This is a genomic window from Gloeobacter violaceus PCC 7421, from assembly GCF_000011385.1.
In the GTDB taxonomy this organism is placed as follows: domain Bacteria; phylum Cyanobacteriota; class Cyanobacteriia; order Gloeobacterales; family Gloeobacteraceae; genus Gloeobacter; species Gloeobacter violaceus.
In genome coordinates this window covers 1185941-1642778 of record NC_005125.1, presented here as the reverse complement: position 1 = coordinate 1642778, position 456838 = coordinate 1185941, and the positions used below count along the sequence as shown (strand labels likewise).

Below are 456838 nucleotides of genomic sequence, written 5' to 3'. Positions count from 1 at the left end.
GGGCGACCGCGGCGTGCCTGAGCGCTTCGACCACCGAGATATAGGCGTCCGAGAGCCGCACGTACTTGCCGACGATGGCGATGGTCACCGCGCGCGACGGGTTGCAGATGCGGTCGACCAGAATTTCCCAATCGCGCAGGTCCGGCTGGCGCTGCTCGAGGCCCAAAAGCGTGATCGCCTGATGGGCGAGCCCTTCGCGCTCCAGATTGAGGGGCACGGCGTAAATGGTCTGGGCGTCCTGGCAGGTGATCACCGCCCGCACCGGCACATCGCAAAATTCAGAAATCTTGTCTTTGATCCCGACGCTGAGAGGCCGGTCGGAGCGGCAGACCAGAATATCCGGCTGGATACCGATCGAGCGCAATTCTTTGACCGAGTGCTGGGTGGGCTTGGTCTTCATCTCGCCCGCGGTCGGGATGTGCAGGATATAGGTGACGTGAATATAGAGCACGTTCTCGCGGCCGACGTCCTTGCGAAACTGGCGGATCGCCTCCAGAAACGGCAGCGACTCGATATCGCCCACGGTGCCGCCCACCTCGACAATCACCACGTCCGGGTTGGTGTCGTGGGCCACCCGGCGGATGCGCTCTTTGATCTCGTTGGTGATGTGGGGGATGACCTGGACCGTGCCGCCCATGTAGTCGCCCCGGCGTTCTTTGTTGATCACACTCTGGTAAATCGAGCCGGTGGTGACGTTGTTGAGCTTGGAGACGTCGGTATCGGTGAATCGCTCGTAATGGCCCAGGTCCAGGTCGGTCTCGGCGCCGTCGTTGGTGACGAACACCTCGCCGTGCTGAAACGGGCTCATCGTGCCCGGATCGACGTTGATGTACGGATCGAGCTTGAGGATCGTCACCGAGTAGCCCCGCGATTTGAGCAGACGGCCTAGGGAAGCGGCGACGATGCCTTTGCCGATCGAGGACACGACACCGCCCGTTACGAATACATACTTTGTCATACCGGCATCACCCAGAACACCCCAATTCGGTTGATTATAGCAAGCGAGCCGCAGCAGCGTTGCGGCCTGTGTGGACATGGCACTGCAACAACTATCTTGGAATAATCCGGCGCGTTTTGATGGACGGCTGTCCATGTTGGTGCCGTCGGTCTGGATGCTGCTGCACAGGTAAACGCCGGATGCTGAACAGGCTTTTCGAATCAGCTGTTAATATTCTTTGTAGCTTCGGTCTTGTAGACCGCGTTGCAGCCAATCAAAAACAGTTCCAAGTTCACCGTTCAACAGCGCCGAAACACACAGCCATAGCCCTGGGAAAACCCGGCTTCGGATGACGGATTCATCATCGACAGGCAACAGAACATAACGGCCATCTTGTAAGGTAAACCAATCGATTTGCCTGTCTTCGACACGCCAGACCAGATACTCCTGCACCCCATTACGCTGGTAGGCGCGCAACTTTTCGTGCAGATCGTAGGAGGCACTGCTTGCGGCAATCTCGGCAACCAGTTCCGGCGGGCCTTCCACGTGTCCGTCGACGCTAATGGTCGAGGTGCCGCCTTCAAGGCGCAGCAGAGCGTCCGGCTGAGGCTCATTGTCGAGATCCAGGCGCACCGTGGCGTTGTCGCCGATATCCACGCCGGGTGTGGCCGCGCAATACAGCGTCAGCCAGCCGACTACGTGGGCGTGCGGTCGGCCATGACTGCCAATGCGGACGGGCGATGGCACAAAGACGACTCCTTCGACGAGTTCCGCCTTTTTCAGATGGGGCATCTGCCGGTAGCGCCGTTCGAATTCGGGACGAGTCAGGTGATCGCCGCTGTCGAGAATCGGACCTCTGGTTTGGCGCGCTTCCTGCATTTTGCGGATTCGGTCAGGCGGCGTGAGTCGGTTGAAATTTCCCGCAGCCGGAAATTCTATACCGATCCGGGAGTGAAGCTATTGGCCGGGGCGGTTTTCAATCTGGCCGGGGCCTCTGACCTGCGGACGGCCCATGCTGAAGTTGAGTACGCGGCTGTCGAGGTTGTAGGCGATTTCGCCCTGCTGCAAAAGGCCGCGGATAAAATTTTCAAGATCCGAACCGATGCGACGCAGGTTGTACTCGGTGAGGGCCAGGCCAGTGTAGGCGGCGACCAGCCGATCGAACTCACTGTAAACCTTTTGCAGCGCCGGGTCGTTCCAGATAAATTCGTTGTCCGGATCGACATCGAGGGTGAGCTTGGTGTCGCTTGCGATGAAATTGTCGTTGCGGATGTCGGCAGCAAAGATGTGGACGTGGCGGGTGGTGGACTTCAACATCGGCGTCGCCTGGCTCGGGCATTTCAACTTGGATTGTAACACCGGCTTTTGTGGCTCCCGGTGCCCGCTGTGCCGGGATGGAAGCGGGCGGATACCCTGGAGGCAGGCGAGCCATCGGGAGAGAGCGATGCCACAAGTCAAAATTTTCGGCAAGACCTACACCTGCGCCCAGGGAGCCAACCTCCGCCAGTTTTTGCTCGAGCAGAACGTGCCTCTGTACAACGGCCCGTCGTCCCTGATCAACTGCCATGGCCTCGGCACCTGCGGCACCTGTGCTGTGGGTATCGCCGGGCCGGTCTCAGAACCGGGCGGCCGGGAGAAGTTTCGTCTCGGACTGCCCCCGCACAAAGGCGTCGAAGGCGGGCGGCGGCTCGCCTGCCAGGTGACGGTCCTGGGGGACATCGAAGTGACCAAGTACGAAGGGATATGGGGCGAAGGTGCAAGACCCGTCGACGACCGCGTCTCGGCGTCGTAAGCGCAACTGACGGCCTTGGGCGAAGAATGCTAGGATAGGGCTCAAGTCTTAACTTTTGTAAAACCACCAGCTTCGGGCCTATCCATGGAAACCAACCGTCTGAGTCCGGCTCAGATTCGCAACGTCGCGATTATTGCCCACGTCGACCACGGCAAGACCACCCTGGTTGACGCTCTGCTCAGGCAGTCCGGGATCTTCCGGGACAACGAAGTGGTGGAAACCTGCGTGATGGACTCTAACGACCTCGAGCGCGAGCGCGGAATCACGATCCTGGCCAAGAACACGGCGGTAAGCTACCTCGACCATCTCATCAATATCGTGGACACTCCCGGCCACGCCGATTTTGGCGGCGAAGTCGAGCGGGTGCTGGGCATGGTCGAAGGTTGCCTGCTCATCGTCGACGCCAACGAAGGGCCGATGCCCCAGACGCGCTTCGTGCTCAGAAAGGCACTCGAAAAGGGTCTCAAGCCCATCTTGCTGGTCAACAAGATCGACCGGCCCCAGGCCGACCCGCACCGCGCTATCGACAAGGTGCTGGATCTGTTTATCGAACTGGGGGCCGACGACGATCAGATCGATTTTCCGGTGCTCTTTGCCTCGGGGCTGTCGGGTTACGCCAAAAACGATCTGGCCGATGAATCCAAGGACATGCAGCCTCTGTTCGAGGCCATCTTGCGCCACGTTCCGGCGCCGGTGGGCGATCCGACCAAGCCTTTGCAGCTGCAGGTAACCACTCTCGATTACTCCGAGTACCTGGGCCGCATCGTCGTGGGCAAGATCCACAACGGTTCGATCCGCGCCAACGAGACCATCGCCATCGTCAAAGACTCCGGCAAGATCGAGCGGGGCAAGGTGGTCAAACTCTTTGGTTTCGAGGGCCTCAGCCGCATCGAACTTACCGAGGCTTACGCGGGCAATATCGTGGCGGTGGCGGGCTTTGCCGACGCCAACATCGGCGAGACGCTCACCAGCGCCGAGCACCCCGAGGCGCTGCCGCTCATCAAAGTCGACGAACCGACCCTGCAGATGACCTTCTCAGTCAACGACTCGCCCTTTGCGGGCCAGGAGGGCAAGCACGTCACCTCCCGCAAGCTGCGCGAGCGCCTCTTCAAAGAGCTTGAGACCAACGTCTCGCTAAGGGTCGAGGAGACCGATTCGCCCGATCGCTTTTTGGTCTCCGGCCGCGGCGAGCTGCACCTGGGCATCTTGATTGAGACGATGCGCCGGGAGGGTTATGAGTTTCAAGTCTCCAAACCCCGAGTGATCTTCCGCGTGGTAGACGGCCAGGTCTACGAGCCGTTCGAACTATTGGTGCTCGATGTGCCCGACGACGCGGCGGGCGGCTGCATCTCCAACCTCGGCCGCCGCCGTGCCGAGATGCAGAACATGCAGAGCTTCGGCAACGGCCGCACCCAGCTCGAATTTGTGATCCCCGCTCGCGGGTTGATGGGCTTTCGCACCGAGTGCCTGCGCCTCACGCGCGGCGAAGGGATCATGAGCCACTCCTTCCTCGACTACCGCTCGACGGTGGGCGAAATGGAAACGCTCAGAAACGGTGTGCTCATCGCCTTCGAGGAAGGCGATGCGACGTACTACTCCCTGCAGAACGCCGAGGACCGGGGCATCTTCTTCATCACCCCCGGCACCCGCGTCTACGCCGGCATGATCATCGGCGAGAACAACCGCCAGCAGGATCTCGAACTGAACATCTGCAAGACCAAGAAGCTCACCAACATGCGCTCCGCCGGGGGCGAAGAACTGGTGCAGCTCAAGACGCCTGTGATTATGAGCCTGGAGCGCGCTCTTGAGTACATCAACGACGACGAACTGGTGGAAGTGACTCCCAAGTCCATCCGCCTGCGCAAGCTGGCCCTCAAAGCCGCCCGCAAGTAGCCGTCTTCGAGTACATCGCCCGGTCGCTCGCTGCAGCGGCCGGGTTTGCCCTATTCGGGAGCACTGAGTGATATCGCGCCGTTTGTAGTGTTTATTCCCGGCGCCCGGCCGCCGGATCTTCGCGCCCGAAGACATTTTCGACCGCGGCGATGGAGGCGGAATAGCTGACCATGATGTCGCGCTCCTCGCCCCCCAGGTACATCCGCCCGAAGCTGCCGAAGGGCAACACTTCCAGGATGTTGATGTTGGCGGCTTTTTCGGCTTCGTTGGCGGCGAGGGCAATGTAGGCGGCGGGTTCCACCTCCAGCACGAACAATGTCTGGCCCGCCAGGATCATCTGACCGCGCTTGAAGCGGTTGATGAGCTGGGTCTGGTGCGGGTCGACGTTGCGGATAATCTGGCTTGAAATGACGCGCGGCTTGAGGCGCTCGCGCTCGCGCACTCCGAGGTACTCAAGAATCGCCTGACCGGCAGTCTTGGTCTCCCCCTGGCGGTTGGAGTGAATTTCAAGGCTACCGAACAGCCGCTCGACCACCTGCAGCCCCGGCCGCACGACGGCGGCTTTGAGGGCGATATCGGTGATCCGGTTAATCTCGATGCCCGGGGAAATCTCGATCCACAGCGAAGCGTCCCCAGGCAGCGGCAAAAACCCCGGTGCGATCGTCCCCAGGAAAGCCGCGAACTGCGCTTGCAGGTTATCGAGGTAGACGTAACTGCGCAGTTCTACTCCCAAAATTTCCTCTCCATCGGCTCCGGGCGCGGCAGCGCTTCTGGGCCGACGTGCACTGCCCCATCATCCCACAGGTTCCACCATCAAATAGGCCAGGCTCTCCATCCGGCGCACAAAGCGGCGCAACTCGCCGCGGGCGGTGTGCTCGAAGACGGGGCGGGCGACGGTGGTCCTGCGCACCGCGAGGCGCACCCAGTGCCGCTCGAATTCGGCGTAGGGCTGGGGGCCGTCCCACAGGGGCAACAGCGCTGCCTCCATGCCGTCGATGACAATCGGATCGCCGTAGGGCACCCGCATGTGCTGGTTGAAGTTGAAGGGTTCCCCTGCCTCCAGGCAGTCGAGCAGAAATTGCTTGAGCCTTTCGGTGGCAAGCTGCGGGTGCAGATGCAGCACGGACGCGGCAAAGTCGCCCGCATCCCAGGTTTCCATAGGATCGCGGTGACGGCTTTGTCCGGCATGGCCGCACCAGAAATCGATGAGCCGGTGGGAGCTGTGGATGAGTTCGCTCAGGTGCAGCCGCTCGGCGGTGGTCAGTTTGCCAATCTGGGCGGCGACCAGGGGCGGCGGCTGGCCGCTTTTGAACCAGTGGCGCAGCTCCCAGGTGGGCCACAGGAGCATATTGACCAGTTCGAGGCCGCAATCGGCGAGCATCGCGAAGGTCTCGGGAATCGTAAAGCCTTTGTCGCCCACCAGCAGATAATTCATCCGGTACCATTCGCTGTCGTCGTGCAGACTCGCAAAGGGTGTCCAGGCGTCCTTTTTGAGCTGGGCACCGTCGTTCATCCGCTCCATGGTCTGACGCGCCAGGGCGATTTCCTCCGCTTCGTCCCTGTGACCCGCAAGCCCCAGGGTCTGGAAAAATTTCTGGGCGCGAAAAACCGGCGCGCGGGCGTAGGCGCTGTGCAAGTTGGCGCGCAGGATGCCGTCCGGGGCGAGCGCCCCCGTGAGGGCGGCAAGCCCCACCCCCGGATCCGGCAGCAAATAGAGCACTTCGTCGCAGTTGATCAAGTCGAAATCCTCGCCCAGCTCCCCCACCCGCTCGATGGGCAGCGCGTGAAACTCGGCGCTTTTAAAGCCGTGAAAAGCGAGGCGCTCGCGGGCGACCGCCACCGAGCGCTCCGAGAGGTCGATACCGACGATGCGTGCCCCCGGATTGGCCTGGGCAAGGGCCAGGCTGGTGAAGCCGCTGCCGCACCCGGCATCGAGAATGCGTTTACCGGCACCCGAGACGACGCGCTGGTTGCGCAAGTAGTAGGGCGTCATCAAGTTGTGCAGGTAGAGCATGGCGGTGTCCTCGCTGTGGGCGTGGTGCAGCGGGATGCGCGGGTAGGGAGCGGTGTCGTACTGGGCGCGCACGCGCTCCAGGTGCTCGGCATCGTGGCCCATGACAACCTCCTGCGAAGGCTCGCTCAGATGGATTCGAAAAGCAGATACAGTAAGCTTTCCGCCGCCGCGGCGAAGCGGCGGGACGCTCCCGGCCGGCCGGCCGGCTCCGGTTGGCCCGTGACGCGGGCAAATTCAAGCCAGTGGCGCTCGAAGCGCTCCAGTTCCATCGGCCCATCCCACAGCGGCCGCAGGCAGCCCGCCATCTGCGCATCGGGGAGCGGTTCGCCGAAGGGAAAGCGAATATGCTGCTGCAACTCAAAAGATTTGCCCTCGCCGAGCGCTTGCTCCAGGCGTTCGCGCAGGCTGTCCGTGCGCAACTGCGGATGCAGGTGCAGGTGCGGGTTGTGCTCCAGGGCAGGCGGTTTGGCCGCGGCGGGCTGCTGAGCGGCGTGGGCGCACCAGAAGTCGATGAGCCGGTGGGGGCTGTGGATGAGTTCGTACAGGTGCAGCCGTTCTACCGGCGATTTGTCCGCCAACCGTTCGGCAAACAGCGGCGGCAGGCGGTCGGGATCGCGAAACAAACAGCGCACGTCCCAGGTCGGCCAGAGCACCATGCTGATAAATTCGAGGTTTGCCCCGGCGAGCAGAGCGAACACCTCCGGCACGGTGTAGCCCTTGTCGCCTGCGAGCAGATAGTTGAGCTGGTACCATTCCAAGTCGTCGTGCAGGTGGATGGTGGGCACCCAGGTGTCGATTTTGAGGTGGGTACTGTTGTTGAGGGCGTCCATCGTCGAGCGCACCAGTTCCATCTCCGCTTCGCCCGGTGTGCCATTGGTAAGCCCCATCATCTGGAAGACCCGTTGGGCGCGAAAGACCGCCGCCCGCGCGTAGGCGCTGTGCAAGTTGGCGCGCAGGATGCCGTCCGGGGCGAGCGCCCCCGTGAGGGCGGCAAGCCCCACCCCCGGTTCCGGCAGCAAATAGAGCACTTCGTCGCAGTTGATCAAGTCGAAGTGCCGACCCAACTCTCCCACCCGCTCGATGGGCAGATCGTGGAATTCGACATCCGTGAAGCCGTGAAAGGCGAGCCGTTCGCAGGCCACCGCGAGGGAGGCCGCCGAGAGATCCAGGCAGACCAGCTGCGCCCCCGGGTTGGCCTGGGCGAGCGCCAGGGAGGTGTAACCGCTGCCGCAGCCCGCATCCAGGATGCGTAGGGGGACGCCGCTCGGGGGTAGCCGCCGGTGGCGTCGGTAGTAGGGGGTGATGAAGCTGTGCAGCCACAGGGAGTCGCGGTCGTGGACGCTTTCGATGGCGACTTTTGGGTAGGGTGTCTGGTCGTACTGCCGGCGCAGCTGGTCAAGCAGCAACAGTTCTTCCATGGTTCAAGCCGTCCGTTCGACCAGAAAATAGGCGAAGCGCTCGCCGTAGGCCACAAAGTTGAGCAAGTCGCCGCGCAGCCGCTCGGGATCGATCGCGCCCCCGGCCGCCGCCGTCTGGGCGCAGACCGCCGCCACCCAGCTTTCAATCAGCGTCTCCAACGGCTGCGGTCCTTCCCAGAGCGGCAGCAGACCGCGGGCGATGAGGCTATCGAGGGTGAATTCGCCGCCGCGCGGGGCGCGCAGGTAGCGGTTCATCTGAAAATCGCTGTTTTGTGCCAGGCTCGCCATCAAGTCCGCTTTGAGTTGTTCGGTGCAAAGCTGCGGATGCAGGTGAACGCGGGCGGCGGCCAGTTCTTCTGCGTTCCATCGGGCCGGAGGCCGATAAGGCCGGCCCCGGCCGGGGTGGGCGCACCAGAAGTCGATGAGCCGGTGGTTGCCGTGAAACAGTTCGTACAGGTGCAGCCGCACCTCAGGCGAAGCGGAGCGGTAGATCTGCGCAAACTGCGGCGGCAAGTCGGTGGGCTCTTTGAACAGGTTCACCAGTTCCCATTCCGGCCACTGCAGCATGCAGACAAACTCGAGATTTGCCTGGCGCAGCATCGCGAACAGCTCCGGGATCGTGAAACCTTTGTCGCCTTCGAGCAGATAGTTCATGGCGATCCACTCGGCGTAGCGGTGTTCCTCACCCGCGTAGCCCCAGCAACTCTGCTTAAGGAAGACCCGGTCGCCCAAAGACTCCATCACATCGCTCACCAGGGCGTAGCGCGCCTCTCCCTCGACCTTGCCCACGGCGTTCAGCAAGGCGAACGCCTGCTGGGCGCGAAAGAGCGGGGCGCGCTGGTGCCGGTCGTGCAGATTGGCGCGCAGGATGCCGTCCGGGGCGAGCGCCCCCGTGAGGGCGGCAAGCCCCACCCCCGGATCCGGCAGCAAATAGAGCACTTCGTCGCAGTTGATCAAGTCGAAATCCTCGCCCAGCTCCCCCACCCGCTCGATGGGCAGCGCGTGAAACTCGGCGCTTTTAAAGCCGTGAAAAGCGAGGCGCTCGCGGGCGACCGCCACCGAGCGCTCCGAGAGGTCGATACCGACGATGCGTGCCCCCGGATTGGCCTGGGCAAGGGCCAGGCTGGTGAAGCCGCTGCCGCACCCGGCATCGAGAATGCGTTTACCGGCACCCGAGACGACGCGCTGGTTGCGCAAGTAGTAGGGCGTCATCAAGTTGTGCAGGTAGAGTGCGTCGGCGTTATCGGCGTGGGTCGTTTCGAGGGGATAATTCGGATAGGGAGCCTGGTCGTAGTAGGCGCGAATCCCCGCTTCGCTGTCGAAGTTGGCGTTCATGGCAGGCGCTGTAGACACGGCATCATCGTCGCACGGCTTGCCGAGCCCCTAGGGGTAAGACGCTTTGCTCTTTTACTGTTTGTTAATTAACATAGAAGTGTAGGTTCATGAGAAACCCGTGACATCCTGGCGAGACCGATTGAACCGCATGACGGGCCGGACCCGCTTTGTGGTGTGCCGCCTGTTCATTCATCTGGCCGGCGAAGACGCCGCCCCGATGCTGGGAGTCCTCAACGAAGAGGGACGGCGGGCGGTGGCTGCCGACGGCGATATGGAGGTGTTGGGCGAGAGCCTGGCCAATATTGCCCAGGCACTGTTGCAGTACGACACCTACTGGCGCTCGGTGGCCAACGAGGGCGACGTGTTCTGGGAAGAAGGGCAGGCGGGTGACGAATTTAACGCCCTCTACACCGACTCGGCCCGCCGCTATCTGAGCGGTCCGGATCTCGAGGCGGCCACTCTCCCGGCGGATAAACCGCTGGCCCTGCCCGTCACCCGCAATCTGGTGGTGATGATCACCGTCGCCTTCGAAGGTGAATGCCCCGAACTCGAGAGCGATCTTTCGAGCGCCGAGGCGCTCGGCAAAGGGATCCAGGCGCTCATCAACCTGCACTACAACGGCCGGTTGCGCGCCCTTCAGGTGCACTTCTCCCCGGCCCAACTGGGCGACGAGCTGACTGCCGACCAGTTGCTGGTCAATTTCCCGGAGCTGGTTCCCATCTAAGAGCCCGCCCGCCACTTCCGTCCAGTTCATGTGACCCGTTCTCTATACACCTTGGCAAACGATGAAATCATCCGCTTCGCCTCTGCAAAAGTCCCTATCCGTGCTGCTGGCGCTGACGCTGACCCTGACCACCGTCGCCTGCGGCAGCAACCAGAGCGAGACCGCCGGCAACCGCCAGGGCGGTACCACCGCCACCGCGCCTCAAAAGCCCCTGGCCGACGGCCAGTATCCGCTCCAGCAGGCCAACTACAACGACGCCAGCGGCGAGTACAGCCTGCTGTTGCTCAACACCCCGCCCGGCAGCTCCTCCAGCCTGCGCACCGCCGAGTTGCAGATGGCGCAGCTGAGCGAAGAAGAGATCAAAGCCGGCAAGAAGAGCTACCTCAAAGTCGAAGGCGGCAAGCCGGTGCTCTATCTGACCCCGGACTCCAAGATCGGCTACGTCCACAACGTCACCGAGACCAAGGCCAATCCCCAGACCGGTGAGCAACAGACGGTGGTCGTCCGCCAGGAGTCGAGCTTCTGGACGCCCTTCGCCGCTTCGCTGGCCGGTGCGGCCATCGGCAACATGCTCTTTGCCCCCCGCTACTACATGCCTCCGGCCTACGCAGCGGGCGGTATGGCGGGCTACGGCGGCTACGGCAACACCTACGGCCAAGCGGTCAGCAACTACCAGACGCGCAACGGCGGTGCTCTGCCTGCCGCCACGCGCAATAGCCGCTCACTCGGCACCGGCGGCGGCTTTGGTTCCTCGGCGAGCCGTTCTCAGCGCACCAGCCCCAACTCCACCCGCTCCAGCGGTTCGGGCTTCGGCGGCAGCACGCTGCGCTCCACCGACCCGTCCAGCGGCGGCAGCACCGTCGATCGCTCCCGCAGCAGCAGCGGCTTCGGTAGCGGCCGGATGCGTGCCGGTGGCCGTCGCCGCTAAGACCCTTTCTTCTCAGAAGCGATAACGCTTATCCTCGGCCGTGCCCTCCAAGGCGCGGCCTTTTTTTGAGTTTGAACTCGATGGAATTATCCTGGTGCTCAGGACAAACTCGCTGGGGAACTCCATCCGATGACAGCGCCTTACAAACCGACGTTTTCTCCCTCACCCTCGCCGCCGCTGCCGTCGATGTATGATTTGTCGAGTGAGAATCCCGAGGAACCCGGTTTGCCCGATGAGTTTCACGATTGGCAGCCGCAACTTTTGAGTCAAACCTTCCGACCCGTAGCTTACCCGGAGGACCAGGTCTTCACGGCTGCGGACCTCAACTTGTACTACGACGTTCGCAACACCGGCTACTACAAGCGTCCCGACTGGTTCGCGGTGGTAGGAGTGCCTCGCCTGGTGGATGCCGGTCGGTTGAGCTATGTTATCTGGCGTGAAGGCCGCAATCCGATTGTGGTGGTGGAATTGCTCTCACCCAATACCCAGGAAGAAGACCAAGGCCAGACCCTACGCGGTCGGCAGCCACCCAGTAAGTGGGAAGTATACGAGAGCCTTCTGCGAGTACCGTACTACGTCCTGTTCAATCGCGAAGCGAATACCTTCCGGCTGTTCCGGTTGGAAGGCGCGACGTATCGGGAGCTGTTCCAGACCCGTCTGTGGATCGATGAGTTGCAGATCGGATTGGGTCTGTGGGAAGGGAAGTTCACCGGTATGGAACGCCAGTGGCTGCGCTGGTACGGTGCAAGCGGCGAATGGATTTTGACTCCCGAGGAGCGTGAACGGCAGCGGGCGGAACAGGCGGAGCAGCGAGCGCAGCAGGCGGAGCAACGAGCCGCGGCTCTGGTGGAACGACTGAGGGCGCTGGGAGTGGATCCGGACGCACTTTAATCCTAAGATGCTCTCGGAGCAACTTTCTGGCGATTTGGAGACCGCAGTTTGGGGACCATCAATTACGTCTTTGCCGACCACGCCGAAGAAGCGGAGTGGCGGCGCCTGCGGGCGATCGAGGAGTGCTTCGACCCTGCCACGTGCCGCCGGATAGCTCAGCTGGGAGTGAAACCCGGCTGGTCTTGTCTGGAGGTTGGCCCCGGTGCCGGTTCTGTGATGCGGTGGCTGGCCGAACAGGTGGAGGCGCAGGGCCGTGTCCTCGCTTTGGATATCCGGCCGCATTCGGCCCTGCGCCTAGTGCCTGCCAACGTGGAAGTTCGCCGGCAGGACATCGTGACATTGTCTGAGCATGAGATGTTTGACCTGATTCACACGCGCTATGTTCTGCTCCATATTCCGCGCTGGCAAGAAGCCTTGACTAACATGGTTCGTGCCCTCAGACCAGGCGGCTGGCTGCTTTTGGAAGAACCGGACTTTACGACGGCTGCGCCGCTACAACGGGAAGGAAATGATGCGGCAGCGGTAATGCGGGTGAACGAAGCGGTTCTGCGTATGTACACCGCCATGGGCATCGATCCGAGCTTTGGACGGCGGTTGCCGGTGCTCTGTCAGGATCTGGGTCTGGAGAATGTGGCGGCTGAAGCGGATCTGCCCCTGGTGCCGGGAGGTTCGGGTGTCGCCCGCATGATGGGTGTGTCATTGACGCATTTGACGGAACGCCTGGCTGCGACAGGTGCAGCAAACCAGGAAGATGTTGAACAGTACGCCCGGCTGGCTGGAGATCCAAAAGTCTGGGGGCTCTACTACACAACAATCGCTACTTGGGGGCAAAAACCGATGACTGGCTAGCTCTGGAGTGCGAATCCAGCGCTCTGCCGTGCCGGGCCAGGACAAGCAGCTTGCAAGTAGGCTCCGGCGGCTACAGAGTCCGAGAGGCGGAATCGCTGAAGTCCCTGGCTGCCAAACCGAACGCCCAAACCTAACCGTCGGCATCGCCGAGCAACGGCCAGAAGTGGCCTACCGGTCCCTGGCCGCGGCCAATCGCCAGGCTATGGCGCAGCGCGGCGGTGACGTAGGCTTTGGCTTGCACGATCGCCTCGCGCAGCGGAAGACCGAGGGCGAGGTTGGCGGCAATCGCCGCGGCCAGGGTGCAGCCGGTGCCATGGGTGTGAGGGGTGTCGATCGTATCGCCCGTCAGCACGACGCATTCGCCGCCGTCGTACCAGACATCCGTGCCGCGTCCGACCGCGAGGGCACCGCCTTTGATGAGCACGCTGCGTGCTCCAAGCTCTGCGATCCGGTAGGCAGCTATCTGCATATCGGCAATCGTTTCGATGGCGATCCCGCTTAGCAGCCGCGCCTCGTGCAAATTGGGCGTCACGAGGATCGCCAAAGGCAACAGTTTGCTCTTGAGTGCCACCACGGCGTCATCGTCGATGAGCTGGGCACCCGTGCGCGACACCATCACCGGGTCCACCACCAGATTCGGCAAAGGCAGCTCGACAGCCAGCCTGGCGACCCGGGCGATGATCCCGGCGTTCAGCAGCATGCCCGTCTTGACGGCATCCAGACCAATATCCCCGACCACCGCTTTGACTTGCAGGGCGACGAAATCGGGCTCCACCGGCACCACCCCCTGTACCTCGAGGGTGTTCTGGGCGGTCAGGCAGGTGACGGCGGACATGCCGTGCACTTTGTGAAAGGCGAAGGTGCGCAGGTCGGCCTGTAGACCCGCCCCGCCGCCCGAATCGGACCCGGCGATGGTGAGCGCGCGGGCGATCGTCACGCGAGCAGGGTTGTGAGCGCGGCGGTGAGAGTCGCCACCTTCTGCATCGCCTCCACGGTCATGACCATCACTAGTGCCCGGTCGGTCTGAGAAGCGATGGGCGAAAGGTCCTTGAGCTGGTGCTGCAGGTCGTCAATTTGTCGGCAGACCAGTTGCAATGTCTGGATCACCTCGCGTTGCTCCGGCCGCTGCACGCACTTGAGCTGGTCGCGGATTTCTGCCAGGCTCATGTGGCGGCCCCGCAGGTGCTTGATCAGGTCCAGCCGGTCGAGGGAGGTGGCCGGGTAATAGCGGTGCTGATGCGCGTCGGCGCGGTCGAGGGGCTCAAGCAACCCCTCGCGGGTGTAAAAGTCGATCGTACGGGGATTCACCTTCGCCAGGTGCGCCAACTCACCGATGCGGTAGCCCTTCTTGCGAACGTCCATTGCCGCTGTCCCTCTGAATGTCCCACCGGTTCCGAATCCGAATACCAGTATAAATTTCCGGCGAACAATCAGTGCAACAAACAGTACAATAGCCGATGAGGCGGCAACAGCACGCAATTGACTTGAGTGCGAAACTGAAAAACCGTGGTGGGGCAATGGCCTGTAAGATTGAGAGGGGTGCGACCGCTGCAACCATCTTTCCCAGACGGCAGGTACGATGATTGAGCAACTGGCGGAGTCCATTCAACACTTTCTTGAGTCCAACGGTCCACTCGGTTACCTGCTGATCGCGGGAATCATCTTTCTTGAAAATTCCGGCTTGCCTCTGCCCGGTGAGACGACGCTGATCCTGGCTTCGGTGCTCGCTTCTAAGGAGATCCTCGCCTTTCCGCTGGTGCTGATTGCAGCCATCTGCGGCGCCATCTTGGGCGACAACATGGGCTACTTCATCGGTCGGCGCTTCGGGCGCGACTTGGTGCTCAAGTATGGCAAAGTCTTTGGGCTGACCCAGGACAAGTTCGACCGCGCCGAGGCAGCTTTTTTGAAAAACAGCGCCTGGGCGGTGTTTATTGGACGGTTTATCGTGCTGTTGCGCATCCTGGCGGGTCCTCTGGCGGGGATCACCCGCATGCCCTGGCCGAAGTTTGTGCTTTTTAATGCGATGGGCGCGTTCGCCTGGGGCGGGGCGATCGGCACTGCCGCTTACTTTTTTGGGGTGGCGGTGCTCAAGTTTTTTGAGGGCATCGGTATCTGGGGGCTGATTTTGTTGGTGGTCGCCATCATCGCCTTTGGGGTCGTCCGCCACTTCATGGACGAGCGCGCCGAGCACAAAGCCGCCAAAAAAGCCAAGGTTGAGCCGGAGCAGACCACCACCACCCGTTAGTAACGTTCCGGCCGACAAAGATTTGCCGCGACTGAGAGTGGGGTTCGCCTTTTGCAAGCCCACTTTACTCCGCCGGGGTGAGCACTGACTCGCTGCGGGCTACGGGCGAATCTTTTTCAGACGGGGGCACCACCTGCCAAAACAGGGGCAGATGTGCTTCCCAGTTTTCGAGAATCCGCCGGGCCAGGTCACTGTCGGTCTTGCGGTAGTGGTCCTGGATGAGGCCGAGCAGTTGGGCTTCGCCCGCACCTCGGGGAACGCGCTGCAGCACTTTGTCGCTGTCGAGGTTGACGTGGGCGCGCAGGCTGTCGTCGGCGTCGAACACATAGGCGATGCCGCCGGTCATGCCCGCCCCGAAGTTACGGCCCACCGGGCCGAGTACAACGACCACACCACCCGTCATGTACTCGCAGCCGTGATCGCCGCAGCCTTCGACGACGGCGGTCGCCAGCGAGTTACGCACGGCAAAACGCTCGCCCGCCTGGCCGTTGGCAAACAGCGCCCCGCCCGTCGCCCCGTACAGGCAGGTGTTGCCGATGATCACGTTGCGGTGGGGTTCGTAGCGGGCGCCTGCAAAGGGCCGAATCAGAATTTCACCGCCGTTCATGCCCTTGCCCACGTAGTCGTTGGCCTCGCCGGTGAGTACGAGAGTCATCCCCTGCAGGTTGAAGGCGCCGAAGCTCTGGCCCGCTGAGCCGCTAAAGACCAGCACCAGTTCGCCCCCAAAGCCGGTGTCGCCGTACAGTCCGGCGATCCGGCCGCTCACGCGCGCTCCCACCGATCGGTCGGTGTTGAGCACCGGGAAAAACTTGTGGACCTGACCGTGGTGGGCGATGGCCCACTCGATTTCGGGATCTTGCAAGATCAAGTCATCCAGCACCGGCCCGTTGCCGTGGGCACACTCGCTGTGGGCAAGCCAGTCGCGACCGGCATGCTCCGGACCGCCCAGCAGGCTGGTCAGATCCAGCCGCGCAGTCTTGGCCAGGGGCACCTCGCGCTCGATAAGCAGGTCCACCCGGCCCATCACTTCCTCCAGACTCCGGTAACCGAGGGAGGCGAGGAGCGAACGCACCTCTTCGGCGATGAACCAGAAGAAATTGACGACGTGTTCCGGTAAGCCGTCGAAGCGGCGGCGCAACTCGGGGTTCTGGGTGGCGACCCCCTTGGGGCAGGTGTTGAGGTGGCAGACGCGGGCCATGATACACCCCTCGGCGATCATGGCAATCGAGCCGAAGCCGTATTCCTCGGCACCGAGCATCGCCGCCTGCACCACTTCGTAGCCGGTGCGCAGGCCCCCATCCACGCGCAGGGTCACCCGGTCGCGCAACTGGTTGGCCAGCAGCACCTGATGCACTTCGGTGAGCCCCAGTTCCCAGGGCACCCCCGCGTGCTTGATCGAACTGAGCGGGGAAGCGCCCGTGCCGCCCTCGTGGCCTGAGATTTGGATGACATCGGCGTTGGCCTTGGCCACCCCGGCGGCGATCGTGCCGATGCCCACTTCGGCCACCAACTTCACCGAGACGAACGCCTTGGGGTTGATCTGGTGCAGATCGAAGATCAACTGGGCCAGATCTTCGATCGAGTAGATGTCGTGGTGGGGCGGGGGTGAGATGAGCGAGACGCCGGGCTTCGAGCGGCGCAGCGTGGCGATGTAGTGATCGACTTTGTGGCCGGGCAGTTGGCCGCCTTCGCCGGGTTTGGCCCCCTGGGCGATCTTGATTTCCAGTTGGCGGGCACTTGCCAGATACTCGGGGGTGACGCCGAAGCGGCCGCTCGCCACCTGCTTGATGGCGGAACTGGCCGAATCGCCGTTGCGTAGACCCACAATGCCCGGCAGCGACGGCGAAGTCGTGTCGGGCAGGACGTCGGTGAGCGGCTTGAAGCGGACCGGGTCTTCGCCCCCTTCGCCGGAATTGGATTTGCCGCCGATGCGGTTCATGGCGATGGCGAGCACTTCGTGGGCCTCACGCCCGAGGGCTCCCAGGGACATGCCCCCGGTGCAGAAGCGGTGCAGGATGCTCTCGACGGATTCGACCGCTTCGAGGGCAATCGGGGAGCGATCGCTTTTAAATTCGAGCAAGTCGCGCAGGGCGGCGGGCGGGCGGGAGCGAATCTGATCGATATATTCGCCGTAGAGCCGTTCGCGCTCGGCCCCGGCGCGCTCGGGCAGTTTGATGGCGGCGTGCAGCGCCTTGACCATCTTTGGATTGTTGATGTGAAATTCGCCCCCCGGCCGGTAGGTGATCAGGCCGTAGTTGACCAGTTTCTGGGCGGAGACATCCGGATAGGCGGCGATGTGAAACTGCAGCGCCTCGCGGGCAATGTCGGCAAAACCCATGCCGCCCACCCGGGAGATGGTGCCGCAGAAAGCTTTGCCGATCACCGGGGCACCGATGCCGATTGCTTCGAAGATCTGGGCGCCCGAGTAGCTGCTGAGTAGCGAAATGCCCATTTTGGAGAGGATCTTGAGAATGCCCGCCTCGACGGAGCAGACATAATTTTGCTGCAGCCGGGTGACGCTTTGATCTTCGATTTTGCCGTTGCGCACCAGTTCGCGGGTGGTGGGGGCCGCCCACCAGTTGCGAATCGTTTCAAAAGCCAGGTAGGGACAGACCGCACTGGCGCCGTAGCCGAAGAGACAGGCAAAGTGATGGGTACTCCAGCACTGGGCGGTCTCGACCACCAGCGACGCGCGCAACCGCAGGCCGACGGCGATCAGGTGGTGGTGGATGGCTCCCACGGCCAGAAGCGGCGGCAGGGTGGCCCGCTCGCCGCCAAGGGCGCGATCGCTCAAAATCAGGACGCTCGCGCCTGAGCGCACCGCCTGCTCGGCCTCGGCGCACAGCGCCTCCAGGCGCTTTTCGAGCGCTTCGGTGCCCTCGTCGAGTGCAAAGACCAGTGCGAGCGTCCGGGAGTTGAACGGTGCATCGAGGGAGCGCAGCTCGGCCAGTTGGTTTTCGTTGAGAATCGGGCTGGTGAGCCGCAACAGCCGGGCAAATTCGGGTTTTTCTTCAAGCCAGCTGCCGCGCGGCCCCAGGTACATCTCCAGCGACATCACCAGCCCTTCGCGGATGGGGTCGATGGGCGGGTTGGTCACCTGGGCAAAGCGCTGCTTGAAGTAATCGTACAAAAGCCGCTCCTTTTGGGAGAGCACCGCGAGGGGCGTGTCGTCGCCCATCGACATCACTGGCTCTTTACCCGCCTGGGCCATGGGCAAAATAACGCGCTCGACGTCTTCGAGGGTGTAGCCGGTGGCGCGCTGGCGGACCAGCAGATCGTGAGTGTCGAGCTGCGGGCCGTCCAGATAGGGCTGGGCTTCGAGGGTCTGCCGGTGACGGGTCACCCACTCGCGGTAGGGCTGCCGTCGGCTCACTTTTTGTTTGATGTCCCAGTTTTTGAGAATTTCGCCCGATTCGAGATCGACGGCGATCATCTGGCCGGGGCCGAGGCGCCCCTTTTCGATCACCCGTTCGAGGGGCACATCGACCACCCCCGCCTCCGAAGCGACGATCACCAGACCGTCGTCGGTGATCGCGTAGCGGGCGGGCCTGAGGCCGTTGCGATCGAGGGTTGCCCCCACCTGCACCCCATCGGAGAAGACCACCAGCGCCGGGCCGTCCCAGGATTCCTGCAGGGGGCCGTGGTACTGATAGAAACCGGCCACCTCCGGAAAGTCGGCGAGCGCCGGCTGGTTGTCGTAGGCCTCCGGCACCAGCATCATCATCGAATGCAGCGGGTCGCGCCCCGAGCGGACCAACAGTTCAAAGGCATTGTCGAGGGAAGCCGAGTCGGAACCTTCCAGCTCCAGAATGGGCTTGAGCTTCTCGATGCGCCCGCCCCACAGTTCGCTTTTCAAATCCGGCTCGCGCGCGCTCATCCAGTTGCGGTTGCCCAGGACGGTGTTGATTTCGCCGTTGTGTCCGAGCAGCCGCAGCGGCTGCGCGAGCGGCCAGCGCGGAAAGGTGTTGGTCGAGAATCGGCGGTGATAAAGGACAAAAGTGCTCTCGAAGCGCTCATCCAGCAGATCTTCGTAGAAGCGTCCGAGCACCTCCGAGCGCACCATGCCCTTGTAGACAATCGTCCGGCACGAGAGCGAAGCAAAGTGAAAATCGCGCGCCACCTCCCGGGCAAAGCCTTGATCGATGCTCGAGCGGATGGCCTTGCGCGCCAGATACAGCTTGCGTTCGCGCTCGGTGGGCGGGCAGGGGTGTTCAGATTCGAGGATGACCTGGAGGATGTCCGGCCGGGTCGAAGCTGCCTGCAGGCCGAGGTGATCGGGGCGGACGGGCACCGGCCGCCAACCTACCACCCGAAAGCCTTCATCCGCGAAGCGCTCCGTGGCGATGGCCCGGCAGCGCTGCTGGATCTGTGCGTCGCGCGGCAAGAAGAGCATGCCCACCGCCCGCCGGTCGGGGTCGGGCGTGGCCAGACCGGACCCGGCGCACCAGGCGTCGATGATCGACCAGGGAACCGCACTGAGCAAACCGGCGCCGTCGCCGGAGTCGCGGTCGGCGCCGCAGCCGCCCCGGTGCTCCAAACAGGTGACCGCTTCAAGTGCCCGGACGATCAGATCGTGGCTGGCTCGACCGCGGCTGTCGGCCAAAAAGCCGACGCCGCAGGCGTCGTGTTCGTGCATCAATTCGTCTGCAAACCAATTGGGATCGATCATGTCGGACGCTCGGTGGAACTAATCGTATGAACTTTGCTGACAGCGCTTCCCCGCCGGATTGAGACGCTTCACTACCAGCGTAGACAAAGCCGCGTCGTTCCTGGCGACAGGGTGCATTTTATTTTATGCACCCGCGCTTAACTATTCAACGAAATGCCCGCCCGGCGGCGGTTCATCGAACAAATTCTTTTGGACCACCAGGCGCACCGGGGCGAAGCTGCGCCGGTGCAGAGGGGTAACTCCCAATCGAGCCAGCGCTTCGCGGTGAAAGGCGGTACCGTAACCGGCGTTGGTGGCCCAACCGAAGCCCGCAAAGCGCCGGTCCAGCCGCTCCATCCACCGATCGCGGGTCACCTTGGCCACGATCGAAGCGGCGGCAATACTGAGGCTGGTGCGGTCTCCACCGACGATGGCGGTCTGGGTGATTCCCAGTTCGGCCACCGGCAACCCGTCCACCAGGACATGCTCGACCGGGGCCACCCGGTGCAGGGCGCGGCCCATGGCAAGGGCGGTCGCCCGCAAGATATTGAGCCGGTCGATCTCGCCCACGGAGGCGCTGCCGATGCCCACCGCCGATGCCAGGGCCAGGATGCGCTCGTGGAGCGCTTCGCGGCGGGGGCGATCGAGCAACTTCGAATCGGTGATCCCGGCGAGGGCCGCAAGGGGTATATCCGGCGGCAACACCACCGCCGCCGCCACCACACAACCGGCCAGGGCACCGCGGCCGACCTCGTCCACCCCCGCCAGACGGCGGATGCCCGCCGCCCATAGGGCGCGCTCGCGCTCCAGCGAAGGCAGGGGAGTCTGAGACGGCCGCTTGATGTTATTCCTCCGGATTGGCGGGAACCGGCTCCGGGGTGTTCTGCGCCTCGGGGGCTTTGCTGCGGGTGGTGCGGCGGCGGCGGCGGCGGCGCGGATCGCCCTCGCCCTCCTCGCCCCCTTCGTCTTCGGGTTTGTCGGGACTGGGCGGCCGGACCGAGAGGATCGAGGTGTTGCCCGAGGTGATGGCCGGACCGCTCAACAGCTCGGCGGGCAGCCCCATGTAGGCGAGCACTTCCTGCTCGGCGGCAGGGATGTGGTCGATGGGCATCTCGGGCGCTTCGATCGGAGGCTGCGTCGGTTGGGCGCCTTCGTCGTGGCGATCTTCGTAGCCGCCGTAGCCTGGCATCGAAGGCGCTGCCTCCGCCGGTTCGGCCTCGGGCGCACGGGCGGCCGGCGAAGGCGGGGACGCGCCGGGAACCGGTTCGCCCGTCTCGATCGCGGGACGTCCCAGGCCCTCCTCCGGCCCGCCGCGGCCGTTGCCGCCCCGGCCGCGGCGGCGGCGGTTGCGTCCACCGGCGGTTCCGCCCGGGGCACCGTTGCCGGCCGGCGGTGGCGCCGCCGGTCGGCGCTCCATCGGCAGGCGGCGCCGGTCGTTGCGAAAAACCGGATGGGCCGTGAGGTCGAGATCCGACGATTCTTCCTCTTCGTACTCGCCGCCGGCCCCGGCCCCGGCAAATCCTTCACCTTCGAAGCCTTCCAGTTCCTCGGCGGACGGGGCAAAGGTGGGTAGAGCCTCGGTGCCTGGCTCGTGGCGAGTGCCGGGCAGGTGGGTGGTGATGCCGAGGCCGTCGCAGGTGGGGCAGGGCTTGCCGAAGATCTCGTAGATGCTCTGGCCCTGACGCTTGCGGGTGATCTCGACAAGGCCCAGTTCGGTGAGCTGAGCGATCTGCGGGCGCGACTTGTCGGCTTTGAGCGCCTTGGAGAAGTGCTCCAGCACCTGCAACTGGTCGCGGCGCGCGTCCATGTCGATAAAGTCGATGATGATGATGCCCGCGATGTTGCGCAACCGCAGTTGGCGGGCGATTTCGGTGGCCGCCTCGCAGTTGGTCCACAGCACCGTCTCGCGTGAAGTCGCCGAGCGGGTGAAGGAACCGGAGTTGACGTCGATCACCGTGAGCGCCTCGGTGGGCTCGATGATGATGTAACCGCCGGAGGGCAAATCGACGCGGGGCCGCAGCGCCTCGCGAATTGCCGCGTTGACCCGAAAGTAATCGAGAATCGAACTGGGCTCGCGGTGGTGCTCGACGTAGACGCCCTGGGGCATGCGCCCGCCGTTCCAGTTGAGCAGGTGCTGCTTGACACGCTTGACCCCGACGTGGGAATCCACCACGATGCGGTTGACCTGGGCGCCGTAGGCGTCGCGCAAGATGCGTTGAATAAAGTCCTCGTCGCGGTTGAGCAAGGCCGGAGCCCGGGTCTCGGCGGTCTGCTTCTGAATTTTCTCCCACTGCTTGAGCAGGCTTTCGAGATCTTCGAGAACGCCCTGCTCGTCCATGCCGGCCGCCTCGGTACGCACCAGCAGGCCCATGCCCGGGGGTTTGATGAGCACCGCCAGGGCACGCAGGCGATTGCGCTCGTCGTCGTCGCGGATGCGCCGCGAGAGGTTGACGCCCCGGCCGAAGGGCATCAACACCAAAAAGCGTCCCGGCAGGCTGACGTTGCCGGTCAAGCGCGGACCTTTGTTGCCGGTGGGCTCCTTCATCACCTGGACGAGCACTTTTTGCTGGGGGGTGACCAGTTCGCTAATCGAAGCGGAGGAGCGGCGCAACCGGATCTGACCGAGGTCGGTGACGTGGATGAAGCCGTTGCGTTCGGGATTGCCGATGTTGACGAAAGCGGCGTCGATGCTGGGCAGCACGTTCTCAACGATGCCCAGGTAAATGTCTCCGACCTGGTGGTTGCCGGAGGCGACGATGAGTTCTTGAATTTGATCTTCTGCAAATACCGCCGCCAGACGGTATTGTTCCGCGATGATGATTTGCTTGGGCATAGGACTCCTTGTGAAAAGTGACGGCACCTTCAGTCCGTCACAGCAGCAGGCAATTGGGCTCATTTCGCGAGGTACTAAACAGCCTGGCAGCGATGTGCCAAAAAACGGGAGAGGACAGCGCAAGCGTCGCACTCCAAAAAACGCTGATTCGGCAAAGTTGTCCAGAATGTAGTCGAAGCGCAGCTGATATTCGGCAGAATATCATCAGCAAGCCCGGAAGGTTCGCTCTGGCAAGCATCCGACCACCGCGATTATACCGTCAACCCTGCCCGAACCGTAAGGCCAAACCCCAAATTCTCCACCGGTCTCGGGGGCGTTTGCTTCAATAGATAGCAGCGCGCCAAAACGCAACGTGCAGCAATGGCTTGAGATCGGCAAAGTCGTCGCTGCCCAGGGTCTGCGCGGCGAGGTGCGCGTGCAGCCGGCGACGGACTTTGCCGAGCGGCTCACCCGCCCGGGAGCGCGCCTGGTGGGCCGCTCGCTCGACGATGGCCGGGTGTTCCGATTGCAAAGTGGCCGGGCTATACCGGGGAAGGATCTGTTTGTCTGCCGCTTCGAGGGTGTCGAGGAGCGCAACGCCGCCGAAAAGCTGGTGGGCTCCACCCTCTGGATCGGCGCCGCCGAGCGGCCGGTGCTGGCTGCGGGCGAATTCTGGCTGCCGGATCTGATGGGAGTGAGGGTATTTCGTCAGGATACCGGTGAAGCAATCGGTGAGGTCAGTGATATGACGCGGGCGGGCAATGATTTGCTGGTCATTCGATTGAGCGGCGGGAAGACAGTGATGGTGCCCTTTGTCCATGCACTGGTGCCGGTGGTCGATCTGGAAGCGGGGCGCATCGAGGTGGTTGCGATACCGGGTCTGCTCGATCCGGAGGCGGCGGAAGCCGACGAAGCGTAAAATTGCCGCTGCCGGAGGCCAGGCGCCCCGGTCTTGGGCGGCATGTCAACGAATGCCAAAATTTTGTATCGAATCGGACATTTATTAATGTCGAGAAGACAGTCCCGGAGTCATCCTGGTTGGGTTGGCCGAGCAATGTGGAGGTAAGGCCCATGGTAGTTGCAGCTCCAGCGGCGTCCGCAAGCGAATCGATTTTCAAACCCCGTTACGACAATTTCATCGGCGGTCAGTGGCGAGCACCGCTCAAAGGGCAGTACACCGACAACATCACACCCGTCAACGGCCGGGTACTCTGCCAGGTGCCCCGCTCGACGGTCGAGGACATCGAACTGGCCCTTGACGCCGCCCACGCGGCGCGCGAAAGCTGGGGGGCGCTTTCGGCGGCCGAGCGCTCGAACATTTTGCTCAAGATCGCCGATCGCATGGAAGCGAATCTGCACAAGCTGGCGGTGGCCGAGACCTGGGACAACGGCAAACCGATCCGCGAGACCACCGGCGCCGACGTGCCGCTCGCTGTCGATCACTTCCGCTACTTCGCCGGGTGCATCCGGGCGCAGGAAGGTTCGATCAGCGAAATCGACGGCAACACAATCGCCTACCACTTCCCGGAACCGCTGGGGGTGGTGGGGCAGATTATTCCCTGGAACTTTCCGATCTTGATGGCGGCCTGGAAACTGGCCCCGGCCTTGGCGGCGGGCAACTGCGTGGTGCTCAAGCCCGCCGGTCCCACCCCCGCCTCGATTCTGGTGTGGCTGGAGGTCGTGGGCGACTTGCTCCCGGCCGGGGTGCTCAACGTCGTCATCGGCCCCGGTCCCGAGGTGGGCAAGGCCCTTGCCGCCAGCAAGCGCGTCGCCAAGGTGGCTTTCACCGGCGAGACGGAGACCGGCCGCCAAATCATGCAGTACGCGGCCCAAAACATCGTGCCGGTGACCCTCGAACTGGGCGGCAAATCGCCGAATCTGTTTTTTGCCGATGTCATGAACGCCGACGACGACTTTCTCGATAAGGCCGTCGAAGGCTTTGTGATGTTCGCCTTCAACCAGGGCGAGGTGTGCACCTGCCCGTCGCGCGCCCTGGTGCACGAGTCGATATACGAAAAATTCATCGACCGGGCCGTCCGGCGTGTGGCAAGCATCAAACAGGGCAATCCCCTCGACCCCGAGACGATGCTGGGCGCCCAGGTCTCCCAGGCCCAAATGGAAAAAATCGCCCGCTACGTCGAATTGGGCAAGCAGGAAGGGGCCGAGGTGCTCATCGGCGGCGAGCGCAACAGTGAACCGGGCGAAGGGCTCGCTGGGGGCTACTACTACAAGCCGACGGTGATGAAGGGCCACAACCAGATGCGCATCTTCCAGGAAGAAATCTTCGGGCCGGTGCTCGCGGTGACGACCTTCAAAGATGCCGAGGAGGCGGTGCGCATCGCCAACGACACCCCCTACGGCCTTGGGGCGGGCGTCTGGTCGCGCGACATCAACACCGCCTACCGGGTCGGCCGCGGCATCCAGGCCGGTCGCGTCTGGGTGAACTGCTATCACGTCTACCCGGCCCACGCCGCTTTTGGCGGCTACAAAGCGAGCGGCGTCGGCCGCGAGACCCACAAGATGATGCTGAGCCATTACCAGCAGACCAAAAACCTGCTGGTGAGCTACGACACCAAGCCCCAGGGCTTCTTCTGATTGAGCGCAGAGATCCGGCACACCTCCGGTGCCGTATTGTCTACACCTCGTCTTGCATCCCACCCGCCCTTTCGGGGGCGGGTGTTTTATTGCTGCTCGCCCCAGCCCACGGGTCAGGCCGATTGCCGACCGGTGCCCCACCGCTGATATGCTGCCGGAGAACAGCTTTCCCAGGGCTTTGACCCGGACTGCCTCCCGAGTTAGTGGGCCGATGAACGGTTTTTCTCGTTTTTTTGTTTGCTTCCCCTTGCGCGCAGGGTAGCTCGGAGTACTCTCAGTGAAGGCTGCACGTCCAGCAACCACTTCCCTTCGGCACTCCACAGATTCACCATGACCACAAGCAATACGAACACCGCCGCCACCACCGATGCCGCCAACGCCAGTGCCGGTGAGGCTCCGGTCACCTTTGTCCACTCTCCGAGTTTTGCGGAATTGCTCGACCGGCTCGGCGTCACCCTGGCCCTCACCACCTACCAGGCGGGCAAGCTCTGCTTTATCAGCACCTATCAAAACCGGCTGCGCCTGTTGATGCGTACCTACAACAAGGCGATGGGCCTGTTCCCCCACGATCAGGGCATGGTGCTCGCTACTCGCAACCAGATCTGGTCGTTTGTCAAAGCGCCTGAACTGCTCGCCGCTCACTATCCCGACCGTGACTACGACAATCTCTACTTGCCGCAGTGCTCGTTTGTGACCGGCGATGTGGCCGCCCACGACGTGTTTTTGCTGGATGGCGAAATTCATCTGGTTAATACGCTGTTTTCCTGTCTGGCGCGCGTCAGCCGGACCCGCAGCTTTGTGCCCACCTGGAAACCCAGCTTTATCAGCCGTCTGGCGCCGGAGGACCGCTGCCACTTCAACAGCGTCGCTCTCGATAACGGCAGACCGCGCTACGCCGTCGCCCTCGGGGCAACCGACTACGCCGCCGGTTGGCGGGCCGACAAAAATAACGGCGGCTGCGCCATCGATATTGCGAGCAACGAGGTGATTTACAAGGGGTTTGCCATGCCCCACTCGCCCAGGCTCTACCAGCGCCAACTCTGGGTGCTCAACTCCGGACGGGGCGAACTGGGCACCCTCGATGTCCAGGCGGGCAAATGGCAGCCGATTGTGCAGTTGCCGGGTTTTTTGCGGGGTCTGGGCATCTGGGGCTGGTACGCCTTTGTGGGTCTGTCGAAGGTGCGCGAGAAGGCCACCTTTGGCGGTACGCCCATCGACAACAGCGGCAGCCTCCAGTGCGGCGTGCAGGTGGTCAATCTCAAGACGGGTACCGTCGAAGCCTGGCTCACCTTTGACACCGGTATCGAAGAAATCTACGACGTGCAGCTCATCAACGGCTGCCGCCACCCGTTCGTGCTCGGCTTCCAAAAGGAGGACATCAACCGGGTCTTCAACTATCAGAACCCATGAAAAAGCCCCCCCTGCGCGGGGAGGGCTTCTGGAGACTCGATCAAGCTGGAAGACTAACTAACTGGCCAGGCGCAGCGGTTCTTTACGCGCAAAGAACCGCTGGATATCTTCTATACGCACCTGGCCCACCAACAGACCGCTCGGCTGCAAGACAGGGATGCGCGGCAGGCGCTTCTCCTGCAATCGGGTCAGCACTTCGTCGAGGGGCTGGTCGGCAGCGACCGTCTCGCTCGCATCCACCGGCTGCATCACTGCGCTGACCGGGGTGATTGCCCAGATCTCGGTCGGCTGCCGCAACAGGGCGCCCCGGTCAATGCGGCCCACCAGGCGACCGTCGTAGTCGGTGACCAGAAAGCTCACCTGGGAACTGCCCAGCGCGTACAGGTCCGCGAAGGAGCGCAGGCTTGCGTGGGCCGGTACCGCCGGTTCGGTGCGCACGGCCGCCTGCACGGCGGTCAGGCCGCTCAGCCGTCCCTGGACGCGGGCGTACTCGCTGTAGCGGCGAGCGTTGCTGAAGACGAACCAGCCGATAATCGCAAACCACAGGCCGTTGAAGTTGCCGATCACGAACAACCCCCCCAGCATCATCAATACGCCGACCCCCTGACCGGTGATGCCGGCAAAGCGGATGCCCTTGTACTGGTTGCCGGTCACACCCCAGACCAGCGCCTTGAGGACGTTGCCGCCGTCAAGCGGCAGACCGGGCAGCATGTTGAAGATGGCAAGCGCCAGGTTGACCATGGCAAGCAAGCTCACCACCGCGCCCGCGGGACCCGCCAGGGACAGCGCCTGCTCAAGTCCGTAAAACAGCCCGAACAGGGCAATGCTCACCAGTGGACCCGCCAGGGCGACCACGAGCGCTCCCCACGGCGAGCGGGACTCGCGCTCGATCTGGGCGACACCGCCGAACAAAAACAAACTAATCGACTGCACCCGGATGCCCTGGGCGATGGCGGCAAAGCTGTGGCCCAACTCGTGCAGCAGCACCGAGGCAAACAGCAGCAGCGCCGAGACGAAACCGGTCAGCCACGGCACAAGAGTGCCCCACTCGGGGTGCTGGGCGCCCAGGGCCGAGCCGTAGGACCAGGTCACAAACGCCAAGATCAAAAACCAGGACACATCGATGAAAAATGGAATCCCAAACAGGCTGCCCGCCCGAATGGCGCCTTTTTTCTGCGTGACCTCTTGCATGGATGGACTCCTTGCTTGGGAAAAACATCCCTTTCATATTTCCCATTTTAGACTAATTCTAAGCAGAGAGTCAATTGACTTGAGCCATGCTCCATCAATGGGTGGAGAGGGCTGGGAGGGTCTATGCAGTCTTGAATACTGCCATCGGCCGGGACGGGTGCCATGATGTGAAAAAACTGGGTATGCTCCGATGAGCGAGACTTCCATCACAGACAGCGTTGAAACTAAAATTGGGCTGGACGACCCGGCGCTTCTGATTAACCGGGAACTCAGTTGGCTCGAATTTAATTCCCGGGTGCTCGACGAAGCGCTCGACGAGCGCAACCCGCTGTTGGAGCGGCTCAAGTTTCTGGCCATCTTCAGCAGCAACCTGGATGAATTTTTCATGGTGCGCGTCTCGGGCCTCAAGCAACAGGTCGAATTGGGTTTGACGAACAAAACCCCCGACGGTCTTGGACCGCAGGCGCAGCTCGACGCCATCGCCCACCGGCTGCGGCCGTTGCTCGAGACCCAGACGATGGCGCTGCGCACCCAGATTTTGCCGAGGCTCGCCGAAGAGGGCATCCGCATCTGCGACTACGGCGAGATCAAGATTCTGCCCCGGCAGCAGGAGCGGCTGCAGCGTTACTTCGAGGAGCAGGTCTTCCCGGTGCTCACCCCGCTTGCGGTCGATCCGGGTCACCCGTTTCCGTACATCTCCAACTTGAGCCTGTCCCTGGCGGTGCTGGTGCGCGATCCGGTGAGCCGCAAGGAACTGTTCGCCCGCGTCAAGGTACCCCAGGGGCTGCCGCGTCTGGTGCCGCTCGGGATTCCCAATCAGTTCGTTTCGCTTGAAGAGGTGATCGGTGCCCACCTCGACCAGCTGTTTCCGGGCATGGAAGTCCTCAGCCGGCATCCGTTTCGGCTCACGCGCAACAGCGATCTGGAAATGGCCGAGGAAGAAGCCGAAGATCTGCTGCTCACCATCGAGCAGTCGGTGCGCAATCGCCGCTTCGGCGAAGCGGTGCGTCTGGAGATTACCCCCCAGATGCCGGTTCACGTGCGTGCGCGCCTGCTCGAAGAACTCGAACTGGACGAGCAGGACGTCTATGAAATCAACGGCTTGCTCGATTTGCGCTGTCTTTGGCAACTGGCCGGGCTGGAGAGGCCCGATCTCAAGCACCGGCCCTTTAGCGCCCAGGTGCCGCCCGATTTTCGCAACCCTCAACTCGATATCTTTCAGCTCATCCGCCAGGGCGACCGGCTGGTGCACCACCCCTACGATTCGTTTGCCGCCACCGTCGAGCGCTTCGTCTCGGCGGCGGCGGACGATCCGGACGTGCTCACCATCAAGCAGACCCTGTACCGCACCTCCGGCGACTCGCCTATCGTGCGCGCCTTGATTCGCGCCGCTGAAAACGGCAAGCAGGTGGCGGTGCTGGTGGAACTCAAAGCCCGCTTCGACGAAGAGAACAACATCAACTGGGCGCGAGCCCTGGAGCGCGCCGGGGTGCACGTCGTCTACGGCCTGGTGGGTCTTAAGACCCACGCCAAGGCGCTGTTGGTGGTCCGCCGCGAAAAAGGCCACATCCGTCGCTACGTGCATCTGGCCACCGGCAACTACAACTCCAAAACCGCCAATCTCTACACCGACTACGGTCTATTTAGCTGCAGGCCGGATCTGGGGGCCGACGTCACCGATTTGTTCAACTATCTGACCGGCTACTCCCACCAGACCCATTACCGCAAGCTGCTGGTCGCTCCTGCCCGCATGCGCGACCAATTTGTCGAACTGATCGACCGCGAGATTGCCGCGCGCTCCCCCGAGGCTCCCGGGCGGATCATCGCCAAGATGAATTCCCTGGTCGACCCGATTTTGATCCGGGCGCTGTGCCGGGCTTCCCAGGCCGGGGTGCACATCGATCTGATTGTGCGCGGCATCTGCTGTCTGCGGCCGGGCTATGCCGAGGTGAGCGAAAATATTCGCGTCATCAGCATCGTGGGCCGCCTGCTCGAACATTCGCGGGTGTTCTACTTCGGCAACGCCGGCAACAGCGAAGTCTACATCGGCTCTGCTGACTGGATGCCCCGCAATCTCGATCGGCGCGTCGAGGTGATGACCCCTGTCGAAGAGCCGCGCCTGCGCGAGGAACTGGTCGCTTTTTTGAATCTGCTGCTCAGCGACAACCGCCAGAGCTGGGAGTTGCAGACCAACGGCGCCTACGCCCGCCGTCAGGCGTTGCCCGGTGAAATCGAAATCAGCTCCCAGCAGGTGCTCATCGACCGGGCGCTCAGCCGCTGAGGATTATTTACCGGCAGCGGAGGGCTGGAACTTTTCGGTCCCCAGAACCACCTTTGCAGAGAGGATCTTATCGCCGATGCGCAGTTTCTCGGCGTTGGTCAGACCATCCACCACGTAACCGAAGACCGTGTAGCGCCCATCCAGGAAGTTGCCGCGCGGGTTGACCATTTCGTTGTTGGCGTAGGTGATATAAAACTGGGTCGAACCGGAGTTGGGGTCTTTTTCGGTGTGCGCCAGACCGACCGCTCCGGGCAAGTGGCGCATCACCGGGAAAATCTTCTCGGGGATCCCCGCCTGGCGGAGGGTCTTGCCGTAAACCGGCTGGGAGGCACCCTCAGGAATGATCTCGATGGGCACCCGCCGGATCTTGCCGGTGGCCGGATCGAGGTAGCCGCCGTCGTTTTTGCCCTGGGGATCGCTCACCTGCACCAGGTAACCCTTTTCGAAGCGATTGAAGGCCGTGCCCGTGTAGACGCCCTTTTGCACCAGATCGATAAAGTTGCCGGCGTTGATCGGGGCGCGGTCGCCGTCGAGGACGATGGTGATCGGCCCCTGGGTGGTGGTCAATTCGACCAGGGCTTTACCCGTCAACCGGGGAAAATTGGCGTATTCGGCAGGAACGGCAACCGGTTCGGCTCCGGCCCGGTCGGATTTTGGGGGGGCGCCGGTGCAGCCGCCCAGGGCGGCAAGCAGGGTAAAGCCCAAACACAACTTCAACAATCTCACTTCGGTTCTCGCCAGAGACTGAATCGGAACGCACGGTGCCCAATTATACTTTCGATCGTGGGCTTTTCGGGTGGAGCGTATGGACAGTCGAGTGCACGGTGCGAGGACTCTGGTGGCGGTGCTGACCACCCTGGCGTGGACGGGGACCGTTTTGGGTACGGTGGCTGCACCTCTGCCGCCGGCAGGGATAACCATCGCCCAGAGCGCCCCCGCCATCGACAGCTTTACCGCCGGGGAGGTCGACGATCTTAGCCCCGGCACCGAACTGGTCTTCACCGTCGAAGGCTCCCCCAAAGCAAAAGCGACCATCTCGATCGCCGGGGTGGCTTCCCGATTGTCCCTGCGCGAAGTCGAGCCCGGTGTCTACGAGGGCCGCTATACCATCAAGCGCAACGACCGGATCACCGGGAAGACCGTTGTGCGTGCCACCCTCGCCCAGGGCAGGCGCTCCACCTCGCTGCAGTTGGCCCAACCGCTCGCTGCAGGCGGCGGTGCCGACAGTGCGGTGCGCATCGAGCGCTTTGCGGTCGACCCGGTCGAGCGGCTCGAACCGGGAGCCGAACTGGTTTTTAGGCTCACCGGCACCCCCGACTCGCGCGCTTCTTTTACCATCGGCGATGTCGTGCGCGACCGGCCGATGGAGCAGACCACCCCCGGCAGCTACGAGGGGCGCTATACTATTCGCCGCGACGACAACTTCCCGCCCGGCGTGGCGATCACCGCTCTGCTCGAAAACCGGGGGCGCACGGCGCGCTCGCGGCTGGAGCAGGGCCTCATCAACGACAAAGAAGCGCCCACGGTCCAGAATGTGACGCCGGCCGACCGCACCGCCGCCGAATCGCCCCGGCCGCTGGTTTCGGCGGTCTTCGACGACGGACGCGGCTCGGGGGTCGATTCAAAGTCGGTGCGGGTGCGCTTCGACGGCCGGGATGTGACCAAAGACGCGACCATCACCGCCAACTTTTTTAACTTTCAACCCAAACGCGACCTGCCGCCGGGCGAATACCGCGTGGAGGTGGACCTCAAAGACCTCTCGGGCAACGTCGGGCGCGGTACCTGGTCGTTCGATGTCGGCCGGGCGAGTGCGGCCACCCGTCCAGAACCGTTCGTCCTCACCGTCACCAGCCCTGCCAACAACAGCCAGGTGCCGGGAGGACCGGTTACCGTGACCGGCAAGACCGCTGCCGGGGCGAGCGTCAGTGCCGATGTGCAGGCGACCACGTCGGTCATCGGTCTGTTCGGCGTCAACCAGAACGTCTACAAGGGCACCGTCCAGGCCGACGCCCAGGGCAACTTCTCCTTCCAGTTCAGCTCGCCTGTGACCGCCGCCGGTACCCGCTACGAGGTCAACTTGAGCGCCGTCAAAGACGGCAAGACCCGCCAGCAAAAATTGATCTTGATCCAGCAGTAACCGGTGCACTCCAGGGGGTTTTATCCTGAAGGTGGCCTTGAGGGTAAACTTTTGTGACCTGGACCGCCTATTTGCACCCGGCGCTGATGTTGCTCATCGTCTTTCCGGTCGGTTTTGCCGCCGCCGCCTTCGGTATCGAATTGCAGCAGGTCCGCGCCGAGCGCTCGCGGCGCAAGGTATCGCCAAAACTTGCGCGCGACCGCCACATCGCCAACGGCATCGCTTTTTTGATCTCGCTGGTGCTGGTGGCGACGGTGGGAGGCTTCGCGAGCAAGAGCCTGCCCGAAGCGATCGATACCGACTGGCACGGTTTGGGCGCGCTGGTGGTCGTGCTGTTGCTGGTCGTCTCGACGGCGCTGGTGACGGTGCGCTCCCTCAAGCGCCGAAAGTGGGCGCGGCTGGTCCACTCAATTCTGAACGGCACGGTGATGGCGATGCTGGTCATCCAGTTTCTCAGCGGCGGCTGGATGATTCGTCAACTGCTGCGCAGCTGAACCTCCCCGGCCTGGGATCAGCCGCAAATGGTAGGATGATCGAGACGTCTCGGCCCAGTATCTCTCAGCGGCTGCCCCGGCGGTCGGAGCAGTTCTGGGGGGCTTCTGCATGTCATACCAAAGCAAGTTGTGGTTCCAACGGATCGCCCGCGAGCTCAAGATCGTCGATAAGGAGTTCTTGAGAACTATCACTGTCGCCACCCTCAGGCCGGCCATCCGCTCGCGATTATCCGACCGCGTCGAGGAAGCTTCCCGGCGCGGAGAGGACCTGCAAGATCCCGCCACCTGGCTCGATCTGGTGCTCATCGATGCGGTGGTGAGCCTGGAAAATATCGACGGCGCAGCTATCCGGGTGGCGGTCCTGGTCACCACCCGCGACCGCCACGCCCTCAACGAACTGGGGCTAGTCAAATCCCAGAATTTTCGGGCGGTGCGCTCGGCTCTGGGTATCCAGCGCCACTGGGTGATCTTGCTCGACTCGGTGGCTCCGCCTTCGCAGGAGCAACTCGTCGATTCGCTGTACGAGCAGATCGATCAACCTGGGGAGTGCACCCTCATCGACCTGCGCTCTTGAGGACAGTTCTAGTCCGGTGCCCTTCCATGGGACACTCGAAAACAGTGTGACGAGTGCGTAGGGTATGGTTTTGGGCCTATTTGACAGCGGGCTGGGTGGTCTGACGGTGCTGCGGGAAATCGCCCGTAGGCTGCCCGCACAGCCGGTGATCTACTTTGCCGACACGGCCCGCCTGCCCTACGGCTCTCGCACCCCGGCCGAAATCTGCCGGTACGTGCGCGAGATCTTGCACTGGTTCGAACAGCAGGGAGTCCAGCGCGTGCTGATGGCCTGCAACACCAGTTCGGCCCTCGCGTTGCCGGTGGTCGCGTCGGAATATGCCCTGAAAGTCGGTGGGCTAATCGCCCCGGCCGCCCGCGCCGCCGCCCGCCGAGGCCGGCGCATCGGTGTGATCGCCACCGCCGCCACGGTTCAAAGCCATGCCTACACCCGCGCCATCCAGGCGCTCACCCCCCGGGCGCAAGTATGGGAAGTTGCCTGCCCAGAATTTGTGCCGCTCGTCGAAGGCGGCCGGCTGCTGGGCGAGGAGGTGCGCTCGGTGGCCCGCCGCTACCTGGCGCCGCTGGTAGAACAGCGCATCGACACCCTCGTCTATGGCTGCACCCACTATCCGTACCTGGCTCCGGTGATTGGCGATCTGCTCCCGGCCAGTGTGCGGTGCGTCGACCCGGCGGTGGCGGCGGTGGCCGAACTGGCGGCGGCACTGCCGCCCTCACGGCGGTTGGAGACCCGGGCTGCCTGTCACTTTTTCGTCTCCGGCGATCCGGTGCGCTTTGCGCAGGCGGCCTACCCCTGGCTCGACTACTATCCGCAGGTGCAGGCGGTCGCCCTGCCGCCGCTGCCGGCCGCTCAGACAAACTAGAGCGCTTTCAGGTGTCAGGTGTCAGGATTGCAACCGTTGTCCACTGGGGTTTACAGTCAGCCTGCCGGTGTCTGGGCAACCAAAAAACCGCTCCAGTCTCGCCGAACCCTTGCCTAAGGGGCTTCTCATCAAAACTTCACAAAGCGCTCATTGCCGTCCCTGAGTATGAAGTCATGAGCCCAGAGCGCTCAAAAACACACTTTCAGCCCAGGAGACACCGCCATGCACCGTCGCTTTGCCCCCGTCCTCGCCGCTTTTGCCCTCGTCGCCTTCTGCGTTCCCGCTTTGGCCGTCGACAAAGGTCTGCGCTCGCAGTACCCCGGCCTGAGCGTCCAGCAAATCAAAGACATCCAGGCCGGCAAGACCGTCGCTCCTACCCTGAGCGCCGAGGGCGGCCGCCTCGGTGGGGTGGTCTTCAGCCCCGGCGCCGAGCAGTGCATCGACAACCCGCGTTTCAACCCGGACAACGACGAGAGCGGTCCGCGCGCTTCGGAGCCGTACACCGATTCGACGCCCTACGCGGGCACCGCGACCGCCCTGGCGAGCGCCAACTGCCGCTAAGAGTCAAGCGGCCCGGGTCAACCAACATCGCAAGCGGGTGTCGGTTGACCCGTCGGCTGAGCAGCGCGGCCGGGCGATAGAGTTTTCCTGCCGGACGCGGCGGGTCCAGCGCTGAAAGGTAATGGGTGAGGCCCTGGTGGGTCTCACCTTTCTTGTCGATTGCCCCCACGACTGGGATAGTCTGGGAGGATCAACCCATCCCCACGTCCATGGCCGGCGAGAAGACCCGCAAAATACTAGTCGACAACCGCAAGGCCCGCTTCGAGTACGAGATTCTGGAGACCTATTCAGCGGGGCTCGCCCTGTTGGGTACCGAGGTCAAGGCGATCCGCGCCGGCCGGGCGAACCTGAACGACGCCTTCGCCCGAATCCACCACGGCGAGGTGCTTTTGTACAACATGAATATCTCGCCGTTGCAGACCGCCGGTGCCTTCGCCCACGATCCGCTGCGCACCCGCAAACTGCTGCTCAAACGCCGCGAAATCCACAAACTGACCGGCCGGGTCGAGGAAAAAGGTCTGACCCTGATTCCCCTCAAGCTCTATCTCGAAGGCAGTTGGGTAAAACTTGACCTCGGCCTCGCCCGGGGCAAAAAGCTCTACGACAAGCGCGAAGACATCAAAAAACGGGAGACCAAGCGCGACATCGAGCGGGCCATGCGGCGCTGACGGCCCCTATCTGCGGACGGTGGCCACTTGGGCTTCGGGCTTTTGCCGGTAAGATAGAATGCAGCTGATTGTGGTTTTGGTATTGCCTGCGCAGACACCGGTGTTGCCCTGGATCCCCCGTTTTCGGAATCGCCAATGACAGAGATCAGCAACTCCCTGCGGGCGGAAAAGGACATGCAAGCGGCCCGCAAGCGCATTGCCCAACTCGAAGAAACCTGCAGACAGCTCCAATCGGACCTGGCCAGGACCAACGGCAAAGCGTCCGTCCAGGTGACCGGCGTCCTCGAAGAAAGCTGGCGTTCGCTGGTCCAGTACGTGCCGGATACGATCGCCGCCGTCGATCGACGGGGATGTATCTTGTTTGCCAATCGCGCCCTGTCCGGTCTTTGTCTTGAGCGGATGATCGGACAGAATCTGGGCGATTACTTGCTGCCGGAGCATGCCGAGCGGATGGGCGAGGTTTTTGCCCGGGTCACAGCCACCGGCGAGGCCGAAAGCTGTGAGGTGGCCGCACCCGATGACCACGGCCGGGTGTTCTGGTACCGGGCCAGCGTCGGGCCGGTAGCCCACCAAGGGCAACTCACCTCGTTGATCGCCGTCTTCAGCGACATCACCGAGCGCAAGCGCTCCGAGGAAGCGTTCGCCGCCCTGTTGCAGCGCGAGCAGGGACTGCACCGGGCCATCGAGCACAGCGAGCGCCGCCACCGCTTTTTGGCGCGGGCGAGTGTGGTGCTGTCCAGTTCCCTCGATGCGGAGACCACCTTTGCCGACCTTGCGCGGCTGGTGGTTCCCCAGGTGGCCGATGGGTTCGCCGTCGATCTGGTCGAGCCGGACGGGGCGTTGCGCTGTCTGGTCCTTGCCCGCGCCGATGCCGAGAAGGTGGGCTGGGCGCGTCGGCTGCGCGAACGCGAGCCGAGCGATCCGGCCGCGGCCTGGGGCAGCGCCCAGGTAATTCGCACCGGTTGTCCGCAACTGTACTCTGCATTCTCCGAGGCACTGCTGTCCGCCTGCGCCGGCAGCCCGGAACACCTGGAGCTGCTGCGCGGGGGAAGCTATCGCTCGGCGATGGTGGTGCCGCTGGTGGCGCGCGGCCAGACCCTGGGGACGCTCACCTTTGTGCTCGCGGAGTCCGACCGCCGCTACGGTCCGTCGGACCTGTCGCTGGCGGAGGATCTGGCCGGGCGCGCCGCCCTCGCCTTCGACAACGCCCGGCTCTACGCGGCTGAGCAGCGCGAGCGCAACCGGGCGGAGGTGGCCAATCGCGCCAAGGACGAATTTCTGGCGACGGTCTCCCACGAATTGCGCACCCCGCTCAATTCGATTTTGGGCTTTACGCAGTTGCTCAGGCGCCATGCGGGCGACCCTGAGCGGCTGGCCGTCGCCCTCGATGCCATCGAGCGCAACGCCAAGGCCCAGGCCCGCCTCACCGAAGATTTGCTCGATGTGTCGCGGATCATCACCGGCAAATTAAAGCTCACCATCCAGCCGGTACGGGTAAACGCCCTGGTCGATGCGGCCATCGAGACGATGCGCACCGCCGCCGAGGCCAAAAATATTGCCCTGAGCGCAATCTATCCGGAGGCTCCCTGCACCCTCCAGGCCGATTCCAACCGGTTGCAGCAGGTGATCTGGAATTTGCTTTCCAACGCCATCAAATTCACCCCCGTCGGCGGCCGGATTCGGGTGAGTGTCGAGCGTCGAGCCGGGCAGGTGCACATCGCGGTCGCCGACTCCGGCATGGGCATTGCGGCAGAGTTTTTGCCCTTCGTATTCGACCGCTTTCGCCAGGCCGACAGCTCCAGTACCCGCACCTTCGGCGGTCTGGGGCTGGGGCTCGCCATCGTCCGCCATCTGGTCGAATTGCACGGCGGCAGTGTCGAAGCCCACAGCGCCGGACCCAACCAGGGGGCGACTTTTGTGGTGTCGCTGCCGCTAGCACCTTAAAAAACGCGGCTAGCCGGATTTGGACTGGAGCAGTTTGATCGCTTCTTCGAATTCTTCGATGGGCAAAGCGCCCTTGAGTACGATGCCGTTGAGCACAAAGCTCGGCGTGGCGTCGAGTTCGAGCCGGCGGGCCTGGGCGAGGTCCGCTTCGAGGCGGGCCAGGGCCTGGGGGCTCTCGCGGTCGCGGTTGAAGCGGGCGACATCAAGGTTCAACTCCCGGGCGATCTGCTCGAAACTCTCAGGCACCAGTTGCTCGCCCAGGGCGAACAGCCGATCGTGGTACGCGAAGAATTTGCCCTGCTCACCCGCGGCGAAGGCCGCAAGGGCGGCGGCTTTGGCCTGGGAATGGACAGGCAGCGGCAGGTGCAGGTAGACGAGCCGAATGCGGCCTTTGTACTTTTCAAGCAGAGCCTTGACGGTCGATTGGGCCCGGCTGCAGTAGGGGCATTGAAAATCAGAAAATTCGACCAGCGTCAACGCGGCATCCGCCGGACCGAGGGTGGGGGCACCCTGGAGGTCGACTTTGACGGGGTTTTCAAGCTGTCGCTGCCACTCGGCGCGGCGTTGGGCGCGGACGGCCTGGCTCTGGTAGGCCCGCAGAGCGTTGTATACCACTTCGGGGTGGCGCTGGATGATTTCGAGCACCTGTTTTTCAAGGTCGGCTGGGGGTACGGCGGCAGGCTCGGCGGCAATCGCGCCTGGGGCGACGAGCAAGCCGGCCAGCAAAACCGCAATCGATCGGCGATGCATAGACTGCCGGATATTGAGCCGTTCTATATTACCGATTTTGCCCATCGATTGTCGGTCACAGGCAGGGGTGGACCACCCGGTTGTTGGCCAGCCTACGGGTGTCTGGGCGACTGAAGACCGTGTTAGGGATCGGCTGGAGCGGGCTCCGCCGGGGCCGGCTCGGCGGCTTTGAGGGGAAGGGCTGCTTCCCGTGGCTGGGGAGCGTCCGTTTCGGGGGCGGGGCGGCGGCGACGGCGGCGGCGCGGTTTGGGCTTCGCCTCTGCCGCCGCTTCGTCAAGTTGGGCGCCTTTGCCCTTGGCGTCGGCGGGTTTCTCGCTGGGCTCGAAGCCCGGGAAGGGCAGCACCGGCTGGCCGCGCAGCGCCGAGGCCATAAACGAGCGCCAGATGGGGGCCACGTAGGTGCCGCCCGCGGTCGAGCGGGCCATCGGTCGGCGGTAGTCGTCGTTGCCGATCCAGACGACCGACACCAGTTGGGGCACGTAGCCCACGAACCAGGCGTCGCGAAAATCCTGGGTGGTGCCGGTCTTGCCCGCCACCGGCCTGCCGTCGGGCAGTTGCGCCCGCGTACCGGTGCCGCCGCTCACCACGCTCATCATCATCGAATTGATCATCTTGACCGGTGCGGATTTGAGGGTGCGCTCGCGCACGGGCAGGTTCTGCTCCAGGATGTTGCCCTGTTGGTCGGTGACCTGGAGGATGGCGGTGGCATCGACGCGGTAACCGCCGTTGGCGAAGGCCGAGAAGCCGCGCGCCAATTCCAGCGGCGAGATGCCGCCGGCGCCGATTGAGGTGGCGAGGTTGGGCTGCAGGGGGGCGGTGATCCCGGCGCGGCGGGCCGCCAGGATCACCTGATTCATGCCGATGGTGTTGGCGAGCTTGACGACCGGAACGTTGCGCGAGACGGCCATGGCCTGCCGCAAAGACATCCCGCCGGAGTAGCGCAGGTCGTAGTTTTTGGGGCAGTAGCCGCCGAAGCAGGCGGGCGAGTCGGTGATGGGTGTTTCGGGGGTATAGCGGCCGGTGGCAAGCGCGGCGTAGTAGACGAAGGGTTTGAAGGTCGAACCCGGTTGGCGCGAAGCCTGGGAAGCGCGGTTGTACTGGCTTTTTTGGTAATCGACGCCCCCCACCATCGCCTTGATATAGCCGGTGCGCGGGTCCATCGCCACCAGGGCCAGCTGCTCCGCCCGGCGGTAGCGGATGTTTTTGGCCGCCCGGGCGACGGTCTGTTCCGCCAGCTTCTGGATCTTCAGGTCGATGCTGGTCTGCACCCGCAGGCCGCCCTTGAGCACGGCGTCGCGCCCGTACTTGCGGATCAATTCGCGCACGACGTAACTGGAGAAGTAGGGCGCCCGGGTGATCATAAAATCGGCGTCGCCACCTTTGAAGACCAGAGCGCTCGAGCGGGCTTGGTCGGCTTCCGCCTGGGTGATCCAGCCCAACTCCAGCATCCGGGCGATCACCACCCGCTGGCGCTCGACGGTCTTTGCGCGGTTGCGCTGGGGCGAATAGATTTCGGGGGCGCGCAGCATACCGGCGAGCATCGCCGATTCGGCAAGGTTGAGGCTCTTGGCGGGTTTGTTGAAGTAGGCGCGGCTCGCGGTCTCGATGCCGTAGCGGTTGTTGCCCCAGTAGACCTGATTGAGGTACATCTCCAGGATCTGGTCTTTGCCGAAGGCCTGCTCGATGCGCAGCGCGAGGACCGCCTCGGCCACTTTGCGCTCCAACGAGCGCTCGGGGGTCAAAAACAAATTCTTGATGAGCTGCTGGGTGATGGTCGAACCGCCCTGGACGGTGCGGCCCTCCTGAAAGTTGGCGAGGGCGGCGCGCGCCAGAGTGTCGATGCGGATGCCGGGGTGTTCGTAGAAGCGGTCGTCCTCGATGGCGAGCACCGCCCGCTGCAGGTGCTTGGAAATCTGTCCCAGGGGGACCACCTTGCGGTTGTACTCGCTGCGGATAATCGCGATCGGTTGGCCGTTGATGTCGGTGATGCGGGTGGCGCCGGTGGGCACGTACGCCTTCAACTGCTGCACCTCGGGCAGGTTGCGGAAGCTCAAAGCCAGACCCACCAGCGCGCCGGTGGCGAGCGCTCCGACCGACAGTGCCAGGGCCATCAATATCCAACCCACCAGGCGCCAGTTCACAGGCGACTTGCGTGGGTGCTGCACATTGGCGGAAGGATTCGTTTCCGTAGTCAATGCCCGGTCGTGATGCAAAAGCCTATTGATTATACTTCTGCAGCCTGGGGCGCGCCTGCACCGCTTCGGGGAAGCGGGATCGCTTCTGTGGCCCGCACCGCCAGGGCGTACTATCGACACGTGGCCTCTCTAGCCGTGCGCGCGTGCCCAAGCCATCACCTTTGTTGTTCGTGCTGTTGACGGTCTTTATCGATCTGGCCGGGGGCAGCTTGCTGGTGCCGGTGCTGCCCTATCTGGTGGAGCGCTTCCGATCCGACGCCCTCACCATCGGTCTGCTCTCCTCGGTGTTCTCGGTGGCCCAGTTTCTGGCCACCCCGGTTCTGGGCAGTCTCTCCGACCGCTTCGGACGACGGCCGGTGCTGATTGCCTGCGTGTTCGGCACCGCGGTCAGTTATTTTCTGTTTGCCCTGGCGGGCAATTTGTGGCTGATGTTTGTGGCGCGGATCATTGCGGGAGCCACCGGCGGGGTGATCGCCACCGCCCAGGCCTATATCGCCGATGTCACTCCCCCCGAGAAGCGCACCCAGGCGTTCGGCCTGATCGGGGCGGCCTTTGGTCTCGGGTTCATCCTGGGACCGGCCCTGGGAGGAGCGTTGCTGACCATCGATCTCAACGCACCGGTTTACTGCGCTGGGTTCCTGGCTCTGGCCAATACGGTATTGGGATATTTCACTTTGGCCGAATCGCTGCCGCCTGAGCGGCGCCGGGCCGTGGGCTGGCAGGAACTCAATCCGCTCGGGCAACTGGTGCGGCTGGCGCTCGACACCAAGATCCGCGGTTTGCTGGCCGGTTTTTTTACCTTCAACGCGGTCTTTGCCGGTTTTACGAGCATCTTTGCGCTGTCGATCCGCGATCGCTTCGGCTGGGGACCGCAACTGGTGGTCTGGCTGTTCGTCTTCATCGGGGTGATCGCCACCGTCGTCCAGGGCGGGCTTATCCGCAAGCTGGTGCCGCGCTTCGGCGAAGCGCGCCTGGCGCTGTGGGGGTTGGCGCTGGTGGCGTTGGCCTTTGGGCTGGTGGCGGCCATTCCCTCGGGAGACTGGCTCTACCTCACCCAGGCGGTGCTGGCTCTGGGGGTGGGGCTGGCCACCCCGTCGCTGCGCGGACTGATTTCCAACAGTGTCGCCGACAACGAGCAGGGCCGCGTGCTGGGGGGCAGCCAATCGCTGGTGAGCCTGGCGCAGGTGATCGGCCCCCTGGCTGCGAGTGTCTGCTACGACTACCTGGGGCGGCTGGTGCCCTTCTGGGGCGGCGCGCTGGTGATGCTCGCGGCGGTGGGTTTTGTCTATGCCAACTTGCGGCGACAGCAATCCGCTCCATCGCCTTTCAAGTAAATATTCATTTTTGGTCTAGCAATTCCTTTGTATATTTTACTCGAATGTTACTATGTCCTAAAGTTAACCTTATACTTTAACGGCAGCCATTTTGGTTGGAGTAGCAGATGCTCAAAAGAGTCAAAATAAAGGGGTATAAATCTCTTGAAAATCTAGAGGTCGATCTTAAGCCTTTAAGTGTTTTTTTTGGACCAAATGCTGCTGGAAAGAGCAATTTTTTGGATGCCCTTCAGCTTTTGTCGAGAATCGTAAATAGTAAAAATTTAAAGCAGGCTTTCGATCCCCCCTACCGTGGTACTCCTCTAGAATCATTTACATTTGGTGCCCGTGGTCTGCAGGGCTTACTCACAAAAGAAACAGCGACATTCATGATTGAAGTCGATGTTGAGCTATCGCCGATCGTGATCGAAAGTGTGAATAATCAAATTAGGGAGATGAAGAAAAGAACTCCAGATAGCCCGTCTTCATCCCAGAGCAAAGCCCAAGCATCAGTACGAGAAAAAAACCTCCGTTATAGAATCGAAGTTGAGGTGTTGCCAAAATCAGGAATATTGCGAGTTGCTGATGAATATCTAGCTGCATTGAATACTAAAGGCGAGCCTACGGGAAAGAGAACCGCCTTTCTTGAGCGCAGAAATGATCGTTTGCATCTGCGTATGGAAGGACAGTCACACCCAACTTACTATGAACAGTACCTCGATCACAGTATACTTTCTCTTCCACTTTACCCTCCTCACTATCCTCACCTAGTTGCAGTTCGTCAAGAACTTGCAAATTGGTTCTTTTTTTACTTCGAGCCGCGCGAACGCATGCGCACTCCTAACCCAGTGAAAGAAGTTCGCCATATCGGTCTTATGGGCGAAGAATTAGCTTCCTTCTTGAATACACTTAGGGCCCTGGATGAGCCGCAGTTTCGAGCTGTTGAAAGAACACTCCATACTATTATTCCTTCGGTAACTGGTATTGATGTACACGTGAATGCTTTAGGCGAAGTGGAACTGCTGTTGATTGAAGGAGAAAAGCCGGTACCCGCACGTGTTCTTTCAGAGGGTACTTTGAGGATCTTAGGTTTGCTGGCTCTTGGCGGCGCGAAGGAACCACCCGCTCTCATCGGTTTTGAAGAGCCTGAAAACGGTATACATCCTCGGCGCATTAAATTAATTGCACAGTTGTTGAGAACGCGCGTAGAGCTGGGTAGCACACAGCTGATGGCAACTACCCATTCGCCTGTTCTTGCAGATCTAATACCTGTCGATTCGTTGTATGTCTTTCGGAAAGTAAAAGGTTCTACGGATATCATCCCGTTTACAAAGTATTCACTGGGTGGTCTTTGGTACGATAACGACAAAGATAAAGCTTTGAATGAAGAGGAAGATCTATCTGCTTCTGAGCGCATCATGAGAGGTGACTTTGATTCGTAGTATCAACCTTTTTGCCGAAGATAGTGCTCATGAAATATTTATCAGTGCGTTACTTAAACGCTTCTCGGATGATTATGCTATCGAAGCAATACTTAGACCCTTCAGTGTGCGCGGTGGCTATGGTAAGGCGATTACTGAGCTAAGGCAGTACATCCGGGATGTACGTGTACATAGACTTGTACGTGCAGATCTGTTGATTGTGGCTATTGATGCTAACTGCAAAGGATATATCGAGCGAAAAAGGGAGATAGATAGAGTTACTGAGGAATCTGGAGAGCGGATAGTGTGTGCCATACCTGATCCACACATTGAAAGATGGCTCTTACTGGACTCGTCTGCCTTCAAACAAGCCCTTGGTAAGGGGTGTCAGGCTCCGGACCTCAAATGTGACCGTGATCGTTACAAGAAACTATTATTGCAAGCGGTAGTTGAAGCCAACATCACGCCTCTGCTTGGGGGCGTTGAACACGCCGCTGCGATTGTTGATGCAATGGACCTACAGCGCATGGAAGTAGTTGACAACTCATTGGGCAAACTACTTCAAGAGCTACGTACAGAATTCAAACAATGGCAATCATGAGAATATTGAGAAATTCATTTTGTAAATGGCTGTGTGTATGAAATAAGTTGATTAACCGCCCAACTCAACACGCCCGCCCAGGCGGAAGGTGAATCCGGGGGCCGGGATACCGGCGGCGTATTCGTACTGGGTATCGGTGAGATTGAACAGATTGCCGGTGAGGGTGAATCGGGGGGCGACCGGGAGCTCGAAGTTAAGATCCACGCTCGCGTAGGCCGGTACGCCGAAAGGATCCTCGCCCCGGCGGCGTCCGCCTGCATAGCGGCCCAACAGCGTCGCGCTCCAGCCGCGGTGGGCGTAGGTGGCGGCGAGGGCCACCCGGTTGAAGGGGATGTTCGGATCTTGATACTGGGCAAAAAACAGGCGCGTGTCGTTCGAATCGACTGCTCCGACGAAGCGCGCGTCGGTATTGGTCCAGGTGAGACGCAGACGCCACTGGTCGGCAACTTGCCAGTCGCCCACCACTTCGAGACCCGAGGCGTAGCGGGTGTCGAGGTTGCGCTGCTGCTGCAAAAACAGATTGGGATCGCCGGAGTCGGGGTTGCGAAAAAAGACCGTGGCGATTGCCCCGTCCAGGGTGGTGTTGAAGTAGGTGAAGCGCAAGCCCAGGTTGGACGCGGGCGTGAAGTCGAAGCCCAGATCGTAGGTGATGCCGGTCTCGGGCCTGAGGTCCGGGTTGGGAACAAAGACGCCCCCGGCGGTGTAGAGATCCGAGATGTTCGGGGCGTTGAAGACCTGCGACCAGTTGGCCCTGAGCGAAAAGGCGCGGCTGGGGCTGAAGCGGATGCCCGCTGCCGGGGTGAGCACCGCGCCGAACTGGGTCGAATCGGTGTAGCGCACTCCCAGATTGGCCGCGAGCTGGTCGCCAAAGCGGATGTCGTCGATCAAAAACAGCGATGTGCGCGCAATCGCCCGGTCCACAAAGGTGCTGCCGCGCTGTTGCTGCTGAAACGAGCGGTCCTCGATGAAATTCACCCCAAAAGAAAGGGTCTGGCCGGGGGAAATTTGGGTGTTGAGGGCGCTTTGTAGTTCCAGTTTGCTGTCCTCGGTAAAGGGCGATCCCAACTGGCCCAGGGCAAAGGCCGTCTCGCCCCCGAGCACGTCGGTGTTCACCGCGAAGCGGGCGGGGCGGGTGCGGGGGCTAGTGAAACGGTAGTAGGCGGCGTAGCTGTTGATCGATGCGGTTGGGCTCAAGTCGTAGTCCCAGAAAAAGGCCGTCTCAGTCTGCGACTGGAAGGTGGTGATGTAAAAGTCGATGGTGCCGATGGCGCTCTCGGCGGCCGGGTAGGATTGGCCGGGTGCAAAGGTGACCGTGCCGTCCGCAGAGCGCTTGAAGGCGTAGGGGATGGCGACGGCGGCACTCGGGGTACTCACCAGATAGCGCTGGGTGTCGCAGGACAACTCCCGGCCAGCCGCATCGAGGGGAAGGAAGCGGGTTTGACTTTCGAGGGTGGCGTTGCCGCTGCCGGGTCCGCCGAAGCAGGCGCCTGCGGCGTAGAGACCGGGGCCGTTGCCGGCGTTTTTGCTGTTCTGGTGGCTGGCGCGCAGGGTGAGGCGATGTTCGGCGGAGGGCCGCCAGACCAGTTTGCCGGTGTAGGTGTCGCTCGCGTTAAAGGCCGAATCGGCCACACCGGTGAGCGTGAGCGGCGGACCGACTTCGGGGCGCAAAAAGCCAAAGAGGCTGGTGCCGTCGGGGGTGATCGCTTCGGGACCATAGAACAGGGCCGTGTTGGGCAGGGTGAAGCGAAACGGGTAGTTGTTGAAGGCGACCAGGCCGGTGTAAGTGAACAGGTAATTGAAGGTGCTGTCGCCGCCGCCGTATTTGGCGGTGGCGGTGCTGTTGCCGTAGGAGCCCGCTTCGTAGGCCAGGGTAAGCTTGGGCGCTCCTGCGGGCGTCTCGGTGATCAGATTAATCACCCCTCCCACCGCCCCGGCGCCGTAGCGCAGCGTGGCGCCGCCGGTGAGGACTTCGATGCGCTCGATGTCCGCCAGCGGGAGGCGCGAAAGATCGTTGCGGCCGTTGGAGGGCCGGGTGAGCGACAGGCCGTCCTTGAGCACCTGGAAGCGGGCGTCGTCGAAACCGCGCAAAAACAGACCCCGGGCGTTGCGCACCCCGCCCAGGGCCGGTTGGGTCTCGAAGGCGGGAATGAGGGCCAGGGCGTCCGGGACCGTCCTGGCCCCCAGGGCCTGGAAGTCCTCACGCTTGACGGTGTAGGTGGTGGCGGTGGTGTCGCGCTCGCGGGTCGGGCGGCGGGTGGCGCTCACCGTCACCTCATCGAGCAAGTCCGCCTCGGGGGGGGCGCTTTGCGGTTCACCGGCCTGGGCGAGGGCGGCCTCCGGGAGTGGAGCGGCCAGGTCCATAGCACTCAGGCTGGCCGTTTCGCGCAAATCCTGGGCGGTGTGGGCGAGGGTTGGGGCAGCGGTGAGTCCCCAGGCGGCGCTCAGAGATAACGAAAAACAGATCCAGCGCACAGGTGTTGCTCCGCGACGCCCCGACCATTGTGGCTTGAGCGGCAGGTGCAGCGGACCCTCAGCGCCAGATCTCGACGGCGACGCTGCCGGTAAAGCCGGGGATGGGCGGCTGGGGTTTGGCGACGACGACGCGTACCTGCTGCACGCGCGCATCCTGGCGCAGGCGCCGGGCAATCGCCTCGGCCAGTGCTTCGAGGAGCGAAAACTGGCGCTCTTCGACGATCTGCCGCACCGCCGTCACCAGAGCGCCGTAGTCGAGGCTGTCTTCGAGGCGATCGCTGCCACCGGCGGTACGCAGATCGATGTGCAGATCGGCGTCGACGATGAAGCGCTGGCCGAGGCGGCGCTCCTCGGCATACACACCGCTGTAGCCGTAGCAGACGATCTCCCGCAAACGGATGCAATCAGCCATGGGAATTAGTTCGGAAAGACCATCTTGGTGCGGTGCAGCGCCACCGACTCCACCAATCCGATCGCCGTAAAGCAAGTAATCAAAAACGAGCGCCCGAAGGTGACAAACGGCAGCGGAATGCCCGTCACCGGCGCCAGGCCGATCGTCATGCCGATGTTGACCACCGTCTGGAACAGCAGCATCGTGAACACGCCGATAGTCAAAAGCGAACCGAAGTCGTCGGCGGAGTTCTGGGCGATGAGCAGCAGGCGGGCAAACAAACAAAAGAACAAACCCAACAGCACCACCGCCCCCAGAAATCCCCACTCTTCGCCCAGGGCCGAGAAGATAAAGTCGGTATGTTGCTCGGGGATGAAGTTGAGCTGGGTCTGGGTGCCCTGGAATATGCCGCGCCCCCAGAGCCCCCCCGCTCCGATGGCAATTTCCGATTGCAGAATGTGGTAACCGGAGCCCAGCGGGTCGCCGCTCGGATCGAGAAAGACGACGAGGCGCTGCTGCTGATAAGGCTTGAGCAGATGCCAGAAGACCTGCCCCAGTCCCCCCGCCACCAGGTTGATCGCCCCGGCGCCGATCGCCCCCCACCACCGCCAGTCCAACTCCCGCCAGGCGACCACCGCCATGGCCGCTACCCAGACAATCCAGGCCGGGATCCAGATGGCGTATAGAATCGCGGCCATGAGCGGCGAGACGACCAATGCCAGCCAGCCCAGCCGCGCCCCGCCCCAGTAGAGCATGCCGAGGCTGATGGCGCCGAAGACGAGGGCGGTCCCCAGGTCGGGTTGTTTGAAGACCAGCAAAAAGGGCACCGCCAGCACCCCAAGCACCACCCAGATCTGGCCGAAGCTGCGGATGGGATAGCGCTGGATGAGGGCGGCGAGGGCGATGATCACCCCCAATTTGGCAAATTCGCTCGGCTGCAGCTGGATGCCCCCAAATTCGATCCAGCGCTGGGCGCCCTTGACCGAGTTTCCGGTGAAGAGCACCCCTAAAAGCATTGCGCAGGCGGAGCTATAAATCAGCCAGCTCCAGCGCTGCAGCCAGCCGTAGGTAAGCCGCGACAAAAACAGCGCCCAGGCGATGCCCACCAGGCCCGTGCCCAACTGGGCTTTCCATTCGATGCCTTCCGGGCGGGTGCTGAAGATGGTCAGCACCCCCGTCGACAACAACAGCACCGCAAAGAGCAGCAGCCAGCCGTCGAAGCCGCGAAACAACTTGTAGAGCGAATTCAGCCAGCTGTTCCAGGAAAGTTTGGCCAGCTCCATAGCACCTCAAGCAGCGACAAATCAGGTGGGCGTCTTCTGAAGCTCCGGTTTTTCTTCGGGCAGGATCGCACCATTGACCGGGCAAACCTGCAGACAAATACCGCAATCGATACAGGTAGCAAAATCAATCCAGTACCAGTTGGTTCCCTTGGCATTTTTGCCGGGACCCTGATCGATACAGGAAACCGGACAGGCATCGACGCAATCGGCGATGCCCTCGCATACGTCGGTGACAATCGTGTGCGGCATGACAGTTCCTCTCTCGCTCTCGCTCAATTCAGTATAGGTGGGCTTCAGGGCTCCCCCCGGATTTCCTTGACGATGCCGTCTTCGATGAGCACTTCGACGTTCATTTTTTCGACCAGGTTGTCCCCGGCCTGGATGTCGCAGTAGCTCTCGACCTGACCTTGAACGACTTCCTGGGCGAGTTCCCAGCCGGTCACCTGCGACAGTTGCTGGAGAAACTGGTTTTTTTGCTGCAACAGCTGGTTTTTCTGCTCGTTGACCTGGGTACGAATGTTTTCGATCTGGTTTTTGGCCTCTGGACCGAGGGGCTTGATGTTGGTGCGCTCGATTTCGGCAATAGCGCGCTTGCCCTGGAACTCGAGTTGTTCAAGCTGGCGGTCCGCCTGGGAAAGAAAACCCTGCAACTGGGCCATCATCTCCTCCTTCAGCCGGGGAGTCACGATTGCCTTGATGGTCACGTTGCGCTTGATGTTGAGCTTCATGGAATCCGCGTCGGTGAAAGATGCTTGCGTATTGTACGCCGTCACCTGGGCAATGTCGATCGGCCTCGATCCCGGTCAATAATGGAGGCACCCGCATGGAATAACGCCCTGGCGACGATCTTGCGCGATTGGAGTTTTGCCTGCGCGCCGCTGTACGAGGCGATTACCTCGGGGGCGGCGGTGCTTGCCGGGGGCGAGCGCCACTTCCGGCAGGCTGCCTGGCAAAACGTTTCTCTGAGCGCCGCCAGCAGCGTGCTGGATCTCTGTTGCGGGCCGGGCGGAGCCACGCGCTATCTGGCGGCCACCGGCGCGCGGGTGACAGGGCTCGATCGGTCCGAGGGCAGCCTGCGCCACGCCCGAGCGCGTGTACCTGGGGCGCATTTCGTGCAGGGCCGCGCCGAGGCGATGCCCTTTGCCGGGGCAAGCTTCGATCTGGTGCATACGAGCGTCGCCCTGCACGAGATGGAGCCTACCCAGCGGCGGACGATTATTCGCGAGGTACTGCGGGTGCTCAAACCCGGCGGCACCTTTGCGCTGATCGACTATCACCGGCCGACCAACCCGCTCTACTGGCCGGGGCTGGCGCTGTTTTTATGGGTGTTCGAAACCCACACCGCCTGGGAACTGCTCGCCACAGACTTGCCGGGACTGCTGGCCGAGTGCGGCTTTAGCACCCTCGAGCAGCAACTATTGGCCGGAGGCAGTCTGCAGACGGTGCAGGCCCGCAAACCGTGAGTTATGGAAGGAGCCGGGCTAGCCAGATTGCTCAGGAGTCCATTTCGCTTGCGAGCACCTTAGCGACTGCCCGACCGGTGTCCGAGCGAAATTCCTCGACATCCACCCGCGACAGCAACCAGACTGCCACCAGCATCCCGAGGCTTTCGAGGGCGAATACCGCGCCGTAGGCGAGCACCGGCACCCCGAACACACCCCGGGCAATATCGAGCACAATGCCTCCCGCCACGGTGGCAAACGCCTGGGACATGGCTTGGGCGAGACCCCAGGCGCCGATGAACGTGCCTGCCGTCTCGGCGGCGGTGAGATCCAGCATCAGGCTCACCGCGGCGTTGGTGGTGATCCCGAAGCCGAGTCCCAGGACGGTGACCGCCCCCTGCAGGACTGCCGGCATTGCGGTAAAGCCTGCGAGGATGACCAGCCCGAAGCAGGCTCCCACCAGCAGGCAGCCGAGGCGGGCGGTGCGCTTTTTGCCCAGCCGCGGCACAATCAAAAATCCTGCAAGTGGAATGCCCACCAGGGTGCCGGTTCCCCAGAAGGCATTGAGCCGGGTGCTCTCGGCGACGCTCATGCCGAAGACCTCGCCGCCGTAGGGTTCGAGTATCGGCTGCTGCATAAAGAGGCTCACGGTCATGGCAAGCAAGAAGGCAAAGAACACCCCGGTCTGGCGGCTTGCCGTCAGGATGCGCAGGGCGGAAGTGAGGGTGATGCGGTCCTCACGCAGGACGGTTACCGTCCGGCGGCTGAAGCGCGAATAGCGGGCTTCCACTCCGGTCAGGGCCATCAGGGCCAGGCCGAAGACGGCGGCGGGCACGACGGTAAACAAATAATTGATCGACTCGCGCAGCGTCTCCGCGGTGAGACCCTTAAGCAAACTGGCGCTGGTGATGGCCCCCGTCACGATCCCGACCATCAGCATCGTCCAGACTATCCCCACCAGCTTGGAGCGATCGTCCTCGTCGGAGACATCGACCAACAGTGCGGCGAAGGGCGTCGAACTGCAACTGATGCAAAGCCCGTACCCGGCAAAGGCGAGCGCCAGCAGCGCCACCCAGCCGTAGGTCGCCCCCGACCAACCCGTGGCACGCAGGCTGTCTGAGAGTTCCCAGATCACCTGCACCGCTAGATACGAAGTGAGGCAAAACAGCGCCGCCCCAAGCCATACATAACCGGTGCGGTGGTATCCGAAGAGCGGTCTGGCGTCCGAGCGCTGGCCGAACCAGACGCGCGCCGGGGCGACGAACTGGTACATGGCGAGCACCCCGCCCGCGAGGGTTGCCGGGATGGCGAGTAGATTGACGTCGATCAAGATGCGGTTGAGCACCCCGAGGGTGAGGATCGACATGATCCCCAGACCCATCTGAAATAAACCGAGCCGGAACATCGTGAGCAGTCCCACCTTCGGCAGGGTGTGCTCTGCAGGGATTCCGCCGGCCAGTTGGGACAGATCGCTCGAACTCATCGCGCTTGTACAACCGCCAGATGTTTCTTGCCCATATTAAGGGGCAATCTCCCTGGAGTGGATTGGATCTGCCTGCAAGCGCACCGCAGTCGTGGTCAGCGCGCGGAGGGCAAATAGCCGCTGTCAAAAAGCTGATCGAGGGTGTATGGGCAGTCGGGCGGCAACAGCGCGGGTTCCAGTCCCGTCTCCTTGAGCGCCAGGCGCAAGCCGTCCAAATAGGCCCGCTCCAGCAGGTTGTCCAGCTCCGGCTTCAAGCTGGGGCTATCTTCCAGGAGCAGGCGGATACGGGATCGTTGCTCTCGGATAGTGTCGAGCCAGCTGTCGGAGCGCTCATCGGGCTGAAATTGCCACTTGAGCAGATGCCCCGTCAAAATCTCCAGGCGGCTACGCAGCTCGCGCCGTTCCGAGCGTCCCAAAGCTTCCAACTCCTCTGCCACATGCTCGACATCCAGCGCATCCCAGCGGCGCTCGCGCACCAGCTGCGCCTGCTCGAAGGTCCAGCGGTAAAAGTCTTGCGTATAGAGCGTCCGGGCGTCCATGGGTTCAGTGTACCCGCCACGTCGCCTAGGTCAGGGCCGCCACCGAGACTTTGCCCGCGATCACCTGGGCGAGCTTGCGAAAGGCCTGGGCGGAGGCTGAATCGGGCCGGGCCATGGCGATGGGCACCCCCCGGTCGCCCCCTTCGCGCACGGGCATCTCCAAAGGCAGCATGCCCAACAGCGGCAGACCCAGCTCGCGGGCGGTGCGCTCGCCGCCGCCGCTGCTGAAGATGTCGTATTTTTTTTCAGGAGCGTCGGGCGGAATAAAGTAGCTCATGTTCTCGACGATCCCGAGCACCGGCACCCCGAGTTGCTGGAACATGCGCAGACCCTTGCGCGAGTCGAGCAGGGCCACGGTCTGGGGAGTGGTGACGATCACCGCCCCCGCCAGGGGCACCGACTGGCAGAGGGTAAGCTGGGCGTCCCCGGTACCCGGCGGCAGGTCGATGATCAGATAATCGAGTTCGCCCCAGTCCACCTGGTAGAGAAACTGGCGAATAGCGGAGTTGAGCATCGGCCCGCGCCAGATGAGCGGCTGATCCTCACCGACCCAGAAGCCCATCGAGACCACTTTGACGCCGTAATTAAACAGCGGCTCGAATATTTCACCGCCGTTCTCGTTGTGGCGCACGGGCATCTTCTGGCCTTGCAAACCGAGCATCAAAGGCACGTTCGGCCCGTAGATATCGGCGTCGAGAATGCCCACCTGGGCGCCGGATTGGGCCAGCGACACGGCGACGTTGACCGAAACGGTCGTCTTGCCCACACCGCCCTTGCCGCTGGAGACAGCAATGATGTTCTTGACCCCCGGGATACCCTGCCGGTCGGGCAAAGCCTTGGCCTTGGGCGTCTCGGCGGTCACTTCCACTTCGACGCTCTGGACGCCGTCGATGGCAAAGACAGCCTTCTTGCAGTCGCCCACGATCATCTCGCGCAGCGGACAGGCGGGGGTGGTGAGCACCAGCGTGAAGCTGACGTTGCCCCCTTGAATGTCGACGTTGCGGATCATGCCCAGTTCGACCAGCGAGCGGCGCAGTTCCGGATCCTGCACAGGCTTGAGGACATTCAGAATTTCTTCTTGCTGGATAATGCGCTGCATGGTGCCCATCATGGGTAAAGAGCCAGGGCAAAAGCCCACCGGCGTAGTTCCCCTTCAGCATAGTACAGGCGGCCTCCCGCTCCCGAAGCCTGCTTATTCGCAGCGCAGGGCAATCGCAGAATCGACCCTGGTGGCCCGTCGCGCAGGGACGTAGCAAGCCAAAAGCCCAACGACAAAAAGACCCAGGGTCACTGGCAGCAGCGCCAACCAGTCCTGCGGTCGAGGCTCGTAAAGGATTCCTGTAAGCATATTTGCAGCTCCAAGGACCAGGATTAACCCGCAGCCGATCCCCGCAAGCACCAAGGCGATCCCCTGTCCGACCACCAGCCGAAGCACGTCGGCCGGTCTTGCCCCGAGTGCTACGCGGATGCCCAACTCGCGGGTGCGTCGGGTGACCGAGTAGGACATGACTCCGTAGAGGCCGGATCCGGCCAACACCGCTGCGATCACCGCCATCAGCACCAGCAGCAATGTGTAAAACCGCTGGGCAGCCAGAGAGCGGGCAAGCCGTTCGTCGAGGGTTTGCACGTCGTTAAGCGGCAAGTTCTTATCGAGGGAGTGAACGGTCTGTTGTATGGTCTGGACGAGCGAGGCCGGGTCAACTTGCCCTCGCACCACCAGCCCGGGACCGCCGAAGATGTACTGCCGATACGACGTGTACACCTCAGGGTAAGGCAGCTGAAACAAGTCGAAGTGGTAGATATCTTTGACAATCCCAACAATCTGCCAGAGCCGTTCGTCTCCGAGGCTGATGCGCTGCCCGATCGGATCTTGCCCGGGCCAGTAACGCTTTGCCATGGTTTCGTTGATGAGCACCACTTTAGGTGTGTTGCTGCGGTCACGGTCGTTCAACAATCGGCCTCGCACCAGGGCGATTCCCAGCGTTTCGAAGTAGCCCGAGCTGACGATGCGGTTGTCGGCGTTCAGTTCCTGACCGGGGGCCGGGCGAGGGCGTCCCGCGATGGTTACTTCTATACCCCAGTTGTTCAAACCCGTTAGCGGCAGACTCGATACTCGCCCGGCTGCTTCGACACCCGGAAGGGTTTGCAAGCGGCTGAGCAGTTGCTCTTCAAAGGCGACAATACGCTCGTCGGTGGAATAACGCAGTTTGGGGAGCGCAAGCCAGAAGCTCACGACATTGCGGGTCGTAAATCCAGGATCGATGCTTTGCAAACGCAGCAGATTCTGCACCAACAGCCCCGCCCCGGCAAGCAACGCCAGCGACAGAGCTATTTCGACGATGACCAGGGCTCCCAGCCATCGCGCTTGCGAGCGGGGGGCAGAGGTGGTGCTGCCTTCTTTAAGGACCGCGTTGGGGGTGGTTCGGGTGGCCTGCAAAGCGGGTAGCAGGCCGAAAATGAGTCCGGTGAGCAGCGACAGCCCAAGGCCAAAGGCAAGGACCGTTCCGTCGATTTCGATGCGATCGAAGCGGGGCAGGTTCTCCGGTCGTAGGGCCAACAGGACAGGTACGCTCCACCAGGCCAAACCTACCCCGAATACTCCACCCAACAGCGACAGCAGCAGGCTCTCGGTAAGCAACTGGCGCAGCAGGCGGGCGCGGTTGGCCCCCAGAGCCAGGCGCAGGGCAATCTCCTTTCGGCGCGCCGAAGCCCGAACCAGCAGCAGGTTGGCAACGTTGGCGCAGGCAATCAGCAGTACACAGCCGACTGCCGCGGTGAGCAGCAGCAGGATGGGGCGAAGGTTGCCCACGAATTGCTCGGCTAGCGCAATGACAGTAACGCCGTAACCCGTATTGGTCTCGGGATAGGTGCGTTCAAGCCTGCGGGCGATGGTGTCCATCTGGGTTTGCGCTTCGGCAAGCGAGCCACCGCTTTTGAGTCTGGCAATCACCCGAAAATTGCGGCAGGCGCGATTGCACTGTTGCGCGTCTGTGAAATATTTGCGCCGGTTCGCCAGCGGACGCCAGATCTGGGCTCTCTGGAAGCGGGAAAAGCCCGATTCGGGCTGCTGAAACTGAGAGGGCATCACCCCGACAACGGTATAGCTTCTTGCGTCGATCGCGACTTTGCGGCCGATGATCCCCAGATCGGCGGCGAAGCGCCGCTTCCAGAGGCCATCGCTGATCACAATCACCTGGCCGTCGGCTTCGGGGGAGTCCTCCTCCGGCAGGAACGAGCGACCCAGCTGTGGCTGGATACCCAGAACCGAAAAGAAGTTGGCCGATACGATCGCTCCGTCGATGACTTCCGGCTCACCTGCTCCCGTGAGACTACCGGACCAGATGTTGAAAATGGCCATGTCGGTAAACACCTGGTTTTGAGCGCGCCAATCAAGGTAATTGGCCACTGAGACGACCGTAGATTTCATCCTGGCCATTCCGGTCGTTTTCTCCCAGTCGGCGGACTTCTCCCAGACGAACACTAGCCGCTCCGGCTGCGCGTAGGGAAAGGGCCTGAGCAGCACGGCGTTGATCACGCTGAATATCGCCGTGTTGGCGCCGATGCCCAACGCCAGCACCAGCAGCATGATCCCAGTTACCAGCGGGTTGGACCGCAGCATCCGGACGGCATAGGTCAGATCCTGCAAAAGCATACCGAAGTGCTCGAATACGGCGACGCGCACCAGATCAAACAATGCCTCCACCCAGAACCAGGTGGCGCCCGGTTGCCCCCGAACCCTGCACTCCTCGACATAACGCTCACTAAACATCTGCAACATCGGCTCGCCGTACTCCCGGCGAAAATCCCCCGGCAGCACCATCAACATCTGCGCGTAAATTCGTTGGTAAGGAGCCAGATGCCCGGAATGAGAACGCATCACGAGCCCTCCAGACCGGGCAGAAAATGCTTCTGACGGGCCAGTTCCACCAGGGCCGCAAGACGCCCCGCCTCGGCCCGGCCGACCTCCCGTCCAAGCGGCGTCAAGCGGTAGAAGCGACGGCGCAACCCGTCGGTCTGGAGCGCCTCCTGCTCACCTGCCTCCTCCACCCACCCTGCCGCCAACATCTGCTTGACGATCCGGTAGAATGCCCCGGTACCCAGGCGCAGATGGCCGTCTGTGCGCCGCTCGATGTCTTTTGAGATGGCGTAACCATGGCTATCGCCGTCCGCCAGCGACAACAAAATGTGAAACATCGCCGCAGTGAGCGCCAGGGAATCTGAATCTTTGGGTGGAAAGAACATCGCTCGCTTGTCACGCTTATATGCACGTCGCATATGTCTGTTATGGATATATGCGACGTGCATATGTTAGCGATTGGCCAATCGGTCTGTCAAGGTTGCTCGTGCGCTCAGCTTTGTCGGCAGGAGGACGCTGTGCTCCAGGCGGCCTATGGGTTAATCTGTCCCCATGTTGAGCCGTATCGCCGAGTACCACTACTGGTTGGGGCGCTACATCGAGCGCGCCGAGAACACTGCCCGCGTCGTCGCCGATTACTACCAGACCTTGCTCGATATCGGCGAGCAGGCCAACCATGCGAGCCAGCGCTGGGAGATGGTCCTCGAAGTGGTGGGTGAGATGGACGCTTACCAGGGGCGTTACCCGGCCGTGCAGCCCGCCCAGGTCGAGCAGTTCGTCACCTTCGTCCGCACCAATCCCAGTTCGATCCTCAGCTGTGTCACCCAGGCGCGCGAGAACGCCCGCGGCATCCGCGATCAAATTTCATCGGAACTGTGGCTGGCGCTCAACCGGCTCTACCTTGAATTGCGCGGTGCGCGCTGGGAAGGAGATGTCGACGCCGAGGCACTCGGGTTCTACGAAAAGGTCAAAGAGCAGTCAGGACTGATCGACAGCCTGATCGACAGCACGATTCTCCACGACACGGGCTGGCGGTTTTTGCGGCTGGGCCGCTTCTTCGAGCGGGCTTTGCAGACCGCGCGGATTTTGCAGGTGCGCTACCGCCTCATCAATCCCCAGTCGGCCCTGGCGGAGCGGCCCATCGAGGTACAGCAGTGGCTGTCGCTGCTGCGCTCGGTGAGCGGATCGGAAATTTACAGCAAGCTCTACCGGGCCACGGTCGCTCCGCGCTCGGTGGCCGAACTGCTGGTGCTCAACCCGCGCTTCCCGCGCTCGTTGCGCTTTGCCACTTCCCAGGTGAGCAACATCCTCGGCCTGCTTGCTGCAAGCCAGCCCGGCTCCTACACCAGCGAAGCCGAGCGGCTGAGCGGCCGGTTGGCCAACGAACTGGTCTACAGCACCCTTGAAGAGATCGAGCGCGCTGCAGTGGTGCCCTATCTTCTCCAAAAAGAGAGCGAACTGAACTTGATCGGCGACCACATCCACAACTACTACTTCGGCTACCCGGTGCCCACGCCGATGGTGCAGGTGCAGACGCTCGAAGTGCAGCCGTTTTGAAGCTAGCTGCGGGTGGCGGGGCTCGGTTGGCGGCGATCGAGGCGCTCTTCGATGTAGTCCGCCAGTTCACGAAAACGGGGCAAAGCTTTCATTTCGATCTGGGTGCCGTCTTTGGTGTTCACGAGCACCACGCCGTAGTTAAACAGACCGCCCACGATCGAGTTGGGGATCACCCGTACTGATCGAATCTCGCGGTAAACAATGTCGTAGCGCTTCTGGCCCATCCAGCCGCTTTCGATGGTGATCCGGCGGTTGGTAATCCGGTAGCGCACGAACAGTTGGCGCACCAGACTTCCAACCCAGAGGGGCAGCCAGATAATCGTGACCAGAAGCAGCGTATTGACGATAAAGTCCACGATGTGGGGCCGCCCCTCGAACTGCACCTCTTCTTGAATCGCCATGCACCTTCTCCTAATCGGCATCCCGCGTATTGGTTCCGCTCGGCAGTAGCCCTGCAAGGACAAGCAGACGATTGACCTGCTCGCATATCTCCCCGTAGGACGGCACGAAGGCACCCTCCGGCTGGGGGCGGACCACTATTACAATTTTGTATCCAGACGCCAGTTTCAGAAGCACCCGGCGCAAAGATTCGCGAATCAGTCGCCGGTAGCGGTTGCGGCGCACGGCGTTGCCGACTTTGCGGCTGGTGGTAATGCCAATCCGGGTTGGGGCAGGAGCGGCCTTCAGCACCAGCAATTGCAGATGGCTACTCGTATAGCGTTTGGCGCGACGATGCACCAATTCGAAGTCGCGCCGGGCGCGCAGGCGGTGCTCGCCGGGCAGCAAAGACTAGACGGCCAGGCGATGGCGACCTCTGCGGCGACGGGCCGACAGCACGCGCCGTCCGCTTGCCGTCCGCATGCGCGCCCGGAAGCCGGAAGTCTTCTGGCGCTTGCGGGTGGTGCCACCCAGCGTTCTTTTCATCGATATCTATAAACGCAGCGTTTCGCATTATAACTGAGTGGTGCCGCGCTGGCAAAGCGCCTTGACCAAGTTTTCGCCTGCGCCGGGTCCGTATCGAACAGGACAAAACATCGCAGCGACGTGGCCGCTTGACCACGTTTTGCCGATGGGCGGACACGCGTGCAAATCGCAAATTGAGGATGGACGGATGGCGGATCTTTGGATAAGATTGCACACTAAAGCGTCGGCGTCCGGCATAGATATATTTAGGTGTAAACATTGGTGGAAACGCTCTGGGATGGTATCCTAAGTCACCTGAAGGGCCGGCTCAGCCGTCCCACCTTTGAAACATGGATAAAGCCGGCAACGGCCCAACAATTCGAGCAAGACTGTCTGATCATTCGCACGCCGAACCCTTTTGCACGCAGTTGGTTACAACAGCATTACGCCGGCGCGATTGCCCAGGCAGGTGAACAGGTAATCGGCCGACCCATTCAAGTTGATTTCATCGTTTCCGAGCAGTCCGAGGAGGCGTTAAAGCCTGTCATAGAGCGAGAGCCTGCCCCGGCTGCTCCGCCTGCCAATGTCGCTTCGCTCAATTCCAAATACACTTTTTCGCGCTTCGTGGTTGGGGCGAACAATCGCATGGCCCACGTGGCGGCTCTTGCCGTGGCGGAGATGCCGGGTTGCAACTATAACCCCCTGTTTTTGTGCGGTGGCGTTGGATTGGGGAAAACCCACTTGATGCAGGCAATTGGTCATTATCGGCTCGATATCGATACAAGGACCAAAATTGCTTATGTCAGTACCGAAAGATTCGCCAATGAACTTATCGAAGCTATCCGGCGCGATGCAATGCAAACCTTTCGCGAGCATTATCGCCGCGTCGATCTGTTGATGATCGACGATATTCAGTTCATCGAAGGCAAAGAGTACACCCAGGAAGAGTTTTTCCACACCTTCAACGCCCTCTACGAGTCGGGCAAGCAGATAGTGATCGCCTCCGATCGCCCTCCCCAGCTGATCCCGCGTCTGCAGGAGCGTTTGTCTTCTCGCTTTTCGATGGGACTGATTACGGACATTCAGCAGCCCGATATCGAGACGCGCATGGCGATCCTTCAAAAAAAGGCCGAGTACGAGAACATGTTCGTTCCGCAGGATGTCATCCACCACATCGCCTCCGCCTACACCACCAACATTCGCGAACTGGAGGGGGCGCTCATCCGGGCGGTTGCCTACGTGTCGATTTCGGGGCTGCCGATGACCGTCGAGACGATTAGTCCAATTCTCTCGCCACCGCGCACCCGCGGCGAAATCACCGACGAAGCGATCCTCGAACTGGTCTGCGACGAACTGAAGGTGAGCGCCGAGGACATGCGCAGCGACTCCCGCCGCCGGGATATTTCCCAGGCGCGGCAGCTGTGCATGTATCTGCTCAGAAAGTACACCGATTTGAGCCTGCCCAAGATCGGCCAGGCCCTGGGCGGCAAGGACCATACCACCGTTCTGTACGCCATCGACAAAATTGAGCAATCGAAGATCCGCGACCCCGAGGTGCAGCGCCTCCTGCAGAGGCTGGGCAACCGCCTGGAGGCGGACGCCCGCCACTAGCTACGGTGCAAACGGCAAAGCGACGACGGCAACTTCCCGCTCCCCCGCCTGCACACGCCCGCTCGGTTTGGCTTTCTGCCAGCGGGTTCGGGCGAGGGCAATGTGCGCCTTTTTTGTCTCGCTATAACCGGTGCTGGTCACCACGCCCACGTAATCGCCCTCCAGGGTCAGCTCGGTTCCAGCTTCCAGCGGTTCTTCGGCCAGCAGTCCGACCAGCTCCTGGGCGGGGTGGCCCACGAAGGTGGCCCGTGAGATCACTTCCTGGCCTGTGTAGCAGCCTTTGTCGTGGGAGATGGCGCCGTCGATGCCCAGATTGAGCGGGATCAGATTGTCGTTGAGTTCTTTGTCCCAGGCGGGAAGGCCCTGCTCGATGCGCCAGGCCTCGAAGCGCTCCGCCTCCAGGGGTGCCGGCGCAAACTCGGAGGGCATCCGCACGAGTTCCAGCCGGTAGTGACCCGGTGCCAGGGTGCTCAGGCGGGCGGGCAGCCCGTCCAGTGCAAAGTCGCGGTATCGGCCGGGTTCAGGGATCGGCTCGAACGGTGGTGCCGAGCTGAGCAATTCGAGGACGATCGCTTCGCGCGGCTCTAATACCACATCCTCGCTGAAGACATAGCGCTCCAGGCGCGCCGCGAGCGCCTCGGCGCAGCCCGACGGCACCGCGAGGGTGTAACCGCCGTCCGCTTGCTGATACAGATCAAAAAAGGCGACGAGTTTGCCCTGTCCAGTCAGTAGTGCCCCGGGGATGAATTTTCCCGGCTGCAGGGTCTTAAGGTTGCAGGTGAGCACCCGCTGCAGGTAGTCGGCGGCGTCCTTGCCCCGGACGCTCAGTAGCTCACGATCACTTAGAAAATAGCCTTCGAGAGACATTGCGTTACGGCCTGGTTTTCTTTCAGGCTAGCAGCGCTTGCCCCGGCACGGCAGACCGTAAAATTGGCTGGTTGCGATTTGGGGCGCGGTGGGTACGACTCGACGATCGTTGCTGGGAGTGGCGGGGCTCGTCGGTGCGGCAACGGTCCTCAGCAAGTTCATCGCCCTGTTTCGCGAGCAATTTATCGCCGCGAGCTTCGGGGTGTCCGCCGGGGTGGACGCCTACAACTACGCCTACAAGCTGCCGGGGTTCCTGCTCACCTTGCTCGGGGGGGTCAACGGGCCGTTCTACAGCGCCGTGCTGAGCGTCGTCTCGAAGCAGGACCGCTCGAAGGTGGCGCCGTTGATTGAGAATGTTCAGACGCTGGTGGCCATCGCCCTGGGTGGAGCCACGGCGCTGCTGTGGCTGGGAGCGCCCTGGTTTATCGGCCTGGTGGCGGCGGGTGCGGCGGAACCGCTCAAGCAGATGGCCGTCGAGCAACTGCGGATCATGGCGCCGATGGCGCTGTTTGCGGGGCTTATCGGACTGGGTTTCGGGGTGCTCACGGCGGCGGACCGCTTCGCCTTTCCGTCCTTGAGCCCGATCCTCTCCAGCGGTGCGGTGATCGCGGCGATTGGGGCGGGCTACTGGGTGTTTGGGCTTGGCCCGGAGGTACTCGCCTGGGGGAGCCTGGCGGGGGCAATTTTGCAGTGGCTGGTGCAGATCCCCCTGCAGTGGCAATTGGGTCTGGGGGGCCTGCGCCCGCGCTTTCAGTGGAACCGCCCCGAGGTGCGCGAAGTGATCGACATTATGGGTCCGGCGACCGGCAGTTCGCTGCTGTCGAATCTCAACGTCTACACCAATTTGTTCTTCGCCTCCCAGTTGCCGGTGGGGGTGCCAAGCGCCCTCAACTACGCCAATTTGCTCGTGCAGACGCCCTTGGGCATCTTCTCCAATATCTTGTTGGTGCCGACGCTGCCGCTGTTTGCGCGGCTGAGCGCCGAGGCGGATCGGCCCGAGTTGCGTTTGCGGGTGCGCCAGGCGGTGGTGTCGGTGCTCATCGTCGTGCTGCCGATGAGCGTGCTTGCTACTGTACTGGCCGGTCCGCTGGTAAGTGTCGTCTACGAGCGCGGCCAGTTCGACAATCGAGCGACCCTGCTGGTGGCGACGGTCTTTGCGGGCCAGGCGGTGGGCATGGCTTTTTACCTGGTGCGCGACCTGCTCATCCGCGTCTTCTACGCCCTGGGCGAGGCGCGCGTGCCCCTGCGCATCAGTGCCGTCGGCATCGTCGTCAATCTGCTCGCCGCCTGGCTGCTCAGCGCTACTCTGGGGGCTTTGGGGCTGGCCCTTTCGACCAGCTTTGTAAGCGCCTTCGCCTGCATTCTGCTCGTCTTCGCCCTACGCACCCAGATGGGCGGACTCGGTTGGGGGGGATTGGGCTGGACGGCCACCAACCTGCTGGCCGGAGCGCTCCTCGCCGGGGCCGCCGCCTGGGGAGTGAACACGGTCCTGGCGGGGCTATGGACGGCCGGAGGGATTGTTGAACAATTGGTTCGCCTCACGGTCGCCGGGGCTGCCGGAGTGCTCATCCAGGTCCTCTGGCTGCGGCTGTGGCGTATCCCGGAAGTGATGACGCTGCTTGGACCTTTGACCCGCCGACTGCGCCGTCGCTCCTGAATTTACCCACGAGGCAAACCGAATGAATAATGTGCAACGCGCCCCCTACGGCTCCTGGAAGTCACCCATCACTGCGGATCTGATCGTTTCGGGCACCATCGGCCTGGGTATGGTGAGGGCCGATGGTAGCGACGTCTACTGGCTGGAGTCGCGGCCCACCGAGGGTGGCCGCACCGTGTTGGTCCGCATGGGTGCTCGGGGGGCGATTGAGGACATCTCTCCGTCCGGGTCGAACGTCCGCAGCCGCGTGCACGAGTACGGCGGCGGAGCCTACGCGGTCAAAGACGGGGTTGTCTATTTTGTGAACTTTTCAGATCAAGTTCTCTACCGGCTTGAGCAGGCAGAACAAAGCGTCGCGATGGTCTCCGGCTCCTCCTATGCCGACTTGGCCATCGATCCCCGGCAACGCTATTTGATTTGTGTGCGCGAAGAACACCGAGAGGACGAGGTCATCAATGCCTTGGTCCGCATTGAACTGGACAATGCAACCGTACTGGTGAGCGGTGCCGATTTCTATGCCTCGCCTCGTTTCAGTCCGGGCGGCAACTGCCTTGCCTGGCTGAGCTGGAATCATCCGAATATGCCCTGGGACGGCACTGAACTGTGGGTTGCCGAGGTTCTTGCCGATGGCGGCGTGGGTCAGCCAATGCTTGTCGCCGGAGGTGCGCAAGAATCGATCTTCCAACCTGAGTGGTCCCCAGGCGGGACGCTACACTTTATCTCCGACCGCAGCGGTTGGTGGAATCTTTATGCCTGGGAGGACAACGAGGTTCAGGCACTCTACCCGCGGGAGGCGGAGTTCGGCTTGCCCCAGTGGGTTTTCGGCATGTCCACCTACGCTTTTATCTCGGAGCGGCAAATTCTCTGTACTTACAGAGAAAATGGTCTGACCCGGCTGGGGGTACTCGATAAACACAGCACCGCATTTCGAACAATCGAGCTGCCCTACACCGAATTGTCCGGCCCGGCGATTGTACCCGGCGGTGCCGTCCTGGTCGCTGCTTCACCCACGCAGTCTGCGGCGGTTATCAAGCTTGATCTCGAAAGCGGCGAACACAGGGTGCTGCGCACTTCGAGCCATTTGCCGGTGGATGCGGGGTATCTTTCCCGGCCCGAACCACTCACTTTCACGACAACCGACAGCCAGAAAGCCTACGGCTACTACTACCCTCCCTGCAACCAAGATTTTATCGGTCTGCCGGGGGAAAAGCCGCCTTTGCTGGTCAAAAGCCACGGCGGTCCCACTGCCGCCACCTCCAGCGCTTTGAATCTGAAAATTCAGTACTGGACCAGCCGGGGTTTTGCCGTGCTCGATGTCAACTACCGGGGCAGCACTGGCTACGGCCGCGCCTACCGCGAGCAACTCAAGGGCCGCTGGGGAATTGTCGATGTGGACGACTGCGTGCAGGGGGCTTTGTTTCTGGTGGCTCGGGGCGATGTCGACGGCTGGCGGCTGGCCATCGATGGGGGTTCGGCCGGGGGCTACACCACCCTGTGTGCCCTCGCGTTTCGGAATGTCTTCAAAGCGGGAGCGAGCTACTACGGCGTCAGCGACCTGGAATCCCTGGCCCGCGACACCCACAAATTCGAGGCGCGCTACTTTGACGGACTGATCGGTCCCTACCCCGAATGCCGGGCTCTCTATATCGCCCGCTCTCCGATTCACTCCCTGGACCAGCTTGCCTGCCCAGTCATATTTCTGCAGGGACTCGAAGACAAGGTCGTACCGCCGAACCAGGCCGAAGCGATGGTCGAAGCTTTGCGCGTCAAGGGTTTGCCGGTTGCCTATCTAGCCTTCGAGGGCGAACAGCACGGTTTTCGCCGCGCCGAGAACATCAAGCGGGCTCTAGAAGCCGAATTCTACTTTTTTGCCCACATCTTCGGATTTGAGCCGGCCGATGGCATCGAACCGGTACCCATCGACAATCTTCAAGGCTGAACGCCCGTCTGGAGCCAGTCGCAGGAATCGGGATTAGCTTTTCTCTATACCCGGAAGAACATAAAACTATACCCTGCTGTCGATCTCAATTCGGTCGCCGGGGGGAGAGCGCTGAGGGTTTATGGACCTATGATGAAAACAACAGGACGTAGTTCTTTTGCAAACGTTTTGTCCATTTAGTAGCTGAGGTTTTCCAATGGTTAAGTCGGAACGTTTTGGTCCTCTCGGCCAGTCGCGTAGGGATGGAGTGAGCGATCCGGATGAGGGCTACGCAAACTTCAACCACGACGATCAGACGTTGCTTGAGAAGACTGGCAACGTCGACCAAAAAGTGGTCTACAAGGAAGTGCATCCCAAATACTTTCACTGGACGCTGCCCGACGGCCGCAAGATAGCTCTGCACCACGTGCACGATGCGAGCAAGATCAGCAATATGATCCGGGCGGCCCGCTGCGACGAGAATGGCAACCGCATCTGGTGGTAGCTTGAGTTAAAACCTGATCATCTTTACAAGGGCATCCAAAAGGATGCCCTTTGTGATTGGAAAAGCAATATTCCCGCTCAAAGGCGGACCCATCTAACCGTGCCCCGATCGACAATAGAAGGCGTCCCCACCCAAAGCTATTTGCCCATGCTTGCCAACTTCGCACCCGATTGGACACGCCAGCGCGAGATTTTGGGCATTTTTTCCCGCTATGGCTGGGGCTACATGACCAATGCCCTGCAAAACAAAGAAGACGGTTCCGGCGAAGAACCCCGCCTGCCCCTTCCCAAAGTTTTCAAAGAGATCCTGATTGACCTTGGGCCGACCTTCATCAAGCTGGGCCAACTGCTCAGCACCCGACCCGACCTGCTGCCGCCCGAGTACATCAAAGAGCTGTCCGAGTTGCAGGCGGATGTGCCCCCTGCACCCTGGGAGGCGGTACAGCAGGTATTGCGTTCCGAGTTAACCACCCCGATGGAGAGCGTGTTTCGGGAGTTCAATCCGGTACCGGTGGCCGCCGGTTCTCTCGCCATGACCTACCGGGCGCGTCTGATGAGCGGCGATGTGGTGGCAGTCAAAGTTCAGCGCCCCGGCATCGAACGCACCGTCGAGAGCGACATCCGCATACTTAAAGGACTGGCCGATTGGTTCTCCTCCCAGTCGAGCTGGGGCAAGTACTACGACGCGAAGGCCCTCGCCGAAGAATTCGCCGCCAGCCTTCTTGGAGAACTCGACTTTACCCGCGAGGGCAAAAATACCGATTCGCTGCGCGCGAGCCTGAAGGGCAGCCCCTGGTTCGATTCCAACCGGGTGGTTGTGCCTAGCGTCTACTGGGAACACACCACCCAGCGGGTTCTGGTACTCGAGTGGATAGAAGGCAAGCCCATCCTGGGACTGCCTCTACCTGAAAAAGCCCCGGAACTGGCGGATCTGACGGTGCGGACTTTCTTTCAGCAGATTTACGTCGACGGCTTTTTTCACGCCGATCCGCACCCCGGCAACCTCTTTCGCCTGCAGCCGCCGGACGGAGCGCCCCTGCGTCTCGCCTTGCTCGACTGCGGCATGGTCGGCACCCTCGATCCGCGCACGCAGCAACTGCTTACCGAGCAATTGCTCGCCATCGTTCAGGAAGACCCCCAGCGCTTCGCCCAGCTCACCCTGGACCTGGGCCAGGCGGTCGACAACGTCAATTTCGCCCGGCTCCAGGGCGAATTCGACCGCCTGCTGCGCCAGTACTACAACCGTTCGTTGGCGGAGATCAACTTCGGCGCCCTGCTCTACGACATGCTGCGGGTATTGCGCGAAAACGGCATTCGCCTGCCGGGCAATATCGGGCTCTACGTCAAGGCCCTGGCCAACCTCGAAGGGGTGGCCCGCTCCCTCGATCCCGATTTCAACATGGTCGAGACCGTCAAGCCTTTGATTACCGAGCTGTTTCGCCGCCGGCTGTTCGGCACGGCACCGCTGCAGGAGGCGCTGCGCTCCGCCCTCGATTTGCGCGAATTGCTCCTGAAGTTCCCGCGCCGTCTTGACCTGCTGCTGCAGGGCTTGACCGGAGAAACTCTCCAGCTGCGCGTCCAGCTGAACGGCTGGGAACCCGTGCAATCGAGTCTCCAGGAGGCCGGCAGGCGGATCTCGACGGGGCTGCTCTCCGCCTCGCTGGTGCTGTCGGGAACGCTTGCCTTCACCCTGGATACCACCGGCCATGCGGTTTGGCTCGGCAGCATCCTGCTGGTGCTGGGCGGTTTATTGGGCTTCGGGTTGGTCTTCGGACGCCGGGCGTAGAAGCGCGCTAGCTGCCCGAGAAGGTGCCGCTGAAGACGCGGTTGAGGGTATTGGTCTCCAGGATCTTGCCGGTTCCCAGCACCACGCAGTTGAGCGGTTCCTCGGCGACGTGCACGGCGATCCCGGTCTCGTGGCTGATCAGGCCGTCGAGGCCCTTGAGCAACGCCCCGCCTCCGGCCAGCACAATCCCCCGGTCGTAGATGTCGGCGGCCAGTTCCGGCGGCGCCTGCTCCAGGGTGCGCTTGACCGCCTCGACGATGGCCGAGAGCGGCTCGCTCATGCTCTCGCGCACCTCGGTGGCATGAATCGAGATCGTGCGCGGCAGACCCGAGAGCATGTGCAGCCCACGCACCTCCAGTTTCTGCTCGTCATCGCCCTTGTGGGGGAAAGCAGAGCCGATTTGTATCTTGATCATCTCGGCGGTGCGCTCGCCGATCACCAGGTTGTGGAGCTTTTTAAGATAGGTGGCGATCGCCTCGTTCATCTCGTCGCCCGCCACGCGCACCGATTCGGAGATGACGCTGCCCTGCAGCGAGATAATTGCCACCTCGGTGGTGCCGCCGCCGATATCGACGATCATGCTGCCCACCGGCTCCGAGATCGGCAGCCCCGCCCCGATGGCGGCGGCGATCGGCTCCTCGACCAGAAAGACTTCTTTGGCCCCGGCCTGCACGGCCGCTTCCATGACCGCCCGGCGCTCGACCCCGGTCACACCGCTCGGGATGCCGATCACCATGCGGGGGGCGAGCAGCGACTTGCCCACGACTTTGCGAATAAAGTGCTGCAGCATCAGCTCGGTGGCGTCAAAATCGGCGATCACCCCATCGCGCAAAGGTCTGGAGGCGGTGATGTTGCCGGGGGTGCGCCCAAGCATCTGCCGCGCTTCTTCACCGACCGCGAGCAGCTTCTTGCTGTCGCGGTCGAAGGCGACCACCGAGGGCTCCGAGAGCACCACTCCCTGGCCAGCGATATAGACGCACGTATTTGCCGTCCCCAGGTCGATGCCGATGTCGCGCCGAATGCGGTTGAAAATTCCCATAAACCCCTGCACCTCTGCTGTTCGCCTGTGTAGAGGGCACCAATCGTCGGTGGAAACAGCTCAAAAATTTCCACCAGCCAGGCCCCGCGGGCACAACGAGAATAGCAGGCTTCGCCGCAACGTTCTAGATCAGCAACCGCGCGCGCACAAAAAATAATCTTCCTCCGGAACATAAATTTCCCAAAGCCGCCCGCGTACCCGGCTGGAGCCGTACACGCGCCGGGCACAGGCAGTACACTCACCCCGTAAAATGTCGCCTGCGAACATCCACCAACCGAGCGAGCCGCAGCGCGGACATTGCACATGCCTGCCCAATCGAATACTCGAGTTTCTAACCAGGGACATCACCATTTCCGGCCTCCCCTTTCTGCAGGAATCGTGGTTATACGTTAAGGTGTAATACCTAATGAAAATATCGGTTTACATCTGTTTCGAAACCACACAATATTTAACGTTCTACAACCATCGTAGAGGCCGTTCTATTTGGGTGGCCTCTTAGTAGCCGCTGCTGCCGAAGCTCCCGGTCTGACGTTCGGAGCTTTCGAGTGTGCTGACTTCGACAAACTGCACCTGCGGCACCGGCAGCACGACCAGTTGGGCGATGCGATCCCCACGCGAGACGACGACGGGAACCTCGCCGTGGTTGATGAGCAATACCTGAATCTCGCCGCGGTAGCCGCAGTCGATAAGGCCCGGGGTATTGAGCACGCTGATGCCGTGGCGCGCCGCGAGGCCCGAGCGCGGTTGGACAAAGGCCATGTACCCTGCAGGTAGACCGAGAGCGATCCCCGTGGGCACGCGCGTGAAGCGGCCGGGAGCGATACTCAAGGGGACTGCATGGGCGGCGAACAGGTCGAGCCCGGCGTCGCCGGGATGGGCGCAGGTAGGAAGCGCAAAGCAGTGAGCAAGGCGCTGGATGGCAACACGGACCGGGTCCATCGACAATAGAAATAGCGGCAAACGGATCTCCCACACAATGGCACCGACGGCGGCGCAAATCAAATCGAGAGCCAGGGCTCTCGGCTTTCACAAAGTTGGAATTGCTCGTGCCGACGCGCTCGACGGCGAAGCGGCGGAGCGGCTTGGCGGGTGGCTCGCCGCCGGATACGCCGGCGAGATGCGCTGGATGCACGACCCGCGCCGCCGAGACATCCAGCAAGTATTGCCTGGGGTGCGCTCGGTGATTTGCGTGGCCCTCAGCTACAACACTGCCCAGGGCGAGCCCGCTCCCGGCCAGGCGCGCATCTCGCGCTACGCCCTCGGGCGCGATTACCACAAGGTGCTCGGCAAGCCGCTCAAGGAGCTTGCCCGCTGGATAGAAGCAAGCGATCCCGGCTGCCGAGCCGTCGCCTATGTCGACACCGGCCCCGTCCAGGAAAAAGCCTGGGCCGAGGCGGCCGGGCTCGGCTGGATCGGCAAGAACGCCTGTTTGATTACCCTTGAGTACGGCTCCTGGGTTTTCCTGGGCGAGATCCTCACCACCCTCGACCTCGAAGCGAACGATCCCCACCCCAATTACTGCGGCACTTGTACGCGCTGTCTTTCGGCCTGCCCGACCGCGGCCCTTGTCGAACCCGCCGTGGTCGACGCCCGCAAGTGCCTGGCCTATCACACCATCGAGAATCGCGCTCCGGAGTTACCGGAAGCGATCGCCGAGCACCAACACGGCTGGGTGGTGGGTTGCGACCTGTGCCAGACTTGCTGTCCGTTCAACCTGCGCGCTGAGCGGTGGGGCCGATACAGCGAGGTGGCCGACTTTGCACCGCGTGATCCCTGGAATGAGATCACTCTCGATCAACTCGCCGACCTTAGCGACGCCGAATTCGAGCGCTGGAGCGAAGGGAGCGCCATCCGGCGCGTCAAGGCAAGCGGTTTGCGCCGCAATGCCCGCAGTGCTCTGGGAGCCTCCGGCGATTCACTAGCCCAGGCCCATTGAAATTGGGCACAATAAGGGCGTCTTTCGCTGAAACGCTATGACTGCTATCCTCCCGCGCAGCGGGGCAAACTGGCCCGGACTCATCGAGCACTACCGCGAATATTTGCCCGTGGACGAGCGTACGCCGGTGGTGACGCTCCGGGAGGGCAACACGCCTTTGATTCCCCTCGAATCGATTGGCCGTCGGCTTGGCCGCGGCTTGCGAGTTTGGGCAAAATTCGACGGCCTCAACCCGACCGGCAGCTTCAAAGATCGTGGGATGACGATAGCTGTGTCCAAGGCCAAAGAAGCCGGGGCGCAGGCGGTGCTGTGCGCGAGTACCGGCAATACTTCCGCTGCCGCTGCCGCCTACGCGGCCCGGGCAGGCCTGCGCGCCTACGTGCTCATTCCCGAAGGCTACGTCGCCCTGGGTAAACTCGCCCAGGCGTTGGTCTACGGTGCCGAAGTGATCGCCATTCGCGGCAACTTCGACCAAGCGCTGGCGATTGTGCGCACGATAGCCGAACACTACCCCATCACCCTGGTTAATTCGGTCAATCCGTTTCGATTGCAGGGCCAGAAAACGGCCGCTTTCGAAGTGTGCGATCAACTTGGCACCGCCCCCGACTGGCTTTGCATTCCAGTCGGCAACGCCGGCAATATTACGGCCTACTGGATGGGTTTTTGCGAGTACGCCCAGCGCGGCCGGATTGCCGGGCGCCCGATTTTGCAGGGTTTTGAGGCGAGCGGTGCAGCAGCACTGGTGGGGGGCAAAGTCGAACCGGTGGCCCATCCGGAGACAGTAGCCACCGCCATCCGCATCGGCAACCCGGCAAGTGGCGTGCGCGCCCTTGCCGCGGTGCGCGCGAGCGCAGGGGCCATCCGGGTGGTGAGCGATCCGGAGATTCTCGAAGCGTACCGGATACTCGCCTGCGAGGAAGGGATCTTCTGCGAACCTGCTAGTGCCGCCGCGGTGGCAGGACTGCTCAAGTACGGCCACGAAGCGCCTGCCGGTGGGCAGGTGGTCTGCGTGCTCACGGGCAATGGCCTCAAAGATCCGGACCGGGCCATCGCCGTCTCAGCCGTGGAAATCGCTCCTGGAGCAGATCCCACTGCTTCGGCGGTAGCAAAGGCGATGGGTTTCTAGAAAAACTTTGCTAGAAGGGTTGACGTCTCGGGATAAACCTGGGTATAGTCGTGATTGTCGAAACGCGCTCCCAAGCGAGCCGCAAGACGCCGAACCTTGAAAGCTGAATAGTTTGGAAGCCAAGCAAGCAAGCTCGTAGAACAACTCGGTCAGTTCTTCGGAACGGACCATTTTTCCGGAGCAATGCTCCGGAGCCAACTCAAACAAACCAAAATGGAGAGTTTGATCCTGGCTCAGGATGAACGCTGGCGGCGTGCTTAACACATGCAAGTCGAACGAGATCTTCGGATCGAGTGGCGGACGGGTGAGTAACACGTGGGAATCTGCCCTCAGGAGGGGGATAACGGCCGGAAACGGCCGCTAATACCCCATATGCCGCAAGGTGAAATGAATTTCGCCTGAGGATGAGCCCGCGTCTGATTAGCTAGTTGGTGGGGTAATGGCCTACCAAGGCTACGATCAGTAGCTGGTCTGAGAGGATGATCAGCCACACTGGGACTGAGACACGGCCCAGACTCCTACGGGAGGCAGCAGTGGGGAATTTTCCGCAATGGGCGAAAGCCTGACGGAGCAACGCCGCGTGGGTGATGAAGGCCCGTGGGTCGTAAAGCCCTTTTGTCAGGGACGAAACCTGACGGTACCTGACGAATAAGCATCGGCTAACTCCGTGCCAGCAGCCGCGGTAATACGGAGGATGCAAGCGTTATCCGGAATTATTGGGCGTAAAGCGTACGTAGGCGGCCAGCCAAGTCTGGGGTCAAAGCCCGCAGCCTAACTGCGGAAAGGCCCTGGAAACTGGTTGGCTAGAGTGCGGTAGGGGCAAGGGGAATTCCCGGTGTAGCGGTGAAATGTGGAGATATCGGGAAGAACACCAGCGGCGAAAGCGCCTTGCTGGACCGCAACTGACGCTGAGGTACGAAAGCCAGGGGAGCAAATGGGATTAGATACCCCAGTAGTCCTGGCCGTAAACGATGGACACTAGGTGTTGCGCGTATCGACCCGTGCAGTGCCGTAGCTAACGCGTTAAGTGTCCCGCCTGGGGAGTACGCACGCAAGTGTGAAACTCAAAGGAATTGACGGGGGCCCGCACAAGCGGTGGAGCATGTGGTTTAATTCGATGCAACGCGAAGAACCTTACCAGGGCTTGACATGTCGCGAATCTCGCGGAAACGTGGGAGTGCCTTCGGGAACGCGAACACAGGTGCTGCATGGCTGTCGTCAGCTCGTGTCGTGAGATGTTGGGTTAAGTCCCGCAACGAGCGCAACCCTCGTCGTCAGTTGCCATCATTCAGTTGGGCACTCTGGCGAGACTGCCGGTGACAAACCGGAGGAAGGTGGGGATGACGTCAAGTCAGCATGGCTCTTACGTCCTGGGCTACACACGTGCTACAATGGTTCGGATAAAGGGTCGCAATCTCGCGAGGGGGAGCCAATCCCATAAACCGAATCTCAGTTCGGATTGCAGGCTGCAACTCGCCTGCATGAAGTCGGAATCGCTAGTAATCGCAGGTCAGCATACTGCGGTGAATACGTTCCCGGGCCTTGTACACACCGCCCGTCACACCATGGAAGCTGGTCATGCCCGAAGTCGGTATTCTAACCGCAAGGAGGGAGCCGCCGAAGGCGGGGCCGGTGACTGGGGTGAAGTCGTAACAAGGTAGCCGTACCGGAAGGTGCGGCTGGATCACCTCCTTTCTAGGGAGACCCCCGGCACCTCCTGAACCACCTTACGGATGTGTATGTGGTCGAGGTTGTCCGGTATCCTAGGTCGACGAGTTTGTGGCTTTCAAACTATTCACTGGTTCGGGTTTTAGCAGCCGGTTGGCTGCGGATTTTGGGCTATTAGCTCAGGTGGTTAGAGCGCACCCCTGATAAGGGTGAGGTCCCTGGTTCGAGTCCAGGATGGCCCACATCCAAATTCTGGGGGCATAGCTCAGCTGGTAGAGCGCCTGCTTTGCACGCAGGAGGTCAGCGGTTCGAACCCGCTTGCCTCCACCACCCGAGCCGATGTCTAACTCTTGCGTCTCAAAATGGCATTGTGCTACGTTGAGACTCTGCGAGAAATCAGCACCTTGAAAACTGCATAGTGACGTAACAACGAGTAGACCACCAATGGGTCGACTACGAATGCAACGTAATCGACCAAGTGTAAGTCAAGCTACACAGGGCGTACGGTGGATACCTAGGCACAGTCAGCCGATGAAGGACGCGGCTACCGGCGAAACGCGACGGGGAGCAGGAAGCATGCTTTGATCCGTCGGTGTCCGAATGGGGAAACCCGGCATCCTTAACAGGGTGTCGTCCGCAAGGACGGGAACCAGGCGAATTGAAACATCTTAGTAGCCTGAGGAAAATAAAGTAAAAACGATTCCCTCAGTAGCGGCGAGCGAACGGGGAAGAGCCCAAACCGATGGGTTACGACCTGTCGGGGTTGTAGGACAGCTATCTGGAGTGCGTTTGCTAGGCGAATGGGTTGGAAAACCCGACCAAAGAAGGTGATAGTCCTGTACTCGAAAGCAAACAAACCCTGGCTGAATCCTGAGTAGCACGGGGCACGTGAAATCCCGTGTGAATCTGCGAGGACCATCTCGTAAGGCTAAATACTGTCTGTGACCGATAGCGATTAGTACCGCGAGGGAAAGGTGAAAAGAACCCCGGGAGGGGAGTGAAATAGAACATGAAACCGTATGCCTACAAGCAGTGGGAGCACGATTTAACGTGTGACCGCGTGCCTGTTGAAGAATGAGCCGGCGAGTTACGGTCAGTGGCAGGTTAAGCCGAAAATGGCGGAGCCAAAGGGAAACCGAGTCTGAATAGGGCGCTAGTCACTGGTCGTAGACCCGAAGCCTGGTGATCTAACCATGGCCAGGATGAAGCTTGGGTAACACCAAGTGGAGGTCCGAACCGACTGATGTTGAAAAATCAGCGGATGAGCTGTGGTTAGGGGTGAAATGCCAATCGAACTAGGCGATAGCTGGTTCTCCCCGAAATGTGTTTAGGCACAGCGTTAGGTGTTTATGGGCGGGGGTAGAGCACTGATTCGGTGCGGGCTGCGAGAGCGGTACCAAATCGAGCCAAACTCCGAATACCGTCCAACATAGCCTGGCAGTGAGACTGTGGGGGATAAGCTCCATGGTCGAGAGGGAAACAGCCCAGACCACCAACTAAGGTCCCCAAATTGTAGCTCAGTGATTAAGGAGGTGGGATTGCACAGACAACCAGGAGGTTGGCCTAGAAGCAGCCACCCTTGAAAGAGTGCGTAATAGCTCACTGGTCAAGCGATCCTGCGCCGAAAATGAACGGGGCTAAGCTACATACCGAAGTTGTGGATTTATGGTAGGGGAGCGTTCCGCAGTAGGATGAAGCGTCAGCGACAAGCAGGCGTGGACGAGGCGGAAGTGAGAATGTCGGCTTGAGTAGCGCAAACATTGGTGAGAATCCAATGCTCCGAAAGCACAAGGTTTCCTCCGGAAGGTTCGTCCGCGGAGGGTTAGCCGGGACCTAAGGCGAAGCCGAAGGGCGTAGTCGATGGATAACAGGTGTATATTCCTGTGCTGTGTCGCTGGAGTGTCAAAGGGACGCATGAGGATAGGCCATACCCTTACTGGATTGGGGAGCTCCTACGGGAGCAGTTTGGCCGAAAGTAGTGCCGAGAAAAGCTTTGCCACATTGAAAGCACGCACCCGTACCCGAAACCGACACAGGTGTGCAGGTAGAGAATACCAAGGAGCGCGAGATAACCCTCTTTAAGGAACTCGGCAAAATAGCCCCGTAACTTCGGAAGAAGGGGTGCCCCCGCGAGGGGGTCGCAGTGAAATGGCTCTGGCGACTGTTTACCAAAAACACAGGTCTCTGCAAAGCCGCAAGGCGACGTATAGGGGCTGACTCCTGCCCAGTGCCGGAAGGTTACGGAAGTCGGTTAGCGAAAGCGAAGCTGGCGACCTAAGCCCCGGTGAACGGCGGCCGTAACTATAACGGTCCTAAGGTAGCGAAATTCCTTGTCGGGTAAGTTCCGACCTGCACGAAAGGAGTAACGATCAGAGCGCTGTCTCGAAGAGGGACTCGGCGAAATAGGATTGTCTGTGAAGATACGGACTACTTGTACCCGGACAGAAAGACCCTATGAAGCTTTACTCTAGCTTGAAATTGGGTTCGGGCTTTGTCTGCGCAGGATAGGCGGGAGCCGGTGATACATCTCTTGCGGGGGGTGTGGAGGCAACGGTGAGATACCGCTCTGACAGGGTCTGGATTCTAACCTACGGGGACAGTTTCAGGTGGGGAGTTTGACTGGGGCGGTCGCCTCCTAAACGGTAACGGAGGCGCGCAAAGGTTCCCTCAGGCTGGTCGGAAATCAGCCGCAGAGTGTAAAGGCATAAGGGAGCTTGACTGCGAGACCTACAAGTCGAGCAGAGACGAAAGTCGGCCTTAGTGATCCGACGGTTCTGCATGGAAGGGCCGTCGCTCAACGGATAAAAGTTACTCTAGGGATAACAGGCTGATCTCCCCCAAGAGTCCACATCGACGGGGAGGTTTGGCACCTCGATGTCGGCTCGTCGCAACCTGGGGCGGTAGTACGTCCCAAGGGTTGGGCTGTTCGCCCATTAAAGCGGCACGTGAGCTGGGTTCAGAACGTCGTGAGACAGTTCGGTCCATATCCGGTACAAGCGCAAGAGTGTTGAGAGGAGCTCTCCCTAGTACGAGAGGACCGGGAGGGACTGACCGCTGGTGTACCTGTTATCGTGCCAACGGTAAACGCAGGGTAGCTATGTCGGGAGTGGATAACCGCTGAAAGCATCTAAGTGGGAAGCCCACCTCAAGATGAGCACTCTCTCCGCAAGGGTAAGACCACGGGAAGATTACCCGTTAATAGGCTCTAGGTGGAAGCGCAGCAATGTGTGCAGCCGAGGAGTACTAATAGGTCGAGGGCTTGACTTACTTGTTGGTGTTACTTGTTGAAATACGTCACTGTGCAGTTTTCAAGGTGTTGCTTTTATGCAACGCTGTAAGTTTTCCTGGTGCTCAGGCGCAGTGGAACCACGCCGATCCATCCCGAACTCGGACGTTAAACGCTGCAGCAGCGAAGATACTTGGAGGGCAGCTTCCTGGGAAAATAGCCCGGTGCCAGGGAAATAATCAAAGAGGCCCCAGTCTAGAGATTGGGGCTTTTGTTTTGGGTTGAAATTATGAACGCCGAACTGCTCAAACAACTGTTGCAAAGCGTGGCGGATGGAAATCTGCAAGTAACCGAGGCTTTAGAGAAACTGCGTACATTTCAAGTAGAGTCCCTCGATTTTGCAAAGCTCGACCACCACCGCGCCCTGCGCACGGGCTTTCCAGAGGTGGTCTGGGGACCGGGCAAGACTTTTGAGCAAATTGCCGCTATCCTGGCGCGTCTGTCGGAACACAACTCGGTGGCGATGGCGACGCGGATCGACCCGGCGACTTTTGAGCAGGTGCGCGGGCGGCTGCCCGAGGTCCGGTATTACTCGCAGGCGCGCATTTGTGCAGTATTCAACCCTCGGTTGCCGCCCAACCAAATAGCCGGATGTGTAGGGGTAGTGAGCGCCGGTACTGCCGATTTGCCTGTGGCGGATGAGGCGGCGGTGACAGCCGAGCTGTGCGGCGCTGAAGTGCTGCGGCTTTGGGATGTAGGGGTGGCGGGTATTCACCGGCTGCTAAGCAATCTGTCGGCTCTGGAACAGGCGGATGTGCTCGTTGTGGTCGCGGGGATGGAAGGGGCGCTCGCCAGCGTGGTCGGCGGACTGGCACGAGTTCCGGTGATTGCCGTTCCAACCAGCGTCGGTTACGGTGCCCACTTTGGCGGGCTGGCAGCTTTATTGGCGATGCTCAATAGTTGTGCTCCCGGTATCGGGGTGGTCAACATTGACAACGGTTTTGGGGCGGCGATGCTGGCGGCTCAAATTCTGCGGGTGGCTGAGCGCAAGCACCTGGCTGCCAGCCAAACTCCCCCAGATCGATCCGCCCAGAGCAATCAAAAGTGACCCCCTCCGCCTTCAGCAGAACCTGTTGGTAATCGTCGTTACCGAGGCGGTGGGGAGATGCGGAAATTTCGCCTTTTGCGTTGATCACGCGCTGCCAGGGGACGTCTGCGTCCGGGGCGACCCGAAACAGGGCATAACCCACCTGCCTGGCCCGACCGGGCAAGCCTGCCCAAAGTGCCACCTGGCCGTAGGTGGCCACTTTGCCCGCGGGGATACGGCGGACTACAGCGTAGATGCGTTCGTAGACGGGCGAATTGGCCATTTAGGTGGAGTACAGGAGGTTGCGGCGCAAAAAGTGGTGCAAAGACTCCAGTTCGATCTGGAAGACCTGCTGGACCTCGTGGGGGTCGCAAGTGTATTCGTTGGCCAGCAACACCCGCAAGGTGCCGAGATCCCGGCTGATGACCGGATTGACCAGACCGATCAACGTGCGGGCCGCATCGAAGGCTTCGATAGGAAGTTGCAGAATCTGGCCGGCGCGGTTGAATAGCTTTTCGAAGATTTTGGGGATCTCGTCGCGGCGGAGCGATTCGGGGCCGCCGATGGCAAAAGTTCGATTGCGGGCTTCCGGCAGGCTCGCTGCCTGGATAGCGATCTCGCTCAGGTCGTCGGTACTGACCAGCGATGTACGGTTTTCGCGCCGACCGATCAAAAAATAGAACCCGGTGCGCTCAAAATTGCGTGCAAGTGTGAGCAAGTTGGAGGCAAAACCTGCCGGTCGCAAAACGGTGTACGGGATCGGGGTACGGGTCAGGTATTTCTCGACTTCGCGCTTGGCCTTGAAGACAGGGGCGTCGTCGTAGTGGCGATCGGCCCCGAGGACCGAAATGTAGACGAAGCGTTCGACTCCTTGTGTTTGGGCCGCTTCGATGAGGTCGATGTTGGCCTGGTATTCGACCTCGGCGATGCTCTGGCCGGGCCGGGTGCCGTGGGCGCTGATGACGTAGCGCGCGCCGCGGACGGCCCGCTCGATCAGATCGCGGCGGCGAAGATCGCCGATGAAGATTTCTGCACCCATCTGTTCGAGGTCGGCGTAGCGGGCTTCCAAGCGCACGAAGGCCCTGACCGGTTGGCCGCGCCCGCGCAAAGACCGGACAATTCGCCGACCGAGATCGCCCGTGGCTCCTGTGACCAAGAACATACTGCGCCCCTTTGTCGCCCTTCCGCTGGTCAGAACCGGAAGAATTACCGAAATGCTAGCCCAAATAGTTGTAGGGGGGGATGTCTTTTCGGCGCACCCACTGAAACCCACTTTCCGGGGTTACTACTGCAATATCGATGGGGCCGCCACAAGTCTGGGGGCCGCTTGCGAAGCGCTGAAAATGCACTTGGGTGGTGGCTAGAAACTCGACGTACTCGACGCCTTCCTGCAGGCTGAAGGCGTAGTAAGGCACCCGGGCTTGGCCTTGGCCGTCGATGAGGCTCTCGGTCACCAGTCCGGCGTAGGCCGGGGCAAACCCAAGCACCAGCCGCGTGAGCGCCTCGAACTCGCCATCCCAGAAAATGGCCGAGCTGCTCAGGTCGAAGCGCTGGGTCTCGCCGGAACTGAAGTGGTTGACCTTGAAAATCTGGGCGTCGGCCCCCCGGCTGGCAAGGATATCCGGAGTCTGGAGGGTATCGCCAAAGGTTGCCCGGTGCCCGCCGCTCGGGCGGGCAAATCCGGCGAGCAGATAGGTGATCGAGCCCTGATCGGGAGGAGGCAGGTTCTCGGTGAGGGCACTGATTACGGTCGGCATGTCCGCGAGGGTCGGGGCCACCCGCGTGGCAAAGTCCTCCAGCCAGCTTGCGACTGCCCGTCCCTCCAGAAAGCTGCTGCCGCAGGTGAGGATGCCGAGGGCGTGACCCTGGACGCCGAACAGTTTCAGGTTGCTGTCGGACAAGAACACCAACTGGCCGTTCTCCTGAATAGTCAGGCGTGAATCGGCTGCGAGCACGACGCCGGAGGATACTTTAAGGGCCACGATGATTGTCATGGTGCAAAATTAGCACCCACGGTGCAAAATTGGACCTGCCGACCGGCTTTGCGCCGCCCAGGAGAGTGTTGCGTGTCCGACGCCAGTGCCTACGCCGAGAGCGAGATTGTCCTACCGATTCGGCCCAATGATTATGACTACGCGGCCTACCTCAACAACGCCGTTTATGTTGAATTTTTAGAGGCGGGGCGGATGGACTGGGCGGAGCGCAACCGCCTCGATTTGTTTCAGTCCACCTTTGCCCCGGCGGTGGTGCGCCTCGAACTCGACTATCTGCGGGCCTTTATCCGGGGCCGCGACCCGGCCATGGCCACCGTGCGCACCCGCTTGACGGAGCTGAAACTGGCACGGCTTATTTTCGATCAGACGCTCGCGAACGCCAAAGGAGAACTTTGTGCCCGGGCTGTCGTCCACGTCGTCATGCTGAACCTCGAAATCAACAAGGCGGTTGCGGCTTCCGAGGCATTGCAGCGCATCCGCCTACCGGTCTGAGGCGGCCTGCGTCTCCGGCAACCGGCTCATCGCTTCAAGGTCGAGGATCTCGGCGAGTTGCGCTTCGGTCAGTAGCCCCCGCTCGAGAACGATCTCGCGCAGGGAGCGGCCGGTCGCGAGCGATTCTTTGGCGACGGCGGCGGCGTTGAGATAGCCGATGTGGGGATTGAGAGCGGTCACCAGGGCGATCGAGCCCTCGGCGTAGGCCAGGCAGCGCTCGGGTTGGGCCTGGATGCCGTCGATGCAGCGCGCTCGAAAGACCGTGAGGGCGTTGGTGAGGATCGTGAAGCTGTGGAGCAAGTCGTAGGCGATCAGCGGCATCATCACGTTCAATTCCAGTTGGCCCGCCTGGGCGGCCAAGGCAATCGCCTGGTCGTAGCCCATCACCTGAAAGGCGACCATCGTGAGCATCTCGCACAGCACCGGGTTGTACTTGCCGGGCATGATCGACGAACCCGGCTGCACCGGCGGCAGTTCGATCTCACGCAGGCCCGTCTTGGGGCCGGAATCCATCAGGCGCAGATCGCCCGCGATCTTGACCAGATCCTGGGCCAGATTGCGCAGGCTGCCGGAGACGGCCACGAAGGGCGCCATGCTCTGCATTGCCGCCATCGGTCGGGGGGCGGGGGTGAGGGGGTGCCCTGTCAGCCGGGCCAGTTCGGCGACGACGCGCACCCGGTACTGGGGATGGGTGTTGAGGCCGGTACCGGCGGCGCTGCCCCCCAGGCCCAGCACCAATAGCTCGCGGCAGGCGGTTTCGATGCGGGCGCGGTGCTCGCCGACGATCTGGGCATAGGCCAGAAATTCATCCCCAAGCCTTATGGGCACCGCGTCCTGCAGGTGGGTGCGCCCGGATTTGACGATGGGCAAAAACTCGTTGCCCTTGGCCTCGAAACTTTGTTGCAGGGTGCTTAGCGCCTCCAACAGCGGCGCGCTTGCAAAGAGCGCTCCCAGACGGATGGCAGTGGGGATCACGTCGTTGGTGGACTGGCCGTAGTTGACGTGATCGTTGGGGTTGACCTGCTTGTAGTCGCCCCGCGCGTAACCCAGCAGCTCGAGGGCGCGGTTGGCGAGCACCTCGTTGATATTCATGTGGTGGGAGGTGCCGGCGCCCGCCTGAAAGATATCGACCACGAACTGATCGCTCCACTGGCCCGCCAGCACCTCGTCCGAGGCGCCAATGATCGCCTGGGCCACGTCTTTGGGGATGCATTCAAGCTCGGCGTTCACCCGGGCGGCGGCCCGTTTGATGAGGGTGCAGGCGCGCACGAAGTCGGGCAGCGGGCCGATGCCGCTAATCGGGAAATTCTCGACGGCGCGCAGGGTCTGGATGCCGTAATAGGCTCCGGCCTCCAGGGTGCGCTCGCCCATCGAGTCGCGCTCGGTTCTTGGTTGCATGGCGGTCAGTGAGCAGGAAGACTTGCCGATCGTGCCACGAATCGGAACCTGTCCGACCCGTCTTTGCGGATGGGCATAAAAAAGTTACTAATGAGAGATGGACCTTTGAGCGAGCCGAGCGTTGAACGAAACTATAGCGCTGCAAACTCTGGTGGCCCCGCAGCAAGTACGGCGCGGTCACGGCACTATCGAAATCTTGGGGGAATGGACCCGGCGGCTCGGAAGCCGACCGCTGATCGTCGGTGGCCAAAATACCCTGGCGCGCTGGCGACCGACGCTGGAGAAGATTTTACAGGAAGCGGGGCTTGAAGCAGTCTTTGCCGATTACGGTATCGACTGTACCGAAGCGAACTTGGCGCGACTGGTGGACAAGGCGTCCGGGCACGACGTGGTGATCGGCGTCGGGGGCGGTAAAGCCCTCGACATGGCCAAACTGGTCGCGGCGCGCCGCGGCCTGCCGATGATCGCGCTGCCCACCTCGGCGGCCACCTGTGCGGCTTGGGCGGCTTTGTCGAATATTTACTCCGAAGCGGGCCAGTGGCTCTACGGCGTCGAACTCGACCACGCACCTGAAGGGCTCATCGTCGATTACGACTTGATTGCCACCGCCCCGGTGCGCACGCTGGTGAGCGGCATGGGGGACGCCCTCGCCAAGTGGTACGAAGCGTCCATCAGCTCCGGCGACTCGGACGATGTGCTGGTGATTAGCGCCGTGCAGCAGGCCCGGGTGCTGCGCGACTTGATTTTGCAGTTGGGAGAAGCGGCCGTGGGCGAACCCGGCGGCCGGGCCTGGGAGCAGATGGTCGATGCAAGCATTTGCCTGGCGGGGATGGTGGGGGGCCTTGGGGGGGCGCGCTGCCGCACCGTCGCCGCCCACGCCGTCCACAACGGCCTCACCAGCCTGGGTGCCACCCGCCGCTCGTTGCACGGCGAAAAAGTCGCCCTGGGTGTTCTGGTTCAACTTAGGCTCGAAGAAACCGTCGGCCGCCAGCGCCTGGCAAGCATCGCCCGCGAGCAGCTCGAACAGTTCTACCGCCGTGTGGGTCTGCCTTTGAGCCTTGAGGATCTGCACCTCGCTGCGCTGGACGACGAGCAGTTGCTGGCGGTTGCCCGGCTGTGCTGCCAGCCGCAATCCGACATCCATTACTTGCCTTTTGCCGTCGAACCCGAGCAGTTGGCGCGGGTGCTGCGCGAGAGCGCCCGGCCGCGCGCCGCTCGTCTAAGCTGATGGGTGGAGCGGAGGATGGCGATGTTTGAACTGATTCTGTTGCCCCTGGACAGTTCGCCGGAAAGCGAAAGGGCGCTGCAGGTGGCTTTGAGCCTCGCCCGCCAGTACAGCAGCAAACTGCTGTTGCTGTCGGTGGTCGATTTACCCGAGGAGATGCCCGAGCGCGAAGCCCACCTGGCCGAAGTGCGCGCCAAGGCCCAGGCCCTTGCCCAGACCGTGCGCGACCGGCTGCAGGGCGAAGGGTATCCGACCGACGCGCGCATCGACGCGGGCAAAGCCGCCTTTGTGATCTGCGATGTGGCCGATGAAGTCGGGGCGGGGCTGATCGTCATGGGCAGCCGCGGACTCGGTCTTATCGAAGAAGGCAAACACCACAGCACCAGCAGCCGGGTGATCAACCTCTCCCCCTGCCCGGTGCTGGTGGTGCCCTGACGGGAGCCCGGAGGGCGGCCTGCTACTGTGGTGGCAGCTATGAACGTTTCATCTGCGCACGCCACGCGGCCTTATGCGCTGCTTTCGATCGCGGCGGCGGTGGGCACGATCGCCATCAAATTCGGTGCCTACGTCCTGACCGGTTCGGTCGGGCTGCTCTCCGACGCGGCCGAATCGGGAATCAACCTGGTGACCGCCCTGGTCACTTTTTGGGCGCTGACGGTGGCGGCAAGAGCTCCCGACCAGACCCACCCGTTCGGCCACTCGAAGGCGGAATACTTCTCCAGCGGCCTGGAGGGGGCGCTGATTCTGCTCGCGGCGGTGGGGATCGCCGTGACCGCCGTGGGGCGGCTTTTCGATCCGCAGCCGCTGGAGCAGTTGGGCTTGGGCATGGTGCTCTCGCTGGTCGCCACCGCCCTCAACGGCGGGGTGGCGGCGGTGCTGACGGCGGCGGGCAAGCGCCTGCGCTCCCTCGCCCTGCAGGCCGACGCCCAGCATCTGCTCACCGACGTCTGGACCTCCGCCGGGGTGGTGGTTGGGCTGGTACTGGTGCAACTGACCGGTTGGCTCATCCTCGACCCGCTGATTGCCCTGGCGGTGGCCGTCAACATCGTCTGGGCCGCCCTCAGGCTGTTGCGCGAGTCGGCGGACGGGCTGATGGACAGCGCCCTCAGCGACGAAGACACCCGCAGCATCGAGCGGATTCTGGCCGGTTACGCAGAGGGCGGCCTGCAGTTTCATGCCCTGCGCACCCGCCAGGCCGCCTCGCGCCGGTTCATTTCGCTGCACGTACTGGTGCCGGGCGCCTGGACCGTCCAGCGCGGCCACGATCTGTGCGAGGAAATCGAGCGCGCCGTCGAGGCGGCCTTGCCCCAGAGTTATGTCACCACCCACCTCGAACCGCTTGAAGATCCGCTCTCGTGGGCGGACGCCGAACTCGACCGCACCCCCCGCTCGGGCGATTCCCCGAAAGAAAAACGGCGGTGAGCGCGGTGGTGCTGGCCCGCGACGTGATGTCCGCGCCCGTGCGCACACTGCGCCCGGAGATCGCTTTGATGGCGGCCCGGCAGCGCCTGACCCGCTACGGGCACGGGGCGATGCCGGTGGTGAACGCGCAGGGCGGTCTGATGGGAATCATCTCGCGTCGCGATCTCGATATTGCTCTTTATCACGGATTCGCCGAGGATCCGGTGGAGCGGTTCATGACCGCGACGGTGCTCACGGTGCCCTCGGACGCCCCGCTCGATGAGATCGAAGCGCTGATGGTCACCTACGACATCGGCCGGGTGCCGGTACTGGAGGCGGGGCAACTGGTGGGCATCATCACCCGCACCGACCTGCTGCGCCAGCACCACCAGCAGCGCACCGGCGGGCTGCCGCTGTTCCTGCCTTTGCAGGAGCGTCTTGAAGCCAAACTCGAAGCGGTGGCCATCGAGCGCCTCGCCCGGGTGGCCGCCACCGCCGAGGCGCTCGATCAGGTGGCATATCTGGTGGGCGGTGCGGTGCGCGACTTGCTGCTGGGTGAAACCAGCAGCGATCTCGATGTCGTGGTCGAAGGCCGCGGGGGCGAAGCCGGGGCCGCCCCGGCCCTGGCGCGCGCCATCGCCGCAGAGGACGCAACTTTGCGCCTGGAGTGCTTCGAGAAGTACCAGACCGCCGCGCTGATCTGGCCCGATGGCTTCGTGCTGGATCTGGCCACCGCCAGGACCGAGTTCTATCCCAGACCGGGGGCCAACCCCGAAGTCGAGAGCGCCTCGATCCGCCTCGATCTGTACCGTCGGGATTTTACGATCAACGCGATGGCCGTCTGCCTCAACGGCCCACGCGCCTGGCAACTGATTGACTTTTTCGGCGGATTTGTCGATCTGCGCGAGCGCATCGTGCGGGTGCTGCACCCCAACAGCTTCATCGAAGACCCGACCCGGATCTTTCGGGCGGTGCGCTTTGCGCTACGGCTCGGCTTCGCGATCGCCCCCCAGACCGAGGCGTTTATTGTGCGCAGCGTTTCGGGCGGTCTGCACGATCTTTACGGCGGGGAACGCCTGAAGACGGAACTCGGCTACTTGCTTGCGGCCCCTTTTTGGTTGGAAGGGCTGCAACTGCTCGACCGGCTCGGGGCGCTGCGCTGCGTGCACCCGGATCTGCGACTGACGGAGGCCTTGGCAGCGGCGTTGGTGTGGCTGGAGGGTGGGTATGGAGCGTTTGCGCCTTTGCGGGCGACCCTCCCTCAGTTGCGGCTGGATCGGCTGCTGCTCGCCGTGGGGCCGCAGGCGGCCGAGAGCCTCCCCCTCGACGGCCACGCCCGTACCCGGCAGCGCAAAGTGCGCGCCGCGCTCCTCGTCCTCGCCAAACAGACCGATTGGTCCGCCGCCGCGCTCCACCGGCACCTGGCGGGCCTTGGGCCGGAGGAGAGTCTGCTGCTGGCAAGTGCGATCGGGCAGACCGAACGGCGCCAGTCGATCGCTGATTATCTGCAGCGCCGCCGGGAACCGCCGCTGGTGGGCGGCGACGACCTGAAAGCCCTGGGTCTCAAGCCCGGTCCGGACTTTCGCAAAATTCTCGATGACGCCACAACGGCCCAACTTGCCGGCAAGCTCGTCGACCGCGAAGGAGCGCTTGCCTGGCTGCAAGACCGCGCCCAACCGGGAAATCGCGCCTACGAGAATTAATTGATAATGATAATCGCTCCTGCTATCATCGCCACGATGGTTGAGCGAGGAGTGAGCGGTGGTGCCGATCTGGAATTTTTATGGGCTGCATCGGGCAAGCCGCTTGCTTCTGGCACTCGGTTGCGGGTTTGCCGGGACGCTTGCGGTTGTTCAAGATGCAGGCGCGGTGCCGACGGTGAGCGATCTGGCCGCCACGGGCGGTCGGGCTGCGGATTTGTTGGTCCAGGAGCCCTCCCCGGCCGCGTCCCCCGCCCCAGAACCCGCCGTTCCCGTTGAGCCTGTCGCTTCAGACCCAGTGCCGCCTGCAGCGGTTGGCTCCGAGACCTTTGAACTGGACGATGTGACGGTGACCGGCAGCTTCCGTCGCCAGCGGGTGCGCGACATTCCGGGGAGCGTCTACGTCATCGATCAAAAAGAAATCGAACAAAAAGGGGCGCGCACGGTGGGCGACGCCCTGCGGGGCGTGCCGGGGGTAGTGAGCAATCTGTCCGGGGCGGGGGCAGATGTGCACAGCACCTACTTCATCCGGGGGCTGCCCACCACCAGCACCGCCTTGCTCATCGACGGCCGCTCGCTCAACAACCTCAACCAGGAGCACGTCGATCTCAACGAGTTGCCGGTGGCGGGGATCGACCGCATCGAGGTGCTCACCGGCGGGGCAACCACCCTCTACGGTTCGACAGCGGTGGGCGGGGTGATCAACGTGATCACGAAGCGTCCCCCCAAGGTTTTCGAGGGCAACGTCGAGGTGACCTACGGCAGCTACGGCTACAGCGACTACCGCGCCTACGTGGGCGGGCCGTTGGGTGAGAGTGTGCGCTTCAACCTCTACGCCACCTACTTCAACACCAACAACGACTTTTTCTACCGGGTGGAGCGGCCGGGCGGGCCGGTGCCGGTCTTCGAAGACAAGCGCATCAACGGGGCGTTTACCAGCACCAACTACGGCTTCGACCTTGACTGGGAGATCATGCCGCGCACGACGCTCAATTTCACCAGTTACTACCGCCAGGGCAGCCGGGGCATTTCGCTTTTCGCCATTCGCGATCCGCGCACGTCAATCCCGGCCAGGGACGAAGCAGGCAACGTCGTCAACCTTTCCGCCGACGAACTGGGCCTTAACGGGGCGCTCTTTCCTCGCATATTGATCGACTACTACGGCTTTGCCGTCACTTCCAATACCCGCCTGGGGGAAGCCGACGACTCGAATTTGCAGGTGCGGCTTTCTTACGACCGGGGCCGCACCACCGAGCAGGAAGTCGAAGAAGGGGAGACCGAATTTGCCACCAACGACATCGGCATCTTCGGCACCCGCGTGCTGCATACCTGGCAGGTGGCCCCGGCCCTCAACTTGAGCTACGGCTTCGACTTTTTGCGCGAGGGCGGCAACTCCTTCGGCAGCGAAAACCCGCTCATTTACGAGGCGGCCATCTCGCAGCCGTCGCTGTTTGCCCTGGCAAGCTACAAACCCGCCGACGACGTGACGGTGACGCTCGGTTTGCGTGGTATCTTCGGCACCCGCGCCACCAGCCGCGAATTTAACCGCGACTTTAACGGCGCCCTCACCCCGAGCGTCGGAGTGCGCTGGCAGGTGATCCCCCAACTGGCCCTGCGCAGCACCTTCAGCCGCGTCTACAAGACTCCCAATTTTAACGACCTGTTCGGCCGCGGCGAGATCCTGGGCAACCCGGATCTCTTGGCGGAGAGCGGTTCGACTTTCGATGCAGGCATTGACTGGCAGCCCAGCCCGACCAGCCTTATCCGCTTCAGCTACTTTCTCAACGACATCGACAACCTCCAGGGCTACAACCTGATCGAAGAAAATTCGCCGGAAGATCAGTTGCTCATCGACAAGTTCGGCTACGAACTGAATGAGCGCGTGCGAGTCAATTTCCCGAGGGTGCGCTCCAGCGGCTTCGAGTTGGCGGCAAGCTGGCAGTTTGCCCCGTACTGGACGCTGTTTGCGACCGAGACCTACACCGACTCGCGGGTGGAGCAAGCTTTTAAACCCGCCTACACCCAGACCCAGTACCCGCTGGTACCCTTCCACAGCGGTCGGGCCGGTTTTTCCTACGACAGCCCCGGCGGTTTTCGCGGGGCGCTGTTTGTCAATTTCCAGGGCCTACGCTCCAGCGACCCGCTGCACATCGGCCCGGGCTTCGCCGAACTGAACAGCCCGGCGGGGCTGCCCATCGCCAACGCCTTTGCCCTGCCGCCGGGGGCGCTGTTGCCCGGTTACACGACGCTAGACTTTTCCTTCCGGGTGCCCGTCACCGAAAACCTCTCGGTGCTGGGCTACCTCGACAACCTTACCAACACCCGCTACGAGCGCAACTACGGCAACGGCGCGCCGCCCGTTAACTTTCGCCTGGGGCTCAAGGCCGCCTTTTGAGCCTATCTACTACGCCACTTCAAGAATGAAGTGCACCGCTTTTGCAAATAAACCCGATCCGATATCATCATTTTTGTGTGCAACGCCGTCGGACTAAGCACCAGTGATTAGTGAACGCTACTGGTATCGTGGGGACGATCCTTTATAAGAAAAGTTCTAGGTAAAACATGGGACAGGGAAGTGAAAGAGACCGCCGCCGCCGCCCGCCGTGGTGGTGGGGTCTGGCGCTAGCGGCGGTGTTAGGGGCGTGGCCGTCGGCTGCGGGGGCACAGGTAAACTTCCGGGTCGCCCGCTCCTTTGCGGCCGGGGAGCGTCCCACCTCGGTGGCGTTGGGGGATATCGACGGCGACGGCGACCTCGACATTGCCACTGCCAGCGGCGACTATGCCGACCCCGGCAATGTGTCGGTGCTGCTGAACGCCGGTGGTGGCGGGTTTGCCCCCCCCCGCTCCTTTGCAGTCGGGGACTTACCTAAGTCGGTGGCGCTGGGGGATATCGACGGCGACGGCGACCTCGACATCGCCACCGCTAACAGGGAATCCAACGACGTGTCGGTGCTGCTGAACACCGGCGGTGGCAGCTTTGCCCCCGCCCAAGCGTTCGCGGTCGGGTCCCGCCCCTACTCGGTGGCGTTGGGAGATCTCGATGGCGACGGCGACCTCGACATCGTCCCGCCAACAGAGAATCCGACGACGTGTCGGTGCTGCTGAACACCGGCGGTGGCAGCTTTGCCCCCCCCCGCTCCTTTGCAGCCGGGAACTCTCCCCTTTCGGTGGCGTTGGGGGATCTCGATGGCGACGGCGATCTGGATCTGGCCACTGCCAATAATTACTCCGACGACGTGTCTGTGTTGTCGAACAGCGGCAGCGGCAGCTTCGCCCCCGCCCGCAACTTCGTGGCCGGGGACCGTCCCACCACAGTAGCGTTGGGGGACGTAGACGGCGACGGCGACCTCGATCTCGTCACCGCCTCTGGCCAAAGGGTCTTGGTGCTGCTGAACACCGGCAACGGCACCCTCGCCAACACCCGTTTCTTCAGGAACGGGGACTCTCCCAGTTCGGCGGTGTTGGGGGACGTAGACGGCGACGGGGACCTCGACATCGCCACCGCCAACAGCGGCTCGGTTTACCAAGTCACCGGCAGCGTAACGGTTTTGTTGAACACCGGCGGCGGCAACTTCGCCCCCGCCCGCAACTTCGTGGCCGGGTTCCGCCCCTACTCGGTGGCGCTGGGAGATCTCGATGGCGACGGCGACTTCGACCTCGCCACCGCCAATGGCCAATCCAATGACGTGTCTGTGTTGTCGAACACCGGCGGCGGCAGCTTTGCGGCCGCCCGCTCCTTTGCGGCTGGCGGCGAAACTGTGGCGCTGGGAGATTTCGACGGCGACGGCGACCTCGACCTCACCACCGCCAATTCAGCCTCTAGCAATGTGACGGTGCTTCAGAACACTGGAGGTGGCAACTTCGTCCGCTTCCGCTCCTTCGCGGTCGGGTTCAATCCCAAGTCTGTGGCGTTGGGGGACGTAGACGGCGACGGCGACCTCGACATCGCCACCGCCAATGGCGGCTCATTTCCCGACTACCCCGGCAGCGTAACGGTTTTGTTGAACACCGGCAGCGGCAACTTCGCCCCCGCCCGCAACTTCGCGGCCGGGTTCCGCCCCTACTCGGTGGCGTCGGGGGATCTCGATGGCGACGGCGATCTGGATCTCGCTACCGCCAACAGAGAATCCGACGACGCGTCTGTGTTGCTGAATACCGGCGGTGGCAGCTTTGCCCCCGCCCAAGCGTTCAAGGTTGGGGATGATCCCCAATCGGTGGCGTTGGGGGATCTCGATGGCGACGGCGACCTCGACCTCGTCACCGCCAACGGCGCATCCGACGACGTGTCTGTGTTGTCGAACAGCGGCGGCGGCAGCTTCGCCCCTGCCCAATCGTTTGCGGTCGGGGACTCACCTGAGTCGGTGGCGTTGGGGGATCTCGATGGCGACGGCGACCTCGACCTCGCCACCGCCACAGCACGCCCCAACAATGTGACGGTGCTTCAAAACACCGGCGGCGGCAGCTTTGGCCCCCCCCAGTCGTTTTTTGCCGGAGGCTCTCCCATCTCGGTGGCGTTGGGGGACCTGGACGGCGACGGTGACCTCGATATTGCCGCTGTCAGTGGTAACTATTCTTATGGCAGTGTATATGTGTTGTTGAACACCGGCGGCGGCAGCTTCGCCCCCGCCCAAGCGTTCAAGGTTGGGGGTCCTCCCTTTTCGGTGGCATTGGCGGACCTTGACGGCGACCTCGACAACGACCTCACCACCGCCATCTACTCAGCCGCCACCGTCACGGTACTGCGCAACATCACGCCAAGCTCTCCCTCCCAGCCAGCGCGGCCCTCTCCCACTCCGTAAAGGCGAACGAGGAACGGCCTTGTTTTATGCGAATCGATTGGGTTGTACTGTGCATCTCCAGAAAGTTTGCTGAACCTGGGATGCCAATAAGTTACTCCAGGTAGCGCAGCCGACGGGCGGGGGTGAGGGCATCCAGCAGTTGGCCGCCGTAACTGCGGTGGTTGATGCGGTTATCGAGCAGTGCCACCAGACCTTGGGTCTGGCGCAGAGGACTGATGCCCCGCTGCAGCCGGCCAATGGCGACGGGCAGCAGGTACTCGCGAAACCAATCGCGGCGGCGGTCTTTGAGCCACTGCACCCGCGCAGCCACGAGCGGGTCGTCGAGGCGCGGAAAAGGCAGCGCGCAGACTGCCAGGGTCGTGGGAGCCCCCAGGTGATGGTGGTTGGCTTCCCAAAATTCCCAACTGGCCAGGGTGATGCCGTTGGGGGGCGGCTGCAGGCGATGAATGCCGACGCGCGAGCCGAACTGCGAGGCGAGAAAGGTGCCCAGGTGGGAGCGCAACGGACCTTCGGGCAACAAGATCACCAGCGGCCCGGCGGCAAGGGCCGCCAGTTCCACCAGCACCGGTTCAATCTGCTGCCGGTACTGAGAAGACGTGGGATCGCTCAGTTGCGTAGGCAGGTAGAGCTGCACCTCCTGCTCGCGCGGGTCGGCGGGAAAGCGCAGACAGGTCACCTCCTCCAGGCCCACCCAGGACCGGAAAGTGCGCGCTTCGCGCGCCGGGTCGAGCGCTTCGCCGATGACGACGGCGGGCTGGCGGGGCCAGAGCGCGCGCGCCAAATCGCCCGCCACGGCGATCGGGGAACTGACCAGGCTGAACTGGTTGCTCTGGCGGTAGTACTGCACCCAGTGGGCGCGCTCGGGTGCGCCCAGGGCGGCGCGAAAGCGCCGCCAGGCCTCGCTGGGGGGAGATTCACCCAGAGCGCTCGCCAGTTCGGCCTGGCGGCCGGGACTCAGGGCCGCGCGGTGATGGGGCTGGCTGGAGAGGGCGCGGCTGAGTCCGACCTGCCAGTCGAGCCAGAATTCGGCCCGCTCAAAGTCGCCCTCGCGCAGATCGTCCCAGTCGGCCGGCTCGATGCGCTCGCAGAGCGCCTGGATGGCCCACTGCTCCAGGCCGTGGGCACCGTCGAAGATCACAGCGACGCCCTCGGGAAAGTGACTCCCTCCCCGCAGACGGTCGCGCAAAAAAGTGAGCGGGTCGGTGATGAGCACCCCCTGCCACCCGGTACCGGGCCAGCGATCGCCCAAACCGATCGGTTTTTCGGTAGCCAGGTTGCGGCGCAACAGCGGCAAATCGACATCGAGCAATTGCTGCTGGATGGTTTCACTCGCGCAGAGGATCACCGGCTCCGGGGCGCTCAGGGCCGGCAACAGGTAGCTGAGGCGGTGCTCTCCCGAACCGCTCACCTGCACCAGGGTCGATCGGCCCTGGGAAAGGGCGCGGGCCACCAGCCGCCCCATCGTCAACTGGTGGGGCCAGACGGTGGGCAGTTGCTCCGAGCGCAGCAACTGCAACAGCTGGCGATGGACCTGAACCTCAATGCCCATGGCACCCAGTGTAAGACTCCCCGTGCGAACAACAGGGCCTAAACGTTACCATGAACGCTAATCGGGCAAGCTCACTAAACAAGATCTATGGAAGCGGGGTATGGGCATGCAATTTTCTGTACACGACTTGCTGGGTCTACTCTCACCGGAACGCTCGGTGGCGCCGAAGGTGCTTCAGCAAAAGCTTTCCCTCGATGACGGCGCGGCGCTTGCCCAGCTGCAACTGGTGCTCGACGCCCTCGAGAAAGTCGGCCTGATCGAGAAAATGCAGGGCCGCTACCGCCTGGTTGCCAACGAAGAAATCGTCGGCGGACGCCTGCGCTGCAGCTCAAAAGGCTTCTGCTTTGTGACCCCCGAGCAGCCGGAGGCGGAGGAAATTTTTGTCGTCGAAGGTAGCCTCAAAAATGCCTGGAATGGCGATCGGGTGCTGGTGCGCCTGCTCAAAAAAGCTTCGCGCCGCCGCAAACCCGAAGGAGAAGTGGTGCTGGTGACCGAGCGGGCGCACACCGCCCTGGTGGGCCGCCTCGCCGAAGCGGACGCGGGCGAAGACAAGCCCAAACTCCTGCAGGTCGCTCCCCTGGACGACCGGCTGGGCAGCGTTCTGGAGTTGGTCGATGCCGAAATTCCGGACGTGGCGGCCGACTTGATTGTCGAGGTGGAGATCACCCGCTATCCTCTAGGGCGGCGGCCGGCCAAATGCCGATTGCTGCGCGTGCTCGGCCACGCCAACGATCCGCTGGTGGATCTCGACCTGGTGGCCAGCCGCTATCAGTTGCCGCTCGAGTTTCCCCAGGCGGTGCTCGATGCGGCTGCACAGCTTGCCGCATCCGCGGCGCCGGAGGGGCGCGAGGATCTGCAGGCGCTCGAAGTGTGGGCGCTGCCGGGGGAATTGCTCCAGACGGCCCTCTCGTTGGTACCGACGGAGGGCGGTTGGGAACTGGGTTTGCACGTGAGCGATGTGGCGGTGCTGGTGGAGGCGGGTTCGACCCTCGACGCCGAGGCCTACCGGCGCGGCCTGGCGGCGCGCCTGCGCGATCGCAGCCTCAGACTGTGGCCCGACGCGCTGCTGGAGCGTTGCGCTCTGCTGCCCGACACCGGCCGTTCCGCCTGGTCGGTGCTGGTAAACCTCGACACCACGGGCCAGGTGCGCGCCTTTCGCTGGACACCCTCGCTGGTGCGCGCCCGCGGCCGCCTGGAGAGCCTGAGTGAACCCTACGCCGCCGTCGCCGCCGCCCTGGCCGCCCAGGGGACAGGCCCGCTGCTCGGCGCTTCGGATCCGCGCATTTTTATCGAACTGCTCGAATCGCTCATCGGGCAGCATCTGGCCCACCTGCACCTGGGGGCACCCTTTTTGTTCGAGCCGGGGCCGCAGGGCGGCGAGGTGGTCGACTGGCTGCGCCTGGCGCGCGCCTGCGGCCTGGAGGTGCCCGAGGCGGACGCTTCGGTGGAACTCACCGTGCGGCAGTACCGCACCTGGCTTCTGGAGCAGCCCGAGGGGGCCAACCGCGCCCTGCGCGAGCTGCTGCTGACCACCCTGCCGGTGGAACAATTCGCGGCGGAGCCCCGGCACCACTTCGGGCGCGACAGCATGGCGGTCGCCCCTTTTGGCCGTCCGCTCGAACACTACGGCGACCTGTTGGTGCAGCGCTTACTCCAGCAGGTGCACACCGACGGCCGCGATCGCAAGACGCCGCGCAGCAAGGTGAGCGTCGATCTGCACTCTTCGAACTGCCATGGGCTCATCGACTGGCCGGTGCTCAAACCCAAAGTCCAAAAAGACTGGGAGGAGGCGCTGCCAGGCTCGGTAAGCCACCTCAGCGCGCGGCTGCAGCAGGTGCACCAGGCCCAGGCGGACCTGGAGGGCTTCGAGCGCATCGGCCGGCTCGGCACCCAGACCGAACCCCTCAGGGGGCTGATTACCGGTGTGCAATCCTACGGATTTTTCGTCGCCGTCGAAGAACCCTTCGTCGAGGGCCTGGTGCACGTCAGCGGTCTCAAAGACGACTGGTACACCTTCCAGGCGCGCGAACCCGCCTTGATCGGCAGACGCAGCCGCCGCCGCTTTCAAATTGGCGACACGGTCACCGTCAAAGTCAAGGGGATAGACTACTACCGCCAACAAGTGGACTTGATGGTGGTGCGCGACGAGTCGGAACCACCCACGGAGGAGGGTACCGAAGCGCCGCTGCTTGCCGCACCGGAAGCGTGAACGGCGGCGTTGCCCCTCAGCCGCCGTTGGGCAGCGAGGCGGCGCTGATCGAACTGGAAGAAAGCACCCGGCTTTCGATCGTCTTTTCGATGAAGGGCCTCAGATCGTTGAGGTCGATGTAGCGATCGGCAGCGTTGCGCAACTCGCGGGCAATCATGCCCTCGGTGGAAACGACGGTGATGCGCGTATCCTTGGAGCGCAACAGTTCGACCGCCCGCTCAAAGTCGCCGTCGCCGCTGAAGAGCACCGCATGGTTGTACTGGGCGACGGTGTTGAACATATCGACGACAATTTCGATATCGAGATTGGCCTTCTGGGTCATCTCCCCGGAGAGGCGATCGTAGTACTCTTTGAGAAATTTTTCGCGCACGGTAAAGCCCATCGCGATCAGCGCGTCGCGAAAGCCCCGCTGGTCCTGGGGATCGCGGATGCCCGTGTACCAAAAAGCGTTCACGAGCGCTTCGTGACGATTAAAATATTCGAGCACCTTGCGCGGATCGAAAAACCAGCCATTCGACCGCTGGGCGTAAAACATGTTGTTGCCGTCGATGAAAATCGACACGCGATCTTGCCGGTATTGAGCGACCATGGAAACTCCTAAAAGCAGGTATAAGTCAGGTTTTGCTTAGCAGAGGAAACCCCAGAGATTCTCTTTGCTTTGCGTAGGCTTGCGCAATTCGCCTGGCCAGGTGGCGTATCCGGCCGATATAGCCGGTCCGCTCGGTGACGGCGATCACACCGCGCGCATCCAACAAGTTGAATGTGTGGGAACACTTGAGGACATAATCGAGCGCCGGAAGCACCAGTCGGCGCTCGCTAAGCGCCGTAGCCTCCTGCTCGTAGAGCTTGAAAAGGGTAAACAGCAATTCCGGATTCGCCTGTTCAAAATTATAGATGCAATTTTCGATTTCCCCTTCGCGGTGGACCTGGCCGTAGGTGAGGCCAGCTCCCCATTCGATGTCGAAAATCGAATCTACACCCTGCAGATACATGGCCAGTCGCTCAATGCCGTAGGTGATTTCGATGGAAACCGGGCGGCAGTCGATGCCTCCACACTGCTGGAAATACGTAAATTGCGTCACCTCCATGCCGTCGAGCCAGACTTCCCAGCCCACCCCCCAGGCCCCGAGGGTCGGCGATTCCCAGTTGTCTTCGACAAACCGGACGTCGTGTTTTTCGGGGTGAATCCCCAGCACCTCCAGCGAGCGCAGGTAACGCTCCTGAATGTCGCCGGGGGAGGGCTTCATCAGCACCTGATACTGGTAGTAATGCTGAAGACGATTGGGATTTTGTGCGTAGCGACCATCGGTGGGCCGCCGACACGGCTCGATATAAGCAACATTCCAGGGCTCAGGTCCGATAGCCCGCAAAAAAGTATGCGGATTCATCGTGCCTGCGCCTTTTTCTACGTCGTACGGTTGAACAATCAGACATCCCTGCTCCTCCCAAAACCGATGAAGCGACAAGGTCATGTCCTGAAAGTTCATATCGCAAGGCGTAGCCCGAAACGTTCTTTGTACAAGGTTAGCGCATGGATGTATCGCATTACACCATCGCCGGGATCGCTTCTAGAAAATTAACAAGCCGGTGAGGGGCTCGCTGGAAGGCTCTCAGGCAGGATGGCCCGATGGGGTTGCGTCGCCATTCTTGATTTGCAGGGACGCCTGTTCGTCCGGTAGGCCCGTTGCGATTAGGATAAACGCAAGTATCCGTTCCTCCCCTACCCGTATTGCGTCGCCCTTCGCGCTTTTTGAGTGATTATGATAAGGATTCTCCCGCCAGTGGGTTGCCGGGACTCAGCGGCCGGGAAGGAGGTCGGGCACAATTACTGGTAGCCGATCGCAGAGGACGATGGTGCGTTTGGAAAGGCCGGAAAACTGGCTGCTTGCCATCTTTGCTTTTCTAATCGGGGTGGGAGCGGCAGCTGCCCTCAGCCCCGAGCAGGTCGTGCAATCGCTCAACGAAGATAGGGATCTGGCAGGCTACGGCCCCTACACGCTGCTTGCCGGTGAGAAGGGTCCATGGCGCTTGATTGCCAAAGGACCGCCGCTCAAGGACAAAACCCTTTTTGAGAAAGCGGCGCTGCAAAGCTCGCTGCTGCTGGTGCGCCATCGCCCGCGTTGGGGAGGCCTGATTCTGGTCGAATCGGGTTCCTGGCGGGCAAGCATCTCCGCCCCGCAACTGATCGATGCCGCCCGCGGCCAGAATCCCCGTGCTCTGCCCGTTCGCGAACTCCAGGCGAGTAACCGCGGCCCACTGCTGCTGCACCCCGAGTTGAGCTTCGAGCGGCTGAAGGCTTTGCGGGTGCCGAGTTTCTTCAACCGCCAGGCCATCCCCCAACTGCAGCGCGCCACCCTGGCGCGGGCGCAGGAGGTGGGCTCGCGCAGTTGGGCGTATCGTTCGTTGCGCTTTATCGAGGAGCGCTACGGCCTGGAGGGCGAACAGCCCCTCAGCATCGAGCGCTCCTTCAGCCGTGGGGCCTTCGCCGAGCGCCTGAACGCGGCTTTGTTGAAACTGCTCGACCCCCAGCCGGGCGATCTGGCGGTGGATCGCTCGGATCTGGCGGCTTTGCGTCAGCTGCAGGTCGATTTCGAATCGGAACTGGCCTTCCTTACCCGCGAGCGCGAGCGGCAGGAAGTGCCGGGACAAACGCCTTCCACCAAAGCGACGTTGCCGATGGCCGGCGTGACCTATCGCTGCAGCGTGCTGTTGCCGGTGGGAGCCGGGCGGGGGATTGCCCAGTTGCTGGTGGACTTTCCGGCCAACCTGCCGCCTTCCGGCCGCGAAAGTGTGCGGCTGCTGGTCGCCGACAGACCGGTGGTGGCCCGCAAAGTCGAACTGACCGGCCGGCAGTACAGCGTCTCGATGCGCTCGGCGGTGCCGCCCGGCTCCGAGTTGACCCTTGAAATTCAGGGCGTCAGCGAGCCTCCTAAACCAGGCCTTTACGCCTTTGGTTTGACGGTCTTGCCGGAGGGGACGCTGCCCGCATACTACGAACTGCCCGGGGCCAAGGCCACCTTCGCGCCGTCGGGGTCCGGCTCCGGCCGTCCGGGCGTTTAGCGGCCGCCCACCACGACCTTGCCGATGCGCAGGTGCGGTCCGCCCACCGCCACCGCCAGGGGCGATTGCCCGCCCTTGCCGCAGCCGCCGCTCAGCCAGACTTGATCGCAGCCGATCGCTTCGATGTCCTTGAGCGTCTCGAAGACATTGCCGGTGAGGGTGATGTCGCTCACCGGTTCGGCGATTTGGCCGCCGCGGATCATGAAGCCCTCGGCGGCGGCGAAGGTGAACATCTCGCCGTTGGTCTGACCGCCCAGCATGCGCACGGCGTAGACCCCTTCGTCGATGCCCGCGATCATTTCCTCGAAGGGCGTGTCGCCCGCCAGGATGCCGGTGTTGGTCATCCGCACAATGGGAGGATAGGTGCCCCCCAGGGCGCGGGCGTTGCCGGTGGGTGCCTCCCCCAGCTTGCCGGCGGTCTCGCGGTTGTGCAGCCGTTCGGTGAGTATGCCGTCTTTGATCAGGTACTTGCGCCGCGTGGGTACCCCCTCATCGTCGTAGGCGAGGGTGCCCGGCTGACCGGCGACGGTGCCGTCGTCGACGACATTGAGCTGGGGGGCGGCGATCGGTTTACCCAGTTGCAGCAACTGCTGCATGCGCGGGTTCTCGTAGATAAAATCGGCCTCCGAAAGGTGGCCGAAGGCTTCATGGATGAACACCCCGGCCAGATACGGATCGAGCACGGCGGTGTAGCGGCCCGCCTTGATGGGCGTGGCTTCAAGCTGGCGCAGGGCGCGCTCGACGGCGGAGAGCACCCGCGCTTCGATGCCGACCAGGGCGCCAAAGTCGCTGCGCGAATGGACCGATTCGAAGCCCTGGCGGATCGTGCCGCCGTCGCGGGCGACCACCCCGAAGCGGCCCGTCACATCGAGGCGCTCCTGCTCCAGGACCGTACCGGTGGTGTTGACGAACCAGACCGTCCGAAAACGGTCGGTGAGCCCGGCGGTGGTCGTCTGGATGCGGGGGTCGGCTTCTAGGAGCAATTGGTTGTAATGGGCCAGCAAATCGCGCTTCTCCCCCAAAGACACCCCGCGCGGGTCGCGCCCCAGCTCGGCGCGCACGGTCGCTTCGACCGCTTCGACCGCCGCCAGTTGGGTCGTCTCGCGGCCCACCAGCTTCGCCTGGCTCACCGCCTCGGCCACCCGGCTTTCGAGTTCGCCCAGGTCGCTGAAGGTCACAAAGCTCCAGCCGCCGCGGTGGCAGGCGCGGATGCCGCCCGCCAGATCGAAGCTGCGGTCGATCGCCTCCAGGCGCGGCCCGCGAAAGGACACCGAACTCGATTCACCGCGCTCCAGGCGAATCTCCAAATAATCGACCGCCGAGCGATAGGGAGCCAGGGCCGCGAGGAGTCTGTCTTGCATCGAATTGGCCAGCGACGACAGACCCCATTGTACGGCGCTTGGAACTACGCCTCTCCCCGTAGATAAATTTTTGTGTACTACAATGAATTTGTTTGCAATGTTTCTTTATACACTGTCTAACACGGGAGTCCGACCATGAACAACCCCAACTCCACTGCTTCGGAGCCCAAGTTTGGCTTCAACCCTTACGCCGAGCTGTTGAACGGCCGCCTTGCGATGATCGGTTTTGCGGCTGCGCTCGTCGTCGAGCTGGCCACCGGCAAGGGTGTGCTGAGCTTTCTGGGCCTGATCTAAGCCAGGAAATCGGCCTTTTTGAGTGTTGCACGGGAGCCCGATTGGGGCTCCCGTGTTTTTTGGGCCGCCTGTGCTACATCAAAAACATGCAACCGTGGTTTCGTGTTTCGCTCGACCGTCTGGAGGACTTGCCCGACGCGCCGGGGGTTTACCGGTTTGTCGACTGCGACGGCCGTTTGCTCTATATCGGCAAGTCCGTGCACCTGCGCACGCGGGTGCGCTCCTACCTGCGCCGCGACGGCGGCCACTCCCGCCAGACCGAGCGGCTCAAGTTCGAGGCGCAGGCGGTGGAGGTGCTGTGCACCGGCTCGGAACTGGCCGCACTCCTGCTGGAGGGCCGGCTGATCCGCGAGTATCTGCCGCCTTTTAACCAGGCCCAAAAGCGCTACCGCCAGTATCCGTTTTTGCGTTTGTCGGTCCAGGAGGACTATCCGCGGCTGCATCTGACCCGGGTGCTTGCAGGCGACGGCGCCGAGTACTACGGCCCCTACAGCCAGGCGCGCTTTGTGAGCTGGATGGCGGATTTGCTCTCGGCGAGCCTGGGTCTGCGCACCTGCCGCGACTTTTCGGCCATCTATCACGGCTGTCTGCTCGACCAGCTCGGCAAATGCCTGGGACCGTGCCGCACCGGGGCGCTGGTAGCGCAGTACCGCGAGCGCGTCGAGCGGCTGCGGGCGCTGTTGCGCGGCGAAGACACTGGCAGCGGGATTATCGTGGATTTCGAGCGGCAGATGCTGAACGCCGCCCAGCGCGAGGATTTTGAGCAGGCGGCGCGCTGGCGGGATCGCCGGCAGGCGCTCGCAAACTTTGTGACCCACCAGGGCCACTTGCGCGAGCGGGTCAGCCTCGATGCGGTGGCGGTCTACCCGGGGGCGCCCCGCTCCCCGACCAGCGTGCAGCTTTTTTGGATCCGCCAGGGCAAACTTACTTTGCAGCAGAGTTTCGCAGGCGATCTGCCGCAGGAGCGGCTGCGCGCCGAACTGGCCCACACCCTTGCCGGCCACTACAGTGAAGGGTTGCCGCCAGCCCCGCTATTTGCCCTGCCCCAACAGGATCTCGACGAAGTGCAGATGGTGAGCGGCTGGCTCTATCGTCACCGCACCGACGACACGCTTTTGTGGTTGGCGGGAATCGAGCCCGAGCGGGCTGCGGAACTGCTGCTTACGTTGATCGACCAGGCACATCGACGGTCGTCGTAACCGCCGGGTCTGCCTGCAGCGAAGCAGGGGACCGCTCCGGCTCGTCGAGGCGGTACTGGTGCTGAGCCCAGACCACAGCACCGAGGTGGATGAGCGCGATGGCCGTCAGGTCGTCGAGGCGCCCCAGCAGGGGAAAGCGATCCAACAGCAAGTCGGTCGGCAGCAAAAAGTAGAGGGCGCACAGCGCCACAACGGCGATCTTGAGCCCCCGCGGCACCCGGGCGCTGCTGTAAAAACGTCCCATGCGGCGGGCGAGTTGCCACCATTCGCCGGGGGATTTGGGCAGAAACTTCACAGGTAGGCACCTCCTGCCGACGCCCTCCACTGTAGCCTCCTGGGGCGCTCTGCACGGCGTTCTGGTACGCTCGATTGCTGATAGATTGGGAAGGGTCCAGTGGGCAAAAGCATGATCCGCATCGGTCGCAAGCAGTTGGTCCAAGCCGGTGTCGCCGCCGTGCTCAGCGCAGCACTCGTCGGCTGCAGCCGCTCGGGTATCGACGCGCCCAAAGGATTTCAGCGTTTTTCTGAGCCCAATTCCACCTTTACGCTGGTCTACCCCGATACCTGGACCTTCAATCCGGATCCGAAGGGGGCGGTGCGGCTGTCGGACCCGGCGGATGCCACCTATCAGGTGTCGGTGGTGGTGAGCGACGCCCCGCGCAAGGACATCAAAGATATCCGCGCCTTCGGCACCCCCCAGCAGGTGGCCGACCGCTTTGCCAACGACGTGCTCAAGAAAAAATCGCCCCCCGGCGCGGTGATCGAAGTCTCCAACGCCGCCCAGCGCACCGACAGCAAAGGGGTGCCCTACTACTCCTTCGAGGTGGTGATCGCCTCGGGGGGCCGGGCTGTCCACCAGGTCTACTGCGTGGCAGTGAGCGGCGGCAAAGTCTTCACCCTGGTCACCGGCTCCGCCGCCATTGCCTGGGGCGAGCGGCGCGAAAAAATTTACCAGATCGTCAACTCCTTTACGATCAGTTGAGGGCCGGATAAGCCCTGTGATAGCTTAGGTAGGCTCTGGAGAGGTGACAGAGCGGTTGATTGTGACGGTCTCGAAAACCGTTGAGGCGAAAGCCTCCGGGAGTTCGAATCTCCCCCTCTCCGCCATTACCTTGTCGTTTAAGCTGCGAAGTAGCTTGGTCGATCTATATCAGCAATCAGCTCGGGTTGCTCGGGTTTCCAGCCCAGCAGAGCGCGGGTTCGCTCGCTTGACGTGGGCACGTCCATCGCTGCGAACAAGGCGAACCAGCCAAAATGCTCCGTCGCTTCCTCGGATGATTTGGCGACGAGCGGCACGTTCAGGCGGCGCGCGACCACACTGGCGATGTCTTTGAACGCCACGCCTTCTTCGGCGACGGCATGATAGGGACCGCTCTCGACCCCATGCTCTATCGCAAGCCTGAACACGCGGGCCGCATCTAACCGATGCACAGCGGGCCAGTGATTGCGCCCTTCGCCCGTATAGGCAGATACCCCTTTTTCACGCGCAATGGCGATCAGCGTCGGCACAAAGCCATGATCGCCATCACCGTGGACTGACGGGGGAAGCCGCACAGCAGATGCGCGCACGCCGCGCGCTGCCAGCGCGGCGGCAGTTGCTTCCGAAGCGCGAGGATAGGCGCTGGAGGCGGGGATGGGCGCATCCGCCTCGGTCCCGACGCCGCCCGCCGTTACGAGCGACAGGCCGGAGGTGACAAGCAGTGGCCGGTCGGAGCCTTCGAGCGCATCGCCGAGGGCCTCAATCACCTGCTTGTCGAGTTCGCAGTTCTCGGCAAACTTCGAGAAATCGTGGTTGAAGCCCGTGTGGATCACGCCGTCCGCAGCCGTAGCGCCGCTGCGCAGGCTGGCAAGGTCTTCGAGAGAACCACGATGGACTTCCGCACCCATGTTCGTGAGCGCTGCCGCTCCCGCATCTGAGCGCGCTAGCCCGAGCACCTGATGACCGGCGTTGACCAGTTCCTGGACGACGGCAGAGCCGACAAAGCCGGTGGCTCCGGTGACGAAAATTCGCATGGCGATAACTCCTCCAATTTTGGCGATGAATGTTACAGGTTGGACATACCATACGAGATTACTCGCGCGAGAGCAATATGTCATCAATCCGGCTTTTCATCCTGTCATCATTCGCTGAGCATGGCCCCATGCACGGCCATCGGCTCCGCCTGGAAGCCGAGCACAATCATGTCCATCTTTGGACCGATATCTCTGTTGGTGCCGTTTACGGCGCGATGAAGCGGCTCGTTGCCGAGGGGCTTTTGCGAGAAACCGCGCGCGAGCAGGAAGGCAATCGGCCGACCCGACAGGTCTATGAGATCACCGACGAAGGCCGCCGCCACTTGGCCGCACTGCGCCGCTCCGGCCTGAGCGAGGTCTGGTTCAAATATGATCCCTTCGACCTGGCGCTGACGCGGGCAAAGCCGGACTTGCTGGGCGAGCTACCAACCATACTGGCCAACCGTTTGGAGGCGGTTAAAGCGTTATTGGCAGAGACCAAACGGATCAACGAATGGGCACGACCGAAGGTCGGTCAGGCCAAGCGCTGGGCGCTCCGTCACACGGAATATAGGCTTGAGGCCGAGGTGGCCTATCTGACCGAAATGATGCTTGCGGTGAGTGATATCGTCGCCGATGAGCGCAAGGCGCCAGCTTAAGGAATAGACGGCAAGAATCCGGAAGACGCGCAGGCCCCTTCGCCGCCTCACCTCAATGCTGAGCCTTGCTTGCGGGCGGGGCCGGCTCGTTCAGCGCGGCCAGCGTCGAATCAAATCGATTTTCGGTTTCTGCGAAGCGCAGCAAGCCGACGCACTCGACAAGGATTTCTGGTGGGGAAGGGTTGCGCTCGAAGAGACTCGCAACTGGAGAACCGGCGCATCCTCGACATCCTTCAACTGCGCCCAGAAGACGGGTGAAACGCCGAAAAGCATTGTTCGATGGAATTGCTTGCCGCCTCGAAGACCGTCGTGGCGGCGACGCCGTACAGAGTTCGCATCTTTCCCGCTTCGCCGGTTCGATGGCACAGTGCGAATCGGACCAACCGACCATCGGGCAACCGGCTGTTGGTGTGCTTGCCTTGCTTCGCGCGGGATGGGGTTTTGCAGATCGAGGAGGGCGAAGAGCGGATATTTCAGGTCCGAGCGTTCGGGGGACTTGACGGCGGCGCCCGGAAGTCATATAACTGTTTTTTTATATAAATTGCTGGTTATAAAATGCCCTCTGCCGATCGTCTCGATGCAACGTTTGCCGCGCTCGCCGATCCGACGCGGCGGGCGATCCTCGCCCGGCTCGCCTTGGGCGAGGCGTCGGTGATGGAGCTGGCCGAGCCGTTCGCGATGAGCCAGCCTGCGATCTCGAAGCACCTCAAGGTGCTGGAGGGTGCCGGGCTCATCTCGCGCGGCCGTGAGGCGCAGCGGCGGCCGTGCCGGCTTGAGGGCAAGCCGCTCGCCGAGGCCACCGGTTGGCTGGAGCAGTACCGGCAGTTTTGGGAAGGCAGCTTCGAGCGCCTCGACGCCCTGCTTGATGAGCTGAAGGCCAGCGAGAAGAACCCAGGAACTTAAGGAGAAATGATGATGCACGATGCCAACAGCCTGAAAATCACCACGCCCAGCGATCGTGAGATCGCGATGGTGCGCGTCTTTAACGCGCCGCCCCGCCTGGTCTTCGATGCCTTGACCAGGCCCGAGTTGCTCAAGCGCTGGCTTGGACCGCGCGACTGGCAATTGGTGGTCTGCGAAATCGAACTGCAAGTGGGCGGCACCTACCGCTATGTGATGCGCGGCCCCGACGGAGCCGAAATGGGATGGGGCGGCGTTTATCGCGAGATCGTGCCGTGCGAACGGGTCGTGGCCACCGAAACATTCGATGTTTCCTGGTATCCGGGTAATGCCCTGGTGACGTCGGTCCTCACCGAACAAAACGGCAGGACCACGCTCACAAGCACGGTGCTCTACGAAACGCGCGAGGCGCGTGACGCTGTCCTCGCCTCTCCGATGGAAAGCGGTCTGGCCGAGAGCTACGACCGGCTTGACGAACTGCTGACAACGATGTCGGCTGTGCAAGGGCACCGAGATGGGGCCTGAACGCCTCCAGGCGACGCAGGATGTTGGCTGGTAGATCCGGCCTTTGCAGCTTTTTGCGTTCGCAGTTGAGTGCGACCTTGCCGCCTACCCAGACCCGGAGGGAGCGCGCTAGGATTTGCGGGTTGCCCCCGCCCGGATGTCCATGCGCGAACTGTTTGCCCCCATCGAGCCTTACGATCAAGGATTTCTCGCCGTTTCGGCCCTGCACACCATTCACTACCAACAGGTGGGCAATCCCCGGGGCAAACCGGCGGTCTTCCTGCACGGCGGGCCGGGCGGCGGGATCGACCCGACCTACCGCCAATACTTCGACCCCGACAAATGGCGGCTGGTGCTGTTCGACCAGCGCGGCTGCGGCCGGAGCACTCCCAACGCCGAACTGGCCGAAAACACCACTTGGGATCTAGTCGAAGATATCGAGAAACTGCGGGTTCATCTGGGCATCGACCGCTGGGTCGTCTTCGGCGGCAGTTGGGGGAGCACCCTGGCGCTCGCCTACGCCCAGACCCACCCCGAAGCCTGCAAGGGGCTGATTTTGCGGGGCATCTTTCTGCTCAGGCGCAAGGAACTGCTCTGGTTTTACCAAGAAGGGGCCGGCCGCATCTTTGCGGACGCCTGGGAGCGCTTTGTGGCAGTGATCCCGACCGAGGAGCGCGGCGATCTGATGGGCGCCTACTACCGGCGGCTCACCGGCGACAACCCGGAGGTGCGCTCCGCCGCCGCCCGCGCCTGGTCGATCTGGGAAGCGTCCACCAGCAAATTGATCGCCGACCCCCGCCTGGTGGAGCGCTTCGGCGAGGTCAAATTTTCGACCGCGTTTGCCCGCATCGAGTGCCACTACTTTGTCAACAAGGGTTTTCTGGATCGCGAAGAGCAACTGCTCGAAAACGTCGGCCGCCTCCGCCACCTGCCGGCGGTGATCGTCCAGGGGCGCTACGACGTGGTCTGCCCGATGGAGTCGGCCTGGGAACTGCACCGCGCCTGGCCGGAAGCGGAGCTGATTATAGTTGCCGACGCGGGTCACTCGATGAGCGAGCCGGGTATCCGCTCCGCCCTTATCGAAGCCACCGACCGCTTCGTGGCTTTGTAGACCGCCAACCTTGCGAAGTCCGGGAAAATGCTGGAGTACATCCTGGAATTCCCGGAACAACTGGCTGGCAAGACCCCGGACGAGATCGCTAGAATGATCGGCGAGTTGCCTGTCGGCTGGCAGACAGAGACGCTGCGCAAAGGCAGCAAAAAAGGGCAGGGGTGGGTTCTGCGCGAGTACAACCTTGAAGGGCAGCCAACGGGTCGCATGATCCGTTGGCATCCTGGGGGTGGGCGCCACGGACCACAGCCGTACTGGCGGGTCAACACATTCAACGGAAAATCAGACATCATTTGCTGATCTTAAAGAGTACGCATGGGGTCCGGTCCATGGACAAGCAGTTAGAGCAACGGCTTCACGCACTGGAATTGTGCCTTTTGCGATTGGCGGCCCCGGCGGACGAGCAGGCGGCTTACCTGGAAAAACTGGGCGTCAGTCCCTCGGCAGACGAACTGGCCCTGGAGTTTGACGATTCGTTGGCCGGTTTGCCGGTGCTCGTCGAGAAGCGGTTGTTGACCCCGCGGCAGGCGGAACTGGTGTATGCCGTCGATCGACGATTGACCCAAATGAGCGAACAGCAGACACTCTGGACGGAGGAAGCCCTGCACCACCATCAAGACTGGGCGCAGATCCGGGAATTGGCTGCTTTGAGCCTGCGTGAAATGGCGGCATGAACTGCACTGCCCAAAGCTCCGTCAAGGGCCAACCCCTGGCGATGGCCTTGCTCGAACGGGCGATTGTCACCGGCCGCATCGCCCCGGCGTACCTGTTTTGCGGACCGCAGGGGGTGGGCAAGGCGATGGCCGCCCGCCACTTCGCGGCCCGGCTGCTCGAAAGCGCCCTTGGCCGCATCGAGCGGGGCAACCACCCGGATCTGCTCTGGGTCGAGCCGACCTACAAAAAAGGCGACAAGCTGCTCAGCCGCGCCGAGGCCCTGGCAGAAGGGGGCAATCTGCCCCGGGCGCTTCCGCAGGTGCGCCTTGAGCAGGTGCGGGGGATCAACCAGTTTTTGAGCCGCCCGCCGCTGGAAGCCGCTCGCCAGGTGATTGTGATCGAAGGTGCCGAGGCGATGGGCGACGGGGCGGCCAACGCCCTGCTCAAGATTCTCGAAGAACCGGGGGGGGCGGTCTTCGTGCTGATCGCTCCTTCTGCGGGCGGCTTGCTTGCCACCGTGCGCTCGCGCTGCCAGAAGGTGCCCTTTTGTTGCCTGCCCCACGAACTGGTAGCGCAAATCCTGGCGGCCTTGGGCAAGTCGGTGGACGAACGGCTGCTCGCCATGGCCCAGGGCAGTCCCGGCCGTGCCCTCGAATTGCAGACTTGGCTTTTCGGCATCCCGCCCGAACTGCTGGCGGAGGCCGAAAAGTGGGCTTACCGGCCCCTCGACCTGCGCAGTGCCCTCACCCTCGCCCGCCGCATCGACGCCGAACTGAATCTCGAACAACAAATTCCCCTGGTCGATTATTTGCAGCAACTCGCCTGGGCGGCGGGCCGGGTGGAGCGGCTGGCGCCCTTGGAGGCTTTGCGCACTCAGCTGTTGGGTTATGTCTCGCCCCGGCTGGCCTGGGAGGTGGGGATCCCCCCCCTGCCCCCCCTTTGAAAAGGGGGGGTGAGAGGCTGGGAGGGAGCTATCGGTTCTACCGGCGGGTAGATACCGGGATTTGGGAGCTGTCCTACATTGCATATAGCAGAAACCGGCCTTGGAAATGTCATCGGTCTGCAATGGGGAGATTATGACGACGACCAAAGATCCGTCCGAGAGCAAGGTGCAGCCGCAGTCCGAAGCAAAAGCCGATGCGAAGACCGGCATGATTCGCTTTCAACTGCTGGCCCCCTACAACGAAAAAGCGGCACTCGTAGGCTCATTCTCGAACTGGGAAGAGATCCCAATGGAGAAGGACGACAAGGGCTGCTTTTTCGTCGAGATCGATTTACCGGATGGTGAACATCAGTACAAGTTCAAGCTCGTTTCCAAGAGTTTCTTCTGCGAGGGCGAGACGGTGGCGATCGCCGACCCGTATGCCCGCCAAGTCGATGAGAAAAACCGCGAAAATACCGTCATCCGCATCAAAGACGGCAAGCAAATCACCGACGAGTATGTCTGGGAGCACGACGATGTGCCCCTTTCCCCGGACGACCATTTGATCATCTATGAACTGCACGTGAGCGCCTTTGGCGGCGACACGTTCATCGATGCGATCCAACAGCTCGACTACCTGGTGGATCTGGGGGTCAACTGCGTGCAGTTGATGCCCGTCACCGAGTACCCGGGCGAGCACTACTGGGGTTACAACCCCCGCCATCCCTTTGCCCCCGAATCCTCCTACGGCAAGCCCGAAGATCTCAAAGCCTTCGTGGACGCCTGTCACGAGCGCGGTTTTCGGGTCATCCTGGACATTGTCCTCAACCACTCCGAATCGGAAAGCCCGCTCACGCGCATCGACTTTACCTACTGGTTCTATGCGCCGGGCACCGAGCCGGACGAACCGGGCAATGTCTGGGGACCCAAGTTCAACCTCGAATTTTACGACGAGCACTACAAGCGCAACCCGGCCCGCGAATACCTCTACGATCTGGTCGATTACTGGGTGCGCGAGTACCACATCGACGGCTACCGCATCGACGCCGCCGCCCAAATTAAATACTTCGATTTTCTGGGCGAAGTGGCCAGGCGTTCGAAGGCCAATTCGGGGGGCAAACCCTTCTACCTCGTCGGCGAGCATATCCCCGAAAACCCGGCGATTACCGGTGCGGACGGCCCGATGGACGGCGCCTACCACGAGACTTACTACTGGATGATCGATGATCTGATGGTGCGCAACATGTTCGACACCGACCAGATTGTCGACTCGATCAACCCCCTGCACCACGGCTATCCGGGGCCGAGCAACGCCGTCAACTTCTACGAAAACCACGACAAGCCCCGCCTGCTGCAGCGGCTGCGCGACGCGGGCATCAACGAAGAGGGCAGCTTCAAGCGCCTGGAGTGCGCGGCGGCCTTGCTGATGACCTCGGTGGGTCTGCCGATGCTCTACCAGGGCCAGGCGATGGGCCAGGCCTATCCCCAGGACGAGGAAGTGCACGCGGTGGAGTGGACACTGCTCGATCACGACCGGCACGTGGCGCTTCTGGAGCGCTACAAAGGTCTCATCGACCTGCGGCGCGAGACCCAGGCGCTCTGGACCAACGAGATCGATTTTTTCCACATCGACCAAGAAGCGCGGGTGATCGCCTACGTGCGCTTCAACGCCGAGGGCTCGCGGGTGGCGGTCGTCGCCCACCTGGGCGACGGCAACCTGGGCGATTACCAGGTGCCCTGCTTCCCCGAGGACGGCCACTGGTTCGAGAAGACCCGCCTCTACGAAGTCGACGTCGAAGGCGGCATCCTCAACGTGCACTTGAGCGATTGGGACGTGCATGTCTTCCGCAACGGCGGCTGACCCCCACAAACCCCCGACGCCTCACCACCCCCCTTCTCAAGGGGGGGCAGGGGGGGATCCCACCCCCTCAATCACCTGCCAGGTCGCCTCGGCGGTGCGCTCCCAGCTGAATTCGGCGGCCCTTTGCAGGGCAAGGGTGCGGTACTTCGCCCGTACCCGAGGGTCAAACAGCTGCTCCAAACCGGCGGCGATCCCCTCGGCGGACTCCGGTTCGACCAGTACCGCCGCTTGCCCTGCCACCTCCGCGAGCGCTCCGCGGGTGGAGGTGAGCACTGCCGCGCCACAAGCCATCGCCTCCAGCACCGGCAGGCCGAATCCTTCGTACAGGCTGGGAAAGGCGAACAGGTGCGCGCCCCTGTAGAGCAAGGGCAGATCCGCGTCGGCCGGATAATCGAGCCAGCGCACCCGGGCAGCGATCCCCCGTTGCTCCGCCAGACGCATCAGCGGGGGAGTATACCGGGGATCGCAGGCTCCGGCGATAGCGAGCTTGCCCGGCCAATCGCCAGCCACCCGGGCGAAGGCTTCGATGAGCCGAGCCAGGTTTTTGTGGGGCTCGTGGGAGCCGACGTAGAGCAGGTACTGGTCGGCCTCCAGGCCGTAGAAGGCCAGTTGCCTGGGATCGGCCGGGCGCGGGAAAAAACGCTCCCGGTCGCAGGCAAGGGGGATCACGGTCATCCCGGCTGGGTCGAGGCCGTAGAAGCGCACCAGATCGGCGCGGGTCTGCTCGGAATTGCACAAGATCCGTGCCGCCCGGCGCAGACAGGCGGGCACCAGATAGCGAAAGTACGCCTGTTTGCGCGGGAAAAGTTCCGGGAAGATGAGCGGAATGGTGTCGTGGGCGGCGGTGACCTGGGGCAGTCCACCCACCAGCGGCCCCTCCGGTACCGGATTGAACAGCACCTCGCCCGGCCGCAGGCGGGTGGGCAGGATCGTCTGATTCCAGATGAGACGGGCCAGGTGGCCGGGTGTTTTGACCGTGCGGTGGCCTCTGAGCGGTTCTTGCAGGTACTCCGCAGGCATAAAGGCGCGCAGAGGCTTCTGCGCGTGCCGCCAGCAGCGCCAGAGGTTGAGGACGTACTGGCCGATGCCGGTAGGCCGCAGCGACAGATAATTTCCGTTGAAGACGACCGTCAGGGCCATAGTGCAGGACAGCGAACACCGGACCCGATTGTATCGGGGTTTACCCGGGCGGTGCGAAGGTGGGGGAGTGCAGCAGGGCCGCCGCTTCGTCGCACCACGCCACCCAGTCCGCTTCATAGCGCAGCCCGCGCTTGAGCGAAAGGTACCCGAAGCGCTTCTCGATCGGTATGGTGCTCAGATCGCCGAAGTGCTCCCGCTCGACCTGTCGGTAGTACTCGAGCTTCTCGGCGTGCAAGGCCTTGCGCCTTTCGATTTCGGCGATGAGCACCTCCGGGGAGGTGAGATAACCCGCGAACATTTTGACTAGCATGTCCTCGCGGATCACGCACGGTTCGCTCGGCTCGGCCAGCCACTCGGAAAGCCAGCGCTTGCCCGCCTCCGTCAATTCGTAGAGCTTCTTGTTGGGCCGTCCTTCCTGGGTGACCAGATCCGCGTGCACGAAAGCGCGCTCCTCAAGCGCCGCCAACTCCCGGTAAATCTGCTGGTGGGTCGCTTTCCAGAAACACCCCACCGAGCCTTCGAATTCTTTAGTCAACTCGTAACCGCTGAAGGAGCGGTCCGCCAGCAGTGCCAGTATCGCGTGCGCCAGTGCCATGTGATTTTGATCCGGGGGCTTGACTTATGCAAATTGTTGCATCTAAACTGCCAATATGCAATGAGTTGCAGTGCAGCAAATTGCATTTGACAAATTCGATTCTAGCGTGGCGGAGCGGAGTTTATGGCAACTCTCAGTCGGTTTCCAGGCCAGACGGCGAGCCGGTGGCGGGTGTTCTTGGCGATCGCTGCCGCGGTGGGCGGCGGGGCGGTGTTGTTCTATGGTCTTTCGGCGCGGCAGCCGGGGGCGGCACCGGTAGTGCGGGCGCCTTCTGCGCCGGTAGTGCGGGCGGTGGTCGCTTCGGGGCGGCTCGAACCGGAGGGCGAGGTGGTCCGCCTGGCGGCGCCCACGGCCTTCGAGGCGACGCGGCTGGAGAAGCTGTTGGTGCGCGAGGGAGACCGGGTCAAAGCCGGGCAGGCGGTAGCGGTGCTCGATCGGCGGGGCCGCTACGCGGCGACGGTCGTCCAGGCCCGCTCCCAGGTCAAAGTCGCCCAGGCGCGGCTGGCGCAGGTGCGCGCCGGGGCAAAAGGCGGTGAACTGGCAGCCCAGCGCGCCGGGATCGACCGGCTGGCGGGTGAACTGGAGATTGCCCGCACCGAGTGGGAGCGCTACGCGGCACTGGAGCGCGATGGGGCGATTTCGGCATCTGCCCTCGACAGCAAGCGCCTGGCGATGCGCACCCTCGAGGGGCAGTTGGCCCAGGCCCGCAACGCCCTGGTCGCCACCGCCGAGGTGCGTCCCACCGATGTGCTCGAAGCCCAGGCGCAGGTGGAGCAGGCCCGCTCGGCGCAGGCGCGGGCCGAGGCGGATCTCGAAGTGGCCTACGTGCGCGCCCTGGCGGATGGCCAGGTGCTCAAGATCCACGCCTGGCCGGGCGAGGTGATTGGTCCTGAAGGCATCGCCGAGGTGGGCCGCACCGACCGGATGTACGCGGTGGCCGAGGTGTACGAGACGGAGATAGGCCGGGTGCGCCCGGGGCAGCGGGCGCGGATCACCAGTGCCAACGGCGCCTTCGCTGGTCCCCTGGGCGGCGCGGTGGATCAGGTGGGTCGGATCATTGCCAAGAAGGATGTGCTCAACACCGACCCCGCCGCCGACATCGACGCGCGGGTGGTCGAGGTCAAAATTCGTCTGGACCCGGCGGACGGTCGCCGGGTGAGCGGCCTCACCAACCTGCAGGTGGATGTGGCCATTGAGCCGAATCGGAGTGCCAAACCATGAAGATGCCCCTCGCCTGGTTGCAACTGACCCGCGAGCGGGTGCGGCTGCTGGTCGCCGTGGCCGGCATCGGCTTTGCGGTAATCTTGATGTTTTTGCAGCTCGGCTTTCGTGCCGCCCTGTTCGATGGCGCCGTTCGGTTGCACGCGAGTTTCGAAGCGGACATCTTTCTTATCGGTCCCAAATCGAGCGCGCTGGTGAGTATGCAGAGTTTCTCGCAGCGGCGGCTCTACCAGGCGATGGCCGTACCGGGGGTGGCGGGGGCGAGTCCCGTCTATCTGGACTTTGGCCGCTTTCGCAACCCCGAGAGCAACGAGACGCGCGGCATTTTTGTGGTGGGTTTTAACCCGGGCGAGCCGGTCTTTCGCCTGGGCGAGGTGAACCGCAAACTGGCCTCCATCCGCAAATCCGACACGGTGCTTTTTGATCGGGCCTCGCGCAGCGAATATGGACCGATTGCCTCCCGCTACACCGGCGGCCAGTCCATCGTCACCGAGGTCAACGACCGGCGGGTGCGGGTGGGGGGCCTCTTTCAGATGGGCACTTCCTTTGCCATCAACGGTACCCTCATCACCAGCGACCTCAATTTCTTGCGCCTCTTTGGCGAGCGCAGCAAGGGCCTGGTAGATCTGGGCCTGGTGCGCCTCACTCCCGGCGCCGACCCGGAGCGGGTGAAAGCCGATTTGCGCGCTGCACTGCCCGCGGATGTGCGCGTGTTGTCGCGCCAGGAGTACATGGACTTCGAAAAAGATTACTGGAACCGCAGCACGCCCATCGGTTATATCTTTGCCCTCGGTGCGGCCATGGGTTTCATCGTGGGTACGATCATCGTCTACCAGATTCTCTATACCGATGTGAGCGATCACCTGGCCGAGTACGCGACGCTCAAGGCGATCGGCTACACCAACGGCTACCTGCTCGGTGTGGTCTTCCAGGAAGCCTTCTTGCTGTCGCTGTTGGGCTTTGTTCCCGGTTTTGCCATCTCCCTGGGTCTGTACGACCTGACGCGGGGGGCGACGCTGTTGCCGCTGGCGATGGATCCGCTGCGCGCGGCCATTATCTTCGCCCTCACGGTACTGATGTGCGCCATTTCCGGCGCCATCGCCGTGCGCCGCTTGCGCGCCGCCGATCCGGCCGAAATCTTCGCCTAAACCTACCGGAGCACCGAACCATGTCCCAGACGCCTGTGATTGCCATCCGCCGGCTCGACCACACCTTCGGCCACGGCGCCCTCGAACGCCGGGTACTCTCGGACATCGATCTCACCATCGCCGGGGGGGAGCTGGTGATCCTCACCGGCCCTTCCGGTTCCGGCAAAACGACGCTGCTCACGCTGATTGGCGCGCTGCGCTCCCCCCAGAGCGGCAGCCTTCAAGTACTCGGCCAGGAGCTGTGCGGAGCGGACGAAGCAGCTCTGGTGGCCATCCGCCGCAACATCGGCTATATCTTCCAGTCCCACAATTTGCTCGGCTTTCTAACTGCCCGCCAGAACGTGCAGATGGCGGCGGAGCTGAGCGCTGCGAGTCCTGCCGAGGCGCGCTCCCTCTCCGAAGCGATGCTGGTGGCGGTGGGTCTGGGCGATCGGCTCGATTACTACCCGGAGAATCTTTCCGGCGGTCAGAAGCAGCGCGTCGCCATCGCCCGCGCCCTGGTGAACCGACCTTCCCTGGTATTGGCCGACGAACCGACCGCCGCCCTCGACAGCAAATCCGGCCGCGAGGTAGTGGAGTTGATGCAGCAGTTGGCCGCCGATCAAGGCTGCGCCATCTTGATGGTCACCCACGACAGCCGCATCCTCGATGTCGCCACCCGCACCGTACACATGGAAGACGGACGGCTGGTGCAGAGTGAAACCGCCGTGCGCGCTTGAACAATGCCCCACGAATGCTCTTTGAAGGGGCATCGGCTTCGCAGTCATGGCTTTCATTGCCCTCGCTCGCTGAGAAGTACTACAATTTGTACAACCAAGAACGTGGTAGCAGTTGCAATGGAAGTGCACTCCCCTCAGACCGAGTGGCAATCTTTGGAAAGCAGGCCCCATCCGCAGAAGCGGTAATTGTATGTCAAAGGGAAGCGACTGCCTGCTGCTGTTGCATACTACCCAATGGTCGATCGACCTGCGATATCAACGTTCAACATCCGGCCCGTTGGAGCGTTCCTTCCCGCCGCCTGGCTCGCTTTGTCGGGCGTATTCAGTGATTTGCCTCGGGGTGCGCTCCACCCACCGCCCGGCGGTCTCCAGCAACCGTTCTGCTATGTGCGCGTCGATCTCTGCCTGAGGGGTGCCGTAGTCGGCCGCATTGCGCCTGCGTTCCGCCAAGATCAGCTCGTCGCGCTCTTCGATACTCGCGATGCCGGCCATGACACAACGGCGGCCGAACTCCGAGATTGTGCCCGCATGGCTTTTGGGACGAGCACCCAGTTGCAGCAGCATCGCCGAAGCGCAGTAAAACATCGCGTAGTAGGAGCGCGAGGCGCTGTCGTTGAACAAGCCGGCCTCCAGCAGCAGACGCGCCGCAGCGACCGCTTCGCCCGCCCGCGCCAGCAGCCGAGTTTGTTCGGGGCTCAAAATTCGATCCCCTCCTCACGCACGTTCTCGACAAGGCTCCACCCGCCCGTGTCGTATAACAATTTCCCGACGGCCAACAGCCCGACGAGCTTACCATGCTCGCTTAGTAGCCGCCCCACCAGCGCACCGGTGCGCTCGATCTCCAACATCGGATCGACCGGATCTGTCAGCACCGTGAGCACGTCCACATCCGATTCGGAACCAGCGGCACCTCGCGCGTAGGAGCCGAACAGGACCGACCGCACCAGACGCGGACCGTACAGTATTTCGAGTTCCGAACGCAAATCGGCGAGTAGCCGTCCGAGCTGCTTGCTACTCAAAGGTTCAACCGCAAAATCCGCCGTAAAGGGGCCTGCCATGCCCACGATCCTACCCTGCAGCAACAAACGCGAACACCGGTACCGTGGCCAAACACATGAGCAACATCGCTGATGTCGCCACCCGCACCGCGCACATGGAGGACGGCCGACTGGTGCAGAGTGAAACCGCCGTGCGCGCTTGAACAATGCCCCACGAATGCTCTTTAAAAGGGCATCGGCTTCGCAGTCATGGCTTTCATTGCCCTCGCTCGCTGATGAAGCCCACATTCCGCATGTGTATTTATACTCAGTCAAAAATTCTCCGGGGGTGGAGCGGCAGTTGTAGGAATTTGTGAGAAACCTTGAAAGCTTTGCAGGGCAAGAACTTTGGCCTTCAATGCCCGAATGGGTGCTTCAGGCCGAGGCAGGGGAGTGAGCGTCAAGCAGTGCTCAAATTGCCCAAAACGACAGAAATTGAGGGGATTCGGCTTGCTTTCTGATGTTTCAGACTGGATCTTGACGTGAACTACTCAATTCATTGAAAATCCAGGCTCCCTACGCAGAGGCTGTTTCGATAATTCATTGAGAAATTAGATTAACCTGCGGAAAGTGGGTTGACCAACAGTAGCGTAAGGCATTGCAATCTCCTATGAATACCGCATTGGATTCTTGTCTGATTTAACCGAATTGTAATGAATTCTAATGCTCGGTTTCTTTCAGATTCTTGCGCGATAACCTTCAAGACGCAGCGCTGATCAATTCCTCGCTTTTCGCCCACAGTTGCTTAGCCCTGTTAGCGTCGAGCGCATACGACCTGACGCCGTCGGCAAACGGGTTGGGCGTATCATCGATCGGCACGACCGCACAATCCTCAAGATAATGTCCACCGATCTCGTCTTTATTCGCCACGACTGCTGCCCAGACCGATGTCGCGGCTGCCTGCGAAATTTCTTTCAACTCTTTCGGCGGCAGACCCGCTTCCGTGCGCGCTGCGTCAACAGTCTGCAAAAGTCCCTGCAAGTCCTCTGGCGAGAGATGGCGGGGTAGATCCGTCAGACTGTTTCCGGGCATCACCGAAGCAGCCCGAATGCCGCGATCGCGATACCGCCTGTCAAACTCCACAGCGAATAGTGAATTGGCGGTTTTCGATCGGCTATAAGCGACCCATGGATCGTATGCCTGCTGCTCGAAATTCGGATCGTCCAAGTCGATATCGGCACCGCGATGCGCGAGCGATGATAGGACCACCAGCCGTCCATCATTGGCGAGCAGCGGCTCGATCTGATTGATCAGGGCAAAATGGCCAAGATGGTTCGTCCCGAACTGGACTTCAAAGCCGTCGATCGTCCGACCGAACGGAGTTGCCATAACACCAGCGTTAGCGATGATGGCATCGAACGGTTGACCGTCAGCCAACAGTTTATCCGCACAGGCGCGAACGCTTTGCAAGGATGCCAGATCGAGATTGATCAACTCCAAGCTGCCGCCCTGCGACGCGGCATCACGAACCGATGCAGTGGCTGGCTCAGCTTTAGCGAGGTTTCTGACCGCGCCGACGACGCTAGCGCCGTGAGAGACCAGTGAGCGGGCGGTTTCAAGCCCAATGCCCGACGATGCACCCGTAATCAGAAATCGCTTTCCCTTGAGTTCAATGCCGGAAAGCACTTCGTCGGTTGTTGTCTTGGGTCCATATTTTTGGGTCATGACTTCATCCTTTACTGAGTTAGATTTTCACTGTGGTGGAACCGATCGCGCTATCGAGGAACGTGCGGATCAAAATTGCCACCTCCTCCGCATGTGTCTCCAGCGCGAAATGTCCGGCATCGAGCAGATGAATCTTTGCATCCGGGAGATCTCGCTGATAAGCGGCGGCACCAGCGGGCAGAAACGCCGGATCATGACGGCCCCAAACGGCGAGAAGCGGCGGACGGTGCTCGCGAAAGTAGGACTGGAAGACCGGATAGAGCGCGACGTTGCTGCGGTAGTCGAGGATTAGGTCGAGCTGGATCTCCTCCGCGCCCGGTCGCCCCATGTAGGCGATGTCAAGTTCGTAGCCGTCGGGCGACAAAAGGTTTGGATCGGCTCCGGTACCATACTGCCAGTTCCGGATTATGTCCGGCGCGAGCGAGGGTCGGCAGGCTTCCCGGTTCGCTGCGCTCGGTTCGCGCCAATAGGACTCCCACGTGCCCCATTCGTCACTGAAACCCTCAATGTAGGCGTTGCCGTTCTGCGAGACGATCGCAGATATCCGTTCAGAATGGCGCATCGCCAGACGCAGTCCTATCGGCGCACCGTAGTCGAAGATGTAGAGCACGTATTGATCGAGCGACAAAGCATCGACGAAGCCCTCGATCACGTCGGCAAGGCGGTCGAACGTGTAGTCGAACGTCCCGCGCGGCGGTGCCTTGGTCTGTCCGAAACCAGGCAGATCCGGCGCGACGAGCCGAAAGCGATCGGCAAGGAGAGGGATCAGGTCGCGGAACATGTGGCTAGCGGTTGGAAAGCCGTGCAACAGCAGTATCACTGGCGCATCGCTTGACCCAGCCTCGCGGTAGAACACTTCGACATCGCCGACCTGTCGAAACCCGTAGCGTATTTTCATATCTTTTCCTTTGATTGCACGTGTAAAAGTTTTGAGCTGCTTCGGCGCTCAGATTTGGAATCCGCCGGACACATCCACTACGCCGCCGCTGATGTAGCCAGCGTCTGAACCTGCAAGGAAGCAAACGGTCGCCGCCACCTCCTCCAAGGTTGCGATCCGGCGGATTGCGTGAAGATCCATGATCGCTTCCGGCAGTTTGTCGGCTACGGCTGCCGCCATGTCCGTCGGCATGATGCCTGGCTGCACGACGTTTACGGTGATGTTGCGCGGACCAAGATCACGCTGGACACCTTTCGCATACCCTACGATCGCCGCCTTAGTGCCCGCGTAGTCCGCCACGCCTGGGAATGGGACACGGCTGCCAAGGCCAGAACCGATGAAAATGATCCGCCCACAGTCCGAGAGTTTCTGTGCTGCGGCTCGCGTTGTTGCAACAGCACCGAGCACATTGATGTACCACTGACGGTCGTATTCATCGGCATTGAGTTCAGGATCGTCAACCTTCTTGCCCTGAACCACGATCGCCGCATTGTTCACGAGGATGTGGAGCTTACCGAAATGTGAGACGACGGCATCGATCAAGGACTTAGCGGAAGACGGGTCGGACTGGTCGCTCTTGATCGCGATGGCGCGCACGCCTGTCTTTTTCAACTCCTGAACGACCGCCTCCGCTTTTTCTGCTGACACGACATAGCTGATTGCAACGTCAGCACCTTGGGCGGCTAGTGCTGAGGCGATCGCCGCTCCTAGACCGCGAGAACCACCCGTAACCAGTGCAACTTTGCCTGCCAGTGTTGTCGTCATGATGGACTCCTTTGGGTGTGTCACTGCCAAATCAGTATTTATTTACCGATTGGTACAGATTAGCGCAGGACTTCTCAAGCTGTCAAGGAAGTTTTATACTGAACGGTATGGAAACGAGAAAGTCTCAGGGTGTGCAGGGTCGTCCTCGCGCTTTTAATATCGACACAGCTTTAGATCAGGCTTTGCTGCTGTTCTGGCGCAAGGGCTATTTGGGGACATCGCTCACCGATCTGACTGAGGCGATGGGTATTAACCGTCCCAGCCTTTACGCCGCCTTTGGCAACAAGGAGACTTTATTCCGCAAGGCACTCGACCGCTATCGCGATCAGCACAACTATCGGGATGCCCTTGAGGAACCAACGGCTCGGAGAGTGATCGAGCGGATGATGCAGGGCGTTGTGGATTTAGTGACCAATCCAGGCAATCCGTCTAGATGTCTGGTTACACAGAGTCTGCTCGCCTGTGCAGAGCCAGAGGATCCGCTTCATCAAGAATTGGCAGAACGCCGAGCGGCAGGCGAGATTGCTATCCGCGCTCGCTTCGAGCGGGCGTTATCTGAGGGGGACTTGCCGCCTGATGCTGACCCTGCTGCCCTTGCCCGCTTTGTACTCACGGTCAACGCTGGACTGTCCGTGCAAGCAGCAGGTGGAGCCAGTCGCACGGAACTCCTACAAGTTGTTCAGACGGCATTGCAAGCCTGCCCAATATTAGATTAGGTAAATAACGCGATGTGCAACTAATCCTTGAAAGGAAAATCCCACAGACGATACTAGAAACCCACTTTCCGCCCTTTAAGTGTCACACCAAACTATTAAGCTCAAAACTCTTTCACAGCAAGCGTTTCAAGATATTTAGTTCAGACGAACTATGCGTTCTTCACTCTCAATAAGCTGGTACAGTTGCGAATCGCACAGGGTACGATTGCTGTAAACTCGATTGCTTCGTCGTTAATTCTCAATGTGCCAGTTGGAAGTGCGGAATGTAGGATCTATCCCACTTTCCGCAGGTTAATCTAATTTCTCAATGAATTATCGAAACAGCCTCTGCGTAGGGATCCTGGATTTTCAATGAATTGAGTAGTTCACGTCAAGATCCAGTCTGAAACATCAGAAAGCAAGCCGAATCCCCTCAATTTCTGTCGTTTTGGGCAATTTGAGCACTGCTTGACGCTCACTCCCCTGCCTCGGCCTGAAGCACCCATTCGGGCATTGAAGGCCAAAGTTCTTGCCCTGCAAAGCTTTCAAGGTTTCTCACAAATTCCTACAACTGCCGCTCCACCCCCGGAGAATTTTTGACTGAGTATAAATACACATGCGGAATGTGGGATCTATACTGACGCCAATAGAAATAAGCGGATGATTTACGTTGATATAGCTGTCGCCTAGATCCTTAGGACACATGGATCAAGTGCCTATGAACTCGGACATGGTCAAAAAGTCCTAGCCTAAGTGGCGACAGCTATATCGTTCAATCGATAACCAACCTGGAAAGCTGCAAGCTGCCGCTTCAGAGACAATTTATCGCCCTCAACTTTTTCCAGTGGTCGGATTAAGAAGGAGTGCTTCGCCCGTTATCCATTGTCGGCTTCGGTGGCAAGGCGTCAACGATGCCCGCGATAGCCCCGTCGAAATCAGCCTGCCCGTCGATGTAGGGCTGCCAGTGGAGGGCGAGTGCTTGTCGGTACGGCAACCAACCGGCCCGTCCGTACACCCCGTTGGCATCGGCGTACTGAACGTACCCTTCGATGCCGCGTCTGGCTAGAGCCTGCCGAACCGCCTCCCCAGTCGTGTAGAAGAGCAGGACATGCCAAAGGTCCTCTGGCACCGCCCGCCCCCGCTTTTGGCAGGAGCGAGTGATCGCTGTCTCCACCGGGGCGATCATGGCGTGGCTGGTTTCGTGAAAGAGGATCTCAAGACCCAACCAGTCCCGCTTGCGTGGGTCGGTGTTCTGGTAGACGGTGAAAGTCGGGTCCAAGGAGGTGTACGCGCCCCCGAACCCTGCGTAGGGAGCCATTTCGACCCGCAGTCTTCCCTTCGATGGCCAGGGGGAGCGATACAGAGCGGCCAGCTGTCCGGTGAGGGCGAGACCCAGCTCCTGCACCCGCCGCGCGAGATCGTCGGCCTTCTGGCGGTTGTTCCGGTCGTGCTCGGGCCACCAATGCTTCCGATAGACCGGCGCCGCCAGCTGGAGGGCTCGCCGCAGGTCATCCGGCAGACTGGCCCCCACCAGGGAGAGGCTCGCTTCCCGCTCGGCCAGGCGCAGTTTGATCCGGGTCATCCCGTCGTCGAACAGCAGATCCCGACGAACCCAGACTCGCTCGTAGGCTTCCAGGGCATCGTTCCAGATCCGCCTCGGCGCAGCGGGCAGGGTATCGATCTGCGAGAGCAGGGCGTCCAGCCGGGCCTTCACCTGGGTTGGCAAGCCGCCGCCGGCCCGCGCCCGCCGCGCCTCTGCCTGCTCGTACAACAAGTGATGCAGGTTCATCCAGAGACCGCTGTGGAACTCGTACAATAACTGCCGGCGATTCGCATCGAGTAAAACCTCGGATGCGTACAGCGGCAGCACTTGCACAACAACAGGGATAGGCAGAAGGGAAAGCAAGCTACGACGACGCATATCTGGGAAATATCGTTTTGAACAGTTCCAGATTAGACGTGCATTACCACTCGGACAAACAGGCGGGTTGAGCCGGCAGCCGGATTGCGGCGCTTCACTCATAGCGCAAAGCGACCATCGGATCGACGCGGGTGGCGCGGCGGGCGGGCACGTAACTGGCCAGCAGCGCCACCGACGCGAGCAAGGCGGCTACCGCCAGGAAGGTGAGTGGGTCGATGGCCTCGACGCCGAAGAGCAGACTCGACAGGAGCCGGGCAAGGGCGAAGGTGACCGCGAGGCCGAGACCGACTCCCAAAAGGGCCAGTCCCATGCCCTGGCCCACGACCATCTGCAGGATGTCGCGGGGCCGGGCGCCCAGGGCGAGCCGCACGCCGATTTCGTGGGTGCGCTGGGTGACCGAGTAGGCCATCACCCCGTAGAGGCCCACGGCGGCGAGCACCAGGGCAGCCGCAGCGAAGGCGCCCAGAAGCACCGTGTTGAAGCGCGGTTGGGCGGTGGAATCCGCCAGATATTGTTCGGCGCTCTGGATGGTCCCGACCGGTTGGGCCGGGTCGATTTCAGCTACCACCCGGCGCAGCGAATCGCCCAGGGCGGCCGGCTCGCCTGCCGTGCGCGCTACCACGGTCATGAAGGGCAAAGGGGCCTGCTGGTAGGGCGCGTAGATGTCGGCGCGCGATTCGCTTGCAAGATCGTCGTGGTGCACATCGCCCACGATGCCGATGATTTCGCAGTCACCTTCGCCTCTGGAAATATCAAGACGTAGGTGTTTGCCGATCGGATCTTCGTTCTTGAAGAAGCGTCGGGCGGTGGCCTGGCTGATCAGGGCGACTTTTGGGGCTTTTGCGTTGTCGGCGTCGGTAAAGGCCCGGCCCCGGATGAGCGGGATGCCCATCGTTCGAAAATAGGCCGGATCGACGCTGTTGTAACCCGCCGCATTGCCCTGGCCGGGAGGCTTGGGGGGCTGCTCGCGCACGGTGAAGCCGATCACCATGCTGGAGCCGCTCATCGGCAGGGTGCTGACCGCACTTGCGGAAGTGACCCCCGGCAGGGTGCGCACCCGCTCAACGAGCCGTTCGAAAAAAGCTGCCTGCGTCTGGGGTTTGGCGTAGTTGGCCTCCGGGAGCATGACGGGGGCGGAGATCAGGTTTTTGGGGTTAAAGCCCGGATCAACTCCCTGCAACAGCAGATAGCTCCTGGCCAATAGCCCCGCGCAACTGAGCAGCACCAGCGCCAGTGCCACCTCGGAAATGACCAGGCCGCTGCGCACCCGGTTGCGGGCCGCTCCGGCGGTGGAGCCCCGGCCGCCGTCTTTGAGGTTATCGGCAAGATCAATCTGGGAAATCTGGAGGGCGGGAGCGACGCTGAAGACGGTGCCGGTGACCAGCACGATGGCTGCAGTAAAGGCGAGCACCGTCCCGTCCAGGCGGATTTCGGCGAGGCGCGGCAGCGAGCCGGGATTGAGAGCCACCAGCAACTGCACCGCTCCCCAGGCGAAACCGAGACCCAGAGCGCCTCCCAGCACCGTAAGCAAAATATTCTCGGTAAGCAGCTGGCGGAACAATCGGGAGCGGCTCGCCCCCAGGGCCGTGCGGATGGCAATCTCACGCTGACGGACCGCCGCGCGCACCAGCAGCAAGTTGGCAACGTTCGCGCAGCAGATGAGCAGCACACAGCCCACCGCCCCGAGCAGCACCAACAGCGCCGGGCGGATCTCCCCTACCAGTTGCTCGTAGTAAGGCACCACCCGGATGCCGAAGCCGGTGTTCTCCTCCGGGTGCTGCCGGGCCAGTTGCGCGGCGATGGCGTCCATCTCCGATTGCGCTTGTGCTACTGATATGCCCGGCTTCAGGCGGCCGACAACGGTATGGGCAAAGGCACCGCGGTTTTCCTCGCGCTTCGGCGGGTTGATCGACGAGGGAATCCAGATGTCCACCGGCCGGGCGACCGTGTTGGTAAATTCGAAATTGTTAGGTACAACTCCTACGACCGTGTGGTTTTTGCCGTCGAGTTTCATCTGCTTGCCCAATACCGCCGGGCTCGCATCGAAGCGGCGCCGCCAGTAGCTCTCGCTCAGAATGACCACCTGGTTTTTGCCTTCAATCTCCTCATCCTGGGTGAAGGGCCGACCGATGAGCGGCTGGATTCCCGCCAGTTCCAGCAGAGCCGGCGAGACCAGGGCAGCACTCAGCCGCTCCGGCACCCGGTCGCTCACGTAATTTTGCGGGTAGCTGCGCAGCAGCGATAGATGCGAGAAGACCCGGTTGCGCTCGCGCCAGTCGACAAAGTTGGCCACCGAGGTGCGTACTTTTTCATCGTTCTCGCGCTGATTCGTCTGCCAGAGCATCACCACCTGCTCAGGCTCAGGAAAAGACAGGGGCCTGAGGAGCACGCCGTTGACGACGCTGAACATGGCGCTGGTGGCGCCGATGCCGAGGGCGAGCACGAAGATGGCCACCAGTGAAAAACCGGCGCTTTTGAGAAGCATGCGGGCGCCGTAGCGCAGATCCTGCCAGAAGATGGCCAGGTGTTCGGCAAAGGCCGTGCTCGAGAGATCCGTCATCGTTTCCCACCAGAGTCGAAGAACACCTCGACGGCCGTACGCCACACTTTCTTCGTGCAGGTTGTCAAGGAAAACCTGCACCAGCTCCTCGCCGTACTCGGTACGAAACTCCGTCGGGTAGGCCAGCAGCAGCCACCGGTAAAGGCGCTCAGACAAGGCAGCAGGCTGGGGCATCGTCAGTTTCTGTCGAGGGGCGTTGCGGCAGGCTGCCGGTCGGCCTGGCTGCAAGCCCCCGCCTGTGGCCCGCAGCCAGGGCGAGAGTCGCCTAAGCACAACATTGATTTATCCACTATGGATGTATCTGATGTGGATAAAATAGCGCTGTCCCGTCGGTCTGTCAAGGGCGATGACCAGGGGCTAGGGCGGGCCGAAAAGACGCACCAGCCACCCCCGGAACTCGGCAAGGGCTGCTTCGGGTTCGACGCGCCGCTCGAGGGTCATCGCGATTCCCAGACCTTCGATGGCGGCACGCAACAGAAAAGCCGTCGCCACAAAGTCAATATCCGCGGCGATCTGGCCCCGTTGCTTGCCGCTGAGCAACAAATCGACGATGCCGTCGTTCACCTCCTCGTCGTAGCGGCTGACCTGGGCGGCCAGCGTCGGGTTGCGTCCGGCCTCCACCACAATCTCCAGGGCGATGCGGGCGTTGGGGGCGTCGAGTTCGCCCACAAACCGGGCCGCGAACATCGCCAACGCTTCGATGACATCGGTGCGCTGCGCCGCCTCCTGCATCCAACCGACGACCACCTGCTGGTGGGACTGGGCGATCGCAAGCATGATCGCTTCTTTGTTGTGGAAGTACCGGTAGATGCTCCCAGGGCTCAACCGGGCCTCAGCACAGATGTCGTCGGTGGTCGCGGCGTGGAAACCCTTGCGGGCGAAACAGGTGACGGCCGCCTGCAGGATTTGCTCGCGGCGAAGCTCCTTGAACTTTGGATCGACTTTCGGCATGACCCGGAGGGCAGCAGGGGGAGGTGTGTTCAGCGATCGGCCGGCCGGCTGGTGCCCAGTCCGGTACGTCGAAGCCTGTTCATTATCCCAGAGCCCGCGCAGGGCACACGTAGGGCTGTCAAAAAAAGCGAGCGCTCCGTTGTGCAGTTGACGAACCGGCCGCTTGGGCGAAATAATAGTGAGCGAGCGCTCGCTTTTTTGAGTGTGCCTGTCGGGTCTGTCGAAGCCCAACCGCTTGAATACCCGGGTTTTGAAATTCAACAAGTCTTTGGGGGCTATCCATGCAATCGATCAATTCCATACGTATGTCCAAAGAGATATCCCAGCCCGAGCTTCAACGCCGGCTCCATCACCAGCTTTTGATCATCTTGAAGGCGCACTGCGCAATTCTGGCAGGAGACGAAGGGCTGCAACCGGTGGGTGAACTGTCGTCGGCTCTGGTGGAAACCCAGGCGTTCGATCTGGCGGTAGAGCATTTGAAGGGCGATCCGGCCTGCGCCTCGCTCATCGAGCAAAGGCACATGGCTCCCCCCCACGACCTGGAACAGCTGTTGCAATGTCCTCAAGATTCCCTGGGCTACGCCTATGCCTCTAGCATCAAAGCCCAAGGCTTCGATCCGGATTTGTATTCTTACCTTGAGATCGATTCGGACGCCAGTTATGTCGAGGCCCGTCTCGGTCAGACCCATGACATCTGGCACATCGTCACCGGTTTTGATACCTCGCCCGCCGGTGAACTGGGTTTGCAGGCGCTGCATCTGGCCCAGTTTCCTTATCCGCTCGCGACGATGTTGATCGCCACCGGGTTGATGTCCGGCACGCTTCTTGCTCCCGAAGCGCTGCCGGCTCTTCTGGAGGCGCTCTGCCGGGGCTGGAGGATGGGTAGCAATGCGAAATCGCTGTTCGCCCAAAAATGGGAAGCAGCCTGGGAAAAGCCCCTGTCCCAGTGGCGGTCGGACTTGGGTATTCAACCGATCGGGTAGTCCCTGGATTTATCCTTGCGAATCGATCAAAGCCTGCTCCTGCGGGTGAACAGCTCTGCGACAGAAATGGCCAATGATGGAAAGGCTATCGGATAAACAAAATCTTCCAGTTGCAGGACTGTGGTCTTTTCGTAGCCGTGGCTTGATGGACCTAACTCGAGTTCAGGCAGGAGCGCGTACTCCTCCAAATCCCAGGTACAAATCATCGGCGATTTGCCGGCTATCGCCACTGCTTGAGAGGGCAAAATCGCTAAGTAGGGTTTCGTGGTCACCGGACTAACAGTCTTCGCAACCGGAAAATGTATGGTTCAGTTCGTCTTCCATCGCCGAACCCGAGAAAATTTCTTCAATAATCCATACTTGAGCGAAGCGTCTCAAGCAAAGCCGGGGCGCAGAGTGACCTTCATCATCGTACTTTGACCATTTTGAGGCTGTGTGAGCGGGTGAGTGTGTAACGGCTGAAAGCCTGTAGTCGAACCTGACAAAACCACGGCATTTGGAGAGGCACTCAGTCGCGGGCGCCGCAGTGGGTGGATTACTATGGCAGGCAACGGCTCAAACTTACCCATTGGTCCTTTACACTCAAGCAGTGATCTATCCGGAATCGGACGGCAAGCCCATGTCCGACAACACCCGGCAGTTTCGCTGGATCGTCTACATCAAAGAAGGCTTGGAGTGGCTGTTCGCGGACGATCCGAACGTCTTTGTCGCAGGCGATCTGCTGTGGTACCCGGTCGAGGGAGACAATAAGATCCGCCAGGCTCCCGACGCGATGGTCGCCTTCGGCCGCCCTAAAGGGGACCGGGGCAGCTACCGCCAGTGGGAAGAGGACAACATTCCACCCCAGGTGGTCTTCGAGGTCCTTTCGCCCGGCAATACCATTTCGGAGATGACCCGCAAATTCCAGTTCTACCATCGCCACGGCGTCGAAGAGTATTACCTTTATGACCCGGACGAAGGGACATTGGATGGGTTTGTGCGCGAAGAAGGAGCGTTGGTGGGTATCGAGCGGATGGAAGGCTGGGTGAGCCCACGGCTGGGCACGCGCTTCGGAATCACGCCGCAAGGAGATCTGCAGTTGTGGCGGCCGGACGGCACGCCCTTCGAGAGCTACGTGGAAATTGCCGCCCGGGCAGCGCAAGAAAAGCAGCGCGCGGCGCAGGAGAGTTTGCGGGCACAATCGGCCGAGCAACGTGCCGAGCAGGAGAGTTTGCGGGCACAATCGGCCGAGCAACGTGCCGAGCAAGAGAGTTTGCGGGCACAATCGGCCGAGCAACGCGCCGAGCGTCTGGCCGAGCGGTTGCGCCAACTGGGGATCGACCCGGACAATGGCGAACTTTCCAGCCAGACTCCAAGAAAGCCGTGCTGACGGCCTTCAAAGGCCAGGCGATCATTTTTCGCGACCCTGGTAGTGAGGGCTACGCTTTCGAGATGAACCTGTCTGCCTCGGATGCTTTGTTCCCGATGGCCTTTCCCGACCTGGTTGTTTCTCTGTCTGCGCTGTTTCTGCCGTAGGACGCCGCTTCCCTAACCGTTCATCAGGCAAAGCGCCCTCGACCTTTGGCGAATGGTTGCTCACCCCTAGCCATAGCTAGTCTGACGGGGTCTGGAGGGTGTGCCGTGGCGGCGATGGAAGAAGCGTTGAACGACAGGCAGCGGGCATATCTGGGGACGGGTCTCGCCTTTCCGCTCAGGCTCAATCTGCAGGGTGGTATCCAGCTCAGTTCCGCCGCCCAGGATGTCGAGGAGGCCATCTGGATTATCCTGCGCACGGGCATCGGCGAGCGGGTCTACCGCCCGAACTTCGGCTCGCGCCTTGCGGATCTGGCCTTTGCGCCCCTCAACACCTCGACCCTGTTGCGCATCCGCTCCTATGTGCGCGAGGCGCTCGAAATTTGGGAGCCGCGCATTGATCTCACCGAGGTGCGCGCCGATCCCGATCCGGTGGCCGGGCGTATTGATATAGTCATCGACTATCGCCTCAAGGGCAGTCCCGACCCGCGCAGCCTGGTGTACCCCTTTTATTTGAATCCGCAAGCAGCGGCGGAGTAGGCCTGTGGAATTCGATTTTTTGCCCAAGTTGCCCAAGTCCGACCTCGACGATCGCACCTTCGACGATCTGGTGGCCGAGTGTCTGCTGCGCATCCCCCGCTACTGCCCGGAGTGGACCGACTACAACCTGAGCGACCCGGGCATCACGCTCATTGAGCTGTTCGCCTGGCTGACCGACCAGATGCTGCTGCGCTTCAACCAGGTGCCCCGCCGCAACTACGTGGCGTTTCTGGAACTGCTTGGCATCCGTCTGCAGCCCCCGGCCCCGGCGGGAACGGACGTGACGTTTTATCTGACCAACGCCCTGCCGGATGTCTACCGGGTACCGGCCGGCACCGAGGTGGCCACCGAGCGCACCCAGACCCAGGAGGCGATCGTCTTCAGCACCGACCGGCCGCTGTTGGTGGGTAAGCCCAGTCTGCTGCACTTTTTGACCGCCCAGACCACCGACGAAACCCCCCAGGCGCTGCGCGACCGGGTCACGGACCTCTGGACCCGCCAGCCGGGCGGCCAGTGGGGCGGCAGCGAGCAGCCGATATTCGACGAGCAGCCCCAGGCGGGCAATTGTTTTTATCTGGTGGTCGACCCGGAACAGCCCCTCGACGGCAACGTGCTCGCCATCACCCTCAAGGGAGCCGCCGCTACTCCCACCGGCATCAACCCCAACCTGCCCCCGCGTCGCTGGGAAGCCTGGGACGGCCAGCGCTGGCAGCCGGTGCTGTTGCGCGAGGTCGACGACGCTACGCGCGGATTTAGTTTTAGCGAAATGGCCCAGCAGGGCAAAAACCCGCTGCAGGGCGTCGATGTGATTTTGCACCTGCCGCAGCGCTGGCCCCCGGCGCGCTTCACCAGCTATCAGGGCCGCTGGCTGCGCTGCATCTGCCTGCCCGCCGCCCCCAACCAGCCCGCCTACAGCGCTTCGCCGCGCATCGTCGGCCTTGCCGTGCGTTCGATCGGCGGCACCGTCGGGGCGAGCAACAGCACGACGGTGCGCGAGGAGCGCCTCGGCATGAGCGACGGCACCCCGGGTCAGAAATTTCAACTGCAAGGTTCGCCGGTGCTGGCGCGCAGCGCCGCCGAACACGTTCTCGTCTCCCCTCCGAGCGGCCTGCCGCAGATCTGGAAGGAAGTGGCCGACTTTGCCGACTCCGGCCCGGAGGATCTGCACTACACCGTCGATTCGCTCACCGGCACGGTGCAGTTCGGGCCGCTCATCCGCGAACCGGCCCAGCTCCAACACCAGACCGCCATCCGTTCGCGCATCCAGCAGCAGGGGCTCACCCCGCAACTGGCCGCCGTCGCCGAGGCGAACGCCCAGGAAGAGCGGCAGTACGGCGCCATCCCCCCCCGCGGCTCGGTGATCCGCATGGTGGCCTACCGGGTGGGGGGCGGCCGGACGGGCAACGTCCAGGCAGGGACGCTCAAAGTGCTCAAATCGGCCGTTCCCTACATCGCCCGGGTGACCAACCACCAGCCCGCCCGCAACGGTGCGGACGCCGAATCGCTCGATCAGGCCGTGCTGCGCGCCCCGCAGATGCTGCGCACCCGCGACCGGGCGGTGACCGCCGAGGACTTTGAGATTCTCACCGAGCGCGGAGCGGGTGGGGCGGTAGCCCGGGTCAAGTGCCTGCCCACCCCCGAGGGGGCGGCGGGTACCGTGCGGCTGATGGTCGTTCCCCAGGCGAACGTGGATGCGGTCGGGCGCGGGGAGGGCCTCAACCCCGATCGCTTCACCCTCAGGCCCCAGCTGCAGCAGCAGATTCTGGGCTATTTGGAGCAGCGGCGGCTGATGGGGGTGCAGGTGCAACTGGCCGAACCCGAGTACGTCGGGGTGGCGGTGCAGACCGAAGTGGCCCTGGAGCCCGAGTACAACAACCCCCGCGCCCAGCAGGAAATTTTGTTCAACCTGCGCGTGGCGCTCTACCGGTTTCTCAACCCGGTCACCGGCGGTCCGGACAGCAAAGGCTGGCCCTTCGGGAGGCCGGTCTACCCCTCGGATATCGTGGCGCTGTTGCAGCAAACGGCGGGGGTGCGCTATCTGGGGGCGGTGCTGCTCTTTTCGGTGCGCAAGCGCGGCCCGAACTGGACGCGCAAACCCGCCCCCGACCCGGTGGTCGATCCTGGTCCCCTGGGGCTCATCTGTTCGTGGGCCGACAACCGCCTGCGCTCCAGCCACGTCATCAACCTGATTGCCCGCTAGGAGGCGCACGGTGACCCAGGCCCACGACCGCAAACTCCTGACCGTCCAGATCACCCCGATGCGGGTGCCCGAGGCGGTGCCCCTGGCCGGGCTGATGGTCAACGGCCCCGATGAAAGTGTGGCGGTGAGCGCCCGCAGCAACGGTCTGTTGCTCCATCCGGGTGAACCCAGCGAGATGGTGGTGCAGATCAAAAACCTGGGCAAGCGCCCCATCTGGCTCAATTTGCGCGTCGAGGGCGACTTTCCGGTCGACTGGTACCGCATCGGCATGGAGGGCAACCAGATCGCCCCCGGTCATCAGATGGAGGCAGTCATCTACTTCCAGGTGCCTGCGTCCTATTTTGAAGATCAAAAAGCGCTCACCCCCAAAAAGAAGCGCCACCTCGACCTCGATTTTCAGGGCCGCATCTATTTTTTCTACGGCATCAACGCCCTCGAACTCGACCAGGTCGAATTGGAGGAGTTCAGCGTCCATGTGCGTGCCCACAGTCTTTATCTCAACTACCTGCCGGCCCTCTACCGCGAAGTCGACTTTATCGGCCGGTTTCTCAAAATTTTTGAGGAGACCTTCGAGCCCGCTTTCCATGGGCTGGAGGGCATGTGGGCCAACCTCGACCCGCTGACTGCCCCCAGGGCGCTATTGCCTTTTCTGGCCTACTGGGTGTCCTGGCCGATGGACGCGCGCTGGGAACTGCCGCAGCAGCGCCGCCTCATCAAGCGGGCGGTCGAAATTTACCGCTGGCGCGGCACCCGCAAGGGCCTCAGGCTCTACCTGCACCTGTACACGGGGCTGCCCCTCGACGACCAGCTTCCCGAGGAAGCAGCCAAGCACATCGCGATCACCGACCACTTCGGGCGCGGCTTTGTGCTGGGGGGCGAACGCCTCGGCCAGGGCACGGTGCTGGGGGGCGGGCGGCCGTTTCACTTTGTGGTGCGCCTGCGCGAGGAGCGCCCCGGGCAGATCGACGAGCGGCTGGTGCGGCTGATCATCGAGCAGGAGCGCCCCGCTTTTTGCACTTACGACCTCTACATCGAAAGCCCACCCCCACCCCCGGCCACCCCGCCGGGCCAGGCCGGCCAGGCCGCCCCGTCGCCTCCCGCTCCGAGCCGCCGTCCGGCTCCTGCTACCCCCAACGGCCGCCCCGGTGCGCCGCCTCCCAAATCCGCCCAGGGCACCCCGAAGCCCCTGCCCCCCAAGCCGCCCGCTCCGGGCCAACCCGACCCGAAACGCCCCGAACCCCCGTCTGCGCCACTCGAATCCTCTTCGCCATAAAGACCCATGAGCCAACTGTTCCCCGCCCCGCCCATCCGTCCTTTCGAACGCCTGCAGGCCGCCGACGGTCTGCTCATCAACGCCGAGCGCTGGCGGCGCGCCCACGAGTACCACCGGCTGCGCCAGGGCATGCACTACCAGGCGCTCAACCAGCCGGGGATCGTCTGCGGCCTGGGGGTGCAGGCGATCCCCGCCCCGAGCGAGGTCAAGGCCGAATATCGCGACGGGCGCTGGGTGCGCATTCAGCCGGGGATCGCTATCGACCTGGTGGGTAATCCGATCGTCGTCCCCCAGCCCATCGACTTTCGCGTCGCCGTCGAACTTGCCGACAACGAGCCCGCGATGGTCTATCTGGTGGTCAAGTACGTCGATCCCGACGACTTGCGCCGCGAGGAGCGCCGCGACATTGTCCAGGAGACGTTCCGTGTCGATGAAAAAAGCAGCCCCCCCGAAGAACTGGAAGTCGAAGTCTGCCGGGTGCTGCTGCAGCCTGGGACCGTGCAGCTCGAGAACCCGCGCGAAGTCTTCTTTCCGGGCTACAGCAACGTCGACCTGCGCTTCCGGCTGCAGGCGCAGCCGCGCCCCCAGGCACTGATCAGCATGGCGGTGGTCAACCACCCCGACCCCGACGGCACCCGCCACTTCTTCAACCTGCCCCACTTGCTCCGGGCCACCGGCGCGCTCTACCCGGCCCTGCAGGGGGTGGGCGAGGTGGGCCAGGTGAGCTTCGATGAAGCGGAGGGCCTGGAAGCCCATGACCTGCTGTACCTGACCGGCCGCCAGCCGCTGGTGCTCAACAGCCGCGAATTCGAAGCGCTCAAAGGCTACCTCGACCGCGGCGGGGTACTGATGGTGGACGCCCCTGCCGACGCCGCTCCCCTGGTCGAGAGCGTGCTCGCCCTCGCCCAGCAACTGGAGACCCCCCTGGAGTACCTTGAGCGCCTGCGCCGGGATCACCCGCTGCGCACCCACCCGTTCTTGTTCTCGGCGCTGCCCGCGATCAACCAGCAACCTTTGCGGCTGCTCACCGGCGGCGGCATCGTGCTGACGATCGGCGAACTGGCCGCCGCCTGGGGCATCGACGACAACTTTGCCCTCTCGCGCCTGGCCATCCGCACCGCCCACGAACTGGGCATCAATATCCTGGCCTACGCCTGGCGCCGGCGGCAGCTGTTTGCCCTGCAGGGCAAGGACACAGCCTGGATGGGCGGCACCTGAAAGAAGACGGCGCTATGGCCTGCCGGGAGTTGTCCCTAGGAGCCCCTACCCCGGACCGACCGCCCCACAGCAAGGGGGCAGGGCGATCCATCGTCCCGGCGGCCGGAGTAGTAATAGCAGTCAGCCCGCAAGCATGAGGGAGCGAGCGATGTCCAACTTCTTTAAAGACTTCATGAACGTGGAGAGTTTCATCTACAGCACGTGGATGAACCTGTTCGGCGGGGCGTTTTCCCGGCTGACCCGTCCCCAGTCCGGTGCCAGTTCGGTGGTGCCCGGCGTAGCGGCCCCCCTGCGCCCCGGTATGCGCCCGCCGCAGCGGCCCGGTGCCCCCGCTCCCCAGCGCCCCGGCGCCCCGCCCGCCCAGGGAGCCGCGCCGCAGCGGCCCGGTGCCCCTGCTCCCCAACGCCCCGCGGCGGGTGCCCCCGGCCCGCGCCCGCCCGCTGCTCCCCAGCGCCCGGGGATGCCCCCCGGCATGCCCGCCCCCAACCCGAACCGGCAGTTGGACAAATCCGCCCAGGGAGCACAGTTGTTCGGCATGAACATCAACAATCTGCCCCAGATCCCCGGTCTCAACGCACCGCCCAGCGGCAAGGGCAACGCTGTGCAAACCCGCGCCGAGCAAGAAATTTATTTGCTCAAGGCGCGCGGCATGAACTTTGTTTCCCAGGGCGTCCACCGCTCCTTCAGCCAGATGTACACCAACTTGCGAAGCTTCTTCGAAAGAAGGGCGTGAACACCCGCGCGGCCACCCCCGGCCCGCCTAGCCAACCCGCACCCGTATGGAAAAACGCGTCATCAGCGCTGTGCTCTCGGAGCAGGCGGTCACCTACCGCCCCGGTGGTCCGCCGGTCACTTTTGAGGTGACCGTCAGCAACGACAGCAACCAGTTCGCGGGATTCAAACTGGAGTTACTGGCGGCGGGGACGGGGCGCAATCCCAACTGGTACCAGCTCTTTCCGGAAGTCTCCACCGCCAAGCCCCCCGGCAGCCGCACCCAGTTTCAGGTGACGATCGTCGATTCGCCCATTCCCGGTTTTGTAGGGGCGATCAACGTCACGATCTTGATCACCTCCCCGCAGCTCAAGGAGGAGCGCAAGTACCTGCTGCGGCTGATTGTCGAAGCGGGTTCGGGACCGTCGCAACTATTGGTCGACCTGCCGGTGCGCCAGTTTCAGACCTATCCGCGCAATCCCGTGGATATTCCGGTGCGGGTGCGCAACCTCAGCCAGCGGCCGGTGGATATCGTTTTGCGCTTTTTGGGAATCGACCCGGTCTGGATGGCCACCGGCACCGAGCGGCGCTTCGTCGTCGAAGCGGGCGCCCTGGTGGATGTCGCCTTTCAGTGCCTGCCGCCGGGGCCGAACCAGGCCCTCGGCCAGGAGTATCCCTTTGCGGTCGAAGCGCTCCCCCAGAGCGGGAGCGCCGCGCGCGCGGAAGGGTCGCTGGAGGTGTTGCCGGTAGGCTTCGTGCAGTTCAATTGCAGCGAACCGCGGCAACGTCTGCCGGAAAAAGGCGGCGCCTGGTGGCCCGACTGGAGCGAGCTTGCCGCCACCTTTCCGTTGCTGTTTAAAAACGCGAGCAACCTGCGCCAGGAGGTGAGCGTCGCCGTCGAAGGCCGCGACAGCGGCAGGTGCACCGCCCGCACCGAACCGCCCCAGGGGGTGCTGGGGGTCTCCACCACCACCGAACTCAAACTCGAAATCACCCGCAAGCGCTCGCTGTTCGGCCTACCCAAGACACTGCAATTGGAGGCGGTGGCGGTCCTGTCCGACGAGCGGCTGGGAGGTGCCGATCCGCCCTCGCAAAAACTCGAACTGCGCGTGTTGCCGAAGTTGCCCGTCTGGATGCAGGTATTGTCCTTTGCACTCACGTTTATCTCGGGCAGTTGGGGGGCGGTCACGGTCCACGAGCATTTCAATCCCCGCGCCCACACCGACCTGGTCAATTCGGTGCGCGTCAGCGGCGACGCGCGCATGGTCTACAGCGCCAGCGACGACCGCACCATCCGCAGCTGGCGCATCGGCAAAGAAGGCGGCGATCTCAGCTACGAGGGCATTCTGGTCGATACCGGCCGGCCCGTGCGCGCGCTGCGCTTTATGCCCAAGAACAACAGCCAGCTGGCCGCCGGGCTCGAAAACGGAGCGGTGCAAATCTGGAACGTCGCCACCGGCGAGAAGCTGCGCCAGCTCGACTACCAGCCGGAGGTGGACGACCGGGTCTTCGACCTTGTCTTCACCGCCAACTCGCGCCATCTATTTAGCGCCCACGGCAGCGGCATGGTGCAGATGTGGGACCTGCAATCGGAGGCCACCCAGCCGGTGCGCGTCCTCGAACTGGATAAAAAACTCGATTACACCGTGCAGGCGCTCGAACTGAGCGGCGACGAGCGCACGCTGATTAGCGCCGGCCGGTTTTTCAGGCTGTTGCTCTGGGATCTGGATAAACCCGACGCCAGACCGCGCCGATTGCAGCCGCGCGGCGGCCAGAACGACGTCATCTGGAGCGTCGCCCTCTCGCCCAAAAACCCGAATTTGCTCGCCACCGCCGATTCCCAAGGCAACATCACCACCTACGACCTCGCCCGCTGCGCCGACCCGAACGCCGCAAAGGCGCCGTTTAGCGGGGCGACCGCCCTCGGCTCCCTGGTCAAAGCGGACCCGAAGGCGCAGGACCGGGCCGTCCCCGTCCAGAGCGCCGAAACGGTGCCTGCGAACGTGCCCGTCGATGTCACCTGCCCGGTGCTGGATCGCTGGTTGGGCCACGGCAGTTTCGCGGTCCGCTCGCTCGCCTTCGGCGGCGACGGCCTGTCGCTGATTAGCGGCGGGGACGATCACCGGGTGATGCTCTGGCAGCTCACCCCCAAAGGCACGCGCGCGGCGCGCTCCGTCACCGGCCGCTTGCTGGAGGAGCGCCCCAAAAAGGTGAACGCCGTTGACCTCGGCCGCGACCGCGAGGGGATCATCGGTGTAAGCGGCGGCGACGATTTTCAAGTGTCGATGCGACGGGTGCCCCTGCCGTGATCCAGACTCGCTCCTGCCCGATTGTGCTGATCATGAACCCGCCCGGCCCCCAGCAGGCGACGCCGGGTTCGCAGGTCGAGCTGTTTGTCACCGTGAGCAACCAGGGCGACCAGAGCGCGGTGATCGACGTCTTTATCGACGATTCCGAGCGCGACTTGCGCAAGTGGTGCGATTCGCCGCGCCAGCGCCTCGCCCTCGATCCCAAGCAGAGCAGCGAGGTGGCCTTTCGCTTCACCATCCCGCCGCAGGCTTTTCCGGGCATCTACGACTACGCCATCGTCGTGGACGCTCCCGAGCACTACCCGGAGGACACCCCCCTGCAGCGGCCCCGCCAGCTGCAACTGTTGCCGCGCGACCAGCAGGCGGTGCGCGTCAGCGATCCGACCTTCGCGCTCAAACCCCAGACCACCCCCCAGCAGCCGCTGGTGGTCCAACCCGGCAAACCCCAGGTGGTCCAGATCCAGGTGCACAACCGCTCCGACCGGGTCGACCGCTTCAGGCTCACCTGCCCGGACCTCGAAGAGAGCTGGTACTCGGTGCGCTACCAGGTGCCGAGCCTGAGCGGCCCGGGCCTGGTGGACTGCCCCGACGGCCTCGATCTCAACCCCAACACCCGGGGCCAGATTGTTCTGCTGTTCCAGCCGCCCACCGACACGCTGTCGGGCAGCTATTCGCCGACTTTGCGGGTCTATTCCGCCAACACCCCAGACCTGGTGCTCCTCGATCTGGTATATCTGCAAATTCCGACCACCTACGGACTCAAAGTCGAAATCGAGACGCTACTCGGCAAAGTCACCCGCAAGCCGGGGCGCTTCAAGGTGAACATCGCCAACGAAGGCAACGTCATCCGCGAACTGGGGGTCGGGGCCAGCAGCAGCGAGGAGGACGAGTACGCCGCCTACGAGTGCAGACCCGAGGAGGTGCGCCTCCTGCCGGGTAGAAGTGTCGGCATCGATCTCACGATCAAACCCAAGAACTGGTGGCAGCGGCCCTTCTGGGGCGAACCCTTCGAGATTCCCTTCAAGATCGATCTTACCGACGCCAAGGCGCTGCCGCTGCCCAAGACACCGCCCAAGGCCAAGCTCGAATGGCTGGCCCGGCCCTGGTGGCAGCTGCTGCTGGCCGCTTTGCTGGTGCTCGCGGCGCTGGGGGGGATATTCTATCTAGTCTGGCTGGTGTACTTTCGCGCTCCCGACCCCGTGCGCGTCGAGAGCTTCCAGTCCGACAGCATCCGCTACCTGGAGACCAACGGCGACCGGATCACCCTCAACTGGCAACTGCGCAACCCCGGTCAGATCCGCAAGATCACCGTCAATGCCCGCGCGGGCAACGGCCAGCCGGTCAGCAAACCGATGGAACTGACCTTCGGCGATCAGCTCAAAGAGGTGGCCGACCTGCCCGCCGCCCTCAAGGGCAAATGCCAGATCACCGAGGACCTGCTCGCCTGCCGAAACGTCAAGACCGACGCCCGCAAAGGCGGCTACTATGTCTTCGAGATGAAGGTACTCCAGCGCCACCGCGACGCCCCGGCGGTCACCACCCAGAGCGATCTCATCGAGATCGTCCCCAAGCCCAAACCGAAGCCGGAAACGCTCTCCAAGCCGGTGATCGGCAAATTTACCCTCAACGGCACCGCCGCCCCGGCCAATGTTCCTCTTAAGATTAAGACCGATACCAATCCCGGCGACAAGGTGGTGCTCTCCTGGCAGGTCACCGGCAAGGATGTGAGTGTCGAACTGGAGACCTACGGTACCTTCGGCCCCAACGGATCGCTGAGTTTGCCGCCTTTTACGCGCGCGGGCCGGCAGATCCCAATCACCCTCAAAGCGGCCAACAAAGCGGGTGAGGTGCGCCGCGGCTTCGTCATCGAGACCTTCGACCCGACCCCGCCGCCACCGCCCCCCGGCAAGGACGCTCCCAAAAATCCCGGCAAACCCGCCGCCCCGGCCCTTAAAACCGCCCCCGAACCCACCGCTCCCGCTCCCTAACCGCCATGGCTATCGTCTGCTCCCAGTGCCAGCACGCCAACCCCGACACCGCCCTGAACTGCCGGCGCTGCCAGGGGGAGATCGCCGTACTGTGTCTTGAATGCGGCAGCATCAACCCGACACCCTGCCAGTATTGCGGCGAATGCGGCGTCGAGTTGCCCCACGTCGTTTCCGCCCCACCGCAGCCGGTGGCTATTGCCGCTTCGCCAGTCGTTGCATCGGTCCTTGCCCCATCGCCTGCTCCTGAGGCCCCCCCCGCATCCGCCCCTGTCGTGCCCCCCGAGCGGCGTTCCGCCCGCCGGGCCGACCCGGCCCCTGTCGATCCACCTCTACCCCAGGTTGCCCGCCCCATGGAAAGCCCGCCTCCGCGCCCCAACGCCGGTGCGCCGCCGCCCTTCGCCTCGCCCGGCACGCGCCTGCAGATTGCCACCGCCGTCCTCGTCCATATCGGCAGCGACGAGCGGCTCGAACTGCCGGCGGATCAGCCCCTGGTCTACCTCGGCAAACCCAACGAAGATCTACCGCCCGATATCGACGTCTCCCACCTGCCCGGCGCAGAAGTGGTCTCGCGCGTCCACGCCGCCATCCACAGCAGCGAAGGAAATTTTGCCCTCGAGGACGCCGGCAGCAGCAACGGCACCTTCTTGAACGGCGAACTGATCAAACCGGGAACGCGCTTTCGCCGTAAGCTCAAAGCGGGCGACACCATCGCCCTCGGCAAAGCCAACAAGATGAGCTTCCGCTTCGAAATCGAAGAGTAAACCGCCCATGCACTATCTGGTCACCGGCAATCGCCAGGCCCTCGACCGGCGCTACCGGGTGGTCGGCCAGTCCCCGGCAATCGCCCGGGATCTGCTGCCGGACCAGCCCACCGCCGCCCCCGCGGGCCTGCCTGCCGGTTGCCGCCCTTACCAGAGGCTGCACCACTTTCGCTGGGCGATCCCCGAGATTCACACCTGCATGGCGGCCCCAAATGGCGGCGAACCGTGCGTGCTGTTGGCGCGCGGGCCGCTCGCAGCCGACGGCACCCCCTGGCCGACATTGCGCCAGGGCTGGCCCGCCGCCCCACCGTTGCAGCAGATTGGCTGGCTGGTTCAACTGGCCCGCCTCTGGGAACCCTGTGTGCAGGAGGGGGTAGCCTCTTCGCTGCTTGCCCCCGACAACATCGGCGTACTCGGCTGGCAGGCTTGCCTGTTTTATTTGAGCGGCGACCCGGCGCCGCCGCCGCTCGCGGCCTTGGGGCAAAGCTGGCAGAGCCTGATCCCCCTCAGCCCGCCGCTCGCCGCAATCGTCGGGGCACTCTGCCTGGGCCGAATCGCCCGCGTCGAGGAGCTGTCCGCCGCCCTCGAAAATCTCGCCGCCGCCAACCCTGGCCGCGGTCCGGCGGGCGTGCTGGGTGCGACCCACCCGGGCAGCCGCAAGGCCAACGAGGACTGCTTCATCCACGATCCGCCCGGCACCTACGGCATCGTCTGCGACGGCATGGGCGGGCACGAAGGCGGCGCGGTGGCAAGCCGCCTGGCTCTGGATCTGCTCGATCGCGAACTGCAGCAACTCAGCCGTCAGACCCAGCCCCTGCCGCCTTTGCAGGTGCGCCGGGGCATGGCGTTGGCCCTCTACCGCGCCAACCAGTTGCTCTTGGAGACCAACCGCCGCCAGGGACGCCAGCGCCGGCACCAGATGGGTACGACCGTCGTCGCCTACTGCCTGACGGGCAGCCTGCTGCACATTGCCCACGTCGGCGACAGCCGCATCTACCTCATCGACCGGCACCACTGCCAGCAGCTCACCGTCGATGACGACGTGGCCAACCAGGAGGTGAGTCTGGCGCGCACCACCAGCAGTGCTGTGCTGCGCATGGACGGCAGCGGCCATCTCACCCAGGCGCTCGGGGTGATCGCCATGGAGGCTTTGCAGCCCACAGTCCAGACCTTTGTGCTGCCTGAAGACTGTCTGGTGCTGCTGTGCAGCGATGGGCTGTGCGACGGGTCGCTTGTCGAGCGCTGCTGGCAGACGGTGCTCCTACCCATGCTCACCGGCGATCTCGCCGCCGGGGCGCGGCAGTTGATCGATTTGGCTCTCCAGGAACTGGGGCACGACAATATAACGTTTATTCTTTTGAAGTACGCCGCCTAATTTTGCTGCCGCCGTTGAACGTCGTCGAGTTGGACCAGGTCGTCAAGTGCTTCAGTGAGCCCGGCGGCAAGCCACTGCGCGCCGTGGACGCGGTGAGTCTCGCGGTGCGGGCGGGCGAATTTTTTTCGCTGTTGGGCGAAAGCGGCTGCGGCAAAACCACGGTACTCAGGCTCATCGGCGGCTTCGAGCAACCGGATGGCGGCACGATCGCGATTGCCGGTCAGCCGATGGCGGGGGTACCGCCCTACCGTCGGCCGGTCAACACGGTCTTTCAAAGTTACGCGCTTTTCCCGCACCTGAACGTGTACCGGAACGTCGCCTTCGGCCTGGAGATGGAGCGGTTGGGGCGCGGCGAGGTGCGTTTGCGCGTCGAGGAGATGCTCGCCCTGGTGCGCCTGGAGAAGCTGGCCGCTCGCAAACCCCAGCAACTTTCCGGCGGCCAGAAGCAGCGGGTGGCCCTGGCCCGGGCGCTTGCCAAACGCCCGGCGGTGCTGCTGCTCGATGAACCTTTAAGTGCACTGGATTTGCAGTTGCGCCGGCAGTTGCGGTTGGAATTGAAGGCATTGCAGCGGCAGACGGGAATTACGTTTATCTTTGTCACCCACGACCAGGAGGAGGCTTTGAGCCTGTCTGATCGGGTGGGGGTGATGCGCGCGGGAAGGCTTTTGCAGGTAGGGACCGCTGCGGAAATTTACGAGCGGCCGACCAGCCGCTTCGTGGCCGAGTTCGTGGGCGAGACCAACTGGCTTACCGGGAGCGTCGAATCGGTCGAGGCGGGCGTGGTGTCGGTGTTCGTACCGGGGATCGATCAGGTGGTGCGGGGAATGGCGACCGCAGCCGTGGTATCGGGGGAGCGCGTATCGGTTGCGATTCGGCCCGAGAAGCTGGTGCTGTTGGGCGCGGACGCTGTGGCGTGTGCCGGGGTGAACCGGTTCGCCGCGACGTTGGGAGCTACCCGCTACGAAGGTGCCCTGACCCGTCAGGAGGTGCTCCTGGCTGGGGGGGAGCGCTTCTGGCTGTTGCTGACCAATCGCAATGGCCGGGAAGTATTGGCGGAGGGAGCGGCGTGTGTTTTGAGCGCTGATTGTCATGACACGATCGTGCTTGCGGAGGGGAATTGAAAACCTCTGCCTTCTCCCCCCTGCGGGGCATTCTGCTCACCGCCCCAGCCGTCATGTATCTACTGGCTTTCCTCGCGGCTCCCCTTGCCCTGGTGGCCGCTACGAGTGTGCTGAGCCGTAGCCCCTACGGCGAAGTGGTCTTCAAATTCACCGCCGACAACTACACCCGTCTGTTCGATCCTCTCTATCTCAACATCCTGCTCGATTCGCTGACGATTGCCGGGGCGACAACGGCCATCACGTTGCTCATCGGCTATCCGCTCGCTTGGTGGATGGCCCGCGTCCCGCAACGGGTGCGCTCGGTGGCGCTGTTTGCCATTCTGGTACCGTTCTGGACAAATTTTTTGATCCGCATCTACGCCTGGATCTTAATTCTGCGTTCTGGGGGACTGCTTGAAGGGCTGCTTGCGGGATTGGGGCTCTGGCGCGGTTCGATCGAAATTCTCTACACTCCCTGGGCGGTGCTCATCGGTATGGTCTACGAGTTTTTGCCCTTCATGGTGCTGCCGCTCTACGCCAGCCTCGAAAAGATCGACGAAGCGCAGCTCGCCGCCGCCGCCGATCTTGGCGCCAGACCGTTCCAGGTATTCTGGCGCGTCGTGCTGCCCCTGGGACTACCGGGCCTGGTGGCGGGCAGCACCCTGGTTTTTGTCCCGGCGATGGGCATGTTCGCCGTGCCCGATTTGATGGGTGGGGCACGCACGTTGCTGGTGGGCAATTTGATCCGCAACCAGTTTCTAGTCGCACGCGACTGGCCCTTTGGAGCGGCGGCGGCCATGGTGCTGGTGATCCTCACCCTCGGGCTGCTGGTCCTCTACACCCGCTTTGCCGAGAAGGAAACACTCGTATGAGCGGCAGGCGGGCATTGTGGCTCAGGCTGTGGGCCGTGGCGGTCTTCGGTTATCTATACCTGCCCATCTTGGTGTTGGTGGTATTTTCCTTCAACAGCCAGAAGCTCAACCTGCGCTGGCAGGGCTTCACCCTCGACTGGTACCGAGTGCTGCTGGCCGATACGCGCATCCAGGAGGCGGCGATCAATTCGCTGGTGGTGGCGGGGGCGGCCACCACCACAGCGACCGTCCTGGGTACGCTGCTCGCCCTCGCCCTGGCGCGCTACCGGCTTGCCCAACCGGCGGAACTGCTGCTCTACATCGCAATCATCGTGCCGGAGGTGGTGCTCGGCATTGCCCTGCTTATCTGGTTCTCGCAACTGGGGATCGCCGCGGGCCTGGTCACGGTGGCGACCGGGCATGTGGTGCTGTGTACACCGTTTGTCGCCCTCACCGTGCGTGCCCGCCTCTCGGGCTACGACCGCACCCTCGAAGAGGCGGCGATGGATCTGGGGGCACGCGAATGGACCACTTTCTGGCGGGTGACGATGCCCGCCATCTGGCCGGGCGTGCTCTCGGGGGCACTGCTGGCTTTTACGCTCTCGCTCGACGATTATGTGCTGGCGTTGTTTACCGCCGGGCCGGGGGCGACGACGTTGCCCTTGCGCATCTTCTCGATGGTGCGCTTCAGCATCACCCCGGAGATCAACGCCCTTTCGACCCTATGGGTTGTGGGGGTGAGCCTGGTGCTGCTGGTCGCTCAACGGTTCAGCCGCTCCATTGGTGTGGCCACAAAAGATTAATTACAGATTACAGAATCACGTCAAACGAGTTTAATATAACTGAGATACATGCAACCCCCATACCAGAGCACCGCAACGATGTCAGAGGCCTGCGGTTACTAACTGAATTACTGCCGTCTGACAGGTCAGAGATAACGCCTTTTGCCGGCCTGACTATTCAATTAGATTTAATGGCGTACATCTCTTTCGCCCTTCGCTAGAGTTGCTCTTCAAAACCGGTCGGTTCGACTTCATCGATAACAATACGGGCGCGGTTGCCCTCGACGCGCACCCGGCCCTCGGCAAAAAGCCGTACCGCCTCGGGAAGGATCCGGTATTCGTGGGCGTGGATGCGCACAGCCAGGGTTTCGGGGGTGTCGTCCTCGCGCACCGCCTCCGCCGCCTGCAGGATAATCGGACCGGCGTCGACTTCGAGGCGCACGATATGGACTGTGCAACCCGCCACTTTGACGCCGTAGTCGAGGGCCTGCTCGATCGCTTTGGCGCCCCGAAAGGCAGGCAGCAAACTCGGATGGATGTTGAGGATGCGATCTGCAAAGCGGCCGATCAGCACCTCCGTCACCTTGCGCATCCAACCGGCCATCACCACCAGTTCGACGCCGTGGGCTTCGAGGGTGGCGACAATCTCCTCATCGAGTACTTCGCGGCTGACGAATTTGCGGTGGTCGAGTAGGACTGCCGCGATGCCCGCGGCGCGGGCGCGATCGGCGACGTAGGCGCCGGGGTTGTTGTAGACGAGTACGGCGATTTCGACTGGCAACCGGCCCGAGCGCGCCGCATCGGCGAGCACCTGAAAGTTGGTGCCGCTACCGGAGGCCAGAATGCCGACGCGCAGCAACCCTCGCCTCAACCAGGCTGGGAAACGGCCCGTTCCTCGCGCTTGCGGCGCTCGGTCTGGCTCAGTTCGTCGACGACTTCTTTGGAGCGCTTGATGCGTTCGAGCACCGAGTGGAAAAAGTCGAGATCGCGCTTGACGCGGTTGTAGTCGAGTTTGAGGTAGGTGCAGATCTGCTGGAGCCGCTCGAGGCGATCTTTTTCGGACATCGCCGCCGCGCGGCCCGCCTGCTCCAGAATATTGGCGAGCCCCAACGAGAACAACCGGCTGTACTTGAAGCGTTCGGCATTGGCGATCCCGGCCAGGGTGTCGCCCATGGCCTTGAGCCGGCCGTCGCCCGCTTCGCGCTTGCCCGCCATCACCTCGAGCACCTCCTGCGCAGGCAGCTCGGCGGCAATCGCCCGCCACTGGGCGGCGTCCGTATGCAACTGCTCGTAGGACAATTCGAGGGCCGTGCACAAGGCGCGCAAGATGGCATCGCGCTGTTCGACGGGCGTGTAGCCCTCCATCAAAGCCTGGTAAGCGGTCAGTAGACCCGTGGCAAACAGCGGGTCGTGGCGAAAGTCCTGGTTGGTGATGAGCAAGTGCACTTCCACCAGCAACTCGTCGATTACCCGGCGGTAGATCGAGTTGACGGGCCGCGGGTAGGCGGCGAAAAAGGCCCGCTTGCTATCGGACACAGTGCGTTTGCTGGTCACTTCGATACTCTCAGGAGGCGTCCTGAACCATTGTCTACTGCTGGAGCCCGGACAGCAAGCCTGCCCCCGCCAGCTGCTCCAGAGCTTCTATCACCTGGGCGGCTATGGGAGCAGGCCAGCTTCCCTCGGCGGCCCGGCCCTCGACCATGCGCAGCCGCAACCCGAAGGCGGCGGCTGTACCAGATAGATTCAATTCCACATAAAGATTCCCGACGCCGAGTTCCGCACTCTCGCCGTCCATCAACTCCGCGAGGCTCACCTGCCATTGCCGGAGGAGCGAGACGAGGGCCGCGAGCAACTGCACCGTCTCCGGCCGGGTCAATTCAAAAGACCAGTCCGCGCCGCCCACCAGCGCGCAGTAGGGTTCGCGCTCAGGATCAAAGGCGACGATCCACTTGTCGGTCTCTCGCCAGAAACCCATCAGCGCTGCAGGGCAAAGACGAGCACGTCAACCAGGCGGTTGCGCTCGCGGCGGCTGAGGGCGTCGACGGCGGCCCGGTCGCGCGCGAGGGTGTCCTGGCCCGCTTTGTACTCGGGGTAGGTGGCCGGGTCGATGTTGAGGTTGTAGCCCAGATAGTCAGATAGGGTCAGCTTCCAGTCGAGGCGCGAGGTCTCCGGACGGCCGCGGATACTTGCGTGATAAAGCATCAAGCGGCGCACCAGGGTACTGTCGGGCTTGCCGGGCAACTCGCCGCGCTCGAGATTCGGCATCTGCTCGTAGACTTTGGCGGCGGCCGTCTCGAAGCGGGTGGCCGCCCGCAGGCCCACCGCCCCCCAGACTAGAGCTAGTGTCAAGATCGCCGCCCCAAGCAACTTTGATCGCACGGCCTTGCTCTATTCGTTCGGACCCAGCCTATCGCGCCCCGCGCGGTAGCGGCACCAGTCCCCCCCGGCGATGCGCCGATCCGGGCGACAGTAACTTTCGAGGCCCGACCCGACGGCATAGACCAGCCAGGTGCCGTCGGGCCGCTCCAGCACCACTGGCCGATAGTACTGCTCTTCGATGCCTTCGAGCCGGTCGAGATCGATCATCAGCGCTGCGCGGGCGGCCGGGTGTGGGGTGTACAGTTCCCCCACCACCGGCGGGGCGGCCTTGTCAAGCGATAGCGCCGGGTAGTGATCCTCGACCGAATAAAGATGCCCGCGGCAGGTGGCTTCACGCACCCAATCCGCCCGCCCGCGCAGCAGGCCGTGGTTGCACTCCCCTTGCCTGAGCGTGCCGTAGACGAACAGCAGTGCCGCCCGATGCCAAAAAGCCATGACCTTTTGTCGGTACCATCGCATTATCCCCCGCTCGCCGTAGGGTCGGGCCGGTGCGCGCGCCTATAGTGGTTGCATGTCGGCCCGCATCCTCAGCGCGAGTGTTCTCATCCCCGTGGTCCTGCTGGCCATCTACCTCGGGGGCTGGTTTTTCACCCTGGCGCTCGCGGTACTGGTGGTGCTGGGGCAGATCGAGTTTTTTGAGATTGTCCGCCGCAAGGGCTACCGGCCCACCGAGAACCTCTGCCTGGGTCTGAGCCTGACGCTGCTTGCCATTCAGCAGCTCTATCCGCAACTGGCCAATGGTGCCTTTGTGCTGGCCGGGGGGCTGGTGTGCGTGTCGCTGCTGTTTCGCCGCCAGCCCCCGGCCACGATCTCCGATATGGCCACCAGTCTTCTGGGGCTTTTCTACACCGGCTATTTGCCCAGTTTCTTGGTGCAGCTTCGAGCCCTCGATGGATTGGGCTATCTGCTGCTGCTTACCTTTGCCTGCATCTGGGCCTCGGATATCGGCGCGTTTTTCTTCGGCAAGGCTTTCGGCCGCACACCGCTCACACCCATCAGCCCCAAAAAGACCGTCGAAGGAGCAATCTTCGGCACGACGGCGAGCATTCTGGTCGGTCTGGCCGGGGCCGCCCTGCTGGGCTGGTCGCTCTGGCCCCTCACCGGCGTCGTCTTTGGGTTGCTCGTGGGCGTGAGCGGGCTGTTGGGCGACCTGACCGAGTCGCTGATGAAGCGCGATGTCGGCCTCAAGGACGCGGGCAACTTGATCCCCGGCCACGGCGGCATTCTCGACCGCGCCGACAGCTACATCTTCACCGCCCCGGTCGCTTTTTACTTCATCGATTTCATCGTCCTGGGCCGCCTGCCGTTGCCTTGATCACTCGTCCAGGTTGCCCCAGGGCGGAGCGTCCCCCGAGCCGCCAATTACCAAGCGCTCGACGGGCAGATACTCTTGATTTAGAGTCTGCACGGCATTGATGAGCACATCGAGCGAAAGCGAGTCGGCGGTGCCCAGATCGAACCAGCACTTGGCCGTGCGCCCGTCGTACTCGATGTCGCCCATGTTGTGCATCAAAGCGGGCATCACATCTTCTGCGCCCAAGTCGTAGGTCGCGTAAGAAAGGCTCAGATCCTCGGCGGCCTCGTGCAGCGGCAGTCGTGAGGCGTTGAAGCCGCCCAACAGACCCAGCGAGTACCAGGCATCCAGCACCTGTTCCAGGTAGAGGCGCTGGCGCTCCGCCGGCGCCTCCTCAAAGAGAAGCCACAGCCAGAGGTCGGTCCAGTTGATCTCGCGCAGGATGACTTGCATGGCGTCGGTGGGGTGGCTCTCCCGACGATATCACCTGCCCCGGCACCCGCAAGTAAGATGAAAGTGACAGTTCTTCACAAAAAAGCGCAAAAACGATGCCCTCACCGTCCTCCGCCGCCCGGCCCGAGCGCATTCTCTACGTGCGCCTGCCCTGCAACCCGATTTTTCCGATCGGCGTCGTCTATCTTGCCGATCACGTCCACAAGCTTTTTCCGACCATCGAGCAGGAGATCTTTGATCTGGGCGCGGTGCCCCCGCTCGATTTTTACAAAGCCCTCGAAGACAAGATCATCACCTTCAAGCCGAGCCTGCTGGTCTACTCCTGGCGCGACATCCAGATCTACGCGCCCGTGGGCGGCCGGGCGGGCAACCCCCTGCAGAACGCCTTTCAGCTTTTTTATTCCGAGAACCCTTTGGAGCGCGTGCAGGGAGCCCTGGGCGGTTTGCGTCTGGCCACCGATTATTACGGCGAACTGTGGCGCAATCTGGGCCTGATCCGCCGCGGCTACGCCATGGCCCGCGCCCACAACCGCGAGGCCCGGGTGGTGGTGGGGGGCGGCGCCATCTCGGTGTTCTACGAGCAACTCGCTTCTCAGCTTCCCCAGGGCACGATCGTCTCGGTGGGCGAGGGGGAAACGCTTTTTGAGAAACTCCTGCGCGGCGAGGATATCGCCTCCGAGCGCTGCTACGTGGTCGGCCGCACCCGGCCGCGGCCGGGTCTGGTGGCCGAGCCCCCCACCCCGATGGTCAAGACCGCCTGCAATTACGATTACATCGGGCAAATCTGGCCGCAGTTCGACTACTACCTGGACGGGGACTTTTATATCGGTGTGCAGACCAAGCGCGGCTGTCCCCACAACTGCATCTACTGCATCTACACCGTCGTCGAGGGCAAGCAGGTGCGCGTCAACCCGGCCCATGAGGTGGTCCGGGAGATGCGCCAGCTCTACGACCGGGGCATCCGCAATTTCTGGTTCACCGATGCCCAGTTTGTGCCGTCCAAGAAATATATTGCCGACTGCATCGAACTACTCGGGGCGATCAAAGCCTCGGGTATGCAGGATATCCACTGGGCCGCCTACATCCGCGCCGACAATCTGCCCCCCGAACTCACCCGCCTGATGGTCGAGACCGGCATGAACTACTTCGAAATCGGCATCACCTCCGGCTCCCAGTCGCTGGTGCGCAAGATGCGCTTGGGCTACAACCTGCGCACGGTGCTCGAAAACTGCCGCCACCTCAAAACGAGCGGCTTCAACGATCTGGTCTCGGTCAACTATTCGTTTAACGTCATCGGCGAGACCCACCAGACCATCCGCGAGACGATCGCCTTTCACCGCGAACTGGAGGCGATTTTTGGCCGCGATAAAGTCGAACCGGCGATTTTCTTCATCGGCCTGCAACCGCACACGGGCCTTGAAGAATACGCCCTCGACAACCGCATCCTCAAGCCGGGCTACGACCCGATGAGCATGATGCCCTGGACGGCCTCCAAGATGCTGTGGAACCCGGAACCGCTGGGAGCTTTCTTCGGCCGCGTCTGCCTCGAAGCCTGGCGGCGCGATTCCAACGACTTTGGCCGCACAGTGATGGATATTCTCGAAACCCGCCTGGGGCGAGCCGCACTGGCCGAGGCCCTCAGTGCTCCGGTCGCTGTCTAACAACCCGCGCACCTGGGCTGCGGGTTACTATGATTGGATAAGTTTGCAGTCAACTCAGCCGTAGCAAAGGCGCGGGAGGGTGCGGTTCGATGGAACGAGGTCGCGAAAGGCAACTGTCGGCGCAGGAAACCTTTGCCCAGATGGCGTCAGCCTCCGGGTTACGCCGCCGCTTGCTGTTCACCCTGGGACTACTGGTACTCTCACGCATCGGTATCTACATCCCACTGCCGGAGATCAACCAGGCCGCCTTCCAGCAGGCTACTCAGAATAACGCCATCATCGGCTTTTTGAACATTTTTGCGGGCGGCGGTTTCACGACTCTGGGCGTCTTCATGCTGGGCATCTTGCCCTACATCAACGCCAGCATCATCATGCAGCTGCTGGTGCCGGTTTTCCCCAAACTCGAAGACCTTCAAAAGAACGAAGGCGAGCAGGGACGGCGCCAGATCGCCCAGTACACGCGCTATCTGGCCCTTGGCTGGGCGATTATCCAGAGCATCGGTGTGGCCATTTACATCAAGCCCTTTGTTGCCGACTGGAGTCCGCTGTTTGTCATCCAGACCACCCTGGCACTCACCGCCGGGGCGATCTTCGTAATGTGGCTGGGAGAACTGATCACCGAAAAAGGAATCGGCAACGGCGCCTCGCTGCTCATTTTTGTGAGCATCGTCTCCAGCTTGCCCACCGCCTTCAGCCAGACCTTCCAGCTGTTGCAGGCCGACTCCTCGCGGGTGGCGGGGGTGGTCGTGCTGCTGCTGGTTTTCCTCGCCATGATCGTGGGGATCGTCTTTGTGCAGGAGGGCACCCGCCGCATCCCGATTATCTCGGCCCGCCGTCAGGTGGGACCGCGCCGCCAACAGTACCAGCAGCAGCAGACGAGCTACCTGCCTCTGCGTGTCAACCAGGGCGGCGTCATGCCGATCATCTTCGCCTCCTCGCTGCTGTACCTGCCTCTCACCTTTGCCCAGTTCGCCCGCAACGCCACCGTCGATCAGGTGGTCAACGCCATTTCCAGCGGCTGGATCCACAACATCCTCTATCTGGTGTTGATCCTGTTTTTCAGCTTCTTCTACGCGACGCTCATCATCAACCCCGAGGATGTCTCCAAGAACCTCAAGCGCATGGGTTCGAGCATTCCGGGCGTGCGCCCCGGCACCGCCACTTCCGAATACATCGCCAAGGTGATGAACCGGCTGACTTTTCTGGGGGCGATTTTCCTGTCGGCGGTGGCGATCATTCCGACCTTTGTCGAGCAGGGGACCGGCATCACCACCTTTAACGGTCTGGGGGCCACCTCGCTGTTGATTCTGGTGGGCGTCGCCATCGACACCGTGCGCCAGATCCAGACCTACGTGATCTCCCAGCGCTACGAAGGCATGGTGAAACGCTAGTGGCCACTCGACGGCTGATGTTGCTCGGCGCTCCGGGAGCGGGCAAGGGTACCCAGGCCCAACTGCTCATGCAGGAGCTGGGACTGCCACAGGTTTCAACGGGCGATATTCTGCGCGCTGCGGTCAAAGAAGGCACCCCCCTGGGACTCGAAGCCCAGAGCTATATGAACCGCGGCGCGCTGGTGCCTGACGCGGTGGTCGTCGGCTTGATCGAAGACCGCCTGGCCCGGCCGGACGCCGGCGGCGGCTGGATCCTCGACGGCTTTCCCCGCACCCCCGCCCAGGCGGAAGCGCTCGACGGACTGCTTGCCCACCTGGCTCAGTCCCTGGAGGCGGTCGTGCTCATCGACGTACCCGAGGCGCAACTCATCGAGCGGCTCACCGGACGGCGCACTTGCCCGCTGTGCAAGCGCATCTTTCACGTGCGCTTCAATCCGCCGCCCGCGGCGCCGCCTTTTTGTACCGACCATACCGACTGCCCGAGCGAACTGGTGCAGCGCCCCGACGACACCCTTGAGGTGGTCAGCAAACGGCTGAACGTCTATCGCGAATCGACCGAGCCGCTGATTCGGTACTACCAGGAGCAGCAGAAACTGACGAGTGTCGATGGGGATCGGTCGCCGGAAGTGGTATACAGCGAACTGCGGGAATTATTGGGTTAATCGCTGACGTACCCGCCCTTTCGGGGTCTATGCTAGTATCTACCCAGTACCGCGCGGACACGCGGAAACCAAAGTCTGGCAACGATTAGAGCATGTTTTCGGTCCTCGAAATAGGTGCACTTGATAGTTCCAGAAACCGTCATACCCACCCGGGATTGACGGATGTCCATTTCGTGCAAGCCATCGGTAGGGTCGCTGTTTTGTCCTTGTCGATTGGTTCATCTCGTTCTGGAGACAAGCAGTGACTTTATTTGTGGGTAACCTGCCCTTCTCTGCCACCGAGCAGGAAATCGTCGAAGCCTTCACCGAGTACGGCGAAGTGAAATCGGTCAAGATTCCGATGGACCGGGAGACTGGTCGTCCCCGGGGCTTTGCCTTCGTGGACCTCGAATCGGAAACGGCCGAGCAGGCAGCCATTGACGATCTGGACGGCGCCACCTGGAACAACCGTGAAATTCGCGTCAACAAGGCGGAGCCTCGCCCCGACCGCCGTGCCGGCGGCGGCGGCGGTGGCGGCAACCGTAGTGGCGGCGGTGGCGGTGGCTACCGCGGTAGCGGTGGTGGCGGTGGCGGTGCGGGTGGCGGCGGTGGCCGCGACCGCCGCTACTAAGCGATAAGCCATATCAAGCCCGGCGACGTACTGCTCTCGCCGGGTTTTTGCATTCTGCCGTTATCTACGGACCGGCAGCGACGAAGCGAATCTGTAGGAAGTCCTCGTGCATCCGGGCTCCACTCGGCTGCAGAGCAGCAAGCGACTGCGGCAGCACCAGGTTGCGGCGGTGGTTGCCGATGCGAATGTTCAACTCATCGCCGGTCTTGGCCAGTTGCACCTCCGACTTCGGCACGCCGGGCAAATAGAGGTCGAGGCGGTAGGCACCCGCCTCTTGAACGACCTTAAGGGTAGTTTCGGCGTACAGCACGGCCGCCGGATCCTCCTCACCGTAGAGATCGTCTTTGAGGCGTTCGAGAGCGGCGATACCCACCATTTCCTCCTGGTAGAGCGGGATCTCCCGCACCGGCAGGGGGGCAAAGTTTTCATGGATTTGCCGGCGGTAAACCTGCTGGGCCTGTTTCCAGCGCTGAAAGTACGGGTCTTGGACCCCGTCGGGGATGATCCGGTTGGCGATCACCAGGTCGGTGGCCACGTTGTAAAGGCTCAGATAGGCGTGGGCGCGCAGCGACTCTTTGATCACCATCTTCTCGGGGTTGGTGACTAGGCGGACGGTGGTGAGGGTGTTGTCGGTGAGAATGCGCTCCAACGCCTCGATTTTTTCGTAGAACTCGTAGGGCGCGTCGATCACCTCGGCGTTCGGCAGCGGGATGCCCACCACCCGCCGGGCCACCGGGTCGAAGATGGGCGTGAGGGCCTTGGCGATTCCCTGCATCGGCTTGAAGAACTTGCGCACGTACCAGCCTGAGACCTCCGGCAGACTCAATAGGCGCAAAGCCGTGCCGGTGGGGGCCGAATCGATAATCAGCACATCGTAGTCGGCCTCGTCGTAGTGTCGCTTGACCCGCACCAGGGAGAAGATCTCGTCCATGCCCGGCAGCACTGCCAACTCTTCTGCCTGGATGCCATCGAGGCCGCGCGCCTGCAGGACGGTGGTGATGTATTTTTTGACCGAGCCCCAGTTCTCTTCCAGTTCCACGAGGGCGTCCAGTTCGGCGGCCCAGAGGTTCTCGCTCACCCGCCGCGGCTCGTGCCCCAGAGGCTGATCGAGGGAGTCGGCGAGGGAGTGGGCAGGATCGGTAGAGAGCACCAGCGTCCGATAGCCCAACTCGGCGCAACGCAGCCCGGTGGCGGCGGCCATGCTGGTCTTGCCTACCCCACCTTTGCCGGTCATCAAGATAATGCGCATTTTGTCCCGGCGTCTTGCTGCTGCGCTCTGCGTCGCCATCGGGTTGCTCACTTTTAAGATTCCTTAATCTCAATGGTAATAGCCTCCGGGTCCATCGGCGTGGCCGGGCTAAAACAACGCGGGCGGCGGTACGATACCGCCGCCCGCAGGCTGGGATCAAGACAACTGGAAGCTACTGCAGGGAGAAGGTGACCGGGATGCGCACCCACGCCCCCACCGACTCCTCCCCCCGCCGCGCCGGCTCGAACTTCGTGTTGCGCACCGCCGCCAGCGCCGCATTGTCCAACTCGCTGTGCCCGGAAGATTTGGCCACCTGCACCTCGCCCACCGAACCGTCCGCGTTGATGTAAGCCTTGACGATTACCCGACCTTCCCAGTTGTTCTGCTGGGCGATTTCCGGGTACTCCGGCTGCACCGCCCCCTTCGGACGGGCGTTCACCAACGGCGGCGGCGGCGGTGGGGGCGGCGGCGGCGTCTCCACCACGTCCGTCCCGCCGCTGCCGCCATCGACACCCAGAGGCGCAATGCTGCCAAAATCGTCGCCCTTTTCGGTGCCGTAGCCGGTGCCGCGCGAACCGGCCAGTTGGTTTTCGCTGACTGTGCCCGCATCGGCGCTCACCGCCTTGGAAGAGAGGATCGTCCGCGAGGCTTTGGCCTTTTGGGGGGCGCTCTTTTTGGGAACGGGCTTTCTGGAGAAGCTCTTCGGTTCGGGCGGTTTCGGTTTGGGCGGTTCGACTTTTGGTTTGGGAGGCGGCAGTTTGGGAGCCGTCTCGACCATGACCATTTTTTGGGCCTTGGGGATTTCGGGAGGCTTCGGTTCGGGCAGTTTGAGGGCGAACAGTCCGGCGTGGAGGAGGGCGGAGCCTACCACGCAGGCGAGGATGAGTTTGAGGCCACCGTCGTCGTCATTTGGTGTCCGTTGCCATAGCGATCCGGGTTGCATTGACCTGCCTGAGTTCGTCGAGGATGTTGACAATGTGCTTGTAGCGGACTGACTTGTCGCCCGCGATGACGATAAGGCGATCGGGATCTCTTTCCACTACCGCTTTGATCGCCGGACCGATGCTCTTGAGATCGATGGATTCTTTATTGAGGAAGAACTTGCCCTCTTTGGTCACCGAGAGGGTCACCTGCTCGCTCATCTGGGTGGTCTTGGCAGCCTTCGCGGTCGGCAGATCCAGCGAGAGCCCCTGCTGACGCGTCAAGAAAATCGACGCCAGCACAAAAAACGTCAAAATCGAAAACAGCACGTCGATGAGCGGCACCATGTTGATCTCGCCCGCTCCACCCTCGTCGCCGTCGCTGTCGCTGAGCTTGATCGTCATCGCTTCACTCCCTCGGTCTCCGCCATCCGCCAGCGCAACTCCAGCTGCGTCCCCGCCGTCTCCATCAGCACAATCTGACGGCGGGCCAACGCCCGAAACAAACTCGCAAATATCAGCGTAAACAGCGCCACCATCATCCCCGTCGCCGTCGCAATCAGCGCCTCGGAAATGCCACCCGCCACTTCCAGACCCTTGCTGGAGGCCTCCGTACCCAACCCCAGCGACGCAAAGGAATTGATCAGACCCAGCACCGTTCCCAACAGACCCAACAACGGCGACAAGGTCACGATCGTGTCCAGTACCGACACGAAGCGCTTCAGCTTCGGGATCTCGGTTTTGGCCGCCCCTTCGATCGCCAGGCGGAAGGCCGTCTCGTCGTCGGTGCGCACCGAGAGCGCCGAACCGAAGATCCGACCCAGCGGAATGTCCGCATTTTCGTTAATCAGCCGCCTGAGCTGGTCGGGCTGGTAGCGCTCGGTGGCGAAGGCCTGTTCGACGAAAGCCTTCTGGCGCGGCAGCAGGCGGACGTAGTAGATGATGCGCTCGATGATGATGGCCAGGGCGATGATCGAGCACAGCAGCATCGGCCACATGACGATGCCGCCCCGCACAAACCAGTCTATTACTGCCATTTCTTCCCGGTCTCTCTCGTAATTGTGCTTGCACGCCAGGCTCTCTCGAACGCACAACACGTCGGAAAGCACAAGGCAGATACCTTGGTAACACAATACCGCCGAAGTGCAATGTCCATAGTAAACACTTAGTGAATTGCCATAAAACGGCCGCCCCCGAGGAGAGCGGCTGTCCAGAATGGAGTCTGGGAGAGGCGCTCCCCGCTTTGGAGTGACCTGGCGTCATACTGCCTGTCTTAGCCGCCTATCTCGAAGCGGCCGCCCATCAGGAAGTTTGTTCCGATGGCTGGGACGAGGACCGGATTCTCGTAGGTGGTGTTGGTGACATTGCGCACGCTGCCCAGCACGGTAAAGAAGGGCGTAAGCGGCACTTCGACGTTGATATCCAGCGTCGCCCACGAGGGCGTGAACGTCGTGTAGTCCAGCGTGAAGCCGTCCTGGTAGCGGAAAACCAGAGCCGCGAGCCAGCCCTTATTCGCGTAGGTCAACCGTGCCCCCGCATTGTTGAAGGGGATGCCCGCGTTCTGGAGCTGGTAGATGAACAACGTGGTGTCGATGGAGTCGGTTCTGCCGACCAGCCGCGAATCGCTGTTGGTGTAGTTGGCCTGAAAGGTCAACTCAGGGGTGACCTGCCAGCGGGCCAGAAGCTCGAACCCGGTCGATATCTGGGTATCGCGGTTGACGCGCTGCTGGATAAAGGCAAAGTTCGAAGTGGGATCTCCCGGCACGAGGAAGTTGGGGTTGGGAAGGATGGCATTGCCAAAGACGCCGTCCAGGTAAATGTTGAAGTAGGTGGCCTGCAAACTGACATTCGGCAGGGGCGTGACATCCACACCGGCGTCGAACGCCACGCCCGACTCCGGTTTGAGGTTGGGGTTGGCGACGAATATGCCGCCCGAAACGTTCAGATCCGAGATACTCGGAGCATTGAAGATATAGTTCCAGTTGGTGCGCAGGGAAATAAAATTGCTGGGGGTGTAGCGCAGACCCGCCCCCGGTGTTCCCACCGAGCCGAACTGTGTGCTGTAGGTATAGCGGAAGCCCACATTCAATTTCAGCTCCTCGCTGAAACTAATGTCGTCAATCAAAAAGATAGACGTGCGGGAGATCGTTTGATCGAAAAACCGGCGGCCACCCTGCTTCTGCTGGTAGCTGCGGTCTTCGTTGTAGTTGACGCCGAACTGCAGGTTCTGTCCCGGGGAAATCTGGGTGTTGATGGCTGTTTGGGCTTCAAATTTTCTGCCTTCAAAGTAGGGCTGGGCCGGTGGGTTGACGGTGGCCTGACCGGGAGTGGTGAGCCCGAAGAGAATCGGATCGATGTTGGTGTTGAAGTTGAAGACCGGGGAAAGGTTATAGGCGTTCCCCAGAAACTGAAAGTACTGAACGTAACTGTTGAGCGTCGTGGTCGGCGACAGATTGAGATCCCACTGCAAGGCAGCTTCGGTCTGGCTCTGATTGTTGGTCTGGTAGAAAAAACCCTCAGTGATCACCGGTTCTACCTGGTAGGCCTGGCCCGGGGCGACGGTTACACCGCTCAGCGAGTTGCTGTAGCGAAAATACGGCGAGGAATAAAAGTTCGAAGGGGTATTCACGAAGTAGCGCTGTTGGGGGCAGGGTGCTTCGGTCCCATCGGGATTGAGGGGCAAGTAGCGCTCGCCAAGCAGCGTGCCGTTGGCTCCTGGGGTTCCAAGGCCGTTGCTGCCGGTGCAGAGGGTACCGTAGGCATTGCCCGAACTGGCGAAACGGAACTGGCTGTTGAGCTGGCCAACGCGCAAGGTGAGCTTGTTGTCGGGGTCTGGCTTGAAGGTGATCTTACCGGTGTAGGTATCCGAGGCGTTAATCGAGGAGTTGTTGACGCCGCTTACCGTCAGCGGTGGACCGACTTCCGGTTTCATAAAACCGTACAAATCGAGGTCACCGCTGTTGTCGGGGTCGGCACCGGGAAGACCGGAGGAGTTGAAGCCCGGACCAAGAAACGGATCGATGGAGTTCGGGTTAGTCGTGGGGCCGTAGAACTGGGCCTGGTTTGGCAGCGTGACACTGAAAGGATAGTCGTTAAAAGCAGCAACCCCCGAGTAGACCAGGTTGTAGCTAAAGGTGTCGTCGCCCCCGCCGTACTTGGCAAGATAGCGGCTGTTGCCGTAGTTACCGACCAGATACTGCAGTGTCAGCTTCGGAGGACCCTTGGGCGTCTCGGTGATCAAGTTGATGACGCCGCCCACCGCTCCTGAGCCGTAGCGCAGTGTGGCACCACCGGTCACCACTTCGATGCGCTCGAGATCGTCGACGACGAACGAAGAGAGGTCCGAGCGGTTGTTCGAGGAGCGCTGGATCGACAGGCCGTCTCTGAGCACCTGAAAGCGCTGATCGTCGAAGCCGCGCAGGAAAATCCCACCGGCACCGCGCACCCCGCCCAGCGAGGGGAGCGTCGTGAAGCCAGGGATCAGCGTCAGGGCATCGGTTGCCGTTGTCGCCCGAACCGCCTGAAAGTCTTCTTTTTTGACGGCATAGACCACCGACGGTGTGTCGCGCGCCCGGGTGGCGCGCCGAGTGGCGGTCACCGACACCTCGTCGAGCACATCGCCCTGTTCGTCGGGCTCGTCGCTGGTACCAGGCGCTTGGGCCGTCGGTGCGGTGGCCGGAGTCGCTTGAGCCGTCTGTCTCTGTCGTCCGTTGTCCTGCACTGCCAGCGCTGTCCAATCCCACAGCGGCGGGCGGTACTCCAGATCCGCAGCCTTGGCACTGGTTTTATCGAGCAGTTGCCTGGCATCCTCGATGCTGAGCGTCTGACTTTTCGCCTCGGTGGCGCGGGCAACTGCATCCTGGGGCAAACCGGCGATCTGGTCGGCTTGGGCGTATACCGCCGCACCCATCAGACCGGTAGACAGAGCGGGCAATAGCGCGGCCCACACAAAACTTGAACCCAACTTGCGTTGGAACGTATTGTTCATTTCCATTCACTCCGAACCACTGTGGCAATCCATGAGCCCCAGAAAAAGATGGGACTCTAAATTCTCTTATCAGCTTTTGCCTTAGGTTATCGATCGGAATGAACATATTGCGTACAGCTGAAGCTTGTAGACGCAAAAAATGACCAACAGCTGCGACTGCTGTGCCAGCAGAGCTAGTATTCACTGAGTTCTCGGGTAAGCCGTCTATGGCAGCACGCCGAAATGCTGCGCTGTGTGGGTTACACAGCACTGCCCATCGGCGCGCCGATGGCAGACATGACTGAATTGCCTACCAGATCAGGGTTCACCCTAGTGCTCAGTTGATTTGATGTGCTGCATCGCTTGAGCGATTTTATAAACTGCCGGCACAAAGAGAAATGCACGTTTCGTAGCAAGCTGACCACTCATTGGTGCCAATTGGGAATATGATACAAGTCGCTTTACACCGGGGTACGCATGTCTCGGAATTGCCGATGATTGCACTGTCAATCGCGCCTCTCTCTTTCACGGCGAGCGTTCCGAATTCAGACTTTCTTGCCAGACAGTTGACTCTTGATATTGCTGAAGCAGTCTGATCAGAGAGAGTAGCGAAATCCTTGCTCAGTTCCTGCGGAGCTGAGAAGGCAGGAAAAGCAATCAAGGAAGACAAGACAGCAGCAACTATTACCCGCATATTGCACTCCAGAATAGATTCGAATGAGACAAGTAGAAATATTGGAATGGTCAAACTATAATAGAGGGTATACTATATCCACTTAAATTTCAACAAATGAATGTACAGTTTTTTTGAGACGATCTGTAAATATTTTTGAAGTTTCTTGGACTAGACCCGTAAACCTGGACCGCGCCTACTACGGATTGTTCAATAGGTAATTGGTTAGTTTTGTTAGGAGTGATCAAATTAGTACTGGTTCTTGAGTTCGCCGGACCCTTAACAGAAACTAGCGAAATGGTGTGCGGATTATAATCAGTATCGTCTGCATAGTTCTCTAGTTTGGATGACACCGATAGAGTTCGCCAGTGCTGCGACTCGGGATCTTTGACTTGTCTAGGAGATAGACAAGTTTTTCCATTCCCATCGCTCCAGTATTGGAAACAATGCCAGAACAAAAACATCGGCCCAAATGGACCGATGTTTTTGTTCTGGCTCAGAATCTATGTCCCAAACAACGAACGAATCGTTTTCTCTTGCTGGTAACGTCAGCCACCAATCTCGAAGCGCCCGCCCACCCGGAAGGTTGTCCCCGGTGCCGGGATGCCGTCGAGGTACTGGTACTGCGTATCGGTGATGTTAAAGACGCTGCCCGTCAGGATAAAGAACGACGTGATCGGCACCTCCACGTTCAAGTCCAGCGTGAACCAGTCAGGTATATATTCCGTCGAAGCGAAGCGCCGCTTGCCGCTGTCGTAGCGGCCCAGCAGTGTCGCCGTCAGCCCCTTGGTGGCGTAGGTGGCCGAGACGACCACGTTGTTGAAGGGAATGTTGGGATCTTGGAATCCGTAGAAGAACGGGAAGGTCGATTGGTCGATGCTGTCTGTAAATCCGTAGGCCCGTGCGTCCTGGTTCGTCCACACCGCCCGCAGCGACACCTCGGGATTCACCTGCCACCTGGCGTCCACCTCGAGGCCCGAGGCGTAACGGCTGGCCAGGTTGCGCTGCTGCTGCAAAAAGGGCGTAAATCCGGGGGTGAGGGCGAAGTTGATGAAGTCCGGGTTGGGGAAGACGACCGTGCTGATCACCCCGTCGAGGTAGGTGTTGAAGTAGGTGGCGCGGATGCCGACGTTGGGGGCCGGCGTGAGGTCGATGCCCGCGTCCCAGGTGACGCCCGCCTCCGGCCGCAGATTCGGGTTCTGAAAGAACGGTCCTTGCGGACTGCCCACGAACAGGTCCGACAGGCTGGGCGAGTTGAAAACGTAGGAGTAGTTGGTGCGGAACGAGATGAAGTTGGCGGGCGTGTAGCGCAGACCCACCGCCGGGGTGCCCACCGTGCCGTACTGGTTCGAGTAGGTGAATCGGGCGCCCAGGTTGGCCTTGAACTGGTCGCTGAAGCTGATGTCGGCAATGGCGAAGACCGAGGAGCGGGTGAAGGCCCGGTCGAAGAAGGTGCTGCCGCCCGCTTTTTGCTGGTAGGAACGGTCCTCGCGGACGTTCACACCAAACTGGATGTTGCCGCCGGGGCTGAAGCGGTGGTTGAGCACCGACTCGATGGCAAAGAGCTGGCCTTCGAAAAAGGGCTGGGAAAGCGGACCGAGCGATAGAGCGGGAGCGCCGCCCAGAATATTGGTATTGACGCCGAACTGGGGGGGGCGGCTGCCGTTGCCGGAGAACTTGAAGTAGTAGATGTAGCTGTTGAGGCTGGTGGTCGGGGTGATGTCGTAGTCCCACTGCAGGGCCACTTCCGTCTGTGACTGGCTGGTCACCGCGAAAAAGTCGATGGTGCCAATCGCCCCTTCCGCCGTCGGGTAGGCCTGCCCGGGGGCCAGAGGCACCCCCGAGAGCGACTGGGTATAAGTAAAAGGAGAGCCGCCGAAGGTCAGCAGGTTGGAGCGGGTGTTGACCAAAAAGCGCTGCGGGCTGCAGGCGACCTCGTTGCCGTTGGCGTCCAGGGGCAAGAAGCGCTCCAGGTTCAACGTGCCGTTGGGTGAAGCGCTCGGCCCGCCGAAGCAGGTGCTGAAGCTGTAGGTTCCCGGCCCGTTCTGGGCGTTGCGGCTATTCTGCTGGCTGACCCGGAAAGTCAGGCGGTTGCTCGGATCGGGCTTGAAGGTCAGCTTGCCCGAGTAGGTGTCGCTGGCGTTGAAGGCCACATCGGCCGTCCCCTGTACCTTGATGGGCGGTCCCACTTCGGGCTGCAGATAACCGAACAGGTCGACCGTCTCCGGCTGGTTCTCCGGGTCGGAGGCGAAGTTGGGGTTCGGCACGAGCGTGCCCTGCGGATAGAACTGGGCGGAGTTGGGCAGGGTGTAAGAAAAGGGATAGTTGTTGAAAGCGACGGTGCTGGTGAAGACCAGGTTGTAGCTGAAGGTGTCGTCGCCCCCGCCGTACTTGGCGAGATAGCGCGAAAATCCGTAGCTGCCCGCTTCGTAAGAGAGCGTCAGCTTCGGCGGCCCCTTGGGCGTCTCGGTAATGAGGTTGATCACCCCGCCCACCGCACCGGAGCCGTAGCGCAGCGTCGCCCCGCCGGTGACCACTTCAATGCGTTCGAGGTCGGCTACCTGGAAGCGGGAGACGTCGGTGCGGTTGTTGGAGGAACGCTGCAAGGGTAAGCCGTCTTTGAGCACCTGGAAGCGTTGGTCGTCAAAACCGCGCAAAAAGTTGCCCGCAGCGTTGCGAACACCGCCCAGGGAGGGCTGTCCGACGAAGCCGGGCACCAACAGCAGCGCGTCGGTGACGGTGGTGGCCCCCTGCTTCTGGAAGTCTTCCCGGTTGATGGTGTAGGTGGTCGCGGTGGTGTCGCGCGCCCGGGTGAGCCTGCGGGTGGCGGTCACCGACACTTCGTCGAGAATATCGGTCTGCTCATTGGGTTCGGCAGCAGGATCGGCAGGTGCCGGTTCAGCGGCAGGCGGGGTAGACGGGGTCGCCTGGGCGGTCTGCGGTTCCCCGCCGCTCTGGACCGTGGCGGGTGTTGTCCAGTCCCACATCGCCGGGCGGTAAGTCAGATCGTTAGCTTTAGCGCTGGACTTTTCGAGAAGCTGCTTGGCCCCTTCGATGCTCAGGGTTTGACTTTTCGCTTCTGCGGCGCGAGCAACGGCATTTTGGGGCAGACCGGCAATCTGGTCGGGTTGAGCAAATGCTGCTGAGTTCAACAGACCGGTGGACATAGCAGGCAGCAGTGCCGCCCAGACTAAACCTGATCCCAACTTGCGTTGGATCGTATTATTCATTTCCATTCACTCCATACCACAGTGGAAATCCATGAGTCCCACCTTGCGAAAGCGGGATTCTTTAGTCTAATACCAGATTGGGACTTGAATTGTCGATCAGCGTGAACAAATTGTGGTCGGACAGTGCACAAGTCGGTTAACAATCAATATGTCCGTATCATTCTGACAGCAAAGTCCGTCGGCAAAGGCCAATTACGAGAACCCGGCGATGGCAGCCAAATCGAAACGTCCCAAACCCGGCCCTACCCGGTCCACTGTCGAGGATGCCCGCACCGCCTGCGGGCGCGGGGAGCAACTGCGCAAGCAAAATCAACTGACCGAGGCGATCGGCTGTTTTCGCCGGGCGGTGCGCCTCGAACCCGGACTGGTCGAAGCGCACTTTGGCCTGGGGGTTGTCCTCGCCTCCCAGGGCCAGTTGCAGGCAGCCGCTGCGAGCTTTGAGCAGGCCCTACGGCTGCAGCCCGATTTTGCCGAGGCCAGCTTCCAGTTGGCCGTCGCCTACGCCCGGCTGGGGGCGCCGGGCCGGGCGGCTGCGGCCTTTCAGCAGACCCTGGCCATCCGCCACGACCACACCGGGGCGCACCTGGAACTAGGCCATTTGCTCATGGCCCAGGGCGACTGGCAGCGGGCGGCAGGCTGCTACCGCCAGGCCCTCGCCATTGACCCCGATCTGGCGACGGCGCATTTTCGATTGGGGTACATACTGCAGCAACAAGGCAGACTGCCGGAAGCGCGCGAACATTACTTACGGGTAGCGGCACTGGACGCGGGCTCGGCAGCGGCCCGGGCCAACCTGGGGCTCATCTGCAAAATCGAGGATCAGGTAGAGGAGGCCGTCGGTTGGTACCGCGAGGCTCTGGCGGTCACCCCCGACGAGCCGGTGATCCTCTGCAACCTGGCCATGGCTTTTGAGCAGCAAGGGGTGCACGGCGAGGCCGAAGCACTCTACCGGCGGGCACTGACCCTCAATCCGGGCGATCCGGAGGCGGTGGCGGGGCTCGCCTCCCTCCACGAAAAGCGCCGCGAATACGAAGCGGCAGGCAACCTGCTGGTTCCTCTAGCCGACGGCCGCACCGCGAACCTGCGCGTCGCCATCGTCTGGGGAATCGTCTGCGAGCGGTTGGGGCAATCCGAGCGGGCGCTCGACGTACTCGCGGGCGTGCTGGCGCGGACCGGCCCCCCGCAAGATCGGGCGCTGCTGTTGTTTCGGCTGGCGAATCTGTACGATGCGCTCGGCCGCTATGACGAGGCTTTTGAGCACCTGCGGCAGGCCCACGCGCTGGAACCGCTCACGTTCGATCCGACCGCCTGGGCCGGGACGATCGACGCGATCGTTCAGACTTTCAGCGCCGAGCGGCCGGCCCGACTACCCCGCTCGGGCCTGGCCACCGAAAAGCCGATATTCATCGTCGGCATGCCGCGCTCCGGCACCAGTCTGGTGGAGCAAATTCTCTCCCGCCACAGCGGTATCCACGCCGCCGGGGAGTTGGTCGACCTGTTTATGCTCGCCACAGCAGTTGAAAATTACCCGGCCGGTGTCCTCGAACTCGCGCCGGAAGCTTTGCATACTCTGGCCCGGCGCTATCTGGACCGTCTGGAGCAACTCTCGCCCTCCACCCTGCGCGTCACCGACAAGTTGCCGCAGAACTACCTGCACCTGGGGCTCATCGCGCGATTGTTTCCGGGGGCGCGGATCATCCACTGCCTTCGCGATCCGCTCGACACTTGTCTATCGTGCCATTTCCAAAATTTTGGCCTCAGGCATCCCTACAGCGGCGATCTGGCGCACCTGGGTTTTTATTATCGGCAGTACGAGCGGCTGATGGCCCACTGGCGCTCGGTATTGCCCCTGCCCATGCTGGAGGTGAGCTATGAAGCGCTCGTGGCCGATCCGCAAGCCGTCAGCCGCGCACTGGTGACCTTCTGCGGCCTGGAGTGGCAAGAAAGCTGCCTGCGCTTCTGGGAATCCGAGCGCTTCGTCAACACCGCCAGTTACGACCAGGTGCGCCGTCCTGTCTACGACAGTTCGGTAGGGCGCGCCCGCCACTATGCCGCGCACCTCAGGCCTTTACGCGCCGCCCTGGAAGATGGGGAAAATCGATGATGCTTCAAGCTGCACCTCCGTCCTGGCTCATCAGATAGTCCACGGTCCGCTTGAGTTGCTGGATACCTTCGGTCATTTGCGCGATCGCCTGGGCATTGGCGGCAATGGCTTGGGCGTTGGCCCCAATCGCTTGGGCGTTGGCCGCTGCCACCCCGGCACCCGCCGCGATGGCGCGGGTATTGGAGAGCGTTTCGCGGGCCAGCACTTCGAGAATGTTTTCGATACGGTCCAAACGCTGTTCGGTACTCATGACAGGAAGATGGCGGTTTACCCCTGAATGCTATCAAGTTGGAATCGACCGGTAACGGCATAGCGCCCTGCCGTCCGGCGCCGCGCGGGGGGATAGTTCAAAGGGTATCCGGATCGACCCCCAATTCCCGCAGCCGTTGTGCAAGAACCTCGGCCCTTTGCTCCGCCTGCCGACGGGCTTGGCTTTCGCGCGTCAACTCCTCAGCCAGCTCTGAAGGGATAAGCAATTTCTGCCCGGTATCTTCCCGGTAAAAACCGATCAGCTCACCCTCGATCTGCAGGCGCAGCCCTAGCGGTTCACTGCGGCCGTCGCGGATGCGGATGTAGCGATCGGTCGGTTCCACTTCCGTCTCGATGCGGGCTAAGCGGTAACCCAGCAGCTTCTCTTCGATCCACTCCCCTTGTGGATCGAACAACCAGTACTCCCGGACCCCCAGGCTTTCGTAGAGATCCCTTTTAGTCTCCAGGTCTTTGTCCTGGGTCTTTTTGGAGGTGATCTCAAAGACAACGGCCGGTACCTGACCCTCCTCCCAGATTCTGAAGCTGTCGCGCCCACCCGGGGCGACATCGAAGATGACCATCACGTCGGGGGCCACCCGCAATTTCGGGTAACCCTGGGCGTAGTAGAGAAACTGGTTGGCAAGCACCGTGGCCTGGCGTCCCGCGAGGTACTGCCTGAGCACCTCCAGGGTGACGAGGATGGCGTAGAGGTGTACGAAGGTTTCCGCCACAGGTTCACCGTCGCCGCTGGGGTAATGGATATCGGTTGCAAAGGGAGAAAGGGAGACCATTGGGGCTCCTCCACGGACGCTTGTCCCCAATATACGCCCCTGCGTAGACAAAAACCGCCCCAGGCGGGGCGGTCGAATCGTGATTGGAGCTGGAGTGCGGGTTACCCGCCGATTTCGAAGCGGCCTCCGACGCGGAAGGTGGTTCCCGGTGCCGGATTGCCGTCAAGAAATTCGAACTGGGTATCGGTCAGGTTGAAGACGTTGCCGGTGAGGGTGAAAAAGGAGGTGATCGGGATTTCGACCGCCAGATCCAGAGTCGCCCAGGAAGGAACGAAGACATTGGACCCGAAACGCCGCTTGCCCGAATCGTAGCGCCCAGTTAAACCGACTAGCAATCCTTTATTGGCATAGGTGAGGGTGGCCACCAGGTTGTTGAAGGGAATACTGCCATTTTGATACTGGTAGAAGTAGGCTCCGTTGACGATGGAGTCTACCAGGCCGAAATTGCGCGCATCCGTGTTCGTCCATGCCGCCCGCAGGCGCAATTCGTTGGTAATCGCCCAGTTAGCCTCCGCCTCGATGCCCGGGCGCGCTGCCCGGCGATGTTCTGGATCTGCTGGACGATCGGCGACTGAAAGGTCGGCGAATCGGGATTGTCCGCGTCGGGGTTGACGAAGGTGATCGCTGTGAAGGTGTCGTTGAGGTAGGTGCTGAAGTAGGTGAACCGGAAACCCAGGTTCGGTGCCGGGGTAAGGTCGATGCCCACATCGTAGGTGATGCCGGTCTCGGGCCGCAGATCCGGGTTGTCGATGAAGAGGCCCGAAATCACGTACAGATCGGCGATGTTGGGGGCGTTGAAGACCTGCGACCAGTTGCTGCGCAGCGAAATCCAGTTGGTCGGGCTGTAGCGCACGCCGACGCCGGGGGAGAGCACTTCGCCGAACTGGGAGCTGCTCGTCCAGCGCAAGCCGATATTGGCTTTAAGCTGTTCGCTGAAGCTGATGTCGTCGATCAGAAAAATCGACGTGCGGGCGATGGCCCGAGTGAAGAAGCTGCTGCCGCGACTCTGCTGCTGGTTGACCCGGTCTTCGACAAAGTTGACGCCGAACTGGAGATTCTGGCCGGGCGAAAGCTGCCAGTTGAGTGCCGTCTGTGCTTCGAACTTCTGGCCGTCGGAATAGGGCTGGGTCGCCCCCTGAAAATCGATGCGGTTGAGATTACCGGCACCGGTCGGATCGATACCGAAGATGTTGGTGTTGATGAAGTAGGGCGAGGGGCGGAAGGTGGTAAACAACTGTCGCAAGTAGTAAACGTAGCTGTTGACCGAAGTCGTGGGCGTCAGCTCATAATCCCAGTTGAACGAGATGTCGGTGTTGGCGGTGTTGCGCTTTTGGAAGAACAAAATGTTGCCCACGGCCGCCTCGGCAGCCGGGTAAGGAACACCCGTCGGAAAAGTGACCCTGCCGTCGGTGCTGGCATTAAAGGCATTGGGAAAGCCGAACTGGAACTGGGTGGTCGCTGTTCCCACCGCGAACTGCCCTCCTGTGCAGGCTACTTCATTGCCGTTGCGGTCGAGCGGCACGAAGCGGTCGCCGCTGATGGTGCCGTTGGGGTCGGCCGAAAAGCCGGTGATGCAGTTGTTGAAAGAATTGGCGCCGGGACCTTGATCGTCAAAGTTGCGGTTGGCTTGGTTGGCACGTAGGGTCAACCGGTTGGTGGGATCGGGTTTGAAGACCAGCTTGGCGGTGTAGTTGTCCTGAGCGTTGTAGGAGGAGTCGGCAATGCCCTGGATGGTGATGGGTGGGCCAAGCTCGGGTTTCATGAAGCCGAACAGATCGACGGCGCCGCTGTTGTCCGGGTCGCCCGGGCCGCCATAGCCGAAGGAGTTGGTGCCGTTGGGATAGATACTCGGATCGATATTGGGGGTGGTGACCTGGGAGTTCTGGTTGACTGTCGGTCCGTAGTACTGGGCTGAACTCGGGATGGTGTATTTGAAGGGATAGTTGTTGAAGGCTACCAGGCTCGAAAAGGCGAAGTTGTAGCTGAAGGTGTCGTCGCCGCCACCGTACTTGCCCAGGTAGCGCGAAAATCCATAGGAACCGGCCTGGTATTCGAGCGTCAGCTTAGGGAGCCCCTTGGGCGTCTCGGTGATCAAGTTGATGACACCCCCTACCGAGCCCGAGCCGTACCGAAGCGTCGCACCGCCGGTCACCACCTCGATGCGCTCGAGATCATCCAGCAAAAACTGGGCAACGGCGGAGCGGCCGTTCTGGGGGAAGGTCTGGGCGAGCCCGTCGCGCAACACCAAGAAGCGCTGATCGTTGAAGCCGCGCAGGAAGTTGCCGCCGGCGTTGCGCACGCCGCCCAAAGACGGCTGACCAATAAATCCAGGAATAATCTGCAGCGCGTCGGTCGCCGTCTGGGCGCCCTGGGCTGCAAAGTCCTCCCGCTTAACGGAATAAGTCGTGGCGGTGATGTCCCGCTGGCGGGTGAGGCGGCGGGTGGCCGTCACCGAGACTTCATCGAGAATGTCGGTCGTTTCGTCGGCAGGCTGGTCGGCCGGGGCTGGTTCGGCCGGGGTCGGTGCCGGAGGCGGCGTCGGTGCCTGGGCTGTCACCGGGGCCGTCCAGTCCCACAACGCCGGTCGGGCCTGCAAGTCCGCCGCCCGACCCCGGCTTTGATCGAGCAGTGCTTTGGCCCCTTCGAGGGAGACCGTCTGGCTGTTGGCCGCTACCGTGGCGACGGGTCCGGCATAAGCCGCAGGCACCGCGGTGAATGCGGGCAGGAGAACCGCCCAGGCAAGGGCGCCTCCCAAGCGAGATGATGTGTTCATGAACCGTCCACTCCTTCGATTGAGCGAAGCGCCCCTTTACTCCCCAATTTGCAGGAGAACAGGGTATACGCTGTCCGCAGATGGGCAATAGCGTAGCAGCCGATTGGCAGGCCGTTGTAATGGCCGTAACGTTTTGGTGAATTGATAATGGTTTGCAGGTCAAAACACTTGTACAGGAGGGGTTCCGCTGCGCTATCTGCTTTTCAATAAGCCCTACGACGTGCTCACCCAATTTAGCGGTGGAGAAGGACGGCATACGCTCAAAGATTATATAGATATTCCCGGCGTTTACCCGGTGGGGCGGCTCGACCGCGACAGCGAAGGGCTGCTGCTGTTGACCGACGACGGCGCCCTGGCCCATCGGCTGACCGATCCGCGCTTCGCCCACCCGCGCACCTACTGGGTGCAGGTGGAAGGCACACCGGACGGCGAAGCGCTGGGGCGCCTCGCGGCGGGAGTCGAGATCCAGGGGATACGCACCCGCCCGGCGACAGCTGTGGCGATTGCCGAGCCGGACCTGCCGGAGCGCCCGGTGCCCATCCGGGTGCGCAAGAGCATTCCCACCAGTTGGATAGCGCTCACCCTCACCGAGGGCCGCAACCGCCAGGTGCGGCGGATGACGGCGGCGGTGGGCTATGCGACCCTCAGGCTGGTTAGGGTGGCGATCGGTGCGCTCAGCCTGGGCGATCTCGCCCCCGGCCGGTGGCGGGAGCTGAGCGAACGGGAGTTACGGTTGATAACATCGAAGCCTAGCCGGTCCCACATCGGGAGATTTTGACAATGCAGAGCCTGGCACAAGATTTCTCCTCCTGCAGCCTGCTCAGGAACGTTAGTTGGGAGACTTTTGAGCGGCTGTTGGCCGAACTGCCCGAGACGCGCGGCGTCCGTTTAAAGTATTGGCGCGGGGATCTTGAAGTCGTGACACCTTCAGACGAACACGAAACGCAGACCGAAATGCTGGGGCGGTGCGCCTACGTGCTGATTGAAGCGTTGCAACTGCCCGTGCGTAGTGTCGGCTCGACCACCTTTCGCCGGGCGGACCTTGCAGCGGGCGTCGAGCCCGACAAGTCTTATTACATCTACAACGCTCCATTGGTCCGCCGCAGACCCATCAACCTGGGTGTCGATCCACCGCCGGATCTGGTGATCGAGATCGATGTGACTAGTTCTTCGCTCAACAAGCTTGCCATCTACGCTGCCCTGGGCGTTCCCGAAGTCTGGCTGTACCGTGCAGGTCGGCTGCAGATCCACCGGTTTCAGCAAGGGAGTTATCAGTCGAGTGTGCGCAGCGGCCTGTTTCCTTTCGTCACCTCAGCCGATCTGCAGGCGGTGCTCGGCGCGGCCGAGGAGGAAGTGGCCATCGCCAATTTCCGGGCCTGGGTAAAGCGGCAAATCGAAGGACAGCAACCTACATGACGACTTTGCATCCTGTTCAAATTATTGGTGCCGGTCCGGGCGATCCGGATCTCATTACTGTGCGCGGCCAGCGGTTGCTCGCCCTCGCGGACACCGTCTTCTACGCCGGATCGCTGGTGCCGGAGGGATTGCTCGATTGGTGCCGGCCCGAGGCCGAACGCATCGACACCCGCTCGCTCACCCTCGAAGCGATTTTGCCGGATCTGCTCGCGCGGGTGCAGACCGGTCGGCGGGTGGTGCGGCTGCACTCGGGCGATCCGTGCCTCTACGGGGCGGTGCACGAGCAGATGGTGGCCCTGGTCGAAGCAGAGATCGAATTTGAAATCGTGCCGGGGATCAGTGCCTTTCAGGCCGCTGCCGCCACTCTCAAAGTCGAACTGACCGTGCCGGGGCTGGTGCAGACGATTATCCTGACGCGGGCGAGCGGCCGTACCGGCATTCCCGCCGCCGAAGAACTGGCGGGCCTGGCGGCCCACCGCGCCTCGCTGTGCCTGTATCTGAGCGCCCACCACGCCACCGAGTGTGAGGAGCGTCTGCTGGCCCACTATCCACCCGAAACACCGGTGGCCGTCTGCTACCGCCTGGGTTGGCCCGACGAGCGCATCGTGCGCACCCGCCTGGGTGAACTTGCCCGCACGACGCGCGAGGAGAAGCTCACCCGCACGACCCTGTACGTGATCAGCCCTGCCCTGGAAGCCGCCCCGTCCCGCTCCCGGCTGTACCACCCTGAGCACAACCATCTGTTTCGGGCGAAATGAGGTGTCTCCTGACACCTTACCCAAACATGGCCACACTAACGGAGCCGATATGACAGGTTCAGCACGCCTTTGAGCAATTCTCTCGTGAGGCCGATTATCCTACTGCTGCCATTGTCAGCTGTGCGAGTAAAGTCCCCTACTCAGAAGTTCATGCTCCAAGTCGAAGATAGATTTGTGCGTAGCTAGAGCCAGGGGGTGGTCCCCTTTCTTAATTGCCGCTCCATACAACGTTTGAAGCCCAGAGAGCGCTCTGTATCCAGCCTCATAAACTCCTGAGCTTTTTTCGGCTAGCTCCACACGCTCAATGAACGTTTCTCGCTCTTCAGAAGTTTCACACTCAGCGAGCTTACTAGGTTTTGCAGCCTCCTCCACCTCTAGAGAATCATTGAAAGAGCCATCGAGAAGATGCTCTCTGATAAACTCTGCTCTGTTTTTGGGAATGTTCTCTATGCCATTCTTTTCCAGAATTTTTGCAATGTCATTATCTACCTCCTCGGCTCCAGTATCCGGATTCAGATATAAGGATTCCTCTAAAACATCGAGCAGTTTCAGACTGTCTGAGTCAAGTTTCAGACGGTAGGCAAATTCGGGGCTTTGTTCGACAAAGCCGATAAGGGTAAACTCCAGCAAGTAACCCACTACATCCAGCCTGTTACCAGCAAAACCCTTGCAGTATTTTTCGATGTCGTCAATAGTCTTGAATGCGCGCAGACTCACTGAAAGAGCCCTGTAGATCAGAAATCTTTCATTCGGCAGGTTGACGATTATAAACATTGCTTGACTCCTGTTATTGTTGATGAACTGTTTGTACTCAACTCATGATCTGCTCGTCGGAGCAAAGGATATCAACGCTCTCTTTATTGTGCGCAGCAATGTATTGAAGACCATCCCCATTGATGTACAATCTTCCCCTTCTGTTGGAAGATCATACAACTGGCTTGCATACATCCGTAAAGCGAAAAGCTGCCTTGTGTGAGTATTCATTCAAATCAATACCGGTCATCTGAAAGGTGAGCGGAACCGTTGCAGGTAAGTGAATTCCGCCCCTAGGAGCATGGACATTCATTATGAGTCTCCTGTTGGTTCTTTTGAATATAAAACTCTTCCCCAAGCATTTACATGAGATGTCTGGGTAACTATGCCCGGGCTTTATGGGTCTAGTTCAAGGCTCTCGACTAAGGCAGAACCCTGCTCAGCAAATTGTTTGGCAAACAGCAGTAATGCTATGCGCATCAGATTGCTCTGAGAGACTTTCGTCTTTTTCTGAAGCTCCTTTAGTAGCTCGGCTTCCGGCGGTCTTAGGTAGACAATGATGCGGGTGTTTTTGGGCGTTGCTGTTTCGTCCATCGATTGCTCCCTCTCGCATCCCATGTTTCAAGGATAGCAACAACAACACCAGCTGTCACCAGCTGAGCACCAATAATGCCAGTAGTACATTCTTGACCACTTTTGGTGTGTAGTTTTGCCTGCCAATGCCGATGACTACATCGGCCATACAAGAGGTCAGGGCATGGAGTTCAGTTTTCTTGGGCCTCTGCACCGGCGGCGTGCTGTCGGGCCAGGGCAAAGGCGGCTTCGCGGGTGAGCGCGCGCCCCACAAGCCAGGTCGAGGCGAACGCCGCCTCGCCCAACCGGGTGCGGGCGGAAGCCAGAAACGGCTCGTGGAAGTGCTGTACCTCCGGACCCAAGGGCGATCCGTACGCCTCGCTCAGGGCTTCAGCTGCGGCATAGAGCCGCACAGAACGCATCGACCGGCCATGGACGGCGGCCAGAGCGGCCAGACCGCCCAGCACCCAACTGACTGAACTTTCGCGCGCATCGAGATCTTCGAGCAGGGCGAGAGCCTCGCTATACTGCTGCTCTGCACGCGAGTACTCACCCGTCGCAAGAGCGATCTGCCCCAGGCCCGCCAGACAGAGTGCCGTGACGAACGGTTCGCCCAGGGTGCGGCTATGCTCCAGAGCCTCCAACAGTAAGTTGTGCGCCCGGGCCGGGTTGCCGGTATGAAACTGCACGGCCGCGCGCAAAAAACGGGCCAGCGCCACCTCGGCCAGGGGTAAGCCGTACTCCTGCTCGCGAATCAGGCTCTGTTCGAAATGCTCCTGGGCCGCGGCGTGTTCCCGCCCGTAGTAGGCCGCCATCCCGAGGCCCGCCGCCGCCACGGCCAGACCGGCGGTGTCCCGCAGTTCGAGACACAACCGTTCGCTTTGGCCGTACCAGACTGCGGCCTGCGCCGCATCGCCCTGGCGCAGCGCCAGCATACCGACGCCAGCCAGCAACCGGGCCAGTATCGGTCCGGACAAATGTTCTCGCCGGGCGAGGATCGCCTCGTGCCAGCGCCGACCCTCGCTCAAATGGCCGCAGAACCACCAGAACCGGCACAGCGCCGTTGCCAGGCGGGCCGCTGCCTCCGCCCGCCCGTGGGCAAAGGTCCAGTGCAAAGCGGCCCGCAAATTTTCGTGCTCGACTGCGAACCGGCGGTACCAGCTCCCCTGCTGCGCGCCCCGCAGGTGCGCCTCGGAAGCTGTCGCCCACTGCAGAAAATACTCGCCGTGCCGTTGTTGCACCGCTTCTAGCTCGTCTGCGGCCTCCAGCTCCGCCAGAGCGTATTCGCGGAGGGTCGCAAGCATGGCAAAGCGCCTTTCTGCTTCAGCGACGGGCTCCTGCTTGAGCAGGTGGTGATTGGCAAGCGAGAGCAGTTCTGCCGCCGGGTCGCGCCCGCTGTCGTCCGGATCGCTGCAGACGGCCAGCGCGGATTCCACCGACCAGCCGCCCGCAAAGACCCCCAATCGCCGGAACAATTGCCGCTCATTGCACGGCAACAGGTTGTAGCTCCAAGCGATCGCCTGGCGCAAGGTCCGGTGGCGGTTGGGGACATTGGCGGGACCATCGACCAGGAACGGCAGGCGTTTGTCGAGTTGCTCCAGCAGGGCCGGCGGGTCAAGCCGTGCATTGCGGGCTGCGGCCAACTCGATGGCCAGGGGTAGCCCGTCGAGGTGGGTGCAGATGGCCGCCACCGCCGGAGCCACCGCCGGGGTCAGCACAAAGTCGCGCCGAGCAGCCTCGGCGCGGGCGGCAAAAAGTTGTACCGCCTCCGACGCGCAGATTCGCTCGTAAGTGAGCGGCCCTTCAGAAGTCGGCAAGGCGAGGGGGGGCACGCCAAACTCCCACTCGCCGTACAGGCGCAATCGCGTGCGGCTGGTGATCAATATTTTGAGCAGCGGACAAGCGGAAAGCAGCTCGGCGACGATCCCAGCGGCCTGGGTGATGTGCTCAAAGTTATCCAACACCAACAGCGCCTGCCGCTCCCGCAAAAAAGCGACCAGGCGCTGCAGGAGCGTCCCCGCGCCGGACTCCTGCACCGCCAGAGCGTGGGCGATTGCCACCGGCAGCAGTGCCGCATCGTCCAGGGCCGCGAGTCCTACGAACCAGACGCCCTCTGCAAAGTTCTGCCGACGCGCCTGGGCTACCGCCAACGCCAGTCGCGTCTTACCGGTACCGCCCACGCCGGTGAAGCACACCAGCCGCACCTCTTCGCGCGTCAACAGTTCCCCCGCCGCCAAGATCTCCTGCTGCCGCCCCACCAGTCCCGTGAGCGGTGCCGGCAAGTTCCCCGGCCCCGGAACTGCTCGGCGCCCTGGGGCGCTCGAAGCCAGGGCTGCAGGCTCCGGCGGCCCCAGGGCGCCGCTGCGGATCTGTTCGTACAGCGCCGTCGTGGCAGGCTCCGCCTCCAAGACGCCGAGCGCCTCGGCGAGTACCTTGCGGCAGCGCTCATATTGTTGCAGTGCTGCTCCACGCTGCCCGCTATAGGCCAGGGCCCGCATCAATGCGCAGTGGGCATTTTCGTTCCACGGTTCGAGGGTGAGTTGCCGCCAGGCGTAACGCTGCACCTGTTCCCAGCAGCGCTGTTGTTCGTAGTAGGCGGTGATCGCCGCGCAGGCCGCCAACGCCTGCAAGTGCAACTGTTCCCGAATCGGAACGGCCCAGTCTTCGAACGCTTCACAGCCCGGCAGATTCGCCTCGCCCAGAAAAGGACCGCGGTAGAGGGCGACGGCCTGCTCCAAAAGCAACACACGACCGGTGACCGCAGAGTCGTCGTTGGGCTGTCGTTGAGCATAAGCGTCGAGCTGTGCGATAAACGCCGTAATATCCAGGGTGAAATCACCGGCCCGGTTGAACTGGATGGTGTTGCGGGTAGCGATCAAAAACGGCACCTGGGCCAGATGATCCCCCAACACCTGGCGCAGCGACAGCAGGGCCTTGCGCAGATTACCGCGGGCGACGGCACTTGATTGATCCGGCCAGAGCAATGCCGCGAGGGTGTCGCGGTGGTGGACGTAGCGCGCCTCGACGACCAGATATGCCAATAAAAGACGCACTTTCTCGTAGGCAAAATGCGGCAACAGCCGCCCATCCAGCGTCGCTTCAAACGGACCGAGCAGTGAGATCGCCAGCCGTGTCAAGATTTTCCGCTCGTAGTGTAGTGAGGATAGTCGCTCCAACGATACGTCAACCCGCTGACAAATGGTCGGTAGTTTCACGCGACTTTCACGCTGTTTTGACGTTCTACTGACGTTGGCTGGTTAACCTTACAACAGACTTATCGCTCCGGCCCGCTCTTGAGGACGCAGGTGCTGACCGTGGCTAGAGTCAGCTTGGGTGTGTTGAATCAGTGCAGTGCCCTGGCTCAGGGCACTGCCAGGGGATCCCCGATAGCGCTCGCAGTGGCGCTCTTTCCGGACCACATTGCGCAGATGAATACCCCCCTTCCATACCGCTACAACGTCAGTCCTGTATCTCTGCTGCAATACACCCAACCCCCGGCTGGACGAGCGTCCAGCCGGGGGTTCGGTCTTACTGGCCGTATGGCCGGGCCGGGTTAAAAAAGGCCTAGTTGGAGTTTGGCTTCCTCGGGCATGCGTTCGATGGTCCAGGCCGGTTCCCAGACCAGTTCGACCTGGGCAGAGACCACCCCCGGCAGTTCGCGGATTTTCATTTCGACTTCGCCGGGCAGCGAGCCCGCCACCGGGCAACTCGGAGCGGTGAGGGTCATCTGGACCGCGACGTGGCCCGCGGCCACGCTCACGTCGTAGACCAGGCCCAGGTCGTAGATGTTGATCGGAATTTCCGGGTCGTAGACCCCCTTGAGGGCTTCGACCACCTGCGATTGCAGTTCACTGTCTTTGTTCATGGTGGTTACTCCGTCGTCACCGCGCCGCTTCCGCGCAGGGCGGCCTGTAGGGTATGCCAGGCAAGGGTGGCGCACTTGACGCGCACGGGGTACTCGCGCACCCCCGCTAGGATCGCGAGTTTTCCCAACTCCGGGCCGGCCTCGGCACTGCTGTCGGTCACCAGCCGGTGGAAGCGCTCGAACAGGGTGTCGACTTCCTGCACGGACTTGCCCTTGAGCGCGTCGGTCATCAACGAGGCGGAGGCGGTCGAAATGGCGCAGCCGGCTCCCTGAAAGCGGATGTCTTTGACGATGCCGTCTTCGACCTGCAGATAAATGGTCACCTGGTCGCCGCAGAGCGGATTGTGGCCTTCCGCCTCGCGGTTGGCCGCCTCCAGCAATCCGAAATTGCGCGGACGCTTGTAGTGGTCGAGGATCACTTCTTGATAGAGATCGCGCAGATCCGAGAACATCAGCTAAACATCTCCTGCACTTGTTGGATTGCCGCCACCAGCGCATCGACCTCGGCGCGGGTGTTGTAAAAGGCGAACGAGGCGCGGGCGGTGGCCGGCACCTTGAAGCGCTGCATCACCGGCTGGGCGCAGTGGTGGCCCGCCCGTACGGCGATGCCTTTGCGGTCGAGAATCGTGCCGATGTCGTGGGGATGGACCCCGGCCAGCACAAAAGAAAGCACGCTCGCCTTATCGCGGGCGGTACCGATGAGCTTGACGCCGTCGATGGCGCTGAGCGCTTCGGTGGCGTAATCGAGCAGTTCCTGCTCGTAGCCTGCAATCGCCTCCAGGCCGATGTGCTGCACATAGTCGACGGCAACACCCAGGGCGATGGCCCCGGCGATGTCCGGGGTACCCGCTTCGAATTTGTAGGGCAAGTCGCTGTAGATCGTCTTCTCGAAGCTGACCGAGCGGATCATGTCTCCGCCGCCCTGCCAGGGGGACATCGCCTCCAGCAGTTCCGCCTTGCCGTAGAGCACGCCGATGCCGGTAGGCGCGTAGAGCTTGTGGCCCGAGAAAACGTAAAAGTCGCAGTCGAGCGCCTGCACGTCCACGGCAATATGGGACACCGCCTGGGCGCCGTCCACCAGCACCGGAATGCCGCGGGTGTGGGCCAGTTCAATCAAGCGCGCCACCGGGTTAATCGTACCCAGAGCGTTCGACAGGTGCACCACCGCCACCAGCTTCGTGCGCTCGCCCAGGAGTTGCTCGAAGGCTTCAAGGATGATTTCGCCGCGATCGTCGATGGGCGCCACTTTGAGGATCGCTCCTTTTTCCTGGCAGAGCATCTGCCAGGGAACGATGTTGGAGTGGTGCTCCATGGCGGAAATGACAATCTCGTCGCCCGGACCGACGCGCTCGCGGCCAAACGTCTGGGCCACCAGGTTGATCCCCTCGGTGCAGCCGCGCACGAAGACGATCTCGCGATCGCTCTGGGCGTTTATAAATTGCTGCACCTTGATGCGGGCCTGTTCGTGGGCTTCGGTAGAAAGCTGACTGAGGTGGTGCACGCCGCGGTGGATGTTCGAGTAATAGCCGGTGTAGAGTGCGGCGATGGCGTCGAGCACCGCCTGGGGCTTCTGGGTGGTGGCGGCGTTGTCCAGGTAAACCAGCGGCTTGCCGTAGACGGTCTGGCGCAAAATCGGAAAATCGGCGCGCAGGCGTTCGACGGCGGCGGGAGTCAGGGTCCGGTGAGCTTGGGCGGTGAAGGTCATGGTTGCGTTCCGGCAATTCCGGCCTCAAAGGAGAGCCAGGTGTACAAAAGGGTCTCCAGCCGGTCGCGCAGGGCGGCAAGCCGGATATCTTCGAACAGGTCGCCTGCAAAGGCGCGGGTCAGCAGATTTTTGGCTTGCGCCTCATCCAGGCCGCGCGAGCGCAGGTAGAAGAGTGCTTCTTCATCGAGTTGTCCCACGGTGGAGCCGTGGGTGCAGCGCACATCCCCTGCGTAGATCTCCAGTTGGGGGTTGGAGTGCACCAGCGCTGCGTCCGAGAGCAACAGGTTGCGGTTGGTCTGCTTTGCGTCGGTCTTGGCCGCTTCGGAGGCAACAAAGACGTTGCCGTTAAAGACGGCGCGCGCCCGGCCGGCGAGGATACCCTTGTAGATCTGGCGGCTTGCCGCGTGGGGGGCACTGTGGCGCACCCAGAGATGATGATCGACGTGCCGGGTGCCGCCTGCCAGATAGAGTCCGTGCAGGGTCGCTTCGCTGCCGGGACCGGCCAGTTCGGCAAACAAGTCATGGCGCACCAGGCCGCCACCGGCCACGAACGCGAGAGACTTGAAGCGGGCGTCGCGCCCAAGGCGCACCCGCGAGGTCGCCAGGTGAAAGGCGGCGGCGTTCTCCTGCCCGAGGCGGTAGTGGTCGAGGTCGGCGTCGGCTCCCACATCGACAGCGCCGACGGGGCAGGTGAAATGCACACCCGCCCCGAGGCTTGCGTAGGTCTCGATAATCGTGGCCCGGCTGCCCGGCCCGGCTGTGATCCGGTTGCGCACAAACTGGGCGAGGGGCAAATCGGCCCCGGTGGCGATGAACAGCAGGTGAATCGGTTCTTCGACGCGGGCATCGGCCGCCAGATCCACGCACGCCCCGTCCTGCCAGTAGGCCCCGTTGAGCGCTTCGAGCGCTTCGGCGGCCTCGGGAGCAACCGCCCACCGCAGCGCATCCTCTGGCAGACACTCGGCATAACTGCCCAGAAGCAGACCAGACTGCGCTTTGCCGGGGTTTGACAGTTCCGCGCTGAAAAGTCCGTCCACAAATACCAGTTCGCGCGCACCGGAAAAAGTGTAGGGAACCAACTGAACCGGATCGATGGAAACCGGTTCGGCTGCGAGGGTAAACCGGTTTTTCGTGAGGGCCGAAAGATCGGTGTGCCGCCAGTTCTCCAGGCGCCGATGGGGTACTCCGAGCTGTACAAAGCGTCCCATCGCCGCGCGCCGCGAGGCAAGCACCGCTTCAGCCTCGCCCGGGCGAGCGGCAATAAAAGGCTCGAAGTCGGGAACGAACACGTTTTTTTCGATTGCAGCGGGCATGGCAGACTCCCTAGGCACCGACGGTCACCTCCGCTTCGAGCCAGCCGTAGCCTTTTTCTTCGAGTTCGAGGGCCAGTTCACGCCCACCCGAGCGCACGATGCGGCCGTTCATCAGCACGTGCACGAAGTCGGGCACGATGTAATCGAGCAGCCTCTGGTAGTGGGTGATGACCAGAAAGGAGCGCTCGGGCGAGCGCAGGCCATTCACACCATCCGCCACGATTTTGAGCGCGTCGATATCGAGGCCCGAATCGGTCTCGTCAAGAATGGCGAGGCACGGTTCCAACAGCGCCATCTGCAGAATTTCGTTGCGCTTTTTCTCGCCCCCGGAGAAGCCCTCGTTGACCGAGCGGCGCAAAAAGCTCTCGGCCATCTGCACGGTCTTGAGCTTCCCCCGCACCAGGGCCAAAAATTCGACCGCGTCCAGTTCGCCTTCGCCCCGATGTTTGCGCAGCGCGTTGAGCGCCGCCTTTAGAAAATAGACGTTGCTCACGCCAGGAATCTCCACCGGGTACTGAAAGGCCAGCAAAAGTCCCGCGCGGGCGCGCTCCTCCGGGGCGAGTTCGAGCAAATCCTGGTCCAGATAGCGCACCGCGCCGCCGGTCACCTCGTACTCCTCGCGCCCGGCGAGCACCCCGGCCAGGGTACTCTTGCCCGAGCCGTTCGGACCCATAATGGCGTGCACCTCGCCGGGGCGGACGGTCAGATCTATTCCTTTGAGGATCGCTTTGCCTTCGACCCGCGCCTGCAGGTTGGTAATTTCGAGCATAGGGTGGTTCTCCATTTAGCCGACGCTGCCTTCGAGGCTGACTTCGAGCAGCTTCTGGGCTTCGACCGCAAATTCCATCGGCAACTCGCGGAACACTTCTTTGCAGAAGCCGTTGACGATCATCGACACGGCATCCTCGGTGGCGATGCCCCGCTGGTTGCAGTAGAAAATCTGGTCCTCGCCGATTTTGGAGGTGGACGCCTCGTGCTCCATGCGCGCCGTCGGGTTCTGCACGTCGATATACGGAAACGTGTGCGCCCCACAATCTTCGCCAATCAACAGCGAGTCGCACTGCGAGTAGTTACGCGCCCCATCGGCACCGCTCAAGATCTTCACCGCCCCGCGGTAGGTGTTCTGGCCGTGGCCCGCCGAGATGCCCTTGGAGACGATCGTGCTTTTGGTGTTCTTGCCGATGTGGATCATCTTAGTGCCGGTATCGGCCTGCTGGTAGTTGTTGGTGAGCGCCACCGAATAGAACTCGCCCACGGAGTTGTCGCCCTTGAGGATGCAGCTCGGGTACTTCCAGGTGATGGCCGAACCCGTCTCCACCTGCGTCCAGGAAATCTTGGAGTTGCGGCCCTCGCAGCGGCCCCGCTTGGTAACGAAGTTGTAGATGCCGCCTTTGCCCTCTTTGTCGCCCGGGTACCAGTTCTGGACGGTCGAGTACTTGATGGTGGCATCGTCGTGGGCAATCAACTCCACCACCGCCGCGTGCAGCTGATTTTCGTCGCGCATCGGGGCGGTGCAGCCTTCGAGATAGCTCACGTAGCTGCCCGCGTCGGCGATGATCAGCGTGCGCTCGAACTGGCCGGTGTTCTTGGCGTTGATGCGAAAATAAGTAGACAACTCCATCGGGCAGCGCACCCCCTTGGGCACGTAGACGAACGAGCCGTCGGTGAAGACTGCCGAGTTGAGCGCGGCGTAGAAATTGTCGCCGGTCGGCACCACCGATCCGAGGTACTTGCGCACCAGTTCGGGATGCTCGCGCACCGCCTCAGAAAACGAGCAGAAGATAATGCCCATCGCCCCGAGCTTGTCTTTGAAGGTTGTGGCCACCGAGACGCTGTCGAAAACCGCGTCGACCGCCACCCCGGCCAGGGCCGCGCGCTCCTGCAAAGGAATACCCAGCTTTTCGTAGGTGCGCAACAGCTCCGGGTCCACCTCGTCCAGACTCTTGGGACCGTCGGTTTTGGGCTTGAGGGCGGCGTAGTAGACGATATTTTGATAATCAATCGGCGGGTAGTGCACGTTGGCCCACTCGGGTGTCGTCATCGAAAGCCAGTGGCGGTAAGCCTTCAGCCGCCATTCGAGCATGAACTCAGGCTCCTGCTTCTTAGCAGAAATCAGCCGGATCACCTCCTCCGACAATCCGGGCGGGACGGTTTCCTGCTCGATGTCGGTGACAAATCCGTACTGGTACTCCTTGCCCGCCAGTTGTTCAATCGTCTGGGTCGAAGTGGTCATGGTCGCTCCGTAAGATCAGCGTAGGGGTGTCTGGACAGCCGCCGGCACCGGGCGTGCGGCGTGGGACAGGACGGGTAGTTCCTGAGGCCAGGGAGCAATCAGTTCGCTGAGACTGATGCCTGAGAGGGCTTGCTGGATAACGGCGTTGATGCGCTGCCACTTGGGCATCAGGGGGCAGACCGCCTCGTGGGCGCAACCGCCCCCCGGCGCATCTTCGATGCACTCGGTGAGTGCTATCGGCCCTTCGAGGGCCGTGACCACATCGGCCACCGAGATCACCGCCGGCGGCAACGCCAGGCAGTAGCCGCCCTTGACGCCGCGCTGCGAGACTAACAACCCTTCACGCGCCAGCAGCTTGAGGATCTTGCGCACAATGGGCAGCGGCAGGTTGACCTGGGCCGCCAACTCGGGCGCCCCGAAGCTGCGCTCAGGATGCGCCGCCAGATGGCTTACCAGCACGATGCCGTAGTCTGACTGCCGGGTGATGCGGATCATGGGCTGTTACCTGCCGTCATACAAGACCATTTTAGTGCTATTTCGAGCTGTGCCGCCCGCGAAAGTGGAACAACGGGCCGCATTTGCTGAATTTGCAAGCCGTAAATTGCGGACAAAGGCAGCCAAGAGAGCCGTAATCGCCACATTTACCAGCGAGCATCACCATGATCGATCTGTTCTGGTCGGGCCTCCCGTTCGAGGGGGCGCCCCTCTGCGCGTACTTTCTGCTGTACTATGCCATCCTCGCCGTCGCCGCTTTTGGCGTGGTAGTCTTTTCGCTGCTGGTGCGGAGATTGCAGTATTGATATATATCAGGCGCTAGGGGGAAACCGTTGACCATCAGGTTTCCCATAGCCTTTGCCCTCACCGCCTCACTTCTCAACACTTCTGCAGCCCAACGGCCAGCCAGCCCCATCGCCGCAGTCGACACGCGTCGTGCAGGCCCTGGAAGAATAAACCGATCCCACCCACCGACTCTCCCGCCCACCATGCCGCTAAGTCCGGGGGGGTGTCGGGGGGGTGGCACGCCCCTCGACGCGGGGAGGAGGAGAGCGCGAGAGGGGAACCCGAAGGGGGTTCCACCTCTCGCCCCACAGATTGTCGTGCAACACCAGGTGCCAGGGAAAACCGTTGCTCAGGCGGCGGCGGCAAGGGTGGCGAGGGCTTCGCGGATAGCGGATGCTGTGGTGGCCGGCAGTTCCAGTTGAGGTGTGAGGCCCACGTCTTCGATCGCTTTAAAAAAGCGGACTTGGTTGCTCAAGGCGGCGAGGCGCTCACCCGTATCGGGAGAGGCGTACTTCGATTGGGCACCCCAGAGGATGGCCACCGGCACCGTCAGCCGCGGCATCCATTCGGCCAGGTCGAAGCTGAAGTTGCCCTTGAGAAACGAGTAGGCGGCGTACTGGCCGTTCGGTTCCGAGGCCGAGGCGTGGTAGGCATCCACGATCTCTTCGCTGATCCGGTTTTCGCGCACAAACAGCGAGCGGCGCAAAAAATCGCGGATCCCGCCGGTGGTGGTGATCAGTTGCGAGTAGACAAACTGGTTGATCCCCGGCAGGTTGCCCACGAAACCAAAGAAGCTGCCGTCGTAAGGCTTGCCGAAGTCCGAAAGTCCCGACGGATTCATGGCGACGATCGCCTCGAAGTACTCGGGCTGTTCGGTCGAAAGCCGCAAGGTCAAAGCTGCAACCACACTCGAGGCGATCACAATCGCCCGGCCGCTCGCCACGTCGGCTAGAAATTCGCCAATCGCCCTCAGGTAATCTTCTTTGCCGTACTCGGAGTCGCGATGCTCGGAGAAGCCCCAACCGGGCAAATCCGGGGCGAGCACCCGGTAGTCGGCCGCAAAGGCCGGGTACACCTTCGACCATTCATAAGAAGAAGACCCACCCCCGAAGCCGTGCAGGAACACCATCGTCTTCGCGGTGGGGTTGGCTGCGGGACAGGACTCGTAATAGTTGATCCGGCCGCTGGAGCTGAAGGCGCTCTTGCGGACGAAGCCCGGAGGCTGAAACAATACCGCGGCTTCCACCATGGTCCACCCGCCTGCGAATGGCCTGGAGCGCAGGGAACGCCCCGTCCACAATCCTAGACAACCGGCGGCAGGACGGCATCTACCGTGCAGCAGACGTAGTTTGACTGGGGCGCAAAATTCCGGTGGCCTTATCTATCTGACCTGCTACCCGCTCCAGGATGGCAGCAAGGATGGCGGACTGTTCGTGCGCTTCGCTCCACTGGCGCTCCTCCATCGCCTCGCGCACCCCCGGCAGCGTCTTGACACCGTAGCCGGTGTACAGCCCCGGCGCGTAGATCTGGTGACGGAACCAGGGCCTGCGGGGCAATCCCTCAACACGCAGCATCGTCCGTTCGGTGGCGATCAGGGCTGCCCCCGCTTCTTTTTGGGCGGCGGGGGGCAGGGGCCGCGCGGCAAGGCTGTCCAGGGCGGTGCGATAGCGCTCAGAACTGGCTCTCAAAGCGGCGGCGGCTGTCTTGAGGGCGGCAAAATCCATGGCCGGAACGGGCGCGTCGGCCTTGGGCGGCACGTAGGGCTGGGTCGGATCGTAGGCCGCTTCGAGGGTCTTCTCTTCGATCTGGCGATTCTTTTCGAGGCTGGCCTCGCGCAATTCACCTTCGAGGGCGGTCACTTCTTTGAGGTATTTTTCAAGCGTGTCGGCGAAGGCGACAAAATCGAAGGGCAGCACCTCGGCGTTCGCGGCGCGCAGCACGAGCCTGCCGGTGGTCTGGGCGAGGGTGGTGCCGTAGCGGTAGCCGGGGTCGATAAAGCGTTCGAAGTACGCCACCGAGTCGTAGCTCGAGTGGTACGACCCGCCCCGGCCTTCGCCGCCGTAGCCCAAGTTGAGGCTGGCGATTCCCAGGTGCTGCAAAAAAGGCGTGAAGTCGGATCCCGATCCAAGCGCCGCGAGCCTCAGATCCGGCCGCTCGCGCGCCTCGCGCCTCGCTTCACCGCTGCCGCCTACGATCCGCCCCGCCCGCACCCGCTCCTTGACGGGGATCTGCTTTTGAGGGTCGATCACATCGCGGGTCACCTCGTTGAAGTAGCGCTCCAGGGTGTGGGAGCCGCCCATCTCCAGAAAGCCCCGGCCGTTGGAATCGGTGTTGATGTAGATTGCCGCTTTTTTGCGCAGTTCGTCCGCGTGGGTTTCCACCCACTCGGTAGAACCCAAAAGTCCCGGCTCCTCGCCGTCCCAGTGGGCGTACACGATCGTGCGCTTCGGCTTCCAACCGCTTTTGGTGAGTGCTGCAATCGCCCGCGCTTCTTCCATAAGCGCCACCGTGCCGCTAATCGGATCGTGGGCGCCGAGTACCCAGGCGTCGTAGTGGTTGCCGCGGATGATCCACTCGTCGGGAAGCTCTGCCCCCGGCAGTCTGGCGATGACGTTGTAGGCGGGCACCTGTTGCCAGTCAAAAGCCAGCTTCAAGCGCACCTTCGCCGGTCCCGCTCCAAGCCGGTAGGGCACCGGCAGTGCCCCGCGCCACTCAGGGGGAGCGAGCGGCCCTCCCATCGCTTTGAGTAAGGGCAGGGCATCGGCATAGGAAATGGGCAGTACCGGAATTTTGACGATCGTGGCGGCGTCTTTGCGTGCCAGGCGCTTGGTGCCCGGCACGGAGCCTGAGCCTGGGGTGAGCGGGTCGCCGGGGTGGGTGGGCATGTCGGCCACCGAGCCGCGCTGGGCGCCGTATTCGTTGCGCCAGGGGCCTTTGGGGTAGGTCTCACCCTGGAAGTAACCGTCCTCTTTAGGATCCGAGTAGATGATGCAGCCGATTGCCCCGCGCTCGGCCGCCACCTTCGGCTTGATCCCGCGCCAGGAGCCGCCGTAGCGGGCGATGACGACTTTGCCTTTGACGTCGATGCCGCGCTTCTCCAGTTCTTCGTAGTCCTTAGGCACGCCAAAATTGACGTAAACCAGTTCGCCCGTCACATCGCCGTCGGCGGAGTAGGCGTTGTAGACGGGCAACTGCCCGGCCTGGGCCGTACCAGCGTCCTCCTTAAGGGGCGGTTCGGCAAGCTTGGCTTTGAACTTCATCGGGGCCACCAGTTCGAGCGAGCGGGTCACAGGCACTGGAAAGAGCACATCGAAGCGTTCGATCTCCGCCTGATAGCCCCAACTGCGGTACTGGGCCACCAGAAATTCGGCGTGTTCTTTTTGAACTGGGGAGCCGACGTGATGAGGTCTGGCCGCGAGCCTCCTGGTCCAGTTCTGAAGGTTGTTTTTGTCGATGAGGCTGTCGAACTGGGCTTCGAGCTTGCGCTCGCGCTCGGTGCCCGCCGCGTCGAAACCGAGCATGGGTTGGGTCTGGGCAGAGATGGGGGTAAAGGGAACGATCAACGAAACAACCAGACTCAGCGAAAGGACGAGCGAGCGACGAAGCATGGAATCCTCGAACAACGGCAGCAGGCAGGTTGAAACCGGCCGTTCCGTATTGTACGGGCAGTCCTCACAGCGTCGGGTGTTCCGGCTGAACACCTTGTAGTCTTCAAGCCCAGATCGCAGCCAGATTCAGCACGAACCCCGGTAGAACCGGCTCGCCGGACAGTCGTTCGGGATTGTCCAGAACTTCGACGGGCAGGCCAGGCCGGTAGATCTCGACCTTGCGCGTCTGGGGGTCGAGGAGCCAGCCCAGCAGAGCGCCGTTGTCGATGTATTCCTGCATCTTGAGCCGCAGTTCCTTCAGCGAGTCGGTCTTGAAGCGCAACTCCGCGACAAAGTCCGGGCACACGGGCGCGAAGCGGTCCTGCTCCTCGGGGGTGAGCGCCTCCCAGCGCTCCCGTCGCACCCAGGAGGCATCGGGGGAGCGGTCGGCGCCGTTGGGCAGCTTGAAGCCGCCGGAAGAATCAAATTCGATGCCCAGCCCATTGGTGTCCGACCAGTTGGCCAATTGCTGGGAAAGCTTGATGTTGCGGTGTGAAGAGTTGCTGCCAGCCGGAGGCATGATAATCAGCTCTCCCTTGGCAGAACGCTCAAAACGAAGGTCGCGGTTCGCCTGACAAAGCTGGAAATACTGCTCATCGCTCAAATCCACAGATTGCATGTCAAGGGTGATATTTTTCAACGCGGGCCTCCTGGATTCAGCTAGCCGAGCGCCTTCAGCACCGCCCGGGCTGAGAGTTTGTCCTTATACCAGACAATTCTGGCAGGCAGATCGTCAAGTTTCACCCCGGCTTTTTCGAGGTTGAGCCGCTCAGAGACCGCCAAAAGCAGATCGGCACAATCGACCCGGCGCACCTGGGAGAATTTTTTGCGCAGATACTCCGGCCGCCAGTAACCGACGATTTCAAGGATGACCGTGCGGCCGTCGGGATGAACGAGCCGAAAGTCAGGGATCATCACGCTACCGGGGATGGGCAGCAGGTGTACCTCGCGCTCCAGTTGCCATTCGGTATCGAGGGCGCTCCACTGCTCGGCAAACGATTGCTCGATCATGCTGTCGAAGGGTTTGCCGGGCGGGTAATGGCTCACTAGACCGCACTCGGCGTCCAGTTGAAAGGTGCCGGTGCGCACGGCCTTGGAGTACGGGTCGCGGTTTTTGAGTTGGGCCATCAGATTCCAGCGCTTGACGTGCAGCAACGCCGGCAGCAGCTTGGCGAGCGCCAGGCCGTACTGGGCGTGCACCTGGAAGAGACTCGTGGGGCCGTCGATGGTGAGGGTGAAGCCGTGCTCGGGATCCCCCTCGATATAGGTCATCAGGCCGAACAGTTTCAAGAAGCGAAACAGATACTTGTACTCGCCGGGGTCGTTGCGGTGGACGTTGAGGCGGACGTGGGTGGCGCGGTAGAACACGCCCTGCACCTGTGCAAGGTTGAAGCGGTGTAAAAGCGCTTTGGGCGAAGGTTCCTCGAATTGGGTCAAAATCCGGTTCTGGGGCAAGTCGGCAAAGAGAGACTGCCGGATCTGGTCTGCGAAGACCGGTTTTCCTAGCTCGGCGCTCAAAATCTCGGCTATCTGCTCCAAGCATTGGGCGGTGTGGTGCTCCCCCGGCGCCTGCTTGGCCGCCAGGGCGTATACCCGGGAGCGCAGGCACTGCGGGTCGATGGGGCTCACCACCTCGAAGGTGCACAGGGACTTGAGCAGATGCACCAGACCGCGCCGCACCCGGTAGTCGGGATGGTCGCTTTCAAGTTCCGCAACCGAGCGGTCGAGTTCGGCCTGGGGTTGACCGTGGGCAGCACGAAAGGCTTCGATCAGTTCCCCGGCCATTTGCAGGTAGTAGCGCTCCAGGCCAAGGCGGCGGGGCACAATCGCCTCGCCGCGGTAGGTGTGGATGAGCAGATCACCGGGAAGCATTGCCTGGGGGCTGGTGGTGGGGACGGGTGTGGGCGTGGCGGCGGGCGCTGGTGCGCTCCTCGAGGGTGTCCTCGGAGTAGACTTCGTAGAGCACTGCGTGTTTGTTCGGGTCGCGGCCTTTGCGTAAAATCCGCCCGAGCCGCTGGATGTACTCGCGCGCCGAGGCGGTGCCCGAAAGCAAAATCGCCACACTCGCCTCCGGCACGTCCACCCCTTCGTTGAGTACCTGGGAAGCGACGACCGCCCGGTACTCACCGGTGCGAAAGGCCGCGAGGATGGCATGGCGCTCCTTGACCGGCGTCTGGTGGGTGATGGCGGGGATCAGGTAGTCCCGGGCGATGCGGTAGACAGTGGCGTTGTCGTAGGTAAAGATCAGCGCCGGTTCCGGATAGTGGCGGACGAGCAGGTCCGCCATCACCCGCAGTTTGCTCTCGGTGCCCATGGCAATGGCGCGCGCCTCGGTATGGGCCTTCATCGCCCGCCGCCCTTCGCAGCTGCGAGCACTTGTTTGTACGAAGCGCTGCCAGCCCTCGGCACTGCCGAGCGAGAGTTTCGCTTCACGCAAAAAGGCGTTGCGCAGAGCCAGCAACTCGTCGTGGCGGGCTTGCTCCTCCGCCGACAGACGCACTTTGAGGCGCACCGTCCGGTGGGGGGCGAGGGCGGTGCCCGCCAACTCTGCGGGCGTGCGTCGGTAGACTTCCGGCCCCACCAGGCCCGTCAGTTCGCTATGGCGACCGTCGGCGCGCTCGGGAGTGGCCGTAAGCCCGAGCCTAAATGGGGCGACGGCGTACTCGGCCACCTTGCGGTAAAAATCACCGGGCAGGTGGTGGCACTCGTCGAAAACCAACAGCCCGTAGCGCCCCCCCAGCGTTTCGGCGTGGATGGCGGCGCTATCGTAGGTGGCCACCAGGATCGGGCTGGTGTCGCGCGAGCCGCCCCCGAGCAAACCCACCGGCGTATCCGGAAAGGCAGCCCGCAGATGGGCATACCACTGATGCATCAGATCCAGCGTCGGCACGGCAATCAGCGTGCTGCGGCCGGTCGACTGCATGGCCAGTTGGGCCAGATAGGTCTTGCCGCTTGCGGTGGGCAGAACCACCACCCCCCGCCGACCGGCGGCCTGCCAGGCGGCGAGGGCTTCTGTCTGGTGCGGGTAGGGCGTCATCTCAAAACCGGGGGTGAGTTCGACAGCCGCAAACGCCCCCGCCCGGTCCTCGAAGCGCGCCCCCTCCGCCTCCAGCGCCTGCACCAGTGCCCGGTAATCCGAAGCCGGGATGCGGAATTTTTCGACCCGGTCGTCCCAGGTGGCATAGTCGATCCAGCCCTTGCCCCGAGGAGGCGGGTGCAAAATCAACGTGCCACGGTCGTATTCAAGCGTCGGGATGCGGGCCATCGGGTGCCGGCTGGGGACTGGGACCATTGTGCCATCCCAGTCGCAATCTCCTTGCCCAAGGTTGGTCGGCACTGCATAATCCGGCACAGAATTTGTATATGGGATCAGGCGAAAATGATACTCTCTTGCAACCCGAGCCAGAGGATATTACCTTGGCAATTCCGACCAACTTGAGCGCCCTTTTCAAGGATCTTGTTTTACTCTATGCCCGCACCGAGATTCAGTATCCTCAACTCAAAGCAGTGACGCTCGCGCAGTGGATTTTGGAGTCGGGTTGGGGAGAATCGAATCTGGCCAAAAATCACTATAACTTCGGTGGACTCAAATGGCGCACAGAAATGACCGGTTTCGCCACCAGGATCCTTTATCAAGCGAACGATGGACCCGATTATTATTGTCAGTTCGCCGGCTTGGAGCGCTTCATTCGGGGATACTGGCGATTTATCGATCGCTCACCCTACACAGGTTGGGAAGAGCGCACCGATAGTGGCGAAGAGTTTATTCGCTTTGTCGGCCCGGTATACTCCCCGTCCCCAGGCTACGTAGACCGGGTGCTGGCGCTGGTGGATGAAGCACAGATCCTCCTTGACAACGCTGCTGAGCCGGTGATCGCGCCGATAGAAAGTCCGTCGCTACGGGGAACGGTAGTTCTCGATCCTGGCCATGGGGGTACCCGCAAAATCGGGGGCAGTTCTCCCAACAATGCCATCAGTGCAAGCGGCATCAAAGAAAAGACTATGACCCTGGAAATAGCTCTGCTCATCCGCGACGCGCTGCAACAAATCGCCGCCCAAAACGGCTATGACCTTCGTGTCGTTCTAACCCGTACCGCCGATGTCAATGTCGGTATTGCCGAGCGGGCCAACCTCGCAAGCGTGGAGAGGGCGGATCTGTTCTTGAGCATTCATTTCAACGGCTTTAACAAACAGACCAGCGGGGTAGAAACCTACATTCGCGCCCGTACCAACGGCAATGTAAATTTCGAGGAAGACGAAGCGTTCGCGTGGCGCATTCAGGGGGCCGTGCTTGGGGCTTTGCGGACCTACCTCCCCGGCACGCGCGATCGTGGCGTCAAAGAAGACACGGCGTCGGGGGGCGGAGTTTTGGGTGTCCTCGACGATCGCGCGTTGGGGAACTCGTCACAGGAGTATCCTTGCCGGGCCTGCCTGGTGGAAATTGAATTTATCGACGTGCCCCGGGTGGATCGGTTGCTCAATACCGATGCGCAGGCCCGCCAGGTACGCGGGGCGATTGCTGAGGCAATTGCCGCCGCGATGGTCGAAGATTTGCAGGCCGCCCGCTAAATTTAAAATTCCCTCGTTCAAGGAACCGCACCATGCGCCAGATCGCTTTGCAGTTCGACAGCAATCCAAAAGATGTGCACGAAGACCTCTCTGCCGTGTGCCAGACCCCCGACGGTTGCCTCTGGGTGGCCTCCGACGAAACGCTCACCCTGGAGCGCCTTTCGCCCGTGGGCCAAGGCGTCTACGGCGCCCACCGCCTTTTTCGTCTTCAGGATATTTTCGATATCTTTGCAGACCCGGCGGCAGAAATCGACATCGAAGGGCTCGACTATGCGGCTCCTTACCTCTGGTTGACCGGCTCCCACAGCATCAAACGCAAAGGCGTCAAATCCAAGCGCAGCGAAGCGGAAAACCTCGAACGCCTCGCCAGTTACACCGCCGAGATCAGCCGCTATTTTCTGGCCCGCATTCCTCTGCACGAAAGCGGTCAAATTCTGGAGCCGACTGCCGAAGGAGCCGCCCATCTGCCCCAAACAGACGTCGGCAACCTGCTTACCGAAGCCTTGAGGGGCGATCCGCACCTCGGACCGTTTTTGCTGGCCAATATTCCGGGCAAGGACAACGGTTTTGACATCGAAGGATTGGCCTTTAGAGAGAAGCGGCTGTTTCTCGGTTTGCGCGGTCCGGTGCTGTGCGGCTGGTCGCTGCTGTTGGAGTTGGAGCCGTTCGAAGCGAGTCCCGGCCGCCTGGGCCTCAAACCGGTCGATCCGGAGGGCAAACCCTACCGCAAGCACTTTCTTGATCTGGCGGGGCTGGGGATACGGGATCTCTGTTTTGACGGTGACGACCTGCTCATCCTGGCTGGGCCGACGATGGACCTCGACGGTACCATCCGCCTCTACCGGCTGACGGGCGGTCCGAACGCCAAGCAAACGCTCATCGAACGCAAACCCGGCCGGCTTGAAGCCCTCTTCGAGATTCCCCACACCGAAGGAGTGGACCGCGCCGAAGGGATCACCCGGATCGGATCACCGGAAGACGGTGAACTGTTGGTGGTTTACGACACTCCTGATCAAAAACGCAAGCCGTCCGGGGACGTCGTGCTCGCCGATGTGTTTGCGCTTGCGGCAAACGGCTAATCGGCCCGGCCGGTGACGGCGAGCGATTCGACCAGCAGTGCCGGAGTGAACACGTTGCCCTCCCAGAGCCGCTCGCTGCCGAGGGCGGCGAGCCGGCCCAGGGCATCGTAGGCGTTGCCGGCCACCATCGTGTCCTTGATGCGCCCGACAATCTCGCCTCCTTTGACCCGAAAACCCAGATCGATGTTGACGGAAAATTCCCCCGACAGACCGGCGCCGCCTCCGAGTACCTGGTCGACCACGATGCCGTCGTCCATCCGGCTGAGCAGTTCGGCAAACGCATGCTCCCCGGCGGCCACCACCAGGTTGAACAGCCCCGGCTGCGGATAGCTGCCGAGGTCGGATCGCAGGCCGTTGCCTCCCGGACGCAGCCCGAGGCGACGGGCGATGCGCCGATCGGCATAAAACGTCTCAAGCCGACCCGCCCGCACGAATTCGAGGGCAATAGCCGGGGTGCCCTCGTCGTCAAAAGGCGTGATGTAGGGAGCCAACTGGGGATCCTGGCTCAAGGAGAGGAGTGGCGAGAGGACCATCTCGCCCCGCTTCTGGCTCCAGGGTGAAGCCTCCTGCAGTACCTGACGGCCGTTCAGAGCGGCGCCCACGGTGCCCAACAGCACCGTGGTGGCCTTGGCCGTGAACAGGACCGGCACAGTCCCAACTCGGGTAGGACAGTTCTCCTGCGACCAGCCCAGCCGTTCGAGCACCGGGGCGGCGACCGCCTCCGGGGAAGGATCCCCAAGCACAGTCTCACCGTCGTACACCTGCAAAAAATCTTCGCCGCGCACCCACTCAGCCCCCAGGTAGCCGCTGCGGTGATGGCTGGCATAGCTCACATCGAGGCCGCGGGAATTGATCAGGCGGACGGTGCCCACCTCTTCGCTGTAGGTGCAGCCGCAGAGCACCTCCGCGTAGCGCTCGCGCACCAGGGAAATCGTCTGTTCACCCCAGGCGATCAGTCGTTCGATGGGGGTTGGGGTATGGGGACGGCTTTCAACGAGCAAGGGTTCGCCGGCCAGCTCCGGTTCCTCCGGCTGACCGAATTGGGCGAGGGCGATTGCTTTTTCCACCAGCAATGCGTCGTCGACCGGACCGTGGGCCACCGCCAGACCCGGCCGGCCGTCGCGCCAGACGCGTAGGGCCACCCCTTCCTCATCGCCCGTCTCCACTTGCTTGAGGCGGTTGGCCTCGAAATTGGCGGAGCGGCCCAACCCCTGCGAGAGATAGACCTCGGCGGCCTCGGCGCCGTTTTTTCTAGCCAGTTCGAGCAGTCGCTGCGGATCCATCGCTGGGGGATTCCTGGGTCGGGGGACTGATCAATTGTGCACCCAGAGTGCGTTAGACTGCCGATCGGCCGTTTGCCCTACCTGAACGTGAACTATCCCGCCGTCGCCTTTCACCTGTTGGTTGCCGCCGCCTGGTCGGACGGCGAATTGCATCCGGCGGAGGCTTTGATCCTCGCCCAGTACCTGCAACGGTTGGATTTAAGTGTCGAGGAAAAGCGCAAGCTGCTGGAGTATTTGCAGATCCGCCCGGCCGCCGATACCAGCCGGGTGTGGCTTGAGGAAGTCCAGGCTGCACAGGCCGAGCCGGCTTTGCGCCGGGAATTGGCTGCTGCCCTCAAGCTCGTGGTGGCGGCCGACGGGCGGGTGGTTCCTGAGGAGACGCAATTGATAGAAGATCTGCGCCACGCCCTCGAAGCGAGTGACCCGCCGTCGTTGCTGGGCCGCTTCAAGCGCTGGCTGAGGCGTCTTACCGGTCGGGCCACCTGAGCCCTGTTTCAGGTGCCGCTTTTGACCTCGGTCCAGGTGCGATCCCACAGCGGCGTATTCTCGGCTTTGTCCTCCACCGGCTGGGCCGCTTTGAGAAAAGCGGGGCCGGGGTTGGTGGCGGGGGAGGCCATGTAGGTGGAGTAGAGTTTTGGATCTGCTTTTTTGAGCAGTTCCAGGGCCGCCCGGTTGGGGTTGGAGTATGGAAAGGCCTGGGTGATCATAATGCCCGCCTCCGGGCTCATCGTGTAGTCGATAAAGGCGAGGGCAGCGTCTTTGTGCGGAGCGCCTTTGGGGACGGCCCAGTTGTCGTGCCAGATGCCGCAACCTTCGGCGGGGCACAGGTAGCGGATGGCCGGGTTCTCGCGCTGGGCGAGGGCCGCTTCGCCGTTCCAGACCTGCCCAAGCCAGACTTCGCCGGATAGCAGGGCCGTCTTCGGGCTGTCGCTGTCGAAGAGTTTGATATTCGGGCGCAGTTGGGCGAGTTTGGCTCGGGCTTTTGCCAGTTGGGCAGGGTCTTTGGTGTTTTTGTCGAAGCCTAGAGTTTGCAGCGCCATACCCAGCACTTCAAATTCGTCGTCGAGCAGTACCACCCGTCCCTTGAAGGCGGGATCCCACAGATCCTCCCAACGGCTAATCGGCCGTTTCACCTTGGCCGTATCGACCGCCAGGCCGACGGTGCCCCACTGGTAGGGCACGGTGTAGCGATTATCCGGATCGTAGGGCGGGTTTTTCAAAGTTGCTTCGATATTGGCGAAGTTGGGTAGTTTCGCCAATTCAAGCGGTTCGAGCCGGTTTTGCTTTTTGAGGATATCGACGGTGTAGTCGCTGGCGATGATTACGTCATAGCCGGAACTGCCGGCCTGCAATTTGGCGAGCAGCTCTTCGTTGGAGGAAAACGTGTCGTAGTTGACCCGGATCCCTGTCTTCTCGGTGAACTGGTCGAGCATCTTTTGCGGAATGTATTCCGACCAGGCGTAAAGATTCAGTTCCTTTGAACTGTCCCCGGAACCTGCCGGTGCACCACAGGCCACCAGCGACAGTGTCGCCAGGGCAAGGACAAACAGAGAAAACACAGACAGGCTCGTCCGTTGCATGTCTTGGAAAGGCGAGTATGGTTGACCCGAGAATAGGGCAAATTCGCCTTCTTGCCCACGGATTCAACAGAGAACCAGCCAGGGTGGCTCTGCTGAAACGCTCGGATAGAACCCCTACGATGGAGACAAAGCGCAGGAGAACCTGCAGATGATCTCTGAGCCCAGTACCCCGCTACCAGATCACACCCAATTGCCGGAGTCGAACGGCACCTTTGTGAAAAACTTTCAAGAGCATCCCCAGAGCCTGCTTTTGACCGATTCCATCGAGCCGCGCCTGCAGGCGCTTCACCCGGACGGCCAGTTTTGCATCGGTCAGGACTGCGGCATCTATTGGCGACTACCGGACCCACCCGAGCCGCCCGAGCGCGGAGCCGAATCCCCTGACTGGTTCTATGTACCCGATGTGCCCCCGACGCTCGATGGCCGGATTCGCCGATCCTACGTGCTGTGGAAAGAGTTCATCCCGCCGCTGGTGGTACTGGAATTCGTAAGCGGTGACGGCAGCGAGGAAAGGGACAGAACACCCAGAAGGGGCAAATTTTGGATCTACGAGCGGGCGATCCGTCCGGCGTACTACGGCATCTATGAGGTGCAAAAAGCGAGCGTCGAGGTTTTTGAACTAGTGGCCGGGCGCTACCGCCGGTTGCCTCCCAACGAACGCGGACATTACCCCATTTCCCCGCTGGGGGTGGAACTGGGGATTTGGCAGGGCCGCTACATGGACATGGACTTGCCCTGGCTGCGCTGGTGGGACGAGAACGGCAACTTGCTTCCGACCGGCTGGGAGCAGGCGCAAGTGCAAAAGCAGCGGGCCGATGTCCTTGCTGCGCGATTGCGAGAAATGGGAGTCGATCCAGATAGCCAGTAGAAGACTACTGCTTCGCGCCGGTCGAATGTTCGAGATCGCTGTAAGTGCGCCCGCGCCAACGCCGGGGCACCGTGAGCGCCGAGATCCAGATGCGCAAAACCGCAAGCGGATCGGCCAGGGGCGAGAGCCAAAAGCTCCAGCGCAAGTGCTCGTAGGAGCCCCGCACCCCAAAAAGCAACAACACGCGGATGGCAAGCAGCAAACCGTTCACCCACCCAAAAGCGGCCAGTGTGAAACCGGCGGGCGGGCTGGTGAGAGCGAGCGCCAGCAACACCGGGATTGGCAACCCTTGGGCCAGCAGCAGAAATGCGCAGTCGAAAGCTTGCCAGAGAGGAGTAGAGGCATCTTTGAGATCGAGCGAGCGGCCCCACTCGTTCCAGGTCTCCAGCGCCGAGCTGTACATGCGCACTTTAATCAGCCGGGCTCCGTCGAAAAATCCCACCCGTGCTCCTGCCGCCGCCAGGGCGCGCGCCTGGGTGATGTCATCGCAAAACGAGCGCCGGGCCGCCGCGTGACCGCCCACACGCACCAGCAACTGCCGCTTCATCAAAAAGCACTGGCCGTTGGCCATGATCCGCCCGGGACGCGGGGGCTTCGCGGTCCCGGATGGACCAAAGCGGTAAATAAGGGTGAGCAGCAAAGCCGGTTGCAACCAGAATTCCGCAAGGCTCACCAACCGAAACTGGGGCGAGAGGCTCAGCGCGTCGAAGCCGCCTTTGCGGGCGGCCTCCACCACGGCGTTGACCAACCCGGGTTGGGGCTCGGTGTCGGCGTCGATGTCGAGCACCCATTCGCTGGCCGGGTCGGTGCGCAAAAAACCAAAATGCAGCGCCCAGGGACGGCCTATCCACCCCGTCGGCAGCGGATCGTCGTAGACCACCCGAAAGCGCGGATCGCGGCGGGCCATCGCCTCCACAAGCGCCACCGTGCCGTCGGTGGAGCGGCTGTCAACAACAAGCACCTCCACCAGTTCCGGTCCCTGGCGGTGCAGGCCCTCCAGGCAGGGGCCGAGGCGAGCTTCCTCGTTGAGGGTGGGCACCACCGCGCTCACCCGTACAGAACCCTTCTTGGAACGCATCATCGGTTCTAAAGGCGGCGTGCGCGTCCGGCCCCCGGCCAGACGCGCCATCAGGATCAATAGCGCAATCGCCTGCAAAGCAAGCAGCGGTGCCGTCCAGTCCACCTAGCCGGCCCGGCCGCCGGTCAGTTGCGGCTCGGGGTTTGTCGCCCCGCACCACCAGGCCCAGACCACCGGCAGCAAACCGAGCACCAACCCCATCAATACCGGGATGTAGAGGCCCGCCCCGATACTCATCACCGCCGAGAAGAAAATATTCGCGACATAGATAATCAGCGGGAAGGTGAGTTGGGCGCGGGTGGGTACCGGCGGGTTGGTTCCCCAAAGTCCGCGCGCCACCGCCATGAACAACAGCCCCGTACCGAACCAACCGGCAAAGTTCTGCAGCGGCATCCCGAAGAATGGCCCCGTCTCCAACCAGACCCAGAACTTCGGATCGGCCACGGCCATCGCCGGGTCGAGCACCAGATCCCAGGCGGTCAAAAACCAGGCTCCCAACAGCAGCGGGCCGACCACGCCCAGGACACCCCGCGCTTCGCCGAAGATCGCCCGCGCGAGCATGTAGGAGACCAGGCCCATGTAAAACCATGACAGCGGGATGACGAAGGGCACCAATCCCAATATCTTCGGACCCAACAGTTCGGTGTAGGAGTAGGCGCCGAACGGAAAGCCCGTGCTTGTGCCGAGCAACTCGCTGGCCAGCGAGAGCAAGAAGGACGGCACCAGGAACATCAGCAGTTGGCGCATCCCCAGGATTTGCGCCCCCCAGAGCCCCACGGCCAGGGCGCCGAAGACGATGTAAACGGCACCGCCGTGGGCCATGCCGAATTCCATAATCGCCATGCCCTCGGGCGGCATGTTTGCCAGAAATTCCGGCGAGCGCGGCAGAATCACCAGCCCGTACAGCCCGAAAAGCAGCGATCCGATGTGCAACGAGGTCAGAACGTTTCTGGCCAGGTTTAATGATTTCATCGAATAACTCGTATGAGAACAGCCAAGATGAGCCACAGCGTGAAGCGCACCGACAAGGCTTTGCCGGAAACAAAACTTCACAACCAGCAGTATACGGCATCGACAGCCCGGTCAGAGAAGGCGGCGTCCAGTTTGGTGGGTAGCCGAGCCAAGGCCGGGATCGGGTTGATTCTATGGTAGAAGCTCGGGAGGCCGGATGCGGCGGCGAGAAGTGTTGAATTTGCTGGGGGCGCTGCCGGTGGGAGGATTGTCGGCTGCAGCCGGAGAGCACTCGGTCCTGCTCGGCAATCCGGCGGACAAGCTGAAGCTGGTGGTCCGCGACAGTGGGCAGCCGGGGCCGCTTTACTTTGTTCCCCACGACGACGAAAACATCGCGGTGCGCGCGGTGGAGCGGTGGTGGCAAAGCCGTCCTTCCGGGGTGCTCATCGAACTTCAACAGACAGGTCGGCGCTACATCTATCAACACCTGGGCGGTCGCCGCCTCTGGTGCGATCCCAACCGGATGTACTCCGAGCCGCGGGTGGTGGCTGCACAGATTACCGCCTTGCGGCCCAAGTGCGCCGTGGTGCCTCCGGCTGCGGCGAGCTTTGGGCCTACGGATCTAGATCTGGCGGGTACCCATTTCGCCCGCATCGGCGCACAGGTATTGGCCACACTTGGGGAATGGCTCGGGCGCTCCTACGGGCCGCTGGTGGGGCTGCACAACAACACCGACGGCAGCCTGAACGTGCGCAGCGTCTTCAAGCGCTCCGAAAAGCCGGCCGTCTACCGGGCCACCGGCGCGGATCCGGACGATTTTTTTCTAGTCACCGAGGCAGGCGATTTTGACGCCCTGCGCACCTTGGGATTCAACGTTGTGCTGCAGCCCGCCCGTATAGCCGATGACGGGTCGCTCTCGGTGTGGGCGGCCCGCAACCGTGTGCGCTACTTCAATGTCGAAGCCCAGCACCGCGATTGCTTGGATTACGATCGAGCGAGGGGACACCTTGACTATCAAACCCGGATGCTGCGCGCCCTCGAATCGCTGCTGTGACAACCATCTTTGCCATCGAGACCAGTTGTGACGAAAGCGCCGCCGCCATCGTGCGCGGTCGGACCGTCGTCGCGTCGATCATCGCTTCGCAAATCGACGTGCACCGCCTGACCGGCGGTGTTGTGCCGGAGGTCGCCTCGCGCGAGCACCTGCAGGCGTTGGGCGGGGTGATCGCGGCGTGTTTTGCCGAGGGCGGCCTGGGGTGGGCCGACATCGACGCTGTCGCCTTTACCTGTGCTCCCGGCCTGGTCGGCTCGTTGCTGATGGGATCGATGGCAGCCAAGACCCTGGCTCTCGTTCACGCCAGGCCGCTGGTCGGCATCCACCACCTCGAAGGTCACATCTACTCGGCTTTTTTGAGCGACCCGGCCCTGGAGCCGCCCTTTTTGTGTCTGCTCGTCTCGGGGGGACACACCAGCTTGGTGGCTGTCGAGGATCATGGCCGCTACCGCATCCTGGGGCGCACCCGCGACGACGCCGTGGGCGAAGCCTACGACAAGGTGGCGCGGGTACTGGGACTTGGTTACCCGGGCGGTCCTGCGATCGACAAATTGGCGCAGCGGGGAGACCCGCGCGCCTTTGCGCTGCCGGGGGGGCGGGTCGAATCGCCCTTCGACACCAGCTTCAGCGGCCTGAAGACCGCCGTGCTGCGCCTGGCCGAAAAACACCGGCTCCAGCGTCTGCCCATCGACCGGGCGGATCTGGCCGCGAGCTTCCAGCGCACCGTGGTAGAGACCCTGGCCGAGCGGGTGGAGTTGGCCCTGGCCCACACCGGCTATGACACGGTGGTGGTGGCGGGGGGCGTCTCCGCCAACCGCGGCTTGCGCGAACGCCTCGGGCAAGCCGGACCCTACCGGGCCGTTTTCCCGCCGATGCACTTTTGTACCGACAACGCGGCGATGATCGCCTGCGCCGGGGTGGCCCGCTTCGAGAGGGGGTTCCGTTCATCTCTCGATCTGCCGGTGCAATCGCGCTTGTCGCTCGAAGCGTGTGACAGCCTTTACCAGTGCCTGCCGGTCCCTTGAGCGCTGGTCACAATGTGGGACAATTGAGCCTACGGATACGACCCCTGGAGTGGACGGGTGTTCGCACTGGCAGAAATACTGGACAAACCCTGGGCGCGGGCGGCCATCTCGGAACAGTTCAACGTCTGGCGCGGCGAGGGGGAGCAATGGAAACTCTACCTCCCCGGGCCGGTGCGATCCTGGAAGGAGCCGCCTGACAGTGAACTGGTGGTCGAGGGCACGGAGACCATCCGCTCGCTCATCGGTGGCGAGGAGTGGCGGGTATTTAGCCTCGAAACCCCGCCGTTGATTGCCTGCATTCAGGACTTCCCAAAACTCGGCCACTGGGACGAGGACGAGGAGGTAGAAGCGTTCGTGCCGTTTTTGCAGGCGGGCCTTGAGGCGTTGCACTTGCGCGCGGAACATTTTGAAGTAGACGCGCAAGGCGCGATCCAGTTTCTTCCGGCCGGATTGGGCGATCTCGATAATGCCCAGATCCAGGCGCTCATCGAGAAGCGCCCGCGCGCCTGGAAGGTTCGGCCGCCGCGCGGCGGCCCATGGACGCCCACCTGGCAGATGCTCTGGACCTGGATCGAGGCGGCCCGCATCCTCTGGCAGACCCATTTCATCAACTCGGTTCCTCCCCTCGCGCAGGCTTATCCGGACCTGCCGGTGCGCGCCGCCGGACCGGTGGGCGCCGGGCAGCGCATCGTGCAGGTTCGCCCCGCCGCCTCTGTCCCCCAGATCGAGCCTGCCCTGTTGCAGACTTTTCTGGAGCGCTGCGAGTGGCCCGCCCAGTTGCGCCTCAGCCTCAACGCGGGCCTCTGGAGTGCCCAGGTCGTCGTGCAAGATCCCGTTTCCCAGGCCGTCCCCCTCGCGCGGGTGGCACGGGTGGCCCAGTTGGCCGGTGAAGTCGGCCTGTCGGCTTTGAAGGACGAGAGCCAGTGGCAGGGCGGCTGGGCACTTTTGAGGGGTGACGACGGCCAGGAAAGCTGGATCTTCGAAGTGCGCTCGGCACCCCTGGAGGCGACCTGGCTGCGGGGTACCCTGGGTGCCGGTCAGTGAAGGCGGTGCTCTTTGACGCCGTCGGTACTCTGTTCGGAGTACGCGGCTCGGTGGGCGAAATTTACAGCGCCATCGCCCGGACTTTCGGGGTCAAAAGCGATCCCGAAGCGATCGAAAAGCACTTTTGCGTGGCCTTCGCCGCCCGTCGGTCCCCGAACGCCGATGCGCGGCCCTGGTGGCGCTCCGTGGTGGCCCAGACGTTTACCGACACCGATTTTCCCGATTTCGAGGCTTACTTCGAGCGGGTCTGGAGTCACTTCGCCACTGCCGAGCCCTGGTTTGTCTACCCGGAGACCGTCGGTGTGCTCGCCGAACTGCGTTCGCGCAGTCTGGTCCTCGCAGTGGTCTCCAACTTCGACGAGCGGCTTTACCCGGTTCTAGAAGCGCTTGGGCTACGCGGTTATTTTCAGGTGGTGGCCATCTCTACCGAGGTGGGCCACGCCAAGCCCGACCCGCGCCTTTTTACCCACGCTCTGCAGCGGCTGGGTTGTTCAGTCGACGAAGCCATCCACGTCGGCGACTCGACCGAGGATGTGATCGGCGCCAAAGCAGCCGGTATCCGAGTCTTCAAAGTCGACCGCTCCGGAGCGGCCGGTGCCGACACTATCAATTCGCTCGCCAGGCTTTTGGAGATGGATTATTTCTGAGCCAGCCAGGTGATCAGATCTGCAAGTTCATGGAAATCCAGCAAAGCTTCGCTGAGCGCTTCAAGTTCGGCGACTGAAAGTGTGCGCACCTGTTCGATGGGCCGTTCGCCGGGTGCAATGCGCATTTTGGCCATCAAGGCGCTGGCCACCGGGTTCTCCTGCCTCATATAGTCGCGCCAGTTGAGCCGATTCAGTTGCAGTACCCGGTAGTGAAACTCCAGCACCGTGAAGCCGGGAAACTCGACGCGGTGGATGCAACATCGTAGGGCAGCGGCCACAATCGCTGCTCGGATTTTTGCGGGCTTCGAGCCGTGCTTTTGCTACTCGGTGATCTCGAAGCGAAAGGCGATCTTTTCGTTTTTGCCCAGCGCCAGCGTGTCGCCCGGTTGGAGTTTGCGCCGGAAGCGGGCGCCGGGTTTGAGCGCTTCGCCGTTGAGGAAAGTGCCGTTACTGCTGCCGGCATCTTCCAGATAAAAATCGCCCTCCTCCTCGCGCACCAGCGCGTGGATGCGCGAGACGATGTCGGCGCCCGCCAGGTGGGACAGGTCGATATCGACATTCACCTCGTCGTTGGGCTTGCCGATCACCACCGAGGACTGGGTAACCGGCACTTCGAAGCGCTCGCCCGTGGCAAGGTGAACGAGCACGGCCCGCTCCAACTGCAGATAGGTTGCCGGAGAAGCGATGCGCGCGTTGGCGGCACCGTTCAGCTCGGCGGCGGGACGCAGCGGTTCTGAAGAAGACGTCATGGAAACCTCCGGTGATGGGGAAGAAGACGGTTCGCCGGGGCCGGCCGGTTGGGCCGCCGCCTGAGCGAGATCGGCGCCGCACTCGATGCAGTAGGGCGTGCCTTCGGGGTTCTGGGTGCCGCATTCGGGGCACAGGGTCGTCATAGCTTGATCTCCTGGGGTTTGAAGGGAGTCGGTGGAACAGGCCCCGGCGGGGGTGGCGAGACCGCCGGCTCGGCACACCGTAGGTCTCGATCGTTACCGAGCGGACGAGCGCACCGGCCGGGTTGGTGGCTTTGAGGCTGAGGATGTTGCTGCCCTCGGTTTTGCTGGGCACACAGGAAAGTGAGCCGGTGGCTCCCACCGTTCCCGGGGCCGGCAGCAATGCGACGGTGAGCTTCTCGCCTTTGACCTGCCGGCCGATGGTCAGATGCTTGGCGGGCTTTTTGGGGTTGTAGATCTCGACTGGGTGGTCGGCCGGGGCTGGCTTGCCGTCGATGCGCAAAAAAACGATCTCCGGCGGCCTGAGCACGGGGGCCGGCGGTTTCGGTCTAGGGACGATCTCGACGGGTGGCGGCGTGGCTGTAGAGTTTACGGCATTCGACCGAGGGCGGATCGCGCATGTAGGCGGCGGTAAAGGTCCACAGCCGCACCTGGTGGTCGCCGCCGCTTACCGGCGTCCTCCCGTCAGGGCTCAATGCCGGAGCCACACCCACATCCCTACCCAGTGCCCCCACTGCGGCGGCGTTTTTCGGTGGAGCCGGCCCCGTCTGGGGAATTCTGGGGTGCCCTTCGGAGCGCCTGCACGAGGAGGCAGCCTTTTCGGCCCTGCACTTTCACCGGATACTTGCCCTAGAGCATAGCGACCGGCAGCGCCGGGTAACGCAAATCGGCAATCCCGCCCGCAAGGCGGTTTAAACTCGGGGTGCATATCCAGCACACCGCAGGCAGCCAAGTGAGCACCGAAATACACTCTACTTTTTACGAGCCGATGTTCAAGAACCTCAGACTCGGAGCCAAGTTCGGCCTCATCCTGTTGCTCGCTTCCGCCTGCACGATCGTGGGCAGCGGCGCGATGCTCTCGTTTGTCCTGCAGCAGAACGCCGAGCGCGAAATCGCCTCGAAGGCGGGGATGCTCATGCAGACGATGCTCGCCATTCGCCAGTACACCGACTTGAACGTCGAACCTGCCATTCTTTCAGGTCAGATGAGCGACGAGACCGACTTTCACCCGGAGCGCATTCCGTCTTTTTCGGCCACCACCGTCTTTGAGAACCTGCGCGGCAACGAGGAGTACCGGAGTTTTTTCTATAAAGAGGCCGCCCCCAACCCGACCAACCTGCGCGACAAGGCGGACGCTTTTGAAGAAGCCCTGGTCGGGCGCTTTCGCAGCGAAACCGCCACCAAAGAAATCAGCGGTTTTCGTGAACAGCCCGGCGGCGAAGTGTTCTACGTCGCCCGGCCTTTAAAGGTGTCCGAGCCCAGTTGCCTGCAGTGCCACAGCACCCCGGAGATAGCCCCCAAGAGCATGCTGAATGTCTACGGCGACAAAAACGGCTTCGGGTGGAAACTGGGCGAAATCATCGCCATCCAGCTCATCTCCGTGCCGGTCGAAGCGGTCTACGCGAGTGCGGTGCGCTCCTGGGTGCTGGTGGTGAGCATCCTGGCGGGCTTTTTTGTAATTTTTGCCGGGGTGATCACGGTGCTGCTCAGGCAAACGGTCACCCTCCCGATTGTGCGCATGGCCCAGACCGCCGAGCAGGTGAGCACAGGCCAATCGAGCGACAACTTTCCTGAAGATGCGGGTGATGAGATTGGCATGCTCGGCAAAGCCTTCAACCGCATGAAGGCGAGTCTGGAGATCGCCTTCAAGATGCTGGGCGAGCACAGCCGTTGAGGGCGCTCAAGGCAGAACGCGAAAGCGCGTTGGGCTCGCCGCTTTGCCGGTCGGGGAAGTGATTCCAATCAGACCCGTGGCGGCTCCAGCCGGCACCACCGCCCGGATCTCGCTGTCGGAAACCACCGCAAATTCGGCGTCCACCAGGCGGGACTGTTCGCTGCGGAATTTGACGGCGGTGGCGGCACCCAGGCCGGTGCCGGTGAGGGTGACCTCGCTGTCCACTGCACCGAAGCGGGGACTGATGGCCGCTATGGTCGGAGCGGCGTTGGACGTGGTGTTCAGCAGCACCGCAACACTTTTGTAAAAGTTGGCCGTTGTCAAGTCCAAATCGCCGTCGCCGTCGAAGTCGCCCGTCGCCACCGATTGCGGAAAATTGCCCGCTGGGAAGAAGCTGGCAGGTGCGAAGAGGGCATTCCCTTCGTTGAGCAGTACCGAGACGGTGTTGGAGGTGGAGGCCGCCACGATGTCCAGCTGGCCGTCGCCGTCGATATCCCCGAGCACCACGTCTTGAAGACCGGTTCCTGCCGGCAAACCGAGCGGTGCTCCGAAACTGCCGTCGCCCGTGTTCAACGCCACCGCTACTTCACCGTAGTAAGCAAGCACCGCCAGATCCAAATCGCCGTCACCATCTAGATCTCCCGTGGCCACGGAGGCCGAACTGCTGTCCGCTGTCCCGAAACTCTCCTGCAGCCTGAAGCGGCCGTTGCCGTTGTTCTTGAGCACCGTGACGGCGTAGCCCGAACCATTGGCCGTCACCAGGTCGAGATCTCCGTCGCCGTCAAAATCGCCCGCGGCAATGTCGTAGGCGACCGTGAAAACTGGCAGTGCACTCAAGCTAATCGTGTCCGCGGCGGCAAAAGTGCCGTTACCGTTGTTGTCGAGCACCGAGACGCTGCTGAAGTAATAAGGAAACGGATAACCGCCACTGTCGGCTGTGGCCACGTCGAGATCCCCGTCGCCGTCGAAATCGCCTACCACTACCGCAAAAGGGCCGCGTCCGGCAGCAAACAGGATGGGCGCAGCAAATGTACCGTCACCATTGTTCTTGACTACAGAGACGTCGGCAGAGAATAGGCCGTTGGAAGTGACCAAGTCCAGATCGCCGTCCCCGTCGAAATCCCCTGCTGCCACCGTGCGGGGCCCCCCGGAGTTAGGTTCTACCGGAAAGGCGACGGCACTGCCGAAGCTTCCGTCGCCATTGCCCAATAGCACCGAGACGGAGTATTCATCGGCCACCGCCAGGTCCAGATCGCCGTCGCCGTCAAGGTCGCCCACCGCCACCGAATACGGCCGTTCTCCCGCTGCAAAGAACCGGGGCGTTTCGAAACTCACTTGAGCCCGGGCAGGCAGCGGCAATAGCGCCATAGTCGCCGCCAGGCCCAAACCCATCCACCACCTACGCCACCGACAGCGAGACGCGAGCGACATCTGTCTATTCGACGAACACGTTAGTGCAGACACAATTGACCTAGCCAAGCAGATGTGTCTATTAGTGCATCCAAGGGGGATCTAACCAAGTATCGCCAGTACCCAGAAAGGTTAAAAATTAAGACAACCGCCGCCGGAACTGGGCCGCTTTGGTCGGATCGCCAATCTGGGCTGCCAGCCTGTCGATCAGATCCGCCTGGGTGAGGTGGCTCGATTGGGAAGCCACCTGCACCAGTCGCGCGGCAATCGGTCCTACAAAGTGCGCCAACTCCCGCTCGCAGCGCTGCACAAAATTGGGATCGAGCGCCGGGGATGGAGCTGCACCGGGATTGGTGGAAGGTGGACGCGAAGGTGTGGCTCCCAGCAAATCCATCGCCTTTTGGCTAAAACTCGGCCGCTGCTTTTCGGGCAATTGCTCCGAAAGCCTTTCCACCAGATCCTGGGCATCCTGGGCCAGCGCCTGGGCCTGGCGCATCAGGATGGGGGCGATCGGTCCAATCAGCGCGGCGAGGTGCTTCTGCAACCGGTCGAGCTGGTTTGCGTTCAACTCCAACGGATATGCGATGCGCGTCTCGTCGCGGCGCAAGGGCCGGGAAGGCTCGCTGTGGACGGCGCTGCGCAACAGTTGGGCGATTTCGCGCATGCCTGCCGGACGGGAGCGGGGATCTTTTTGCAGGCAGGCAAGTACGACCCGCTCGACAGCGGGCGGTACGGCCCGGTAGGGATTGGCCTGGGCCATCGCGCGGGGCATCCGTTCGGTATGGGCGTGATACCAGGAGTTGAAGCTCTGGTCGACAAGGGCGAACGGGTCGGTGCCGGAAAATAGCTCGTACAGAATCATTCCGAGGCCGTAGACGTCGGACAGGACTGTCACCGCCTCTCCGCGCAACTGCTCCGGCGCTGAGTAGCGCGGTGTACCTAGATAGCCGTGGGTGAGTTGCCTGCGCTCGCCGTAGACCATCGCGTCGCTGACCAGTTTGGCAATCCCAAAATCGAGAATCTTCACCCGCCAGCCCGACTGGGGGTCGCCGGAGAGATAGATATTGCCGGGTTTGAGGTCGCGGTGGACGACTCCCAGATCGTGGGCGACCTGCAACCCTTCGCAAAGCTGAACCCCAATCGCCACCACCTGCTCGACCGGCAAAGGCGAACCGGCCAGGTCGTCGAGGGCGTGGCCTTTGAGAAACTCCATCGTGAAGTACGGCAAATCGAGATCGTCGAGGATGCCGTAGTCGTAGATCTGCACGATGTAAGGGCTGCGTTCGCTCAAACGCGCGCAAATGGCCGCCTCGTTGCGAAAGCGCTGGTGCAGGTCGTTGGTGTTGAGGCTCTGGGAAAGCAGCTTCACCGCCGCCGTCAGATCGTCGATCTCGACGTGAACGGCTCTGTAGACCGAACCCATCCCGCCGACGCCGATCTTCTCCACCAGGCGGTAGCGGCCGACCGTGCGGCCCAACAGAGGATCTCGCCGTCCTTGGAAGTTGGCCACTGTCGGCAGGGAAATTTCGCTCAAACTATGACATAACTACCAGGGTTTGTCCAACCGCGGCTTGTGGGCTTTCGCACCACTTCACCGGTCACGCCTCGATGCGGGCGAGGGCTTCGGCGGGCTGTATACCGGCGTAGACAACCGACATGCTCCCCGGTAGGTATCAATATTCTAAATCTCACCAGCCGCCGGTAATTTTCGTTGACGGCGGTGGCGAGGCTCGAGATGCCCGCGTAGGCGTTGAGGGAAATGATTCCGGCAGTCTCCAGGTTGAATTCGAGCTTCGTCGCCTCCGGCCCCTTGGCAGTGTCGTATTCGCCTTTTAAGAGAAGAGAGGGCCAGTATTGTTCCGACTCTCGGCGGCGCGGTACACATCGTTCGGATCCGCCGGGCGAATGGTATTGCTGGAAAGGTCCGTGCCGCATTTCTGGCAGTGCCCGGGTGTTTGGATGTAATGCATGACGTTCATGCGTTTGTCGCAGGCGGGGCAGCGCTTCCTGTGACTTGAAGTGCCCACTCGCTGTCGGTCAAGTCCGATGGATACTGAGGCTGAGGCATATCCCCAGCCTAGAATCAGATTTACAAACAGTCTCTAGTGACACGTCCCGGGCTTAGTTTCATTGAAGGTTTGGGACCTTTTGGTTGCGGGGAAAGCAGAAATGTCCAGAAGGCGTTTGCCGATATGGTTGACTATTGCTCTCTCAACTTCTTCTTTTTTTGCGCTTGTGTGGTTATTAAGAATTTCTTTAATTGACTGAAAAATGTACCAACGTTCCCGTCAACCTGATACACTCTTTGGGCTCCGCAATGTACATGCTTGAAGGCGCTGCTTTCCTTTCGGTGGCGTCGCGTCGCGTTGCAGTGCTGAAGTTTGTTGTTGTTCAACCTCAGTGGAGTACAGATCCGTGCAGTCTAGGTTCTTTATCACTCTTAAAGCTGTACTGCTTCTATTGTTTATCGGGTGTTCGGCCGTCTTTGCCCAACCCTTCGATCCACAAAAGCCAAGAAATCCCTACCAAAGACCCGAGCCTATCAACGGCAAGAAGCCTCCAAGTATACTGCTTGCACCGACCGGTGGATACTATGAGTGTTACGACGTGCCTACAGACTACCAGGAGGCGGTACCGACTTCTGATGACATGATGGAATGCCCTCCAGGCAAATTTCCCCAGAAGCTAATCTACGAGCGCCCGTTCAAGGCACCCTTGATTCCACTGAAGAAACAGAATTCGGAACAAAACAAAAAGGAAGAGGAAGTTCCCCGGCCAGAACCGTCCCAAAATTCCGATGCCACGACGAACGCACCTGTTTATAACCCTGGTGATAAACTATATCGCTATTACGCAGCAGCAACCAGCCCGAATAATGTCCCTAACAGTGGTGTACAGGCTAACATCACAGTTGGAAAAGCAAACTTTGATATAGTCAAAAAAGACGCCTCCCTTACACAACTCGCAACGCTTTCATCGGATGGTGGTAACGTAGTTGAAATTGGTTGGCAGGTCGATGAAGAAGTATACTTGGACAAGCAAATCTATCTCTACGCAGCGCGTTACGTAAAAGGGGCATTTCTTCCTGCTATTAACACCAGCTCTGGCTATAAGCCAATTTCGGGGGCACCGGTGACCATTGCGCAAGAGCTCACAGGTGGGGGAAATGCTTCTTTTGCGATTGCTCACAAAGCCGCTTCAGGGAGCTTGCCTGCTCGATGGGCACTTTCTTACAATGGTACAGAGTTTGGTTATTTCCCCGATACTGTGTGGTCTGGAAGCTTTACTCAAGGTGCGATAGTAGGTGCTCAGGGCGAAGTCATTTCACCGAGAGGTAAAGGCACCTGCACGGATATGGGCAATGGTGTACTTGGTAATTCCACTTCGGCCACACCAGCCAAGTTTACAAACTTGGCTTACCTGAAGACTGGTAGTGGTACTGCAGCGTATCCTCCCGACATTTTTGAACCACCCAGCGTGTCAAGTCAGTACACCTTCGGTGGCCAGTCGAGCGGTTCGCTGTCCCAGTTCGGTTTTGGCGGACCGGGAATTGGCAAGTGCGCTAAGCCGGCACAAAAGCCCCTCAGCTTCGACAATACCTGCAACGCCGACTTGCTTGCCTACTTGAACGGCAGCCAACGCGTCACCTACAACGCCTCCGGCTCTCAAACCACCCTCTCCAATTTCGGTATCACCGGCGACATCGCCATGCCCGGCAATTACCTCGGCTCCGGCTTCGCCAACCTCACTGTCTTTCGCCCCTCCACCGGGCAGTGGTATGCCAACCCCACCAACACCGGCACCACCGCCCCACTGCTGGCCTCAGGCCTCGGCTACATCGGCGATGTGCCCCTGGCGGGTGACTTCAACGGCGACGGACTCACCGACGCCGCTTACTGGCGCAGGTACGACAACCACTGGCTCTACTACTCCAAACCCGATAATGCCATCGTTGATCTGGGGGCTTACGGCGACGATTCCCCCCAAGACGTGTTCATCGTCGGCGACGCCAACGCCGACGGCCTCGCCGACCGGATTGTCTACCGCTACAGCAACGCCACCTGGTACTTCGCCTATACCGGCAGCGGCACCAACAACCTGGTGGCCGCCTTCCCCGGAGTGGACGGCTACTGGCTACCGCAGGCCTATGACTTCAACGGCGATGGTGCGGTGGACGAGGGGATGTACGACACCCTCACCGGCCACTGGCTGGTGCGCGACCACTACAACCGCCAGATCTACGACTACGGCTACTACGGCGGCCCGGTGTTCACCCCCGTTGTGGACGATTTCAACTGCGACGGGCGGGTGGACCTGGGGGTGTACAACAACGGCACCACCGACTTCGCCCACTGGTTCATTCTGATGACCAACAACGGCCAGCAGTTTGACCAGGGTTACCTATTCCGGGAGCAACGGACCCAACTGACCTACCAGTTCTACCCACCCAGCTACGTGCAACCCACCACCCCCATCCTTATCGACATTGCTGGCGACGGCTTTGATCTGAGCGACGAGTTCGGCGGGGTGGACTTCGACATCACCGCCACGGGAGTGCCGATGCACCTGGCATGGACTAAAGCGGACACCGACGATGCCTGGTTGGTGCTCGACCGCGACGGCAATGGCCGTATCGACAACGGCAAGGAACTGTTCGGCAACTTCACGCCCCAACCAAGAACGGGCGAACCGAACGGGTTTTTGGCCCTGGCGAAGTTCGACAAGCCGGGTGACGGCGGTAACGGCGACGGGCGCATCGATGCAAAAGACGCGGTGTTCGCACAATTGCGGCTGTGGCAAGACACCAATCACGACGGCGTCTCGGCTCCCGGCGAACTGCGTACCCTCCGGGCAATGGGAGTGGCGGGGCTGGGGTTGAACTACGCCGAGTCGCGGCGGACGGACGCGTACGGCAACCAGTTCCGGTACCGGGGTTTGGTGCAGAGCGTGCCGGGTGCGCCGGTGGGCCGGGTGGCGTATGACGTGCTGCTGCGATTCGAGACGAAGGAGACGGCGGGATTGCGGGCGGCGGGTCCGCAGGCGGCGGCGCAGGTGGAGCCGCGGTTCGAGTTGCCGCCGGGGGGCTTTCCGATCACCGAAGCGGCAATCGTGCATGACCTGGCGACTTTGCGGCGCTAGGCGACAAACAGTCCACTCACAGCACACTCGATGGTCCCCGGCTTCCTCCAAGCCGGGGGCTTTTTGCATCGTGGGGCGTGGTCCCGGCGAGACAGGCTCTAGCAGCAAACCGCTGCACGAGATGCCGATGCTATTGTGTCGGTGTCACAACCGACGCCCCTGCCATGAGGCCGTCAGGCCGAGCCTACTCTCGGCAAGGTTATGGCGGAAGTTTTAACTTTCTGCAGCTTTATGGCTCCAAGGAGCCCGCCGCGAGTGTGCGAAGCTCGAAAAACCCTTGAGCGAACCGGAAATCCGCGGCTGGGTCTAAGCTTCTTTGCGCAAGTCCGACACATCCCAGGCGCGCTCGACATCGCGGGTCAGTTCGCGATCCTCCGCCCGCAGCACCCGCTCCAGTTCCTCGGCCTGCCGGCGCGAGCGGACCGCCACGAGCCTTTCTTCTTCCTCCAGTTCGGCCATCTCGTAGAGCATCTTTTCGTCGTTGGCTTTGAAGGTGCTCGCGATCCGTTGCGCCCGGTAGGAGCGCTCGCCCAACAATTTCAAAGCCCCCACGCCCATCTCCACGGCGGAGCCGAACGTCTCGCGTTCGACCACATCGACTTTGCGCCGGATGAGTTCGTAGGCGTGGCGGCGGTCGATGGCCCGAGCGAGGATCTTCAGGTGCGGAAAATGCTTGCGCACCAGGTCGACCATCTCCAGCGATTTTTCGCGATCGTCGATGGCGATCACCAGCAGCTTCGCCTGCTGCGCCCCGGCCGCGTGCAGCAGGTCGATGCGGGTGGCGTCGCCGTAAAAGAGCTTGAAGCCGAAGCGGCGCAGCATGTCTATCTGGCTGGGATCGACTTCGAGGATGGTCACTTTGCAGCCGTTGGCCATCAACATGCGGCCGACAATCTGTCCGAAGCGGCCGAAACCGGCGATGATCACCGGGTTTTCGTTCTCGTCGATGGCGTCCGGTTCACGCTCGGGCTCCGTCAAGACAAAGCGCGGCTGCACCAACCGGTCGTGCAGGATCATCAACAGCGGCGTCATCACCATCGACAGCGCCACCACCGCCACGAGCGGTTCGGCTACCTCCGGGGTGAGCACCCGGTTTTGGGTGGCAAAAGAAAAGAGCACGAAGGCAAATTCGCCCCCCTGCGCCAGGGCAAAGGCAAACAAAAAGCTCTGGCTCAGCTGCAAACGAAAAAATTGGCCGAGCGCCAGCAGCACCGAAAACTTCACCACCGCAAGGCCGATCACTAGACCAAGAATCAGCAGCGGTTGCTCGAAGAGCAAATTGAAGTTGATGCTCGCCCCCACGGCAATAAAGAACAGGCCGAGCAGTAGACCCTTAAATGGTTCGATGTCGGTTTCCAGTTCGTGGCGGTACTCGTTTTCGGCGAGCACCACCCCGGCCACAAAGGTACCGAGGGCGGGCGAGAGACCGACCGCCTGCACCGCGAGGGCCACACCCACCACCAGCAGGAGCGCCGTGGCGGTGAAAATTTCGCGCAGGCGGGTCGAAGCGATGAAGCGAAAAACCGGTTGCATCAAAAATCTACCCACCAGCACGATGCCGCCCAACAGGGCAATCACCAACAGCGCCTGCTGCCAGGCGGGCAGAGCCGCCGTAGGGCCGGAGGCTCCCCCGGCGGCGACAAAAATAAGATCGCCCGCGGCGGCCTGCAGGCTCACCTCGGTAGCCTTGCCGGTGGCCAGCAGCGGCAGCAGGGCCAGGATCGGGATCACGGCAATGTCTTGAAACAGCAGCACCGAAAAGGCCGATTGTCCGGCCTCGCTCTTCATTACCCCTTTTTCGTTGAGCGTCTGCAGCACGATGGCCGTCGAGGACATCGCCAGGATGAGGCCGACCGCCAGGGACATCTGCCAGGACAGGCCGAACACCAGGGCAATCGCTCCCGCCACCAGAGCCGTCCCGATCACCTGCAGCCCGCCCATGCCCAGGATCGGCACGCGCAGGCGCCACAGCAGCGAGGGCTGCAACTCAAGACCCACCAGAAAGAGCATCATGACGACGCCAAATTCGGCGAAGTGCATGACGTCTTCTCCTTCTTTGCCGACGAGGCCCAGCACGAACGGGCCGATGGCCACCCCGGCGAGCAGATAGCCCAACACCGAGCCGAGCCCGAGGCGCTTGGCGATCGGCACCGAGACCACCGCGGCGGCCAGATAAATAAACGCCTGAAAGAATAAGTTTTCGTTAGACACGGTGGACGATCTCCTGGGCCGGGAGCAGCTGGGCGAGGTCGTGGTTGAAGTGGCGGCTTTGCCGGAGGCGCTCCCAGTCGACGGCATCGTCGCGCAATGCTGCAATCGCCTTGCGGTAGTCCTCGACGTGATTGGCGATTTGCTGCTTCTCGCGCAACTGGTGCGTGCCCTGGATGACGAATGGGGGCAGATACTCCATGCCGCACAGGCGGGCCGTCTGCTCAAAAGGAGCCAGCAACTCGCGGATGGTGAAGTAGTTGTGCCCCTCACGGCTATAGGCCTGTTCGCCGCCGCCGGTGGTGATCGCACTTAAAAACTTCTTGCCCCGCAAAGCCGTGCCCTCATACCCGTAGGCAAAGCCGTACTCCAGCACCAGGTCCTGCCATTCTTTGAGGATGGCCGGGCTGCTGTACCAGTAAAAAGGATGCTGGAAGACGATGATGTCATGGGCGAGCAGCAACTCCTGCTCGTGTTTGACGTCGATGTAGAAATTGGGATACGCCTCGTACAGATCGTGAATGGTGACGAAGTCCATGCCTTGAACGGCTTGAACGAGCTGTCGATTCATCCGCGATTTTTCCAGTGCCGGGTGGGCAAATAGAATCAACACTCGACGGGTACGGGCCATTGGAACTGCCTCCCACGCTTGGGCCGGTTTTGGGGTACGGCCGTGCGGTTGCGATGGGGATCGATTCCGCCTCCGGACGCCCCCCAAGCGTAGCGCGACAAAGCGTCACAAATCACCCGGATATCCGACTGGGGCGGACGGCGAGCAGGCTGGAGCCGCCCAGCACCACAAGCGGGCTGGCGAAGTGCCGACAGCTCGGGCTCGCGCCATCAATCAAGATCCATCTCCAGCAGGCTTTTCGCCTTGTCCATCCGCACCCGTGCGAGAGAGTCGAGGTCGACGGTGAACGGCTGCAGGGCAAAGCAGTGAGTGATGCCCGACATTGAAGTTGAGCAACCGCTCGCCTACGCCCAGGGCCGAGACGGCCAAAAAGAAAAAGCGCTGGAGGTGCTGTTCGACAGACTCGCAGCACCACCCACCGGACCCCCGCAATATAAAGTCTTGTGAGAATCATCTCATCAAAACTTCACACGTCCCTCATCGCCCTCCTGGATTCTGAAGGTGTGAGCAATGAGTGCTCACTCCAAAGCGCAAACGCAAACAGCCTTTCAGCACAGGAGATGACCGCCATGATTCGTCCCACCTCCGTTCTCGCCGCCCTCGCCCTCGTGGCCCTCGCGGTTCCCGCCGTTGCCGTCGAAAAGGGCATCCCCGCCCAAGGCGAAGTGAAGACTATTGAGCAGGATCTGCGCCAGGCGCAGGCCAATCGGGTTCCGGGCAGCGTGGTTTTTGCCGCGGGCCTGGAGTGCATCGACAACCCCAAATTCCACCCGGCCAACGACGGCAACGGCCCGCGCGCCAGCGAGTCCTACAGCGATTCCACACCCTACGCGGCCACTCCCGCCATCCTGGCGAGCGAGGCCTGCCACAAATAAGGGTTAGTCTTTTCCAAATCCGAATCTAAAAGAGGCGCGGTGCTGTGGGCACCGCGCCTCTTTTTTGCAATTTACGACGGGGCAAGCGCCTCGCTACGGGCAAAATTGGTGAGGATCTGCTCGCGAAAGACGCGGCTGGCGCGCGATTCGTAGCGCTGCGGGTGGGTGAGCAGTGTCAGGGGGCGGCGCAACACCAGCCCTTCGACGGTCAGCCGATGCAACACTCCCAGTTGCAGCTCTTTTTCGATCGCTGTCGCCGAGAGGAACGCCACGCCCAACCCCGCCTGGACCGCCGCTTTGATGGCCTCGATGCTGCTCAGTTCCATCTCAATGCTGAGGCTTTCGACGTCGATGTCGAAGCGGCGCAGCACGCCGTCGAGTACCCTGCGGGTCGTCGATTCGGGATCGAGGGCGATGAACTTGAGCCCGTAGAGATCATCGCGACAGATCACCTCCGCACCCGCGAGCGGGTGAAAACCCGGCACCACCAGGGCCAGTTCGTCCTCGGCGTACACTTCGACAGCGAGCCTGCCCTGCAACTCCAAGGGCACCTCGCCGCCGATGATCCCCAGATCGAGACGTCCCTCGGCAACCCCGTAGGCGGTGCGCCGGGTGGACATCACATGGAGCTGCACGCCCACTTCCGGATAGCGGCGGTGGAATTCGCCGATAAGCCGCGGGATCAAGTAGGTGCCGGTGGTCTGCGAGGCCCCAATCACCAGCGTGCCGCCTTTGAGGTTTTGCAAATCGGTAATCGCCCGCCGCGATTCGTCGCACAGCGCCAGGATGCGGTGGGCATAGTCGAGAAAAATCCGCCCTGCCTCGGTGAGTTCCGCCTTGCGGCCGGAGCGGTCGAACAGCGGCATCCCGAGGGCGGCTTCGAGGTTCTGGACCTGTAGCGAGACCGCCGGTTGGGAGATATAGAGCGATTCTGCCGCCCTTTTGAAGCTGCCGTGCTGGGCTATTGCCCGGAAGATGCGTATTTGGTCCAGGCTGAAGTTGTTCATCAAACAAAAAAATCGGACGTCGAACGGCAGGCGGCGGGGATGAGCGCGAGGGATGAACCGCTGTCCAGGCCATCATTCATTGTGCAGCGAAACCGCCCCCGTCGCTACGGCCGCTTCGAAATCGGGGATCAACGGCGGCGCGTGGGCAGCCCCTCGGTGCGGATGATCTCCTCAAGCCGCTGCACGCGGTTGGCCGAGGCAGGATGGGTGCTCAAAAACTCGGCACTGCCGCCACCGCCCTGCAGACGCCTTAAAAAATCCGGCAGTCCGTTGGCGGGATAGCCTGCCCGGGCGAGGTTGCGCACGCCGAGGGCGTCCGCTTCGTACTCGTCGTCGCGCGAGTAGCCACGCTGGTAGAGGCTCACACCCAGACCGACCAGCAGGTTGTCGTTTTGACCCAGGGCGCCGGCGATGCCCTGGGTGACGGCCGCCTGACGCATCTGGTTGATGGCGTGGCGGGCCACCAGATGACCAATTTCGTGGGCCATCACCCCGGCCAGTTCGGCGTCGCTGCGCACACCTTTTGCCAGACCGGCATTGACATAGACGTAGCCGCCCATGGTTGTGAAGGCGTTGACACTGCGGTCGTTCACCACAAAAAAGCGATAGGGCAGATTTGGCCGTCCGCTGGTGCGGGCCAGTCGGCGGCCGATGTTGGCAACCCGAGCAGTCAGGCGCCGGTCGCGCGAAAGGCGCACTTTGCCCTGGCGCACCAGCTGTTCGTGGATGCGCCGGCCGTAGGCGGCCTCCTGGGTATCGGAGAGGTTGTCGAGGGCAAAGTACTGAAAGGCGCCGTTGAGCAGACCCTCCAGGCCCTGCGCCCGGGCCGGGTTGGCAAAACCGCCGCCCAGCAAAGCCGCTGCTAAAATGAACGCTATTCCTGTCTTGGCTGCTTCGGTAAACAGCATGGCTACGCCCCAAAAATAAGATTTACCCCTATCTCAATGATCCTGGATAAGCGCAAATTTCAACTGCACTTAAAGACAGAAACCCTCGGCCACGGGTTTCATCTGTACGAGCGGATCGATTCGACCAATCGCCTGGCGATGGAGTTTTTGCGCGAGGGCGCTGCCGAGGGCACGACCATCCTCGCCGAGCAGCAGACCGGCGGACGCGGCAGCAACGGTCGCCAGTGGGAATCGCTTCCCGGCGGGCTGTACCTGTCGGTGATCCTCAGGCCGCAACTGAAGCTCGCCGATATCTTTCAATTGACGTTGGTGGCAGCCTTTGGCGTCGCCCAGAGCCTCGGCCGCCTTACCGGGGCCGATGTGCGTCTCAAGTGGCCTAACGACCTGGTTATCGAGCAGGGTAGGCGCCTTGCCAAAGTCGGCGGCATCCTCACCGAGACCCGCATCCAGGGCGACCGGCTCGCGGGGGCGGTGGTGGGTATCGGCATCAACTGGGACAACCCGGTGCCCGCCGAGGCGGCCCGCCTCAAGCCGCTCTCGCGGCGGGATCTCGACTTGGCGCCGGTGGCGGCGGCGGTGCTTCTGGGCCTGGAACAGAGCTATCAGCTCTGGCACCAGCGCGGTATCGAGCGCATCGTGAGCGGCTACGAACGCTATCTGGTGAACCTGGGTCAGGCGGTGGAGGTGCCCGGCCACGACGGCCAGGGTCGGATCATCGGCATCGACGAGCGTGGGGCGTTGCGGGTATTGTTTTTAGACGGCGGTGAGGCGCTGGTCATGCCCAGCGAATTGCGGCTGGGCTACGCGCTGTGAGGATCAAGCTGGTCGCGGTCGGACGGCTGCGCGAGGAGGCTTACGAGCGGGCCTGTGCAGAGTACGCCCGGCGGCTGGCAGCCTATGCCCGCCTGGAATTGGTGGAAGTGCGCGACGCCCGCATCGCCGACAGCCGGGCGGGCCTGCTCAAAGAGGGCCAGGCTCTGCTGGACCAGCTGCATCCCGGCGAGCACGCAGTCTTGCTCGACAGCGGCGGCAAGCAATTTACCAGCGTCGAATTGGCCGATTGGCTCGAAAACCATACCGTGCAGGAGCCGGTCTTCATCGTCGGCTCAAGCCACGGCGTCGCTCCAATGGTTCGGGAGCGGGCACAGATGGTCTGGTCGCTCTCGAAGCTGACCTTTCCCCACGAACTGGCGCGGGTGATTGTGCTGGAGCAGCTCTACCGCGCCGTCACCATCCTGGCCGGGCACCCTTACCACCATGGCTAAGATAGATAGGCCGTTACCCCTGTCGCCATGCAAGCCCGCCGCATCGCCCGCGAACTCGCCTTGATGAGCATCGGTCAGATGCCCGCCGACCGTTCGCGCCTGCAGGCAAAGAACCTCGAAGAACTGGTGCTCGCCTCGGTGCGCACGCTGCGCGAGGAGGCCAACGAGAGCCTCCAGAGAGCCTGTACCGAGCTGCGACAGGGCCACAACCGCCTGGAGGCGAGCGAACTGACGGCACCCACCGTCGAGGCGGCCCGCCGCGAGGTGGCGGCGGCGATCGCCCTGGCCGAGCAGGCAATCAACCGGGTGGGCGCCTCGCTGGAGTTGCCGGAGTTCGTGCGCCTGGCGGACGAGTTGCAGGTGCGCGCCTATGCCTTCGAGCTGCTCGGTGCCTTTGTGCGCGAGGGGGACAATCTCGACAAGCTATTGGACACCTGTATGGAAGGTTGGCAAGTCGAACGGCTTACACGCATCGACCGCGACATTCTGCGTCTGGCGCTGGTGGAAATGGTGGAACTGAAGAGTGTCCCCTTTCGCGTCGCCATCGACGAGGCTGTCGAACTGGCCAAAAAATATAGCACAGACACCGCCGTCCGCTTCATCAACGGCGTCCTGCGGCGGGTGGTGCAGCATCTGCAGCTGGAACAGCGCCCGCGCCGTTGACGTCTAGAATTGCGAGTGCGAGCGGCCCCCGGGCGCGGTGCTAGGATAGCCGTTGAGCGATTTGTCCGCGAACTTACGAGGATTGCTGGAAGTATGCTGAGCCATTGGAAAAAAAGACTTGTACAGCTTGCTGTTGTCGGAGCGGTGGCGGGCGGCAGCTTTTCACTGGGTACCTTTGCGGTGCGCCAGGTTGCGGGTGTTCCCCTGGCGGCGGCTCCGGCCCCGCAGGCGAGCCTGACCAGCAGCGATTCGGTGCCGCTTCCGGCTCTATCGAGTGCCGAAGGTCCGCAGCGGGCCTCCGCGGCCACGACTTTCTTGGGTCCCAACTTCATCGCCGATGCGGCCGAAAAGGCTTCTCCAGCCGTGGTACGCATCAACACCGAGCGGGTGCGCGAGGTGGGTGGCCGCACGCCGCTGGAGCAATTTTTTCCTGAATTCACACCGCGCCGGGGCGGCATGCCCCGCCTGGAGCAGGGGGCGGGTTCAGGCTTTATCCTGAGCGGTGACGGCACCGTGGTCACCAACGCCCATGTCGTCGAAAAGGCCGACAAAGTCTACGTCACCCTGGGCGACGGCCGCAAAACCACCGGCAAGGTGATCGGCGCCGACCCGCTCACCGACATTGCCGTAATCAAAATCGACGCGGGCATTGACTTGCCGACCGCCCCGTTGGGCGACTCGGACAGGTTGCGCGCCGGTGAATGGGTGATTGCCGTGGGTAATCCGCTGGGCCTCGATCACACCGTCACCGCCGGCATCATCAGTGCCCTCAAGCGCTCCAGCAACGAAGTCGGTGTGCGCGAGGACCGGCGGCTCGACTTTATCCAGACCGACGCCGCCATCAATCCGGGCAATTCCGGCGGCCCGCTGGTCAACATCTACGGTCAGGTGGTGGGCATCAACACGGCCATTCGCGCCGACGGCCAGGGTATCGGCTTTGCCATCCCGATCAACAAAGTCAAAGAGATCACGGCGAGTTTATTGAGGGACGGCCGGGTGATTCGCCCCTACATCGGCATCTCGATGGTGAGCATTACCCCCGAACTGCTGCGCGAACTCAAAGAGAACCCCGACGTCGCCAAGCTGCCCCAGGCCGAAAAAGGCGTCTGGATCCGCGAGGTGATCAAAGGCTCCCCCGCCGCCACAGCCGGGTTGCGCGCCGACGACATTATTGTCGAAGTCGACGGCAAAGCGGTTTCTGAGGCCAGGCAGGTGCAGGAACTGATTGGAGCGCGCAAGGTGGGCGACACCGTCTCGGTCAGTGTCCAACGCAACAGCAAGCTCTCGACTTTTGAAGTGCGCACGGTGGAATTGAGCCAGACACCGCTCAGCTAAGTCGTTTACGCCGTCAGGACAACTCCACCGCTGCGCGGATGCCTACCGGGCGGTGGAGTCATCAGCTAAAGAAAACGTTAAACAAACCTGGCGCGGATCCTCTCTACCCCATACTGGGGTGTAATCGCACTTCTTGCAGTGTGAAAGGGGATGAGACAGCCGATGCCGAGCGACGACCTCTGGTCCGACGAAGTGCTGGTAGAAGCGGAAGCGGAGACCGAGGTCCTCGCCCCCGAGGAATTTACCGTCGTCCGCGGTAGCACCGACGATCTGGTGCGGCTGTATCTACAAGAAATCGGCCGGGTGGCGCTATTGAAGCCTGCCGAAGAAATCGAACTGGCCCGCCGCATTGCCACCTGGCTTTCACTCGAAGAAAAGCGCAGCAAATTTCAGGCCGTCGCTGCCGAATCGTGGCTCGAATCTGCGAATCTGACGCCCCAGCAGTGGTCCACCATCGTCCGCGAGGGCGAGCGCGCCAAGGCCCATCTGGTCAAGGCCAACCTGCGTCTGGTGGTCTCGGTGGCCAAAAAATACCAGGGGCGCGGCCTGCATCTGCTCGATCTCATCCAGGAAGGCACCCTCGGCCTGATCCGCGCCGCCGAAAAGTTCGATTACACCCGCGGTTTCAAGTTTTCGACCTACGCGACCTGGTGGATCCGCCAGGGTATCACCCGCGCCATCGCCATGCAGGCGCGCACGATCCGCTTGCCGGTCCACATCGTCGAGAAGGTCAACCGCATCAAAAAGGCTACCCGCCAACTCTCGCAGCAGTTGGGCCGCTCGCCTTCGGAGGATGAGATTGCCCAGGCGGTGGAGATGGACGCGGATCAACTGCGCTTTGTGCGCAAGGCCATCCAGTTGCCGGTGTCGCTGGAAACCCCCGTTGGGCGCGAGGAAGATACCGCCCTGGGCGATCTCATCCAGGCGAAGGGCAACGAGCCCGAGCACGGTGTGGTGCGCGATTTGATGAACCAGGATCTCGAATCGCTGCTCCAGACTCTGACACCCCGCGAGCGCGACGTGCTCCGGTTGCGCTACGGCCTCATCGACGGCCGCTCGCGCACCCTGGATGAAGTTGGCCAGCAATTCGGGCTCACCCGCGAGCGCATCCGTCAGATCGAGGCGCGGGCGCTGCGCAAACTGCGCCACCCGCAAAGGCTCCAGCGCGTGCGCGAGTATCTCGAAGGCATCGAGAATACGTAATTTACTTCTCCAAATGTGTGCGTTTTTACTGTGCTCAGCAATTGCTACGTCAGTTAAGTTGATAAGCCCAATCTCTCATCGCTCGGCGCACCCAGACTTCCGACAGCCTTGACATCGCTTACATAAAAGTTATGCTTGGCGTGCAACTTGACATTGCTGACATCTATGGCTGTCGTCTCTCGGGAAGAAGCTCAGAAGCTGGAGCTGTTGAAGGATCTCAGCGTCCAAGAGGTGCAGACCTTTGCCCAAATCCTGAAAGAGCAGGTGCACCGTTCACTCGAGAACGGCTCTGGGGAGATCGATGCGTTGCTCGGACGCCGCTATAGTCTGCAGGATCGCGCGCAACTGGAGTTGGAGTCTCTGGCAAGAGCCTTTGCACACCGCCGTGAGATCCTGACTGCGACCATTTCCGCGCCGGAGGTCGCCAAACTGCTGGGTACTTCGCGTCAGACACCGCACGATCGGGTGAAGGCCCGTACGCTCCTGGCAGTCATGGACAATGGCATCCTGCGTTTTCCGCTGTGGCAGTTCGATCCGCAGGGACTGGATGGGGTGCTCGCGGGTCTGTCGGCGGTGCTGAAGGCTTTGCAGGTTGCTGACTTTGCCAAAGCTTCCTGGTTCGTGCGCCCCAACCCAGTGCTCGATGGGCTCTCACCCGCGGACGCACTCAAGAAGGGTATGCTCGACCGGGTACTGGAAGAAGCCGCAGCGGTCGGGCGTGGTCAGAATTGATCCGCCCCCACCCAGGCGGCCGGTTGATCCCCTGTTCTATGCTCTGCCGGCGGGTACGCCCCTTTGGCGTATTTTCGATCCATCCCGATTTAATAGTCAGGCACTGACGTTTCGATCCTTCGGCCCTATCCATCGCTTCGAGCACCACCGGGGTCCGGGGCAGGCGGAGGATTCGCAACGCGCTATCTACTACTGCGCATTTACCCTTTCGCGTTGCCTGGTCGAAACTTTTGGAGACACCGGCAAGGTCAAAATCGAATCACAACAGCTGGCCTTCATCCAGTCGCGCAAGACGTTGCAGTTATTGGACCTGCGTGGCCCCGGCGCCATGAAGGCAGGCTCAGTGGCGGCCCTCGCGAAGGTGCCCGATCGGGGGTTAAGCCAGTCCTGGTCGCGCTACTTTTACGATGCATACCCCAACATCGACGGCCTTCTTTGCTACAACGCGCACAACGACGAGGAATCTATCGCGTTATACGAGCGGGCTGCGAACGCTTTGGTTCATGAGCGCTCCTTCGCCCTGAACGATCCCAGGCTGCGCCCACACATCCTGGAGGCGGCCAACACCAACAACATGACCATTACTTATTGAGACGCGGTTCGGCTCCCCCCGTTTTGCAGCCATTGCATGAAGACTTACACCTGAGGAACTGGAGTTGTCGGCATTGACGCGCCGAGCAAGGGTCCAGCCAAAGACTTCGACGAGCGGCTTGTAGATAAAGCCCGACTTGTCGAGCAATTGGCGCGATTCGGGGGAGAGCCACCAGTGGCGCTGGGTATCGTCTGCGCGCACCCCGGCCGCATCGAGTTGCACGCTCGGGTTGGGAGTGTAGAACGTCAAGGCGATAAATTCTGAGACCCGCTCGCCATTCTTTTCGTAGACCATGGCAATCGGAGCGTCCGGATCGATGTAGCCTGCGAGGCGCTGCTGGGAAAAGGCTTTGAAGTCGGGATAGAAGTCGCCCAGGAAGGTGGTGAGGACCGCGAGCAGCAGGGCGAAGTACGGACCGCCGATGAGCGAAACCGTCCAGAGCGTCTGGGCGGAGGGCAGGCTGCGCCGAACCCGGAAGAAGACCGGCACCCCCAGCCAGAGAATCCCCAGAGCCAGGCCCAGGGGCAAATAAAGCTGCACCCCGTCTATCCAGGTGGGGTTGAAGGCAAGCACTGGGGCCGCAACAACCAGCAATAGACCCACCATTCCCACCAGGAAGCTGGTGGCGGCCAGGGAGCGTCCGCGCCTGCGCTGCCAACAATGGTCGATCCACACCCCGGCCAGCAGGGCAATAAACGGGCAAGCTTGGATCAAGTAGTACGGTTCTTTGGTAGAAAACAGCTGCAACAGCGACAGCAGTACCAGCGGATAGCTCCAGAGCAGCAACGGCGCCTTTTTTTCGCGCTGGAGCGCCCAGACTCCGCCCAGGGCCAGAAAGGTCCACGGGAAAGTATTGGCCGGTAAGTTCCAGAAATAGTAGAACGGCCCCACCGGATGAAATTCTTTGTTGCCGAGCTTAAACAGATGCCCGAACAGCTGTTCGTAGACGAGCGCGCCGTAGACGTTCGTGGCCGTCGCGTACCAGGAGCCGAACAGCCCCACCCCGGCCGCGAGTCCGGCATAAAGATACGGGTTGGTGAGCAAACGGTGCTCGCGGTTGCGCCAGATGAGCCAGGGCAAGGTGGCGACGGCCGGCAGCAGGATCATCGTTGTCTTGAGGAGCAATCCGAGCCCGACGGCGATACCCCACCCGGCGGCGAGCGCTCTCCAGCCGGGCCGGACGGCCAGCAGCAGACAGCCCAGGCCCGCCAGTTCGAGCGTAGTGAGGATGACGTCGGTGACGGCCACACGCCCGTAGAACAACCACAGGTACATCGTGGGCAGCACCAGTGCCCCAAGTAGCGCCCGGCGCGGCCCCACCAGCGTCCGGCCAATCCAGTAGGTGAGCAAGACTCCCGCCACCCCGGCAATCACGCTCGGCAGCCTGGCGCTCCATTCGCTAATTCCGAACGTCTGAAAGCTGATGGCAATCAGCCAGGGGTTGAGGGGGGGCTTCTCGAACCAGGGTTCTCCCAGAAAGCTCGGGGCGAGCCACTGGCCGCCACGGATCATTTCGCGCGCCATCTGGGCGTAGTAGCCCTCGTCGGTGCCGATCAGGCTCTGGCGGCCCGCGTGCAGCAGCAGCAGCGGCGCGGTGTAGACCATCAGACCTAAGCTGGTAAGAACATCCGCAAAGGAAGGAGCGCGCTTCGATGACTGCAGCATCGCCTCTGGGCTCTCTGTCGCCTGACCTTGAACAACGGATTGTAACATTGATACCCAGCGCCACTGAGATCGTGGCGGTGCTGGGGCTTGCTTCTCGGCTGGTAGGCCGCTCCCACGAGTGCGACTATCCCGAATCGGTGCGCGTACTGCCCGTCTGCACGCGGCCCAAATTTGATCCGGTAGGCACCAGCCGCGAGGTGCACGAGCGGGTGAGCAAGCTGCTCGCCACCGCCCTGAGTGTTTACGAAGTGGATCTGGCCATGCTTGAGCAACTGGCGCCTACCCACATCCTCACCCAGGCCCAGTGCGAAGTCTGTGCTGTGAGTCTGTCTGAAGTTGAGGCGGCGGTGGCGGGCCTAACGGGTGGGCAGCCCCATATCCTCTCGCTGCAGCCGAATGTGCTGGGTGACCTTTGGGAGGACATCGCGCGGGTGGGAACGGCCCTGGGTGTACCGTCCGCACACGTCGTCCAGTCGCTGCGGGCGCGGGTAAAAGCTTGCTATGAAAAAGCGCAATCGGCAGGCACCGGTCGCCGGGTGGCCTGTATCGAGTGGACCGATCCGCTGATGGCGGCGGGCAACTGGGTACCGGAACTAGTGGAGATGGCGGGCGGGGTGAACCTTTTCGGCGTGACCGGCAAGCACTCCCCGTGGCTGGAGTGGACGGCCCTGGCAGCCTCTGATCCGGAGGTGATTATTTTTATGCCCTGCGGCTACGACCTGGCTGCCACCCGCAAAGCGGCCCTTGCCCTGGCCGAAAGTCAACCCGAATGGACTTCGCTCACTGCCGTGCGCAAGGGCGAAGTTTTCATTGTCGACGGCAACCAGTACTTCAACCGGCCGGGACCGCGATTGGTCGATTCGCTCGAAATCCTGGCCGAGATTCTGCACCCGGGTTTGTTCGCCTTCAGCTATGCGCCGCATGGCTGGGAGCGGTTGTAAACTCAAATTTCTGTGTCTGGATCCAGGCCCAATGCCTGCAAGCGCTTCGCCAGAGCAGCAGCTTTTTGCTCCGCCTGCGCTGCCCGTTGCTCGGCTTGTTCCCTTGCCTTGCGCTCGCGTTGGGCCAGTTGCAAAGCATCCTCTTCGGCGGTCATAATCCATTCGCCGTTTGCTGCATGCCAGCGAAGCCACTGCCGCTCCACCCCGGAAAACCTTCCCTGCCACAGCCCCAGGCCAATTTGCAACTCTTTGATCCACAGATTTGGCTCGGACAGCTCCTGGTAGCTGGCACCCTCCAACTGAAAAATCCGGAAAATGTTGGCCTCCCGATTGAACAGCACGTAGTATGGTACTCGAAGGATATTTTCGTACACTTCCCACTTGGATGGCGGTTGTTGACCGCGCAGGGTCTGGCCTTGATCTGCTTCCTGGGTACTGGGCGAAAGCAGTTCGACAACCACAATCGGCGATCGTCCTTCCTTCCAGGCCACGTAGCTGAGGCGGCCGGAACCCACCAGGCGGGGCACGCCCACCACGGCAAACCAGTCCGGACGCTTGAAAAGACCGGTGTTGAGCGAATCGTAATATAGATTCAAATCCGAGGCGGTGAAGACCCGATCGCAGGGATAAGCCGGCGGCTGAAAGGTCTGAGACAGCAACTGCGGCTGCCAATCGTGAAACTCATCCGGCAAACCGGGTTCCTCCGGATTTTCGCTCGGCAGATCGTACATTGTCGGCAGCGGCGGCTCCGACTGTGATGCGACAAAAGGCCTGAAGCTCGTCATGGCGCCTCTTTATCTGGCGAGATCTGCCAGTAGACCATATCCCATAGTAGATTCATCAAGAGTGCAATCAAGACCAGCATCCAGGTTGTCGGTCGGGGCATCTCGGCAACATGGCGGAGCTGGAAATTGACTTTAATCAATAGTCTTGTACATGCCGGCATGGGACCATTCAGGATTCTGTGACACCTCAAGGAGCCAGCCTATGCAGACTGCTGTCAAAGCGGTAATCGGTGCTGCGGACGAGCCGAATACCGCCATCGCCGTGGTGGTGCCGATCGGTTACGCCGCCGAGCCCGGGCCGAATCCTGGCAGGCTGCCCTTCGAGTACAACGTGTTTAGCGAAACGCTGGGAACTCCGTACCGGCCGTAGGACGATTTGCCGGTGGGCTCCCCTTCGGCCAGGAAGGGGAGCCTTTGGCTTTGTCCCTACAGAAGGAGTGGAAGCGTGGAGATTGACCGGCCATGACAAGCCAGCAGACGGAGCGCGAAGACGAAAATGTATTGGCAGGAGCAACGGTTCCTGCGGCGGTGGCGGGATCCGAAAGACTGGGCGTCGCCTCGGAAAAACTGGGAGCCTACAGCGCAGATCTTGCAAATCAAGCGGACGATATTTTGTGGGAAAGAGGCAGTCAAGAGGCCTTTCTCGATCGGCTGAATGTCGAAGGCCCTCAGCAAGTCGCCTACAAGGCCGCCGAATTTAGCGACGAAGCTGCACAATCCACCGCGCAGATCTACGACGAAGGGATTGCCTTTGCCCAGGAGAAAATCGCGTCGATGACTGCCCAGGCCGACGATCTTGCAGGTAGGGCGGTGGCGGCCGAGACGGCCTCGGGCGGTGCCAGTCTGGCCTCCAACGCCATGCTCGCCTACGCGGTGGCGGACGGTTTTGCCGAAGGGGAACTGACCGAGGCGGTGGTGCACACCGGCGGCGGCCTGCTGGAGAGTGCCTACGACGCGGCCGATGGTGCCTTCGCTTCGGCGGACAACTTTTTGCAGGGCGATTTTGGCGGTGGGTTTGCAGATATCGGCGAAGGACTGGGCAATGCCGGCGAAGAACTGGCAGAGGGTTGGGGCGAGGTGACGACGGATCTGTCCGAGGGCATCGACAACATCGGCGGCAATGTCGCTGGGCTATTTACCGGGGAAACCTGGGCGCGCGCTGCCGATTTTGCCGTCGATACGACCGTCGCCGTCGGCTCGGCCATCGGCGAAGGGGCCGCCGAGTGGGTCGAAAATCCCGGCGAAACCTTAAACGAGGTCACCGGTTTCTTCGGCGAAGTCGGCTCGAACGTGGTGGAAGGGGTGCAGGATCTCTGGGGCAACCTCACCGATAGCGAAGTGGAGCCGGAGGTCTCCGAGGAGGCAGTAGCCCAGGCGGAGCCCGGTATGGAAGCTGCCGAAGAGCCGCTGCCCGAAGAGCAATACGAAGAGGAACTGCCGCCTGAAGCGGAGGAAGCCTGAGGGCATTTCGGCTTGTCCGCCGACACCTTTTTTGTGATCCCCTTGATACCCTGAAAGAAATTTTGGGCAGGGGTCTTTGTGACAAGCCATCCGCTTTACGTGGCCTTTATCTGGCACCAGCACCAACCGCTCTACAGAAGTGCCCTGTCGGGCCGCTATCTGATGCCCTGGGTGCGGCTGCACGGCACCAAGGATTATCTGGATCTGGCTTTGATTCTGGAGCGCTATCCGAAGCTGCACCAGACTTTTAACCTGGTGCCGTCGCTGTTGATGCAGATCGAAGACTATATCGCCGGGACGGCCATGGACCCGTGGCTGGAGGTGCTGCTCAAACCGGTGGCGCAACTCACAGCCGGCGACCGGCGCTTTATCATCGAGCGGTTCTTCGACGCCAACTGGGAAAATCTCATCTATCCTTACCCGCGCTACAGCCAACTATTGGAGATGCGCCAGCAGCACGGCACCAACTGGTGCCTGGAGCACTGGCAGGCGGCGGAGTACGAAGATTTGCTCGCCTGGCACAACCTCTGTTGGTTCGACCCCATTTTTCAGGAAGAAGACCCGCAGGTGCGCTCCTGGATCGCCCGAGACAGCGGCTTCACCCTCGCCGATCGCGAGGCCATCTACGCCAAACAGCGCGAGATCATGAGCCGCATCGTCGGCCAGCACAAAATCATGCAGGAGCGCGGGCAGATCGAGGTGACGACCACCCCCTACACCCACCCGATTTTGCCTTTGCTCGCCAACACCGACAGCGGCCGGGCGGCACGGCCCCAGATGGCGCTGCCGCGCTCGCGCTTCCACTGGCCCCAGGATGTGCGCACGCAACTGCTCAAGGGCAAAGAAAATTATCAGACCCGCTTCGACTGCGATCCGCGCGGGCTGTGGCCTTCGGAAGAGTCGGTGAGCCCGGCGGTCTTGCCTGAGGTGGTGAAGGCGGGTTTCAAGTGGCTGGTCTCCGACGAGGGCGTGCTCGGCTGTTCGATCGACCACTTTTTCAACCGCGACGACTACGGCCATGTCCAGGCGCCGGACTTGCTCTACCGGCCCTATCTGGTGGAGACGCCCGCCGGGCCGGTCTCGGTGGTCTTTCGCGACACCCGCCTGTCGGATTTGATCGGCTTCGAGTACGCCGGTCGCCCGGCGGAGGAGGCCGCCCGCGACTTTATCGAACAACTGGAGGCCATCGGCCGCCTCATCAAGGCCCAGAAAGCCCCCGGGCCGCATTTGGTGACGGTGGCCCTCGACGGCGAGAACTGCTGGGAGTACTACAACCAGGACGGCAAACCCTTCCTCGAAGCGCTCTACTCCCGCCTCTCGCGCCACCGCTCGATCAAACTCGTCACCGTCAGCGAATACCTCGACCGCTTCGGTGCCGAGCGTTCGATCCCGCTCGAGCGCCTCCACAGCGGCTCGTGGATCAACGCCGATTTCACCACCTGGATAGGCGATCCGGTCAAAAACCGCGCCTGGGAACTGCTCGCCCAGGCCCGCCAGGTGATCGAAGGCCACCCGCGCGCCACCGATGCCTCCTGGGAGGCGCTCTGGGCGGCGCAGGGGTCCGACTGGTTCTGGTGGTTCGGCTACGGCCACAGCTCCGCCCAGGACGCTTTATTCGACCAACTCTTTCGCGAGCATCTGCAGGCGCTGTACGTCTCGCTCGGCGAAGCGATCCCCAAGGCCCTCCGTTCGGCCCTGGAGCGCCACGATGCGCCCGGAAGCCGGGTGCCCAGGGCCTTCATCCAACCGCAGATTACCGGATACGGCTTTGAGCAGGAGTGGAGGGAGGCCGGTTGTTACGAGGTGGGCGGGGCGCGCGGCACGATGCACCGGGCGGCTAGTGTCCAGCGCGTCTGGTACGGCACCGATCACCGCCATTTTTATCTGCGCCTTGACTTCGGCGGCGAGCGGCCCCAGGCGGTGCACCTCTACTGGTACTACCCCCACCAGGTTCACCACAACAGTGTCCTGCCGCTCAGGGAACGCCCGGCGCAGGGAACGGCCAGCTACCAGTTTCGCCACGGCCTGGAGTTGCACCTGCAGCATCGCCACTGCCAGTTGAAGGCGGCAGGCGAGTATGACCATTGGCACGATGTGCCCACCTCCACCCGCTTCGCTGTGCAGGAGTGCCTGGAATTGGCCGTGCCCTGGGAAGATCTGGAGATGAGTTCGGGCGTTCAGCCGCAATTTATCGTCGTGCTCGCCCGCGACGGCCGTTTTGAAGCGGCGATTCCCGAAGGGGAAACCCTCGAAGTGCAGGTGCCATAGATCAGGCGTCAGTAAGCCCCTGACGCCTGGCACCGCTCAAACGACAGCCAGGGCGCTTGCCACCAGGCTCTCGAAAAGCCTTCGCCCGTCGCTGCCCCCGAGGATCGGGTCGCTCGCCCGCTCGGGGTGGGGCATCATGCCCAGCACGTTGCCGTGCCGGTTGCAGAGGCCGGCGATGTTGTGGAGCGAACCGTTCGGGTTGCCGACGGCGTCGATGGTGCCATCCGGACGGCAGTAACGAAAGACGACTTGGCGGTTTTCTTCCAGCTCGGCCAGGGTCGCTTCCTCGGCGTAGTAGCAGCCCTCGCCGTGGGCGATGGGCAGGGTAATCACCTCGCCCGGCCGGTAGGAGTGCACCCATGGCAGATCGGTGCGCTCGACTTTGAGAGCCACCCGATCGCAGACGAACTGCAGATCGCGGTTGCGCACCAGGGCACCCGGAAGCAATCCCGCCTCGGTGAGCACCTGAAAACCGTTGCAGATGCCGATCACCAGACCGCCGCGCTCGGCGTGGCGGCGCACAGCCTGCATGACGGGCGAGAAGCGGGCGATGGCGCCGCAGCGCAGGTAGTCGCCGTAGCTGAAGCCGCCGGGGATCACGGCCACATCGCAGCCGTCCAGGTCGTCCTCGGTGTGCCAGACCAGGCGGGTCGGCTGGTCCAGCAGGCCGCGGGTGACAGTGACCACGTCGCGGTCGCAGTTGGAACCGGGAAAGACGATGACGGCGAATTTCATGGCAGGCCCCAGGGCTACGCGACCATTGTGCCAGATCCGGACCCTCGAGGGCTGGAGCAGGCGCGGCAACCGGGACCTGCCGGTATCTGGCCTTGATGATGCCGGACAGATCAGCGAGACTGGTTGGCAGCGCACCCCTGAAGCAAAGCGTATGTTGCGACTGATCACCCAGTTGTCCGAAGCGCAAACCGAAATCAAGCGGATTGCCGCGCGAACGCACTCCGAGCAGGTGCAACACCAAGAAGCGACCGTCCGCGAAATCCTGCAGAACGTTCGCCGCCAGGGGGACGAAGCGCTGTTGCGCTACACCCTCGAATTTGATCAGGTGCGCCTTGCCCCAGGGGATCTGGTGGTGGGCGCCGCCGAACTGGACGCCGCCTATCAGCGGGTCTCCACCAGTCTGCTCAAGGCGATTCGCCTCGCCAAGCAGCGCATCGAGCAATTTCACCGCGAGCGCATCTGCAAATCCTGGGTGCAGTTTCAAGATCGCGGGATTGTGCTGGGTCGGCGCTACACGCCCGTCGATGCGGCCGGGCTCTACATTCCGGGCGGGCGGGCAAGTTACCCCAGTTCGGTGCTGATGAGTGCTATCCCGGCTGTGGTGGCGGGAGTTCCCCGCATCGTGCTGGTCACCCCGCCCAATCCCGAGGGCAAGATCAACCCGGCGGTGCTGGTGGCCGCCCAAGAATCGGGAGTGCACGAGATTTACCGCATCGGCGGCGCCCAGGCGATCGGAGCCCTCACCTACGGTACACGCACGATCGCCCCGGTGAGCGTCATCGCCGGCCCCGGCAATATCTACGTCACCCTGGCCAAAAAACTGGTTTACGGCGAGGTGGGCATCGACTCGCTGGCCGGTCCGTCCGAGGTGCTCATCATCGCCGACAGCACCGCCAATCCGGTGTTCCTGGCGGCGGATATGCTCGCCCAGGCCGAGCACGACTCGCTTGCCTCGGCCATCTTGATCACCCCTGACGGCCGCCTTGCCGAGCGCACCATCGAAGCGGTCGACCGCCAACTCGAAAACCACCCACGCCGCACGCTCACCGAAAAATCCCTCGCCAACTACGGACTGGTGATCGTCACCGCCGATCTGGCCGAGGCGGCGGCCCTATCGAACCTGTTCGCCCCCGAACACCTCGAACTGGAGGTCGAAGATCCCTGGGAGTTGCTCGAGAAGGTACGTCACGCCGGGGCAATCTTCTTGGGCCACGCCACCCCGGAAGCGGTGGGCGACTATCTGGCCGGACCCAGCCACATTCTGCCCACCTCCGGCACGGCGCGCTACGCCTCGGGGGTCGGGGTCGAGACATTCCAGAAGTGCTCCAGCCTGGTGCAGTACACCCCCCAGGCCCTGGCCGAGGTGGGAGAAGCGATCGATGCGTTGACTGCCGCCGAGGGACTGCCTTCCCACGGCGATTCGGTGCGCCTGCGGTTGCAGCAGTACGAAAACCCCCACTCCCCGACTCAACAGCAGCAGGAGGAGTGATGCAACCCTATCTACGCCCCGATCTGGACCGCTTGCAGGCTTACCACGCGCCGCACTTTCCAGAGGCCGACAAGCTCGACGCCAACGAACTGCCCCACGATCTGCCCGAGTGGCTCAAGAACAAGCTCGCCTTTTTGCTGGAGCAGGGCGTGCGAACGAACCGCTACCCCGAGGGCGATCCGTTGGCCCTGAAGGCGGCAATCGCCGAGTACTGCGGGGTCACCTCGGAGATGGTCTGTGTGGGCAACGGCTCAGACGAGTTGATTCGCTCGCTGATCACGGCGACTTGCCTGGGTGGGCGGGGGACGGTGGCAAGCGCCGAACCCACCTTCTCGATGTACCGCATCCTGGCTGAGACCCTGGCGGTGCCCTACATCGGCGTCGCGCGTACGGCCAATTACGGCGTCGATGCGGACGTCCTGGAGGCCGCCGTCGGGGCGAACGGCGTGCGGGTGCTGTTTCTGGCCAATCCCAACAGCCCGACCGGCAACCTGCTTTCTGACGAGATCATCGAGCGCCTCGGATCCCTGCCGGTGTTGGTGGTTCTCGACGAGGCCTACTACGAATTCAGCCGCTTCAGCGCCGTACCTTTGCTGTGGGAGCGGCCGAACCTGGTCATCCTGCGCACGTTTTCCAAAGCCTTTCGCCTCGCCAATTTCCGGGTGGGCTACGCCCTCGCCAACCCCGAGATTGCCGCAGTACTCGAAAAGGTGCGCCTGCCCTACAATCTGCCGGGTCTGTCGCAGCTGGCCGCTTTTGCTGCCCTCGAACATCGCGATGTCCTCCTTGCGGCCATCCCCGAGATCCTGGCGGAGCGACGGCGCATCGAGCGCTTTCTGGCGGATTTCGAGCAGCTCGAGCTATTTCCGAGTGACGCCAATTTTTTGTTTGTCCGGCCCCGCATCGCCGATCCCGAGGCGGTGCGGGTTGCCCTGGCCGGGCGCGGCTCGCTGGTGCGCGGCGCGGCCGGTGGTCTGCGCGTCACCGTGGGTACCCCCGAGCAGAACGACCGACTCATCGCCAACGTCGCGGCGCTCTTTACACCGGAAATGCGGTAGTCAGCGGTTGGACCCGGCCGAGTTGCTCGACCATCGCCGCGTGCACAGCGCCGTTGGTGGCGAGCACCCGGCCCGAGCGCAGATCCAGCGGCGAGCCGTCGTAGGCGCTCACCGTGCCGCCCGCCTCCCTCACCAGCACGATCCCGGCCACCATGTCCCAGGGCGAGAGGCCCCGCTCCCAGAAGCCGTCGAAGCGTCCTGCCGCCACGTAGGCCAGATCCAGCGCCGCTGAGCCGCCCCGGCGCACCCCCTGGGTGAGGTGGGTGAACTGGCAAAATTCGGCGTAGTTATTGTCGGGCGTCTCGCGCCGGTCGTAGGCGAACCCGGTGGCAAGCAGGCTGCGACCCAGCTTTTCGGTAGTCGAGACGGCAATCGGCCGGTGGTTGCAAAATGCCCCCAATCCCCGCGCGGCCGAGAACAGTTCACCTGACACCGGGTCAAAAACCGCCCCCACCACCGGGGTGCCGTCGATGAGCAGGCCGATCGATACGCAAAAAACCGGGTAGCGGTGGGCAAAGTTCGTCGTGCCATCCAGCGGATCCACGGCCCACAAAAAGGGGCTCTCCTCGATACCGGCCAGCCCCGATTCCTCTGCGAGGATGCCGTGGTCGGGGTAGTGGCGCTTGAGGGTAGCGAGGATCACCGCCTCCGCGGCGCGATCGGCGTCGGTGACCAGATTGCCGGGGGTCTTCTCGTCGAAATCCGCGAGCTTGCCCAGATAGCCCAACAGCACTGCCCCCGCCGCCCGCGCCGCCACACAGGCGATATCCAAAAACCGCTCCATCGCCCGCCTCCTTTTGCCTTCTCTCAGGCTAACCGCAGAGGCTGGAACCGTACAGCCCGTCGCGCCCAGCCGCCATGATGATCTTCCAGCCTGCCCAGGCCCGCAAAACCCGTTCGGAGCAGCTGCTCCATCGGCGGGGGATCGCCGTCGATTCCGAGTTGCCCCCCCTGCCCGACGAGCGGACGGTGCGTCTGCGCCTAGATCGGGAGGTGGCCGAACGCGCCCTGGCACTGTTTGCTGTGGCCGCCCGCGCCGAGGGGCTCGACCAGATAGCCGCCATCCGGTTTCTCGAGGAGCGCGCGCTCTGGATGGCCACCACCCGCGAGGAGCAAACTTTTTTGTTGGACCCTGAACCCGACGAGCAAGACCGGCTCCAGTTCGTCTGGCGCTACGAGAGCCTGTGGGTACTGCTCTGGGCGCTTGGGCACCTCGAAAATTTGGGTTGGCCGGGATCCATCTGCGACATCGAGCGCGTCACTTTGATCGCCTGGCGCACTCCGGTAGAAGTGCTCGTCGAAATGGCTGCGCTGCGTTCGGCAGGAGAAATCCTCGACGCGGCGGATCTGACCTACCGCTGTCATTGGGCGGCCGTCGACGCGCGTCTAAGGGGCGAAGACCCACCTGGCGACCTCGATGCGAGCATCGTCTACGAGCGGCACTACGCCCTCAACTGGCTCACCTGTCACCTCGATCAGGAGTGGGACGACATCTCCACGGATGTTTGAACTGCCAGGCGGATACTGAAACTATGCAACCCACCCTGCCACAACTGGTTAAGACATACATCCTCGCCTGCAACCTCACCCGGTTTTACCGCACCATCGACCTGGTTAGATTGGACAGGCGGACCCGATTTGTGGTCATCCTCGCGGGCGAAGAATATCGAGATCGAAGTGTACCCCGACGGTTCCTGGAGCTTCTAGCCATGGATAAACCCGACTTCCAGAATATGCCGCTCAATGAGTTCAAACGCTACATCCTTGACCATCGCGCTGACGACGAAGCTTTTCACACCTACATGGAACGTTCCCGCAAAGAGCGGACCTGGAGCCGGGTGTACCGTGACGGTGAAGAGGAGCAGTTTATGGCAGATCTCATGCGCAGCCTTGAGCAACGGCAAGGCAACGAAGGCGTTTGAGCAATTTTCTTGGCTTACCCCCTGGCAACCCACCGGGGGGCGTATGTTAGCCTGTTGAAGCCGAAAGTTGGGTCGGTGTCCGAGTGGTTAAAGGAGACGGACTGTAAATCCGTTGGCTCTGCCTACGTTGGTTCAAATCCAACCCGGCCCACATTTGTATATGCTGCTATGGCGCAGTGGTAGCGCATCCCCTTGGTAAGGGGAAGGTCGCGAGTTCGAATCTCGCTAGCAGCTTTGAAGCCACGCAAGGCATCGTGTAAGTGTTTGCGCAGATGCAGCCACCAGTCTGTTGCCTCTGTCCAGCCGGTCTAGTCAGAAGAATAGCGGTTGTGATAGGTTCCTTGGGTCGGCTGTGTAGACAAAGAACGTGCGTACGCTGAACGGGCACCTTTCGTTGCGATTCCATGCCTTAAAGCCCTTCCATATTGGTGAGTATTCAAGATGCAAAACGCTATTAAATTTGCAACGTTGCTAGCATTTGCGACGACAATTGCCGGAAGCACCCAGCTTCCACCGCAGGCCTCCGCCCAGACGGCACCTGAGGATGTCCTGGTCTCCGATCCGAGCGAAGGGATAGCCGATCCGGAGTTTGATCAGTACTTTGGACGCTTTACCTGGGTCGACGGCCAGGGCAACGTCTGGCTCGGAAACGTCGATCCGCAGACTGGAGACTTTTTGCCCCCCAACGGCAAAGCCATCCTGGTCGATACTGGTGCAGTCTCCGTCCTGGAAGTGGGCAATGGCCCGGAGTGGGTCTACACCAGCTCCGGCCCCCAGATTGTCTATACCAAATATGACAACAACGGGCGCTTTGCCATCGCCCGGGGCCGCCAAACCGGCGATACCTGGGGGGGGGCACTGCTGCAAAAAGCGAGTGCCCGCTACGGTCCCTACGGCAGCCTCGACCGCTTCGACCCGAAGCCGCGCATTTCCTACGTCGGTCGCGACGCCGCGGGCAAGCAGGTCGTCGAATGGCGCTATCTCGATCAACCGGACAGCGAAGCGGAGATTCCCGGTTCGATCCCGCCGGGGGGGCGTTGGGTGGAGGGATTGCCCGCCATCGTCCTGCCCCAGCGCGCCAAAAGCACCAACCGGCAGGCCTTTTTCTACAACATCGAGACTGGCGAACTGGAGCAACTGACCTTTGACGCCGGAGACAAAGCCCACGTCTTTATGTGGAAAGCTCCGGAGTATAACAATGAGTACATCTTTCTTGCCCTTATCGACGAAACAAGCATTGGCGTATACCGCAAAGTCGACGGAGCTTGGACCCGGATCAACACCGTCAAGCCGCCTTCGGTGGGCAATTACCTCTGGTCGCCCGAACCCTTTGTGCATAACGGCAAGTCCTATCTGATTATGACCACCTCGACCAGCGACGACCAAAAAAGTACGACCGTCCCGACCGACGTCTGGATGGCGGGCATCGACCCGGAAGCGCCGTTTTATAAGCAAGTCAGCGATCCGTCTGTGAAGGTGCGCAAAGATCCGGAAGTTTTCTTTACCGCCAACGGCCCCTATATCTACTACTCGGCCCTCCGGCCGAACGTAATCTACCGGTCGGATCCCGGCCTCGGCCCGGCCCAGTGATCCGGTGCGGGGCTCCCCCCGCACCGGATCAGCGCGATCTTTCAAAAATGATCCCGATAAAACCGGCCGGGCAGTGCGGATTAAAGTCCCGACAAGCTGGTCTTAGCAAAAGGTTTACGTCGAACCTTTACACTCGGCACGCTGTGGATCGGAGCACGTGGCGAATGGCAAAACTATTTTCAAGACGAACCTTTTTGGCCCTCAGCACCACCTTGAGCGCATCGGCCGTACTGATGGGCTCCTGGCGCGGCACCGCTACGGTGGCGGCGGAAGCGCCCTCCTATGGCGCCCAGGTGGGCGATGTCACCCCGACGCGCGCGGTGGTCTGGGCGCGCGGCCAGAGCGATGGGCGTCTGGTGGTCGATTATTCAACCTCGCCGCGCTTCGAGCGGGTACAGACCCGCCGCGGCCCGCTGGTGAATGCTGCCACCGACTATACCGGCAGCCTCGATCTGGCGGGATTGCAGCCCGGGACCGAGTACTACTATCAGGTGCGCTTCGTGCCGACGGGCAAACCGGTCCTGCCGCCTGCCCGGCCGCGGGCCACGGGTCGCTTCCGGACTGCGCCGCGCGCCGAGAATGCCGCTCCTTTGCGCTTTGTCTGGGTGGCCGATATGTGTGGCCAGGGCTGGGGCCGCAACCCTGAGCTGGAGATTGCGACTGTGGACGGTCGCACGGTCAAAGGCGGCTACGTGATCTTCGATGTGATTCGTCCCCTCAAGCCCGACTTTGCCATCTTCTGCGGCGACATGGTCTACTCCGACAACGCTTGCCCGCCCACCCAGGAGATCCCCGCCGTCGTCGGGGGCGGCACCTGGATCAACGACCCACCCAAGGACTTTGTGGCGGTCAGCCTCGAGGAGTTCCGCGAGAACTGGAAGTACAACCTGGGCGATGAGAAGTTTCGGGCCTTTTTGGCCCAGACACCCATCTACGTGCAGTGGGACGACCACGAAGTCACCAACAACTGGTATCCGGGCGAGGTGCTCACCGCCGAGCCGTACAACGGCATCGGCGCGGATGCGTTGGCAGAGCGTTCGCGCCAGGCGTTCTTCGAGTACAACCCGATCCGGGGCGAGCGCATCTACCGCGCCTACGGCTGGGGCAAGCTGATGGAGATGTTCTTGCTCGACGAACGCTCCTTCCGGGGCGGCAACGACAGGAACACCCAGCCGGAGTTGCTGGCAATGTTGGGTCCTGAGCAATTGCAGTGGCTCAAGGAGCGCCTGAAAGCCTCGCGCTCTACCTGGAAGGTGATCGCCACCCACGACCCGCTGTCGATCGTCACCGGCGGCGAGGGCGACTACGACGCCTGGTCGCAAAACAACAGCCAAGTGCTCGGCCGCGAACAGGAACTGGCCGACTTGCTCAAGTTCATCAAAGACGAGGACATCCGCAACGTCGTGTGGATCACCGCCGATGTGCACTTTCCAGCCGCCATCCACTACGATCCCGCCCGGGCGGTCTACCAAGACTTCAATCCCTTCTGGGAATTTGTGATCGGTCCCATCCACGCCGGGGCCTTCGGTCCTTCCAGCGACTTTCCCCTCGATGGGAGCTTCGGCCCGCGCTACGAGTTCAATATCTTTCCGGCGGAGGCCAACCTGCCGCCCCCGAACAACCAGTACTTCGGCGCCATCGATATCGACGCGCGCGGCGCCTTGACCGCCCGTATCTACAAGATCACCGGCGAGGTGGTCTACGAGAAGACGCTCAGTCCCGTGTAACAAGGTCTCGGGTGCCAGGACGCACTGACTGACACCTGGCACCTTGGGCCTATCCAGATTGCTCGCCGCTGAAGCGCAATTTGCTGCCGATGAACAGGCGGTGGGTGACCTTGAGCCCGAGGGCCACCCCCCGGATGGTTTCTGTCTCGGCGTCGCTGATGAGCCCGTCGGCCGCCGCCAGGCAAAAAAGTATGTCCACCAATCCCAGCGCCAGCGGGCGCTCGGCGTAATTTTCGACCCCGCGCACCAGCCGCGAGCGATCGAGGCTTCGCACGTAAGGGTCCACCAGCGTCTGGGCGACAAAGCGCGTCTGCGCCTCGTCGAGCCGCAGGCAGCGGCGGATGCACGGGAGCGGGTCGGGCATCTCGCGTTTGAGTTCCCCCCAGGTACACCCGGCCAGAGCACTGACAAACAAAAGCGCCCGCTGCTCGGGGGTGGGCGCTTCGCCGGCTTTGAAGGCGGCGACGTAGGGGTCGCCCGGGTAGTCGCGCTCGCGCCAAAGTTTCACCAGTTCCGCCTCCAGCGCAGCCAGAAGCGCGTCGCTCGAACGGCCGCTGAAGGGCCGCGCCGAGAAAAAGCCGCGCAGACGGTTGGCAAATAAACCCAGATCGCCGGTGCTCTCGAAAAGCTCCCGCACGCGTTCCAGAAACAACCGCTCCGCCTCGTCAAGGTGCTCGTCGGCACCGGCGAGTTGCTGAAGCTTGGTAAGCGCTTCCTCGCGCTCGCGCCCACTGTGGGCCGCCTCGATGAGCCCCTTGCTGAAATCCTCCGCTTGCCGGCGGGTGGTGGGCTGCTCCAGGTAGTACTGCAAATAATTGCGCTGCTGCTCGCTGACATAAAATTCACCCATCCACCGGCCGATCAGCCGGCGCTCGGCGTCGGTCAACACACCGTCCGCCCAACCGACGGCAACCAACACTTTGAGCAGGGCAATCTGAAAGCTGGACGCAGTCATGGTCTTCTCAGTGTACGACGCCCAGGCCGCCTACCGTCCACCCCCGGGCACCTGCGGGAGCCGGGGACCGTCACAATGGCGGTGTCGGTCCATCCAGGAGAGAACCATGACCAGGCGAACGGTTGTGACATTGGCGGCCCTGGCGGCCCTGGCCGGAGCGCCCGGCGCCCTGGCCCACCACGGCTGGAGCAACTACAACAATGCCGAGACGCTCGATATCAGCGGCAAGGTGCAATCGGTGCGCTACGAATCGCCCCACGTGACCATCCAACTGCAGAGCACCGACAAAGTCTGGCTCGCCGTCCTTGCTCCGCCCGCCCGCATGGAAAGCCGGGGACTGCCGAAGACGGCTCTGCAGCCGGGCATGGGCGTGCGCGTCGAAGGCTACGCGCACCGCAGCGAACCGAACGAACTGCGCGCCGAGCGGATTGTCCTGGGCGAGAAAACCGTCGAGCTACGCTGATGCTCCCGGAAAACTGGCTGCGGCAACTGGAGCAGACCGCCCCGGCCGTCGCCCTGCGCCAGGGGGTGTGGCTCTACCCGGCGGTGGAGATCGTCCACATCGCCGCTTTTGTGCTGGCAGTGGGCGCTGTCGCCCTTTTTGATCTGCGGCTGGTGGGGCTGGCCCGGGCGCTGCCGGTGGCTCCTCTCGCCCGTTTCCTGCTGCCGGTGGCCCACAGCAGCTTTGCCGCCGCAGCCCTCTCCGGCTTGATGCTGTTTGCCGCCGACGCCGCGGCCCTCGCCGCCAATCCGGCCTTTCGGGTCAAACTCACCTTGATTGCGCTGGCCGGCGCCAACGCGGCGCTCCTGCACGCCGGGCCGCTACGCACCGTCGAGCAGTGGACCAAGGTGCCTCCGGCGGCACGCTCGATGGCCGTACTCTCTTTGCTCCTTTGGGGTGCGGTCCTCGTCTGCGGTCGCCTGATTGCCTATCTATAGATACTCTTTTTGGCATAGATGCTTGTTTATGCACCGTGTAGAATGCCTATGGGCTGGACATTTAGCCAAGATCCGCTCTCCAACCGGATTTTGGCTGCCGGAGCATTGTATCTAGTGTTACAAATCATGCTCAGGGATGGACAGCAGAGCGCTTTGGGTATACGAGTAAGTTTGCTGGATCCAGGGAGCTTTCTGCATGAAACTGTCTTTGGCCTTGAGTGCGTGTGCCCTAGTGCTGTTGTCTGCCGCTCCGTTGAGCGCCATCGTCGCCAACGGGGAAACTTTCTTCAGCGTCGTGCCCAAGCTCACCCGCGCCATGACGACCAACGTCAGCGCCTCGTACAACACCGCGACCTACACCTTCGACGTCGCTGTCCCCTCCGACAGCGGCGAACCCCTCGGCGGCCTGATCGTGGGCATTCCCCGGCGCGTGCGCGTTCCTGACCCCGGCCAGATCCGGGTGTTGAGCGGGGGCACTTCGGTACCGCTGCAAGTCGAGAGCCTAAGCGGGCAGCGCCTGCGGTTGAACCTGCAAAAGCCGGTCAGCCCGGGCCAGGCGGTTACTATCGAACTTTCGACGATGCGCAACCCCCGCGGCGGCGGCACGTACTTGTTTGAAATCAACGCCCAACCCGCCGGCACCAACCCGTTTACCTACTTTCTCGGCTTCGGCCGGTTGGAGTTCTTTGCCGGCGGTAGCGGCAGCAGCTAGCAGCGGCGGTGGCGACGGGTTTTTGGTGCAATTACAAATTGGGTAAGGGCAATTTGCATTTGTGCTATTATCCGACGTCTGTTCGCGCCAAGCAGCAAGAGTGCACCCGAGGGTGGCCATGGAGAGCGACTGGTCGGTTCAACCGACGGCGGACGGCTCGTTCACCTTCGCCTGTACGAAGACTGGACGGGCGTTTCACAGCCGCACAGGAGCGTACCGCGAAGCGCTGGGCAAGTTCGTCCGCCCCAGCGGCCTATTGTACCGGCCCGAACCCATTCGGGTGCTCGATGTCTGCTACGGCCTCGGCTATAACAGTGCCGCGCTGCTCGATACATTGTGGCGGGTCCGCCCTACGGCCCGCGTTCTTCAAACACGCGCCGCGATTCCCTACCGCGATCCCACCCTCACAGACGATGCCCCGACTCTGTACCGGCGGCGGCGCGAGGAGCAGCAGTGCAGCAACCTCGCGCCGAGTTCGCACTGGAAAAAACGGTGGACCGGGCGGTAGCCTGCCCTCAGCCCACCAACTCCGGCAAGGTGAAGCGCCGCAGCGAACATTGCTGCTGTCGATGGTTGAGGGACGCTGTCAAATATTCAAGCTCCCACGGTTTGAAACTGCCGTTGCAGATATGGGAATTGAGCGGCTGGCAAGAGGTGTAGGTATAAAAAAGCGCCAGTCGCTCGCGCTGGGTTGGCATCTCCCCCCGGTGAAAGATCGTTGCCGTGTCGGCGAGAATCACGGTGCCGGCGCGGCCCAGACACCTCTGCCAGAAGCTTTCAGGCACAATCGACGCCACGGTCTTGGAGGGGATCCTGCCGTGCCGATAGCCGAGTTTATCGCGCAGGTAGGCGCTCAGGCGTTTGGAGATGTACTGAAAAGGTCCGGAGTGGGTGTCCACGTCGCTCAAGTAGACGATCACTTTGACCATGCGCAGATCCTCGTGGTCGGTATGCCAGTCGCGCGTTTTGACCTGGGCACTATGCAGGGTCGAACGCCTGAGGGCCGTTCCCATATACCGCGCAGGCAAGCCAAGATAAGTTTCAACAATATTGAGCAAAGATTCCTCCAGGCCCCACCGATAGAGGACCGGTGAATGCAAGATCGATGCGTCGTCAAGCTTGAGATCCTGCTTTGCGGTGATCTCGGGCTGGGTGTCGTCGAGGGTGGGAATCCATCGCCGGGCAGCTTGCAGCATGGCTGCCGTCGAAGCGAGTGCAAGGTCTTCGAGGTGGGTCACATAGACACCTTCGCGCTCCAGGGCGTAGACGCAGTCGCGCTGCCTTTCAGACAATTGCGGCAGTTCCTGACGGTGGATCTCCGCCGCCAGGGCCTGGGCAAACTGGGAGGATAGACGGGCTGGCGGCAGAGTATTTATTTCTCGTATAATCAGGTCGCGGGTGCGTCTTATCAGTGCCATGGCATTACGACATCCAAGTCTGAGTGTTCATAAAGCGTTGTTAGGATTCACCTGCAGGTCATTTACTTTCCTGAAAACGGCAAACGGCAAAATCTGCTCCGCCTGCTACCCCTAAGACAACAGAGGACATGTACACCTTTTTGATAAGAATATCTGCCAATAGCCCCAATGAAATTGCGTGAAAAGAATGATCTTTGAACCGCTGCTTTGGCGGCTCGCAGCAGCAGGTGCATGTTTATCGGTCAAAATCCCCCGCATTGGTTAAGTAGATCTACGTATTCACGCGGTTCACCGGGGCGTTCCCGGGGAGTCCGAGGGATGTCGAACGGCGGTGGCGAGCAGTTGCTGCACTTCGCTGTCGGAGGTCTGTGAAAAATCTGCGTACCAGAGTCCGACCGAAGTAAAGTTTCCCGGTGCAAGGGGGCAGACCAGTTCGTCGACCAGAGGTTGTAGGGCAATCAAGGCAGAGGGAGCGGCCACGGGTACCGCGGCGATCAACCGGACGGGTTGTTGGGTGCGCACCCACTCGACGGCGGCGTGCATCGTGGCACCCGTGGCCAAACCGTCATCGATGAGGAGCACCGACCGACGGCAGACAGGAGTGCGAGGGCGCTCGCCGCGGTAGAGCACCTCGCGCCTTTGCAGTTCGCGCTCCTCAACTGCGACCACCGCGGCGATTTGCGCTTCGCTTACACCGCAGGAGCGGACGATCGGCTCGTTGAGCACCCGCACTCCGCCAGGAGCGATCGCCCCCAAGGCCAGTTCATCCTGGCCCGGCACGCCGAGTTTGCGCACAACAAGCACATCGAGGTCGGCCCCCAGGGCGGCGGCCACCTCGTAGGCGACCGGTACGCCGCCGCGGGCCAGCCCAAGTACGAGCAGGCCAGGCACTTCGCGGTAGTCCCACAGGTGTGCCGCCAGTTGCCGGCCCGCGTCGCGGCGGTTGAAAAAAGGCCGGTGGCTCATCGTGCATCCCTTCCTGGCTCCAGAGTACAGTCCTGCGCCCGGGTACACCAGTTCCTGGTCAGTGGTGCAAAAGCCTTTTACGATCGAGATCAGCAACGGTGCTGGGATTGATGGGGTTTGTCGAAGCGCTGGGCAATCTGGCCCTGTTCATTTTTGTGGCGATCGATGTTGGGGCTATCTACCAGGCCGTCGCTTCGATCGCCGATCGCCGCAAATGGCCGCCGCCGGGTCGGCTTGTGGACGTGGGAGGCCACCGGCTGCATTTGCTCGAGGTGGGAACGGGCGGGCCGACGGTGATCCTGGAGGCGGGCGGTGGGGCCTGGTCGCTGGAGTGGTGCCGGGTACAGGCGGAGGTGGCCAAATTCACCCGCACCGTCAGTTACGACCGAGCCGGTTACGGCTGGAGCGATGCGGGTCTCAAAAATCCGACCAGCCGCCAGGTAAGCGAGGAGTTGCACGCCCTGCTTGAAAAGGCGGAGATCGCCGGACCCTATATCCTGGTGGGCCGCTCTCTAGGCGGACTGCACATGCGCATGTTCGCCCATCTGTATCCACAGGAGGTGGCCGGGGTCGTGCTGGTGGATGCCAGCCACGAGGACGAAAATCGCCGCATCCTGCCGCAGTTGCGCGCCGCGGGTGAGCGCAATTTAAACCGGCTGGGCTGGTTGCGGCTGCTCGCCCCGATCGGGCTCATCCGTTTCGCCGGGTGGTGGGAAATTCTCCCCAAGCTGGGGACGATCGAAAAGCTGCCCGCACAGCGCCAGGATGCCGCCCGGGCCGGGATTTTCCGCTCGCTCTACTGCAGCACCCTCTACAGTGAGTACCGGCATTTCGACGAGAGCGCCGATCAGGTCCGGGCGGCGGGCTCCCTGAGGGATCTGCCTCTCGCGGTGCTCACTGCCGCCAATCACCTCGATCCGGCCGACTACCGCCAAGATTTTCCGATCGAAGCGAGCCGGCGCATCTGGTTGGAGTTGCAGGCGGAACTGGCCGCCCTCTCCAGCGATAGCCACCAGAGCGTTCTGCCCGACTGCGGCAACTACGTTTCGCTGGAGCGGCCCGAGGCGGTCGTGGCGGCGATTCGCTCGGTCTATCTCAAAGCGCGCAAACGGGTCGGGCGATAATGACTGCGTCGCGTTCGCAACCGAGCCGGCAGCCGCTCGAATGGGTTGTCGGTCTTTGAGACGGGAGGAAAAACCATGGCGCAGCGGCTTCGCCGGGTGCTACCGCTTTTGGTCTGGCTCGGGGTGCTTTGGGGGCCGGGTGTGCCGACCATCCTTGCCCGACAGGCTGCCGCTGAGGCACCCATTAAGTCGCGCCTGGCGGATTCGCCCAAGGCTCTGGTAGACGAAGTTTGGCAGACGGTCGGGCGCGAATTTTATGACCCGGCCTTCAACCGAATCGACTGGCTGCAGGTGCGCAGCGAACTGCTCGGCCGCGAGTACGCCTCCAAAGACGATGCCTATCGGGCCGTCCGCACGGCGCTCAAAAAGCTCGGTGATCCCTACACCCGCTTTTTGACCCCCCGCGAGTATCAAAACCTGCTGGAGCAGACCAGCGGCGAGTCGATCGGGGTGGGGATGAACCTGGGCACGGTCGAAGGCAGCGGGGTGCCGGTGATCGTCCGGATTTTTCCGGACGGCCCCGCGGCCCGGGCAGGACTCCAAGTCAAAGACCAGATCGTTGCGGTTGATCGCCAGTCGGTGGCGGGGTTGAGCCTCGACACGGTCAGCCGGCGCGTCCGCGGCGAGAAGGGCGCCGTGCTCACCCTGACGCTGCGGCGCGGGAGCGGCAAGCTGCTCACCGTCACCCTGACGCGCGCCGCCATCGAATTGCCGGCGATCAAGGCCCGGCTGAAGCAAGAGGGCGGTTTCAAGCTGGGCTACATCCAGTTGCAGCAATTCAACGCCAAGGCCGGTCGGGAAGTGCGCGCCGCCCTCGACGTCCTCGGGGGCGAGGGTGCCCGGGGATGGATTTTGGATCTGCGCAACAACCCCGGTGGCCGGGTGGATGCCGCCACCGAGGTGACCAGTCTGCTGCTGGCCGAAGGCGCAATCGTCTCGGTGGTCGATCGCACCGGTGAGCGCGAGACGATCCGCGCCACCGGCCGTGCCCGCACCGACCTGCCGCTGGTGGTCATGGTGGACCGCGGCTCCGCCTCCGCCAGCGAAATCGTCGCCGGTGCGCTGCAAGATCACCGCCGCGCCACCCTGGTGGGCATGCCGACGTTTGGCAAAGGGGTCATCCAGCAGATCAACGGCCTATCGGACGGCTCGGGTCTCAACGTCACCATCGCCCGCTACCGGACCCCCTCCGGCCGGGAAATCCATAAAAAAGGGATCTCCCCGGATGTCCTGGTGAGCATCCCGGAGGGAGTGCGCCAGAAGCTCACCGCCTCCGGGCAGTGGGGCAGCGAGGCCGACGAGCAGTACCGCCGGGCGGCAGCGGTGCTCACCGAACAGCTGCAAAAGACCATCGGCCTCGAGGTGCCGGACGGCTGAGCGTCCGATCGGACACTGTACTTCCTGGGATTGATACCCTCCAGGTCCATGGGGCGCGAGCCTGAATGCATGCCCAGGCGGGGGGCTATCTGGTGATAGTCGAGGGCAATCGCAAGGAAGAAATCCAGAGGGCCGACCTGGTTCTCCACGGCGGCGGTATCGAGAATTACGACGTATACGCTGTCCCCGACGATTCGCAAAGTCGCCCGTGAGCTTTGCCCCCCGTCTCGCTAGAAGGGCCGGCCGCCCACACAGCAGACACGTGGTGTATTGGCCTGTCCTTCCCCGGGTAGAGGCGCTCCAGGCGGCAGGGGGGTTACCGTGCGTACAAAGACGAGGAGAGAACCCATGAGCGCCGAACCGCAGCCCAAAGGGGCAAGGGATCCCCAGGAAAATCCCGAGAAGTACACGCCGGATCTCGACAAGATCGACCTTGATCTCAGCGGCACTGAGACGGCGCAACCGAATGTTTCTCCCGAGATCATCGCCCGCGAGGAGGCGAAGGAAGAGGAAGCCATCGCCAAGTTCGCCGACACCCAGGCTCCGGACCTCGAATTTTTGCCCCTCGACTTTCTCAATGACCAAGAAGACGAAGAAGAGCGTGACTTTCGGGTCAAATTTCGTCAGGTGGTGCTTGCCGGCTACGGCGAGGGCAAAAGCCTCGACGAAATCTACACCGCCGTCGATGCCATTGAGCGATCCAAGGCGGTAGACACGAAGAATCTGCCCCTGCACGATCTTGCAAAGCGCATCTACCAGAGTGCCGCCAACCGCAGCAGCGAGGTCACGCGCTGTTACATTTGCGGCAAGTACAATCCCCGCTACGAAGACAGCTGCCCGACCTTCTGCCCCTACAGCGAGAGCATAGGACAAAGTTAGGGCCGGTACTACCCGTCACATCCGGCACCTGGTGCCTCGCGTAGGATAAGGCGGTTCGGGCGTGCGAGGGGTGCGTTGAGCGGATTGGAAAAAATTGTCGGTATCGGCACACTGTTGCTGTTGGTGGGAGCAGTTCCGGTCTGGGCGGAGGACGTGCTCATTACCAATGCCCTTATCTATGACGGCGGCGGTGGGGCGCCCTTTGCAGGCAGTGTCAGGGTCGAAGCGGGTCGGATCGCGGCGGTGGCCCCGGCGCTATCGGCCAGGCCGGGTGAGCGGACACGGAACCTGGGCGGTTTGGCCCTTGCTCCCGGATTTGTCGACATGCACAGCCACGCCGACGGTGCCATCTTCGAGAACCCCACCGCCGACGCGGCCATCCGTCAGGGCATCGCGACCGTCTTTGTCGGCCAGGACGGTGAGTCGAACTATCCGCTCGCCGCCTTTTTTGCCCGCCTGGACAAGCAGCCCGCCGCCCTCAACGTGGCGAGTATGGTCGGACATGCCACTTTGCGCCGCGAGGCGATGAAGCCCAATGCGCTGCGGGCCTCCGCACCGGCGGAACTGGTGCGTATGGGCGCCCTCGTGGAGCAGGAAATGGCCGCCGGGGCCTTTGGGCTCTCGACCGGTCTGGAGTACCCGGACAGCTTTTCGGCCACCACCGAGGAGGTAGTGGCACTGGCCACGGTGGCGGCGCGCTCGGGAGGCTTTTATATCAGCCACATGCGCGACGAGGGCAACGCGGTCTTCGAAGCCCTGGCCGAGCTTGTCGAAATCGGCTCGCGCGCCAAGCTGCCGGTGCAGGCCAGCCATATCAAGCTCGCCACCACCCCCGTCTGGCACCAGGCCGCCCTACGGGTGCCGCCGGTGATCGAATCGGCCCGCCTTCAAGGCGTCGATCTCAAAGCAGACGTCTATCCCTATACGTTCTGGCAGTCGACGCTGCGGGTGATCGTGCCCGATCGCGATTACTTCAACGCCGCCAAAGTCGAAAAGGCGATCGCTGACAACGGCGGACCCACGCACCTGCGCATCGTCCGCTACGAACCGGATGCGGCCCTTGCGGGCAAGACCCTCGATGAAATTGCCCGGATCTGGAAGGTAACGCCTGGTGCAGCGTTCATGCGTATCGTGCGCGAGACGGAGCCCGTAGGCGACCGCCGGCCCGAGGAAGGAGTAATCGGCACTTCGGTGAGCGAGGACGATCTGCGCTGGTTCATCGCCGCTCCCTGGACAATGTTCTGTACCGACGGGGAACTCAACGGCGCCCACCCGCGCGGGGCCGGTTCCTTCGCGCGCATCCTCGGAAAATACGTGCGCGAGGAAAAAGTGCTGCCCCTGGCTGCGGCCATCTACAAAATGACGGCTCTGCCGGCAAGCCGGCTGAAACTCACCGACCGGGGCCGGATCGCCCCGGGTTTTCACGCGGATCTGGTGGTCTTCGACCCGGCGCGCGTCGCCGATCGGGCCACCATCGAGGCACCCGCAGCCCCCCCGGTAGGCATCGAAGCGGTGATGGTCAATGGCGAATGGGTCGTCGATGGAGGCCAAGTCACGGGCAAGCGGCCGGGGAGGGTGCTGCGGCGGCCGGGAAGCTGAAGCTCCGCTATGATGCGGGGGTGGCTTTCGGGGGCGGAGTGTGGACTGGTTGAGTGTGGTGATGGTGCTGCTGGCCGCCGGGATCGTGGCAGGCGGCCTGGTGATGGTCTTTTCGGGTGCGCGGGCGATGTCGGGTGAGGACAAGCCCCGCGATCGTTAGTCCTGTTCCTTGCGCCGCTTGAAGACCAGGCAGCCCAGAGGAGGCAGTTGCAGACCCAGCGAATAAGGCTGGCCGTGGATGGCCCAGTTCTCGCTCCACAGGCCGCCGAGGTTGCCTTTGTTGCTGCCCCCGTAGATACCCGAGTCGCTGTTGAAAATTTCCTGCCAGAAACCCGTCTCCAGTACACCCACCCGGTAGTGAGGGTGATAGGTCGGGGTAAAGTTGCAGACGAACAGCAGTTGTTCGCTCGGGTCTTTGCCGCGGCGCACGAAGGTGAAGACGCTGTTGAGCACGTCGTGGCAGTCGACCCAGAAAAAGCCCGCCGGGTTGCAATCTTCTTCGTACAGGGCGGGCTGGCCGGTGTAAAGCCGGTTGAGAGCGCGCACGAACTGCTGCATCTGCCGGTGCTGCGGGTAGTCGAGCAGGTGCCAGTCGAGCGATTGGTAGGCGTTCCACTCGCGGCCGTGGGCAAATTCCATGCCCATAAACAGCGTCTTCTTGCCCGGATGCCCGTACATAAAAGTGAAGAGCGCCCGCAAATTGGCGAATTTTTGCCAGCCGTCCCCCGGCATCTTGCCGATGATCGAGCCTTTCATGTGCACGACTTCGTCGTGGGAAAGGGCCAGCACAAAGTTCTCGTAGAACGTGTAAGTAATCGAGAAGGTGATGTCGTTGTGCCGGTAGCGGCGAAAGAGCGGATCGGTCCGGAAGTAGGCGAGGGTATCGTGCATCCAGCCCATGTGCCACTTGAGGTTGAAGCCCAGGCCCCCGAGATAGGGGGGTCGCGTGACCAGGGGCCAGGCGGTGGACTCCTCGGCGATCGAGAGTGCCCCGGGATAGTAAAGAAAAATCAGTTCATTGAGCTGGCGCAAAAAACCGATCGCTTCGAGGTTCTCGCGCCCGCCGTAGCGGTTGGCCACCCACTCGCCGTCGTGGCGCGAGTAATCGAGATAGAGCATCGCCGCTACCGCGTCCACCCGGATGCCGTCGATGTGGTAGCGCTCGAACCAAAATAGGGCGTTGGCAATCAAGAAGTTGCGCACCTCGTTGCGCCCGTAGTTGAACACGAGGGTGCCCCACTCTTTGTGTTCGCCCTGGCGCGAGTCGGCGTGCTCATACAGATGGGTGCCGTCGAAAAGGGCGAGGCCGTGGCCGTCTTTAGGAAAGTGGGCCGGTACCCAGTCGAGGATGACGCCGATCCCTGACTGGTGGCAGCGATCGACAAAGGCCATGAACTCCGTCGGGTTTCCGAAGCGCGAAGTGGGGGCGTAGTAGCCCAGCACCTGATAGCCCCAACTGCCGTCGAAGGGGTGCTCCAGGATCGGCAGCAGTTCGATGTGGGTAAAGCCCAGATCCTTGACGTAAGGAATAAGCTTGTCCGCCAGTTCTGTGTAGCTCAAGAAGCGGTCGCCTTCCTCGGGCACCCGCATCCAGGAGCCCAGGTGCACCTCGTAAATGGCAAGTGGCTGCTTGAGCGGGTTGGAGAGTGCGCGCCGCTTGAGCCATTCACCGTCGTTCCAGCTGTAGCGGTCGAGATCGGCTACCACCGAACCGCTCTTGGGGCGCAATTCCTGCTGGAAAGCGTAGGGGTCGGACTTTTCATAAATATGGCCGAAGCCGTTTTTGATCTCGAATTTGTAGACCGTCCCCTCGCCCAGTTCAGGTATGAATAGCTCCCAGATGCCGGTGGAACGCTCGACTCTGCGCATCTGGTGGAAGCGGCCGTCCCAGCGATTGAAGTCGCCCAGCACACTCACATTGCGGGCACTGGGCGCCCACACCGCAAAATAGACCCCCGCCACCCCCTCGAAGACGGCCGGGTGGGCACCCAATTTCTCGTAGATGCGGTGATGGTTGCCCTCGGCAAACAGGTGGCCGTCGAGATCGCTCAAGAGCGAGCCGCGAAACCGATAGGCGTCCTCGATCAAACGCTCGCCCCAAGCGTCTTCCACCCGCAGCCGGTAGGCCCCTGGAGCCGTGGGCACGGCGCACTCGAACAGATCCGGGTGCCGACGATTCTCCATAGCAAGCTCGCCGGATTCGCCGAGCAGAACCACCCGGGAAGCACCCGGCTGGTAAGTCCGCACCACCCAGGCCCCACCGTCCTCTGCTCGGTGCGGACCGAGAATGGCAAAGGGATCGGCGTGCAAATTGGTCACCAGCGCTTCGATATCCCGCAGCTCCACAGTTGGATTCATTAATTATTTCTCAAATCGACTCCCCCGGTCGACAACGCCGCCAACCGGTTCATTACTTATACTTAAATTAAATACACCTTTTGAAACGATCCTGTCGAGCGCCTGGGGGGCTGGCGGGTTTTCGGTACGGTAGTTTTGGCAGTTGGTGCAGCACGACGATCTGTGGAGCGAGAGGTGGAACCCCCTTCGGGTTCCCCTCTCGCGCTCTCCTCCTCCCCGCGTCGAGGGGGTGCCACCCCCCCGACACCCCCCGGACTTAGCGGCATGGTTGGGAGCGAGGCTTGGTGGGTGGGCTGGGCTTATGCTTCCAGGGCCTGCACGACGCGTGTCGACTGCGGCACAGATCCGAGTGTGCAAGGCGCCGGGTAGTGAGTCTGAAAACCGGAGCAGGCTCCGGTTTTCCCTTACGCCTGACACATGCTCTAGAACTCCACAGGTCCCTCAATGATGCAAATGGGGATGAGGCCGTCGGTCGCAGTCCCCGGAGGGCAGGGTTCCTCTTCGTAGAAGATGACCTGGCCGGGTCCGCCCGCTCCGCCGCCGCCGCCGCCGCCGGTGGGCAGGTACTCAGAGTAGGGGAATTGGGCCGTCACCTCGGCACCGCCCGCCAGGGGCTCCGAGCCGTTGAAGCTGGCATTGGGTTCGATGAGCAGGCGACCTTCGGCGGCGATGAGAGTCAATGCACCGCTGCTCCCCGCTTCTTCAGCCCCGGCACCGCCCTCGGTGCGGATCGTGCCGCTCAAAGTGAGCAGTCCGGTTTGCGAGCCAAGCACCACTGAACCTCCCCCGCCGCCGCCGCCGACCATGGCCGGGGGTTCGTCGGACGACAGTGCCATGCGCACCTGGGGAGCCGCCGCTTTTTTGGGTTGGGGAGTGCCGGGTTCACCCGTACTCCCACCACCGCCACCCCGACCGCCCTGGCCACCCTTGGCGGGGATCGGAACGGGACCAAAGAACGGGAGGCGCACACACCTGTCGCCGCCGCCCCCACCGCCGCCCCCACCGCCGCCGTTCGGAGAACCGTTGCCACCGTTGCCGCCGACGCCACCGTTGGGGGCCGCTCCGCCGTTGCCGCCCTTACCGCCGAACACGACTCCCAACCTGCCGCCCTGGCCGCCCACGCCGCCCGCGGCAGCAGCGGGGCATTTTCCCGCTGCCCCGTTGCCACCTGCTGCCCCCCCGGCGGCGGCACCGTTGCCGCCGAGGCCGCTGTAGCCACCGCCGCCGCCACCGCCGCCGCCGCGCAAGTTACCGACTTTGCGTCCGAGTCTGTTTAAAACCGGATTGCCGTCCCCGCCGTTGCCGCCGTTGCCGCCCGCAAAGGCGTAGCTGCCCTTGCCCCCGCGACTGCCGCCGCCCCGGGCTAAGCCACCGCCACCGCCGAAGGGAATCCCCGCCACTTGAGCACCGGTACCACCATCGCCACCGCCCACATCGATGCTGCCGGCAAATTGCAGGTCGCCGCCGGCGAAGATGTGGAAGCCGCCGCCGCCGCCGCCGCCGCCGCCCGCATCGACGGCCCCCGCTTCGCCGGAGCCTCCTTTGAGATCGACGGTGGCCCCCAGATAGGCCGAGTCGCCCGAGGTGAGAATCAGCGCCCCGTCGCCCTCGACACTCACCACGACGCCGGGCCCGAGGTGAATGCTCAAAAAGTCGAATACCATGACCCCGGGCGCCTCCCCGTCCTCAAGGCCCTCCACCGGCACACCGAGGGACACCCCGCGGGCGACACCGGGTTGGATGCTGCCGTTGATCGCGTAAGTGCCGGTGCTCGTGTTGAAGACGACGGTGCCGCCATCGACGTGCAATTCTCCCAGAGCACTTTTGGGGGCAAAAGCAATCGGTACCTCCGCCACCGGTGCGTCCGCCGCAAGCTTTACCGATTTTGTCGACTGGGCAGTGCGAATATCCGATTTCGAGCCGCTTTCTGCCGCAAACAGCGGTGCGGGCAGAAAGCTACAGCTCACAAGTAACGCGCTCAAAACTGCAATAGATTGCCTGCATCGGGCCACTCGGAGGGGATGGAGAGTCGTCGTTTTTTTCATGTTGACCTCAGGGGAAGGGCACGGTCTCAGTAGTTTGGATTTGCCGAGACTTTACCCAGGTAGTTGTCTGCATGCTCCTCGACAGAAGCTGCCACTTTCCAGACCGGATGCTGCTCAAATGCCGTCCAATTTTTGCTTGGGTGTTCAGCGGATGGTGATCACCCGCTGGGCCAGGGCGCCGTGACCGAGAAGATGCGAATCGGCTTGGCGCCGTAGCGCGTGCTCCAGTGCCCTGGCTCGTAGACTAGTTGCCAGCCGATAGCCAAAAGTACCAGCGGCCAGCAACCCCTGTTGGTGAGGGCCACAAGGCTCCAACACCCTGCGCCGATGACGGTGCCAAAACAGACCCGCAGTTAATTGCTCCCCTGAGCACCCCCTCCAAATTCAATCCTGCCGCCTATACGAAAGGTGGTGCCCGGAGCCGGGATGCCGCTGAGGTACTCGTACTGCGTATCGGTCAAGTTGAAGACACTACCGGTCAAAGTAAAGTTCTGTGCAATGGGAACTTCGACATTGAGGTCCAGGGTTGCAAAGGATGGGGTGAAATCGGTCGAGCCTCCCAGGCCGGTCACCCCGCGCCGCTTGCCGTCGTCGTAGCGAAAAAGCAGCGAGGCATTCAGCCTCTGATTTGCGTAGGAAAGGGCAGCGGCAATTTTGTTGAAAGGGATGCTCTGGTCTTGAAACTGGAAGAAATACGGGTAAGTGGACTGTTCCACGCTGTCGACTGCACCCACATTGCGTGCGTCGGTGTTCGTGTAGGCGACTCTCAGCCGCAGCTGGTCGGTGAGCTGCCAGTTGGCTGCCACCTCAATGCCCGAGGCAATCCGGGTGTTCTGATTCTGCCGTTGAAAGCGCAGGTTGCCATCTTGAATGAGCGCTGCAAAACCGATGAATCCGTCCAGATAGGTGTTGAAGTAGGTGACCTGCACACCCAGGTTTTGCGCCGGGGTAATATCGACGCCGACATCGTAGGTGACGCCCGATTCGGGGCGCAGCCCGGGATTCGCCAGGAGAAAGCCTCCCGTAACGGTGAGGTCGGCGATGCTTGGCGCGTTGAACACGTAGGAGCCGTTGGCCCGCAGCGAGAGGAAGTTCGTCGGGGTGTAGCGGATGCCGACTGCGGGAGTGCCGACGCTGCCGAACTGGGTGCTGTAGGTATAGCGAAAACCGAGGTTTGCCTTGAGTTGGTCGCTAAAGCTGATGTCGTCGATTAAAAAGGCGGACGTGCGCGAGATGGCGCTGTCGACGAACCTGGTGCCCCCCCCGACCTGGGCATAGCTGCGGTCCTGCACGAAGTTAATCCCGAAGGAGAGGGTCTGTCCGGCGGAGAGTTGGGTGTTCAGTGCGCTCTGGATTTCGAGCTTGTTGCCCTCGTTGTAGGGCTGCGACGGTTGGAAGACGGCAAAGGGCGACTCGCCCGCTCCGAAGAAGTTGGTATTAAAGAAGAGCGGCGCGATGAAGGCGGTGGATGTCAATCGGTAGTAGGAAATGTAGCTGTTGATGGAGGCGGTGGGCGTGAGCGTGTAGTCCCAGAACAAAGCGGCCTCGGTCTGTGTCTGGTTGTCGACCCGGTAGCTGACTTGGGTACCGGTGGCCGGTTCTGCGTTCGGGTAGGCGCTCCCGGCCGGGAAGTTCACCCTTCCATCGAGCGAGGTGGTGTAGGGAGCGGCGTAGTTGCCCAGCAGCGAGTTGATGCCCAAATTCACGCTCGCGGTGTTGACGATGTAGGGCGTCACGGTGCAGGCCGATTCGCTGCCGTCTGGATTGAGGGGCAAGAAGCGGGAGAAACTCAAAGTCCCGTTGTCGACCCCTGGAGGCAGAGCGCCGCCAAAACACGGAATAAAACCGTAAGCGCCGGGGCCGTCGTTGCTGAACTTTGAATTTTGCTGGTGGAGGCTCAGGGTCAGTTTGTTGGCGGGATCGGGCTTGAAGACGAGCTTGCCCGCGTAGCTGTCGTTGGCGTTAAAAGCATTGTCTGCAACACCTTTGACGGTGATGGGCGGGCCGACCTCCGGCTTGAGGTAGCCGTACAGGTCGATGTCGCCGCTGTTCTCAGGGTCGGGATTGGGCTGGCCGAAGGAGCTAATCGGGTTGCCGTCCGCATCGAAGGCGAGGCCCGAGGCCGCCGCATTTGGATTGACCGTGGGACCGTAGAAGCGCGCCTGGTTGGGCAGGGTGAAACTGTAAGGATAGTTGTTGAAGGCGACCAGGCTCGCGAAGATCAAGTTGTAGCTGAGCGTGTCGTCGCCGCCGCCGTACTTGGCCAGGTAGCGGCTAAAGCCGTAGCTGCCCGCTTCGTAGGCGAGAGTCAACTTCGGCAGTCCCCTGGGTGTCTCGGTAATTAAGTTGATCACACCGCCCACGGCTCCAGAACCGTAGCGCAGCGTTGCACCGCCGGTCACCACCTCGATGCTTTCCAGCTCATCGACGTTGAAGCGTGTGATGTCGGAGCGGTTGTTGCCGGAGCGCTGCAGCGACACTCCGTCCCTGAGCACCAGAAACCGCTGGTCGTCGAAGCCCCGCAAGAAATTGAACCCCGAGTTGCGCACCCCACCCAAAGAGGGCGGCCCCTCGAAGCCGGGAATCAGCACCAGCGCGTCTGTGACCGTTCTGGCCCCTTGAACCTGGAAGTCTGCTCTTTTGACCGTATAGGTCGTCGCCGTCGTGTCGCGTTGCCGGGTGGGGCGGCGGGTGGCGGTGACCGAGACTTCATCGAGGATATCGGCGCTCTCCCCCGGGGCGGCAGCTCCTTGAGACACAGCGGCAGGTGCAGTCGACGCCGCTCCCCCCGCCTGGCTGACTTTGGCGGGTGCGCTGAGCGGCCGGGTCCAATCCCATAGGGCCGGGCGGTGTTCCAGGTCGGCGGCGGTGCCGGCTGCTGACCGCAGCAAAGCCTTTGCCCCCTCGCCACCGATCTGGGCACTGGTACTCTGTGGGGCGATTGCCGTCCGCACCGTCGGTTGTGCGGTTACCGCCGTGTCCGACAAGCTGAAACCGAGAGCGATTGGCACCATCAGCCATAGACACGGCCTGGGTCCGCACTTAGTGTTCATGACGCGTTCACTCCCTTCCACCGGCAATCTTCACAGTATCGGAAGTGACCGAATCCCTGTATCCCCCTGGCCAGGATGGACTGCCGCGACCGCGGCGATTAGGCTATGTGGGCCGACAGTGCCAAATTTTGCCGAAATCCAGGCAGCCCAGCGTGTTCGGAGCATAGGCGGGACTGAGGCGAGAAAAAATACTATTGCAACAAGGGCATCATGATTATCCGGATCGCACGCAAAGAGACCACAGAGATCGTGCGCGACGGCCGCTTCCGGCTTGCGGCGCTCATCGTCGGGTGCCTGCTTCTGGCGTCACTGGCCGCCGGTTGGAAGCACTACAGCGATAGCGCCACAGAGCGGGCGGCGGCGGAACGGGTCACCCGCGCGCAGTGGCTCGCCCAGGGCCGCAAAAATCCGCATTCGGCGGCGCACTACGGCGTTTATGCCTTTCGGCCCCAACTGCCGCTCGCGTCGGTGGACGTGGGAGTGGAGAAGTACGTCGGTGTGGCGGTATGGCTGGAGGCGCACAAGCAAAACGACTTTCGCTATCGCCCAGCCCAGGACGCCACCGCCGTGCAGCGCTTCAGCGAGCTGACCGCCGCTACGGTGCTGCAGCAGTTGCTGCCCCTGCTCATCGTGCTGTTGACGTTTGGTGCTTTCGCGGACGAACGCGAGAGGGGCACGCTCAGGCAGGTGTTGAGTCTGGGGGTACCCAGGCGGGATCTGGCCCTCGGCAAAGCCCTGGGCATCAGCTTTGCCCTTTCGCTGCTGCTGGTCCCGGCGACGATTCTCGGCGTGATCGCCCTCGCCCTCTCTGCCGGGCCGGACGCGATGATCACAAGCGCGGCGCGCATGTTGCTGATGGGTGCCAGTTATCTTGTCTACTTCGGCATATTCGTCGGCCTGTCGCTCGCTGTATCGGCCGCGGTACGCTCCTCCCAATTGGCCCTCGTGGTGCTGCTTGCTTTCTGGATCGGCAACGGCCTGGTGGCGCCGCGCGCCGTTGCCGATCTGGCAAGACGCGTTTACCCCGGCCCCTCCGCACTCGCTTTCGGTCAGGCCGTCAAGCAGGACATCGACAACGGCGTCAACGGCCACAACGCCGCCGACGCCCGCCTGGCCGTTTTGAAGGCCCAGACCCTCAAGCAGTATGGAGTCAAGCGGGTCGAAGATCTGCCGATCAACTTCGATGCCATCGCCTTGCAGGAGGGCGAGAACTACGGCAACAAAGTTTTTGACAAGCACTACGGCTCCCTCTGGCAAACTTTCGAGCGCCAGAACAACGTTTATCAGTGGGGGGCACTCTTCGCACCCTTGCTGGCCGTGCGGACGCTTTCGATGGGCCTGTCCGGCACGGATTTTGCCCAGCATCGCGACTTTGCCAGTGCGGCCGAGGGCTACCGCCGCGGTTTGATCAAGACGATGAACGAGGAGATGCTCCACACGGAAGCGGGCAATTGGGAGGATACGGTCGGCGCCGAGACGTGGGCAAAGGTGCCGGCTTTTACTTACCGGATGCCATCGGTCGGCTGGGTACTGGCCAATTACTCCTGGAGCATCGTCTTTGCCCTGGGCTGGTTGGTTGTCGGTGTGATCGCTGCTTTCCAGGCCACGATCAGGCTGCGCGTCGATTGAGGAATGTTTTGTGTCGAGTCGAGCCAACTTGAACAGGAAGCGCAGATGTTAGGGCCAATTATCAAGCACGAGTGGCGCAACCTGGTTGCCCAAAGCACCCTTTGGCCAATTGTCGGTCTATTTGCGCTCCTGATTGGCTACGGGGTCTACAACGGGGCCGCCTGGGTGCAGTTTCAGCAGGAGGCTATCCAAACCGCCAGACAGGACGAGGCAACACGGTTGGCCTTGCTGGGTAAGCAGTTGGTGTCCCTTGAGCGCGGACCGACGGCCGAGTTGAAAGAGGCCCCGCAGGCCAGTGCCTGGTGGGTTGGCTACTCGCTTGCGGGGCGTTACGCGGTGATGCCGCCCGGTCCCCTGGCCTCCCTTTCGGTCGGTCAAAGCGACCTCTACCCGTACTATTTCAAAGTGACCACCGCCAGCAAGCAGGCTTTCATCAACAACAACGAGATCGAGAACCCGACCAACTTGCTGGCGGGGCACTTCGATCTGGCCTTCGTGATCGTTTACCTCTACCCGCTGTTGATCCTGGCTTTGAGCTACAACCTCATCTCCCAGGAACGCGACGAGGGCACGCTCTCGATGTTGCTGTCGCAGCCGGTGGCCCTCGGGACTTTCGTACTCGGCAAAATCGCGTTTCGGGCTTTGATCGTCCTGGCGCTGGCCGTCGCTTTTTCCCTGGCCGGGGTCGTTCTCAGCGGTGCTGAACTGGGGGCACCGGACACCGCCCTGCGCTTGGGGTTGTGGCTGTTGGTCGTTGGAGCCTACGGAGCTTTCTGGTTTGCAGCCGCGGTGGCGGTAAACGCCCTGGGCGGCAGTTCTGCGACCAATGCCGTCGCCCTGATGGGCCTGTGGCTGGCCTTTGTGGTGCTGATCCCGGCCCTGGTCAACATCACGATCAGCGCTGTCGATCCGATGCCCTCGCGGCTTGAGATGATCCAGTCCCTGCGCGAAGCGTCCAGCGCCGCCAGCGACCAAAGCGACCAGTTCCTGAGCAAGTACCAGGCGGACCATCCGGAATTGGCCGCCGAGGGTAAGGGTGGTTTTAACTACACCGATTACGGCGTCCGCTACACGCTCGTCCAGGCGGAAGTTGACCGGCGCGTCCGGCCGGTGCTCGAACGCTTCGACGCACAGCTCTTGCGCCAGCAGGAATGGGTGGACCGCTATCGCTACCTCTCGCCGGCCGTGGTCACCCAAGAAGCGCTCAACGACCTGGCCGGTACCGGTGTGGCCCGCTACCGCCACTTCCTGGGACAGGTAGAGGCGTACCACCGCGACTGGCAGAAATTCTTTCGCGCCGACACGATGAATAAGCAGCGTTTCAGCGCGAATGACCTGCAAGAGCTGCCGCACTTTAGGTTCTCTGAAGAAGCTCCCGGCCCGCTCACCGAGCGCGTCCTTGGCAGTCTGCTGGGGTTGATTGCTCCTGCTTTGCTCATTGGTCTAGTCGGCCTCTCAGCCTTGCGCCGCTATCCAATCACCGGCTAGAGGCGCGCTTCAGTTGTGCTGCGCGGCAAGCAGTTCGGCGTAGCGCCCCCCACGCCGCATCAGTTCCGCGTGGGTTCCTGTCTCGACTACCTGTCCGGCTTGGAGGACGACAATCCGATCGGCGCTGCGAATGGTCGAAAGCCGATGGGCAATCACCAGCGTGGTCCGTCCGGAGCGCAGACGGTCCATGGCCGTCTGGAGTGCCAGTTCATTCTCGGTGTCCAGGTTGGAAACCGCCTCGTCCATCACGAGGATGGGTGAATTTTTGAGCAACGCTCGCGCGATGGCAATGCGCTGGCGCTGCCCACCTGATAATTGCAGGCCACGCTCACCGGCATTCGTGTCATAGCCCTGGGGCAAGCAGCAGACGAATTCGTCTGCCAAGGCCAGGCGGGCGGCTGCTTTGACTTCTTCATCGCAAGCGGCGGGCCGACCCAGGCGAATGTTGTCCCGGATGCTCATATTGAATAAATAAATATCTTGCGGCACCAGTGCAATCAGCTCCCGTAGCGTGGCTTGCGGAAAATTGCGCAAATCATGGCCCCCGATCGTGACCGATCCGGCCGTGGTATCCCAAAAGCGCAGCAGCAGGTGAATGCAGGTGGATTTACCCGCACCGGAGTGCCCGACCAAAGCAACCGTTTCTCCCAGTGCCACCTCGAACGAGACATTCTCCAGGGCATTGGGGAGCGCCGGACCGTAGCGGAAGCTGACTTGATGGAATCGCACGTGGGGCACTATCTGTCCGGTAGGGGGCGCTGCCACTTTGTCCTCGACCAAAGCCGGCGCATCGAGCACCGCGAAGACCCGCTCTGCCGCTGCGAAAATCACGCCGAGGTTCTGAGTGATTCGGGTGAGCGCCACGACGGGCTCAAAGGTGTAAGCGGCAAGCACAATACTCAACGGGAAAAAAGCGAAGCCGAGCGACCCACGTGCCACCAGGTAGGCGGCCGCCGCGAGCACGCACAGCATACCCAGGGAAACCGCCCCATTGGTGAGAGCACCCTCAAGACCAGCCCGGCTGCCGTGGGCCATCTGGCTTTTGCGCAGCTCCCGGTCGCGACGGGCAAGCCTTTCGCCGAAATACCCGCCCTGGCCGAAAGCGACGATCTCTCGCAATCCCTGCACCGCATCCACGACCTCCGCGTTGACTTCGCCCAACTGCCGACGCAACGCCTTGCCTTCGCCGGAGGCACGTCGGCCAAACCACAGAGGAATACTCACCACCAGGACGAGGGCCGGCAACAACGAGAGCACCAGCAGTCCATGCAGCGTCGCCAGGGCAATCAGTGCGCCGGCCGGCACGACCACGGCCACGACAAAAGTTCCCACCGTGTGGGCGTAGAACCACTCCAGCATCTCGACGTCGGACATCACGGAGGAAGCGAGATCCCCGCTGCGGCGATCGAGCAGATAACTCGGCGCCAGCCGTTCGAGTGCCCGATACAGTGCACCGCGCACATCGGCCAGGATGCGGTAGGCCAGATCGTGGGCAAGCCACATCTCAAGCCAGGCCATCAGTGCTCGCAGCAGCACGGTACCGCCCAGAAGCCACAGCAGGGGTACGAGCGCCTCGACGTTGCTGCCGGTTACCGCTGTACCGACCAGATAAGCCCCGAGGCAAGTGGCGGCAATCGCCATGGCCTGGTTGGTAATCCCAGAAGCGATGGTCAGCCCCATGAGCCAAAAGTGGCTCTTCAACATCGCCAGGAGCTTCCAGAACCCGGACGGGTGGGGCGGGATGGTTTGGCTGTCCCATGGGATTCCTTCCGGAGCCGGTACCTGTTCAAGTGTCATAAAGTTCCTTGCTGTGCCGTTACCAATCGCGCGTAAGCCCCCGGCTGCAAGAGCAAGTCTCGATGGCGTCCTGCTTGAACGGCCTGTCCTTGTTCGAGTACCACAATGTGATCGGCATTCACCACCGTCGAGAGCCGGTGGGCAATCACCAGTGTGGTGCGGCCGGAGCGCAGGCGTTCGAGCGCTTGCTGGATTTGCGCCTCGTTGGCCGCATCCACGCTGGACGTTGCTTCATCCAGGATCAGTAGGGGGGCATCTTTCAACAGTGCTCGGGCAATCGCGATGCGCTGGCGCTGCCCGCCGGAAAGCTTCAATCCCCGTTCACCCACGATGGTCTGATAGCCCTCGGGCATTTCGGCAATAAAGTCGTGGGCGTTTGCCGTCCTCGCCGCCGCTTCCAGTTGGGCGGGTGTCGCATCGCGTCTACCAAACCGCAGGTTCTCAGCCACCGTGCCGTGAAAAAGGTACGTCTCCTGCGGTACCACCGCGATCAAGCTGCGCAAGCTTTCGAGTGAATACTCCCTTATCTCTCGGCCGGCGAGTGTAATCCGTCCGCTCTGCGGGTCGAAAAAGCGGAACAGCAACGAGACCACCGTGGATTTGCCCGCTCCCGATCGCCCGACCAGGGCGACGGTCTCACCGGGTCCCACCTCAAACGAGAGCCCACCCAGGGCTGGACGCTCCCCATCGGTGTAGGCAAAAGTGACGTTCTCGAAGGCAACGGCCAGACTGCCGGACTCTGAGCCGACTGACGCCGAGTCTGCCGGTTCGCTCACCATCGGCTGTGCTTCCAACAACTCAAAGATGGCGGGGGAAGCGGAAATCCCTCTGTAACCCAGGTGCCAATACATATTGAGATCGGCCAGGGGACGAAAGCATTCGGCTGAGAGAAACAAAATGGTCAGCAAACCCGGAATGTTCAAGCTGCCCTCAGCCAGATGCAGCGCCCCCACTCCGACCGCGAGCGCCGTACCGGCACTGAGGGCCAAGCCCGCGATACCCGAACCGACCAGCGACAAAGACATCTGTGCCATGGTCGCCCGGTACAAGTCCGTCGCCTCGCGCTGCAAAGTCAACCCCCGGCGTCCGCTCGCATTGAATGCCTTCAGGGTCGTCATCCCCTGCATGCTGTCGAGGAACTGAGCACCCAGACGGCTATAGGCCTGCCAGTGGCGGCGGCCATAGTCCCCCAGCAACCAGTCGTAGAGTGTGGGACCGAAAGGAGCGACGAGTACGCAGCCGAGCGTCAGCGCACCCACCACCGGATCCAGGGCGAACAGTCCGCTTACAATCAGCGCCGGGGCACACAGGGCGATACACACCTGCGGAAGGTAGTAGCCCATATAGCCTTCCAGGGCTTCCACACTGTCTACCACCGTTGCCTGTACCGCCCCGGTACGCTTGGTTTCGAGATAGCCCGGCCCCAGCAACAGCAGCCGGTTGAAAAGCCGCGTGCGCAGCATCTGTTTCACAGCCGACGCCACCTCCACCGCACTCACCTCGCGCAGCCACACAAGAGCGATCCGCAGGACGATACAGGCTGCAATCCCACCAAGACTGTCCAGAATCGAAGACCAGGAGCCCGTTCGCAAGATCTGGTCCACCGCTCGCGCAGTCAGTAAACCCTGGACGATATACGTTCCTGTGGCTGCCAGTCCCAGCGCCGCCGTCGCCGCAAGCCGAACGCGCGCTCCCCGGGTCAGAGCCAGCAGACGGCGTTGCAACATCATCGAGCGTCTCTCCCCGTCGGCATCTGGAGCGTCAGCGTCAAACCCAATCTATAAATGCTTCTCTTAAGCATAGAAAGTCTATTGTAGCTCCAACACTTTTAGCGAAATGTGAGCTTTTGCGACATCCCCCTGGGGGGTATATCTAACCGAACTCCTTCTGTGTAAGCGTCGGTTTTATCAGCTTGACAGCACCAAATCACCTGGTTAGTCTTGCGCCAGGCCGATCCAAATGGTGACGTCTGCTACAACACATAATTGGAGAAGAAAACGCCAATGCTTAACTGTTACGATCCGAATAGTGTGAAGCCGGGTACTGCCGCATTCCAAACGATTTCCCTGCAGCTCGATGGGAAATCCGGTGTCTTTTTTGAAGAGCTGCTTGGCCTTCGCTCGCTCGGCACAAGTTCTGCACACCACAGTGGCGGCGGGTTTGCAGAGGCTGGCTCCGCACATCACAGCGGTGGTGGCTTCAGCGAAGCGAGTGCCGCACACCACAGCGGTGGTGGGTTTACAGAGGTTAGTTCCGCACACCACGGTGGCGGTGGTTTCCTTGAAGCCTCTCGCAACTAAGCAGAGCTGGTACGTCACGAATTTAACTCGACTTTGAAGTGAGCAGTATAGCCATTGCGCTCAAGCTCGTTCGCGATGTGGCGCGATGGCTATTCACTCCACTGCGGGTCAGTAGCCGGCATTTTGCGCAGTGCTCTTTGCCGGCAATTTGTTGAAAATAACTTCAAGTTGAAAAATGACTGAGACTACAGATTTGTATAGAATGAGTTCGAGTTTGCGCGTGGTTGCGCTCGCGGAAACTCTTCAGCGAGCGCGGGCTTTTGCAAGCCGCTTGGGTATTATCCGCGTGACGGACACCACCCGGTTAGACTGCATCGGCATTCCTGTTTTTGCTAGTATCCGACCCACGGCGCTGCCTGGTTCTCTGTGCGTCAATGCAGGCAAAGGGCTCCGTCCTGAGGAGGCGCGCGTCGGGGCATACATGGAAGCCATTGAGTTTGCCATGGCCGAGTATGGGCGTTCGGCCGTCGATTACGTGATGGCCACACCGCGCGACGTCCTCGACGGCAGGAGTCGGCCAGAAGCTATTCTTGATTTTTGTCCTGTCTTCGGTGCCCAGATTACTCTCGATGACCCGATGCCGTGCGTGGAAGCGGAGGAATTGCTCAGTTCGACGCGATGCCTGGTGCCGGCAGAACTCGTCTACGTGCCTGCCCCGGCGGTAGAGGGGGTGCAGAGGCATTTCGGGTCGAGTTCGAATGGCCTGTGTTCCGGCAACTCCGTCTGGGAGGCAAGCGTGCACGGACTGGCCGAGGTGATCGAACGGGACATCCAGTCATTTTGTTTCCTGCACGACACCTCGGTACTGGTGGACATCGCCTCGTTGCCGCCGCAGCCGGCCGCCCTGGCCCGGCAGATCGGCGAGGCCGGTTTCACCCTCCGGCTGCGTTACGTCGAGAACATCTTCGAGTTGCCGTACTTCGCCGCTTACGTCATGGAGCCGGACCCGGTCGATGCCGTCTACATTTGCGGCGGCTTTGGATGCCACCCTTTCAAGGAGATCGCCGCGGTGCGCGCTATCTGCGAAGCGGTCCAGGGGCGCCTGTCGTTCATCCATGGCGGGCGGGACGATCTAATCGAGCGCCACCGGCTGCTTGCCCAGATGAACGGCGAGCAGGAGTTGGCCTTCAGCCGAAAACTGGCCGCTAAAGTCTCACGCCCCGAAGGAATGATTGGCTTTGAAGCGATTGGCGATCGATCAGGTGAAGTTTGCGATCTGTCCTCGGCCTGGGAGGTGCTCGTCGCCGCCATCCGGAAAGTGGGGATCGCGCATGTCTGCCGGGTCGTCTTCACCCAGCCGCACGATCCGGTTCAGGTACTCAAGCTGATCGTGCCTCGCCTGGAGATGTTTGACCGAAGCACCAGACGGATTGGACCGAGGCTGAGGGACCATGCCCGATTTCATGAATAACTGCACGTTCTTCGTCGGCCCGACGCTGCAGGGCATCGAACCGCTCAAACACCTGCGATTGGATGTGACCTGTCTACCGCCCGTGCGCCGCGGCGACGTCGAAGCCTTGACCTCCCAGTCTCCTCCGGGCCATCTGGTGATCGTCGATGGCATCTTCCACCAGTTCCCCTCTGTCGGGCACATCGAGCTGCGCACAGCCCTCAAAAAGGGATGGCGGGTTTGGGGGCTCTGCTCAATGGGCGCTATCCGCGCCTGTGAAATGCGCGATCTGGGAATGCGCGGTTACGGCACGGTGTACGAGCGCTTCGTGCAGGACGAAGATTTTACCGACGACGAGGTCGCCCTCCTGCACGGGCCGGCACACCCTTACCCATCGATCACTGAGCCGCTCATTCACATGCGCTTCGCGCTCGACGACCTGGTGACCCGGGGCGGACTCTCCCGCCGCGAGGCGGCGGCTGTCGTGGAGCACTTGTCGCGTCTCTGGTTCGGTTACCGGACTCTGGCACTGTTGCGGCAGCTTGTCCTAGAGTGCCGGCCGCAGATGGAGACGGGCATCGTCGACACGTGGCTGGCAAACTTCGAGCCATTCCGAATCAAGTCCTGGGATTTGTGGAAGTTCCTCCAGGAAAGACCCTGGCAAAAGCGCGATTGAGTACCACTTGAGTATCTTGAGAGAATTTGCATGATAATGATTATTGTTCTCTATGACCGAAACACGGGTCGGTGGCCCAGGAGCTGAAATGACCTGGAATCTTTCTGCCTGGTCCATCCGCAACCCGGTGCCCACCATCGCCTTGTTTTTGCTGTTGACGGCGGCTGGGGTGGCTGCCTTCGTCCAGCTTCCGATCGCCATCGACCCGGACGTGCAGGTGCCGAAGGTCTCCGTCACCGTCACCCAGCTGGGAGCAGCCCCGCCGGAACTGGAGACCCAGGTGACGCGCAAGATCGAGGACGCTGTGGCAGGCATCGGCAACATTAGGCACATCACCTCGCAGATCAAAGACGGATCCTCCTCGACCGAGATCGAGTTTCTGCTCGGCACCAACTTTGACCGAGCCGTCAACGATGTGCGCGATGCCGTTGCCAAGATTCGCTCCTCATTGCCCCAGAGTATCGACCAACCGGTGATCCGTCGGGTAGAGGCCAGCCGAGATGCCGAGACCCTGGTCGAGTACGAAGTGCTCTCCGCAAGCCGCTCGGTCAAGGAGTTGAGCTGGATCGCCGACAACGATGTGACTCGCGCCATGCTCGCGGTGCCCGGGGTGGCCAGGGTCTGGCGCTCGGGCGGGGTCACACGAGAAATTCGGGTGCAGCTCGATCCAAACCGGCTGCAGGCGCTGGGGATCACTGCCCTGGATGTCGATGCGCAGATCCGCTCACTGAACACTAACCTGCCCGGTGGCCGGGGGGAAGTGGGTACCACCGAGCAGGCGATCCGCACCCTCGGCTCGGCCAGTACTGTCGAGCAACTGCGCACTACCCAAATCTCACTGGGGGATGGACGTCATGCCCGCCTCGATACCCTGGGCCGCATTACCGACGGCGAGAGCGATCCCGATAATCTTGCTTTTTTGAACCGGGTGCCGGTCGTCTACCTTGGAGCCATCCGCTCCAGCGGCAGCAATTTGGTGGCGGTCGAGGAAGCCATCGATGCGAAGATGCGCGAGCTGGCGCGTAGCCTACCCGCCGGCGTCGAGATCCGCAAAAGCTGGACCAATGCCACTTTTGTGCGCGAATCCTACAGCGCGTCGGTCGAGGCGTTGCTATTGGGAGCGTCGCTGGCGGTGGTAGTCATCTGGCTTTTCTTGCGCGATGGGCGGGCGACTTTTATCGCAGGTCTCGCTATACCGCTCTCGGTGATCCCGACGTTTGCAGTGATGAAGCTGGCGGGCTTCACGCTCAACAACATGACGCTACTGGCGCTGGCGCTGGTGGTCGGTATTCTGGTGGACGACGCCATCGTCGAAATCGAAAACATCATCCGCCACACCGCGATGGGCAAATCCCCTTTCCAGGCCGCCCTGGACGCGGCCGACGAGATCGGTCTGGCGGTCGTCGCCACCACGATGACGATCGTGGCCGTATTTTTGCCGGTGGCCTTTATGGAGGGCATACAAGGACAGTACTTCCGGCAGTTCGGCTGGTCGGTGGCGGCCGCGGTGCTCTTTTCACTGCTGGTGGCACGGATGCTCACACCGTTGATGGCCGCTTACTGGATGAAGCCGTTGCCGCACACAGAGCAAAAAAGTTTCCTGGTGCGTGCTTACGACTATCTGCTGATCAGGGCTCTGCAGTATCGGAACTTGACGGTCGTGCTGGCTGCCGGGGTGTTTGCCTTGAGCCTCTGGCTGTGGCCCCAGGTACCGACTTCGCTGGTGAATGCCGCCGATGACGGCGAGATCGATCTGTATGTCCTGATGCCGCCGGGCACGCCTATCGAGCAGACCCGGCAGAGCGCTTTGCAGATGAGCGCGCTGATGGAGGCCCATCCGGCAGTCGATCGGGTTTTTAGTGGGGTGGGCACTTTTGGCGACAAGAAAAACCAGAATCTGTTCTTCATCTACCTCAAACCCAAAGAGCAGAGACGGTTGAACGAAAAACAGGTCGAAGCCGAATTGAGAAGCAAGCTTGAGCAGGTGCCGGGGGTGCGTTTGTCTTTCGCGGGCAGCAGCTTCACCGGCGGCAAGGAACTGCAAATTGTCCTTCAATCCGACGATTCGATTGCCCTTGAGCGTTCCGGCTCGCTGCTGGTGGATCAGATGCGCTCGGTGCCAGGATTGACCGACGTCAATCTCGCATCCGAACTCGCCCGGCCCGAACTGCGCGTGGTTCCCAACCTGGCCCGGGCCGCCGATCAGGGAGTGTCGGTAGAGGCGATTGCCCGCACCGCTTTGGTCGCCACACTCGGGGACAACCCCACTTCCCTGGCAAAGTTCAATCTGCCCGGTCGGCAAATCAACATCCGCGTTCTGCTCGATCCGCGTTTTCGCCAAGACCTCCAGGCGATCGAAAATCTGCAGCTCACCAACGGTAGCGGACAGCTGGTTCCCCTGAAAGCCGTCGCCGACATTCGCCTGAACACCGGGATCTCCCAGATCGAGCGCTACGACCGCTCCCGCAAGGTCACCGTTGAAGCCAACCTGGCACCGGGCAGCGAACTTGGACCGGCCCTGGCGCGAGTGCACCAGTTGCCCGCCCTGCGCAACTTACCCGCCGGTGTCCGGGAGAAAGCCACGGGCGATGCCGAGGTGCAAAAAGACGTCTTCAACGGTTTTGGCGGCGCTATTGCCGTGGCGGTACTGCTGGTTTACGCGGTGTTGGTTCTGTTGTTTGGCGGCTTTTTGCAACCGCTCACCATCATGATCTCGCTACCCTTGGCCTTGGGCGGTGCCCTGGTAGGACTGCTGCTAATGGGCAAGTCGATGGGGATGTACGCCCTAATTGGCATTGTGATGCTGATGGGATTGGTGACCAAAAATGCGATCCTTCTGGTCGAATACTGCCTGATGGCGATGAAGGGGGGCAGGTCAAGATTGGAAGCGATCATGAGTGCGGGCGAAACCCGACTGCGCCCGATCCTGATGACCACCGTCGCGATGATCGCAGGCATGCTGCCCATCGCCCTCTCGCTTGGAGCCGGGGCCGAAACGCGCTCTCCCATGGCGATCGCAGTTGTGGGCGGGCTGGTCACCTCGACACTGCTGACTTTGGTGGTAGTCCCGGTGGTCTTCACCTACATCGACGATCTCGAGCAGTGGCTATCTATTCACTTGGATCGCACGTCTCAACAAGATCGACGTCAAGCTATCCAGGCCGATAACCAACCGGATCTTCCGGTAATTGCTCGCTCGCTTCCTACTCAGCAGGAGTAGCAATTGGCAAATTCTTCTGTCCTTAGAAAATTCACCATCGAAGGTTTAGAGCCTGGTGCAGGTAATCTGACGCAGGCCCATCGAGCAGGGCACTGAGCCGTCGGCCCTTTCCAGCATCCCCATGGCAGAGATGAATTCAGCTTCTAGTCGCACCTTTGCTTCGTCTGAAAGCAGCACAACGTCGTACATCAGCGAGAGCATTTCCCAGACTTTGTTTCTGGGGGCATCCAGCCGAATCACAAAGTCCTCTATCCAAATCGGCTCAACGAATCCCGTGCCTGCCGAGAACAAGCTCCGCAGTCCCTGCTCGGAGAAAGTAAGCGGATCTCCAAGGCGCGGTCCGCGGGTATTCACCTCTGAGAGGTAATTTTTCAGCAGTTGCACGAACGCCTCGTAGGCGTCGCCTCGTTGAAACTCACCCACGACGACTGCAGAGAACACCCCTCCGGGCTTGAGAACACGGTGCACTGAGGCAACGACTTCACGGACGCCATCCATCAGCATCAAGGCCAAGTGGCAAAGCACAAAGTCCACCGACGCATCCGACAGAGGAAGCGCCTGCGCTCGGGCGCAGTACAGAACCACGGCAGCGGAAACTAAGCGTGCTTGGGCAGCGTCCAATTCCTCCGGGCTCAAATCGACGCCGACCAGGCAGAGACGTGCCTGTTGACGCTCGGCCAATCTTTGGAGCAAAAAACCATCTCCACAGGCAAGGTCTAACACCGTGATCGGCTGCTCACTTTCTGGAATAACTTTAAGTAGCCGCTCATATGAAGAGATTCCACACAGAGTTTGGCCATGAGCAAAAGATGATGAAGTCGCACCAGGGTAAAGGCTGTGAAATTTCTTGAGGAAATATTCGGCTTCCGAAAGTTCTTGCATGAGCATTCCAGATTTGCGTCTCGGCTCTCCGCGTCGCTTCTCAAATTAACAGACAACGATCCCATTCCTTGCTTGAACTTTCGGACGACTTTGAACTCAACCACTGCTCCCACATGGACAGGTGTCCTTTGGCGTACGTTTCTGTTCCGTTGATCCCAAAACCCCAAATGCGGCTTTGTGGGGCTTCGCGCCGACGGCGAACACGCGCACAGGTTTGGCGCCGTAGCGCTCGCTCCAGTGGCGCTCCTGGAAGACAAGTTGCCAGCCTGCGGGAACGGTGCCGCCGACCAGTTGGGGATAGTTACGCAGCAGTGGATAGATTTTCCGGTAGCGCCCATCGATGATTGCTGCAACGTAGCGCGTTGCGGCGGGCAGGGGCACTTTGCCGCCTGCGATCCGCTCGGGAGGCAGGCGGCTGAAATAAGCGACCACGGGACTGTCGGTGACCAGGATCCCCGAGGGCGAGTGCCGGGCAAGCCATCGCCCTGCCACTTCCGACGGTTGGTTGAGGACCACCCAGCGCGGCCACAGTTGCAGGTACTGAACACTAAAAAGCAGTAGCACCGCCACGGCAGGTAGTTGGAGCAGGCGCAGCAGGGGACGGGTCGAGGCGAGGGCCGCAAGCAATGCCACCAGCACCAGATAGTAGCGGCTGCTGCCGGTGAGCGCTCCCCCGGCCACCAGGGCGACGAGCGTAGCGAGATAGCCAAAGGCCATCAGGCCCAGCCTGAGTGCCTCGCGGCGGGCAGCAAGGGTACCGGCAAGCGCCAGAAGCAGGGGCAACGCCAGGGGTCTCCACGAATAGGCGACCAGTTCGCGCCATCGGTCGCCCGCGCTTGGCAAAGCGGCTTGATCGACAGCGGCCCACGCGGCGGTGCGGCTGGCCTCCGCCTGGGTGAGGAACAATCCCAAGCCAAGGGCCGCGACGGGGAGCAGAAGCCACCCCCAACCCGAGAGTCGAACCGGGCGGCGCTGGAATATTTGCCAGCCGATCGCCAAAAGTACCAGCGGCCAGCAACCCCTGTCGGTGAGGGCCACAAGGCTCCAACACCCTGCGCCGATAACGGTGCCATCTTTTTGCCAGGCCACCACTCCCAGTACGACGAGCAGTACGGCGAGCGGTTCGGCGACGCTCAGGCTGCCGCCCAGCACGGTGATCGGGTTGAACAAAAACAAGCAGGCGGCGCCGACACCCCACCGCCAGGCAAGCACCCCGGCTGTAGCCATTGAAAACAAGGCGCTCAGGGCCTGCAGGGCAGCCAAGTTGTGCCAACCGAAGATCGCGAGCCATCCCCCCGCCAGCCAGTGATAGACGGGTAGCCAGCCGTTGCTGGTGCCGGTGAGCGGGTCGGTGAGAATACCAGTCCGCGCCAGATGGGCGGCGATCAGCCAGTGGTGATAGCTATCCTCCCAGGCAATGCCCAGGTTCTGGCGGTGCGCCTGTAGAGCAAGCCAGAGAGCCGCGGCGGCGCCAAAGGCAAGCCAGTTCAATAGACGCGCGGCGGGCACAGCGGCTCATGCGATTGGGGGCTTTCCAGCCTATCGGCCGGTTCTGGCGGCGCGCACCTGGCGGTCGAGGCGGCCCTCGGCATAGCGCAAAAGCGTGTCGAGCGAATCGATCCGGTTCTCCCAGGTCTGCAGGCGATAGGGTCTGAGGATTTTTTCTTGCCCCAGCCAGGTGCCCAGACCCTGGCGGATGGCCAGAAGCTGCTCGCGGGCGGTGCGCAGCCAGCCGGCCGACGGCTGCTTGCTCAACGTTTCGAGGGCGGCCTGGGTGCGCTTAATCTGGGCGCGCCATTCGCTGAGGCTGTACTCAGCCACCCAGATCTGTTTACGATCCAGCAAAAAATCCCACTCGCGCTTGAGGGCCGTGAATCGCTCTAGGGCGGTCGAAAGCGGGTCGCGATAGGGCAGAAGATTGGAGGCGGAAGAAGCCTGGGCAAGCATCTGCTGGTGGTTATCCGCCAGGTGGGCGGCGGCAAAAAGCGAGTAACCGCCGGAGGGCAAATCGCGCACCGCCTGGAGCTGATCGCGCAGTTGGACCTGCGGCAGCGACATCAGGTTGAGGCTGGGCAAAATCAGCACGGGCGCTTCTTTGACGCCGGGGAGGGTGGGCTCCACCAGCTGCTGCAGGCGGCGGGTATTGAGGGCGTAGGTCATCGGCACCAGCAGGTCGATGTTGCCCTGGATCGCCCACGCTTCCCAGTCCTGCTGCAACAGGCGTAGCCGCTCGCCGGGAGGGTTGGGAAAGACCGCCGCCGAAACGATGAGCCGCGGCTTGATGCGACGCAGCTTCTCGGCGGATTCGGCGACGAAGCTGCTCACTTGCTCGGCTTTGAAGCGGGTCCACAGCGCCCAGAGCGAGCTTTCTTCAGGAGCGATGTCGATCGGGTCGACGCCGGTCAATTGGGCAAAGCTCCGGCGCGCCGCCGGGGAGTAGCCGAAGTACTGACCGGCGTTCTTTTGGAGCGGATAGCGGATGTAATCGAACTGCAACCCGTCGACATCGTAGTTGGTGAGGATCTCCTCGTAGAGACTCTGCAAGTAGGCGCGCACTTCCGGATTGGCTGGGTCCATCCAGTACTCGGGTTGGCCCGCCGGGCGCAGATTGCCCTTGCGGCCGCTTTGTGCCCAACCGGGGTGGGCGGCGAGGACCGGTCCGGGAAAGTCCTGGGATTTGCCGATAAGCGCGTTGTGGCGCGTGTTGCCCGCCGCGAACGCCCACGTCCAGGCGTGCAGTTCCATCTTGCGCTCGTGGGCCAGGCGCACCGCCGCCGCGAGCGGATCCCAGCCCCGAATGAGCGGATTTTGGGCAGGAGCGACGGCACTCGGGTAAATCGTGTAGCCCGCGTTGACGGTTTCAAAGAAGACCGTGTTGATCCCCGACTGGGCCAGGCGGTCGAAGATGCGGGTCAGTCCCTCTTCAGAACCGGCTTTGACGATCGTGCCCCGGTCGAGCCAGATGGCGCGCACCTCCGGCAGGGCCGCCAGTTGCGAAGTCGGATAGTGCGCCCACAGATCTTCGATGGCATCCTCCCAGGCGGCGCGCGCCTGGGTGTCGAGGCCGTCTTTGAGCATGGCGGGCAATTCTTTGAGCGTGCGCTGGGCGCGGGCGATGGCGTCGCGGTAGGCAGGCGGGAACTGCTCGGGGGCTGTCGAGCGCGCGTCGCTGGTGAGCAGAGCGCTCTCGACGCGCCCCAGCACCCCCTCCAGTTCTTTGAACATGGCGGTCGCTTCGACCGGCGCGACTTTGAACTGGTTGCCCACCGCCCCCGGCAAGAAGCGCTCGATCGCCGCCGCCAGCCAGTCGCGGTCAAAAGTCGGTGAAGTCGTCCCCCACTGCCAGCCCAGGTAGGTCACATCCTCGTTGACGAGCACCGCCGGATTGCCCAGGCCACCGATCCAGGTAGCCGCGATGTTGGCGGTGCTGCCCACGGGCCGCACCAGGCTGCCGCCGCGCACAGCGCTGGCGGTGTTGCCGAGCTTCGTCCAGGGCTGGACCAGCTGCACCTCGGCGCGCGAGACGATATTGAGCGGTTCGATCCAGTAGGCACCCACCAGGTTGGTGAGCGCTTCGCGCACCTCAGGGGGCGATTCGGTGCCGAAAGGTCCGCTGACGATGAGCTTGCCGCCCCGGTCCACCCACTGCTGGATGGCGTTTGCCTGCTCGAGGGTGAGCTTGGTCAGATTCGGCAAAAACAGCACCTTGGCCTCGGCGAGCCGCTCCAGGCTCAAATCGGCGAGGGCCAGGGGCCGATAGCGCAGATTCAACCGCTCGATACGCCCCCGCAGCGTATCCCAGGCTCCTGCCTCAGGGGGCTGGACTACCACAATCGGATAGGCCTGGGCGGCCAGGATCAGCGGCGCCGACGCCAACCACAGCACAAGGGCGAGCACAATTCCTTTCCAGCGGCGGACTCCACACACCATCGCGATCCCCAGTACGTAGGAAGTTTAACAAAGTATCAAGCGGGTTTGATGGGCAAAATTGCCGCTTCAAGATTGTATCGAGAATCAGAACGGTAATTGAAAGCCGAGGGCCACCGAGACCTGGTTGTCGGCCCGCACCCGCAGGCTCTGATAGGGCGAAAGGCCCAAGGCGTTGGTGGCGAACAAATCTACCGACAGCGCCGCAAGACCCGGCAAAAAGCGCACCCCGGCCTGCCAGGGCAACAGTTGGGCGAGGCTGTTGCCCACAAAAGCATTTTCACCCCGCACCATCGGCGTCACCTGGGCGATCAGGTCGAACCCCGGCCACAGCCTGATCGAACCGCCGAGGCTCGCACCAATCAAGGGGGAGCGCTCGTCGCTTCTTTGGATGTAGGCGAGTTTGGGATTGATCCAGAAGCTGTGGCCCTCTTTGAGGGTGAATTGGGCTGGAAATGACAGGGTAAAGACGAACAGTTCGCCGATATTCTCGGTGACCAGACCGATCAAATTGGGTGGGATCGGGCCGCGGTCGCCCGCCGGGATGACACCGGGCACCCCCGGACAGGCGGTCGGCAGGCCGTCCAAAGCCCGCTCGAGACCATCGCGGGTGCCGTCGATGAAGTTACAGGCGCGGCTGGAGGTGCGCCCGAGCGTGAACACACCGCTCAGGGTGAACGGGTCGCCGCTCGGTTGGTGCAAAAAGCGCAGCTTGGTGTGCAGACCGCCGTCGGATTCGTCCGGCCCCGCCGGGGCAAAGTTGCCGAACACCCCCGTCTCGAAGTCGTTGAGGGTGCCTGCCCGGTAGGCAAACGAAAACGTGCCGGTGCTCGCGATGAAGCTTATCTGGTTGCGTCCGGAACCGATCGTGCTGCCGTCCAGCAAATCGAAGCTTGCCGGCACGTAGACGGCGCGGATTTCTGCCGGAACCTGGGTGTCGAAGGTGTCGGCAAATTGGCGATTGACCGGCAGGTCGAATACGTAAAAAAGCCGGTCCTGCATAAAAGTGAGGCCGACGCCGACGCCGGTGTTGTTGTCGACGGCCACCAGCGCCGGTCCGCCGGTGTTGCCGTAGGTGTTGCTCACGAACACGTCGAGGGCGAGGCGGGGATTGACCAGATAGCGCACCCCGGCGTTGTAGGGAATTACCTTGGTGGGCAGGCCGCTGGAGCGATCGACCGTGTTGGAGCCGGCCAGGATGGCCGTGGCGTCGCCGCGGATGTGAAAGCGGTTGGAAATCTTGAAGGTGCCGCCGATGCCCAGGCCGAAGGTGAGGCCGAAGCTCTGGTTGACCCCCGGGTTGATGGGAGTATAGATGGCGTTGTCGCCCGGAAAATAGACCAGCCGCGGCGAGACGGTGAAGGCGTAGCGCTCGTCGTAGGCAGTAAAAGTGAGGGGCAATTCGAGGGCGGGTGTGAAGACCAGCCCGTCCTGGCGCCGCTCGACGGTGGGCAAATTCGACCCGGCCACCCCCCGGAAGGTAAATTGCGGGCGGCTCGTGGTGATGCTTGCCACGGCACTCGTCTTGCCGCCCAGGATCTCGCCCAGGCGGAATTTGCCCTGGACGGTTACATCCTGAAAGATATTACCGTTGTTGACGCCGACGCGGCGCTCCACCAGATAATCGCCCTGAAAGCCAGGCACCGAGCCGTTCGCCCCTTGCAGATCCACCGTCATCTCGACGTTGTCGCTGAGGCCCCAGATGTACTGGCTGGACTGGTTGGTAAATAAATCGTCGTTGACCCCGGCTTCCGGCTGAAATAACCGTACGATCTGCGTCTGCTGAAGTTCGCCGTCGCGCAGGTGGCTGGCGGTGACCAGGCTGTAGCTGCGGCCATCCACCTTTTCAATGGGCGATCGCACGAACACTGGTTTTTCAAGTTGAACTTTGCGTTGTTGGAGTACCGATTCGAGGGTGAGGCTGGTGTTGTCGTTAAGTAGTAACGAACTGTCAGTGCTCGGTTTTTCGAGATCTTTGAGATCGCGTGCCCCGGTGGGCTGGTCGGTAAGTACCTGCGATCCGGCCTGGGAAAACTGCGCCCGAGCGGTATCCGGCAAAAGTGATACGAGCGATAGGCCAAGCGCCAACCCGAAAAGCCAACGGTTCAAAGCTTCACCAGTGCCAGGTCAGAGGCATTATACCCGAGCCTGTGGGCGCCCTCTGAACAGACACCCTTCGCACCTAGATCGCATCGGGATCGATTCCCAGTTGCCTAAGCCGCTCGGCCAACGCTTCAGTCCGCCGCCGCTCCTGGGCGACTTCCTGCTCGGCCCGCTCGGCCCGCTGCCGTTCTTGCTCGGCCCGCTGCCGTTCTTGCTCGGCCCGCTGCCGTTCTTGCTCGGCGCGTTCGGCTCCGGTCGCAATCACCTGCCGGTCTCGGTCGCACCAGCGCAGCCAGGTGTCCTCCTTGCCTTCAAACCTTCCCTGCCAGAGGGTCAATCCCAGGCCAACTTCCTCGAACCAGGCACTTTGCCGACTTTGGTAGTGCAGTCCGGAAAGCTCGAACACTTCCAGCACCGACCCGCCCAACTGCTGTAGCGGATCATAGATTGCGTAAAACGGCACACGCATCTGAGCGTAAATAGCCAGTTTGCTGCCGCGCTCGTTGCCCACGGTGTTGGAAACTATCTCGATCACCACTTCCGGGGGCTTGCCGAATTCCCAGAAAAAATAGGAGCGGTTTTGCTTTCGCCACCAGTCCTCAGCAATTTCGACGTGCAAGCTCAAGAAGACATCCGGGACCAGGGGCGGTTGGCGGACCGCGTAGAACAAACCGACGTTGGCAGCAGCAAGAAAGGAAAACTGGGGATGCCAGCAGCTGTAAAGCGGTTCGGTCAATAAACGTTGCTGCTTCTCGGAAGGAAGATTGTCCACCGGGGCATCATCCTCGGTCACCAGGTTTTCGATATCAACGATCATTTCATCTGTTGAAGCTTCCATGGAGAGACCTCCCGGCCGCAGAATATGGACATAGTAACACATGGCCTAGAAGTGCACGAAAATCAGCCAAACGTCAAAGTCTTCCCATTGCCCTAGTTGGAACTGACACAAAAGGTGGCTTGCATTGCAGGCAATCCTGCCGTAGTTCAAGCCATGCGGGCGATGGCGAGGCTGGCGCTGTGGGTGATGGCCGGTCCCAGGGTTTTGCCCAGCCAACCCAGATGCTTTTCGGCCAGAAAGCGGGCGCGGGCGGCGTAGATGGCTGAGCGCAATTTCAGTTGGGAGTGATCGGCTTTGTAGGTGAGCACGTTGTGACCGGCGCGCTTCCACTCGGCCTGCTCCTCGGGGCTGAGCCGTCCCTCCGAGACTACCCGGTCAAAGAGCTTCGTGCCCGGCAGCGGATAGGTGATCGTGAAGCTCAAGTAATCGAGCGGCAGTGTCGGAATAAATTGGAGTGTGGCGAGGATATCCTCGGTGCGCTCGCCCGGGTAGCCTATCTGGAAAAAAGCCGCCGCCCGGATACCGACGCTGTTGGCGTCCTGAATGGCCTGTCGCACATCCTGGGGGCTGAAGCGCTTGCCCATCTGTCTCAGCACTCGGGGGCTTCCAGACTCGATGCCAAAAAAGATCCGCTCGCAGCCGGCCGCGGCCATGCGGGCGAAGACTTTGCGCTGCACATCCACCCGTCCCAGGCAGTCCCACTTGAATTTGAGGCCGCGCCGGTGGATCTCGTCGCAAATTTTGAGCGCCCGCTGCCAGTTGAGCATGAAGATATCGTCGGAAAACCAGATGTGGCTGTAACCGGCCGCGAGGGCATTTTCGATATCTTCCATGACCTGCTCGACGGTGTGCTCGCGGTAGGTCGCCCCAAAAATGGGCTGATCGCAGTACTCGCAGCCGTAGGGACAGCCCCGGGCGGTGAAGACCGGCGTCTGGGTGTAGCCGAAGGTGGAGCGCCAGTACGCCTGGTAGCGCTCGTGGTCAAACAGATCCCGGGCGGGCATCGGCAGTCGGGTGAGCACCTCCTTGGGGATCAAAGGCGCTTTGGTGTTGCCCGTCAAAGCACCGGTCGGATCGAGGGTGCAGATCCCTTCAAGTTGCTTGTACGGGCGACGGTCCTTGAGGCAGGCCACCAGCGCTTCCCACACCAGCTCCCCCTCGCCGCGCATCACCGCGTCGAAGGCGGGCAAAAACGTCTGAGGCTTACCCGAGGGCATCGGCCCTCCAGCCACTAACAGCGCACGATCACCCAATGACGATCGCAGCCCCCGGACGATGGCAAGGGCGTCCTCGTGCATTGTCACCATGCAGTAGACGCCGACCACCAGCGGTTGCTCGGCCGCCGCTTCGGCGATCGCCCAGTCGATACCGCGAAAGGTGCAGTCGAGAAACCGAACGCTATGACCCAGAGCGCGCAGATGGGCGGCGATGAAACCCTGACCCAAAGGCGGAAAGAGCCAGAGTTTGCGGCCGGTGGCCTCGCGGTGAACATAAGGGTAGATGAGCACCACATCGGCCATTGCTCACATCCTTTGCGCTACGGAACCCATTTATCTTACGCGGCCCGCGCACCGGGATCAGCGCAGCCGCTCGCCGCTTGCCGGGTCGAAGAGCACCGCCCCCGCAAGGTCCAGACCGACGGGGATCGAATCGCCGCTGCGCCAATCAACGGAACCCGGGGTGCGCAGGCTCGCCTGGACGCCACCTAGTGAACCGAACACGATCGTTTCGTTTCCGAGAGGCTCGATAAGTTCGACGGTGAATTTTCCCCGAGGCATCGCCGCTTCTGGATGGGGACAGATAGCCTCCGGTCGCACCCCAAGCCGAACCTGTTCGCTCGTACATTGCTTCAACCGGGCCTGGGCGGCTTCGGGAAGGGCAAGCGCTTCTCCCTGCCACAACCAGCTGTGCCCACCGCGCACGATTTCGAACAGGTTCATAGGCGGGTGGCCCAAAAACTGGGCGACCATGACGTTTTCGGGCTCGGCGTAGATCTGCTCGGGGGTGCCCACCTGCCGCAGGTGGCCCTTTTCCATCACGGCGATGCGGTCCGCCAGGGTCATCGCCTCCACTTGATCGTGAGTGACGTAGATCATTGTCGTCGACAGGCGCTGGTGCAGGCGCTTCAGTTCGCTGCGCGTCTGGTTTCGCAGTTCGGTATCCAGGTTCGAGAGCGGTTCGTCCAGCAAGAACACCTGCGGGTCGCGCACCAGCGCGCGACCGACCGCGACGCGCTGCTGCTGACCGCCCGACAGTTGGGCGGGCTTGCGGTCCAGGAGTGCTTCAAGGCCCAGCAACTTGGCCATCTCCCGCACTTTGTGGCGGCGATCCTCGGAAGCTACCCCACGCATGCGCAGACCGAAGGCGAGGTTGTCGGCAACGCTCATGTGCGGATAGAGCGCATAATTTTGAAACACCATGGCCACGTCGCGTTCGCGGGCGGGCACAAAGGCTTTTGCCCCGGCCACCAGTCGGCCGCCGATGCGCATCTCGCCTGCGTCGATGGTCTCCAGTCCGGCGATCGTGCGCAGCAGGGTCGATTTGCCGCAGCCGCTCGGTCCCACCAGCACCAACAATTCGCCGGGGGCAATGTCAAGATCGATCCGTTGCAGTGCCGTGTACTGCTCGAAGCGCTTACCGACGCCGGACAGTTCTACTTGACCCACCTGACCCTCCGAATTTTCTGGAAATGTTCGGCCAATTCAAACAGCATAGATCCCAGAAAGCCGAAGGACCGGCTCGCCATGCACCCGTCCGCCACCCAAAAACTGCAATTTGAGTTGCGCTCCCGGCGCGAGCGCGGTGAGGCGACTACCCTGCCGCCGCGCACGCGCTGGCGCGAAGGGGTGCTGCTGTGGGCGGAGATCGTCTATTGCTCCCCCGCCGAGGCGCAGCAGCTGCGCGACGGCGCCGAAAGGCTCCATGTGCTGAGCGAGCAGCCCCCTGCCATTGGGCTGGTGATCACCCCCGAGTTCGATGAACACGGCCGCAGGCTCGCAATGGACGTCGACCAGCACGGCTACGGCGGCTTGGTGCGCTTCGAGAATCTGCTCACCGAGGACAACTATTTGCAGGTGATGGTCGGAGAAGGGCTCTACCCGCTCATCGTGCGCGAAGAAGAACTGATGCACTTCTGGATGCAGTTGACCTTGCAGTGCGAGCGCCATTTTCTGGCTGTTGCGAGCGAGAAAGTCTGCTTCGGCTACTGGGAGTCGGATCTGGCCCTCAGCCGCGCCGTCGAGGAGGCGTAATTTGGCCGGTACTTTCGCTTTGTACGCCGAGGCGAACCGGCGGCTCGAATCGCTGCTGGTAGGCAATAGCCGCCTGCAGCCCGCGGCGGTGGGGGGCGCCGAACTGGTCGCTGGGACCCGTGCCCTGCTCGACAGGGTCGGCGCTCCGGATCGGACGATGGAGTGCGTGCTGGTGGGGGGCACCAGCGGCAAGGGTTCGGTGGCGACCGGGCTCGCCGCCCATTGCGAGCGGGCGGGGGTGCGCGTCGGCCTGCACACCTCGCCCTACCTGCAGGTGGCCACCGAAAAGATTCGCCTGGACGGCCAATACATCGGCGGGGCAGAATTTGCCGAACTAGTGGAATGGATCTGGCCCCATTTGGAAGCGTGGCGCGATCCGGCCCACCTGCGGCGGCGCTATGGGGCTGTCTCGCTGGTACTGGCGGCCGAGGCGATGCGGCGACACGGAGCGCAAGTGGGCGTCTTCGAGGTGGGTTGCGGCGGTCGCTTCGACCCGGTCAACGCCCTCGCAGCTCGGGCAGTGGCCATTACGACCGTGGGCCTCGACCATGTCGCGTTACTCGGGCCGACCCTTGCAGATATCGCCTGGCAAAAAGCGGGTCTCATCAAGAGCGCCGCGCCGGTAGTAACCGCCGCCCGCGGTTTACCCTTACAAATCATTCAACGAGAGGCGGCCAGCTACGGAGCGCCGGTGCGTTGCACACCCGCCGACAACGCCGCCCTTGCCGGGGCGCTTTTTGAAGTTTGCCGGGGGACGCCTGCCCCACGCCTGCCCCCGCAGGCAGTTCGCCTACCCGGCAGGCTGGAGCCGATGGGGGTGCAGCAGTGGGTCTGGCTGGACGGCGCCCATAACCCCGAGAAGCTGGCCTATCTGGTTCGTCAGCTGCACGGCAGACCGGCGGTCGTCCTGTTCGGCGCCCTTGCAGGCAAGTCGCACCGCCCGATGCTCAAGATTCTCTCGCGGTTGGCCCGCACGCTCGTACTGTGCCCGATCGAGGTACCCGGCAAACTCCCCACGGATCTCGCAGAACTGACCCGACAGGCACAGGAGTGGTTCGAGCGCGTCGAACCGGCCCCGAACCCGGAAGCCGCCCTGGCATTCGCTCTGCACCGGCGCCAACCCGACCAGATTGTCGTAGTCACCGGCTCGCTGTACCTGGTGGGCCGGTTGCGCTCGCGCTGGTATCCGGCTGAGCGGGTCGTCGAAGCGCGCAGCAGCTGGCCTCCCCGACTCGATGGGCCTTAGAAATTGTTTACAACCGGTTGCCGCCGGTGCCGCTTGGTGCAACGATCGTCGTGAGCGGCATCTTCTGGAATCACCATGTTGCAAGACCCCAAAACCATTCGCTACTACCAGCGGCTGTCCGACACCCTGGTAGAACTGTGGCGCCGTCGCTACCGCAGCGAGGAGTTGCGCCTGTTTTCCGAGGGCTTCATCACTGCCCTGCGCTACGGCCAAGAACTCGATCCCACGCAGATCATGCGGCTGGAGCAGGAGATAAGGGGCTTCCTGGCCAACTCCGACAATCTCGAGCCGCCGGAACTGCGGCCCCAGCCCGAAGAGGAGCGATCCTAGACCGGCTCCAGGCGCATCAGCTTCTGGCCGTATTCGATCGGTTCGCCGTTTTCGACCAGAATCTCGACCACGCGGCCGGCGGCCTCGCTGTCGATGGTGTTCATCAACTTCATCGCCTCGATGATGCAGACGGTCTGACCGACGCGCACGACATCGCCCACCTCCACGAAGTTGGCGGCGTCCGGCGATGGAGCGCGGTAGAACGTGCCGACCATCGGGGACACCACGTCGATCGTCGGTCGATCGGGTGTGGCGGGGGGTGCAGGGGGTGGGGCCGGCGCCTCGTTTACCACGGGTGCCGCCGGGGCGACCGGGGCCGGTGGACTGCCCACCCCGGTCTGGACGACGGTCTTGCCGCTTTCCTTGCGGATGGACAGGCGAAAGCCCTCCGCTTCGATGGTCAGTTCGGTCACATCCGTCTGGTTGAGGATGGCGAGCAGCTCGCGGATTTCGGAAAGATCGATGTTCACAGGCGGTCTCAGTTTTCCCGGCCGAGGTAAGAGTTGTCGCGGGTGTCGATTTTGATTTTCTCGCCAATGGTGATAAATAGAGGCACCATAACCTCAGCACCGGTCTCGACTTTGGCGGGCTTGGTGCCGCCCTGGGCGGTGTCGCCCTTGACGCCCGGGTCGGTCTCGACCACTTGGAGGACGACCGTGTTGGGCAAATCGACGCCGATCACCCGTTCCTGCCACTTGAGAATCGAGACGCTCATGCCCTCTTTGAGGTATTTGGCGCCGTCGCCGAGCGTCTCGCGGGTGAGCGCTTCTTGCTCATAAGATTCCATGTCCATGAAGACGTACTCGTTGTCGCCCTGGGGGTAGACAAACTGCATGTCGCGCTTTTCGACCACCGCCTGGGGCAGCGTCTCGCCGGCTCTGAAGGTCCGTTCGTTGACGTTGCCGGTCATGACGTTTTTGAGCTTGGTGCGCACGAAGGCCGATCCCTTGCCCGGTTTGACGTGCAAGAATTCGATCACCCGCCAGACCTGGCCATCGAGTTCGATGGTGGTGCCGGTTCGAAAATCGTTGCTTGAGATCATGAATACGCCGGGGTAAAAGGGCCGTTCTAATTAAACTTGAGCCTCCGGTCCCCGTCAACGTGTACACGCGTGGTGAACGGGGCACCGGTGCAATCATCCCAGACAGGTTCAAGTCGGCCCTTTTCGTTGCGCACGCTTCCCAAAATTTAGAAATATTTAGCTATGCGTTTTGCAATGCTTACTTAGTCTTGACCGGCGATTTGCCCGCGCACCCATTGGCGGAAGGCTTTGAGGGCCAGACGCGGTCCTTCACTCTGGGCCATGGCCAAAAACCGGGACAGGTTTTCCTTGAGCGGCAGGTCCGGGAAAGTGGGGCTTTGTTCTACCTCGATATACTCGCCCTCCCGTAGCACGTCGATGCGCAACCGCCCCGCCTCCAGACGCCACAGTTCGGGCACCCCCAGGGCACGGTACACATCGAGTTGGGTGCGGGAGGTGACATCGACTTCAATCGAGAGCTCGGGGGGCGGATCTCGCCCGAGGTCCAGGCACTGTTTGCCGACCATCGCAGCAAAGTTGCGGATGTAAAAACAATCGTCCGGCTCGAAGCCCTTGGCAAGATCCCGCCGCTTGAACGTGGTAGAGCCGAAGGAGACGTAATCGATTTCCAGTTCGTCCAACAGCACTTTGACCAGATCGCCCAGGATAACTTTGTTTTTTTCGTGTTCCGGCAACGGCATACGAATCTCCAACGTCCCGTCGCTATAGGTCAGCCTGGAACCCCGGTGATCTCCCAGTTCTTCGAGAATGTCCTCGAACTGCTGCCAGCTCACCTCTTCGAGCACCAGCCGCTGTCCCGGTTGCACCTGCACCTGCTTTAGCTGCAGCGTCACGCTCATCGATCGAATCCTTGCTAATGGCGTCGTGGTCCAATCCTAGCGGGGCTGAGCGCTCGCAGGGGGCAGTATGGCGGGCACAGGTGGAAGCTCCGCTGTCGGGCATTGTGCAGCACAGGATGCCTACGGAATCGAAAACCGGTACTGGCCCCACACCCCCGCGCAGCGAGTCCGTTGTTCAGTGTCGGCGATTTGTGCTATGACCTGCGCAGTTTCCAGATCGGCGATCAAGACGGCAAATGCGACATTTTGGTAGGCAGGCCGCCTGCTGTCGTAATTGTATAGCTGCGAATGGACATTTTCGAGCAGGCGAGTGCGATCTGTGCCCGCGAGCGTTTCCCATCCCTTGCGCTCGACATCGAGGCGGACAAGGTAGCAGTCAAACGTTACATATGGCCAGGTGGATACGGCCAGATGCACAGCCGGGCCACCCCCCAACGTCCACCGGGAGACGATCCTGCTTTCGTCGAAACGGCGTACGAGCGACCCAAGGTGGTCGTAAAGCCGTGCGAGGTTTGCGGAGTTGTCTATCTTGATGACAGGACCGGGAAGTGGGTTTGCCCCTGCCACGGACGGCATCGTAAAGAGCAGCAAATGCACACAGGCCCACCCCAGCGCAAGAACCAACACATTCTGCCGACCGGACATTTTGAGAGCCTCGGAGGTGTCCTGGCAAGGAGTCCAGGTATAGATACTCAATAGGTTGAGGTTTTCCCCTCCATGCGCTCTAGACAGAAAATCGCCGAGCAAAATACTCCCGCCAGCTTTCAGGCAAAGCCTCGATCTGCAGCAGGCGCTCCAACAGATGCGCTTCCGATTCGCCCTTGGCATAGAGCCGCACAAAATCGGCAATGCTGACCTGCCGCTCGTCCGTGTACACGCGCTCGACGGCATCGCCCGTACCCACCTCACCCGCTTTTTCGACCGCGAAGTAAAAGCCTGTCCGGCCGCTCGCCAGGAATTTCCCGATGATCCCCGGATCTGCGAAGCGGATGCCGAGCTTGTAGCAGGGTAGGCGCGGCTGGGTTACAACGACTTCAACAGTGCCGATGCGGAAACGGTCCCCCACGTGCACATCCGCTTCCGACAGTCCGCTGGTGGTCAGGTTCTCGCCGAACATTCCCCAGGTCAGTACCTGGCCGTTGCGCTCGTGCTGCCAGTAATCGTAGTGTTCTGCCGGATAGGCGTACACCGCCTTATCCACCCCCCCGTGCACACTCAGATCCGCCTGGCCATCCCCATCCAGGTTCAGCGGGCGCACCGCCACCCGCCCGGCCACCGGTGCTTTGAAGATACCGGTAAGTACCTGTCTGCCCCGCCATTCGACTTGCCGGGGCAATCCGACATTGACCGAAATCACCTGCATGATGCTCTCCTGACGCAATAACGGAGTCTCACTACATTGACGCGGCGCCCGCCGCAAAAACCTTGATCGCCATCATGGCCCGGCGGTGCGACCAGGCGGGTGCTTCGCCCGACTGCGGTGGGCAGCCGCCTTAGCGCGGTTGCCGCACAGGGCCATGCTGCACCAGCGGCGCGAATGGCTCTTGGTCGTGTCAACAAACCACAGCGTGCAGTTTGTTCCCTCACAATGGCGCACCAGGGCAAAATCGACGCGGCAGACCAGATCGGCCATCACTTCGGCCACCGGCTGCAACAGCTGCTGCGGGTGGATCCACCGCCGGTGGATTCGGCAGACCGGTTTGCCCGCTTCTCCCCACGCGATCTGCCGGTAAGCCTCTTCCCCGGCAAGCAGACGGTTGAGCGGCTCCAGCTCGCCGAGCACCTGCTTGCCCAGCTCGCCTCCGGCCTGGCCCGCGACAAACCCGCGCAGCCACTCGCGCAGGGCGCGCGCCTCGCCTGCAACGGTATCGAGCGCTTCGGGCGGGTGCTCGACCGCCAGGCGCCGCGCCGTTTCGCGGTCGAGGAGCCCGGCCAATTGCAGCCAGGCGAGCAGGTCCTTGCCGTTGGCCAGCCACTCAATGGGCGTCCCCGACGGCGCCGCCCGGCTGTTCAAAAAGTCGAGCGCAAGGTGATCGGCAACAAACAAAGGCATCGGACGGGATTCGGCCATTTCGCGGGTCTTGCTGGGGTGTGAGCAGCACCCCCGGGGGCGCCTATGCCCATTCTTGCATAACCATCAAAAAATAACTTGGCCGGTTATCAATCTCATGCTAACCTTCAAAATAGGGCAAAGAGGGTTAGCGCAGCATCTGGGGTGTGCGCCCTCGGTGTCCAAACCATCCCCACAACCGGAGAGACAAGATGACGATGTACCGTTACGCCACCGTCGATGGTCTGCGCGTGTTTTACCGCGAGGCCGGTCCCAAGGACGCTCCCGCCGTGCTGCTGCTGCACGGTTTTCCGACCTCCTCGCACATGTACCGCGATTTGATCCCGCTGCTTGCCGACCGCTACCGGGTGGTGGCGCCGGATCTGCCGGGTTTCGGCTTTACCGACGCGCCCGAACGCGGACAGTTCACCTACTCGTTCGACCGTCTGGCCCATGTGATCGACCGGTTTAGCGAGGCTGTGGACCTGGGGCGTTACGCGCTCTATATCTTCGATTACGGTGCGCCGGTCGGTCTGCGCCTTGCCAGCGCTCATCCCGAGCGGATCACAGCCCTTATCACCCAAAACGGCAACGCCTACGAAGAAGGCCTTAGCGCAGGCTGGAATCCAATCCAGTGCTACTGGCAGGAACCGACGCCCGAGAACCGCTCGGCGCTGCGCGATTTTCTCACACCCGAAGCGACCCAATCGCAGTACGCCCACGGCGTGGCGGACCTTTCGCTGATCGCCCCTGAGGCTTACACCCTCGATTCGGCTTTGTTGAGTCGGCCGGGCAACGAGGAGATCCAACTCGATTTGTTTTTGGATTACCGCAGCAACGTCGCGCTCTATCCCGCCTTCCAGGCTTACTTTCGCGCCCACCGGCCGCCCACCCTCGCCGTCTGGGGCAACAACGACCCGTTCTTCTTGCCGGCCGGCGCCGAGGCGTTCAAGCGCGACAATTCCGAAGCTGAGGTACACCTTTTCGACACCGGCCACTTCGCCCTGGAGACCCACGCCCGGGTGATCGCCGAGCGGATCCGCGATTTTTTGGACCGCCAACTGCGCGGCTGAACCCGTACCGTCGGCGACGGTGTTGCATAATGTTGCGCGCCGCCGGGGCTGGACGTATCGTGGCAGCAGCGTTCCGTCAGCCGATGTTTAGCGCCGAACACCTCCGCTTTATGGCCGCAATGGTTGTACTTGCTGCAGTCGGCCTGGACGCGGCAATCCTCGGGCTGTCCGTGCAGGGCGCTCTGGCAGGCGATGCGGCTTTTGCGGACATCGTTTTTGTCAGCGTGGTGGCCTGGAAGCTGGCCTGGCCCCTGTTTGCCAAATCGTTGCACCTGCAAAGGCAGACGGCGCTCCGGCGGCTTGAAAGAGCGTACCGGATTTCTTGAGCGCTAGGAACCGCAGATGTGCCAGCGCCTGCGGAAAAAACGGGCCAGTTCCCCGTCGGTGAGCGGCATGTAGATGGGGCGACCGTGGGGGCAGGTGTGGGGATTGCGGGTGCGCTGCCAGCGATCGAGCAGTTGCTGCATCTGGAGAGGTGAAAGCGCGGTGCCGTTGCGGATGGCCGTCCGGCAGGAGAGCGCGGCGCGCATCTGGGCGGCATCTTCTTGGTCGGCCAGTTCCATCAGACCCTCCGCACAGTCCACCCGTCCGACGAGGGCCACCGGTGCCGAACGCACCAACCAACTGCGCTCACCGAAAGCTTCGACCTCGATGCCGTGCTCTGTGAGATTCTGCGCCTGACGAGAAGATAGTTCCAGTGCCAGGGGCGGCTCAAGCGGCACCACCTGCCAGTCCGATTCCAGTGCTTCGAAGAGCACCCGCTCGTGGGCGACGTGCTGTTCGACCAGACAAACACCGCCGGGATACTCAGCCAGGATATAGGTCTGGTGGAGCTGGGCGAGGGCTTTGAGCAACAACTCGCCGCCTGTGCTTTCTGCTGCGTAAGGCAGGTGCGCCTCCGCCAGACGCAACAGCGCGGCGGCGGGCTTCGGGGCAAAGTGGCGCAGCCCCTCGCCAATGGCCGCTACCACCAGTTCGCAGGCAGGAGCGGTCCCGGCCAGTTGCACTTCGAGCTTGGCCGGGTGACGGTTCCAGTCCACCTCGTCCGCAGGAAGTATCAGTTGCACAATGCACACCGGCTGGCGGCCGGGACGCAGCGTGCGTTCAAATCCGGCGCGCACCGCCTGCTCCAGTTCGCCGTGGCGCACGAAGCGACCGTTGATATAGATCTGCAGCCAATCGGCGCGCGCCCGCGAGCAGCGATCAGGTAAACCGATCGCCAGGCGAACGCGGCGGCCGTCGCGCTCCAGGTGTACCTCGCGCAGGTCGTGCTCGTCATAGGAATTCAACAGTTGCAGCGCGCGCTGCTTGAGGCCGGGGGCGGCCCACAGCTGCAACTGCAGCCTGCCGTCCACCGCCAATTCAAATAAATGCCCCGGATAGGCAAGGGCGTAGCGGTGCACAAGCTGGGTGACGGCGCGCACTTGAGCTTTGGTGTCCGCCAGAAAGCGGCGGCGCACCGGTTGCAACTCGAATAGTTCGCTAACCGTCACCACCGTTCCAGGAGCAGCGGCGGCCGGCTGCGATTCGACCAGTTCGCCCTTATGGTCGTAGCGGGCGCGGGTGGCGGTGCGGGCAGTAGGTGTGCAGGTGAGAATTTCCAGCCGCGCCACCACGGCGATGCTGTGCAGCCCCTCGCCGCGAAAGCCCAGGGTGCGCAACCGCCAGAGATCTTCGATGGCGCCCAGTTTGCTGGTGGCATGGGAGCGGGCCGCCATCGGCAATTCCTCCGCCTCGAAGCCCAGGCCGTTGTCCTGGACTTGGACGCGCCACGATTCGGGCCAGAAGCTCACCCGGATGCGATCCGCCCCGGCATCCAGGCTGTTGTCCACCAGTTCGCGCACCACCGCTGCGGGCGAATCGATTACTTCTCCTGCGGCGAGCAGACGCACGGTCTGGTCGGCCAGCGGCCGGATCGCTCCCAAAGGCGAATTGCTCCTGACCAATGTGCTTATCAAGGCTAGGCGATGGCGACTTTGGTCGCAAACGAACCGCCGCAAGAAGCAATACGATCGGAGCGCTCGATATTCGCGGGGGTGCTCACACCACATTTAGCGCCGCTCAGGCATAACTTCCCGGTCAGTCCTACAATGTGAGCTGTGTCGCACACCGAAGCGTTCGCCGAACTGCTCCAGCGTCTCCACCGCGCCCTGGCCGCGGAGGCCGACCGCGGCTTTGTGAACCTCAAAGGCTCCCGCCAGTACTTCGCAGAATTCTTGAGCGAAACGCTCGCCACCGCACCGGGCGGTCTGGAGGACAAGGACTCGGCGCGGCGCTGGCAGGATCTGGGGGCGCGCTACGCCCGTTACGCCGACCTGGAAAATGCCGCGCGCGCCCATCTGGTGGCCGAGACCCGGCGGTTTTTGCACCGAATCCGCCGCTCCCTCGAAACACCTGCTCCGGAGCGCCCCAACGGCAAACCCACTGCGCCACCCGAAGCGGCCATCCTCGATCAGCCGATGACCAAGCTTGGCGGCATCGGGCCGAAGCTTGCCGCCCAACTTGAAAAACTTGGACTGACGACGATCGGGCAGGTGCTGCGCTACTACCCGCGCGACTACCTCGATTACAGCAACCGCACGACGATCAAAGTCTGCCAACCGGGCGAAATGGTCACTTTGCTCGGCCAGGTGCGCCGCTGCCGCTGCTTTACCAGCCCCCGCAACCACAAACTGTCGATTTTTACCCTCACCCTGGGCGACGGCACCGGCCAGATGCAGCTGTCGCAGTTTTTTGCCGGGACGCGCTTTACCCACCGCGGCTGGCAGGAAGCCCAGATGAAGCAGTACCCGCGCGGGGCGACAGTGGCCGCAAGCGGCCTGGTCAAACGCTCCACCACCGGACTGACCTTGCAGGAGCCGCAACTGGAGGTGCTGGACGAAGGCGAAGATTTGCAGAATCTCACCAAGATCGTACCGGTCTATGCGCTCGCCGAAGGGGTGGGGGCGGGGGTGGTGCGCCGGGCGGTCAAGGCCGCATTGCCCTTCGCCAACGCCTTCACAGACCCGCTGCCGGCTGCTGTCCGCACATCGCTGGGTCTATTGGACCTACCGGGGGCGATTCGGGCGGTCCATTACCCCGAGAGCGCCGAACACAAGCTTCAGGCCCGACGGCGACTGGTTTTCGACGAATTTTTCTTTTTGCAGTTGGGCCTGCTGCAGCGCCGTCACCGCCAGAAGCGCCAGAGTGCGGGTATCGCCTTTCGCACCCGCGGCGAACTGATCGAGCAGTTTTATAAGCTTTTGCCCTTTGCCTTTACCGGCGCCCAGAAGCGGGTGGTCGAGGAGGTGCTGGCCGATCTTGGATCTCCCGAGCCGATGAATCGGCTGATCCAGGGGGACGTCGGTTCCGGCAAGACGGTGGTGGCGGTGGTCGCCATGCTCACCGCCTTGCAGTCGGGCTACCAGACCGCCCTGATGGCCCCCACCGAAGTCCTGGCCGAGCAGCACTATCAAAAACTCGTGCAGTGGCTCTCGCAGCTGCACCTGCCGGTGGAACTCGTCACCGGTTCGGTGCGCGCCGCTCGCCGACGCGATGTGCTCAGGCAACTGGCCTCGGGCGAATTGAACGTGGTGGTGGGCACCCACGCCCTGATTCAAGACGGGGTGCAGTTCGCCAATCTGGGCCTAGTGGTGATCGACGAGCAGCACCGCTTTGGGGTCGGCCAGCGCGCCCGGTTGCAAAACAAAGGCCGCAACCCGGACCTGCTCACCATGACCGCGACACCGATCCCGCGCACCCTGGCGCTCACGCTGCACGGCGATCTGGACGTCTCGCAAATCGACGAGTTGCCGCCGGGGCGCAAACCGGTGCGTACCACCGTCGTCACCCCCTCCGAGCGCACCCAGGTGAATGAACTGATCCGCCGCCAGATCCTCGAAGGCCGTCAAGCCTACATCGTGCTGCCGCTCATCGAAGAATCCGAAAAAGTCGACTTGCGATCGGCCATCGAAGAGCACGAACGCCTCAAAGAAAAAATCTTTGCGGAATTTCGCTTGGGACTGTTGCACGGACGGCTCAAATCTGAGGAAAAAGAAGCGGTGATCGGGGCCTTTCGGCGGCACGAACTCGACCTCCTCGTCTCGACAACCGTCGTCGAAGTCGGTGTCGATGTGCCCAACGCCACGGTGATGCTCATCGAGCACGCCGAGCGGTTCGGGCTTGCCCAGTTGCACCAGTTGCGCGGCCGGGTGGGCCGGGGGGCGAACCAGAGCTTTTGCCTGTTGATGAGCGCCACCAAGACCGAATCGGCTTTGCAGCGGCTGCGGGTGCTCGAACAATCGAACGACGGCTTTTTGATCGCCGAGATGGACCTGCGCCTGCGCGGCCCCGGCGAGGTGATGGGTACGCGCCAGTCGGGCCTGCCGGACATGGTGCTCTCGTCGCTGGTCGAAGACCAGGACAGCCTTGAGCTAGCCCGCCGCGAGGCCCAATCGCTCATCGAGCGCGATCCGGAGCTGACCGCCCATCCGCTGTTGCGCGCCGAACTTGCCGGTCGGCTCGACCGGCTGATGGACGGCGCCATCCTCAATTAAAAATTGACGCCGCTGTGGCTTAATTTTTGGTTCCCACCAGCCTATCTAAAAGTGTCAGACCGGTTCTAATCACTTTATTGGGTATTGGTGGGCTCTATCCACCAACGGACCATCGGTGGTACCGTGCTTATCGCCGCTGCGCCCGGTGCGGTGGCCCATGCAAAAAATCCCTACTTTGGACGGGTTCGTCGACCTTCTTTGTTTTCCCTATTGCTCACAGGAAATTTCCAATGGCAAATCATTCCGTGACCCAACGCTACGGCGGTATCGTGCGCCGCCTGATTTCGACAACTTTGTGTCTGCAAGCGCTGCTCGGTGCCGCCGTTCCGGCAGTGGCCGCTCCGACCGGCGAGATCAAAATCGGCGAAAACGCCAAACGCCAGATCGAAGCGCTGATGCGCGAGAAGGCCCGCCGCACCCCCACCCAGCGCAAGATCGATTCGCAGTTGCTCTACGCCCTCAAGCAGCAGCGGGGCGAATCTTTTGCCCAGGGGGTGGGTCCGCTGCGGCTCAATGTCGAGCGCGACGGCAGCGGGCGGGCCCTAGTTGACATCAAAGCGCAAGTCACCCCCGCCCTGCTCGCCAAGATCGAATCCTTGGGCGGCACCGTTCGTAGCAGTGTGCCGCGCTACAGCGCCGTGCGGGCCTGGGTGCCCCTGGCCCGGCTGGAGGAATTGGCCGCCCTCAGCGAAGTCACTTTTATTCGCCGCGCCGCCAAAGCCCAGTTGAACAAAGGCAATCCCCGTCCCCTGCAAGATGCCGCTTCCCTGGCTCGGCGCATCGAGCGGGTCAAGCAACAGTTGCCCGAGCAGATCCGCCTGGCCGCCCAGAACCTGCCCGAAGACGCTCCGGTGCTCAATGTCGGCTCGGTGACCTCCGAGGGAGACAAAGCCCACACGGCGGATACCGCCCGCAGCACCTACGGAGTCAACGGCACCGGGATCAAAATCGGCGTGCTCTCCGACAGCTACAACTGCCAGGGCGCGGCGGCGGCCGATATCGCCTCCGGGGATCTGCCCGCCGCCGGGGTCACCGTGCTGCAGGAGGATCCTGGATGCAGTTCCGGCTCCGACGAGGGTCGGGCAATGCTGCAAATTGTCCACGACCTTGCCCCCGGTGCGCAGCTCTACTTCGCCACCGCCTTCGAGTCTGTCGAGGGCTTTGCCGAAAATATTGTTGCCCTTAAAAACGCCGGCTGCACGGTGATCGTCGATGATGTCGAGTATTTCAACGAATCGCCCTTTCAGGACGCGCCCATCGCCCAGGCCGTCAACGAAGTGACCGCCGCCGGGGTCGCTTACTTTTCTTCCGCCGGCAATTCCGGCAACCTCACCAGCGGCACCTCGAGCGTCTGGGAAGGCAACTTTGTCGATTCCGGCGAAGATCTGATCATCGACGGCGAATCGGTCGGCGCCATCCACAGTTTCAACGGCAGCACGGCCAACCAGCAGCTCGACAGTTCCAGCGAGCCTGCCTACCTGTTCTGGTCCGACGCCCTGGGCGCATCGGCCAACGACTACGACCTGTACATCATCGATTCTACGGGTAGTTTCCTGGTAGACTTTTCAACCGATCCCCAAACCGGTACCGAAGATCCGGTCGAGGCGGCCAGCGCCGGACCCGGCGATTTGCTGGTCGTGACCCTTGTCGACGGCGATCCGCGCTACTTGCACCTCAACGTCGGCCGGGGCCTACTCGCCAGCGGCACCAGCGGCCGCACCAAGGGCCACAGCGCCGCGTCCAAAGCCTTCTCGGTCGCGGCGGTGCCTGTCGCCACGGCGGCAGGCGGTGCCTTCACCGGTGGGGCGGCCAACCCGGTCGAAGACTTCAGCTCCGACGGACCGCGCCGCGTCTTCTACAACGCCGACGGCAGTGCGATCACCCCCGGCAACGTCCTGGCCACCGGCGGGGCGGTGCGCCAGAAGCCCGATATCGCCGCCGCCGATGGCGTAGTGACCACCTTGCCTCCCAACAGCGGATTGAACCCTTTCTTCGGCACCTCCGCCGCCGCCCCCCACGCCGCGGCAATCGCCGCCCTGCTCAAGTCCTTGCGGCCAACGATCACCCTCGATCAGCTGCGCTCGGTCCTCACCACCACCACCCTCGACAACATGGCCGCAGGCGTCGACCGCGACTCCGGCTTCGGCATCGTCATGGCCCTGCGCGCTTTGCAGGCGCCGGTGGGCGGCGGCCTGGTGCGCGGGGACTTCTCCGGCGACGGTAAAGCGGACATTCTCTGGCGCAACGGTGCTACAGGAGCCAACACCGTCTGGCGGATGAACGGCACCGCCTTCTCTTCCTCGGTGGCGCTCACTTCGGTGAGTGATCGCAACTGGACCATCGGCGGGGCCTCCGACTTTACCGCCGACGGCAAGACCGACATCCTCTGGCGCAACGGCGCCACCGGCCAGAACACGATCTGGATCATGAACGGCACGGCCCTCTCTTCGACGGTGACGATCAGCCCCGTCAGCGACCCGAACTGGCAGATCGTCGGCACGGGGGATTTTTCTGGTGACGGCAAGCCGGACATTCTCTGGCGCAACAAGGCCACCGGCGCCAACAGCGTCTGGATCATGAACGGCACCGCCTTCTCTTCGTCGGTGGCCCTCAGCTCTGTGGGCGATCTCAACTGGGAAATCGTCGCCGCTGCCGATTTTAGCGGCGACGGCAAGCCGGACATTCTCTGGCGCAACAAGGCCAGCGGTGCCAACAGCGTCTGGATCATGAACGGCACGACCTTCTCTTCGTCGGTGGCCCTCAGTCCTGTGGGCGATCCCAACTGGCAGATCGGCGGGGCCGCCGATTACTCGGGCGACGGTAAGCCGGACATTCTCTGGCGCAACAAGGCCAGCGGTGCCAACAGCGTCTGGATCATGAACGGCACCGCCTTCTCTTCGTCGGTGGCCCTCACCCCGGTGGCCGACCTGAACTGGCGCATCGCCGGGCCGCGCTAGTCGACACGTGGTCAAGTTGCCTGCTTTCCCCCTGCGGGGGGAGAAAGCAGGCAACTTGCCGATGCAGAGCAACTCTACCAACAATAAAATTCCTGCTTTCGAACGACAACGGCGCGCCGCTGCGGACGAGGCAACGCCATCGGAGCAAATCGGCCAATAATTTGGTATCCGGGTTATCCAATATTTGGCAAATGTGGTTCGATTGCTACCAATTGCACTTCTTGCACAACAAACTCAGCCACTGTTTCTGAAGTTGCTGCCAGCTTCCTAGGGGCGAGGCCGTATTGCTGCCTTAGTTTAGGGACTTGCCGTCGTCTCTTAAAAAGCGCCTTGGGGTGCGAAGCTGACTGATGAGTGGGTAGAAGTTCCTGCAAAAAAATCTATTCAGAGTGTTTGTCTTAAACATTCCTTAGCCAAAAATCACTGTAGATCTTTACCAAACTTGGTGCGCGGATCTGTGCCGATGCGCGAAAGTATCGGCCACGGTTCGTGAGGAGCTTGGCATGCATAAACACGAGCAACAATGGACGCCATTGTTGTTGAAAACTGGACGACAAATTTGCCTTGGGACGTTACTCATCGCCGCGGCTGGGGTTCCGGTACAGGCGGTTCCGGCTGGGCAAGTTGCTGGTCTGCCCCCCCAGACGGTGGCGCGCTCGGCCCCGCCGATGACGGTGCAATCGGCCCGGGAACTGTTGGAGGGCACCGGCGGGGCGGCGGATCTCAAGACCCAGCCGCCCCTCTGGAACTGGACGCAACCGGTCGTGAGTCAAGCCGCCCCGACCCCTGCCGCCCCGGCGGCTGGGGAGCCCGCCACCGCCCAGGGTGAAACACCCGCGGACGATGAGAACTTTCTCGACGAAGTCTCGGTGACGGCCACCCGGCGGGCCGTGCGCCAGCGCGATGTCACCGCCACCGTCTACAGCGTCAAAAAAGAAGATTTTAAAGCGGTCGGCTCCACGACGGTCACCGACAGCCTGGTGCTGGTGCCGGGTTTTCAGGCGGCACCGTCGCTCGGCGGCGTGCGCGGCATCGGCGAGACCTACCTGCGCGGCTTCAACGACCAGCGCTTTCAGGCTTTGCGCGACGGTCTGTCGCTGACGCGCTCCTCCAACGGCCGCAGCGACATCTTCGGCTATCAGGGCGAAGATCTGGAGCGCATCGAGGTGCTCACCGGCGGGGCGACCTTGCGCTACGGTTCCGGTTCGGTAGGCGGTGTCATCAACCTGATCACCGAGACTCCCAAAGGACCGCCCAAATTGACGCTGCAATACGAGACCGGCAGCTACGGCTTCAACCGCTACGTGGCCAAGTACGGCGGCGGCGACGACGTATTTAGCTTCAATCTCACCTACGCCGGGGTCACTTCTCAGAACGACTACCCGTTTCGCTACACCGTCCCCAACACCGCCCAGTTCTACGGGACCACCAACAACCCCAACGCGGCTTTGCCGACCACCTCGATTCCGGCCGATCCGTCCATTGGGCGACCGGAACCGATCGACTTCAATCTCTTCTCAGCCAACAGCTATCCCAATGCCGGCGCCAACGGCCCCAACTCCTTCAACCTCAATGGTGCGGGCACCAACGACCCGGCCAACAGCGGCCCTATCGACCTGTACGGGTTTCTCAAGCCCGAGGTCGGGCCGCCCGTCCAGATTAGCGGCCGTCTGACCGCCAACGAAGCCGGGGCCGCGAGCGACTCCTACTCGGCCAAACTGGTCTTCAAACCGGATCCGGTCAATCGGATCACCGCCCGCCTCAACCAGCAAAACCGCAAATATATCTCCTCGGGGCCGGGACTGTTTTCCGATGCGGTCTGCGCGGGCAACGCCAGCGCCGCCCTCAACCCGGTCTTCGCCGGGCAACGCATCCAGCCGCTCGACAGCCAGGGCAACCCGCTTCCTTGCGATCCCCAGCGCTACATCATCCTTACCCCCAGCAGCTGGATCGCCTCCGGTCAGCGCGTTTTTCCCTACAGCAGCAGCTTGAGCGGCATCCCCTTCACCCCGGGCAACGCCTACGGCATCGAGCGGGCCGCCTCGGTATCGGCGGGCGGCCTCACCCAGACCAACACCGCCCAGACCGAAGTGGCGGTGCTCTGGGATCACGAGGTGAACCCCACGACTTCGATCAACAGCTACGCCTACTACTACCGGCTGACGGGCAATTCCTGGGTACCCCGGCCCTACTACTACGACAGCAATCTGCAAATCGCCCTCGGACCGCGCCGCATCCCCGGCGCACCGGGGGCCTTCACGGCCGGTGCCACCAGCCAGCCGTATTTCCAGTCCGATAAAATCGAGGTACAGACCTCCCTCAACACCAAGCTCTCGCCGGGGCAGGATCTATCCTTCGGTCTGAACTTCACCGAGGACCGCAGCTACCAGCAGCAGGTGGGGGTGATCCCCTTTTTCGATCAGGCCATCGCCCGCTACTCGGCCTTTCTCATCGACGACATCAGCTTCAGCGACCAGCTCAAAGTGAACGCCGGCTTGCGCTACACGAGCAATTCGGCCTTCGGTGAACTGCTCACCCCGGCCGCGGGGGTGCGCTTCACCCCCGACCGCACGATTTCACTGCGGGCCAACTGGTCCTACGTCTTCAACGCCCCGAACCTGAGCGCCATCAACGTCGCGGGCGCGGGCAGCATCGGCAATCCCAATTTGAGACCGGAGACGGGCGTCACTTACGACGTCGGCCTCGACTTCACCCCGGCCAACAACCTGGGGGTGCGCTTCACCTACTTCAGCACCTACCTCGATGGTGTCTTCGGCACGCTGCAGGTGCTCAACGACGGCTCCTTCGGCCAAGATCCGCAGCGCTTTCCGATTCTCAGTCAGACAGTCAACCTGGACGGTCAACTCGCGACCGGCATCGAGATGACCGGCGACTGGGGGCTCTCGGACCAGGTGCGCCTGCGGGTGAGTTGGACGAACACCGACGCCCGCCCCTTCGGCTCGGTGGACAGCATCAATTCCACCCAATTTCCGTACTTCTACCAGTACCAGGTGCCGGATATCCCGTTCAACAACGTCATCTTCAACCTGCTCTACCGCAACCAGGGCATGCTCGCGAGCCTGGTGGGCCGCTACGACGGCGGCAAGCGGCGCATCAACTCCCTCGATTTCGTCCCAGCCTGGTTCACCCTCGATCTCAATACCGAGTTTCCGATCACTCCGCAAATTATCCTGACCGGCAGCGTCTTCAACATCTTCGATACCCAGTACGAGTACCAAGACGGCGCACCCGCGCCGGGGACGACCTTTCGGGTGGGGGCGCGCTTTGAGATTGGCGGCTGAGGCGGCGAGCCGACCGTTATAATACCGTCCTGGCCTGTTCGTTCCAGGTAAGGACACTGTGCTGCCGGTCATCTACACCGATCGTTTCCTCGAACATCGCACCGGGGCTATGCACCCCGAGCGGCCCCAGCGGCTTGCGGCAATTGTCGAGCGCCTGCGCCGCTCGCCGCTCGCTCCGTCCCTTGCCTGGCAGGAACCGCGCCAGGCCACCCGCGAGCAATTGCTCTGGGTCCACAGCGCCGAACTGGTCGAGACGGTCGAACAGGTCTGCAGGGCCGGCGGCGGTTCGCTCGATCCTGACACGACGGTGAGTGCCGAGAGCTTCGAGGTGGCTTCGCTCGCGGCGGGCGGTTGGCTGGACGGTGTCGATGCGGTGATCCGCACGGGCGAACCCGCCTGGGTGCTCGCCCGCCCCCCCGGCCACCACGCCGAGCGCGGGCAGGCGATGGGATTTTGCGTGTTTGCCAACGCCGCCCTGGCTGCCCATTACGCGTTGCGCGTGCACGGCCGGACGCGCGTCGCGGTGCTCGACTGGGACGTGCACCACGGCAACGGCACCCAGCAACTGCTTTGGGAAGAATCGCGCCTGGCGTATATCTCGCTGCACCAGTCACCCCACTACCCGGGCACCGGCCACAGCCACGAACGCGGCGCGGCGGATAACGTTCTCAACGTGCCGCTACCGGCCGGGTGTGCCCGCAAAGAGTACCAGCAGGCGCTCGACACGCTGGTCTGGCCGTTTATCGAACGCTTCGATCCGGAGTTATTGATCGTCAGCGCCGGTTTTGACGGCCACATCGACGATCCGCTCGCCGAGATGGCTTTGCGGGCCTCGGACTACGGCGATTTTGCCCGCCAGGCCCTGGCGCGCACTCGCCGGGTGCTCTTCGGCCTCGAAGGCGGCTACGACCTGGACGGCCTGGCCGAATCGGTTTTCGCGGTCACCGAAGCCTGTCTGTCGGTGCGAACCCGTCAGGTATAGGGCATTCAGCCGACCCGGCGCCCGGTCACTCAACAGCAGAAGGATCTACCTCCGTGAAGCTCGTCAAAGATCAACTGGTCTGCCTGCGTCTCGACGACGCTGAGCAACTGCTCTTGGCGGAAGTCAAAGACATTGTCGTCAACGCCCGGGGCGAACTCACCTGCTGGGCGAGGCCATTGGCGCTGCGCAGCGGCGGAGGCCGGATCCAGGATGTGCGCCAGGCGCCGGATCTGCTCTGGCCCGCGACCGAATTCGAGGCGGCCCTCGACGCCGAAGTCACCTCGATGCTCGCTGTACTCGCCACCGAAGCGCTCTTTCCCGATCCGGTGCGCACGGCCTCGCTGCTGCAGTTCGTGCGCGGCTGCACGGCGAGCCGCCCGCGACGGGCCGGGTGATCTAGCCGCCCATCGCCCGCGATCTGGCCATCGACGCTTCGTCGGCCTGCACGATCTGGCCGTCGAGCAGGTGGATGGTGCGCTCGGCATAACCGGCGAAACGCGGATCGTGGGTAACCATGCAGATGGTGGCCCCGCCCCGGTGCAACTCGCCCAGCAAATCCATCACCGCCTGGCCGTTGGCCGAATCGAGGTTGCCGGTGGGCTCGTCCGCCAGCAGAATGCCCGGCGAACCGGCCAGGGCGCGGGCCACGGCGACGCGCTGCTGCTGGCCGCCCGACAGTTGGGCCGGATAGTGCCCCAGACGGTGGGACATCTCGACGCGGTCGAGCGCCTGGGTAACCCGCTTTTTGCGCTCCGGCTCACTCAGCCCCCGGTAGGTGAGCGGCAGTTCGACATTCTCGGCGACGGTCAGATCGCCAATCAAGTTGAAGCTCTGAAAAATAAATCCGATTTCGCGGTTGCGGATGCGCGAGCGTTCGACCAGGTCCAGACTCTGCACCGTCTGGCCGCGCAACAGATAGGTGCCCTGGCTGGGCGAATCGAGCAGGCCCAAAATCGCCAGAAGCGTCGATTTGCCGCAGCCGGAAGGGCCGGCGATGGCGACGTATTCGCCTGTACGGATTTCGAGATCGACCTGTGAGAGGGCACGGGTCTCGACCTCGTCGGTCATAAACACTTTGCTCACGCCGTCGAGGCGAATAAGGGACTGTGGGGATGCGTTCATGGCGATGCCTCCTGAAGGCTTATTGCAGGCGGATGCGATCGAAGCGGTCCTGGGCGGACAGGTCGGAGAGGATGGCCCGCTCCCCAACCGTCAGACCGGAGAGCACCTCGATGGTGCTCACCGAGCCGCGGCCGAGGCGCACCGGCACCCGCACCGCCTCCGTGCCGTCCGCTGTGAGCTTGAAGAGGCTCACGGCGGAGGCTTCGCCCCCAAAGGCGGGTCGGCCGATATAGAGCACGTCGGCCGCGCGCTCCAGCTCGATGGTGCCGTCCACGCTCAGATCCGGCCTGGCTCCCTTGGGAAGCGTCCCCACCAGACCCACCTCCACCGTCACCGTGCCGTTTTGCACCGCCGGGTCGATGCGCCGCACCCGGCCCGCCGCCGTGCCGTTGTGGGTGTCGATGAGGGCGGGTTGGCCGAGCAGAATGTCCTTCGCCTGGGTCTCGGCGATCTTCACCTCCGCCTTGAGGGTCTTCGGATCGGCCACCCTGGCCAGGTTGGTGCCCGGTGCCACCCGCTGGCCCACTTCCAGGGGCAACTGCTGGAGCACCCCGCTCATGCCGGCGCGCACCTTGAGGGCCGCCACCTGACTCTCGCGCAAGCGCGTGAGCGTGCGCAACTGCTCGACTTTGGTGCTCTGCACCGAGAGCTGGGCACGCCTGGCTTCGAGGGCGATCTCAGAGCGCTGTTTTTCGAGGTCCGAACGGGTGGCCAACTCTTCGGCTTTGACCGTCGAGAGCTTCGCCTGCAGACTGCCGATGAGCCCCTGGCGGGCCAGATCGTCGTTGACCTGCCGCTGCAGTTCGGCCTGGCGAAAATCCGACTGCACCGCGGCGAGGGCCGCACGCTGGGTGAGCAATTGACTGGTAGTCTGCACCCGCAAGTTGGCCAGTTCCGCCTCGGCGGCCTTCAGCTGCAACCGCGCATCGAGAGCGCTCTGCTCCAGTTCGGGATTGGCCAGTTCCACCAGCACCGTCCGCGGGTTCACCACCGCCCCCGGACGCACGGCAATCCGCTCGACCCGCCCCTCGCTGAGAGCCGGGATCCAGCGGATCTGCTCGGGAACCAGGGTGCCGAGGCCCCGCACCTGGCGAATCAACGCCCCGCGCCGGACGGTGTCGATCCAGACGGTGGAGCGCTCCACTGTCGGGGCGGCGGGCTTCAGGTTCGCCACTACCCACGTGGCGAGCACCACGGCACTCGATGCGGCCAGGGTGAGCAGGGCGGCCCGCCACCGGCGGCTTGCCGGGCTCGGTTTGTCGCGTGGAATATCCATTGACACTCGCGGGATTGAAAACAGGGGTCAATCGCGGCAACCCAGCCCCATCAAGCATCCAGGCTGGATATATCCGTTGTGGATAATTTAGCGATTTCGGCGGCGGCCGTCAATCCCTTTCGGGTATCTGCTATTCGTGGCGCAGCGCCACCATCGGATCGACGCGGGTAGCGCGGTGGGCGGGCAGGTAGCAGGCCAACAGCGCCACCGATCCCAACAGTAGGGCGATAGCGCCCAGGGTGGGCAGGTCGGTGGCGCTCAGGCCGAAGACGAGGCTGCCCAGCAGGCCGCCCAGGGCAACAGAAGCGGCAAGACCTACCGCCAGGCCAATGGCCACCAGGGTACCGCCCTGCCGCAAGATCATCCGGGTGATGTCCCCGGCGGTGGCTCCCAGGGCCATGCGCACGCCGATTTCGCCGGTGCGCTCGGTGACCGCCTGGCTGAGCACCCCGTAGATGCCGACGGCAGCATTGACCAGGGCAATCACGGCGAATACCGCAAACAGGCTGGCAGTCAGCAGAGGACGGCGCACGGCGTCGTCAACGGCTGCAGAAAGCGGGCGCACGCTGGTCACCGGCTGGTCCGGGTCGATGGCCTGGATCGTGCGCCGCAACTCGCCTGCCAGGCCCTGCGGATCGCGATCGCTTTTGAGGAGGACCGAGAGGTAAGGCCACGGATCCTGGGCGTAGGGGCGGTAGATCTGGGGGTGGGGCTGCTCGCGCAGATCGTTCTGGCGGATGGAGCCCACCACCCCCACGATTGTGAGCCAGCCGTCGTAGCCCTCAATAGATAGCTTCTGCCCGAGGGGCGAGCGGCCTGCAAAGTAGCGCTCAGCCATCACGTCGTTGATGATGATCACCTGGGAAGATGCCGGCTTATCCAGCTCGTTGAAGTAGCGCCCGGCCACCAGCGGAATAGCGAGAGCCCGAAACAGATCCGGGCTGCCCCCCAGATAGTCGGCCATTGGCTCCTCGCGCAGCGGGCGGCCGAAAATTTTGAATTTTGTTTGACTCTGGAATCTGGATAAAGGCGCGACCACGGTGACGGCGGCCGTGCGCACCCCAGGTAAAGCGCGCACCCCTTCGATGAGATCGCGCACGAAGCGGCGCTGGGCGTCGCCGTTCGGGTAATGCCGCTCGGGCAGCACGAAGCTACCTGTGAGCACCCCGTCGGTCTCAAAACCAAGAGGGACGCCGCGCAGGTTGAAAAAACTCTGCACCATCAAGCCCGCCCCACTGAGCAGCACCAGCGCCAGACCGACTTCAGCGACAATCAGCGCCCCGCGCAACCGGCGGCGGCCAAGCCCGGCGGTCGCGCGGCCGCTCTCTTTGAGCACCTCCGCCAGCCGGGAGCGCGAGGCGGTCCAGGCGGGAACCAGCCCGAAGAGGACTCCGGATCCCAGGGCAATGGCGAAGGTAAACAGCAGCACCATCGGATCGATCGAGACGCGGTCTGCCCGAAACATCGTCCCCGACAGCAGGTTGGTCATCCAGGGCAGCGCCGCCCAGGCAAGCAGCAATCCCGCAAGCCCACCGGCTGTGGCAAGCACCAGATTCTCGGTGAGCAACTGCCGCACAATCCGCCCCCGACCGGCTCCCAAAGCGAGGCGAATGGCGATTTCGCGGCGGCGGGCGGCGGCGCGGGCGATCTGCAAATTGGCGACATTCGCCACGGCAATCAGCAGCACGAAGACGACCGCCCCCATCAATATCCGCAACGTCGGCCTCGCCTCGCCCTGGTAGAACTCCTCCAGCGCAGTGATATAGGCGCTCACGCCGCGGTTGCTGTCGGGGTACTGACGCTCCAGCTGGGCGGCGCGGGCGGCCAGTTCGGCCTCGACCTGCAGCGGGGCGACCCCCGGCGCGAGGCGGGCCACCATCACCAGCCCGAGGTGATTGTTGCGATCCCACGGATCCGACAATCCCAACCTGGGATCGCGGCCCGGCGTGATCCACGAACCCAGGGAGGTGTAGAGCTTTTCGCCACGGGAAAAAGTAAACTCCTCGGACATTACCCCGACCACGGTGTGGGGCCGACCATCCAGGATGAGGCTTTTGCCGACGATGGCCAGATCGCCCCCGAAGCGCTTCTGCCACAGTGCGTGGCCCAAAATGATGCTGCGGTTGCCGGCGATGTCCTCCTCGGGCAGAAAATTGCGGCCCAGGGCCGGTTTGACCCCCAGCACGTCCAGAAACGAGGCGCTGCTCACCAGGGCCGACAGCTGCTCCGGCGCTTTGCCGGGCTCGGTGAGCGTCTGGCCGATCCGCACGTAAAGAGCGCTGGCGGCGAGGCCGCGGCTGCCCGCGCGGTAGTCGAGGTAGTCCGGATAGCTCACCGTGTACCCCTCCTGACCATCCAGCTTCGAATCGATCATCACCAGCCGCTCCGGCTGATCAAAGGGAAAAGGTCGCAGCAAGATGGCGTGCACGACGCTGAAGACCGCCGTGTTGGCCCCGATTCCCAACGCCAAAGTGACAATTGCCGCCAACGTCAGGCCGGGGCTGCGGCGCATCATCTGCCACGCGTAGCGCACGTCCTGCCGCAGCACGCTCGATTGCTCGGCTAGGGCGGCCCAAATTCCATCCATCATCATCTCCAACGACAACCTTACAGCCCCCGGCATCCCCCGCTCGCGGTACTCCGAGTGCAGGCTGTCAAGGAACATCTGCACCTGCGCCTCCCCATACTCCCGGCGAAACTCCGCCGGATACAGCACCAGCAGCAGCCGGTACAGGTGCTGCAAGGCCCGCGCCGCAAGCGGTTCAAGTTGGATTTCCTCCGAACCTTTGTGCGGCGAACGGGTCGAACGCGAAGGGCGAACCATCCAATCCGGATATATCTTTTGCAGATGACTTATCTACTGCTGCCGCACACGTCAATACCTGAATCCAAAGTTTCAGGCGTCTGCACTACTGCGTTGCCCAAAACGCTTCCAGACCCCCGCCAGATGTCTGCGCTGTGCGATCAGATGCACGGCCACAAAGCTTGCAAAGACGTAGGCCAGCCACCCGTGCGCCTCCCCGGCCGCATCCGCCAGGGCCTTATTCTCACCAAACAGCGTCGGCATCGGGATACCGAACATCGCCACCTCCCGGCCGGCGGTGTTCGAGTAGAAATAGCCGCTCAAAGGCACCACCACCATGAACGTGTACAAAGCGGTGTGCAGGGCCACCACCGGCAGCCAGTTCTTGGACCGGGCCGGACCCAGGGTGCGGATCATCACCAGGATGCGAGCAGTCAGCAAAAACAAGATGAGCACGCCCATCGATTTGTGAAAAGCGTAGAAAGAAGGCCGGTAAGCCACTTCCCGAGGCAGTTCCGTCATGATCATCCCGCTTGCAAACAAAATCACAAATGAGATGGCCATCACCCAGTGCACTACCCAGAGCCAGTTGCGCGCCGCTCTTTTGGTCGCCGCCATAAAAACACCCCATAGACGCACGTTTAGCACCCACCATTCGGTGGGAATAGCTCAATCTTATGTCGAAATATAAAGCGAACAAACCGCTACGGCAGGCGCCACCTCAGCTTCCGGCACTCACCTGGGCGAAGATCTGGGCGAGCTTCAAACGCACCACCCGCTCCGGGTCGGTTGCCAGTGCTTCCAGGGCGGCATGGGTGAACGGGGTGAGCCCCCGCTCGAAGAGCATCTGGATGGCGTAGTAGCGCACTACCCAGACTTTGTCTTCGAGGGCTTTCAGGAGCAGCGGCTCGGTGTCGGGGAAACGGGCAAGACCCTTCACGCAGATGCAGCGCACGCCGGGGATGATGTCGGCCCCCAGCCAGTACTCATAAGCCGGCCGGGCGCGCGGATCGCCAATTGCCACCAGGGCGCGCAATGCCCGGTAGCGCGCCCCGTAATCCATGCCGTCCAGGCTGGCCAGCAGCGGCTCCACAGCCGGTTCGCCGATGGCCGTCAGCCCGTCGATGGCGAGGTCGTGGAAGGCAGCGTCGTTGAACGTCAACGCCCGGATCAGGGGCTCGGTGCCGCGCGGATCGCCCGCGGCGGCGATCGTGCGCACGATGGCGAGCAATTCGGCCGGGGCGCCCGCGCGGGCAAATTCGACAAGGGCGCGTTCGACGGCCGTGTCCTCGGTGGTGCTCATCGCAGATTACAGAATCGAATCGATAAAGGGCAGGACGTCAGCAGCCGCTGCGTCGGTGGTCTGCACGTCCGCCAGTTGCTTGAGGGCGAGCAGCTTCAACGTCGCCGTCACATCGGCGTGCACAATCTTGACGGCGGCGGGCAGATAACCGGTGTCGGCCAGATCAAACAGGGCTGCCCGGCGGATGTGCGAATCGGCGCTTGCCAGTCCCCCGAGCAGAATGTCAATCAGCGCCACTTCCCCGGTCAGTTGAAACAACGAACGGGCGGCGGCGTAGCGTATGCGCTCGGAGCGCTCCTGCAAAAAAGGCTGGATGAGCGGCACCGCCCGGTGGACGCGCAGATCCCCGAGCGCTTCGATGATCGCTTCGTAGGGCTGAGAACCCCCCTGGCCGAGCAACGCCACCAGCGGCTCCACCGCCAGCGCGTCCCCGATGCGCGCCAGAGACCAGGCGGCGGCTTCGCGCACGTAGTAATCCTCGCACCCAAGTATCTCGACCAGGCTTGGCACCGCCCGCGCCTCGCCGATGCGGCCCAGCGATTCTGCCGCCTTGCGTCTAAGCGGATAGCCGCCCATTTCTGTGCGGTCCGATTCGTCGGCGAGGGCGGCGACGAGCGCCTCCACCGCGCGCGGGTCCTCGAGATAGCCCAGGTACCAGGCCGCGTAGTAGCGCTGGCTGAGATCCTCTCCACGCAACTGCTCGACGGCCTCCTCGACCGTCAGACTGGTGTCCGGTGTGATGAGGGTCATGAATGCTTAGGAGACCACCGGTTCGACCGAGAGCACCTTGCCGCCTTTGTTTTTAATCAGCTGCATCTCGGGCAGCAACCGGGCGAGGGGCACGGTCACAAAGTAATTGCTCTGGCTGAGGTTGTCGGTGTCGAGCCCGTCGGCGTCGGGGAACTGGGCGACGGTGATCTTGAAGACCTTGCGTCCCCACTCGGTGTTGGCTGTGACGTTGTTGTACATCGGGGCGGTTCTCCCTGGTGCGTGGTCTGTCTATCAAGATACCCGACAGCCGCGCGCGGCGAACCGGCGCGGCGTCGGGCTATGGCACTTTGCTTTCTAGGGGGTCTCAGCCTCGCCGCCGTTGCCGCCCGGCAAGGTGACCCCCACGACTTTGCCGCCCATGCGGTTGATGAGCTGCATCGTCTGGGACATGCGCGCGTGGGGGACCTTAAAAGTCGTGTTGCTGCGGCGCATGCGGTCCTGGCGCATCCCGGTCACCTCGATGACCACGGTGCGGTTGTCGTAGTCGCTCAATGCGGCGACACCGGTGGTAACCATGCCTGACATGGAAAGGACTCCTTGAATGCAAGAACAGTTGGACGGAATCAGGCAACTTCGCTGATGGCGACGATCCGGCCGCCGGCCTTGTGAATATTCTGCACCTGCTGGGTCATCTTGTCGTAGCTGACCACGTACTCGATGTTGCTGTAGCGCACGCGCGGGCCGACGTTCGACTTGGCCACGGTGATGCGGAAGCGCTTGGCGGTGTTGCTGTAGGAACCGGCCCCACTGCGGGCGGGCGCTTTGATGGGCGGGGACATGTTGGCCGCAAGCGAAGTAATCAGCCGTGCGCGGTTGTCGCCGTCGCTGCTCGCGGCACCGCGCATCAGGGCGAACATGCGGTTGAAGCCGACGTTCTTGAGACCCACCTGGGTACGCACCGCCCGCGGATAGGGCACGACGCTGTCGCCAAAATTTTCGATGTATTCGTCGCTGTCGATGTAGCTGTCGATCTCCGCTTCGTAGCCGTCCTGGTTGTAAATTTGCACATGGGCGGAAATCTCGGTTTGATCGACCGGGGCGCGGCCCAGGAGGTGTTTGAAGTTCAGTTCGATAAAGCGGTACTGGGAAGTGGTTTCAAAAAACAGCGATTGGTAGAGGTCGGATTTGGCGACCAGGCTCACAAACTGGCGCACCGTGATGTCGCCGTTGCGCAGCAGCGATTCGGCCGTGGTGAGCCGCTCGCTTTCCATCAGGTGTTCGTTGCCCAGCACTTGTTTGTAAACCGCACGCACGACGGTCTGCAGGTCGTCTTCGGTGGCGTTCGGCAGTAGTTCGATGGTGGCTTGTTCGGTGGCCCAAAGGGACATGGCGGTTCTCCTATATCCAAAGTTGACGTCTTCAAAAGGGGGCGCGAAAGACGCGCCCGCCGCAATCGCACCCAAAAGCGAGACAGGTATTAGATGCTAGACAACTTCGGTGATGCTGACGATGGTGCCGCTCGTCCGGTTGATCCGCTGGATCTGGGCTGTCATGTGGTTGGCGGGGACCAGATATTCGACGGTGCTTCTGCGCAGGCGACCGGTGTATTTGGCGCCCGAGACGACGATGCGGAACGATTTGGCTGTGTTGCCGGGGCGCAAAGGCGGCTGCACGCGGGTCGAGCTGTTGGTGGCGACCGAGTAGAGCAATTGCGCCTCTTTGACGCCCTTGTCGGCTTCGGCCGGGCCGCGCAGCAGGAAGGACATGCGGTTGAAGCCCACTTGCTTCTGGCCTACCTGGCTGAGCGATCCGCGCGGGAACGGCACGGTATCCTCGCCAAAAGCGTCCTGGTACTCGTCAGAATCGAGGTACGAATCAATTTCCGCGTCGTAGCCCTGCTCGACGCACAGGCGCACGTGCACCGAGATCTCGGTTTGATCGAGCGGGGCGCGGCCCAACAGGTGTTTGAAGTTCAGTTCGATAAATCGGTAGGGGCCGCAGGTCTCAAAGAAGCGTGAGCGGTACAGCTCGGATTTGGCCACCGTGCGCACGAATTCGCGCACCGAGATTTCGCTGTTTTTGAGCTTCGATTCGTCGCGTACCAGCCGTTCGCTCTCCATCAGGTGCGGGTTGCCGAGCACCTGCTTGTAAACTGCCCGGATGACGATCTCCACTTCGTCGGGGGCGCTGTTCGAAGAAAGGTACAGGCCCAGATCGCCCGCACCCACTGCCCCGGTCATCACTGTACTCATGGTCGGTTCTCCTTTTGGGACGCTCGACGGACAGGACGGCTGCGCTGTTGGACTCCGGTCGGTAAATCACAGCCGTCGCAGTGCGCTCTCCTGCTATCGGCCCTTAGGCGACGATGGAGGTGATATTCAAAATGCGCCCGCCCTTGCGCTTGATGTTCTGCATCTCGGTGAGCATGCGGTTGAGCGGTACGACGACCGAGTAGCTGCTGTCGCTCGGATCGTAGGTGTCGAGGCCGTCGGTGGGGACGGGGGCCTGGCCCACCGTGATGCGCAGGACCTTGCTCGCCCACTCCGAGTTGCCGGTCAGCACGTTGTACTGGGTCTTCTCGGAGGTGGGCAGCGTGTTGATGGTGAGCACCGGCACCGCCGTTCCCTGGATGATCAGGCGATTGAGCCGCGGAGTGGCCAGATCCGGCAGGCTCGCTTTATCGCTGGTGGCAGCGCCGCGCAGCAACTTGAACATGTGGGTGAATTCGACCATCGTCTGGCCCGGCTGGCTGCGGTAGCCCCGATAAAAAGGCACCGTCAATTCGCCGTAGGCGTCCTGGTATTCGTCGCAATCAAGATACGAATCGATCTCGGCGTCGTGGCCACCGGCATCGAGGATCTTGCTGTGCTCGGCCATCTCGGCATAACTGTTGGGAGCGCGGCCCAACAGGTGCTTGAAGTTCAGCTCGATGGCGCGGTAGCGAGGAACAGCGTCGAAGAAACGCTTGCGGTAAAATTCGGACTTGGCGACTTCGCGTACAAATTCGCGCACGCTAATCTCCCCGAGCTTCAGCTGCGACTCGGGAACGACCAGCCGCTCACTCTCCATCACATACGCGTTGCCCAAAACCTGTCGATAAACCGCCCGAATCACCGTTTCCACTTCTTCAACGGAGCGCCCAGGTTTCAACTCAACTGGATCTGTGTCTTCAAACAGGCTGATACCGAGCTCTGATGCCGGACCGATGGCCATGCACTGCCTCCTCGCTAGACATTCGCCTACGTATTATTGTTCAAAGTTGCATCTTGAATCGTCAAGATTTGTGACATTTGTGACAGAACCGTGTTTACAGATTTGTTTACCATCAAAAATTCCCAGCGCTTGCTGCGCACCGATGAGCGATGCGCAGCAAGCGCTAGAGAATGAGGAATTGACTATACGATACCGCGACCTGAGCGCAGCAGTTCCTGGGGGTCTACCTGGCGCAGCTGGCCCTGCCGATTGCGATTGGTATCGCTGTCGGCATCGCCGCCGTAGAGCTTGAGGGTGCGCTCGAAGACCCCGGCGGCCTGACCGGTCTGGTACTTGAAGCCGCGGAAGTAGGGCACGGTATTTTCGCCAAACACCCGCCGGTACTCATCACTGTCGATGTAAGAATCGATCTCCGCGTCGTAGCCGGATTTCTGGTAGCGGTCGAGGTGCTCGACAAACTCCGACTGGTTGTAGGGGGCGCGGCCCAACAGGTGCTTGAAGGTGAGTTCGATGAAGCGGTTGTTGGAGGTGCAGTGGAAGAAGCGCTCCTTGTACAGTTCGGACTTGGCCAGTAACCGCACAAATTCGCGCACGTTGATCGAACCGTTGCGCAAGAGCGATTCTGCCTGCACCACCCGATCGGCTTCGAGGATGTAGGTGTTGCCGAACAGTTGCTTGTAGGTGGCGCGGATCACTGCCTGCAACTCGGTCTCGCCGAAATTGGGGCGCAACTCCACCGCCTGGGCGGGGGCCACCGCCGTGATGCCGAGCTTCGTCTGGGCGTCCCCGTCGGCGGTCGCCCGGGGGGCGGGACGGCTGTAGTAGCCCGCCAGCGGCATCGCCGGGGCGGTGGGGGCGGTGGGGGACGTCGTCCTGCGGGCAGAGACGGGGGTGACGGTCAACTCCCGGGCCATGCGGGTGAACATCTCCAATCCGTCGCTGGTGGCAGCCCCGCCCTGGGAGGACGGGAAGTAGGCCGAGGTCACCCCGAGCGGCCGCGAGAGGGGAAACGTGAGCTTGGCGGCAGGTTGGGCGCCGATACCCCGGTCGGTGTCGCTGCCGGCATCCCCGGCAAACAGCTGCTGCATCTGGTCGAAGCCCCGGGCGGCTTGGCCGACCTGGTACTTGAAGCCGCGGAAGTAAGGCACGGTATTTTCGCCAAACACCCGCCGGTACTCGTCGGAGTCGATGTAAGAATCGATCTCCGCGTCGTAACCCGACTTGTGATAGCGGTTGAAGTGTTCGCCGATTTCCGCCTGGCTGTAGGGAGCGCGGCCCAGGAAATGTTTGAAGTTCAGTTCGATGAAGCGGTTGTTGGAGGCGGTGCGGAAGAAACGGTCCCTGTACAGATCCGACTTGGCCAGCAATCGCACGAACTCACGGACACTAATCGAACCGTTGCGCAACAGCGATTCTGCAATCACCACCCGGTCCGCTTCGAGGATATAGGTGTTGCCGAAGATCTGCTTGTAGGCGGCGCGGATCACTGCCTGCACCTCGGCTTCGCCGAAGTTGGGGCGCAACTCGACCGCCTGGTCGGGAGCGACGGCGGTAATGCCGAGCTTCGTCTGGGCGGCGGCGTCAGGGGTGGCTTCGACGGCGGGGGTCAGATACTGCGCGTAGGGTGCCACCCGCTTCGGCTCGACTTCGATCGCCTTCTGGCTGTAGTCGTTCTGGGAAATCAGGTCGCGGGCGGCATCGAGCCAACTGCCCAGGCTCTCGTCGAGAGCAGCGAGCCTACCGGCCGCACCGTTACCCCCCGGAATATCGACGCGGGTGAGGGCGTAGTCCGTGCGCGCGCGCACGGGCTGAGCCGGATCGGCGAGCCCGGAGGTCAGTTCGGTGCGCTGGCCGTTCTGGTTGCGGTCGGTGTCGCTGCCGGCATCGCCGCTGTAGAGGGCGCGCATGCGCTCGAAGGCGGCGGCGGACTGACCGACCTGGTACTTGAAGCCGCGGAAGTAAGGCACGGTATTTTCGCCAAACACCCGCCGGTACTCGTCGGAGTCGATGTAAGAATCGATTTCTGCGTCATAGCCCGACTGGCAGTAGCGATCGAGGTGCTCGGCGATTTCGCCCTGGTTGTAGGGAGCGCGGCCCAACAGATGCTTGAGGTTCAGCTCGATGAAGCGGTTGTTTGACGTGCAGCGGAAGAAGCGCTCCTTGTACAGATCCGACTTGGCCAGGATCCGGATAAATTCGCGAACGCTAATCGAGCCGTTGCGCAACAGCGACTCTGCCTGGATGACCCGCTCGGACTCGAGAATGTAGGTATTGCCGAAAAGCTGTTTGTAGGCGGCGCGGATTACCGTTATCACATCGGCTTCGGTAAAATTCGGGCGCAACTCGACGCCTTGATCCGGGGCAATCGCGGTGATCCCCAATTTGGTCTGGGCGGCCCCGTCGGCGGTCGCCTGATCGGCGGGGCGCACAAACGCACTGTAGTCGATAGCGCGCGTCTGGCTCAGCCGGTCCATGTAACCGCGGCCGAAGATATCGCGCACCATCGAAAGCCACAGTTCGTCGGGCTCCTCGCGATCCTCCGGCACCCCGGAGCGGATCATCCGCGACATGCGCACGAAGGGTTCCAGCCCGGCGGTCGGTCCGTTCGCGGAACCGGGGGCGTAGGCCTTGGATTGGTCATCAAGGACAGTTGACATGGCGCGTTCTCCCTACTCTCTCGATTGACAGACAAGATTTGTGAGCCGCTGACTCGCCGTCAATGATAGCAGCGCTTTAAAAGCCAAAACAGTCCCAACCCTAACGGTGGACAGCCTCCCGGCGGCGTTCGAGATCGAACAAAAAACCGTGGATATATTCCTCGGTCCACTCCGGTCCGTAAAAGCGCCGAAACATCCCCCGCGCCGGATCTTTTTCGGCCCGGTAGTGCAAATAGCGTAGCTGGGCCCGCTCGACGGCCGCGAGCCCCTCGGGGTGCGTCACAGGTTCGGCGCGCTCGACAAAGTCCAGATAAGCGTTCAGATAATCGACGAAGGCCGCGAACACGCGCGTCTCGACGGTGCCGGTCTCCTTTGGGCGCGTCCACAAAAAGGCGGGCGAGAAAAACGGCCGCGCCTCCTCCGGAAAGTCACCGCCCCACTCGAGGTGGGCGCGGTGCGCTTCGAACAGGGGCACAATCGGCTCGGTGTACTTTGCCTGGTAGGCCGGGTCGTCGCGAAACAAGGGTTGCATGTCGAGGGCAATCAGATGCCCTCCCGGCAGGGTCACCAGATCCGCCCCAAAGAAGGGCAAATCATACTCCAGCCGGGGGGAGATGACAAAGTTGAGCACCTGCAGCGCACCACCGCCCTGGACGTGGGCGGCGCGAATCTGCCGGAGCTTGGGCGATTGCCAGGCGGTGCTCGTGGTCACGACCGCCTCGCCGCGCACGAGCGCCTCCTTGCGCTCGAAACCCACCGGAATCGGATAGGGCGCCAGTTCCAGCCGCCGGGTGAGCACTTGCTGGGCGCGCTCAAGAAACGGTTCGTACAGGGTCATCGCCCGGGCTGGCCCACCGCCAGCGGCACCGCATCTTCGAACAAAAATTCGTACAAGAACCGCTCGGCCCACTCGTGGCCAAAATAGCTGCTGAACAGTCCCGAGGCGGGGTCGCGATCGGCGCTGTACTGGTCGTAGTCTTTTTGGGCCTTGACGATCCGCCGGATATCCTGCGCATCGCCCAAAGGTGCCGCCGAAGCCAATAGTTGCCAATAAAGATCCAAGTAGTCGCAGTAGGCGGTAAACACGCGGCCCGCCACCGTTTCAGCGTCGGTGCGCGCGAAGAGCAGGTACTTAGAGAAGTACTGATTGGCGTCGTAGAACTTCATCTCGACATCCTGGGCCACATCGCCGTAGCGCTCCCGCAGGATCCGCATCGGCTCGATATAGCGCGCCAGGTACGCCTTGTCGCGAAACAGCGGCTGAAAGTCGAGCACGATCAGATTTTTCTTCTTGCCGAACGCGAGCAAATCGATGCCCAGAAGGGGCAGGTCGTAGCGGTGGGCTGGGTAGATAACGCTGTTAAATACCTGGGCGTGCTCGCCCCCGTCGATGTAGGTGTAGCGAATCTTGCGCAGCTCGGAGCAGGTGTAGCACCAGCTGCGGATCGTCGTCGACTCGCGGCCGCGCTCGCTGATTCGATAGTCTAGTCCCGCCGGAATCGTCAGGGATTGCAAATCGAAACTCGACTGCAATTTCTGTTGCAAATGCTCAAGAAACGGCCTATACATATTTTGCCAACTGCGCCCCAAGCTTTCTCTACCAGAGCATAAAATGCGCCCCCGGGCGCGGCAGCCCATTGCGAAAGAAAGCAACAATACGTAATACGCTACCGGAGGAGCGCCGGAGGTGGCTTAGCCCATACAATCGGGCAGATTTGCCGGGCTCAGCACCCGCTCAATGCAAAATAAATCGATACTAATCTATCTGGGGGCGGCCACCCCGGCAGCGTGGCGGCTGCGCAGCGCTTCGAGGCTGTCCGGCAGGACGCAGCGGCGTTCGGAACAATAGGTCATCAGGTTGACACCGCCCATCAGGCGCACGGTGCTCACCCGGATCCGAAAGTGATCGCTGATGAACCAGCAGCGCTCCTGGCCCTGGTTGTTGACGTACTCGGTGTCGATGGTGAGCACACCGTCGGGCGCAAAGGCGTAGCGGCTCGCGACCGGAATGTTTTCGACATAGCCCTGGTTGCGCAGCAATCGACCGCTGCGGCGGCTTGCGTCGGTGGGTAAATCCACCAGGACGGCGGCGCGGTTCGGGCCGGGATCGTCGGTCTCCAGGTTGTCCTGCCAGGTGAAGGCCGCCCCGCCAAGCGCCCGGGCCGGGTCGATGCGCTGGGCTTCGCACACCTGCAGAACGAGCGGGTTGTCCGCTTCGAGCACCCGCACGATCAAATTCGACTCGCCCGATTCGTCGGCGACGGCGTCGAAGTGGTGCACGGTCCGCTGCGTAAACCAGGTTCCTTCGCTTTTGCGAAAGAAATCCATCATCGTCATCGGTGGAGAAAATCGCATTGCACTGGCAAAAAAAGCGGTTCTCGGGCGCCTGGGCAGCCCGGTCGCCATGGTAGCGGACCCGCCCGCGGGTGTCCACCGACGGCGCCAGGCTACGATGACTCCGATGGGTTTTTCTGCACCGCACCATGGCCGAATCCTCCTCGCTTCCCCCTGCTCAACCGGCATTGCCGGACCGTGAGGCTGTCCAAGCCCGGATTGCCGCGGGTGGCGCTCTGCGCGGGGCCGATCTGCAAAATCTGGATTTGAGCGGGCTGGACGGCCAGCGGGTGGACTTTGCCGGGGCGGATCTGCGCGGAGCCAACCTGGACGGTGCTGTGCTCATCGGTGCCGATTTGAGCGGCGCCCAGATGCAGGGCGCCCGGCTTGCGGGTGCCGACCTGCGCGGAGCGGACCTCTCCCACGCCGATCTGTCGGGGACCACTCTGGAGCGCAGTTGCCTCAACCGGGCGGATTTGCGCGCAGCGGACCTGGTCGGTGCCCGCCTGGAGGGCGCCCAGTTGCAGGCCGCCTGGTACGACGGTGCCACGCGCTGGCCGGAGGAGTTTGTCTACCGCACCTCGGGGGCGGTCGGGCCGCGCGCCAACCTGAGCGGAGCGTATCTCAACACCGCCAACTTGCGCGGGGCGGATCTCGAAGGCGCGAATCTGCGCGGCGCGTACCTCAGCGGCGCGGATCTGAGCGGCGCCAGGTTGCAAGGCGCCATCCTCAGCGGTTCGAATCTGCAAAAAGCCTTTTTGACCGGCGCGGATCTGCGCGAGGCGCGCCTCAACGGCGCCGAATTGCAGATGGCGGACTTGCGTGCCGCCGATCTGCGCGGTACCGAACTCAACGACATCCCGAGCATTGCCGGGGCGGATTTCAGTCGCTCCATCGGTCTGAGCGACGCGGCCAAAGCCCGCCTCACTTCCCGCCCGGCCCGCGAACTGGACACCTGGAACCCGTTTACGCGCACCACGACGCGCGCCAGCCTCGAAAGCTGAGCCTCTACTGCGAACCCGCCGCTGTGGCAACGCGCCGGTCCTCGTCGCGCGCCAAGTAGGCAAGTGCCGCCTTCGCCCTCGGGTCGTCCGCGTGGGGTTGCAGGGCGCGGGCGACACGGTAGCGCGTGCGCCACTCCTGGTCTCCCACCTTGGGTAGCAGCAGCGCCAGCGCCTCGGCGCGCTTTTCGGTACGCCCGAGCGCCCCCAATCCGTCGATTCCCGCTTCAACCACAGTCAGGTCGGCGTCTTCGAGGGCGAGGACGCAGATTTGGTAAAGCGCTTCGGTGTGGGGCGATTCAATCAGCGCCGCCAGGATGCTGCGGCGCACCAGCCATTGATCGTCGAAGCGAAACGCTTCCAGCAGATGGAGCAGGGCGCTCTCGCCGTACATCGACAGCGAATTGGCCGCCTCGGCGCGCACGTTATAGTCCCCGTCGCCTTTGAGCAATTCCAGCAGCGCTGCAAAGGACTCCTCGGTGCGGTGCCGCCCGAGTCCCATCGCCACAAACGAGCGCACCATAAATTCGGGGTCGCGCCGCTTGGCGAGCAACAGCGGCACCGCCGTCTCGGGGTCGCTGTTGCGCAACTGGGTCAATCCCCGCAGGCGGTCCTGCGGGTTGTCGCTTGCAAGAGCTTCGCGGACCGCGTCGATGTCCATGGGTATATCCGGTAGCAGTTTTTACCATTTTTAACAATGATTTGCTTCCCGGTACAGATAGGTGCGGGCGCTACTATGGCTGGTGACGACGCAAGGAGCAAGCATGTCTGACCCACCGGCCGCCCCCGCCTCCGAGCAAGAGATTGAAGCGGTGATCGCCGAACTGGAACAGTATCGCCGGCGGATCATCGACGACGCGCTGCACATCGCCAAGCTGGCCAAGGTGCCAAAACAGGTGACGATGGGCCATCTGGAGAAGCATCCCGAGATTCACCGCATCGATGCGATGCTCACAGCGCTGCGTGCCGGCGAACCGTTCGCGCTGCCCGCCTCCACGGCGGAGTAGCCATGGTCGACCCGCAACCGTTGGTGCCCACCGCCGAGGCGACCGACCGACTGCTCGATGGGGTGAATGCCCTACTGGCCATCGGCACCTTCGACACTTCTGACACCGCCCTTTTGGGGCAGATGGTCGCATCGCTGGCCGATAGCCGCGGCATGGTGCGTCTGGGTCTGGTGGAAGCGTTCGGCAAGATTGGCCTGCCGGCGGTGCCGATGCTGCTGGAGGGCTTATCCCGCCACTCCAACCCGGTGGTACGCCGCTCCTGCGGCAAGGCGCTCGCCAAGACCAGCGACCCGCGGGCGGTGCCCGTGTTGATCGAAGCTTTGCTGCACGACGAGGACACGGTCGTACGCAGTTCCGCCGCCGGTGCCCTGGCCAAGATGGGCGAAGCGGCGGTGCCGCAGTTGATTGCCCTGCTCACCTCCGAGCACTCCGAGACCGCCAAAGGCCACGCTGCCTGGGCGCTCGCCTTTATGGGGACCGAGGTGGCCGAACACCTGTACACCGCCTACACCCACCCGGCCGCTGCCGTACGCACCGCCGTCGTTGCCGCCGTCGCCAACCTCACCCAGGAGACGACCGACGATCGCGCCGTCGCCTTGCTCGAATCGGCGCTCACGGACAGCGCCCCTGGGGTGCGGGCCGAGGCGGCGGCGGCCTTGGGCACCCTGGCCCACCAACCGGCCGTGCCGTTGCTGATCGAACAGCTGACCGACCCGAGCCCCGAGGTGCGCAAAACCGCTGCCCTGGCGCTGGCCAAGATTGGCGATCCGACCTCCCTTGGGCCGCTTGAAGCCCAACTGGCCCGCGAGTCGGGCGAATTGCAGCGGGTGGTGGCCATGGCGCTTGCACAGCTACAAAAGCGGGCGATGGCTTGAACAACCTCTGGAGAGCGAGACCATGCAATCGCCATTGAGTGATCAGGTTAAAGTCCTTATCGCCAAAGCCAAAATCATGGGTTTTGACGATTGGCAGGGTGCCTATCCCGCCGAGGCCCTCGCCCTGCTGCGCACCGCCGACGCCGAGAGCCGCTATCTCACCGACTCCGATCTGGACCGTCTGGCTGTACTGCTTCCGGAGGCGGCACCTGCGCTGGAGACGGTGCGTTTTTTGCGCGACCGTGCCAGGCCCATCGTCTCTGCGGCCCGCTCGCAGGTGCTGGAGGAATTCCCCGGCATCACCGAACCTGGGGGCGATCTTTATCCTTCGGTGCGCGCCGAAGCCTGCTGGCGCGACTACTGGCATTTTCTGCGTTCGATTACCTACGGCATTGCCGCCCGCCGTCCGAATTTCACCAGCCCCGAAGGCGTGCACTACCTGCACCTGTTGTATCAGGAGTTGCGAGTGCCGCTTGGAGCGATGCTTCTGGGCATTCACTGCCTTAGAGGGGCGAGTTTGCAGCATTTTTCGGTCGCCGAGCAGCAGGCGCTTGGCCCCTATTTTGATCATCTGGCGGAGCGCGTGGGGGATCCCTCACAGCGGTGAGTTAGACACAATCCAAGCTCGTAGAGGCGACCGGGTTACCGAGCCCAAGAAACGAAAAGCCTACGCTATGGCGCAAGCGGTTGGCGCTGGGAGCTTCTCACCGTCTGCGGCTCACTCGGCTTTCTCGAGTTGCCGGTAGCGGGCTTTGAGCGCTTCTTCGCCACTGAGGGCGATGGTCTCCAGGTTGGCGATGCGTTCTTCGAGTTGCCGCAGGCGCAAAGCAGAAGGCAGCGATGTCTGCGCACCGCCGGAGATCGGCTGCGACTTCCAGACAAAGGCGGTGGCCACCGCCGCACCCACCGCCACCGCCAGGGGCAGCAACAGGGCCGGGCCGTCCCCGGCGATGGAGACCAGCGGAATGCAGATAGCCAGCATGCCGGTGGCGCAACCCCAGATGGTGCTGGTGGCCTTCACACGCACATCCTTCTCCAATGATGCGAACTCGCGAAGTTTGTCTTTCATGGGGTGCCAACCGGGCTACTGATTCTATCAGTATAGGGGGCCGTCCTGTCCGCCACCGCCAGGGTCTGTGTCCGATTGCGATTAAGATAAAGATCTTTGATCTGCGCAACGTGATGATGGGAAGTGGGGCACTGGAAGCGGAGCTTGTGCGACCGGCAGCAGGGCGGACGGGCCTGCCGACGGTCGGTATTGTCGGGGGCGGCCAGCTTGGCCGGATGATGGCCCTGGCGGGCCATGCCCTGGGATTGCGGCTGGTGGTGCTCGACCCCGATCCGGCCAGCCCCGCCTCCCAGGTGGTGCCCGTCTCACTGGAGGGGGCGTTCGACGACATCGAGAGCCTGCGCTCCCTGGCCAGGATCACCGACATCGTCACGTTCGAAAACGAGTGGGTGGAGCCGCTGCTGGTCGCCCAGCTGGAGGCGGATGGCTGCCGGGTCTGGCCCGCCAGCCGGACCCTCGCGCGCATCCAGGACAAGTTGCACCAGCGCACCCATCTGGCTGCGGCCGGATTGCCGGTGCCGCGCTTCGCCGCCGCCCCGAGTCTGGAGGCGGTGCGGGCGTGGGGAGGAAGCCGGCCGCTGGTGCTCAAGACCCGCCTTCAGGGCTACGACGGTCACGGCGTGCGCATCGTCGAGAACCCCGCGCACCTGGAGGACGCCTGGGAGGCCCTCGCAGGTCAACCGCTTATGGTCGAAGCGTTCGTGACTTTTGAACGGGAACTGGCGGTGATGGTGGCCCGCTCCTCAACCGGCGAGGTGCGCTCCTATCCGGTGGTCGAGACGCGCCAGCGTCGGCACGTCTGCCACACTGTGATCGCCCCGGCTCCAGTGGACGAAGTGATCCGCGAGCGCGCCGGAGCGGTTGCCCGCGCCGCCGTCGAGGCGGTCGAGGGAGTGGGCATCTTCGGTGTCGAGCTGTTTGTGGACGCCCGCGGGGAGGTGAGCATCAATGAACTGGCCCCCCGCCCCCACAACTCCGGCCATTACACCCTCGACGCCTGCACCACCAGCCAGTTCGAGCAGCACCTGCGCGCCGTGCTCGGTTGGCCGCTGGCGGACCCATCCATGCACAGTCCGGCGGCGGTGATGGTGAACATTCTGGCCGAAGGCGACGCGCCTGAGGCCGAACCCGATCTGGCGGCGGCCCTCGCCTTCGCTGGGGTCAAAGTGCATTGGTACGGCAAGCGCGGCGCCCGGCCCGGCCGCAAGCTCGGCCACATCACCGCCGTCGCCCGCGACCCGGCGGTGGCCTACGAGCGTGCCCTCGCCGCCCGCGAGGCGCTGGGGATATGAGGTGCCGTGCGTTAGGCGTTGGGACTAGGGGCAATCAATGACCCATCCTGCGCTGGTGGGGATCATCATGGGCAGCGATTCGGATCTGCCCACGATGAAGGCGGCGGCCGAGGTCTGCACCGAATTCGAGGTGCCCTGTTCGGTGGCGATCGTCTCGGCCCACCGCACGCCGGAGCGCATGTTTGAATTTGCGGCGACCGCCCACTCCCGGGGCTTGAAGGTGATCGTGGCCGGGGCGGGCGGGGCGGCCCACCTGCCGGGGATGGTGGCGGCCCTCACACCCCTGCCGGTGATTGGAGTGCCGGTACCGGTCACCGCCCTGGGGGGCGTCGATGCGCTCTATTCGATTGTCCAGATGCCCGCAGGCATTCCGGTGGCCACCGTGGCGATCGGCAACGCCCGCAACGCCGGTCTGCTCGCTGTGCAGATCCTGGCGACGGCGGACCCGGTGTTGCAGCAAAAAATCGTCGCTTATCGCGAGCGGCTGCGCACGGCGGTCGAGAAAAAACAGGCCCGCCTCGAAGAGCTGGGTTGGCGGAACTACGAGCCTTAAAATCGGCCCGGAGAACCGTGACGTCTTGGTTTGGGGCGTGTAGATCTAAAAAAGTTTCGGATGGTAGCCGTGAGCGACGAAGACTGGATGGAGCGCTGCCTCGCCCTCGCCGAGCAAGCCTGGGGCCGTACGACGCCCAATCCGCTGGTGGGGGCGGTGGTGGTCAACGATGGGCTGGCCGTGGGTGAAGGCTTTCACCCGAAGGCGGGTGCACCCCACGCGGAGGCCTTTGCCCTGCGGGCCGCCGGGGATTTGGCCCGAGGTGCCACGCTCTACGTCAATCTGGAACCCTGCAACCACCACGGCCGCACCCCGCCCTGCACCGAAGCAATTGTCGCAGCGGGCCTGCAGCGCGTGGTGATCGGTATGGTCGATCCGAATCCAATCGTTTCCGGCCGCGGCCTCGAGCGACTGCGCACCGCCGGAATCGAAGTGAGCGTCGGGGTACTCTCCGATCGCTGCGAGCGGCTCAACGAGGCTTTTTCGCACTTCATGCGCACCGGGCGGCCCTTCGGGGTGCTCAAGTACGCCATGACCCTGGACGGCAAGACCGCCACGCGCACCGGCCACAGCTTCTGGATCAGCGGCCAGGCGGCCCGCGCCCGTACCCACCGTCTGCGCGCCTTCGCCGACGCGGTGATCGTGGGGGGCAACACCGTGCGTTTGGATGATCCGCAACTCACCGTCCGCCTGGCTGAGGGCCGCAACCCGTTGCGCGTCGTTCTCTCTCGCACCCTGGCCTTGCCGGCCGAGGCGCGGCTGTGGCTGGATCAAACACCCTCCCCCACCCTGGTCTTCACCGGAGCGCAGGGCGACCCCCAGATGCGTTCCCACCTGGAGCGGCTGGGTGTGGAAGTGCAAGTGTTGGACGAACTCACCCCCGCCGCCGTGCTCGAAAAACTCGCTTCTTACCCCTGCGTGTCGGTGCTCTGGGAGTGCGGCGGCACCCTCGCCTGGTCGGCTCTGACGGACGGGTCGGTGCAGAAGGTGATTTGCTTCGTCGCTCCCTGCCTGGTGGGCGGAGCGCAGGCCTACACGCCTGTCGCCGGTGAGGGCTTCGCCAAGATGCACGCAGCGATGCGTCTGGAGCGGGTACACGCCGAGCCCGTCGGCGAAGATTGGATGTGGAGCGGTTATCTGCAATTCAACCCAAGAAATTAAATTTGGAATAAGTCATGGCAATCGCTTCTCCAAGTTCAGGGGTCGGCCGGCTCTCTGCACCTCAGCCCTGGGTCAATCGGCCTTCAGGCGGCCGCGGGCCGTTTCCCTTCGCCCGGCGATCGGGATGTGCTCGGTGGCTCCTGCGAGGCCGAAACGCGGCATGTTGCCGTACATCGCCTCGTAGCGGCCCGGCTCGACCAGGTAAGTCTCGTGCCAGATCCCGACACTGCCGTCGGTACCTACCGAGCGCTGGAAGCGCTGCCACGCTTGCAGGTGCGGCTCGTCGGGGCTTCTGGCAAATTTTTCGAGCTCCTCGAATGATCGCCAATAACTCACCAGTGCCACACCGCGCCAGTAGAGAAACGTCTCACCCCCCAAAAAGCCCTTCTCCGGGTTGCGGTAGAGCCTGCGCAGCATCGGCCCCATCGCCCGCAGCGTCGGTACCCATTTGCCCAAGGCCCAAAATTGATTGATCCGCATGCCGATCAGAAAAACGACAAAAGACCCTTCTACCCGGGCGGTATAACGCCCGGCCATCACCTGAGTCATCGCCAAAACTCCTGCCTACAACAGCAACCCGGCGTTTCACACCGGCCGCTGCAATTTGTTGCATATCCATAGTTTGATGCAACAAATTGCATATGTCAAGGCATGCTCCAACAAAAAAGCCCCGGCGGCCGGAGCTTTTGGTGTCAAACAGTTTGGTTCGGCCGCTTCAGGCGCCGACGCCGGTGTTGGCGCCCTGGACGCCGGTGAAGAGCTTGACGCTCAGGACTTTGCCCCCGGCTTTCTGGATCCGCTGCTGCTCGGTGAACCAGTTTTCGTAGGGCACCAACTTGGTGAAGAAGGTGTTCTGCAGTTCGCGGCCGGTGCGCACCCGCTTGAGGCTGGGGATGCAGGCCGTCACTTTGAAATAGCGACTCATGGTGGTTCTCCTTGAGATAACCGGTTGGGGCGAAGGGGGCGGGTGCCGCCCCCCGCTTCAGCCGGTAAACCTAGCTCAAACCGGAGGAGAGGTAGTCGAAGTAGATGCTCGCTTCTTTGGCGGCATCGGGGCCGACCAGGCCGCCCACCACTTCCTTCATCGCCTGGATGCCGCCCACGGTCGCGGCAATCGGCACGCCCAGGGAGTTGTAGGTCTCCTTGAGGCCGTTGAGCACCCGCTCGTCGAGGATCGACGGGTCGCCGGCCAGCATCGCGTAGGTCGCGTAGCGCAGGAAGTAATCCATGTCGCGGATGCAGGCGGCGTAGCGGCGGGTGGTGTACATGTTGCCGCCGGGGCGGGTGAGGTCGGAGTAGATGAGCGCCTTGGCGGCCGCTTCTTTGATGATCGTCGTCGCGTTGGAGCTGATCACGGCGGCGGCGCGCACGCGCACCGCACCGGTGGTGAAGTAGGCCTTGAGCTTGTCGAGGGCGGCGCCGTCGAGGTACTTGCCCTGGACGTCGTAGTTGTTGATGACGGCGGTGATAGCGTCTTGCATGGTTGTCGTACTCCTGATGGGTGCTCGCTGAGGATCCGGTTACTGCATTGCGCCGACGAGATAGTCGAAGTAGAAGCCCGCTTCGGCGGCATCATCGCCCGACAGCAGGCTGGTCGCGACGTTCTTCATCGCGCGCACACCCTCAGCCACGGCCGGGATGGGGGTCTGCAGGGAGTTGTACATCTCCTTGACGCCGATGATGCCGATTTCTTCGATCGGGGTGACATCGCCGGCGACGATCCCATAGGTCACCAGTCGCAGGTAGTAGTCAAGGTCGCGCAGGCACAGGGCGGTCATCTTTTCGCCGTAGGCGTTGCCGCCGGGGCTGACGACGTCGGGACGCTTCTGGAACAGCTGGTCGCCAGCCTGCTTGACGATGCGCTCGCGCGCCTCGGTCAGCGTTTGAGCGATACGCAGGCGCCGTTCACCAGAAGCGACAAAGGACTTGATGCGATCCAGTTCGCCGGGGCTGAGGTAGCGGGCCTCGGCGTCAGCGTTGACAATCGCTTTGGTAAGAACGCTCATTAAGGTCTTCCTCCCTTAGTGGTCAGTTGCGACTGGGTTCTCCTTCGTTGTCCCTTCCACTCATCCCCAGTTGATGGGCAGACGGATGCATCTCCGAGTCGTAAACCCGGAAAACTTGAGTCAATCCCCAGAATGACATACGTTCGAGCAGTTGGAGCTGAAATTGTGACAGATGACAGGGTGCAGCATGGTAGACACGGTTTTCTCCTTGCTCATCGGGTCACGTACTGGTAGCCCGTGTAGGTCGGCGATAGGCTCGACCAGGACTGGCTGATCAACTCCTCGTCGTTGACGCGCACGCTGGCACGGTAATTGCCCGCGGGCAGCGTCGGGTAGCGCCGGTAGGGGACGATATCTTCGTTGAAGATCGTCAGATACTCGGGCGACTCGACGATGGCATCCACCGCCGCTGCCAATCCCTTGGTGCCGAGAATCTGCACGTAGGTGCTGATTTCTTGCTGGGAGATTGGGGCACGGCCCAGGAAGTGTTTGGTGAGCAGTTCGACGACTTTGGGGCTCGAATAGGGCTCGAAGAACCGTTTGCGATAGTTCTCCGAACGACCCAATCGGCGGACGAATTCGCGCACCGAAATTTCGTTGTTCTTGAGCTTGGACTCCGCTTCGCTCAGGCGCAAATAGCTGGGCGGGATACCGGCGAAGACATCGAGCACCTGGCGATAGATGGCGTTGATGGCCACGTCCTTTTCGCTGCGGGTCGCGTCGGGGGCAATCCGGTAGATGTGCTCCAGTTGGCGGCGCAGGGTGCCCACACCCACCTCCACCGACTGGCCGTCGGCACCCTTGAAGGAGCGGCCGAGTTCGAGGAACATCGGCCTGCTCATGTCGAGGGCGGTCTTGGTGGCCTGCTGCTCCTTGAGGGCCGCCTGGACCAGCGGCATCGAGGCGATGTCCATCTTGGAGCGAATCGGCTTGAAGCTCGGCACCACCAGGCTGTCGTCCTGGCGGGTAAACCGGTTGTACAGTTCCACCGAGTTGGGGTAGTTGGCGGCGGGCAGGGTGGGAAACTGCCACGAGGGCACCGTGTCCTCGCCGTAGAGCCGGCCGTACTCCTCGCCGTCGACCAGGGCGCCTATTAGCGCCTTGATGCCCTTGCGGCCAAGCAAGCCGTGGTACTTGATAAGCTCCGCCTGGTTTTTGACGGCGCGGCCCAAGAAGTGCTTGAAGGCAAACTCGACCACCTTGGTGTTGGGGTAGCGGTCGTGGAATTGCTTGCGGTAGAGAGCCGAGAAGCCCAATAGCCGCACGAACTCTTTGACGGAGGTCTCGCGGTTGCGCAGGCGGCTTTCGAGGGCACTGAACTCGCTGCGGATATAACTTGCGATGTCCTTGTCGAAGACCTGCACGTAGGCGGCGGTGACCAGGGCGTCGAACGATTCGCGGTCGGTCGCCTGCGACTGCTTGAAGACCTTGCGCTGGCGCTTGAGGGCCGGTACCCCCTGGTTGACGTACATCTCAGGGATGCTGCGCTCGTTGATGGGGGTGCCCAGTTCCTGGATCTTGTCCATCATCCGCGCTGCGTCGCCGCGGGGGGTGATCCCACCGGGGGTGGTGAGCACATCGGAAGAACCGAAGCGGCCTTTGCGCAGGCTCAGACCGGCGGGGGTCAAGTAGCGCTCGTAGGGGAGCACATCTTCACCAAAGACCTCCTGGTACTCGTTCGAGTTGAGCATCGCATCGACGACACCGTAGAAGCCTTTTTTGGAGGCGATGTCGAAGTAGCGGTTGTTCTCGACGCGGTCGTAGGTCGGACGGCCCAGAAGCCGCCGGTGGATGTACTCGATCGCCTTGCAGACGTAAAAAGGTTCCCAGTAGAGCTTGCGGAAGATCTCCGAGCGGCCCAGGGCGCGCACGAACTCTTTAACAGTGGTTTCACCGTTTTCGAGCTTGATCTCGGCCACCTTCAAGCGCTGCCCCTGGTAGAGCTGGCGGCCGAAGATCTGCTGGTAGGCAGCGGTGATCAGCGCCTGGACGCTGCCCTCAACCGTCACCACCCCGGCATTCTGCACCATGCCCTTCGAGCGGAAGCCGACGTTCTGGGTGAGCTTGAAGATCTTAGGTCCGAGCGTCGTCGCCCCTTCGCTCATGCCTGTGGGATTGCCCCGCTCGTTGGAAGTCGGGCTGCCGTTGCGAATCAAGATGCGCTTGACGTCCTTGCCGATGGGCGCAGCCCGCTCTGCGGGGTTGATGGTCGAATTTTTGAAGATGGCGCCGAACTGGATCTCCAGCGGGTCGTTGCCGGCGCCGTAGGGGTGTTGGTTCGGCAGCGGCTGGGTGTAGTCGGCGAACAAGGTGATAAACTGCGGCACCTTGCGCCGGGGAGCGGCGTAGTTGTACAGGTCGTAGGCCGCGCCCCAGTTCCAGGAAGGCTGGGCTTCGACCCCCAGATTCCGCAGGTAGGGCACCGTGTCTTCACCGAAAATGCTGGTGTACTCTTCGGAGTCGATGAGCGCGTCGATGAGCGCGTAGAGACCGCCGCTCGGCATCGACGACTGGCCGCGCACGATCGGGCTTGAAATAATCGAAAAGTACTTTTGCACCTCGGCGCGCGACTCGGGTGCGCGGCCCAAAAAGTGCTTGAAGGCCAGCTCGAGCACGCGCGAATTGATAAACGGCTGGTAGAACTCCCGCCGGTACAACTCGGATTTGCCCAGGCGGCGGACAAACTCGCGCACCGAGATTTCACCGTTTTTGACCTTCGATTCGGCTTCTGAGACCGACTGGCCGTAAGCTTTGAGGTCACGCTCGAAGACTTGGCGGTAGGCGGCGCGCACGACGCGCTCTTTTTCGTCGGAGGAAAGGTTGACCTTGGGCCGACCGTCGGCGCCGTAGATGGCCGTCATCTTGAACGTCGTCAGCGAATCGGCCGAGAGCTTGTAGATGTAGGGCAGCGTCAGGCCGGGCCGGTCCTCCGAACTGGGACGCACGATATCGGCGGGCGCGTCGGAGCGGTCGGCGTCGAGGGCGCGGATGACGACACTGATGTAAGAAGACACCAGCTTGCTGTCGGCTTCGTCTTTAAATAGGCGCGCCGCGTTCTTGCGCATCTCCAGCAGAGCGACGATCGTGGCGCTGATCGAGCAGGACTTTTCGAGGATTTCGCGCAGACCCAGGCAGTTGGCTTCGAGAATGCTCGGATCCCCCGCCAGGATGGCGTAGGTCGTATAGCGCAAGAACCAGTCGAGGTCACGGATCGATTTTTGCATCCGCTCCGGACCGTAGCGGGCGATGTTGATCGGTTCAAAGTCGGGGGGCACCGCAAAATCGGCGCTCGCCCGGCCACCGCCGCCGCGGGTCGAAAAAATCGACTTGAGCGACTCCAAAAACCCGCCCCGGTCCTCGACAATCGGCTCGTTGCCGAATTCGTCGTTGGCCAAGGGGCTCTTGGCCTTGGCCTTCTGACGCTCGGAGTAGGCCATCGGACTGCCGCCCACGAAGATGCGGTTGGCGGCGCGCGAGACAATCATCTCGGCATTCTCGGTCAGCTTTGCCACGATGGCGATGCGGCGCTGGCCGTCGCCAAAAAACTGATCGAGCTGGGACACTTCGCCGGAGTTGGGATAGCGATCTTCGGCGTTGATGCCGTTGATCGTCTCGGTCATCACCGTCCGAAACAAGCGCGGACGCGCCACAGTACTGCCACTGGTTCCCCGAATACTCATGTAGACACTCCCGTAACAGTCAACCCAAAGCGGACCGGCTACTGTCCGTCGTCGGGTCATTAGACATGCGGCCACGACCGCACGGGAGCCCTAGAGCGCAATCGTATAAAACAACTGACCCCAACCCTACCCCGCAGCGTCCCTGGCCTTTCAACATACCCCCCACCCAGCCAAGCCAACCAGAGCCCCTAGACAAGCGATATTAACAAACATTGCGTTAGGTAAATCGCGGTGTCGCTCTTCGGCATCTTCGGTTACAAAGAAACCACATCGATCGGTGGAGATCAACAGCACCTGAAGATAAGTTTTGTTGCACCGAAGGCGGCACGGTCCTGGCCCCGAGCCGATCCGAGCCTCTCGGTGCGTTAGCTGTTCGTGGGCAGCAAGTAAGCGGCGATCGTCCCGCCGATGCCAAACAGGAGGGCGGCGAGCATCAAGTTGCCGTGCCAATCCACCAGGTTCTCCTCGCGCCAGAAGCACCAGACGCCGATCAGCAGGCTTGCCGTCAGGTGCAGGCTCAAGGCGACTACAAAGCTGCCGCAAAACCACCAGTAGACCAAGGTACCCATGGCAAGAGCCTATCGCCTTGGGGAAGATTTGGGAACTGGGGCCAAGTGTGTTAAATTTCTTATCAATCTTGCGAGTACCCCAAGCATGGCGGTTGTGCCGACGGCTGTCGAGTTGTGCATCCAGGCTGCGGTCGATGACCCGGTTGGGGAAGCGCGCTGGCAATCTTGGTTCGACCAGTGGCTTCTGGAGTTGCAATCGGCGGGGGCGGTGGAGTTGACCTTGCGCCTGACCGACGACGCTGAGATCCGCAGGCTCAACGCCCGCTTTCGCGGCGTCGATGCCCCCACGGACGTCCTCTCCTTTGAATTTGAAGCGGACGACACACAAGCGCTGATTGCGGAGGAGCCCCTGTATCTTGGGGATATCGTCGTCTCTGTGCCGACGGCGACAAGGCAGGCGCGCGAATTCGGGCACACTTTAGAAGTGGAACTGGCCTGGTTGGCTGTCCATGGTCTGTTGCATCTGTTGGGATGGGACCACCCGGACGAGCAAAGCTGGCGGGCCATGGTGACACAGCAAGCGCGATTGCTTAAAGGAGTGAACGTTGTCTATGACTGGCCAAGCGTCTACCCAGTCGGCTAAAAGAACGATCCGGCGCCGGCAATCCTGGCAGGTGGCCGAAACGCTCTCCAAAAGCTTCACCTACGCCGGGAGCGGCATTCTCTACGCCACGGCCACGCAGCGCAACTTTCGCATTCATCTCATCGTGGGCACGATGGCCTTTATGCTCGGGGCCTGCTTGCGCATCACACTGTTGGAGATGGCGGTCATCGGCCTCACGGTCGCCTTTGTGCTGGCCCTTGAACTCATCAACACCGCCGTCGAGGCGACGGTGGATCTGATCGTGGGCGATCAGTACCACCGTCTGGCGGGTATCGCTAAGGACTGCGCCGCCGGAGCGGTGCTGGTCGGATCGAGCGCGGCGCTGGTGGTGGCCGCCTGTATCCTGCTGCCGCCGCTGTGGCGGGCGCTGTTCTAGTGCTAGCTTGAAAAAACAACCGCAGCAGAGGAACGTGCCGTGACCCCCGAATTGCGTCCGGGCATGCCGGTCAAAGTGATCAACCCCCGGGATCTTTATTACGGCTTCGAAGGCCAGATTCAAAAGGTCGTCGACGGCTACGTGGGGGTGATCTTCGGCGGTGCCACCTGGATCAAGCACGTGCGCTTCGTCCCGTCGGATCTGACGGTGATCGAACCGCGGGGCAAAAAGCGCGGCAAGTAGTCGGATCCGGTTGCGCGGCTGGGTATTCTTGGACCAAGTCACCCGGCAGGAACCATGGAAAGTCCCGAGACCCGCTCCATCGCCCCAATCGAGCTTGCGGTGTATTTGCCCTATATGCAGGCCGCCCGCCGTCCGGCGTTGCCGGGTGCGCTGTCACTGTTCAAGCGCGGCGGCCTCGAGGGGGTGCGGCAAATCGAAGGGGCGGCGGCGATGCCCTGGTCGGCTCGCTGGGACGTTCGGAGTTTACCGGTCGATCCGACCCAGTGCCGGTTGGATTTTCGGGAAGGCGCGTGCTCGTTCAAACGCGAGATGGTACTGCCGACTTTTGAACTGGTCGGTTTTTTGGCCGAATCGCTCGCCGCAGGAGGCTCTCCCGGCGATTTTTCCGCCGGTTTCTACCGGCGGCTGTTCGGAGCGTAGGCCGTTAAGCTGTCGGTTCACAGGTATAGAGCGGCAACTCGACGCAAAAAGTGGTGCCCTGACCGACGCCGTCGCTCTGGGCGCTTACCGCGCCGCCGTGCAATTCCACGATGTGCCGCACGATGGCGAGACCCAGCCCCAGGCCGCTGTGCTTGCGGGTACTGGTGCCGTCCGCCTGGCGAAAGCGCTCAAAGACGTAGGGCAAGAAGTCGGGGCTGATGCCGATACCCGAGTCGCTCACGCGGATGAGAAGCGTGCGGTCGCCGCGGCACAGATCGATCACCACCCGGCCGCCCTCGGGGGTAAATTTGATCGCGTTGGTGAGCAAATTCCAGACCACCTGCTGCATCCGGGTCGGGTCTGCCACCGCCGTCGCCCCATCGTCGAGCCGGCCCGACAGGCAGATGCCCTTGAGCTCGGCCGGGGAGCGCACCGCTTCGATGGCAGCAGCCACCACGGGCAACAGGTCGACCGCACGCAACTCGACGCGCATCTTGCCCGAGATGATGCGCGACACATCGAGCACATCGTCGATGAGTTGCGCCTGCAGGCGACCGTTGCGCTCGATAGTCTCAAGCGCCCGGTAGTCTGCCGCACTCAGACCGCTTTTGCGGCGCAAAAGCTGAGCAAAACCGATGATCGGGTTGAGGGGAGTGCGCAACTCGTGGCTGAGCACCGCCAGAAACTCGTCTTTGGCGCGGTTGGCGGCTTCCGCTTCGCGGCGGGCTTGCTCTGCAAGGGCGCGGGCGGTCTGCTCCGCCTCGAATAGCCGGGCGTTCTCGATCGCCACCGAGGCCATCTGAGCCAACTGCACCACGATCGCCTCGTCCTCGGCGGTAAATTCCTCCTCGCACTTGTCCGAAAGCTGGATAAGCCCGATATTGCGCCCGTCCCGGGCCACCAGGGGGGCCGCAAGCCAACCGCGCAGCGGCGGGTGTTCCGTATCGGCGTTGCCGAAGGTCCGCCAGTGCGGGTGTGCATCCAGTTGCGCCTGGTTCAGGCGCATCGGCCGATTGGTGTCGCACACGCGCGCGTAGATGGCCGCTCCGTTCGGTCGGCCGCGAAAATCGCGCCAGGCGGCGTACTTTTCTGAGAGATAGACCGCATTGATTGCCCGGCCCCAGTCGGCGTCGATGGTCATGCTTGTCACCGCTTGGTGGGTGCCGATGATCGCACTGGCCTGGAAGGTGATCACCTCCACCACTTCCTCCACCGAAAGGGCCAGGTTGATGGCGAGCGACGCTTCTGAGAGTTTTTTGAGGCGCGCCGCGTACTGCTGCTGGTGCGCGATGAGCCGCTCGCGCTCCTCCTGGGCGGTTTTTTGATCCTGCATGTCGGTGCAGGTGCCAAACCAGCGGACAATCCGGCCGCCGGCGTCGCGGACCGGCCTGCCCCGGGTCTTAAACCAGCGGTAGGAGCCGTCCGCCGCCCGCAAACGGTACTCCAGATCATAAATTGCGCGATCGGCCACCGCCGCCAGCCAGCAGGCGCTCGCCCGAGGGCGGTCCTCGGGATGGACGGCCGCCAGCCAGCCCATACCCAACTGTTCGGCCTCCGGGATGCCCGTGTAATGGACCCACTGCTGACTGAGATAGTCGCACCGGCCGTCGGCGGTCGTCGTCCACACCAGTTGCGGGATCGCCTCGATGAGCAACCGGTAGCGCTCTTCGCTCTGCTCGGCGGTGGCAAGGGCCTGCCGCCGCCGCTCCAGCAGTTGTTCGCGTTCGTGCTGGGCGCGCTTGCGCTCGCCGATGTCGCGGGCCAGGACATGGGCGGCGGGTTTGCCCTGGTAGGTCATCGCCGAGGCGAGCACTTCGACTTCGACCACCGTGCCGTCCAGGCGCAAAAACCGTTCCTCCAGCAGCGGCACCGCCGTACCGGCCTGCAGCAGTTCCATACGCCGCCTGACCGCCTCGCGATCGCACGGATGAATCAGTTCGAGTACCGGCTTACCGACGATCTGTGCGGACGTCTCTGCACCCAGCAGCCGGCCCCCGGCCCCGTTGATGAAGACGACTTTGCCCTCGCACTGCACGAAAATCGCGTCGGGGGACAGTTCGACCAACTGCCGGTAGCGCAATTCGCTTTGCTCAAGCGCCCGCCGGTGCCCCCCGTCGGTTCCGTTGTCCACCAGCAATTCGTCCATTCGACCTTTCCAAGTGATCGCGGCAGCCGGTCTCAGGTTGCCCGCACCGAACGGTCATAGCAAAAAAAGGCCGACCAGGCAATCGCTCGGCCTTCTTCGGGCAAGCAAGCCGACCTGACATGTTCAGAGAACTTTGGTGGCGCGAACGATCAAACTTTTTCGGGCACATTCTCGCCCAGAAGCCCCGAGGGGCGAAGCAAAAGCACACCGACCAGCACTATAAACGCAAATACGTCTTTCCATTCACTCGAAATATAGCCCGACCCCAGTGATTCGAGCAACCCGAGCAACAGCCCTCCCAACACCGCCCCAGGAATGTTGCCGATTCCTCCCAAGACCGCGGCGGTGAACGCCTTGAGACCGGCCTGGAAGCCGATGAAAAAATTGATCGATTTAAAGAATATGCCGAACAGAACCCCTGCTACCGCCGCCAGGCTGGAGCCGAGGACAAAGACGATGACGATGATCAGGCGGGTGTTGATGCCCATCAACTGGGCCGCCTCGATGTCCTGGGCCGTGGCGCGCATCGCCTTGCCCAAGCGCGTGCTCTGCACCAGCCAGGTGAGCAAGACCATCGCCGTAACGCTCACCCCCACCGTCAGTATTTGCGGCGCGGTAATCTGCACCCCCGCCAGCGTAAAGCTCCACGCCGGCAGCACCTCGGGCAGGATCCGATCGCGGCTGCCGACGATGAGGCGCATGGCGTTCTGCAGCAAAATCGAGGCCCCCAGCGCCGTGATCAGCAGCGACAGGCGCGGCGTCTTGCGCGCCGGACCGCTGCGGCCAAGGTAAGCAAAAAGCCCCCAAAACGCGGCGGCGGCCCCCAGACCCACCGCCGGCCCCAACCACCACTCCGCCTGGGATAGGCCGCCTTTGAGCTGATGGTACAGCCACCAGATGCCGCTGCCGCTTGCCGCGATCACGCCCAGTTCCACCGCCCCGAGCGGTTTCGCTTCGCTCAGGAGCGGCCGGTAGGCGAGGCGTTCAAGCCCCATACCCAGCAGCGAGCAGACGGCCATCGCACACAGCAGAGCCGCAAGCAGCAGCAACCACCAGGGCAACCCTGCGCCGCCCAGCACCACGAACACCCCCAGGGCGACGAAAGCTCCAACCATGAACACTTCGCCGTGGGCAAAATTGATCAGTTCCAGGATGCCGTAAACCATCGTGTAGCCCAGGGCGATGAGGGCGTACACACTGCCAAGGGTGATGCCGTTGACCAGCTGCTGAACCAGTTCTTGCAAAGCAAACCTCAAAGCGCGGCGAACACACCAAAGCGTACCACCGCCCGTCCCAAAGTGGGATGGATGCTCTATCATGGTGTTTGCCTTACGGACGCGTAGCTCAGCTGGCTAGAGCGCCACGTTGACATCGTGGAGGTCGGGGGTTCGAGCCCCTCCGCGTCCATGGCTTCGGCACCGTTTTATCCGCTAGCAGCCCCCCGGACCCCTGGCGGGAACAAGGCGAGCTTCGCAGGTTGAGCTTTGCTGGGAACCAGAGCGGCCAGAGCCTCGGGCAAGTCCGCCAACAGGTCGTCGGGGCGGGCGTACGGGCCTTGGGGCGACGAGCCGTCGCCGGTGTGCCAGTACCATCCGGCCTCAGCATCACCGACACTCTCCCCTGGCCAGTAAGCAATATACAAATCAACCACAATAAATTCTCCTGGTCGGGTTGCTATCCCTCTTTAGGTTTGTGCCGACTAGTCTATGCAGACGTCTCGCTCACTGCATTGCAGTACGTAGATAACAACTGCAAAATGCTCACCTGCAGGTGCGTAGATAGCGCAGCACGATAGGGAAAAGTACCACATCAACTCGGCGTGAATGCGGCCAATTCCGCTGTCGCTGGGGACCTGAAGGTGTAATATACGGAAGCGCCTCTCCTGAGTTCCAGCAGCTCGGTCCGGGAAGATGGCGCCAAAGAGTTTGTCTCCCTTCCCAGGCGTCTTGAAGGCTCTGCATTTGCCACGTTGAGAGCGTGGAAGTCAGAAGTCCACAGATCCCTTCGCGCATGTCGCTCCCCTTCGCACAGCACCTTGTTCTATGCGAAGCCTGCTGTTATTTGGGTCGGGCCAGGCTTGCGAATCAGGGATTAGGTGTATTCCTGGTTCAGGTCAGAACATGCTGGACTTGACAGCTGTTGATTTCCTAAGAACAGATAGCATCCTCAACCGTTACAATACTGTACAATTCCCAAAAAAGTCGGCGAGGAAAACTATCTGCAAGTATAACGAAAATACTACTTTAGTGAGATTTTGTGATAATATTTTTGTGGATCCAGGTTGACGATTTCAAGAGAAATATCTTCGGCGGTGAGCAATTACGCTAATGTCGACTCCCTCCAAGGCGCCCGAAGGCTCAGTAAATTAACTCAAGCAAGTCCATTCATGATACGTATATGACTAGCGCAAAAGCTTGGGCCGAGGATTTAGCTCTTGAACGACGAATCATAGATTGCTCTCTCATCAAAAATTGCCGGAACAAATGTAGTTGACAAACCCAGCAGCCTCTTAGCGCGTGAACAAAATAGTATAACAACTATGTTTCGTAAAGCTCGGTAGTGCAACCATAGTAATAGATCAGCGCTAAAAAATGCAATTATGATTTTAAGCAATATGCTCTTTGCGTGCGGAGGTCTTTCAACAATTTGCAATAAATAAAATTTGTTTGAATTACCGTTAATTCACTGGCTCAAATGTCGAATATCTCCTCTACTACAACTCTATAGGGATACTATTGTTTCCAAGTAAAGATGCTCAAGGCTAATCGATCAGGCGACCTTCGGCATTGCATATTTCCTGGTGTATCTCTCAAGAAAGCTTGAAAATTTCCCCCTGAAGTGCACCAGCAAGATCCCCCGTTCATGGGAGATTAGCTACTGATTTCCCTGGTGGTCGCCGGATTGTGATAATAATTTCTCGGGTGCAAGTGTCCAAAGAAAATTACTGGTGGTGTATGGAGAAATATATGAAGAAGGCTTGCTTGGGTTTCGGACTTTTCTGCACTGTTTTGCCACTATGCTTTACATCAGCCGTCCTGGCCGGAGAAAGTGCCGTGTGTCCGTCCCAGACCTATCAGCAGCGCGATCTGGCGGGAGGCATCGCTTGTGCCATCCAGCCGAGCCGCACCGATTCGGCCGTCACCGATCTCGACTCGAGCGGTAGAGGGTTTGGTTATCACGTGATCGGCGTACCGAGCGATCCGACTAAGATCAAGGGCACATTTATGTACCTGGGGGGCTCGGGCGATCGGCCGTTTGATCCGAACGGCGATCGCTACTCGAATCTGGAGATTATCGAAAACGGTATTGCCCTGGGCTACATGGTCATCCAACTGGCCCACGCCAACACTGACCCGGTGGGCATCCTCTGCGGCAACAACGACGCCTGCTACGGGGCGACGCGCCAGGAGATCATCTACGGCACGTCCTCTTCTTCGGCGGTGAGCGTCAATACCGCCAACAGCATCATGAATCGCCTGAGCGCACTCTCGCGCTTTCTCAAGAGCAATTATTCGCTGAGCTATTTATTGCCCGCCGCGATCAGCGGCACCAAGGTGAACTGGCCGAAGATGCGCCTGGGGGGGAGCAGCCAGGGGGGCGGTCACGCCGGCTTTATCGCGCGGGACAACGCCTCGGAGCGGGTGTGCTTTCTCTCCTCGCCGGTGGACACAGTGACGGTCTCCAGCGACGCCTCCGGCTCGCGGCAAACCGTCTCCGCCGCCTGGGTGACCAGCACCACCTGGAAGACACCCACTTCTCAGTTGCGGGGGGTCGCCCACGAGGACGACGATTATTTCGCGAGCATCACCACCAACTACAAAACCCTCGGCATGAAAGAATCGACCAGCGAGACCAACCCCAACAACAACTGGGTGCGCATTACTGTTAGTGCCGGCAATCCTCACACCGCCCCCGGCCGCGACGGCAATCTCGCCTACGCGCGCGAGTGGTCCTGCTTCAAGTGAGAGGGCACGCCCGCGACCCGGCGGCTACACTTGGACTGCAAATTACTCGATGCGATATTTATGAGCGGTCTTCGTGGTTCTCTTCCTTTGCTGATCCTGGTGGGTGTGGTGGTGGTGGTAATTGGCTCGGGCATTTTCCTGCTCACCGCCGGCCGGGGGCTCGGGCAATTTCTGTTCGGCAGGGCCTACGCGGAGGGCGAGCTGCGCGGCTACGCGGCCTCAGTGCTCAAAGAAGAACTGCGCGGCTCCAGCTGCCAGCCCTTTGACACCGACAACAACGGCTACGTTTCCTGCGATTTCACCGTGGCCAGCCAGCCCAACGTCACTCGCTCGCTCGAATGCGCCGCCTGGGGCTTCGAGGGCCTCATCAACCGCGGCTGCCGCACCCGGTTGCCCAACTTCCAATAAGTAAGGCCGATTTCTGTTTTTCAAGCTGGCGAGGGGATTCGAACCCCTAACCGACAGTTTACAAAACTGTTGCGCTACCGTTGCGCCACGCCAGCCCGTTCATCCACGCCAATCCAGCATACTTGAGCGCCTTGCAGCCGTGAAGCGCTCTGCACGATGTTTGCCGTTTTAGATGACTTGCGGGCGCAAGATTACTCTACGCCCAACCGCTTTGACTTCCAACCCCATCTGCGCTCAGAGCCGTCGCCAATCAGTTGAACCGCTCGGGCTCTCCCCATTTTGAGATCCTCCGGCTGTTGGCTTAGCCCGATAGTTTGTGGAGCGAGAGGCGGAACCCCCTTCGGGTTCCCCTCTCGCGCTCTCCAGCCTCCCCGCGCCGGGGGGGTGCCACCCCCCCCGGCACCCCCCGGACTTGTGGGCTCGGTGGGTTGGAGACCCGGTGGGTGGGATTGGTCTGCATTTCTAGCGCAGGCACGCTTTGCATGGCGACTGCGACGAGGAGGGTAGCCGGCAATAGGGAGCGGTTTCACGGACGCCAATCGGGCGGATCGATGTAATTCTCTTGATTGCCCGGTGAGAACATTGGCCCCCTCTACAGCAAACGCTCCGGGGGGCGTCGCATGGAAGTTGATTTGCACGGATTTCTCGCTTCTGGAGCGAACCCATCACGACTAAGAGGTCGGCAATTGGACGTTGCGGGCCAGGCCGAGCTTGCTGAGTATCCAGATCACACTCCAGGTGACGTCGATCTCCCACCAGGCAAGGCCGTGGCGGGCAGAGCGCGGCATGGCGTGGTGGTTGTTGTGCCAGCCTTCACCGTAGGCCAGGATCGCCGCCCACCAGAGGTTGGTGGAGTGGTCGTCGGTCTGGTGGCTGCGGTAGCCCCACTGGTGGCAGGCGGAATTGATCAGCCAGGTGCAGTGGAATACGACCACCAGCCGCACGAAGATGCCCCACAGCACGAACGGCCAGCCGCCCAACAGGTACAAAAGCGCTGCAAAGGCCAACTGGAGAGGGATCATATTGCGGTTGAGAAACCGGTGCACCGGGTCGCGGGCCAGATCCTTGGCGTAGCGCGAGTAGTGATCGAAGTTGAGCCGCTCCTCGGGCATGTAGAACATCCAGCCCCAGTGGCTCCACCAAAAACCTCGGTTCGAATCGTGCGGGTCGGCCTCGGTGTCGGAGTGGGCGTGGTGCAGGCGGTGGTGCGCCACCCAGAGGACGGGACCACCTTGCAGGCATAGAGTGCCGAGCAAGGCCAGGAAATATTCAAGCGGCTTGGGCACCGTGAAGCTGCGGTGGCTGAGCAGACGGTGAAAACCGAGGGTGATCCCCAGGCAGCCGAGCGCCCAGTGCAAAAAAATGGCCAGCGCCAGGGCCGACCACGAAAACTGCCACAGCGCCGCCAGGGCACCAAGGTGAATAAAGGCCATAAAACCGACGAAGACCCAGGAGATAGGCGTGGCCTGGGTGGCAGGGCTCTGGGCGGTCATATGCTCCACGGTAAAGTTTGTTTGCACACTTTCCCAGGATATCATTGTTCGTCTGTCGGCCCGGTCGCCCTGCCGGTGCCGAGATCGGCGACAATCGCCTGGGCGAGTCCATCGAGGGTAAAGACTTCGGCCTCGACGTCCACCCGCCCCAGTGTCTCGCGGCAGGCAGCACTGGTCTGCGGCCCGATCGAAGCAATACGCACTTTTCTCAGAAGCGATTCCAGCTCCTCGCCTTGGAGGAGGCGGGCAAAATGGCGCACGGTTTTGGCGCTGGCGAAGGTGGCACAGTCGATCCGGCCTGCGCGTAGAGCGGCGACGCAGCCCGGCTCGGCGCTATCCGGGCAGCCGGTAGCGTAGCCTGCGACCTCATCGACAAGAGCGCCCCAGCGGCGAAACTGCTCGGTGATCGTCTCGCGGCCTCCGGATTCGACCCGCACAAAGAGCACCCGCTCCCCATAGATCCCGGCGATGTCCGGAAAATCGGTAAGCAGTCCGTCGGAGACGTACTGACCCGGTACGAAGTCGCAGATCAGTCCATGGGTGCGGGCGGCCTGGGCAGTCTTGGGTCCGACGGCGGCGACGCGCACCCCGCCCAGGGCGCGCAGGTCGCGTCTGTGGTGGGTCAGACGCGCAAAGAACGCCTCCACGCCGTTGGCGGAGGTCAGCAACAGCCAGCGGTAGCCGGCCAGCTGGGCAATGGCCCGATCGAGCGGTTCCCAGCTGGTGGGCGCAGTGACTACCAGGGCGGGCATCTCCAGGACCGAGGCACCCAGTGCCTCCAGTTGGGCACTGAATCCCCCGGCTTGATCGGCCGCGCGGGTGACGAGGATGTGTTTTCCAAACAGCGCTCGGCGGTCAAACCAGTCGAAGCACTCGCGGCGGCGGACCACCGGTCCCACGACGATCACCGCCGGCTCGCCGGAGGGCGCAACCCGGCTTGCGATGTCTTCGAGGGTACCCACCACCGTGCGCTGCTCGGACCGCCCTGCCCAGAAGATCACCGCCACCGGCATCGCCGCCGGACGGCCGTAGTCCATCAGCTGCTCGGCGATCGCCTCGAGGTGGCGGGTGCCCATCAAGATGACGAGCGTGTCGATGTGGGCCAGATGCTGCCAGGGTAGGGTGCCGATATCGTGGCCACTCATCACGCAAAAGTGGCGGCCGAGGGCACGGTCGGTGAGCGGGATGCCGGCAAACGCGCAGGCGGCAAGGGCGGAACTCACCCCCGGCACGATCTCAAAGTTGCACCCGGCCGCCACCAGCGCTCCTAGTTCCGCCGCAGCGCGGCCAAAGACAAGCGGGTCGCCCGCCTTTAGCCGCACCACCCTACGGCCCGCCTGACAGTGGGTTACCAGCAGGCGGCCGATCTCGCCCTGGTCGGCTCCCGGCCGGCCGGCCCGCTTGCCGACATCGATGAGTTGGGCCGCACTAGCGAGTTTCAGCAAGTGCGGGTCTGCCAGATCGTCGTAGAGAACGACCTCGGCCTGCTCCAACAGCTCCCGGCCGCGGACGGTCAAATACTCGGCCCCGGCCGGTCCCGCCCCCACCAGATAGACCGTACCCGGCATCAGAGCTTGTGCTGCCGGCGCAAATAGCGCTCGATAAACGGCTCGATCTTGCCGTTCATCACACCGGTAACATCGGAGGTTTCCTCCTCAGTGCGCAGATCTTTGACCATCTGGTACGGATGAAAGACATAGGAGCGGATCTGGTTACCCCAGGCCGCATCCACCGCTTCGCCGCGAATGTCGCTCAAATGTTGCTGGCGCTTTTCTTCTTCGAGCACCAGCAGGCGGGCTTTAAGCATCTCCATCGCCTTATTGCGGTTTTGCAGCTGGGCGCGCTCCTGGGTGCAGCGCACCGAGATGCCGGTGGGTTTGTGGGTGACGCGTACCCCCGTTTCCACCTTGTTGACGTTCTGGCCGCCCTTCCCGCCGGAGCGGAACGTATCGATTTCGATGTCGTCGGGGCGGATATCCACCTGCACCGAGTCGTCGAGGACCGGCATCACCTCAACCCCTGCGAAGCTGGTCTGGCGCTTGTCGTTGGCGTTGAAGGGCGAGATGCGCACCAGGCGGTGGGTGCCTTTTTCGGCCGACAAATAGCCGTAGGCGTAGCGACCGTCGATCTCAAGGGTCGCCGATTTGACCCCCGCTTCTTCACCTTCCGACAGCTCCAACAGGTGCGCCTGGTAGCCCTGGCGCTCGGCCCAGCGGGTGTACATGCGCAAAAGCATCTCAGCCCAATCCTGGGCGTCGGTGCCCCCCGCCCCGGCGTTGATGCTGAGAATCGCCCCCCGCTCGTCGTAGGGGCCGCTCAGCAACTGCTCCAGTTCCCAGCGATCGAGTTCGCCCACGAGCGCTTCGATATTGCCTTCCGCCTCCGGCAGCAGCGACTCGTCACCGGTCTCCTGGACCAGTTCGAGTACCACCTCGGCGTCGGAGAGCAGGTTGCGCCAGCGGCCGAACTGCTCCAGGGGTTGCTTCAAGTTGTTGAGGTTCTGGAGGGCCTTTTGGGCCGCGGCTTGATCGTCCCAAAAATCAGGGGCGCTGGCCTGCTGCTCCAGGGCGGCAATGCGGATTTGGCGTTGGGCGACGTCAAAGATAGTCCTGGGTTTTACCCAGGCGCGCACTGAGTTCTTCGACCTGACGCTTGATCTGGGCGGCGTCGCGCCCGGCTTTGCTCTCGACGGTGTCCATTGCGGTGGCTCGCTGCTGGTGAACCGGCGGGTGCAGACACGCGTCTCCCACGCCGCCGGGGACCGGTTTGTCCCATTCGCTCATCGTAACTTAGCAAGCCGCCCTTGCCGTCTGCGGGATCACTGGCGGACGTTCACCTGGCGGGCGGCTGGGTCGAAGGTGACGGTAAACGGTTGCGGCGGGGCGGACCCGGTGCTCTCGAGGGCGCGAGCGAGCGCTTCGAGGGCCGCGCGGTCTATCTCGAGGCTGCCGGAAGATTGTTCGATCGCAAGCACCGGCGGCGCACCGGCCGGCGCCGGCCGACCGCTAACCACCAGATTGCCCCCGGCCTCGCCAAGTCCTCCGGCCGCAGGCTGCCATTGCTTTTGCAATTCGGCGGCGAGCACCTGGGCGAAGGGCCGGTTCGGATTGGGCAGCGTGTTGATGGGGGCATCGGCGGGAGCGCCCATCCGGTTGAGAGCGACCACGCCGGCCAGTCCTGCCGAGGCCACCAGCACTGCCGCCGCCGCTCCCCACCACTGCGGCAGGCGACGCGGGGCAGCGGCCGCCGGTGCCTGCTTTTTGAGCGTTTTTTCCCAGACCCGGTCGATTTCTGCCTCCAGATCCGCTTCTTCGGCGCGAAAAGCGGCCAGTTCCTGCCGGTAGTCGTAGGACTGGTTGGCGAGCAGTCGGGGCAGCTCGCGCTCGAGGCGGGCGTTCAATTTTTCGTCGTCGGCAGTAGACATAGGACAAGACCAGGGTAGGTTTAAGAGTCGGGCACGCAGTCGCGGAAGAACGTGGGACCGAGAACTTCGCGCAGGCGCTTGTAGGCCTGCTGCAACAACTGGGAGACGCGGGCGGTGCTGATGCCGGCCTCTTCGGCCAGTTCTTTGCGCGAACGGTTGGCAAAAAACAAACCCAAAACCACCAGGCGCTCGCCCGCAGTCAGGTGCACGAGGCTCTCGTGCAGCGCCTGACGGCAGGCCTCCTCCATACCCGCCAGCCGGGGCGCGGCGGCGATGTCGAAGTACTCCTCGTTCCCTTCGCCCGGCCGGATGGGGCAGTTCAGCGACAGGGCCGGCACCAGCCTCGGATCGCGCCGCAAAATCACCTTGCGGCCCACTCCGAGCATCTGGCGCATCTTGGCCAGTTCGGGGCGCACCTGGGAGTCTTCGAGCCCCTGCACCAGCCGACCGATGAGGTTGGTGGGCGGAGATGGAAAAGTCCCGGCCAGCCGCGACTGCAGCGCCGCGATGTAAGGTTCGAGCTTGATGGTGCGATAACCGATTTCCTCCAGGTGCTGTTTGAAGATGGGCCGTACACACTGGTACTTGACCCAACTTTCAAACGCACTTTTGGAGCTGTCGTAGGTGATCAATTTGTTTTCTACGCGCGAGAGGGTGACGTTGAGCAGATCGTCCAGCTCGACCAGGCTGTCCTCGGCGAGCATCTGCAGAAAAAACTGGCGAACGAGCGGCTCGCACAGTTTGAGGATACCGGCAAGCAGTGTCTTGGCTTTGAGGCTTTGGGCGCCGCCGGGTTCGACGGCCAGCCGTTGCCACTGGCGCACAAGGCGCTGACTTTGCAACCTTCTGCTTTGCGAAGTAGATCCGCTCACATCCGGTTGATCTGCATCTTTCAGTTGAGTGTTCTCCATGGTCCACTGCGAACTAGGTACAGGGCAAAAGCGTATTAAGTAGAGGAGAAAGACCAAAAGTCCGTTAGACTGATCGCTCGCAATACTAGTTTGACACCGAGTCGGCCATTTGGCCGCCGCACTTTTCGTGAAGATATCTCAAACGCCGAGCGGGCGAAGCCGTGCAGGTGACAGTTTTTGCGTGCGCGACGTCGGGATTTGAGATTCGAGATACGAATTTCTTTTCATGATGAACGTGTAAGTTTTCGAGTCCTCGCCCACCGGCGGCCATTGATGAAGGAAAAACCATAATCGATGCCCCAAATCTGAATTTGGGGAACGCAGTGGGTGCGGAGTGGCTGTTTGCCTACTACAATCTCACTTTTTGCAGTTTCCGAAGTCAACACGGTTTTGGGCTTCTTTCTGTAAGTACCATTACTGTTTATTGACACTTCTGGGTTGCAAGCCGTCACCGTTACCTCTTGAAGTGATAGGCGGAGTCGTCGGCATCCGGCAGATTACTCTGAGGAACCTGTGTTTCGGCAATATGCCTCAAGCCCCAAGCAATGATCGCTTTCAACACAGGACGCAAGCTTTTTCCCTTGTCGGTCAGTTGATAGTTCATTCGACGAGAATGATTACTGTAAGGCTGCTTTTCTGCTAGGCCTAAGTCATCAAGCAGTCTGAGGCGGTTTGCCAAAATATTCGTCGAGATTCCTTCAGGAGATTCCAAAAACTCCTCGAACCGTTGCTTTCCAAGGAACATCATGTCTCGGATAACAAGGAGCGTCCAGCGATCGCCGATCAAATCCAAGGTACAGGAGATAGGGCAGAAAGAGCGTCTTGGTTGGGTCATGGCTCGATGCCGTCGTTTGGTTACTTGCATTTTACAAGCTACTCCTGCTAAGCTGCGCACTAACTTGCAACTTAAAAGTCAAGAGGTAGAGCCCATGGGCGCGTTAAAAGACAAGAATGTCGTGGTGGTTGGTGGCAGTCGCGGCGTGGGCCGGATCATTGTCGAAGCGGCGATCGCTGAAGGTGCCTGCGTGCTCGCGGTGGCTCGGGGGCAGGAGGCGCTTGCTCAGTTGTCGCGTGAGGTGCCCGAGGCGGCTACGCTCGTTTGCGACGCAACCGAAGAGGGCGCTCCTGCGGTGGTGTTCGCGGCCCTCCAGCCTGATGTATTGGTGGTTTGCGCCGGAGCCATACCGCCAAGCACGCCCGTACAGGAGCAGAGCTGGATTGAGTTCTCGGTGAATTGGGAGGCGGACGTGAAAGCGTCGTTTCTATTTTGCAAAGCTGCCTTGCTCCAGCCGCTGGCACCGGGCGCATTGGTCATCCTGATTTCGAGCGGAGCGGGTCTGGGAGGGTCGCCGATTTCTGGGGGCTATGCCGGGTCGAAGCGGATGCAGATGTTTCTCGCCGGTTACACTCAGAAGGAATCGGATCGGCTCGCGCTCGGGCTGAGGTTTCTGGCGCTCGCGCCCGGTGGGATCATGCCGGACACCGGCGTCGGCGATGCGGCCGTCGCGGGCTACTCGCGCTATCTCGGTATATCGGCTTCGGATTTTGTGCGCAGGAGGGCTGATCCGCCGTCACCTGAGGATGTCGCGCGTGCGGTCATCGGTTTCGCAGATGCTAGCCGGACTGCCGACGGAGCTGCTTTCGTCGTCACAGGAAGCGGTGTAGCGCCGCTTCGGTGAGATACATCGTCGCAGGGCCGGGGAGGCGAGCCGACAGCTGAAGGCAGTTGCTTTTCGCAACTAATCCCCGAAGGACCGCACCTAGCGCTTGCACCCTGCGCACGATCGGCACAAACTTATCCAAACGAGACGATCAGGTAATTGTCCTGGAATTTGGCCCCGCTCGCCCTGAGCCCCCGGAAGCTCGCGGGCAGGATGAAGTTGCGGCGATGGTCGGCGGCACGCAGCGTCAGTTCGGGGCCGTACTGGTTGAGTTCGACCTGCTTTTTGCCGAAGCCCGGCAAAAAGATGCGCACGGTGCGCGCTTGTTCATCGACGACGAACGGTTTGGGAAAGCCCACTGGGTCAAGACCCGCGAGCCCTTCGACGCAGCCGATGAGATCGGTGAGTGACGCCTCGGGTATGGTGCGCACCGGCAGGGGGGCGAAGGCTTCTTTGCCGTCCGCTTCGCCGCGTATCAGCGCTCCCCCGACTCCCAGGCCCAACAGCTGGCTTGCTCCCCACAGCTGGCGGGCGACGGTGAGGGCGAGCGGATCGGCGGTGCTCACCAAAAAAAGCAGCAGGCGATTAGGGTTCTGCATCACCGACTTGCCCTCATCGAGGATGTCGGTAAAGCGGCCGGTGGTGGAGCGGACGTTCTCGGTGGAGATGTTGACGGTGAGAATGGCGCGGGCAATCGGTTCGAGAAACGGCGAGAGCACCTGGCCGATGGCCGATTTTTGAAAGGCTTCACCCAGGCGGCGGGTGTACCAGCTCAGCTGATCGGGTACAGCGAACATGCGCAGCTGCTCCTGCCCGGCAACGCCGTCAAAAAATAGATAGTCGTACTTGCCGCTCAGGTCGTAATCGCGCAGCGCCGACATGGCCAGAAATTGATCGAGTCCGGGCAGTGCCCCCAACTCTTGACCGTAGACCTCGCGAAAAAGAGGAATGCGCGAGTATTCTTCTTCGGCGGTGCGCAGCCGGTTCCAGTTGCGCTCCATCAGCGCGGTGGTGCTGAAGTGAACCGCCCACAAATGCGGTTCGACTTCGGTGGGCTCGCCCTCCAGGCGGGCGTCGAGCAACAGGCCAATCGTGCTCACCGTCTCCAGGCTGAGCACCAGCACCCGCTTGCCGCGGCGGGCCTCCGCCTGGGCCATCGCCAGGGTAAGAGTGCTCTTGCCCACCCCGCCTTTGCCCAACAGAGAAATCACGCGCGCCATAGCCTACCCCCGAAGTCCTGACCTATCGTATAGTTCATAGCCCGGCAACCGAAAGAGCGGCCCGATGGATGCGATCGAACTGGAAGTGATGGTCCATGCCCTTGCCGGCATTGCTGAGGAGATGATGGCGCGGCTGGTGCGCGCCGCTTACTCTTCGAATATCAAGGAGCGCCGCGACTGCTCGACGGCCCTTTTCGACGGGCGGGGCCGCCTGGTGGCGCAGGCGGCGGCGATCCCGGTGCACCTGGGGGCGCTCGGGGACGCAGTGGCGGCGGTGCGGGCGATGGACCCAAAGCCGGGGGAAATCTGGCTGTTGAACGACCCGTTCGCGGGCGGCTCGCACCTGCCGGATCTGACCCTGGTGACGGCGATTGCCTGGCTGGATCGGCCGCAGGAGCGATTGGGCTACGCCGTCTCCCGCGCTCACCACAGCGATGTGGGCGGCATGCGGCCGGGTTCGATGCCCGCCGACTCCACCGAGATTTTTCAAGAAGGACTGGTGATCCCGCCTACGCGCGTCGGTGCGGCGGGGGCGCTCGACGAAAATGTGCTCGGTTTGATTCTGGCCAACGTCCGCCAGCCTGCCCAGCGCCGGGGGGATCTGCGCGCCCAGATGGCGGCGGGTCAATTGGGGGCGGAGCGCTTCGCCCGGATGGGGAGCGATCTGGGAGCGGACAGGCTCGCGGGCGCCTTGGACGCGGTCATTGTCTACACCGAGCGGCGGGTGCGCGAGCGCATCGCTGCCCTTCCCGACGGCACCTATCGGGCCGTCGACTACCTCGAAGGCCCCGAGGGCGAGGAGATTGCGATCCAGGTGGCGGTGGAAATAGCCGGCGATGGGGTGCGCATCGATTTTGCGGGCACCGCGTCCCAGGTACTTTCCAACCTCAACGCGCCTGTCGCGGTCACCCGCTCGGCGGTGGCGTTTGCCTTGCGCGCCCTGCTCGATCCGCACCTGCCCGCCAACGACGGGGCGATGGCGCCGGTAGAACTGGTGCTGCCGGAGGGTTCTCTGGTGGCGGCGCGCTGGCCGGCGGCGGTGGTGGCGGGCAACGTCGAGACTTCCCAGCGCATCGCCGATGCGATCATCCTCGCCCTGGGCAGTGTCGCGGGCGGCCTTGCCCAGGGGCAGGGCACGATGAACAATCTGATCCTGGGCAACCGCCGCTTCAGCTACTACGAGACGATCGGGGGCGGCCAGGGGGCGAGTGCCTGCGGCGACGGCCTCGACGGGGTGCACGTCGGTATGAGCAACACCCTTAATACCCCCATCGAGGCGCTCGAACTGGAATTTCCGCTCACCGTCCGGCGCTACGAACTGCGCGAAGATTCGGGCGGGGCGGGCTTCTACCGCGGCGGCTGGGGGATCGTCCGCGAGGTGCAGGTGCACGAAGATTGCTCCCTTTCGCTATTGAGCGATCGCCGCACTCACGCTCCCCAGGGGGCGGCGGGCGGCGCGGCGGGCCGACCGGGCCGCAACCGGCTTAACGGTGAACCGCTTCCAGGCAAGACTTCGCGCGCGCTCAAGGCGGGGGATGTGATCACCGTCGAGACACCGGGGGGTGGCGGTTGGGGAGCATAGGGCTCTGTCCCCCCTCATGGCTGTGGTAAATTCTGCAAACGGTGTAACGAAATTGCGACACATCGTCCGGTCCGCCCTTGCAATTGGAGCACAATTGGAACGGCCAGGCTTCGTATCGATACCTCAAGGACCACCATGACCCAGCCATCTTCCGAACCCGTCATCTACCTGCGCGGTCGCTTCGTCCCGGACAGCGAGGCTTCTTTGAGCGTGCGCACCCATGCTTTTTTGTACGGCACCGCCGTCTTCGAGGGCATCAAGGCGTACTGGGCGCCCGAGCGCGAGACGATGTTCATCTTTCGCGCCGAGGAGCATTTTCGCAGGCTGGTGCAAAGCTGCCGCATCCTTCGCCTCAAGGCACCCCTGGATATCCGGCGGATGGTGGAGTTGAGTGCGGAGATTGTTGTGCGCAACGGCTGCCGCGAGGACACTTACTTGCGCCCGATTGTCTACAAAGCCGACCGGCGCATCGGTCCAATCCTGGAGATTCCCGATACGGTCGACGACTTTTGTCTGTTTACCGCCCCGATGAGCGCCTACCTGGATACGCACAAAGGTCTGCACGTCTGCGTCTCCTCCTGGCGCCGCATCGACGACAACATGATCCCGGCGCGCGCCAAGTGCAACGGCGCCTACGTCAACACCGCGCTGATCAAGACCGACGCCGCTCTGGCCGGTTTCGACGACGCCATCGCCCTATCGGATGACGGCCACGTCGCCGAAGGCAGTGCGATGAATTTGTTCCTGGTGCGCGACGGCCGACTGGTCACCCCAGCGGTGAGCAACAACATCCTCGAAGGGATCACCCGCGCCACGGTCATCGAACTAGCCCGGAAAGAACTGGGGATCCCAGTCGAATCGCGGCAGGTGGACCGTACTGAACTCTATGTTGCCGAGGAGATGTTCCTGTGCGGCACGGCCACCGAGGTGGCGGCGGTCACCCGCATCGACCACCGCGCCATCGGCGACGGCACCGTGGGACCGATCACCCGGGCGATTCAAGATCTCTTCGACCAGGCCATCCACGGCCGTCTGCCCGACTATATGCACTGGCTGACCCCCGCTGGCACCCCAGTGCTGAGCAGCCAGGACTGAGGCTTATCTGGGCGGTTCCCGGGGTTTGTGCTTTAGCCTCGGGAGCAACTTTGGAGACTCCCGCTCGGCGACCCGGATATTGGCGGTCGGCTCGCCGGGCACCGCGACGATGTCGGCGGATTTTCCCACTTCGAGTCCCTTTTTGGCGTCAGCGGCGCCTGCCTGATCGCGTGCTTGAATTTGGGCAATTCACCCATCCCCCCTGCGCTGCTGCAGAATATCGAGGATGCGCCGGTTCTCCAGTTGCAGGCCGCGCATGTCCGTCTGTAGATCGCGAATTTCGGTCTGCGTTGAGTCGACGCGCTGCAGGATAGCCAGGGCAATGCGAGAAACCTGATTCACGGATTCCGATACGGTGTCCACACGTTCGGCCATAATGTTCACCCGTTCGCTCAGCGCTGCCTGATTGGCTTCGAGCCGGGTAATGGCGGTGGTGTTGGCAGTGATCTGTTCGCTGTTGGCCGCGACGATCGCCTCGATGCGATCGAGCCTGAAGGAAAATTCTGGGGGTTGTCCGTTGCTGGTGGTCATCGTTGGTGGCCGGACTGTTCTCCACAGAGATATCACCTGAGTGGACTGAATACCAGGCTCAGAACGCTTCAAGGCCGAGGGGATGCCATTATATCTGGGCACGCAAACTATCGAAGTCGTCAGCTTGCAAGCCGAGTAAACCGAGTCGTTCCAGGCGTTCACTATCAGTAATAGATTCGATCTCCTGCACGAAGTCGGCAGGCAGTTTGCCAAGTTTCTGGGTGAGCTGGCGCAAAATTATGCGGCGCACACCTTGCAGTTTCCCTTTGTCAAAAATCTCTTGATATACCCACGACTCACGCATTCCTGCCTCCGCAAGCAAATGCTTTTATGCATCTCGATAAAATCTTAGACTTGGTGGGATTCTGGTGAAGTAGCGGTGTTCGCCCGTCGTCCTTGTCTCTTCAGTCCACCAATCGTTGCTAACGCACTGACACTGACAGATCTGGTGTCTCGATCAGTTCCAGCCTATGGGTCGCTGGCACATTCGTCTTGATTTAGCTATTGTATACAACTTTGCGGATTCTGAATCAGCGCTGAATCAAGCGACCCTGTGCCGTTGCCGCACTTATGACATTTGCATTGCAAGTAAATACTTGGATGCCTGGCACGGTAGCAAAATCGCCATCATCTGTAAGTACTTTTTTGATCCCTGCCTTGGTCATTGCTTCCAGTAGGAACAGATCATAGCCGTCAACTGCTTGTGATTTGAAGCGGCAGAGGGCTGCCGTAGTGGTTGAGTCGTCAACAAGAGTATCGATGGGCGCAGCAATATTTTGTACAATTGCCCATGCTGTCTCAACTTCTGGAACTACCTGATTGATCCGCTCCTGCGGACGATTATGCCTGAATTCCTTTGGCTTTATAGGAGCATTCCTACTATTCCAGATTTCGTGTTCAGTTTTTTCAATGATATGGGCCAGCTCTGCCAACGACAAACCACACCATGTCAGCAAGGAGCCCGCGGTACTTGCTGCTTGAACATATGCAGGATAAGTAGAAGTCTGATACTGCTGGGGAGGCTTCCTAATCAAACTGGAGCGAGTGTAGCCTAGCCAGTACCAAACGTTGGTATCTACCAAGAAAATATCATCTGCTCTAGGTGCGTCTGTTCCGATATCAATGACATCTGCGCATACAGTGTAGCTGGGCGGCATCAGACAGTTGCAGCCTGCTCGCTCAAGACACGGTCATGAGCCTCGCGCACGTGCTCGTCACTGTAGTATTGCCGGGCATTTTCCAGCACTCTTGCAAGAGCTGTCTTGCCAGCCGCACCAAGGTTTTGAACGATTAGCAAGCGATCGAGAGCCTCCGGTTTAATACTCCCGAGGAGCTGACCGACTGCATAGTTGAAAAATGGGGAGGCAAATATTTCCACCCTGTCAAAATCAAGCTCCACTTGCCGTCCGGCCTGCAATTGTGGATATATTTTCTCGTAGACAACCTGACCTGCGTCAGGAGTCATTGCATACTTCCCAATGAGGGTGAACACTTCCTGTCTCATGATGTGCTCCAGATTCTCTTCGCTATCTACGAAGCCAGGTCAAAGAACGACTCATCACACTTGAGAGTGATGTTTACCAGAGTGCCCTGGAAGCGCGAACATCGATCCAGATGTAACTCAGTGTCCATATCTATCACAGTGTAGCCTCTGTGGCTGTATATTTCAAGCCTGCCCTGATTTGCCTTAAGAAAGCTTTTGAGGAGATCGAGTCCCATTCCACGGGCTATCCCTGTACATGTGGAGTTGCCTGCACAGAGAGCCCACCGTAGAGCATCGCAGTCCCTCATTTCCGGTTTGCTGAGACATTCCCGAACATTGGCTGGGATACCCACTCCAAAGTCTACAGCCGCTAACTTGAGGACTCGAAGGTTCGGGTAGAACTGGCCACAGCTGAATATCCCGATGTCCGAACGCCCATGCTCGAAGGCGTTTGCGTAGATCTCCCAAACCTTACCAACAATGGCGTCTCTCAAAGAAGGATTGATTTGCAGCCAGCCTCTGCCAAGCCAATATGAACCAAGGTACTTAACAACCTCCTCTTCAGTGTTTACAGAGCCACATGGGTCTTCCCGGTAAGGAATGGAGTTCCCTGTCCATGGCTGTTCTGGGTAGCCGAAAGCTTCCAGGAAGCCGTTTTGAGCCAGATTGGCCCGAATATCGTTGCCTAAAGTGTCCAAGGCAAACTCTACGGTGCCGCCCCGCAAGTTCACCATCCTGGCAATGCCTCCGAGGAAGGCCACTGCGTTTTGCCGAAGGAAGTTGCAATTTGTAAAATCGAAGATGACCTGCAGACCATGACCCTCTATTTGCTGCAGCAAGCTGAACATACGCTTAAAGTCTTGCGGGTCGTCGTTAAGAGTGGGAACTGACAGTCGCACTATTCACTCCAGGACTGGGGCTTAGACCAAGACGATAGAAGACCGTACTGGTCATTCGTCCCGCCTCACATATCGTACCGAGGCGCTTAGCTCAACGACCCGGCACGACAGCACTTTTGTAAGCTTCAGCCTCAACAAAGTTGCGACCTTCACAGGTCACAGTAAAAAATCTTTCTCGACTAATTCCAGCCCATCAATTCGGGCAGGCGGCCGACGGGAGGAGCGCCGTGGGCAAGGGCCTGGGCGTGAAAAGCCGCCAGATCGAAGAGCTCGTATCTGGCTTTGGCTCGCGCTTCTGCCCGTTCTCGAAGGCGGAACCAGGCCTGGGCTCCCACGAAGTAAGTGCTCAGCTGTGTGGAACTCACCTGGGCGCGCACCCACTTGGCCCGTGCTTCGCCCTCCTGCTGGAAGGAACGCTCGACCATCAGCGCCACGGCTTCCTCCTCGCCCATCGTCCCGGCGTGGATGGCATGATCGAGGATGGCGTTGGTGACGGAGCGCAGATAAAACTTCTGACCGTGCAGGGCGATGGCCTTTGCCCTGAGTACCGGATCTTGTTTGATGCGCCACAGCGCGTCTGTGAGCCCCGCGGGTTTGTCTTTGCCGGGGTCCGGCCCGCCGTAGCCAGCCTCGACCATCACATGCTCGGTGTAGACTGCCCAGCCTTCGACAAAGGGGCCGTTGGCGTTCACTTTGCGCACCTTCGACGGGACACGCTTGGCGTAGTAGCCCTGGACGAAATGGCCGGGGATCGCCTCGTGGATCGAGAGAATTTCGAGCATAAAGTTGTTGTACTCGCGCAGGAAGGATTCGCGCCGCTCGGGTGTCCAGTCCTCGGGCACCGGCTGGACAAGATAAAAACTCGGCAATCCCGGTTTGTCGGCGTCGAGGGGAGCAGGGGCGGCCAGACCGGCGATTGCTACCCCCCGTTGCTGGGGTGGCGTCCAGATTACTTTGAGTACCGCCTGCTCGTCGAGGGGCACCAGCTTGCGCTCGCGCACAAAGGCGCTCAGCCGTTCGAGGTTGCTCTCGCAGGCGGCGCGCAGATCTTCAGCCCGGACGTGGTCACTAGCCAGTTGCGCGAGCACACGCCGGATAATCCGCTCGTCCGCGTCCGGCCCGGCTGCGAAGAGCTTCAGTTCCGCCGCACCGAACAGCGGCACGAACAACTCGCGCGCCAGACTCGCCATGCGCGCACGCACCCGCTCGTGCTCTTGCCGGGCGAGGGCATAGACTTCGTCGGCCCCCAGGTCCATCTCCAGGGTGAGCCGGAGCTTGCGCTCAAAGTTGGTGCGGCCCAGGCGCCAGTTCTCACTCGCCCCCGGTAGCAGTTCGTTCTGGACTACGGATCGCAGTTTCTCGACGGCGGTGACGGCGGCGGGAGTGGCGGCGGCAATGCGGCGGCGCAAAGCCGGGGGAGCATTTTTGAGCTTGTCCGGAAGCTCTTTTTGAATCAGCAGGAGCGTTCCTGCCAGTTGGCCCACCGCCACGCGCGAGTGGGGAGCGAGGGGCTTACCCCGGCGCAGATTGGCAATCGCTTCCTCCACGAAACCGGGCAGCTTCTCAAGACGGGCGGCGACGCTCGCGGCGCGCACCCCGGCTGGGGCAAATTCGCGGCTGACCAGTTCGTCGAGGCCGGTGCCGATATTGCCGGTGTAGTAGAGGGGATTGTGCAGCCAGGGCGCCTCGATTGGATCGGTGAAACGGGCCAGTTCGAGGCTGTTCACTAGCGAGTCGAAATCGATGCGGGCATCAACCGACAGATCCTTGCGCCCGAAGGCGGCGAGTCGGGCCAGGGCAGAGCGGATACGGTCGCGCTCGCGCTCGCGGCCTGGGGGACTCACATCCGGCCAGCGATCGTCGTAGCGGTGCTCCCCGACGGCGGTGGCACCCACCGGATCGCTTGCGAAACCCTCGGCCAGAATCGCCTCGAAAAGCGTTTGCGCCCGGGCGTCGCGCTCCGCCGCCGGGGCGGCCCGGACCTGACGGGCGGCAAGCCAGCAACCGGCGGCGGCAAGTACGGTGCGGCGCTTCAAAAGCATGGAAAACATCGATAATCGTGACATACTTCCGCCGCTCATGCTTAGCATAGAGCGCAGGCTTCTCGGTTCGTAGGAACGGTACTGCGGTAGCCTCCCCGAGCAGGGACGGGATGCCCCACCGCCCTGCTCTTAATGTTCCGCGCTGCGTTCTGGTCCCTGTTCAACTCCAGACCACATCGGGGGCAACTGTGCCACCTCTCGCCAAGAGTCTTGGGTACTTGCGTATCGCAGCCGGAACACATTTGTGTAGTACCGTTTGGGTTCACTGCAATCACCAGACACCCGGCTCTTGCAGCCTTGTTTGTCAGGATTGTAATGAATTGACCCCAACCAGCGTCGGATACTGACTTGGCAAGACGGGTGCTCGCCAACCCTTGAATGTTCAAGTCTTCATGGGCTATGACCTTGGACTTTGCGAGAAGCTTGACAGCGGTTTTGTGGTGGAAATCCTTGCGCCGGTTGGCGACTCGCAAATGCATACGTCCTACCTTGCGAACTGCCTTTGCTCTGCGTTTGCCGGCTTTGTTACGCTTGCGCGATAGCTGCCTTTACGCCCTCGCCGGCCGCTGCTGCGCTTTGCGGTAATACTGAGGGATAGGCTCATGCTTGCCATCGCTATCTACCAGGAAATCCTGCAACCCAACGTCAACACCCAGGGTGTTCTCAGGGGTGAGAACAGGTGGAACGGGTGCAGACATAGATACATTAAGCAAATTCAGAGAAAGATACTAAAGTGTCGGAGGCTCGGGATTGCTCTGCGCTTCGAGGTTGAAGAGCGTCTGCAAGGTCTGCAGGGCACGGCGGCGCGCTTCGATGTCGCGCTGGGCTCTCAGTTGCACCATCGGGTCGTGCAGGATTTTGTTGACAATGGCGCGGGTGAGCGAGTCGATAATGCCCTGGTGCTTCTCGGCAAATTCGGTTCCCAGGCGCGAGAGGGCTTTTTCGAGTTCCTGCTCGCGGATGGTTTCGACTTTTTGGCGCAACTGGTTGATCGTGGGCACCGCCTCCAGGCCGCGCCACCAGTCGAGAAATTCATCGAGCTGCTCCAGCAGAATCTCCTCGCACTGGGTGACCATCAGCTGCCGGTAGGCACGGTTCTCCTCGACCACCTGCTTGAGGTGATCGACGTTGAATAGTTGCACGTTCGGCAACTCGTCCACCTCGGTCGCGACGTTGCGCGGCACGGCGATGTCGAAGATCATCAGCGACTGGTCGCGGCGCAAGGAGCTCATCTTCTCCAGCGTCAGCAGCGGTTCGGTGGCGCCTGTGCAGGTGAAGATCAAATCGGAGCAGGGCACGTAGTTGGTCAACTCGTCGACCGTGGCCACCGGCAGCATCAGCCCGAACTGCTCGACCATCTGGGCCGCCTTTTCGAGGGAGCGGTTAAGCACGATGATCTGGCGCGCCCCCTTGGCGAGCAGATGGCGCACCAACAGTTCGCCCATCTTGCCCGCCCCCACCACCAGACAGCGCTGGTTGTGCAGGGGACCTTTTTTGCGCAGGGCCATCTCGACCGCCGCCGAGGAGACCGAGACTGCGCCGGTGCCGATGTTGGTGTCGCTGCGCACCCGCTTGCCGGCGGTGATCGCCGTCTTGAACAGCTGGTTGAGGACGCGGTCCACGCCCTTACCCTGCTGGGCGAGGCTTTGGGTCATCTTCACCTGGGCAAGAATCTGCCCTTCGCCCAGCACGATCGAATCGAGCCCGGCCGCCACGCGCATCAGATGCATCACCGCATCCTGGTGCAACAGCACGAACAGGTGGCGCTGGAGCGTCGGCAGCAGCACCCCTTTGCTCTCGGCCAGAAAGCGGGTCACCTCGCGCAGACCGTGCTCGCTGTCGCGCAGGACCGTATAAATTTCTAGACGATTACAGGTGCTCAAAATCGCGCATTCGGCAACTTGTGAGCAGCTTCGCAACCGAGACACGTATTCGGGAACCTGCCCCTCGGCAATGCTGACCCGTTCGCGAATTTCGACTGGTGCAGTTCGGTGACTCAATCCGATGACCGCGATCTGCATCCACGCTCTCCCACTGCGCGTTCGTAGCGCCTCATACTGTAGCACATTGCACTTTGCGCACAACCGCGCAGAGTGTTAGATGGTAGGTTATGCAATCTTCCGTAACACAGTGGTCCTGGCACGGTTACCCGGTGGCCTACCGCAGCGCCGGGGAGGCCCACAGCGACCGGCCGCCGATGGTGCTCATCCACGGCTTCGGCGCCTCGCTGGGCCACTGGCGCCGCAACCTGCCGGTCCTGGCGCAGGAGCATCCTGTTTTTGCGCTGGATCTGGTGGGCTTTGGGGCGAGTGCCAAACCGAGCCCTGCCGAACTGGCCTACACCTTCGAGACCTGGGGTCGGCAGGTCGGCGATTTTGTGCGCGAAGTGGTGGGCCGGCCGGCCATCCTGGTCGGCAACTCGATCGGCGCCATCGTGGCGCTGCAGGCGGCGGTGGGTGCTCCCGAGCGGACCGACAGCGTTGTACTGATCAACTGTTCGCTGCGACTCCTGCACGAGCGCAAGCGCCGGACGCTCCCCTGGCTGCGCCGCGCCGGGACGCCGCTATTGCAGCGGTTGCTCTCGGTACCGGCGGTGGGGCGCTTCTTTTTTAACCGGCTGCGCCGCCCCGAGAGCGTGCGCAAGATCCTCCAGCAAGCCTACGTGCGCCGCGAGGCGGTTACCGACGAACTGGTGGAAATGCTCACCCGCCCGGCTGCCGATCCAGGGGCAACGGCGGTGTTTCTGGCTTTTATCAACTACGCGAGCGGGCCGCTCGCCGAGGACTTGCTGCCCGAGGTGCGCTCGCCGGTGCTCATCCTCTGGGGTAAAGACGACCCCTGGGAGCCCTGTGCCCTGGGCCGCGCTCTCGCGGACTACCCGTGCGTCGAGAAATTTGTGCCCATCGAGCGGGCGGGCCACTGTCCGCAGGACGAAGCACCCGAAGAAGTCAACGCCCACCTGCTCGCCTGGGGCGCCCGGCGGTCTTCGGCGCTGAGCCAGTAGCGCACCGCCGCGGCCGGGGAGGAGGATGACTTCTATGGATGTTCCCAATCGCGATCCTGTGCTCGGCGGCAAGGCCGCACCACCCGACGCTCCGGCCCTGGGGGGCTTCGCGGGCCTGCGGCTACGGCTGCTGCAGTCGACAAGCCCCGAGGAGCGCCGGGCGGCGCTTCGCAAGGCGCCGGACTGGGGCGAGAAGGGCCTCAAATTGCTGCTGGTCGTTCTTGGACAGGACGCGGATCCGCACGTTCGCCAAGAAGCCTGGGAACTGCTGGCTTCTCGCATGGAGAGTGCACCGTGGCTTCGAAATCCGTCGCAATCGCTTCCCCGCCGCGACATCGGCGGACGCAGGGGTCTCATCCGCTGCTACGAACGGGGCGAAAACCTCGCCTGTGCCGACCTGCGCGCAGAGAATCTTTGCCGGATGAATCTGAGCTTTGCGGTGCTGCCGTTTGCCGATTTGAGCGGTGCGGATCTGAGCCGCTCGGTCAACCTCAAACGGGCGGATTTGCGTGGGGCACGGCTGGTGGGAGCGGATCTTCGAGGGGCCTTCCTGCACGGAGCCAACCTGTCCGGCAGCCGGTTGGAAGCGGCGGATCTCATGAAGGTTGCGCTTGCCGGAGCCAACCTGAGCGGCGCGGACCTGTCCCGGGCGAACCTGCGCGCCGCGCATCTGGAGGGCGCCGACCTGCGCCGCACCAATCTCGGTGAGGCGGACCTTGCCGGTGCTTTCTTGAGGGGCGCCCGCCTGGAAGGGGCGGATCTGCGGCGCGCCCGTCTGGAAGGGGCGGACCTCGAATGCGCGGCCACCGAGGGAACGTGCTGGGAAGGAGCGGATCTGGGTGGTGTCGCTTGGGCGGCTTTGTCCCGAGTAAAGCCCATTGATCTCTAGCCCATCCCTTGTCCTCAAACACCGATCCGGTGCTCAGCGTCCCGGCCGCCCCGGTCACCGCCCCCGCTCTGGGCGGCCTCGCGGGTGTGCGGATGCGCCTGGGTCAGTCTCCGCACCCCAAGGAGCGCATCGGGGCTCTGCGCGAGGCGATGCGCCACGGCGAGGCGGGCCTGGAATTGATAGCGCGCGCCCTGCGGCAGGACCGCGAGTGGCCCGTGCGCCACTGCGCCTGGGAATTGTTGCTGGAGAGCGGCCGGGGGGAACTGGCGACGGCCGGGCCGCCGATGCGGGACCTGGGTGGGGCGGCCGGGGTGCGGACGCTCTATGAGCAGGGCAAGCGCCACTTTGCCTGCGCCCGCCTGCGCGGGGCGGCGCTGGGTGCAATGGTCCTGGCCGGGGCAAACCTGCGCGGAGCGGATCTGGCGGGGGCGGATCTGGTGGAAGTGAACCTCGCGGGGGCGGACCTGCGCGAAGCGGACTTGCGCGGGGTGGTCCCCGGCGGTGTCAACGTGCGGGGGGCGCGGCTCTCGGCGCACACCCGCCTCGATGACGGGATGCGGTGCATTTGGGAGTTGCAGAACCGGGGCGGGCGGGGCCGGGATCTATCCGGGGCGGACCTGGGCGCTGCGGATCTGGCTGGGGTGGATTTGGACGGGGCCGGTCTCGATCGGATCAACCTGCGCCGCGCGGTGCTGCAGGGGGCTTCGCTGGCCGCCGCCTCGCTGCGCAAAGCCAACCTGGCGGGTGCGTTGCTCGCAGACGCAGACCTGCGCGCCGCCTGCCTCGCAGGTGCATTGCTCGCAGGTGCCGATCTGCGCGGGGCGGATCTGCGCGAGGCGAATCTGGCCGACGCCAATCTGGGCAGTGCGGATTTCACCGGTGCGGATCTGCGCGGCGCCTGCCTCGACCGGGTTTTCCTGGGCAAGATCCGCCTCGATGCCACTACCCGCCTCGATGAGCGGCTGCGGCGGATCTGGCGGATCCTCGCGGGGGAGATGGCCGGGGCCAACCTCGCAGGCATGGATTTCGCCGACACCCGGCTCTGGGGGGCGGATCTGCGCGGGGCGGATCTGCGCGGCGTCAATCTGCACGGAGCGGATCTGCGCGAAGCGGATCTGTCCGGGGCGGATCTGTCCGGGGCGGATCTGGGTGGAGCCTATCTGGTGAGCGCCCGCCTGCAGGGGACGAAGCTTGGGGAGGCGCGGGGGCTCGAAGCCCGTAGCCGCCTCGTCTGGCAACTGCAAAACGCGGGGGGGCGTGACCGGGATTTGAGCGGAGCGGATCTGCGCGGCGCCCGGCTTCGGGATATCGACCTGGGCGGTGCCCGGTTGCGCGGCGCGCACCTGCGCCAGGCCAATCTGGAGCGGGCGAATCTGGCCGGGGCGGATTTGAGCGGAGCGGATCTGCGCTGGAGCCGGTTGGTGGGCGCGGATCTTAGCGGCGCGAATTTGACCGGGGCCGAGCTGGAGTACGCCAATGCCGGTCTGGCCAATTTCCAGCAAGCCGACCTCGCCCGCGCCAACTGCTTCAGCGCCGCCCTCAACCGGGCCGATTTGCGCTTTGCAATTCTCGACGGCGCCAACCTCGGCCATGCCAATTTGCAGGGGGCCGCCTACGACGGTTGCCGCCGCCTCAACACCCAGATTCGCCAGACGGTTTTGCCCGATGGGGTGCGCTACAGCCAGAAAAAACCGAGCTGGTGGTAGCGATAAAGACAGACATAGCGTCTCGCGGCCGACTGGCCCCCGCCCGCCTGCGTGATACGATGTGCCCACAATTCAGGTATCCGCATGGGCAACGGAACCGGCGAGCGGCCGATCCGGCTGGAGAGTCTCACTCCCGACCAGGAAGCCTTGATCTCGGTGTACTGCGAAAAGTGGCGGCGCATGGCGCTCCGTTGTGAGCCGCTGGACCGGCAGGCAGCCTGCGAAGCCGTCCGGGCCGTCTACGTGCTTGCGGGGCTGGGCGCACCGGAAGTTGTCTTTTGCTCGAGCCCCTACGCGGCCACCCAGAGCGAGATTTTTCAAAGCGGCAGCGAAGTTCCCCAGGCGGGCACCCTCTGGCACCGCCTCAGCTGGTCGCTGGGCGACGAGCTGGCCCGCCGGATGCGCAGCCGCTATATCGAGCGGTTGCGCAAACAGCTCGAAGACAACCTCAAAAAGCGCCTGGCGGGCCAGGTGTGGCGCAGCCTCGAAAACCAGTTGGTGGCCACCCTGGACGCTCGGGTGTGGGGACTCTCGGCCAACAGCATCTCACCGGAAGGTTGGACGGCCCTGTGCTGCTACTTTGATTACTGCCACACCGTGCTCGGTTGTCCCCACGACCGGGGCCAATGGCAAAGGTTTTGTGCGGTGGTCCAAAGCTGTGGCTGGCTCTTTCCGTACCGTCGGGTTTGTCTGGTCAGCGAGCGACCGGTATCGTTGCACCTCGACGACCGCGAGCGCCTGCACGCCGAGGGTACACCGGCCCTGCGCTTCGCCGACGGTTTTGCAATCTATTCCTGGCACGGGGTGACGCTGCCCGAAAGCTACGGCCGTGTGCCCCCCGCCGAGTGGCGGCCCCACTGGATTCTCGAAGAAAACGACGCCGAATTGCGCCGGGTCTTGATCGAGGGTATCGGTTACGAACGCATCTGCCGGCAGTTGCAGGCCCGGCCGCTCGACCGCTGGCAAGAGTACAGCCTGCTCAAAGTCGAGCACATCGACGTCGAGCCAGTCTACCTGCTGCAGACGAGCTGTCCCGGCACCGGGACCGTCCAAGTCCTCAGGGTGCCGCCGGAATTCACCACCGCCCGCACCGCCGCCCGGTGGGCCAACGGGGGCAGCGATCCGGAAGCATTTCTGGTGCAGACTTAGCCCGGCGGGCGGTGGGGCAGACCTATGCGCCTGCAGGCGTCCCCGGCCTTCAACTGCTGAGCGGTTCGACCCCCTCGGTTTTGGCGGCGCGCTCGCGCTCGGCCGGTTTTCAGGCACACCTGAGCAAGCCCATGGACATGGAACAGCTGGTGGAGTCGGTAGCCCGCCTGGTCGGTCGCACAACTGTGTGACAACACATCTTGATCTGGCTGCAGGAGGACCGCGGCTCCTCGCTGCGAACTGACCTGCCGGTCGTGTGTGCTGGTTGGCAGTATGATGGTGCCAGTTGTCACAAGTAGGACACGCCCATGAGCAACGCCGTAGGACGTTCGCGTCCGGTATCGGGCAATGCCGCAGAGCCGGGCGCAGGATCTTTGCAGCAAGCGGTGGCGGTTGACAACTACCGGGCCATCAAAGTCTTGTCCATCCAATTCTCGCTCAGTAGAAAACAGGTCAAAGAGATCTTCGGTATCTCCGAGCGGACTCAGTACCGCTATGAGCGGGAAAATCCGATGCTCAAGCCATCGGTTGGTGATCGGTTGAAGCGTTTCCGGCGTATTCTGACCCAGGCTGTCGATTTGTTCGAGGACGAAGGGGAGGCCGAGCGGTGGCTTGCAAGCTCGAAAGTGGACCTGGAAGGTCTGGCTCCCCTCGATCTACTGGGTACGGACGAAGGGAGCAAGCGGGTGGAGCAGATGCTGTACCGCGCCGAGTACGGAATCTTCGGTTAGTGCAGCTGTGGCGGCTTTGCAAGCGCAAACACCTGGAAACAGCCTTCCAGGGTCTGGGCGGCCTGTACGCGCCGGGACGATGGACGCCGCAGGGTTTTCGGTGCGTCTACACCTCCGAAAGCCTGGCCCTAGCCAGTCTGGAGGTGTTTGTGCGCATAGAAAGCGACAAAATTCCGCTCGTGGCCATCCGGGCATTTCTGGCCGAGGGAACGGCCGTCCAGACGATCGAACCGGCCATGCTGCCGGAGGATTGGCAAGCAGTGCGTGCCTACCCACACCTGCAGGCGCTCGGCCGAGAATGGCTGGAGTCTCTGAGGGCACCGGTTTTGAAGGTGCCCTCGGCCATTGTTCCTGTCGAGTACAACTACCTCCTCAACCCTGCCCATTCCGAATTGCAACTGCATACCGACCCGCCCCAAAAATTCTGTTTCGACCGGCGCGTGTGGAAGCCCCGCAACCATTGACACCGCACCCGCCCTGATAGCGTTTGCTCTAGCGGTGCTGTGGAGCGCGGGTAAGACAGGAGCAACGGTAGCGGGTTGCAGCGGGGCCTCTGCTCAGCGCCGCCGCTGCTGGAGCGCCCGATAAACATCGAGGATATCGACATCGGCGTGGGCCAACAGCACCAGCGTGTGGTACCAGAGGTCGGCCACTTCTTCGGCTACTCGCTCGCCGTCTTTGGCGGCCATCACCACCTCGGTCGCCTCCTCGCCGATTTTCTTAAGGATCTTGTTGGATCCGGCTTCGAGCAGGCGGCTGGTATAAGAATCGGGATGGGGATGGGCTTTGCGCTCCTCTACGACGCGGAAGACCTGAGAGAGGGTGTCGGCCGGGGGTAGGTCGTAGTCGCCCGCCTCGTCGCGGTGAAAGCAACTGCGCTCGCCCAGATGGCAGGCGATGTCGCCCTGCTGCTCGACGGTGAGCAGCAGCACGTCGCTGTCGCAGTCGTAGCGCAGGGCTTTGATTTTTTGCCGGTGGCCGGAGGTGGCGCCTTTGTGCCAGAGTTCCTGGCGCGAGCGACTCCAGAACCAGCTCTCGCCGGTTTCGAGCGTGCGTTCAAGCGCCTCGCGGTTCATCCAGGCCACCATCAGCACCGTGCCATCCAGCACATCCTGCACAACGGCGGGGATGAGCCCGTCGCGGTCGAAGCGGGCAGCTTCCCGTACGTGGACCAAAGTGGGTGCTCCCTTACTCTTGAACTGGTGGGGCGCCATTGCCGCGGCGGCGGCGGGCATGGAATTGGCCAATGGGGCTGTCTTCGTAGCGGCGGTCGAGTTCAGCTTCTATCAGTGCCAGTTCGGCATTGAGTGCACGCAGACTTTCGGTAGCTTGCCGCAGATTCTCCAGATGCCGCTCGTGGGTCTTGTCATCGACAAGCAGTTTGATCGGTTCGTGGCTCATGGCAGTCCCCAGTCGGTTTTGATCTCTCGAACGCTGCGAGACAGAGCGTCTAGTCGCTCGCGAGCCCGCAGATGCGCCCGCTCCAACAACCTCATATTATCCGTAGTGGATTTCAAAGACTCGGGCTGTCGTCGCCGAGCAGTTCGCGCCGCACGATCTTGATGGGCGGCGAGCCGGCTTTGATATAGCGGTCGTGGAACTCGAGCAGCGTAAATTGGTCTCCCATTTTCTGGCGGTAATCGTCGCGCAGCTTGAGAATTTGCAGCTTGCCGAGGGTATAGATAAGAAAGGTCGGGTCGGCGGTGCCGCGCTTGCTTTCGATTTCGGCGTTCACCCGCTGCTGAAAACCCTCTTTGACGAAAAAGTCGACCGCCTGCTCGTAGGTCATGCCCTGGGTGTGCATCTGGATGCCCACGATGTAGCGGCAGTCGCGCAACAGCGCGTCGATGAGTTGGCCGAAGCGCAATTTTGGATCGCCCTCGCCATAACCCTCGTCGAGCATCATCTGCTCGGTGTAGTGCGCCCAGCCCTCGGCGTTGGAGTTGGCTGTGATGAGCTTGCGCACCTTCGAGAGATCCGGGTTGTTTTTGACCCACAAAAACTGGGTATAGTGGCCGGGCCAAACCTCGTGCACCGAAACGGTGTTGAGCAGCGGATAGTTGTAGCCGCGCAGGTAGTCCTCCTGGCGTTTGGCGGGCCATTTCGGATCGGGAAGGGTGATGTTGTAGTAAGCCTCGGTCGCTTTGCTCTCGTAGGGGCCGGGGGTGTCCATCGATGCGAACGTGAGGGCGCGCAAGAATGGCGGCGTCTCGGTCACCTGGGCCTGCACATCGCCGGGCACGGTGATGATCCGCTTATCTACCAGAAACTGGCGCAGCGCGTCGAGTTGTTTTTGGGCGGCGGGGATCAGCTCTTTGGCGGTGGGGTGATCGTCTTCGACGAGGGCGAGCACCTCGCGCACCGATTTGGCCGGATCGATGCGCCTGGCGGTCTGGACCAGTTCCTGCTGGTCCTTGCGCAGTTGGGCATAGCCGATTTCCAGCATCCGGTCGAGGGGAATGTCGACCATCTCGTCATAAAGCAGCTTCAGGCGATAACTCTCAGCCCCGATGGCGAAGTTGCCTTTTGAGCGGGGGAGCAGATCTGTTTTGAGAAACCGTTCGTAGCGGCCCAGAGCGGCAATCGTGCGGGCGTTGGCGCGTTTGAAGCGCGCGAGCAGGGCCGGGTCTTTGACCTCGGCAAAAGCCTCCGGTACGGTGGTCTTGAAAAATTCGACGTTCCCCGGCAGTTGCTGCAGAGCGATTTCGGTGTAGATGCGTGGCGGGTTGGATAGCAGAGTGCGGGCGGTCTGGAGGGCGGCAGGAATCTGCTCCTCGCGGGCGATCACCGAGCGCAGCCGCTCGGCGGGCGGGGCGAAGTCGCGTTTGACCAGTTTGAAGATGCTGCCGGTGACGGCACTCGGGTACATATCCGGGTTGCGCTTCCACATCTGGATGCGATCCAGTTCGAGCAAATTGGAGCGGATCGAAGCGAGCACGATTTCGCGGTCGTTGCGCTCGGCCGGATTGAGGCTTGCCGGGTCGATGGCCTCAAAAGATTTCATGAATGCCTTGAGCTTTGCGATCCAGGCGGTACGGGCGGGCTGTGAAAAATTTTCCAGCCGGGTATCGTACTCGTGGAAGCCCGCGTAGGTGCCAAAGCTGGGATTGACCTCGAAGGTGGCCTTGAAGTAGGCGTCCACCAGTTGGGTGTAGGCTTCGGGGGCGGCGGGAGCGGGCACCCCCACAGCAAAAGTCGCCGCCGCCGCCCACCCGATCGCCCATGCCCACCGGCTTGGCTTGCTGCTCTGCATCGTCTGTTCCTTGAGATTCTCGCCACGGATGCAGTCGAAGATAGCAGGTTTGGAGTTCCTAAGACGTTGCAAGGAGATTGGAGATCACCCAGGACAAAGCTTCTGGCAACGAATGCGCCGCGGCTACTCCGGAGGCAGCAGCAGGGCTTCTACGACAAACGTCATTCCTAGGAATGCCGCGGAGGTCACGGTATCGGATGCATTCAGAATGGTCTCTTCCAGATAGCGATTGCCGCCCGGATGGCTAAAGCGATGGAGTCGGCGCTGCCTGAGATTGACTACCCAGTACTCCTGTATCCCTGCCTGTGCGTACATTGCGCGCTTGGTCCCAAGGTCGTATTCCAGACTGGAATCGGCCACCTCAATGATGAGCAGGATATTTTCCGGGCCGGGATGCCGATGGCGATAGCTGCGGTTTTCGACCACTGCCAGATCCGGCACAGGCTCGGCAAACTGGCCGAGGACCACAGGTTTTTCATTGCGCAAAAGCGCTTCGCCAGCCAACGCGGCAGCGAGTACTTTTGCCAAATGCTCTACCGATTCAGCGTGCAAAGGCCCCTGGGGACTCACAGGCAGAATTTGTCCATCGATCAGCTCCAGCCGCTCTTCGGGATGTAAGATTCCTAACTCTCCCAATCGGTAGTATTCCCCAACCGTCCAGGAATGCGGATCTCCGGAGGCGCTTTGTGTAATTTGCCCGCGCAATGGGTCAAAGTGCTCAGTGCGATCCAGCAGATGATCCGCGACCATCCGGTAATACTCGGAGGCGCTGAAAAGACGTGGCTGCAATGCCTCGTGCTTTCGGATCTCCTGCATGCCAGCCTCACCGGTCGCACTTGAAAGCGCGTAAGACCATCACATCGTATGCCGGCCGCAGCAATCCCGGCAAAAGGGCAATTGCCGGACGCGACGCCGGATAAGCTCTTCAGTTGCTTACTGGATCAGGCGAACAGGTCGCTTTTGCGGCTGACGCGCTCGATGAGTTCGCGGGCACGGCGGTAACCTACCTGGTCGTTGCGCTCGCGAAAGAGGGTCGCAGCCTTGCGCCAGTCGGCGAGCGCCGCACCGCGCTCGCCCAGGCCCGCGAGGGCAAGACCGCGATTGAGAAAGACCGGGGCGCTGTCGAAGTTGTGGTCCAGAGCCCGGTCAAAGTCGTTGACCGCCTTGCGGTAACTGCGCAGCCGGAAGTTGGCGAGGCCGCGGTTGTAATAGGCCCGTCCGAAGGCCGAATCCAGGGCGAGGGCCTGGTCGTAATCGGCAAGCGCCCCCTGGGTGTCCTGTAGGCCGAGGCGGGCGTTGCCGCGGCCGACATAAGCGGTGGGAAGCTTCGGCTCCAGGGCGATCACCCGGTCGTAGTCGGCGATCGCTTCTTTGTAAGCTTTGAGCCGCACGTGCAACTCGGCCCGACTGCGTAGGGCAAACGATGAAGGCGACAGATCGACGGCCCGGTCAAAATCAGCCAGCGCCCCCTGGAGATCCCCGGAGCGGGTGCGGGCGTCCGCCCGACCGATGTAGGCGTCGGCACTGCTCGGATCGAGGGCGAGTTGCCGGTCAAAATCGGCGATGGCTCCTTTAAAGTCGCCCGAGCGGGTGCGCACCAGACCCCGGTTGCCGTGGGCGGCGGCGAGCTTCGGATCGAGGCGGATCGCTTCGCCCAGATCCGTGAGAGCCGCCGGATGGTCCCTCAGTTCGGCCAGGGCGACGGCGCGGTTGAGGCGGAGCATCGCCGGTGCCGGGGCGTTCAGGGTAATGGCCCGGCTGAAATCGGCGGCGGCAGCCCGGTACTCTTTGAGCTTGAGCTTCGCCAGGCCCCGGTTGGCGTGGGCGAGGGGGTGGCTTTTGTTCAGCTCGATGACCCGGTCCAGGGTTTCGACGGCGGCGGCGTACTCGCCGCGCTGCTGCGCCAGAGCAGCCAGCTGCAGGTGGGCGGGCACATAGTCGTGGGCCAGGACCACCGCCCGTAAATAGTCGGCGCGCGCCCCCTCGCGATCGCCGCGCTGGGCGCGCAGCAACCCCCGTTGCAGGTAGGCGCGCTCCTTGCGCGCGTCGAGGACAACGGCGCGATCAAGATGCATCAACGCTCCGTCGCCGTCGCCCAAAGCGTACTGGGCCATCGCCCGCACCCTGAGCCCCTCGGCGTCGTCGGGGCTGGCCTGCACCGCCTGCAGATAATCAGCCCGGGCCGCCGCGGCGGTACCGGCGGTGGCGTGCAGTTCGCCGCGCAGCAAATACGCTTCGGCGTTGGTGGGCACCAACCGGATGGCCTGCTCGGCGTCGGCCAGGCCCCCTTTTAGATCTCCCAGGCGCAATCTTGCCTGTGCCCGCCACCGGTAGGCGGGTTCAAAGGCGGCATCCTGCCGGAGCATCCGGCTGCACTCGTCGGCCAGACGCGCGTAGTCGGACCGCCGCAGGTGGGTCTGGGCCTGCTGCCATCGCTCCACCGGCATCGTCGCCTTGGACGGTGCCGCCGACACCCCCGGAGCGGGTGGGGCAACCCAACCTAGCCAGACGGCAACCAATAAACCGAGCAAGCGACGCAAAGCAGTCATAGTCGAAAAGGTGAGCCAGTCGGTAAAAACCTGTTGTTCAGTAGGGATGCAACGGTTGTGGTTCGACGGCTCTTACACTGGATGGGCAAGAAATCCAGGGAGCAATTGAACGATGGCGATACCGGTGGTGGTGGTGGGATGCGCCGGCAAGATGGGCCGGGAGGTGGTAAAGGCGGTGCACGCCGCCCCCGATATGGCCGTCGTCGGCGCGGTCGACCGCAGCCACATCGATGAAGATGCCGGCGAACTAGCGGGGATCGGGCCTATCGACGTGCTGGTCACCGACAACCTCGAGATCACCTGCGCCATGGTCGCCCAGGAGCGCGCCCCCGGCGTGATGGTCGATTTTACGCACCCCCGGGGCATCTACGACCGGGTGCGCTCGGCCATTGCCTACGGCGTGCGCCCCGTGGTGGGCACCACCGGACTACCCCCCGAGCACATTGAAGAACTGGCCGAATTTGCCGACAAGGCGAGCACCGGCTGCATCGTCGCCCCCAACTTCGCCATCGGCATGATCCTGCTGCAGCAGGCCTGCCTGCGGGCGGCGGAATATTTTGATCACGTCGAGATTATTGAGTTGCACCACAACCGCAAAGCCGACGCTCCGAGCGGCACGGCCCTGGCCACCGCCCAGATGATCGCCACTACCGGCAAGACTTTTAATGTTCCCGAGGTGAGCGAAAGCGAACTGGTCGCCGGTGCCAGGGGTGGAATGACCCCCGGCGACATTCGCATCCATTCGCTGCGCCTGCCCGGTCTACTGGCCCACCAGGCAGTGATCTTCGGCGGGCTTGGCCAGAGCTACACCCTGCGCCACGACACCACCGACCGCGCCGCCTACATGCCCGGGGTGCTGCTCGCCATCCGCAAGGTACTCGGCCTGAAGAGCCTGGTTTACGGGCTGGAGAAGATCATTTAACGGCGCACCGTCCGGGGCAATCGCCGCGAGCGCCCCGCAATTTGTATCCTACAGCCCAGGACGAGGGTATTTAGAAGCTGAATCTAAAACCCAACTCGACATTGTGGATATTGGGGCTATCGGTGGTCAGACTGGTGCCGAGGTTGTCGGTAAATCCGGGAGCGGCAGTGGCAAAATAGCGATAACCGAGCAGAATCGTCGCACTGGAACCCAAGCGAAATCCGAGGCCGGCTTTGAACTGGTAGGCAAAGACAGTGCTGGAGCCGTTGACCGTCGTAAAACCCGGGGCGGTGATGTTGTTGGCTGAGATGCTGGAGACACCGGCACCGGCACCGATATACGGAGAGACGATATCGGTGATCTCAGGAAAGAGCAGGTCGTAATAGATATTCACCAATCCGGAATAAGTGTCGATGTCGCCCCGCCCCGCAGAGGTATTTCCCTGAAAGACCAGCGAGCTGACATCGAAACTGGAGTAGGCAAATTCCCCTTCGATGCGAAAGCCGTTGTTGATACCGTAGCCAATCGCGCCAAAGGCGGTGTAGCCGGTGTTCAAATTGATGGCCGTACCCAGACTGGTGCCGATTCTGTTGGGAAAAGACGCCCCGCCGCCGGCCTGAACATACAAGCCTTCTGCAAACTGGGCCTGTGCAGACGGTGCAAATATGCCGAAAAACGCTACGCCGCTCAATAGGGCGGTTACCACACGCTTCATGTTCACTCCCCCTTTGACCCAAAGCTGATACCGATGCTACCTCTGCAAAGTAAAGAAAGCGTTAAATGCTTCAAAATGTGAAAAATGGTATAGTTTTCTCCGAGTGGTTTGCGGCCGTTCGTCGCGGCGGCGCCTCTCCCCGCGGCAGTGGGTAAAACCACCGGCCCTCCAAGAAGCCGGAGATACTGACCTCGGTTTGCGCCAACGGCCCCAATCGTTATAGGAGCATTTCAACGTGCTGAGCAGACATTGTTTTCATGGCGTTCTGGGTGTGTGCCTGCTCATTGCCGCCGCCGTCCCGGTGTCGGCGCAGTCGCCCGATGCTCCGGGGCGGGGGACGGAGCTTTCCCCCGAGCAGCAGACGGCTATGCGCCAGGCAATTGGCGAGTGCCGCAAGCAAAACGAGAAGCCGCCGGCTGTGCGCGCCTGCGTGCAGCAGCGCTTGGGTGGGGTGCTCACCCCCGAGCAGATGCAGGGTTACACGCGCAGTCGCGCCCAGGGCTACGGCGGCGAAGGCCCGTCCAACTTGAGTGAAGAGCAGCGCGCTGCCCGGCGCGCGGCCATCGAGCAGTGCCGCGCCCAAAACCAGCAGCAGGGTCCGGAGGCCGTGCGCGCCTGCGTGCAGCAAAAACTGAATCTCCCCAACTGAGGCCAATCGATGGAACGCCTGTCGTTCCTTGCTCTGGCGGCCATCGCAGCCGGGGTCATCCAGGTTCCGGCTGCGATGGCCCGTCCGACGGCTATCGAGCGTTCGGCCTTCAACAGCCGGGTGCGCGACGCGGTCGTCTCCCGCTGGCGGATTCCCCTTGTCGAGCGCACCACCACCGTCGATGTGACCGCTCGCTGGGATCTTCAGGCACCGATGGTGTTGCTCGTGCTGCTGTGGTGGGCCGCACCGGGTACTGGTACGAGAGGTCTGGCAGCTGGTCGATCGGCACTACGCGACAATGGCCGCGCCGTCCTGGTCGGCACCCCAACCTACGGCAAGGGGGCCATCCAGCAGGACTACACCTGTCCGATCGCTCCGGGCTGAGTGTCACCGTGGGCCAGTATCTTACCCCCGCGGGCTGCCCCATCCAGGGCATCGGCCTGGTGCCGGATGTGGTCGTGCCCGCGATGCGCACGGCCGACACCGACCGCCAGTACGCGACGGCCGTCAACTTGCTGGTGCGCAGGCTCGAACTGTCGCTGCGTATCGATACATCGTCCCGATACCCTTGACAACCGATCCGGCTCGCCCTAATGTATCCGCAGTGATTATATCCACTTGCATTACATCGAGTCTGGATCTATGGACCCCAAGCGTTTTTTGCCTCTGACTCCGGCGGTGTTTCAGATTTTGCTGACCCTGGCCGACGGCGAGCGCCACGGCTACGGGATCGTGCGTGAGGTCGAGCAGCGTTCGGAGGGTAAAGCTCACCTGGGGCTCGGCACGCTTTACAGCACGATCAAGCGCTTGCTCGCCGCGGGGTTGGTCGAACAGTCCCAGTGGCGTCCAGATCCGGCCCTTGACGATGAGCGGCGGCGGTACTACCGCCTGAGCGAACTGGGCAGGCGGGTGGCGGTGGCCGAGGCCGAGCGCCTGGTGGAACTGGTGGCCGACGCGCGCTCAAAAAAGCTTCTGGCCGCCCCGGAGGTTTTGGGATGAAAAGCTGGCCGGAGCGGATTTTTGAGGGGCTGCTGAAACTGTATCCGACCGAATTTCAGCAGGAGTATGCCGATGAGATAGTCCAGGTGTTTCGCGAGCAGCACCGCGAACTGTCCCGGCAGGGCGGGGGGGCGTTGCTCGTGCGTTGGTGGATGTCGACCGCATTCGATCTGGGAGTGACCGCCGTGAAAGAACAGATGCAGATGCTTTTACAGGATGTGCGCTATGGTTTGCGGATGCTGGCGGGAAGCCCCGGCTTTACGGTGGTGGCGGTCTTGACACTGGCGCTTGCTATCGGCGCCAATACAGCGATATTCAGCGTCGTCAGTGCGGTGCTGTTGCGCTCGCTGCCCTACGCCGAGCCGGAGAGGCTCGTGCAGGTCTGGGAGACGGCGCCCCGACAAGATGTGATGGAGGGCTCGGTCTCAGCCCCCAACTACCTCGACTGGCGCGAGCAAAACCACGTATTCGACCGCATCGCCCTCTACGGCTACGGAGCGTTTAACCTCAGTAACAATGACAATCCGGATCGGCTGTTGGGGGCGATCGTCTCGACCAACTTCTTTGAGACCTTCGGCACCGCGCCGCTATTGGGGCGGGGTTTTCGGCAGGAGGAAGAAAAATCTGCCGACAGCCGGGTGGCAGTGATCAGCCACGGCCTGTGGCAGCGGCGCTTCGAGGCGAGCGCGGCGGTACTGGGTAAAACCGTCACTATCGACTCGCGGCCCTACACGATCGTGGGGGTGATGCCTCCTGGATTCCAATTTCCCCGGGACGACCGGGACATCTTTGTACCCTTCGCTTTCGATACCGAATACTTTCAGCAGCGGGGCCAACACTCCTACCGGGCCGTCGCCCGCCTCAAGCCGGGGGTGAATCTGGCGCAGGCTTCCGAGCAGATGAACATTGTCGCCCGCGCCCTCGCCCGGCAGTACCCGGACAGCAACACCGGCCGGGGGGTGGCGCTTGTGCCCCTGTACGAAGAACTAGTGGGGGACATACGTCCTGCGCTGCTGGTGCTCACCGGTGCGGTGGCGGCTGTGTTGCTGATCGCCTGCGCGAACGTGGCTAACTTGCTGCTCGCGCGCGCCGTCGCCCGCCAGAAGGAATTTGCCCTGCGCGTGGCGCTCGGGGCGAGCCGCGCGCGGCTCGTCCGGCAACTGTTGACCGAAAGCGCCCTGCTATCGCTGTTTGGGGGGGCATGCGGTCTGGTGCTCGCGTACTTTGGGGTTCGGCTGCTGGTGGCTTTTAGCCCGGCGGATCTGCCCCGGGCGCAGGAGATTGCCGTAGACGGACCGGTGCTCGCTTTCACGGTTGTGGTGGCGTTTGCCACGGCCTTTGTGTTCGGATTGGCGCCGGCTTTGCAGGCCACCCGCGTCGATTGCAACGAGGCGCTCAAGGACGGTGGACGCACAGCCACGGGTGGCCGGTCGCGCCATCGCCTGCGCAACTTGCTGGTGGTGGGGGAGGTGTCGCTTGCCCTGATGCTGCTGGTGGGAGCCGGTTTGCTGGGACAGAGTTTGTGGAGATTGCAAAGCGTCGATCCAGGCTTGAACCCCAAAAACGTGCTCACGGCCAATATCTTCCTGCCGGTGGCCAAGTACCGCGAAGAGCGGCAGATGGTGGACTTTTTCGATCGCCTGCTGGCACGCATCCGCAACCTACCGGGGGTAAGTTCGGCCAGCGGCGTTACCACGCTGCCCCTGAGCGGCAACAGTTCCGACGGCAGTTTCATCATCGAAGGCCGCCCTCCCGCCGGACCCGGCCAGGAGCCGAATGCAGGCCAGTTGATTGTCGGCCCCGATTATTTGCAGACGATGGGCATTCCCCTGGTGCGGGGCCGTACCTTCGAAGAGCGCGACCGCGCCACATCCCGCAAGGTGGCCTTGATCAACGAGACGATGGCCCGGCGATTCTGGCCCGGCAAAGACCCGGTGGGCAGGCGCATCAGCATTGACACCCCCAGGCCGGCTCCCGACAGCTGGATTGAGATTATGGGCATCGTCAAGGACGCGCGCACGCTGGCACTCAACAAGCCGGTGCGCCCAGAGATATACTTTCCGTACTCCCAGTTCACCTGGCCTCTGTTCAATCTGGTCGTCCGCACCGAGACCGGCGACCCGGCTGCTCTCAGTAACGCTTTGCGCGAGCAGGTGATGGCGATCGATCCCGACCAGGCTCTAGGCAAAGTCCGCACCATGGAAGCGGTGATCGCCGAGTCGATCGAACAGGAACGCTTCAATGCGTTGCTGTTGATCCTGTTCGCGGTTGTCGCCCTGGCGCTTTCCGGGGTGGGCATCTACGGCGTGATGGCCTACTCGGTCACCCAGCGCACCCACGAGATCGGCATCCGCCTCGCTCTAGGCGCCGAGCGGGGCAGCATCATCCGGCTCGTCGTCGGCCAGGGAATGGCGCCGGCCATAGCAGGGGTAGCGATCGGTCTGGTCGCTGCCGCGGCACTCGGGCAACTCCTTTCGAGCCTGCTGTTCGGCGTCAGTGCCATCGATCCGCCTACCTTCATCGGTGTAGCGGCAATGCTTTTGGGAGTGGCGTTTTTGGCCTGCTTCCTGCCCGCCCGCCGTGCCACCCGTGTCGATCCGATGGTGGCTTTGCGGTACGAGTAGGTGACGAAACCGCTATCAGCGTACGGAAAAATTCCGTACAAATGTTATAGTGAGGACGAAACTGCTATTGAGCACAAAAGGCGGCAAACGGTATGGCAAGTCCCGAGGGCAAGAAATCCGAGCGCTTGGAAGTGCGGGTAAGCGGCGACGGCAAAGCCTTGATCGCCCAGGCAGCCCAACTGGAAGGACGCACTGTGAGCGACTTTGTGGTTGCCAGTGCGCTCGAAGCCGCGAGCCGGACCATCCAGGAGCATGGATTGTTGTATCTCTCCCAGCAAGATCAACAGATTTTTGTCGAGGCGATCTTAAATCCACCAGAGCCCAATGACGAGCTGCGCCAGGCTGCGAAGGAATATCAGCGGTCGGTAAACAGTGTCTCTTGAGGAGGCTGCAAGTTTCACAATCCAGCCTTTGCAGCAGTTTCATGAACGTTCACTTTTTGCGAGCGGCAACGAATCATTGGACCGCTACTTAAAGCAGCAAGCAACGCAAGATTTGCGTCGGTATGCGGCTGCGACTTTTGTTTTGACCCAGAAGCGCTCGACCACGGTCATCGGCTACTATACTTTGGCCATGACAGGGGTGGTGTTAACAAGTTTTCCTCCCGAAATTCAAAAGCGGTTGCCGCGGTATCCCGTGGTGCCTGCTGTACTGCTCGGAAGGCTTGCCCGCGATCAGCGATGCTCTGCAATGGGTCTTGGAAAACTATTGTTGCTCGATGCCCTAAGCAGAAGCTTCAGAAGTGAAATTCCCGCCGCTGCAGTTGTCATTGACGCCTTCGACGAGCAAGCGACAGGCTTCTATTGCAAATATGGATTCGTACCATTTCTCGATTCCACTCAACGCTTGTTTCTGCCAATGACTACCATCACGAAATTGGTGCGACCGGATGCACCGTAGCCATCGAACTTGCTAAATCTTCTGAGCCCCTGGTCGGCCGTCCTCAACCACAAAGGAGGCAAGGGTACTCACGGTGCTCTCGGGGTCGATCGGGTTGGTGACCACGCGCAGGTCGGTTTGCCATTGTTTGGGGGTGATCGTGCACAGGGTGTAACCCCGCTGGTCGCCGTTGAAGAATTTGGTATGGGGGTTGGAAGGCATCGCCGCCGTGAGTTGGGCAGTGAATTCCTTTGAGAAGTTGGAACTGATCGAGGTTCCGGCAAATTCGGTGGCGACGGTGGCTGAGTCGGGATTGGCGAAATCGGACTTGAGATCGAAGACCCAGTTGGAATGGATGTCGCCGGTGATCACGACCGGGTTGGCGGGGCGGCGGGCGGCAAGGTAGCGCAGCAGCCGCTCGCGGGCCGCCACGTAGCCGTCCCACTGATCGAGGTTGAATAGTGCCGATTCCGGGCGCGGATCGACGTCGAACTGGGCCATCACCGTCTGCTGGGCCATCACATTCCAGCGCGCCCGCGAGAGGTTCAGCCCCGCCAGCAGCCAGCGCTCCTGCCGGTCCCCCAGCATCGAAGCGGCCTCGGCAAGCGCTTCCGGGCAGCGGGGCTTCAGCCGATCGCCGCAGGGCTGGTCGCTTCGGTACTGGCGGGTGTCGAGCACGTGCAATTCGGCCAGATCGCCCATGGTGAAGCGGCGAAAGAGTTGCAAATCGGGGCCCTTGGGCAACGAGACAAGGCGCAGGGGCATGTGCTCGTAGTAAGCCTGGTACGCGGCGGCGCGGCGGGCGGCGAAGGCCTGCGGGGTCTGGTCGTCCTCGGGGATGAGGGTTGCGTAGTTGTTGTCCACCTCGTGATCGTCCCAGGTGACGATCCAGGGGGCGGCGGCGTGGGCCGCTTGCAAAGACGGATCGAGCTTGTAGAGCGCGTAGCGGTTGCGGTACTGCTCCAGGGTGGTAATCTCCGGCCCGTCGTGCTTGCGCGGTTGGTTAGCCGTCGGTCCCCGCTCGTAGATGTAATCGCCCAGGTGGACGACAAAATCGAGATCCTCCACCGCGGCCATGTCCCGGTAAGCACTGTAGTAGGCGTGTTCGTAGTGCTGGCAGGAAGCGAAGGCAAAGCGCAGGCGCTCCACCCGCGCGCCCGGAGCGGGTGCGGTGCGGGTACGGCCCACAGGGCTCACCTCGGAACCGGCTTTGAATTGGTACCAGTAAGAGCGGGCAGGCTCCAGGCCGTGCACTTCGACGTGCACCGAGTGGGCCATCTCCGGCAGGGCCAACACCGTGCCGCGCTGGAGCACCTGGCGCATATTCGCATCCCTGGCCACCTGCCACTGCACCGGTACCGGCCGCGTGCCCATGCCGCCTCCACCCAGCGGTTTCGGTACCAGGCGCGTCCAGAGCACAACACCGTCGGCGAGTGGATCGCCGGAGGCTACCCCGAGGCTGAAAATTCCGGCCTCAGCAGCATGGACCCGCTGCACCAGGGCCGCCCCCCCGAAGGCACCCACAGCGGCCAGAAACCGCCTGCGGCCTGTGGCGGCGGCGAACAATCGCATCAATGAAGTCCGATCAAACGCCATAAAAACTGGGATTTCGCGAAGACTGCGCGCACGAGTCTAACCAAGTTCAGCGCCCAGGGAGTGTCTCGGGCAGCACCCGCCACCCGGGCGGGTACGGACCTCTGCTGACAAAGCTAAAAAAATCCGCAAAGATTTGGGCCGGTCGGATTTCACACCGGGATCATGGTCGTGGGTGTCGGCTGTTGTCCTCTCTGCAGCACCGCCAACTGCCCCCCGCAGTCCACGAGCCGAGAATTTCGCCGGGGCCGTCGAGCGGCCGGTATGGAATTTTTCAATTCGCTTAGTGAGCAGAAATACCCATGGATTTTCTATCCGATACCGTCATCCTATCGCGCATGCAGTTCGCGCTGACTGCCATCTTTCATATGCTCTGGCCGGTGCTGACCACGGGCATGGGTATCTTTCTGGTCATCGTCGAAGGCCTATGGCTGAGGACGCGCAACCCCGCCTACTATCACCACGCCCGCTTCTGGTCGAAGCTGTACGTGTTGAACTTCGGCATCGGTGTGGCCACCGGCATTCCGATGGAATTTCAGTTCGGCACCAACTGGGCGGCTTTTTCGGAGGCGGTGGGCGACTTTTTCGGCAGCATCCTCGGTTTTGAAGCGTCGATGGCCTTCATGCTCGAAGCCGGTTTTTTGGGGATCATGCTGTTTGGCTGGCAGCGGGTGCATCCTTATATCCACTACTTCGCAACGATCATGGTCGCCTTTGGGGCGAACCTTTCGACGGTCTGGATTTTGATTGCCAACTCCTGGATGCAAACCCCGGCGGGCGGCGAATTTGTCAACGGCAAATTCGTCGTTCAAGATTATTTTCAAGCTATGCTCAACCCCTTTAGCGGCCACAGCATCCTGCACATGTTCTTTGCCACCCTGGAGACTTCGCTGTTTGTGATCGGCGGCATCAGTGCCTGGTATATCCTCAAAGGCCGCAATCAGGAGTTCTTCTCGAAATCGCTCAAGATCGCCCTGGCGGCGGCGGTTGTGGTGGCACCCGTGCAGATCTGGGTGGGCCACGTCAGCGGCGAGCAGGTGCGCCGCTACCAGCCCACCAAACTGGCCGCCATGGAGTCGCAGTGGGATACGATCCCGGCCGGTCAGGCCGCCCCCTGGTCGATCGTTGCCTGGCCCGACGAGCAGGGCGAAAAAAACGACTGGGAGATCGCCGTCCCGGGCGGCCTGGGCTATATTCTCGAATTCAAGCCGGAACTGTCCGAACCGGTCTACGGCCTCAAAGCCTACAAGCCCGAAGACCGGCCCCCGCTGGTATGGCTGATCTTTTATTCGTTTCGCATCATGGTGGGCATCGGCTTTTTCTTTGCGGCCCTGATGCTGGTGAGCGCAGTGCAATGGCTGCGTGGCAAGCTTTCGGTCGACACTATCGGCTCCCAGCGCTGGCTGATGCGCGCCTGGATTTTGGCAGCCCCTTTGGGCTACATCGCCGTCGAGTGCGGCTGGATCGTGCGCTGTGTGGGCCGCCAGCCGTGGATCGTCTACGGCCAGATCCGCACCGCCGAAGGCGTCTCCAACGTGCCGGCAAGCAACGTGCTGACGTCGCTGACGTTTTTTGCAGTAGTCTACACGTTTCTGTTTTGCTGTGTGCTCTACTTCGGAGCGCGCATTCTCCAGCGCGGCCCCAATCTCAATCTGCCGGTTCCGGATTTTGAGGGCCGGTTACCCGTCGAAGTGGAGCCTGCCGAGCACCTCCCCGACAGCCGCCCGGCCGAAGCCCAGCAAGAAGCCCAACCGTAAGCGAGGAAAATGCATGGATCCGCTCGCACAGTTCCTACCGCAGGTCTGGTTTTTTATCCTGGCGCTGTTTTTGTTTCTCTACGTCATGCTCGACGGCTTCGATCTGGGAGTCGGCATTCTTTCGCTCACTTCCTCCAATGAGGAGCGCCGGGGCATCCTGATGACCAGTCTCAGCAATGTTTGGGATGCCAACGAAACCTGGCTGGTGATTATGGGGGGTGCTCTGTTCGGAGCTTTTCCCCTCGCCTACGGCACGATCCTCAACGGTCTGTACATCCCGATTTTTTTGATGATCTTCGGATTGATTTTCCGGGCGGTCGCCTTCGAATTTCGCGAGCACGCCAAGCGCAAGCTCTTCTGGAACTACGCCTTCGGCCTCGGCAGTTTTCTGGCGGCCCTTGGCCAGGGTTTTGCTCTGGGCAGCGTGCTCCAAGGGATCACCGTCGATGCGGCGGGCCGCTTCGCAGGCTCCACCTGGGATTGGCTGAGTTGGCAATCGGTACTGGTGGCGCTCACCCTTATCCAAGGCTACGTGCTCATCGGTTCGACCTATCTCATCACCAAGACCGAGGGTGAACTGCAGGACACCCACTACCGCACCGCCAAAATCGCAGCGCTCACCACGCTCGTGGGCGCCGTCTTCATCACCATCTCGACTCCCATCTTCTACGAGAGCGCCCGCACCCGTCTGTTCCAGGAACCGTTTATTTACATCTTTGCGGCCATCCCCTTGCTGGGTGCCCTGCTTATTTGGCTGCTGCTGCGCAGTCTTTCCCGCCGTCAGGAGCGTGCCCCCTTTATCTGGACGATCTTGATTTTCACCCTCACCTTTGCCGGGCTGGGGCTGATCGTTTTTCCGTACATCATTCCGATGTCGGTGACCATCTACCAGGCCGCCGCCGCCCCCAGTGCCCTGGTGTTCATGATCATCTTTATGGGCTTTTTGATCCCGATCATGCTCGCTTACAACATCTTCCAGTACATCGTCTTTCGCGGCAAAGTCACCGGCGGTCATTACGAGTGAAGCTTCTTGCGGATCGGAATGTTTCGTCGACTTGAGACAGTATAGCAAGGTTCAATCAAGCAAACACGGCTTGCGAATTGTCGCAACTGTTTGCGATTACTCAGCCTTTGGTGTATATTCTTTGAGTAAAATGGTTTTGACATTCAGCCCCAGCAACGGTTGGGATGAGTCGTGGCACCCATGCCGAAAACGTATCGCTTGAAAGCACGAAAGTATTTTGTTCTCTTATCGACGGTTTTGATATGTGTCTTAACTGGACCGGCGGTTGCTTTGGCTCAAGAGGCCGGCAGACCTGACGCCGTCAAGTTCTTCGTTGAATCTGCCGAAAGGATAGAGGGTGAAGACAGTGCTTCACAGTCAAGCTTTGTTGCAGCTTGGGGAGCAGAAAAGCAAATTGTTGTTAATGTATTTTTGAGCAAAGATAAGCAGATAAACGTCGAAATTTATCCTGCGAAGAAGGACGTATCGATGCGCAGCTTTTCTCCACAGACAGGTGAACCGGTCAAGATAACAGAATCTGATGTCCTACAGCTTAGACAACTTGCCTCTTCCCTCTCTTTGAAAATCGACCGAAAGTCGCTACTCAGCGACTACTTTGGAAGAGCAATTTTTCTACTCAGCAATTCGCCAAAAGATATTTATATGAATAGACCTACTAGATTCCAGCAGAAGTCTAAAGACTCACAAGGGTCTGAAACTCAACCGCAACCACAGTCGCCGGAGGATGATGGGGTTCAGAAGTGTTGAATGTCAGGAATTGATCCTACAAAAACAGCTCGAAGTCGTGTAAACTTTGAGCTGTGTTCAATTTCATTATGTTGAGACAATGCTACTCGATTTTCCGCAACTTGTCAAAACCTTTCTGTCCGCTTTGCCCGATCGCGATTTCCCTGTCCTCGACTCCAGGCTCTTTTTCAGTTGCTGGCTGGCCCTCATTATGGACAAGAGTACCGTCAGCATGCAGGACCTATTCAAACGCCTCAACCACACCGGTATCCCCGTCGATATCTCCACTTTTTCCAAAGCCTGCAAGTCCCGTTCTCTGCAGATGTTTGAGCAGCTGTACCGGGATTTGCTTGCCCGGGTCAGGCGAGAGTTGCCCGTCAAACAACTGCATCCTTGCCCGATTGACTCGACGGTAGTCGGCTTGACAAGCAAGTTGCTATGGGCGCAAAGCTATCACCAGGTCAAACTGCTCGCCTGCCTTGAACACGGCAGCGGCGCCACCGAGGGTAGCCTGATCAATTTTGGCTACGACCACGATTCTAATTTTGTTAATGAAATGCTTCAAGCGATTCCTGAAAATGGCGTAGGTATCTTCGACCGGGGCTTTGCAGGACTGGAATATCTAAAAAGTTCCCAGGCATCAAGCAAATATTTTTTAATGCGCATCCCGAGCAATTACAAGCTTACCTTCGAGGGCAATGCTGGCCAGATGCGGGTGGGAACGGGCAAAGAGTCCGGGATGTATCGGGTGGTCAACTTCTGCGATATCGAGAACCGGGCTGAGTATCGGTTGGTCACCAATTTACCTGCCGAAGGCGAATGTTTTGTCAGTGACGAAGAGGTGATGGAACTGTACCGTCAACGCTGGCAAATAGAGCTGTTATGGAAGTTTCTGAAAATGCATCTGAAGCTGAAGCGGCTGATGACAAAAAATGAGAATGGTATCCGGATGCAGCTCTACGTGACCCTGATTGCCCACCTGTTACTGGAACTGGTGGCAGTGCCGAAGATGTGGGGAAGTCAGCGGTTGGATAAGTTGCGCTACTTGCAATGTTGTATGTGCAAAGAAATCAGTTATGTGCATTGGCTGGGAAAATTACTGGGTAGCCGGAGGCGCAGGGTCTGGTCGCTCAAATTGTGTGCAAATGTCTACTGATTCAACACTTCTGTTTTGGGCAGTAATCCGCAGGAGGAAATATGGCAACTTCGGACCACTTGCTTTTCGCTTTGAAGCTTTTTTCGGCACTGGGTTGCGGGCTGATAGCTGGAGTCTTCTTCGCCTTCTCGGCCTTTGTGATGGACGCCCTTGCCAGGCTGCGGCCGGCGCAAGGTATTGCCGCCATGCAATCGATCAATATCACGGTGATCAATCCATTGTTTATCACGGCATTCTTTGGCACGGCCGCAGCTTGCATGCTTCTAGCTGTCTTTTCGCTGTCGGGCTGGCATCAACCCGGTGCCGCCTACGTGCTCACTGGCAGTCTGCTCTATCTGGTGGGCACATTTCTGGTGACCATCGTGTTTAATGTGCCGCTGAACGAAGCGTTGGCGGCTGTCGAGCCGGGCAGCACCGGGGGCGAGAGCCTGTGGACCAGATACCTTGCCAACTGGACGCTCTGGAACCACATTCGGACGGCGGCGGCGCTTGCAGCAGCGGCATCGCTTACCATCGCGCTTTGTTAGCGGGTGACACCCGAGGATGAATCGCTCAACTCCGTTGCCGGCCAGTGCGGTACCAGTGTGGCTGGCCCACAGCAGGCAGGCGCGCTCTCAAAAATGTGGGCAATGGATCGCTTTCCAAGGGGGGGGTAGTTGGGCGGTTCGGCGGACCGGGTCTCCGGTCCGTCTTGCGGGATGGGGACGCGCACCAGGTTGTGGCCGCTCAGCCGCACTGCCTGCGTGCGGCTCTGACCCAAGCGGGCGGGCGAGGCAACGAGCCCACCGCGGACCGCCCAACTACCCCCCCTTCCCAAGGGGGGGCAGGGGGGGATCAAACCCCTCCCGCTTCTCAAAGTGCAACGGCCCCGCCTGCGAACCCCAGATTTGCCGGTGGGTTTCACGGTCCATGCCGCGATCGAGGCTCACCCAGGTGCTCTCGGTGAGTTCGACTTCACTCACCAGATACGTCCAATACCCGTCGCGAGGGATCAAGCAGTGGTTGCCAGGTTCGACACTGCCGCGAAAGCAATCTCCCTCGCGCCGGAAAACCATCGCGCAACCCCGGCGCGGTTGCAGACAATCGGTGGGGATGGTGGCCAGGATCTCAGGGTCGTGACCGGCTCCGGCGTAGAGCCCCGCATCCTGGAGGCCATAATTTTCGATGTAGATGCCGCCCTCCCGGTCGAGCAAGCGGTGCAGCCCCTGGCGGTACGGGCTCCAGAGGTCGTAGTCGTAGGTTTGCTCGGAGTAAAAGCCGACGGTACCAAAAAAAGCAAAGGGCAGTGGTCGAAAGAAAACGCGAATGTGCGCAAAGGTCTGCGGTTGGGCGAGGGCCTGCTTTTGATTGCTAAAATCGCCCGCCATCCAGCGCGCCAGGGTCAGCAAATCCTCGGAGGGTGCGGTGGTCATCGCTACTTCGCAAGGGCGCGGATTTCGGAAGAAAACGAAGCGGTAGTCACCCCGGCTCCGTCGCGTGTGCGGATAAGCGAGACGCGAAAGCGCACATTGGGCGTCGCAAACCAGATGCGCTCCTCCGCACTCGCCCGCTCGTAATCGGTGAACAGCACAAAGGTGCCGTCGGGGCCAAAGGCGTACTCGCCCACCGCCGCCACCGTCTCGGCGTAACCTTGATCGCGCAGCAGCTTGCCTCTGGTGGCGTCGCCGGGGTCAGGCACCGGTACCAGCACGGTGGAACCCTCGAAAGTGGCGTTTTCCTCCCAGTCCGACTCGCCCTGCCAGCGCATGCGAAATGGGTGGGTGATCGCTTCGGCAGAGACACCGTAGCGATGGCACAGTTCCGCCACCGCCGGGTCGGCGGCCGTCAGCGGCTCGATATCGATGGTCGAGCGTACCTCTTCAAAGTGGCTGAAGGCCAAGTGGTGACCGCTGCGCTGGGAGCGCCAACGGCCAAAGGACTGCTCAAAAAATTCGGTGACGTGCTTCACGATGACCACAGCAGGGAAGTTACCAACCCCACAGCGAGTAGGAGCGCTCGGTCTGGACGGCGGTGCGCTCCTGGGACTCCACGGCCGCCGCTGCCGCATCCACGCGCTTTTCAGCGCAAAAAGTCGCGGTGCTAAAACCGCCGAAGCGCTTGAGGGTGCTGGTGCGCAAACGCAAATCGGGAGCCGCAAACCAGAAGCGCTCCACCACACTCATCGTCTCGTACTCGGTGATCAAGTTCAGACCGTCTTCTGCGTCCATGACGTACTGCCCCGCCACCGGCGCCACCTCGGCGTAGCCGCGCTCGCGCAACAGCCGTCCCTGACGGCCATCCGGGCTATCTGGAACGATCACCATCACAGTCGACCCTTTGTGTTGCTCCTCGTCCTGGCGATCCCAGTCCATGCGACCGTGCCAGCTGACCAGGGCACCGCCCGCCGCCAGGACCGGATCCACCCCATGGTAGGTACAAAGCTCAGCTACCGCCGGATCGCCGACGGCCAGAGCCTCCACCACAATGTCCGATTCACCCAGCTCCGAGCGCCGAAAGGCCAGGTGGTGGGTCGTCCGCTGCGACTGCCACCGCCCCGCACTCAACCGAAAAAATTCCATAGCATCGATCGCCATTGCGATTTCTCCTCCGCCTCGTTCCCGGCCTCCCGGCCCTCCCATCATATCTGCACTATTCGAGTGAACTTTTGCAACTAAGTTTGGGAGGCTATTAAAAACACCGGCTTTCGGGGCGGTTCTTCTTTGAGAATCTTCGCAATGTATCTCGCTCGAGGGTCGGGTTGCGGCCCGGCTCACGGCCGACGGTTCTAAATTGACTTTACCGTTACAGTTTATTGCTTATTTTTTTGCGGGCGAGACCGGCAAATGCCTTGTCCAGTATTGTAGGAACCGACTCAGGTCAACTCTTGTTGTGTTTTGTTAAGGAGAACGCAATGCTTGATGCTTTCTCGAAAGCCGTAGTCAGCGCCGATCAGAAGACCGGTTACATCGGCGGTGCTGAATTGGCGGCTCTCAAAACGTACATTGCGAATGGCAATAAGCGTCTCGACGCCGTCAACGCCATCACCAGCAACGCCAGCTGCATCGTCTCCGACGCTGTTTCCGGCATGATCTGCGAAAACCCGGGCCTCATCTCGGCCGGCGGCAACTGTTACACCAACCGCCGCATGGCCGCCTGCCTGCGTGACGGCGAGATCGTCCTGCGCTATGTGACCTACGCGCTTTTGGCCGGCGACGCGTCGGTGCTCGAGGACCGCTGCCTCAACGGACTCAAAGAGACCTACATGGCCCTGGGCGTGCCCATTCCTTCGGCCATCCGCGCAGTCAGCATCATGAAGGCCTCGGCCGTGGCGTTCATCAACAACACCGCCAGCAAGCGCAAGATCGAAACTCCCCAGGGTGATTGCGCGGCGCTCGCCTCCGAAGCGGGCAGCTACTTCGACATGGCCGCCTCCGCTCTGCGCTAGGGCCGACGGGCGTTCCAAACGCCTTTTGTCAACCATACTCAGGAGAATCCAGGGCTATGAAGTCCGTAGTTACCACCGTTCTTGCCGCCGCTGATGCCGCCGGCCGTTTTCCCAGCGGCTCCGACCTCGAATCCGTCCAGGGCAACATCCAGCGCTCCGCCGCGCGCCTTGAAGCCGCCGAGAAGCTCGCCGCCGGCCACGCCGCCGTCGTCAAAGAAGCGGGCGATGTCGTCTTCAAGAAGTACCCCTACCTCAAGACCGCGGGCGAAGCGGGCGACTCGGCCGAAAAAGTGGCCAAGTGCTACCGTGACATCGATCACTACATGCGCTTGATCAACTACTGCCTGGTCGTCGGCGGCACCGGCCCCCTCGACGAGTGGGGCATCTCGGGTGCGCGCGAAGTCTACCGCGCCCTCAACCTGCCCACCGCCGCCTACGTGGCCGCCTTCCAGTACACCCGCGACCGCGCCTGCGCGCCGCGCGACATGGGTCCGCAGGCCCTCACCGAGTTCCGGTCCTACCTGGACTATGTGATCAACGCCCTGTCGTAGGTTGCGCTTCGGTGTCCCACCGAACGCCATAGTCGAAAAATCCCTGGTGTGCGTGCGGCGGCACTTTTGCGAGTGCCCCTGCCCACCGGGGTTTTTCGGCGATTATGAATGCTTCACCCCGGATTGGGCAACTATGGAAAACCGCTTTTTGAACATTTTTCCCGGCCTCAGCGAGGAACGGGCAATCGAACTGTTGTACACGCCGATGGCCCAGCTTGAGGATGCCTCCGAGCGCTATATCGCCGCTGCCCACCTGGTCAATTTCCCGAGCGAGCGGGCCATCGACGCGCTTCTCGCCGCGGTCGAAAACCGCGATTCGGCCCTCGACAACCGCATCGTGCGCCGCAAAGCGGTAGAAACGCTCGGGCGGCTCAAAGTCGAGCGCGCCCTGCCGGTGATTCGCGCCTCTCTGCAGGACGAGGACAACTATCTGGTCGAAAACGCCGCCTGGGCGATCGGCGAAATCGGTTGCAGCGACCCGGAGATTCTCGAAGAACTGACCGCACTGCTTGCCAGACCCCGCCAGAGCTACCGCACGATCATCCAGACGCTTGCCAAGCTGGGCTACACCCCCGCCACCGGGCGCATCGCCGCTTTCGAGCAATCGCCTGAGCCACCAATTGCCAGTGCCGCCATCACCGCCGTGGGCCGTCTGAGCGGCGAGCGGGCGGGGCTGGAGCGACTGCTGCCGTTTTTGCAGCACCCGAATGTCAATGCCCGGCGGGGCGTCATTCAGGATCTGATGGATAGCGAATACTTCGAAGCCATCCCCCGCATCGCCGCCTGCCCGGTCTCGGCCGTATTTCGGTTGCGCGGCATCCGGCACCTGGCCGATGCCGGGGTGCCGATCGGAGCGGTCTCCTTTCAGCAGGTGGAATCCGGCCTCGACCGGGTGATCGTCGATCATCCCCGCTTCCTGGAGCCGGTGCACCGCTACGAGCGCACCCCCCACCTGGAGGAACTGATCGAAGAACTGTACAGTACCGACTTCGGCCGCTGCTATCTGGCCACCCAGACGATCATCGATCACTACCCCGACGCCGGTCCCGCCCTGGTCGCTTCTTTTGAAGCCGCAGGCCACAACGACTACGGCGCCCATTACCACATCGTCAAACTGTTGGGCTGGCTGCGCTTCGGTGAGGCGCGGGAAATTGTCGTCGGGGCTTTGCACGACCGCCGGCCGCAATTTATGAAATCTCGCTCCGCCGCCGCCATCGCCCTGGCCGAGTTGGGAGATACCCGGGTGCCGGCGGATTTGCGCTCGTGCCTGGATTCGTTTATCTGGGAACTCAAGTACGCCTGCCTGATTGCCCTCGAACACCTCGAAGATCCCACGGGGGCACAAATCGCTCTGCAGGACAGCGATTGGGTCGTGCGCGCCAAAGCCGAGCGCCAGTGTACTGCCCCCCTTGCCCACTAAGTATTTTCACCGACCATCTAAACGCGATGTCTCTCGAAGAAACTTATCCGCAGCTCAAACACAAAAATCCCCGCCTGCGCGAGCGGGCCATGCACCAGGTGGCCCAGGAGCGCACCGAGGACACCCTGGCGCAGTTGATGGCCGTCCTCGCCGAGGAGGATGTCACCTACCGGCGCACGGCGGTACAGACGCTGGGCATTATCGGACCGGATGCGCTGCCTGCTCTGGCGCAACAGTTGACGATCCACCCCAACGCCACCGTTCGGGCCAGCTGCGCCAAGGCCCTCGCCGCCATCGCCCTCAACTACCCGGAGGTACCTTTCGCCCCGGTGGGGCTTGAAGCCCTCTCTATGGCCCTGGGCGATCGGGATCCGGTGGTCAAGCTCTCGGCGGTGGGAGCCCTGGGGACGGTAGGCAGCCCCGCCTTCGAAATCCTGGCTGCGGCTCTCGATTTGGATGACCTGGCCGTCTCGATGGCGGTTATCGGAGCGCTCGCTTCTGTGGGGGATCCGCGCGGCCGGACGGTCTTGGCATCGCTAGCGGCCCGGCCCAATCTCGATGCTTATCTGTACGAAGCGGCTACCGGCGCTCTGTCGCGCCTGGCCGAGCATCGCCCCTGGAACAGCGGCTCATCTCAATAGATCGACCGCTCGTCAAAGCGGGTATAGAGACTCCCGTACTTGATCCAGTACTGCTTGAGAGCATGCTGCTGGGGAGTATTCAAGCTCGCCTTGGCGCGGTAGAGAATCACCTGACGGTGGTTGCCCATCCAGATCTTGTCGATCGGATCGACGTTGATCAGCGCACCACCCAGACTGGAAACACAATCAGAAAAACGTTCGACCGTGGAGTAGCCGAGCGTTTCGAGGACAAGAAAATTACCCGCGCAAATCAAATGTCGGCTTCGAATCCAGCTTTGCATTTTCTTGCAAGCTTGCGGTGGAAGCATGGTCCAAGCTCGATAACTCCAACGACGACCGCCATGCGTTGCGCCCCCTTGTGCCTGCGCACCACGCTGTGCCGCCTCTTCCTGCGCTCCCTCCAGCTCCCTACCTGCACGCGGCCCGCGCTCGACAACACAATCGCAACGACATACATCTCCATCTCTGACGCGCTGCGTGTCAAACAGTCGATGATCGGTGGCGCACTTGCGCTTCACATGCTTCAAGAGTGGAGCCCATGCCGGCGCTGTGTATGACGCCGAAGCCGGCAGTTTCGAAAATCAACACAAGCAAGCAAGCGCTGAAACCTGCCTGCTTGTGCCGAACTATTGAGATGCCGGACACCGGCAGGTACGGCATCACCGAAAACGCCACCGCAGGACGGCTAGCTCAAGGCGTTGATGCAGTAGTCGATGTAGGCGTTCGCCTCGGTGAGCGGCTGGCCCGACAGCTGCGAACCGACCTTCCCCTTGATGTGCTTCAACGCCTCGATGTACCAGCTCGGCGACAGGTTGAACGTGCGGTTCACCTCCCGCAGACCGGCCACGATGTAGTCGTCCAATGGACCGGTACCACCGGCCACCAAGCTGTAGGTGATGAAGCGCAGGTAGTGGCTGATGTCGCGGGCGCACTTCGCCTGGTTGGTGTCGCCGTATCCCATCTGACCCGGCTGCGTCAGGTACGGAAACTTGTTATACACCTCTTGCACCGCACCCTTGACCAGCGAATCGGCGTTCGAGGTCAGCGCCCGCGCCGCTTCCATCGAGGCCGTCGCCCGCTGAAAACGGCCGTTCGCCGCCTGCAGCTCGGTGTTGTTCAAAAAACGCCCCTGGCTGTCCGCCGAGGCGATCACTTCGGTAATCACGGTCTTCATGCTCGTCGTTCTCCTGTGTCGGTCTCGGTGGGTGAAACTCAGGCGATGCTCGCGGCGGCCTTGTCGAAGTAGGTGGCCGCTTCGTTGACCAGCGCCGAACAGTCGCCGCGGGTCACCCCGGAGGGGCTGTTGACGTAGCCTATCGCCGTCTCTTTCATCAGTTGGACCGCGCGGGCCACCGAACGGGTCGGGGTGCCCAGGGCCACGTAGGTCTCTTTGAGTCCGTTGAGGCAGCGGTCCTCGAGCACCGACGCATCGCCGGCCAAAAGCGCGTAGGAGACGTAGCGCAGGATGATTTCCATGTCGCGCAGGCAGGCGGCCATGCGGCGGTTGGGGTAAGCGTTGCCGCCCGGACGGATCAAGTCGGTCTGCTCGGCGAACAGTTTGTGGGCGGCGTCGGAGATAATCTCGGCGGCGTTGCCGGTGATGGCGTTGACGGCATCGAGTCGCTTGTTGGATTCTTTGACCAGGTTGGTCAGCTGGTTGAGTTCCTGCTCGCTGAGGAACGACCCGCGCAGATCCGCCGCAACAATGGCTTTGGTGAATGCGTCTTGCATTACATTGCTCTCCTTACACTTTGGAAACGTTGTCTGCGTGCGAAGCAGCTTCTGACTGGCGAAGACTCCCTTCCCCCGGCCTATCCTCCCCAAACACCCAAAGTGGATCGGAAGTGGCCACTCAGACCCATGCAAAGATAAGTGGAATTTCGTGACTCATCTTTAACATTTTTTTCTGAGTGAACGGCTGAAAGCCAGGCGCTGGAAGAATCTTCCCTGTTTCTTCTAACACAGAAGTTGTTTGCCGATTCATTAAATAATATGTATGAAGTAACGCCTGCCTTGAAAACAAATGTTATCTAGGCCGGATCGGCGGGCCAGCGCTCGTAGTGGGCGCGCTGTTCGGGAGTGGCTTGTGTCAGGCATTCGCGGTGGATGGTCTCCAGCTGCTCGATGTACTGTATGTCGGAGGCGACTTCGGAGTTGGCGAGGCTGGCGGCGATAAATGTGCGCTGCGCGCGCAGCGGCAATTTGCGAAACACTGCCAGGCGGACTTCGAGGGGAGCGCTCACGGGCGGGCCAGGGCGAGCACTTCGGGGGCGAAATCGACCTGCTTGGTAAAATGAAACGGTCCGGAGACCGAGCCCCAGACTTGCTCATCGCTTTCGAGGTCGCGACCGCGGTCGATACTTTTGTAGTAATCGGCGCTCACGGTCGCCTCGCCGTCGAGATAGGTATCGCGCCCTTTGCGAAAGACGCGGCAGCCCTTGCCGGGCCGCACCCGCCCGCGAAAGAGACTGCCTTCTCGCTTAAAGAGAAACGTGCAGCCGGGCAGCGGCTCCAGCTGCTCGGGGGTGAGTCGGTGCAGCCGTGCGCGTTCCGCTTCGCGGGCGGCGCCCAGGTAAGGGGCGGTGTCTTTCAGGGCGTAGTTGCGGCACTCGATGATGCCGTCGGGCTGTTCCACCAGGTTGAGCACGACGATGCGGTAGGGGTGGGCCCAGTCGTAGTCGTCGGCCTGCTCGGAGTAGAGCCCGTAGCCTTCAAAGACCTGCCAGGGCAGGGGCCGCATGCAAAGCCGGATGTGGGAGAAAAAGGCGGGCGCGTCCCAGGCTTGCTCCCGATTGCTGAAATCGCCCGCCAGCCAGCTGACGAGTGTGACGAGGTTGTGGCTGCTCATGGCGGCTACTGCATCGCGCCGATGACGTAGTCGAAGTAGGGGGCGGCGATTTCCGCTTCCGCCGGGCTCAACAGTTCGAGCGCTTCTTTTTTGAGCAGACGCATCGATTCGATCATGGCGGGGATCGGCACTTCCAGCACGCGGTACATCTCGAAGATGCCCGTGAGGCCGATGCGCTCGACCGGTTCGTTGTTGCCCGCCACGATCGAGTAGGTGATCAGGCGGTAGTACCAACCCAGATCGCGGATGCAGCTGCCCAGGCGCTTCTCGCCGTAGGCGTTGCCGCCTGGGTTGTTGAGATCGGGGCGGCGCTGGAACAGCCCGGCGGACGCCTGCTTGACCACCCGGTCGTTCGCGTCGCTCAGGGTCTTGGCGACCTTGAGGCGCAGGGCGCTGTCCTCCATAAAATTTTTGATCTGTTCGAGTTCGCCGACGCTCGGGTAGCGCAGTTGCTGATCGGCGTTCATGATCGTCGTGAGCACGACACTCATGGTGTTCTCCTTCGATTGTCAGGTGTTCTGTCACTCGATGCTTCGCACAGGCGGGGTGCCCTCGCTCAGCGGACCTAGACACGCATTTTACTTGAGAGCAGCCCCGGCGGCGGGGCCAGCTGCAGCAAAAAGTGCTCCAGCAATTCCCGGATGCGTGCCTGGGCGATGTCGCCGCGCAGTTGTCCGAGGGTTTGCCGGCCGTTGCAGCGCTGCAGAAACGCGACTTCCGCCTCGCTCAGTTCCACCAGTTCGTACTCGTGGTCGAAGACCTGACGTTCGGGCCAGGGGTAGAGATAGGGGCTGCGCACCGGCAGGGCCGCATCGAGCCGGTCGTCGTCCAGCTCCAGGCGCTCCAGGGGAGGGGCGCCCAGGAAAAATTCGTAGTGGGCGACCACCGGATCCAACAGCTCGATCAATCGAAAGCGTTCTTTGTCCGATAGGGTGGCGGCGCGCTCCAACAGCCACGGAGCTTTGCCCACCAATCGCTCAAGTCGCCAGAAGCCCGGGTTGGAAAATCCCAAAAACCCGAGCCCCGACGATGCGATCAGATCAAACAGTGTCGGGATCGTGTAGCGAATCTCCTGCACCTGCACGTACATGTCGACAAAGCAGGTGTCGTGGTGGTTCTCCAGAACCCAACGCCGGTCGGCCGACTTCAGGCGGTTGTCCTCCGGCAGCGCTTCAAATAGCGCCCTGCCGACCTTCAGACCGTCCGCGAGCGGGTCGCGCCCGTCACGCAACAGGCGAATCGCTTCTTGCATCAGCCGGATCTCCCAGCGCCCCAGTTCGCCGTAGACGAAGATGTGCAGCAATCCGCCGGGGGCGAGTTTGGCCGCCAGGGCCGCAAGCCCCGCCTTTGGGTCGGCCAGGTGGTGCAGCACCCCCACGCAGTTGATGAGATCGAACTGTCCTTCCAGGTCCCCGGCGTCGGTGAGGCTCATCTGGGCGAATTGGACGTTGGCATGCCCGGCACAGCGTCGCTTTGCGAGCGCAAGCGAGGCCTCGGAGATGTCGATGGCCGTCACCTGAGCCTCGGGGTTTTGCACCGCCAGGTACTCGGTGCTCACCCCGGTGCCGCAACCGGCATCCAGGATGCGGATGGGCCGTGGTTCGGGCCGCCAGCCCCGGCAGAAACTGTGGGCAAAACTGTAACTCCACCGCCAGTTCCACCCGGGAGGCGGCTTGTCGCTGAGCGGATCGGGCGGAAACGGGTAGCGTTCGTAGAGACTTTGAACAGCGCGGGTGATGTCCATCCCCTGATTTTGCCGGATCCGGCGCGCCCCGGCAATTTAAACGCGCGCCGCCTGGGCGGTGTAGAGTTCTTCGAGGATGCCGCGCAGGTCGTACTTGTAGTGCCACTCCGGATAGTGCCCCTGAAACTTGGCCACATCCGAGATGTACCAGATGTGGTCTCCTGAGCGGTTCTCCTCGCTGTAGCGATACTCCAGTTTGCGGCCGGACAACTCTTCGCTGACGGCAATGGCTTCGATCATCGAGCAGTTGCTGTGGCGCGAACCGCCGATGTTGTAAACTTCGCCCACCCGCGGCGAGCGGTAAAAATGCCAAAACGCATTGACCAGGTCGTGGCTGTGGATGTTGTCGCGCACCTGCTTGCCCTTGTAGCCAAAAATCGTGTAGGGCGTGCCGGTGACCGTGCACTTCATCAGATAGGCCAAAAATCCGTGCAGCTGCGCGCCGGAGTGCGACGGACCGGTCAGGCACCCGCCCCGGAAGCTCGCCGTCTTCATCGCGAAGTAGCGGCCGTACTCCTGCACCAGAATGTCCGCCGCCACCTTCGAAGCGCCGAACAGCGAATGCTTGGACTGATCGATCGACATCGCCTCGTCGATGCCGCGATAGTACGGATGCTCGGCATCGATTTCCCAACGGGTCTGCTCCTCGACGAGCGGCAAAAAGTTGGGGGTGTCGCCGTAGACTTTGTTGGTGGAAGTGAAGATAAACACCGCCTCGGGAGCAAACTGGCGGGTCGCCTCCAGCAAAATCAGCGTGCCGTTGGCGTTGACGGTGAAATCGACGTGCGGTTCTTTGGCGGCCCAATCGTGGCTGGGCTGGGCGGCGGTGTGGACGACCAGGTGGATGTCGCCGCCGTGGTCGCGAAAGATGTTCTCGATGGCCCGCTGATCGCGGATGTCGACGTGGTGGTGGACGTAACGCTCGCCGAACTGCTCGGCGAGCAGGTCACGGTTCCAGGCGGTCGAAGCGGTCGGTCCAAAAAAGTAGGAGCGCAGGTCGTTGTCGATGCCCAGGACACGAAAACCCAGCCCGGCGAAAAAGCGGACGGCCTCGGAGCCGATGAGCCCGGCGGAGCCGGTGATAAGAGCTGTCTGCATATCCTTCCAGAGAGTGTATTCGGCAAACTTGGCCCGTTTGCCGTTTCCGGCAGTTTCCTATCTTATCACCCTGTTCGGTACGGTACCGGGGCGCACCGGCGCGTGCCGCACCGGCCTGATTCGCGGTACAATTCGCGCGATGACCGTTAAAAGCTCCCGTTCGATTTCTTTGGAAGCTTCGCTGTGGTGGCTGCTGCTCGCCGCCGTGGGGGGGTGCTTTGCGCCGGTATTGCTCGCCTGCGCGCTGCTTTGGACAGAAGGCGGCGGCTTGGAGAATCGGGCGGTCGCCTTGGTTGCCGCGGGCTACTTGTTTGTATGCGGCCGGGCAACGCTCCTCGAAGCGTCCGCCTCCCCGTTTTTTCAGGGCATCGGTCTTGCCTGCCTGATGGGTGGGCTGCTGCTGGTGCAGCTGCCGGCGTTGAGTGTGCAGAGTCTGGCCTTTTGTTTTGCCCTCGCAGGACTGGCGCTGTTGCGCTGGGGGGATGCGGCCCTGAGGCGGCTCGCCAAGCCGTTCGTCATCGTCACCCTGGCCATGCTCACAAGCGGCCTCGCCGACAGCTGGCTGCCCCGCTACACGCCGGTGGTCCTCTGGTTGCAGCAATTGGTGGCGGGGCTTGCGGCTTACGCGCTCTGGATGGCGGGCTTCGCCGTCGAGTGGCAGCAGACGGTGATCCGCCTGGGCGACACGGGCGGTGTCGATGTCAACGCCGCTTGCTCAGGGGTGCGCAGTCTGTTGGAAATTGGGGTGCTCGCCACCGCCGCCATCTTCACCCTCTCGCGGCGCTCCCGCCGGGACAATGGGTTCTACCTGGCGCTGTGCGCGGCCCTGGTGCTTGCCCTCAACGCCGGGCGTGTGCTGCTGCTTGCGGTGGCAAGCGTCTACTGGGGTCGGCCGCTCTTCGACGCGCTGCACGAAGGCTGGGGCGCCCAGCTTTACAGCGGCGGCATCAGCGCCGCCACGGTCCTGTTCACCTGCTGGTATTTCCGGTGGAATCCCTTCGACACTCCCAAAGCCGGCTTGTGATCCTTGCGGCCCTCGCGGCAGCGGTGGCGGGCTGGCAACTCTGGAGCGGTCCGGCCAACCCGCTGGTCTACCGGGCGGCGGAGCGCTCGGCGCGCGAGCGGCTGCCCCGGACGGCACAACAGCTTGTCGGTCTGTTGTCCGGGGCGACGCTCGTGGAGGTGGAGCGCGAGGAGGCCCGGGTGAGCTGGACACCCCCGCCCGGGCCGGCCCGGACGGTCGAAATGCTCCTGCTGCATACCGGCGGTCTGCTCAACGCCGATCACACCCTTGCCTGGCAAAAGCGCGGCTATCGAGTAGGCAGACAATCGGCAGTCTTTGGGGGCCGATGTGACGAGTTGACCGGAGCGCAAAAACGCTTCGGGCTGGTGTCGTACTATCTGACAGCCGACCGGCGCCTGACGGATCTGGGGTCGCTGCAGCGGCGGCTGGCTACCAGCCGGCTTGGCGAGCGTCGCGTCGAGTGGCTGCTGCGAGTAGAGATTGCCACCGACTTGAGCTGCAGCGACCGGCGGCTACACGCCTTTGCCGGCACCCTTGATCGGCGGTTGCAAAGCTGGCTGGGCTCGCTGTAGGAGAACGCGGCGATGCGGATCACCTTTGTGATTCCCTTTTTGAATCCCACCGGCGGCATCCGGGTGGTGCTCGATTATGCCAACGCCCTGCACCGCCTCGGTCACCGCGTACAGGTCGTCCATCCGCTCTGGCCCTACCGCTTTCACCACGGCCGCCCCCGACAACTGCGCGTGTTCGCCCGCCACCTGCTCACCGGTAACCGGCTGGGCTGGTTCGACCTCGAAGCGCCGCTGGTGCAGGTGCCGCGCATCGACGATGCCTATCTGCCCGACGGCGAGGCGGTGGTGGCGACGGCCTGGCCCACCGCCTACGACGTCGCCGGTTTGGGAGCGGCCAAGGGCCGGAAAATCTACTTCATTCAGCTGTATGAAATCGACAGCGGACCGGCGGATCGGGTGGACGGCAGCTACCGGCTGCCCCTGGCCCCCGTGGCCGTCTCCAGTCAACTGGCCGAATTGATCGAAGCGCGCTTCGGTCGCCGCTGCCTCGGGGTGATCCCGCCGGGGGTGGACCCGGCGGTGTTCTACCCGGGCGGGCGGGTGGAACCGCTCACGGTGGTGATGCCCTACCATCCCGACGCACGCAAGGGCGGCGAGGATGGCTTGGCCGCCCTGCGGCGGCTCAAAGGGCGCTTACCGGGGCTCAGGGTGCGGCTTTTCGGCCACCGGCGGCCGACGGATTTCGATGGGGCGTGGATGAGCTTCGAGCGGCAGCCCACGGCTGAACGACTCAGGGCACTGTACGCCGAGAGCGTCGCCTTGCTCTACCCGAGCCGCTTCGAGGGCTTCGGACTGCCGCCTCTGGAGGCGATGCGCTGCGGCTGTGCGGTGGTGACCACCCGGGTCGGGGAGTTGCCGCGCTTGCTGAGCGACGGCTACGACGCGCTTTTGGTGCCGCCCCAGGATGTGACCGCGATGGCGGAGCGCCTGGAGCGGGTGCTGGTGGACGCGGCCGTACGCGGTGCGCTGGTTGAACGTGCTCTGGAGCGATCGCAGGCATTTTTGTTGGCACGAGGGGTACAGCGGTGGCTCGCGATGTTGGAGCAACTGACGGGCGGACCTGCCTGATTGTTGTTGTCAGATCCTCCCACCGTGCTCCACCGCTCCAAGGGCAATCAGGGAGGCGCGCTGGGCTTCACTCAGGCCGACAGCTCCGGAAATATCCATGCCGGCGTGGGGGCCGGGGGCGCGCAGCACCCGCAGGCACTCGCCGCAAGCTACCGACCAGAAGCGGATCGTCCCATCTTCGCAACCGGCGATGAGTACCTGGCCGTGGCTCTCAAAAGCGATCGAACGCACGGCGCTTTCACAGGCCATAGACCGCAGCAGCTCGCCCTCGGGAAAGCTCCAGAGGCGGATGGTGCCGTCCATGCTGCCGACGGCCAATCGGCGCTCGTCGGGGCTGAAGGCCACCGACCAGACCCAGCCGCCGTGCTCCTCCAGGTGCTTCAAGCAGCGACCAGTGGCCACTTCCCAGATCCGCACGCTGCGGTCGGCGCTGCCGGTGGCCATCAGGCGGCCGTCCGCACTGGCGGCGAGCGACCAGATCCAGCTGGTGTGGCCCGCGAGGGTTCTGAGGCACCGACCGGTGGCCGCATCCCACAGCCGCACGGTTTGATCGACGCTACCCGCCAGGGTGAGGCCGTCGGGCATAAAGGCGACGGCCAAGACCCGGTGATCGGCTTCTGTGCTCGTTCTGAGGCATTGGCCGGTGGCGGTGTCCCACAGCCTGACGGTCCGGTCGGCGCCGCCGCTCGCCAACCGGCGGCCGTCGGGACTGAAGGCCACCGACCAGACCCAGCTGGTGTGTCCCTGCAGGATATGGGTGCACCGGCCGCTCGCCCCATCCCACAACCGCACCGCGTGATCTGCGCTGGCACTGGCCAGGGTGGCGCCGCCCGGTGCAAAGGCCACCGACCAAATCGGGTGGGTATGTCCGCTCAATACCCGCGTACATCGACCGTCCTCGGTGCTCCAGATCCGCACGCGGTGGTCGGCGTCACCGCTTGCGAGCGTTCCATGGCCGCCGACGGCGACGGCGGCGACGCCGCCGCTGTGGCCCTTGAACGAATACACACACTGGCCGCTTTGCAAGTCCCACAGCTTGACGGTCTGGTCGATGCTGCCCGTGGCAAGCAGGCCACCATCCGGGGCAAAGGCGACCGACCGGATGATCCCGCTGTGGCCGCGCAGGATCGATTGGCAACGGCCGTCGGCATTCCACACCCGGACGGTGGCGTCCCAACTGCCGCTGGCCAGGCGTTGCCCATCCAGGCTCCACGCGACTGTGCGCACTTTGTCCTGGTGACCGGACAGTGCCTGTTTGCAGGTGCCGCCGTGGGTGTCCCACATCCGCAGCGTCCCGTCCGAACTGCCGCTGAGCAACGTGCGGCTGTCGGGACCGAAGGCCACCGACCAGACCTCGTCGGTGTGTCCGCGCAGCGTGCGCAGGCAACGGCCGCCCACCGGGCGCCAGAATTTGACCGTGCCGTCGTTGCTGCCGCTGGCCAGGTACTGACCGTCCGGGCTCCAGACGACCGATGCCACCACATTGCGGTGACCGGTCAGGGTGAGCCGGCACTGGCCGCTTTGGGCGTCCCACAGCTTGATGGTGCCGTCGAGGCTGCCGCTGGCGATCAGGTGACCATCGGGGGCAAAAGCGACCGAGCGCACCCCTTTGTTGTGGCCGGTGAGGGTAGCTTGCAGTTGGCCTGAAACCACTTGCCACAGCCGGATGGTGCCGTCGAGACCGGCGCTTGCCAGTATCTCGCTGTCCGGGCTGAAGGCGAGACCCTCGACCCAACCGCTGTGACCCGCACAGACGAAGCGCTGCTCCCGGCTTTGCACCAGGCACAGGCGCACCTCGCCGCGCGTGTCGGCCATGGCGAGCCAGCGGCCGTCCGGGCTGAAGGCGAGGGCAAGGACGCCGCAAAAATGATCCGCAAAGGCGCTGCGGATAAAGCGGCTGCCGGCAAAGTGCGCTTCGCGCAAGCAAGCTTCCCGGAGATCGGCATGGCGGATGGTGAGGCCGGAAAAATTCCAGCCGCGCAGGTCGGTTCCCAGGTGCACCAGCATATTGAGCAGGTTGCCCGCGGCGTAGCCCGCCCGCCCGCCTTGCAGACGAGCGAGAACTTGCCCGAGGTGAGCTTCGAGGGCGCTTTTGCCGCCGCACAGCGCCCTCAGACGGTGGACTGTCGGTTCAACAATCAGCCGCAACTGCGCCTCGCGCAGGTAGTCTCTACCTCGGGCATTGAGCAGGGCGTGGCTTTCGAGCAGCCCGACCTCGCCTGCGAGGATTTCGTGGCAGACCCGGTCGATAAGCCGGTTGGTGACAAACTCCAGGACCACCGGTTGCAGCGTGAAGCCCTCGCCGGTTTTTTCGATGAGCGAGCGGCGGCTGAGGGAGCGGAGCACCTCGACCAGCCGCGGTTGGGCAGCAGGCGAGACGAAGCACTCGCGCAAGCGGGCGAAGGTGGTCGGCGCGCGTTCCACCGCCAACCAGAAGGCCGCGTCCCGCTCAGGTTCCGAGAGGCGGTTGAACTGTTTTTGCAGCAACTCCTCGATGTCGCCGAAAAGCGCCATCCCGCCTCGAATCAGATCGACCAGTTCGCCGATGTCACCCTCGAACAGCTCCTGCACCGTCGGAGCGACCATCTTCAAAGCCAGGGGATTGCCGGCGTAATGGTCGATCAGCGTGCGCCAGTCCGCTTCGGACCCAAAAAAAGCGCCCCGGCTCTGAAACACCTGCCGGCCCTCGGCCTCTCCCAGACCAGGAAGCGCCAGCGAGCGCACCGGCAGGGCGTCGCCCTCCAGAGCGCTCAATTCGCGGGGCTTTTCCCGACCGGTCACCAGCAGGCAACTTTGGTGGGCGATTTCGCCCGCGCTGCGCAACAGCTCGCCGTATCCTTCGTAACCTTCGCGGTAGTGCCCGGCCCAGCCGCCCTCCCGCAGCACCGTCTCGATGTTGTCGAGCACCAGCAGGCAGCGCTGCTGTTGCATCAGCTGCAGTACCCGGTGCAGTTTGCCGTCGAGATGGGACGGCGCCTCAGCCTCCGGCCCTTCCTCAAGAAAACGGAGCACCTCCGAGAGGATCTGCTCGACAGGCGGCGCGTTGCGCAGCGAACGCCAGATGACGCGCTCGAAGGCCGGGCGCTGCCCCTCGACAAACCGGGCCGCCAGGGCGGTCTTGCCGATGCCGCCCATGCCCAGCAGGCTCACCACCCGGCAGCGCTCCTCGACAATCCACCGGCGTAGTAGAGCCAACTCTTCGGTGCGCCCGCAAAAATGGGTTACATCGATCGCTTCGCTGCAGTCGACGCGCGTCGCCCGGCCGTCGGCTTCCGGCAGGCGGGCGTAAGCGCAGTCGCTTGCTTCGAGGGTCAGCTCAAAAACTTGAAACAGCAGACCAATGGAACTGAAATCGACTCCGTCTTTGCGATCCAGGATGCGCTTGACGGTGTTGTGATGCATCCCCGGCAAGCCGGCCAACTGCGCCTGCAGCGAAAGCTTGCGGGCGGTGCAGCGCACCCCGGTCCTGAACTCCCAATCGCGCATTTTGGCCTGCAGCTTGCACCAACCACTCTCCGTCAAAACGAATCCCCGCTGGCGGCCGGCTTTGAAGGTCTGCATCGGGTTCTCCGCAGAAATAACAAGCAACTGGACAAAGACGTTTTGGATGGAGCAAAGCTTCGCCTTTCAGGTAGGACCAACGGATCACAGTACACGGGCGGTCGATCGTTGTAGTCGTAGCCCTGGAGTAGCCTCCAGCGATTCGGAGCAATAGGCAGTCCATAACATATATTAGCCGATATCAAAAATCAATGAGTTGGGAACAGATGCTCCGTCGAAATAACCAAATCAATGATTTCCTGCGCCGGATCATGATTCTGCCCCACCCGGCCATGACAAAGCAATCCACGCCTGGAGAGCATTCGAGCATATCTCTTGCCTTCATTTAGAGGTGCAGGTTGTCCGTGTGGGCTGCTTCGAACAGCGGGCTGGAACTCGGACTGCAGCCTCATAAGGACTGCGCCAAGGAGCAATGCTAGCGGCAAAGATTTAGAAGAAAGCTACTGGAATACTACGAGGGTTGTCAGGAGCCGGCTGTCTTCAGCTGACCTACCAGCAAAACTCGAAATGTTACTCAACAACATCGTGTTGCTCAACAACATTCCTACCTCTTTTTGAGCTTACACAGCTCTACCAGCCTTTAAATCCCATGCCCGCTCCCGGGGGTGGCGCTGTGGTGCGCCCGCTTCCCACAAGACTTAAGGCAATACCGAAAAGAATGATGCCGCCTCCCGCATACTGAGCCGGGGTGGGCGCCTCCCCCAAAAGCCAGTAAGCGGCTAAAATCGCCCCGAGCGGATGAAAAGCTTGGATGACGGCAGCTTGAGCGGAGCCGGCGCGCTTGAGGCCCAGAAGCCAGAGCGATTGGCCGACCACGACAATAAGCATGCCGTACAGCAGCATCCACTCCCAGAGAAATGGCGAAAACGCGTCGACGAAATGGTGGCTGCCAAACAGGTAAAGGGCGATGCCAAAAAATATGACCGTTCCCAAAGTCGTACGCACGACGGCGAAAGTCCCGATCGGAATACGGCCGAGGCGCGCGCGGCTGATGATATTCGCAAGTGCCAGGGCCACCGCCCCGAATGCGGTCAGCCATTCCCCCCGGCCCGTGGTGCTCAAGTGCAGCGCGGCCATGCCGCCCGCCGAAACTCCCTGCAAAGTTACGGTGACGATCACCCCCAAAAAACACACGGCGGCACCGGTGGTCTGCCAGGGGGTAGGGCGTTCGCGCAGCCACCAGGCCGAGAGGGCAAGCGTCAACAGCGGTTCGAGACGGCCCACCAGGGTGACGTCGTTGATCATGGTCTGGGAAAGGGCGATCAAGATGAGCGCCGGGGCCAGAGCGCCCGCGAGCAGAGCCACCGCCACCATCCCCAACCAGTCGCCGCGGGAAAACTGCCGCAAAATGGCCGGGCTCAGCTGCTTGCGGTAGAGGGGAATCAGGACCAGCAGGGCGCAGAGATTGCCGACGAACAACAAATTGCAAAATGAAATCGGGTTTCTGCCGTCGATTGGGTGCTGGGTGCCCAGTTCGGTCAACTGTTTCGTCACAGCGCCCGAGGCGGCGAAGATCGCGACTGCGACCCACAGATAGAGCTGTCCTGGTATTTTTGCCAACAGCGCCGCCACAAGGCAATCCTCGCTAGATGCTCTACAGGTCCGGCGGCACAGCCCCGTCAGTTGTGGGAGGGATCCGGCCCCCCGGAACTTCCGGCGGCCGGTGCGCGCAAGGCGGTGGCAAAAGGCGTCCCCCCAGCCTGCGCCTTGACTTCCTCCCAGACCATGCAGATCCAGACGGCAATCATGATGAAGACGTTTTTGTCCCAGGTCGATTCGTTGCTGGGAAATAGGCCCGCCGCCGGGAACAAACCGAAAGCCAGGATAAAGCTCAACAACATCAGCAGCATGAGCGCCCCGGCATATTTCGTCCAGCGCCCCAGGGCAAACAGAGTGCCCGCGGCGATCTCCACCGCCGGCAGCAAGTAGGCGTACGGAAGCGCCATCCAGGCCGGCAAGGGACCGATACCGCCAAATCCCAACCCCCAAAGCCGCAACTTGGCTGATAGCAAGGTTTCGAGCAGACCGCCGCTTTCGTAAAAGTGTAAATAGTTCGCAATGCCTGAGAGGACAAAAAACACGCCCAGCACGATACGAGTGGCGGTCAAAGTGGTGTCGAGGGTCGTGGAATTCATCCTGTTCTCCACAGTTGGGGGTGCACCATGCTTGACCACTGTTGTTGATTCGCTGACCGATCAGGCAAGAGATAGCCAACTTAGCGGTGAAGTTTACGGTCCGACGGGGGCAATGGTGCCCGACAGTCAACCATTCGCACTGTGCACTTTCGCTGTCGGCAGCCGGGGGCTCCCGCCATCTGCGCCGGTGCCGAGGCTTATCTTGTCGATTAACCGGTACAACTTCGCCGACGGCCCGGATCTTGCCGCCCATAATGGGCCCAAGCTGCTCGAAAAGCACAGATCACGTTCACAGCTTTGTGCGACGGGCCTGTGCGGTTTCGCCCGCGTCCGCAGACTACCTTCAGATATTGAGGATATTCCAATGTCCAAAGCTATTGTTGCCCTCACCCTCGTCCTGGGCGCCGCGCTTGCGATCGCTCCGGCGGCCCGCTCCGGCTCCACCGGGCTGATGGCGCAATCCACCGTGAGCGACTCCAACCCTGGCGCCATGGCGGGCTCTGTGGAAACCCCACCTTTGAGCCTCGTCAGTGTCGACGCCAAAACCACCGGCACCGGACGCATCGTCGTCGAGAACGGCAAGTCCTACGTTCAACTGAGCGAGGACTTTACCATCGGCGAAGCACCCGCCATCCGGATGACGCTCTACAAAGACGCCGCTCCGCCCAAGAAGACCTACGACCCCAAGAAGTACGTCGATTTGGGAGCCCTGGTCAGCCGCAAGGGAGACCAGCGCTACGCCATCCCGACCAATCTCAACGTCAAAGACTACGGCTCGATCGCCATCTGGTGCAAAAAGTTCGATGTCACCCTGGCCTACGCCAAGATCGACCGCTAATTGGGGAAAAAGCCACGGGCAAAGGAGCGCAGACGGGTTCGGCGCTCCTTTGCCCCTCCCTGGAGCGTGCCTTCGTCGACCGGGAGGGAGCGGAAAGAATCAGCTATCTAGCGAAACGCACTCGACACAGGAATCTGCCGATGCCGACCATGATGCCCAGCGACCGCACCGTGATTCTGGGCGGGGGGTTCACTGGCCTGTTTACCGCCCTGCGCCTCAACCGTCGGCGCTATCCCCACCCGGTCGTGCTCGTCGACCGCTCGGAGCGCTTTTCGTTCAAGCCCTTACTTTATGAGTTGCTGAGCGGCGAGATGGACGTCTACCAGGTCTGGCCGCGCTTCGAAGAGTTGCTGCGCGGCAGCCGCATCACCTTTATCCAGGATGCAGTGCAGACTATTGACCTGGAAGGGCGCTGGGTGGAGTTGGAATCAGGACTTTCTTACGCTTACAGCAATCTGGTGCTGGCTCTGGGCGGGGCTGTCGGCAGCACTGGGCCGGACAACCGGCACGCTTATTTTTTGCGCACGGGCGAAGAGGTGCTCAAATTGCGGCAGCACTTGCGCCTCTGCCTGCAGCGGGCAACCCAGCTTGGCGGGCCGGACGAGCGAAAACGGCTGCTGACGGTAGCGGTGGTGGGCGGCGGACCCGCGGGTATCGAACTGGCGGCGACGCTCGCCGACTGGCTGCCCGCGAGCTTCACCCGGTTGGGGGGCGCCGGCCGGGAGGTGCGCGTGGCGCTGTTGCAAAGGGGAATGCAGCTATTGCCCCAGGACATGAGCCTCTACCTGCGCAAGACCGCCGTGGACGCGCTCGCCCGGCGCGCTGTGCCGGTGGAGGTGGTTCTGGGGGCGTCGGTCAAAAAGGTCGAGCCGGACGGGGTGTACTACGAGCGCGAAGGCACCGCCGAAATAATCCCGGCCGCGGCCGTCGTCTGGACGGGCGGCGGCGGTGGGGCGACGATGCCGTTCAAGCTTCAGGGGTTGTCCCCGGAAGGGTACAACAAAAACGGACGCCTGCTGGTCACCCCGACCTGGCAGTTGCCGAATTTTCCGGAAGTCTTTGCCGGGGGGGATCTGGCCCTCGACCCGGACCATCCGCAGCCCACCACGGCCCAGGCCGCCTACCAGGAGGGCGAGGCGATCGCCTACAACATCGAAGCCCTCGCGCGCGGGCGGCAGATCGCGGTAGCCCCCGTGCGCCAATTAGGAACGATGATGAAACTCGGCTTGGGCGAAGGGGCGGTGGAAGTCTTCGATCGCTACGAGATAGCGGGCCGCCTCGGTCTGCTCATCCGCCAGTTGCGCTATCTGGGGCTGTTGCCCACGCCGATTTACAGCTTCAAGGCCACCGCCTACTGGTTGACCGATTTACTGTGGCCGCGCTCGGGCATGGCCGCCTGAAAAAATTCACCGTAAGCCCACCCGGCGCCCCATTGAGGAGACAACGCGATGCAACTTGGCATGATAGGACTCGGGCGCATGGGCGCCAACATCGTCCGGCGCCTGCTGCGCCACGGTCACGAGTGTGTAGTCTACAACCGCACCGCCGAGAAAGTGCTCTCGGCGGTGCGCTTTCAGTTCGGCGAGCACACCGAGCACACCGGCGCGGGAGGGTAAGGACGATGGCAACCGATTCGACGACGCCCTTCCCAATCGCCCCACCGGCTGGACCCTGCGCGATGGTCGTCTTCGGGGCGGCTGGAGATCTTACCGGTCGGCTACTGGTGCCGGCGCTCTATAACCTGGCCGCGGGCGGGCTATTAGGTGAAAAATTTGTCTTGATCGGGCTGGCCCGCGCCCCGCTCACCGACACGAATTTTCGGACACAACTGGGCGAGGCGCTGCAGCGCCATGGCACTGCTGCAGTCAATCCGGCCGTCTGGGATGCCCTTGCGCAGCGATTTTTTTATCTGGAAGCCAACTTCGAAGCTCCCGATACCTACGCCCGCCTGCGGCAGCGGCTGGCCGAGGCGGAAGCCGAATTCAACACGGACGGCAACACGCTATTTTATCTGGCGACCGCCCCTGAGCACTTCGGCGGCATTGTCGAGCAGTTGGGCTGGGCTGGGCTGTCCCGCGAGGAGACCGGTCACTGGCGACGCGTCGTCCTCGAAAAACCCTTCGGTCAGGATCTCGCCTCCGCCCAAGCCCTCAACGCCCGCCTCCGGCGCGACCTCTCCGAAAGCCAGGTCTACCGCATCGATCACTACCTGGGCAAAGAAACCGTCCAGAACATCCTGGTCCTGCGCTTCGCCAACGGCCTGTTCGAGCCCCTCTGGAACCGCAACCACATCGACCACGTGCAGATCACCGTCGCCGAGAGCGTCGGGGTCGAAAAGCGGGGCGGTTACTACGAGCGGGCCGGGGCGCTCAGGGACATGGTGCCCAACCATCTTTTCCAGTTGCTGGCCCTCACCGCGATGGAGCCGCCCACCTGCTTCGGGGCCGACGCCGTGCGCACCGAAAAGACCAAGCTGCTGGAAGCCGTCCAGACCCTCAAGCCCGCCCAGATCTCCACCCACGTCGTGCGCGCTCAGTACGCCGCGGGTACGGTCGGGGAGCGGGCACTGCCGGACTACCGCGCCGAGCCGCGGGTGGCGCCGGATTCGACCACCGAGACGTTCGTCGCCCTCAAACTCGCCGTCGACAACTGGCGGTGGGCGGGGGTGCCCTTTTATCTGCGCACCGGCAAGGCCCTGGCCAGGCGCAGCACCGAGATCGCCATCCGCTTCAAGCAGGCGCCCTACGCGATGTTTCGCGACACGCCGGTGGAGCGCCTCACACCCAACTATCTGGTGCTCCACATCCAGCCGGAGGAGCGCATCAGCCTCGAATTCGGCGCCAAAGTGCCGGGACCGGCGGTGCGCATGGCCGGCGTCGGCATGGACTTTTGCTACAATCGCCACTTCGGCGGCGAGCGGGCGATCGGCTATGAAACGTTGCTCTACGACTGCATGATGGGCGATGCTACCCTGTTTCAGCGCTCGGATACGGTGGAGGCGGCCTGGCAGGTCGTCGAACCGATCTTTGCTGCCTGGAACGATTCAACTGCCGACCTGGTCACCTATCCGGCCGGCAGTTGGGGTCCGCAGCAGGCGGAGGAGTTGCTCGGGCGCGACGGTCGGCAGTGGCGGAGAGCGGACCATGATTCTTGCGGGTGATGTGGGCGGAACCAACACGCGGCTGGCCGGCTTCGAGCCGGTCGCGGGCAACTTGATGCCGATCGTCTCCGAGACCTATGCCAGCCGGGATTACTCCAGTCTCGACCAAATCGTCTATCTTTTTATTTCTGAGTACCATCTGCGGGTCGCCGCCGCCTGCTTCGGGGTGGCGGGGCCGGTCAGGCGGGGCCGGGCCGAGACGACCAACCTGCCCTGGTCGATCGACGCCTCCACCCTGGCTGCCGGGCTCAAGCTGCCGACGGTGGGACTGATTAACGATCTGGAGGCCAACGCCCACGGCATTGCGCTGCTGGGACCGGCGGATTTTGCCGTACTCAACCCGGGCGCGGCGGATGCGATGGGCAACCAGGCGGTGATCGCCGCCGGAACGGGGCTTGGGGAGGCGGGTTTGTTTTGGGATGGCAGGCGGCATCGGCCCTTTGCCACCGAGGGCGGCCACACCGATTTTGCGCCCGGCGACGCGCTGCAGATCGAGTTGCTGCACCATCTGCGGGTGCGCTTTGCCCATGTGAGCTGGGAGCGGGTGCTCTCCGGTCCGGGACTGGTGAATATCTATCAATTTCTGCGGGACACCCGGCGCGGGGAGGAACCCAACTGGCTCACCGAGGAGCTTCGCAACCATCCCAACCCGGCGGCGGTCATCTCGCAGGTGGCGCTCGCGGGCAAGTCCTGGTTGTGCGAACAGGCCCTCGATTTGCTGATTGTCCTGTACGGTGCAGAGGCGGGCAATCTCGCCCTGAAGGTCGCCGCCCTAGGCGGGGTGTTTTTGGGGGGCGGCATCGCCCCCAAACTGGTGGAGCGGCTCAAAGGACCGGCATTTTTGGAGGCGTTTCTTGCCAAGGGGCGTCTGCGCCCGCTTTTAGAGGCGATGCCGGTGCGCGTCATCCTCAACGATCGGGCCGCCCTGCTTGGAGCGGCCCACTGCGCCATGCAAACTTTGATCTAGCGGCAGTGGGCCGCGGCGCTCAAGATCCCTCATGGACAAGATTTTGACATCGTTTTGTTTGTAGCGCCTGTGCTCCACCTTCACGGGCAAGCCCATCGCCCGGTTACCGGTGGTTCGACCTCGGTCGGCCGGACGCACCGTGTCCTTCCCAACGGCACCTTCCGCAACCGGTAGATGCCCATTCGACCTCCCGGAGGAACATGCCATGACCCGCGAAGAAGAGAGATTGCTCGAAGCCCACTCCCGCCTGGTCCACTGGCGGCGGTGGGGGCCGTACCTGAGCGAACGGCAGTGGGGCACGGTACGCGAAGACTACAGCGAGAACGGCACGGCCTGGGACTACTTTCCCCACGACCACGCCCGCAGCCGCGCCTACCGCTGGGGCGAAGACGGCATCGCCGGGGTGAGCGACAACCATCAGTACCTGTGCTTCGCCCTCGCCCTCTGGAATGGCAAAGACCGGATTCTCAAAGAACGCCTGTTTGGCCTGACGGGCAGCGAGGGCAACCACGGGGAGGATGTCAAAGAGTATTACTTTTATCTCGACAACACGCCCACCCATTCGTACATGAAATATTTGTACAAGTACCCGCAGGCGGCCTTCCCCTACGCCGAACTGGTGGAGGAGAACCGGCGGCGGGGCCGGGGGCAGCCCGAGTTCGAACTGGTGAACACGGGGGTGTTCCGGGAGGACCGCTACTTCGACCTCACCGTCGAATACGCCAAGGTCTCCCAGGACGACATCCTGATCAAGATCGGCGCCACCAACCGCGGGCCGGAGGAGCAGCCGCTGCACCTGCTGCCGACGCTCTGGTTTCGCAACACCTGGTCGTGGGACGGGTCGGCGAAGCCCGTCTTGAGAGCGACCGGTTCCGGTTCGGCCACCGCGGTCGTCGAGGCCGACCATCCCACCCTCGGCCGGCGGTGGCTCTACTGCGAAGGGCCGGAGGAACTGATCTTCACCGAGAACGAAACCAACCACGCCCGCCTGTTTGGCGTGCCCAACGTCTCGCCCTACGTCAAAGACGCCTTCCACGCCCATGTTGTCGGCGCCGAAGCTTCGGCGGTCAACCCCGATCGAGTCGGCACCAAGGCTGCGGCCCACTACACCCGAGCGCTCCGCCCCGGCCAGACTGCGGTAATCCGCCTGCGCCTCTGCGACCGGCCCGACCTGGCCCAGCCTTTCGGTGGCGAATTCGAAACGGTCCTTAAGACCCGGATCCATGAGGCGGAGGAATTCTATGCGCGGGTGTGCCCCGATGGAACGCCCGAGGAGCGCAACATCCAGCGCCAGGCCTTCGCCGGGATGCTCTGGAACAAGCAGTTCTACCACTTCGTGGTCGAACGGTGGCTCAAGGGAGACCCCTCAGCACCGCCACCACCCGCGAGCCGCAGGCAGGGGCGCAATCACGAATGGCCCCACCTCTACAACGACGACATCCTCTCGATGCCCGACAAGTGGGAGTACCCCTGGTTCGCCGCCTGGGACTCGGCCTTCCACGCCATTCCCCTCGCGATGGTCGACCCCGACTTCGCCAAGGGCCAGCTCGAACTCCTCACCCGCGAGTGGTACATGCACCCGAACGGCCAGCTCCCCGCCTACGAGTGGCAGTTCTCCGACGTCAACCCGCCCGTGCACGCCTGGGCCGCCCTGCAGGTCTACGAGATGGAGCAGCAAATCTACGGCCGCACAGACCGCAGCTTCCTGGAGCGCGTCTTCCAGAAGCTGCTGCTTAACTTCACCTGGTGGGTCAACCGCAAGGACGCCGAGGGCAAGAACGTCTTCCAGGGCGGCTTTCTGGGCCTTGACAACATCGGCGTGTTCGACCGAAGTGCAAGGCTGCCGACCGGCGGCCACATCGACCAATCCGACGGCACCAGCTGGATGGGCATGTACTGCCTGAACATGCTCGCCATCGCCCTCGAACTGGCCAAAGAAAACCTGGCCTACGAAGACATCGCCTCGAAATTCTTCGAGCACTTTCTGTACATCGCCGACGCGATGAACCACATCGGCGGCGAGGGTATCGCGCTGTGGGACGAGGAGGACGGGTTTTTCTACGACGTGCTGCACCTCGACGACCGGCACCTCTGCCTGAAAGTGCGCTCGATGGTCGGGCTCATCCCGCTCTATGCCATCGAGACCCTGGGACCGGAGACACTGGGGCGGTTGCCCAACTTCAAGCGCCGACTGGAGTGGTTCGTCCGCAACCGCCCCGACCTCAGGCGCAACGTCGCCTGCATGGAGACCGCCGGGATCGGGGCATACCGGCTATTTGCGATTGTGAGCGGCGACAAACTCGAACGGGTGCTGCGCCGCCTGCTCGACGAGGACGAGTTTTTGAGCCCCCACGGGATCCGGGCTGTCTCCCATTACCACAAAGACCACCCCTACGTCTTTTCGAGCGACGGAACGGAGCACCGGGTGGACTACGAACCGGCCGAGTCCACGAGCGGCCTGTTCGGCGGCAACTCCAACTGGCGGGGGCCGGTGTGGTTCCCGGTCAACTACCTGATCATCGAGGCCCTGGGGCGCTTTCACCGCTATCTGGGGGACGACTTCAAAGTCGAGTGCCCGACCGGCTCGGGCCGCTACTTGAGCCTGGCGGAGGTCGCGTCGGAACTGGCCCGCCGACTCGTCTCGATCTTTAAGCCCGACGGGCGCGGCAGGCGACCCGTCTTCGGCAGCGCCGATCTGCCTTTCGAGGCGGACCTGCTGCTCTTTTACGAATACTTCCACGGCGACAACGGCGCGGGGATCGGGGCGAGCCACCAGACCGGCTGGACCGGCCTGGTCGCCGCCCTTATCCAGCGGGCCGCCCGGCAACACCCGCCCGCGCCCGAAGCGCCGCGCGATCCGCGAGCGGCCGCGCCCGAACCGCTCTCCACCAGTTAGCGCCCCGACCCAGTTCGCCCAAACCCGACAGGAACCGAACCTATGAAAGCGATCGCTGTTTTTCCCGGTCAACCCAACAGCATCCACCTCGCCAACCTGCCCAAGCCGGGCGTGGACGATGTCCCAGGCGGCCGGGGCGTCCTGGTCAAGATTCTGTGCGTCGGCGTGGACGGCACCGACAAAGAGATCAACGCCGCCGAATACGGGACGGCTCCGCCCGGCTACGATTTTCTGGTGATCGGGCACGAGAGCTTCGGCGTCGTCGAAGCCGTCGGATCGCAGGTCACCGAACTATCCGTCGGCGATGTCGTCGTCGCCACGGTGCGCCGGCCGGGCAGCAGCATCTACGACCGGATCGGCCAGTACGACATGACCCTCGACGACACCTACTACGAGCGCGGCATCAGCCTCCGCCACGGCTTTCTCACCGAGTACTACGTCGACGAGCCCGAGTACATCGTCAAAGTGCCCCCGGGACTGAAGGCGACCGGGGTATTGCTCGAACCCGCCAGCGTCATCGAAAAGGGCATCCACCAAGCCTACGAGATCCAGCGGCGGTTGCGGGTCTGGCAGCCGAAGCGGGCGGCGGTGCTCGGGGCGGGCACGATCGGGCTGCTTGCCACCCTGGCACTGCGCCTGAGGGGACTGGAAGTGTGTACCTTCGCCCGCACCCGCCCGCCTTATCTCAACTCGGAACTCGTCGAACAAATCGGCGGCTGCTACCACAGCAGCCAGGATCTAAGCCTGGCGGAAGCCTCGAAGGCGCACGGCCCCTTCGACCTCATCTTCGAGGCGACCGGCTTTGCTCCGCTGGTCTTTGAGGCGATGAACATCCTCGGCAAAAACGGCGTGCTCGTTTTGTCGAGCGTGACGGGCGGCGGGCGCAACATCGAGATCCCGGCCGACCGGATCAACCTGGGTTTTGTGCTGGGCAACAAAGTCGTCGTCGGCACGGTCAATGCCAACCGCGAGTACTTTGAACTGGGCGTCCGGGACTTTTGTCTCGCCGAAATGCAGTATCCCGGCTGGCTTGCGAAGCTGCTCACCCACCCGGTCGAGGGCCTGGAGAACTACCAGGAGTTGATCGACACCCTGACCGAGGCAAAAGGAGCAATCAAAGTCTTTTGCGAGATCGCTCCTATTGTCTAGTCGCGGCCCGATTGTAAACTTGCCGTAAGTACCAGAGGGCCGCGGGGCCTTTTCGGAGGTCGCATGGACAACAGGTATTCGTTTTTGGGCGGGAAGCGGGGTCCGTGGCGGGTCGCCCGGTTGGACGGCCTTCGGGGGGCCGGTCTGGAGGCAGTCGAAAGACTGCAGATCGTACAGGGGGAATGGGCGGAATCGGCTTCAGAGGCGGCGTGGGTTCTTCGCGGCCTGACGAGCAACGTGCGTTATGCCACGCGGCCCGAGGTGGATGCCCTGCGGGAGCGCCAACCGGCGCTGGCCCGCCCGGAGGCGCGCTGCGCCGCGCTGATCCCGATCAAAAAATCGGCCCGGTGGTGGGAACTGGCCCAGGACGAGCGGCGGGCCATCTTCGAGGAGACGTCGCACCACACGGCGATCGGCATGGAGTTCCTTCCGGCGGTCGCCCGCCGCCTTCACCACTGCCGCGACATCGGCGAGCCGTTCGATTTTCTCACCTGGTTCGAGTACGCCCCGGAGCACACCCACGCCTTCGAAGATCTCCTCGACCGGCTCCGGGTGACGCGGGAATGGGACTTCGTCGAACGCGAGGTGGACATCCGGCTTGAGCACATCGACGCAAGGATTTGATTCCCACGGGGCTCAGCCCCAGTAGGCGAGCCAGGCCCTCAACACCTCGGCCACCGACCAGGCCTGGGCGATGCAGCCGCGGGGGGCAAAGGGCGCTTCGCCGTCGAAGATTTCGCTTATGGTGCCAAGATCCGCCCACCGCGAGAGCTTCCAGAGCCTGGAGGGAGATTGTCCGGGTCGAATCCGAGGGTGCGCAGATATTCAGCCAACTATTCCGCTCGGCGTTCGGTCTGTTCTCTGGCGAGACGATCCTGCTGAAGTTCTGCAGCGAGTTCTGCCCTACGCGCTTGAGCCTGAATCTGATCGCTCACTATCGTCCGTGTCGGACTGCGACCGTGTTGCAACTGTCTCACAAATCAATGACACCAGCTCTGGCAGGGCGGAGCCGATTGTTTCCCACACGATAGAGGGACTCAGCCGAAAATACTGATGCGCTGCAAAGTCGCGCATACGTTTTATCTTTGACCACGGAATCTCATCGTGTGCGTCCTTGAAATCTTGAGGCAGGTTTGCTACCGCTTCGCCTATCTGAATCAAGTTGTAGACGACTGCATCGATGAGCAGCCGATTCTCAAGAAACTCCGCCTCGGCTACGCCCTCTATGTACTGCTGGATACGCTCAGTGGCATCCAGAATATCGAGTAGACGTAGATCGAAAAGGCGTTCAGACATACACAGCTTCTTTCAAAATCTTTGCTGCTGTTCTTGGACGTAGAGAGTCGAAAGTTCCCAGATCGACACGAATTCTCAAGATAGACTCCAGGTAATCTTGCAAATCACAAAATTGATAGAAGGTGACACGCGCATCAGCCTCGAATTCGACAAGCAGATCTACGTCTGAGTCAGGACGAGCTTCATCCCTGGCAGTGGAGCCAAACACAGCTATAGTCTTGACACCGTAGCTCTGAATTTCAGGCCAATGGCAACGCAGGCATTCGAGTACCCCCTGACGTCGGGGTATCAAGGATGTGTCCTCTGTACTGATCGATCGCAATTCACCGTTCATCCCTACGCCTGCCTCCCCCGTTTGCGCCGCAACACTTCCTCGATTTCCGGCCACATATCTCTACCTGTTGCAAAGCTGGTCCGCACACCGTCGTCCAGGCGATAGAAGCCGATGAGCCTCCCCGACCTGCAGCTGCGTAGTGCCCTGTGGTGCCATTGTCGGCTGGCCGGGCGTGTATAACCAGGGGAGCCTCACAGGGAAGGCTACCCTGCGCCCGCCTCCAGGTCCGACCAGAGCTCGGGTCCAAACGCGATTACCATCGCCTCATCTGAGCCTTTTGGCGAGGTGGTCGCCCACCCGCAGGGCGTTGGCGACGATCGTGAGGGTCGGGTTGACGGCGGCCGAGGACGGGAAGAAGCTGCCGTCCACCACGTAGAGGTTGTCCACTGCGTGGGCGCGGCAGTCGAGGTCGAGCACCGAGGTGGCCGGGTTGGGGCCGAAGCGGCAGGTGCCGCATTGGTGGCCGACCGCCGCCAGGGGAGACTGGGTGCGCGGGTAGAGCCCGAACGGCAGCATCGTCTCGGCTTCGTCCACGGCCTTGAGCGCCGCGGTCCAGCGGCGCACCAGGGCGTTGTGGGCCTCGGTGTTGTTCGTGGCATAAGTCAGGCACACCTCGCCGTCTTCGAGCGTTACCCGGTTGTCGGGGTCGGGGAGATCCTCGGTCTGCAGCCACCAGCCGGTCGCGTGGTCGGAGACGTCCTGGAGGACAAATCCCGGCGTGAGGCGCACCAGCGGCGCCAGGAGGCGCGGAGCCTCGGCGGGGATGAGTTCGGGGAGCACGTTGCCGGTGTTCTGCACCAGCCCCATCGGCCAGGGAAAATCGGTGTCGCCCCAGTACCAGTCGGCGACGGCGATCGTCTTCTGGTAGACCGCCGGGTTGCGCCGGATGCTGAGGGCGGCTATCGCTGTCGTCAGGTGCTTCATCAGGTTGCGGCCCACCTGGTCCGACCCGTTGGCGAGGCCGCCCGGGTGCTTTTCGTTGGCCGAGGCCAACAGCAGCCGGGCCGAGTTGATGGCACCGCAGGCGACCACGATGATGTCGGCGCGGAAGGTCAGGGTCACCCCCTCGACCTCGACCTCGACACCTGTAACCTCGCGCCCGCTGGGGCTTGTGAGCAGCCGTTCGACCCGCGCCTCGGTGAGTAAGGTGACGTTGGGGTGGGCGAGGGCGGGCAGTACCCCGCATACTTCACCGTCCGCCTTGGCCCGCACCAGGCAGGGGAAGCCGTCGCAGGTGCTGCAGCGGATGCACTCGCTCATCACCCGGTCCACCTCGTTGAGCTTGATACCCAGGGGCAGGTGGAAAGGGTGAAGGCCCTTCGACTTCAGCCCATCCACGATCTGCTGCATGCGCGGCTCGTGGCTCACCGCCGGGGCCGGAAAATCCGGGGCGGCGGGTTCGGTCGGATCTTCCGGACGTTGGCCGTGGACGGCGTAGAGCGCCTCGGCCCGGTCGTAGTAGGGGGCGAAATCGGCGTACTTGAGCGGCCACTCGGGAGAGAGGCCGCCTTTGTGAACGACGCGCTCGAAGTCGCGCTCGCGCAGCCTGAACAGGGCCGCGCCGTAGATTTTGGTGTTGCCCCCGACCCAGTAGCCGACCCCCGGCCGGAAGGGTTTGCCCCGGTGGTCGCGCCAGCTCTCGTCGGTGTGGTAGCGTTCGCGCCCGTAAACTTCACGGGCGTCCCAGTTGGCCTGCTCGCGCGGCAGGAAGTCGCCCCGTTCGAGGATCAATATCCGTTTGCCGGTGGGGGCGAGGCGGTGGGTGAGGGTGCTGCCGCCGGCACCGGTGCCGATGACGATGAGGTCGTAATGCAGGTCCGGGTCACTCATGGCAGGTTCTGTGTAGGAGGTTGTCGGTATCCGCACCGGAAGATGCACTGCTCGGCATCGCCGTGCTGCAGCTTGGCGCAGCGGACGCGGGAAATCCCGTGAGTGCGCACGTAGATTTCCGCGGCCGAGAGCATCGCCGCCACGGGGACGACGAAGTAGATCCAGGCGGCCGTCCAGACCCCGGCGGGCAGGGCGGAGGCGAAGGTGCGCGCCGGGTTCATGCCGAAACCCGAAAAAGGAGACTCGAAACCCACATAGAGCACGATGAGCCCCCCCGCGAACAACCCGGTGAAGGGAGCAAAGCGGGGACGGTTGGAGGTGTGGAGTACCGTCGTCATCATCAAAAAAGCGATTACAAATTCGCACGCGAAGGCGACGCCCACCCCCGCGGGCCCCGGCACGGTGACCGCGTAGTTGACGCTCGGGGCGGCGATCACCGGCCCGAGCAAAAGAGCGCTCAGCAGTACCCCCGCCGTGCCGCCCGCGAACTGGGCCGCCGCGTAGAAAAGGGCGTCGGCAGTGCGGATCTTGCCCAGCCGCCAGAAGGTGAAGGTGACCGCCGGGTTGATGTGGGCGCCCGAGCGCTTGCCCCAGGGCGAGTAGATGATGCAGAGAGCCGTGAGGCCCATGGCGAGGGCGATGAGCAACCGCCGTCGGTCGGGCTCGGGCAACCACTGCGGCAGCCCCCAGCCGGGGTATTCGAGGAGGGCCGTGAACAGGACGGCCGAGACCATGAACGTGCCCAAGCCCCAGGCTTCGATCAGATATTCGGGCCAGTGGCGGCGCAAGCGGTCCGCGGTGGCGCCGCCACTGGCCGGGGTTCTGCGCGTCCGCACAGGAGAACTCCTTAAGAAGCGTTTCTCTGCGGCCAGTATCGCGGTTGCCCGGCGGGCGAAGCGGCGCACTTAAACGAGTTAGCGACGACTTTTTAGCGCTCAACGATTTGCAACACGTGCCCGTCCGGATCGCGGACGAGGAAGCCCCGCCGGAAGCCGAGATGTCGTTCGCCCAGATCGCTCAGCTGCGGGGAGACGAATCGGACCCGATCGGCCCTCAGGCGGTCGGAGAGGGCCTGAGCGTCCGGGACGACCAGGGTGGTCTGCCAGTGGACGAGGTCGTTGGCGCGCTCGTCCTCCGGAAACGGCCGACCGTCGCGGGGGGTCAGGTACTCCAGAAATTCGATCCCGGGTCCTTTGGGCGGGCGCAGGCTGCTGATGCGCAGCCGGGCGCCGAAGACGTGGTTGAGGTGTTCCTGTTCGGTACCGTAATTTTCACTCTCACCCGCCAACCTCAGGCCCAGCCGATCGCGGTAGAAGCCGAGGCTCGCTTCGGTATCGGCGACGACGATGGCCGTGTGATCGATGCCCAGAAACAACTGCCCGCCGGGCCGCTGCCAGCGCGGATCGCCTTTGCCGGGCGGAAAGGTGATGATCTCCAGGTTGTGGCCGTCGGGATCTTGAAAATAAAAGGCCCGGATGCCCGCGGCGGCTTTGTTCCAGTCCGGCAGGCGTTGGGGAGCGGTGGAAACGGGACGCACTTTGCGCTCGCGCAGCCTGGCGTAGGCGGCGTCCATGTCGGCCACGGCGATGGCGATGTGCTGGAACCAGCGGTCGTTGCTGCGGGAGTCCGGTGGGATGGGCCTGCCGCGGGGGGTCAGATACTCGGTGAGTACCAAATCTTCGGTGCCCAGCCGCAGGCGCACCACCCGCATCCGTAGGCCGAACAACCCCTGCAACCGGTCGTAGGCCTCCCCGGCCACCTCCACGTCGGAAACTTTTTGAAAGTCGAGCACCCCGGAATAAAAATCGACGGCGCGCTCGATGTCCGAAACAGTCAAACCGACCGCCGCCACCGCCTGCACAGCACTCGGCGACTCCTGGGGGAGCACCGGAGCGGGCCACCAGAGAGCCGAAAGTAACAGCAAAGACAAAAACCGGCGCCGGACGATGGCCATGGGCTGCCTCCGAATAAGTGGGGATCTTTACAGTCCGGATCGGTGCGGACGGCGCTCTGGCAGACGGCCGGGTTTTTGCCGATTTGACCGACGCCTCCGGGGAGGATTCACGCAAGCGGTCTAGTGACTGATCTCGATTTCCAGACCGTTGTCGCGGATGCGCCTGGGCACTTCCTCCGGAAACAGGCCCAGTTCGCGGGCCACCTCGGTGGCGATGTCGCCCAGGTGGGCCATGTCCTCCTGCAACTCGTCGATGTCGTCCTTCCAGTAGGTGCCGTGGGCCGTCTGACCCTGCTGGGCCAGGTCGTAGAGGATGTCTCGAAGTCGCACGGTCGCGTCCCCCAAAATGTACTGTCTGCGGACGGCGCCCCCTAGGGACGCTTTTTGCCGGTGAAGCTTAGAGCGGTTTGCCGTTGCGCAAACGACAGCCGACCGACCGAAAACCCCAATGGACGTCGATTGCAATCCTGACACCTGACACCTGCTTTAAATACTGCTGGTCATCACCATCGGCCCTACCGACTGGGAAGCGTTCCCGGGCTCGCGGGTCACCACCAGCGGCGCGGTGAGCAAATTGCCGTTGAGGGGCAGTTTTACGTAGACACTACCTGCCTCCCCCGGCATGAATTCGCCGCAGGCCACCTTGCGGCCGTCCACCACCGCCCACAGCCGGTAGACTTCTCCCCGGGCGGGCATGGGTAGATTGCTGAGGGTGACGACCACCTCGGGGGTGTCGGGGGTGATCAGAATATTCCCGGAGGCGCTCCGGGCGGTGTCCATCCCGCGCAGCGACACCAGGCGGGTGGTGTCCTGGCGGAGCATGCTCACCAGATCGCGGTAGCGGCCGACTTCCTGACGGCTTTGGTCCAGTTGGGCGCGCAACTGCCAGCTGTCGAATCCGAGGGTCACCACCAGCGCGGCGGCGACGGCGGCGGCCGCCCAGCTCAGCCACCCGGGACGAGCGCGCCGGCCGGCGGCAGGCCGTTCGTTGCTTGCTTCGAGAATGCGGTTGCGCAGGGCGGCGGCGGGATTGTTGTCCTCCGGCAGGGCGTAGGGCAACAAAGAGAACGTTTCTTGCAAACGGGCCAGTTCGGCGCGCGCCTCGGGGTTTTTGGCGAGCCACGTCTCGAAGGTCCGACGCTCCTCGTCACTCAGATCGCCCAGCACGTAGCCCGCCATCATTTCTTCCCAGTCGTCCGGTTGCCTGTTCATAAGCGCTATCCCACGAGACCCCGCAGCAGATTGCGGAGCTTGAGCAGACCTTGGCGGCTGCGGGTCTTGACGGTGCCGAGGGGGGTGTCGAGCCGGCTTGCGATCTCCGACTGGCTCAAACCCTCGTAATATGCCAGTTCTAACGCCTGACGCTGGGCTTCGGGGAGTTGCTCCAGGGCAGTTTTGACCTGGTGGGCCACTTCGGCGTTCGCCACGCGCTCAAAAGGGCTGGGGCCTGGGGCGGTGCCGGTGCCCAGTTCCTGGGTCCACTTTTGCAAAAAACGCAGGTTGGACCCTCGCGAGCGCACCCGATCGATGGCCCGCGAACGGGTGAGGGTCAGTAAATAGTTGCTGAGGCTGCCGCGAGCCGGATCGTAGGCTTTTTTTTGCCAGAGCGTGAGAAACACTTCCTGGGTCAGATCTTCGGCCTCCTGGCTGTTGGCGAGGATGCGCATCGCCAGCCGAAAAACCATCTTGCCGTGCCGATCGTAGAGCACCCCGAGGACCGCCGGATTGCCGCGCTTGAGATCGACGTATACCTCGGCGTCGCTGGGCGGGTCCATTGCATTCCTCTGATGTTCTGCGGCGGATGACGGCGGGTTGGGCGTGTGCCGGATCTCCTCCACAGAATAAATGGCTTGCGGCCACAGACCGAAAAAATCGTTCGCCGACGCCAGGGTGTCCATAGATCGCTTACTTGCCTCCTTGGGCTGCTCTAGGCGGTATACGGACAGCCATGGATCGCGGATTGGCGCGTTCTACCCTCATCCGATCCGGGCATTGTTCCGTATGCCCTATAACACCCAAAAGCCCCCGGTCCCGGCTGGTCGGTCCCGTTTACGTTCATGGAGTCCTGGCGATGCTTGAGTTTCCCACCTTCGCTCAATTCCCACCCGCCCTGCAGGCCGCGGCCGTCCGCCGGAAACTGCAAAGCGGCGAATCGGTCTTCCGCCAGGGTGATGAGGCCCTGGCCTTCTACGCAGTCGAGCGGGGGCGTATCCGCGTGGTCAGCCACACCCGCACCGGCCGCACGGTGCTGTTGTACCGTGCGGTCGCGGGCGAATGCTTCGCCGAAACCTCGCTGTTCGCAGAGCAGTATAGTTGTGAAGCAATCGCCGATGTACCTTCGCAGGTAGTGAGCTTCCCCACGGCGGCGCTGGTTGCTGCTCTGCGCTTCAAGCCCGAACTGGCGGAGCGCTTCTTGCAGGTGCTCTCCCGGCGCATCGACAGCCTCAAGGAGCGCGTGAACCTCCAAAACATCGCCCCGGCGCGCGACCGCGTGCTGGAGTACCTGTTCGTGGCGGTTCCCCCCGGCCAGACGACCGTCGCCTTCGACCGTTCCTTCCGGGAGATCGCCGACGAGCTGAACCTGACGCAGGAGACGCTCTACCGGACGCTGGCCGAATTGGAGCGCGAGGGGGTGATTAGCCGCCAAAAGCGTTCGATCACCCTGCGGCGCACCGCCTAGTCGTCCAAAAGCTGATCTGGATCATAGAATCCGGTCAAAACCGCTCTGTACAATCGGCCCGCTTGTCCGTATCCTCAGAACCGTCGTTCAAGGAGTCCATTATGCGTCTTATTGGTTTGCCTCTGCTTCTGGCTGTCGCCCTGGCAGCACCCTTTTCGCCGGTCTTCGCCGCGAACATGCCGCTGGTCGTGGCCCAGCGGGAGTCGTCGCCCAACCCCCGCAGCGGCGGCGACACCTCGGATGAGTTGCGGTCTTTCTTCGAAAAAGAAATCGCCGCTTTGCGCAGCGAAATGGCCGCCTTGCGCTCCGAGATGAGTGCAATGCGCGCGGAGATGGGCATGATGCGCTCTCAGATGCCCAGCAACATGAAAAAGTAGACGATTGCACTTTGGGCAATCCGATAAGCGGGGCGCTGCGTATGCCAAGTGTCCCGTCCGGCAGAACCCCGACGGGTGTGTCCATGACCCGCGTCATGGACAGTCTTCTACGCCGCTCCAGACAATGGGCGGTGCCCACACCAACCCCACGGATGTTCAAGGAGTCGTCATGCTCAAAGTGTCTGTGAATCTACTGATGGCCGCCGCACTGGCCCTGTCCGTCCCGGCGGCTTTTGCCGCGCAACCGATCCTGCTTGCGCAGGCGGGCGACGCGATGAAGGGTGATGCCATGAAAGGCGACGCCATGAAGGGCGACGCCATGAAAAAAAGCGATGCTGTGAAGAAGAGCGACGCCATGAAGGGCGATGCCATGAAGGGCGATGCCATGAAGGGCGATGCCATGAAGGGCGATGCCATGAAAGGCGACGCCATGAAAGGCGACGCGATGAAGAAGCCCTAACCCGGCTGTCGTATTCTTCTTGCCCCGTGCCCTTCGAACCTGCGGAGGGCACGCCCCTTTCCACCTCACGCACCAGAGGTTTCGATGACCGCGCAAGCGACACCGCGCAAACCGGCGATTCCCAAGCAGGCTCTGGCTGCCAAGGCCTTTCACTGGGTCAATCTGGTCACTTTGTTCGCCATGATGGGCAGCGGCCTGCAGATCTACAACGCCAATCCGGTCTTCGGCGGCCGGGCGGGCTATCATTTTCCCGATTTTTTGCTCCTGGGCGGTTGGCTTGCCGGGGGGCGGCACTGGCACTTTTTCTTCATGTGGGTCTTCGGCCTGAACCTGCTGTGGTACGGGCTCTACGTCTTTTCCACACGGCGCTGGAAAAATCGCTACGTGGGTAAAAACGACCTGGAGGCGCTCCAGAAATCCACCAACCCCAAGCGGCGCAACTACGCCGCGCACCGGCTGGTCTATACCGCCTTTATCCCGGTGTTGCTGTTGGCGATTCTCACCGGGCTTGGGATGTGGAAACCGGTGCAGTTCGGCTGGATCGCGGCGCTGTTCGGCGGCTGGCAGGCATTGCGCACGGTCCACTTTCTGACCATTCCGACGGTGCTGGGGCTGATGGCGGTCCACTCGCTACTCGCTCTCAACGTTGGGCAATGGAAACTGGTGCGCTCGATGTTTACTTGAGGCACATACGATGAGCGATTTTCTTCGAATCGGACGGCGCAGGCTCATCGGCCTGGGCGGCATGAGTTTGCTGCTGGCTGCCTGTGGGCGCGGTTCGGTGCAAACCCAGATCGAACAAAAACTCTTCGAGCTTTCGGACCCACTCAACCGCAGCTTCGAGCAACTGCTGTTCAGCTCCCAGCGCCTCGCGCCGGAGTTCCGGCGCGAGGAGATCGAGCCCGAGGCGCTGCTGATCAACACCGCCGAGGATTTCCCGCCCCAGATCGACCCGGGCTCCTACCGCCTCACCGTGGGCGGCCTGGTGGAAAAACCTGTGAGCTTGACTCTGAAGGAGATCCGCAAGTTGCCCTACCGCTCCGAAATCATCCGCCACGTCTGCGTCGAGGGGTGGGCGGCCATCGTCCAGTGGGGCGGCCTGCCGCTGGTGGAGTTGCTCAAATTCGTGCAGCCCAAGCCCGAGGCGCGCTATGTGTTTTTTCGATCGGCGGAAGGTTTTCGCAACAACAACGGCGAACTGTACGGTTTCTACGAGACCTGGGATCTGGCAAGTTGCGTCCATCCCCAGACGGTGATGGCCTACGAAAAAAATTTCAAGCCGCTGCCGGTGATCAATGGGGCTCCCGTGCGCCTCGCCTCGCCCATCAAGCTCGGTTACAAGCAGATCAAATGGGTAACCGAGATCATGCTGCTGGCGGCACTGCCGGAGCAGCTGGGTTACTGGGTGGATTTCGGGTATGAGTGGTACGGCGGGATCTAAAGGCTGCCAGCCTCCACGATGGTCTTGTCGAGCCATTGGGTGAGCCGGGCGAATCGCGGGCACCGCGCTGCCACACGTTCCGGACGGATCTTTCTCAGCAGCTGGGATGCGTGCTTAATCTTCTCGTACTCGCCTTTTTGAGTCTGTTGGGTGGCACGAGTAAGGGCAGCGTCGATTGCTTGTTTGGGTTCTTCCTCAAGATTTTGACGCTGGGGTAGTGCACTGCTGTTAAATCCTTGACCGTAGTAGTGCATGAGTGCATCGGCATCTGCGATAAGCCACGATTCCATCGTCTGTACCATCAGGTGGATACGTTCAGCAGGAGTGGATGAAAGATCCCAGTTGTCGCGCTCTCTAAGGTGGGTGGCGTGTGCCATATCGCTCTCGCTCGGGACAGAGCCCTCTGCATCCACAAGCAGAACAACAATGCTGTCGGCACTCTGTTCCATCGCATTGATATGTGCACGATAAGTTTTCTGGCGACTTCCGCACATCACAAGCTTCCAACCTAGCCGGCGGCTTCGTGCCGCTTGCTTCTGCGGACCAAATAGGGCCTCAAAACCCTGCCTGAGCTGAGCTTTGCTTTCGGAACTATCGCCACCGCCCTCGACATAAATTGCGATGCTGAGCCTCACAGATTGCCCCCGAGTTCACCCATCCGCCAGAGTTCGCCAAGGCGGTATTTATTGAGCCAGTACTGTAATTTATCCGACTCAAGGCGAGAGAGAATCGTTCCTCCTCGGTATTCACAAACCAGTACAGATTCAGCTTCCTCAGTGAGCGCAGAAACTAGCGCATCTGAGTGAGTGGTAATGATCAATTGAGTTCTCTCACGAGCTGATACGAACAGCTCGGCAAGAATGGTCATTGCGTCCGGGTGCAGCCCAAGCTCTGGTTCTTCAATACAGATGAGCGGCGGTGGATCAGGCATCAGCAAAAGAGCGAGCATGGCCAAAAAACGGATAGTTCCATCCGACAAACGAGTCGCGGGTATCGGAATATTGAGATTTTCTTCGTGGAGAAAAAACTGTACTGTGGCCCCTTGAACTAATGTGCTCAGACGTTGATAGCGGGGAAGAAATCGCTGAAGCAATTGATTAAATTCGGCACCCACATCGGAATGTTCGAGCTGGTTGAGAATCAGACCGAGATTGCGGGAATCTTCCAAAAGCACCTTGGTTGGTAGATCTGCGGGTTGGGGCTGACGCAACGGGGTGTAGCGACCAAAACTCCACTCCCGAAACATCTGGAGACTTCCAAACTGTTTCGCACACCATGATAATTCAGGATAGAATTCGGGATCCTTGCGCTGAGAAAGGACGGATTCATCGATTGCGAGGCTGTCACGCTCCAACCGACGCTGTTTGGTTCTTCCTCCCGCAGACCCCACGTTCAACACAGGGCGGCCCTTTTGAAAGCGATAATAAAAATAAACGTCATTTGCGTCAGGATCTTTTTTTTCGGCTTCTTCGATGAGTTCATCGACAATTTCAGTACGCTGCGATACAGCCGTAAAGCTGAGCATATAACGCAAAGAGGAGCGGTTGGTTCGATGAAGTCGTGCATCGATTGTGGCAGGCTTTTTGCTGTTACCTTTCCAGAGCCACTCACTGACACCGCCACCGTCACGAATCGCCGATGCAAAACCTGTGGGAGTTGCTCGCAGTAACTCGATTGCTTCAATGAAGTTTGATTTTCCTGAACCATTGGGGCCAATGATGATGTTGAGATCGGTTAGTTCTACCGCAGGTGAATCTGGGGCGAAAGAAAGCAAACCGTCAAGACGCAAAGACTCGATGAATTTCATTTTTGCTTTCCCCAACTCACGATTGGCGTAGCTTTAGGAATGAGGACTGGCGTCGGGCAGGTATATTTGCCAGCCCCAATCTATCAAGCGCACTCAGCGTTTTGTGGCAATGCTCCGGGACTATTCTCGGCAGGCAACATTTTGAGGGGTGATTTTCTCCTGACGCTGCTAACCTGGATCGGCATGAAGGAACTGCCCCGCAAGGCACTGCCTCTGCACCCCTGTCCGGTATGCGGCCAATCGACCAAGGGTTTCTGGCCGGTCTTTACCGCGGATCACCTGCTTGAAAAAACCGGTTGCCGCGAGTGCTTCGCCTCCCAGTACCGCCGCGACTGCCCGGGGTACGCCGCGGATTTTCTGGCCCAGGTGGAAGAATTTTATCTGCGCTCCGACCCTAGCGACCCCTAAAAGCCTTTTTAACGATCGACCAGGCTCGGCTGCTGGGCTGTCGAAGCCTCTGCCGCCATCGTCGTCGGCATTTGCCACGACAGGGTGACCGCAACCCCTCCCTGCGCCCGGTCGGTGCGCTGCCAGCTTCCCGAAGGCAGTTCCCCGGCGATGGTGTTCATGACCTTGGTGCCGTAACCGCCGCCGCCGGCCGAAGCCGCGAGGGGTGGTCCGTCGTTTTCGACCACCAGATGGGCCTCGGTGCCCTGTTGCTCCAGCTCGACGCGCACCCGGCGGGCTCCGTGCGGCTGGGCGTGGCGAATGACGTTGGCAAGCGCTTCTTTAAAAAAGCGAAACAAGTCCTCGCGGGCATCCAGCCAGGTGCTGTCCGCACTCGGTTCCTCCAGGGGCATGATGTCGCGCTCGACAGTCAGCGTCAACTCGCCCGCGTCCAGGAGCCGGTCGAGTTCCGCGTGCAAACCGGCGTGCAGGCCGTCCTTGAGCGAAGGGGTGATTTCGAGTTTGGCCGCCACCTGCCTCAGATCGTTCAATTCGACGCGGATCGCCCGGCCGACCTGCTGCAGAGCCGCCAGGGCCTCATCGACGGCATGCGCCTCCGAAGAGTGGCCGGGCAGCGTGAGCAGCAAGGTTTCGAGATTGTCCATCACCAGCTTCAACTCCTGCAGCGGCCGGTCGTGGATGTCGGTGGCCACCCGGAACAACAGCTTCTTGGCCTGCTTGAGGATGGCCTCGCGCTCGGCCCGCCGCAGGCGGTTGATCTCCTCCTGCTGGGCGGCGAGGCGGGCGCGGGTAGCCGCACGAGCCCGCAGATAAAAGAGCGTGTTGCCCGTAAAGACAAAGGCCGCAAGCGGCGGCAGCACCGGCAACAGCAGCGTCGGCTCCGCGCGCAGGGCGGCAAACACGACCGCGGCGAAACCGACCAAAAGCGCCGGGGCAAGCCAGCGGGCGTAGCGCTGGTCGAGGCACCAGCCGCTCAGCACCCCGAAACTCAAAATCAAGACCAGATCCCAAAGGGGCGGCAGCACCCGGTCGGTGTGTCCCTGCAGCAGATCCGCCACCAGATTGGCGTGCACGTTGAGCGCGTCCATCGGCCCAAAGGGGGTCTGTACGATGCTTGCCTCGGGATGGCCGTCGACGTGGCCGACGATCACTAGCTTGCCGGTGAAATGCTTGAGAATGGCCGGGTCTTTTAGCGGCATGCAACCCTCCAGCGGGCTGGGAGGACAGATCTGCTCCACCGGATAGCGCACAAACGTGCCTGCCGGACCGTAGTAATGGATGCGCTCATCCGGCCCGAAGCCGCGCGGTGAGCGGCCCAAAAACTTGCGCACCGCCAGAAAGTCCGCCGAGAAAAACGTCTGGATGCCGCCGCCGTCGGCGCGATCGAGATTGACCTCGGTGCGGGTGCGCCGCACGATCCCGTCCGGGTCCTCCAGAAACTGGCGCACCCCGACCATCTGCTCGAGCGGTACAGTGAGGCGCAGGTCGTCGCCGTAGGGCAACAGGTTGTTGAAGATGTCCACCTCGCCGTTAAAAGGTACCGCCTCCAGCACCACCCGCCCGTTGTAGCGGTCGATCACCGCGCGCAGACGGCGGTCCTGCTCGCCGATGCCGCTGACTTTGCTGAAGCTGCGCGGCAGCGCCAGCAGCACCGCCTTTGCCTTCGCATCGCCGAGCAGGCGCTCCAGCAGCACCGCGTAAGTGTCGGGTTCCAGATAAAAATCCGGCAGTCGCCTGTCGCTGGTGCGGCGGTCTTCCAGCTCGCCGTCGATGCCGACGATCGTCACTGCCTCGGGGAGCGACGCCTGAAGCTGCCAGCGCGAGAGCCAGTCGCGGCTCTGGCGATCGAGCGAAGCGAGGGGCGTCAGCGGCACCAACAAACCCCAGACGGCTCCCCAACCCAGCCCCACCAGGGCTCCCGTCCAGCGGTTTTTTGGGCCTGTCGCGCTCATGAGCACAAGCATAGCCTGCAGCCATCGGCCTGCCGCCCGGTGGGCAATGGAACGCCGGCGGGCGCTAGCGGATCACTTCGACTTTGACCCGGGCGAGGCCGGAGCTGACCATGCCGAGCAGCTGGGCGGCCCGCGGCGACAGGTCGATCACCCGCCCCCGGATAAATGGCCCGCGATCTTGGACCTTGACGGTCACCTGCCGGCCGTTGCCGAGGTTGGTGACCCGCAGCTGGGTGCCGAAGGGCAAGGCGGGGTGGGCGGCAATCAGGCTGTCCTCGCGCAGTACCGTACCGCTGGAGGTGCGCCGGTTCAAAAATGTGTGGCCATACCAGGAGGCGACCCCCTGGAAGACATGCACGACCGTGTCGCTGATCGAGACGCTGATCGCGGCGATCAACGAGGGTGGCTCGGGCGGGGCGTCGGTCAGTTCCGGCGCGTTGCCGAAGTAGCGGCGCAGGCGGTTGGCGATTTGCAGAGCCGCCGCTTTGTCGGAAATCGCCTCGGTGCGGCTCAGACGAATGCTCCGGTCGATGGTGATCAGTGTCTGGTCCTTACCGGCGACCAGCGAGTAGGACTTGCCGTCGTGGGTGATGCGAATCGACTCGCCGGGAATTTGATCCCATTGCAACTGGTTGACTCGAGAGCTGATCAAGCTGGCCCGCAAGATCGCCGGTTCCTCGGCCGTCGCCACGGAGAGCAAGGGCAGATCGCCCAGGTAGACGACGGTGGTCTGGTACTCGGGCATGTCCTGAATGCGGGCGGCGGCACGGGTGGCAGGGGGAACCGCCCCGCCCATCTTCAGCGGGAGTTGATCGGGAGTTGGGGTGCCGGCCGGTTGCTGGAGGCTCTGTTGCATCGATTTGAGCCATCCACCCGCCACCGGAAGATCCTGGACCGTGCGGACCTGGGCGCTTGCCGCAGCGACGTTGAGCATTGCCACGCAAGATAGCGCAACAATGAGGTCTCGGATGGAGTTGACCATTGCGGACTTCTCACTGTTTCGTCTGGGAAACCATACCACAGGTCTGAGCCGGCGAACAATTAAATCTGCTTGAGCAAAGGTTTTTGGGGGCTTGACAGCCCCTATCGAGAGGGCAATTAACCTCGAATAAGTTCGCACCGCCGCAACTAATCCTCGGGAAAGTATCGCCGATCAGCAGTTGCAATCTACACCCGCCATTCCGCGCAGACAGAAGCAGCACAAGGCCTTTGGGTAATTTGTCTATCAAAAAGGTGTCAAGAATCATGAAGAGAAGACATACCTTGCAGAGGGGATTCATAACAATTGAAGACCGGCAATAAACTGCGGTATACTCCTCCCAAAGACTTCGCTGCTTTCCACCGAAAGATAGACGGACCTATCGCCACAATCGCGTGTAATTGATATCGATAACGGCGGCGCAATCGATCCCGACGTCGATGCTTGCCGTAGTGCACGCAAGGAGTCATTATGTCGAATTGTCATTTCGTCCGTTTTCTAGCGGCGGCAGCAATTGCCCAAGGCACGCTGCTGTCGGTAGCGGTCCAGGCCGGGCCAGTCTTCGAGGTAGCCCAGGTGCCTGCCGAGCGCCGTCCGGAAGTGGTGCAGATCAACAGCTTCGTAGTCACCCCCAGCGACAAGTACGATCCGGGGACGAAGCTGATGTTCAAGGTAGAAGGTACCGCCAATTCCAAGGCCTTCCTGACTGTCCCCGGTTCGACGGATCCACTGCCCATGGAAGAAGTCAAACCCGGCGTCTACGAGCGCAGTTACGTGGTCAGGCGTGAAGGCGATCAGATCGAGCGGTTTACCAATGTGCGCGCCGACCTCAAGCGCGGTACCAACGTCACCACCGCCACCTTGAAGCTGGGGGAGACGGCTGTGACCCCCGGCCAGGGCCAGCGCAAATAGGGCCGCGACCAGGGGTATACCTACCTCGTCCGACTCACTTCGGTGCGAACTGTTTGCGCAGTTCGCGCTTCAGAATTTTGCCGGTCGCCGATTTGGGCAGTTCTGCCAAAACGGTGATCGATCTGGGCACTTTGACGGGGGCGAGCCTTTCGCGGGCGAAGCGGATAATTTCTTCCTCACCGATGGCGGCTCCCTCCTGCAGACTGACGAACGCACGCACGATTTCGCCCTTGTCGGGATCCGGCTGCCCAACCACCGCCACTTCCCGCAGCGGCGCAAAAGCGAGGAGCACGTCCTCGACTTCGCGGGAATAGACCTTCTCGCCGCCCACGATAATCATGTCCTTGAGGCGATCGACCAGGAAGAAGTAGCCCTCCTCGTCGATATAGCCCAGATCGCCGGAGCGTAGCCAGCCCTCGACGAAAGCTTCGGAGGTGGCCTCGGGTTGGTTCCAGTAGCCTTTGAAGACATGGGGACCGGAGACGACCAGTTCGCCCACTGTGCCCGGTGCCGCAAAATCGCCCGAGATCGGGTCGCGGACCGCCAGTTTGTGCCCCTGGGGCATGGGCAATCCGATCGAGCCGGGTTTGCTGGGCCGGTCCGGGGGGCTAAAGGCGGCGTAGGGCGAGCATTCGGTCATGCCGTAGCCCTGGCGGACCAGATCGCCGAAGCGCTGGGCGAAGGCCGCCTCCAGTTGGGGCGGCAACGGACCGCCGCCGCAGAGGATGCAGCGCAGCGCAGCGGAGAGCTTCAGTTCGGTCGGGAAGCGCAAGATTGTCGAGAGCAGACTGGGCACCGCTACCATCACGCTGACCCGTGGATCGCTCAGATGCTCCATCAGCTTTTTGGGGCTCAGGCGGTACTCAAAGCTGACCGACCCGCCGACCAAGGGCATGATCACCAGTGCCGCGGTAAAGGCGAAGGCGTGAAAAACGGGCAGGATGCAGAACAGGTGATCGTCGCCGGTGACGGAGAGCCGCTCGATGCCCGAGCGGGCGTTGGCGAGCAGGTTGCCGTGGCTGATGAGCGCACCTTTCGGGGTACCGGTGGTGCCGCTGGTGTACATCATCTGGGCGATGTCGTCGCCGTGGCGCTCGGCTACAGGACACTGGCCGGGGGTGGCAGCGAGCCCGGCGAAGTTCAGATCTTCATCTGCGGGCACACCGAGCACGATCGCCCGCAGGTTGGGCAACTCGGAGCGCAGCGGTGCGAGGACCCCGAGGAGCGCCTCGGGCAAGATCACCGCCCGCGCCTGCGAATCACGGAGAATATAGTCCAGTTCGCGGCCGGTCAACTGCGGATTGATCAGCACCGGCACCGCCCCCCGCCGCCACAGCGCGAACATGGCCAGGGCGTACTCCGGCACGTTGGGCAGCACTACCGCGATGCGATCGCCGGGGCCGTACCCGGCAGTGGTAAGCGAGGCGGCAAAATTCTCGCTCAGGTGCGCCAGTTGCGCATAGGAAAGCGAGCGCCCGTCGCCCTCGAAAGCCACTTTTTCGGGGCGGTGGCGCAGTTGGTCGTCGAGCAAATGGGCGAGGTTCATAGGGGAGGGCTCCTGCTGGTTGCGGTGGGATTGGCTTTACTGTAGGGCGTGGCTGCGATTGTGGCGCCGGGGGTTGGGACAGTTTTTCAGGCGTCAGAGCGGAGTCTGCCCCGGCACCTGATCGATCATCGCTTCGAGAGCCGCCTGCAAATCGCCGGTCAGCCGGGCGACCTCCCGGCGGGCTCCCTGGCGGCTGGACTGGTAGGCGGCGAGCCGTTCGCGCACCGAGAGGGGCGCGGCCACGGTGAGGTGGACCCGCTGCTTGCCCAGGTTGAATGCTTCGAAGGGATTGTCCCCTTTGAGGCTCTGCACGGTGCGCAGGGCGATGAGGGCGGTCTCGGCGAAACGCTCGGCGGTCGGTTTGCTGCGCACGTAGTTGCCGTTGACGGCGACAAAGTTTTCGACCAGCCGCATGTGCCACATGCGCAAATCGGTCTCCTCGGCCAGGCGATCGGCCAGGCCGCGCTCGGTGGGGCTGAGCCCGGGGCCGCCGTCTTTGAGGTCTTCGCGAAAGATCCGCTCGAAGCCCGCCTGCTCGATACGGCGGCAGCGGTCGATCAGGTTGCCCTTGGCGCTCAGGTCGAAAAATTCTTCCGCCACCTGCAAGGCCGCTTCGAGCAAACGGGTCAGGCGCTCATCGAACCCGGCTGCCGGTTCGCCGGGGGCCGGGGAAGGCAGGTGGCGGCGGTAGAAGCGCGAATAAAAGCTTTCCATCTGGGCAAGCAACTGCTCGCCCACCGCCAGCAGCCGCTCGTAGCGGTCGCCTTTGGGGGCGGGTTTGCAGCCCACGTCCGCTTCGAGGGTGTCGAGCAACCGCTCGAGGGCAGCCCAGGGCGCGTCGATATAGCTGTAACGGATGCCCACCGGCACGATATAGACCGCCTCGGGGCGACCGGCCGCCGCCAGATCCTCCGCGCACCAGAAGCCCAACTGGGCGACCCCCGGCTCCAGGGGACCGACGATCTCGCTGTGGGCGTTGGTGCCGCCTTCGGGAGCGGCCGCGATGGGCAGGCTGCCGAAGGCGAACAGCTCGCGGGCGGTGCGCAGGCCCAGCCGGTCGAAGCGGCCGCGCTGGATCGAAATGCCCCCGACCCGCGGCAACAACCAGCCCACCGCCCGTCCCGCCCACAGGGGAATGCCCCGGTCGTACAGAAAGTGGGCGTGCACCGGGCCGTTCAACTGCACGCCCTGCTCGCGGGCTTTTCGGGGCACCGCCTGGGAGAGCAGATAGCCCATTGCAAACGGGTCGTAGGTGGTCGGATGGCGAAAGGCGAGTAAAAACCGCGCCTTGCCCGCCTGAAAATCCCGGTACAGCGCCACCAGCCGCTCGACGTGTTCGGTGCGACAGTCGGCCAGGGGCGTCGCCAGGCGCAACCACCAGGGGAGTGCCGCCGGCAGAGCCTTCAGCAGCAGCGGATTGAGGGTGGGGGGAACAAAGGCCAGCGGCGGTCGGGCCTGGACGGCAAGTCGGAAAGTCATAACAAGTCAATGCGTCGCGCTCAATGCGTCCAGACTACCGGTCGGCACGGGCGATCGGACTGCTGCCGGTGACAGTTGGACAGCCGTCACCTTCCACTTCGAGATGCACCTGGTAAAGGCCTTCGCCGCCAAGCCGTTCGAGGACAAAACCCAACTGGCGGCACAGGGTGAGCATCGGCCGATTCGAAGCGAGCACATAGCCCTCCAGTCGCCGCACCTGACCGGCGGCGGCGACGGCGATCGCCTTTTGCACCAGCTTGCGGCCCAGACCCTGGCGGTGCCAGGGGTCGGCAATCAGCACCGCAAATTCAAAAATATCGCTGCCCAGGCGGACCAGCCGCACCACCCCCAACTCCGGTCCGCCGCCGGTGGTCTGCACCGCCGTCACCGCCAGCTCGCGGCTGCGGTCAAAGTCGGTAAAGCGCGCCACCTCCGAGTCGGTCACCTTCGAGCGCTCGGGAGCCTGGAAGAAGCGTTGGTAAAGCGATTGGGTCGAGCAGTTATGAAAAAGCCCCCAGTGCAACTCCAGGTCCGAGGGGCGCAAAGGTCTCAGCAAAGCCTCGACACCGCTGCGCAACCGCCAGGGTTCCTCCGGCACCTCCTGCAGCAAAGAAGCCTGTGGCATCGGACTGCCTCCCGGTACCAACGCCAGTGGTATGCCTCTAAGGGTACAGCGCTTTTTGCGCTGCGCAAAGACCGATGGCGCCCTACAGAATGCCCACGGACCGGCGGATGGCGGCGAGCGCCCGGTTGTAGTCGATGACCGCGATCAGCCGGTTGACCCGTGCCTGGGTCAGATCGCGGTCGGAGGTGATCACGTCGGTCTGGGTGCCCACCCCCGCCTGGAAGCGCAGCCGGGCCAGGCGCAGGGCCTCGGTGGCGCTGGCCACGGCGGCGGTGGCCGAATCGACGCGCTGGCGGGCCGTCTCCAGGCTGGAGATCGAGCTTTCGACGCTGAAGCGGATGGTGTTGTAGGTGTCCACAAAGCGCGCCTCGGCGGTCTTGGCGTCGGCGACCGCCTGGGCGGCCTGGGCGGCGGCCAGACCGCCGTCGAAGGCGTTCCAGCGGATCTGAGCACCGGCGCTGTAGCCGGTGTAGATGCCGACGATGCGATCGAGCAGGTTATCGAAGGCGTCGCCGGTGGCGAAGATGCTAATCTGCGGCGCCACCGAGGCGTAGGCGACCGCTTCGTTGGCCTTGGCCGCCCGGCGCAGGGCGTCCTGTTGGGCCAGTTCGACGCGGTTGTTAAGCGCCCGGTAAATCGTCTCGTCGAGGCCCAACTGCCAGGTGCCGGTCTCCTCGACCGGGTCGGCCGCCTCGACGGTGGTGGGCACCTGGAAGTTGAGGGCGCGCGCCAGGTTGCGCTGGTTGATCTCGCGCTGGTTGACCGCGGTCAGCCGCTGCTGGACGGAGTTGGCCAGCTGGGTCTCCGCCTGCAGCACCGCGAAGCGGGTGCCCACCCCGGCCCGCTCCTGGGCGCGCGCGTCGTTGAGGCTCGCCTCGGCACTTTTGACGGCGGCATCGCCGATTTGCACGTTGCCGTCGGCGGCCTGCAGATCGTAGTAAGCACCGATGACGTTGTTGATCAGATCCTGGCGGGTGCGCTCGTAGTCGAGGCGGGCGGCCTGCAGGTTCTCCTGGGCGGCGAGGATGCGGCTGCCCACCAGGCCGCTGGTAAAGATATTCCAGTCGATGCGCACCTGGCCCTGGAGAATGGCGCTTTCGGACAAAAAGGCGCTGCTGACACCGCCGGAGGAAGAATCGCCGAAGAGCAGGCCGGTGAGGGCGGCTGCCTGGGTCGAATTGAAAAGTCCCGGTCCGATCAGGCTCTGGGTGATGGCGGTGGTGTCGGTGGTGGTGGTGCTCGAACCGGTAACGAGGGCTCGGGAGATGGCCGCCTGGGGCGATTGGTTATAAGAGTAGCCGCCCGAGAGGCTCACCGTCGGGAACAGCCCCGCTTCGGCCTGCCGCTTGACCGCCTCGGCGCGCTCGACGGCAATGCGGGCAATCAGCAGCGTCGGACTGTTGCCCAGGGAGGTGTTGACGGCATCCTGCAGCGTCAGGGCGCGGTTGCTCTGGATGCGCAGCTGCACGGCGTTGCTCGGCAGCGGCGGCATCGTCGCGCGCACCGGCGGTCCGTCCAGGCTCGCGGCGGTTGTGCTCGGACCGTCCGGGCCGCTCAACTGGCCGACGGTCTGGGCGTGGGCCGGGGATAGCCCCAGACCCAAGGCGAACAGCATCACGGCGCTACGGATTCTCATTGCAAAATTCCCCTCAAAAAATGGCGATGGCAGTCTGAAACCGGGGCAGTCGCTATCGAAGCACGATCGCCGATGCGGCGTCGGCGTTTGTGTGCCCTTTTCCCAGGAGAAACGGCTCGCGCCTGCGGCCCATGGGGGCAGGCTTTCCACCGGGATTCCAGGTAGAAAACAGGCAACCCTCCGCACCCGACGCCCGGATAGGCAGGGCGTGGCGGTGCGTCCGGGCGCCGGAACGTCCTCACCGTCGCGCCGTGCAAAGACCCTCCCAACCGGTTGCCGACGGCCGCTCCGCTTGCAAAAACTGCCCAGCAACAGGACAATCACCAATGCGCTTCCATTGCAAAGTGGCATTCAAGGTGAAGTTTAGGGTGCGGGTGCGATGGGAGTCAAGCCAAGCGAAAAGCCTGCCGGTCGTCGGCCGCCTATTTGTCGGTGGTGAACGGTTTTTCTGAATTGATCCGCTACGCTTTCGGGGTATCTTGTGCTCAACCGCCGAACGCCCCGGGCTCGATTCGGATCGGCCGGGCGGTTGGGCCAGTTGTTTCGGAGTGCACGGACCTATGATCCCCCAGCCAAAGGCGCAGACGGTGACGGCACAGAGGTGGTCGCCCGCCCGGGTCGCCCAGCGCCGACGGTCATGGGGCGGGTGGGCTGCGGGGGCGCTCGCGGTGGCGGTTGCCGCAGGCGGTGCCATCGCTTTGCGCAACGCCGCCCCTGTCGAGCAGACCGCCGATGCCAACCTCGTCCTGCTGCTGCAGCAACACAGTCAATCCAAAGTGATCGCCGCCCTGGCGGCCGTCGAAAGCGGCACCCTCGCAATGCTCGACGGCCGCCGCTCGGTGGTGAGTCATCCGGTATCGGCGGGCGACACGCTCGCGTCGCTGGCGGCGGCCTACAAGCTGGATGCCCGCTCGATCGCTTTTTCCAACGGCTTGGACCCGCAAAGTCCGCTCACCCCGAGCCAGAAACTGCTCATTCCGCCGGTGGACGGTCTGGTCTACCGGGTCCAACGCCGCGATACTCTAGTCGCCGTCTCCGAGCGCCACCGCGTCCCGATCACCGCCATCGCCAAAGCCACCGGACCGGGTTTTCAGGACTTTATTTCCCCCGGCCAGTTGCTGGTCATTCCCGGCGACGCCGAGGCGCTTGCGGCCTTCAGCCGGGCCGCCGCCGAGCCGGCCAACGCCCTCGCATCGCTTGCCGTCACGGGTCGCGGCGTCTCCAAAGCTCCCCGCTCGCCGCGCGGCTACGTGTGGCCCGTCCGGGGCTTCGTGATTTCGCCCTACGGCCCGCGCGGGGGCCGTAGGCACATGGGAATCGATATTGCCGGGCCGAGCGGTTCGCCCGTGGCCACCGTCCGCCGGGGGACGGTGCTGTTTGCCGGGTGGATGTCCGGCGGCTTCGGCAACGCCGTCGATGTCCGCCACGAGGACGGCATGGTCAGCCGCTACGCCCATCTGTCGCGCATCCTCGTCCGCCCGGACCAGATCCTCGAAGCCGGTCAGATTCTCGGAGCCACCGGCTGCACCGGCCGCTGCACCGGTCCGCATCTGCACCTGGAGTTGCACGTGGGCGGCCGGGCGGTCAACCCGCTGCCTTTTTTGAAATGAGCTATCTTGGGGCAAGCTTGGCGATGGAAGCGTCTCCTGAATGATCAGGAACTATCCATTCCGCCCGGTCGTCCCCGCTTAAGATAATCCCAGTTTCAGGGAACGCTGGTCGCCTCTTCTATGAATCTCCTTGCTGATCTTTACCGCTTTGTTGTCAACGATTGGTGGATTGCTGTGCCGCTGCTGCTGTGTTCGGTTTTGACCATCGCCGTGGTCACCGAGCGCTGGCTCTACATCAACCGCAACAAGACCGACGTCGATCGCTTTATTGTCCGGCTGCAGCGCGAACTCGAGCGCGCCAACCTTTCTGGAGCGCGCAATCTCTGCGAACAGGTAGGCGGCGTGATTGGCGAAGTGGCCGAGGATGGGGTGCGGCTGCTTTCTGTGCCGCGCGTCAAGTTTGAGCAGGCCTTCGACATCACCATCAACCTGGGCATGCGCAAATTCGAAAAGCACCTCAACGTGCTGGGCACGATCGGGGCGGTCGCCCCCTTTATCGGCCTGCTCGGCACGGTGGTCGGCATCTTGCGCTCCTTCCAGACGTTTGCAGGCGAAGGGGCGACCAGCAACAAACTGGCGGCCGAAATCGGCTTTGCGCTGATTGCCACGGCGGCGGGCCTCATCGTCGCCATCGCCTCGGTCGTGGCCTACAACATCTTTCAAAACATCGTCGCCCAGTTCGAAGACGACTTTCAGCTGCTCAAGCTGCTGTTTCTCAACTTTGCCGACACCGCCGAATTTGAAGGCGAGGTGGTCGAAGAATCCACCATTCCCCAGCAGTAGGAGAATTAGACGATGGCGATACAAGCGGGTGGGAGCGGACGGGGGCGGCGCAACCGCAGCGGTTTCACCGAAATCAACATCACTCCCCTAACCGACGTTTTTCTGGTGCTGGTAATTATCCTGCTTATTACCGCGCCGCTCATTCAAAACAACGGCCTCAAGGTGGACCTGCCCACCTCCGCCACCGGCGACAAGCCCGAACAGAAAAAAAGCCTGGTGGTGGGTGTCGACAAAGACGGCAAGTATTCCGTCAACGGGGCGGTCGTCCCCGAAGCCAATCTGCTCGCCGCCCTGCGCCGCGAAGCGGAGTCCTCCGGTCAGAAAGTATTGGTCGTGCAGGCCGACGCCGACGCCCGCCAAAAAAACGTCGTCAAGGTGATGGACGCCGCCCGTCAGGCGGGCCTGGAGAAGCTCGTCGTCGCCACCCAACCGAGCGGCGGCTGAAGCCCGGCGCTCCGGCTTGTGGACAATGTTGTGAATTTTTGCTGAGTACTTGCCCGCCCGGATCGAGTCGCTACACTGAAGGCGATCACCTGCGTCTTCATCCAGGGTACCGAACAATGTCTTGCCTTGTGCTACTGTGCGCGACGGTCGTGGCAGCTGCCATCCTGGCCGGGATCACCTACTACTACGGCCAATCGCGCTCCAGCGCCCGCAAGGCCCTGCGCTACACGCCGATTGCACGCCCCGAGCCACCCAAAAGCCGCGAAGAGCTCATCGCCATGCTCGAGCGCCAGTTCAACAACAGCCCCTCCAGCGGCCCGCCCGAGCGCAATTTGTAATGCTTCCCGCCATTGATCCGCTCAGCTTTCCAGACGCAGCCTTCATCGGCGATGTACTGGTGGTCGATGTGCGCGGCCGCAATCTCGACGCCGTCGAGAGCGTTCAGGTCAAACCGGCGCGCGGTGTGCGGGCGATGCTCGGCGACCCGCTCACTCGTCGCGACAGCCCGGTGCACGCCGGTCCGGATCGGCTGACAGTGACGGTGCAGATCGACTTCGACGCCTACCCCGGCGACCGGCGCCTCTGGGTGCAATCGCCCACCGGCGACAGCAACCCGCTGATTTTGACGGTCATGCTCTAATAGAAAGGTAACGGCATTAAGGATTGTAAAGTGAAGCGCTTGCTTTGGGCTTTGGCTCTAGTGCTCGCTGGTTGCGTCTCCCAGACCGATGCGGGCTCCGAAGCGCCCAAATCCTCCGAGGCACCCCCCGCCGCCACTGTACCCGACGGCCGCAAGCGCCTGGTGCTGCCGATACGTTCGGCGCGGGACGTTTTTGTGCTCAAGGCGGACGGCACCCCCTTTCGCGACGCCAAGAACGGCTACAAAGGCGAGATTTCCGTCGAACCGTACACGTCCAGGCTCGATTTGAGCGCGCTCTCGGTCACCCGTGGCGGTGCGACGCGCCACAGCCTGATAGTCGAGTTGCCCCACACCGACGCCCAGCACAACGTCAGCGACGATCGCCCGGCGGTGTTTCTCGAAGTCGATGGCCGCACCCTGCGCGACGGCGTAGCCGTAGACAGCGTCATTCAGACGGTGGCGCGCGGCGAGCAAAAAGTAACGCGCATTGCCTTTGCGCTGCTGGAGGAGGGCCTCGCCCAGATCCGGCAGGCGAAGGAGCGAGTCGGGATCAAAGTGCGCCTCAAATCGGACATTTTGGCGGCGGCGGGCGAGTGCGAGCGAGCCGCCCCCGGCTCCGCCGCCGCCCAGGACTGCCGCAAGCCCTTCACCGGCCGCACCATCGAAAGGCAGGGCCTCGATCAGCTCAAGGCGTTTTTGGCCGCTAAGGGTGCCTGATCCGTTGGGGTATACTGATGGGCGATTTGAGAGCGCAGCGTGAAGCATACCTTGTCGGTATTAGTGGAAGATGAGGCCGGCGCCCTGACGCGCATCGCCGGCATGTTCGCCCGGCGCGGCTTCAATATCGAGAGCTTGGCGGTGGGTTCAGCCGAGCAATCGGGCACCACCCGCATCACGATGGTGGTGGCGGGGGACGAACAGGCGGTCGAGCAGATTACCAAGCAGCTGCACAAGCTCATCAACGTGCTGCGTGTGCAGGACATCACAACCATTCCCTGCGTCGAGCGCGAACTGATGCTCATCAAAGTGAACGCCACCACCGCCACCCGCAGCGAAATCATCGAACTGGCCACGGTCTTTCGGGCGCGCATCGTCGATGTGGCGGAAGAATCGGTCACCGTCGAGGTGACCGGCGATCCGGGCAAGATGGTCGCGATTATCCAGATGCTCACCCGCTTCGGCATCAAAGAAATTGCCCGCACCGGCAAAATTTCCCTCACCCGCGAGTCGGGGGTGAACACCGAATTTCTGCGCACCCAGCCGCCTGCGGCGACGCGGGTCTGATGGCAGAAAAGCAGGTCATCGTCATCGGCGCGGGTCCGGCCGGATTGACCGCCGCCTACGAACTGAGCCGCCTCGGAGTCGCAGCGACCATCCTCGAGCGCAGCGCCCACGTGGGAGGGATCAGCCGCACCGCGAGCTACAAAGGCTTTCGTTTCGACATCGGCGGCCATCGTTTTTTCTCCAAATCTCAAGAAATCGAAGATCTCTGGAGCGAGGTGCTCGGGGCGCGTTTGCTCGAGCGCGGCCGGCTTTCGCGCATCTTCTACCGCAACCGCTTTTTTGACTACCCGATTCGGCCGCTCAACGCCCTCGCCAACCTCGGTCCGGCGACCGCCGCTCTGTGCGTGGCAAGCTATCTCAAGGCGCGGGTTCTGCCGCCGCGGGAGGTGCGCTCCTTCGAAGACTGGACGGTGCGCTCCTTCGGGCGGACCCTGTACGAGATTTTTTTTAAGACCTATACCGAAAAAGTCTGGGGGATGCCCTGCTCGGAGATTTCTGCCGACTGGGCGGCCCAGCGCATCAAGGGGCTTTCGATGGCCTCGCTGATGCGCTCGATGTTCTTGCCCAAACCAAAAGGGCGCGGAGCGGTGATCAAGACCCTCATCGACCGCTTTCGCTATCCCGGCCGCGGTCCGGGGGAGATGTGGGAAACGGTCGCCCGGATAGTAACCGGGCGCGGCCATCGGCTGGTCTTCGAGGCCGCAGTCGAGCGCATCGAGCGGGCAAGTGCGGGACTGCTGCGCGTCTGGACGGCGGACGGACGCTCTTACGCAGGCAGCGATTTTCTTTCCACCATGCCGCTGCGCGAACTGGTGAACGCCCTCGACCCGCCCGCCCCGAGTGCGGTGCAAACCGCTGCCCGCGCCCTGGGCTACCGCGATTTTTTGACCGTGGCGCTCATCGTGGATCAGACCCAGGTCTTTCCGGACAACTGGATCTACATCCACGACCCCACCGTCAAGATGGGCCGCATCCAGAACTTTAAGAACTGGAGCCCCGAGATGGTGCCCGATGCGCGTTACACCTGCCTGGGGCTCGAGTACTTCTGCTTCGAAGGCGACGGCCTCTGGAGCGCCCCGGACAGCGAACTGGTCGCCCTGGGCTGCGCGGAACTGGCCAAACTGGGCCTGGTGGACCCGGCAAAAGTGGTGGACGGCACCGTCGTGCGCCAGGCCAAAGCCTACCCGGTCTACGACGATCACTACCGCGAGAACGTCGAAGCGATCCGCGCCTTTTTGGAACGCGAAGCGCCGAATTTGCAGCTGATCGGCCGCAACGGCATGCACCGCTACAACAACCAGGACCACGCGATGATGACGGGGTTGCTCGCCGCACGCAACATCGCGGCGGGAGGCCAGTACAACCTCTGGGCCGTCAACGCCGACGCCCAGTATCAAGAAGAAATCCGCGAAGGCGAACTCGATGGCGGCGGACGCCTGGTGCCCGAGCGGCTGAAAACCTGACGTTGTGCCCCTTTAGGCGCTATACTACGGCTATACTACAGGACTCGGCCGAGCCAAGGAGCATACCGATGCATACACTCCCACGCACTTCGACCACCGAAATGGAAGTGACCAGCATCCGCCTGGAGCGCGAACTCAAAGAAAAGCTCAAACAATTCTCAGGCGATCAAGGTTATCAGGCGTTGGTGCGGGAGATCCTCTGGAACTACGTGCGCGAAAAATCCGGCGAGTACAAAGTCCTGGTCAGCCGCGGCGAGATCCGCTCGACTTTCGCGGCCACCGCTCGCCAGGAGCAGCGCTGCGCCCTGAGCGGCAATCCGATCCGCTCCAACGAGCCGATATTGCTCGGCCTCACCGCCCAGGGCAACTTGGTGCCTATCAAGGCCGAGAGCCTCACCGACTGAAGGCCGACCCTCCCCTGTAAGGCTGCAAAACTGTAGCAAAAGCTACCAATGTTACGTTCTCTGACGCTCGCTTGGGGCGGGGATCAATGTTTTTGTAACATTGAATACAGCTGTTTGAATCCATTCGTCAAGGGGAGAAGCATGGTTACCAGCCTCAACGACTCGCCCAGTCCGGCTTATATTTGTCCGAACGACATGGCCTGCTCGAATCTCGACCGCGCCGCCCAGATTTTGCGCCTCGATCCGGGAGTGGTCGAGGTGTTGGGTACGCCGCACCGGGTGCTCACCGTGTCGGTACCGGTGCGCATGGACAACGGCCGGATCCGGGTCTTCGCAGGCCACCGGGTGCAGCACTGCAACGTGCTGGGTCCCTACAAAGGCGGCATGCGCTATCACCCGGACGTGACGCTTCGGGAAGTGTCGACCCTGGCGATGCTGATGACCTGGAAGTGCGCACTGATGGGTATTCCCTACGGCGGGGCCAAAGGCGGCATTGCCGTCAACCCGACGACCCTTTCGGTGGGCGAACTGGAGCGGCTCACCCGCCGCTTTACCAGCGAACTGGTGCGCGACATCGGCCCGCAAATTGACATCCCGGCTCCGGATGTGGGCACCGGACCGCGGGAGATGGCCTGGATGATGGACACCTACTCAATGAGTATCGGGCACGCCTCGCCGGGGGTGGTGACCGGCAAGCCCCTCAGCATCGGCGGCTCCAAGGGCCGCGACGCGGCCACCGGCAGGGGCGTGGTCATCGCCACGCGCGAGGCGCTCGACACCGCCGGGCTGGCGCTGCGCGGCGCCACCATTGCCATTCAAGGATTCGGCAAAGTGGGCAAGGCGGCGGCGCTTATCTTCCAGCAGCATGGAGCGCGGGTGATCGCGCTCTCCGACGGCTCCGGGGGCATCTACAACCCCGACGGTCTCGACATCGAGCAGGCCGCCGATTTTGTGCGCGACGGCAGCCGACTGGCCCAGTATCCGTTTCCAGGGGTCAAGCCGATCGCCAACCCCGAACTGTTGACGCTGCCGTGCGACGTGCTGGTCCCCGCCGCCCTTGAACACCAGATCACCGAGGCAAACGCCGCCCGGGTGCGCGCCCGTCTCGTGGTCGAAGCCGCCAACGCCCCCACGACGATGGAGGCCGACCGCATCCTGGAGGAGCGCGGCGTGACGGTACTGCCGGATATCCTCGCCAACGCCGGGGGCGTGGTGGTGAGCTATCTCGAATGGGTGCAGGGGTTGTCGTATCTTTTTTGGGACGAGGAGAAGGTCAACCTCGAACTGGAGAAGTTGATGGTGGGCGCCTACGCGCGCGTGCTGCAACAGGCCACCCAGTTCCGATTGCCCCTCAGGCCCGCCGCCTACACCCTCGCCGTCGGGCGGGTGGTGGAGGCGTTCAACCACCGCGGCCTCTACCCGTAAAGGCCGTTGCCCTGCGGGGGGTGCCCTTTCTGCTAAAGTTGGAAGGGCAAAATCGCGGGGATGCGGGTGGTTTCGGTATTGGGGCTGGACGTGGGCAGCAAGCGCATCGGTGTAGCCGGCTGCGATCCCACCGGCCTGATCGCCAGCGGACTTGAAACCATCGTGCGCTGCAACCTGGGCGCGGACCTCGACGCGATTCGCCATTGGATCGAGCGCCGCCGCGCCCAAGCCGTGGTCATCGGCCTGCCGCGCAATATGAACGGTTCCCTTGGCCCCCAGGCTCACCGCATCCAGCACTTCGGCCAGCAACTGGCCCGGGTGATCGATGTGCCGATCGATTATGTAGACGAGCGTCTGTCCACCGTGCAGGCCGGACGGGCGCTCCAGTCGGTTTCCGCCACCCGGCGCAAAGCCCTCATCGATCAGCAGGCCGCCGCGATCATCCTTCAGCAGTGGCTCGACATCCGCCGCTGCCAACACCGTCCTACGCAGGAATCCTTAGATGAGCGACACATTGACACTGAAAGATGAAGCCGGCCGCACGCTAGCCTGCGAGCTGGTGACCGAACTGGAGATCGACGGTTCCCAGTACGGGCTGGTCGTGCCCCAGGCGACGCCGGTGCGGCTGATGGCCTGGGAGGCCGCCGAGGGCGACGACGACACCGAAGAGGAGGACGCGCTGCTGGCCGATCTCGACGACGAGGAGATCGAACGGGTGTTCCCGACGGCCCGGGCGGTGCTGGCCGAGCAAGATCTCAAGCTCGTCGATTCGGCCTACCTGCTGATCGTCGAAGGGGACATCCCCAACGCCGAGGAGGCCGAGGTCTATTCGATCGCCGACGACGAGGACGGCGAGGAGATGGAAGAAGAAGAGTACCAGCTGCTCGAAGAATTTTTCTTCGAGGATCGCCGCTACGGCATCTTTACACCCCTCGACCCGGTGATGCTCTTTGTCGAATTGCCCGAGGGCGGCGAGCCGCGGGTGCTGGAGCCCGAGGAGACCGCGCGCTTGATGCCCAACTTCGAGGAGGCCCTGCTCGATCTGGCCGAGTAGATGAGAGGCCGGGGCACCTGGTGGCGGGTACTGCCGGTGCTGGTGGTCTTGGCGCTCGGGGCCGGTGGGTTGTGGGTAAATTCGCCGCCGCCCACCGCCAAAGCCGTGCGCGTCGTGCTGCCCACCGGCAGCGGCAGTCTGCGCATCGGCCAGAATCTGGCCGATGCCGGGGCGATCCGCTCCGCCTGGGCCTGGCTGGCACTGGTCTGGGTGCGCGGCTGGCAAAACGACCTCAAAGCCGGCACCTACGAAATTCCCCCGGGCCGCTCGCTTATCGCGGTGGCCGATCAGGTGCGCCGCGGCGAGACGCTGCGCTTTCGCTATCGGATCATCGAAGGCTGGAACCTGGCTCAGATGGCCAGCTACTTCGAGCAGTTGGGTTACTTTCGCACCCGGGAGTTTCTCGCACTCACCAGCGGGCCTGGCATGATCCGCCCCGCCTGGCTGCCCGAGGGTCTCGACCGCCTCGAAGGTTTCTTGTTTCCGAGTACCTACGAGCTTCCCGCCGAGACCCTCGGGGCGCGCGCCGCCGTGAACCAGATGCTTTCGACCTTCGAGAAGACCGCCCTGCCGCTGTGGCGCGCCCGGGTCAAACCGGCCCGGTCGCTCAAGGACTGGGTGGCGCTTGCGAGCTTGATCGAAAAAGAAGCGGCCGTCGGTGAGGAGCGCGCCACGATCGCCGGGGTCTTCGCCAACCGCCTACGCCTCGGCATGCCCCTCGCCTCCGACCCAACCGTCGAGTACGCCTTCGGCATCCGTCAGACCGCCGATACCCCCCTCACCTACGCCCAGGTGCTTAAGCCCTCGCCCTACAACACCTATATCAACCCCGGTCTGCCCCCGACGCCCATCGCCTCGCCGGGGCTCGCGAGCCTCGAAGCCGCCCTGGCACCGGCGCTCACGCCGTATCTGTATTTCGTCGCCCGCTACGACGGCACCCACGTCTTCAGCCGCACCGAGGCCGAGCACGAGCAGGCCAAGCGCCAAATCCGCGCCGAGCGGCGGGCGGGGGCCGGAGCCGCCCCCCAGGCCCGCTAGCTGGTAAACTCGGAGAAGTCTAAAGCGCACCATGCTTGGAAAGAACCTGTTCAAACCCGATTTGATCGTGGCCGGTCCGGTATCGGATTTGAGCTTCGCCTGGCTCAAGCAGCGCGACATCGCCGGGCTGATTCTCGATCTTGACGACACCCTGCTGGCCCTGGGCGAGCAGATGGTCAACACCCGGGTCGTGGAGTGGGTGGCGCGCGCTCGCCTCGAATTTCGTCTTTACATCGTCAGCAACAATCCCAACCGGTCCTTCATCGAGTCAATTGCCCTGTCACTCTCATTGCCTTTTATCAACCGGGCGGCGAAGCCCTCCCGCCGCGCCCTGCGCCGCGTGCTGCAGGAGCTGCAGTTACCGCCCGAGCGCGTGGCGATCGTGGGCGACCGCTTGCTCACCGACGTGCTGGCCGGCAACCGCCTGGGATTGGTGACGGTCCTGGTCGAGCCGCCGGGGCCGAGCCGGGCGTTACGCGGCAGTTGGCTACGGGCGGCGGAGCGGTTTTTCTTCCCCGACGTGGTGGTTGTCCGCCCGGGAGGAATCCCCCCTGAAGCAGATCTTAAATAAAACTAAGAACAGCAACTCTACCGGACGTTCGCTCGTAACATCGAGATGCTATAGAGATGGGGCTTCACTATATCGCCCTAAACGATAAATCCCTGCTAAATTTTTGGGACCAGGTTATCTCTGAGCGAGGCAACCTGGTTTTTTAATGGCTATTGTGGACTCATGAAACAGCCGCCCAAACACCGCCCCGAGCGCAAGCGCCCCATGCCGATGCGTCGCTTCGAGGAAGCCGCCGAGACCCTCGACGAAGAAGAAAAAAAGACCCGCAAGCCCCTCAAAGACGACCCGCTTGCAGACGCCGAGGTGCCGCGCTATTTGCGGCGCGACACACAAAATACCGGCAGTCTGGTGCGCCTTTCGTTGGTGGCGACGGGATTCTTGACCGTGGCGATCGTAGGGGTGGCTTTTTTGACCCGGCCGGAGCCCAACCCGGAGGTGCCGGCCGGGACCAAGCCCGATCGCGGCCTGGTGGTGCTCGCTTCGCCCCGGGGCTACACCGCCACCCTTTACCCGCCGGGGGCGGTGGGGGCCAAAAAGCTGGTGAGCCTGCAGGACGGCCAGAGCGGCGACGAAAAAGACGGCTTTGTCTGGTTCAAGGACTTGCCTTCCCGCGCTGTACCGGCGGGCAACTATGTGCTCGATATTGCTACCCCCGGCTACAAGAACCGCCGCCTGCCGGTCACGGTGCAGGCGGGCAAACCCGCCCGGGTCGGCTACAACACCAACACGGCGCTTGAGAAGGCGGGCGGCTAATTGAAGCGCGTGTGCGTGCGGGTGCCGGCCACCTCCGCCAACCTTGGGCCGGGCTTCGACTGCCTGGGGGTGGCCCTAGATCTGGCCAACGAATTTGAATTTTGCGAAGCTGATCGCTTTAGGTGCGTCGTCCACAGCACCGTCTCGCCCGAAGACGCCCGGCAGGTGGCCACCGACGAGCGCAACCTTGCCTGGCGGGCATTTACCCATCTGTTCGAGCACCTGGGCAAAACCCCGCCCACGGTGGCGCTCACCGTGATGATGCACGTACCTCTCGGGCGCGGTCTCGGCAGCTCGGCCACGGCGATCGTGGGCGGCATCGCCGCCGCCAACCGCTGGCTGGGTTCGCCCCTTTCCACCCCCGAATGGCTGCTGCTGGCGAGCCGCCTGGAAGGGCATCCCGACAACGTCGTACCCGCCGCTTTGGGTGGCTGTCAGTTGTCAATTTTGGGCGAAACGCTGCTCACCTGCGCCCTCGATTGGCACCCGCAGATCGCCCTGGTGCTCGCGGTGCCGGATTTTGCCCTGGCCACCAGCAAAGCCCGCGCCGCCCTACCCAAAACCGTTCCCCACACCGACGCCGTCTTCAACGCCGTCCACCTGGCTCTGCTGGTGCGCGCCCTAGCCACGGGCGACGCCCGTTGGCTTGCCGAAGCGCTTCAAGACCGGCTGCACCAGCCCTACCGCACCGGGCTGATTCCCGGCTGGCAGGACGTGCGCGCCGCCGCTCTGGAAGCGGGCGCCTGGGGCGTGGTCATCAGCGGGGCCGGACCCAGCGTTCTTGCTCTCACCCATCTCGATTGCGCTGAGGCCGTCCGGCAGGCCATGGCCTCTACGTGGCCAAACGCCTGCCTCTACTGCCCCGGGCTGGACCCGAACGGCTGTCGGGTCGAAGTCGAAGCAGGCTGAGCTGCCAGTTATGATCGGTCCAACCGACGAGCGTGCGAAAAGGCACCCGTGCGATGCAGACACCGACTTTTGTGCAGGATGCCTGGATGCGGGCCAGTTGGGAGAGCTTCCTGGCTCTGACGGACAATCCGGCGCTTGTCCACGCCAAGATGTACTATCACCTCGGCTGGATGCGCATCGAAATGTCTCCCGTTGGACCGGCTCACGCCGAAGACAACAACCTTATCGCCCAGGTGGTAGGCATCTTTGCCTTTTCGCGGGGGATACGCCTTAAAGGCTATATCAACCTGACTTTGCGCAAGACGGAGCTACAGGAGGCGCAGCCGGACCTGGCGTACTATCTGGAAAACCAGTCGCCGCGCCCCGCGCGAACCAACAGCCCCGTCGATCTAGAACAGATTGCAGCACCGGCCCTGGCCATCGAAATATCCGCCACGACGCTGGGAGACGATACGGGGAAGAAGCGTGAACTGTACGCCCAGTTGGGAGTCGGGGAGTACTGGGTGGTGGATGCCGAAAATACCCAGGTGCTTCTATTCGGCCCGATTCCTGGCGTCGACAGTCTGGAGCCGATTGTGGCGTCGCGGGTGTTGCCGGGATTGACGGCGGCGACGCTTTGCGAAGCGCTGCGGCTTGGGCAAAGTGAAGGGGACGCGGCGGCAATCCGGTACGTGCTCGACCTTGAATAAAGGCCAACGGCGCGTCGGCATAAAGCCTGGATGGGTGCGAGCATTTTTCGAAACGGAACCACTTTTACCCAGTTAGTGCGTCCAGTTTATCGAGTAATTTTAAGCCTGATTCTGGGTTTCCAATCGCTGCCATTGCCTTAAATCGGGTGTAAGCATCAAATTCTGCCAGAGCGATCGTAGAAAGCTCTTCAATCAGCTTATTGACGCTAATCCCCCTGGTTTGAGCCAGTTCCTTCAATCGCTCATGTTTGTCGTCCGGTAACCGAATCGTGAGCGTTGCCATTTCTGTTTACCTCCTAATAATCTCTTCTGGCTTTAAGATAGACAAATCTGGAAATAGTAATTCAGCATTTTGAAAATCTCTGACATTATTTGTGGCAATCACTTGGGCATTGCCGGCTACCGCAAGTTCGATTAAATGATTGTCAGCCTCGTCTTTTAGATTGGGTCGCCATAGATAGTAAATAGAAATCCATTTACTTACACTCATCAATGCATGCATTAAAGTCAGTATTTCATTCTGGCTCAAAGGGCATTGGGCAAGAATATGCGGTCGCCCAACAATAGATTCATACTCACAAAACAATGCATTTCCCATCAAAGGCTGATATTGCCCCTGAAGACAACGCCGAACGAGCTCCCGACTGGGCCCAGCCGGGCCGATGAGGGCGCTGATAAAAACGCTGGTATCAACGACAATTCTGGTCACCACGTCGTCCCATGATAGCATATATGCTATCATGAGGATCGGCCATTTTCTCCCGGCGGGTCTGCTGCAAAACTTATGAGTTGACCGGTTTTCCAGGTGAGGGCCTGCAGTTGGCGGTCGTCTTGGGCGAACTGGCCTTGTTTGAGCTACTGATGCGGACGACGTTGGAAGCTTCGGCGCAGCCCAGGCATACACGAGTCAGCCTTGCTCACACTTTGAGGCTGCCTGTCAGTCCGGCTTTTGACCTCTTGACGAGCTCAATCTCGCTGTATTCAGTGTGGCGAAGTTTTGAGATGCAGGATGGCAACCGCCATGCAAGTAGACGGTGACATCGGCCATGTCGTCGTCGAGTACCCAATGTTGCTGCGCATCGGCGACACAGGCTTCGCGCGACCGTCCGGCTCGTTGCCCACATTGACCTGACTATTTGACCATTCCACGTTCACCTATCAACTCCGAACCCCATGCTCCTTCCTTAACGTCCCAATCTTCCCTGGACACGAACGGCGGCGCTTTTTAGGATCGAACCGCCGAGATTTTTGCGCAAGGATCTCTTATCATGACCCACACAGTGCTGTTTCAACAGTTGATTCGCCTGCTGCAACAAGCGCGCCGGGCAAACTGCAAAGCCGCCGGTCGCCCGCTGCCGCTTACTCAGGAAAATTTTCAGATGTCCCGCCGTCGCTTGATGGTATCCGCCGCGGCGGCGGGGGCTCTCTCTTTAGTCTCGACAGCAGGGCTGGACGCAGCCCCGGCACAGGGCCGCATGCCAAGCATTGCGATAATCGGCGGTGGGCTCGCCGGGCTTCAGGCGGCCTACCAGCTCAAAAAATTGGGACTATATGCCGATGTTTACGAAGCCAAGTCTTTTGTCGGTGGGCGCATCCAATCGCGCAAAAATGTTGTTGGCCCAGGACTTGTTGTCGAACTGGGGGGCACTTTTATCAACTCCAATCACCGGGATATATTAACCCTGGCACAAGAATTTAATCTGCCGTTATTTAATCGGGCCAAGGATGCGCAGCAGTTCCCGTTTCCGGAGACCGGCTACTACTTTGACGGTCAAAATCGTCTCGAATCCGAGGTGGCCGAAAAGTTGCGCCCCCTCGCCGACCAAATTGCAAAGGATGCGGCTTTGCTCGATGAAAATTTCGACAAATTCGCACCCCAATTCGATCGATTGTCTGTGGCCGAGTACCTGAACATCCACGCCGATAAAATTCCTGAACCCTTCATCCGCACTCTGATCGAAAATTCGATCCGCACGGAATATGGGGTCGAACCTGTGGACTCCTCCGCTCTGCAGCTGCTGTTCAATTTGCCTGTGGTAGACGGCGAAGCGGTGGAAGTCCTCGGCTCCAGCGACGAGATATTTGTCGTCGAAGGCGGGAGCGAACGGTTGATCGCCAGCCTCGCCGCCGTCCTGCCCGGCCGGATTCATACCCGGATGGCCCTCACCCGACTCGAAAAGATGGGGCAAAAGTACCGTTTGACCTTTGCAGGTGCTCAGACGCGCGAGGTGGATTTTGTAATTGTCGCCGTTCCGGTCAATGGGCTGAAAAAGATTGATTTCCAGGTGCCGCTACCGCCCGCTTTCAGGCGCTTCATCAAGGAGGTGAGCCTGGGTTTCAATGAAAAGCTCTTCGCCGGGTTCTCCGAGCGCGTCTGGCGTCAGGAAGAGGGATTTGTCTCCGAAGGATGGACGGATCTGGGCTTCTCGCAAGTTTGGGAGGATACCCAGCGGCAGCCGGCCAGCAGCGATGCGGCGTTGACCTTCTTCATGGGTGCCCAGGAAGTCTTCGCAACCCAGTCGCTTGGAGCGCAAACTTTAGGTGAAGCCTTTTTGCAGCGCTTCGAGGCGGTCGTGGACGGTGCCCAGGCAGCAGCAACCGGCCGGTTCTCGCGCACCCGGTGGAATCAAGATCCCTGGATCGGCGGCGGCTACACCACCTTCAAACCGGGACAACTCACGGAGTTCGGCGGTTTTCTCTACATCGAATCGGTGATCCCCGCTTTTCGCCAGGATGTCAATTTCGGCAACCTGATTTTTGCCGGAGAGCACCTGAGCGACGAGTTCTACGGCTTTATGAACGGTGCGGCCCAGACCGGTCGGCTCGCAGCCCAGGTTGTCCTTCGCCAGATACAGGAGGGTCAGCTTGCCAGCGGGAAACCGACGAGTGCGGCTTAAGCCACCCCTGTTGCCATCCGCGCCCGCGGCGTTGATTTTGGTCGTGCTGCGGGCAGAACCACCCCTGGCGGCAGCGGGATCGTTTGCAACCGGGAATTTCCACACATGCAACTGAACCACTGAGTAGACAGCCTATGCTGGTTGCGATTCAGCAATTTGTTGGGCGCGAAAGAGTTGTGCCACGGCCGGCTTGGTGACTTTCCCCATCGCATTGCGGGGTAACTCTTCGACACTCAGGATTCGAGTCGGCACTTTGTAAGCTGCCAGACGTTCTTTTGCCCAGCTGCGGAAAGGTTCTAACGCCAAATTGCAGCCTGATTGCAGGACCAATGCCCCACAGACCCGCTCTCCCCATTCCGGATCGGCCACCCCAACCACGGCGCACTCCTGAATGTCGGGATGGGTGCGCAGGACTTCCTCAATTTCCAAAGCTGAAACTTTGTAGCCTCCGGTTTTGATAATATCGACGCTGATCCGCCCCAGAATGCGATAGCAATCTTGCTCAACGACAGCGAGATCGCCTGTGCAGAACCAGCCATCTTGAAAGGCTTTGGCGGTTGCTTCCGGTTTCTGCCAATATTCCAAAAATACACCCGGGCCCTTCACCTGGATTTCTCCGGGCGTTCCTGCCGGAACAGAAACTCCGCTTTCATCCACCAATCTCACGTCCACTTGAGGCAAAGCCATTCCGACATAGCCTGCCCGTCGTTGACCGTGGAGCGGATTCGAGAGTGCCATTCCAATTTCGGTCATGCCGTAGCGCTCCAGCAGAAAGTGGCCACTGATGTGCGTCCATCGCTCTAGAACTTGGACAGGTAGGGCCGCCGAGCCGCTTACCATCAATCGCATCCCGGCGCAGCCTCTGGACATATCCATTTGCCGGTCGCCAGCGGCTTTTTCCCAAGTCGCAATAAGTTTTGTGTAGATGGTGGGAACCGCCATAAACAGAGTGAAGTTTCCCTCGCAAATATGCTCCCAAACGGTCTCGGCATCAAATTTGCTGAGCATGTGGCACTCGGCACCGGCCCACAACGCGCAAGTCAACACATTGACAATGCCGTGAATGTGATGCAACGGCAGGACATGCAAGATGCGATCGCCGGATGTCCATTCCCAGGCTGAAATCAGGCTAGTGACCTGTGCCTGGATATTGCCGTGGGTTGTCACGACTCCCTTGGGTTTTCCGGTGGTGCCGCTGGTGTAGAGAATCAAGGCGCGTCTGGTGGGCTCAACTTCCGGTAGTTGCGCTGTGTCAGGGGGCAGGGATTCGGAGGTGAGGATAAAACGCAGTTGATGTGCCTCGGCGATCGGACGTAGGAGTGATTCAAAACTAGGATGGGCGATCACAATGGACGCGCCGGAGTTGGTAATCACATACTCCAGTTCGGGCCGTGGATGGGAAACACACAAGGGCACTGCAATGCCGCCTGCCCGCCAGATACCCCACTGGGTCGCGACATACTCAAAACCTGCCGGCACCAGAGAGGCAACCCGCTGCTCCCGCAAATCGTCGGCACCATCGAGAAGCCGGGTTGCGACCTGACTGGAAAGGCTAAGCAGATCCTGATAGGAAAATTGCCCGTCAGCGGTAACGATCGCAGTTCTGGGGCCATGTTCGTAGGCACGATGGACCAGGGGAAGATTCACAGAAATTGACCGGTGCAAGATAGATATAGACCGACTACAGAGAGCATAGCGGACGATCGCCAGTCTAGCTACGTGCGAGAGAATATTTATCTGTAAGTACGGCTTAAGCCCTTCGGCTCTATGGGTTTACAACTTGACCTTGCCCTGGTGGCAGACTGCAGTTATTCAGGCGCAACGACCAGGTGTGGCTGCTGCTTGCGGGGTCTGCCACCCTTTTTGCCGTTTGCGCGGGCGGCGTTGATTTTGGCCGCGCTGCGGGCGGAACCACCCTTGGCGGCTGCGGTGCGCAGATCCTGCATCCATCGCTCGGTGCCGAAGATGCCCTTGAGCAGTCCGTCGAGGCTGAAGACGGCATCGAGCGCCGGGAAGCGTATACCGGTGCGCGAGGGGCTAAAGGTCACCTCCCGCAATTGCTGCGAGGTGGCGCCAGCCAGACCCTGGAGTGAGCGCACCGGGATCATCACCCCATAACCAGTGTTCAGGTAGATCACGAGGGTTCGGCTGCGGCCATCGTACCGGACTCGCTCAGCGAGCGGTCCCGCAAGTTGGCGAGCCTGTCCTGCTTCGCGCGCACTCTCAATAGCGCGCTCAAGCGCTGAAGCGTCGTATTCAGCCATGGATCTCCCTCCACTTTGCAATCAGCAGTTCCTGATGGGCAGCCACGATAGCCAGACCGCGCCGCACATCGTTGTTCTTCATATTGACCCTTGGCAATGGGCTACAGGCCCCGTCCTTCTAGAGCGGCTTTTATCATCCTCTAGTTCCAAATTCAAGGCAAGAAGCGGAAAGTAGTGCTTCTTCTCGCCCTTGACAGTGGGAGGCGATCGAGGCTATCTTCACAACAGATCTGATGGCATCAAATTTGTTGTGAGAACCCGGATCGGGATTTGAGCGAGGTATGATGTGAAGCTGACGGTAGGCAACCCTGTTAAAGGTGAGCGTTTTTGGAACCGTGAGAAAGAGCTGAATGGCTTAATTCAGCTGTTGGATGAAAAAGCTCATGTACTAATTATTGCGCAAAGGCGAATCGGAAAAACCAGCTTGATGGAGCAAGCTGCCGAGACCATAAAAGACCGATATTTGTGCTTGCAAATAGATCTACAGAGTGCCCATTCCGTCGTTGACGCAATTGCTGAACTAGCAGCAGCGACCCGGAACAGTTCGCTATGGGAAAAGATAACAGGGATATTCTCAAATGTGCTGAATAATGCAGCTCGTCAAATTGATTCACTCCAACTCAGTGAATTGAAAGTGACATTGCGCACTGGCATGACCGAGGGCAGCTGGCAAGCCAAAGGAGACCAACTTTTCGATAAATTAGCAGAATCCGACAAGCCAGTGGTTATTTTCCTTGACGAAGTTCCAATTTTGGTAAGCCGTCTGCTAAAAGGCAGCGATTATCAGATGACACCAGAGCGTCGTGGGCAAACAGATGCTTTTCTATCATGGTTGAGAGCCAACAGTCTTAAGCACAGAGAAAAAATTAGACTTGTGGTTACAGGATCAATTGGACTTGAACCAATTTTGCGCCAGGTAGGTCTCAGTGCGACCATCAATCATCTAACGCCTTTTTCTATAGGACTGTGGGAACCAACCGTTGTCAAAAGTTGTGTTGAAGCGTTAGCAGAAGAATACTCACTCACCTTCGATGGTGATGCATTAGAGTATTTTGTCGACTGCTTAGGTAGGTGCGTACCTTACCATGTGCAGCTTTTCTTTCAGCAGGTTCGTACCGTTTGCGTTCGAGAGGGCTTAACGCATATACCTAAGACGCTCGTTGCGGAAGTTTACGAAAGAGAGATGCTCGCAAGACGCGGCCATGCAGAACTCAGCCATCTGGAAGAACGTCTGAAGTTGGTATTGGGGCCAGAATTGCACCCAATTGCTTTGGAATTTTTAACAGAAGCCGCAGTCACTGGGAAATTATCTGCGGCCGCCATCCAGGTGTTTTGTTTAGAATACAAGCAACCGGTCGTCATTGCTCGAGAAATCTTACTGATCCTGGAGCATGACGGCTACATGTACCAACAATCAAATACTTACAGGTTTGTGTCCAAACTGGTGCAGGAATGGTGGCGAGCACAATACAGTTTACTGTTTGTTCCTGCTTCTGCGCGAGGAAAATAGATTATGGTTAAACAACCTTTAAGATACAATCCAGGATTCGTTGATGACGAGGAGCTCAATCGTTATTTTGTCATCCGCACTCACATTCTCACCCTTATAAAAGAGACACTTCATGACAATATAAATTCATCGAATCAAAATATTCTTATTGTTGGTCCGCGTGGTTCTGGAAAAACAATGCTGGTGCGTAGAGTTGCCTCCGAGATCAGAAGCAATCCAGATCTCAGTTCTCACTGGTATCCAATTGTCTTTGCTGAGGAGTCTTACAGAGTAACGAGTCCCGGTGAATTTTGGCTTGAAGCTTTATTCTACGTGGGCGAGCAAACTCAGGAGCAGCGTTGGCAACAGGCTTACGAGGACTTAAAAAGTGAAATGGACAACAAGCGGCTTCGAGATCGCGCACTTACCCAGCTTATGGACTTTGCCGATGAACAGAGAAAGCGCCTTGTACTTATAGTTGAAAACCTCAATATGCTCCTGGGTGAGCAACTAAAGGCAGGCGATGATTGGGATCTGCGTCATACGATGCAGACTGAAAACCGCCTAATGTTACTTGGCACAGCAACACAACAGTTCGAAGCAATAAAGAATATTGGAAGAGCCTGGTTTGAGTTTTTCGTAATCTACAAACTGGAGCCCTTAAACACTCAAGAATGTCAGATGCTTTGGATAGTAATAACAGGTGAAAATATCTCGATTGAGCACATCAGACCACTTCAGATTTTGACCGGTGGAAGCCCTCGTCTCTTGAGCATTTTAGCAGGCTTCGCAAAACATCTTTCCTTCAAAGAGCTGATGAGCAACCTTGCCCAATTAATCGATAACTACACACCTTATTTCAAAAGTCAACTCGATTCTCTGGCACCTAGCGAGCGCAAGGTGTTCGTTGCCCTTCTAGAACAATGGGATCCTGCCAATGCTAGTGAGATTGCAAAAGCCGCTCGAATGAACACAAGTACCGTCAGCGCATTACTCGGACGCCTTGTAAACCGTGGTGCAGTTACGGTAAACCGTGAATCGGGTCATAAAAAGCTTTACCAAGCTGCAGAAAGGCTATTCAATATTTATTATTTAATGCGACAGCAGAGTCATCCATCTAGGCGTGTTCGGGCAGTGGTTGATTTCATGATCCAATTCTACAAAGATGAATCTTTAGTAACCACCGTGGTTAAACTCGCTGAAGAAGCTTGCAAGCTTGATCCAGAAGATCGCCAGTATCATTACTGGGCTTATCAAGAAATAATAAAGCTGACGAGCAACCCAATGATAAGAGCAAAGCTCATAATATCTACTCCATCTGACTTCACTAGTAATTCGGTCTTTCCTGAGAACATACGCAAAGAACTCTATGACGAAAAAATCAAAGTTATGGAAATTATGCTAAAGCAAATCATTCAAAACGAGCCTGAAAACTTTACTGCGATGCTCGCTCTATCGCTCCTTTTAGTTTTACGCGGAGATAGTGAGGAAGCAGAACAGTTGTGTAGAAGAGCAATTCAACTAGAGCCAGCAAATCATATAGCATGGATTGTGCTTGGCAGAATAATGGTTAAATCCAAACGCTACGCTCAAGCAGAAAAATCACTTAGAACGTCAATAGAGCTCAATCCTTACAGTGCAGTTGCTTGGTTCGAACTTGGTGATTTGCTTGAAAGGCAGCTTCGTATGCAAGAATCAGAACTCGCATACGATAATGCGATTGAACATTCTAAGTTGGAAGACAGGTGGGAAGTAGTGTACGGCATGGCCGATATCTTTTGCATGCGAAATAAATGGGTCCATGGGCTAGGCTTGTTAAGCTCACTCATAACCAGGGTTGCTTCTGACAGAGATGTTCTACAAGCAGTAAGCAAATTCGTCGTAACCGCTGCTGCTGCAGGTTACACTCGCGAGGTGTTGGAACTGATAGTTGAATCTAATGTTCGTGAAGTACTCCAACCTTTGGAAGCAGGCTTGCGAATGCATTTGAATGAACAACCTTTGTTCGCTCAAGAAATTAATGAGATTGGCCAAGACGTTCTTCGGCGGATTCGAGAAGAGCAGGCAATGATTGCACGTTAGGGCAGTTCTTGGTTGTGCGCAGTACGGCTCAGAAGCCCAGGGCTGTCTGAGGAGGATCTTTTCAGTTAGTGCGTTTTACTTAAGCGAAAGGGATGCCTTGATGACATCCCTTTCAAAATAAATCCGAAGTCCTACTCCTGAGCAGCGACCGGTTGGGGCTTGAGGGCCGCTTCCAGTTCACTCAAGGCTTGCGAGTCGATTTTGGTTTGCATCGGGCAGAACTTGGGGCCGCACATCGAGCAGAATTCGGCGGATTTGTAGATATCTGCCGGCAACGTCTCGTCGTGGTATTCGCGGGCGCGCTCCGGGTCGAGCGAAAGTTCGAACTGGCGGTTCCAGTCGAAGTTGTAGCGCGCGCGTGATAGTTCGTCGTCGCGATCGCGCGCCCCCGGACGGCCGCGGGCGATGTCGGCGGCGTGGGCGGCAATTTTGTAGGCGATGAGCCCTGTGCGCACATCCTCGGCGTTGGGCAGGCCCAGGTGCTCCTTGGGGGTCACATAGCAGAGCATGGCGGTGCCGTACCAGCCGGCCAGGGCAGCGCCGATGGCGCTGGTGATGTGGTCATAGCCCGGGGCGATGTCGGTGACCAGGGGACCCAGGACATAAAAGGGCGCTTCGGAGCATTCCTGCATCTGCTTGCGCACGTTCATCTCGATCTGGTGCATCGGCACGTGGCCGGGGCCTTCGACCATCACCTGCACATCGTGGGTCCAGGCGCGGCGGGTGAGTTCGCCTAGGGTCTTCAATTCGGCGAACTGGGCGGCGTCGCTCGCGTCGTGCTGGCAGCCGGGCCTCAGCGAATCGCCCAGGCTGAAGGAGACGTCGTACTTCTTGAAGATGTTGATAATCTCGTCGAAGTGCGTGTAGAGCGGGTTTTGTTTGTGGTGGGCAAGCATCCAGCGCGCCAGGATGCCGCCGCCGCGCGAGACGATGCCGGTGAGGCGACCCTGGGTCAAAGGCAGGTGCTCAATTAAGATCCCGGCGTGGATGGTCATGTAATCGACCCCCTGCTTCGCGTGCTTTTCGATTACATCGAGGATGTGTTCGGGGGTGAGCTTCTCGACGTTGCCGTGGACCGCTTCGAGGGCCTGGTACATCGGCACCGTGCCGATGGGCACCGGACTTGCCTGGATGATGGCACTGCGGATGGCGTCCAGATCGCCGCCGCCGGTGGATAGATCCATCACCGTGTCGGCGCCGTACTTGACGGCCAGTTCCAGTTTGGCCACTTCCTCGCCCAGGTTCGAGGCGTTGGGGGAGGCGCCGATGTTGGCGTTGACTTTGCAGCGGGTGGCGATGCCGATGCCCATCGGCTCCAGGTTGGGGTGATTGGTGTTGGCGGGGATGATCAGCCGGCCGCGGGCCACCTCGGAGCGGACGAGTTCGGGCTCCAGGTTTTCGCGGTGGGCGACGTAGGCCACCTCCTCGGTGATCAACCCCTGGCGGGCGTAGTACATCTGCGAGACATTGGCGTGCCCGTGCCGGCGCGCGATCCATTCGGTGCGTAGCATAGTGACTCCTTTGGCTTCCCTCTCGCCGGTACGAACCGGATCAGGTTCAAGGGGTGTGATCTCAGCGAAGCGATCGTGCGGACCGTCCGCACCCCCAGCGTGAACAAATCGTACTCGCACACCCCGTCCACCGGCAAATACTAAACAAATCGTGAGAGACCGGCGGCAGGCTCTATCCGCTGCCTAGACTGGGACTGAACAAAGGAAGCGATTTCTATGGAAACATCGGCTCTGCAATCCGGCGCGCAGGCGACCCACGAAAAACCCAGCATTGGGCTGATCGGGCTTGCGGTGATGGGCGAGAATCTGGCGCTCAACATTGCCAACCACGGTTTTCCAATCTCGGTCTACAACCGCACCGCCGCTAAAACCCAAGAACTGGCCGAAGGCCGCGCCCGGGGCAAGGCGCTCTACCCGACTTTCACCATGGAAGAATTCGTCGCCTCCATGGAGCGCCCCCGCAAAATCATCATCCTGGTCAAGGCCGGCGCTCCGGTCGATGCGGTGATCGACCAGCTCAAGCCGCTGCTCGAAAAAGACGACGTGATCATCGACGGCGGCAACTCGCTGTTTACCGATACCGAGAAGCGCTCCGGCGAGATCGAAGCGCTCGGATTGCGCTTCGTGGGCATGGGGGTCTCGGGCGGCGAAGAGGGTGCCCTCAAGGGTCCCAGCCTGATGCCCGGCGGACCGAAGACCGCCTACGACGATCTGGCCCCGATTCTCACCCAGATTGCCGCCCAGGTCGACGACGGCCCCTGCGTCACCTATATCGGCCCGCGCGGCGCCGGCCACTACGTGAAGATGGTCCACAACGGCATCGAGTACGGCGACATGCAACTCATCGCCGAAGCCTACGACCTGCTGCGCCAGACCCTGGGTCTGGGGGCCGCCGAACTGCACGACATCTTTGCCGAGTGGAACGCAGGGGAACTCAAGTCGTTTTTGATCGAGATCACCGCCGACATTTTTACCAAGATCGACCCCGAGACCGGCAAGCCGCTGGTGGACTTGATCCTCGACAAAGCGGGCCAAAAAGGCACCGGCAAGTGGACCAGCCAGAACGCCTACGATCTGGGTATTCCGATTCCGACCATCAACGCCGCAGTCGAATCGCGCATCCTCTCGGCCTACAAAAGCGAACGGGTGGCCGCTTCCAAAATCCTGAGCGGTCCGGAGCGGCCTCCGTTTACGGGCGAGAAGAAACAATTTATCGATGCGGTGCGCGACGCGCTCTACTGCGCCAAGATCTGCTCCTACGCCCAGGGGATGGCCCTGCTCAAAGCCGCTTCCCACGAGTACGACTACCACCTCAACCTTTCTGAACTGGCGCGCATCTGGAAGGGCGGCTGCATCATCCGGGCCATCTTCCTGGATAAGATCAAAAACGCTTTCCTGCGCGACCCGGCCCTCACCAACTTGCTCATCGACAGCGAATTCAGCGGCGATATTCAGGCGCGCCAGGCCAACTGGCGCTACGCGGTACAGACGGCCGCCCAACTGGGCATCCCAGCCTACGCCACGGGTGCGTCCCTTGCCTACTACGACGCCTACCGCACAGCCCAACTGCCCCTCAACCTCACCCAGGCCCAGCGCGACTACTTCGGCGCCCACACCTACGAGCGCATCGACAAAGAAGGAGTCTTCCACACCGAGTGGTTCAGCTGAGTGAGTCAGGAGCTGTTTTTGCGAGGGTGCCTACTTGACTGCATTCAGAACTTGTCCCGCCGTTAGCACAACAGCAATGCCCATCTCCGCAAGTTTTGGCGACTGAATTTGAGCGCTGCCTTCAAATTTGCCGACATTGCAGTAGGTGCCCTCGTCCAGCTGCAGAACAGTAATGGCATCTTCATGGAGATCGAGCAGCCAGTATTCCGGGATCCCGCGGGCTGCATACTGTCTTCGCTTGCGTCCATAGTCGCGCTCGCGGTTGCGTTCTCCTGGTGAAACAACTTCGACTACTAGATAGGGAGGCAGCATATCGAAGGTGACAGTGAGGCGCCTGCGGGTCAGTTCCAGGTGCTCCTCCCGCAAAATTACCAGGTCTGGATAGCGATTGGCTGGATCGCCGGGTTGTAAGACTGGTACCTGAAGTTCACAGCTATGGGGTTGAATTTGGCGAAACGGCACTCCAGCACTGGCAAGTTGGAGGAAGAGGAAGTTGGCAAGGGACGCATTGGGTTCTGACTCTGGCGGCAACTCGATCAACCTCCCATCCACCAGTGCATAGCGTTTGTCGGTGCCATCGTCCCATTCGAGGTATTGCTCGAACGTCAATCTCTTGGCAGTGGTCATAACTGACGTTCTCCAGTGCATTGAGTTAATTGTGTCATCCGGCTAGATTCCTGTGGTCTTTTGCCAATCTTCTAGAGAACGGGTGTGAACGAGCTGACCGCTCGCCAGGTATTCCAGTTCCGCCGGGGTCGATTCGCGCCCCAGAGCGGCGTTGCGATGCGGATGGCGACCGAAGCGGGCGATCACCTCGCGATGCGAGCGAGCCTGGTCGGCCGAGAACTCCAGTAGCTCGTGATCCGCCCGCGGCTCCGCCTCGATAAGCGCCTTTGCGAGTTCGGCGACTATCTGCAGGTGGGCAAGCTCCTCGCAATGCCCGAGAGGCAAGAAGAAGAATGTCTTTTGCCAGGGCGTCGTAAGGGCAGCGTAATGCCCGATGCGGATGCCTTCGAGCGCTAGGCCGAGGGCCGGCGGATCCAGGGCGAAAGCTCGGGCGGTGCCGCGATGGATGGTGCGTGAAAACTGATCCAGGACGATGATGAGGGCGAGCCGGGAGCGTGGAGCGGCGGACCAATCGTTCAGCTCACCGCGCTCGGCCCGCGCGAAGAGCGGCGCAAACCGGGAAATCACCTCGGCATTCGCTCCCCCGCGAAACCACCATTCGAAGCGCTGCCGGGTGATCGGTGGGCCGTCGCCTTCGGGAAACCAGAAGCGAAGAACGTCCTCGAATGTTTCGTTCGCCGACGTCAATGGCTGGTTAGGTTGTGTGTTCATGCGAATTACCTCTTTGGAAGACACTACGCCCCTGCTCGCAGGTTGGTTCGACAAAGGCGGCTGAGGGGTTCCCGGCAGTTGGGCGGTAACTGGCAGGAATGCTTCGGTGAGGATTCTTCCCCAGGGAAGGTGCATCGCGACGATTTGCAAACAAAGATAATGCCAGAGATCGAGGGGACAGATGGGCTATTCGGACACCCTGCTCAAAGGCCAGAAGGCGATTGTCACCGGGGCGAGCGCCGGCATCGGCGAAGCCATCGCCCGCCACCTCGCCGCCGCCGGGGCGGCGGTGGCCGTCAACTACCGCTCCGATCCCGACTCCGCCAAGAAAATCGTCGAAGCCATCCAGGCGGCGGGAGGCGAAGCGGTAGCCATCCAGGCGGACGTCAGCAAAGAAGACGCGGTCAAAGCAATGTTCGCCCAGGCACTCGAAACCTTCGGTACCCTCGACATCCTGGTCAACAACGCCGGGCGGCAGAACGACGCGCCCTTTACCGAGATGACCGCCGAACAGTGGCGCTCGGTGATCGACGTGAATCTCACCGGGCCGTTTCTGTGCGCCCAGGAGGCGGCGAGGCTCTTCTTGAAACAGGGTGTGCGCGAAGGGGTTTCTCGGGCCGCGGGTAAAATCATCTTCATCAGTTCGGTGCACGAGGTGATCCCCTGGGCCGGGCGGGTCAACTACGCGGCCAGCAAAGGGGGCATCGAGCAGTTGATGAAGAGCATCGCCCAGGAACTCGCCCCCAGCAAAATCCGCGTCAACAGCATCGCCCCCGGTGCGATCAAAACCGACATCAACCGCGAATCTTGGGAAAAACCGGAGGCGGAGGCCGAGTTGCTCAAGCGCATTCCGGCCGGCCGGGTGGGAGAATCCGACGATATCGGCAAGGCGGCGGTTTGGCTGGCCTCGGATGAATCGGACTACGTCAACGGCACGACGCTGTTTATCGACGGCGGTATGACCCTCTATCCGGAATTTGCGGACGGGGGATAGACGGACCCGGCCGCCGCTTTTAAGACCATCGCCCCAACCAGCGAGCAAAACGATGGCCACAGACGACCCACCCGACGCGGAATCCCGCCGTCTGGCCGAGGAGGCGCGGCGGGAACAAAACTGGAAGCGCTGGGGACCGTACCTCTCCGAAAGACAATGGGGAACGGTGCGCGAAGATTATTCGCAGGACGGCTCCAGCTGGGAGTCCTTTCCCCACGAGCATGCCCGCGCCCGTGCCTACCGCTGGGGCGAGGACGGTCTTTTGGGCATTTGCGATCGCCAGGGGCGGCTGTGTTTTGCCCTGGCGCTCTGGAACGGACGCGATCCGATCCTCAAGGAGCGCCTTTTTGGTCTGACCAACACCCAGGGCAACCACGGCGAGGATGTCAAGGAGTACTATTTTTACCTTGACAGCACGCCGACGCATTCGTATGTGAAGGCTCTGTACAAGTATCCGCAGCGGGCCTTTCCTTACGAGCAGCTTGTCGAGGAAAACCGGCGGCGCGGGCCGGAGGAGCCGGAGTACGAATTGATGGACGCCGGCGTGTTCGAGGAAAACCGCTACTTCGATATCTTTGCCGAGTACGCCAAGGGCGGGCCAAATGACATTTTGATTCGGATTACCGTAGCCAATCGGGGGCCGGAGGCGGCGCCGCTGCACCTGCTGCCCACGCTCTGGTTCAAAAACAGCTGGTCGTGGGGCCGCGAAGGCGAGAGCTACTGGCCCAAACCGCAGATCAAGGCAAACGGGCCGGGGGAGATCGTGGCGGAGCACGCCACCCTCGGCATTTTCCGGCTGGCTGCGGAGCCCCTGCCCGGACAGAGCGAAGCACAGTTTCTGTTCACGGAGAACGAGACGAACTTTGAGCAGTTGTTCGGGCAGCCCAACCACTCCCCATACGTCAAAGACGCTTTCCACCGCTATGTCGTGGATGCGGACGCGCACGCCGTCAACCCTGAGGTCGTCGGTACCAAAGCCGCCGCCTGTTACCCTCTGACGATCCCGGCCGGGGAGACGCTCAGCCTGCGCCTGCGGCTATTTCTGGAGGACGAGGCTCCACCGGAGCCATTTGGCGAAACTTTCGAGCGGATCTTCGCTCAGCGCATTCAGGAGGCCGACTCTTTCTACAACAAAACCGCCGCCGACCTCCTGCCGCCCGAGGAACTGCGGGTGATGCGCCAGGCGTGCGCCGGGCTGCTCTGGTCGAAGCAGTTCTATCACCTGGGTCTTGCCGACTGGTTCGTCGGCGACCCGACCCACCCTCACAGCGACGGCCGTTACCCGCGCAACCGCGATTGGAAACAGCACCTCTATAACCGCGATGTTATCTCGATGCCGGATAAGTGGGAGTATCCCTGGTACGCCACCTGGGATCTGGCCTTCCACATGATCCCGATGGCGAAGCTCGATCCGGATTTTGCCAAGGAGCAGCTGCTGCTGTTTATGCGCGAATGGTATATGCACCCGAACGGCGCGCTGCCCGCCTACGAATTTGGCCTGTCGGACGTCAACCCGCCGATGCACGCCTGGGCCTGCTGGCGCGTCTACAAACTGTCCGCTCCCAAGGGCGAGCGCGACCACCGGTTCCTGGCCCGTGCCTTCCACAAACTGCTGCTGAACTTTACCTGGTGGGTCAACCGCAAGGACGCCGACGGGCGCAATATTTTCGGCGGTGGCTTTTTGGGCCTCGACAACATCGGCATTTTCGATCGTTCGCAGCCTTTGCCCACCGGCGGCAAACTGGAGCAGGCCGACGCCACCGCCTGGATGGCCTTCTATTCGGGCACGATGCTCTCGATGGCGCTCGAATTGGCCTCGGTGGACCCGGCCTACGAAGATATCGCCTCCAAATTCTTCGAGCACTTCGTAGCGATTGCCGATGCGATGAACCAGGTCGGCGGTTCGGGGCTCTGGGACGAGCAAGACGGCTTTTACTACGACCAGATTCGTCTTTGCGAGTGCGCGGAGGCTGAAGGCAAACCTGTCCCGCTCAAAGTGCGCTCGCTGGTGGGGCTCATCCCGCTGGTGGCCGTCGAAATTCTGGATCAACCCATCATCGAGCGGCTGCCGGGTTTTGCACGGCGGATGCGCTGGTTTATCGAGAATCGCCCCGAACTTGCCCGCCAGATCACCTGCCTGCGGCCGGAGGACGGCCACAATCGCATGTTGCTGGCGATTCCAAGTCGCGAGCGGCTGGAGCGAATACTGGGCTATCTACTCGATGAAAATGAATTTCTCTCCCCCTACGGCATTCGCTCGCTCTCGCGTATCCACAAAGATCGTCCTTATACCTTTCGCGTGGACGGCGAGGAGTACAAAGTCGAGTACGTGCCCGGCGAATCGAATACCCGTCAGTTCGGGGGCAATTCCAACTGGCGCGGCCCTGTCTGGTTTCCGGTGAACTATCTACTTATCGAGGCTCTGGAGCGCTACCACCACTTCTACGGCGATAGCCTGCAGGTGGAGTTTCCGACCGGCTCGGGCCGGAAGCTGAATCTGCTGGAGGTAGCCCGGCAGCTCAGTTCCCGGCTGGTGCACATTTTTACCCCCGACGCATCGGGCTACTGTCCCTGGCACGGCAAAACGCAATGTTTTGCAACCGATCCCCACTGGCAAGATCTGACTCTTTTTCACGAATACTTCCACGGCGAGACCGGCCGAGGGGTGGGCGCCAGCCACCAGACCGGGTGGACCGCCCTGGTCGCCCGCTTCCTGTTTGGGACCCACGCCGGTATCGTCCTTTCCAGCGCGAAATAATTTTCGGGAAATCATCGACAGACAATGCCGGTAGCTACAATCATGTAGCTACAATTGGGTGTGTGGTCTAAGATTGGCGTGGACATGGGACGAAGCCAAGAACCGGACGAACAAACGCGATCATGGGTTGAGCTTTGAAGCGGCTCAATATGTCTTTGCCGATCCTTTAGCGCTCAGCCGCCCCGATCCCTACCCGCACGAGGAGCGGTGGCAGACGGTTGGCTTGATTGGCCAGATGACCGTGTTTGTCGTGCATACCTGGCTGGAGGTTGAGCCAGTCAGCGGCGAGGAGAGCGGACGGATCATCAGCGCACGACGTGCGACAGCTTATGAGAGGGCAGCTTATGAAGAAGGAGCATTCTAATCCGGTGCCCCCGGACGTACAGGCAGAGATTGATGCTTTAGCGGCATCGCAGGCACCGATCCGCACCGATCTGATCCCGGAAGCAACGGGAGATTGGAGTCAGGGGCAACGTGGGCTGTTTTACCGTCCTGTCAAGCAGCAGATCACCTTGCGCCTCGATGCCGATCTGATCGACTGGTTCAAAAGGAATCACCCCCAGGGCGAAGGATATCAAACCAGCATTAACCGCGCTTTGCGCGAATATATCGCGCAACATCAGCGGTGGACCAGATAAATGACTACTGCCAGTCGAGTACCCGCGTCGTAGTCGCGCGGCGAGAGCGGCCGGGGGGCGGGCGCCAGCCATCAAACCGGATGGACCGCCCTGGTCGCCCGCTTTCTATTTGAGACCCACGCTGGGATCGTCCTTTCCAGCGCGAGATAGCAGCGGTGTGACCGAACGCCCGCTGCGAAAATGTTCGTTGTCGGGCGATCAATCTACCGGCGTTTGTCGCGTTGTTGGGTAAGTAGAGTTTAGACAGCCATGGTTGCCCGAATACTTCCGACCCTAGCAGTCAAAATCGCCACGACCGCCGAGGAGCGCGAAGCCATCTTCCGTTTCCGCCGTTTTGTAGCCGCCCACCGTTTTCGCAACAGTACGCTGGTGGCTCGAGCATCACCAGCAATAGCCCACGCATGATTTGTGCCCAAACGCGCTTTGCAACTTGATAACTCACCGACTTACTGTCAAGCTTGCGCCGCCACAACGAATGTAATCTAGACTACCAGGAGGCTATATGTATTCGCTCATTGCCGCGGACAACTCCGCGCCTGTTTCGCTTACTTACTATCTTCTCCATCCGCCCGATGACTACGGTTTGAGTACCCAGTGCAAAGAAGTATTGAGCGAGACTCTTTACGGCAGATTGTTGGTTTCCTCTTTGAAGCTGCGCACACAAGTGCTGAGGGACAGCGGTGTCTATAACCGTACCCAAAAAGAGCTGTGCGTCGATGAACTCGACGATCATGCTTTTCATCTATTGTGTGTCAACGGTGGCAATAGCTGCGTGGGTGCAATCCGTTTTATCGAGCATGAGCGCCTGCAGCAGGTAGGATTGCAGAGCGGTGTAGAAAAATTAGCCCGCTGGGCTGCCCTTAAAATTCCCGCTTACCGGGCGGTCGTCGAGATGGTGGAACGGTCGCGCGAGGCAAAAAAGCGCCTGGGCGAAGTCGGGATGCTGGTGGTGCGGACCGATTTGCAAAAAGTATCTAGCATCGCCCTGAGGCTGACCATGCTCAGCCTCCAATATGAGCGCCAGCAAGGGCTTGACCTTGGCTTGTGCAGCGCGGGAGCTATTTATGGGGCGTCGCTGTATCGGCGATTGGGCTGTGCAGATGTCGTCGATGCCGAGGGCCGGCCCCTCGACCCGCTCGACCATCCGGAACTGGCCGATCGCGTCACCTTTCAGTATCTCGAATTAAAAGCCCAACCCGAGGAGCGGATTCGCCGTCTGCAGGAGCGCTACGGCAACGTAGCGCGGGGTCTGCGGTACTTGAATGGACCGCTCCACGCAGCTTGAGGAACTGGGTTTACTCGGCCGGCGCAATACGCCTCAGCCTTCGGAGAGATGCTTTCCTACCGCATCCATACCAAGCAGGGTGCTTTTAAGCATTCCCCTTGCGTTCATAGGCAAGGGGAATGCGCCCATACACAGAGGAGGGGGAGGCTGTGAAAAACGCGAAGGACTCGAACCTTTTGCTCCAATTGCAATGTTCGCTTCTGGGAACAGTTTTGGCAGCGGGCGGCCTGCTGTTTTCTGGAATCGCCCGCGCCCAAGCGGATGCACTGGTCGAGACGCTTATCACCTTCGACCCCACTGCCGGAGAGTTGCCGGAGGGGGTCACCGTCGATAACTGCGCAAATGTCTATGTAGGCGTCGTCAGCACGGGCTAGATCCGCAAGCTGAGGACCACCGGCGAGCAGTCGACTCTCGCGACCCTGGGTACGGGCAACAGACCACTCATTAAAGTTGCCCCCGACGGTACCGAGCAGGTCCTGGCCTCGGCGGCGGATGGCCTCGATTTTCCGGCGAGCCTGGGCTTTAGTCCCGAGGAGTAAACTAAAACCACCAAACGGGCACGGGCTGGAAGCTATTGAGCGGCCCGTGCCCGTTTGGTGGTTTTGTTGCGAGTACCGGCTCGCTCAGCCCGGAGCGTTGGCGCGCTTGGCCCGCTGGACTTTTTGGTACTGCCAGAACAGCGCCCGAACTGCCGGAAGTAGCGCAGGTTCTTGGCCATCGAAGCAAGCCAGATAAAGCTCATCGAGGCATTGTAAGCATCGAGCGATTCGACCTGGTGCCAGTAATACGCGGGGATGTAGAGCACCTCGCCGGCCTGGAGTACAAACTCAATGGGTTGGGTGCGCCGAAAGCGGGGGAACGCCCGCAAATCGGGGGCGTCGGCGTTGACTTGGCTGTTGAAAGGACCCGTGCTCAGGATGCCGTGGGGATAGAAGTTCCTGAGCCCAGGGTGAAAGCAGACAAAGCGCTTGCGGCCTTCCATCATCCAGTGCAACACCTCGACCGCATCGAAGTGCAGGGGAGTAACCAGCCCGGCGCCGCTCACCCAGAGCTTTGTGCGCTTCAGGTTGTGCCTTGCCAGGTATTGCGGTTCGCGGTAGTACGCTTTTAGAGCGGGAAAGTTGTTGACGTCGTCCTGCAGGTACACCCTTGGCCCATCGAAGTGCTCCGAGGCGATCCGGTCGCGAAATTCACCGAACGACACGCGCGCGAAGGACAGCCGGGTTGTGGGATTCCACTGGTAATACCGCGACGCGACGCGAATGACTTCGACCCACCGGTCCCCGACCACCTTTTCGAGCGCATCGAGCGAGTAGGCGTTGTGCTTGGACAGAATTTCGCCCAGGCCGCGCAGCACGACAAGCCGATTTTGTCGGACCGCCGCTTCGAACTGCTCGGGGGTGGGCCGCTACATTTGCGCAACGGCATCCTGGCCCTTGGTTTTCACGACACATACCTCTTTGATGAATCAACATTTTTAGTCAACGTTTCTGTCTGTGCACCCAAAATTCTCTAACTCTGCGCGTACCGGCTGGCCGACTGTTCAATCCGTTTGGCGTCTTTGTGATGCCTCGCCATCGCCAGGATGCCCTGATTAATTACAGACAGCACAGGAGGGAGCGGCCTGGGAAAATCGACGAACAACACCACGCGGCGGCGCGGGTCGCGGTTCCAGACTTCGTGCTCAAACGAGTCATCGAAAATCAGACTTTTGCCCTCTTTCCACGAGCGGACTTCGTTGTCCACACGCACAGCGCACCGCTCATCTTCTACCGGCACAATAAGCCCCAAATGGTAGCGCAGCACTCCTTTGTAAGGCCCGTGGTGTGGAGGAATGTGTGCATTGGCATCCAGGATGGAGAACATCGCAAGGTTCATATCCGGAATCAGAAGTGTTGAATGTCAGGAATTGATCCTACAAAAACAGCTCGAAGTCGTGTAAACTTCGAGCTGTGTTCAATTTCATTATGTTGAGACAATGCTACTCGATTTTCCGCAACTTGTCAAAACCGCTCTGTCTTCCTTGCCCAATGATGATTTTCCTGTTCTCGATTCCAGGCTCTTTTTCAGTTGCTGGCTTGCCCTGGTGATGGACAAAAGTACCGTCAGCATGCGGGACCTCTTCAAACGCGTCAACCACACTGGCATCCCCGTCGATATCTCCACTTTTTCCAAAGCCTGCAAGTCCCGCTCTCTCCAAATCTTCGAGCAGTTGTATCAGGCCTTGCTGGTCCGGGTCAGGCGAGAACTGCCCGCTAAAAAACTACATCCTTGCCCAATTGACTCAACGGTAGTCGGCTTGACAAGCAAATTGCTATGGGCACAAGACTATCACCAGGTCAAACTGCTCACCTGCC

Annotated in this window: 424 protein-coding genes, 7 tRNA genes, 3 rRNA genes, 8 pseudogenes and 1 riboswitch (2 of these 443 cut by a window edge); of the genes and pseudogenes, 230 read left to right on the top strand and 212 right to left on the bottom strand. The window is 62.1% G+C overall.

Going from position 1 to position 456838, the window contains the following annotated elements; all coding sequences use genetic code 11:
- From GLL_RS07935 to GLL_RS07925, 3 genes are all read right to left on the bottom strand, one after another.
- Positions 1–958, bottom strand: partial view of a CTP synthase gene (locus GLL_RS07935; protein ID WP_011141523.1) — the 5' portion only. The gene continues 692 nt to the left of window position 1, outside the view; the window shows 958 of its 1650 coding nt (coding positions 1–958); the start codon lies at positions 956–958; the stop codon falls past the left edge of the window.
- A gap of 207 nt (positions 959–1165) precedes the next feature.
- Positions 1166–1816, bottom strand: a complete 651-nt coding sequence (locus GLL_RS07930) for a Uma2 family endonuclease (protein WP_011141522.1) — start codon at positions 1814–1816, stop codon at positions 1166–1168.
- Positions 1817–1894: 78 nt separating this feature from the next.
- Positions 1895–2254 (bottom strand): NAD(P)H-quinone oxidoreductase subunit M, encoded by a 360-nt coding sequence (locus GLL_RS07925; protein WP_011141521.1) that lies wholly within the window; start codon positions 2252–2254, stop codon positions 1895–1897.
- Between the two features lie 127 nt (positions 2255–2381).
- Between GLL_RS07925 and GLL_RS07920 the strand changes: the two genes are divergently transcribed.
- Complete coding sequence (locus GLL_RS07920) at positions 2382–2729, top strand: 2Fe-2S iron-sulfur cluster-binding protein (protein WP_011141520.1); 348 nt, start codon at positions 2382–2384, stop codon at positions 2727–2729.
- A gap of 84 nt (positions 2730–2813) precedes the next feature.
- Positions 2814–4622, top strand: a complete 1809-nt coding sequence (typA, locus tag GLL_RS07915) for a translational GTPase TypA (RefSeq protein ID WP_011141519.1) — start codon at positions 2814–2816, stop codon at positions 4620–4622.
- A 91-nt stretch (positions 4623–4713) separates the two neighbouring features.
- Here typA and GLL_RS07910 read toward each other — a convergent pair whose 3' ends face one another.
- From GLL_RS07910 to GLL_RS07895, 4 genes are read right to left on the bottom strand one after another with little or no spacing between them, the layout of a single operon-like run.
- The gene (locus GLL_RS07910; protein ID WP_011141518.1) at positions 4714–5355 is read right to left on the bottom strand and encodes a hypothetical protein; all 642 of its coding nucleotides are present in this window, start codon (positions 5353–5355) and stop codon (positions 4714–4716) included.
- 60 nt (positions 5356–5415) lie between these two features.
- On the bottom strand, positions 5416–6738 hold the full coding sequence (locus GLL_RS07905) for a class I SAM-dependent methyltransferase (RefSeq protein WP_011141517.1): 1323 nt from the start codon (positions 6736–6738) through the stop codon (positions 5416–5418).
- A 23-nt stretch (positions 6739–6761) separates the two neighbouring features.
- Positions 6762–8054: a class I SAM-dependent methyltransferase gene (locus tag GLL_RS07900; protein WP_011141516.1), complete on the bottom strand. Its 1293-nt coding sequence runs from the start codon at positions 8052–8054 to the stop codon at positions 6762–6764.
- Between the two features lie 3 nt (positions 8055–8057).
- Positions 8058–9389 carry a class I SAM-dependent methyltransferase gene (locus GLL_RS07895; RefSeq protein WP_164928800.1) on the bottom strand — a complete coding sequence of 444 codons (1332 nt, stop codon included), beginning with the start codon at positions 9387–9389 and terminating at the stop codon, positions 8058–8060.
- Between the two features lie 118 nt (positions 9390–9507).
- On the opposite strand from GLL_RS07895, the gene GLL_RS07890 reads away from it, so the two are divergent.
- The 4 genes from GLL_RS07890 (at position 9508) to GLL_RS07875 (ending at position 12781) form a co-directional block, all read left to right on the top strand.
- Positions 9508–10113, top strand: a complete 606-nt coding sequence (locus tag GLL_RS07890; protein WP_011141514.1) for a DUF1517 domain-containing protein — start codon at positions 9508–9510, stop codon at positions 10111–10113.
- Positions 10114–10174: 61 nt separating this feature from the next.
- Entirely contained in the window at positions 10175–11041 is an 867-nt protein-coding gene (locus tag GLL_RS07885) for a hypothetical protein (RefSeq protein ID WP_011141513.1), read from the top strand.
- A gap of 129 nt (positions 11042–11170) precedes the next feature.
- Positions 11171–11932, top strand: a complete 762-nt coding sequence (locus GLL_RS07880; RefSeq protein ID WP_011141512.1) for a Uma2 family endonuclease — start codon at positions 11171–11173, stop codon at positions 11930–11932.
- A 48-nt stretch (positions 11933–11980) separates the two neighbouring features.
- On the top strand, positions 11981–12781 hold the full coding sequence (locus GLL_RS07875) for a class I SAM-dependent methyltransferase (protein ID WP_164928799.1): 801 nt from the start codon (positions 11981–11983) through the stop codon (positions 12779–12781).
- Between the two features lie 130 nt (positions 12782–12911).
- Here GLL_RS07875 and thiD read toward each other — a convergent pair whose 3' ends face one another.
- Both thiD and GLL_RS07865 read right to left on the bottom strand, forming a co-directional pair.
- Positions 12912–13718, bottom strand: coding sequence for a bifunctional hydroxymethylpyrimidine kinase/phosphomethylpyrimidine kinase (gene thiD / locus GLL_RS07870; RefSeq protein ID WP_011141510.1), 807 nt, complete (start codon positions 13716–13718; stop codon positions 12912–12914).
- On the bottom strand, positions 13715–14143 hold the full coding sequence (locus GLL_RS07865) for a MerR family transcriptional regulator (protein WP_164928798.1): 429 nt from the start codon (positions 14141–14143) through the stop codon (positions 13715–13717). Before GLL_RS07865 ends, thiD begins: the two co-directional genes overlap by 4 nt.
- A 217-nt stretch (positions 14144–14360) precedes the next feature.
- Between GLL_RS07865 and GLL_RS07860 the strand changes: the two genes are divergently transcribed.
- A complete protein-coding gene (locus GLL_RS07860; RefSeq protein WP_011141508.1) occupies positions 14361–15026 on the top strand; it encodes a DedA family protein in 666 nt (221 codons plus the stop codon).
- 64 nt (positions 15027–15090) lie between these two features.
- Here the strand turns inward: GLL_RS07860 and GLL_RS07855 are convergent, their stop codons facing one another.
- From GLL_RS07855 to GLL_RS07845, 3 genes are all read right to left on the bottom strand, one after another.
- Positions 15091–19695 (bottom strand): glutamate synthase-related protein, encoded by a 4605-nt coding sequence (locus GLL_RS07855; RefSeq protein ID WP_011141507.1) that lies wholly within the window; start codon positions 19693–19695, stop codon positions 15091–15093.
- A gap of 141 nt (positions 19696–19836) precedes the next feature.
- On the bottom strand, positions 19837–20433 hold the full coding sequence (locus GLL_RS07850; RefSeq protein WP_011141506.1) for a ribonuclease HII: 597 nt from the start codon (positions 20431–20433) through the stop codon (positions 19837–19839).
- 85 nt (positions 20434–20518) lie between these two features.
- The gene (locus GLL_RS07845) at positions 20519–22507 is read right to left on the bottom strand and encodes an Rne/Rng family ribonuclease (protein ID WP_011141505.1); all 1989 of its coding nucleotides are present in this window, start codon (positions 22505–22507) and stop codon (positions 20519–20521) included.
- Positions 22508–22859: 352 nt separating this feature from the next.
- Here GLL_RS07845 and rimM point away from each other — a divergent pair, with 352 nt between their 5' ends.
- From rimM to GLL_RS07830, 3 genes are all read left to right on the top strand, one after another.
- On the top strand, positions 22860–23405 hold the full coding sequence (rimM, locus tag GLL_RS07840; RefSeq protein WP_011141504.1) for a ribosome maturation factor RimM: 546 nt from the start codon (positions 22860–22862) through the stop codon (positions 23403–23405).
- 152 nt (positions 23406–23557) lie between these two features.
- Positions 23558–25081, top strand: a complete 1524-nt coding sequence (locus tag GLL_RS07835) for an acetaldehyde dehydrogenase ExaC (RefSeq protein ID WP_164928797.1) — start codon at positions 23558–23560, stop codon at positions 25079–25081.
- 330 nt (positions 25082–25411) lie between these two features.
- Entirely contained in the window at positions 25412–26491 is a 1080-nt protein-coding gene (locus tag GLL_RS07830; protein ID WP_011141502.1) for a TIGR03032 family protein, read from the top strand.
- 57 nt (positions 26492–26548) lie between these two features.
- Here the strand turns inward: GLL_RS07830 and GLL_RS07825 are convergent, their stop codons facing one another.
- Positions 26549–27682: a site-2 protease family protein gene (locus tag GLL_RS07825; protein ID WP_011141501.1), complete on the bottom strand. Its 1134-nt coding sequence runs from the start codon at positions 27680–27682 to the stop codon at positions 26549–26551.
- Positions 27683–27872: 190 nt separating this feature from the next.
- Here GLL_RS07825 and ppk1 point away from each other — a divergent pair, with 190 nt between their 5' ends.
- Positions 27873–29963, top strand: a complete 2091-nt coding sequence (gene ppk1, locus GLL_RS07820) for a polyphosphate kinase 1 (protein WP_011141500.1) — start codon at positions 27873–27875, stop codon at positions 29961–29963.
- A gap of 3 nt (positions 29964–29966) precedes the next feature.
- Here ppk1 and GLL_RS07815 read toward each other — a convergent pair whose 3' ends face one another.
- Complete coding sequence (locus GLL_RS07815) at positions 29967–30689, bottom strand: peptidylprolyl isomerase (protein WP_164928796.1); 723 nt, start codon at positions 30687–30689, stop codon at positions 29967–29969.
- 79 nt (positions 30690–30768) lie between these two features.
- On the opposite strand from GLL_RS07815, the gene GLL_RS07810 reads away from it, so the two are divergent.
- The 7 genes from GLL_RS07810 to GLL_RS07780 all read left to right on the top strand — a co-directional run bounded on the left by GLL_RS07810 (position 30769) and on the right by GLL_RS07780 (position 37203).
- Entirely contained in the window at positions 30769–32100 is a 1332-nt protein-coding gene (locus GLL_RS07810; RefSeq protein ID WP_164928795.1) for an Ig-like domain-containing protein, read from the top strand.
- Between the two features lie 53 nt (positions 32101–32153).
- Positions 32154–32594, top strand: coding sequence for a DUF4079 domain-containing protein (locus GLL_RS07805; RefSeq protein WP_011141497.1), 441 nt, complete (start codon positions 32154–32156; stop codon positions 32592–32594).
- A 109-nt stretch (positions 32595–32703) separates the two neighbouring features.
- A complete protein-coding gene (locus tag GLL_RS07800; protein ID WP_011141496.1) occupies positions 32704–33168 on the top strand; it encodes a hypothetical protein in 465 nt (154 codons plus the stop codon).
- Positions 33169–33232: 64 nt separating this feature from the next.
- A complete protein-coding gene (gene murI, locus GLL_RS07795) occupies positions 33233–34030 on the top strand; it encodes a glutamate racemase (RefSeq protein WP_011141495.1) in 798 nt (265 codons plus the stop codon).
- A gap of 222 nt (positions 34031–34252) precedes the next feature.
- The gene (locus tag GLL_RS07790; RefSeq protein WP_011140916.1) at positions 34253–34591 is read left to right on the top strand and encodes a hypothetical protein; all 339 of its coding nucleotides are present in this window, start codon (positions 34253–34255) and stop codon (positions 34589–34591) included.
- Positions 34592–34800: 209 nt separating this feature from the next.
- Positions 34801–35259: an SsrA-binding protein SmpB gene (gene smpB / locus GLL_RS07785; protein WP_011141494.1), complete on the top strand. Its 459-nt coding sequence runs from the start codon at positions 34801–34803 to the stop codon at positions 35257–35259.
- A gap of 135 nt (positions 35260–35394) precedes the next feature.
- Complete coding sequence (locus tag GLL_RS07780) at positions 35395–37203, top strand: ATP-binding protein (RefSeq protein WP_011141493.1); 1809 nt, start codon at positions 35395–35397, stop codon at positions 37201–37203.
- A 9-nt stretch (positions 37204–37212) separates the two neighbouring features.
- Here the strand turns inward: GLL_RS07780 and GLL_RS07775 are convergent, their stop codons facing one another.
- Complete coding sequence (locus GLL_RS07775; RefSeq protein WP_164928794.1) at positions 37213–37953, bottom strand: DsbA family protein; 741 nt, start codon at positions 37951–37953, stop codon at positions 37213–37215.
- A gap of 122 nt (positions 37954–38075) precedes the next feature.
- Positions 38076–40148, bottom strand: a complete 2073-nt coding sequence (locus GLL_RS07770; protein ID WP_197530142.1) for a transglycosylase domain-containing protein — start codon at positions 40146–40148, stop codon at positions 38076–38078.
- A gap of 143 nt (positions 40149–40291) precedes the next feature.
- Here GLL_RS07770 and GLL_RS07765 point away from each other — a divergent pair, with 143 nt between their 5' ends.
- The 3 genes from GLL_RS07765 (at position 40292) to GLL_RS07755 (ending at position 43483) form a co-directional block, all read left to right on the top strand.
- Entirely contained in the window at positions 40292–41482 is a 1191-nt protein-coding gene (locus GLL_RS07765) for a tetracycline resistance MFS efflux pump (RefSeq protein WP_011141490.1), read from the top strand.
- 107 nt (positions 41483–41589) lie between these two features.
- A complete protein-coding gene (locus GLL_RS07760; RefSeq protein WP_011141489.1) occupies positions 41590–42903 on the top strand; it encodes an AAA family ATPase in 1314 nt (437 codons plus the stop codon).
- Positions 42893–43483 carry a DUF4276 family protein gene (locus GLL_RS07755; RefSeq protein ID WP_164928793.1) on the top strand — a complete coding sequence of 197 codons (591 nt, stop codon included), beginning with the start codon at positions 42893–42895 and terminating at the stop codon, positions 43481–43483. The genes GLL_RS07760 and GLL_RS07755 overlap by 11 nt, the downstream gene beginning before the upstream one ends.
- A 51-nt stretch (positions 43484–43534) precedes the next feature.
- Here the strand turns inward: GLL_RS07755 and GLL_RS23420 are convergent, their stop codons facing one another.
- From GLL_RS23420 to GLL_RS07730, 5 genes are read right to left on the bottom strand one after another with little or no spacing between them, the layout of a single operon-like run.
- Positions 43535–45955: a TonB-dependent receptor plug domain-containing protein gene (locus tag GLL_RS23420; protein ID WP_011141488.1), complete on the bottom strand. Its 2421-nt coding sequence runs from the start codon at positions 45953–45955 to the stop codon at positions 43535–43537.
- 58 nt (positions 45956–46013) lie between these two features.
- The gene (gene folB / locus GLL_RS07745; protein ID WP_011141487.1) at positions 46014–46367 is read right to left on the bottom strand and encodes a dihydroneopterin aldolase; all 354 of its coding nucleotides are present in this window, start codon (positions 46365–46367) and stop codon (positions 46014–46016) included.
- Between the two features lie 5 nt (positions 46368–46372).
- Positions 46373–47629 (bottom strand): rod shape-determining protein RodA, encoded by a 1257-nt coding sequence (rodA, locus tag GLL_RS07740; protein ID WP_011141486.1) that lies wholly within the window; start codon positions 47627–47629, stop codon positions 46373–46375.
- A gap of 21 nt (positions 47630–47650) precedes the next feature.
- Positions 47651–47878, bottom strand: coding sequence for an indolepyruvate ferredoxin oxidoreductase subunit alpha (locus tag GLL_RS07735; protein WP_011141485.1), 228 nt, complete (start codon positions 47876–47878; stop codon positions 47651–47653).
- A gap of 44 nt (positions 47879–47922) precedes the next feature.
- A complete protein-coding gene (locus tag GLL_RS07730) occupies positions 47923–48357 on the bottom strand; it encodes a YlqD family protein (RefSeq protein WP_011141484.1) in 435 nt (144 codons plus the stop codon).
- 81 nt (positions 48358–48438) lie between these two features.
- Between GLL_RS07730 and GLL_RS07725 the strand changes: the two genes are divergently transcribed.
- The gene (locus GLL_RS07725) at positions 48439–49092 is read left to right on the top strand and encodes a class I SAM-dependent methyltransferase (protein ID WP_011141483.1); all 654 of its coding nucleotides are present in this window, start codon (positions 48439–48441) and stop codon (positions 49090–49092) included.
- 31 nt (positions 49093–49123) lie between these two features.
- On the opposite strand, the gene GLL_RS07720 is transcribed toward GLL_RS07725, so the two are convergent.
- The 5 genes from GLL_RS07720 to GLL_RS07700 all read right to left on the bottom strand — a co-directional run bounded on the left by GLL_RS07720 (position 49124) and on the right by GLL_RS07700 (position 55368).
- Entirely contained in the window at positions 49124–50554 is a 1431-nt protein-coding gene (locus GLL_RS07720) for a BCD family MFS transporter (RefSeq protein WP_011141482.1), read from the bottom strand.
- A 95-nt stretch (positions 50555–50649) separates the two neighbouring features.
- Positions 50650–51093 carry a DUF29 domain-containing protein gene (locus GLL_RS07715; RefSeq protein ID WP_011141481.1) on the bottom strand — a complete coding sequence of 148 codons (444 nt, stop codon included), beginning with the start codon at positions 51091–51093 and terminating at the stop codon, positions 50650–50652.
- 25 nt (positions 51094–51118) lie between these two features.
- On the bottom strand, positions 51119–52192 hold the full coding sequence (locus tag GLL_RS07710) for an Mrp/NBP35 family ATP-binding protein (RefSeq protein WP_164928792.1): 1074 nt from the start codon (positions 52190–52192) through the stop codon (positions 51119–51121).
- 93 nt (positions 52193–52285) lie between these two features.
- Positions 52286–54970 carry an ABC transporter permease gene (locus GLL_RS07705; protein WP_164928791.1) on the bottom strand — a complete coding sequence of 895 codons (2685 nt, stop codon included), beginning with the start codon at positions 54968–54970 and terminating at the stop codon, positions 52286–52288.
- Positions 54970–55368 carry a PadR family transcriptional regulator gene (locus GLL_RS07700; RefSeq protein ID WP_231848422.1) on the bottom strand — a complete coding sequence of 133 codons (399 nt, stop codon included), beginning with the start codon at positions 55366–55368 and terminating at the stop codon, positions 54970–54972. Before GLL_RS07700 ends, GLL_RS07705 begins: the two co-directional genes overlap by 1 nt.
- A gap of 133 nt (positions 55369–55501) precedes the next feature.
- Here GLL_RS07700 and GLL_RS07695 point away from each other — a divergent pair, with 133 nt between their 5' ends.
- Positions 55502–56506: an alpha-E domain-containing protein gene (locus tag GLL_RS07695; RefSeq protein WP_011141477.1), complete on the top strand. Its 1005-nt coding sequence runs from the start codon at positions 55502–55504 to the stop codon at positions 56504–56506.
- Positions 56507–56508: 2 nt separating this feature from the next.
- On the opposite strand, the gene GLL_RS07690 is transcribed toward GLL_RS07695, so the two are convergent.
- The 3 genes from GLL_RS07690 to rpmH are packed head-to-tail and all read right to left on the bottom strand — an operon-like array spanning position 56509 to position 57430.
- Positions 56509–56907, bottom strand: coding sequence for a PH domain-containing protein (locus GLL_RS07690; RefSeq protein WP_164928790.1), 399 nt, complete (start codon positions 56905–56907; stop codon positions 56509–56511).
- 10 nt (positions 56908–56917) lie between these two features.
- Complete coding sequence (rnpA, locus tag GLL_RS07685) at positions 56918–57292, bottom strand: ribonuclease P protein component (RefSeq protein ID WP_164928789.1); 375 nt, start codon at positions 57290–57292, stop codon at positions 56918–56920.
- A gap of 3 nt (positions 57293–57295) precedes the next feature.
- The gene (gene rpmH, locus GLL_RS07680) at positions 57296–57430 is read right to left on the bottom strand and encodes a 50S ribosomal protein L34 (protein WP_011141474.1); all 135 of its coding nucleotides are present in this window, start codon (positions 57428–57430) and stop codon (positions 57296–57298) included.
- 261 nt (positions 57431–57691) lie between these two features.
- Between rpmH and dnaA the strand changes: the two genes are divergently transcribed.
- On the top strand, positions 57692–59020 hold the full coding sequence (gene dnaA, locus GLL_RS07675; protein ID WP_011141473.1) for a chromosomal replication initiator protein DnaA: 1329 nt from the start codon (positions 57692–57694) through the stop codon (positions 59018–59020).
- Here dnaA and GLL_RS07670 read toward each other — a convergent pair whose 3' ends face one another.
- Positions 59021–59887 carry a YgfZ/GcvT domain-containing protein gene (locus tag GLL_RS07670; RefSeq protein ID WP_011141472.1) on the bottom strand — a complete coding sequence of 289 codons (867 nt, stop codon included), beginning with the start codon at positions 59885–59887 and terminating at the stop codon, positions 59021–59023.
- A gap of 88 nt (positions 59888–59975) precedes the next feature.
- On the opposite strand from GLL_RS07670, the gene murJ reads away from it, so the two are divergent.
- The 4 genes from murJ to GLL_RS07650 all read left to right on the top strand — a co-directional run bounded on the left by murJ (position 59976) and on the right by GLL_RS07650 (position 65752).
- Entirely contained in the window at positions 59976–61544 is a 1569-nt protein-coding gene (gene murJ, locus GLL_RS07665; RefSeq protein ID WP_011141471.1) for a murein biosynthesis integral membrane protein MurJ, read from the top strand.
- Between the two features lie 22 nt (positions 61545–61566).
- Positions 61567–63483, top strand: coding sequence for a S9 family peptidase (locus GLL_RS07660; RefSeq protein ID WP_011141470.1), 1917 nt, complete (start codon positions 61567–61569; stop codon positions 63481–63483).
- A gap of 247 nt (positions 63484–63730) precedes the next feature.
- Positions 63731–63967, top strand: a complete 237-nt coding sequence (locus GLL_RS07655) for a hypothetical protein (RefSeq protein WP_164928407.1) — start codon at positions 63731–63733, stop codon at positions 63965–63967.
- Between the two features lie 147 nt (positions 63968–64114).
- Positions 64115–65752, top strand: a complete 1638-nt coding sequence (locus GLL_RS07650; protein ID WP_011141468.1) for an ABC1 kinase family protein — start codon at positions 64115–64117, stop codon at positions 65750–65752.
- Positions 65753–65759: 7 nt separating this feature from the next.
- On the opposite strand, the gene GLL_RS07645 is transcribed toward GLL_RS07650, so the two are convergent.
- Both GLL_RS07645 and dut read right to left on the bottom strand, forming a co-directional pair.
- Positions 65760–66791, bottom strand: coding sequence for a rod shape-determining protein (locus GLL_RS07645; protein ID WP_011141467.1), 1032 nt, complete (start codon positions 66789–66791; stop codon positions 65760–65762).
- A 495-nt stretch (positions 66792–67286) separates the two neighbouring features.
- Entirely contained in the window at positions 67287–67730 is a 444-nt protein-coding gene (dut, locus tag GLL_RS07640) for a dUTP diphosphatase (RefSeq protein WP_164928788.1), read from the bottom strand.
- A gap of 37 nt (positions 67731–67767) precedes the next feature.
- On the opposite strand from dut, the gene queG reads away from it, so the two are divergent.
- From queG to larB, 8 genes are all read left to right on the top strand, one after another.
- Positions 67768–68727, top strand: a complete 960-nt coding sequence (gene queG / locus GLL_RS07635; protein ID WP_011141464.1) for a tRNA epoxyqueuosine(34) reductase QueG — start codon at positions 67768–67770, stop codon at positions 68725–68727.
- A 37-nt stretch (positions 68728–68764) separates the two neighbouring features.
- Complete coding sequence (gene thrC / locus GLL_RS07630; protein WP_011141463.1) at positions 68765–69853, top strand: threonine synthase; 1089 nt, start codon at positions 68765–68767, stop codon at positions 69851–69853.
- A 210-nt stretch (positions 69854–70063) separates the two neighbouring features.
- Positions 70064–71548, top strand: a 16S ribosomal RNA gene (locus GLL_RS07625).
- Positions 71549–71689: 141 nt separating this feature from the next.
- Positions 71690–71763, top strand: a tRNA-Ile gene (locus GLL_RS07620).
- 12 nt (positions 71764–71775) lie between these two features.
- Positions 71776–71851 (top strand) — tRNA-Ala (locus tag GLL_RS07615).
- A 153-nt stretch (positions 71852–72004) separates the two neighbouring features.
- Positions 72005–74788: ribosomal RNA gene (locus GLL_RS07610) — 23S ribosomal RNA — on the top strand.
- Between the two features lie 76 nt (positions 74789–74864).
- A 5S ribosomal RNA gene (rrf, locus tag GLL_RS07605) occupies positions 74865–74980 on the top strand.
- Together the 16S, 23S and 5S rRNA genes with 2 tRNA genes alongside form the textbook arrangement of a ribosomal RNA operon.
- Positions 74981–75036: 56 nt before the next feature.
- Positions 75037–75855: a nickel pincer cofactor biosynthesis protein LarB gene (larB, locus tag GLL_RS07600; RefSeq protein WP_011141462.1), complete on the top strand. Its 819-nt coding sequence runs from the start codon at positions 75037–75039 to the stop codon at positions 75853–75855.
- 10 nt (positions 75856–75865) lie between these two features.
- Here the strand turns inward: larB and GLL_RS23650 are convergent.
- The 3 genes and pseudogenes from GLL_RS23650 to GLL_RS07585 all read right to left on the bottom strand — a co-directional run.
- A pseudogene (locus GLL_RS23650) lies at positions 75866–76117 on the bottom strand (MGMT family protein); the annotation flags it as partial.
- Positions 76118–76996 (bottom strand): SDR family oxidoreductase, encoded by an 879-nt coding sequence (locus tag GLL_RS07590; protein WP_011141460.1) that lies wholly within the window; start codon positions 76994–76996, stop codon positions 76118–76120.
- Positions 76997–77051: 55 nt separating this feature from the next.
- The gene (locus GLL_RS07585; protein WP_011141459.1) at positions 77052–77828 is read right to left on the bottom strand and encodes a hypothetical protein; all 777 of its coding nucleotides are present in this window, start codon (positions 77826–77828) and stop codon (positions 77052–77054) included.
- Positions 77829–77900: 72 nt separating this feature from the next.
- On the opposite strand from GLL_RS07585, the gene GLL_RS07580 reads away from it, so the two are divergent.
- Positions 77901–78320, top strand: coding sequence for an acyl-CoA thioesterase (locus GLL_RS07580; protein WP_164928787.1), 420 nt, complete (start codon positions 77901–77903; stop codon positions 78318–78320).
- Here GLL_RS07580 and GLL_RS07575 read toward each other — a convergent pair.
- A complete protein-coding gene (locus GLL_RS07575; protein WP_011141457.1) occupies positions 78309–79718 on the bottom strand; it encodes an aspartate ammonia-lyase in 1410 nt (469 codons plus the stop codon). The two genes, GLL_RS07580 and GLL_RS07575, sit on opposite strands and share 12 nt — an antisense overlap.
- A 121-nt stretch (positions 79719–79839) precedes the next feature.
- Between GLL_RS07575 and GLL_RS07570 the strand changes: the two genes are divergently transcribed.
- The 7 genes from GLL_RS07570 (at position 79840) to GLL_RS07540 (ending at position 88843) form a co-directional block, all read left to right on the top strand.
- A complete protein-coding gene (locus GLL_RS07570; protein WP_197530141.1) occupies positions 79840–80946 on the top strand; it encodes an iron-containing alcohol dehydrogenase family protein in 1107 nt (368 codons plus the stop codon).
- Positions 80947–80967: 21 nt separating this feature from the next.
- On the top strand, positions 80968–81378 hold the full coding sequence (locus GLL_RS07565) for a universal stress protein (protein WP_164928786.1): 411 nt from the start codon (positions 80968–80970) through the stop codon (positions 81376–81378).
- 39 nt (positions 81379–81417) lie between these two features.
- Positions 81418–82365 carry a cation diffusion facilitator family transporter gene (locus GLL_RS07560; RefSeq protein WP_164928785.1) on the top strand — a complete coding sequence of 316 codons (948 nt, stop codon included), beginning with the start codon at positions 81418–81420 and terminating at the stop codon, positions 82363–82365.
- Positions 82362–84047: a CBS domain-containing protein gene (locus GLL_RS07555; RefSeq protein WP_164928784.1), complete on the top strand. Its 1686-nt coding sequence runs from the start codon at positions 82362–82364 to the stop codon at positions 84045–84047. Before GLL_RS07560 ends, GLL_RS07555 begins: the two co-directional genes overlap by 4 nt.
- Before the next feature lie 58 nt (positions 84048–84105).
- Positions 84106–86439, top strand: coding sequence for a TonB-dependent receptor plug domain-containing protein (locus tag GLL_RS07550; protein ID WP_011141452.1), 2334 nt, complete (start codon positions 84106–84108; stop codon positions 86437–86439).
- Positions 86440–86606: 167 nt separating this feature from the next.
- The gene (locus GLL_RS07545; RefSeq protein ID WP_011141451.1) at positions 86607–87149 is read left to right on the top strand and encodes an FG-GAP-like repeat-containing protein; all 543 of its coding nucleotides are present in this window, start codon (positions 86607–86609) and stop codon (positions 87147–87149) included.
- Positions 87134–88843: an FG-GAP-like repeat-containing protein gene (locus tag GLL_RS07540; protein ID WP_011141450.1), complete on the top strand. Its 1710-nt coding sequence runs from the start codon at positions 87134–87136 to the stop codon at positions 88841–88843. The genes GLL_RS07545 and GLL_RS07540 overlap by 16 nt, the downstream gene beginning before the upstream one ends.
- A gap of 91 nt (positions 88844–88934) precedes the next feature.
- On the opposite strand, the gene GLL_RS07535 is transcribed toward GLL_RS07540, so the two are convergent.
- Complete coding sequence (locus GLL_RS07535; RefSeq protein WP_011141449.1) at positions 88935–90392, bottom strand: helicase C-terminal domain-containing protein; 1458 nt, start codon at positions 90390–90392, stop codon at positions 88935–88937.
- 106 nt (positions 90393–90498) lie between these two features.
- On the opposite strand from GLL_RS07535, the gene GLL_RS07530 reads away from it, so the two are divergent.
- Positions 90499–92601 carry an RNB domain-containing ribonuclease gene (locus GLL_RS07530; protein WP_164928783.1) on the top strand — a complete coding sequence of 701 codons (2103 nt, stop codon included), beginning with the start codon at positions 90499–90501 and terminating at the stop codon, positions 92599–92601.
- A gap of 16 nt (positions 92602–92617) precedes the next feature.
- Here the strand turns inward: GLL_RS07530 and GLL_RS07525 are convergent, their stop codons facing one another.
- Positions 92618–93190, bottom strand: a complete 573-nt coding sequence (locus GLL_RS07525; protein ID WP_011141447.1) for an NYN domain-containing protein — start codon at positions 93188–93190, stop codon at positions 92618–92620.
- Positions 93191–93215: 25 nt separating this feature from the next.
- Positions 93216–94088, bottom strand: a complete 873-nt coding sequence (gene glyQ, locus GLL_RS07520) for a glycine--tRNA ligase subunit alpha (protein WP_011141446.1) — start codon at positions 94086–94088, stop codon at positions 93216–93218.
- Positions 94089–94452: 364 nt separating this feature from the next.
- On the opposite strand from glyQ, the gene GLL_RS07515 reads away from it, so the two are divergent.
- Positions 94453–95661, top strand: coding sequence for a DUF2808 domain-containing protein (locus GLL_RS07515; protein ID WP_011141445.1), 1209 nt, complete (start codon positions 94453–94455; stop codon positions 95659–95661).
- Here the strand turns inward: GLL_RS07515 and GLL_RS07510 are convergent.
- Positions 95658–97022 (bottom strand): TldD/PmbA family protein, encoded by a 1365-nt coding sequence (locus GLL_RS07510; protein WP_011141444.1) that lies wholly within the window; start codon positions 97020–97022, stop codon positions 95658–95660. The two genes, GLL_RS07515 and GLL_RS07510, sit on opposite strands and share 4 nt — an antisense overlap.
- A gap of 135 nt (positions 97023–97157) precedes the next feature.
- On the opposite strand from GLL_RS07510, the gene GLL_RS07505 reads away from it, so the two are divergent.
- A complete protein-coding gene (locus GLL_RS07505) occupies positions 97158–97316 on the top strand; it encodes a chlorophyll a/b-binding protein (protein ID WP_011141443.1) in 159 nt (52 codons plus the stop codon).
- Positions 97317–97402: 86 nt separating this feature from the next.
- Positions 97403–98515, top strand: coding sequence for a GIY-YIG nuclease family protein (locus tag GLL_RS07500; RefSeq protein WP_011141442.1), 1113 nt, complete (start codon positions 97403–97405; stop codon positions 98513–98515).
- Here the strand turns inward: GLL_RS07500 and GLL_RS07495 are convergent.
- On the bottom strand, positions 98478–98810 hold the full coding sequence (locus GLL_RS07495) for a DUF1232 domain-containing protein (protein ID WP_164928782.1): 333 nt from the start codon (positions 98808–98810) through the stop codon (positions 98478–98480). The two genes, GLL_RS07500 and GLL_RS07495, sit on opposite strands and share 38 nt — an antisense overlap.
- A gap of 111 nt (positions 98811–98921) precedes the next feature.
- Here GLL_RS07495 and psbP point away from each other — a divergent pair, with 111 nt between their 5' ends.
- Complete coding sequence (psbP, locus tag GLL_RS07490) at positions 98922–99497, top strand: photosystem II reaction center PsbP (RefSeq protein WP_164928781.1); 576 nt, start codon at positions 98922–98924, stop codon at positions 99495–99497.
- 37 nt (positions 99498–99534) lie between these two features.
- Positions 99535–99622: transfer RNA gene (locus tag GLL_RS07485), tRNA-Ser, on the top strand.
- A gap of 12 nt (positions 99623–99634) precedes the next feature.
- Here GLL_RS07485 and GLL_RS07480 read toward each other — a convergent pair.
- A complete protein-coding gene (locus GLL_RS07480; RefSeq protein ID WP_011141439.1) occupies positions 99635–100528 on the bottom strand; it encodes an SDR family oxidoreductase in 894 nt (297 codons plus the stop codon).
- 29 nt (positions 100529–100557) lie between these two features.
- Here GLL_RS07480 and GLL_RS07475 point away from each other — a divergent pair, with 29 nt between their 5' ends.
- From GLL_RS07475 to GLL_RS07440, 8 genes are all read left to right on the top strand, one after another.
- Complete coding sequence (locus GLL_RS07475) at positions 100558–101166, top strand: PadR family transcriptional regulator (RefSeq protein WP_011141438.1); 609 nt, start codon at positions 100558–100560, stop codon at positions 101164–101166.
- Positions 101167–101721: 555 nt separating this feature from the next.
- Entirely contained in the window at positions 101722–102069 is a 348-nt protein-coding gene (locus GLL_RS07470) for an ArsR/SmtB family transcription factor (protein ID WP_011141437.1), read from the top strand.
- A 6-nt stretch (positions 102070–102075) separates the two neighbouring features.
- The gene (locus GLL_RS07465) at positions 102076–102591 is read left to right on the top strand and encodes an SRPBCC family protein (protein WP_011141436.1); all 516 of its coding nucleotides are present in this window, start codon (positions 102076–102078) and stop codon (positions 102589–102591) included.
- Between the two features lie 142 nt (positions 102592–102733).
- Positions 102734–103681 (top strand): prolyl aminopeptidase, encoded by a 948-nt coding sequence (gene pip / locus GLL_RS07460; RefSeq protein WP_011141435.1) that lies wholly within the window; start codon positions 102734–102736, stop codon positions 103679–103681.
- Between the two features lie 27 nt (positions 103682–103708).
- A complete protein-coding gene (locus GLL_RS07455; RefSeq protein ID WP_011141434.1) occupies positions 103709–103981 on the top strand; it encodes a hypothetical protein in 273 nt (90 codons plus the stop codon).
- 29 nt (positions 103982–104010) lie between these two features.
- Positions 104011–104355 carry a hypothetical protein gene (locus GLL_RS07450; RefSeq protein WP_011141433.1) on the top strand — a complete coding sequence of 115 codons (345 nt, stop codon included), beginning with the start codon at positions 104011–104013 and terminating at the stop codon, positions 104353–104355.
- The gene (locus GLL_RS07445) at positions 104352–105278 is read left to right on the top strand and encodes a DNA polymerase III subunit delta' (protein WP_011141432.1); all 927 of its coding nucleotides are present in this window, start codon (positions 104352–104354) and stop codon (positions 105276–105278) included. The genes GLL_RS07450 and GLL_RS07445 overlap by 4 nt, the downstream gene beginning before the upstream one ends.
- Positions 105279–105411: 133 nt before the next feature.
- Positions 105412–107118 (top strand): alpha-amylase family glycosyl hydrolase, encoded by a 1707-nt coding sequence (locus tag GLL_RS07440; protein ID WP_164928779.1) that lies wholly within the window; start codon positions 105412–105414, stop codon positions 107116–107118.
- A 36-nt stretch (positions 107119–107154) separates the two neighbouring features.
- Here the strand turns inward: GLL_RS07440 and GLL_RS07435 are convergent, their stop codons facing one another.
- Together GLL_RS07435 and GLL_RS07430 are read right to left on the bottom strand one after the other, a co-directional pair.
- Complete coding sequence (locus GLL_RS07435) at positions 107155–108258, bottom strand: glycosyltransferase family 4 protein (protein WP_011141430.1); 1104 nt, start codon at positions 108256–108258, stop codon at positions 107155–107157.
- A 40-nt stretch (positions 108259–108298) separates the two neighbouring features.
- Positions 108299–108853 (bottom strand): PadR family transcriptional regulator, encoded by a 555-nt coding sequence (locus GLL_RS07430; RefSeq protein WP_011141429.1) that lies wholly within the window; start codon positions 108851–108853, stop codon positions 108299–108301.
- A 123-nt stretch (positions 108854–108976) separates the two neighbouring features.
- On the opposite strand from GLL_RS07430, the gene GLL_RS07425 reads away from it, so the two are divergent.
- From GLL_RS07425 to GLL_RS07415, 3 genes are read left to right on the top strand one after another with little or no spacing between them, the layout of a single operon-like run.
- Entirely contained in the window at positions 108977–110074 is a 1098-nt protein-coding gene (locus GLL_RS07425) for an ABC exporter membrane fusion protein (RefSeq protein WP_011141428.1), read from the top strand.
- Positions 110071–111222 (top strand): ABC transporter permease DevC, encoded by a 1152-nt coding sequence (devC, locus tag GLL_RS07420; RefSeq protein ID WP_011141427.1) that lies wholly within the window; start codon positions 110071–110073, stop codon positions 111220–111222. The genes GLL_RS07425 and devC overlap by 4 nt, the downstream gene beginning before the upstream one ends.
- 20 nt (positions 111223–111242) lie before the next feature.
- Complete coding sequence (locus GLL_RS07415; RefSeq protein ID WP_011141426.1) at positions 111243–111941, top strand: DevA family ABC transporter ATP-binding protein; 699 nt, start codon at positions 111243–111245, stop codon at positions 111939–111941.
- Positions 111942–112196: 255 nt separating this feature from the next.
- Here GLL_RS07415 and GLL_RS07410 read toward each other — a convergent pair whose 3' ends face one another.
- From GLL_RS07410 to GLL_RS07390, 5 genes are all read right to left on the bottom strand, one after another.
- Positions 112197–112640, bottom strand: coding sequence for a HEPN domain-containing protein (locus GLL_RS07410; protein WP_164928778.1), 444 nt, complete (start codon positions 112638–112640; stop codon positions 112197–112199).
- On the bottom strand, positions 112637–112999 hold the full coding sequence (locus GLL_RS07405; RefSeq protein WP_011141424.1) for a nucleotidyltransferase family protein: 363 nt from the start codon (positions 112997–112999) through the stop codon (positions 112637–112639). The genes GLL_RS07410 and GLL_RS07405 overlap by 4 nt, the downstream gene beginning before the upstream one ends.
- Positions 113000–113677: 678 nt before the next feature.
- Positions 113678–114643, bottom strand: coding sequence for an SDR family NAD(P)-dependent oxidoreductase (locus GLL_RS07400; protein WP_011141423.1), 966 nt, complete (start codon positions 114641–114643; stop codon positions 113678–113680).
- Positions 114644–114662: 19 nt separating this feature from the next.
- Entirely contained in the window at positions 114663–115541 is an 879-nt protein-coding gene (locus tag GLL_RS07395) for an alpha/beta fold hydrolase (RefSeq protein WP_011141422.1), read from the bottom strand.
- Between the two features lie 48 nt (positions 115542–115589).
- Complete coding sequence (locus tag GLL_RS07390) at positions 115590–116345, bottom strand: SDR family NAD(P)-dependent oxidoreductase (RefSeq protein WP_164928777.1); 756 nt, start codon at positions 116343–116345, stop codon at positions 115590–115592.
- A 107-nt stretch (positions 116346–116452) separates the two neighbouring features.
- Here GLL_RS07390 and GLL_RS07385 point away from each other — a divergent pair, with 107 nt between their 5' ends.
- Entirely contained in the window at positions 116453–117061 is a 609-nt protein-coding gene (locus GLL_RS07385; RefSeq protein ID WP_011141420.1) for a TetR/AcrR family transcriptional regulator, read from the top strand.
- Between the two features lie 832 nt (positions 117062–117893).
- On the opposite strand, the gene GLL_RS07380 is transcribed toward GLL_RS07385, so the two are convergent.
- The 3 genes from GLL_RS07380 to GLL_RS07370 form a co-directional block, all read right to left on the bottom strand.
- Positions 117894–118961, bottom strand: coding sequence for a hypothetical protein (locus GLL_RS07380; RefSeq protein ID WP_164928776.1), 1068 nt, complete (start codon positions 118959–118961; stop codon positions 117894–117896).
- A 94-nt stretch (positions 118962–119055) separates the two neighbouring features.
- Positions 119056–121695: an ABC transporter permease gene (locus tag GLL_RS07375; protein WP_164928775.1), complete on the bottom strand. Its 2640-nt coding sequence runs from the start codon at positions 121693–121695 to the stop codon at positions 119056–119058.
- A 183-nt stretch (positions 121696–121878) separates the two neighbouring features.
- Positions 121879–122736, bottom strand: a complete 858-nt coding sequence (locus GLL_RS07370; RefSeq protein ID WP_164928774.1) for a TetR/AcrR family transcriptional regulator — start codon at positions 122734–122736, stop codon at positions 121879–121881.
- Between the two features lie 41 nt (positions 122737–122777).
- Here GLL_RS07370 and GLL_RS07365 point away from each other — a divergent pair, with 41 nt between their 5' ends.
- Positions 122778–123455: a Coq4 family protein gene (locus tag GLL_RS07365; protein WP_011141416.1), complete on the top strand. Its 678-nt coding sequence runs from the start codon at positions 122778–122780 to the stop codon at positions 123453–123455.
- A 26-nt stretch (positions 123456–123481) separates the two neighbouring features.
- On the opposite strand, the gene GLL_RS07360 is transcribed toward GLL_RS07365, so the two are convergent.
- On the bottom strand, positions 123482–123727 hold the full coding sequence (locus GLL_RS07360) for a hypothetical protein (RefSeq protein WP_011141415.1): 246 nt from the start codon (positions 123725–123727) through the stop codon (positions 123482–123484).
- A gap of 347 nt (positions 123728–124074) precedes the next feature.
- Here GLL_RS07360 and GLL_RS07355 point away from each other — a divergent pair, with 347 nt between their 5' ends.
- From GLL_RS07355 to GLL_RS07290, 14 genes are all read left to right on the top strand, one after another.
- Positions 124075–124824, top strand: coding sequence for a Uma2 family endonuclease (locus GLL_RS07355; protein ID WP_164929621.1), 750 nt, complete (start codon positions 124075–124077; stop codon positions 124822–124824).
- Entirely contained in the window at positions 124818–124970 is a 153-nt protein-coding gene (locus GLL_RS07350; protein ID WP_164928772.1) for a hypothetical protein, read from the top strand. Before GLL_RS07355 ends, GLL_RS07350 begins: the two co-directional genes overlap by 7 nt.
- 114 nt (positions 124971–125084) lie before the next feature.
- The gene (locus GLL_RS07345) at positions 125085–125507 is read left to right on the top strand and encodes a GPW/gp25 family protein (RefSeq protein WP_164928771.1); all 423 of its coding nucleotides are present in this window, start codon (positions 125085–125087) and stop codon (positions 125505–125507) included.
- 4 nt (positions 125508–125511) lie between these two features.
- A complete protein-coding gene (locus GLL_RS07340) occupies positions 125512–127707 on the top strand; it encodes a putative baseplate assembly protein (protein WP_011141412.1) in 2196 nt (731 codons plus the stop codon).
- A gap of 10 nt (positions 127708–127717) precedes the next feature.
- Positions 127718–128980, top strand: coding sequence for a phage tail protein (locus GLL_RS07335; protein ID WP_011141411.1), 1263 nt, complete (start codon positions 127718–127720; stop codon positions 128978–128980).
- A gap of 6 nt (positions 128981–128986) precedes the next feature.
- Positions 128987–130198, top strand: a complete 1212-nt coding sequence (locus GLL_RS07330) for a DUF4159 domain-containing protein (protein WP_011141410.1) — start codon at positions 128987–128989, stop codon at positions 130196–130198.
- Positions 130199–130346: 148 nt separating this feature from the next.
- Positions 130347–130931: a hypothetical protein gene (locus tag GLL_RS07325; protein WP_164928770.1), complete on the top strand. Its 585-nt coding sequence runs from the start codon at positions 130347–130349 to the stop codon at positions 130929–130931.
- A 46-nt stretch (positions 130932–130977) separates the two neighbouring features.
- Positions 130978–133218: a hypothetical protein gene (locus GLL_RS07320; RefSeq protein ID WP_011141408.1), complete on the top strand. Its 2241-nt coding sequence runs from the start codon at positions 130978–130980 to the stop codon at positions 133216–133218.
- A complete protein-coding gene (locus GLL_RS07315; RefSeq protein WP_011141407.1) occupies positions 133215–135206 on the top strand; it encodes a COG1470 family protein in 1992 nt (663 codons plus the stop codon). Before GLL_RS07320 ends, GLL_RS07315 begins: the two co-directional genes overlap by 4 nt.
- Positions 135207–135211: 5 nt before the next feature.
- Positions 135212–135967 (top strand): FHA domain-containing protein, encoded by a 756-nt coding sequence (locus GLL_RS07310; RefSeq protein ID WP_011141406.1) that lies wholly within the window; start codon positions 135212–135214, stop codon positions 135965–135967.
- 7 nt (positions 135968–135974) lie between these two features.
- Positions 135975–137342 (top strand): protein phosphatase 2C domain-containing protein, encoded by a 1368-nt coding sequence (locus tag GLL_RS07305; RefSeq protein WP_011141405.1) that lies wholly within the window; start codon positions 135975–135977, stop codon positions 137340–137342.
- 2 nt (positions 137343–137344) lie between these two features.
- Positions 137345–138463, top strand: coding sequence for an ABC transporter ATP-binding protein (locus GLL_RS07300; protein WP_011141404.1), 1119 nt, complete (start codon positions 137345–137347; stop codon positions 138461–138463).
- Positions 138460–139314, top strand: a complete 855-nt coding sequence (locus GLL_RS07295; protein ID WP_011141403.1) for an ABC transporter permease — start codon at positions 138460–138462, stop codon at positions 139312–139314. The genes GLL_RS07300 and GLL_RS07295 overlap by 4 nt, the downstream gene beginning before the upstream one ends.
- Positions 139311–140096, top strand: a complete 786-nt coding sequence (locus GLL_RS07290; protein ID WP_011141402.1) for an ABC transporter permease — start codon at positions 139311–139313, stop codon at positions 140094–140096. Before GLL_RS07295 ends, GLL_RS07290 begins: the two co-directional genes overlap by 4 nt.
- 196 nt (positions 140097–140292) lie before the next feature.
- Here the strand turns inward: GLL_RS07290 and purN are convergent, their stop codons facing one another.
- From purN to GLL_RS07265, 5 genes are read right to left on the bottom strand one after another with little or no spacing between them, the layout of a single operon-like run.
- Entirely contained in the window at positions 140293–140934 is a 642-nt protein-coding gene (gene purN / locus GLL_RS07285; RefSeq protein WP_164928769.1) for a phosphoribosylglycinamide formyltransferase, read from the bottom strand.
- Between the two features lie 8 nt (positions 140935–140942).
- Positions 140943–141611: a photosystem II biogenesis protein Psp29 gene (gene psb29, locus GLL_RS07280; protein ID WP_164928768.1), complete on the bottom strand. Its 669-nt coding sequence runs from the start codon at positions 141609–141611 to the stop codon at positions 140943–140945.
- A gap of 52 nt (positions 141612–141663) precedes the next feature.
- The gene (locus GLL_RS07275) at positions 141664–142050 is read right to left on the bottom strand and encodes a DUF1818 family protein (protein ID WP_011141399.1); all 387 of its coding nucleotides are present in this window, start codon (positions 142048–142050) and stop codon (positions 141664–141666) included.
- Entirely contained in the window at positions 142050–142454 is a 405-nt protein-coding gene (locus GLL_RS07270; RefSeq protein ID WP_011141398.1) for a hypothetical protein, read from the bottom strand. The genes GLL_RS07275 and GLL_RS07270 overlap by 1 nt, the downstream gene beginning before the upstream one ends.
- Positions 142455–142463: 9 nt before the next feature.
- Positions 142464–142889 carry a gamma-glutamylcyclotransferase family protein gene (locus tag GLL_RS07265; RefSeq protein ID WP_164928767.1) on the bottom strand — a complete coding sequence of 142 codons (426 nt, stop codon included), beginning with the start codon at positions 142887–142889 and terminating at the stop codon, positions 142464–142466.
- A gap of 76 nt (positions 142890–142965) precedes the next feature.
- Between GLL_RS07265 and GLL_RS07260 the strand changes: the two genes are divergently transcribed.
- Complete coding sequence (locus tag GLL_RS07260) at positions 142966–143769, top strand: phosphatidate cytidylyltransferase (protein WP_011141396.1); 804 nt, start codon at positions 142966–142968, stop codon at positions 143767–143769.
- Here GLL_RS07260 and GLL_RS07255 read toward each other — a convergent pair whose 3' ends face one another.
- Positions 143770–144201 carry a DUF3531 family protein gene (locus GLL_RS07255; RefSeq protein WP_011141395.1) on the bottom strand — a complete coding sequence of 144 codons (432 nt, stop codon included), beginning with the start codon at positions 144199–144201 and terminating at the stop codon, positions 143770–143772.
- A 95-nt stretch (positions 144202–144296) separates the two neighbouring features.
- On the opposite strand from GLL_RS07255, the gene GLL_RS07250 reads away from it, so the two are divergent.
- From GLL_RS07250 to GLL_RS23415, 4 genes are all read left to right on the top strand, one after another.
- A complete protein-coding gene (locus GLL_RS07250; RefSeq protein ID WP_011141394.1) occupies positions 144297–145862 on the top strand; it encodes a photosystem II high light acclimation radical SAM protein in 1566 nt (521 codons plus the stop codon).
- An 89-nt stretch (positions 145863–145951) separates the two neighbouring features.
- Positions 145952–147253 (top strand): preprotein translocase subunit SecY, encoded by a 1302-nt coding sequence (gene secY, locus GLL_RS07245; RefSeq protein ID WP_011141393.1) that lies wholly within the window; start codon positions 145952–145954, stop codon positions 147251–147253.
- Positions 147254–147270: 17 nt separating this feature from the next.
- Positions 147271–147915, top strand: a complete 645-nt coding sequence (locus GLL_RS07240; protein WP_231848420.1) for an adenylate kinase — start codon at positions 147271–147273, stop codon at positions 147913–147915.
- Positions 147916–148156: 241 nt separating this feature from the next.
- A complete protein-coding gene (locus GLL_RS23415) occupies positions 148157–148525 on the top strand; it encodes an RNA recognition motif domain-containing protein (RefSeq protein WP_011141391.1) in 369 nt (122 codons plus the stop codon).
- A gap of 64 nt (positions 148526–148589) precedes the next feature.
- Here GLL_RS23415 and GLL_RS07230 read toward each other — a convergent pair whose 3' ends face one another.
- The 5 genes from GLL_RS07230 to GLL_RS07210 form a co-directional block, all read right to left on the bottom strand.
- Entirely contained in the window at positions 148590–149774 is a 1185-nt protein-coding gene (locus GLL_RS07230) for a TRC40/GET3/ArsA family transport-energizing ATPase (RefSeq protein WP_011141390.1), read from the bottom strand.
- A gap of 172 nt (positions 149775–149946) precedes the next feature.
- Complete coding sequence (locus GLL_RS07225; RefSeq protein WP_164928766.1) at positions 149947–150717, bottom strand: energy transducer TonB; 771 nt, start codon at positions 150715–150717, stop codon at positions 149947–149949.
- A complete protein-coding gene (locus GLL_RS07220; protein WP_011141388.1) occupies positions 150680–151099 on the bottom strand; it encodes an ExbD/TolR family protein in 420 nt (139 codons plus the stop codon). The genes GLL_RS07225 and GLL_RS07220 overlap by 38 nt, the downstream gene beginning before the upstream one ends.
- Complete coding sequence (locus GLL_RS07215) at positions 151096–151731, bottom strand: MotA/TolQ/ExbB proton channel family protein (RefSeq protein ID WP_011141387.1); 636 nt, start codon at positions 151729–151731, stop codon at positions 151096–151098. Before GLL_RS07215 ends, GLL_RS07220 begins: the two co-directional genes overlap by 4 nt.
- Positions 151732–151967: 236 nt before the next feature.
- Positions 151968–154682, bottom strand: a complete 2715-nt coding sequence (locus GLL_RS07210) for a TonB-dependent receptor (RefSeq protein ID WP_231848418.1) — start codon at positions 154680–154682, stop codon at positions 151968–151970.
- 944 nt (positions 154683–155626) lie between these two features.
- On the opposite strand from GLL_RS07210, the pseudogene GLL_RS23645 reads away from it, so the two are divergent.
- Positions 155627–155725: pseudogene (locus GLL_RS23645) on the top strand (hypothetical protein); the annotation flags it as partial.
- Positions 155726–155882: 157 nt separating this feature from the next.
- On the opposite strand, the gene GLL_RS07200 reads toward GLL_RS23645, so the two are convergent.
- On the bottom strand, positions 155883–158501 hold the full coding sequence (locus tag GLL_RS07200) for a TonB-dependent receptor (RefSeq protein ID WP_231848417.1): 2619 nt from the start codon (positions 158499–158501) through the stop codon (positions 155883–155885).
- A 271-nt stretch (positions 158502–158772) separates the two neighbouring features.
- Here GLL_RS07200 and GLL_RS07195 point away from each other — a divergent pair, with 271 nt between their 5' ends.
- Complete coding sequence (locus GLL_RS07195) at positions 158773–160668, top strand: tetratricopeptide repeat-containing sulfotransferase family protein (RefSeq protein ID WP_011141384.1); 1896 nt, start codon at positions 158773–158775, stop codon at positions 160666–160668.
- Positions 160669–160672: 4 nt separating this feature from the next.
- On the opposite strand, the gene GLL_RS07190 is transcribed toward GLL_RS07195, so the two are convergent.
- The 4 genes from GLL_RS07190 to GLL_RS07175 all read right to left on the bottom strand — a co-directional run bounded on the left by GLL_RS07190 (position 160673) and on the right by GLL_RS07175 (position 164481).
- Positions 160673–160918, bottom strand: coding sequence for a hypothetical protein (locus GLL_RS07190; protein ID WP_011141383.1), 246 nt, complete (start codon positions 160916–160918; stop codon positions 160673–160675).
- 97 nt (positions 160919–161015) lie between these two features.
- Positions 161016–161708, bottom strand: a complete 693-nt coding sequence (locus GLL_RS07185) for a Uma2 family endonuclease (protein ID WP_011141382.1) — start codon at positions 161706–161708, stop codon at positions 161016–161018.
- 101 nt (positions 161709–161809) lie between these two features.
- On the bottom strand, positions 161810–162193 hold the full coding sequence (locus GLL_RS23410) for a TonB-dependent receptor (protein ID WP_269446172.1): 384 nt from the start codon (positions 162191–162193) through the stop codon (positions 161810–161812).
- A complete protein-coding gene (locus tag GLL_RS07175; protein WP_011141380.1) occupies positions 162139–164481 on the bottom strand; it encodes a TonB-dependent receptor plug domain-containing protein in 2343 nt (780 codons plus the stop codon). Before GLL_RS07175 ends, GLL_RS23410 begins: the two co-directional genes overlap by 55 nt.
- 187 nt (positions 164482–164668) lie before the next feature.
- Here GLL_RS07175 and GLL_RS07170 point away from each other — a divergent pair, with 187 nt between their 5' ends.
- The 3 genes from GLL_RS07170 to cobM are packed head-to-tail and all read left to right on the top strand — an operon-like array spanning position 164669 to position 166655.
- A complete protein-coding gene (locus GLL_RS07170) occupies positions 164669–165259 on the top strand; it encodes a pseudouridine synthase (protein ID WP_164929616.1) in 591 nt (196 codons plus the stop codon).
- A 2-nt stretch (positions 165260–165261) separates the two neighbouring features.
- Entirely contained in the window at positions 165262–165897 is a 636-nt protein-coding gene (locus tag GLL_RS07165; protein WP_011141378.1) for a Uma2 family endonuclease, read from the top strand.
- Positions 165894–166655 carry a precorrin-4 C(11)-methyltransferase gene (cobM, locus tag GLL_RS07160; protein WP_011141377.1) on the top strand — a complete coding sequence of 254 codons (762 nt, stop codon included), beginning with the start codon at positions 165894–165896 and terminating at the stop codon, positions 166653–166655. The genes GLL_RS07165 and cobM overlap by 4 nt, the downstream gene beginning before the upstream one ends.
- Positions 166656–166769: 114 nt before the next feature.
- Here cobM and GLL_RS07155 read toward each other — a convergent pair whose 3' ends face one another.
- The 10 genes from GLL_RS07155 to GLL_RS07110 form a co-directional block, all read right to left on the bottom strand.
- Positions 166770–167429: a hypothetical protein gene (locus GLL_RS07155; RefSeq protein WP_164928765.1), complete on the bottom strand. Its 660-nt coding sequence runs from the start codon at positions 167427–167429 to the stop codon at positions 166770–166772.
- 375 nt (positions 167430–167804) lie between these two features.
- A complete protein-coding gene (locus GLL_RS07150) occupies positions 167805–168002 on the bottom strand; it encodes a ribbon-helix-helix protein, CopG family (protein WP_164928764.1) in 198 nt (65 codons plus the stop codon).
- Positions 168003–168172: 170 nt separating this feature from the next.
- The gene (locus tag GLL_RS07145) at positions 168173–171118 is read right to left on the bottom strand and encodes an AfsR/SARP family transcriptional regulator (RefSeq protein WP_164928763.1); all 2946 of its coding nucleotides are present in this window, start codon (positions 171116–171118) and stop codon (positions 168173–168175) included.
- A 416-nt stretch (positions 171119–171534) separates the two neighbouring features.
- Positions 171535–171846: an SUF system Fe-S cluster assembly protein gene (locus tag GLL_RS07140; protein WP_011141375.1), complete on the bottom strand. Its 312-nt coding sequence runs from the start codon at positions 171844–171846 to the stop codon at positions 171535–171537.
- A gap of 5 nt (positions 171847–171851) precedes the next feature.
- Entirely contained in the window at positions 171852–172298 is a 447-nt protein-coding gene (gene sufU / locus GLL_RS07135) for a Fe-S cluster assembly sulfur transfer protein SufU (RefSeq protein ID WP_011141374.1), read from the bottom strand.
- Positions 172298–173551, bottom strand: coding sequence for a cysteine desulfurase (locus GLL_RS07130; protein ID WP_011141373.1), 1254 nt, complete (start codon positions 173549–173551; stop codon positions 172298–172300). Before GLL_RS07130 ends, sufU begins: the two co-directional genes overlap by 1 nt.
- Positions 173548–174864: a Fe-S cluster assembly protein SufD gene (gene sufD, locus GLL_RS07125; protein ID WP_164928762.1), complete on the bottom strand. Its 1317-nt coding sequence runs from the start codon at positions 174862–174864 to the stop codon at positions 173548–173550. The genes GLL_RS07130 and sufD overlap by 4 nt, the downstream gene beginning before the upstream one ends.
- A 10-nt stretch (positions 174865–174874) precedes the next feature.
- The gene (gene sufC / locus GLL_RS07120) at positions 174875–175633 is read right to left on the bottom strand and encodes a Fe-S cluster assembly ATPase SufC (protein ID WP_011141371.1); all 759 of its coding nucleotides are present in this window, start codon (positions 175631–175633) and stop codon (positions 174875–174877) included.
- 15 nt (positions 175634–175648) lie between these two features.
- On the bottom strand, positions 175649–177097 hold the full coding sequence (gene sufB / locus GLL_RS07115; RefSeq protein WP_011141370.1) for a Fe-S cluster assembly protein SufB: 1449 nt from the start codon (positions 177095–177097) through the stop codon (positions 175649–175651).
- 15 nt (positions 177098–177112) lie between these two features.
- Entirely contained in the window at positions 177113–177592 is a 480-nt protein-coding gene (locus GLL_RS07110) for an SUF system Fe-S cluster assembly regulator (RefSeq protein WP_011141369.1), read from the bottom strand.
- Between the two features lie 164 nt (positions 177593–177756).
- On the opposite strand from GLL_RS07110, the gene GLL_RS07105 reads away from it, so the two are divergent.
- Entirely contained in the window at positions 177757–177897 is a 141-nt protein-coding gene (locus tag GLL_RS07105) for a hypothetical protein (protein WP_164928761.1), read from the top strand.
- Positions 177898–178226: 329 nt separating this feature from the next.
- Here GLL_RS07105 and GLL_RS07100 read toward each other — a convergent pair whose 3' ends face one another.
- The 5 genes from GLL_RS07100 to GLL_RS07080 all read right to left on the bottom strand — a co-directional run bounded on the left by GLL_RS07100 (position 178227) and on the right by GLL_RS07080 (position 184789).
- Positions 178227–179126 carry an alpha/beta fold hydrolase gene (locus tag GLL_RS07100; RefSeq protein ID WP_011141368.1) on the bottom strand — a complete coding sequence of 300 codons (900 nt, stop codon included), beginning with the start codon at positions 179124–179126 and terminating at the stop codon, positions 178227–178229.
- A gap of 79 nt (positions 179127–179205) precedes the next feature.
- Entirely contained in the window at positions 179206–181485 is a 2280-nt protein-coding gene (locus tag GLL_RS07095; protein WP_164928760.1) for a M28 family metallopeptidase, read from the bottom strand.
- A 103-nt stretch (positions 181486–181588) separates the two neighbouring features.
- Positions 181589–182143: a Uma2 family endonuclease gene (locus GLL_RS07090; protein ID WP_011141366.1), complete on the bottom strand. Its 555-nt coding sequence runs from the start codon at positions 182141–182143 to the stop codon at positions 181589–181591.
- Between the two features lie 41 nt (positions 182144–182184).
- Positions 182185–183396, bottom strand: coding sequence for a DUF790 family protein (locus tag GLL_RS07085; RefSeq protein WP_011141365.1), 1212 nt, complete (start codon positions 183394–183396; stop codon positions 182185–182187).
- Positions 183383–184789: a DEAD/DEAH box helicase gene (locus GLL_RS07080; protein ID WP_011141364.1), complete on the bottom strand. Its 1407-nt coding sequence runs from the start codon at positions 184787–184789 to the stop codon at positions 183383–183385. The genes GLL_RS07085 and GLL_RS07080 overlap by 14 nt, the downstream gene beginning before the upstream one ends.
- A 98-nt stretch (positions 184790–184887) precedes the next feature.
- On the opposite strand from GLL_RS07080, the gene GLL_RS07075 reads away from it, so the two are divergent.
- A complete protein-coding gene (locus GLL_RS07075; protein WP_011141363.1) occupies positions 184888–186093 on the top strand; it encodes an N-acetylmuramoyl-L-alanine amidase in 1206 nt (401 codons plus the stop codon).
- Positions 186094–186125: 32 nt separating this feature from the next.
- The gene (locus GLL_RS07070; RefSeq protein ID WP_011141362.1) at positions 186126–187172 is read left to right on the top strand and encodes a DUF3616 domain-containing protein; all 1047 of its coding nucleotides are present in this window, start codon (positions 186126–186128) and stop codon (positions 187170–187172) included.
- Here the strand turns inward: GLL_RS07070 and GLL_RS07065 are convergent.
- Complete coding sequence (locus GLL_RS07065) at positions 187169–188455, bottom strand: TldD/PmbA family protein (protein ID WP_011141361.1); 1287 nt, start codon at positions 188453–188455, stop codon at positions 187169–187171. The two genes, GLL_RS07070 and GLL_RS07065, sit on opposite strands and share 4 nt — an antisense overlap.
- An 87-nt stretch (positions 188456–188542) precedes the next feature.
- Between GLL_RS07065 and GLL_RS07060 the strand changes: the two genes are divergently transcribed.
- On the top strand, positions 188543–188941 hold the full coding sequence (locus tag GLL_RS07060) for a TerB family tellurite resistance protein (RefSeq protein WP_164928759.1): 399 nt from the start codon (positions 188543–188545) through the stop codon (positions 188939–188941).
- A gap of 8 nt (positions 188942–188949) precedes the next feature.
- On the opposite strand, the gene GLL_RS07055 is transcribed toward GLL_RS07060, so the two are convergent.
- Positions 188950–190035, bottom strand: a complete 1086-nt coding sequence (locus tag GLL_RS07055) for a polyamine ABC transporter substrate-binding protein (protein ID WP_011141359.1) — start codon at positions 190033–190035, stop codon at positions 188950–188952.
- Positions 190036–190183: 148 nt separating this feature from the next.
- Between GLL_RS07055 and GLL_RS07050 the strand changes: the two genes are divergently transcribed.
- Entirely contained in the window at positions 190184–190903 is a 720-nt protein-coding gene (locus GLL_RS07050; protein WP_011141358.1) for a Uma2 family endonuclease, read from the top strand.
- Positions 190904–190907: 4 nt separating this feature from the next.
- On the opposite strand, the gene GLL_RS07045 is transcribed toward GLL_RS07050, so the two are convergent.
- Positions 190908–192086: a glycosyltransferase family 2 protein gene (locus GLL_RS07045; RefSeq protein ID WP_011141357.1), complete on the bottom strand. Its 1179-nt coding sequence runs from the start codon at positions 192084–192086 to the stop codon at positions 190908–190910.
- Positions 192087–192953, bottom strand: a complete 867-nt coding sequence (locus GLL_RS07040) for a carotenoid biosynthesis protein (protein WP_164928758.1) — start codon at positions 192951–192953, stop codon at positions 192087–192089.
- A gap of 196 nt (positions 192954–193149) precedes the next feature.
- Here GLL_RS07040 and GLL_RS07035 point away from each other — a divergent pair, with 196 nt between their 5' ends.
- The 4 genes from GLL_RS07035 to GLL_RS07020 are packed head-to-tail and all read left to right on the top strand — an operon-like array spanning position 193150 to position 196702.
- Entirely contained in the window at positions 193150–193986 is an 837-nt protein-coding gene (locus GLL_RS07035) for a hypothetical protein (RefSeq protein ID WP_011141355.1), read from the top strand.
- A complete protein-coding gene (gene tsaD / locus GLL_RS07030; protein WP_011141354.1) occupies positions 193983–195011 on the top strand; it encodes a tRNA (adenosine(37)-N6)-threonylcarbamoyltransferase complex transferase subunit TsaD in 1029 nt (342 codons plus the stop codon). The genes GLL_RS07035 and tsaD overlap by 4 nt, the downstream gene beginning before the upstream one ends.
- Positions 195012–195068: 57 nt before the next feature.
- Entirely contained in the window at positions 195069–196055 is a 987-nt protein-coding gene (locus GLL_RS07025; RefSeq protein WP_011141353.1) for a hypothetical protein, read from the top strand.
- A gap of 5 nt (positions 196056–196060) precedes the next feature.
- Positions 196061–196702, top strand: coding sequence for an HAD-IA family hydrolase (locus GLL_RS07020; RefSeq protein WP_197530139.1), 642 nt, complete (start codon positions 196061–196063; stop codon positions 196700–196702).
- Here GLL_RS07020 and GLL_RS07015 read toward each other — a convergent pair.
- From GLL_RS07015 to GLL_RS07005, 3 genes and pseudogenes are all read right to left on the bottom strand, one after another.
- A pseudogene (locus tag GLL_RS07015) lies at positions 196693–196953 on the bottom strand (DUF4351 domain-containing protein); the annotation flags it as partial. The gene GLL_RS07020 and the pseudogene GLL_RS07015 sit on opposite strands and share 10 nt — an antisense overlap.
- Positions 196954–197022: 69 nt before the next feature.
- Positions 197023–197595 carry an FHA domain-containing protein gene (locus tag GLL_RS07010; protein ID WP_164929613.1) on the bottom strand — a complete coding sequence of 191 codons (573 nt, stop codon included), beginning with the start codon at positions 197593–197595 and terminating at the stop codon, positions 197023–197025.
- A gap of 386 nt (positions 197596–197981) precedes the next feature.
- Positions 197982–198140: a hypothetical protein gene (locus GLL_RS07005; protein WP_164928757.1), complete on the bottom strand. Its 159-nt coding sequence runs from the start codon at positions 198138–198140 to the stop codon at positions 197982–197984.
- Positions 198141–198385: 245 nt separating this feature from the next.
- On the opposite strand from GLL_RS07005, the gene GLL_RS07000 reads away from it, so the two are divergent.
- Positions 198386–199327: a c-type heme family protein gene (locus GLL_RS07000; RefSeq protein ID WP_231848416.1), complete on the top strand. Its 942-nt coding sequence runs from the start codon at positions 198386–198388 to the stop codon at positions 199325–199327.
- Positions 199328–199333: 6 nt separating this feature from the next.
- Here GLL_RS07000 and GLL_RS06995 read toward each other — a convergent pair whose 3' ends face one another.
- Both GLL_RS06995 and GLL_RS06990 read right to left on the bottom strand, forming a co-directional pair.
- On the bottom strand, positions 199334–200719 hold the full coding sequence (locus GLL_RS06995; protein WP_164928756.1) for an FG-GAP-like repeat-containing protein: 1386 nt from the start codon (positions 200717–200719) through the stop codon (positions 199334–199336).
- 157 nt (positions 200720–200876) lie between these two features.
- Positions 200877–202271 (bottom strand): serine/threonine-protein kinase, encoded by a 1395-nt coding sequence (locus GLL_RS06990; protein ID WP_164928755.1) that lies wholly within the window; start codon positions 202269–202271, stop codon positions 200877–200879.
- Between the two features lie 1115 nt (positions 202272–203386).
- Between GLL_RS06990 and GLL_RS06985 the strand changes: the two genes are divergently transcribed.
- A complete protein-coding gene (locus tag GLL_RS06985) occupies positions 203387–205876 on the top strand; it encodes a neprosin family prolyl endopeptidase (RefSeq protein ID WP_331429351.1) in 2490 nt (829 codons plus the stop codon).
- A gap of 306 nt (positions 205877–206182) precedes the next feature.
- Here the strand turns inward: GLL_RS06985 and kefC are convergent, their stop codons facing one another.
- Together kefC and GLL_RS06975 are read right to left on the bottom strand one after the other, a co-directional pair.
- The gene (kefC, locus tag GLL_RS06980; protein ID WP_011141343.1) at positions 206183–208087 is read right to left on the bottom strand and encodes a glutathione-regulated potassium-efflux system protein KefC; all 1905 of its coding nucleotides are present in this window, start codon (positions 208085–208087) and stop codon (positions 206183–206185) included.
- The gene (locus GLL_RS06975) at positions 208080–208715 is read right to left on the bottom strand and encodes an NAD(P)H-dependent oxidoreductase (protein WP_011141342.1); all 636 of its coding nucleotides are present in this window, start codon (positions 208713–208715) and stop codon (positions 208080–208082) included. Before GLL_RS06975 ends, kefC begins: the two co-directional genes overlap by 8 nt.
- A gap of 312 nt (positions 208716–209027) precedes the next feature.
- On the opposite strand from GLL_RS06975, the gene GLL_RS23405 reads away from it, so the two are divergent.
- On the top strand, positions 209028–209162 hold the full coding sequence (locus GLL_RS23405) for a hypothetical protein (protein ID WP_269446171.1): 135 nt from the start codon (positions 209028–209030) through the stop codon (positions 209160–209162).
- Between the two features lie 122 nt (positions 209163–209284).
- On the top strand, positions 209285–209590 hold the full coding sequence (locus GLL_RS06970; protein WP_164928752.1) for a hypothetical protein: 306 nt from the start codon (positions 209285–209287) through the stop codon (positions 209588–209590).
- A 71-nt stretch (positions 209591–209661) separates the two neighbouring features.
- On the opposite strand, the gene GLL_RS06965 is transcribed toward GLL_RS06970, so the two are convergent.
- Both GLL_RS06965 and GLL_RS06960 read right to left on the bottom strand, forming a co-directional pair.
- Positions 209662–210597, bottom strand: a complete 936-nt coding sequence (locus GLL_RS06965) for a LysR family transcriptional regulator (protein WP_011141340.1) — start codon at positions 210595–210597, stop codon at positions 209662–209664.
- Positions 210598–210725: 128 nt separating this feature from the next.
- Positions 210726–211505, bottom strand: coding sequence for a M48 family metallopeptidase (locus GLL_RS06960; protein WP_011141339.1), 780 nt, complete (start codon positions 211503–211505; stop codon positions 210726–210728).
- A gap of 36 nt (positions 211506–211541) precedes the next feature.
- On the opposite strand from GLL_RS06960, the gene GLL_RS06955 reads away from it, so the two are divergent.
- The 7 genes from GLL_RS06955 (at position 211542) to GLL_RS06925 (ending at position 217295) form a co-directional block, all read left to right on the top strand.
- On the top strand, positions 211542–212318 hold the full coding sequence (locus GLL_RS06955; RefSeq protein ID WP_011141338.1) for a biotin--[acetyl-CoA-carboxylase] ligase: 777 nt from the start codon (positions 211542–211544) through the stop codon (positions 212316–212318).
- A complete protein-coding gene (locus tag GLL_RS06950) occupies positions 212315–212770 on the top strand; it encodes a 23S rRNA (pseudouridine(1915)-N(3))-methyltransferase RlmH (RefSeq protein WP_011141337.1) in 456 nt (151 codons plus the stop codon). Before GLL_RS06955 ends, GLL_RS06950 begins: the two co-directional genes overlap by 4 nt.
- A 27-nt stretch (positions 212771–212797) precedes the next feature.
- A complete protein-coding gene (nusB, locus tag GLL_RS06945; RefSeq protein WP_011141336.1) occupies positions 212798–213433 on the top strand; it encodes a transcription antitermination factor NusB in 636 nt (211 codons plus the stop codon).
- Positions 213434–213526: 93 nt separating this feature from the next.
- Positions 213527–214768 carry a trypsin-like peptidase domain-containing protein gene (locus tag GLL_RS06940; RefSeq protein WP_164928751.1) on the top strand — a complete coding sequence of 414 codons (1242 nt, stop codon included), beginning with the start codon at positions 213527–213529 and terminating at the stop codon, positions 214766–214768.
- Between the two features lie 150 nt (positions 214769–214918).
- A complete protein-coding gene (rpoD, locus tag GLL_RS06935) occupies positions 214919–215971 on the top strand; it encodes an RNA polymerase sigma factor RpoD (RefSeq protein ID WP_011141334.1) in 1053 nt (350 codons plus the stop codon).
- Positions 215972–216136: 165 nt separating this feature from the next.
- The gene (locus GLL_RS06930; RefSeq protein ID WP_011141333.1) at positions 216137–216703 is read left to right on the top strand and encodes a hypothetical protein; all 567 of its coding nucleotides are present in this window, start codon (positions 216137–216139) and stop codon (positions 216701–216703) included.
- Positions 216690–217295: an RES family NAD+ phosphorylase gene (locus GLL_RS06925; RefSeq protein WP_011141332.1), complete on the top strand. Its 606-nt coding sequence runs from the start codon at positions 216690–216692 to the stop codon at positions 217293–217295. The genes GLL_RS06930 and GLL_RS06925 overlap by 14 nt, the downstream gene beginning before the upstream one ends.
- Here the strand turns inward: GLL_RS06925 and GLL_RS06920 are convergent.
- Positions 217176–218960 carry an ArnT family glycosyltransferase gene (locus tag GLL_RS06920; RefSeq protein ID WP_164928750.1) on the bottom strand — a complete coding sequence of 595 codons (1785 nt, stop codon included), beginning with the start codon at positions 218958–218960 and terminating at the stop codon, positions 217176–217178. The two genes, GLL_RS06925 and GLL_RS06920, sit on opposite strands and share 120 nt — an antisense overlap.
- Between GLL_RS06920 and GLL_RS06915 the strand changes: the two genes are divergently transcribed.
- Entirely contained in the window at positions 218948–219901 is a 954-nt protein-coding gene (locus GLL_RS06915; RefSeq protein WP_011141330.1) for a cobalamin-binding protein, read from the top strand. The two genes, GLL_RS06920 and GLL_RS06915, sit on opposite strands and share 13 nt — an antisense overlap.
- Positions 219902–219903: 2 nt before the next feature.
- Here GLL_RS06915 and GLL_RS06910 read toward each other — a convergent pair whose 3' ends face one another.
- Positions 219904–220686, bottom strand: a complete 783-nt coding sequence (locus GLL_RS06910; protein ID WP_011141329.1) for a Uma2 family endonuclease — start codon at positions 220684–220686, stop codon at positions 219904–219906.
- 202 nt (positions 220687–220888) lie between these two features.
- Between GLL_RS06910 and GLL_RS06905 the strand changes: the two are divergent.
- The 3 genes and pseudogenes from GLL_RS06905 to GLL_RS06895 all read left to right on the top strand — a co-directional run.
- Positions 220889–221056, top strand: a pseudogene (locus GLL_RS06905) (nitroreductase); the annotation flags it as partial.
- A gap of 92 nt (positions 221057–221148) precedes the next feature.
- Positions 221149–222147: a hypothetical protein gene (locus tag GLL_RS06900; RefSeq protein WP_011141327.1), complete on the top strand. Its 999-nt coding sequence runs from the start codon at positions 221149–221151 to the stop codon at positions 222145–222147.
- A 78-nt stretch (positions 222148–222225) separates the two neighbouring features.
- On the top strand, positions 222226–224415 hold the full coding sequence (locus GLL_RS06895) for a glycoside hydrolase family 57 protein (RefSeq protein ID WP_011141326.1): 2190 nt from the start codon (positions 222226–222228) through the stop codon (positions 224413–224415).
- A 36-nt stretch (positions 224416–224451) separates the two neighbouring features.
- On the opposite strand, the gene purQ is transcribed toward GLL_RS06895, so the two are convergent.
- Entirely contained in the window at positions 224452–225150 is a 699-nt protein-coding gene (purQ, locus tag GLL_RS06890; protein ID WP_011141325.1) for a phosphoribosylformylglycinamidine synthase subunit PurQ, read from the bottom strand.
- 151 nt (positions 225151–225301) lie between these two features.
- Between purQ and hisD the strand changes: the two genes are divergently transcribed.
- Entirely contained in the window at positions 225302–226639 is a 1338-nt protein-coding gene (gene hisD, locus GLL_RS06885) for a histidinol dehydrogenase (protein WP_011141324.1), read from the top strand.
- Positions 226639–227697, top strand: coding sequence for a histidinol-phosphate transaminase (locus GLL_RS06880; protein ID WP_164928749.1), 1059 nt, complete (start codon positions 226639–226641; stop codon positions 227695–227697). Before hisD ends, GLL_RS06880 begins: the two co-directional genes overlap by 1 nt.
- On the opposite strand, the gene GLL_RS06875 is transcribed toward GLL_RS06880, so the two are convergent.
- The gene (locus tag GLL_RS06875) at positions 227678–228481 is read right to left on the bottom strand and encodes an inositol monophosphatase family protein (protein ID WP_011141322.1); all 804 of its coding nucleotides are present in this window, start codon (positions 228479–228481) and stop codon (positions 227678–227680) included. The genes GLL_RS06880 and GLL_RS06875 overlap by 20 nt on opposite strands.
- 74 nt (positions 228482–228555) lie before the next feature.
- Here GLL_RS06875 and GLL_RS06870 point away from each other — a divergent pair, with 74 nt between their 5' ends.
- From GLL_RS06870 to GLL_RS06845, 6 genes are all read left to right on the top strand, one after another.
- Complete coding sequence (locus tag GLL_RS06870) at positions 228556–229206, top strand: DUF4272 domain-containing protein (protein ID WP_011141321.1); 651 nt, start codon at positions 228556–228558, stop codon at positions 229204–229206.
- Positions 229207–229229: 23 nt separating this feature from the next.
- On the top strand, positions 229230–229619 hold the full coding sequence (locus tag GLL_RS06865; protein ID WP_164928406.1) for a DUF6887 family protein: 390 nt from the start codon (positions 229230–229232) through the stop codon (positions 229617–229619).
- A 69-nt stretch (positions 229620–229688) separates the two neighbouring features.
- Positions 229689–229770: transfer RNA gene (locus GLL_RS06860), tRNA-Tyr, on the top strand.
- 11 nt (positions 229771–229781) lie between these two features.
- Positions 229782–229853: transfer RNA gene (locus tag GLL_RS06855), tRNA-Thr, on the top strand.
- A gap of 207 nt (positions 229854–230060) precedes the next feature.
- Positions 230061–231209 (top strand): hypothetical protein, encoded by a 1149-nt coding sequence (locus GLL_RS06850; RefSeq protein WP_011141319.1) that lies wholly within the window; start codon positions 230061–230063, stop codon positions 231207–231209.
- Positions 231210–231373: 164 nt separating this feature from the next.
- Positions 231374–232936 (top strand): alkaline phosphatase D family protein, encoded by a 1563-nt coding sequence (locus tag GLL_RS06845; RefSeq protein ID WP_164928748.1) that lies wholly within the window; start codon positions 231374–231376, stop codon positions 232934–232936.
- Between the two features lie 49 nt (positions 232937–232985).
- Here GLL_RS06845 and GLL_RS06840 read toward each other — a convergent pair whose 3' ends face one another.
- Positions 232986–233891, bottom strand: coding sequence for a TerB family tellurite resistance protein (locus GLL_RS06840; RefSeq protein WP_011141317.1), 906 nt, complete (start codon positions 233889–233891; stop codon positions 232986–232988).
- A 106-nt stretch (positions 233892–233997) separates the two neighbouring features.
- Between GLL_RS06840 and GLL_RS06835 the strand changes: the two genes are divergently transcribed.
- The 4 genes from GLL_RS06835 (at position 233998) to GLL_RS06820 (ending at position 236050) form a co-directional block, all read left to right on the top strand.
- Positions 233998–234354, top strand: coding sequence for a DUF6152 family protein (locus GLL_RS06835; protein WP_164928747.1), 357 nt, complete (start codon positions 233998–234000; stop codon positions 234352–234354).
- Positions 234354–234830, top strand: a complete 477-nt coding sequence (locus GLL_RS06830; protein WP_011141315.1) for a hypothetical protein — start codon at positions 234354–234356, stop codon at positions 234828–234830. Before GLL_RS06835 ends, GLL_RS06830 begins: the two co-directional genes overlap by 1 nt.
- Before the next feature lie 196 nt (positions 234831–235026).
- Entirely contained in the window at positions 235027–235542 is a 516-nt protein-coding gene (locus tag GLL_RS06825; protein ID WP_011141314.1) for a DUF2808 domain-containing protein, read from the top strand.
- Positions 235543–235642: 100 nt separating this feature from the next.
- On the top strand, positions 235643–236050 hold the full coding sequence (locus GLL_RS06820; protein ID WP_197530138.1) for a hypothetical protein: 408 nt from the start codon (positions 235643–235645) through the stop codon (positions 236048–236050).
- Between the two features lie 7 nt (positions 236051–236057).
- Here GLL_RS06820 and GLL_RS06815 read toward each other — a convergent pair whose 3' ends face one another.
- Together GLL_RS06815 and GLL_RS06810 are read right to left on the bottom strand one after the other, a co-directional pair.
- Positions 236058–236960, bottom strand: a complete 903-nt coding sequence (locus GLL_RS06815; RefSeq protein WP_011141312.1) for a hypothetical protein — start codon at positions 236958–236960, stop codon at positions 236058–236060.
- Between the two features lie 288 nt (positions 236961–237248).
- Complete coding sequence (locus GLL_RS06810; RefSeq protein WP_164928746.1) at positions 237249–237926, bottom strand: phosphoribosyltransferase; 678 nt, start codon at positions 237924–237926, stop codon at positions 237249–237251.
- Between the two features lie 110 nt (positions 237927–238036).
- On the opposite strand from GLL_RS06810, the gene GLL_RS06805 reads away from it, so the two are divergent.
- The 5 genes from GLL_RS06805 to GLL_RS06785 all read left to right on the top strand — a co-directional run bounded on the left by GLL_RS06805 (position 238037) and on the right by GLL_RS06785 (position 242905).
- Positions 238037–239050: an alpha/beta fold hydrolase gene (locus GLL_RS06805; protein ID WP_164928745.1), complete on the top strand. Its 1014-nt coding sequence runs from the start codon at positions 238037–238039 to the stop codon at positions 239048–239050.
- Positions 239051–239125: 75 nt separating this feature from the next.
- Positions 239126–240427 (top strand): S41 family peptidase, encoded by a 1302-nt coding sequence (locus tag GLL_RS06800; RefSeq protein WP_011141309.1) that lies wholly within the window; start codon positions 239126–239128, stop codon positions 240425–240427.
- A gap of 65 nt (positions 240428–240492) precedes the next feature.
- Entirely contained in the window at positions 240493–240639 is a 147-nt protein-coding gene (locus GLL_RS06795) for a hypothetical protein (protein ID WP_164928744.1), read from the top strand.
- A 136-nt stretch (positions 240640–240775) separates the two neighbouring features.
- On the top strand, positions 240776–241306 hold the full coding sequence (locus GLL_RS06790; RefSeq protein WP_164928743.1) for a hypothetical protein: 531 nt from the start codon (positions 240776–240778) through the stop codon (positions 241304–241306).
- Positions 241307–241381: 75 nt separating this feature from the next.
- Positions 241382–242905 (top strand): N-acyl-D-amino-acid deacylase family protein, encoded by a 1524-nt coding sequence (locus GLL_RS06785; protein WP_164928742.1) that lies wholly within the window; start codon positions 241382–241384, stop codon positions 242903–242905.
- 156 nt (positions 242906–243061) lie between these two features.
- Here GLL_RS06785 and glgB read toward each other — a convergent pair whose 3' ends face one another.
- The 3 genes from glgB to GLL_RS06770 form a co-directional block, all read right to left on the bottom strand.
- Positions 243062–245263, bottom strand: a complete 2202-nt coding sequence (gene glgB / locus GLL_RS06780) for a 1,4-alpha-glucan branching protein GlgB (RefSeq protein ID WP_011141306.1) — start codon at positions 245261–245263, stop codon at positions 243062–243064.
- Positions 245264–245685: 422 nt separating this feature from the next.
- Positions 245686–247230, bottom strand: a complete 1545-nt coding sequence (locus GLL_RS23400) for a hypothetical protein (RefSeq protein ID WP_164928741.1) — start codon at positions 247228–247230, stop codon at positions 245686–245688.
- Positions 247231–247661: 431 nt separating this feature from the next.
- Positions 247662–250322: a TonB-dependent receptor plug domain-containing protein gene (locus GLL_RS06770; protein ID WP_164928740.1), complete on the bottom strand. Its 2661-nt coding sequence runs from the start codon at positions 250320–250322 to the stop codon at positions 247662–247664.
- A gap of 249 nt (positions 250323–250571) precedes the next feature.
- On the opposite strand from GLL_RS06770, the gene GLL_RS06765 reads away from it, so the two are divergent.
- Positions 250572–251990, top strand: coding sequence for an ABC transporter permease (locus GLL_RS06765; protein WP_011141303.1), 1419 nt, complete (start codon positions 250572–250574; stop codon positions 251988–251990).
- 45 nt (positions 251991–252035) lie between these two features.
- Positions 252036–253478, top strand: coding sequence for an ABC transporter permease (locus tag GLL_RS06760; RefSeq protein ID WP_164928739.1), 1443 nt, complete (start codon positions 252036–252038; stop codon positions 253476–253478).
- A 9-nt stretch (positions 253479–253487) separates the two neighbouring features.
- Here GLL_RS06760 and GLL_RS06755 read toward each other — a convergent pair whose 3' ends face one another.
- The 3 genes from GLL_RS06755 to GLL_RS06745 form a co-directional block, all read right to left on the bottom strand.
- Entirely contained in the window at positions 253488–255275 is a 1788-nt protein-coding gene (locus GLL_RS06755; RefSeq protein ID WP_011141301.1) for an ABC transporter ATP-binding protein, read from the bottom strand.
- Entirely contained in the window at positions 255272–257005 is a 1734-nt protein-coding gene (locus GLL_RS06750) for an ABC transporter ATP-binding protein/permease (RefSeq protein WP_011141300.1), read from the bottom strand. The genes GLL_RS06755 and GLL_RS06750 overlap by 4 nt, the downstream gene beginning before the upstream one ends.
- 204 nt (positions 257006–257209) lie before the next feature.
- Positions 257210–257593 (bottom strand): hypothetical protein, encoded by a 384-nt coding sequence (locus GLL_RS06745; RefSeq protein WP_164928738.1) that lies wholly within the window; start codon positions 257591–257593, stop codon positions 257210–257212.
- A gap of 157 nt (positions 257594–257750) precedes the next feature.
- Between GLL_RS06745 and GLL_RS06740 the strand changes: the two genes are divergently transcribed.
- From GLL_RS06740 to GLL_RS06730, 3 genes are all read left to right on the top strand, one after another.
- Entirely contained in the window at positions 257751–258986 is a 1236-nt protein-coding gene (locus GLL_RS06740; protein ID WP_011141299.1) for a YcaO-like family protein, read from the top strand.
- Positions 258967–259641, top strand: a complete 675-nt coding sequence (locus GLL_RS06735) for a TfuA domain-containing protein (RefSeq protein WP_011141298.1) — start codon at positions 258967–258969, stop codon at positions 259639–259641. Before GLL_RS06740 ends, GLL_RS06735 begins: the two co-directional genes overlap by 20 nt.
- Positions 259642–259729: 88 nt before the next feature.
- Positions 259730–262861, top strand: a complete 3132-nt coding sequence (locus GLL_RS06730) for an efflux RND transporter permease subunit (RefSeq protein WP_011141297.1) — start codon at positions 259730–259732, stop codon at positions 262859–262861.
- A 45-nt stretch (positions 262862–262906) separates the two neighbouring features.
- Here the strand turns inward: GLL_RS06730 and GLL_RS06725 are convergent, their stop codons facing one another.
- The 7 genes from GLL_RS06725 to GLL_RS06695 form a co-directional block, all read right to left on the bottom strand.
- Entirely contained in the window at positions 262907–263743 is an 837-nt protein-coding gene (locus tag GLL_RS06725) for a class I SAM-dependent methyltransferase (RefSeq protein WP_164928736.1), read from the bottom strand.
- 96 nt (positions 263744–263839) lie between these two features.
- Entirely contained in the window at positions 263840–265252 is a 1413-nt protein-coding gene (locus GLL_RS06720) for a hypothetical protein (protein WP_011141295.1), read from the bottom strand.
- Between the two features lie 30 nt (positions 265253–265282).
- Positions 265283–267640, bottom strand: a complete 2358-nt coding sequence (locus tag GLL_RS06715; RefSeq protein WP_164928735.1) for a glycoside hydrolase family 10 protein — start codon at positions 267638–267640, stop codon at positions 265283–265285.
- 117 nt (positions 267641–267757) lie between these two features.
- A complete protein-coding gene (locus tag GLL_RS06710; RefSeq protein WP_164928734.1) occupies positions 267758–269779 on the bottom strand; it encodes a hypothetical protein in 2022 nt (673 codons plus the stop codon).
- A gap of 73 nt (positions 269780–269852) precedes the next feature.
- Positions 269853–270611, bottom strand: a complete 759-nt coding sequence (locus GLL_RS06705) for a Uma2 family endonuclease (RefSeq protein ID WP_164928733.1) — start codon at positions 270609–270611, stop codon at positions 269853–269855.
- A 146-nt stretch (positions 270612–270757) separates the two neighbouring features.
- Positions 270758–272131, bottom strand: coding sequence for a B12-binding domain-containing radical SAM protein (locus GLL_RS06700; protein ID WP_011141291.1), 1374 nt, complete (start codon positions 272129–272131; stop codon positions 270758–270760).
- Positions 272132–272188: 57 nt separating this feature from the next.
- The gene (locus GLL_RS06695; protein WP_011141290.1) at positions 272189–273277 is read right to left on the bottom strand and encodes an ABC transporter ATP-binding protein; all 1089 of its coding nucleotides are present in this window, start codon (positions 273275–273277) and stop codon (positions 272189–272191) included.
- A 78-nt stretch (positions 273278–273355) separates the two neighbouring features.
- On the opposite strand from GLL_RS06695, the gene GLL_RS06690 reads away from it, so the two are divergent.
- The 3 genes from GLL_RS06690 (at position 273356) to GLL_RS06680 (ending at position 275438) form a co-directional block, all read left to right on the top strand.
- A complete protein-coding gene (locus GLL_RS06690; protein ID WP_011141289.1) occupies positions 273356–273862 on the top strand; it encodes a hypothetical protein in 507 nt (168 codons plus the stop codon).
- A 1-nt stretch (position 273863) separates the two neighbouring features.
- Positions 273864–275108 (top strand): bifunctional folylpolyglutamate synthase/dihydrofolate synthase, encoded by a 1245-nt coding sequence (locus tag GLL_RS06685; protein ID WP_164928732.1) that lies wholly within the window; start codon positions 273864–273866, stop codon positions 275106–275108.
- Between the two features lie 75 nt (positions 275109–275183).
- Positions 275184–275438, top strand: coding sequence for a DUF6761 family protein (locus GLL_RS06680; protein ID WP_011141287.1), 255 nt, complete (start codon positions 275184–275186; stop codon positions 275436–275438).
- Here the strand turns inward: GLL_RS06680 and accB are convergent.
- The 6 genes from accB to GLL_RS06650 all read right to left on the bottom strand — a co-directional run bounded on the left by accB (position 275435) and on the right by GLL_RS06650 (position 279372).
- On the bottom strand, positions 275435–275908 hold the full coding sequence (gene accB, locus GLL_RS06675) for an acetyl-CoA carboxylase biotin carboxyl carrier protein (RefSeq protein WP_011141286.1): 474 nt from the start codon (positions 275906–275908) through the stop codon (positions 275435–275437). The genes GLL_RS06680 and accB overlap by 4 nt on opposite strands.
- Positions 275909–275916: 8 nt before the next feature.
- Positions 275917–276480 (bottom strand): elongation factor P, encoded by a 564-nt coding sequence (efp, locus tag GLL_RS06670; RefSeq protein ID WP_011141285.1) that lies wholly within the window; start codon positions 276478–276480, stop codon positions 275917–275919.
- Between the two features lie 182 nt (positions 276481–276662).
- Entirely contained in the window at positions 276663–277319 is a 657-nt protein-coding gene (locus tag GLL_RS06665; RefSeq protein WP_011141284.1) for a Uma2 family endonuclease, read from the bottom strand.
- A gap of 120 nt (positions 277320–277439) precedes the next feature.
- A complete protein-coding gene (locus tag GLL_RS06660) occupies positions 277440–277916 on the bottom strand; it encodes a hypothetical protein (protein WP_164928731.1) in 477 nt (158 codons plus the stop codon).
- A 127-nt stretch (positions 277917–278043) separates the two neighbouring features.
- A complete protein-coding gene (locus tag GLL_RS06655) occupies positions 278044–278682 on the bottom strand; it encodes an MOSC domain-containing protein (protein ID WP_011141283.1) in 639 nt (212 codons plus the stop codon).
- 72 nt (positions 278683–278754) lie between these two features.
- Positions 278755–279372 (bottom strand): CGNR zinc finger domain-containing protein, encoded by a 618-nt coding sequence (locus GLL_RS06650; protein WP_197530137.1) that lies wholly within the window; start codon positions 279370–279372, stop codon positions 278755–278757.
- Between the two features lie 209 nt (positions 279373–279581).
- On the opposite strand from GLL_RS06650, the gene GLL_RS06645 reads away from it, so the two are divergent.
- Together GLL_RS06645 and GLL_RS06640 are read left to right on the top strand one after the other, a co-directional pair.
- Positions 279582–280442 carry an alpha/beta fold hydrolase gene (locus GLL_RS06645; protein WP_164928730.1) on the top strand — a complete coding sequence of 287 codons (861 nt, stop codon included), beginning with the start codon at positions 279582–279584 and terminating at the stop codon, positions 280440–280442.
- A 29-nt stretch (positions 280443–280471) separates the two neighbouring features.
- Positions 280472–280768: a hypothetical protein gene (locus tag GLL_RS06640; RefSeq protein WP_011141280.1), complete on the top strand. Its 297-nt coding sequence runs from the start codon at positions 280472–280474 to the stop codon at positions 280766–280768.
- Positions 280769–280771: 3 nt separating this feature from the next.
- Here GLL_RS06640 and mutL read toward each other — a convergent pair whose 3' ends face one another.
- Positions 280772–282367: a DNA mismatch repair endonuclease MutL gene (gene mutL, locus GLL_RS06635; protein WP_164928729.1), complete on the bottom strand. Its 1596-nt coding sequence runs from the start codon at positions 282365–282367 to the stop codon at positions 280772–280774.
- A 174-nt stretch (positions 282368–282541) separates the two neighbouring features.
- Between mutL and recG the strand changes: the two genes are divergently transcribed.
- From recG to GLL_RS22825, 5 genes are all read left to right on the top strand, one after another.
- A complete protein-coding gene (gene recG, locus GLL_RS06630) occupies positions 282542–284977 on the top strand; it encodes an ATP-dependent DNA helicase RecG (RefSeq protein WP_011141278.1) in 2436 nt (811 codons plus the stop codon).
- Positions 284978–285207: 230 nt separating this feature from the next.
- The gene (locus tag GLL_RS06625) at positions 285208–287934 is read left to right on the top strand and encodes an FG-GAP-like repeat-containing protein (RefSeq protein ID WP_011141277.1); all 2727 of its coding nucleotides are present in this window, start codon (positions 285208–285210) and stop codon (positions 287932–287934) included.
- A 503-nt stretch (positions 287935–288437) separates the two neighbouring features.
- Positions 288438–291236, top strand: a complete 2799-nt coding sequence (locus GLL_RS06620; protein ID WP_011141276.1) for a TonB-dependent receptor — start codon at positions 288438–288440, stop codon at positions 291234–291236.
- 58 nt (positions 291237–291294) lie between these two features.
- Positions 291295–292218 (top strand): histone deacetylase family protein, encoded by a 924-nt coding sequence (locus GLL_RS06615; protein ID WP_011141275.1) that lies wholly within the window; start codon positions 291295–291297, stop codon positions 292216–292218.
- A gap of 53 nt (positions 292219–292271) precedes the next feature.
- Positions 292272–292613 carry a hypothetical protein gene (locus tag GLL_RS22825; protein WP_011141274.1) on the top strand — a complete coding sequence of 114 codons (342 nt, stop codon included), beginning with the start codon at positions 292272–292274 and terminating at the stop codon, positions 292611–292613.
- Between the two features lies 1 nt (position 292614).
- Here GLL_RS22825 and GLL_RS06605 read toward each other — a convergent pair whose 3' ends face one another.
- The 15 genes from GLL_RS06605 to GLL_RS06535 form a co-directional block, all read right to left on the bottom strand.
- The gene (locus tag GLL_RS06605; RefSeq protein ID WP_011141273.1) at positions 292615–293340 is read right to left on the bottom strand and encodes an ABC transporter ATP-binding protein; all 726 of its coding nucleotides are present in this window, start codon (positions 293338–293340) and stop codon (positions 292615–292617) included.
- A 19-nt stretch (positions 293341–293359) separates the two neighbouring features.
- Complete coding sequence (locus tag GLL_RS06600; protein ID WP_164928727.1) at positions 293360–294616, bottom strand: HlyD family secretion protein; 1257 nt, start codon at positions 294614–294616, stop codon at positions 293360–293362.
- Between the two features lie 130 nt (positions 294617–294746).
- Positions 294747–297440: an ABC transporter permease gene (locus GLL_RS06595; RefSeq protein ID WP_011141271.1), complete on the bottom strand. Its 2694-nt coding sequence runs from the start codon at positions 297438–297440 to the stop codon at positions 294747–294749.
- Between the two features lie 72 nt (positions 297441–297512).
- Entirely contained in the window at positions 297513–298037 is a 525-nt protein-coding gene (locus GLL_RS06590; RefSeq protein ID WP_164928726.1) for a cytochrome b, read from the bottom strand.
- Positions 298038–298140: 103 nt separating this feature from the next.
- Positions 298141–298722, bottom strand: a complete 582-nt coding sequence (locus GLL_RS06585; protein WP_011141269.1) for a HEAT repeat domain-containing protein — start codon at positions 298720–298722, stop codon at positions 298141–298143.
- A gap of 6 nt (positions 298723–298728) precedes the next feature.
- Positions 298729–299472 (bottom strand): HEAT repeat domain-containing protein, encoded by a 744-nt coding sequence (locus GLL_RS06580; RefSeq protein ID WP_011141268.1) that lies wholly within the window; start codon positions 299470–299472, stop codon positions 298729–298731.
- 6 nt (positions 299473–299478) lie between these two features.
- Positions 299479–299691 carry a phycobilisome linker polypeptide gene (locus tag GLL_RS06575; protein ID WP_011141267.1) on the bottom strand — a complete coding sequence of 71 codons (213 nt, stop codon included), beginning with the start codon at positions 299689–299691 and terminating at the stop codon, positions 299479–299481.
- Between the two features lie 96 nt (positions 299692–299787).
- Positions 299788–300018, bottom strand: a complete 231-nt coding sequence (locus GLL_RS06570; RefSeq protein ID WP_011141266.1) for a phycobilisome linker polypeptide — start codon at positions 300016–300018, stop codon at positions 299788–299790.
- Positions 300019–300056: 38 nt separating this feature from the next.
- Entirely contained in the window at positions 300057–300821 is a 765-nt protein-coding gene (locus tag GLL_RS06565; protein WP_011141265.1) for a phycobilisome rod-core linker polypeptide, read from the bottom strand.
- Positions 300822–300917: 96 nt separating this feature from the next.
- Positions 300918–301685 (bottom strand): phycobilisome rod-core linker polypeptide, encoded by a 768-nt coding sequence (locus tag GLL_RS06560; RefSeq protein ID WP_011141264.1) that lies wholly within the window; start codon positions 301683–301685, stop codon positions 300918–300920.
- Between the two features lie 103 nt (positions 301686–301788).
- Positions 301789–302646, bottom strand: a complete 858-nt coding sequence (locus GLL_RS06555) for a phycobilisome linker polypeptide (protein WP_011141263.1) — start codon at positions 302644–302646, stop codon at positions 301789–301791.
- Positions 302647–302828: 182 nt separating this feature from the next.
- Positions 302829–305303: a phycobilisome rod-core linker polypeptide gene (locus tag GLL_RS06550; RefSeq protein ID WP_011141262.1), complete on the bottom strand. Its 2475-nt coding sequence runs from the start codon at positions 305301–305303 to the stop codon at positions 302829–302831.
- A 100-nt stretch (positions 305304–305403) separates the two neighbouring features.
- A complete protein-coding gene (locus GLL_RS06545) occupies positions 305404–306141 on the bottom strand; it encodes a phycoerythrobilin:ferredoxin oxidoreductase (protein WP_011141261.1) in 738 nt (245 codons plus the stop codon).
- Positions 306138–306872, bottom strand: a complete 735-nt coding sequence (locus tag GLL_RS06540; RefSeq protein ID WP_011141260.1) for a 15,16-dihydrobiliverdin:ferredoxin oxidoreductase — start codon at positions 306870–306872, stop codon at positions 306138–306140. The genes GLL_RS06545 and GLL_RS06540 overlap by 4 nt, the downstream gene beginning before the upstream one ends.
- A gap of 192 nt (positions 306873–307064) precedes the next feature.
- The gene (locus GLL_RS06535; RefSeq protein WP_011141259.1) at positions 307065–307658 is read right to left on the bottom strand and encodes a phycobiliprotein lyase; all 594 of its coding nucleotides are present in this window, start codon (positions 307656–307658) and stop codon (positions 307065–307067) included.
- Positions 307659–307786: 128 nt separating this feature from the next.
- On the opposite strand from GLL_RS06535, the gene GLL_RS06530 reads away from it, so the two are divergent.
- Entirely contained in the window at positions 307787–308641 is an 855-nt protein-coding gene (locus tag GLL_RS06530) for a pentapeptide repeat-containing protein (RefSeq protein ID WP_011141258.1), read from the top strand.
- A 4-nt stretch (positions 308642–308645) separates the two neighbouring features.
- Here GLL_RS06530 and GLL_RS06525 read toward each other — a convergent pair whose 3' ends face one another.
- Positions 308646–309299 carry a HEAT repeat domain-containing protein gene (locus GLL_RS06525; protein WP_011141257.1) on the bottom strand — a complete coding sequence of 218 codons (654 nt, stop codon included), beginning with the start codon at positions 309297–309299 and terminating at the stop codon, positions 308646–308648.
- A gap of 103 nt (positions 309300–309402) precedes the next feature.
- On the opposite strand from GLL_RS06525, the gene GLL_RS06520 reads away from it, so the two are divergent.
- The 3 genes from GLL_RS06520 to GLL_RS06510 are packed head-to-tail and all read left to right on the top strand — an operon-like array spanning position 309403 to position 311127.
- Entirely contained in the window at positions 309403–309645 is a 243-nt protein-coding gene (locus GLL_RS06520) for a hypothetical protein (RefSeq protein ID WP_164928725.1), read from the top strand.
- A gap of 2 nt (positions 309646–309647) precedes the next feature.
- Complete coding sequence (locus GLL_RS06515; protein WP_011141255.1) at positions 309648–310520, top strand: HEAT repeat domain-containing protein; 873 nt, start codon at positions 309648–309650, stop codon at positions 310518–310520.
- A gap of 22 nt (positions 310521–310542) precedes the next feature.
- The gene (locus GLL_RS06510) at positions 310543–311127 is read left to right on the top strand and encodes an allophycocyanin subunit alpha (protein ID WP_011141254.1); all 585 of its coding nucleotides are present in this window, start codon (positions 310543–310545) and stop codon (positions 311125–311127) included.
- A 111-nt stretch (positions 311128–311238) separates the two neighbouring features.
- Here the strand turns inward: GLL_RS06510 and GLL_RS06505 are convergent, their stop codons facing one another.
- On the bottom strand, positions 311239–311589 hold the full coding sequence (locus tag GLL_RS06505; protein WP_011141253.1) for a hypothetical protein: 351 nt from the start codon (positions 311587–311589) through the stop codon (positions 311239–311241).
- Between the two features lie 146 nt (positions 311590–311735).
- Between GLL_RS06505 and GLL_RS06500 the strand changes: the two genes are divergently transcribed.
- The 3 genes from GLL_RS06500 to ribD are packed head-to-tail and all read left to right on the top strand — an operon-like array spanning position 311736 to position 314595.
- A complete protein-coding gene (locus tag GLL_RS06500; RefSeq protein WP_011141252.1) occupies positions 311736–312881 on the top strand; it encodes a 5-(carboxyamino)imidazole ribonucleotide synthase in 1146 nt (381 codons plus the stop codon).
- A 37-nt stretch (positions 312882–312918) separates the two neighbouring features.
- Complete coding sequence (gene purE / locus GLL_RS06495) at positions 312919–313434, top strand: 5-(carboxyamino)imidazole ribonucleotide mutase (RefSeq protein ID WP_011141251.1); 516 nt, start codon at positions 312919–312921, stop codon at positions 313432–313434.
- A gap of 60 nt (positions 313435–313494) precedes the next feature.
- Positions 313495–314595: a bifunctional diaminohydroxyphosphoribosylaminopyrimidine deaminase/5-amino-6-(5-phosphoribosylamino)uracil reductase RibD gene (ribD, locus tag GLL_RS06490; RefSeq protein WP_011141250.1), complete on the top strand. Its 1101-nt coding sequence runs from the start codon at positions 313495–313497 to the stop codon at positions 314593–314595.
- Between the two features lie 72 nt (positions 314596–314667).
- Here ribD and GLL_RS06485 read toward each other — a convergent pair whose 3' ends face one another.
- The 6 genes from GLL_RS06485 to GLL_RS06460 form a co-directional block, all read right to left on the bottom strand.
- Entirely contained in the window at positions 314668–315144 is a 477-nt protein-coding gene (locus GLL_RS06485) for a DUF4188 domain-containing protein (RefSeq protein ID WP_011141249.1), read from the bottom strand.
- A 166-nt stretch (positions 315145–315310) separates the two neighbouring features.
- The gene (locus GLL_RS06480; RefSeq protein ID WP_011141248.1) at positions 315311–315520 is read right to left on the bottom strand and encodes a phycobilisome linker polypeptide; all 210 of its coding nucleotides are present in this window, start codon (positions 315518–315520) and stop codon (positions 315311–315313) included.
- A gap of 70 nt (positions 315521–315590) precedes the next feature.
- Positions 315591–316076, bottom strand: a complete 486-nt coding sequence (gene apcB, locus GLL_RS06475; RefSeq protein ID WP_011141247.1) for an allophycocyanin subunit beta — start codon at positions 316074–316076, stop codon at positions 315591–315593.
- Between the two features lie 39 nt (positions 316077–316115).
- Positions 316116–316601 (bottom strand): allophycocyanin subunit alpha, encoded by a 486-nt coding sequence (gene apcA, locus GLL_RS06470; RefSeq protein ID WP_011141246.1) that lies wholly within the window; start codon positions 316599–316601, stop codon positions 316116–316118.
- Between the two features lie 212 nt (positions 316602–316813).
- The gene (locus tag GLL_RS06465) at positions 316814–320281 is read right to left on the bottom strand and encodes a phycobilisome rod-core linker polypeptide (protein ID WP_011141245.1); all 3468 of its coding nucleotides are present in this window, start codon (positions 320279–320281) and stop codon (positions 316814–316816) included.
- Between the two features lie 365 nt (positions 320282–320646).
- Positions 320647–320850, bottom strand: coding sequence for a hypothetical protein (locus GLL_RS06460; RefSeq protein WP_011141244.1), 204 nt, complete (start codon positions 320848–320850; stop codon positions 320647–320649).
- Positions 320851–320935: 85 nt separating this feature from the next.
- Between GLL_RS06460 and ybeY the strand changes: the two genes are divergently transcribed.
- The 4 genes from ybeY to ebsA are packed head-to-tail and all read left to right on the top strand — an operon-like array spanning position 320936 to position 322493.
- The gene (gene ybeY / locus GLL_RS06455; RefSeq protein WP_164928724.1) at positions 320936–321433 is read left to right on the top strand and encodes an rRNA maturation RNase YbeY; all 498 of its coding nucleotides are present in this window, start codon (positions 320936–320938) and stop codon (positions 321431–321433) included.
- Positions 321434–321464: 31 nt separating this feature from the next.
- On the top strand, positions 321465–321830 hold the full coding sequence (locus tag GLL_RS06450; protein ID WP_231848403.1) for a diacylglycerol kinase family protein: 366 nt from the start codon (positions 321465–321467) through the stop codon (positions 321828–321830).
- 39 nt (positions 321831–321869) lie between these two features.
- Positions 321870–322073 carry an NAD(P)H dehydrogenase subunit NdhS gene (locus GLL_RS06445; RefSeq protein WP_011141241.1) on the top strand — a complete coding sequence of 68 codons (204 nt, stop codon included), beginning with the start codon at positions 321870–321872 and terminating at the stop codon, positions 322071–322073.
- Positions 322074–322127: 54 nt separating this feature from the next.
- Positions 322128–322493 carry a type IV pilus biogenesis protein EbsA gene (gene ebsA / locus GLL_RS06440; RefSeq protein ID WP_011141240.1) on the top strand — a complete coding sequence of 122 codons (366 nt, stop codon included), beginning with the start codon at positions 322128–322130 and terminating at the stop codon, positions 322491–322493.
- A gap of 4 nt (positions 322494–322497) precedes the next feature.
- On the opposite strand, the gene GLL_RS06435 is transcribed toward ebsA, so the two are convergent.
- Both GLL_RS06435 and GLL_RS06430 read right to left on the bottom strand, forming a co-directional pair.
- Positions 322498–324639, bottom strand: coding sequence for a PAS domain-containing sensor histidine kinase (locus GLL_RS06435; protein ID WP_011141239.1), 2142 nt, complete (start codon positions 324637–324639; stop codon positions 322498–322500).
- A gap of 149 nt (positions 324640–324788) precedes the next feature.
- A complete protein-coding gene (locus tag GLL_RS06430; RefSeq protein ID WP_164928723.1) occupies positions 324789–325883 on the bottom strand; it encodes a branched-chain amino acid ABC transporter permease in 1095 nt (364 codons plus the stop codon).
- A gap of 89 nt (positions 325884–325972) precedes the next feature.
- Here GLL_RS06430 and GLL_RS06425 point away from each other — a divergent pair.
- From GLL_RS06425 to GLL_RS06415, 3 genes are all read left to right on the top strand, one after another.
- Positions 325973–326046: transfer RNA gene (locus tag GLL_RS06425), tRNA-Val, on the top strand.
- 1646 nt (positions 326047–327692) lie between these two features.
- Entirely contained in the window at positions 327693–328604 is a 912-nt protein-coding gene (locus GLL_RS06420; protein WP_164928722.1) for a BPSS1187 family protein, read from the top strand.
- Positions 328605–328664: 60 nt separating this feature from the next.
- A complete protein-coding gene (locus GLL_RS06415; RefSeq protein WP_011141236.1) occupies positions 328665–329012 on the top strand; it encodes a hypothetical protein in 348 nt (115 codons plus the stop codon).
- A 23-nt stretch (positions 329013–329035) separates the two neighbouring features.
- Here the strand turns inward: GLL_RS06415 and GLL_RS06410 are convergent.
- The 7 genes from GLL_RS06410 to GLL_RS06380 form a co-directional block, all read right to left on the bottom strand.
- A tRNA-Thr gene (locus GLL_RS06410) sits at positions 329036–329107 on the bottom strand.
- Between the two features lie 576 nt (positions 329108–329683).
- The gene (locus tag GLL_RS06405; RefSeq protein WP_011141235.1) at positions 329684–330505 is read right to left on the bottom strand and encodes an acyl-CoA desaturase; all 822 of its coding nucleotides are present in this window, start codon (positions 330503–330505) and stop codon (positions 329684–329686) included.
- A 41-nt stretch (positions 330506–330546) separates the two neighbouring features.
- Positions 330547–332073: a uroporphyrinogen-III C-methyltransferase gene (gene cobA / locus GLL_RS06400; RefSeq protein ID WP_011141234.1), complete on the bottom strand. Its 1527-nt coding sequence runs from the start codon at positions 332071–332073 to the stop codon at positions 330547–330549.
- Positions 332073–333204, bottom strand: a protein-coding gene (gene prfB / locus GLL_RS06395; protein ID WP_164929606.1) for a peptide chain release factor 2 whose coding sequence is annotated in 2 segments (ribosomal slippage) — positions 332073–333104 and positions 333106–333204 — 1131 coding nt in all. Because the reading frame shifts where the segments join, the coding sequence is not laid out codon by codon here. Before prfB ends, cobA begins: the two co-directional genes overlap by 1 nt.
- Before the next feature lie 119 nt (positions 333205–333323).
- On the bottom strand, positions 333324–333929 hold the full coding sequence (locus GLL_RS06390; RefSeq protein ID WP_011141231.1) for a hypothetical protein: 606 nt from the start codon (positions 333927–333929) through the stop codon (positions 333324–333326).
- Between the two features lie 20 nt (positions 333930–333949).
- On the bottom strand, positions 333950–334771 hold the full coding sequence (locus GLL_RS06385; protein WP_164928721.1) for a sigma-70 family RNA polymerase sigma factor: 822 nt from the start codon (positions 334769–334771) through the stop codon (positions 333950–333952).
- Positions 334772–335294: 523 nt separating this feature from the next.
- Complete coding sequence (locus GLL_RS06380; RefSeq protein ID WP_011141229.1) at positions 335295–335675, bottom strand: winged helix-turn-helix transcriptional regulator; 381 nt, start codon at positions 335673–335675, stop codon at positions 335295–335297.
- Positions 335676–335769: 94 nt separating this feature from the next.
- Here GLL_RS06380 and GLL_RS06375 point away from each other — a divergent pair, with 94 nt between their 5' ends.
- Positions 335770–336519 carry an SDR family oxidoreductase gene (locus GLL_RS06375; protein ID WP_011141228.1) on the top strand — a complete coding sequence of 250 codons (750 nt, stop codon included), beginning with the start codon at positions 335770–335772 and terminating at the stop codon, positions 336517–336519.
- 116 nt (positions 336520–336635) lie between these two features.
- On the opposite strand, the gene GLL_RS06370 is transcribed toward GLL_RS06375, so the two are convergent.
- Positions 336636–337721, bottom strand: a complete 1086-nt coding sequence (locus GLL_RS06370) for a Get3/ArsA fold putative tail anchor-mediating ATPase NosAFP (RefSeq protein ID WP_011141227.1) — start codon at positions 337719–337721, stop codon at positions 336636–336638.
- Between the two features lie 64 nt (positions 337722–337785).
- Between GLL_RS06370 and GLL_RS06365 the strand changes: the two genes are divergently transcribed.
- Together GLL_RS06365 and GLL_RS06360 are read left to right on the top strand one after the other, a co-directional pair.
- The gene (locus tag GLL_RS06365; protein WP_011141226.1) at positions 337786–339303 is read left to right on the top strand and encodes a hydantoinase B/oxoprolinase family protein; all 1518 of its coding nucleotides are present in this window, start codon (positions 337786–337788) and stop codon (positions 339301–339303) included.
- A 135-nt stretch (positions 339304–339438) separates the two neighbouring features.
- On the top strand, positions 339439–340398 hold the full coding sequence (locus GLL_RS06360; RefSeq protein WP_011141225.1) for a branched-chain amino acid transaminase: 960 nt from the start codon (positions 339439–339441) through the stop codon (positions 340396–340398).
- A gap of 189 nt (positions 340399–340587) precedes the next feature.
- Here GLL_RS06360 and GLL_RS06355 read toward each other — a convergent pair whose 3' ends face one another.
- The 8 genes and pseudogenes from GLL_RS06355 to GLL_RS06320 all read right to left on the bottom strand — a co-directional run bounded on the left by GLL_RS06355 (position 340588) and on the right by GLL_RS06320 (position 347374).
- A complete protein-coding gene (locus GLL_RS06355; RefSeq protein ID WP_164928720.1) occupies positions 340588–340929 on the bottom strand; it encodes a hypothetical protein in 342 nt (113 codons plus the stop codon).
- Between the two features lie 88 nt (positions 340930–341017).
- Positions 341018–341233 (bottom strand): DUF4351 domain-containing protein, encoded by a 216-nt coding sequence (locus GLL_RS06350; protein ID WP_011141223.1) that lies wholly within the window; start codon positions 341231–341233, stop codon positions 341018–341020.
- A gap of 226 nt (positions 341234–341459) precedes the next feature.
- Positions 341460–342086 (bottom strand): hypothetical protein, encoded by a 627-nt coding sequence (locus GLL_RS06345; RefSeq protein WP_164928719.1) that lies wholly within the window; start codon positions 342084–342086, stop codon positions 341460–341462.
- Entirely contained in the window at positions 342086–342433 is a 348-nt protein-coding gene (locus tag GLL_RS06340; protein ID WP_164928718.1) for an STAS-like domain-containing protein, read from the bottom strand. Before GLL_RS06340 ends, GLL_RS06345 begins: the two co-directional genes overlap by 1 nt.
- Before the next feature lie 26 nt (positions 342434–342459).
- Positions 342460–343260, bottom strand: coding sequence for an ATP-binding protein (locus GLL_RS06335; RefSeq protein WP_164928717.1), 801 nt, complete (start codon positions 343258–343260; stop codon positions 342460–342462).
- A gap of 230 nt (positions 343261–343490) precedes the next feature.
- Entirely contained in the window at positions 343491–345362 is a 1872-nt protein-coding gene (locus GLL_RS06330) for a DUF885 domain-containing protein (RefSeq protein WP_197530134.1), read from the bottom strand.
- 32 nt (positions 345363–345394) lie between these two features.
- Positions 345395–345889: pseudogene (locus tag GLL_RS23640) on the bottom strand (RNA-guided endonuclease InsQ/TnpB family protein); the annotation flags it as partial.
- Between the two features lie 192 nt (positions 345890–346081).
- Positions 346082–347374 (bottom strand): glutamyl-tRNA reductase, encoded by a 1293-nt coding sequence (locus tag GLL_RS06320; protein ID WP_011141218.1) that lies wholly within the window; start codon positions 347372–347374, stop codon positions 346082–346084.
- Between the two features lie 89 nt (positions 347375–347463).
- Here GLL_RS06320 and GLL_RS06315 point away from each other — a divergent pair, with 89 nt between their 5' ends.
- The 7 genes from GLL_RS06315 to GLL_RS06285 all read left to right on the top strand — a co-directional run bounded on the left by GLL_RS06315 (position 347464) and on the right by GLL_RS06285 (position 353296).
- A complete protein-coding gene (locus GLL_RS06315) occupies positions 347464–348357 on the top strand; it encodes an alpha/beta fold hydrolase (protein ID WP_011141217.1) in 894 nt (297 codons plus the stop codon).
- A 34-nt stretch (positions 348358–348391) separates the two neighbouring features.
- A complete protein-coding gene (locus GLL_RS06310; protein WP_197530133.1) occupies positions 348392–349246 on the top strand; it encodes a pentapeptide repeat-containing protein in 855 nt (284 codons plus the stop codon).
- 8 nt (positions 349247–349254) lie between these two features.
- Positions 349255–350952 (top strand): pentapeptide repeat-containing protein, encoded by a 1698-nt coding sequence (locus GLL_RS06305; RefSeq protein ID WP_164928716.1) that lies wholly within the window; start codon positions 349255–349257, stop codon positions 350950–350952.
- An 84-nt stretch (positions 350953–351036) separates the two neighbouring features.
- Positions 351037–352101, top strand: coding sequence for a DUF6745 domain-containing protein (locus GLL_RS06300; protein ID WP_164928715.1), 1065 nt, complete (start codon positions 351037–351039; stop codon positions 352099–352101).
- An 11-nt stretch (positions 352102–352112) separates the two neighbouring features.
- Positions 352113–352292 carry a hypothetical protein gene (locus GLL_RS06295; RefSeq protein WP_164928714.1) on the top strand — a complete coding sequence of 60 codons (180 nt, stop codon included), beginning with the start codon at positions 352113–352115 and terminating at the stop codon, positions 352290–352292.
- Between the two features lie 117 nt (positions 352293–352409).
- A complete protein-coding gene (locus tag GLL_RS06290) occupies positions 352410–352832 on the top strand; it encodes an antitoxin Xre/MbcA/ParS toxin-binding domain-containing protein (RefSeq protein WP_011141213.1) in 423 nt (140 codons plus the stop codon).
- Positions 352832–353296 carry an RES family NAD+ phosphorylase gene (locus tag GLL_RS06285; RefSeq protein WP_011141212.1) on the top strand — a complete coding sequence of 155 codons (465 nt, stop codon included), beginning with the start codon at positions 352832–352834 and terminating at the stop codon, positions 353294–353296. The genes GLL_RS06290 and GLL_RS06285 overlap by 1 nt, the downstream gene beginning before the upstream one ends.
- Before the next feature lie 93 nt (positions 353297–353389).
- Here the strand turns inward: GLL_RS06285 and hisIE are convergent, their stop codons facing one another.
- The 5 genes from hisIE to GLL_RS06260 all read right to left on the bottom strand — a co-directional run bounded on the left by hisIE (position 353390) and on the right by GLL_RS06260 (position 358634).
- Positions 353390–354046: a bifunctional phosphoribosyl-AMP cyclohydrolase/phosphoribosyl-ATP diphosphatase HisIE gene (hisIE, locus tag GLL_RS06280; RefSeq protein ID WP_011141211.1), complete on the bottom strand. Its 657-nt coding sequence runs from the start codon at positions 354044–354046 to the stop codon at positions 353390–353392.
- The gene (locus GLL_RS06275) at positions 354021–354233 is read right to left on the bottom strand and encodes a hypothetical protein (protein WP_011141210.1); all 213 of its coding nucleotides are present in this window, start codon (positions 354231–354233) and stop codon (positions 354021–354023) included. Before GLL_RS06275 ends, hisIE begins: the two co-directional genes overlap by 26 nt.
- A gap of 112 nt (positions 354234–354345) precedes the next feature.
- Positions 354346–356085: a DUF885 domain-containing protein gene (locus GLL_RS06270; RefSeq protein ID WP_011141209.1), complete on the bottom strand. Its 1740-nt coding sequence runs from the start codon at positions 356083–356085 to the stop codon at positions 354346–354348.
- A gap of 123 nt (positions 356086–356208) precedes the next feature.
- The gene (locus GLL_RS06265; RefSeq protein ID WP_011141208.1) at positions 356209–356901 is read right to left on the bottom strand and encodes a Uma2 family endonuclease; all 693 of its coding nucleotides are present in this window, start codon (positions 356899–356901) and stop codon (positions 356209–356211) included.
- A 125-nt stretch (positions 356902–357026) separates the two neighbouring features.
- Positions 357027–358634 (bottom strand): tetratricopeptide repeat protein, encoded by a 1608-nt coding sequence (locus GLL_RS06260; RefSeq protein WP_011141207.1) that lies wholly within the window; start codon positions 358632–358634, stop codon positions 357027–357029.
- Between the two features lie 112 nt (positions 358635–358746).
- Between GLL_RS06260 and dapB the strand changes: the two genes are divergently transcribed.
- The gene (dapB, locus tag GLL_RS06255) at positions 358747–359556 is read left to right on the top strand and encodes a 4-hydroxy-tetrahydrodipicolinate reductase (RefSeq protein WP_011141206.1); all 810 of its coding nucleotides are present in this window, start codon (positions 358747–358749) and stop codon (positions 359554–359556) included.
- A gap of 70 nt (positions 359557–359626) precedes the next feature.
- On the opposite strand, the gene GLL_RS06250 is transcribed toward dapB, so the two are convergent.
- Positions 359627–360271 carry an outer membrane protein gene (locus GLL_RS06250; protein ID WP_164928712.1) on the bottom strand — a complete coding sequence of 215 codons (645 nt, stop codon included), beginning with the start codon at positions 360269–360271 and terminating at the stop codon, positions 359627–359629.
- Between the two features lie 235 nt (positions 360272–360506).
- On the opposite strand from GLL_RS06250, the gene GLL_RS06245 reads away from it, so the two are divergent.
- The 7 genes from GLL_RS06245 (at position 360507) to GLL_RS06215 (ending at position 365443) form a co-directional block, all read left to right on the top strand.
- Positions 360507–360920, top strand: coding sequence for a hypothetical protein (locus GLL_RS06245; RefSeq protein WP_011141204.1), 414 nt, complete (start codon positions 360507–360509; stop codon positions 360918–360920).
- A 9-nt stretch (positions 360921–360929) separates the two neighbouring features.
- A complete protein-coding gene (locus tag GLL_RS06240) occupies positions 360930–361304 on the top strand; it encodes a S41 family peptidase (RefSeq protein WP_011141203.1) in 375 nt (124 codons plus the stop codon).
- An 8-nt stretch (positions 361305–361312) separates the two neighbouring features.
- Positions 361313–361492, top strand: a complete 180-nt coding sequence (locus tag GLL_RS06235; protein WP_164928711.1) for a hypothetical protein — start codon at positions 361313–361315, stop codon at positions 361490–361492.
- Between the two features lie 70 nt (positions 361493–361562).
- Entirely contained in the window at positions 361563–361919 is a 357-nt protein-coding gene (locus tag GLL_RS06230; protein WP_011141202.1) for a PadR family transcriptional regulator, read from the top strand.
- Positions 361916–364543: an ABC transporter permease gene (locus tag GLL_RS06225; protein WP_011141201.1), complete on the top strand. Its 2628-nt coding sequence runs from the start codon at positions 361916–361918 to the stop codon at positions 364541–364543. The genes GLL_RS06230 and GLL_RS06225 overlap by 4 nt, the downstream gene beginning before the upstream one ends.
- Positions 364544–364635: 92 nt before the next feature.
- On the top strand, positions 364636–364926 hold the full coding sequence (locus GLL_RS06220) for a DUF1778 domain-containing protein (protein WP_011141200.1): 291 nt from the start codon (positions 364636–364638) through the stop codon (positions 364924–364926).
- Positions 364916–365443 (top strand): hypothetical protein, encoded by a 528-nt coding sequence (locus GLL_RS06215; protein WP_011141199.1) that lies wholly within the window; start codon positions 364916–364918, stop codon positions 365441–365443. The genes GLL_RS06220 and GLL_RS06215 overlap by 11 nt, the downstream gene beginning before the upstream one ends.
- 12 nt (positions 365444–365455) lie before the next feature.
- Here the strand turns inward: GLL_RS06215 and GLL_RS06210 are convergent, their stop codons facing one another.
- On the bottom strand, positions 365456–366994 hold the full coding sequence (locus GLL_RS06210) for an alkaline phosphatase D family protein (protein WP_197530132.1): 1539 nt from the start codon (positions 366992–366994) through the stop codon (positions 365456–365458).
- Between the two features lie 323 nt (positions 366995–367317).
- Here GLL_RS06210 and GLL_RS06205 point away from each other — a divergent pair, with 323 nt between their 5' ends.
- From GLL_RS06205 to GLL_RS06185, 5 genes are all read left to right on the top strand, one after another.
- Positions 367318–368772, top strand: coding sequence for a cytochrome ubiquinol oxidase subunit I (locus tag GLL_RS06205; RefSeq protein WP_011141197.1), 1455 nt, complete (start codon positions 367318–367320; stop codon positions 368770–368772).
- Between the two features lie 13 nt (positions 368773–368785).
- The gene (cydB, locus tag GLL_RS06200; RefSeq protein WP_011141196.1) at positions 368786–369796 is read left to right on the top strand and encodes a cytochrome d ubiquinol oxidase subunit II; all 1011 of its coding nucleotides are present in this window, start codon (positions 368786–368788) and stop codon (positions 369794–369796) included.
- 171 nt (positions 369797–369967) lie between these two features.
- A complete protein-coding gene (locus tag GLL_RS06195) occupies positions 369968–370543 on the top strand; it encodes a hypothetical protein (RefSeq protein WP_164928710.1) in 576 nt (191 codons plus the stop codon).
- A gap of 79 nt (positions 370544–370622) precedes the next feature.
- Positions 370623–371678, top strand: coding sequence for an IS4-like element ISGvi4 family transposase (locus GLL_RS06190; protein WP_011141195.1), 1056 nt, complete (start codon positions 370623–370625; stop codon positions 371676–371678).
- A 41-nt stretch (positions 371679–371719) separates the two neighbouring features.
- Positions 371720–372205, top strand: a complete 486-nt coding sequence (locus GLL_RS06185) for a DUF1772 domain-containing protein (protein ID WP_011141194.1) — start codon at positions 371720–371722, stop codon at positions 372203–372205.
- A gap of 273 nt (positions 372206–372478) precedes the next feature.
- Here the strand turns inward: GLL_RS06185 and GLL_RS06180 are convergent, their stop codons facing one another.
- From GLL_RS06180 to GLL_RS06170, 3 genes are read right to left on the bottom strand one after another with little or no spacing between them, the layout of a single operon-like run.
- Positions 372479–373090: a chromophore lyase CpcT/CpeT gene (locus tag GLL_RS06180; RefSeq protein WP_011141193.1), complete on the bottom strand. Its 612-nt coding sequence runs from the start codon at positions 373088–373090 to the stop codon at positions 372479–372481.
- Between the two features lie 2 nt (positions 373091–373092).
- Positions 373093–373635: a phycobiliprotein lyase gene (locus GLL_RS06175; RefSeq protein WP_011141192.1), complete on the bottom strand. Its 543-nt coding sequence runs from the start codon at positions 373633–373635 to the stop codon at positions 373093–373095.
- A 10-nt stretch (positions 373636–373645) separates the two neighbouring features.
- On the bottom strand, positions 373646–374251 hold the full coding sequence (locus GLL_RS06170; RefSeq protein WP_011141191.1) for a phycobiliprotein lyase: 606 nt from the start codon (positions 374249–374251) through the stop codon (positions 373646–373648).
- 317 nt (positions 374252–374568) lie between these two features.
- Here GLL_RS06170 and GLL_RS06165 point away from each other — a divergent pair, with 317 nt between their 5' ends.
- The 4 genes from GLL_RS06165 to GLL_RS06150 all read left to right on the top strand — a co-directional run bounded on the left by GLL_RS06165 (position 374569) and on the right by GLL_RS06150 (position 377714).
- The gene (locus GLL_RS06165) at positions 374569–375102 is read left to right on the top strand and encodes a bleomycin hydrolase (protein ID WP_011141190.1); all 534 of its coding nucleotides are present in this window, start codon (positions 374569–374571) and stop codon (positions 375100–375102) included.
- 56 nt (positions 375103–375158) lie between these two features.
- On the top strand, positions 375159–375653 hold the full coding sequence (locus tag GLL_RS06160; protein ID WP_011141189.1) for a bleomycin hydrolase: 495 nt from the start codon (positions 375159–375161) through the stop codon (positions 375651–375653).
- A 133-nt stretch (positions 375654–375786) separates the two neighbouring features.
- Positions 375787–377073, top strand: a complete 1287-nt coding sequence (locus tag GLL_RS06155) for a HEAT repeat domain-containing protein (protein WP_011141188.1) — start codon at positions 375787–375789, stop codon at positions 377071–377073.
- A 26-nt stretch (positions 377074–377099) separates the two neighbouring features.
- Positions 377100–377714, top strand: a complete 615-nt coding sequence (locus tag GLL_RS06150; RefSeq protein ID WP_011141187.1) for a HEAT repeat domain-containing protein — start codon at positions 377100–377102, stop codon at positions 377712–377714.
- Here the strand turns inward: GLL_RS06150 and GLL_RS23635 are convergent.
- From GLL_RS23635 to GLL_RS06110, 8 genes are all read right to left on the bottom strand, one after another.
- A complete protein-coding gene (locus GLL_RS23635; RefSeq protein ID WP_011141186.1) occupies positions 377708–378022 on the bottom strand; it encodes a hypothetical protein in 315 nt (104 codons plus the stop codon). The two genes, GLL_RS06150 and GLL_RS23635, sit on opposite strands and share 7 nt — an antisense overlap.
- Before the next feature lie 377 nt (positions 378023–378399).
- On the bottom strand, positions 378400–378888 hold the full coding sequence (locus GLL_RS06140) for a phycocyanin alpha chain (protein ID WP_011141185.1): 489 nt from the start codon (positions 378886–378888) through the stop codon (positions 378400–378402).
- Between the two features lie 38 nt (positions 378889–378926).
- Positions 378927–379445: a phycocyanin/phycoerythrocyanin subunit beta gene (locus GLL_RS06135; protein WP_011141184.1), complete on the bottom strand. Its 519-nt coding sequence runs from the start codon at positions 379443–379445 to the stop codon at positions 378927–378929.
- A 299-nt stretch (positions 379446–379744) separates the two neighbouring features.
- The gene (locus tag GLL_RS06130; RefSeq protein ID WP_011141183.1) at positions 379745–379957 is read right to left on the bottom strand and encodes a hypothetical protein; all 213 of its coding nucleotides are present in this window, start codon (positions 379955–379957) and stop codon (positions 379745–379747) included.
- A complete protein-coding gene (locus GLL_RS06125) occupies positions 379954–380562 on the bottom strand; it encodes a chromophore lyase CpcT/CpeT (protein WP_011141182.1) in 609 nt (202 codons plus the stop codon). The genes GLL_RS06130 and GLL_RS06125 overlap by 4 nt, the downstream gene beginning before the upstream one ends.
- Positions 380563–380567: 5 nt before the next feature.
- Positions 380568–381053, bottom strand: a complete 486-nt coding sequence (locus GLL_RS06120) for an allophycocyanin-B (RefSeq protein ID WP_011141181.1) — start codon at positions 381051–381053, stop codon at positions 380568–380570.
- Positions 381054–381127: 74 nt separating this feature from the next.
- On the bottom strand, positions 381128–382306 hold the full coding sequence (locus GLL_RS06115) for a class I SAM-dependent methyltransferase (protein ID WP_011141180.1): 1179 nt from the start codon (positions 382304–382306) through the stop codon (positions 381128–381130).
- A gap of 36 nt (positions 382307–382342) precedes the next feature.
- Positions 382343–383404, bottom strand: coding sequence for an NAD-dependent epimerase/dehydratase family protein (locus tag GLL_RS06110; RefSeq protein WP_011141179.1), 1062 nt, complete (start codon positions 383402–383404; stop codon positions 382343–382345).
- A gap of 139 nt (positions 383405–383543) precedes the next feature.
- Here GLL_RS06110 and GLL_RS06105 point away from each other — a divergent pair, with 139 nt between their 5' ends.
- The 3 genes from GLL_RS06105 to GLL_RS06095 are packed head-to-tail and all read left to right on the top strand — an operon-like array spanning position 383544 to position 386068.
- Positions 383544–384428 carry an exosortase/archaeosortase family protein gene (locus tag GLL_RS06105; RefSeq protein ID WP_011141178.1) on the top strand — a complete coding sequence of 295 codons (885 nt, stop codon included), beginning with the start codon at positions 383544–383546 and terminating at the stop codon, positions 384426–384428.
- On the top strand, positions 384425–385000 hold the full coding sequence (locus GLL_RS06100) for a hypothetical protein (protein WP_011141177.1): 576 nt from the start codon (positions 384425–384427) through the stop codon (positions 384998–385000). The genes GLL_RS06105 and GLL_RS06100 overlap by 4 nt, the downstream gene beginning before the upstream one ends.
- Positions 385001–385012: 12 nt before the next feature.
- Complete coding sequence (locus GLL_RS06095) at positions 385013–386068, top strand: glycosyltransferase family 4 protein (RefSeq protein ID WP_011141176.1); 1056 nt, start codon at positions 385013–385015, stop codon at positions 386066–386068.
- A 9-nt stretch (positions 386069–386077) separates the two neighbouring features.
- On the opposite strand, the gene GLL_RS06090 is transcribed toward GLL_RS06095, so the two are convergent.
- From GLL_RS06090 to GLL_RS06080, 3 genes are all read right to left on the bottom strand, one after another.
- Positions 386078–389629: an NB-ARC domain-containing protein gene (locus GLL_RS06090; protein WP_011141175.1), complete on the bottom strand. Its 3552-nt coding sequence runs from the start codon at positions 389627–389629 to the stop codon at positions 386078–386080.
- Positions 389630–390199: 570 nt separating this feature from the next.
- Entirely contained in the window at positions 390200–391189 is a 990-nt protein-coding gene (locus GLL_RS06085) for a DMT family transporter (protein WP_164928708.1), read from the bottom strand.
- A gap of 59 nt (positions 391190–391248) precedes the next feature.
- Entirely contained in the window at positions 391249–391764 is a 516-nt protein-coding gene (locus GLL_RS06080; RefSeq protein WP_164928707.1) for a DoxX family membrane protein, read from the bottom strand.
- Positions 391765–392128: 364 nt separating this feature from the next.
- Here GLL_RS06080 and GLL_RS06075 point away from each other — a divergent pair, with 364 nt between their 5' ends.
- From GLL_RS06075 to GLL_RS06040, 8 genes and pseudogenes are all read left to right on the top strand, one after another.
- Entirely contained in the window at positions 392129–392602 is a 474-nt protein-coding gene (locus tag GLL_RS06075; RefSeq protein ID WP_164928706.1) for a DM13 domain-containing protein, read from the top strand.
- A gap of 140 nt (positions 392603–392742) precedes the next feature.
- Positions 392743–394002 carry an NAD(P)/FAD-dependent oxidoreductase gene (locus tag GLL_RS06070; protein ID WP_011141171.1) on the top strand — a complete coding sequence of 420 codons (1260 nt, stop codon included), beginning with the start codon at positions 392743–392745 and terminating at the stop codon, positions 394000–394002.
- 48 nt (positions 394003–394050) lie between these two features.
- Positions 394051–394158, top strand: a pseudogene (locus GLL_RS23630) (NAD(P)-binding domain-containing protein); the annotation flags it as partial.
- A 65-nt stretch (positions 394159–394223) separates the two neighbouring features.
- Positions 394224–395762 (top strand): glucose-6-phosphate dehydrogenase, encoded by a 1539-nt coding sequence (gene zwf / locus GLL_RS06060; protein ID WP_011141170.1) that lies wholly within the window; start codon positions 394224–394226, stop codon positions 395760–395762.
- Complete coding sequence (gene glk / locus GLL_RS06055; RefSeq protein WP_011141169.1) at positions 395746–396729, top strand: glucokinase; 984 nt, start codon at positions 395746–395748, stop codon at positions 396727–396729. The genes zwf and glk overlap by 17 nt, the downstream gene beginning before the upstream one ends.
- A 205-nt stretch (positions 396730–396934) precedes the next feature.
- Complete coding sequence (locus tag GLL_RS06050) at positions 396935–399625, top strand: MGH1-like glycoside hydrolase domain-containing protein (protein WP_011141168.1); 2691 nt, start codon at positions 396935–396937, stop codon at positions 399623–399625.
- Positions 399626–399667: 42 nt separating this feature from the next.
- Positions 399668–400774, top strand: a complete 1107-nt coding sequence (locus GLL_RS06045; protein ID WP_011141167.1) for a glucose 1-dehydrogenase — start codon at positions 399668–399670, stop codon at positions 400772–400774.
- A gap of 63 nt (positions 400775–400837) precedes the next feature.
- Entirely contained in the window at positions 400838–401398 is a 561-nt protein-coding gene (locus GLL_RS06040) for a chlorite dismutase family protein (protein WP_011141166.1), read from the top strand.
- 12 nt (positions 401399–401410) lie between these two features.
- Here the strand turns inward: GLL_RS06040 and GLL_RS23390 are convergent.
- The 9 genes and pseudogenes from GLL_RS23390 to GLL_RS05995 all read right to left on the bottom strand — a co-directional run.
- A pseudogene (locus tag GLL_RS23390) lies at positions 401411–401533 on the bottom strand (amylo-alpha-1,6-glucosidase); the annotation flags it as partial.
- A gap of 144 nt (positions 401534–401677) precedes the next feature.
- Positions 401678–402070 (bottom strand): HepT-like ribonuclease domain-containing protein, encoded by a 393-nt coding sequence (locus tag GLL_RS06030; protein WP_011141165.1) that lies wholly within the window; start codon positions 402068–402070, stop codon positions 401678–401680.
- Positions 402063–402404: a nucleotidyltransferase family protein gene (locus GLL_RS06025; protein WP_011141164.1), complete on the bottom strand. Its 342-nt coding sequence runs from the start codon at positions 402402–402404 to the stop codon at positions 402063–402065. Before GLL_RS06025 ends, GLL_RS06030 begins: the two co-directional genes overlap by 8 nt.
- Before the next feature lie 264 nt (positions 402405–402668).
- Positions 402669–404234, bottom strand: a complete 1566-nt coding sequence (locus tag GLL_RS06020; protein WP_011141163.1) for a GMC oxidoreductase — start codon at positions 404232–404234, stop codon at positions 402669–402671.
- Positions 404231–405139 (bottom strand): MIP/aquaporin family protein, encoded by a 909-nt coding sequence (locus tag GLL_RS06015; RefSeq protein WP_011141162.1) that lies wholly within the window; start codon positions 405137–405139, stop codon positions 404231–404233. The genes GLL_RS06020 and GLL_RS06015 overlap by 4 nt, the downstream gene beginning before the upstream one ends.
- A 23-nt stretch (positions 405140–405162) precedes the next feature.
- Positions 405163–406188 (bottom strand): VOC family protein, encoded by a 1026-nt coding sequence (locus tag GLL_RS06010; RefSeq protein ID WP_011141161.1) that lies wholly within the window; start codon positions 406186–406188, stop codon positions 405163–405165.
- A gap of 120 nt (positions 406189–406308) precedes the next feature.
- Positions 406309–406518 (bottom strand): hypothetical protein, encoded by a 210-nt coding sequence (locus GLL_RS06005; RefSeq protein ID WP_164928705.1) that lies wholly within the window; start codon positions 406516–406518, stop codon positions 406309–406311.
- 156 nt (positions 406519–406674) lie between these two features.
- Positions 406675–407400 carry an anti-sigma factor gene (locus GLL_RS06000; RefSeq protein WP_011141159.1) on the bottom strand — a complete coding sequence of 242 codons (726 nt, stop codon included), beginning with the start codon at positions 407398–407400 and terminating at the stop codon, positions 406675–406677.
- Between the two features lie 5 nt (positions 407401–407405).
- Entirely contained in the window at positions 407406–408086 is a 681-nt protein-coding gene (locus GLL_RS05995) for a sigma-70 family RNA polymerase sigma factor (protein WP_011141158.1), read from the bottom strand.
- A gap of 173 nt (positions 408087–408259) precedes the next feature.
- Here GLL_RS05995 and GLL_RS05990 point away from each other — a divergent pair, with 173 nt between their 5' ends.
- The 5 genes from GLL_RS05990 to GLL_RS05970 all read left to right on the top strand — a co-directional run bounded on the left by GLL_RS05990 (position 408260) and on the right by GLL_RS05970 (position 411146).
- Positions 408260–408868 carry a Crp/Fnr family transcriptional regulator gene (locus GLL_RS05990; protein WP_164928704.1) on the top strand — a complete coding sequence of 203 codons (609 nt, stop codon included), beginning with the start codon at positions 408260–408262 and terminating at the stop codon, positions 408866–408868.
- A gap of 101 nt (positions 408869–408969) precedes the next feature.
- Positions 408970–409245 carry a hypothetical protein gene (locus GLL_RS05985; RefSeq protein WP_011141156.1) on the top strand — a complete coding sequence of 92 codons (276 nt, stop codon included), beginning with the start codon at positions 408970–408972 and terminating at the stop codon, positions 409243–409245.
- Between the two features lie 169 nt (positions 409246–409414).
- Entirely contained in the window at positions 409415–409705 is a 291-nt protein-coding gene (locus tag GLL_RS05980) for a pentapeptide MXKDX repeat protein (RefSeq protein ID WP_164928703.1), read from the top strand.
- 84 nt (positions 409706–409789) lie between these two features.
- Positions 409790–410389 (top strand): cytochrome b/b6 domain-containing protein, encoded by a 600-nt coding sequence (locus GLL_RS05975; protein WP_011141154.1) that lies wholly within the window; start codon positions 409790–409792, stop codon positions 410387–410389.
- Between the two features lie 10 nt (positions 410390–410399).
- On the top strand, positions 410400–411146 hold the full coding sequence (locus GLL_RS05970; RefSeq protein WP_011141153.1) for a molybdopterin-binding protein: 747 nt from the start codon (positions 410400–410402) through the stop codon (positions 411144–411146).
- Here GLL_RS05970 and GLL_RS05965 read toward each other — a convergent pair.
- Together GLL_RS05965 and GLL_RS05960 are read right to left on the bottom strand one after the other, a co-directional pair.
- Positions 411143–411781: a DUF4276 family protein gene (locus GLL_RS05965; protein WP_011141152.1), complete on the bottom strand. Its 639-nt coding sequence runs from the start codon at positions 411779–411781 to the stop codon at positions 411143–411145. The two genes, GLL_RS05970 and GLL_RS05965, sit on opposite strands and share 4 nt — an antisense overlap.
- Positions 411778–412953: an AAA family ATPase gene (locus GLL_RS05960; protein WP_011141151.1), complete on the bottom strand. Its 1176-nt coding sequence runs from the start codon at positions 412951–412953 to the stop codon at positions 411778–411780. Before GLL_RS05960 ends, GLL_RS05965 begins: the two co-directional genes overlap by 4 nt.
- A 183-nt stretch (positions 412954–413136) precedes the next feature.
- Between GLL_RS05960 and GLL_RS05955 the strand changes: the two genes are divergently transcribed.
- Entirely contained in the window at positions 413137–413361 is a 225-nt protein-coding gene (locus tag GLL_RS05955) for a hypothetical protein (RefSeq protein ID WP_164928702.1), read from the top strand.
- 8 nt (positions 413362–413369) lie between these two features.
- Here the strand turns inward: GLL_RS05955 and GLL_RS05950 are convergent, their stop codons facing one another.
- Together GLL_RS05950 and GLL_RS05945 are read right to left on the bottom strand one after the other, a co-directional pair.
- The gene (locus GLL_RS05950; RefSeq protein WP_164928701.1) at positions 413370–415313 is read right to left on the bottom strand and encodes a CHASE2 domain-containing protein; all 1944 of its coding nucleotides are present in this window, start codon (positions 415311–415313) and stop codon (positions 413370–413372) included.
- Between the two features lie 64 nt (positions 415314–415377).
- Positions 415378–416247 carry a septal ring lytic transglycosylase RlpA family protein gene (locus tag GLL_RS05945; protein ID WP_164928700.1) on the bottom strand — a complete coding sequence of 290 codons (870 nt, stop codon included), beginning with the start codon at positions 416245–416247 and terminating at the stop codon, positions 415378–415380.
- 516 nt (positions 416248–416763) lie between these two features.
- On the opposite strand from GLL_RS05945, the gene GLL_RS05940 reads away from it, so the two are divergent.
- Positions 416764–417204: a hypothetical protein gene (locus GLL_RS05940; protein WP_011141147.1), complete on the top strand. Its 441-nt coding sequence runs from the start codon at positions 416764–416766 to the stop codon at positions 417202–417204.
- A gap of 34 nt (positions 417205–417238) precedes the next feature.
- Here GLL_RS05940 and GLL_RS05935 read toward each other — a convergent pair whose 3' ends face one another.
- The 4 genes from GLL_RS05935 to GLL_RS05920 all read right to left on the bottom strand — a co-directional run bounded on the left by GLL_RS05935 (position 417239) and on the right by GLL_RS05920 (position 422490).
- Entirely contained in the window at positions 417239–418750 is a 1512-nt protein-coding gene (locus tag GLL_RS05935) for a long-chain-fatty-acid--CoA ligase (protein ID WP_011141146.1), read from the bottom strand.
- Positions 418751–418843: 93 nt separating this feature from the next.
- A complete protein-coding gene (locus tag GLL_RS05930) occupies positions 418844–420229 on the bottom strand; it encodes a glycerol acyltransferase (protein ID WP_011141145.1) in 1386 nt (461 codons plus the stop codon).
- 34 nt (positions 420230–420263) lie between these two features.
- A complete protein-coding gene (locus GLL_RS05925) occupies positions 420264–420854 on the bottom strand; it encodes a GNAT family N-acetyltransferase (RefSeq protein WP_011141144.1) in 591 nt (196 codons plus the stop codon).
- Between the two features lie 82 nt (positions 420855–420936).
- Positions 420937–422490 carry a TolC family protein gene (locus GLL_RS05920; RefSeq protein ID WP_164928699.1) on the bottom strand — a complete coding sequence of 518 codons (1554 nt, stop codon included), beginning with the start codon at positions 422488–422490 and terminating at the stop codon, positions 420937–420939.
- A gap of 560 nt (positions 422491–423050) precedes the next feature.
- Here GLL_RS05920 and GLL_RS05915 point away from each other — a divergent pair.
- The 17 genes from GLL_RS05915 (at position 423051) to GLL_RS05835 (ending at position 435557) form a co-directional block, all read left to right on the top strand.
- On the top strand, positions 423051–424100 hold the full coding sequence (locus GLL_RS05915) for a peptidoglycan DD-metalloendopeptidase family protein (protein ID WP_164928698.1): 1050 nt from the start codon (positions 423051–423053) through the stop codon (positions 424098–424100).
- A 120-nt stretch (positions 424101–424220) separates the two neighbouring features.
- Positions 424221–424883, top strand: a complete 663-nt coding sequence (locus tag GLL_RS05910) for a MotA/TolQ/ExbB proton channel family protein (protein ID WP_011141141.1) — start codon at positions 424221–424223, stop codon at positions 424881–424883.
- A gap of 12 nt (positions 424884–424895) precedes the next feature.
- Complete coding sequence (locus tag GLL_RS05905) at positions 424896–425327, top strand: ExbD/TolR family protein (RefSeq protein ID WP_011141140.1); 432 nt, start codon at positions 424896–424898, stop codon at positions 425325–425327.
- Between the two features lie 149 nt (positions 425328–425476).
- Positions 425477–425665 (top strand): hypothetical protein, encoded by a 189-nt coding sequence (locus GLL_RS05900; protein WP_164928697.1) that lies wholly within the window; start codon positions 425477–425479, stop codon positions 425663–425665.
- On the top strand, positions 425665–425967 hold the full coding sequence (locus tag GLL_RS05895) for a hypothetical protein (RefSeq protein ID WP_011141138.1): 303 nt from the start codon (positions 425665–425667) through the stop codon (positions 425965–425967). The genes GLL_RS05900 and GLL_RS05895 overlap by 1 nt, the downstream gene beginning before the upstream one ends.
- Before the next feature lie 30 nt (positions 425968–425997).
- Positions 425998–426684, top strand: a complete 687-nt coding sequence (locus GLL_RS05890) for a hypothetical protein (protein ID WP_011141137.1) — start codon at positions 425998–426000, stop codon at positions 426682–426684.
- Between the two features lie 39 nt (positions 426685–426723).
- Complete coding sequence (gene ilvN / locus GLL_RS05885) at positions 426724–427251, top strand: acetolactate synthase small subunit (RefSeq protein WP_011141136.1); 528 nt, start codon at positions 426724–426726, stop codon at positions 427249–427251.
- Positions 427251–428714 carry an NAD(P)/FAD-dependent oxidoreductase gene (locus GLL_RS05880; protein WP_011141135.1) on the top strand — a complete coding sequence of 488 codons (1464 nt, stop codon included), beginning with the start codon at positions 427251–427253 and terminating at the stop codon, positions 428712–428714. Before ilvN ends, GLL_RS05880 begins: the two co-directional genes overlap by 1 nt.
- Positions 428715–428782: 68 nt before the next feature.
- Complete coding sequence (locus GLL_RS05875) at positions 428783–429118, top strand: hypothetical protein (protein WP_011141134.1); 336 nt, start codon at positions 428783–428785, stop codon at positions 429116–429118.
- 141 nt (positions 429119–429259) lie between these two features.
- Positions 429260–430543: a Glu/Leu/Phe/Val family dehydrogenase gene (locus GLL_RS05870; RefSeq protein ID WP_164928696.1), complete on the top strand. Its 1284-nt coding sequence runs from the start codon at positions 429260–429262 to the stop codon at positions 430541–430543.
- A 60-nt stretch (positions 430544–430603) separates the two neighbouring features.
- Positions 430604–431074: a Holliday junction resolvase RuvX gene (gene ruvX, locus GLL_RS05865; protein ID WP_011141132.1), complete on the top strand. Its 471-nt coding sequence runs from the start codon at positions 430604–430606 to the stop codon at positions 431072–431074.
- Positions 431046–431597, top strand: coding sequence for a DUF3727 domain-containing protein (locus GLL_RS05860; protein ID WP_011141131.1), 552 nt, complete (start codon positions 431046–431048; stop codon positions 431595–431597). The genes ruvX and GLL_RS05860 overlap by 29 nt, the downstream gene beginning before the upstream one ends.
- Complete coding sequence (gene mltG / locus GLL_RS05855; protein WP_011141130.1) at positions 431598–432635, top strand: endolytic transglycosylase MltG; 1038 nt, start codon at positions 431598–431600, stop codon at positions 432633–432635.
- Between the two features lie 31 nt (positions 432636–432666).
- Positions 432667–433206 carry a YqeG family HAD IIIA-type phosphatase gene (locus GLL_RS05850; protein ID WP_011141129.1) on the top strand — a complete coding sequence of 180 codons (540 nt, stop codon included), beginning with the start codon at positions 432667–432669 and terminating at the stop codon, positions 433204–433206.
- Positions 433207–433368: 162 nt separating this feature from the next.
- Positions 433369–433959: a carboxypeptidase-like regulatory domain-containing protein gene (locus GLL_RS05845; protein WP_011141128.1), complete on the top strand. Its 591-nt coding sequence runs from the start codon at positions 433369–433371 to the stop codon at positions 433957–433959.
- Positions 433960–433968: 9 nt separating this feature from the next.
- The gene (thrB, locus tag GLL_RS05840) at positions 433969–434868 is read left to right on the top strand and encodes a homoserine kinase (RefSeq protein WP_011141127.1); all 900 of its coding nucleotides are present in this window, start codon (positions 433969–433971) and stop codon (positions 434866–434868) included.
- A gap of 53 nt (positions 434869–434921) precedes the next feature.
- Positions 434922–435557: a Uma2 family endonuclease gene (locus GLL_RS05835; RefSeq protein WP_164928695.1), complete on the top strand. Its 636-nt coding sequence runs from the start codon at positions 434922–434924 to the stop codon at positions 435555–435557.
- A 64-nt stretch (positions 435558–435621) separates the two neighbouring features.
- Here the strand turns inward: GLL_RS05835 and GLL_RS05830 are convergent, their stop codons facing one another.
- Positions 435622–435840 (bottom strand): CopG family transcriptional regulator, encoded by a 219-nt coding sequence (locus tag GLL_RS05830; RefSeq protein WP_011141125.1) that lies wholly within the window; start codon positions 435838–435840, stop codon positions 435622–435624.
- A gap of 6 nt (positions 435841–435846) precedes the next feature.
- The gene (locus tag GLL_RS05825; protein ID WP_011141124.1) at positions 435847–436287 is read right to left on the bottom strand and encodes a putative toxin-antitoxin system toxin component, PIN family; all 441 of its coding nucleotides are present in this window, start codon (positions 436285–436287) and stop codon (positions 435847–435849) included.
- Positions 436288–436825: 538 nt separating this feature from the next.
- Here GLL_RS05825 and GLL_RS05820 point away from each other — a divergent pair.
- Entirely contained in the window at positions 436826–438454 is a 1629-nt protein-coding gene (locus tag GLL_RS05820) for a flavin monoamine oxidase family protein (RefSeq protein ID WP_164928693.1), read from the top strand.
- Positions 438455–438586: 132 nt separating this feature from the next.
- Here GLL_RS05820 and GLL_RS05815 read toward each other — a convergent pair whose 3' ends face one another.
- Together GLL_RS05815 and GLL_RS05810 are read right to left on the bottom strand one after the other, a co-directional pair.
- A complete protein-coding gene (locus GLL_RS05815; protein ID WP_011141122.1) occupies positions 438587–440101 on the bottom strand; it encodes an acyl-CoA synthetase in 1515 nt (504 codons plus the stop codon).
- A 161-nt stretch (positions 440102–440262) separates the two neighbouring features.
- Positions 440263–440718: a DUF2442 domain-containing protein gene (locus tag GLL_RS05810; protein WP_011141121.1), complete on the bottom strand. Its 456-nt coding sequence runs from the start codon at positions 440716–440718 to the stop codon at positions 440263–440265.
- Positions 440719–441004: 286 nt separating this feature from the next.
- Between GLL_RS05810 and GLL_RS05805 the strand changes: the two genes are divergently transcribed.
- Together GLL_RS05805 and GLL_RS05800 are read left to right on the top strand one after the other, a co-directional pair.
- Complete coding sequence (locus GLL_RS05805; RefSeq protein ID WP_011141120.1) at positions 441005–442228, top strand: ATP-binding protein; 1224 nt, start codon at positions 441005–441007, stop codon at positions 442226–442228.
- 3 nt (positions 442229–442231) lie between these two features.
- On the top strand, positions 442232–444289 hold the full coding sequence (locus tag GLL_RS05800) for a tetratricopeptide repeat protein (protein ID WP_011141119.1): 2058 nt from the start codon (positions 442232–442234) through the stop codon (positions 444287–444289).
- Positions 444290–444420: 131 nt separating this feature from the next.
- Here GLL_RS05800 and thiC read toward each other — a convergent pair whose 3' ends face one another.
- The gene (gene thiC / locus GLL_RS05795) at positions 444421–445800 is read right to left on the bottom strand and encodes a phosphomethylpyrimidine synthase ThiC (protein WP_011141118.1); all 1380 of its coding nucleotides are present in this window, start codon (positions 445798–445800) and stop codon (positions 444421–444423) included.
- A riboswitch (TPP riboswitch) is annotated at positions 445800–445906 on the bottom strand. Its footprint overlaps the gene before it by 1 nt.
- 110 nt (positions 445907–446016) lie before the next feature.
- On the opposite strand from thiC, the gene gndA reads away from it, so the two are divergent.
- On the top strand, positions 446017–447468 hold the full coding sequence (gene gndA, locus GLL_RS05790) for an NADP-dependent phosphogluconate dehydrogenase (RefSeq protein WP_011141117.1): 1452 nt from the start codon (positions 446017–446019) through the stop codon (positions 447466–447468).
- 30 nt (positions 447469–447498) lie between these two features.
- Here gndA and GLL_RS05785 read toward each other — a convergent pair whose 3' ends face one another.
- Together GLL_RS05785 and GLL_RS05780 are read right to left on the bottom strand one after the other, a co-directional pair.
- Complete coding sequence (locus GLL_RS05785) at positions 447499–448095, bottom strand: Uma2 family endonuclease (RefSeq protein WP_164928692.1); 597 nt, start codon at positions 448093–448095, stop codon at positions 447499–447501.
- Between the two features lie 42 nt (positions 448096–448137).
- Positions 448138–448806, bottom strand: a complete 669-nt coding sequence (locus tag GLL_RS05780) for a DUF924 family protein (RefSeq protein WP_164928691.1) — start codon at positions 448804–448806, stop codon at positions 448138–448140.
- A 181-nt stretch (positions 448807–448987) separates the two neighbouring features.
- Here GLL_RS05780 and GLL_RS05775 point away from each other — a divergent pair, with 181 nt between their 5' ends.
- The 6 genes from GLL_RS05775 (at position 448988) to GLL_RS05750 (ending at position 454855) form a co-directional block, all read left to right on the top strand.
- Positions 448988–449800, top strand: coding sequence for an SDR family oxidoreductase (locus GLL_RS05775; RefSeq protein WP_011141114.1), 813 nt, complete (start codon positions 448988–448990; stop codon positions 449798–449800).
- Positions 449801–449852: 52 nt separating this feature from the next.
- Positions 449853–452558, top strand: coding sequence for an MGH1-like glycoside hydrolase domain-containing protein (locus GLL_RS05770; RefSeq protein ID WP_011141113.1), 2706 nt, complete (start codon positions 449853–449855; stop codon positions 452556–452558).
- A 73-nt stretch (positions 452559–452631) separates the two neighbouring features.
- On the top strand, positions 452632–452922 hold the full coding sequence (locus GLL_RS05765; protein ID WP_164928690.1) for a BrnT family toxin: 291 nt from the start codon (positions 452632–452634) through the stop codon (positions 452920–452922).
- Entirely contained in the window at positions 452903–453196 is a 294-nt protein-coding gene (locus tag GLL_RS05760) for a BrnA antitoxin family protein (RefSeq protein WP_165444150.1), read from the top strand. The genes GLL_RS05765 and GLL_RS05760 overlap by 20 nt, the downstream gene beginning before the upstream one ends.
- A gap of 502 nt (positions 453197–453698) precedes the next feature.
- Positions 453699–454481, top strand: coding sequence for a GNAT family N-acetyltransferase (locus tag GLL_RS05755; RefSeq protein WP_011141110.1), 783 nt, complete (start codon positions 453699–453701; stop codon positions 454479–454481).
- Between the two features lie 149 nt (positions 454482–454630).
- Entirely contained in the window at positions 454631–454855 is a 225-nt protein-coding gene (locus GLL_RS05750; RefSeq protein ID WP_164928688.1) for a hypothetical protein, read from the top strand.
- Positions 454856–455052: 197 nt separating this feature from the next.
- On the opposite strand, the pseudogene GLL_RS05745 reads toward GLL_RS05750, so the two are convergent.
- A pseudogene (locus tag GLL_RS05745) lies at positions 455053–455868 on the bottom strand (cupin-like domain-containing protein); the annotation flags it as partial.
- A gap of 125 nt (positions 455869–455993) precedes the next feature.
- Entirely contained in the window at positions 455994–456347 is a 354-nt protein-coding gene (locus GLL_RS05740; RefSeq protein WP_197530127.1) for an aspartyl/asparaginyl beta-hydroxylase domain-containing protein, read from the bottom strand.
- A gap of 112 nt (positions 456348–456459) precedes the next feature.
- Here GLL_RS05740 and GLL_RS05735 point away from each other — a divergent pair, with 112 nt between their 5' ends.
- Positions 456460–456838, top strand: partial view of an IS4 family transposase gene (locus GLL_RS05735; RefSeq protein ID WP_011140213.1) — the 5' end (the start) only. Its footprint extends 677 nt past the window's final position; only the first 379 of its 1056 coding nucleotides appear in the window; its start codon is at positions 456460–456462; its stop codon lies off the right edge, out of view.

Coding starts and splice junctions, on each gene's coding strand:
- GLL_RS07930 (WP_011141522.1), bottom strand. CDS start 1,816: ATGCAGGAAGCGCGCCAAACCAGAGGTCCGATTCTCGACAGCGGCGAT.
- GLL_RS07925 (WP_011141521.1), bottom strand. CDS start 2,254: ATGTTGAAGTCCACCACCCGCCACGTCCACATCTTTGCTGCCGACATC.
- GLL_RS07920 (WP_011141520.1), top strand. CDS start 2,382: ATGCCACAAGTCAAAATTTTCGGCAAGACCTACACCTGCGCCCAGGGA.
- typA (WP_011141519.1), top strand. CDS start 2,814: ATGGAAACCAACCGTCTGAGTCCGGCTCAGATTCGCAACGTCGCGATT.
- GLL_RS07905 (WP_011141517.1), bottom strand. CDS start 6,738: ATGGGCCACGATGCCGAGCACCTGGAGCGCGTGCGCGCCCAGTACGAC.
- GLL_RS07900 (WP_011141516.1), bottom strand. CDS start 8,054: ATGGAAGAACTGTTGCTGCTTGACCAGCTGCGCCGGCAGTACGACCAG.
- GLL_RS07895 (WP_164928800.1), bottom strand. CDS start 9,389: ATGAACGCCAACTTCGACAGCGAAGCGGGGATTCGCGCCTACTACGAC.
- GLL_RS07885 (WP_011141513.1), top strand. CDS start 10,175: ATGAAATCATCCGCTTCGCCTCTGCAAAAGTCCCTATCCGTGCTGCTG.
- GLL_RS07880 (WP_011141512.1), top strand. CDS start 11,171: ATGACAGCGCCTTACAAACCGACGTTTTCTCCCTCACCCTCGCCGCCG.
- GLL_RS07865 (WP_164928798.1), bottom strand. CDS start 14,143: ATGGACGTTCGCAAGAAGGGCTACCGCATCGGTGAGTTGGCGCACCTG.
- GLL_RS07860 (WP_011141508.1), top strand. CDS start 14,361: ATGATTGAGCAACTGGCGGAGTCCATTCAACACTTTCTTGAGTCCAAC.
- GLL_RS07855 (WP_011141507.1), bottom strand. CDS start 19,695: ATGATCGATCCCAATTGGTTTGCAGACGAATTGATGCACGAACACGAC.
- GLL_RS07845 (WP_011141505.1), bottom strand. CDS start 22,507: ATGCCCAAGCAAATCATCATCGCGGAACAATACCGTCTGGCGGCGGTA.
- GLL_RS07835 (WP_164928797.1), top strand. CDS start 23,558: ATGGTAGTTGCAGCTCCAGCGGCGTCCGCAAGCGAATCGATTTTCAAA.
- GLL_RS07830 (WP_011141502.1), top strand. CDS start 25,412: ATGACCACAAGCAATACGAACACCGCCGCCACCACCGATGCCGCCAAC.
- GLL_RS07825 (WP_011141501.1), bottom strand. CDS start 27,682: ATGCAAGAGGTCACGCAGAAAAAAGGCGCCATTCGGGCGGGCAGCCTG.
- ppk1 (WP_011141500.1), top strand. CDS start 27,873: ATGAGCGAGACTTCCATCACAGACAGCGTTGAAACTAAAATTGGGCTG.
- GLL_RS07810 (WP_164928795.1), top strand. CDS start 30,769: ATGGACAGTCGAGTGCACGGTGCGAGGACTCTGGTGGCGGTGCTGACC.
- GLL_RS07800 (WP_011141496.1), top strand. CDS start 32,704: ATGTCATACCAAAGCAAGTTGTGGTTCCAACGGATCGCCCGCGAGCTC.
- murI (WP_011141495.1), top strand. CDS start 33,233: ATGGTTTTGGGCCTATTTGACAGCGGGCTGGGTGGTCTGACGGTGCTG.
- GLL_RS07790 (WP_011140916.1), top strand. CDS start 34,253: ATGCACCGTCGCTTTGCCCCCGTCCTCGCCGCTTTTGCCCTCGTCGCC.
- smpB (WP_011141494.1), top strand. CDS start 34,801: ATGGCCGGCGAGAAGACCCGCAAAATACTAGTCGACAACCGCAAGGCC.
- GLL_RS07780 (WP_011141493.1), top strand. CDS start 35,395: ATGACAGAGATCAGCAACTCCCTGCGGGCGGAAAAGGACATGCAAGCG.
- GLL_RS07775 (WP_164928794.1), bottom strand. CDS start 37,953: ATGCATCGCCGATCGATTGCGGTTTTGCTGGCCGGCTTGCTCGTCGCC.
- GLL_RS07760 (WP_011141489.1), top strand. CDS start 41,590: ATGCTCAAAAGAGTCAAAATAAAGGGGTATAAATCTCTTGAAAATCTA.
- folB (WP_011141487.1), bottom strand. CDS start 46,367: ATGGCTGATTGCATCCGTTTGCGGGAGATCGTCTGCTACGGCTACAGC.
- rodA (WP_011141486.1), bottom strand. CDS start 47,629: ATGGAGCTGGCCAAACTTTCCTGGAACAGCTGGCTGAATTCGCTCTAC.
- GLL_RS07735 (WP_011141485.1), bottom strand. CDS start 47,878: ATGCCGCACACGATTGTCACCGACGTATGCGAGGGCATCGCCGATTGC.
- GLL_RS07730 (WP_011141484.1), bottom strand. CDS start 48,357: ATGAAGCTCAACATCAAGCGCAACGTGACCATCAAGGCAATCGTGACT.
- GLL_RS07725 (WP_011141483.1), top strand. CDS start 48,439: ATGGAGGCACCCGCATGGAATAACGCCCTGGCGACGATCTTGCGCGAT.
- GLL_RS07720 (WP_011141482.1), bottom strand. CDS start 50,554: ATGAGTTCGAGCGATCTGTCCCAACTGGCCGGCGGAATCCCTGCAGAG.
- GLL_RS07715 (WP_011141481.1), bottom strand. CDS start 51,093: ATGGACGCCCGGACGCTCTATACGCAAGACTTTTACCGCTGGACCTTC.
- GLL_RS07710 (WP_164928792.1), bottom strand. CDS start 52,192: ATGCAGCGCATTATCCAGCAAGAAGAAATTCTGAATGTCCTCAAGCCT.
- GLL_RS07705 (WP_164928791.1), bottom strand. CDS start 54,970: ATGCGTTCTCATTCCGGGCATCTGGCTCCTTACCAACGAATTTACGCG.
- GLL_RS07700 (WP_231848422.1), bottom strand. CDS start 55,368: ATGCGACGTGCATATAAGCGTGACAAGCGAGCGATGTTCTTTCCACCC.
- GLL_RS07695 (WP_011141477.1), top strand. CDS start 55,502: ATGTTGAGCCGTATCGCCGAGTACCACTACTGGTTGGGGCGCTACATC.
- GLL_RS07690 (WP_164928790.1), bottom strand. CDS start 56,907: ATGGCGATTCAAGAAGAGGTGCAGTTCGAGGGGCGGCCCCACATCGTG.
- rpmH (WP_011141474.1), bottom strand. CDS start 57,430: ATGAAAAGAACGCTGGGTGGCACCACCCGCAAGCGCCAGAAGACTTCC.
- GLL_RS07670 (WP_011141472.1), bottom strand. CDS start 59,887: ATGTCTCTCGAAGGCTATTTTCTAAGTGATCGTGAGCTACTGAGCGTC.
- GLL_RS07660 (WP_011141470.1), top strand. CDS start 61,567: ATGAATAATGTGCAACGCGCCCCCTACGGCTCCTGGAAGTCACCCATC.
- GLL_RS07650 (WP_011141468.1), top strand. CDS start 64,115: ATGCTTGCCAACTTCGCACCCGATTGGACACGCCAGCGCGAGATTTTG.
- GLL_RS07645 (WP_011141467.1), bottom strand. CDS start 66,791: ATGGGAATTTTCAACCGCATTCGGCGCGACATCGGCATCGACCTGGGG.
- dut (WP_164928788.1), bottom strand. CDS start 67,730: ATGGACCCGGTCCGTGTTGCCATCCAGCGCCTTGCTCACTGCTTTGCG.
- queG (WP_011141464.1), top strand. CDS start 67,768: ATGGCACCGACGGCGGCGCAAATCAAATCGAGAGCCAGGGCTCTCGGC.
- thrC (WP_011141463.1), top strand. CDS start 68,765: ATGACTGCTATCCTCCCGCGCAGCGGGGCAAACTGGCCCGGACTCATC.
- larB (WP_011141462.1), top strand. CDS start 75,037: ATGAACGCCGAACTGCTCAAACAACTGTTGCAAAGCGTGGCGGATGGA.
- GLL_RS07590 (WP_011141460.1), bottom strand. CDS start 76,996: ATGTTCTTGGTCACAGGAGCCACGGGCGATCTCGGTCGGCGAATTGTC.
- GLL_RS07585 (WP_011141459.1), bottom strand. CDS start 77,828: ATGACAATCATCGTGGCCCTTAAAGTATCCTCCGGCGTCGTGCTCGCA.
- GLL_RS07575 (WP_011141457.1), bottom strand. CDS start 79,718: ATGCAACCAAGAACCGAGCGCGACTCGATGGGCGAGCGCACCCTGGAG.
- GLL_RS07565 (WP_164928786.1), top strand. CDS start 80,968: ATGTTTGAACTGATTCTGTTGCCCCTGGACAGTTCGCCGGAAAGCGAA.
- GLL_RS07560 (WP_164928785.1), top strand. CDS start 81,418: ATGAACGTTTCATCTGCGCACGCCACGCGGCCTTATGCGCTGCTTTCG.
- GLL_RS07545 (WP_011141451.1), top strand. CDS start 86,607: ATGGGACAGGGAAGTGAAAGAGACCGCCGCCGCCGCCCGCCGTGGTGG.
- GLL_RS07535 (WP_011141449.1), bottom strand. CDS start 90,392: ATGGGCATTGAGGTTCAGGTCCATCGCCAGCTGTTGCAGTTGCTGCGC.
- GLL_RS07530 (WP_164928783.1), top strand. CDS start 90,499: ATGCAATTTTCTGTACACGACTTGCTGGGTCTACTCTCACCGGAACGC.
- GLL_RS07525 (WP_011141447.1), bottom strand. CDS start 93,190: ATGGTCGCTCAATACCGGCAAGATCGCGTGTCGATTTTCATCGACGGC.
- glyQ (WP_011141446.1), bottom strand. CDS start 94,088: ATGAACTTTCAGGACATGACCTTGTCGCTTCATCGGTTTTGGGAGGAG.
- GLL_RS07515 (WP_011141445.1), top strand. CDS start 94,453: ATGGTGCGTTTGGAAAGGCCGGAAAACTGGCTGCTTGCCATCTTTGCT.
- GLL_RS07510 (WP_011141444.1), bottom strand. CDS start 97,022: ATGCAAGACAGACTCCTCGCGGCCCTGGCTCCCTATCGCTCGGCGGTC.
- GLL_RS07505 (WP_011141443.1), top strand. CDS start 97,158: ATGAACAACCCCAACTCCACTGCTTCGGAGCCCAAGTTTGGCTTCAAC.
- GLL_RS07500 (WP_011141442.1), top strand. CDS start 97,403: ATGCAACCGTGGTTTCGTGTTTCGCTCGACCGTCTGGAGGACTTGCCC.
- psbP (WP_164928781.1), top strand. CDS start 98,922: ATGATCCGCATCGGTCGCAAGCAGTTGGTCCAAGCCGGTGTCGCCGCC.
- GLL_RS07480 (WP_011141439.1), bottom strand. CDS start 100,528: ATGCGAATTTTCGTCACCGGAGCCACCGGCTTTGTCGGCTCTGCCGTC.
- GLL_RS07475 (WP_011141438.1), top strand. CDS start 100,558: ATGTTACAGGTTGGACATACCATACGAGATTACTCGCGCGAGAGCAAT.
- GLL_RS07470 (WP_011141437.1), top strand. CDS start 101,722: ATGCCCTCTGCCGATCGTCTCGATGCAACGTTTGCCGCGCTCGCCGAT.
- GLL_RS07465 (WP_011141436.1), top strand. CDS start 102,076: ATGATGATGCACGATGCCAACAGCCTGAAAATCACCACGCCCAGCGAT.
- pip (WP_011141435.1), top strand. CDS start 102,734: ATGCGCGAACTGTTTGCCCCCATCGAGCCTTACGATCAAGGATTTCTC.
- GLL_RS07455 (WP_011141434.1), top strand. CDS start 103,709: ATGCTGGAGTACATCCTGGAATTCCCGGAACAACTGGCTGGCAAGACC.
- GLL_RS07450 (WP_011141433.1), top strand. CDS start 104,011: ATGGACAAGCAGTTAGAGCAACGGCTTCACGCACTGGAATTGTGCCTT.
- GLL_RS07445 (WP_011141432.1), top strand. CDS start 104,352: ATGAACTGCACTGCCCAAAGCTCCGTCAAGGGCCAACCCCTGGCGATG.
- GLL_RS07440 (WP_164928779.1), top strand. CDS start 105,412: ATGACGACGACCAAAGATCCGTCCGAGAGCAAGGTGCAGCCGCAGTCC.
- GLL_RS07435 (WP_011141430.1), bottom strand. CDS start 108,258: ATGGCCCTGACGGTCGTCTTCAACGGAAATTATCTGTCGCTGCGGCCT.
- GLL_RS07430 (WP_011141429.1), bottom strand. CDS start 108,853: ATGGCACTGGCGCACGCGATACTGGCACTGCTGGCGGACCGCTCCTTC.
- GLL_RS07425 (WP_011141428.1), top strand. CDS start 108,977: ATGGCAACTCTCAGTCGGTTTCCAGGCCAGACGGCGAGCCGGTGGCGG.
- devC (WP_011141427.1), top strand. CDS start 110,071: ATGAAGATGCCCCTCGCCTGGTTGCAACTGACCCGCGAGCGGGTGCGG.
- GLL_RS07415 (WP_011141426.1), top strand. CDS start 111,243: ATGTCCCAGACGCCTGTGATTGCCATCCGCCGGCTCGACCACACCTTC.
- GLL_RS07405 (WP_011141424.1), bottom strand. CDS start 112,999: ATGGCAGGCCCCTTTACGGCGGATTTTGCGGTTGAACCTTTGAGTAGC.
- GLL_RS07400 (WP_011141423.1), bottom strand. CDS start 114,643: ATGACCCAAAAATATGGACCCAAGACAACAACCGACGAAGTGCTTTCC.
- GLL_RS07395 (WP_011141422.1), bottom strand. CDS start 115,541: ATGAAAATACGCTACGGGTTTCGACAGGTCGGCGATGTCGAAGTGTTC.
- GLL_RS07390 (WP_164928777.1), bottom strand. CDS start 116,345: ATGACGACAACACTGGCAGGCAAAGTTGCACTGGTTACGGGTGGTTCT.
- GLL_RS07385 (WP_011141420.1), top strand. CDS start 116,453: ATGGAAACGAGAAAGTCTCAGGGTGTGCAGGGTCGTCCTCGCGCTTTT.
- GLL_RS07380 (WP_164928776.1), bottom strand. CDS start 118,961: ATGCGTCGTCGTAGCTTGCTTTCCCTTCTGCCTATCCCTGTTGTTGTG.
- GLL_RS07375 (WP_164928775.1), bottom strand. CDS start 121,695: ATGCCCCAGCCTGCTGCCTTGTCTGAGCGCCTTTACCGGTGGCTGCTG.
- GLL_RS07365 (WP_011141416.1), top strand. CDS start 122,778: ATGTCCAAAGAGATATCCCAGCCCGAGCTTCAACGCCGGCTCCATCAC.
- GLL_RS07355 (WP_164929621.1), top strand. CDS start 124,075: ATGTCCGACAACACCCGGCAGTTTCGCTGGATCGTCTACATCAAAGAA.
- GLL_RS07345 (WP_164928771.1), top strand. CDS start 125,085: ATGGAAGAAGCGTTGAACGACAGGCAGCGGGCATATCTGGGGACGGGT.
- GLL_RS07330 (WP_011141410.1), top strand. CDS start 128,987: ATGAGCCAACTGTTCCCCGCCCCGCCCATCCGTCCTTTCGAACGCCTG.
- GLL_RS07325 (WP_164928770.1), top strand. CDS start 130,347: ATGTCCAACTTCTTTAAAGACTTCATGAACGTGGAGAGTTTCATCTAC.
- GLL_RS07320 (WP_011141408.1), top strand. CDS start 130,978: ATGGAAAAACGCGTCATCAGCGCTGTGCTCTCGGAGCAGGCGGTCACC.
- GLL_RS07310 (WP_011141406.1), top strand. CDS start 135,212: ATGGCTATCGTCTGCTCCCAGTGCCAGCACGCCAACCCCGACACCGCC.
- GLL_RS07305 (WP_011141405.1), top strand. CDS start 135,975: ATGCACTATCTGGTCACCGGCAATCGCCAGGCCCTCGACCGGCGCTAC.
- GLL_RS07290 (WP_011141402.1), top strand. CDS start 139,311: ATGAGCGGCAGGCGGGCATTGTGGCTCAGGCTGTGGGCCGTGGCGGTC.
- GLL_RS07275 (WP_011141399.1), bottom strand. CDS start 142,050: ATGGGTTTCTGGCGAGAGACCGACAAGTGGATCGTCGCCTTTGATCCT.
- GLL_RS07265 (WP_164928767.1), bottom strand. CDS start 142,889: ATGGCTTTTTGGCATCGGGCGGCACTGCTGTTCGTCTACGGCACGCTC.
- GLL_RS07260 (WP_011141396.1), top strand. CDS start 142,966: ATGTCGGCCCGCATCCTCAGCGCGAGTGTTCTCATCCCCGTGGTCCTG.
- GLL_RS07255 (WP_011141395.1), bottom strand. CDS start 144,201: ATGCAAGTCATCCTGCGCGAGATCAACTGGACCGACCTCTGGCTGTGG.
- GLL_RS07250 (WP_011141394.1), top strand. CDS start 144,297: ATGCCCTCACCGTCCTCCGCCGCCCGGCCCGAGCGCATTCTCTACGTG.
- secY (WP_011141393.1), top strand. CDS start 145,952: ATGGAACGAGGTCGCGAAAGGCAACTGTCGGCGCAGGAAACCTTTGCC.
- GLL_RS07240 (WP_231848420.1), top strand. CDS start 147,271: ATGTTGCTCGGCGCTCCGGGAGCGGGCAAGGGTACCCAGGCCCAACTG.
- GLL_RS07230 (WP_011141390.1), bottom strand. CDS start 149,774: ATGCGCATTATCTTGATGACCGGCAAAGGTGGGGTAGGCAAGACCAGC.
- GLL_RS07225 (WP_164928766.1), bottom strand. CDS start 150,717: ATGCAACCCGGATCGCTATGGCAACGGACACCAAATGACGACGACGGT.
- GLL_RS07220 (WP_011141388.1), bottom strand. CDS start 151,099: ATGACGATCAAGCTCAGCGACAGCGACGGCGACGAGGGTGGAGCGGGC.
- GLL_RS07215 (WP_011141387.1), bottom strand. CDS start 151,731: ATGGCAGTAATAGACTGGTTTGTGCGGGGCGGCATCGTCATGTGGCCG.
- GLL_RS07210 (WP_231848418.1), bottom strand. CDS start 154,682: ATGAACAATACGTTCCAACGCAAGTTGGGTTCAAGTTTTGTGTGGGCC.
- GLL_RS07200 (WP_231848417.1), bottom strand. CDS start 158,501: ATGTCCACCGGTCTGTTGAACTCAGCAGCATTTGCTCAACCCGACCAG.
- GLL_RS07195 (WP_011141384.1), top strand. CDS start 158,773: ATGGCAGCCAAATCGAAACGTCCCAAACCCGGCCCTACCCGGTCCACT.
- GLL_RS07190 (WP_011141383.1), bottom strand. CDS start 160,918: ATGAGTACCGAACAGCGTTTGGACCGTATCGAAAACATTCTCGAAGTG.
- GLL_RS07185 (WP_011141382.1), bottom strand. CDS start 161,708: ATGGTCTCCCTTTCTCCCTTTGCAACCGATATCCATTACCCCAGCGGC.
- GLL_RS07175 (WP_011141380.1), bottom strand. CDS start 164,481: ATGAACACATCATCTCGCTTGGGAGGCGCCCTTGCCTGGGCGGTTCTC.
- GLL_RS07165 (WP_011141378.1), top strand. CDS start 165,262: ATGCAGAGCCTGGCACAAGATTTCTCCTCCTGCAGCCTGCTCAGGAAC.
- cobM (WP_011141377.1), top strand. CDS start 165,894: ATGACGACTTTGCATCCTGTTCAAATTATTGGTGCCGGTCCGGGCGAT.
- GLL_RS07155 (WP_164928765.1), bottom strand. CDS start 167,429: ATGTTTATAATCGTCAACCTGCCGAATGAAAGATTTCTGATCTACAGG.
- GLL_RS07150 (WP_164928764.1), bottom strand. CDS start 168,002: ATGGACGAAACAGCAACGCCCAAAAACACCCGCATCATTGTCTACCTA.
- GLL_RS07140 (WP_011141375.1), bottom strand. CDS start 171,846: ATGAACAAAGACAGTGAACTGCAATCGCAGGTGGTCGAAGCCCTCAAG.
- sufU (WP_011141374.1), bottom strand. CDS start 172,298: ATGTTCTCGGATCTGCGCGATCTCTATCAAGAAGTGATCCTCGACCAC.
- GLL_RS07130 (WP_011141373.1), bottom strand. CDS start 173,551: ATGACCTTCACCGCCCAAGCTCACCGGACCCTGACTCCCGCCGCCGTC.
- sufD (WP_164928762.1), bottom strand. CDS start 174,864: ATGCCCGCTGCAATCGAAAAAAACGTGTTCGTTCCCGACTTCGAGCCT.
- sufC (WP_011141371.1), bottom strand. CDS start 175,633: ATGCTCGAAATTACCAACCTGCAGGCGCGGGTCGAAGGCAAAGCGATC.
- sufB (WP_011141370.1), bottom strand. CDS start 177,097: ATGACCACTTCGACCCAGACGATTGAACAACTGGCGGGCAAGGAGTAC.
- GLL_RS07110 (WP_011141369.1), bottom strand. CDS start 177,592: ATGATCCGCATCACCCGGCAGTCAGACTACGGCATCGTGCTGGTAAGC.
- GLL_RS07105 (WP_164928761.1), top strand. CDS start 177,757: ATGATCGATCTGTTCTGGTCGGGCCTCCCGTTCGAGGGGGCGCCCCTC.
- GLL_RS07100 (WP_011141368.1), bottom strand. CDS start 179,126: ATGGTGGAAGCCGCGGTATTGTTTCAGCCTCCGGGCTTCGTCCGCAAG.
- GLL_RS07095 (WP_164928760.1), bottom strand. CDS start 181,485: ATGCTTCGTCGCTCGCTCGTCCTTTCGCTGAGTCTGGTTGTTTCGTTG.
- GLL_RS07090 (WP_011141366.1), bottom strand. CDS start 182,143: ATGCAATCTGTGGATTTGAGCGATGAGCAGTATTTCCAGCTTTGTCAG.
- GLL_RS07085 (WP_011141365.1), bottom strand. CDS start 183,396: ATGCTTCCCGGTGATCTGCTCATCCACACCTACCGCGGCGAGGCGATT.
- GLL_RS07080 (WP_011141364.1), bottom strand. CDS start 184,789: ATGGCCCGCATCCCGACGCTTGAATACGACCGTGGCACGTTGATTTTG.
- GLL_RS07075 (WP_011141363.1), top strand. CDS start 184,888: ATGGGATCAGGCGAAAATGATACTCTCTTGCAACCCGAGCCAGAGGAT.
- GLL_RS07070 (WP_011141362.1), top strand. CDS start 186,126: ATGCGCCAGATCGCTTTGCAGTTCGACAGCAATCCAAAAGATGTGCAC.
- GLL_RS07065 (WP_011141361.1), bottom strand. CDS start 188,455: ATGGATCCGCAGCGACTGCTCGAACTGGCTAGAAAAAACGGCGCCGAG.
- GLL_RS07055 (WP_011141359.1), bottom strand. CDS start 190,035: ATGCAACGGACGAGCCTGTCTGTGTTTTCTCTGTTTGTCCTTGCCCTG.
- GLL_RS07050 (WP_011141358.1), top strand. CDS start 190,184: ATGATCTCTGAGCCCAGTACCCCGCTACCAGATCACACCCAATTGCCG.
- GLL_RS07040 (WP_164928758.1), bottom strand. CDS start 192,953: ATGAAATCATTAAACCTGGCCAGAAACGTTCTGACCTCGTTGCACATC.
- GLL_RS07035 (WP_011141355.1), top strand. CDS start 193,150: ATGCGGCGGCGAGAAGTGTTGAATTTGCTGGGGGCGCTGCCGGTGGGA.
- GLL_RS07010 (WP_164929613.1), bottom strand. CDS start 197,595: ATGACGACCCTGTGCCCCGAATGCGGCACCCAGAACCCCGAAGGCACG.
- GLL_RS06995 (WP_164928756.1), bottom strand. CDS start 200,719: ATGGGTTTGGGCCTGGCGGCGACTATGGCGCTATTGCCGCTGCCTGCC.
- GLL_RS06985 (WP_331429351.1), top strand. CDS start 203,387: ATGATGGAATGCCCTCCAGGCAAATTTCCCCAGAAGCTAATCTACGAG.
- GLL_RS06975 (WP_011141342.1), bottom strand. CDS start 208,715: ATGGCCCGTACCCGTCGAGTGTTGATTCTATTTGCCCACCCGGCACTG.
- GLL_RS23405 (WP_269446171.1), top strand. CDS start 209,028: ATGCCCGACATTGAAGTTGAGCAACCGCTCGCCTACGCCCAGGGCCGA.
- GLL_RS06970 (WP_164928752.1), top strand. CDS start 209,285: ATGATTCGTCCCACCTCCGTTCTCGCCGCCCTCGCCCTCGTGGCCCTC.
- GLL_RS06965 (WP_011141340.1), bottom strand. CDS start 210,597: ATGAACAACTTCAGCCTGGACCAAATACGCATCTTCCGGGCAATAGCC.
- GLL_RS06960 (WP_011141339.1), bottom strand. CDS start 211,505: ATGCTGTTTACCGAAGCAGCCAAGACAGGAATAGCGTTCATTTTAGCA.
- GLL_RS06955 (WP_011141338.1), top strand. CDS start 211,542: ATGATCCTGGATAAGCGCAAATTTCAACTGCACTTAAAGACAGAAACC.
- nusB (WP_011141336.1), top strand. CDS start 212,798: ATGCAAGCCCGCCGCATCGCCCGCGAACTCGCCTTGATGAGCATCGGT.
- GLL_RS06940 (WP_164928751.1), top strand. CDS start 213,527: ATGCTGAGCCATTGGAAAAAAAGACTTGTACAGCTTGCTGTTGTCGGA.
- rpoD (WP_011141334.1), top strand. CDS start 214,919: ATGAGACAGCCGATGCCGAGCGACGACCTCTGGTCCGACGAAGTGCTG.
- GLL_RS06930 (WP_011141333.1), top strand. CDS start 216,137: ATGGCTGTCGTCTCTCGGGAAGAAGCTCAGAAGCTGGAGCTGTTGAAG.
- GLL_RS06915 (WP_011141330.1), top strand. CDS start 218,948: ATGACTGCAGCATCGCCTCTGGGCTCTCTGTCGCCTGACCTTGAACAA.
- GLL_RS06920 (WP_164928750.1), bottom strand. CDS start 218,960: ATGCTGCAGTCATCGAAGCGCGCTCCTTCCTTTGCGGATGTTCTTACC.
- GLL_RS06910 (WP_011141329.1), bottom strand. CDS start 220,686: ATGACGAGCTTCAGGCCTTTTGTCGCATCACAGTCGGAGCCGCCGCTG.
- GLL_RS06900 (WP_011141327.1), top strand. CDS start 221,149: ATGACAAGCCAGCAGACGGAGCGCGAAGACGAAAATGTATTGGCAGGA.
- purQ (WP_011141325.1), bottom strand. CDS start 225,150: ATGAAATTCGCCGTCATCGTCTTTCCCGGTTCCAACTGCGACCGCGAC.
- hisD (WP_011141324.1), top strand. CDS start 225,302: ATGTTGCGACTGATCACCCAGTTGTCCGAAGCGCAAACCGAAATCAAG.
- GLL_RS06880 (WP_164928749.1), top strand. CDS start 226,639: ATGCAACCCTATCTACGCCCCGATCTGGACCGCTTGCAGGCTTACCAC.
- GLL_RS06875 (WP_011141322.1), bottom strand. CDS start 228,481: ATGGAGCGGTTTTTGGATATCGCCTGTGTGGCGGCGCGGGCGGCGGGG.
- GLL_RS06870 (WP_011141321.1), top strand. CDS start 228,556: ATGATGATCTTCCAGCCTGCCCAGGCCCGCAAAACCCGTTCGGAGCAG.
- GLL_RS06865 (WP_164928406.1), top strand. CDS start 229,230: ATGCAACCCACCCTGCCACAACTGGTTAAGACATACATCCTCGCCTGC.
- GLL_RS06850 (WP_011141319.1), top strand. CDS start 230,061: ATGCAAAACGCTATTAAATTTGCAACGTTGCTAGCATTTGCGACGACA.
- GLL_RS06845 (WP_164928748.1), top strand. CDS start 231,374: ATGGCAAAACTATTTTCAAGACGAACCTTTTTGGCCCTCAGCACCACC.
- GLL_RS06840 (WP_011141317.1), bottom strand. CDS start 233,891: ATGACTGCGTCCAGCTTTCAGATTGCCCTGCTCAAAGTGTTGGTTGCC.
- GLL_RS06835 (WP_164928747.1), top strand. CDS start 233,998: ATGACCAGGCGAACGGTTGTGACATTGGCGGCCCTGGCGGCCCTGGCC.
- GLL_RS06830 (WP_011141315.1), top strand. CDS start 234,354: ATGCTCCCGGAAAACTGGCTGCGGCAACTGGAGCAGACCGCCCCGGCC.
- GLL_RS06825 (WP_011141314.1), top strand. CDS start 235,027: ATGAAACTGTCTTTGGCCTTGAGTGCGTGTGCCCTAGTGCTGTTGTCT.
- GLL_RS06815 (WP_011141312.1), bottom strand. CDS start 236,960: ATGGCACTGATAAGACGCACCCGCGACCTGATTATACGAGAAATAAAT.
- GLL_RS06810 (WP_164928746.1), bottom strand. CDS start 237,926: ATGAGCCACCGGCCTTTTTTCAACCGCCGCGACGCGGGCCGGCAACTG.
- GLL_RS06805 (WP_164928745.1), top strand. CDS start 238,037: ATGGGGTTTGTCGAAGCGCTGGGCAATCTGGCCCTGTTCATTTTTGTG.
- GLL_RS06800 (WP_011141309.1), top strand. CDS start 239,126: ATGGCGCAGCGGCTTCGCCGGGTGCTACCGCTTTTGGTCTGGCTCGGG.
- GLL_RS06795 (WP_164928744.1), top strand. CDS start 240,493: ATGCATGCCCAGGCGGGGGGCTATCTGGTGATAGTCGAGGGCAATCGC.
- GLL_RS06790 (WP_164928743.1), top strand. CDS start 240,776: ATGAGCGCCGAACCGCAGCCCAAAGGGGCAAGGGATCCCCAGGAAAAT.
- glgB (WP_011141306.1), bottom strand. CDS start 245,263: ATGAATCCAACTGTGGAGCTGCGGGATATCGAAGCGCTGGTGACCAAT.
- GLL_RS06770 (WP_164928740.1), bottom strand. CDS start 250,322: ATGGTGCCAATCGCTCTCGGTTTCAGCTTGTCGGACACGGCGGTAACC.
- GLL_RS06765 (WP_011141303.1), top strand. CDS start 250,572: ATGATTATCCGGATCGCACGCAAAGAGACCACAGAGATCGTGCGCGAC.
- GLL_RS06760 (WP_164928739.1), top strand. CDS start 252,036: ATGTTAGGGCCAATTATCAAGCACGAGTGGCGCAACCTGGTTGCCCAA.
- GLL_RS06755 (WP_011141301.1), bottom strand. CDS start 255,275: ATGACACTTGAACAGGTACCGGCTCCGGAAGGAATCCCATGGGACAGC.
- GLL_RS06750 (WP_011141300.1), bottom strand. CDS start 257,005: ATGATGTTGCAACGCCGTCTGCTGGCTCTGACCCGGGGAGCGCGCGTT.
- GLL_RS06740 (WP_011141299.1), top strand. CDS start 257,751: ATGACTGAGACTACAGATTTGTATAGAATGAGTTCGAGTTTGCGCGTG.
- GLL_RS06735 (WP_011141298.1), top strand. CDS start 258,967: ATGCCCGATTTCATGAATAACTGCACGTTCTTCGTCGGCCCGACGCTG.
- GLL_RS06730 (WP_011141297.1), top strand. CDS start 259,730: ATGACCTGGAATCTTTCTGCCTGGTCCATCCGCAACCCGGTGCCCACC.
- GLL_RS06725 (WP_164928736.1), bottom strand. CDS start 263,743: ATGCAAGAACTTTCGGAAGCCGAATATTTCCTCAAGAAATTTCACAGC.
- GLL_RS06705 (WP_164928733.1), bottom strand. CDS start 270,611: ATGGAAGCTTCAACAGATGAAATGATCGTTGATATCGAAAACCTGGTG.
- GLL_RS06700 (WP_011141291.1), bottom strand. CDS start 272,131: ATGGCCGATGTGGTGCTCATCTACCCTTATGTTCACCGCGAGGCCACC.
- GLL_RS06690 (WP_011141289.1), top strand. CDS start 273,356: ATGCACCCGTCCGCCACCCAAAAACTGCAATTTGAGTTGCGCTCCCGG.
- GLL_RS06680 (WP_011141287.1), top strand. CDS start 275,184: ATGTTGCAAGACCCCAAAACCATTCGCTACTACCAGCGGCTGTCCGAC.
- efp (WP_011141285.1), bottom strand. CDS start 276,480: ATGATCTCAAGCAACGATTTTCGAACCGGCACCACCATCGAACTCGAT.
- GLL_RS06665 (WP_011141284.1), bottom strand. CDS start 277,319: ATGAGCGTGACGCTGCAGCTAAAGCAGGTGCAGGTGCAACCGGGACAG.
- GLL_RS06655 (WP_011141283.1), bottom strand. CDS start 278,682: ATGCAGGTGATTTCGGTCAATGTCGGATTGCCCCGGCAAGTCGAATGG.
- GLL_RS06650 (WP_197530137.1), bottom strand. CDS start 279,372: ATGCCTTTGTTTGTTGCCGATCACCTTGCGCTCGACTTTTTGAACAGC.
- GLL_RS06645 (WP_164928730.1), top strand. CDS start 279,582: ATGACGATGTACCGTTACGCCACCGTCGATGGTCTGCGCGTGTTTTAC.
- GLL_RS06640 (WP_011141280.1), top strand. CDS start 280,472: ATGTTGCGCGCCGCCGGGGCTGGACGTATCGTGGCAGCAGCGTTCCGT.
- GLL_RS06625 (WP_011141277.1), top strand. CDS start 285,208: ATGGCAAATCATTCCGTGACCCAACGCTACGGCGGTATCGTGCGCCGC.
- GLL_RS06620 (WP_011141276.1), top strand. CDS start 288,438: ATGCATAAACACGAGCAACAATGGACGCCATTGTTGTTGAAAACTGGA.
- GLL_RS06605 (WP_011141273.1), bottom strand. CDS start 293,340: ATGAACGCATCCCCACAGTCCCTTATTCGCCTCGACGGCGTGAGCAAA.
- GLL_RS06600 (WP_164928727.1), bottom strand. CDS start 294,616: ATGGATATTCCACGCGACAAACCGAGCCCGGCAAGCCGCCGGTGGCGG.
- GLL_RS06595 (WP_011141271.1), bottom strand. CDS start 297,440: ATGGTTCGCCCTTCGCGTTCGACCCGTTCGCCGCACAAAGGTTCGGAG.
- GLL_RS06590 (WP_164928726.1), bottom strand. CDS start 298,037: ATGGCGGCGACCAAAAGAGCGGCGCGCAACTGGCTCTGGGTAGTGCAC.
- GLL_RS06585 (WP_011141269.1), bottom strand. CDS start 298,722: ATGAGCACCACCGAGGACACGGCCGTCGAACGCGCCCTTGTCGAATTT.
- GLL_RS06580 (WP_011141268.1), bottom strand. CDS start 299,472: ATGACCCTCATCACACCGGACACCAGTCTGACGGTCGAGGAGGCCGTC.
- GLL_RS06575 (WP_011141267.1), bottom strand. CDS start 299,691: ATGTACAACAACGTCACAGCCAACACCGAGTGGGGACGCAAGGTCTTC.
- GLL_RS06570 (WP_011141266.1), bottom strand. CDS start 300,018: ATGTCAGGCATGGTTACCACCGGTGTCGCCGCATTGAGCGACTACGAC.
- GLL_RS06565 (WP_011141265.1), bottom strand. CDS start 300,821: ATGTCCCTTTGGGCCACCGAACAAGCCACCATCGAACTACTGCCGAAC.
- GLL_RS06560 (WP_011141264.1), bottom strand. CDS start 301,685: ATGAGTACAGTGATGACCGGGGCAGTGGGTGCGGGCGATCTGGGCCTG.
- GLL_RS06555 (WP_011141263.1), bottom strand. CDS start 302,646: ATGGCCATCGGTCCGGCATCAGAGCTCGGTATCAGCCTGTTTGAAGAC.
- GLL_RS06550 (WP_011141262.1), bottom strand. CDS start 305,303: ATGTCAACTGTCCTTGATGACCAATCCAAGGCCTACGCCCCCGGTTCC.
- GLL_RS06545 (WP_011141261.1), bottom strand. CDS start 306,141: ATGACCCTGTACGAACCGTTTCTTGAGCGCGCCCAGCAAGTGCTCACC.
- GLL_RS06540 (WP_011141260.1), bottom strand. CDS start 306,872: ATGTATAGGCCGTTTCTTGAGCATTTGCAACAGAAATTGCAGTCGAGT.
- GLL_RS06535 (WP_011141259.1), bottom strand. CDS start 307,658: ATGCGATTTTCTCCACCGATGACGATGATGGATTTCTTTCGCAAAAGC.
- GLL_RS06530 (WP_011141258.1), top strand. CDS start 307,787: ATGGCCGAATCCTCCTCGCTTCCCCCTGCTCAACCGGCATTGCCGGAC.
- GLL_RS06525 (WP_011141257.1), bottom strand. CDS start 309,299: ATGGACATCGACGCGGTCCGCGAAGCTCTTGCAAGCGACAACCCGCAG.
- GLL_RS06520 (WP_164928725.1), top strand. CDS start 309,403: ATGTCTGACCCACCGGCCGCCCCCGCCTCCGAGCAAGAGATTGAAGCG.
- GLL_RS06515 (WP_011141255.1), top strand. CDS start 309,648: ATGGTCGACCCGCAACCGTTGGTGCCCACCGCCGAGGCGACCGACCGA.
- GLL_RS06510 (WP_011141254.1), top strand. CDS start 310,543: ATGCAATCGCCATTGAGTGATCAGGTTAAAGTCCTTATCGCCAAAGCC.
- GLL_RS06505 (WP_011141253.1), bottom strand. CDS start 311,589: ATGAAAGACAAACTTCGCGAGTTCGCATCATTGGAGAAGGATGTGCGT.
- purE (WP_011141251.1), top strand. CDS start 312,919: ATGACCCATCCTGCGCTGGTGGGGATCATCATGGGCAGCGATTCGGAT.
- ribD (WP_011141250.1), top strand. CDS start 313,495: ATGGTAGCCGTGAGCGACGAAGACTGGATGGAGCGCTGCCTCGCCCTC.
- GLL_RS06485 (WP_011141249.1), bottom strand. CDS start 315,144: ATGACTCAGGTGATGGCCGGGCGTTATACCGCCCGGGTAGAAGGGTCT.
- GLL_RS06480 (WP_011141248.1), bottom strand. CDS start 315,520: ATGAGTCGCTATTTCAAAGTGACGGCCTGCATCCCCAGCCTCAAGCGG.
- apcB (WP_011141247.1), bottom strand. CDS start 316,076: ATGCAAGACGCTATCACCGCCGTCATCAACAACTACGACGTCCAGGGC.
- apcA (WP_011141246.1), bottom strand. CDS start 316,601: ATGAGCGTTCTTACCAAAGCGATTGTCAACGCTGACGCCGAGGCCCGC.
- GLL_RS06465 (WP_011141245.1), bottom strand. CDS start 320,281: ATGAGTATTCGGGGAACCAGTGGCAGTACTGTGGCGCGTCCGCGCTTG.
- GLL_RS06460 (WP_011141244.1), bottom strand. CDS start 320,850: ATGGGTACCTTGGTCTACTGGTGGTTTTGCGGCAGCTTTGTAGTCGCC.
- ybeY (WP_164928724.1), top strand. CDS start 320,936: ATGGCGGTTGTGCCGACGGCTGTCGAGTTGTGCATCCAGGCTGCGGTC.
- ebsA (WP_011141240.1), top strand. CDS start 322,128: ATGGAAAGTCCCGAGACCCGCTCCATCGCCCCAATCGAGCTTGCGGTG.
- GLL_RS06435 (WP_011141239.1), bottom strand. CDS start 324,639: ATGGACGAATTGCTGGTGGACAACGGAACCGACGGGGGGCACCGGCGG.
- GLL_RS06415 (WP_011141236.1), top strand. CDS start 328,665: ATGAGCGGTCTTCGTGGTTCTCTTCCTTTGCTGATCCTGGTGGGTGTG.
- GLL_RS06405 (WP_011141235.1), bottom strand. CDS start 330,505: ATGACCGCCCAGAGCCCTGCCACCCAGGCCACGCCTATCTCCTGGGTC.
- cobA (WP_011141234.1), bottom strand. CDS start 332,073: ATGCCGGGTACGGTCTATCTGGTGGGGGCGGGACCGGCCGGGGCCGAG.
- GLL_RS06390 (WP_011141231.1), bottom strand. CDS start 333,929: ATGTCTACTGCCGACGACGAAAAATTGAACGCCCGCCTCGAGCGCGAG.
- GLL_RS06380 (WP_011141229.1), bottom strand. CDS start 335,675: ATGACCCAACCAAGACGCTCTTTCTGCCCTATCTCCTGTACCTTGGAT.
- GLL_RS06375 (WP_011141228.1), top strand. CDS start 335,770: ATGGGCGCGTTAAAAGACAAGAATGTCGTGGTGGTTGGTGGCAGTCGC.
- GLL_RS06370 (WP_011141227.1), bottom strand. CDS start 337,721: ATGGCGCGCGTGATTTCTCTGTTGGGCAAAGGCGGGGTGGGCAAGAGC.
- GLL_RS06365 (WP_011141226.1), top strand. CDS start 337,786: ATGGATGCGATCGAACTGGAAGTGATGGTCCATGCCCTTGCCGGCATT.
- GLL_RS06360 (WP_011141225.1), top strand. CDS start 339,439: ATGACCCAGCCATCTTCCGAACCCGTCATCTACCTGCGCGGTCGCTTC.
- GLL_RS06355 (WP_164928720.1), bottom strand. CDS start 340,929: ATGACCACCAGCAACGGACAACCCCCAGAATTTTCCTTCAGGCTCGAT.
- GLL_RS06350 (WP_011141223.1), bottom strand. CDS start 341,233: ATGCGTGAGTCGTGGGTATATCAAGAGATTTTTGACAAAGGGAAACTG.
- GLL_RS06345 (WP_164928719.1), bottom strand. CDS start 342,086: ATGCCGCCCAGCTACACTGTATGCGCAGATGTCATTGATATCGGAACA.
- GLL_RS06340 (WP_164928718.1), bottom strand. CDS start 342,433: ATGAGACAGGAAGTGTTCACCCTCATTGGGAAGTATGCAATGACTCCT.
- GLL_RS06335 (WP_164928717.1), bottom strand. CDS start 343,260: ATGTTCAGCTTGCTGCAGCAAATAGAGGGTCATGGTCTGCAGGTCATC.
- GLL_RS06330 (WP_197530134.1), bottom strand. CDS start 345,362: ATGTTTTCCATGCTTTTGAAGCGCCGCACCGTACTTGCCGCCGCCGGT.
- GLL_RS06320 (WP_011141218.1), bottom strand. CDS start 347,374: ATGCAGATCGCGGTCATCGGATTGAGTCACCGAACTGCACCAGTCGAA.
- GLL_RS06315 (WP_011141217.1), top strand. CDS start 347,464: ATGCAATCTTCCGTAACACAGTGGTCCTGGCACGGTTACCCGGTGGCC.
- GLL_RS06310 (WP_197530133.1), top strand. CDS start 348,392: ATGGATGTTCCCAATCGCGATCCTGTGCTCGGCGGCAAGGCCGCACCA.
- GLL_RS06300 (WP_164928715.1), top strand. CDS start 351,037: ATGGGCAACGGAACCGGCGAGCGGCCGATCCGGCTGGAGAGTCTCACT.
- GLL_RS06290 (WP_011141213.1), top strand. CDS start 352,410: ATGAGCAACGCCGTAGGACGTTCGCGTCCGGTATCGGGCAATGCCGCA.
- hisIE (WP_011141211.1), bottom strand. CDS start 354,046: ATGGCGCCCCACCAGTTCAAGAGTAAGGGAGCACCCACTTTGGTCCAC.
- GLL_RS06275 (WP_011141210.1), bottom strand. CDS start 354,233: ATGAGCCACGAACCGATCAAACTGCTTGTCGATGACAAGACCCACGAG.
- GLL_RS06270 (WP_011141209.1), bottom strand. CDS start 356,085: ATGCAGAGCAGCAAGCCAAGCCGGTGGGCATGGGCGATCGGGTGGGCG.
- GLL_RS06265 (WP_011141208.1), bottom strand. CDS start 356,901: ATGCAGGAGATCCGAAAGCACGAGGCATTGCAGCCACGTCTTTTCAGC.
- GLL_RS06260 (WP_011141207.1), bottom strand. CDS start 358,634: ATGACTGCTTTGCGTCGCTTGCTCGGTTTATTGGTTGCCGTCTGGCTA.
- dapB (WP_011141206.1), top strand. CDS start 358,747: ATGGCGATACCGGTGGTGGTGGTGGGATGCGCCGGCAAGATGGGCCGG.
- GLL_RS06250 (WP_164928712.1), bottom strand. CDS start 360,271: ATGAAGCGTGTGGTAACCGCCCTATTGAGCGGCGTAGCGTTTTTCGGC.
- GLL_RS06240 (WP_011141203.1), top strand. CDS start 360,930: ATGGAACGCCTGTCGTTCCTTGCTCTGGCGGCCATCGCAGCCGGGGTC.
- GLL_RS06230 (WP_011141202.1), top strand. CDS start 361,563: ATGGACCCCAAGCGTTTTTTGCCTCTGACTCCGGCGGTGTTTCAGATT.
- GLL_RS06225 (WP_011141201.1), top strand. CDS start 361,916: ATGAAAAGCTGGCCGGAGCGGATTTTTGAGGGGCTGCTGAAACTGTAT.
- GLL_RS06220 (WP_011141200.1), top strand. CDS start 364,636: ATGGCAAGTCCCGAGGGCAAGAAATCCGAGCGCTTGGAAGTGCGGGTA.
- GLL_RS06210 (WP_197530132.1), bottom strand. CDS start 366,994: ATGCGATTGTTCGCCGCCGCCACAGGCCGCAGGCGGTTTCTGGCCGCT.
- GLL_RS06205 (WP_011141197.1), top strand. CDS start 367,318: ATGGATTTTCTATCCGATACCGTCATCCTATCGCGCATGCAGTTCGCG.
- cydB (WP_011141196.1), top strand. CDS start 368,786: ATGGATCCGCTCGCACAGTTCCTACCGCAGGTCTGGTTTTTTATCCTG.
- GLL_RS06190 (WP_011141195.1), top strand. CDS start 370,623: ATGCTACTCGATTTTCCGCAACTTGTCAAAACCTTTCTGTCCGCTTTG.
- GLL_RS06185 (WP_011141194.1), top strand. CDS start 371,720: ATGGCAACTTCGGACCACTTGCTTTTCGCTTTGAAGCTTTTTTCGGCA.
- GLL_RS06180 (WP_011141193.1), bottom strand. CDS start 373,090: ATGACCACCGCACCCTCCGAGGATTTGCTGACCCTGGCGCGCTGGATG.
- GLL_RS06170 (WP_011141191.1), bottom strand. CDS start 374,251: ATGGCGATCGATGCTATGGAATTTTTTCGGTTGAGTGCGGGGCGGTGG.
- GLL_RS06165 (WP_011141190.1), top strand. CDS start 374,569: ATGCTTGATGCTTTCTCGAAAGCCGTAGTCAGCGCCGATCAGAAGACC.
- GLL_RS06160 (WP_011141189.1), top strand. CDS start 375,159: ATGAAGTCCGTAGTTACCACCGTTCTTGCCGCCGCTGATGCCGCCGGC.
- GLL_RS06155 (WP_011141188.1), top strand. CDS start 375,787: ATGGAAAACCGCTTTTTGAACATTTTTCCCGGCCTCAGCGAGGAACGG.
- GLL_RS06150 (WP_011141187.1), top strand. CDS start 377,100: ATGTCTCTCGAAGAAACTTATCCGCAGCTCAAACACAAAAATCCCCGC.
- GLL_RS23635 (WP_011141186.1), bottom strand. CDS start 378,022: ATGCTTCCACCGCAAGCTTGCAAGAAAATGCAAAGCTGGATTCGAAGC.
- GLL_RS06140 (WP_011141185.1), bottom strand. CDS start 378,888: ATGAAGACCGTGATTACCGAAGTGATCGCCTCGGCGGACAGCCAGGGG.
- GLL_RS06135 (WP_011141184.1), bottom strand. CDS start 379,445: ATGCAAGACGCATTCACCAAAGCCATTGTTGCGGCGGATCTGCGCGGG.
- GLL_RS06125 (WP_011141182.1), bottom strand. CDS start 380,562: ATGAGCAGCCACAACCTCGTCACACTCGTCAGCTGGCTGGCGGGCGAT.
- GLL_RS06120 (WP_011141181.1), bottom strand. CDS start 381,053: ATGAGTGTCGTGCTCACGACGATCATGAACGCCGATCAGCAACTGCGC.
- GLL_RS06115 (WP_011141180.1), bottom strand. CDS start 382,306: ATGGACATCACCCGCGCTGTTCAAAGTCTCTACGAACGCTACCCGTTT.
- GLL_RS06110 (WP_011141179.1), bottom strand. CDS start 383,404: ATGCAGACAGCTCTTATCACCGGCTCCGCCGGGCTCATCGGCTCCGAG.
- GLL_RS06105 (WP_011141178.1), top strand. CDS start 383,544: ATGACCGTTAAAAGCTCCCGTTCGATTTCTTTGGAAGCTTCGCTGTGG.
- GLL_RS06095 (WP_011141176.1), top strand. CDS start 385,013: ATGCGGATCACCTTTGTGATTCCCTTTTTGAATCCCACCGGCGGCATC.
- GLL_RS06090 (WP_011141175.1), bottom strand. CDS start 389,629: ATGCAGACCTTCAAAGCCGGCCGCCAGCGGGGATTCGTTTTGACGGAG.
- GLL_RS06080 (WP_164928707.1), bottom strand. CDS start 391,764: ATGAATTCCACGACCCTCGACACCACTTTGACCGCCACTCGTATCGTG.
- GLL_RS06075 (WP_164928706.1), top strand. CDS start 392,129: ATGTCCAAAGCTATTGTTGCCCTCACCCTCGTCCTGGGCGCCGCGCTT.
- GLL_RS06070 (WP_011141171.1), top strand. CDS start 392,743: ATGCCGACCATGATGCCCAGCGACCGCACCGTGATTCTGGGCGGGGGG.
- zwf (WP_011141170.1), top strand. CDS start 394,224: ATGGCAACCGATTCGACGACGCCCTTCCCAATCGCCCCACCGGCTGGA.
- glk (WP_011141169.1), top strand. CDS start 395,746: ATGATTCTTGCGGGTGATGTGGGCGGAACCAACACGCGGCTGGCCGGC.
- GLL_RS06050 (WP_011141168.1), top strand. CDS start 396,935: ATGACCCGCGAAGAAGAGAGATTGCTCGAAGCCCACTCCCGCCTGGTC.
- GLL_RS06045 (WP_011141167.1), top strand. CDS start 399,668: ATGAAAGCGATCGCTGTTTTTCCCGGTCAACCCAACAGCATCCACCTC.
- GLL_RS06040 (WP_011141166.1), top strand. CDS start 400,838: ATGGACAACAGGTATTCGTTTTTGGGCGGGAAGCGGGGTCCGTGGCGG.
- GLL_RS06030 (WP_011141165.1), bottom strand. CDS start 402,070: ATGTCTGAACGCCTTTTCGATCTACGTCTACTCGATATTCTGGATGCC.
- GLL_RS06025 (WP_011141164.1), bottom strand. CDS start 402,404: ATGAACGGTGAATTGCGATCGATCAGTACAGAGGACACATCCTTGATA.
- GLL_RS06020 (WP_011141163.1), bottom strand. CDS start 404,234: ATGAGTGACCCGGACCTGCATTACGACCTCATCGTCATCGGCACCGGT.
- GLL_RS06010 (WP_011141161.1), bottom strand. CDS start 406,188: ATGGCCATCGTCCGGCGCCGGTTTTTGTCTTTGCTGTTACTTTCGGCT.
- GLL_RS06000 (WP_011141159.1), bottom strand. CDS start 407,400: ATGAACAGGCAACCGGACGACTGGGAAGAAATGATGGCGGGCTACGTG.
- GLL_RS05995 (WP_011141158.1), bottom strand. CDS start 408,086: ATGGACACCCTGGCGTCGGCGAACGATTTTTTCGGTCTGTGGCCGCAA.
- GLL_RS05990 (WP_164928704.1), top strand. CDS start 408,260: ATGCTTGAGTTTCCCACCTTCGCTCAATTCCCACCCGCCCTGCAGGCC.
- GLL_RS05985 (WP_011141156.1), top strand. CDS start 408,970: ATGCGTCTTATTGGTTTGCCTCTGCTTCTGGCTGTCGCCCTGGCAGCA.
- GLL_RS05980 (WP_164928703.1), top strand. CDS start 409,415: ATGCTCAAAGTGTCTGTGAATCTACTGATGGCCGCCGCACTGGCCCTG.
- GLL_RS05975 (WP_011141154.1), top strand. CDS start 409,790: ATGACCGCGCAAGCGACACCGCGCAAACCGGCGATTCCCAAGCAGGCT.
- GLL_RS05970 (WP_011141153.1), top strand. CDS start 410,400: ATGAGCGATTTTCTTCGAATCGGACGGCGCAGGCTCATCGGCCTGGGC.
- GLL_RS05960 (WP_011141151.1), bottom strand. CDS start 412,953: ATGAAATTCATCGAGTCTTTGCGTCTTGACGGTTTGCTTTCTTTCGCC.
- GLL_RS05955 (WP_164928702.1), top strand. CDS start 413,137: ATGAAGGAACTGCCCCGCAAGGCACTGCCTCTGCACCCCTGTCCGGTA.
- GLL_RS05950 (WP_164928701.1), bottom strand. CDS start 415,313: ATGAGCGCGACAGGCCCAAAAAACCGCTGGACGGGAGCCCTGGTGGGG.
- GLL_RS05945 (WP_164928700.1), bottom strand. CDS start 416,247: ATGCTCAACGTCGCTGCGGCAAGCGCCCAGGTCCGCACGGTCCAGGAT.
- GLL_RS05940 (WP_011141147.1), top strand. CDS start 416,764: ATGTCGAATTGTCATTTCGTCCGTTTTCTAGCGGCGGCAGCAATTGCC.
- GLL_RS05935 (WP_011141146.1), bottom strand. CDS start 418,750: ATGAACCTCGCCCATTTGCTCGACGACCAACTGCGCCACCGCCCCGAA.
- GLL_RS05930 (WP_011141145.1), bottom strand. CDS start 420,229: ATGACTTTCCGACTTGCCGTCCAGGCCCGACCGCCGCTGGCCTTTGTT.
- GLL_RS05925 (WP_011141144.1), bottom strand. CDS start 420,854: ATGCCACAGGCTTCTTTGCTGCAGGAGGTGCCGGAGGAACCCTGGCGG.
- GLL_RS05920 (WP_164928699.1), bottom strand. CDS start 422,490: ATGAGAATCCGTAGCGCCGTGATGCTGTTCGCCTTGGGTCTGGGGCTA.
- GLL_RS05915 (WP_164928698.1), top strand. CDS start 423,051: ATGATCCCCCAGCCAAAGGCGCAGACGGTGACGGCACAGAGGTGGTCG.
- GLL_RS05910 (WP_011141141.1), top strand. CDS start 424,221: ATGAATCTCCTTGCTGATCTTTACCGCTTTGTTGTCAACGATTGGTGG.
- GLL_RS05905 (WP_011141140.1), top strand. CDS start 424,896: ATGGCGATACAAGCGGGTGGGAGCGGACGGGGGCGGCGCAACCGCAGC.
- GLL_RS05895 (WP_011141138.1), top strand. CDS start 425,665: ATGCTTCCCGCCATTGATCCGCTCAGCTTTCCAGACGCAGCCTTCATC.
- GLL_RS05880 (WP_011141135.1), top strand. CDS start 427,251: ATGGCAGAAAAGCAGGTCATCGTCATCGGCGCGGGTCCGGCCGGATTG.
- GLL_RS05875 (WP_011141134.1), top strand. CDS start 428,783: ATGCATACACTCCCACGCACTTCGACCACCGAAATGGAAGTGACCAGC.
- GLL_RS05870 (WP_164928696.1), top strand. CDS start 429,260: ATGGTTACCAGCCTCAACGACTCGCCCAGTCCGGCTTATATTTGTCCG.
- ruvX (WP_011141132.1), top strand. CDS start 430,604: ATGCGGGTGGTTTCGGTATTGGGGCTGGACGTGGGCAGCAAGCGCATC.
- GLL_RS05860 (WP_011141131.1), top strand. CDS start 431,046: ATGAGCGACACATTGACACTGAAAGATGAAGCCGGCCGCACGCTAGCC.
- mltG (WP_011141130.1), top strand. CDS start 431,598: ATGAGAGGCCGGGGCACCTGGTGGCGGGTACTGCCGGTGCTGGTGGTC.
- GLL_RS05850 (WP_011141129.1), top strand. CDS start 432,667: ATGCTTGGAAAGAACCTGTTCAAACCCGATTTGATCGTGGCCGGTCCG.
- GLL_RS05845 (WP_011141128.1), top strand. CDS start 433,369: ATGAAACAGCCGCCCAAACACCGCCCCGAGCGCAAGCGCCCCATGCCG.
- GLL_RS05835 (WP_164928695.1), top strand. CDS start 434,922: ATGCAGACACCGACTTTTGTGCAGGATGCCTGGATGCGGGCCAGTTGG.
- GLL_RS05830 (WP_011141125.1), bottom strand. CDS start 435,840: ATGGCAACGCTCACGATTCGGTTACCGGACGACAAACATGAGCGATTG.
- GLL_RS05825 (WP_011141124.1), bottom strand. CDS start 436,287: ATGCTATCATGGGACGACGTGGTGACCAGAATTGTCGTTGATACCAGC.
- GLL_RS05820 (WP_164928693.1), top strand. CDS start 436,826: ATGACCCACACAGTGCTGTTTCAACAGTTGATTCGCCTGCTGCAACAA.
- GLL_RS05810 (WP_011141121.1), bottom strand. CDS start 440,718: ATGGCTGAATACGACGCTTCAGCGCTTGAGCGCGCTATTGAGAGTGCG.
- GLL_RS05800 (WP_011141119.1), top strand. CDS start 442,232: ATGGTTAAACAACCTTTAAGATACAATCCAGGATTCGTTGATGACGAG.
- thiC (WP_011141118.1), bottom strand. CDS start 445,800: ATGCTACGCACCGAATGGATCGCGCGCCGGCACGGGCACGCCAATGTC.
- gndA (WP_011141117.1), top strand. CDS start 446,017: ATGGAAACATCGGCTCTGCAATCCGGCGCGCAGGCGACCCACGAAAAA.
- GLL_RS05785 (WP_164928692.1), bottom strand. CDS start 448,095: ATGACCACTGCCAAGAGATTGACGTTCGAGCAATACCTCGAATGGGAC.
- GLL_RS05780 (WP_164928691.1), bottom strand. CDS start 448,806: ATGAACACACAACCTAACCAGCCATTGACGTCGGCGAACGAAACATTC.
- GLL_RS05775 (WP_011141114.1), top strand. CDS start 448,988: ATGGGCTATTCGGACACCCTGCTCAAAGGCCAGAAGGCGATTGTCACC.
- GLL_RS05770 (WP_011141113.1), top strand. CDS start 449,853: ATGGCCACAGACGACCCACCCGACGCGGAATCCCGCCGTCTGGCCGAG.
- GLL_RS05760 (WP_165444150.1), top strand. CDS start 452,903: ATGAAGAAGGAGCATTCTAATCCGGTGCCCCCGGACGTACAGGCAGAG.
- GLL_RS05755 (WP_011141110.1), top strand. CDS start 453,699: ATGTATTCGCTCATTGCCGCGGACAACTCCGCGCCTGTTTCGCTTACT.
- GLL_RS05740 (WP_197530127.1), bottom strand. CDS start 456,347: ATGTTCTCCATCCTGGATGCCAATGCACACATTCCTCCACACCACGGG.